We start from the raw sequence: 404006 nt of genomic DNA on the forward strand, positions 1-404006 counted from the left end.
AAACCATTAAGTCCTCTTTGCTCAAACGTTATTTTTCCATCTATCGTTCCTGTAAACAAATACTGCTGATTCTTTAAATTAAGTGCTATAACCGTTTTAAAATTAGCTTTACGATTCAGCTCTCCAGACAATACACTTAAAAGTTTATCCATATTCTTTTGGTCATCTTTTTCTTCTCCAGCATATCTTGCAGAAAAAACACCTGGTTCTCCATTAAGAGCCTCCACTTCTAGCCCACTATCATCAGCAAAACAAGCATAACCGTAATGTTGAGTAATATAATCTGCTTTAAGCCTTGCGTTCCCTTCAATAGTTGTAGCCGTTTCTGGTATATCAACCAAACAATTAATATCCTTCAAGCTTAATATTTCAATTTCATCAGGTATTAGTCTTTTGATTTCCTTTATTTTATTTTGGTTATTAGATGCGAAGACTATTTTCATATTCTAGTTTTTTGTAAAGCAAGATACTATTTTTCAGAATAAAATTTAACATAATATACGGAAAATCCACACTAATTTTTATACTCGATCACATACCTTTGTATACGTTCTTAATCAATTAAAACAGACTAAATTTTTTAAACGAATTTTCGATAAAGTAACTACTAACTGATTTTGTATTATTGGGTAATTTTCTTAAAATTTTCTATTCATTAGTAGAAAAACTACCGCTTTATCTTATTTTTTTTGTTTTTGGGAGATATACAATTATCGTTTAAAAATTTATCAAAAAAAAGCTATGCAATTGTTTGCATAGCTTTTTTTAATTAGATTAAAATATTTAACATAATGTATGGATTATCCGTAATAAAAATAATCTTTAATTATCTATCTTTGGGTACGTTCTTAATCAATTAAAACAGACTAAATTTTTAAACGAATTTTCGATAAAGTAACTACTATGTAAATTTTGTATTATTGGGTAATTTCTTAAAATTTTCTATTGATTAGTAGAAACACTACAACTTTATCTTATTTTTTGTTTTTGGGAGATATACAATTATCGTTTAAAAATTTATTAAAAAACAGCTATGCAATTATTTGCATGGCTGTTTTTAATTATACACAATACATAAAACATCTATCACAAAAACACTTCTCATTTAGCTCTTTTTCAACACATTATTAATCAAGTAAAAATAAATTTTCAACCATTTTTTCAATAAAAACAACCAGTAGCTGATTTTCAATTATTAGACACATTTTACAAAATCCTCTATCTATCAACACAAAACTCTATTTTTCTTTTTGAAAAACACAAATAAAGCTTAAAGACTCTTATAACAAAAAACAAACTTTAACATAATATACGGCAAACCCGTAAATAAATTCATTTTCAATCATCTACCTTTGAAACACGTTCTTAATCAAGTAAACAAACTAAATTTTTAAACGAACTTTAGATAAAGCAAACTACTAATCATGTTTTGTATTTTATTGGGTAATTTTCTTCACAAAATATTATTGATTAGCAGAAACACCACTCTTTATCTTATTTTTTTGTTTTTGGGAGATATAAAATTATCGTTTAAAAATTTATATTTAAAAGAGGCTGTACAAAAAGTAATAAATCAACCGCAGTTTGTCACTCCGGCGTAAAGAAGGTTCTTATAATCAACATTATGTGATTCCTCCCTTTGGTCGATGACAAGATTGCGAATTTTTTGAACAGTCTCTTTTTTTATTCTATAAATTCCTATATCTAGTTTTTAAGATATATTATGGTTTCACCCAGAAATTTATTTTAAACACATTATTAAAAAAATCAATACAAAAACAATACGTATACAACTCCATTATAAATATTGAAGAATTTCAAGAAGAAATGAACCGTAACCATAACGAAGCCTGATTATAAAAAAAGGGGATCCATAAGACCAAAAGAAACCTTAATCACAGTAATAAAAAACGCTTATCGTATATACAGAATAATATCCTGATTCCATCCTCTTAAGAAGGAAAAACAACCTAAACGTTATTCAAAAAAGGAAACAATAGAATTTAATACACGGAAAAAATCTTTTTTAAATTCAATAAATTTCTAATGTGCAATTTAGATTAGACATTCATTTTTAAAATTTTAAAACAAAAAAGGTTTATTGAAAAAAATCCAACAAACCTTTATAAACAAATTCTTTAAATTAATTAAAGTATTACAATAAAATGAATATACTTAGAACAAGAGCATATAGTTCTTTATAAAATATTACTTTTTTAATCATTGGGATACATTAAAATTTCGGCTGGCTCAAAAGATACCTTTCCCTTTGGTTCTACAAAGTACTTTAAAATAACTTCTCCCCAACCTGATTCTCCTGTAAAATCAGCAATTATCCAACGATGATTTAAAAAACGAACTTTATTAATTACCATCCCTTCGTATGAAACTAAAGGATTTCCTTTGGGATTATTATTCATTTCTACTAATTGCTCTTTTATTCGAGGCATTAATTCATCTATATTCTGATCTTCAAAATAATCTCTGGCCTTATCATTGTACATTAATGAAAAATAATCACCTTCTTCTTTTTCTGCAACAATCTTAGCTATTGAATCTTTTATCTTTTTCTTGTATTTTTCTGTTGTTTTGCTATCATGATTAAATTTTTTAGTAGCATACATCAATTGAAAAATATTCATTAAAACGGAAAAGATGAATCCGTATAAAAGTAATTTTCTCATATATTAAATGGTTATTTCTAAATTATCATAAGCAACCCATACATTATCTGGTAATTTTTTTTGAATTTCTTCATGAAACCCAAACAAATGACTTATATGAGTTAAATAAGCTCTCTTTGGTTTTACTTTTTTTATTAATGTCAAGGCTTCCTCTAAGTTAAAGTGTGTGTCATGTAATTCTTCTCGTAACGCGTTAATCACTAAAACTTCCAATCCTAAAAGTTTATTTAATTCTTCTTCATCAATACTTTTAACATCAGTTAAATAAGCAAAACGATCCAAACGATAACCAAAGGTTTGTAAGTTACCGTGCCAAACACTTATTGGCTCTATTATTTTATCCTTTATTTTTATTACTTGTCCATTAATTACCCTATGTTCATCTACACTAGGAGCTCCTGGATATTTATCAACTTTTTCAAAGATATAATCAAATCTTTTTTCTAAATTTTTCAAAACCCGTTCATGTGCATAAATAGATATATTCCCTTGCTTAAAGAAAAAAGGGCGTATATCATCTAGACCTGCCGTATGATCAGCATGTTCATGTGTAAAAAAAAGAGCATCAATTTTAGAACATTTAGACAAGAGCATTTGTTGTCTAAAATCAGGACCACAATCTATTATAAAAGAATCATGATCCCATTGAATCCATACAGAAACACGCAAACGTTTGTCTCTTACATCCTCACTTAAACAAACAGGATGATCACTCCCAATAACGGGTATTCCTTGTGAAGTTCCCGTACCTAAAAAATATATTTTCAATAGAAATCCTTTTTGCACAAAAATAAATATTATTTGATAAAAAATAAGGCTTTTACTACCTTTGCCTCGTATTTAATTATGAAGATGAAAGATCTACAAAACGAAATTAGATTAAAAGGAGATAGAGAGATTGAACAAATCCCTTCTATAAGTGATAAAGCCCTAAGAATCAATCTAAACGAAAACATATACGGTACTTTTGCCGAAATAGGTGCTGGACAAGAAACTGTTAGACATTTTTTTAGAGCTGGAGCTTCTTCTGGCACTATTGCCAAAGCAATGAGTGCGTATGATAAGGATTTTAGTGATGCTATTTATGGTATAGAAGATGATGGCCGTTATGTTACAGAAAGTCGCTTACGTAAAATGCTTCAACACGAAATTGAATTAGTTGAACAACGACTCAAAAGAGAAAAACATCCTAATAAATTATTTTTTAGTTATGCAAACACGGTAGCTACTATAGATTTTGCAAAACAATACAAAGGACATGGATGGGTGGGGATTATTTTTCAATTAGACCCAGATGAAGCATATAATGAAATTATTCTTCATATTCGTTTCAAAGAAAATGATGCTAAATTACAACAAGAAACTTTAGGTAAATTAGGCGTAAACTTAATTTACGGTGCTTTTTATAAATACAATGATCCTAAACGTTTATTGCGCTATCTATACGATCATATAGACAAAGACCAATTAGAAATTGATACTGTAAATTTTTCAGGACCTCGTTTCAACCAAGTTGACAACCGCTTAATGAGTTTACAATTAGTACGCAATGGTATGACTGATGCCGTTATGTTTGATCCTAATGCCAAAAACGTATTACCCGCTCAAATCTTATATAAGAAAAATATTTTAGCTCTTAGAGGGAGTTTTCGTCCTGTTACGAAAGTAAACATGGATATGTATGAAAAATCACTACAAATGTTTCTTCAAGAAAACAAAGTAAAAGAAGAAAACACTCTTGTGGTCTTTGAAATTACTCTATCTAATTTACGTTCCGATGGCGAAATTGATGAAAAAGATTTCTTAGATCGCGCAGAATTACTTTGCTCATTAGGACAAACTGTTCTCATTTCAAATTTCCAAGAATATTATAAAGTTGTAGAATATTTCTCTAACTATACCAAAGAGCGTATGGGACTTGCTATGGGAGTAAACAACTTAATTGATATTTTTGATGAAAAGTACTATCGTCACTTAAGTGGTGGTATCTTAGAAGCTTTCGGTAAATTATTCTATCGTGATATGAAAGTTTATTTGTATCCTATGGAAGATGAAGATGGAACCATTCTTACTTCTCAAAACCTTAAAGTCCATCCTAGAATGAAAGAATTATATAAATTCTTTGCTTACAATGGAAAAGTAATTGATATTACAGATTTTGACAAATCCCATTTAAAAATATTTTCTCGAGAAGTCCTAAAAATGATTGGATCTGGTCAGCCAGGTTGGGAAGAAATGCTCCCAAAAGGTATTGCAGAACTAATTAAACGCGATCATCTTTTTAGTTGTGACGAAAACAAAAAGATAGAAAAAGTATAACTTTACACTATAAAATATTAAAAAACGACTTAGATAACTCACCCTAAGTCGTTTTTTATTAGATCTTCTAAAACACACCGTTTTTATTTCATTATGATAAGTAACTCTTCAATTACATAGCCCGTCTCAAATCCAAAAACTAATCAAACATTAGACTCGTATTATAAATTTTAATATTCCGCACACCTTTTTATAACTTTTCCTAATTAATTTAAAAAAGAAACATCTTTTCTTTTGATAATAGTTACTCCTTGTATCTAAAAATTAATCTCTTTTTGCTCATTGTATAGAGTCTAAGATTTTTTTATTTTTTGAGAACAAAAAAGTTATTTTATTTTCATAAAAATACTTTAATTTAATTGTTCTTGAAAAGCTCCTATAACGACCTCTGCTTCTAGCATTTGATTAGGCGACTTTTCCATTAAATAAAGTACTCTTTTCATAGCACTTGGGTTTAATCCCATATTAATCCCTATTTCAAATATTTTCTCTTTTTCTCTAGTATGCAAAACCCCATCACAGTGCATCAATAAAGCCAGTCTATAAAACTGCAAAACACGTTGAAACTCATCTTTCAACACTTGTTTTTCTTCTTTCAAATTAAATAACTCCAAAAATTTTGCTTTATCTATCTCTAATTCTTGCGCCACTATCCAGAGAAAATCATATTCTCTATCATGTAATTCTCCATCTATAACCGCAAATGCAATCATTTCTTGTAACAAATTAATCTTTTCTTTTTGGATACTCATACTTATTTCATTTCCTAACAAATCTATAATTTTTGTACTGAATATGCAAAAACAAATATGATAGTATCCTGTGAACAAGCCGTTTTATACGATAAATAATAAAGATTAAAACCGTATCTTTGAAAAAAATTAATGTCACATGACAAACAACGATATATTTAAAAAATTAAGAGTTGCTCTTCAACTTAGAGACGATCAAATAGTAGAAATTCTTGGACTCGTAGATTTTAGAATTTCAAAGGGTGAATTAGGAAATATTTTTCGCAATGAAGATCATCCTAAATATATGGAATGTGGTGATCAGATACTTCGTAATTTCTTAAATGGTCTAATTCTTTTTTTAAGAGGAAACAAAGAAGCTCCCAAAAATCCTTTGGAAGTTTTACAAATAAACAAAGAAAATATTAAAAAAAATCAATCTGATAAACCTATCGAAAAGAAGTCAGTTGACAAAACATTTAAGTCAGCAGACAAGCAAACTTCTTTTAAAAAAAACACCAAAACTTCAAATCCTGTTTTCGAATCTGTACGTTTTAAAAACGGTAAGAAAAAAAGCTAATACTATCGTTTCCTCTTACTTATTACGTAAAGAGGAAACATCTATTCATTATTTTAACTCTCTTTTTCTAGATATTTTTCACAAAACACTCTTTTTAACACTGCCTTTTTCTTAAACACATTGTTAATTTTACTTTAAACTCTAAGAAATATCATAAGGTTTAACTACATTAGCAAAGACAATTCTAGTTATGAGATATTTTATATTTATATTTTTAAGCTTTTTAGCTTCTCCTGTTTTGGGGCAAGAAACCACCGTAAAAGGAACTATCATCAACAACAATACCTTAACTCCAATTTGGAATGTTAATATAGTGAATACCAATAAAGTTCGTGGTGCTATATCAGATGCCAAAGGAAATTTTGAAATCAAAGCTGATGTAAATGACAATTTACTTATTTCTTGTTTAGGATTTCAATCTATTGAAATTAGAGTAACTAATGACTGGATAAAAAATCAAAATTTCCGAATAAAATTAACTGAAAAAGCTTATGCTTTAGAAGAAATTGTAATTCCTCCTTATGAACTTACAGGTTATTTAGAAGTAGACTCTAAATTAATTCCAGAACGAGAAAATTATTGGTACTCTATAGCAGGTCTTACCAAACGATACGAAGGAGGCGAAAACTCACCTAATGCTTTTAACAGGGTAATTGGTTCTTTATTTAATCCTGCCGATGCTCTTTATAATTTCTTTGGAAAGAAGCCAACAGAACTCAAGAAATTAAAAGAGTTAAGAAAAGATGACAACATAAGAAATATACTACAAAATCGTTATGATCGTCAAACCATTTATCTAATGTTTGGTATCAATGAAAAAGAATTAAATGAAATTCTGGAACGCTGTAATTATTCTGAATCTTTCATAAAAACAGCCAATGATCTTCAAATTCTAGATGCCATCAATGGTTGTTATGAGGAATATAAAATACTTAAGAAAAAATAATTTTTTATTTTTTTAAACATTTAAAATAAAAAGATGTTCTAAAAGCTGAACTCACTTTTTAAGAATCTGATATATAACCATCATAGGTATCCGAATATTTTAATAATAAAAGAGACTGCCCAAAAAGTTCGCAATCTTATTCATTTCGACCAAAGGAAGAAATCACATAATATTGACTACAAGACTCTTACTTACGTCAGAGTAACAAACTATGTGTTGATTTATTACTTTTCAAACAGCCTCTTTTCTTTTACAAAAAAAAGTTAATCATGATCTGGCGTAGGTGCTTCTACAGGGACACTATTTGATTTATCAATTGTAAAATTTAGACCACAAAATATAAAATGCAAATTTGTATTTGTTTTTAAACCAAAATCTCTTTGAAATAAATAACCTAAGGATACTCCAAAATCTTTGGAAAGTTGATAACCTCCACCTATATACATCCTATTTCTTTTTATAACAGGATTATCTGGTCCTAAAAATAGCTCATCATACGTATTTACAAAAAAAGTATTAGTATCAACTTTCTTATTATTAATAGGTACAATAATATTTATTCGATTTCTATAACGTTCTGTATTTGTATTTATATCTGTAATAGGATTATGAAAAAGTCTTTTTTCTCCCCTCATTCTATTTTCAAATTTAACACGTCCAATTGTTTTTGCATAAGTATACTGTAGCCAGAAGCGTAATTCTTCGTTTGAAATACTTTTTTCTCTATAATTAGCATATCTTCCTAAACCTAAAAAAGCTTGATTATTTGAATTTATATTATATCCGCTTCCTCCTTTTACTTCATAATAATCAACAGTGGTCAAATCAACAATTGATCGAGCTTGCAACTCGCCATAGACATACCATTTTTTATTAAATTTATACGTTAATGAAAGAGTAGAAAAACCCGACAAATGCTCTTCGTTTTGTCCTAAAACATTTCCCGTAATAAAGATTAGTAACAGGATTAGATTTTTTTTTTTCATGTTTAGTGTTAGATTAAAAAAATTTTAAATTAAAGTTGTGTGCTGTATATTGAATTATTGTTTTTTTAACTTGGGTTATGTTTTATACCCTGTTATGAAAGAATGTATATTTTTTTCTTATGAATATCTTTTTAGTAAATTAATAACAATAAACTAAGTATTTTTTAGATTCAAACTCTTTTTTTATCTGTAATAAGTTTATAATATATAATCTAGGTTTAAAAAAAAAGAGGCTAAAATAGCCTCTTTTTAGAGAAATAGTATAATTAATTAAAAACTGACAAAATATAATAAATAATTGCGGCAACTAATGCTGATACAGGAATGGTTAAAATCCAAGCCCAAATTAAATTAATGGTTACTCCCCATCTTACTGCGCTTAATCGTTTAGTAGCTCCTACTCCTATAATAGACCCTGTGATTGTATGTGTTGTAGATACAGGAACCCCCATTTGAGAAACAGTAAAAAGCGTTAAGGCACCAGCTGTTTCAGAACAAACCCCTTCTAAAGGAGTAACTTTGGTAATTTTCGTTCCCATTGTTTTTACGATTTTCCAACCGCCCATCAAAGTTCCTAAACCTATCATTAAATAACAACCAAAAGCAATCCATATAGGCATTGTTTTATTTGTAACCTTAGTTTCTATTTTTGCTTTGATCTCTTCTTTTAACTTTCCTTTTTCATCTACATACTTTGCAAAAATTTTAGCATAACGATAAGAAGGATTTAATTGTTTGTCTTTAAAAATAACTTCTTTTGTATCTGTATCATGTACATCTTTTTTATCAGTATATACATGTAATGTTTTTAGCTCTTTAGCCGCTTTTTCAAAGTTACTCAAATCAATATTTTCTTTTTTCAAATGTAAAATAAAAGGATTATTAGGATTAATTCCTGCTACTAACTTTTCATCTTCATAAATATTTTGTTTTGCAGATAAATCAATAATCTTTTTACCATCTACATAAATTGTATCTTTATCAAAGATACCAATAGCTGGTTTAAATTTTTTAATTTTACCTTCGTCGTTAGTATATTTCACTTGTAAAACTTCTGTTACTTGTAATAAACTAGGTACTTCTCCTTTTACCTCTCCTCTTCTTACTCCATTAGCATATACGATACAAGCGGCACAAATAATCCCCATTACTTTTTGAGAATCGGCTCCACCATGACCTAATGAAAAGGCTGCGGAAGATAATAATTGTAGTTTTTTGTATAAATTACCTTCTTTCATAGCTGTATTATTTTTACCTACAACTATTTCAAAAATGATAAAAATTAACACAAACGAAGACAATAAAACGCCTATGATCCAAATCATAATGGGCTTGATATCAAAAATATCTTTATAAGCCCAAGTCATATAAACTGTAAAAACGGTTAACAGGATATAACAGAACAATTTTATAAAGAAATTTCTTTGAATTGTCATGAGTGTAATAACAAAAGATATAACTCCCCCTATAATTGGTGCTAAAACAATAAACATCAGGGGTTTTGTAATTTCTTCTAACTTCAAAACATCAAATCCTGCATGTGCTACGGCTGCGCCCGCAAATCCACCAATAAGAGTATGGGAAGAAGAAGAAGGAATTCCTAACCACCATGTTAATAAATTCCATACTGTAGCTGCTAATAGACCTGATAAAATAACCCATAAATCAATAACTGAGTTATCTACTGTTTTCGCTACTGTATTACCTACACTCATATCAAAAACCCAATAAGCGGCGAAGTTAAATATTGCAGCCCATATTACAGCCTGAGTTGGTGATAATACCTTTGTTGAAACCACTGTAGCAATCGAATTGGCCGCATCGTGAAAACCGTTAACCAAGTCGAAGCCCATAGCTACAACAATTATTATAATTAATAAAGCAAATTCCATTTTTTTAAATAATTTAGAGCGACTAAGCGTGTTTAACTGAAATTGCTTCTAAAGTTCTAGATACGTCCTTACATTTATCTGTTGCTTTATGTAAAGCATATAATACTTCTTTGTATTTAATAATATTAACAACATCTGTTTCATTTTCAAACAACTCAGCTACTGCCTTATCAAATACTAAATCGGCTTTACTTTCCAATTTATTTATTTTCTTAACAGCACTGTTAATTTTGTCTAAATTTTTTAAATCTTTCAACTCTAACACTGCTCCATTAATATGAGTACAAGCCTCTAAAGTGATCTCAGTTAATTTACGAATAGATTTATTAATTTTAACTACGTTATATAAGTTCATACGATTAGAGGCCGTATAAATATTATTGGCTACATCTGTAATAGTAGTAATTAACATGTGAATATCTTCACGATCAAAAGGAGTAATAAAATTTCTACTTAGTTCAATATTCATTTTATGGTTTACACTTTCAATATCAGCTACTAATTGTTCTACTTGTTTATAGTAGTTCGTTCTATTTTCCATTTCGCTTTTTCCTATATTTACAGCTTCATGTAAATTTTCAGATAAAGCAAGTAAATCTGTTGTTGCCTTAGTAAACAAAGGATAAAAAGTTGTATCTTTTGGTGAAAAGAATTTTAGTACGTCTCTAAATGCCATTTTTAATCAATTTAATTTCGAAAGCAAAAATACCCCGAGTGTGTTAAGTTAATGTTAAGTCAAGATGAATTAGGTATTAATTCTGTTAACAGTATTTTAACGGTTTTCTAAATAATAAAACGGATTTTGTAATTTAGCACACCGAAATTAAACAATACACTATGGATTTAAACTTCAATAAGAACGAAGATCATAACAGACTTCTACTATCTGAATTAAAACAGCGTTTAGCAAAAGTAAAATTAGGAGGCGGAGAAAAACGTATTGCCAAACTTCATGCTGAAGGCAAAATGACTGCACGAGAAAGAATAGATTATTTATTAGATAAAGACACAAATTCAATTGAAATAGGAGCTTTTGTTGGGGAAGGTATGTACAAAGAACACGGAGGTTGTCCATCAGGAGGAGTTGTTATAAAAATAGGTTATATACAAGGCAAACAATGTATAGTAGTGGCTAATGATGCAACCGTAAAAGCAGGCGCGTGGTTTCCTATTACAGCTAAAAAAAACTTACGTGCACAAGAAATTGCAATGGAAAACAGATTACCTATCATCTATTTGGTAGATTCCGCTGGTGTCTATCTGCCTATGCAAGATGAAATTTTTCCTGACAAAGAACATTTTGGACGTATTTTTCGGAACAATGCTTTAATGAGTAGTATGGGAATTACTCAAATAGCAGCCGTAATGGGAAGCTGCGTAGCAGGTGGTGCTTACCTCCCTATTATGAGCGATGAAGCCTTGATTGTTGACAAAACAGGAAGTATCTTCTTAGCAGGCAGTTATTTAGTAAAAGCAGCCATTGGCGAAACAATTGACAACGAAACTCTAGGGGGTGCTACTACACATTGCGAAATTTCAGGGGTAACAGACTTTAAAGCTAAAGATGATAAAGATGCTTTAGATAGAATTAAAAGTATTGTTAGTAAAATGGGCGATTTTGATAAAGCTGGTTACAACCGAATCAAATCCGAAAAGCCAGCTTTAGATCCGAACGAAATCTTTGGAATTTTACCAAAATCACGGGCAGAACAGTATGACATGATGGAAATCATCAAGCGTTTAGTTGATAATTCTGAATTTGATGAATATAAGGCAGGTTATGGTCAGACAATCATCACAGGTTATGCTCGTATTGACGGATGGGCGGTAGGAATTGTAGCAAATCAACGCTTGATAGCCAAAACCACAGGAGCCAAAACAAAACCTAGTGAAATGCAATTTGGAGGTGTTATTTATTCTGATAGTGCTGATAAAGCAACTCGATTTATAGCAAACTGTAATCAAAAAAAGATCCCTTTAGTATTCATGCACGATGTAACAGGATTTATGGTAGGCTCTAAGTCTGAACATGGAGGAATTATAAAAGACGGTGCTAAAATGGTAAACGCCGTATCTAACTCTGTAGTTCCTAAATTTACAGTCGTAATAGGCAACTCTTATGGAGCTGGCAACTATGCTATGTGTGGTAAAGCCTATGACCCTCGACTCATATTTGCTTGGCCGAGTGCTGAATTAGCCGTTATGGGAGGAGCACAAGCAGCAAAAGTACTTACACAAATAGAAGCCACCTCATTAAAAGCCAAAGGCGAAGAAATTACCCCAGAAAAAGAAGAAGAACTATTCAATAAAATAAAATCACGTTACGACGAACAAGTTTCTCCTTACTATGCTGCTTCTCGTTTGTGGACAGATGCTGTTGTAGATCCTCTTGAAACTCGTACTTGGATTTCTATGGGAATAGAAGCTGCTAATCATGCTCCTATAGAAAAACCTTTTAATTTAGGAGTCATTCAAGTTTAGTTATAAAAAACCACATCTATGTTTCTTAATTATTCATAGTCTATTTAAAAAATCCAATAATAAATTATTTTTTTATTAAAACTCATAAAAATCTACCTTTACACGGTAGATTTTTTTTTATTATGAGAAAATATATTTTATTATTATTATTCCTTTTTTTAAAAACTCAACCTATATCAGCACAGCTAACTGTAGCCAAAGAACAATATAGCCATCGAGATTCTCTACAAGGAGGATTACGAACAGAACGCAGCTGTTTTGATGTACAACGTTATGATTTAAACATCAAAATCAATATTGATCAAAAATCAATAATAGGTTATAATGATATTACTTTTAAAGTAGTAAACCATACTTCAAAAATTCAAATTGATTTATTTGAAAACATGAAAATAGATAGCATCCTTTATGACAACCAAAAACTGAATTACAAACGTGATGAAATAGCTACTTTTATCTATTTCCCTAATACACTTCCTAAAGGAAGCACCCAAAAAATCAGATTCTATTATTCCGGAAATCCTAAAGTAGCCAAAAGAGCCCCTTGGGATGGTGGTTTTACCTTTACTCATGATCTAAACAACAAACCTTGGGTGGCTGTTAGCTGTCAAGGATTTGGGGCCAGTTCTTGGTACCCCGTAAAAGATTCACAAAGTGATGAACCCAATTTAGGAGCTTCTATTAAGGTGGCCGTTCCCAATGGACTGATGAATATATCTAACGGACGATTTCTAGGAAATGAAGATCTCAAAAATGGTTATACCCGTTGGGATTGGGAAGTTAAAAATCCGATTAACACCTACGACATTACTGTGAATATAGGTGATTATGTATTAATTGAAGACCATCATAAGGGCTTAGATCTAAAATATTATGTCCTACGAAATAATGAATCAAAAGCTCGAAAACACTTTGAAGAAGTAAAACCTATGTTGGATTGTTTTCAATCAAAATTTGGCGAATATCCTTTTAAGGAAGATAGCTATAAGTTAGTAGAAAGTCCATATTTAGGAATGGAGCATCAAAGTGCAATAGCATACGGAAACCAATATAAAAAAGGGTATCAAGGGAAGGATTTATCAGGAACTGGGATTGGACTATTATTTGATTATATAACGATACATGAAACAGGTCATGAATGGTTTGGCAATAGTATAACAAGCAAAGACATTGCTGATATGTGGATACATGAAGCCTTTACTATGTATTCCGAAATAGTTTTCATAGAATGTCTATACGGATATGAAAAAGCACTAGAATATTGTAAAGGACTTCGTATGAACATAGCTCATGACCGTCCTATGATAGGAGATTTTGGGGTAAACAAAGAAGGAAGTGGCGATATTTATTATAAAGGAGCTAATATGCTTAACACTCTACGTCATGTTATAGGCATAGATAAATGGTGGGATATTTTGTTAAATTTCTCTAAAAAATACAAAAAACAAATTATCGAAGGAAAAACAGTAATTGATTTTTTTAACAAAGAATCTAAGAAGAATCTAACCCCTATATTTAATCAGTATCTAAAATACACCACTATTCCCCTCTTAGAAATTCAAAAAAAAGACCGTACATTTGAAATTAGATGGGTTACGGAGGAGCCTAATTTTAAAATGCCTATCGAACTCTTTATAAAAAATAAAAAACAAACGATCTTGGTTTCCAATAATTGGCAAACGATTCCTTTTGATATAAACAAAATAAGCGACATACAACCCAATGAAAACGCTTTTTATATAAAATATAATCCAAAAAATTAAAACAATAAGCTGATTTTTAGTATATTAGATAAAAATTTATAAACTAACAGCTATGGAAACAGTAAAAAATTTGAATAAGTGGGCAAATGCGCACACTTATTATTCATTGGATTTGTTGAGAATTTTTGTAGGTATTTTTTTATTCATGAAAGGGGTTTCTTTTATGACTAATACCCTTTATTACACACAATTAATTGAACCCATAAAAAATTTTGGTGGTGGAATGCTAATTGTACATTATGTCATGGCAGCTCATATAATGGGTGGAATTATGATTGTATTTGGGTTATTAACACGTTGGTCCATTATAGCTCAAATTCCTATTCTTTTAGGCGCATTCTTAATTAATTTTATCGACCAAATGAATCCAACAAATTTAATTTTATCGTTCTTTTTACTATGTGTTTGTGCTTTCTTTCTTTTTTATGGAAGTGGCAAACACTCTGCTGATTATTATTTTAAAATGGGACAATGATAATTTAAAAAAGATATTATCATCTTTACATTCTCAAAAAAGTGATTAGTTAAATTAGTTAATATAAAAACGGCTTAAGTTTAAAAAAATTAAACTTAAGCCATAATTCACTAAATCTCGTCACTAGTAAATGTAATAAAACTTTTCTTTTTATAAGGACGAATAATCAAACGTCCTTCTCGATCAAAGCGAATGTAATTATAAACCCAATTTAAAAAAACAACCGCTTTGTTTTTAAATCCAATCAATGAAAACAAGTGAACAAACATCCATACAAACCAAGCAAAAACGCCATTAAAATGGTATTTAGGTAAGTCTACAACAGCTAAATTTCTACCAATAGTTGCCATAGAGCCTTTATCATCATATACAAAGGCTTTCATAGATTTATTTTGTTGTAAATTAAGTAGATTATCTGCTAATAAATCCCCTTGCTGTATGGCAGGTTGTGCCATCATAGGATGTCCTTGCGGATACAATTCATTTTCCATAGAAGCAATATCCCCTATGGCAAAAATATTTTCAAACCCTTTTACTTGATTAAACTCATTCACTCTTATTCGTTTCACTCCTTTGACAACAGATTCTTCTGGCAAACCATGTATACAAGCTCCTTGAACCCCTGCTGTCCAAATAACCGTTGCCGCATCTAAAACAAGATTTGTATTAGTCGTAATTGTGCGTCCATCATAATTTGTTACACGTACATTTTTCCAAATTTTAACACCCAATTCTTTTAAAAAATTTTCAGAAGCTACAGAGGATTTTTCTGTCATTGTATTAAGTATCCGATCGCCACTTTGTATTAAATGAATCTGCATTTTTTGAATATCTAAATCGGGATAATCTTTTTGAAAAATGGCTTTTTTCATTTCTGCCAAGGCTCCTGCTAATTCAACTCCTGTTGGTCCTCCCCCTACCAGAACAAAATTCATCAAAGCATTTCTTTCTACTTCATCTTTTGTTAAAACAGCCTCTTCAAAATTTTCTAAAATTAAGCTTCGAATATTTAGTGACTGAGGAATAGTTTTCATAGACATTGAATTACGTTCAATTTCTTTATTCCCAAAATAATTCGTTTTAGATCCAGTAGCAATAACCAAATAATCATAATGTATATCGCCTATTTCTGATAAAACTTTTTGATGATTCGTATCAATTTCTCTTACATTAGTCAATCTAAAGTAAAAATCCGTACATCCTTGAATTACTTTACGAATAGGATATGCTATAGAACCTGCTTCTAATCCTCCTGTAGCAACTTGATACAATAAAGGCTGAAATGTATGATGATTGTGTTTATCAATCAATACGACTTGAAAATTTTTATTTCTTAGTTTTTTGGCTAACGCAATACCTGCAAAACCACCGCCAATTATAACAACTCTTTTCTTTGAACTTTGTGGAATATTCATTAGTTAAAGGACTTGACATTTTTAAAGTTTTAAAATTAAGAAATATCTCTATAAAAAGATTATTAATACCATTTAAACTTAAAATATACGGGATTAAAAAGTAAAATTCTCGATATGTTTTTTCATTTTAGAAATAACTCGAAAAGACGGTTGAGTATATAATTGAAATCATCGTTAGTTCGAGTGCGAAGCGCATCGAAAACCAACACTAATTTTTATTGCTTTTGTAGGATAGTGCCTAAATCAGCATACAGTTTGTCACTCCGGTAAGGAGGAGTCCTATAATCAACATTATGTGATTTTTCTCTTTGGTAAAATGAAAGATTGCGAACTTTTGGACAGTCTCAAGTTTAAAAAATAGTATTATGAGGAAATTTCAAAGTTTAAATGGTATAAGAAGGCTCTAAATCTTTTCTACAAATTATTTATTACTACTGCTTATCTAATCTTTTATATACTTTAACAACTATTTAAAGCATTCTGATTTTCTATTCTGTAAAGTATGTAATATTTTAGCCTTTTGAAAAAAGTATATTGTGAGAATCTTAAAAAAAATAAAAGTTAATCCCATAATTATAAAAGAAAAATTACTTCTTTGGGCAGAAAATTTTCGTGAAGTAGCCTACCTAAACAGTAATGACTATCCACAACAATATAGTTCTTATGACTTAATTGTTGCCGTAGATGCTTTTACTTCCCTAAAAACAGACTATTTTAATGCTTTTGATGATTTAAAACAATATCAACAACAAACCAATGATTGGCTATTTGGTTACTTATCTTACGACCTAAAAAATGATATTGAATTACTAAATTCTAAAAATCATGATGAATTAAATTTTTCTGATTTATTTTTTTTTCAACCTAAAAAAATATTTTTCTTAAGAGGAAATGAACTAGAAATTGCTTATTTAAATATGTGCGATGATGAAATTGATTCAGATCTTGAAGAAATATTGCAGAAAAACAAAAAGGAAACCAAAAAATCTGCAATTATAATAGAACAACGTGTTTCAAAAGAGCATTATATAAAAAAAGTGAACCAAATGTTGACTCATATTCATAGAGGTGATCTTTATGAAGCTAACTTTTGTATGGAGTTTTATGCTAAAAACGTTAAAATCATTCCTTCTGAAATTTTTCAAGAATTAAATAAAATTTCAGAAGCTCCTTTTGCTTGTTTTTTAAAAAATCATATCCATTATTTGCTATGTGCTTCTCCTGAGCGTTATATAAAGAAAGAAAATCAAAAAGTTATCAGCCAACCTATTAAAGGAACTTCTAAACGATTTGAAGATCTCATTTTAGATACAAATTCTAAAACTGAATTAGAACAGAATCCAAAAGAACGGTCTGAAAATATTATGATAGTGGATTTAGTCCGAAATGATTTAGCTCAAACAGCTATAAAAGGTTCTGTAGAAGTAGAAGAATTATGTAAAATTTATTCTTTCAAACAAGTACATCAAATGATTTCAACGGTTATTTCTGAAGTAAAAAGCACAACTAATCCTGTTGATATTATAAAAACCACTTTTCCTATGGGAAGTATGACTGGTGCTCCTAAAATCTCGGCTATGCAAATTATAGAGGAATTAGAAGAAACCAAAAGAGGTTTGTATAGTGGAGCCGTAGGCTACTTTACTCCTTCTGGTAATTTTGATTTTAATGTAGTCATTCGCAGCATTTTATACAATTCTAATACTCATTATCTTTCTTTTTCTGTGGGCAGTGCTATTACCGCATTATCTGACCCTGAACAAGAATACGAAGAATGTTTATTAAAGGCTAAAGCCATGCGTGAAGTATTAAGTTAAAAAAATAAATATTATTATAAATCCATCAAAAAATATTTAATTTTCACAATTTTTCTCTAGTATCCTATTTACTTTTATAGTTTGCCATTAAAAAATTAATTATGTCATTCCTATTACTTCTATACTGGTTCCAACGAAGTCTAAACAATATAAGAATAAGGTTTTCTACAAATCTTTTGATTATAAAATGCAGAAATACTCAATGTATAATTTGAACACCTATATTGTATCAAATTAAAAAAAGGGATCTATACTCATAGTTTAGATTTTTTAAATAATTTCAATCTCAATTATTACTAATAAAATTCAATGAACAAAAATGCTGATACAATTACAGAATCACATTAATAAAAACCTTCCCTTCTTAAATGATAAAAAATTACTTCTAGCTGTTAGTGGTGGTATTGACAGCATGATTTTATTAAACTTGTTTTCAAAATTAAACTTACAAATAGCTATTGCACATTGTAATTTTCAATTAAGGGGTGAAGAAAGTAATAAGGACGAAGAATTTGTAAAATTTGAAAGTCAAAAATTAAAAGTTAAAAGTTTTATTAAAATTTTTGAAACGCAAATATATGCGAACGACAATAAACTTTCTATTCAACAAGCAGCACGCGAATTACGCTATAATTGGTTTTATGAATTATTAAACACACAACGATTTGATTATTTGCTAACCGCACATCATTTAGATGATTCGTTAGAAACATTTTTAATCAATTTCACCCGTGGTACAGGTATTGAAGGACTAACAGGAATCCCACAAATCAATGATAAAATTATACGCCCTTTATTAATTTTTTCTCGTGAAGAAATTGAAAAATACGCAGCAGAAAATAATATTCAATGGAGAGAAGATGCAAGCAATGCTTCTGATAAATATTTCAGAAATAAAATTAGACATCACGTAGTTCCTATTCTAAAAGAATTGAATACGAATCTATTAAGTTCTTTTCAAAATACAATTAAAAATTTAAAACAAACTGAGTCTCTTGCAAGTCATTCTATTTATAATAAATTGGAAGAAATAGCAATTAAAAAAGGAGATGACATTTATTTTGATGTTGTAAAATTACAAACTTTACCAAATTATAAAGCCTATTTATATGAATGGCTCAAATCATACGACTTTCATGATTGGGATGCTATTTACGACTTAGTAGAAAATCAATCAGGTAAACAAATATTTTCCGACGACTACCGATTAATAAAAGATAGAAATATTCTTATTCTAACTACAAAACAAACTTTTATTACTTTAGAGTTCTTTATTTCTAACGAAACTAAGTACACTGAAAATCCAATAAAATTGCGTTTTTGTAACTCAGGTTACAATACAATACCTACAAAATCTTCTATTTTTGTAGATAAGGAAACGTTAAAATTTCCTTTAAAACTTAGAAAATGGCAAAAAGGTGATTATTTTTATCCATCTGGAATGAAGGGTAAGAAAAAAATAAGTAAATACTTTAAAGATGAAAAATTTTCATTAGTTGATAAAGAAGATACTTGGCTTTTACTTTCAGACGACAAAATTGTTTGGATTATCAATCATAGAGCTGATAATCGTTTTATTGCCCATTCCGAAACAAAAAACGTATTAAATATAATTTTCACAGAATGAAAAAATTACTAGCCTTTTTATTTTTTTTAAGCTCTTTAGGTGCTTATTCTCAAATACTAAATCCAGTAAGCTGGAAAACAAGTGTCCAAAAAAAATCAGACACTGAGTTTATTATTACTTTCGATGCAAAAATAGAACACGAATGGCATCTATTTTCACAGTTTACACCTAATGGTGGGTCTTTACCTACTATTTTTACTTTTAAAAATGCAAAAGGAAATTACCAATTAGTTGGCAAAACATCTGAAAGTACTTATAAAAAGGTATATAGTGAGGTTTTTGAAGTAGATGAATATTTATTTGAAAACAAAGCACAGTTTAAACAAACAATAAAGCTTATTAATCCTAAAAACACAAATGTAAAAGTATATGTAGAATATCAAGTATGTAAAGAAGCTTGTATACAACAAGACAAAACATTTGATATACAATTACCCCTAACAAACACGGAAGCAGCAAAAGAAAACGTTACAAACACAGAAGTAACACCTACAGACACAACTAATAAGATAATTGCTGTTCCTTTGATCACAAAAGAAAATAAGCCATCATCAGATATTGACACAAACAATAGCTCTACTACAAAAACGGAAGATAACGATAAAAGTCTTTGGACGATCTTTTTATTAGCTTTTCTAGGAGGATTTGCTGCTTTACTGATGCCTTGTATTTTTCCGATGATACCAATGACGGTAAGTTTTTTTACAAAACAAAGCAAAACAAAAGCAGAAGGTATAAGAAATGCCATTCTATACGGATTGTCAATTATTGTTATTTACGTAATCCTTGGTTCTTTAATAACAGGTGTTTTTGGCGCAGAAGCTTTAAACGAATTATCAACAAGCGTTTGGTTTAACTTAATCTTCTTTGGATTACTAATTGTATTTGCTCTTTCTTTTTTAGGCGCGTTTGAAATTGTTTTACCAAGTTCTTGGGCAACAAAGTTAGATTCACAAGCGGATAAGGGAGGAATCCTTGGAATTGCATTCATGGCTCTAGCTCTTGCGGTGGTTTCATTTTCTTGTACAGGACCTATTGTAGGAACATTATTAGTAGAATCTGCTACAAAAGGAGGAATTGCTCCTATCGTTGGAATGTTTGGTTTTTCTTTAGCTATTGCACTTCCCTTTATGCTTTTTGCTATGTTCCCTGGATGGTTAAACACTTTACCAAAATCAGGAGGATGGTTAAACACCGTAAAAGTTTCTTTAGGATTTTTAGAATTGGCTTTTGCTTTTAAATTTTTATCTAATGCGGATTTAGTTTTACAAAAGCATCTATTAGAAAGAGAATTATTCCTAGCTATTTGGATTGGTATTTTTGGTGCTTGGGCTCTGTATTTATTTGGTAAATATATGTTACCTCATGATTACGAAAAAGCTGATAAAATTGGTATTGGAAGACTCATAATGGCTATTATTGTTACCTCATTTACTTTTTATATGATTCCTGGGTTATGGGGAGCTCCTCTTAAAATTTTAAGCGGATTAACACCTCCATTAAATTATGCAGAAAGCACAAATGGTTTAGGTTCTTCTTCCGCTGCTTCAAAATCAGAATTACCTGAACACGCGCATTACGGACCGCATAACATTGTTACTTTTGATGATTACGAAACAGGTTTAGCATACGCAAAAGAAGTTAACAAACCTGTCCTTCTGGATTTCACAGGAGATGCTTGTGCTAATTGTAGAAAAATGGAAGATAATGTATGGTCTAACCCTGAAGTATTATCTATCTTACAAGAAAAAGTTGTTATCATTTCTTTAGTTTGCGACCGAAAAATTGAATTACCAAAAGAGCAACAATATATTTCAAAAGCAACAGGTAAAGAAATCATAACAATTGGTAATAAATGGAGTGATTTCCAAATTACGAGATACAAAAGCAACTCTCAACCCCTTTATGTAGTTTTAGATTCTAACGGAAATGACTTGTCTAAACCTATTGGCTTTTCAGGTATAGATGAATATAAATCTTGGTTAGAAAACGGCATCAATAATTTTAAAAAATAATTATGAATCCCCAATTAATACAAAATCATTTAAAGGAGTATTTAAGTTCACTCCACATTTTAAATGAAGATGAAATTAATTGGGGATCTTCTTTTTTTAAAATCATTATTCTAAAAAAATCTGATTTTTTTATCAAACAAGATGAGCCTTGCTTGCTTTTAGGTTTTATTGCAAAAGGAATGGTCAAAGCTTACTCTGTAGATCATTATGGTAAAGAAAACATTTATTGTTTTGGTATTGAAAACGATTTTGTAACTATTTTAACTAGTTTTCAAAATAAAACACTTTCTACAAAAAACATACAGGCAATAGAAGATAGTTTATTACTTACTATTACCTTAGAAAATTTAAACCTACTTATTAAAAAAAGTACTAATTGGGAAAAAGTTGCACAACATATTATACAAAAAGAGTATTTAGAAAAAGAACGTTTTTTACAACTTTTTCATCATCAATCAGCAAATTTAAAATTTCGAAACCTAATTAAGTTTTATCCTTTTCTTCTTACCCGAGCTAAAACAGAAGATATAGCTTCCTTTATAGGAATTACTACTCGTACATTAAATAGGGCTAAACTACATTTTTATCAAAAAGAATAAGACAAATGTCTTTTTTTACTCATTTTTTCTGTTCTATTTTCGTTTCATATAAATTTTTAAGATTCATTTTTGAATATTTAAACCAAAATATCTTTTTTATATGATAAAAAAAATAGCACCCGAAGTATTTCATATTCCTTTATTACCCCGAAATAGTGTAAACTGTTATATTATAGAGGGAGTATTAGTAGATGCTGGCATAAGAAGTTCTTTTTCTAAAATAAGAAAAGCAACAGAAGAAATCCCTATTTATGCACACGCGTTAACACATGCTCATCCTGATCACCAAGGCGCGTCGCAATTAATTTGTCATACTTTAAACATCCCTTTGTATTGTCATACAAAAGAGGTAGAAAGAGCTGAATCTGGATTGGCAACTAAAGATTATCCTTCACCTAAAAATATAATTTCTTTATTACAACAAAAATTTTGGGCAGGAAAAGGAATAAAAGTAAACAAGGTACTTCGAGAAGGAGACTTTTTGGGTGAATTTAAAGTAATTGAAACGCCTGGACACTCTGATGGACATATTGCTTTTTTTAGAGAAAAAGATGGTGTTTTAATTGCTGGTGATGTAGCTACAAACATGAACCTAATTACAACTCAAAAAGGTTTGTATTTACCTCCTTATCTATTTACTTCTAATCTTAAAGAAAATCTTTATTCTCTACAAAAAATAGCTAAACTCAATCCGCGTATTTTGTGTTTTGGGCATGGCTCTGTTTTTTACAATCAGGATAAAAAATTTGAAAAATTTGTAGCTAAAGAATTTGAAAAACATTTACCTATATAAACTTTTCAGTAAAAATAGTAAGATAATTTTTTATTTTTTTTCTATTGTCTTGCTATTTTTAGCAATTCTTGTGATATTAAATTTTGCTTTAAACCCTGTGGCCAATCCCCATTTATCGCCCATCAAAATTTTAGATTGACTATCTGTAAACAAAAATTCCCCTGTATTAGGAGTAAAAGTTCCTTCGTTTAGAGCTTCAATTTCTATATGATTAATCCCTTCTGTAAGATAAATTATTACTTTCTTTCTAAATCCTTCTAAATACAAATAGTCAGTCACATTTTTGCCGTTTACCCAAACTTGAACCTGATCTCCATCTACCTCTCCGAAATCTCGATAGTTTAAGGTTATGGTTTCTGAATCTATAGTAAAATCTCCAAAATATTGATGTTTTCTAAACTCTTTTGGATCCAAAACACCTTCTTTAATCTGAGGCTTTAGCTTATCATTCATTTTTTCTGCATAAAGCTTTCCTAAGTCTAGATCACTACCTCCTCCTGTCATTTGCATTTCTTTATCTGTTTTAGGTAAATCATATTTTTTAGGAGGTACTCTAAACAATTTAGGCTCAAAAGGTTTATTTAACGAATATTGAGGAGCTATTTCTTGTTGTTCTTTATTTTTATTAGGTTCAGGAATATCTATTCGTGGTATTTTTAACGAAGGCAATCGTTTTCCATCGTTTTGCGCTTGCAACTTGAAACATACAAAAACTACAGTTATAAAAATTTGGTATCGTATCATACGGGTATATCAAAAATCTTTCTTTTTCTTATCTTTTTTAAAAGGTTTATTCTTTTTAAAAAAAGTTTTTAGGGTATACGCTTGGCTTCTTCCCAAAAAACATCCATTTCAGCAAGTGTCATATCCGAAAGGTCTTTGCCTAACACTTTTGCTTTTTGTTCTAAATAGGTAAACCGTTTAATAAATTTTTTATTCGTTCTTTCCAAAGCGTCTTCTGGATTAATTTTTAAAAAACGAGCGTAATTAATCATTGAAAAAATGACATCTCCAAACTCTGCTTCTATTTTATCTTGATTTCCTTTTTTTACTTCTTCTTGTAATTCTTGTAACTCTTCTTGTACTTTATCCCATACTTGATATGATTCTTCCCAATCAAAACCTACTCCTTTTACTTTATCTTGTATCCTACTGGCTTTAACCATAGCAGGCAATGATTTAGGTACTCCTTGTAAAACTGATTTTTTACCTTCTTTGAGTTTTAGTTTTTCCCAATTTTGTTTTACTTCTTCTTCATTATTTACTTCTACATCTGCATAAATATGAGGATGACGATGAATGAGTTTATCAGAAATAGCATTGGCTACATCAGCTATATCAAAATGTTGAGTTTCACTACCTATTTTTGAATAAAAAACAATATGGAGTAATAAATCTCCTAGTTCATTTTTAATTTCATTTATATTATTATCTAATATAGCATCTCCCAACTCATAGGTTTCTTCTATGGTCAGATGACGTAAACTTTCTAATGTTTGCTTTTTATCCCATGGACATTTTTCGCGAAGTTCGTCCATAATGTCCAGTAGACGATTAAAAGCTTGTAGTTGTTCTGAACGTGTATTCATATTGTTTTTTATAAAAAATAATAGGTTTACTAAATAACAAAAAATCCTGCATTTGTTGATCAAATACAGGACTTATATTTTTGTTAAAATTACAACTGATTATTCTTCAGATTTTGCTTTTTTTGTAGCTCTTGGTTTTTTTGGTTTTTCTTCTTTTTCACCAGTTGCTTCTTCTTTTTTAGCTCTAGTTGCTCTCGGCTTTTTTGGTTTTTCTTCTGTTACTTCTTCTGTTTTTGTTTCTTCAGCTAAAACCACTAATCCTTTTGCTTGTAGTATATTATACCAGTTCAAGATTTTTTTTACATCAGAAGGATATACTCTATCTTGATCGTAATCTGGTAAAATTTCTCCAAAATATGCTAATAAAGCAGCTTTATCCTCTTTTAAACGAGGGGCTTCGCCACCATTTTCTTTTTTGGCAATAGCACTCATTACATCTACTAATGGTTTTTCTTCTGAGTAAGTGTATACTGATATTTCAGATAATAGACTTACATTACTTTGCATACCTACTGTTACCTTTTTACCATCAACTAATGATTCTGCTACGAAACCAGTTCTTGTTTGCATTTTTAAAGCATATAAACCTGGCTTTCCTGAAATGGCTAATATTCTTTCTAAATTCATTTTGTTAAATTATTTTTATTGCTCCTCTATAGAAAGAGCAATTATATTACTTTTATTTTATTTTTGCAAAACGCATACGATAATCAGGTCGAGCCTTTCCTTCCATAATGTTTTGTAATTTCTTTTTTATTAAAGTTTTTTTTAAGGTTGAAATTTTATCTGTAAATAAAATACCTTCTATATGATCGTACTCGTGTTGAATTACACGCGCCACTAATCCGTCGTATACTTCTGTTTTCTTTTCAAAATTTTCATCAAAATATTCGATGGTTATCTGTTCATGTCGATATACGTCTTCACGAACATCTGGAATACTTAAGCAACCTTCATTAAAAGCCCACTCTTCTCCTTCTTCTTTTAGTATTTTAGCATTAATAAATGTTTTCTTAAACCCTTTTAATAATGTTGCTTCTTCTTTTGATAAGTCTTCTGTATCACTAAATGGTTCTGTATCTACAATAAATAAACGGATGGCTAAACCTACCTGTGGAGCTGCTAGTCCTACACCGTGTGCTTTGTACATGGTTTCGTACATATTAGCAATTACTTCTTTCAAATTAGGATAATCCTTTGAAATATTTTCACCTACTTTTCGTAACACAGGATCTCCGTAACCTACAATTGGATATATCATTCTTCTATTTTTTCAAAATAAATTCGGGTATGCAAAAGTACGAATACTTTTACACATTTAATTTTAAAACTTCATTTGTTTTTTGACGAATTTCTTTTGTCATTTGAGGATTTTTATTCAGCTCTTGACCATAAGAAGGAATCATCTCTTTTAGTTTGGCTTGCCAAGCATCGCTTTTAATTTTTTGAGGAAAACATTTTTCGAGTAATTCAATCATGATTGAGGTAGCTGTTGATGCTCCTGGAGAAGCTCCTAGTAATACAGATAATGATCCATCGGCAGCAGCTACAACTTCTGTTCCGAATTCTAAAACTCCGTTTCCGTTTTTATCTTTTTTTATAACCTGAACTCGCTGTCCTGCTGTTTCTAATACCCAGTCTTCTTTTTTTGCAGAAGGAACATATTCTTTTAGGGCTTTCATTCTATCATTCGTAGATTGAAATACTTGCTCTATTAGATATTTTGTTAAAGGTATATTTTTAATTCCTGCTTGTAACATAGGTTTTATATTATCCATTTCTATAGATGAGATCAAATCGAAATAGGATCCATTTTTCAGGAATTTTGTTGAAAAACCTGCATAAGGTCCAAACAGTAATTCTTTTTTTCCGTTTATTACACGTGTATCTATATGGGGTACAGACATAGGTGGTGCGCCCACTGAGGCTTTTCCATACACTTTTACGTCATGTTTTTTGATTACTTCTTCGTTGGTACATCTTAACCATTGTCCGCTTACTGGAAATCCACCATATCCATATCCTTCAGGAATATTAGCTTTCTCTAATAGTAACAATGAGCCTCCCCCTGCTCCTATGAATACAAATGGTGTATAGATTTTTTTCTTTTCACCAGTGGTAAGATCCGTTATTTTTAGACGCCATTTACCATCTTCTTTTTTTCGTAGTTTCTTAACTTCATGATTAAAATGCAAACTTACTCCATCTAAGCTTTCTAAGTATTTAAAAAGACTTCTTGTTAACGCGCCAAAATTAACATCTGTACCGTATTTCATTGTTGTACATGCAATATCAGTATTAGATTTTCGTCCTTCCATTACTAATGGAGCCCATTTTTTTATAACTTCTGGATCTTCTGAGTATTCCATTTCTTTAAACAACTCGTGTTTTTGTAAGGCTTCAAAACGTTTACGTAAGTATAGAACATTTTCTTTTCCCCATACAAAACTCAAATGTGGAACAGATTTAATAAAAGACTCTGGATTGGCAAGCAATCCTTTTTCAACTAAATAAGCCCATAACTGACGAGATACTTCAAAAGCTTCTGATATTTTGACTGCTTTTTTTACTTCTATTGTTCCGTCTTGTTGTTCTGGGGTATAATTAAGTTCGCAAAATGCCGCATGTCCTGTTCCTGCATTATTCCACGCATCAGAACTTTCGGCTGCTGCCACATCTAAGCGTTCAAAAATTTGAATCTTAATACCTGGTTCTAATTGTTTTAATAACAAACCTAAGGTAGCGCTCATTATTCCAGCGCCAATTAACACTACATCTGTTTCTTGATTTTGAGTTGTTGCTGCCATTCTAGTAAATTGTGATGCAAAGATACATCGTAAAAGTATTATTTTTTTACAATTTTTTAGGTAACGAATTAATTCTACAAAAATTGTAAAGAATGTTAAATCATTTTTCTAGTTAAATAATCTTTGAGCATAATTGTTGCTGAAATTTCATCTATCAACGCTTTATTTTGACGTTGCTTTTTTTTGAGTCCACTATCAATCATAGTCTGAAAAGCCATTTTAGATGTAAAACGTTCATCTACTCGGACTATTTTTATTTCTGGAAATTGCTTAGAAAATTTTTGAACGAAAGTTTCCACAAATGGAGCACTTTCTGAGGGTTGTCCATTCATTTGTTTAGGATCACCTATTAAAACTTTTTCTACTTTTTCCTTTTGGAAATAGTTTTTCAAAAAATCTAAAACTTCTGAAGAAGCTACCGTAGTAAGCCCTGAAGCTATAATCTGAAAATCATCCGTTACAGCAATACCTGTACGTTTTACGCCATAATCTATCGCTAAAATTCTTGACATGAATTAAAAATTTCAACAAAAATAGCTAAAACTTTGATTTTAGCTTTGCTTCAAATCATTTATCTTTGCTCAAAATAAAAATCACATGCAAAATTTACAGAATATAATAGAAAAAGCTTGGGAAGATAGGTCTTTATTACAGGAAGAAGCTACACAAAAAGCTATTAGAGAAGTCATAAATTTACTTGATGCAGGAACATTAAGAGTAGCAGAACCTATTTCTGATGGATGGCAAGTAAATGAATGGGTAAAAAAAGCGGTTGTAATGTTTTTCCCTATTCAAAAAATGGAAACTTTTGAGGTAGGTATTTTTGAGTACCATGATAAAATGCCTTTAAAAAAGAATTATGCTGAAAAAGGAATTCGAGTGGTTCCAAACGCCGTAGCGAGACACGGAGCGTATATTTCATCAGGTGTAATTATGATGCCTTCTTATGTAAACATAGGAGCTTATGTAGATGCGGGCACAATGGTAGACACATGGGCTACAGTAGGAAGTTGTGCTCAAATAGGAAAGGATGTTCACCTTAGTGGTGGTGTAGGTATTGGAGGGGTTTTAGAACCACTACAAGCTGCTCCTGTGATTATTGAAGATGGTGCTTTTATTGGCTCTCGTTGTATTGTTGTGGAAGGAGTTAGAGTAGAAAAAGAAGCTGTTTTAGGAGCTAATGTTTGTCTTACTGCCTCTACTAAAATCATAGATGTAACGGGGTCAGAACCTGTAGAATACAAAGGCGTTGTTCCTGCTAGAAGTGTGGTTATACCTGGTAGCTATGCTAAAAAGTTTGAAGCTGGAGAATATCAAGTTCCTTGCGCATTAATAATTGGAAAACGTAAAGCTTCTACTGATTTAAAAACATCTTTAAACGATGCTTTAAGAGAATACAATGTAGCTGTATAACCTCAATTAATAGCATAAACATTTAAATAAATGAAAATAGGATACGAAGCTAAACGCGTATTTCATAATAAAACAGGTTTAGGAAATTATAGCAGGGATTGCGTTAGAATCCTTGCTACTTTTTTTTCAGAAAATCAGTATTTTTTGTACAATCCCAAAAAAGCAAGTACTGTTTTATTCCCTTTTAATAAAAGTAATGTAGAAGAAAAACTTCCTTTTTCTAGCTTTTATAAGAAGTTTTACAATATATGGAGGCAATTTGGAATTTTATCTGATCTTAAAAGAGATGAAATAGCGTTATTTCATGGTCTTTCGGGAGAACTCCCTAGCGGTCTTCAAAAAAATGGGATTAAAAGTATTGTAACAATACATGACTTAATTTTTGTACGGTATCCTGAGTTATATTCTTTTTTTGATCGAAAAATTCATTTTTATAAATTCAAAAAAGCTGCTCAAGAAGCTGATCTTGTTATTGCTATAAGCAAGCAGACTAAAGAAGATATTGTTCATTTTCTAAAAATTCCTGAATCTAAAATTAAAGTTGTTTATCAGGGGTGTCAAGATGTATTTAAGATGATTTATGCTACTGAATTACAAGAAGAAGTTTTAAAAAAATTTAATTTACCGAAACAATTTGTATTAAATGTAGGAACTCTAGAAACTCGAAAAAATGCACTCAATATAGTAAAAGCGATAAGAGATATAGACACTCATTTAGTCCTTATAGGTAAAGAAACTCCTTACACGAAAGAAATTCATCAATATATAAATAAGCATCAAATTCAACACAAAGTAAGCTTTTTAAAAAATGTAAGCAATGAAGAACTAGCTATTATTTACCAGTTGGCAAGTGTTTTTGTATACCCTTCTATTTTTGAAGGATTTGGCATTCCTATTATAGAAGCTCTTTTTTCGAAAACCCCTGTTATTACTACTCATTCGGGTGTTTTTCCTGAAGCTGGTGGTCCAAATAGTTTATATATCAACCCGAATAATCCAGAAGAAATAAAAGAAAAAATTGAATGGGTACTCAATAATCCTCATGAGGCTGAAATCATTTTTAAAAAAGGTTTTGAATATGCTCAGCAATTTTCTGACGAGGTAATTGCAAATAATTTAATGGATTGTTATCTCTCTTTATTTTGATATAAATCATACAATTTTGCATATTTTAAAAAACTTCCAAAGGCTGAAAACATACTCCACACAAACCCTTCGTAACCATTTAATATGTTACGATGTATAAAATATACTCTAATAAATTCGAAGGGAAATTTGATGAAAGGCTTCAATAATGAAGCCTTTTTTTCTTTTTCAAAAAAGAGTTCACCGCTCAACAAAGAATATTTGATTTGTTTTTGTATGGCAGTAGAAATATCAAAGACTGTATAATGTAACATTTCATTTGATAAGACTCCTGTTTTGCCTTCTACTTTTATGGTTTCATGGACTTTATCTGGTGTAAAACTTCCTACTGTTTTATCAAATAGTCTCAAAATTGGTTTTTTATTTTCATTTCCATATTGAAAGACTTTATTTAAAAAAACATGTGTTCTTGGTATTAAAAATCCGCTTTTAGTGCTTTGTTCTAAATCTAATTTTTGAATTTCATTTATTAACTCATCTGAAAGAACCTCATCAGCATCTAAGGACAACACCCATTTATTAGTTGTTTGTTGAAGTGCAAATTGTTTTTGTTGTCCAAAATTTTCAAATTTATTATAAATTATTTTAGCTCCATATTGTTCACAAATGGCAACAGTTTGATCAGAACTTCCTGAATCTACAATTAGTATTTCATTAGCCCAGTATAACTTTTCTAAACATTTAGCTATTATATTTTCTTCGTTAAAAGTTATAATAAAGACAGATATTTTCATTTTATTTAATTGTTGCTATAAATTCTTTAAATGTTCCAAATATTTTATTTTTTTTCTTAAAATAAAGAATAAAATCATCTAATCGTTTTATTAATGGATCACCACTGTTTTTGACAACATATTTTGGGAAATTAAATTTTTCTGGCTGATTTAAATCTATAAATTCCCAAGGATGCAAGTATATATTTAAATAACCATCTTTATTATAAGTCCAACTAGTCAATAGTTTATAAACCCACATTGGTAAATTATGGAAAGATAACCAAAACAACGGAAAACGTACCCAAGGACTTACTGAAGCTGGAATTTGTAAAACTTGGTCTTGATAAAAATAGTTCCTTGGTTTGTTTAGATTATTATAGCGTCCTGGCAAAAACGTTGGATTTATAGATGAATTATATGTATAACCTGCTTTTTGAATTTCTTTTTCATCTACTGGATACATACGAGGCATTCTAAAACCTATTACTTCCTTACCTGTTAATTCTTCTAGTTTATCTTTTGACTCTTTAAGATGTTTTATTTCAAAATCTGTATGATAATAGTTATGTGAGGCTATTTCGTGTCCTGACTGAATGATACGATCTATGACTGTTTTTGCATTCATAGCAAAAGTGGCGGTGGAAAAGAAAGTAGCTTTAATCTGATGTTTATCTAATAGGTCTAAAATTTTGTTGGTTCCATCAATAGAAATAGACATTTGTTCTTCGAATGCAATTTCTTTACCATATTCAAAAGGCATATCAAACTCTTCTATATCAAAACTTAATAAAATCATACTTAATTTTTATAATTAGTGTCTCGAATTAAATAATTAGGTCTTCCTTTAGATTGCATAAATAATTTACCTACATAAATTCCTATAATTCCTAAAACAATCAGATTTAAGCCTCCAAAAAACACAACTGTACTTATAAGAGAAGCCCATCCTGAAATTACGTGTCCATGATAAATACTAAATAGGATATAAAAAAGGTACCCTATAAAAGAAGCTAATGTAACGAACAATCCTAGCAAAACTGCCAGATACAAGGGGCGTGTACTGAAAGATGTGATACCTTGTAGTGCAAAACGGAACATTTTTTTTACTGTATACTTACTTTGTCCTGCAAATCGTTTTGCAGGTTGAAATGAAATTCCGTATTGTCTAAACCCAAGCCAATTTATTAATCCTCTAATAAATAATTCATTTTCAGAAAAACCAGAAAAGACTTTTGCTACACGTTGATCCATCAGTCTAAAATCCGCGGTACCTGGCTCAAATTTAACTTCTGAGAGATAGTTCATCAAGCTATAGAATCCTCGAGATGTTTTTTTCTTAAAAAGGGAAAGATTTTCATCTTCTTCTCTAATAGTATATACTACATCAAATCCTTCTTCCCATTTAGCTAATAATTGAGGTAATAATTCAGGTGGATGTTGCATATCTCCATCCATTGTTATAATAGCATTTACTGAATCTACTACAATATCTACTCCTGCTTTTAGTGCATTTTGATGTCCAAAATTTTTGGATAATTCGATATAAAATAATTTATCGTCTTTTTCCGAAAATTTCTTTAATATGGATAATGTTGAGTCTTTACTTCCATCATCTACGAAAACTAATTTATATTCATAATTAAGAGTTGAAAAAACTTGATGTAAAGAATCAACCATAACTTTTAGATTTCCTGATTCATTATAAGCAGGAATTACTACAGCTATTTTTTTATTATTTGTCATTTTCCAACCTTGTATGATTATTATTTGAAGTAGGCAGTACTAACATTTCATATACTATTTTAAGCCAGACTAATACGCAAGGTAGAGCCTTTAAAGCATAGGGGTTAATATACTTTTCTCTTATAAATTTTGGAAATAAGTCAGTCGGAGAAAAACTCGTTAATAATATGGCTAAAACAAATAAAAACCAATCTACTTCAGTAATAGCTTTTCCTTTTAATACAAACCAAATGGCTACTCCAAAAAATGCAATTATATAGGTGGGTGATTCTGATCCTGAACTAAATATTACTGTAAATATTAAGACTGAAGCCAATAAGAGTAATTGAAATTTCCTATCCTTGAACGCAGACCATCTTAGATAAGGCATTCCAAAAAGCATGACTCCTACTCCTAAAAAAGGTAAATTAGACCATTCTGCATGTCCTGAAATACGTCTAAACATTCCCATTACAGAAATATCTTGTCTAGAAGTAAATGACGCATTTTCGTTGTTTTTTACTACTAATCTTTCAAACCACTCAATGTATGAATGATAAACAAAACTAGGCGATGAAATAAACATGGGCAATACAAATAAAAGGGCACTCCACAAAACAAGCCCGCCAATAAATTTAGGTTTGTTCTTGATGAAAAAGAAAAAAGCTAACCCAACAATTCCATATAATTTAATAAAAACGCCTAAAATTATACAAAAGGCGGCCCAAAGTTCTTTTTCTTCAATGATAAAAACATAGGTAAGAATTATCAACGCAGTCATAATTGGATTGAATTGTAATCCTAAATTAGATGTTATAAATTCATTTAAACAAATCCATAAAATCAAATTTATTTTTTGGGTATTCAAGGGAAGTTTAGAAACACTCCATACCAGCAAAAAAGCGTTAAAACAATTCCATAACACAATCCCAATGGCATCAGGTAAAATGGCAAATGGAGCTATAAATATACCAAATATAGGACCATAATGATTATGATCAAAATATAAACTAGGATACTCTGCATACAAAGATTGTTTTTCTAATGTATGCCAAAAAACATTTTTAAAGATTAAATAATTATTATAGCTTCCTCTTGCAAATTGTTTTATAGCTGAAACAGCCGAAATAATTATCCAAATTATTGCTATATTTTTTGGATTTTGAAAAAAACTAACTGTGAAAATATTTTTTATCTTTTCAACCATTTTTCTTTGAACTTTTTCTTTGCAATTACCTTCTTTTGAAAGGCAGATGTATGATATACTAATTTCTCAAAAACTTCTTGTTTTGTTTTACCATAAAGAATGGCATATTCTTCACTTATGACTTCTATTTGATCTTGTCTTGGAGTAATTCTCTCCATATTTTTCATCCTTTGATCAAAAGTCATATTGGTATGAAATTTCATTCTATTTAAATCTACAAGATAAAAATCATATTCTCCTGTGTTATTTTTCTTGATTAATGTATTACCAGGTGAGTGATCTAAGAACTCTATTCCCTCGCTATGGAGTAAGAAAGTAAATTTTGCAAATTCTTTTAAGACTCTTATATGATCTGATTCTTCTATTGGCAAATCTAATAGGTCTCTAAAAAGAAAATCATATTGAATATGCTCACATACATAATAACTATCTTTCAAAGTGAACAAAGAAAAATTTTCATAATAACCTACTGGTAAAGGAGTCCCTATTCCTTTTTTTGTTAAAAGATGAGCATATTCATAAGAACGTCTTGCTTTTGATTTTCGAAAAAATTTATATACAACACCGTTAAACAATGAAGGAATTTTAAAGATTTTCACATTCAATACTTTCCCTTCGTAAGGAATAGTTTTTATCTGATTTCTTGTTCCTATCGTAAAATTGGTCCCTTTTTCTTTTAGTTGTAGCAATAAGTCTTGAATCCCTCTATCCATGAAACAAATTTTAATGAGGACAAAAATAACTTAAAATTAATATCTTTACGCTTTTTATTAGAATAAAATGAGTCAAAAAATTTGTGTTATTAGTTTTGATCACTGGAATTATGATTATCATATTGTTGCAGAACTTAAAAAACTAGGCCATGAAAGTCACCATATAAAAATTGGAAATTTAAAATACAAGAATTTTATTGAACGATTAGCCAATACTTGTTCTAAAATTTTTTTAGGCAAAAACCCTAAAATCAAAAAACGTCAAGAGTATATATTATCAACATTAAAGCAATTAGGGAAACAAGATCAAATTTTAGTTATAAATCCAGAACTCATAGAGCTTGAGTATCATTTAGAAATAAAAAAGTTTACGAATAAATATCTAGCATACCTATATGATAGCATAGAACGAAATCCAATTAACCATTTACCACCTAGTATTTTTGATAAAATATATTCTTTTGACATTAAAAATTGCGAAGAACATTGCTTTATCAAAACATCCAATTATATTTATACTGTAGAAAATAAATCCGCAGAGAATATAACCCAGAATTTCATTTACATTGGTTCTATTGACGAAAGAATTGACTTATTGAATCAAATAGGTGAAATATTAAAAAGGAAAAAACTTTCTTTTAGCTTTTACAGTGTTGGTAAAAAATCTTGGATTTATAATTTTAAAAAGAGATGTTTAGGTCGTTATCCTAATATTATTTTTAAAAGAAAACGTTTTAGTCAATCTGAAACATTAGACTTATATAAGCAAAGTTCTGTTATAATAGACATTATACGAAAAAATCAGAGCGGTTTAAGTTTTAGGATTTTTGAAGCATTGGGTCTTAATAAAAAAATAATTACAAACAATCCTTCTATACAAAAGTATGATTTGATTAAAATTAATTCTATTTTTTATTTAAACGACCTTAATGAACTTGACAATATTGATAATTTTCTTAATTCTGATACAAAAATTGATGAATTAATTATGAAACAGTATAAGTTAACGAACTGGGTACAAAAGATTTTCTCTCTATAAAGAAAGATATTCTAAAAGACTTCAATTTGTTATTTAAATCAAAGGGAGAAATCATATAACACTAATAATATGATTTCTCCTGATATTGAAATAACTAGATGTTAAAGCTTCGTATTTTTTTTAACATCTATTTCTAAAATTATTTTTTATAGATTACCATTTTATAATAACGCTTCCCCAAGTAAAACCTGAACCAAAAGCAGCTAATACAACTGTATCTCCTTCTTTTATTTTTCCTTGTTCCCAAGCTTCTGTTAGTGCAATAGGAATAGAAGCTGCTGTAGTATTTCCATACTCCATAATATTATTATATACTTGATCGTCTGTTAATTGGAATTTTTGCTGAACAAACTGAGAAATACGTAAATTTGCCTGATGAGGAATAAGCATGTCTATATCAGACACTTGTAAATTATTTGCTTTTAGTCCTTCCATAATTACTTCACTAAAACGAACTACTGCGTTCTTAAAAACAAATTGTCCGTTCATATAAGGAAAATAACTTTCGTCATCTGGATTATTATCTTCAATTATATCTGTTACCCAACGTTTTCCCATACCTGGCGCAATAAGAGCTAATTCTTCTGCATATTGCCCCTCAGAATGTAAGTGAGTAGATAAAATACCTTTAGATAAATCTTCTTCACGTGTTAAAATAGCTGCTCCTGCTCCATCTCCAAAAATAACGGATACTCCACGTCCTCGAGTGGTCATGTCTAATCCTCTAGAATGAACTTCTGAACCAATGACTAATATATTTTTATACATTCCTGTTTTAATATATTGATCTGCAATAGAAATAGCATATACAAAACCAGAGCATTGATTGCGTACATCTAGCGCTCCAATTGTTTTTAGTCCTAAATCACGCTGCACTAGCACTCCTGGTCCTGGAAAATAATAATCTGGACTTAGCGTTGCAAAAATCAGAAAATCAATATCATCTTTATTAATTCCTGCTCTTTCTATTGCTATTTCAGCCGCTTTTACTCCCATTGAAGTCGTTGTTTCTTCGGGACTATTTACATGGCGTCTTCTTTTGATTCCTGTTCTTTCTTGGATCCACTCATCATTGGTATCCATAATTTTAGATAAATCGTCATTAGTTACTACATTTTCTGGAACATAATAACCCAATCCTGAAATTCTAGAATGATACATACTTAAAATTTTAGTTAAAAACCAGCCAACAAAGTTAACTTAACTTACAGTATTAACAAAATTTACAACTCTTTTTTTACAAATCAATAATTTTAAAAAAAACGGCTTTAAAATAACAAACCTCAAAAGACAGAACTTTAAAATTTAAAATATAACATGTTTATGAATACTAATTTTATTGGATCTTTGTTATTTAATTGATTTCCTCTTTTTTATTATTTAAACTATGATTTGATTATATTATTATTTGCATTGTTGCACTCGTAAGGGCTGACTTAACGCTTTTTTCTGGTTTTGGCTTAGGAACTCTTTTATTTCCTGTTTTTGGATTATTTTTTCCTGTTGAAATAGCAATTACATTAACAGCTATTGTTCATTTTTTCAATACTATTTTTAAGTTTTTTTTTGGTAAAAAGGCTGATAAAGACGTAATTCTAAAATTTGGGATACCCGCAATAATATCTGCCTTTATTACTGTATTTTCTTACATTATTAACGAATCAAAATAGCTTGTTTGAATATAAATTAGCCGACAAAGTTTTTAGAATAAGTCTTTTAAAAATTTTTATTGGTTTTTCTCTCATTTTCTTTGCATTGTACGATGTTATACCTAAACTAAAAAATTTAGAATTTAATAAAAAATATTTAAGTCTTGGCGGAATTTTAAGTGGTTTTTTTGGTGGTATATCAGATCATCAAGGAGCTTTAGGAAGTGCTTTTTTAATTAGAGCAGGACTAACAAAAGAGTCATTTATTGCAACGGGAGCAGTAATTACTTGTTTAATAGATATTTCAGGAATAAGTATTTACCCACCTAAAATTATTAACAATAATTTTAAATTAGCTATAACAGCTACATTATCTGCTTTTTGTGGAATTTTTTAGGCCACCAAAATATTAAAAAAACCACCCTTCTTTTTCTTCAACAAGTAGTGGCTTTCTTATTATTTATGTATGGATTTTGTCTTATAGTGGGTTTTATATAAGCACTTCTAAAGCTACATCTAATTGTAACTCTAATATTTCACGATGTTCAAAAAAAATTGGACGACCATTAAAAGCTGCTTTAATCAAATAATGACCTCCTTTATAATAACATTGCTTAACAGTTGCTTTTAACTGTCCTTCTTCTGAAACTCTTAGTTGATGAGGATATAATAATATTGTTTCTGACAATCCATTTCTATTAATAACTAATTCATTAACTTCTCCAAATAGAGAAGCAACATATTTGTTTTTAGGATTTGTATAAATTTCTTTAGAAGGTGCTTTTACAACTAATTCTCCTCCTCTTAGTACGATGGTTTCGTCTGCAAAAGCTAAGGCATCTGTACTATCGTGGGTAGCCACAATTACGGTAATACCTTTAGACTTCAAATAAGCAAATAAATTACGTCTTAATGCGTTTTTTCTAAAATTATCAATATGACTAAAAGGTTCGTCTAAAAGCAGTACTTCGGGTTCTAAAGCCAAAACTCTTGCTAAGGCAACACGCTGTTGTTGTCCTCCACTCAACTCACTCACTTTACGTCGTGAGAAGTCTCCCATTTCTACTATATCCAATAATTCTTGGATACGTAATCGTTTAATTGCCAACAATTGATTTGATAAAAACTTCCCTACACTTTCAGATACTGTTTCATAAGGCATTAATCCAAAATCTTGTGCCATATATTTCATAAATGGCATACCTGGAACTAAATTTTGTTTAGGGCCTGTAATAATTTTATCGTTCCAAAAAAGTCTACCTTCATTTACATCGTATAATCCGTAAATTAATTTTAACAAAGTACTTTTTCCACAACCACTTTCTCCAATTAATGCAATATTTTGTCCTTTTTGAACCTCAAAATCTATAGCCTTTATAATAGGGGTATCTGTATATCCGAATGAAATATTTTTTACTTGAAGCATTTTATCAAATTAGGGGTCACAAAAATAACAAGAATATCTAAGATCCAAATATTTTTTCAACATAAATAATAAGATTTAGTTATGATTTAAAAAGAAAAATTGATATTAAAAATCTTTTTTTTAAAATTCATAATAATAAATTTAGAAAAAAGAATGGAAAGAATTGATTTTAAGAACAATCAAAAAGATATACTTGTTTCAATTATAAAATTTAAAAACACTAATTTTTGGAATTATATAGTAAGTAAAAACTTTTATGGTATTTTTGTTTTTGATAACGAAATACCTTCATCTATATGGTTTGAAAATATAAAATATGAAATCAAATCACATTCTATTTTATTTTTTTATCCTTATCAACAATTAGAATTTACATCAAATCTTTCTGGTAAATTACTTTTATTTCATCCTAATTATTTTTGTTTAGACATACAAGCTAAAGAATATGGTTGTCAAGGAGTTATTTTTCAAAATGTCTTGCAAACCCGTATCATAAGACTTTCAACTAGTGATTATAACAAAATAATACATCCATTTAATTTAATTGAAGATGAAATACGGAATACTACTATCGGAACTTATTTTCTAATTTTAAATTATATAGGGATTTTATTACTTCTATGTCTAAGAATCATAACTTCTCATAAAGAAGTTTTATTAGATACTGATTTAAATCGTTTTAAGATTTTAATAAATCAGTATATTACCTCTGAACATCAACCTAATTTTTATGCTCAAAAATTAAATATAACAACCCGAGAGCTCAATTTTATAATCAAATCTAAAACGGGCAAAACCACTCAAAAAATTTTGCATGAAAAACTAATTGCATTAGCCAAAAGTAAACTTTTTAATTCTAATTTAAGTGTTAAAGAAATTGCTTATGAATTAGGTTTTGAAGATCCTTTATACTTTAGTCGCATCTTTAAACAGCATACTCTTGTTTCTCCAAAAGATTTCCGCGTAAATTTAAAACAAAATCATATTGAAGATTTCCAGATAAAAGATTAGTTTTTTTATCCATATATCTGTTTTTTTGTCTATTCTATTATTTCTTAGCAAAAAGTAGTTTTGTTTCAGTAATGTTTAACCAATTTTAACTAACAATGAAATCAAAATTATTACAATTTGCTTTATTCAGTAGTCTTAGTATCCTAAGCTTACTTTCTTGTGAAAAAGACAATCTTTCTCCTTCAGAGATAACTCCTTCTCTTCAAAATGAGTTTATAGGAGCATGGGACAAACAGGATACTGTAAGGATTTCCTTTTCACAAGATGGAAAATTTACAGCTCAACGATGGATTGCTTCGGATAAATCTTACGCTAACAACTTTGCTGTAGAAGGAGATTATACGTCCACAAATGGAGAAGTTACTATTAATGTTAAAAAATCAAACTTAGCTCATTTATGGTCAAATCAGAAACTAGAAAAAATTATTTTGAAAACAGAGTTAACTTCAGATAAGCAAACGGTAAAAATCAAATCTGTTACAATATACCCTACAAATTTAGATGTAAAAGATGGGGTCATTAAAAGACTATCTAATTCATTTAAAAGAAATTTAGATCCTAAAACAACTCTCCCTTTTGAGTTGTTGACCTTAACTGACGTTATGACTTACCAACCTTCAAACTTACCTAGTATTAAGCCGTGGACTTACAAAGGGGGTGAATTTAATTTTGCGTTTAATAATTATCAATTGGGAATTTCTACGCCTGATCAAGCAACTGTTAATCTTCCTTTTTCACCAATGGGGCAACACTTGCACTTAATTATAGATGATGCTCCTTATATAGGAATTCCTAATAATCCTTTTAAATACAATCTAACTGACGGTGAACATAGTATTGTAATTGCAGCGGGACGTTCTTATCATGAAATATATAAAAATCCTGAAGCAATCATTACGGTAAAAAGCACAATTAAGAATGGGGAAGAAATAAATAGGGTAAATACTAATCAAGAATCAGACATTTTTGCCAGCAGACCTAGGGGATCTTATTCTACAACTGACGCTAAAAGGCTTTTAATTGATTATATTCTAACAGAAGCTTCTAAAATGAATATTGATTCCAAAAAATACACCGTTAGAATTACTTTAAATCAAACGCCTTTTTTGAGCGAAAAATGGGTTCCAAAGGTTTTAGAAGGATTAAACAGAATAGGAACACACAAATTAACTTTGGATTTATATGATTTAGAAACTAAAAAGATTATTTCTACCAAAAAATCTGATTTTACAATTCAATAATAACGAAAAATATGAGGTGACAAAATTAGACACCTCATATTTTACATATTGTAGTGGTTATTGTCCACTTTCATTCTTTGCATCTTGAATCATCTTTTGGTTGGCTGTAATAGCAAACTCTACACGACGATTTTGCGCTCTTCCTGCTTCAGTATCATTGCTTGCTAATGGATCTGCTTCTCCCATACCTGTTGTAATAAAACGTGCTCCATTTAAACCTTTAGATGCTAAATAATTTTTTACTGCTTTTGAACGATCGTCAGATAGTTTTAAGTTGTACTCATCAGATCCTTTGCTGTCAGTATAACCATAAATTTTAATATCTGTATCAGCATATTCTTTAAAAACAGGCACTAATTTATCTAAATTTGCTTTTGCTTTAGTTGTTAAAGTTGCTTTATTAAAATCAAAATTAACGGAATTTTCTCCCAAAGTTAATTTAATTCCTTCTCCTACTCTTTCTACTTGTGCTCCTGGTAATGATTCGCTAATTTTTCGTGCTTGTCTGTCCATTTTATTTCCAATAACTCCTCCAGCTACACCCCCTATAACTCCTCCAAGAACAGCTCCTAACGCGCCATTGCCTCCTTTTCCAATATTATTACCTAAAACACCACCTAAAACAGCACCTGCTACGGTTCCTATTGCCGCTCCTCTTTGTGTGTTATTTGTATTTTTTATTGCTTCACAACTTGTCATTCCGCTAATCAAAAAAGTTCCTGACAGAGCGTATATTGCTATCTTTTTCATCTTTCTATCTTTTTATTTTCTTCTAAAATGGTAAACTACTTTGCCTGCGCTATTTCCTACTTGTACTTTGTTAGTTAGATCAAATGTGTTTTGTGTTACATTTGAAACAATCAAAATATACCCAGAAGTTACCTTCCTTGGTTTTTCGCCTTCTTTGATAAACTTCAAAACCATTTGATTTTCATCTGTTACATACCATTTAATATCAGACGCATACGAAGGACAACCTACTTTATTTAGGGTCATATTACCCGAATCATTATTAGACACTAAATGCCATTCACTTCCTTCAAAACATTTTGCATCTGCAATTTCAAAGGATGTCACCTTAAAATATTCAGACCCTGCGTATTCTACCCCACTAACTACCCAATCTCCTTTTAGCGACACTTGTGTTTTTCTATTTACACTTGTTGTTACTAATGATTGTTTAGGTTTACAGGAAATCATGACACCTAACATAGCAGTCATTAAAACTAGTTTTTTCATTTTATTTTGATTTTTTACGTTTGCCAATAAAGCAAATTTAATACCAATTTAGCAATTTTTTAGTAGAAACTCTACTACAAAAACCGTCAATTTGTCACATTTTAAGAATTGGTATCTTATTTGACAATAATGATACGTATTAAATTTAAATAAATAACGTATGACAACAGGAAAAATTAATGTTTCAGTAGAAAACATCTTTCCCTTAATCAAAAAGTTTTTATATAGTGATCACGAAATATTTTTACGTGAGTTGGTTTCAAACGCTACAGATGCTACTTTAAAATTGAAGCATTTGACTAGTATTGGCGAAGCTAAAGTAGAGTATGGCACTCCTATTATTGAGGTTAAAGTTGATAAAGAAGGGAAAAAACTTCATATCATTGATCAAGGTCTGGGAATGACTTCTGAAGAGGTAGAAAAATATATTAACCAAATTGCTTTTTCAGGCGCTGAAGAATTTTTAGAGAAATATAAAGATTCAGCCAAAGATTCAGGTGTAATTGGACATTTTGGTTTAGGTTTTTATTCTGCTTTTATGGTGGCTAATAAGGTAGAAATCATTACCAAGTCTTTTAAAGACGAGTCAGCAGCTCATTGGACTTGTGATGGAAGTCCTGAATTTACTTTAGTTCCTCACGATAAAAAAGAAAGAGGTACTGAAATTATCCTTCATATTGCTGATGATTCTGTAGAATTTTTAGAAGAGTTTAAAATTCGCGAATTATTAACAAAGTACAACAAGTTTATGCCTATTCCTATCAAATTTGGCACTAAACAAGAAGCTTTACCTAAACCTGAGGACGCTCCCGAAGATTACAAAACGGAATATACAGAAGTAGATAATTTTATTAACAACACAAATCCTGCATGGACAAAACAACCATCAGAATTAACAGACGAAGATTACAAAAACTTCTATCGTGAGTTATATCCTATGAATTTTGAAGATCCTTTATTCAATATTCATTTAAATGTAGATTACCCATTCAATTTAACAGGTATTTTATACTTTCCTAAATTAACTGGTGATTTACAAATTCAGAAAGATAAAATTCAATTATACCAAAATCAGGTATTTGTAACAGATAATGTAGAAGGTATTGTACCTGAGTTCTTAATGATGTTAAAAGGAGTGGTAGATTCTCCAGATATTCCATTAAACGTTTCACGTTCATACTTACAAGCAGATGGTAATGTAAAGAAAATCTCTAATTATATTACGCGTAAAGTTTCTGATAAATTAAAATCATTATTCAACGAAAACCGTGAAGATTTCGAGAAAAAATGGAATGACATCAAAGTGGTTTTAGAATATGGTATGTTATCCGAAGCTAAATTTTACGAAAAAGCAGGTGATTTTGTATTATATCCTACTACTGATAATAAATATTATACTTTAGCTGAACTAAAAGAAGCTTTAAAAGATAACCAAACTGACAAAAACGGTAAATTAGTCATTCTTTATGCTTCTAATAAAGATGCTCAACATAGTTATATTGATATTGCCAAAGAAAAAGGCTATCAAGTATTATTATTGGATTCACCTATTGTTTCGCATTTGATTCAAAAATTAGAAGCTGATAATGAAAATATAACATTTACACGTGTAGACGCTGACCATATTGATAAATTAATTCAAAAAGAGGATACTGCAATTTCTAAATTATCTGATGAAGAAAAGGAAAAATTAAAAAATGCAATTGAAATAGTAGTTCCTAAAGAAAACTATACCGTTCAAATGGAAGCTTTAGAAAGCACCTCTGCCCCATTTATGATTACACAACCAGAGTTTATGCGTCGTATGAAAGAAATGAGTCAAACTGGCGGTGGCGGTATGTTTGGTATGGGAAATTTTCCTGAAATGTACAATTTGGTAGTCAACACAAACTCTGAACTGGCTACAGCTATCTTAAACAGCAATGAGAACATCCAAAAAGACTTGGTAAAACAAGCTTTAGATATAGCTAAATTATCACAAGGTTTATTAAAGGGTGAAGAATTGACTGCTTTTGTAAAAAGAAGTTTTGAATCTTTAAAATAAAAATACCAAAATAAAAGCCTGATTTTCATCAGGCTTTTAAAAAGTAATTTTATTTATTTTCTTTTCACATTAACAGCTGATAATCCTTTAGCTGTACGCTCAACTTCAAAAACCACTACATCGTTTTCTCTTACGCGTTGTGTTAAACCTGTAGTATGAACAAAAATTTCTTGTCCATCATTAGAAGTAATAAATCCAAAACCTTTTGTTTCGTTAAAAAACTTTACTGTACCTTCTTGCATTTCTATTTATATTTAATTAATAATTATCAAATGTGTAGCCCTAAATCCTTTTGGGGTTGTTTCTTTTTTAAAACTTACTCTTACGTTCTTTTTAAATTTAGTATTAGAAGCCTCAAAATGAAACAATAAATTATCCCTTGTTTCATCCTCCGTAATAAAACCAAAACCTGTATCTTTTATAAAAGTAATAAGACCTGTAGAAAAATCTTTTCTTATCTCGTTAGTATTCTTATTTGTATTTTCAGTATTCTTATCTGTTTCAACAGTTTGTAAATGAGGTGGAACAGACGTTAACTTTCCATTTTTATCCACATATACAAACATTTCCTCTAGGGATTTTCCTTTATTATTATTGACTTTACGCTCGTTTCTTCTAAGCGCTTTATCTTGTTGTTTTTTTACTTTTTTCTTATTATTTTCTTTTTTAGAATAAGAATCTGCCATATATATCTCGATTTACTTGTATCATTAACTATTAATTAACCAAATCAAAATAATTATAGTATTAAACCTTACTATGTAAATCATGATTTGTAATTAAAAAATAGATTTTAAAAAAATGGCAGCTGGAGAGTAATCACTGAGGAAGTCTAAAAAAACTACTTGAACAGAAAATCAAAAAGCAGTAACCTTTAAATTAAAGGGCAAATGTACATCAATTTATTGATAAATAATGTTTTATTTATCTTTTGTTATCATTTTTTATTTTTCTCATAAAAACATCTCTAAAACAATATTATTGATCTTCATTTTATTAAAAATATATTTTATAATAATTATTTTAAAAAAATCAACTCTATTAAAATTTTCGATTTCACTCAAAATAAATAGTTCCATATATTTTTATGTTTTTATAAGTATAAAAATCATTAGGTATTTTAGTAAATTTGACAAAATCTATTCTACGTCAGAGTAGATCATTAGGCTGATACTACCAAATATGAAACAATTAATTACTTTTAAACGAAAGATATTGTCTTTTTATTTTAACTTTAAAAATTTATACGCTGATGATTTCCTTCTTTTTTTATAGTATATAGAAATTTTATTCGTCCTAATTTATATTTATCATCCTATTTTCCTTTCTCTACTACATCTGTAAAGAAACTATTATTTATATGATTGCTTTGCCACATATTCTATATTTTCGATAACATAAGTGTCATTTTTTAATAATACGCCTTGGATATATAGATTTTATATTTTTTACAAAAATTAACCTCATTTTATATAATAAACAGAAAAAGAATTAACATGACCCTATCAATTGAAACTCCTGCATTACTATTTTCAGCTAGTTCATTAATTTTATTAGCATACACGAATCGTTTTCTAACCATCGCTCAAATTATTAGAAGTTTAAAAAAGAATTATGAAGAAGTTCATCGCAAATCTATTCTTCTTGAAATTAAAAATCTAAATGATCGCTTAACGCTAATCCGTTTTATGCAGTTAATGGGAGTACTTTGTTTATTTTTATCTGTTTTTGCTATGCTGCTATTATTTTTTGATTTACAATATATAGCTATCTATTTTTTTGGATTTAGTTTATTTAGTCTGTTAGTTTCTTTAGGTATTTCTTTTTGGGAAATCAGTATTTCTGTTCATGCTTTAAGACTTCATTTAAGTGATTTAGAAGATTTTTCGAAAAAGCATTAATTTTTTTGATCTAAAATTTTTATAACGAAAGACATTAATACCATTTAAACTTAAAATTTGTCTTTTTATTTATTTTAATTACAAAAAGAGGCTGTTCGAAAAAAATCAAAACAGCCTCTTTTAATACTATTGATAATCTAAGTGTATTTTAATTTCCTATTATATTTCCATTATCTTCTTTCTTTTCTTTGTTTAACATATTAGGATCTTCTTTTGCTATTTTATTTTTGGTAGGAATCTTGTAGTTTAGGGTTAATCCTATTCTACGTGTATCATTTTTATTAGACATATAAAGTGCGGTATTTAAAGCATTGAATGATGACTTATTTAAATTAAATATATCATCAACATTTACTGAAACAGTCAAGTGATTGGATAAAAACTTTTTAGAAAATGTCATATCTAAACTATGATTAAAAGGTCTTTGTGCTACAAAATAAAAATAATTACCTCCTTTTGTAATATGGCTATAATTCGTTACCCATTTTATATCTCCTGGCAATACGACTTGAGACATGATATTAAAAATCCAAAATGCTTTTGTATCAACATTTGGAATATCATGTTTTTGTCTACCTGCATAAATAAACATGAAATTAATTTTATCTGGATTAAAATTAAATTTAGCTGTTTCTTTTAGTCCTTTTGTAAATAACATATAAGGAATGGGTAATCCAAAATTAAATGTATGAATTTTTATTGAAGGTATATTTTCATTTGTACTAACCATTCTGTTTCCATTTAGATACATTCTCTGAGTTACTTGATTAAGTCCTTCGCTGATATTGTATCCTATGAAAGCATATTCAAAAGCTGATAATTTAAATTCAAAATTATTAAAAAGTGTAGGTTGTAATTGTGGGTTTCCTAAATACCCTACATTGGGGTTTTGATAATTTGTATTATTAGGATTAAGAGAGGAGGTACTTGGTAAGGTTATTTTTTTATTATAACTACCTGATAGAATTATGCTGTTAGCTAAACTGTATTGAATACTTCCATTAGGAAATAATCTATATTGTTTAAAAGGATTCAAGGCTTGTGTTTCTGTTTTTCCAGAAATATCATAATTTTCTCCTCTTAGCCCTAAAGTAAATTCAAATTTTCTATATTTAGTCTGTAGTTCTATATAGGTAGAAGCTGTCATCCTTTTGTACTCTAAATTATTAATATTTTTATTAAATGTATTAAAATAGAGTTCTTCGTATAGAGTTCCTATGCTAATTTTTCCTTCTTGTAATAGTTTTACAGATTGAGTATAATCTATTTTAAAATTGTAAAGGCGTTGATCAGATCCGTTACTCAATGTATTTAGGTTTAAACTTCTTGAAAATAAATCAAAATCATTTGTGACACTATTAAAATTAAATTTAAAATCTAATTTTTTATCGGAATCTAAAAACCGCATTTGATATGCTGCTACTGCATCTTGACGTAGTGTTAGTGTTTTACTGTCATCTATTGTAGAAAAAAAGGTTGAATTAGGCAGCAACCCCTTGGCTTCTGTTGTACTAGAATTAGTATTAGAATAAATATCATAATTTAATAATAATCTATTTTTACCTATATCAAATGTAAGTCCTGTTTTAGCAAACAGTGTTCGTAAAATACGATCTGAATCGCTGGAGGTTAATAGTGTAGACTGATCGCCTTCTTTTTTAAGCACTTCAGACCACATACCTCGTTCGGCATAATTTTGTCCAAAGTTTAGCTGCCATCCAAAAAATTTATTTTTAGCACTTAAAAGTATGCTATTATTAGTACGCCAACGATTTTTATCATAGGAAGTAAAATTACTGCTATTAGTATAGGTAGCGGTTAGGTAGTTCTTTGCTTTTTTATTGGTAACGATGTTTAGTATAGCACCACCAGAGGTAGCAGGAAACTCAGCTCCTGGATTTGTTATAACTTCTATTTTTTCAACTGAATTAGCAGGTAGTCCTTCTAGAAAGGCATTTAATTCGTTTGTCGAAATATTGAGTGGTCTTCCATCTAAGAATACATCTAATTGTTTTCCTTGATACATCATACCTGCTAAATCGGAGGCTACCAAACCGGGTAGTTTTTTTATTCCTTCTAGGACTGATCCTGAATTTAGATGAGCTTGACTTGCAAATTCAAAAATGGTTCTATCTGCTTTTTGTTCAATTGCTTTTTTTTCTTTAACAATTGCCACTTCTTTTAATTCGTTTGTTTTTTCTTTATTTTCTTGTGAATACGTAGCAAACGACAAAAAAGATAATAACAAAAGGGTGAATTTAGTTTTTTTCATGTAATGTGTAAATCATTTATTCTAATAGACCTCTTGTTTTGCTATTTGTTACAGATTTTAACTTTTATTTTAACAAATTTAAAATTTGCATCTTTTAATCTCCGTAGGTTACTAATAAATTGTAAAGCTTATCTATATCAAATGGTTTAAAGATGATGCCTGAGAAGTATTTCTTAAAATTTTGATCTGCATCTGCTAATATATCCGCTGTGAGTGCAAAAATAGGCGTTTGAATATTTAAATTTGGGGTCATTTTTATTTCTTTAGAAACTTCAAAGCCGTTCATTTCGGGCATGTGTATATCCATTAAAATAAAATCAAATTTTTGATATTTCACTATTTCAATTGCTTTTTTTCCTCCATCTACATATTGAATTTCCATGCTCCATTTTCTTAATAATTTAGAGAGTAGCATCCCATTCATTTTCGTATCATCTACGATTAGTACTTTTTTACCTATTAATTGTTGTTTATCATTTACTTTTATTATGATTTCTTCTGATTTTTCTAATTCAAGTTCAAAATAAAAGGAGGTTCCTTTATATAATTTACTTTCTACGGTTATGGTGCTTTTATGTAATTCTATCAAACGTTTTACGATTGCTAATCCTAAGCCTGTTCCTCCATGTTTTCGGGTTAAATATGGTTTTAGTTGTGAAAAGCTATCAAATATACGTGGTAAATTTTCTTGTGATATTCCTTCTCCTGTATCTGTGATTTTAAATGAAATTAGATCTTTTTGTTCTCCACAATCTACTATCTTTATTTCTAGTTGTACGCTTCCTTTATCTGTAAATTTTATAGCGTTGTTTATCAAGTTGTTTAAAATTTGCGTTAGCTTCGTAGGATCTATCAGATAATAATTAGATATATTTACTGTTGAGATGTATTTTAACTCAATATTTTTAGCATTTGCAAAACGTTCAAACACTTCAACTGTGTTTTGGCATAAAAAGTTGATATTGGTTGATACTAATTCTAACTTTACATTTTGTCCATCTAGTCTATTGAAGTCCAAAACATCATTTACGACACTAATTAAATTGTCAGATGCAAATTTTAAATTTCTTATAATCTTTTTACCTTCATTTACGATTTTATCATCTAATAATACTAGTGAAGCTACAATGGCATTTAATGGTGTCCTTATTTCATGACTCATTATAGATAAAAACTCTTGTTTTCTTTTATAATTTTCTAGTTCATCTAAATTTTTCTTTTCTAATATTTTTTGTTTTTCTCTTTGCAAAATGGCTTCGTTTTCTATTTTTTCCATTCTTGCTATTAACTCATAACTTTCAATTACTTTTAATGTTTGAGTATTAATAACTCTTTCTTTTTCTGAAAGGTGATTTTCAAAATAATGTAACGCTTTTTCATAATCTCCTAAACTTTTATATATAAGATAAATTATACGATTTAATTTTATTGTACACATTGAAAACTGTAATGATTCTCCTAAAAGTAATCCTTCTTGTGCAAATTGAAGAGCTTTATCTACTTGTTGCGTTTCAAAATAAAGGGCTGCTAACTTTGTCATAGTCATAACAACTCCTGTATTTTCCCCCATTTTTTTATGAATATCTAAAGATTTATTATATAGTTCTTTAGCTTTAGTATATTCTTTACAGAAATGGTATACTTTTCCTTTTCCGTATAGTGCATAAGCCATCCCTCTCATATCATCAGTCTGGCTCTTAAGTTCTATGGATTTATTAATAATTTGTTTTGCAAAATGAATTTTTCCTTTTTTAGTCAAAATTCCAGAAAGATTATTGTAGACATTCGATTCTAAGTTAAGATCTTTAATCTTTTTAGCGTTTCGAATTGCACTTTTATAAACTTTAAAAGCACTGGTGGCATCTCCTATACATTCAAAAATAGTTCCTAATGATTTTTCCGCACGAGATTGATTATAATAATCATTATATTTTTTATAAATTTTTAAAGCATCACTAAAATGAATGAGACCTAAATGATATTGATTTGTTTTATAGTAAACTCCAGCTAAACCATACTTAGCATCAGCCACTCCTCTTTCGTCTCCTAATTCATTAAAAATTTCTATAGCCCTTTCAGAATATTGTTTTGCTTTTTGCATTTCACCAACTATCATGTGATACAAAGCTAGTTGGCTATAACTTTTTCCTATAAGAGTTTTATCATTAATAAACAAAGAAGCCTTTAAAGCTTGATTTGCTATTATTATACTTTTTGTAAGATTATTAATCCTAATAGAATAAGCTTCTACCAGCTTTTGTTCTATAGTATTAACTGTATTTAGCATAAATTCCCCAATTATTCATACATTACAAATAAACAGAAACTTTTTTATAAAACGTTCATTAAACCTTTTAATTTTTTTTTAGTCATATACAAACGAACTTACAAATTTAATTCCTATGAGAAAATTTCTTTTTATCTATTTAACCTGTCTCTTTTTGACTCCAGAACATGCTCAAAATTCAGAGGTAAACGAAACAAGTCCAGAAAATTTTAGTTTAGAAGGTGCTTTAGCTATCTTTAAAACTTCTAGTTCGTTAGAGGAATTTGAAAAAGCTATAAACGAAGAAAACAACAACGTAAACAATCTTGATTTAAATGATGACGGTACTATTGATTATATTACTGTAGAAGATTTAATCGAGGGTTCAGATCATGTTATCATTCTAAGTGCATTAGTAGGTAATTCTGACAAACAAGATATTGCAACTTTAAATATTGAGAAAGTAGGTGATGAAGAGGCCTATATTCAAATCATCGGAAATGAAGATTTATTTGATAAAAATACAGTTGTAGAGCCTTATAATGTGTCTGAAAAAATAATTGATGATAAGGGACCTTCCATTTTAGATCTAGTTCCAACTCGAATAACCGTTAATGTTTGGTCATGGCCTTGCATTCGATTTATTTATGCTCCAGGATATCATATTTGGGTATCACCTGTACGTTGGTCAATATATCCGCGTTGGTGGAAACCTTGGCGTCCGATGAATCATTCTGTATTTATTACACACATCCATAAACACAGATTTCATTTTCATAGAACAAGATCCCATATTATTAAGCCACATAGAGGATATCTTTCTAGAAAAAAAGCTAGAGCTTCCTTTATAAAACCAAGAAGAGCGGAACATCATAATATTAGAGAAAAAAGACACAGAAGATAATTTTTTTTCTTTATTTCAAATATGTGTTCAAATAGTTTAGAGTTTGTATTGTTGACTCAGAAAGACCTTTTTCATCTAGTTGTCTTTCTACTAAATAAGCTTCAAAAAAACCTAATTTTTTAAGATTTTCTATTTGCTTCAAGGCTTTTTCTCTAAAGCCTTGAAGTTCTTTTTCTATTGTATTTAATTTTTCTTTAGAAATTTTCAAATATCTATTTTGATAATTATCTAAATTATAAATAGTTGCTAGCTCCATTTCCTCTACTTGCTGTATTAATACTTTTAAATGATATGGATTTTGAATCGTTGGTAAAATAGATCTAATGGTACGTAAAATTCGTTTTACAATTATTGGATCTTCTTTTCCCCATTGATAAATTTGATCAAAACAAAAATCAATAAACTCGTCATAATTAAATTCATTGATATGAATATCACTTTTAATTAATTGTCGAGCATCTGTAGAAGGAAATTGTCTTTCTGATAAAACTTTTACAATTTCACCTAACTGATCAATACAATTTAAACAAGTTGTAGGATCATTTACTGCTGGTGAAATTGCTTTAATACCTATATCAACTAATTTACGTACACCAAAATTTATATCCTGTGTATGACTTCTAAAACGGTTTACTTTAAACGTTTTAGAAACTAAATTTTGAAAAGTTTCTTTTTGTTTTTCTGAAACTTGATCAACAACAATTTGTAATAAGACTGTTGTATCTTTCATTATAAATTCACCAATCACGGGTTTTTGATATACTTCTTCCCATTGATTTGTTTCTTTTAACTCTAGCAATCCTTTTTGCAACAAAGCATAATCAACACTTTCTAAATAACCTGATTGAAATGGACTCACTATCTTCAATACATTTCTATTATTCAGGCATTGTTGGCGTTCATAGGTTAAATCATTCCCTTTTTCCCATTTTTGACTATATAAAATAGTTATTTCATCTACTACTTCTTTCTTAATATGGTGTGTAATACTCGATACATTCATGTTTACACTTAAATACGTAATCATAGATGGGTAGGACCATACTAAACCTCTAATAGCTAAAAAAGTCCCTACAAATAAGGTTATTAAAAAAGATTGATTAGGATAAAAAACAGACATTATTTGAGGCAATACACATAAGGCTATAGTTCCTACAAACAAGCCTATAAAGGCCTGTATTTTAAAATCATTAGCTAAAAAATGTCTTAAAATTCTGGGAGAAAATTGAGAAGAAGCTAATTGCATTACTACAAATATAACCGAAAATGTTGTTAAGGAAATTCCAATAATAATAGAAACCAAAACATTAGAAACAGGAATTAACCTTGAATAAATTTCTAATGAATGGGTAAAAAAATGATTATTATAATTAATTTGAAAATCTAAAAACAATAAAAAAGCACCTAAAAACAAAGCGTACACACTGCTCATTACTGTTCCCAAATGTTTTATTTTATGCTCTAATTGTTGATATAATTTAAATTTAAAAGTTGACATATTAATTATTCTATTCTGTAAATTTAATTAAAACTCTGCCCAATTTATTTGGTTTTTCAAATTAGATCGCTATTTATTTTTTTATACTTATAAAAATAATTAAAAAACTACACAATAGGTTTTCTAAAATTTAAATTGCCGTATAAAAACAATAAAAATAATGTTAATCAAAAAAAGCGAACATATTTTGTTTTTTGCTACTTTAAAAAAACTAACAAATTTTAATATTTAACATTTAACTTATTGTATCTTTGCCCCCCTTAATTTTGTAAAAATGTTAAAAAATAGTATTTTAAAAGGAGTTTTTTTAGTAGGATTGGGAGCAACTAGCTACGGAATGTTAGCTACTTTTGTAAAATTAGCCTACAAGGAAAACTTTACTACAGCAGAGGTTACATCCTCACAATTTATATACGGAATTTTAGGCATGTTATTAATAAATGCTTTTCAGAAATTCAAAAAGAAAGAAGAAGTTGTAAAAGCAACTTCTGCTAATATTTTACATTTAATGTTAGCAGGGACTTCACTTGGGATGACTAGTGTTTTTTATTACTTAGCTGTAAGATATATCCCCGTTTCTATTGGAATTGTTTTATTAATGCAAACCGTTTGGATGGGAGTATTATTAGAATGGTTTTTAGATAAAAAAGCCCCTTCTATTCAAAAAGCAATTTCAGTTGCAATCGTTTTGTTAGGTACTGTTTTAGCCACAAACTTATTGAGCAAATCAATTGAATTAGATTGGAGAGGAATTATGTGGGGTCTTTTAGCTGCTGCCTCATTTACTACTACTATGTTTACGGCTAATCGAATTGCATTAGGAATATCGTCTGCCCAACGTAGTTTGTATATGCTTTTAGGGGGTGCTGTTATTGTTTTTGGTTTTTCTATAGCCACACAAATAACACCTTTTAATATGACTATTTTTACCAAATGGGGAATCTTTTTAGCTTTATTTGGTACAATCATTCCTCCTATTTTAATGAATGCAGGATTTCCTCACACAGGAATTGGATTAGGCAGTATTGTCTCTTCTTTAGAATTACCTGTTTCTGTTATGATGGCATTTTTTATATTAAACGAAACAGTTGTTACATCTCAATGGATTGGAATAGGACTTATTATAATAGCTATTATAATAATGAACGTAAACCTCAATAAAAAATAACATTATTTATCTACTCCAGATTACTCATTAGGCTTTCTAATAAAGATGAAGGAAAGAAATACACTTATTTTTTTACTATAGCTGTCGTTATCTGTATTAAGAATAAAAAATGAGTGTTTTTTAGTTTCAATTTTTTTTATCTATACTAAATTTCTAATGCGTAATCTGGGGATAATCATATAAAATACACACATCAGAACAATCTTATAAGTATTAATTTATTTTATATTTGTGTAAAATAAAATTTCTTTATTTTACACAAATATAAAAACTAACAAAATGCTTTTTCCTGATGAAAAAATAGAGTTCTTAATTCCTGATGCAGAACTTATTTATTATCCTTCTTTCTTTTCTTTAGAACAAGCTAACATTCTTTTAAAAAAGTTAGAGTCCGAAATCCCTTGGCAACAGGACAAAATAACGGTTTATGGTAAAGAACATTTTCAACCTAGATTAACAGCTTTATTTGGAAACGAGGGAAAACCTTATGCGTATTCCAATATAGTAATGCGTCCGCATCCATGGACTCCTTTATTAACTCATATAAAAGATGAAGTTGAAAGAGTTTGTGATACTCATTTTACAACCGTTTTATTAAACAATTACCGAAATGGACAGGATAGTATGGGATGGCATTCTGATAATGAAAAAGAACTAGGCAGAAATCCAATTATTGCTTCTGTTAGTTTTGGAGCTGAAAGAAATTTTCAACTAAAACATAACTCTATTGAAACTGCTAAACAAAATATACATCTACAACATGGAAGTTTACTAATCATGCAAGGTGCAATTCAGCATTTTTGGAAACACCAAGTACCTAAAACTCAAAAAAACGTAGGAGCTAGGATAAATTTAACATTTAGAGTTATTAAATAGCCTTTATTTCCCAAAGTTTATATCTTTATCTATCTATTCTAGGATTAAATAACTTTTTAATTAAAATCGTCTGGTAAAATTTTCCCTGGATTCATTATATTATTAGGATCAAAAATATATTTAATTTGTTCCATCAACTCTAAATGTATTTTTGAAAAAGCAATATCCATATAATTTTTTTGCACCCATCCTATTCCATGTTCTCCAGACAAAGTTCCTTTTAAAGAAAGTGTTAACTCAAAAATTTCACGGATTCCTTTTGGTATTTCCTCATACCATTGGTCATCTGTTAAATTTCCTTTTATAATATTTACATGTAAATTACCATCTCCTGCATGTCCATAACAAACTGATTGAAAACCGTATTTAGCGCCAATTGATTTAATTCCTTTTAATAATTTAGGTAATTCATATCGAGGAACGACTGTATCTTCTTCTTTATATATCGAATTAGCTTTAACAGCTTCGGCCACACCTCTTCTCATTTTCCATAAAGCATTCTTTTGTTCTTCTGTATCAGCAAAAAGAATTTCGTCAATTTGAAATTTTCCCAAAACATTCATAATTTTTTCTGCCTCTAACATTAATATTTCAGGATAATTTCCATCTACTTCAATCAATAAATGTGCTTGATGGTTTGTTTTTACTTGAACTGCTATTCCTTCTAAATATTTTAAACTCCAGTCAATAGCGTCACGTTCCATAAATTCTAAAGCACTAGGCAATACACCAGCTCTAAAAATAGCGGAAACAGCTTCACAAGCTTGATCTGCCTTATAAAAAGGAACTAACATTAATAGATTAAAAGATACTTTAGGAAGCAATTTAAGAACTGCTTTAGTAACAATTCCTAATGTTCCTTCACTTCCTATCATTAATTGCGTTAAATTATAACCTGTTGCATTTTTTAGCGTATTAGCTCCTGTCCATATAATTTCTCCATTAGGTAAAACGACTTCTAAATTCAGCACATAATCTTTTGTTACACCATATTTAACAGCTCTAGCACCTCCTGAATTTTCTGCTATATTTCCTCCAATAAAACAACTTCCCATACTACTAGGATCTACTGGATAAGAAAGATTTTTTTCTGAAACGGCTTCTCGTAATACTTGCGTTATAACACCTGGTTCAGTAATGACTTGAAGGTTTTTTTCATCTATTTCTATAATTTTATTCAATCGTTCGGTCGAAAGACCAATTCCTTTAAAAATAGACAAAGCTCCCCCACTCAAACCTGTTTGTCCACCTATAGGAACAACCGCTGTATAAAATTCATTTGCTAATTTCATAACAGCTGAAATTTCTTCCGTACAGCTTGGCTTTACTACAACACTCGGAGGAAAGCGAAGATCTTCAGTTTCATCATGTCCATATTTCTCTAATGTTTCTATATCAGTAAAAACATAGGATTCTCCAACAATCGCTATCAGTTTTTGAATTAATTCTTTTGAAACAGGCATAACAATAGACTATTTGTTTATGTAAAATTAAAAATATTTAAATCATCTAATATTTAAATTTATTAACGATAATTTGTTAAAAACAAAAAGTCAAAATGTTTTAAAATACCAACTTTTAAAACTATTTTATAAAAAATGATATTTTTATTTGGTTAATAAAATTTTTTTATTAATTTTATTAACCCAAACGTAATTCTTTAACCTATGAGTACAATGTCCATCTATATCCAGAGAAGATTAGAAAAAGTTAGTTTAAATCCTGAACAATTTAATCAGGAGTTAAATCAGTCTATTAAAATCCTTATTTCATCAGAAATTGATGAATTAGCTAAATGGTTCGTAAATTTCACAAAAGACAAACCCCATTTAAAAAACCCTAAAAACAATACTGCCTATAACAGAAATCTACTTTTTTAATTTTAAGCAAAAGGCTGTCCAATAAGTCCTACTTCTTGTTCTCAAATTTTAACTAGCATACAAAATAGCTAAATTTATTCTGACCCCTAGAACAAAGCAGCAAAACGCCTGAACAGCCTTAAAAACAAAAAATTAACACATTTATTTTACCCAGTAGTTATTGGCTTTTGCTATAGTAGCAAATTCCAAGGCTACCGTCTGACCTATTGCTATCAGCATTGCAGCATCTTCTGCATAAACAGGTCTCAATTTTTCACGAATCAAAGCATCAGGCTGTGTATATTTTATAATCAATCTAGCCATTTTTACAGCCAACAACCTTCCTTCTTCAGGAGTAGCTGTAATTAAAGAATTATTTGGTATTAAAGCATCCATAAAAATTATTTTTTATCAAAAATATTTTAGTAAACCCAAAAGCACTGTGATCTAAATCACAACATTAGCTCTTCTTAGACATAATTCTCGAAACGCTTTCTCTACTAACCCCTAGATCAATTGCTATCTGCTGATGAGTCAATTTAACTCCATTTAACTGCAATTTAGAACTATATTTATCTAAATATTTCTCTAATCTTTTTTCCAAATCCTCGTTTTGTAGACTCACATACAATTGAAGCATATTCTGAAATTCAAAAGTCAATCTTCTCATAAGATAATTTACAAAAACCTGATCTTTTTCCAACAACTCATTTACTATATTCTTTGGTATTAACCATGCCTCTACCTCTGTTAAAGCTTGCGCTGAAAACACCAACTTATCTTTTATATCACAATGCGAAAAACTAACTACACAAGCTTCTCCTGCCACTACATAATCTAACAATACATCTTTTTCAATAGAAGCACAATCTAATCTAACAACTCCAGATTTAACAATTGGCAAATACAAAAAAGAATCTCCTTGAACAACTAAATAATCTCCTACTCTAAATTTTTTTATCATAATTTTATTTTGATATGCTTCCAAATTAAAAAACATATCAACTGACCGACAATCTTCATCTAAGCTTTTTTCATTCATGATAAAATATATTTGAATTTCAACAAAATAACTAAATTAGAAGATATTTTCACAATGTAAATTCTTAAGAGAGATTATTTTTTTCTAAAAAATAATTATCTTTACTTAAAATTAATTACTTTGAATACTTACGGAAAAAAATCAGCTTTAAAAGAAAACAAAGGCATAGAGCAACCTGAAAGTACCAACCCAAAGGCAATTGATCAAATTAAAAAATACAGAAAAACTAGCCTTTCTCCAGAAATACTTACACAAAACATCTTAAAAGGAGATAAAACAGCTCTTAGTAGGGCTATTACATTAGTTGAAAGCACCAATATTGAGCATCAAGAAAAGGCAAATACAATTATTCAAAACTGCCTTCCTTACAGCAATAAATCTATCAGAATAGGTATTACAGGTGTCCCTGGAGTAGGAAAAAGTACCTTTATAGAAGCCTTTGGAAAACTCTTAACTTCTTTAGGAAAAAAGGTTGCAGTATTAGCCATTGATCCAAGCTCTAGCATCAGTCACGGAAGCATTTTAGGCGATAAAACCCGAATGGAAGAGTTAGTAAAGGATCAACAAGCTTATATCCGACCTAGTGCCTCTGGCAAAAGTTTAGGCGGTGTAGCCAAAAAAACACGAGAAAGTATTATCCTATGCGAAGCATCTGGTTTTGACATAATACTTGTAGAAACTGTTGGCGTAGGCCAAAGTGAAACTGCTGTGCATAGCATGACTGATTTTTTCTTATTACTAAATTTAGCTGGAGCTGGAGATGAATTACAAGGTATAAAAAGAGGCATCATGGAAATGGCCGATTTATTAGTAATCAACAAAGCAGATGGTGACAACACAACTAAAGCTAAACTAGCCAAAACAGAATACAATAGAGCATTACATTTATTTCCAGAAAAAAACTCTGGTTGGATTCCGAAAGTCACTACTTGTAGTGCATTAGAAAAAAAAGGAATTGATTCTATATGGCAAATCATAGAAGAGTATACTTTGTTAACAAAAAAAAATGGTTATTTTGACAACAAAAGAAGTAACCAAAATCAATACTGGCTTTTAGAAAGCATAAACGAACAACTTAAAGACCACTTTTTTAATCATCCTACAACTTTATCTCTTCTAGAAATTGAAAAAAAATTAATACAAGACAATCAAAGTACCCCTTTTACCTCTGCACAGAAATTGTTAGATAACTATTTCAAAAGCAGATAAATAAATTAATCATAAAAAAACATAATAATACCATTTAAACTTTAAATTTTCTTTTTAAAAATAGTACATCTACAAAAGCAACAAAATCAATGTTGGTTCTCGATGCACTTCACACTCGAACTAACGATGATTTCAATTATATACTCAACCGTCTGTTTGAGTTGTTTTTAAAATAAAATTATATACATAAACGTATCAAGAACTTTACTTTTTAATCCAGTATATTTTAAGTTTAAATAATATTACATACCCTAGCTGTTTTTGACAAAAGAGGATCACCGGCGTGGTATTTTGGCGATAGCCAAAACTCAAATCCCTGCTAATTTTATAGGTAAGGTGATTTGTGTCCATAAGTGAAGGAAATCACTCAAAAAACCACCTAAAGTAGACTTCAAAAAAAAGAGGCGTTAAATACCTCTTGTATATCCTTAAATTTTTACTTAGCACCCCCCATAGTGCACGGAATCTTAATGGTTCCGTTCAACAGAGGTTTCATTGTTCGTGCTCCGCACGCAACGAAACCTTAGCTGTTAGTACTAGTTGTTTTACTTTCTATTCAAGTATGTTTTAACCTTTATTTTCCAATTAGATTTGTGAAATGTAAGTGATGATTTGTTGTTTTTTAGTCTTGAGTCTGAATGGAATGGAATTTTATCTTTGCTTTCTTTGTGGTTTTCTAGTATTAACAATTCCGTATTTTCAACTGGACAAAAATCATTTGACAAGCTAAATATTGTATTTATGCTATTTTCAATATAATAGTTTTTTCTCTTTTCATATAATTCCATTAGTTTGTTTAAAGAATGATTAGGATTTTCTGTTATATAATCTAAATCATATAAATCTTTTTCTGCGTATCTATTGGTTATAGAGTCTAATTTAAAAAGTCCTATATCGGTCTCGCTAGCAAGTCTTATTTCGTTAATTATTTCAAGTGGATGGAATAATTTAAATCCTTGTATTATTTCAACTTTAATATTTGTGTTGTTGGTTGAAATAATAGTTCGAAGAAAAACAAGTTCGTCATTTTGTTTTGTAGGATAACCAATATACAAAACTCTATCTTTGAACACCTCTTTTATTTCTTTTTCTATTAATTCAAAGCCATTAATACCGATAATATACTCACAAAATAAATCAATATCTACTGACTCTCTGTGTGAATATCTTAGCACTAAATTTGTACCGCCAGCTAAATAAAAACTACTTAATGAATTTAATTTCTGTAATTCTTTAATAGTTTTCTCTAACTCATTAGAGATATACATATTTGTTGAATTTACTTTTAATAGGAAGATTATATCTTTTTGAAGTAAGTGAACAAATTTCATCCGAAATTCTATCAGTTGAAGCGATAATTGTTCTTTTTATTGTTTCTTCGGTGTATAAACTTTCCAAAAGCAAGATATTATCACTGTAATTTGAAAAATCTGAAAACATAAGAATACGAGATATAATAACATCACTATCCCTTTGAATGTTAAGTTTGGTTACATCCAAATCCCAAAAAATATAATTTGGTATTTTTTCAAATATGTTAACAGTCTTCTTCATAGATAGTTATGACAAGAGTAATGATTATTTTTTATATAATTTCAAATTTTATACCAAAGTTTACTTTTCTAATTCTGTAATCATTTTATTTGCTTTTACAAAGATAGGTTTTTGAAGTTTTTTCTTTCAACGCATAGTTTTTCTTACAATTACCTACAACGTCAGTCTGTGAAAAAACTCACAAACCTCACCAAATATAGCTAAAATAGTTTGTTTGAAAAGAAGTATTTTCTTATTTTTAACAATGCAGCATATCCAAGGGATTTCCCGTAATCAGCTACATGTATCGAGTTTAGAAGACAAAATTACTTCTGAAAACCCAGTTCGATTCATAGATGCTTTTGTTGAACACATAGACTTTCAAAAAGTAGGATTTACACCTGTTGTTTTAAAATCCGAAGGTCGTCCAAGTTTTAAGAATCAAGTGTTTCTTAAAATCTATTTATATGGTTATTTAAATGGCATACGTAGCTCCAGAAAACTAGAAAAAGAATGCATTCGTAACATAGAAATGCAGTGGTTACTGGAAGATATTCGTCCTAATTATCACAGTATTTCTGATTTTAGAAAAGACAATCCCAAAGCTCTTAAACAACTCTTTAAACTATTTGTTTCTTTTTTGAAAGATGCCGATGGGGATACAATCATACCAATTTGATAGGATTAGAAAAAGTAAACGGTGAACATAGCTTGATTATGCTAGTGTACAACATCAAGCGTACCATAAATATTCTTGGAGTCCCTGATTTAATAGCAAAAATCAAAGCTTGGAACTCACCTTACAAGACAAAGGATTTGTTTTTGATAAAAACGACTTATTTAAACTTCTTTTTAGCGTTTGTATTTTTTGAAACACCTCAAAATAAGTTCAAAATAGCATTGTTTAAAATAAAGTTATGTCAGTTTGGTGGGATGAATTGTATTCAAAAAAGAGGTTTTTTCACGGCCTGACGGTTTTCGGCTTGGCGATGTGGCGGATTTCAAGGCACAAATGTTCAATTTAGCAATAAACTTTATTTGAAAACCAAATGTTCATTTTAGCACTGAACCCGTCATTTTGCCAAACTGCTGTTAGCCGTTCGTTGTTTTTATTCAGTTGGAAATTTAGTCATATCCATAAAAAATACTTCCCAAGTATGTCCATCAAAATCTTCAATAGTGCGCTGTTGCATAAATCCATAATCTCTCATTTCATTGGGTTCAATTCCACCTGCTTTAAGCCCATTTGTCATAAGATTATTCACTTCATCGATACTTTCTAAAGACAATGAGAAAAGTCCTGCAATTTTAGATTTTGTGTCAGCAATTTGTTTAGTAGTAAAAGTTGAAAATTTTTCGTGGTTTAGTAACATCACAAATATGTTTTCACTCCAAACCATACATTTTGCAGTATCGTCTGAAAATTGTGGATTATTTGAAAAACCTAATGCAGTATAAAAATCCATAGATTTTTGAAGGTCTGCTACTGCTAAATTGATAAATACTTGTTTTGCCATTTTTTTGTTTTTTTATTGTCTTAAAATTTTTTCTATTTTTTTTCCTTTTGCTAATTCGTCAATTATTTTGTCCAAATATCTTGCTTTTTTAGTTAATGTATTTTGAATTTCTTCAATTCTGTAACCACAAATTAATCCTGTTATTTTTTCCGAATTTGGATTTAAGGTTGCTCTTTCAAAAAAAGTTTCAAAAGTTACTTTTTCGTCAATGAGTTCTTGAAGTTTACTTTGGTCAAAACCTGTCAACCATTCAATAACTTGAAATAATTCGTCCTTTGTTCTACCCTTACTTTCAATTTTTGTAACGTAATAAGGGAAAACAGAAGCAAAAGTCATTTTCGCAATTCGTTGATTATGTTTTTCTGTTTCTTGCATTGTCAAATTTGTGTTTTAATGTGTCGCTCTACAATGACGGCTGTTAGCGGGTCGTGCTTTATCTATGTGCGTATTTTCACTATTCACGGTAGATTTTTTTTAGGTCTGATTTTTCAAGTTTTACAGTTGAAATCTTTAAAAGTCCGCTACTTAAAGCAGGTCTAAATAATTCTATTATACCATTTAAAAATCTTGTATTATCTCTGTCGTCTTCTGGAATTTCAACTAGAACTAAATTTAAGTAGCAATTTGTCTTTTTGAATTGTCTGTAGTGATGAATTTTACTTAACATCATATAAAGTCTGTCTGTTATCATAGATGCCATCATTGGAGTTGGTCTAATTTCAATAAAAACTTCCCTATCAATCTCGTTAATATATCCGTCATATATTGGACTATTATCACTAATTGGGTCAATTCCTTCAAATGCTTGAAGTTTCACTTCTTTAAACATTTTTGAAACATCAACATTGTTTTCTTTGATGTAATATTGAAGTGCGATTTCTTCTACTTTTCTAAAGTCAATTCTTTTTCTTTCTTGAGTGGTCTTATTTTCTTCTTCTTGTTCTTTTTGCTTTAATGTTTCAATTTCAGGTTCTTCCGCCTTTTGGATTGTAAACTGTTTGATTGTTTCTGGAGTAGCACCGTAAATATTCGTATTTGATTGTCTTTGTGAAAAATTGTTTGATAATGAAATGATTTGAGAAAGAAGCTCTCTTTTTTCATTTTCAACTTGTCTAATTTCAACATTCTTTTTTTCTATTACTGCTTCCTTTTCTTTTACAGCTCGTGATAAGGTTATAATTTTCCCTACAGAGAAATTGTCAAACGACTCAGAAAGTATTAAAACAATAGAAAAAGCTAGTAAAACAATTAATCCTGTTGATATTTCAGCAATAGGTTCATTACAAAAGAATTTGTAAACTATCATTGAAATAATCAATATAGTAAGGATTATTAGTCCTATTCTAGCAAACCAATTAATTTCTTTCTCTTTTTCTTTTTGATTTTCCATATTTTGTCGTTTGTTGTGTTTTAGCATGCCCGCTAACGTTTAGGGTATTGCCGAAGACGGGGACTTTTAGCACTAAAGTTCAATCGAAGAACCAAACTTGAACCTTGCACAAATGTCCAATCGAAGCCGTTCAGCCCCGCTTTTGGCAATACCTTGTTAGCCGTTCGTTTTTGTTATTATTTCTCTTATTTTTTTTCCTAAGTCTAATCTCATATAATCGTCTTGGGTACGAAATTGCATTTCAATATACCTCTCTCTTACCAAAGTTGTCGGTGGTAATTCTGTTTTAAACTTGCTTTCAGTAATCTTAATATATTCTAGAAGTTCACGTCCCCTAACTGTTAATGGTGCAATAAACGTTGGCTGTAATTGCCTTTCCTTCCAATCAATAAGATAGTCTGAATAGTCAATAGTTGCTAGATTTTGGCTCATCAAAAACTTTGCATACTCATGTAAAAACTCATGCTCACCGTAACCCATTCCTAGTCCAAATTCCGTTTCATTGTAGTAATCCGCAATTACCAAAGCAACATCCATACTGAAATAAACATGTCTGCACAAGTTAGTCAGCCCTTGTGTAAATAAGTCTAGGTAGCTAATATGAAAGGTTGGGTTTGGACATATGGTCTTTGCCATTATAGAAAACACTTGGTCAATTGAATAGTAGGGAACACTTAAATCTCCCGTTGTTTCAAATATATTTTTAGCCGTTAAGTTGTTCAAGAAGGAGCTCTTATCTAATGTTATATAGGTGTGATTTTGCTTTGGAATGTTTAGTTGATATCTTACATCTGTAAAATATATTCTATCGTCATTTGGATAGTACACAAATAAGATTACAGGAAGCGGAAAGACTGACCAGTAATTTTTATGTTTCTCGTGAGGGTAAAATGCAAAATGGTCTCCCTTGTCAACTAGATAAGAATTCCCTGATTTTATTTGTGCAGCAACAATTTTCCCTGTCGCTTCTCCTTGTTCATTTACATGTTCTATTTGTCCGTCAATTCCAATATCACCATTTGAAGTTTCACGAAATACATAACCATTAGAGTTCAACTCTATCGCAACTTTCAAAACGCCTTCACGTTCTTTATAATAATTTTCTGTGACTTTCGGAGTGTTCATAAAATGACGGCTAACGTTTCACGGCTTGGCTTGCCGTTGCGTAAATATAGCACAAAAGTTTGCAGGTACAAAACCAAGATTGGGAAAAACAGAGTTTTTCCAAGTATGCCCAAGCCCAGCAATGGCGCCAAACCGCTGTTGTGTGCAGTGTTAATTTATAATTTTTGTTTTTAATTTTTCAACAAATAATTTCTTTATTTCTTTATTTAAATCTCGCATATTATTGTGCTTCCCAACATTTATTTCAAGAAAAACCTCGTACTTAAATGTGTCGTCTAAAACATTTGCGACATTCTTGTTAAATTTCTTTATTATACTATTAATTCTAAATTCCACGTATTTAAGCTTATCTTGATTTTTTAAAATCGAAAAATATCCTTTATAATCAAATCTTGATCTTAACTCTGGAGAAATTACATTTTTAAAATTATCTTTAGAAATATTAGAAGTAAATATTATAATAAAACCGTTTAAATCAATTTCGTGTGCTAATGAGCTAATCATTTTTCCATTTTCAAGAACATCAAGAAAGTAATTGAAAAGCGTAGAATTTGATTTTTCAAATTCATCAATAAGAATTATACCTGTATCTGATTCTGCAACTCTAATAAATATTTCTCCATCTTCACTGCCTATATATCCTCTTGGGCTACCAATTAATGAATTTAAAGAATTGTCACTACTGTAATTTCCAAAATTTATTTTTGCAACTTTATTTTGTCCATTTAATGCTTTATGTATAGCTCTTGCTACTTCTGTTTTACCTACACCTGAATCGCCTAGTAAAAACAATGATAAAATTTTATGTTCTCCAAGTTTATTAAAAACTCTAAAATTATCAACCAAAGATTTGAAATCATCCTTGAATTTATTGTGACCATAAAGTGAGTTATTAAATGAATTAAAAAAGGTTTCTAATTCTTGGGGTTCCAAGTCAATAATTTTCTTATGTTTTTTTGCTAAATGTTTATTATTTGAATCATTTTCACTTGATTCTTTTTCAAAATAAGCTTCAAAAATTTTAAACTCTGAAAAGCAAAATCTTAATTCTTTTTCATAAAAATTTCTATGTTTTTCATCTGCAATGAATACGAAAGATTCATCAAATAAGCTGATAATTCTTTCAGAATGATATTGTGTTATTACTGCTAAAGCAGACACATCTATTACTGTCTCGAAAGCATAGTGCTCATTTATTAATTCTTCATCCATTATGAAGTCAGTTATACTTAATATGGATTTTTCTTGAACATCAAAAAACGCTTTTAATTCTTTATATTTAGATGTTGTATATAGTAATAATTCACTTTTTTTAATCATTCTTTTTTTGCGTTTTAATGATTTGAACTATTGACAAAATATCAATATAATGGTATTCTGTATTATCCTTTAAGCTACTTACGAAAGGATTAAAGGAATTTGTTTGTAAATTATCCTCATACTGACTATTTTGTATTTCTTCATCTTCATTTTTATTAAATGATTGTTGAAAATTTCCAATTTCTTGAAAGAATTCTAGCGAGTTTTTTAATTCACTTAATTTTATTTTTCCTTTATATAAGCCTAACAAAGAAACCTTTCCAATAAATAAATCATCGACACTGTATGAACTTTCAAATTCACTTTCAAAAGTTAGTGGGATTTTGACAAGTATTTTATCAGTTGAATTTGTTAGTTCTCCTTTAAGTTTGTATGCATAATCTTTGAACATTGAATTGAATAACCCTCCCATATCAAAACCATTTGCTCCTGGTATGGATAAACCTTTAAAAGCATCGCTTGTCATAAGTTTTACAATTCTCAATTCTGGCTCATTCTCCAATGAAAGTGAAACATTATCAACTCTAATTATTTCGCCTTCATTTAAGTCTTCAAAGTTTTGTATTGCTTTAGAATTTTCAATAATATCATTAAGAATAACGGATTTTGTTGTTTTTACTTCGAATGTTTCTAAAACCTTTTGTGCTGAACTTCCTGCGACTCTTGCTTTTCCTTCAGCCTCAACATTAAAAAGATTCAAAAATTTTGTTCCAAAATCAAATTTTGCTCTTAACTCTGTATCTCCTTCAATATTTTTATTGCTTTCAAGCTCTTTGTTTAGTAAAATAATGTTGCTTAACATCATTTTAATTTCGTAAACTTTTGGAAAATTTATGTAGTAAATGTTAAATATCATATTTTAGGCTTGTTATTCTGTAGATTTCGCGAAACATTGCACACAACGTTCCGGCGCTTGGCGAGGTTGCGAACTTCGGAACCGATTATTTTCTGTTAAAGATAAAATTTCTTGCGAAATGTAAACGTGAATTTACTACAAAATTCGCAATCTTGCCAAACGCCTGTTATGTGCTGGCTTTTTAATCATTATTATTTAGTTCACTCCAAATCAATCTAAATGCTGAATAATATTCAATATCATCATAAAAATTCAATTCCATATGTTCCAATTCATCTAAGACAATTTTATTTTCTACACATTTTAATTTTAGAGTACTTCCAAAATGACTAAAATCTCTCAGATTTCTCTTTGTTGCGAGTTTTCCAAGTTCGTAATTATATGTTACAGGTATTACGTTATTTTCAGTTTTTGTTATTTTTGACGTATCAATGAATTTTATTATATCCAAATTTAAAGCAGGCCTTTTAATTTCATATTCTTCAAAAACTTTTTTTGCCTGAAAAACTTCTATTGCAGAATCTTTTTTCTCTTTGAGAGAACTTTTCAAGTCTCTGTAAAATTTGTCAATTAGGTTTTGATATCTTTTATGTTCACTTCTTCGTGCGTAAATTTTAAGCAAAGATTCTTTATCATAAATAAAATCATATTTAAAAATTGATTCAAAGAAGGCAGATGAGATATTAAGAACTTCATTGAAACTTTTAGTTTGTATGAATGATTCCAATTTTTCTATTTCTTTTACAAAACTTGTCAGAATACGTTTTAACTTATTTAAGATTTCGTCAAAGTATTTTATTAAAAAATTATTATGGCGTAAAATAATATCTGATACTTCAAATTCCATTGACTCGAATTCATAATTATTGTCTTTATGATATCTTAAGTAGGTAATTTTATCACTTCCACCATTATAACCAAATAAACAAGAAGAGATAAATTGTCCACTTTGTTTTCTAATTGGATGTCCGACTAATTCATTTCTTATGTCTCTATTTATAATGTAGTTATTATCTTTCTTTAAATCTCCTTTATTTGTTTTGCATTTAAAAATTAAAAGTAATTCCTCAATAAAATCTTGTTGAACATATATACTTTGTAAAAAGCTAATTTGATTTGAAAATCTGTCTGAATAAGACTTTGATTCTCTGTTATCAAATATTATGTCAAATGTATCCCCAAAATATCCTAATATATCTCCAAAATAATTACTCCTTACTTCCGGTGTGAATTTTATAGTACGCTTACAAAAATCATATTCCCAAATGAAATCATTCCAAACACTTGCTATTTGGTCAAGTTTGTATTGAAGATTTTCTTTCATATTTTAGGTTTTAAGCTAGCACATAACGTTTTGCAGCTACAAGAAGTTGACGATTTCGAAGCACAAATGTTCATTAAATCACTGAACCGCCAATTTCTTGTAGGTGCTGTTATGTGCCGTTCTTCTATTCTTCGTCATCTTCTGTGTCCGAATCGTCATAATTAAATTCAACCTTACTTTGTAAAATTATTTCGTCAAGTATAGGTTTTAGATACCCTTGTTGATTTGCGATATTAAATCTCTCACGTAAAACTTGTATATTGATTACTTCTTCAATGCAACTCATATATTTCTCGACAATAGATTTTATTGAGTAAGTTTTGTTTGCATTGTCTCTTATTTTTTGAAGCAAATCTTCTGTGCTTTCTTCTGATTTGATTACAAATGAAATCGGGTATTTCTGAATTTTGTCAATGTCAAGGAAATACTTTTTAAAGTCAATTGTTTCAGTGACTTGAAAAAATCTACCTAATGGCTTCATTACAAAATCAATTCCACCATCGTTTGCATTTGTTCTGCCTGTTTTATATAACTGTAAAGATTCAGTTGTCAAATTATCCATATCAAATCCCCAAATAATGTTTTGGTCGTGATAATGGAATTTTAAAATCGAGTAGCTCACGATTTCAAATAGTCTTGCATCAACATTCGGAGCTAATAAACCAATAATAAAATCTTCAATGTTCTTAGTTTTATCTTCTTCAAACTTTTGAAGTTCTTCACAAGCTTTAATAAAACCCATAAAAGCTTCTTGCTTTGCGGCAAAATAAGAGTTGATTATCTCAATTACCGCTTTTGCGATATTCTGTTCTTTTACTCGAAGTAAGTTCTCATTAATCCAATATTTTTTTGTCTCAAGATTTCTAATAACCGGAATGAATTCAATTTCTTCCTTAAAAAACTTCTCAAATTCTGAGTTTACTCTATTGTTGAAAGAGTGGTTTTGAATTTTCTTACAAAATGGCAATTCGGTAGCTCTCGATTTTATTACTGTGAAAGTTGCCCCGTCATAATCTTTATAACTGTCATTTGTATCGAATCCTTTTGAAATGTAATCTTCAATAAGAACATATAAAACTGCAAGAGGGTGAAAACTCCCCCTTGATTTTGACCCTTTATTTGCCGACCTAGTTTTTAAATTTATGTAGCGAATTAAATAGCTATTATTGAATACGTCTTCAGCTAAATCTCCGAAGTGACTTTGTAAAACTTGTTTAATGTTTTGCGTGAATGTATGTTCCATTAGGTTCAAATAATGTTTGTTGATTAATGTTTGCAATCTTTTGTGTTTCAAAGGTGCGGATTTCCTTTTCTAATTTTTCGCCTTTAAACTCATTGGCTAACTGTAATCTCCGTAAACCGATTTTTACATACTCGTCTTGAAGCTCTATACCAATGGAATTTCTTCCAAGTTCTTTTGCAACAAAGCAAGTAGTAAATGTTCCCGAGAATGGGTCTATAACTAAATCTCCTTCGTTTGAACTTGCTTTGATAATTCTTTCGAGTAATGCGATTGGTTTTTGTGTCGGGTGATTTTCGTATTCATCCATACGATAACGAACCCTTGCAAACTCCCAAACATTGCCAGGAACTTTCTCTGAGCTGTAAACTGTTGGAACTGCTTTGCGATAGTCAATAAGTTTACGTTTTGCTCCTGTTTTGGCTTCTACTAAAATGTCATTCGTGTTAAAAGTGTAGTTGTTTTTGTCTTTTACGCAAAACAAGATTGGTTCATACATCGAACCGTAGTATTTTTTAGCTTGAACACCTGAACTGTCGTAATACCAAACAAGTCGGGAAAGTATGTCTAACTTTTTACGAAGATAAATGTCGAAAAACGGCATAAACTGTGTCGCTGTCATTACATAAAAACTGCCGTTGGGTTTAAGTTTTTGTATGCACAAGTCTAGCCATTCGTAACACCAGTCAAGGTAGGCTTCTTCAGTTTTCCATTTTTCAATGTGTCCGTTGAAGTTTTTGCCAATGTTGTAGGGTGGGTCAGCAAAAATTAAGTCCACAGAGTTGTCAGGAAGTATTTTTAATGCTTCCAAAGCGTCTCCGTGAATAATTTTATGTTGTTCGTTTCCTAATATTTCCATTTTCAAATTCAATTAAAAGTCGTTTCAAATTTAGTCAAAATAACAGGTCGTTCGATTGAAAGTTGTCTGTTTTTGTTCACAGTCATTTCGTTGTAGCACGGTCTTTTAGAATGGCACATAACGTTCCGGCGCTTGGCGAGGTTGCGAGCTTCGGAACTGATTATTTTCTGTTAAAGATAAAATTTCTTGCGATAAATAAACATGCATTTACTGCAAAATTCGCAATCTTGCCAAACACTTGTTGTAAGCAGTACTTTCTTATTTTCTTTCCATATTAAATTGCTCATTGGATATTTTAGATTTATAGAATTCAATTTTATTTTCAGTACAAAAGTCTTTAATTAAATCTTCCTTTTCTTTGTCCATATTTGCTCCTACAACTATTTCTTTAATTGACCTGTGTGGCACTTTGAATAAGTGAATATCTACGGGATTACTGTTGATTTTTTTGTCGGACATATTGAGTGTAGAAATTATTCTAACTTCTTCCTCGTATTTCCAATCTGTTGATTTTGTTATAAAAGGTTCAAATGCTAATTTTTTTTTACCAAGTTCCATTGGCATTTCTACTCTTTTATTAGAATAAACGACTTCCATAATTATTTTAGATTTTTTTCCGTCATTACTTAAAAAGTTTTGAAAATATTCGTCTTTTGGGTCAAATCCTACACAAAAACCTTTGTGTGAATTAGTGTAATGTGACCACATCAAAGTGTTATTCCAATTTTTGGTTAAGGATAAAATTCCAATATCGTTATTTACATTTTGATAAGCCTCATTATAGATTTTTTCAAGTTCCAATATTTCGTCATTTTCGTTCAATGGAAATCCTTTTTTGTGTAACAGTTCAGATACCATTTTTATGACATCTTTAAATTCCTTTTCGCTTGGCTTTTTTGGTAAACATTCAAATGGGTCATTTAGGTCAATAGGCTGGGTGTATCTCAATAATTCGTCATCTAAGTATGATAGTCTTTCGGGTGGTAAATATTTGTAGTATAGGTTCATTAGTATTGTTTACAACGTTCCGGCGCTTGGCGAGGTTGCGAGCTTCGGAACCGATTATTTTCTGTTAAAGATAAAATTTCTTGCGAAATGTAAACGTGATTTTACCACAAAATTCGCAATCTTGCCAAACGCCTGTTGTGTGCAGGCTTTTTTATAAATCATCAGCTGTAACGTTATAACCTGCAACTTTTAACTCTTTTACAAGTTTTAATTTCCAACCATCTGCATTATCAATTGGTACATAAACAATTCCATCTAAATCACCTGGTTTATCAACTCCGTTCTCCAATAATAGAAAAACTTTTTTTCGACCTAATTTTCCAATGAAGTAACCCATTTCAAAAACAACATTTTGTCTTGCTCTACTTTTATAATCAGTTTCCTTTTCAGCTTTACCAATATCATCAGCAGTTAAAAGTATGATTGCGAAATTTACTTCGGAACTATTTTGCTCAAATTTTTCTATAATAGTTCTGCCTTGGTCAGCTTGTTCGTGTAAAATAATTGGCTCTAATTTTATCTGAGTTAATGTCCTTGCTACAATTTGTTTTATTTCATTATCGTGACCGTGAACTATAAAAATTTTATTTGTAATTTTTTTTTCACTTTTATTATCCTGTTTAACAATTTCATCATTTGTTGGAATTAATGATAATCTCTCAATTAAGCTTTCCAAAACAGTAATTTGTTTTTGAATATCGTCTTTACGCTCAACAACAAAATCAGACCATATTCTATCACGTTCAGCCTCTTCATATTCTTTTAAATATTCATTTCCTGAAGTGTTAAATGATTGTTTTAAAAGTTCAACATTGTATTTTTTCCACTTATTATATTCAATTAAAAAATCTTTTTTTTCTGTTTCGTTGTAATTATTACTTTCTCCTAATCTACCATTTTTTCTTGATAGTATAGTTACGCGAAAATTTAATAAAACAATTCCTTTAGAAATTCTTTCCTTTATTTGTTTTTCGAAATCATCTTTTTTGATGATGAGTTTAGTAGTAGTTATTGTCAATTTTTCTGTTTTTTTATTATAATAAAATACTGTCAATTTTTGCTCGTCAGCACAGCTTGCACACAACGTTTTGTGGCTTTGCGAGGTTTGGGGAAAGCCATTCCCAATTTTTAATTTTTTAACGGCGATTGCAAGTACACGACCGACTTTAAATTGAGCCTTTAGTCCAAATCTTGCAAAACCACTGTTAGCAAATCGGCTTTGTTTTTTTGCTAATTTACGTTTATTTTTATTACTTTTGAATTCTACTCTTATATAACTTTTTTATGCAAAAATTTGGTACTTGTGAATTCACAGTTAATGATTTAGTCATATTCACTTTTCGTGAGAAAAATACTCCCAAAGAAGATAACTATGAAGTTATAAAAGTTTTACCAAACAAAGACGGAACTTATGAAGATAGACCTTTCATAGAAAATTATTGGATTAGAAACACTAGAACAAAGGAAGAATATTTAGTTTATCATTCTGAATTATCACTAAAACAATAATTATGGCTAAAAAATATATTACTAAAGAACCTAAATATAAGCAAGGGGATGTTTTAAAATATACAAACCCTATCTCAAAAGAGCAAGATACTGTGATTCTACTTCGCAGATATGATACTAAACCACAACATAGAATTGCGTGGTGGTATACAAGTTATCCAAACGGTTCAGCAGAATTGGGAGCTCCAGAGGAAGAATTTTCAAGAATAGATTTGGTATAGCTTTTTAGTTACTTCTATAGCCTCGTCAACAGGATATTCTTTTCCAGTTTCTCGGTTCACTATCTTCCATTTACCATCTTCATTGGGTCTTCGTGATGCGAATACATAAATAGGTATAATAAATCTTTCAAATAAAGGTTCTATATCATCTTTTGTAAACCCTGCAAAAGAATTAAAAACAACCTTACCCCACTCTTGAAGTTGCTCTTCTGTTGGTTGATATTTCATAATGTTACTTTTTTATTTAGCAACATTAACAAACTGGTAACTTTTCCGTTTTAGTTTTTCTGCGGAATTTTTGGTTAAGCTGTTTGCTAACGTTTTGCAGCTTGCAGAAGTGGCGGATTAAGGAAGCCTAAACTTTCGGTTTTCACTGACTTTGCAAGTACAAAACCAACTTTAAATTAAGCCCAAAACCCGCCATTTTTGCAAACTGCTGTTGTGCGTTCGGCTTTATTTTATAGTGAATTTTTGTGCTGTTGAATGAAATATAGAAATACCATAAACATTTAATCCTTCATCACCTTTTACATTGTCTAAATAATAACTATAAAACTTTCTTTCTTGTTCTAACACACCAAGTTTACTTAATTTTTCAGTTATTGCATCATAATTATTGTTAAATTCTATTTTATCTTTTTTTGAAATTTTGTCTGCATTCCAAACTGATTGACCAAGAACATTTATAAATGTATTTCTTTTTAAAATAGAATTACAGATTTTAATATTATTTTCTGCAGATTTTGTCAATTCTGTATATTTAGTTTTCCAAATTAAATAACCATCATTAAACTCTTTTAAATCTTCTTCATTTTTTGTGTTTTCATATTCAGATAGTAAAGAACCACTAACTAAAATATATTCTTTTGTTTCTGTATTTTGTAGTAGTGTACGACCTGTATTGTTCATTTCATAAAAGTTATTAAGCTTAAAGTTTATGTTTTTAATATTTTCCTCAAGTAAGATAATATTATTGTTTTTTTGATAGTATTTTTCAATTTTCATAAATGATCCATTTAAAGTCAAATAATCAAATTCAACGCTTTCAAAACCAGCTACCAAAACACTATCTCTGAAATTGTATTTTAAATCATATTTTTTTGGATTTGGGTCAAGTTTGTAATATTTTACTTTTGAAAATTGTTTTTCTCTATCCCAAGGTTTATTATTTTGTTTTGCATTGATACTATCTTTTTTAAACTCTTCATTTTCAGCTAAAATAACTGCATATTCTTTTGTGACTGTCTTAACTGTATCAAATCTTGCAATTTTAATTGAAGTTTGTTTAAGTTTTAACGGATTAATGTTGTAAGAAAATTTTCTTACTTGTTGTAAACGATTTTTAGAAAAAGTGTAAGTTTTCTCTTGCGCGAAAGTATTTGATACAATCAATAATACTAGAAATAAATAAAATTTAGTCATAATTATCTGTGTTTTCCTATTAGTGGTTTTGTTTGTTGTGCTAGTTTTAATTCGTAAAGTGTTATTAATTCAGACATATTTTCGTTAAAAACGCAATAGTTGAAGGTTAGTTTTAAGTTTAATTCTGTAGTCCACTCATTTAAAACCAATCCTTGACTGTGTTTATCATCGTGAAAACCTAAATGTAATAATAACCTTCCCCATAAACAACTTTTGCTTTTTCCTAAATACAAAATATTTGTATTTCTGGAATTTTTATAAATTGCTGGTAAGTTTCTAACACTAATATTTTCCTTATGGTTTTTAAAAATATTGAATAAATCATCAGGATTATGGATTTGATTATTAAATTCAAACCAATATACAGTTGGTTTTCTTTCTACTAATTTTAATTCATCGAAGTTTTTTTTAAAATATGGACTATCACAAATATGTATCGTTTCAGAATTATAGTTTAATTCTGTACAATCTATCTCAAAAGATTTTATTTCTAAATTTTCATTTTGATTTTTAAATTCATTAATCATATTAACAAATTCATCTGATATTTCTATAATTTTATTTTTCATCTCTTTTTTGGTTCGGTTCTGGTAAGCTGACGCACAACGTTTGGCAGCTTGAAGAAGTTGGGGAAAAGTAGGCGAGTAGTTTCGGTTAAAGACTGAGCGTTACAAATACAAAACCAACTTTAAATTTAGCCATAAACCCCAATTTCTTCAAACTGCTGTTGGGCGATCGTTGTTTTTTTGGTCGGAATATTTTCCAATTAATATTTTTTTCTTTTTAAACCCAATTCCACTAAAAATTGGTTTCTCACTTTTTAAATCAAGCCAAGTTAAATTAAACATTTTTTTGTTTTCTATATCTCTTTCGATAATTAATTTTGAAGCAAAGGCATTTTCATCTTCTAACCAATTTGTAGTATATTCTGCTTCAAATTTTTCTTTGCAAAATCCTTCGTTAATATTTGCACTTTCAACAATGAAATTTTTTAGTCCGTTATTTATAAATTCTCCTAATAAATTTCCACTTTTTGTTTTTGTGAAATAAAATGTTCCGTAAATACTCATAAATTATTCTGCTTGTTTGTTTAATTTTAAATCTGTTTTAAATCTCGTGTTTACGGATTTTCCATTTTTTTGTGCAGGAATCCATCGAGGCAATATTTTAATTACTCGTATTAATTCTTCGCTACATCCAAAACCAACATCTTCTATAATATTAAAATTTCCTGTTGAACCATCTTTATAAATTGTAAATTCAACAACTAATTTACCTTTAATTTCTTCTTGTACATCTGGATATTGAAACTTAAGTTTAATACTATTGTAAAATTTATCAATACCGCCTGGAAATTCTGGGAGTTTGTCAAGTTCTTCAACAGAATAAATTTGATTTTCAATTTTTTGTTTTTCTTCTTCAGATATTTTTAACAGTCTGTAGCTTTCTTTTTCTTGAATTGGTTTTAAATCATAACAGATTTTTTCAAATTTTTCACGTGCATGTAATTGATTTAATTCAGTTACGTTTTCTCTTGCTTTTCGTAGCCATTTTAATCGATTTTTTTCATAGCCACCAACTTTTCCATAATAATCAATAATAGGTTCAACGTTTATTGTATCTATCGTTACTTTATTCGAATAATTTGTATACTTCATAATGGCTTTGTAATATAAAATATTACTTGTAGAAGTCATATTATTTTGAATATTATTTAATTGATATATGCTTTTATTTAAGGTTTCTAATTCTAATGTATCTTTAACGTGATTTTTAAGACTTTTTGTAGATTCTAATACTTTTTCAATTTCGATTAAAAAGTCTTTAGTTAAATCATAATCTGTAACAGGTATAGATTTGATTAATTCAGATGACTTATATTTATCTTCATTATTTTTAAATATGTAAGAATTTTTTATTTCACTTTCTGTCAAAGGTTTAGTATTTTTATATTCGGTTTGTGCAACAGATAATATTGAAGTGAGAATAATTATTGAATTTAAAAATATTTTTTTCATTGTTTTGTAAAGAATCGATTTTGAGATAATTAAATTTATGTACTATTTTCACGTTCTGCGGTACAATGTCGCCCAACACACAAATATACGCAACTCAGCGATGATTACAAAGAACAACAAACAAAACTAGGTTCATCTAGCTAATACCTTTAAAATCAATACTTTTAAAAGATACATCAAATACGTATTTTATGTATCTTTATATAGTTTTATTGCGAAAAATAATATTTAAATATTTAAAATGCGCAGTTATGGATTTATCACAATATCAATTTTCATTCGGCATACATCAAGCTCGAAACATCATTTGGATTCAGTTTAAATATCAGCTTAGTTTGAAAGACGCACTCCGCGAACGCTTTCCATCAGCCCGTTATAGTAGTACACATAAAGCATGGTATTTACCTGACTTAGCTGCCGTTCGTAAGGAGCTAAAACTGCCTCTTAAAACTTTGGAAGAGCAAACTTTTAGTCATATTTCAGAAAATAATCGCTTGGCTGTAATTCAATATAGTAATCAGTTAGATTTAATAGCTTACAGCCCCCACACCAAGCGTACCTATCTGCAAGAGTTTATGCAATTATTGTCACTACTGGGGAACGTTTCTGTAAATTCTCTAACACCAGATAGATTGAAAGATTACTTTCTGTACTGTTTGCAAAAAAATGAACTTAAGGAGCAAAGTATGAACTCTAAAATTAATGCAATCAAATTTTATTTTGAAAAAGTCTTGCATCGCGAACAAATATTTTTTGATATTCCCAGACCCAAAAACCCTTTAACATTACCCAAAATGTTATCCAAAAATGAAATTGTGAAATTATTCTCAGTTTTGGAAAATAAAAAGCATCGGCTTATTTTAAAATTATGTTACGGGATGGGACTACGCGTGAGTGAAATTGTTAATCTAAAAGTAGAACATATTGATAGTCAGTCTATGCGGGTTTTGATTGTAAATGCAAAAGGAAAAAAAGATCGTTATACGAATCTTCCTGAATCGGTTTTAGAAGACCTCCGAGCTTATTATTTAGAATATCGTCCTAAGACATGGTTGTTTGAAGGGGCTTACGGTGGCAATTATTCGATTCGTAGTATTCAAGCTGTTTTTAAAAGTGCTATGAAAAAAGCTAAGATTACTAAAACTATTGGAATACATGGATTGCGACATAGTTATGCTACACATTTAATTGAAGGAGGGGCAGATATTCGTTTTTTGCAAAAGCTTTTAGGACATAGCAATCTTAAAACAACTCAAATTTACACGCATGTTACCGATGTGACACTTTCTAAAATAAAAAGTCCTCTAGATGGATTATTTTTGTGATACCATTTGAAAACCTTAGATTTTCTGGATTTTTTAATATATATTGCTATTTTGTGGTTTAGAATTGGGCGGATATAACTTTTGCTAATACTGACCATTCTGTCTGGAACGTTTTTGCTCTTTTTAATTCCTTTTTTTCTCTTTTTTTGAATATTTTTTGTATCGCTTACGCTAATCTAAATATTTAGTTCTTGGTAGTTTTATCCATTTAAACTTAAAATATACTGGATTAAAAAATAAAGTTCTCGATCTGTTTTTTTCATTTTAAAATAACTCGAACAGACGGTTGAGTATATAATTGAAATCATCGTTAGTTCGAGCGTGAAGCGCATCGAGAATCAAGACTAATTTTTATTTCTTTTATAGGATAGTCTCTAAATCAACATGTAGTTTGTCACTCCTACACAAGGAGGAGTTTGATAATCAACATTGTGTGATTTCTCCCTTTGGTCGAAATGACAAGATTGCGAACTTTTTGGGCAGTCTCGAGGTTAAAAAAATAATATTATAAGGAAATTTCAAAGTTAGATGGTATAAATCAACATGCAGTTTGTTACTCAGTAAGGAGGAGTTTCATAATCAATAGCATGTGATTTCTCCCTTTGGTCGAAATGACAAGATTGCGAACTTTTTGGGCAGTCTCGAGGTTAAAAAAATAATATTATAAGGAAATTTCAAAGTTAGATGGTATAAATCAACATGCAGTTTGTTACTCAGTAAGGAGGAGTTTCATAATCAATAGCATGTGATTTCTCCCTTTGGTCGAAATGACAAGATTGCGAACTTTTTGGGCAGTCTCGAGGTTAAAAAAATAATATTATAAGGAAATTTCAAAGTTAGATGGTATAAATCAACATGCAGTTTGTTACTCAGTAAGGAGGAGTTTCATAATCAATAGCATGTGATTTCTCCCTTTGGTCGAAATGACAAGATTGCAAATTTTTTGGGCAGTCTCAGGGTTAAAAAATAGTATTATGAGGAAATTTCAAAGTTTAAAATAATATAAATAAACATGCAGTTTGCACTCCTGCGTAAGGAGGAGTCTTATAATCAATAGTATGTGATTTCTCCCTTTGGTCGAAATGACAAGATTGCGAACTTTTTGGGCAGTCTCTAGGTTAAAAAAATAGTATGATGAGGAAATTTCAAAGTTAGATGGTGTAAATCAACATGCGGTTTGCACTCCTACGAAGGAGGAGTCTTATAATCAATACTATGTGATTTCTCCTTTTGGTCGAAATGACAAGATTGCGAATTTTTTGGGCAGTCTCAGGGTTAAAAAAATAGTATGATGAGGAAATTTCAAAGTTTAAATCGTATAAATCAACATGCGGTTTGTCACTCCTACGTAAGGAGGAGTTTCATAATCAATAGTATGTGATTTCTCCTTTTGGTCGAAATGACAAGATTGCGAATTTTTTGGGCAGTCTCAGGGTTAAAAAAATAGTATGATGAGGAAATTTCAAAGTTAGATGGTATAAATCAACATCCAGTTTGTCTCTCCTACACAAGGAGGAGTTTCATAATCAATATTATGTGATTTCTCCTTTTGGTCGAAATGACAAGATTGTCAGCTTTTTGGGCAGTCTCAGTGTTAAAAAAAGTATTATGAGGAAATTTCAAAGTTTAAAATAATATAAATAAACATGCGGTTTGCACTCCTGCGTAAGGAGGAGTCTCATAATCAATAGTATGCGATTTCTCCCTTTGGTCGAAATGACAAGATTGCGAACTTTTTGGGTAGTCTCGAGGTTAAAAAAAGTATTATAAGGAAATTTCAAAGTTTAAAATAATATAAATAAACATGCGGTTTGCACTCCTGCGTAAGGAGGAGTCTTATAATCAATAGTATGTGATTTCTCCCTTTGGTCGAAATAACAAGATTGCGAGCTTTTTGGGCAGTTTCAAGGTTAAAAAAATAGTATTATGAGGAAATTTCAAAGTTAGATGGTGTAAATAAACATGCAGTTTGTTTCTCCTGCGTAATCCTGCGTGAGGAGGAGTCTTATAATCAACATTGTGTGATTTCTCCCTTTGGTCGAAATGACAAGATTGCGAGCTTTTTGGGCAGTCTCGAGGTTAAAAAAAAGTATTATAAGGAAATTTCAAAGTTTAAAATAATATAAATCGACATGCAGTTTGTCACTCCGACGTGAGGAGGAGTCTTATAATCAATAGTATGTGATTTCTCCCTTTGGTCGAAATGACAAGATTGCGAGTTTTTTGGGCAGTCTCTTGAAATTGGATTTTTTTGAATGTTTTTTAAGGAAAAACTTTATTTTTTCTTTTTATAGACTTCTTTTATCAGAGTATATTTTATACTTGATCCGTCAGCTGGTGGATTTGGTATTTTTTCTTCTTTAATAATAAGTTCATATTCATTGCCTTGTTCGTATTTAAATCCTTCTATATTATTATAGAGGAATTCCCATTCTTTTTGATTTTTGTCCCATTTTATTTGTAAACATTGGGTTTCCATTACTCCTGCGTTACAAGGTTTTGTTTGAGCTCCAATATAAATGGTTTTTTCGTCTTTGTTCATAGAATTACAAGACATTAGTAAAAAGGTAAAGGTTGATAAAATTATTCGTATCATATTTATTTAGAGAATATAAATTAAACTGTAATTAAACTATGTTGAACTAAATCTTCGGTAGTTGCATTGCGTATTTTGATTATTTTTCAAAGATAACTTAATTATTTATTATGGCTACAAAAAAAAGCATCCTGATGATTTAAGAGAAAACAAAATCCTAAATCAAGCCAAACGAGAAGTAGAAGGCTTTTTAGTACTTATTTACCGCTTTGAACGTAGCATTTCTATATTAGGGAGAAGTCAAAGCACATTTAGCAATTATGCTCGACACGTTGCCGTCGCCGCGCTTTATTTCGGGAAGATTCCAACGGAGTTGGAATCTTCCCACCATTAGTAACCATCGACTCCAAGAAGTAAATTTAAAAGGTGTAACTTTTAGTTACAAGGATTACAAGACGTTTTGCTTTGCATATACTTCCTAAAAACTTTTTTAAAATAAGACATTACGTTTTTTTGAGTAGTATGGGGATTTTGTACCCATAAGTTAAGGAAATCACTATAAAAACCACCCAAAGTAGACTTCAAAAAAAGAGGCGTTTATGCCTCTTGTATATTCTTAAATTTTCACTTCGATATTCCCATAGTGGATGGAATCTCAACGGTTCCGTTCAACAGAGGTTTCATTGTTAGCTCTTCGAGCCCAACGAAACCTTAGCTGTTAGTGGTAGTGCCTTATTATAATTTGTTGATTTCTTCTTTGGTTAAGCCTGTTGCCTGCGTAATGATTTCTACTGAAACACCTAATCTTTTTAAGGATTTAGCCGTTTCAATCTTTCCTTCAATTTTTCCTTCAATTTTTCCTTTTATTTCTCCTTCAATTAATCCTTCCATCTTTCCATCGTCGAAAGCAGTGTCGATAACGCCTTTTAGATCTCGGTAAACTTTAAGGCTGCTCTCGTATTTGTCTAAATCTAATTGCCCGAAATTTGCCAACTCTGCTTTTTCAAAGGCTTGGGTAAATACTTCGTCTTTGAAAATTGTGGGAATATTTTGAAAATCTTCCAAGTTTTTGATGAAATATAACCATTTGTCTAAACGGGAATTTAATTGGTTTTCCTGTTTGTCAAAATTGGGCATTTCTAAGTAGATATAGGTCAGTTTATCGTAAAATACTTTTCCGTTTTGGTTTTTTAGTTTGATGGTATGTACTACTTCGCTTCTTTCGGGTTCTGTTTCGTAATCGTCGAAGGTGAAATCTAAAACACCTACGCAATAAACCGCTTTCAAATTATAGTTCCATTCGCCTTTTTCGGCTTGTTCTCTAATGGGAAATGTGGAGTAATAGATGGTTCTTTCTTTGAAGTAGTTTTGCTTGGCTTTTTGGAGTTCTACGATGAATTTTTCGCCTTTTTCGTTTTCGCAATAGATGTCGTAGATGGCTTTTCTGTCGAGGTCACTCTGCCCGAGTTGCTCGGTGTTTTTAAAAGAAAGTTCTTTGATCTGGTCATATTCTGGCAACAAGGCATTGAGGAAGTCGATAAGTAGGTTTTTACTGGCTTCTTCTCCAAATATCTTCTTAAACCCAAAATCCGTAAAGGGATTGATGTATTTTGCCTTCATGTTCTCAACTTGTTTTCTTGGTCAAATTTACAAAAAATAATCTTTGATGTTAAATTTCGGAGGATTCTGGTTGAGTATATAATTAAAATCATCGTTCGTTCGAGCGTGAAGCGCATCGAGAACCAAGACTAATTTTTAGATACTGCTTTTAAAAAGTGTTTAAATCAACATGCAGTTTGTCACTCCGATAACGTAAGGAGGAGTCTTATAATCAATAGTATGTGATTTCTCCCTTTGGTCGAAATGACAAGATTGCGGACTTTTTGGGCAGTCTCGAGGTTAAAAAAAAGTATTATAAGGAAATTTCAAAGTTAGATGGTGTAAATAAACATGCGGTTTGTTACTCAGTAAGGAGGAGTTTTATAATCACCATTATGTGATTTCTCCTTTTGGTCGAAATGACAAGATTGTGAACTTTTTGGGCAGTCTAAGGGTTAAAAAAATAGTATTATAAGGAAATTTCAAAGTTAGATGATATAAATAAACATGCAGTTTGTCACTCCGACGTGAGGAGGAGTTTGATAATCAACATTGTGTGATTTCTCCCTTTGGTCGAAATGACAAGATTGCGAACTTTTTGGGCAGTCTCAGGGTTAAAAAAAAGTATTATGAGGAAATTTCAAAGGTTAAATAGTATAAATCGACATGCAGTTTGTCACTCCGACGTGAGGAGGAGTTTGATAATCAACATTGTGTGATTTCTCCCTTTGGTCGAAATGACAAGATTGCGGACTTTTTGGGCAGTCTCGAGGTTAAAAAAAAGTATTATAAGGAAATTTCAAAGGTTAAATAGTATAAATCGACATGCAGTTTGTCACTCCGACGTGAGGAGGAGTTTGATAATCAACATTGTGTGATTTCTCCCTTTGGTCGAAATGACAAGATTGCGGACTTTTTGGGCAGTCTCGAGGTTAAAAAAAAGTATTATAAGGAAATTTCAAAGTTTAAATGGTATTTTTTTAAAACAAATGACACAAAGCGTCTGCATTTGCTTATAATTCTACTGTACTCACTTCTAAAGCAATTTCTGATTTGTGAGAAAGCGTACTTTGCTTTCATAACAAGTAGAGCTGTAGTAGTTTTCATCATCAGAGCAATTTTGCCTTTAGGTATAAAATAACAATGAGTTCTTTTTTGAGAGTCTTTTAGTTTGAAGATGCTTGAACAAGCTTTGAGGAAGGGATTGAAATATAATTTTTTCTAAAATCTGTTTTTAAAAATTGGGCGAAAAAATCATCAAGATCTTTATTGGGGGCAAAAATGAAATTTGATATTGAAATTCTCTTCAACGTATTATTTTTGGCATAGTATTTAAAGAAAAACCCCGTTTTTGACTCTTTTTGAGCAATTTCGGGGTTTATTTCTTCTAAAATAACATTTATTTTAAGATATGCTAGTGTTTGTATTATTATGAATGTACCTTAAAAGAAAGCACGATGAAAAAACGTAAGCGTTTATTTTCAATCAATAAGTAAAAGCTAGACACTCAAAATCAGTATATTTTGGGTATATTTTTAAGGTTTAATTTATCTCTTCAGTAATTGGAGAAACAACACTATATACATTTTATCTGATTTCTCTTGATGGCTGGCTAGAGTGAATCAATTAGGCAAATTGACAGAACTAACTGCATCTAATTTTCAGGGAGTCTTTTCTTTATTTACAAAACGCTTTATTTTATTGATAAATTTTAGCATATAGATCTTTATATTTTTCTAAAACGACTTTGCGTTTTAGTTTTAGAGTGGGTGTAAGCTGCCCACCATCTATTGACCAAACGTCAGGTGTTAATTCAATTTTCTTTACTTGTTCCCAATTTCCAAATTTAGCATTAAAATGATTTATTTCTTGGTAAATTCTTTTTATTACTTCTGGGTTTTGAACAAGTTCTTCATTAGTCGAGCCAATATTTACATGATGAATATGAGCCCATTCTCTTATAAATTCAAAAGCTGGCTGAATGATTGCTGCTGGCATTTTTTGTCCTTCTCCAACCACCATAATTTGTTCAATAAATCGAGATTGTTTAAATATATTTTCTAAAATCTGAGGAGCTACATACTTACCTCCGGATGTTTTAAACATTTCTTTTTTACGATCTGTTATACGTAAAAAACCATCTTTATCAAATTCTCCTATATCTCCTGTATGAAAATAACCGTTTTTAATTACTTCGTCTGTTTGGGCTTGATCTTTATAATACCCCATCATTAAGTTGGGTCCTTTAAAAAGAATTTCGCCGTCTTCTCCTATTTTTATTTCTACATTATTTATAGGCTTCCCTACCGTTCCTATACGAAATAAACCATTTCGCATGTCATTTACACTTATAACAGGTGATGTTTCAGTAAGACCATATCCTTCCATTACAGGCATTCCAGCTGCAGAAAAGACACGGGTTAAACGAGTTTGTAAGGCAGCACTTCCTGAAACCATTATTTTTACATTTCCTCCTAAAGCTTCTTGCCATTTACTAAATATTAATTTACGTGCTATTTTTAATTGAAATTCATACCACCAACCATTTTTACCGTATGGTTCATATTTTAAACCTAGTTCAACTGCCCAAAAGAAGATTTTCTTTTTGATTCCTGTTAATTCGGTTCCTTTTGCATAAATTTTATCATAAACTTTTTCTAATAGTCTAGGAACAACGGTAAATACATCAGGTTTTACTTCTTGAAAATTATCTGAGATTTTATCAATAGATTCAGCGAAATAAATTGAAATTGAATAATATTGATAAATATATAAAATAACTCTTTCGAAAATATGACAAATAGGAAGAAAGCTCATTGCTTTTGCTTTACCTGCTACTAATGGAATTCTGTCAGAACTATTTAAAACATTCGATACAATGTTATGATGAGATAACATTACTCCTTTAGGCTTACCAGTGGTTCCTGAAGTATAAATAATGGTGGCTAAATCATTTGGTTTTACATTATTTTTTCGTTCTTCAACAAAATTTTGAGTGCTTGTGTCTTTTCCTATAGTCAATAGGTCTGTCCAATTTTTTTCACTAGGTATCTCATCGAATGTAAAAACATCTATTAAATTAGATAAATTAGCTTTTATGGCGTTTAGTTTATTCAAAACTTCCTTATCAGATACAAAGCAATACTTTGACTCAGAATGATTTAGAATATATTCATAATCTTGTTCTGATATGGTGGGATAAATAGGAACTGTTTGAGCTCCAATTTGCAACACTCCTATATCCATAATATTCCATTCTGTTCTATTATTAGATGAAATAATGGCTATTTTATCATCTCTTTGCACCCCCATAGCGATAAGTGCTCTTGAAACGGCATTTGCTTTATCTAAATATTCTTGGGTAGAGGTTTTAACCCATTTTCCGTTATATTTTGTAACTAACGCGTCTGGTAAGTTATTCTGTTCTAGCTGATAATAAGGAAAATCAAATAATCTTGTAATGTTCGTCATTATTAAATGTGGGTAAAGTTATAGTGCAAATTAAATAATTTAAACTTAAAATACAATTTTAATTTATTTTTTAAAATTAATTAGCAAAATTTTACACAAAAAAGTTTTTTTGTTTGAATAAAAGTATTCTATCTAAGCCTGTTTTTAAACAATAACAACGAATCTATTAAATGATTTTTGTCTTTTACAGACTGAATGTATAAAAGTTAATTTAAAAGGAATTTAAATTCAAATTATCTGATAAATTTTTATTGTAGGTAAAATAATTTCAAAACTAAAGAAGTACTCTTTTTTGTATTTTATACCATTTAAACTTAAAATGTATTGGATTATAAAATAAAGTTCTAGATATGTTTTTTGATTTTAAAACAACTCGAACAGATGGTTGAGTATATAATTGAAATCATCGTTAGTTCGAGCGCGAAGCGCATCGAGAACCAACATTAATTTTTATTGCTTTTATAGGATAGTCCCTAAATCAACATCCAGTTTGTCACTCCTACGCAAGGAGGAGTTTCATAATCAACACTATGTGATTTATTTCTTTGGTCGAAATGAAAAGATTGTGAACTTTTTTGGATAGTCTCAGTGTTAAAAAATTATTATTATGAGGAAATTTCAAAGTTTAAATGGTATTATTTCATAAAACTACGTCGCGTAATCTGGGGTTAAATGGATTCTTTAAAAACGAAAAAGGAATCCATGCTTTGGATTCCTTTTTATTTAGTTTTGGGTCATCTAAAAATTAAATATCCCTATTATTTTAAGTATTTTGTGTATAAAAATTTACCCTAATACTTCTTTTACTTTTTTACCAATTTCAGCTGGCGAATCTACAACGTGAATGCCATTTTCTCTCATAATTCTTTTTTTAGCTTCAGCTGTATCATCAGCTCCACCTACGATTGCTCCTGCATGCCCCATTGTACGTCCTTTTGGAGCCGTTTCGCCTGCAATAAAACCTACAACTGGCTTACGATTACCGTCTGCTTTAATCCATTTAGCCGCATCTGCTTCTAATTGACCTCCAATTTCACCGATCATGATGATACAATGTGTTTCAGGATCATTCATCAATAATTCAACAGCTTCTTTTGTAGTTGTTCCTATAATTGGATCTCCTCCGATACCAATAGCTGTAGTAATTCCAAATCCTTGACGAACTACTTGATCTGCTGCTTCATAAGTAAGGGTTCCTGACTTAGATACAATTCCAATATTTCCTTTTTTGAAAACAAATCCTGGCATAATTCCTACTTTTGCTTCTTCTGGAGTAATTACACCTGGACAGTTAGGACCTACTAATCTACAACCTTTTCCTTTGATATAATCATATGCTTTAATCATATCTGCTACTGGAATACCTTCGGTAATACAGATAATCACTTTAATACCTGCGTCTGCTGCTTCCATAATAGCGTCTGCGGCAAATGCTGGCGGCACAAAAATAATAGATGTATCTGCACCTGCTTGATCTACTGCATCTTTAACGGTATTAAATACGGGACGTTCTAAGTGTGTAGAACCGCCTTTACCAGGAGTTACTCCTCCTACCACATTAGTTCCGTACTCTATCATTTGAGAAGCATGAAAGGTTCCTTCACTTCCTGTAAAACCTTGTACGATTATTTTTGAATCTTTATTTACTAAAACACTCATAATATGTGTATTGTTTGTTATAAAATATATGACGCAAAAGTAAACCTTTTACTTTTACTTTAAAATTATTTTTTGAAAAGAATATGTGATTTTTTTAGAATATTTAGTTCTTATTTATTCTTCATTTTGATTAAGTTTATTCAGTATTTCAGGCATTTTTTTAAGGTTTGCTAACTGCTTAAATTTTTCACGAGATTCTTCTGCTGGTGTTCCAAAATAGGCTTTAGATCCTTCAAGTGATTTTGTAACTCCTGTTTGTCCCATTATTACTGCTTTTTCACCTATTTTTATACCACTAGTAATACCTACTTGCCCCCACAATGTAACTTCGTCCTCTATAACAACACAACCCGCAATACCTGTTTGTGAAGCGATTAAACATTTTTTACCTATTACGGTATCATGTCCTATATGTACTTGGTTATCTATTTTAGTTCCTTCTCCTACAGTGGTATCTCCTGTTACTCCTTTATCAATTGTACATAATGCTCCGATTCCTACGTTATCTTCGAGTATCACTCTTCCTCCTGACAATAATTGATCGAATCCTTCGGGTCTTTTTTTATAGTAAAATGCGTCTGCTCCAATAATTGTTCCTGAATGGATAATAACATTATTTCCAATAACGGTATGATCATAAATAGAAACATTTGAATGAATCAAACAGTTTAGGCCTATTTTTACATTATTTCCAATAAAGCAATTGGGTTGTATTATAGTTCCTTCTCCTATTTGAGCGGTAGAAGCTATAGAGGTATTAGAAGCCTGAAAGGGCTTAAAATATTTTGTAAGAAAATTAAAATCTCTAAAGGGATCTTCTGAAATCAATAGAGCTTTTCCTTCTGGACATTGAACTTCTTTATTGATTAAAATAATTGTAGCTGCGGATTGCAAAGCTTTATCGTAGTATTTAGGATGGTCTACAAAGACAATATCTCCTGATTGAACTACGTGTATTTCATTCATCCCTAAAATAGGAAAATTAGCATCCCCTATAAATTTACAATTTATGATGGATGCTATTTCTTCTAAACTATATTGCCTAAGAAATCTCATTATTCCTTAACACGCTCCATATAAGCGCCTGTTGCTGTATCAATTTTAATTTTATCTCCTTCATTAATAAATAAAGGTACATTTACTTGAGCTCCTGTTTCTACAGTAGCAGGTTTCGTAGCATTTGTTGCGGTATTTCCTTTTACTCCTGGTTCGGCATAGGTTACTTCTAAAACTACTGAAGCTGGCATATCTACAGACAGAGGCATTTCTGTTTCTGTATTGATTTGCACCATTACGTTAGTTCCTTCTTTTAACAAATCAGGAGCGTCTAAAATATCTTTATTTAAAGTTATTTGCTCAAAAGTTTCTTGATTCATAAAATGAAACTCTGATCCTTCGTTATATAAATATTGAAAAGTGTGTGTTTCAACTCTCACTACTTCAATTTTATGACCTGCTGAGAATGTATTATCTAGTACTTTTCCAGAAGTTAATGATTTTAATTTGGTTCTAACGAAAGCAGGTCCTTTCCCTGGTTTAACGTGTAAAAATTCAACGATTTTAAAAATATCGTTATTATACTTAATACATAATCCGTTTCTAATGTCTGCCGTACTTGCCATTTTATTTTACTATTTTTTTTAAATATTTCCTGTATAACCTTTCATAATACCTCTAGATGAATTTCTAATAAAATCAAGAATTTCATCTCGCTCTGGGGTGGCTGTCATTTCAGCTTCAATGATTGCTAGTGCTTGAGTTGTATTATAATTTTTTTGATATAAAATTCTATATATATCTTGAATTTCTCTAATTTTTTCTGTAGAAAACCCTCTTCTTCTGAGTCCAACTGAGTTAATTCCCACATAAGACAATGGTTCTTTAGCTGCTTTTGTATAGGGTGGTACGTCTTTTCGAACTAATGATCCTCCTGAAATCATGGCGTGATCTCCTATGGATATAAACTGATGAACTGCGGCTAATCCTCCTATTACGGCATGATCTCCGACTGTAACGTGACCTGCTAATGCTACGCCATTTACTATTATGGCATTATTTCCGATATGACAATCATGAGCAACATGGGCTGTGGCCATAATCAAACAATTATCGCCTATTGTTGTCTGTCCAGAAGCTACTGTTCCTCTATTAATTGTAACACATTCTCTAATGGTGGTGTTATTACCTATAACGGCTAAGGAATCTTCTCCTCCAAATTTTAAATCTTGCGGAACAGCCGATATAACGGCACCAGGAAAGATATTACAGTTTTTACCTATACGAGCTCCTTCCATAATTGTTACATTAGAACCTATCCAAGTCCCCTCTCCTATTACCACATTATTATGTATCGTTGTAAAAGGCTCAATTACAACATTTTTTGCAATCTTAGCCCCTGGATGTACATATGCTAATGGTTGATTCATTTCTAATTTATTATAAGTTTAAATTAACTAGTGTTTTTTTAAAAAAAACACTATACACTTATTGGTTTTTAACAATTTGAGCCATTAATTCAGCTTCTGCTACTAATTTCCCATTTGCGAACGCATATCCTTGCATGTGACAAATACCTCTTCTTATTGGTGATAATAATTCTAATTTAAAGATTAAAGTATCACCTGGTAAAACTTTATGTTTAAACTTAACATTATCTATTTTCATAAAATAAGTAAGATAGTTCTCAGGATCTGGAACGGTACTTAAAATCAGTATTCCTCCTGTTTGTGCCATTGCTTCAACAATTAAGACTCCTGGCATTACTGGAGCTCCTGGAAAATGTCCGACGAAGAAATCTTCGTTCATAGTAACGTTTTTGAGACCTACCACTTGGGTATCGCTCATACTCAAAATTCTATCTACTAATAAAAAGGGCGGCCTATGTGGAAGCATGGACATTATTTTATGAATATCCATTAAAGGTTCCTTGTTTAAATCATAAACGGGGACATTATTACGTTGTTCATTTTTAATGATTTTTGCGATTTTTTTTGCAAATTGTGTATTGACGAAATGTCCTGGTTTATTAGCTATGATTTTACCTTTTATCTTGGTTCCTATCAAAGCTAAATCACCTACTACATCTAATAGTTTATGACGTGCTGCTTCGTTTGGGTAATGCAAGGTTAAATTATCTAGTACTCCATTAGGTGTAATTGAAATTTCATCTTTACCAAAAGCAACTCTTAGTTTGTTCATTGTTTCATTTGATAATTCTTTATCGACATAAACAATGGCATTATTAAGATCTCCTCCTTTAATTAGACCGTGTTCTAATAACATTTCTAATTCATGTAAGAAACTAAAAGTTCTACAAGATGCTATTTCTGATTTAAATTCAGAAATATTTTTCATTGAAGCATTTTGCGTACCTAATACTTTTGTTCCAAAGTCAACCATTGTGGTTACAGAATACTCATCAGATGGAATCACGGTAATCTCACTACCTGTTGACTCATCTAAATAGGAAATAACTTCTTTTACTACATAAACATCGCGTTCTGCATCTTGATCTATTAATCCTACTTTTTCAATAGCTTCTACAAAATGTTTTGAGGAGCCATCCATAATGGGTAATTCTGAGGCATCTAATTCAATAATTACGTTATCTAAGTCACATCCTACTAATGCTGCCAAGACATGCTCAGGAGTTTGAATCATAACTCCTAATTTTTCTAGATTTGTACCTCTTTGGGTATTTACAACATAATTTGCATCTGCTTCAATAATAGGTTGTCCTTCTAAATCAACACGTATAAAAGTAAACCCGTTATTTATAGGAGCGGGTTTAAAAGTCATTGTAACTTCTTTACCTGTATGTAAACCAACTCCTTTTAGTGTAATTTCTGACTGAATGGTCTTTTGTTTAACCATGACTACTACTTCTTTATATTTCTTTTTAGTTCTGTTATTTCTGATACAATTTTTGGTAAGTTTTTAAAATGTACATAGGATTTATTAAAATCATTATAACCTAAAGCTGGACTTCCTTGTACAACTTCTCCGTCTTTTAAACTTCTACCAATACCTGATTGAGCCTGTATTTTAACATTGTTACCAATAATAATATGTCCTACAATACCTACCTGCCCTCCTATCATGCAATTTTCTCCAATTTTAGTAGAACCTGCTACTCCTGTTTGGGAAGCTATTACTGTATTTTTGCCTATTTCTACATTATGAGCTATTTGAATTTGGTTGTCTAACTTAACTCCTTTGCGTATAATGGTAGATCCTAAGGTTGCTCTATCTATGGTAGTTGCTGCTCCTATGTCTACGTTATCTTCTATAACAACATTTCCTATTTGAGGTACTTTGGTATATTCTCCATTTTCATCAGGAGCAAAACCAAATCCGTCGGCTCCTATAACTGTTCCTGAATGAATTGTGCAATTTTTTCCTATTATGGTTTCTGAGTAAATTTTTGCTCCTGCAAAGATCATTGTATTATCACCAATAACAACATTATCTCCTATGAATGTGTTTGGAAAAATTTTTACATTTTCACCTATTGTCACATTTTCACCTATATAACTAAAAGCTCCTAAGTAAAATTTATCTCCGTATTTAGCACTTTTTGATAATAGAGAGGGTTCCTCTATACCTATTTTATTGTGTTTTATTTGGTTATAAAATTCTAATAATTTTGAAAATGATTTGTAAGCATCTTCTACTTTAACTAAAGTAGTAGTCAATTCATTTTCGGGTTGAAAACTTTTATTTACGATGGTTATGGTTGCCTTCGTTTCATATATATAATTTAGGTATTTAGGATTGGCTAAAAATGTTAATGATCCTTCTGTACCTTCTTCTATTTTAGATAGCTTAGAGACTTCTGCATTAGGATTCCCTACTACTTGTCCATCTAATATTGCTGCAATTTGTTCTGCTGTAAACTTCATAATTCTTGCAAAAGTATAAAATTTTGCGGAAATTTTAACTTTTATTTAGTTGTTTTGGATAACACAAATAGTATTTTGTTACTTGTTTTGACAAAGCTTTTAAGGATAATTGATCTGACAAAACGGCTACGTCTTCCAATATTCCGTCTTTTTTTAGTATTCTAATGGGTTCTGCTATTTTACTATAGGCTTGATTTTTTATTTTCCCTTTAAAAACAAAATATTTTGCTTCTAAAGTTGATATTTTTTTTAGTCGAGCAAAATCATCTATTAATTGATTTACTTCTTCTGAAGGAAATTTCTCTTCTCCTAATTTTATTTTTAATAAATCTCTATTAATTATAATTCTACTTAATTCACTTAAGGTGTAATCTTCATGATATTGCCAATTTTTAATGGCTCCTACTATGTCCGCATCATCTAATTTTGAAAATTCTTCTAATATGGAATCATTAAATTTTTCAAAGTAGACTTTATTTTTTATAAAAAAGTATAGGGGTTTACTACATTCTACTTCTATTCCTTTTTGATATAATTCTTTAGCTCTTTTTAATATTTTGGTTAAAATCTCTTCTGCTACTAAATTTGTTTTATGCAAATATACCTGCCAATACATGAGTCTACGAGCCATTAAAAATTTTTCAACTGAATAAATTCCTTTTTCTTCTATAACCAAAACATCATCTACTACATTCATCATTTGAATTAAACGATCGGAATTAATTTTTCCTTCTTCTACTCCACTATAAAAACTATCTCTTTTTAAATAGTCCATTCGATCCATATCTAACTGGCTTGAGATCAATTGAAGCATAAACTTTCTATGATATTCTCCTTTAAAAACTTGAATGGCTAGGGTTAGCTTCCCTTCAAATTCCTTATTGAGTTTATTCATAAATAAAAGCGATATTTCTTCATGATGAACATTTTCTACTATACTATGTTCCATGGCGTGTGAAAATGGTCCATGCCCTATATCATGTAATAATATGGCGATATAGAGTGCATTTTCTTCTTCTTCTGAAATTGCCACATTTTTAAACCGAAGTACGCTTACTGCTTTTTGCATTATATGTAAACATCCTAATGCGTGATGAAAACGAGTATGATGGGCTCCTGGATAAACTAAATATGACATTCCCATTTGAGTGATCCTTCTTAATCTTTGAAAATAAGGGTGTTGTATTAAATCGTAGATAAAGGGATTTGGAATGGTTATAAAACCATATATTGGATCATTGAATATCTTAAGTTTGTTTGTATTACTCACAAATGTAGATTTAGTATAACAAAGATAAAAAAACCTGAGAATTTTCATCCACTATCAGTTTTTTTTTAATCATAGCTATATTATTACCAAATAATTACTCTATCGTCTTTAGGAATAAACATCTTTGTTCCTTCTTTTATTTTAAATGTTTCATAAAATATATCTATATTACTTAAAGGACCATTGATTCTGTAACGTGCTGGAGCATGAACATCTTCTATTAATTGTTGTGCTAATGCTTCTGGTTTAACATTAACCATCCAGGCATAAGCATAAGCTAAAAAGAAGCGTTCATTTGGATTTAAACTGGCTATTTTTTGTTTATTTTTAAACTGTTTTGTTTTTTTAAATGCTTCATATCCCATAATTACTCCTCCTAAATCCGCAATATTTTCTCCTTGGGTTGCTTCTCCATTAACGTATTTTCCGGGTAATGCTTCATATTTATTATATTGTTTTACGATGGCTTTAGTTTTAGCTTTAAATTTCTTTAAATCTTCAGTTGTCCACCAATTTTTTAGATTTCCTTTTTCATCATATTGACTTCCTTGATCATCAAAACCATGTGTCATCTCATGTCCGAAAGTTGACCCTCCTATTATTCCATACAATACTGCATCATCTGGCATACGTCCTTTAAAACCAGGAACGATTATATTGCAAGCAGGAACACATATTTCGTTATTACTTGGATTATAATAGGCATTGTAAGTTTGTGGATACATACCCCATTCTGTACGATCTACAGATTTACCGTATTTAGAAGCCATTTCATTATAATTCCATTGATTTACTGCCATTACATTAGCTAAATAATGATGTTTATCAATTAAAATGGAACTTAAATCTTTCCATTTATCTGGATATCCTACTTTCATAACGATTTTAGATAATTTGAAGAGGGCTTTTTTCTTAGTTTCTGGACTCATCCAATCTAATTTTTTGATTCGTTCTGCATAAACTTCTCGAATAGCATTCCCTATTTCTAATAATTTTTCTTTTGTCCCTTTTGGCAAGTATTCTTCCACATACACCTGACCAATAAGTTCTCCAAGTGCTTCATCTGTTTGCTCTACTACTCGTTTCCATCTTGGTTTTTGTTCTTTTACACCGCTCATAACGGTTGAATAAAAATAAAAATGTTCTTTTTCAAAATTGTTGCTTAGATAAATTGCGTAGGAATTAACTAAATTCCATTTTAAATACACTTTCCATTCTTGAAGTGTGTATTTTTTGACTGTTTCATTGAATGCTCTATAAAATTCGGGCTGTCCTACAATAACAGAATCTACTTTTTTAATTTTTAATTGTCCTAACATTTTATCCCACATTAAGTTAGGTGTTAACTCTTTAAACTTTGCCAAAGTCATTTTATTATAATTTAGTCTAGGATCTCTAAGTGATTCTAACTTTCTGGATTTTTTAGCTAATTCTGTTTCTAGTCTTAGAACTGTTTGAGCATCATTTAAGGCTGTTTTTTCAGTTCCTATTAATTTAAATATTTTCTTTAAATGTTCTAAATATGCTACACGTATTTTTACTGTTTCTTTATCTGTATTAAAATAATAATCACGGTTTCTCATGCCTAACCCTCCTTGACTAAAAAAAAGAGCATATTTAGCACTATTTTTATCATCTTGAGCAATATAAAAATCAAAACCTGGATTTGTTCCTATGGTGTGCATATATGCTAAATGTTCTAGCAATGAAGTTGGATTTTTTATGTTTTCAATTTTAGATAATTCTTTTTTTAAAGGATTGATTCCTATTCTATTTATGGTTAAAGTATCTATTCCTGAAATATAAAAATCGCCAATTTTTTGTTTGTTACTTCCTCTTTCTGCATCTTCTTTAGCTGATTTTTCACAAATCTGTTTAATCTGATTATTTATTGTGTCTTGAATAGTTCTAAAAATACCATTACTTCTTTCTGATGATGGAATTGGATTTTTTTTAAACCAGCCTCCATTAGCGTATTCAAAAAAGTCTTTTGAAAGAGCGGTTGTAGTATCTCTATTGCTAACTAAAACATCAGGAGTATTAACATTTATCATTTCTTTTTTACAACTTCCTATAAAAAGAGTAATGATCAATGATAAAATGAATAGTTTATTGATTTTCATATTATTTCTATATTTTTAAAGGTCAAATATATTTTAAATGTAAAAAAAATACTATAATTTATACTATTTTTAAGAAACGATAGTTTTTAAAATAGTAAATTGCATTGATTCTGCAGCAATAGAATCTAAAAATCATTACCTAATACAAAAAAAGGAGACCATGAAAATACTTTGGGTTGACGACGAAATAGACTTATTAAAACCACATATATTATTTTTAGAAAAGAAAAATTATCAAGTTACGACTTGCAATAATGGTAGAGATGCCTTAGATCTTTTTCAGGAAGAGAATTTTGACATCATTTTTTTGGATGAAAATATGCCTGGAATGACTGGACTTGAAGTTCTTTCTGAAATGAAAGAAAAAAAACAGGCTATTCCTATTATTATGATTACAAAAAGCGAGGAAGAATACTTAATGGAAGAAGCAATTGGTGCTAAAATTGCGGATTATTTAATCAAACCTGTTAATCCCAATCAAATTCTTTTAAGCTTAAAAAAGAACTTAGATCATTCTCGTCTAATATCCGAAAAAACTACATTAGACTATCAAAAAGAATTTCGTAAAATAGCCTTGGATATGGCTATGGTTGATACTTATGAAGAATGGGTAGATTTATATAAGAAATTAATGTTTTGGGAAATGGAACTAGAAAATATAGATGACCAAAATATGTTTCAAATTTTAGAATCTCAAAAAGCTGAAGCTAACTCACAATTTGGCAAATTCATTGAAAAAAACTATGAAGATTGGTTTACAAAATCTCATGATCGCCCCATTTTATCTCATGAAGTCTTCAGAAAGCTTGTAGTACCCGAATTAAGGAAAGATGAAAATATACTCTTCGTTGTAATTGATAATTTACGATATGATCAATGGAAATCTTTCGAAACGGTCTTAGGAAATCATTATAAATTAGAAGATGAAACTCCTTATTTTGCGTTATTACCAACAGCTACTCAGTATGCTCGAAATGCGCTATTCTCAGGATTGTTACCAATAGAAATGGAAAAAATGTACCCTCAATACTGGAAAAATGATGTAGACGAAGGTGGTAAAAATTTATATGAAGCTGAATTTTTAACAGAACAGCTCAAACGACTTAGATTAAATATTTCGCATGAATATTTCAAAGTAACTAATTTTGCCAATGGTAAAAAATTAGCCGAAAACTTCAAAGGATTAAAAGATAAAAAATTAGTAGCCGTTGTTTACAACTTTGTTGACATGCTTTCACATGCTAAAACAGACATGGATGTGGTAAAAGAATTAGCTTCTGATGATAAAGCATATCGTTCTTTAACATTAAGTTGGTTTAAAAATTCGCCTCTTTTAGAAATCATTCAACAAGCACAACGTTTAGGTTTTAAATTAATCCTAACAACAGATCACGGAACTATTAATGTTAAAAACCCTTCTCAAGTCATTGGCGATAAAAACACTAGTTTAAACTTACGTTATAAAACAGGAAGAAGTCTTACTTATGAATCTAAGGACGTTTTAGCTATCAAAGATCCAAAAAAAATAGGGTTGCCTGCTATTAACATGACAAGCTCTTTTATTTTTGCAAAAAGTGATCATTTCTTAGCTTACATAAACAATTATAATCACTATGCTAGTTACTATCGAAATACTTACCAACATGGAGGTATTTCATTAGAAGAAATGATTATTCCTTTTTTAGTATTTAGCCCTAAGAAATAAATTTTAATACACTTTTTTGTGTTACCATTAACTAATCCAAAAAATCATAATTTAACTGAAATTATGGGTAGAATTTTGTAAAGGAAAAACATACTCTGCTTTTTTCTACATTGAAAAAAAAAGTACTCTTATAAATTTAAAGCCATTTCTACCTGTAATATTTTTCTATGGCGTAATTTATATTTTAAAGAAAACAAAAAACGTAAATGTCCTTGATTTTAACAAAAAAGGACACCTTAAAAGACTCTAATTTTATCATTTAAACGAGAGGAAAAATCATATATATAATCCTATAACTTTTCCTCTCGTAAAGGTGACAAACTGAATGTTTAGTTACTCCCTATTAGAATTTTGTACTTTATATTTTTAAACTAATTTACTATTCTTCTGCCTTAGGCATAAGAATTGATAAAAGTACAGATAATACTAAAACAGTTCCTATTATAAGGAGTGATACAATTGAATCAACATGATAAAAAGGTGCTATAATCATCTTAATTCCTATAAAACTCAAAATAATAGCCAAACCATAAGGCAGTTTATGAAATAAGTATATAAAATTATCTAACAGAAAAAATAATGCTCTCAATCCTAATATAGCAAAAATATTAGAGGTGTATAAGATAAATGGATCTGTTGAAATAGCAAAAATAGCGGGAATAGAATCAACTGCAAATAGCAAATCTGTAAATTCAATAACTGCTACTACAACTAATAAAGGTGTTGCTATTTTCTTTCCATTTTCAATTGTAAAAAAATTATTTCCATCATAATCATCACTAACATTAAAAAACTGACGAACTAAACGTGCTCCCTTGGTATCATTATAATCTTGATTTTCATCCTCTTCATTGGCAAACCAGGACTTAACACCCGCATACACTAAAAACACGCCAAAAAGTGTCATTACTAGATTAATATCGTATTTAAGCCCTTGCAACCCTATAAGTCCTAAAATTTTATTCAAATAAGTTAACTCTATTAAAAAGGCTCCTGAAAATATGAATATTGCTCTTAAAACCAATGCTCCAATAACTCCCCAAAATAAAACTTTGTGCTTATTTTGATTGGCTACATCAAAAAACTTAAAGACCATAATAAACACAAAAAGATTATCTACTGAAAGTGCTTTTTCTATCCAATATGCTGATTGAAATTCATAGAATTTAATTGCTCCTGCAAAATGATATACTAGCCCACTAAATCCCATTGCTAAGGCTATCCAAACAAATGACCAAGTTACAGCTTCTTTACTAGATACTTCATGGCTCTTTTTATTAAAGATTCCTAAGTCTAACAACAGCATAAACAATATTACAATTGCAAATGTGACAATTAACCAAGGATGCTCTGCAAAAATTGGGTGTTCATTCATATTAAACTATTTTATTTTTTTATTTACTTTCTTTTCTCTTACTTTTGAAAATATATTTTATCTTTTAGGAATCTTACACCTAAACATTCCTTGATAGAATTAAAAAACGAACGAGGCTATCTAAAAAAGGATTGCGATGTTATTTTAACTAACAGTAAAACTATTGATCATTTAACCTCTGTTTTACAGAAACAACAAACTAAACACCAGATCATTATTTTTTAGATAGTCTTTTTCATAAATAAACTTATTTCTTATTATTCTTCATAGCGCTCCATTTCGCGATCATAAAATTCACCTGCTAAGATAATTAAATGCTCCATTTCTCTTGCTATTTCTGTTTCATCTTCATCATCTAATTCTTCTATAAATTCTACAGAATCATCTTTTAAATTAATTAAAAAGCGAGGAAATTCTAAATGAATGATAAAAATATCATCTGGAAAATCAGAATTATCTGCTAAAACAAATTTTGGTAATGTCATCTTATAATGGTTTTAAATATTAAGTTTTAAGGCTTTGAAAAATCATTTGTTTTGATAATTTTTCAAACCTATAATATAAAAGTAATGCTGCTGCAATAAGCCCTGATAATAATCCGATCCATATTCCTATAGCTTTTAAAGAAGTAAATAAACCTAAATATATTGATATAGGAAAACCAATAATCCAATATGCAACAAATGTAAGGTACATAGGTACTTTTACATCTTGAATTCCTCGTAATGCTCCGAGCATTGTTACTTGTATGCCATCAAAAATTTGAAAAACAGCTGCTATTAAAATTAAATTAGAAGCAATTGAAACTACTTCTAAATTATCTTTTATTGTTAATGTATTTTGAGAATCTATAAAAATTTTAGGTAACCAATTATTTGTCAACACAAAAATAAGTGCAAAAAATCCTTGGATTAGAATTGCTAATAAAAAAATAGAACGTGCAATAATTTGTAACTTTTTATAATCTTGTATTCCTTTCTGATTTCCCACTCGTACCATCCCTGCAACACCTAAACCTGAAACGAACATAAAAGTAAAAGTGGCTAAAGTTAGTGCTATTTGATTAGCAGCTTGACTAGTGGTACCAATGCTTCCACATAACCAAACGGCTCCCGTAAACAAAGCAACTTCAAAAAACATTTGCATTGCAGAAGGCAATCCTAAATTTACAATTTTTTTGGTCATTGTTTTCCCTATACTTTTAATGCTAAATCCTTCGAAATAAGGTTTAAACTTTTTCTTAGATTTTAGAGCAAAATGAATATAAACCACCATGATAATTCTAGACAAAACAGTCCCAACCGCAGCTCCTAGCATTCCCATTTTTGGAAAAATCCAAACACCATAAATCAATACTATATTGAAGAATAAATGCACTACATTACAAAGTAAATTGGCCCACATACCATATTGAGTTTCACTTTTACCATCAGCAAATTGCTTATATCCCTGAAAAACAATCAATGGTATTAATGAAAATGCAACCAAATCTAAAAAAGGTTTAGCTAACTCAACCACTTCTTCAGGTTGCCCCATATATACAATCAAAGGTTTAGCAAAATAAATAATTCCAAACAAAATGATCCCCAATCCTGTACAAAGCCATAATCCATGATGAAAAACACTACGTCCTTTAATTAGATTATTTTCTCCATCAGCTTCCGCCACCAAAGGAGTTATAGCTGTTGAGAAACCTAATCCTAACGACATTCCTATAAATACAAAACTATTTGCAAGAGAAACTGCCGCTAACTCTTTAGCTCCTAGTTTCCCTACCATTATATTATCTACAATAGAAACTAAAGTATGACCTAACATACCCAAAACAATAGGATAAGCCAATTTAATATTTTCTTTGAATTCGCGAGTATAAGTTGAAAGCTTCATAATATGCAAAGATAATTCATTCAATGGCAATTACAATAATAATTCCTAATTACGACTACTATTCTTAACAAAAGTCACACTCAGCTATCAGCTAATCTAATTCATTTCAAAAAACATTTTTCAGAATACCTAAAGCTACAAAACAGAATTTATAAGTTTAGTAGTTTTTTATTAAGTGATTATTTATTTTAAAAAATCTCCTCAGAAATTACCCTATTCTTTTTACACATATTTTAACATAATAACAAAAAACAAGGCACATAATTTGTTATAAACTAAAAAACAATTAACAAAAAAACAATTATCTCTATGAAAAAAACATTTTTGGTACTATCAATATTCGTATTATCATTCACCGCATGCAAACAATCTCCTGACATGATGACCGAAGAAATGGCCAGCGAAGCCGAAATTAACAACCTAATGATAAACAATCCGGAAATAGAAACTCCAGAAGAAAATAGAAGCGAAGAAAGTTACGCTGAAATAGAAGAAAATAAATTTGAAACCCCAAACACTAAACCTTTATCTACTTTTTCCATTGATGTTGATAATGCCTCTTACACCAACATTCGTCGTTTTATCAATAACGGTCAAGAAATTCCAAAAGATGCTGTACGTTTAGAAGAAATGATTAATTATTTTTCATACTCTTATCCTCAACCTAAAGATAATCACCCTTTTTCTATTAATACAGAGTACAGCGAATGTCCTTGGAACTCCAACCATAAATTATTAAAAATTGGTCTTCAAGGTAAAAAAATGGACAAAAACAATCTCCCTCCTTCTAACATTGTTTTTCTTATTGATGTATCAGGCTCTATGGAAGAAGAAAACAAACTTCCTTTACTAAAAGAATCCATGAAAATACTGGTAAAAGAATTACGTCCTCAAGATAAAGTTTCAATGGTTGTATATGCAGGAGCGGCAGGAATGATACTACCTCCTACTTCTGGAAATGAAAAAAATAAAATAATGAATGCTCTTGATAAACTAACGGCTGGAGGAAGCACTGCTGGAGGTGAAGGAATAGAATTAGCGTATAAAATTGCCGAAGAAAACTTTATTAAAGAAGGCAATAATAGAATTGTTTTAGCAACTGATGGCGACTTTAATGTAGGGGCTTCAACAGACAAAGAAATGGAACACTTAATAGAAAGAAAACGTAAAACAGGGATCTTCTTAACCTGTCTAGGATACGGCATGGGAAATTATAAAGATAGTAAGATGGAAACCCTTGCTAATAAAGGAAACGGAAACTATGCTTATATAGACAATATGCAGGAAGCTACTCGTTTTTTAGGCAAAGAATTCAACGGTTCTATGTTTACTATAGCTAAAGATGTTAAGATTCAAATTGAATTTAACCCAAATCAAATACAGTCCTACCGATTAATAGGATATGAAAATAGAAAATTAAATAATGAGGATTTTAAAAATGATGCTATTGATGCAGGCGAATTAGGAAGCGGGCATACCGTAACTGCTCTATATGAAATTATCCCTACAGGCGTTGAAAGTTCTTACTCTCCTACCCAATTAAAATACACATCGAAAGAAGGTTCTCAAAATTTAATTTCAAAAGAATTGGCTACCATAAAATTTCGATACAAAAGGCCTGATGGTGAAAAAAGTATAGAGATGATTCAAACTGTTTCTAATTTAAGCAAACCTTTAAAAATTTCTAGTTCCGATTTTAAATTTGCTTCTTCTGTGGCTTGGTTTGGCATGAAATTAAGAGACTCTAAATATATTGAAAACAAACAAACAGAAGACATCATAGCTCTTGCTAACAAAGGTATACATAACGATTTGGAAGGTTATAAAACGGAATTTATTCGACTCATTAAAAGTGCCAAATTATAATCCTTTTTTTTAAACCCAAATTATATGTTAGCCTTTAAAATAAAGATTAAAAGAACAAAGAAGGTAGAAATACACGGCTTTTTTACAACAGTTGTAGATTTATTATATTGAGAGTATTTTTTTTAAAAAAATTCAAAGTTTTTATCTGTAATAAATTTTCAATGCGTAATCTGGATTTAAAAGAGGCTGTCCAAAAAGTAATAAATCAACATTATGTGATTTTTCCCTTTGGTAGAAATGAAAAGATTACAAACTTTTTGGACAGCCTCCTATATATGTTTGTTTTATTTAGGATAGGATTAATTAAAAAACAATTCGCTAATATGAAAATATATATTTTTTAGAATCTGAACTATCAGATTTTTTTTCAACAGGGTAGCCATTTAAATCATATTTATAAGTATATTTCTTAACATCAGTAATATTATTATAATTTGATTTAAATGTCGATTTATATTCAACAATATTATTTTTAGAAACATAGTCAGAGTCTTCAAACGACAAAAGTTTATCAAAACCTAAGATATTTTTAAATGGATTATTTTTATCATCATAAGAATATTCAAGTGTTCTAGTTGATGAACCATCATTTATCTCGTGTCTAATTAAATTCTCATTTAAAAAGAATAATTTACCATTACATAATGGATCTAAATCTCCATTATATTTTACTCTATAAGTAACATAAGAAATAGAATTATCAGCATTATAAGTAAAAACCGTTTTATTCGTAATATTACCACTAGGAGTATTATATATAACTGCTAAATAATATTCTAACTTATTATTAACATATTTATACTCATGTTTATTTAACAAGGTATTATCCGTTAGCAAAACTTCCTTTCTAACGATATTATCTCCGTCATAGGTATAAACTTCTTTATTATATCCTACTACAACACATTGTTTAATCTTTTTGCCATCATAATCAAAAATTAAAGTATATGGGGCATATTTACTCTCTACATTTATTTTTTTTGGCAAAACTGTTGATTGTACAACTGTTCCTCCTCCATCAGTTACGACTGAAGTTGTATTTTTATCATCATCCTTTGAACATGATAATAAAAAAAGAAATGAAAATATTAAAAAAAAATTCTTCACAAAACAAACGTTTAAAAATTAAAAAAATGAATTTTTAAAACAACAAATCTAAGTTTTTTTTAAGATTTCACAAAGAAACTAGAAATTATAATGAGCTATAAAAATTAGAATTAAAATTATATCTTTTCATAGAAAATAAACTACAAAGATATCTATTTACTTCTCCATTCCATCCTCAATCAAATCTCAAATAAAGGTTTTTATTTTGATCATACTTATAACCATCTATAATCAACACTAAGAATATTATGGCTTCTAGAAAAAACAACTGGTTTAGTTTTTTCAACTCTTCAATTATTGTTTTTTTATTACCATCAAAAACGTCGCCTTAGAATTAGGCAAACTCAAGCCTTTTTCATATTCGAGATAACCAAAAAGATCACAAGTGCTTACAAAAATTCCAGTACAAGTACATCTTAGATTTCAAATATCTTCAACTAATTTGATTAATTTGCAATTTCTTTTGCACAGAATTGATTTTTCACATAAAAAAAGAGGCTCTTTCTAAAATTGAAAAGAGCCTCTTTTAGGTATGTAATCATTTTATTTCTCAATTTCCTTTAGATTTTCCATTTTCTTGAAAGCCAAGAAACCTTTAATATCTTCAAAATGTTCTCGAACTCTTTTATTTCCAAATTCAAATACTTTAGTTACTAAACCATCTAGAAAATCACGATCATGAGAAACTAAAATTAATGTACCATCAAAATCTTTTAAAGCTTCTTTGATAATGTCTTTCGTTTTCATGTCTAAGTGATTCGTAGGCTCATCTAGAATCAATACATTTACGGGTTCTAACAATAGTTTAATCATAGCTAAACGTGTTTTTTCACCCCCCGAAAGGACTTTTACTTTCTTTTGAATATCGTCTCCTTTAAACATAAAGGCTCCTAAAATATTTTTAATTTGGGTACGAATATCTCCTTCTGCAATTCGGTCTATAGTTTCAAAAATGGTCAAATCGCCATCTAATAATGCTGCTTGATTTTGAGCAAAATATCCTACTTGTACATTATGTCCTATTTCTAATTTACCACTATCATGATTAATTTCTTTCATAATAGCTTTAATCATTGTTGATTTTCCCTCTCCATTTTTCCCTACAAATGCTACCTTTTGACCTCGCTCAATTACCATATTGGCATTATTAAACACTATATGGTCATCATATTTTTTTGTAAGCTCTTCTACAACAACAGGATATTGTCCTGAACGTGGTGATGGTGGGAATTTTAGTTTTAAAGCGGATGTATCAACTTCATCTACTTCTACTAAAACTAATTTTTCTAACATACGTACACGAGATTGCACTTGTTCTGTCTTTGAAAAAGTTCCTCTAAAACGCTCTATAAAAGCCTGATTTTCAGCAATAAATTTTTGTTGTTCATCATACGCTTTTTGTTGTTGTATTCTTCTATCTTGACGTAAAACTAAATAATCTGAATATTTTGCTTTATAATCATAAATTCTGCCCATCGTTACTTCAATGGTACGGTTAGTAATGCTATCTACAAAAGCACGGTCATGGGAAATAACCATTACTGCTTTGGCCTGAGTAACTAAGAAATCCTCTAACCATTGAATACTTTCCATATCCAAGTGATTGGTAGGTTCGTCTAACAATATTAAGTCTGGTTTTTTTAATAAAATTTTAGCCAACTCAATACGCATACGCCATCCACCAGAAAATTCGGAAGTTTTACGGGTAAAATCTTCACGAACAAAACCTAGTCCTTTTAATACTTTTTCAACCTCTGCTTCGTAATTAACTTCTTCTATAGAGTAATATTTTTCAGAAAGCTCCGAAACGCGTTCAATTAACTTCATATATTCATCACTTTCATAATCTGTACGAATAGTTAACTGCTCGTTAATTTCATCTATCTCCGCTTTCATTCCTAAAACAGAAGCAAAAGCTTTTGAGGTTTCTTCCATTACTGTACTATCATCATTTAATAACAAATGCTGAGGCAAGTATGCAATTACAGCATCACTAGGTGCTGAAATACTACCTCGTGTAGGCTTGTTTTCACCTGCAACGATTTTTAACAAAGTAGATTTTCCTGCCCCATTTTTACCCATTAAGGCAATTTTATCATTTTCATTAATTGCAAAAGTCACATCGCTAAAAAGCGTAGTTCCGCCAAACTCTACGGCAATATCATTTACTGTAATCATAATTGAAGTTTAGAAGTTTAAGGATTTAAAAATATTCCTTAAATTTTTGAAGATGCAAAGATAAAATTAATGAATAAATTAAATAATTTGAAAATGAGAAAATTAAAAATTAATCATTTTTTCTATCAATAATTTTGCTTGCATTACATCTTTTTTGTTCACCAGAACATCAACACCTGAATAAGGGCTCCAAAATCCAGCCATAGCTGCAGCTTGAATTTCATTTTTTAAAATTGCCAAAATCCCATTTATTTCTAATTCTGCTTTTATAGCTAAAGCACTTATTTCATTCCCAGAAAAAACAGTCACCAGACTCATATTTTTTATTCTTTAAAACCCCACAGCTTTATCATCTCCTCTATAATCTGCCCCTCCTTCCAATTTTCCTTCAGGCTGAACTAATATTGCATCTACTTTTCCTATTATCTTATTTTGTTTTTCATTAATTATATAACCTTTTCTTCTTAGACCATCAATCAGGTCATTTGAAAATTTATTAGGTTCAAAAACTACCTCATCAGGCAACCATTGATGATGAAAACGAGGGGCATCTACAGCCTGTTGCATATTCATTCCAAACTCCGTAACATTTAAAAAAGTTTGTAATACAGACGTAATAATTGTTGATCCTCCTGGTGTACCCAAAACCATAAATAATTTACCTTCCTTTTCTACTATTGTAGGTGTCATAGAACTCAACATTCTTTTTTTAGGTTGAATTTCATTAGCTTTAGCCCCTACAAGTCCGTATAAATTAGCAACTCCAGGTTTTATACTAAAATCATCCATTTCATTATTAAAGAAAAAACCTAATTCATCTGAATAATACTTACTTCCAAAATTATCATTTAATGTTGTAGTAGCCGCAATCGCATTACCTAGAGAATCCACTATAGAATAATGGGTTGTTTCAGTGCTTTCTTTAGAAAAATGAACTGTTCCGTGTTTTATTTCGGTTGAAGGAGTTGCTTTATCAAAAGAAAACGTACTCATCCTTTCTTTTAAATAATTTTCATTGGATAATTCGTCTTGAGGAATCTTTACAAAATCAGGATCTCCTAAAAAATAATTTCGATCTGCATACGCTCTTCGTTCCGCCTCTACAATTACCTGAATCGTTTTTTCTGAGTTATACCCGAGATCTTTTAAAGAATAAGGTTCTATCATTTTTAAGATTTGAGAAAGAGTAATCCCTCCACTACTAGGAGGAGCCATTGTTATTAAATTATATTTTTTATATTTAAAGACTATTGTTTTCCTCCAAACAGGGGTATATTCCTTTAAATCTTTTAGAGAAATTACCCCTCCTCTTTCCTTAATAAAACGAACGATTTCTTTGGCTATTTCTCCTTCATAAAATTCTTTTCTTCCTTTCTTAAGAATTTTTCTTAATGTTTTAGCCAATTGTATTTGTTTTATAGTATCTCCTTCTTTATAAATCTTAGAATATAAACTTTTAATTCCATTCATCTTTACGAAATCATTTCTATAATGCGCAAAAGTAATCTCATTTTTTGATGTAACTAAAAACCCTTTTTCTGCTAAATCTATAACTGGTTCAAAAATTTCTTTTAATGGTAAAGCCCCCATTTTTTCATGTACTTCTAATACTCCTGCTATCGTACCTGGCACACCTATAGCCTTGCCAGAAGCCGTACTTAAACCATCTATTACATCCTTATTTTTATCTAAAAACATATCTTTATTAGCCATTAGAGGTGCCTTTTCTCTATAATCAAGACTTCCAATGGCACCATTAGCTTTTCTATATACCATGAATCCGCCTCCACCAATATTTCCTGCTTGTGGATAACAAACAGCCAATGCTAATTCAGTTGCTACCATTGCATCAAATGCGTTTCCTCCTTTCTTTAATATTTGAACGCCTATTTTTGAAGCTTCCTCTCTTGCAGATACCACCATTGCTTTTTCTGATATCAATCCTTTTGTATTTTGCCCTTTTAAATAGGTTAATTGAAAGAAAATTAAGATTGTAAAAATTAATTTATATTTTCTCATACTTTTAGTATTTATCATTTTTTTGACACAAGTTACCTATAAAACAGAAAATCTCCTAAAGACATAGGGGTTTTTCTAATAATTTTTAAAACAAAAGTGTATTTCTTTTTATTTTAAAGCTCTTTTTCGTTTTCTATTTTCGATATATTCCTGAAGTGCTTTTTTTGTAGTAACCCAAGTTTTTCCTTCTTTATGAGCATCTATCTTTCCTTGTCTAGCCAATAAACTAACATATTCTTGAGTAAAGCCATACGATGATGACGGCTCACTAACAATATTCGCTATTGGTAAATAATCATTATCATTATCAGGCAAAGCTGTTAAATAAATATTTAATGTTCGCTCTACTGCTTGACACATCAATAAGACAAGTTTTTGATAGTTTCCATTATTAGCTTGATTTAGGGCTTCATAATATTTCTTCCTATCATTTTTTAAAATAATAGCTGGAGGAAAACCTCTTCGCATTAATAATAAATTCATACATAAACGAACCGTTCGTCCATTGCCATCAAAAAATGGGTGTATCCAAACAAATTTATGATGAAATATGGCAGCTAACTCTATGTCATTCAAACTTAATGGATTTTTATTAACAAATTCTACTAACTCATCTATTAAATATGAGACTTTATTAGCATTGGGAGGAATAAAATTAGCACCTGATATACGAACACCTCCATTACGTAAACGTCCTGCAAAATCATCTTCTATAGATCTTAAAACATACCCGTGTAAAGCAAGCATATCTATACTCCTAAAAATATATTCTTCATTTACTATTTCATACAAATAATCTATTGCTTTTTCATGATTCTTTGCTTCAAAATGTTCTCTAAGTGAAACTCCTTTTATTGTAATTCCTTCTTGAAGTACCATTTGTGTTTCTCTTAAAGTTAAGGTATTTCCCTCAATACTATTAGAATTATAAGTCCATTCGATCGAAAGCGATTCTTTAATTTTTTCAATAGCCATTTTAGGTAATGGTCTGGCTTTTACCAACATTTCCTTTTTTTCATATAATCTTTCAAAAGTTGTTTGAAATTCTTTTCGATATGACAAATCTATATTCCACATATCACAAATTTATTAATATCGTTTAAATTTAAAAAAAAAATATCCGATATTAAAAATTAAAATAAAAAAATAAGACTGTCCAAAAAGTAATAAATCAACATGCAGCTTGTCACTCCGATAACTCTGGTTTCATAATCACATTATGTGATTTCTCCCTTTGGTCGAAATGAAAGATTGCGAACTTTTTAGACAGTCTCTTTTTAATTTATGATCTAATTATTCTTCATTATATTCATCTTCATTATATTCATCTTCATCATATTCTACTCCAAAAAGATATGGTTCAATCATTATCTTATCAGCTAAAATTTCAACACGCTCTGTTAATTCAGTAGTAAAAAATAATCTTTGTGTTTTTTCTACACTCAAAGACAAACGTTGGACAATAGGTTCTAAACGTTGTTTAAAAATAAGATCTGCATCGTCTACCACAAAAATTTTAACTGTGTTCATATTAAATCCAGCCCCTGAGAACATTGCATTAATCTTATTTGGAGTTCCTATTAAAATATCCATTCCTGCGGAAATCACATTTTTTTCTTCATCTATATCTGTTTTATCATTGACTCCTATTACCCTAAGATCATTGTGTTTTCCAAATTTTTGAAAATAATCTAACATTTGTAAAACAGATTCTTTATCTTTTACAAGAATCAATGCTCGTGTAGATTCTCCTATTGGTTTTTCTAATTTTTGAATAACTGTATAAGCTATAGTAGATGATTTTCCTTCTCCTTGATTCATTACTACAATAGCATCAGCCCCTCCTTTTAAAGTTCCCCAACAATCCGATTGAAGTTCTGTGGGTTCAATAATATTATTTTCTATTAACGCTTTTTGAAGGTTTTGGTTTATTTTTTTTAAATTCATAATATATTTAGTCCTTAATTAATAGTGCTAAGCATCAGATAATAAGCACTAAGTTTAAAAAATTGACTTTACTTTGATGCAAATAATTTCACATCTGTTTCTGAAATTTCACTTCCTCCTAAAATAATTAAACGCTCAACAACGTTTCGCAACTCACGAATGTTTCCTGTCCAATCATAATCTTGTAATAACTTGATAGCTGAATTTGAAAAGGATTTAGTTGCGCTTCCTTGTTCTTGAGCTATTTTATTAGTAAAATGTTTAATTAAAGCAGGTATATCGTCTCTTCTATCATTTAGTGAAGGAACTTTTATTAAGATAACTGCCAAACGATGATATAAATCTTCTCGAAAACGACCTTCTTCAATTTCTTTTTTCAAATCTTTATTTGTTGCCGCCACAACACGTACATTAACTTTTATGTCTTTATCAGCTCCTACACGTTGGATTAAATTTTCTTGTAGTGCTCTCAACACCTTAGCTTGTGCTGGCAAACTCATATCTCCAATTTCATCTAAAAAAATTGTACCTCCATCTGCTGCTTCAAATTTACCTGCTCTATCTTTCACAGCGGAAGTAAAAGCTCCTTTTACATGTCCAAATAATTCGCTCTCTATCAGTTCTGATGGTATAGCAGCACAATTTACTTCAATCATTGGGCCTGAAGAACGCTCACTTCTCTGATGAATTTGATGAGCTACCAATTCTTTACCGGTACCATTGGGTCCTGTAATCAAAACACGAGCTTCTGTAGGAGCTACTTTTTCAATCATCTCATTTATCTGTAATATAGAGACACTTTCACCTATCATTTCATAATTCTTGGATACTTTCTTTTTAAGAATCTTATTTTCTACGACTAATTTTTTTTTGTCTAAGGCATTACGAACCGTATTTAACAAACGATTTAAATCGGGTGGTTTTGAAATATAATCAAAAGCACCTAAACGCATGGTATTAACGGCTGTTTCTAAATCACCATGTCCCGAAATCATAACCATCGGGATTTCTGGTTTTATTTTTTTTATAGCTTCTAATACTTCTACGCCATCCATTTTAGGCATTTTAATATCACAAAGGATTAAATCGTAATCTTCATTCTTAGCCTTTTCAAGTCCTTGCGCTCCATCTTCTGCTTCATCTACTTTGTATGAATCATTTTCTTCTGAAAGAATTTTTGCCAAAACTCTACGAATGGCTGATTCGTCTTCTATTATTAATATTTTACTCATTCTATTTATTTGAAGATATCTTTTACTTGATTACTCGAATTTACAAAATCCAATAATTTAATTCTAATATTTAAGCCATTTATATAACTCTTTCCAAGTTGGTTTTTTACCATACATTAAAATTCCTACTCGATAGATTTTACTGGCAAACCAAACGACACCTAAAAAAGTTCCAAAAAGTAATGTTATAGAAACTACCAATTGCCAGATAGGTACTCCAAAAGGAATACGCATCAACATTACAATTGGAGATGTAAATGGAATCATAGAAAAGAGAGTTGCTACTGTACCGTGCGGATCATTTACTACTGTAAAGAATCCAACATAAATACCCAACATCAAAGGCATAATAATAGGTAACAAAAACTGTTGTGAATCTGTTTCTGAATCAACAGCTGCTCCAATGGCTGCATATAAGGAACTATATAAGAAATAACCTCCTATAAAATAAATTAAAAAGAAAACAAGGGTAGTTAAAACAGGTATTTCGTTATAGTAAAGATTTATCTTTTCAATCATAGAAGCTATATTTCCTGCTTGTGAAGGTAATTGTTGCATAGTATCATGTACAGCATTGACTGAATTACCTAAAAACATTGAAGAGCCAAACAACAATAATAAACCTAACACAACCCAAATTGCAAATTGTAATATTCCTGCTAACGAATTTCCTATAATTTTTCCCATCATTAATTGATATGGTTTTACTGATGAAATAATTACTTCTATAATTCTAGATGTTTTTTCCTCTATAACACTACGCATTACAAAATTTCCATAAATAATAATGAACATCATTATTAAATATCCAAAAGCACCTCCGAAAAATATCTTTATTTCGTTTAAATATTTTAAGCCTTCTTCCCCTGAAAATTTTGTGATATGAAGTTCTGATTCCACCTTTGCTTTTTCAATTTTATTAGAATCAAAACCTAATGATTGCAAATTTTCTTTAGTCAAATGAGTATCTACTACTTTTTCAATATTTGCAACAAATTCTAAATTGGGGCTCTCATCTGAAATGTATTCGACTTTATTTATTAGGTCTTTTGAATTAGATACTTTTGGTATGTAAATTAATCCTTCAAAATCTTTTGATGCTGTTTTTTTGGCTAAATCAAAAGGCATTTGAGATAAGTCTGTGTATTTTATTTCTTTATTATTTTTAAAGTCTTCTTTTAAAATTCCAGCTTTATCATGAATTGCAACTTTCTTTATTTCTCCTTTGTTTATATTAGCTAAAACTCCTATTAATATTGACATTCCTAAAAGTAACAAAGGACTCAAGAAAGTCATTACAATAAATGATTTATTGCGAACTTTGGCAATAAACTCTCTTTTTATAATTAAACTCAATATGTTCATATTTCGTAAATTTTAATTTTCAAATCACCAAACAAATAAAATAACAAGTGGTAAATTCTAAAATAGAAGCTTTAAAAGTTTCATTTGTTATTTTAAATTTTGTTTTATGTTATTTTTTATTGGTTACTGTTTGGATAAAAATATCATTAATTGATGGTATATTTTCTGCAAAATGTGTTACCTGCCCATTTTTTATTAAAATTTCTAACAATTCATTTTGTTTTCTATCTCCTAGATCAATTTCTAATTTAAGATCGTTATTTAGTGATTTGAAAGCTGTTTGTCCGATAGTAAATTTTTGTGTTAATTCATACATTAATTTTTCTACATTATCGGATAAGATCCCTACTTGAAATTTGTGTGTGCGATATTCTTTTTTAACATCACTTACTTTGCCTTCAATAAGTTTGTTTGATTTATGAATAAGCGCTATATAATCACACATTTCTTCTACGCTTTCCATACGATGAGTTGAAAAAATGATGGAGGTCCCTTGTTTGTTTAATTCAATAATTTCATCTTTTATTAAATTAGCATTTACAGGATCAAAACCTGAAAAAGGTTCATCTAATATTAGTAATTTAGGTTGATGTAAAATGGTGACTATAAACTGAATTTTTTGTGCCATTCCTTTGGATAGTTCTTGTATTTTTTTGTCCCACCATCCTTCAATACCTAGTTTTTCAAACCAATATTTGAGTTGCTTTTTTGCTTCTGTATGAGGCATTCCTTTTAATTGTGCTAGATATAAAGCTTGCTCTCCTACTTTCATTGTTTTGTACAAACCTCGTTCTTCAGGCATATATCCTATATACGATACATGATGGGGGGCTAATTTTTCAGCATCCAAGAATACTTCTCCGCTATCGGGCATTGTGATTTGGTTGATAATACGGATCAAGGATGTTTTTCCTGCTCCGTTAGGACCTAAAAGTCCATAGATACTGCCTTTAGGAACTTGTAAGGAAATCGAATTCAGTGCAGTATAATTACCGTATTGTTTCACTACATTATTTACTTCAAGAATATTATTCATTATATAAGTTTGAGTCGTTTTCTTTGTTTCTATGTCAAGTTGTAAAAATAAATAATTAGTTGTTGATAAACAGAAAATTTTACAAAAAATCCCAACTTTCAGTATCAAAAGCTGGGATTTATTTTGAATTTTTTATTTACAATGTTAAAGTATTTAAAAATTACGAGAACATATCTTTTACTTTCTCAAAAAAAGATTTGTCTGTTTTTTCGGGCTTTGGATTAAAATTTGGGTTTTCAAGATTTTCTTCAAAGAATCTTTTTTGTTCTTTTGAAAGGTTTTTAGGTGTCCATACATTGATATGTACTAACATATCTCCATTACCGTAACTATTCAGACTTGGAATTCCTTTTCCTTTTAGACGTAAAATCTTACCTGATTGAATACCTTCTTCTAACTTAATACGTACTTTACCTGTAACTGCATCAATTTCTTTTGATACACCTAATACAGCTTCGGGATAACTTATATATAAATCATAATGTAAATTTTCTCCTTCTCGTTTTAGGGTAGGATGTTCAATTTCTTCAATTGCTACGATTAAATCGCCTGCTACTCCATTACCAGGTGCATCATTTCCTTTACCAGCTACTTTTAATTGCATTCCATCTACTACACCTGCTGGAATTTTGATAGATACGGTATCGTCTTCTAGGATCATTCCTTGTGAGTCTGCATTAGAAGGTTTTTTATCAATCATTTGACCTAAACCTCCACAAGAAGGACAGGGAGAAGCTGTTTGCATTCTACCCAAGATCGTATTTTGTATTTTAACTACTTGACCTGAGCCATTACAGGTTGAACAAGTTTTGTAGGTAACTCCTTCTGCTTGTGTTTTTCTTTTTACTTTTATTTTTTTTTCAACACCTGTAGCTATTTCTTCTAGTGTTAACTTTACTTTAATACGAAGATTACTTCCTTTTGCACGGCGCTGACCGCCTCCACCTCCAAAACCGCCGAAGCCGCCGCCAAAAGCACTTCCAAAAATATCTCCAAATTGGCTAAAGATGTCATCCATATTCATGTGATGACCTCCAAAACCTCCTGCTCCATCAAATGCTGCATGACCATATTGATCATATTTTGCACGTTTATCAGCATCACTTAATACTTCATAGGCTTCTGCTGCTTCTTTAAATTTTTCTTCTGCTGCTTTATCTCCAGGATTTTTATCTGGATGAAATTCAATCGCTTTTTTACGATATGCTTTTTTAATTTCTGATTCTGAAGCTCCTTTGTTAATGCCTAATATCTCGTAAAAATCTTTCTTGCTCATAATTTAAATTTGAAATTTGAAATTTGAAATTGTTTACCAATGTCTAATCTCAAATTATTAATTCCCTATCACTACTTTAGGAAAACGAATAATTTTATCACCTAGTTTATATCCTTTTTCAACGATATCTACTATTTTTCCTTTTAGATCATCACCTGCTGGAATTTGGGTAATTGCTTCTGCGTAATCAGCATCAAATAGATCGCCTTGTTTTATTTCAACTTCATTTAATCCTTTTGAAATTAATGTTGATTTAAATTTCTCGTGAATCAATTCAACTCCTTTTACTAATGCTTCATCTTCTGATTTTGAAATTTGAACCCATGCTCTGTCAAAATCATCTAAAACAGGTAACATTGCTTGTAAAACTTCTTGTCCTGCTGTTTTAAATAATTCTATACGTTCTTTAGATGTACGTTTTTTATAATTTTCAAATTCTGCAAAAAGACGTAAAAACTTATCTTTTTCGTTTGCTAATTCTTCTTGTAATTTTTCTTCAACAGTCAAATCAGTAGCTTGATTTGTTTCTGCTTGTTTTTCTTGAGTTTCTTCTGTATTATTTAATTCTAGTTCTTTTTCTGTATTTTCGGCACTCATTATCTTGTCTTTTTTTAATTGCGATTGCAAAAGTATTGCCAAAAAATTAAAAATGCCAAATTGTCACTTTTTATCTTTATTTAAATTGTAAATAAAAAAGGCTTTTTGTAAATTAGTAACTAATAATCAACACTTTAATCACCATGAAAAAGTTACTCTTCTTTTTTTCTTTGTTTGTCATTTTTCTATTTAATTCTTGTAAAAAGGAAAGCACAGAGATTCATAACAGTTATCTAACTCATTTACCTCAAGTAAAAGGAACAAAATATGAAGTAGACACATTAAGTTCTATAATTTATTGGGGTGGCTTTAAACCTTCTAAAAAACATACTGGTTTCTTAAAATTAAAAGAAGGTATTTTTATATACAATCTAGATTCTATTGCTTTAGGTCGTTTTTATATGAATATGAATTCTATAACGGTAACGGATTTAAAGAATAAAAAAGACAAAAATAAGCTAGAAAACTATCTGAAAGGGTTTACTAATAAAAACATTAAGGATCATTTTTTTAATGTTTCTAAATTTCCTATTTCTGATTTTAGAATTACTAGTTCTGAGTTAAAGAAAAACAAAACCATAATCTATGGAAATTTAACAATTAAAGGCATCACTAAGTCTGTTAATTTTCCTGCAAAAATTAGTTTTCATAATAATCAAATGAATCTAAAAAGTGACACATTACAATTAAATAGGACATATTGGAATGTTTGTCATGGATCAAACGGTATTTTTAATAACTTAAAAGATGATTTTATAAGTGATTACATTCAGATACAGGTAAATATAGTAGCTAGAAAAATAAATTAGACTAAACCTGCTACTAAAATTATTTTAATAAATTACCCAATGCCTCCTCTAGATTAGTATACTGAAATTGAAATCCTTTTTGTTCAATTTTTGCCGATGATACACGTTGCGAATCATATAACAACACGTGCTTTTCACCTAGAATTAATTTCATTAATAATTTGGGTAAGGTAAGTATAATAAGGGGAGGTTCTTTAATTTTTGTTAAACTAAAAATAAACTCTTTGTGTGTAACTGGATCTGGTGCTACTGCGTTATAAACTCCTTGTAATTGAAAATCTAGTGCAAAAACAAACAATTTTGCTAAATCTTCTATATGTATCCAAGATTGCCATTGCTGTCCTGACCCAAACAGGAGTCCTAAACCTGCTTGTAAGGGATTAAGAATTTTAGGTAATACGCCTCCTTTTTGAGACAAAACTAAACCAATTCTTAACTTACATACTTGTATTCCTAGCTCTGCAAAGTTGTCTATGCTTTCTTCCCATTTTTTTACTACATTAGACAAAAAGGAATCATCAAAATCTAAAAAATCTTCTGTATAATATTTTTCTACAGAAGATGGGTAGACACCTATAGCAGAAGCTGAAATTATGTTTTTTACTTGATTTGGGGTATTTTGCAAAAGCTCATATAATATTTGCATAGGAATTACACGGCTGTTTATTATTTCTTGTTTATACCCTGATGTCCATCTTTTACTTATGGAAGCTCCTGCTAAATGAATTATGGAATCCACTCCCTCTATACAAGCTAAATCTATTTTACCTTTTCGAGGATTCCAATAAAACCCTTTTGTTTTATTAGAATGTATTAACTTATCTTTAGAAGTGGTCAGATAATGCACAAAAACATCCTTTTCATGCAAAATCTTTATAATTTCTTTACCTACTAAACCTGTAGCTCCTGTAACTAAAACTTTCACTATCTTTTTTATACAAATTTAACGACAGAAAAAATGTACTTTATCTTATTTAGCATTAGTTTAACTATTTAGAATATTATTTCTTTACACGAACTGTCCATTCAAAATCCATAACAGAAACCTGGTCTCCTTTTTGATCTGTACCAATAGACTTCATCCAAAAAGTTTGTCCTTCTCCTGTAGCAATTGTATTTTTTATTGCTTCTTCAATCAAACGTCCGTCATTACAAGTAAATGTAATTCTACCAGTAGCTTTTTTGGTAAAAGTTCCTTTATTATTTGCTACTAACATTGAAATATTTCTACCGCTTTCTTTAATTTGCTTCATCACTAAAGCCCCTGTTGTTAGCTCTGCTGCCATGGCTTGAACTGCAAAATACATAGAATTAAATGGATTTTGATTAACCCATCTATGCTTAACGGTTGCTTGACATACATAATCTTCTATAGTTTTAACTCTAACACCACTCCAAAAAGCTGAAGGTAATTTAAAGAAAAGAAATAAATTTAATTTAGTTGGTGTAAATTTCATATTTATTTTAATTTATAACATTATGTTTTTGACTTGTTTAATTTAAATAAAATACACTTAATACAAAGCTATGATTTGGCTAATCTACAAAAAATACTATGCGTGCCTAGTTTTTTAAAATGTTAATTTTTTGTTAAATTAAACTACTTTGCTTTACATAGTACCTTTTTTTTACATTATCTTTGTATAAGAAATTAATAAGTTTAAAAAAGTATTAGCTTTATCAAACAACTATATAAAACATCATCAATCAAAAATTATATTTATGGAAACATTACCAATTACAAAACAAGAAAAAAACTATGCTTCAATTACACATTTGAGTGCTTTTGCTAAATTTATTTTTCCTTTAGGAAATTATATTATTCCTGTTATTTTATGGACTTCAAGAAAAAAAAATTCTTTTTTCGTTAATTTTCATGGTAAACAAATCATCAATTTTCAACTCAGTATTTTAGTTTACACGATTGTAATGATTATGATTTCTATTCCTTGTATAATAGGGAGTATATTAAGTAATTTTTCTTGGAAAGAAATAGAAAGGGGAGATATAATATTTGAAGACTTAGATTTTTTAAATCTATCAACTATAGGTGTATTTGGTTTGATTATTCTTGGTCTTACTATATTATTAAAAATAATAGAATTATTTTATATAATATATGGGGCGATTAAAGCTGAAGAAGGAGCTTATTTTAAATATCCTATAACTATCAACTTTTTTAAATAATGAAGATAAGAGAGTTTATTTTTTTTAGTCTTTTAAGTTTTTCTTGTTTTTCTCAATCGGATAAGGAAATTATACAAGAAATACAAACTTTAGACACTGAATTTTGGAAAAGTTATAATTCTTGTAACACAATAAATATAGCACAATATATTTATGATGATATAGAATTTTATCATGACAAAGGAGGTATAACATTAGGAAAAGAAAATTTAGTAAGTTCTATTAAGAATAATTTATGTTCAAATAACAATTATAAAATAAGACGAGAGTTAGTTAAAGGGACAGAACATTTTTCTATATTATATAATCAGGAAAAGCCTTATGGTCTTATACATAGTGGAGAACATATTTTTTTACTAACAATAAATCAAAATAGAGAGTATGCTGATGGAAAAGCTAAGTTTATACATCTTTGGCTACTTGAAAACAATCTATGGAAAATGAAAAGAATTTATAGCTATAATCATCAACCAAATAAAATAAAAAGTTTCAATCAATCAATCAATCAATCAATCAATCAATCAATCAATCAATCAATCAAAAATGAACAGTTTAACAACAAAAAAGGAATCTTATGAACATTGAGAATACAAAAGCTCAGATGCGCAAAGGAGTTTTAGAGTTTTGCATCTTGTCTGTATTAAAAGAACAGGATGCTTATACCTCCGAAATCCTAGATACATTGAAAAATGCCAAATTACTGGTAGTAGAAGGTACCGTATATCCATTATTAACAAGACTAAAGAATGATGGTTTGTTAACTTACCGATGGGAAGAATCTACCTCAGGACCACCAAGAAAATATTATGGTTTAACAGAAGAGGGTAAAAATTTTTTAAAAGAACTAAGCATAACCTGGAATGAACTTGCGGGTGCAGTAAACACTATAACATCACAAAACTAAGACTTATGAACAAGACAGTAAATATGAATTTAGGTGGTTTCTTCTTCCACATTGATGAAGATGCGTATCAAAAATTAAATAGATATTTCAACGCTATACGTAACTCGCTTTCTATTGAAGGACGAGATGAAATTATGAATGATATTGAGAGTAGAATTGCAGAACTTTTTTCTGAAAAACTAGGCAGTAATAAACAAGTTTTAAGTTTAAATGATATAGATGATGTGATTACTATTATGGGGCAACCTGAAGATTATAAAATAGAAGAAGAACCTCTTATTAGCCCTAATTATACTCATACTGAAAAAACTAAAAAATTATACAGAGACAAAGAAACAGCTGTGATTGCGGGAGTTTGTTCTGGTTTGGGGCATTATTTTGGAATAGATCCCGTATGGATTAGAATTGCTTTAACCTTACTAGTTTTTGCTGGTTTTGGTATAGGCTTATTAGCTTACATCATCTTATGGTTAGTTACTCCTGAAGCTATAAGCACTTCTGAAAAACTAGAAATGAAAGGAGAACCTATTACTATTTCAAATATTGAGAAAAAAGTAAAAGAAGAATTTGAATCTGTTTCAGAAAAATTTCAAAGGGCTAATTATACCCAAATGGGAGAAAACGTAAAATCAGGAGCACAAAGAGTAGGAAGTACTTTAGGTGATATTATTGTAAACATCATGAAAGTATTTTCTAAATTTATAGGTGCCATGATGGTATTTACTGGCGGGATTACTATTATTGGATTATTAATTGGATTTTTTACTTTAGGATCTACTTCTTTTATGAAGTTGCCTTGGATTGAGTATTTTGAATCATTTAATTATACAAGTACATCATTGTGGATCATTTGTTTAGTATCCTTTTTTGCTGTAGCTATTCCCTTTTTTTGCTTATTAATTTTAGGATTAAAAATATTAATTCCTACTATTAACTCTATAGGAAATGTTGCCAAACTAACTTTATCGGCTATTTGGTTAAGCTCTATCATAGGTCTTATTACTTTAGGAATTATAACTTCTAGTGAATTCGCGTATGAAAACAAGGTTGTTTACAAAAGTTATTTAAATCAAAATTTTAAGACAAACGATACCTTAACTATTAAATTTAAAAACAATGAGTATTTTTCTAAAGATGTAAATGATAGAACAGACTTTGAACTAGTACAAGATTCTTTAGGTCATGAATATATTTACTCTAACAATATTGAATTAGAATTAATGCCTACTGATGAAACAAAACCTTATATACAAATTGAGTATACTGCCAAAGGTAAAACTTTATCGGAAGCTCGAAAAAATGCGAATAGAATAGGATATAAATTCAGAAATGACGATGCTAATCCTCATCTTTTGAGTCTTGAAAACTATTTTTTAATAGATCCAAAATATAAATTTCGAGATCATCAAGTTAGAATTTTTTTATTTGTTCCTAAAGGAATGTATATAAAACCTGATAGTTCTTTAAAACATTACGATATAACAAGTGGGGATTACTTTAGATTTTATACTTCTTCTAATGACTATATATATGAAGTGGAGGAAAATAAAATAAGATGTAAAAATTGCCCAAGGAATCTATTAGACGATGAAGATCAAGAAGATGAACTAAATGATGATGCAACTGTCATTTTAAACGGAAATGGTTTACAAATAAAAAAAGATACTACTATTACAAATACTCAAGATATTAAAGAATTAAAAATAAGTAAAGACGGTATCATCATTAAAACCAACTAAATTCAAAAGACTGAAATTGTATAAAATTGATTATGCTCGTAGGGAAAATATTAGAAAATTAAATAATTCTATAACATGGAAATATAAAGATTGTATTTTTATTTATACAAGATTATTTCTATCTTAAATTAATATCTGTTTTTCAATAATAATTCTCCCTTTTTCTTTGATAAAAAATTATAAAAACAAAATAACATTATGATAAAACTTATGATTCATCTAGCCAAAATAATCGTAACCTTTATAATTGCTTTCATCTTTGGTTCTTGTAATTTAAACATTAATAAAAAATCTATAAAAGGCAATGGTAAAGTCATAATAAAAGATAGACAATTAAGAGGGTTTAATAAAATATCTATTTCAGAAGGTTTAAAATGCGAAATAACACAAGGTCCTAACTTTAAAGTAATGGTAGAAGCGGATCAGAATATATATGATGATATACTAACCGAAATAGAAGATAACACGCTAAAAATAAGTTCTGAAAATGGGAACTACATTAATATCAAAGCAAATAAAATTCATATAACACTCCCTTTTATTGAAGAATTGGAAGCTTCTAGTGCTGCTGAATTAAAAACAAAAGGCATCATAAAAAGCAATAATATTAAGTTAATTACAGATAGTAGCGCTGATCTAACAGCTTTAATAGAATCTGAAAAAATAACAATAGATGCTAGTAGTAGTAGTACAATAACGGTTTCGGGTAAAGCAATAAAACTTACCATTGATTCATCTAGTAGTAGTACTGTAAATGCTCGTAATTTACTTGCTAATGATATTATTGCAAATAGCTCTAGTAGTAGTGAAATACGAGTTCATCCTCTAATTTCATTACATGCAGACGCTTCTAGTAGTAGTAGTATTTATTATGCTGGATCTCCCAAAATAAAAAATTTAAATGATTCTTCTGAAGGAACAATTGAAAAACAATAACTTATAATCTCTTCTGTACTTTTTAAAAAGTCAATAAATAGAAGTAGTTAACCTTAAAAATCATTCCTTAGATCAGAATGATTTTTTTTATATTTGTATTTTACCAAATTCTACAAAAATGAAAAAAATTAGCTTATTATTTATTAGCCTTATGACAACCCTTGCTTTCTCTCAAAACAAAGAAAGGATTAAGGGAACCAAAATGGTGAAAACTGAAAAATATGGAACGGAAGTGTTTGAAGAAATTGAAATAGAAGATAACTTAGAGGTTTATTTAATAAAAGCTGACAAAAATGCAATTGAAATTGAAGCTGATGATAATTTACATGATGTTATAGATCGTAAGATTTATGGAAAAACGTTACGCCTTAATACCAACAAAGAAATAGCTACTTATAAAAAAATTGATGTTCGTGTATTTTATACTGATAGCTTAAAACTAATTAACGTTAAACATCATGCAAAACTCAACGCCTTTAATGATTTAAATGTAAAAAAACTCACACTTAAAGCATTAGACTATTCAAAAGTATCAATAAATGCCACAATTCCTAATTTTACTTTAATCAGTAATGACAAATCTAAAATAGAATTAAACTACAAAGGAACCAATGCAATTGTAGAAATGAGTAAAAATGCTGATTTAAAAGCTTTAATAAATGCTAATACTTTAAAAATAGATATGTATCAAAAATCCTCAGCAGCTATAGAAGGAGATACAAATGAACTAAAACTACGATTAGACAATAATACTAAATACGAAGGAAAAAATCTAGCTTCAAAAAGTACTACATTAACCGTTGAAGGATATACTGATTGTGATATATCTACAAATGGTAAATTGTCTATATCTGCGTCAGGAAAAAGTAAATTAGCCATTTACGGAGAACCTAAAATTGAAATCCTAAAATTTGCAGACGAAGCAATCTTAATGAAAAAAACAAAGTAATTGAGATTCCAAAAAACGACACTATCCCACAAAGTGTGTAAGTTAAAAGTTAAGGCTTGGGTTTTATAATCTGAGCCTTTTTCAAATATAAGAGTAAATTGATTTAAAACAATAATTCATCATCTCTTACCTCTTAAAAGATATCAATGATAAAATTATGTAGTTTCTCCTTTAAGGTTTAAATAAAAGAATACAATCTTTCACACAGGCACTTAAAAGATTCATCATTTCAAAGGCTGTCCAAAAAAATTAAGGACAGCCTTTTCATAACCAAAATATTTGAACAACCTTAAAAATTATATAGTTAGTACTGTAAAGATACACATATCTTAAAAATACATTTCTATAATCATATAACCACTTTATTTTTTCACTTTAAGGCTTCTTAATTAAAATTACTTAACAAGTCTTGTCGTAAAAATTTTGTTATCTGTATTTATTTTTATCACATAAATACCTTTGTTTATATTTTCTGGCAAATCTATTTCTAACTGATTTACTATTGAATTAATATTTTTATGATAAACCATCTGACCTGTAGAATTTAAAATTTCAATTTCTTTAAATGCTCTCGGTTCTGGTGTTTCTATAGTTACTTTTGAATTTGTCAAAACAGTAGGATATATATTAAAAGAATCGTTTTTAAATTCTTCATTAGACAACACCTTTTTTTCTAATTTTTGTTTATAAATTTCTATTTCTCGTTCGTATCTATTAACAACCTTATATTTCAAAAATACTCTATAATAATCTCCTTCTAACGTTTTTACGTAAAATTTCTTTTTAGACATTGTATATGATGGATTATAAAATTCAAAATTAAATTCCTTCCAATCATAGCCAATAACATTCATATCTTCTTTATATGTTAAATTTTCGAAATTAGAATTAATAATTTGATCTTCTTCTAAAACTTCTGCTACAACAATTCCATACTTATGTAAACAACCTGTAACTGTATACATATAATCACTAGGTCTAATTTCAGCTTTATTTAAATTTTGATCATAAGTCGTAAATAAGAAATCCCATGATTGAGGCTCTTCATCCACAACAGAATGAGTCTCTAGATTATAATACACAAATTTATTTCCTGAATTTCTATAATCTAAATCATTTATTACTTCTGTTTTTTCTGGTCCCCAATCATTTCCATCAAATTTTGAATAAGTAAAGACGTAATTTCTAAAACGAGAATTAATTTTTAATTTATAATAATTCCCTTTCCAAGCTCCATTTATAAAAGTCGAATGTTTTATAATAAAAACACGATTTCCATTAACCTTATGTGTCTTTATATCATAAGCTCCCCAACCTATATAATATTTATGAGGATTGGTTTGATCATCCCAATAATCATTATTTAGTGCCCCTATATTCCAATCTACAGTACTATTATAGAGTTCATTATCATTCCCTCTTGCCAATGAATTATAATTATCTTTCGTTACTTGACTTAATTCCGTTTTATCTGTTTTATAAACAGTACATATTGCACTACTGGTATTAACTCTAATTCCAAAACCTCGATCATTATCTATTTGAAAAGCCAGATGCCAATTAATTTCATTTTTGATATTTTTTATAACTCCTGAATTTAGCTTATAATAGGCCTTATTTTCTCCATCATTTCCTAAATTAATTTTTTCAACAATTGGGTTATAAGCTATTTGAGTATAAGAACACCAATTGAAAATCATCAATAAAAATAGTTTTATTGTTTTCATATATATAGTTTTAAATTATTTTCTAGTTGTTTTTCTTTAAGCTAGAAGAAAAGACTATCTCAAAATCAATACTTAGTTTGTAATTCTAACATAAAAGATTAAAATCATATCGTAATCTCAACTGTGAAATGATTCTATTTTATTCTTTGAAATTGTATTTTCAAATAAGTTTTAATTTATAATAAAGAATATTGAATTTTGGTATTCCCTCTTTCTCCTTTATCATTAGTCATTGTAAGAAATTTTATTTTATAATAATTAGATTCAATATCTTTTAAAACATAAAAACGGTCTGTTTTGATACTTGGTAATCCTCCAAATTGAGATCCTCCTACCCTCCAATTAGAACCTATTATCCTTTGATCCTTTTTAGAAGGTATAAGATTAGATTCTATTACATTTTCTTTTTTAAATTTTTCATAAGTATATTCCGATGTATTTACTTCATATACCTGTGTTCCTCCTTTCATATTAGAAATAACAAAATCTGCAAACCCATAAGTCACAATATCATCTCCCGATAAAATATAATTAGTGAAAGTAGTAAAACATAAATCCCATGATTCCTTTTTAGGTTCTACAACTACAACCTCATCTTTAAATAGGCTGAAAAAAGTAAAATTGTATGACCTATCTTTATCTATTATTTTTTCTTTAAAATCTTTATCTAATAAATCAGCATATTGAATTTTATATCCTCCATTATTAGCTCTTAATATTCTAATTTTTTTCCAGCCTCTTGCTTTTCCTTCTGTACTAACTGAACCTATTGCAGGTGTGTTTGTAGAAACTTCAAAACCTAGATTGAGCAGGTACACTTTGTTTTCGTTATCAACCGCAGAAATTTCTGCTATTGCAGTTCCTTCTCCTTTTCCTTTACCATTTAAAACACCTGTAGCATCATCACAGTATCCATTTTTAGCTAAATTAAACCCTCCTAAAGAGACTACATTTTTATCCGAGTTTTGGACTAAAGTTATATCTGTTTGATCTGTTTTTTTAACCGCCATAAAAATAGAACTGTTCAAAATTACTCTAAAACCATCTCCAGAATAAAAACCTAAATCCCATGTTGCTCTATTTACAACTTTAGATGTCTCTTTACTCAAATCTAAAAAAACCTGATTAGGCTGATTAGGACCTCCTATCTCTGGTTTTAAAATTTCTTCTTTAGAGATTACGGTCTTTGTTTTTTCATCTATTGTTTCTTTTGAACAAGAGATAAAAAATGTAGTTAAATACAGTAGTAATAGTCCTTTTTTCATATAGATTATTGTTATTGTTTATTAATTATTTTTATTGCTCATTTTACCTTATCTTTTTGTTTAAAAATTTAGGTTATATACTATTTTTACAAAAAAGGAACGACCATAAGCTAACATCAGTTGAGAGTTTCTTGCATGTCCTCTAGATTGCTCCATTCCTGACTGATTTATATTAGTTATGTTCAATATATTTCTAGCTCCCATACTAGTTTCTACTTTGTCTTTAAAAATCTTTTTTTGCAAAGTAAAGTCTAGCCAATTAGAAGAATCTACTGTTGAAACTTCATATTTAGTTGCTCCTTCTATTAGTTGCTGAACCCTTCCGTTATATTTATAATAAAGAGACACATTTAATTCTGGTTTTGAAAAAGAATAAGATAGGCTTGCATTGCAATTAAAAGAATACAAATAATCTTTATTGGAAGAAAAAACTTGGTTATCTATTTTTTGAGAAATCCCTACTAAAGAGGCTCCCAAACTAGCTGATACTTTTTGATTTTTCAGCTGGGTTAGAGCGGCTATATTAAGTATACTATATTTACTAATATTAATATATTGATATTCTGGATTACCTGTATCTGGATTAAATCGGGACAAAACCATATCTATTTTATCCTTTAAATCAATAAAACTAGTAGACAACTGATTAGAGAAAATGGTATTTTTTTTAAACTCTTGTACTCGTTTTAGACTAGCTTCATAAGAAGTACTGGTTTCTGGAATCAATTTTTCATTACCTGAAAAAAAATGTCCATCAAAAATTTGTTTAGAATAAAGTTCAGTAAAATTTGGGGTCCTATAAGAAGTGCCATAAGATAATCGCATCTCTACTCCTTTGTTAAACAAATGACGCAAAGCTAATGAGGAAGCATATTGATCTTGAAATAAAGATTGAATTGAAAAGCGTAAACCTGGTTTAAGAGAAAATTTATCTGTAATTGACAATTCGCTAGAAACATAAAAATCATAATTATTAATTCTTTTTTCAATAGGCTCCAAAACATTATTCTCCTTCTGAATCAAAGAAAATCCTTTATTAGAAACTATTTCGTATCCTAACAATAGATCTGCTTTATCAGTATTAAAAAAATTACTCAAAGAACCTGTACTATAATAAACCTCCATAGACTGATCCTTAAAAAGATCATTATTTAGTTCATTTTTATCGTATAAATTAAATTTAAAATTCTCTAATTTTCGTTCCTGTTTTTGATAAGAAAATGATCCCGTATAATTAATTTTTGAAAAAAAACGTCCCGAAAGATTTAAATTATGAAAAATTCTATTTACAAAATATCGTTTATCATTAGCGTAACGATAATACCCGAAATCATCATTATATCCTGATTGAACTGTACTGTTATAAAATCGAACCAATTCATTAAACATTTCTAATTTGTAATTCAAATCAAAATTATTAGCATGATAAACAACTGTTGTCGTTCCATTTAATTGTTCTTTAGGTAACCATCTTAATCCTCTAGTCCCATCATTTTCCCTATAAAACTTACCTTGCTTTGTATCATAAAACCCTTTAAAATCATTTCTATTAATACCTAAATCAAAATACCATTTACCTTTATAATTATAGGAGAATTTAAAATTTTGTATATGCCTTCCTTTATCAAAAATTTGAAACTCCTTACCTATAGTTTCTTCCTGAATTCCCATACGTAAAGCAAATTTCCCTGAAAGCTTCTTTTTTGTAATAATATTTAAAACTCCCGTAACAGTATTAGCCCCATGCGTAACACCCATAGATCCCTCTACAATTTCAATTCGTTCTATATCATTTAAATTAATTTGAGAAAGATCTATATTATTCCCTAAACCATTTTCGTTAATTAGCGGTACATTATCTACTAATATTTTAAAATACTGTCCATCTAATCCAAATAAAGAAACAGTAGAACGACCACTTGAACCGCTGGGCTGTAATGAAATGTTTAAATACTGATTTAATACATCTGTAAAATTATTTGCTGATAAATTTTGTATATCCTTAGAAGTAATAACTCTTACATTAAAAACAGATTTTTTTAATGATTGAGGAGTAAATTGTCCTGTAATTACTACTTCATCTATTTTTTTTACTCGCAATGAATCCCTAGAATCAATTTGCCCCATTACGATATTACTAAAAACAAAAGGGACAAGCATTATTATTTTATACATGATAGTAAGTGTATTCTTATTTGAGTGCAAATATACTCTTATTTTTATTTATTCTAAATAAATTTAATATATTTGTACAAATTTTTTAAAATACTCTTTACATGAAAAAAACAACTTTAACACTTATTTTAATAAGTCTATTTTCAACAAATTATGGACAAAACAAAAAAGAAGAAGATAGAAAAGCGATCAAATCTATGTGCGGATGCTATGAAGTTGAGTTTAATTTTGCCGAAACATTTAACTACTCAAAAAATAATGACTATAAACCTTCTCCTTCAAAACATGAAAAAGCTATAGAATGGATAGAACTCATTGAAGATGAATCAAACAAAATTTCCTTACAACACTTACTTATTACCGGAACAACAGAAGAATCAATAGTAAAACATTGGAGACAAGATTGGCTATATGAAAATACTGATTTATATCTATTTGATAAAGATCAAACTTGGAAGTACAACAAATTGAATAAAAAACAAGTAGCAGGCCAATGGACTCAAAAAGTATATCAAGTTGATGATAGTCCTCGTTATGAAGGAACAGCGTCTTGGATACACGTTGATGGAAGACATTTTTGGGAGAACACAACAGATGCACCTTTACCTCGTAGGGAACATACTATAAGAAACGATTATAATGTTTTAAAAAGAAATAACATCCATGAAATAAAAGATTTTGGATGGATTCATAATCAAGATAATAAAAAAATAATACGCGAAAATGAAGAAATTGTATTAGCTGAGGAAAAAGGCTATGATGTATACAAAAAAATAGATGATTCAAAATGTACTTTAGCTCAAAATTATTGGAAAAAGAACCGTATCATTTGGAAAAATGTTAGAAATAAATGGTCTACTGTTTTCAATCAAAACAAAGACTTAATACTTAAAAAAGAAAAACAACCTTTATTTACAAAATTATTTGAATTAAAACCAGAATCTTCTCCAGAAGAAATAAGCAATATAATTGATCCATACATTAGTAAATAAATCCTTTTTAAAACCCCGTTTTTAAGTTTTTCTTAATTTCGGGGTTTTCTATTCTAAAAAAAATTGTATTTTAAACTACATAATACTAAATACTCTTTAATATTCTTTTGCAGCCAGATATCTTTCTGCATCAAGAGCCGCCATACAACCTGTACCCGCTGCCGTTATAGCTTGACGATATACATGATCTGCAGCATCACCTGCCACAAAAACACCCGCTACATTCGTTTTAGAAGTTCCAGGAATATTTAATATATAACCCGTTTCATCTAAAGTAATATAATCTTTAAATATATCCGTATTAGGTTTATGCCCTATTGCTACAAAGAAACCAGTAGCAGGGATTTCCGTAATTTCCCCTGTTGATTTATTTTTTGCTTTTACAGCTGTTACCACTTGTCCATCTCCTAGAACTTCTTCTGTTTCTGTGTGCATTAAAATTTGTATATTTTCTGTTTTACGCACACGTTCTTCCATAATTTTTGATGCCCTAAACTGTTCACTACGAACAAGCATTGTTACTTTTTTACACATTTTAGATAAATAATGCGCTTCCTCACAAGCACTATCTCCAGCCCCTACAATGACTACTTCTTGATTGCGGTAAAAGAATCCATCACAAACTGCGCAAGCTGAAACACCTCCCCCAATATTTAAATAATGCTGTTCAGAAGGTAATCCTAAATATTTAGCAGATGCTCCTGTTGAAATAATAACCGTATCACACAAAAGTTCTTTTCCATCATGAATCCATACTTTATGCAAATCACCAGAAAAATCTACTTTAGTAACCCAACCATTACGTATATCAGTTCCAAAACGCTTAGCTTGTGTTTCTAATTGCACCATCATTTCTGGACCTGTAACTCCTTCTGGATAACCAGGAAAGTTTTCTACTTCATTAGTTGTTGTTAACTGACCTCCTGGCTGAGTTCCTTGATATAAAACAGGATTCATATTAGCTCTAGCAGCGTAAACAGCAGCAGTATAACCTGCAGGACCAGAACCTATAATTAAACATTTAATTCTTTCTATTGTATCTGACATAATATTAATTTTTAAACATCAAAAATAATCATTTTAAAACGTAATAAAAGTAACCTAAATTACACTTTTCAATCTATCTATAAATATAAATGATTTCGTTAGTTGTTTTATCTTTCACAAGAAAAAGGAAAATACTCACATTCAAACTTTTCCATAAAAAGAGGCTGTCCAAAAAAAATTTTAGGACAGCCTTTTCATTGCTAAAATATTCGAAACCCATCGGAGATGATTTTCGTATATCTGATTCTCAGAAAGTGAGTTTAACTTTAGAACACCTTCTTTTTATTACTTTTTTTCTTTATAAAACTTCACTAAGGCTGAAATATATAATATTAAAGCTATTGTATAAAATAATAAAGAAATTTTTAAATTTTTAGTATACTGAGCCACTAAAAGAGCAGATGTTCCAAAAAGGAAAAAATGAAAGGCTTTAAATTTTTGCATATTACTTAAAGAAAGAGTCTACAAACTCATATTTATTAAACACCTGAAGATCATTAATCCCTTCTCCTACCCCTATATATTTAACAGGAATTTGAAATTGATCAGAAATTCCAATTACAACTCCTCCTTTAGCTGTTCCATCTAATTTTGTTACAGCTAAACAACTCACCTCTGTTGCTGTAGTAAATTCTTTTGCTTGTTCAAACGCATTTTGTCCAGTAGACCCATCTAATACTAATAATACATCATGAGGCGCATCTTGTACTACTTTTTGCATTACGCGTTTTACTTTTGAAAGCTCATTCATCAAACCTACTTTGTTGTGTAAACGTCCAGCCGTATCAATAATGACCACATCAGCGTCTTGTGCAACAGCACTTTGTAAAGTATCGAATGCTACTGAGGCTGGATCACTACCCATTTGCTGTTTTACAATAGGTACTCCCACTCTATCTGCCCAAATCTGTAACTGATCAATTGCTGCGGCACGAAATGTATCCGCGGCACCTAATACTACTTTATAACCTGCATTTTTAAATTGATTAGCTAATTTTCCAATAGTAGTTGTTTTACCAACTCCATTTACGCCTACCACCATAATTACATACGGTTTTTTATTAGCTGGAATCGCAAAATCTGTATCTTCTCCCGAATTAGTTTCTGATAAAAGAGAGGCTATTTCTTCTCTTAATATTTTATTAAGTTCATCAGTACCTAGGTACTTATCACGCGCTACGCGTGATTCAATACGTTCAATAATTTTTAAAGTTGTATTTACACCAACATCTGAAGTAACAAGCACTTCTTCTAAGTTATCTAATACATCATCATCTACCTTTGACTTACCAGCAACTGCTTTAGTTAATTTAGACAAGAAAGAAGCACTTGATTTTTCTAACCCTTTATCAAGTGTTTCTTTTTTTTCTGAAGAAAAAATTTTTTTAAAGAAATTCATTTATTATATATGATTTACAATTTACAACAATGTTTTATCATTTGAATATTCAAAAATACTAACTATACTAATTTTACAAGTAAGTATTTGATATTTTTTTAGCAAATATAAAACAAAAAAGCCACTTCAAGAAAGAAGCAGCTTTGTTATATTGAATAGATAAAATTATTTCTTTTTAAGAAATTCATCAACTTCTTCAGGAGACATGATAGCCTCAACAAAAGTATAAGCACCAGTTTTAGGAGATTTTACCATTTTAATAGCTTTTGATAATCTCTTAGATGCTGTCTGTAGGGTTGCAACGGTTTTCTTTGCCATGACTTACATTTTTTAGCTGAAATTTTTATTAATAAAAATTTCTAAATTATTTAATCTCTTTATGAACAGTCACTCTTTTTAAGATAGGATTAAATTTTTTAATTTCTAATCTATCTGGAGTGTTCTTTTTATTCTTAGTAGTGATGTAACGAGAAGTCCCTGGTACACCAGAAGTCTTATGCTCAGTACATTCTAAAATTACCTGAATTCTATTACCTTTCTTTGCCATCTTAAAATATATTTAATTTAGGAATAGATTATTTGATTAATCCATTAGCTTGGGCTTGTTTTAGCACAGCTGAAATTCCGTTTTTATTAATCGTTTTAATTGTAGAAGCAGCTACTCTTAAAGTAATCCATCTATCTTCTTCAGGAAGGTAAAAACGTTTTTTAATCAAGTTTACAGAGAATTTTCTCTTTGTCTTGTTCATAGCGTGAGAAACGTTGTTTCCTACCATCGCTCTTTTTCCTGTAAGGTCACAAACTCTTGACATTATACTTATGTTTTATCGTTATTCAAAATCAGGGTGCAAAGTAACAAAAAATAAAACGATTACACAAACTATTTTAGTAATTTTTTAAAATTTCTTTATACAACATTTCAAACGCCTTATTAACAGCTCTTTCTATAACCTTTTCTCTTGGCTGACCTAACTCACATTTTTCAACTATAATCTCTTTAGGTGTTGCTATTGCCAAATATACAGTTCCTACATCAGCATCTGACTCTCCTTTTGAAGGGCCTGCATTTCCAGTTGTAGCAATTGCAAAATCAGTTTTCAACAATTCTTTTACATTTCTAACCATCATTTCTGCTACTTGTTTGCTTACAACGGAGTAATCATTAATTATTTGTTTATCTACTTTTAACAACTCTTCTTTTACCTCTGTAGCATAGCTTACAATCCCTCCTTTAAAATAGGCTGAAGCTCCTGAAGTTGCGGTTAACAAAGAAGCCATTTTTCCTCCTGTACAACTTTCTGCAACGGAAAGTGTCATTTTTTTTTGAGTTAACATTCTTCCTAACATAACCTCAATTGTTTCTCCTTCATCTAACCCTACTAAACAATCTTTTATAAGAGGTTTTATTTTTTCTACTTCTAAAGCTACCTGTTCTTTCAAAAGTTGCTCATTTGCACCTCTAGCTGTCAATCTAAGCTTTACTTGAAAAGGACTTGGCAAATAGGCTAACTTAATAAAATCAGGTAATTTATTTTCCCATTCTTCAATTCGTTCAGCTAACATACTTTCTCCTACACCGTAAGTCATTAATGTTTGATGATATATATAAGGTCTGTCAAATTTTTCTACCAAATGAGGTACTACTTCATGATCTATTAAATATTTCATTTCGTAAGGAACTCCTGGAAGAGAAACAAAAACGGTCTTTCCTTTTTCCAACCACATTCCTGGTGCTGTACCTACTTGATTAAATAAGACTTTGCATTTTGAAGGAACTAATGCCTGTTCTTTATTCATCTGACTTATCGGTCTTTTAAAATAATTTTCAATCATTTTAGTCACATGCTCCAAAACTCCTTCATCATAGATTAAAACATCGCCTAAATACTCACATAAGGTTTTTTTTGTAATATCATCTTTGGTAGGCCCTAACCCTCCTGTTATAATTACAATTTCTACTTGATCTTGTAAATAAGAAAGTGTTTTTAAAATGTGTCGTTTATCATCAGAAATAGAAAGCATTTCTATTGTTTGAACACCTATTTTATCTAAAGATTTTGCTATATATCCAGAATTTGTATCTGTAATTTGCCCTATCAATATTTCATCTCCTATGGTTACAACGGCTGCTTTCATCTTGGTCTTTTTTTATATTTCTCAACAAAAAATAAGGATCAAAAAGAGTCTAAAATACCATCTCCTTCTAATCCTTACTCTAATCTTGTATATTTTAGTATTACACTATAAATTAAAATCTTTTTTTACTTCATCTAAAGCAGCATTTATCCTCGCCTTTAAGCTTTTATATACTTCTTTTATTTCCCTTTTTTTTCCTTGGTCTTTTGTCCATTGTTCTACTAATAATATTTCTTCTTTGGCAGCATCCATACCTAGCAAATCTAAAGTTGGTTTGGTTTTATGAGCAAAACCATACGCTTTGGCATAATCTTTATCTTCAATTCCTTCTTTTATTTGCTTGAGATCTCTAGGAACTTCTTCTACAAAAAGTGTTATTATTTGACGCACAAAATCATCATCATCATCTGAGATCGCATATACTTTTGCTAAATTATAGTGAATCGCCATTACTTAACCTGAATCTTAAATAGTTGTTTATCTTCTAAATATCCTTCCAAAATATCATTTGGATTTACTTTTGCTACCCCTGCTGGAGTTCCTGTAAAAATAACATCTCCTGTCTTTAAAGTAAAATATTGCGAAATATAAGCAATCATTTCATCTATTTTCCACAACATTTGACTGGTATTACCTTTCTGAACGACTTGTGAGTTATTTCTTAATTCAAAATTAAGATTTTCTAACGAACTGAAATTTTTTTTCGATAAAAAGTCACCTATTACCGCTGAACCGTCAAATGCCTTTGCTATTTCCCATGGTAAACCTTTTTCTTTTAATTTTGATTGCAAATCACGAGCCGTAAAATCAATCCCTACACTTATTTCATCATAATATTTATGAGCAAATTTAGAGTCAATATATTTCCCAACTTTATTAATTTTTACTAAAACTTCTATTTCGTGATGTACATCATTACTAAACTCGGGCAAAACAAAAGGAAATTGTTTAGGCAAAATGGCTGTATCCGGTTTCATAAAAATCACCGGCTCAGATGGTCGTTCATTATTCAACTCATTAATATGGTCCGTATAATTACGACCTATACAGATTATTTTCATTTCTCTAATAATTAGTGATACGTGACTAGAATTAGCTTATTTTTTTAGCTAATTACTCTTCACTATTTACTTTTTTGTATTTAACTTTCTTAATTTGATTCCTGTTAATACCTTTTTAGTGTACAAAGGAAAATCCGCATTTTGAATCCAACCAAAATAGCCAGGTTCTTTATCAAAAACCTCCTCTACTAAAGCTCCTTTATGTTTACCAAAAGCAAAAATCTCTTGTCCTTTATCATTTAAAGTTATAAATCCAGCAAAATCAACTGATTTTTTACGAGTGGTATACTCTGACAATATTTTCATATCATTTTCTAAATCAGGATAACGATCTAATTGAGCCTTTAATATTTCATACGTTGCACTTGTATCTGCTTCGGCACTATGTGCATTGTCCAACGTTTGATTGCAGTAAAATCTATAGGCTGCTCCCAACGTTCGTTCTTCTTTCTTATGAAAAATAGTCTGAACATCTACAGACACTCTGTTTTTCATATCAAAATCAACTCCTGCACGTAATAACTCTTCAGCTAGTAAAGGAATATCAAAGCGATCTGAATTAAATCCCGCTAAATCAGAATCTTTAATCATGTTATGTACTTGATTAGCTAATTCTGCAAAAGTAGGTTCATTAGCTACTTTCAGATCTGATATACCATGAATGGCTGCTGCTTGTTCAGGAATAGGAATGGTAGGATTTACCAACCACGTCTTGCTTTCTTTATTTCCGTTTGGAAAAATTTTTATTATTGAAATTTCAACAATTCGATCTTTTGAAATATCTGTCCCTGTAGTTTCTAAGTCAAAAAAACAAATCGGGCGATTTAATTTTAACTCCATTAATTTATTATTCGGTTAGCACTACAAATATATAAATCTACAAAACAAAAAATCCAAATAAGTTTCCTTATTTGGATTTTTAATTATTCTATTAGAAATATTACACCTCTCTATTAATATCCCAAGCTTCTAAAATATCAGCCACACGTTTTACAAACATTCCTCCTAAAGCACCATCTACCACTCTGTGGTCGTATGAATGCGACAAGAACATTTTTTGACGGATACCAATAAAATCACCTTCTGGAGTTTCAATTACTGCTGGTACTTTACGGATAGCCCCTAACGCTAAGATACCTACTTGTGGCTGGTTGATGATAGGCGTACCAAATACCGAACCGAAAGAACCTACGTTCGTTACGGTATAAGTACCTCCCGTGGTATCATCTGGTTTTAACTTACCAGCTTTTGCACGGTTTCCTAAATCATTAACCGCTTTAGCCATACCCACTAAATTCAACTGGTCTGCATTTTTAATTACAGGAACAATTAAGTTTCCATTTGGTAAAGCTGTAGCCATACCTAAGTTAATATTTTTCTTTTTGATGATAAAATCACCATCTACAGAAACATTCATTCCTGGGTAATCACGTAAAGCTTTTGCTACCGCTTCCATAAAAATAGGAGTAAATGTTAGTTTTTCACCCTCACGTTTTTCGAAAGCATTTTTATTTTTATCTCTCCATTTCACAATGTTGGTCACATCTACCTCAATGAATGATTGTACGTGAGCTGAAGTTTGCACTGACTCCACCATGTATTTCGAGATAAGCTTACGCATTCTGTCCATTTCCACAATTTCATCCGCACCATTAACCGATACCGGAACTGCTTGTGTAGCAGGAGCTGTAGCAACAGACGTAGCTTTTGGAGCAGAAGTTGTTACCGCTGATGCCTGAGCACTAGCCTGATTCCCTCTATTTTTAATATAATTTAAAATATCTTCTTTATTTACACGACCGTCTTTGCCAGTTCCTTGGATTGACTCTAACTCTGCTAAAGAGATACCTTCTTCTTTTGCAATGTTTTTTACTAATGGTGAGAAAAATTTATCTGATGCAGAAAAATCAGCTGGAGCTACAGCTTCTTTCGCTACTTCAACGGTTTTTATTATTTCAGCTACTGGAGTTGAAACTTCCTCTACTTTTGGAGTTTCAGCTACCACTGCACCACCTTCGATTTCAATAATAGCAATGGTTTGTCCTACTTGAACAACATCATCTTTTTGGAATAAAATTTCAACCAAAGTACCCGCTACTTCACTTGGCACTTCGCTATCCACTTTATCAGTAGCAATTTCAAGCACTGCTTCGTCCATTTCAATGCGGTCGCCCACATTTTTTAACCAGTTGGTTACCGTTGCCTCAGCAACACTTTCACCCATCTTAGGTAATTTCAATTCAAACCTTGCCATATTCTTAAACTAAAGTTGTGTTTTCTTATTTAGATTACAAAATTAATAATTATTTTGATTAATAATTTCATTAAATATAATTTTTACTTCCATCGTATTACTTGCCCTTTGTCGTTACTACTATTACTTCCAAGGATAAAACCGGAATTTTTTGGAAGAATCTTAAAAGTAAAACCATAATTCTTATATTTTTCTAAAAAAGCGATGATTTCTTTAAAAGAAAAACTATTGTTATCCAATACAATTTCTAGTTTAAAATTTGTAGGATAACTATGCGAAAATAACGGATTTTGATTAATATCAATCAGCTGAGTAGCTTTTTTTTTGAGTTGTTGCTCAATTTTCAACATTGTAGCATCTTCTTTTGTATACACTAAATAGCCATCGACTTCATATACCAGCTGTTTTTGCTGACTCCTTTTAAAAAAAGCAAAAGCTATTGCCCCCAATTTCATCATCCACTTGAAGACTAGCGAACCTCCAAAATGTTTGTTGTAAAAAAATTGCATGGCGTCGCTAAAACGTTTTACATACAGTTCGTCACGAACAGTACTTTCACCTTTATAATGTATAACGGTAGTTTCATGATAATAGTAGTTTTGCAAACCTTCTTTGGTCACCATATAACTCAAATCAATATCGTCCGAATACATAAAGCATTTTTCATCAAAACCGCCCACTTTCAGATACACTTCCCGCTTCATTACCATAAAAGCCCCCACTAATATAGCGACTTCCCCAGAGGCATTTTCTGAGAGATGCTGTGCATAATATTGATTGAAACATTTTGTTTTTGGAAAAAATTTATACAACCCAAAAATTTTGGTAAAAGCCACCCAAGGCGTTGGCACCCCACGTTTACACTCAGGAAGAAAATTTCCTGTTCCGTCAATGAGTTTGCAACCTATTATTCCCAGCCCCCCAGCCCCCAAAGGGGGAGTTTGAGCAACTTTGCCTAAAATTTTCAGAAAGGTATCTTCGGCTACTACAGTATCGGGGTTTAGTATACAAATGTATTCACCACGGGCTGCTGCGACACCTATATTATTCCCCTTTGGAAAACCAGCGTTTTCAGTGTTTTGAATAAGTTTTATTTCAGAAAAACGTTGTTGCATCATCGCACAGCTATCATCTTGCGAAGCATTATCTACTACGATGATTTCCCCATCAATATTTTTAAGGGCTTGTTGCACGCTTAAAACACATAGTTCTAAAAAATGTCGTACATTATAATTAAGAATGATTACGGAGAGTTGCACTGTATGAAAATGAATTAAATTTCTAAATTATGTTGGCTTTTAAATATCAACTTCTGACGTTCAATTTCATCTTGCAATTGTTCTTCTGTTGGTAAAAAGGGTAAATATTTTGAAGCGAACAGCTGATTATTCTGATTCAAAATAGAATATTTTGCAATTGTTTTGTCGGTTTCGGTACAAAGCAAAATTCCTATAGTAGGATTATCTTCCTTAGGTTTTTTTAAATCATCATACATTCTAACATACATATCCAATTGCCCTATGTCTTGATGCGTAATGGTATGCGTTTTTAATTCTATAATTACAAAACATTTTAAAATGTAATTATAAAACACCAAATCGATATAAAAATCAGCGGTTTCGGTTTTTATATGCTGTTGTCTTTCTACAAAAGCAAAACCTTTTCCTAATTCTAAAATGAATTTTTGCAAATTATCAATTAAGGCTTTTTCTAATTCAAGTTCAGTATAACTTAACGATGTTGACAAATTCAAGAATTCTAAAACGGATGGATTTTTTATAAAGTCGTGAATATTATTTTTCTCAGGTATACTCTTACCTTTTATTGTTTCTTTATCGTTTGAGGACAATAATCGATAATAATATAAGGTTGAAATATTTCGGTCTAATGTTCTCACTGACCAAGTGTTTTCAGAAGCTTCTTTTAGATAATACATTCTAGCCTTTTCATCCTGCACCCTCATAATCAATTCAAAATGAGACCAATTCAATTTGGCCGACAGTGTCGGCCAAATTTCAATTTCAGGAAAAGTTTGATAAAATTGTCTATATTTTCTAATATTTCGTTCTGAAAAACCTTTTCCAAATTCACGAGTGAGTTCAATAGATATTGTTTTAATTATTTCTTTACCGTATTGAGCACGTTCCTTCCCGTTTTGTTCTTCTTCAACAATTTTCCTACCTATATTCCAATATGCCTCTACCATTGCAGTATTTATTGCCTGATAGGTTTTTTGTCGCGCTTGCGATAGAATTTGCTTTATTTCCTGAATATAACTCATCGTTTATACAATGTGTAACTATCAATTTTCAAATAGTTCTTAGCAAAATCAAAATTGCGATTTTTATTTGGTAAAACAAAAAGCTTATTTCAGAAGTAAAATTATTAAAAGTACTTATCTATAACTTATTTCAAAACTAACATGGCTTTAGAATCAAGTTGAAACTTAAAAAACATATCTTCGCCATAAAATTTGAACACTACTAAAATTATGAATACAAAACCTCTATATTTTTTAACTTTATTACTGTACTTGAACGGCTTTTGTCAAAAAATTGACCAGTCTAAAAAAGAATTAAACACCAAAGAAACCAACACACAAAACTCATCCCAAACAAACACACATCAAACAAATCGTTCTAATCATAATTCAAGTGATAACTTATTTGTTGATTTATTTCTTTACCTTTCCTACTACGCCATTGTTGGAAATTATGAATTGGAAAATCATCTAGACAACGAGCTTACAACTTATCCGTATGCTGATGAGCGTACTGGAAATTATGGTGGTGAATCTCAAAAAACAACTTTCCGACTGGATGTAGAAAACAGTTTTTTAACCGAAAAATTAGGTTCAAATTACAGTTCGTATGGAAATCATTTTAAAATAAAAGGCAGAGTAAAACAGTACATCTACGGACAATTTGACCAAATTAGTCTTTTTGAAAATTATCAAGGCAAAACAGCTTCTTTACCCATTTATCAATTCAATCTTGGATACGACCGTTTGCGTTTTAAACATTTTAACTTTGGATTTTTGATTGGCGCAACTCATGTAGGTAGTACGGTAAATAAAACAGGAGTGAATTTTGGACTACATGTTGATGCTTTCATAGTTAAAAACTATAGTCTTGACACCTCTATTCACTGGAGCAACATCAACAACCAAACGGTACGCACATTTGATATCAAAGGAAAATATCACAGAAAAAACATGTTTTTTGCTTTAGGATATGAACATCTACAAATTGCATCTCCAACATACAATTACTTAACTACAGGTTTAGGATTTTATTTCTAAAATGAAAAGAGCGCTTAATTAGCGCTCTAAAATCTTCATAAGTTCTTTAGGCTTTCTCTGATTGTTCCAAAAAAGATATAAGTTGATACTTTTAGAATTTTCGTCTAGTCCATAATACAAACTAGTCTGTTTTGATATTACTAACTTATACACGTTCAACTCATCATTGTATAGCCCAACAAAAGGATTTAAAGCTAATTTTTCGAGTCGTTCAGAAACCAATTTTTCAAATTTCTGAACTTCTTTATAATTCCATTTCTTGAGTATAAATTCTGATTCAGCTAGTAAAGTCTCTATCGCAATTTCATCCCAAAGTATCAAATATATTATCGATTTGCATTTAATTTTTCTCTATAAATTATCATGGCTTCAGCAGTAGAAAATGCTTTATTGCTCGCATGATTGGATTTCGATTTGGACAACAAGGCTTCTAATATCAAGCGCTCATCATTACTCACACTTGATTTTTCAGAAATCCCACCATAAACCTCAGCAGGCTCTTCCAGCTTATTTTTCTTTTTATCGTCCATGGCATCATTTTTTTCAAAGTTATAAAAAAATAACATTGTTTGCCCACAAAACCCTACTTTTGCAACTCTTAATTCATAACTTATCATTTAACAATGAATTACCTTTCAGTTGAAAATATAGCCAAATCGTATGGCGAACGCGTTTTGTTTGAAGACTTATCTTTTGGAATCAATAAAGACCAAAAAATTGCCTTTGTAGCCAAAAACGGAACCGGAAAAACCTCAATTCTAAAAATCATTACAGGCGAAGACACTCCTGATAGAGGTCAAATTGTTATGCGCAAGGACATTCGCATGGCATTTTTATCGCAAGAACCCAACTTGCAAAGTGAATTGACCATCGAGGAAAGTATTTTTGCCAGCGATAACGAAATTCTGAAAGTCATTGAGCAATATGAAAAAGCCATTCAAAATCCAGAAGACGAAGAAGCTTACCAAAAGGCTTTTGACAACATGGACCGTCACAACGCATGGGATTTTGAAACGCAATACAAACAAATTCTCTTCAAATTAAAATTAGAGGATTTAAAACTGAAAGTTAAAAACTTATCGGGTGGACAAAAAAAGCGTCTAGCACTGGCCATCATTTTGATTAACAAACCCGATTTATTAATCCTTGATGAGCCTACCAACCACTTGGATTTAGAAATGATTGAATGGTTGGAAAATTATTTTGCCAAAGAAAATATCACTTTGTTTATGGTTACGCACGACCGCTTTTTCCTAGAGCGTGTGTGTAACGAAATTATTGAATTAGAAAACGGAAAAATCTACCAGTACAAAGGGAATTATTCCTATTATTTACAAAAGAAAGAAGAACGCATTGCTTCTGAAAATGCGAGTATTGACAAGGCAAAAAACCTATTCGTAAAAGAATTAGAATGGATGCGTCGCCAACCTAAAGCACGCACCACCAAATCGAAATCGCGTCAGGATGACTTTTATGTGATTAAAGAAAAAGCCATGAGTCGCCGTAAAGAGAATACGGTGGAATTAGAAATCAATATGGAGCGCATGGGAAGTAAGATTATCGAGCTTCACAAAGTTTCTAAAAAATTCAATGATAGAGTCATTTTAAACGGATTTGACTATACCTTTAACAAAGGCGAACGCATTGGAATCATTGGTAAAAATGGTACTGGAAAATCGACTTTCTTAAATATTTTAACCCAAACTATTCAGCCTGATAACGGTAAAGTAGTCATAGGCGATACTATAAAAGTGGGCTATTACACTCAGGCGGGTATCAACCCAAAACCTGAACAAAAAGTAATTGACATCATCAAAGAATACGGAGAATACATTCCGTTAAGTAAAGGTCGAACCATTTCAGCGGGTGGTTTATTAGAACGTTTTTTATTTGACCGCAAAAAGCAACATGATTATGTTGAAAAACTAAGCGGAGGCGAGTTGAAACGTTTGTACTTATGTACGGTGCTCATTCAAAATCCGAATTTCTTAATCCTTGATGAACCAACAAACGATTTAGATATTGTTACCCTAAACGTATTAGAAAATTTCCTATTAGATTATCCTGGATGTTTGCTCGTAGTAAGTCACGACCGCTACTTTATGGATAAAATTGTGGACCACCTTTTTGTGTTTAGAGGGCAAGGCGAAATTGAAGACTTTCCTGGCAACTATTCTGATTTTAGAGCCTACGAAGATTCAAGCCCCCCAGCCCCCAAAGGGGGAGCTGACGAAACGCAAACTGCGAAGTCAAATTGGAAACAAAACCAAAAAGCAACTAATGGATTAAGTTTTCAAGAACAAAAAGAATTCCAAAAAATTGAGCGTGAAATCAAAGATTTAGAAGCTAAGAAAAAAGAAATTGAAGATTTATTTTCAAACGGAAATGTGGCTGATAATGAAATTGAAACCAAGGCAAATGAATTACAAAAAGTAATTCAGAAATTAGAAACTAATGAAGAACGTTGGTTTGAATTGAGTGCTAAAATGGAATAAAAGTTTCACAAAGTAACATGAAGTATTCACAAAGTCTCACAAAGTTTTTATTTTATACTTACTTTGTGTTTCTTTGTGCCAAACTTTAAGAAACTCTGTGTTACAAATAACAAAATCATATCTAAATTTCCTAAAAAACTCCACCAACCAGCACGGAGTTCACTCCCCTTTTGTGTTTAGTTTAGTCACCAAATGTTTTTACGATAAAACCAGCTATTCTGAATACAAAATTTTAAACGAATACCGTACTACGCTTTTACAAAACCACGAAACTATCCAAGTAACCGATTTTGGTGCGGGTTCGCGAGTGTTTAAATCAAATACACGAAAAATATCTGCTATTGCTAAAAACGCGGGTATTTCTAAAAAAAGAGCCGAATTATTATTCAGAATTGTTCGCTACTTCCAACCAGATTCGATTTTAGAAATTGGTACTTCCTTAGGATTAGCAACTTCTGCATTAGCATTGGGCAACCCAAAAGCTAAGATTACTTCTTTAGAAGGATGTTCGAATACAATTACAATAGCTAAAAATCAATTACAAAAATTCAATATCAATACTGTCGAATCAATAAACTCAGAATTTTCAACTTTCCTAAAACAAATTCCCCCTTTGGGGGCTAGGGGGCTTGAACTCCTTTACTTCGACGGCAATCATTCCAAAAAAGCCACACTTGACTATTTCGAGTTATTACTTCCTACCATAACAAACGAATCAGTTTGGATTTTTGATGATATTCATTGGTCGAAAGACATGGAAGAAGCTTGGGCAGAAATAAAAAACCATCCTAAAGTAACAGTAACCATAGACACTTTTCAATGGGGATTTGTTTTTTTTAGAAGAGAGCAACAAAAAGAGCATTTTATCATACGTGTATGACCAATACCTTTCACAGAATTGCAAAAAATCAATTGCAATAATATTGAAACAATAAACTTAATTTACTTCGAAGGTAACCATTCTAAAAAAGCCTCTTTAGAATATTTTGAGTTATTACTCCCAGCAATGGGATTTGTTTCCTTTAGAAGAGAACAAGAAAGAGGCTGTCCAAAAAGTAAAAAATCAACATGCAGTTTGTCTCTCCTACGTAAGGAGGAGTCTCGTAATCAACGCTATGCGATTTCTCCCTTTGATTGAAATGACAAGATTGCGATTTTTTTGGACAGTCTCTTATACTTATTTTTTTAAAAAGCAGTATTTATATTTAGTGATAGTCCACTACTTTCAGGAACTATTCTACACACTCCTCCTACACACATTAAACCGCCTCTTTGTCTACCATAGGCTAATTGTATACGGGTTGATTTTTTTCTGAAGACACCCCCAAAATTGTAATAATGTTGACGTTTTTCCGCTTCTTCATTGCCATAATTATAAAGATCCGCAACATAAAGAGAAATTTTTTGATTAAAATTAAACTCAAGAGTTCCTCCATACCAATTCTTCTTATCAGAGTCTGCCCAAAGATGTTCTCCTAAAGCTCTTAATGAACGATTTGTATTTTTAAACTTGTATGTTCCTTCTAATCCAATACAATTTGTTTTAACCAGTCCATAGGTTTCCTCAACTTGCTTTTTATTGTAATACTGATTAACATATATTAAATTCATAAAAAAGTTTTCGTTTATTTTTTTATCAATTTCAATATTATAATCTGAAAAATATTTTTGACCAAAACTTAAAAAATCCGTTTGATAATCTCTTGGTGAATCAAATGAAAATTTTCCTCCTAATCCAAACCAATTTGAGGTATTAAATGCTATTTTGGCACCATATTTTCCTCCTAACATAGTTCCTTTTTTAACGTTATAAAAAATATCTATCTGTCCTCCTATTTCTCCTGCTTTTAAGATAGTTTCATCAGGCATTGAAACATTAGGTTGTGCTTGATAAACATAAATATTGGACAAACTATTATGATGCTGTTTTGTTAAACTTGGAACAAAATTTACTATTTTGTCATTATAAAAATTCCCTTTAGCTTTTCTTTCTGAAAAGAAGCTCATATTTTCTAATCTTCTAAAAGTTGCATCAATACCAAATCCTTTTTTTGAAAATCCTGTATTTATTAAAAGTGCAGAACCTGATTTTATAAAATTATTTTCAATTTGATCAAATTCTACTACTGCATCAGGTGATTTATAATCATATTCTGTGGAAATATAAAATGATTCTTTTGAAAAATTTAATCTTCCTGAATAAGTATTTGTTAGACTTAAAAAATTAGGACGTAAAACATCCGTCAACTCATTTCTACCTACATAACTAAAACCTATTTCAAGAGTAAAAGCGTCTTTTTTTAATAAATTAGTAATATCAATATCTGTATTAAAACCATAAATATCAGAGTTTGCTACTTCAAAACCTGTACGCTGCTTACCATACAATGCAGTTAAGGAAATAAAATCAAATGGTTTATACGTTACTCTCCCTCCTCTTAAAGCATTATTAATACCTAATGCTCTATCTTCCCAAGCTCGTAAGATTAAACCACTACCAAACTGCTGATAAAAATAACCTGCGGTTATGTCAAGTTTGTTCGATTTATAATTTAAATAATACGTTCCTATATTTGTTTTTTTATATTCAGGATTAAAATTCAATAAAGCCTTATCTACATAGGATTCTGTTTGAACACCCATTGTAAAACGTTTATAATTATAATTAAGTCCTAAATAATTATTTGAACGTATGGGATCATCTGGTTGATCAACTTTTAATTCTTTATCATTGAGATACCATTGTCCATTTGATTCAAAAAAACCAAATACTTTCCCATAGTCCCTTTTAGAAGTTTCTCCTGTTTGATTTTCTTGAGAGAATAATATTGTTGAAATAAATAAACAAAAAAATGAAATTATTTTTTTACACATAAGATTACAAAGTCTTTAATTTATTATATAATTCTTGTTCACTTCCTGGTGTATATCCATTTTGGGTGTAAACAATTTTTTCATTTTTAACAACCACTGTAAAAGGAGGATTAACTACTCCCATAGCTCTTTTAAAATCTTGATTGGTATCTAATAAAACATTATATGTCCACTCTTTTCCTTTTACTAATGGTTTTACTCTTTTTTGAGTTCTTGAATCATCAATTGAAACTGCTACAATTTCAAAATTTAGATTTTGTCTCCATTCTTCCTGAATTTCATTCATTTCTTCCAATTCTTTAATACAAGGTCCACACCATGTTGCCCAAAAGGTAAAAACATACAATTTATCTTTCTCTATAAAATCTTTTTTAACTGATACATCTTTGTTTTCTAGATCTTTTAATATAACATCTGGCATTTTTTGTTGAGCAATAGCCGTACTCATAATAAGAATAAAAAACAGGTTTTTAAGCACTTTAAACATACGATAAGATTTTTTTTACTAATTTTTTTTTTGCTAAAGTATTTTTTTTTATCATCTTCGCAAATATTTATTTCAATTAACTTAAAAATAATATTATGAAACTTTCAAAAATATTATCATCTCTTAGTGTGTTTTTACTGTTATCTTGTAGCTAAAGAAAACGCAACGAGTGAACCTATATCCCAAACAAATATTGACAATGAAGTAGCATCTACTACATCAAAATTTATAAAAAATGCTCTTATTGAGGATTATACAGGTGCTTGGTGCGGATGGTGTCCTAGAGTAAGTTATAGTATTACAAAGGTAAAAGAAAGCACAACCAAAGTTGTAAGTGTAGCAATACATAGAGGATCAAGCGGAGGTGGATTTGATCCTTATAGCTACTCAGGATCTTTACCTGCTGTAATTAAAAGTTTCCCTACAGGTATGCTTAATAGAAAAATTGAATGGAAAACACCTCAAAACAGCTATATAAATCAAGTAATAGATCTAACTAAAGATAATGCTGATCTAGGAATTGCCATGAACTCTATTGTAGACTCAGGAAATATAAACTTAGACATAAAAGTTATATCTACTAAAGATCATAATGACCTTAAATTTGTTGTGTATGTTGTGGAAGATGGTTTAATTTTTAACCAATCTAATTACACCAGTTTTTATGGAGGTGGTTCTGTAATAAAAGATTTTGTTCATAATGATGTTTTAAGAGAATGCTTAACAAACATATACGGAGATGCACTAGGAGAAATTAAGGCTAATACTTTACTAGTTAAAAAATTAAACATTCCTCTACCAAAAAATGTAAAAAATGTAAACAAAATGAAATTTGTTACTATGATTTTAAATAATAATGGCGAATCATTAAATGTTAGAGAGGTTGCTCCTAATGTTAATCAAACTTTTGAAGTAGCGCAATAATCCTATAAATAGAGTTAAAAAAAAAGCTTAAGTAAAATAACTTAAGCTTTTTTTTTAACTCTATTTTAGTGTAACATAATCTTATATTCAAACACTAATGTAAAAAGTATTCATAAAATGGATAAGTCATTAATTAAAATATCAAACATCAAACGGGATTTTCAATTAGGCAGCGAAATTATCCACGTTTTAAAAGGCATTGATTTACAAATCAATAAAGGTGAATATGTTGCCCTAATGGGACCTTCGGGTTCGGGTAAATCAACACTAATGAATCTTTTAGGTTGTTTAGACACCCCCACTTCAGGTCAGTACATTTTAAATGGGCAAGATGTTTCTAAAATGAAAGATGATGAATTAGCCGAAATCAGAAATAAAGAAATCGGTTTTGTCTTTCAAACTTTTAATCTATTACCTAGAACAACCGCTCTTGATAATGTAGCATTACCCATGATTTATGCAGGTTACTCTAAATCTGATAGAACTCAAAGAGCCAAAGAAGTACTCAATCAAGTGGGATTAAGCGATCGTATGGACCACCAACCCAATCAACTTTCAGGAGGTCAGCGTCAGCGTGTGGCCGTGGCAAGAGCCTTAGTCAACAAACCTTCAATCATTCTTGCTGATGAACCTACTGGAAACTTAGATAGTAAAACTTCGGTTGAAATTATGCGTCTTTTTGATGAAATTCATGCCAATGGAAATACTGTCATTCTCGTTACTCACGAAGAAGATATTGCTCAACACGCTCATAGAATTATTCGCTTAAAAGACGGAATAATCGAAAGTGATAATAGTAATAAGCATTAACATTTAATTATCATATTTTAGATTGATAACAATTATTTTTGACTTTTAAATTAATTTGATTTACAATGCTACGCAAACTTAAATTTGTTTTAACAGCTGTTATTTTTTCAACAGCCGCTTTGGCTCAAAGCCAACACCAATGGAAAGATGCCTCTGCCAACGGTTATAATTACAAATATGTAACAAACGACCCAACCAAAGCACGTTTTTATACGTTAAAAAACGGTTTAACCGTTATCTTGAGTCCTACCAATAAAGACCCACGCATTCAATGTTATGTAGCGGTAAAAGCGGGTAGCAAAACTGACCCCGCTACCAATACTGGTTTAGCGCATTACTTAGAGCACATGTTGTTCAAAGGAACGGACAAATACGGTTCATTAGATTGGGCTAAAGAACAAGTAGAATTAAACAAAATAGATGCCCTTTACGAGCAATACAACAAAACAAAAGACGAAGCACAACGCAAAGCGATTTACAAAAAAATCGATTCGGTTTCTGGGGTAGCTAGTAAATATGCCATTGCTAATGAGTACGACAAAATGATGTCGGCTATGGGAGCGCAAGGCACCAATGCATTTACCTCTTTTGAACAAACGGTGTATACAGATGATGTACCTAGCAGTTCCATTGATAAATATTTAGCTGTACAGGCTGAACGTTTCCGCAATCCTGTTTTACGTATTTTCCATACCGAATTAGAAGCGGTTTACGAAGAAAAAAACCGTACGTTAGATAACGATGGTCGTAAAGTTTTTGAAACTTTATTTGCTAGTTTATTCAAAAACCACAATTATGGTTTACAAACTACCATCGGTACCGTAGAACACTTAAAAAATCCATCGTTAGTAGAAATTCGTAATTATTTCAACAAATTTTACGTTCCTAATAATATGGGTATCATACTTTCTGGTGATTTTAACCCAGATATGATGATTGCTAAGATTGACAAAGCTTTTGGGTATATGCAAAACAAACCCGTGGCTAAATATACTTTCCAACCCGAAAGTCCTATCTCGGCTCCTATCGTTAAAGAAATTGTAGGACCTGATGCAGAAAGCTTAACTCTTGGTTATCGTTTGCCAGGCAATAAAGACAAAGATGCTTTATTAGCGGACTTAGTAGGTCAAATTTTAACCAATGGTAAAGCGGGTTTATTAGACTTAAACTTGGTTAAAAAACAACGTTTGTTAAGAGCTAGTGCCTTCACCTATTCGTTAATCGATTACGGAATTTTGTATTTCTCTGCTTCGCCTACTAATGGACAATCTTTAGAAGAAGTAAAAACTTTGGTGTTAGCTGAAATTGAAAACTTGAAAAAAGGAAATTTTGATGACAACTTGATTCCATCTATCATTAATAACATCAAAAAATCAAAAATTTACGAAACTGAAAAATACGGGGAAAGAGCCAATACTTTAATGGATGCTTTTACTTCTGAATTAGACTGGAGAGACCAAGTAGCTTATGTAAATGACTTGTCAAAAATCAAAAAAGAAGATATCATTGCTTTTGCTAATAAATATTTAGGTGAAAACTATGTGGCTATTTTAAAACGCAAAGGAGAAGCTCCTGTAAGCAACAAAATAGAAAAACCTTCTATTACACCTGTTGAAACCAATGCAGACAAACAATCGGATTTTGTTAAAATGGTCAATGCTATGCCTAGTACTTCAGCACAACCTGTGTTTTTAGATTTTGACAAAGACATTCAAAAATCAAAAATTGGTAAAGCAGAAGTATTGTACGTTGCTAACAAAGACAACGACATTTTCCGTTTAAAATACCGTTACAAAATCGGTTCATTAAACGATTTGAAACAATCTATCGCCTCGCAATACATCCAGTTTTTAGGAACTGATAAAATGACGGCTGAGCAAATTTCTAAAGAATTTTACAAAATTGCTTGTAGTTTCAGTGTGAGTACGAACGAAGAATATACTACAGTAGCTATTGAAGGTTTACAAGAAAACTTTGAAAAAGCAGTTAAATTGTACGAAGACGTGATAGCAGGCATTAAAGCCGATGACAATGCCTTGAAAGCATTAAAAGCACGTATTGCCAAATCACGAAAAGATGCTAAAGCAAACAAAGGGGCTATTTTACAAGGGTTGACCAGTTATGCTATGTACGGTGCAAAAAACAAATTCAACAATACCCTTTCTGACAAAGACCTTGAAGCAATTACCGCACAAGAATTGGTAGACCGCATTAAGAATTTGAATACCTATGAACAAACCGTAATTTACTACGGTCCACAACCTTTACCAGCTGTAGTAGGTAAATTAAAAACAATGCATACTGTACCTGCAACTTTTGCTACGGCTCCTGCAATGAAAGAATTCAAACAAGTGGCACAAACGGCAAACCAAGTTTTATTTACTGATTACGACATGGTACAAGCAGAAACCCGTTGGATTAGAAACACTGAGATGTATGACGCTAACAAAACGCCAATCGTAAATGTATTTAATAGCTATTTTGGAGGCGGTATGGGGTCAATCGTTTTCCAAACCATTCGTGAGAGTAAAGCTTTAGCCTATAGTACTTACGGGTATTATGTAGCGCCACAAAAGAAAGACCAACAATACTATATGATGAGTTATGTGGGGAGTCAAGCCGATAAATTCAATGAAGCAACGACAGCTATGAATGAGTTATTGACTAAAATGCCTGAATTACCTGTTAATTTAGATTTAGCAAAAACAGGCGTTAAAAAAGACATTCAAACCGAGCGCATCACGCAAGACAATATTATTTTTACGTATTTAGCCAACAAGCAATTGGGCGAAACAACGGATGCTAGAAAGAAAATCTACACTGCCGTGGATGCTATTACTATGCAAGATGTGAAGAATTTCCACAACACACATTTAGCAGATAAACCTTATACTTATGCTATTGTAGCTTCAGAGAAAAAAGTTTCTTTAGAGGACATGAAAAAGTTAGGTGAGGTGAAAAAGATTTCGTTAGAAGAACTTTTTGGATACTAAAAACTTCAAAAAAAATATTTTTAAAAAGACCATTTCGAAAGAGTGGTCTTTTTTATTTTTAATACAATTGAAATAAAGAAACGCATGACGTTCGCAAAAAATAAACTTTATTTTTAAAAATGGAAACCAAAAACAAAACCTTTCAAGTTATTTTAATTTCATTTTTATACTTTTGAATTTATAAAATTTAACCACAAAGTTTACAAAGAATTTCACGAAGCTCGCAAAGAACACTTAGTAAAACTTTATGAAACCTAGCGCAACAAGACTTTTAAACTGATAACCTTCTAACCTCAAAAATGAAAGTATACACAAAAACCGGCGATAAAGGCACCACGGCTCTCTTTGGAGGCACGCGAGTTCCCAAACACCATATCCGTATTGAAAGCTACGGTACTGTTGACGAATTAAATTCTTACATCGGACTTATTCGCGACCAAGAAATGAATCCGTTGTACAAAGCCGTACTCATTGAAGTACAAGACCGTTTGTTTACCCTTGGTGCTATTTTAGCCACCCCTCCTGAAAAAGAAGTACTAAAAAATGGTCAAAAGCGTTTACAAAATTTAGGCTTGACCGAAACAGATATTGAATACCTCGAGAATGAGATTGACAAAATGGAAACCGATTTGCCCCCTATGACACACTTTGTCCTACCTGGCGGACACACCACGGTGTCATATTGTCACATTGCACGCTGTGTTTGCCGTCGTGCCGAGCGTTTAGCCACCCATTTGCACGAGGAAGAACCCACCGATGAACTCGTTTTAAAGTATTTGAACCGACTTTCTGACTACCTTTTTGTGTTGGCACGAAAGTTGTCATTAGACTTGCACGCTAACGAAGTGCCTTGGATACCGAGGAAATAACTTTAGATTATTTTTTATCTTCTAAAATTAAATCCTAAACAAGCTCTTTTATAAGTTATTTCAGGTTGATTTTCTAAAGATCATTTGCAATCATTCCTATAAAATGAAATGCCTAAAGTCTAAAATTATCAATCTATATGTTCTTAAAATCAACTGAAAATAAATCAAAAAAACTTGATTTTTTGAGTAGAAAAATTATATTTGCACAAATTAAAATTTTACAGAGATGTATTGGACTTTAGAATTAGCATCATATTTAAGCGATGCTCCATGGCCTGCTACTAAAGACGAATTAATCGACTACGCTATTAGAACTGGTGCTCCATTAGAAGTGGTAGAAAACCTACAATCAATAGAAGACGAAGGCGAGATTTATGAATCAATGGAAGAAATTTGGCCAGATTATCCATCAGACGAAGATTATCTTTGGAACGAGGATGAGTATTAAGCATAAACCTACTAAAAAAGTCTCTTAAGAGGCTTTTTTTTTGGTATTTTTACAGACATTTTAAAACAAAACGTATGAGTTTCATTAACAACATATTAAAAGTTTTTGTGGGCGATAAGTCACAGAAAGACATCAAAGCCATTCAGCCCATAATTAATAAAATTAGATCTTTTGAGGAACCATTAAGTTCATTAACAAATGATGAATTGCGCGCTAAAACTTTTGAATTTAAAGAAAAAATCAAACAAGCTCGTGCTGAAAAAGACACTAAAATTATTCAATTAAAGTCCGAAGTAGAAAACATTCAAGATATAGATGCTAGAGAAGATGTTTATACTGAAATTGATAAATTAGAAAAAGAAGCTTATGAACTTTCTGAAAAGGTGTTAAACGACATCTTAGCAGAAGCCTTTGCTGTTGTAAGAGAAACTGCGCGTCGTTTTAAAGAAAACACTCAAATTCGTGTAAAAGCAACTCCAAAAGACCACGAATTATCTGCTAATAAGACCTATGTTACCATTGAGGGAGATGATGCTCTGTGGGCTAACTCTTGGGAAGCAGCAGGTAAAACCGTTACTTGGGACATGATTCACTACGATGTACAGATGATTGGTGGTGTGGTGTTACATCAAGGAAAAATTGCCGAAATGCAAACAGGTGAAGGTAAAACGTTAGTAGCAACACTTCCATTATACTTAAATGCTTTAACAGGGAATGGTGTTCACCTCGTAACTGTTAACGATTATTTAGCAAAACGTGATAGTACCTGGAAAGCACCGTTATTTGAATTTCATGGATTAACCGTAGATTGTATTGATAATCATCAACCCAATACCGAAGCGCGTCGTAAAGCTTATGAAGCGGATATTACGTATGGTACCAATAACGAATTTGGTTTTGATTACTTACGTGATAACATGGCGCATACGCCTGATGATTTAGTACAACGCAAACATAATTTTGCTATTGTAGATGAGGTAGACTCTGTTTTAATAGACGATGCCCGTACTCCTCTCATCATTTCTGGTCAAGTGGTAGATGGAGACCGTCACGAATTTAACGAGTTAAAACCTTTTATTGACAATCTAGTTGCTATCCAACGTCAACTAGCAAACGGCTTTTTAGCAGAAGCAAAACGTCTTTTTAAAGAAGGTAATACTAAAGAAGCTGGATTTAACTTATTGAGAGCACATCGTGCTTTACCTAAAAACAAAGCCTTAATTAAATTCTTATCAGAAGAAGGAACCAAACAATTACTTCAAAAAACAGAAAATGAATACATGGCAGATAACAACCGTAAAATGCCTCAAGTAGATGAAGCATTATACTTTGTTATTGAAGAAAAAAACAACCAAGTTGAACTAACAGAAGGAGGTATTAAAGAATTATCTAAAAATACTGATGATAAATTCTTCGTATTACCGGATATAGGAACCGAAATTGCAATTATAGAAAAAGCCAATCTTTCCAAAGAAGAAGAAGCAGAAAAAAAAGAAGCGTTATTTGCTGATTTTTCAGTAAAAAGTGAACGTATCCATACCTTAACCCAATTATTAAAAGCATATACTTTATTCGAAAAAGATACTGAATATGTTATCATGGATGGTGAAATTCTAATCGTAGACGAACAAACAGGTCGTATCATGGACGGTCGTCGTTATTCAGATGGATTACATCAAGCCATTGAAGCAAAAGAAAACGTTCGTATTAAAGAAGCTACACAAACCTACGCTACCGTTACCCTACAAAACTACTTCCGTATGTATAATAAATTAGGCGGTATGACGGGTACAGCAGTTACAGAAGCAGGCGAATTTTGGGAAATTTACAAATTAGACGTAGTTGAAATTCCTACCAATAGACCCATTGCTCGTCTAGACAAAGAAGACTTAATTTATCGTTCTGTTCGCGAAAAGTTTAATGCCGTGGCAAATGATGTACAAGAATTAGTAGCCCAAGGTCGTCCTGTACTAATTGGTACTACTTCTGTTGAAATATCTGAATTATTAAGCCGTATGCTTAAAATGAAAGGTATTCAGCACAATGTATTAAATGCTAAAATGCACAAACAAGAAGCACAAATTGTAGCAGAAGCGGGTAAACCAGGCGTAGTAACCATTGCTACCAACATGGCGGGTCGTGGTACTGATATTAAACTAAGTGATGAAGTAAAAGCAGCGGGAGGTTTAGCTATCATAGGTACTGAACGTCATGACTCACGTCGTGTAGACCGTCAGTTACGCGGTCGTGCAGGTCGTCAGGGAGATGTGGGTAGTTCTCAATTCTACGTATCATTAGAAGATAACCTAATGCGTTTATTCGGTTCTGATCGTGTAGCAAAAATCATGGACAGAATGGGCTTAAAAGAAGGTGAAGTCATTCAACATTCAATGATGACCAAATCTATTGAAAGAGCACAGAAAAAAGTAGAAGAAAACAATTTTGGCGTTCGTAAACGTTTGTTAGAATATGATGATGTTATGAATGCACAACGTGAGGTAGTGTACAAACGTCGTCGTCATGCCTTACACGGAGAGCGTTTGAAACTAGATATTGCCAACATGATTTACGATGTGTGTGACAATATTGTGGAGAAAAATAAATTGACGAAAGATTTCAAAAATTTCGAATTCGAATTAATTCGTTATTTATCCATTACATCACCTGTTTCAGAAACGGAATTTGCCAGTTTAAACGACGCTAAAATAACAGGTCTTCTTTACAAATCAGCTAGCGAATATTACCAAAATAAAAATAGTCGCGATGCAAACGAGGCCTACCCTATCATACGAAATGTATTTGAAGATCCTGAAAATCATTTCGAGCGTATCGTCGTTCCGTTTACGGATGGTATCAAAGGAATGAATGTAGTAACGGATTTGAAAAAAGCATACGATTCACAAGGAAAACAATTAATTGCTGATTTCGAAAAAAGCATCACGTTAGCAATTGTGGACGAGGCTTGGAAAAAGCATTTACGCAAAATGGACGAGTTGAAACAATCGGTACAATTAGCTGTACACGAACAAAAAGACCCGTTATTGATTTACAAATTTGAATCTTTTAACTTATTTAAAAATATGTTAGAAGGAATCAACAAAGAGGTTATTTCATTCTTATTTAAAGCGGATTTACCAAAACAAAATACACAAATACAAGAAGCCGTAGAAGAATTACACCAAGATCATTATATAGAAAGCAAAGAAGAAGTATTAAATATGGAAGAGCAAGCTGAACGTCACCGTGAAGCAATACAAAACGTAAATGCTCCTCAAAAAAATACAGTTACTGAAACCATTGTTCGTGATCAACCTAAAATTAACCGTAATGACGAAGTAACCATCAAACACATCTTGAGTGGTCAAACAGAAACCATGAAATTCAAGAAAGCGGAGCATTTATTAGCTTCGGGTGAATGGGTTTTAGTTCAGAACTAAATTAGTTTGCAGTGGTCACTGTTCAGTGCTTCAGTTGACAGCATTAATAAATATAAAATCCCTAATTACAGTTGTAGTTAGGGATTTTTGGTTATTACGATTGATAAAACTATATATTCTAACATTTAATACAGGATGCAATTATTAAACGCAACTTTTGAAAACTAAAAAACTCTAACTTTAAAACGTATTTTATTATATTGCAACAAATACAATAGTTTACACATGCACCTCAACTGTCCGCTTTGCAACGCTCACACCCAACCTTTCCATCAAATTAAAAACCGTGACTATTTTCAATGCACCACCTGTCAAGCCATTCTTCTGCATCCTGAGCAGTATATGACCGCACATGACGAAGAAAAACACTATCGTTTTCACAATAACGATGTGACCGATGCGGGTTATCTTCATTTTGTTTCCCCAATTACCCAAGGTATTTTACATGATTTTAGTCCCTCACATTCGGGCTTGGATTTTGGCGCAGGAACAGGTTCAGCGGTTAGTAAAGTCCTTAATGATAATGGCTATGCTATCGTTTCCTACGACCCGTTTTTCCATCCTTATCCAGAGGTATTAGCCAAAACCTACGATTATATTGCTTGTTGTGAAGTCATCGAACATTTTCATCATCCTGCTAAAGAATTTGAATTACTACATCATCTTTTAATTCCAAAAGGAAAACTATATTGTATGACCCATTTATATGATCCTTCTATAGATTTTAACAAATGGTATTATAAAAACGATACGACTCACGTGTTTATGTATCAAAAAGAAACAATTCGTTGGATTGCACAATCCTTTGGCTTTTCGGATTTCGATATTATAAACCGATTAATTATCTTTACTAAATAATTTTTATTTTTAATAAAGAGGCCTATTATTGTAGAGGCTTGTTTTAAAAAATCTATATCTCTATAATTTTCAAAATCTCAAATCATGATGCCATATAATGAAACTTATACTCTTTTTTTAAACTTGGTAAAAGAAAGCATTGCGAACAAAACCTTTGCCAAACTAACTTTAGCCAAAACCATTGGAAAACCCGAACTACAAAACATATACATCAAAGTTACTTTAGTTGAAAATCAATTAAAACTATTGATTACACACAAAATATACAAAGAAGGTCTTCAAGAAATTGAAAAAATAGTTGACCTAACGGAACTAGAAAACGAAACGATTCCTTATATTCAAAAACCTTTTATGTCCCTTTTATTATTTACAAGCGAAGCTGACATAACTATGAAAATAAACAAGAAAAGAGTAGCTTCCATCATTGAACAGCCGCCTACTTTTAAGAATGCTGATCCTCTTTTTTTAACCTTATCATTTAAATAATCTTTAAAACTAAAATCATATTATGAACAATCCGTTTATTTACGAAAACGCACCTGCTTATTTTCATTCTTTTTTTGATCTTATAGAATCCGATCATTTAGTGGAAGAATTAGAGAAAAGTAAAAATTTTACCCTTGCCTTAATAGATAGCATAACTCCTGAAATAGAAAATTTTTCTTATGCTCCAGATAAATGGACTACAAAGGAAGTCCTTCTTCATATCATAGATGCTGAAAGAATACTTACCTATAGGGCATTGCGCTTTTCCCGATTTGATGCTACAGAATTAACAGGCTTTGATCAAAACAAATACATCCAAAATCTCAAATCAGTAAATTATAAATTAAGTGATTTACGAGAAGAATATATAAACGTAAGAAATGCTACCATTAGTCTATATAAAAATATGACAGAAGAAATGTTAGATTTCAAAGGAGTCACAAACCCAATTATCTTGACTGCTCGATCATTAGGTTTTATGGTCGTTGGACATAATATACACCACGCACAAGTAATTCAAAAAAAATACAGCACCGTTTCTTCTAATCTATAAAAAGAATGAAAGTCTAATGATAATAAAAAGTAAACCTTAATTAAGTTCTTATTAAGCATTAGACTTTATAATAAGAGTAAAAGAATACCGATTTATTGTAGATTGAAAATCATTTTTATCTATAATACATTTTATAGAGGCTGTCCGAAAAGGGCTCAATCTTGTCATTTCAATCAAAGTGGCTCGAACCAAATGAATAGACGAAGCAAAATCAGATAACACTAAAATATGTCTTCTCTTCTTGTAAAGGTGACAATCTAGATGTTGTGTATTAACTTTTCAGACATCCTCTCTATTTTAAACCTCATCAAGCAACTCTTTTCCTCTCCTAATTTATATTTAAATCAAACATGTCCTAAGTTTATACCATTTAAACTTAAAATATACTGGATTAAAAAGTAAAATTCTCGATATGTTTTTTTTATTTTAAAACAACTCAAATAAACGATTGATTATACGATTAAAATCATCGCTAGTTCGAGCGCGCAGCGCATCGAGAACCCACACTAATTTTTATTGCTTTTGTAGGACAGTGCCTAAATCAACATGCGGTTTGTCACTACGTAAGGAGGAGTTTGATAATCAATATTATGTGATTTCTCCCTTTGGTCGAAATGACAAGATTGCGAACTTTTTGGACAGTCTCAAGGTTAAAAAAAATTGTTATGAGGAAATTTCAAAGTTTAAACGACACAACTTCTAAAAATTTGTTTTATTCAACAAATAAGTTTATTTATTTTACAAAATATTAAATTAAAAATCGCGTTAAATTTAAATTATATTTTTTGTTATATTCCAATACTGTATATCTTAATATTTATAAAATACAATTGCTATGCAAAATACGATCACTTTAAATAATAACGTGCTCCAAATGAATTTAGGAGGTATAAAACCTCGGAAGTATGTGGTATCTCTAAAATATTTTGATGAGGAAAACACTTCTCCTACCAAACAGATGGATTATGCTACTGAAATTATTATTACTCGTAATAACACTGACTTTTGGTTATTAGATATATATAAAAAAAATATTTGGTTTAACCAGCATGAACCTGATTTCATCAATGAAATGATAGCCGACGAGCTATGCAACACTATTTATCCTCTTCAGGTAAGAATGGATGAAACGGGAGCTTGTTTGGGAATTAGTAATTTTAATCAGATTGTAAACGGCCGATGGTATAGAAATAAAGCAAAGGCTACTCAAAAATATACGTCTAAAATTATGCAATCTTTTTACGAGGCTTTTGAAAAAAATCTTGAAAATAGAAGAGTTTTTGAAAAAAGTATGACAAATGATTGGCTCTGGAGTCTGTTATTTCATCCTAAATACATTGATTATGGAGAAGAGCATACGGTACAAACCTTTCTATTTCTTCCTGTTGTTCCTTACGAACATCCTATACAATTCAGCGGAAAACAAAGAATACATACTAAAATTACGGATTATCATGATGTAGAAATTCATTTTGAATCAGATGAGATACTCGCACACCCCTATTTTATTTCAACCTTTAAAAAAAAGGCATCTATTTTAGAAAATAAAGTTTATATGAGGCTTAATGTATATTTTCATTTAGATGTGTACCATCTTTTTACAGTACATACAAGAGCTTATTTTGAAATTTATTCAAAAAATGCTGACGGAATGGAAACGCACATACAGCGGATTCAATTTACGCAGTATCAACAAGAAACTCAAAATAATAAAAAAACGCCCCTATCCTTCAAAAGTCCTTTTTTAGTAGATGAAAGCGAAGCAGAAGACACCGAAATTTATAAGACTTATCAAGGAAAAAATTATACTCGTCAAGAATGGATCATTTTTGAAGAAGAACAATACAGAATATACAAAGAGAAAAAAAATAAAAAAGGATTTTGGGATTTTTGGAAATAATTTTTCCTTGAACCCAAATTACTCGTTAGAAATTTGTTACAGATATAAAAAATGACTTTGAATCTAAAAAATACTCCTTTTTGCACCTCAATATAGTAAAACTATAATTGTGGTAAAAAATTTCAGTCCCTTTTTACCTTCTTTGGTCTTTTTATCTTCATCACAAAGCCTAACGCTCAATCTGATTAGATTAAAACATACGTAATGAATACTATTCAGATATTAAAAAATATGCGCGCTTTTTTGTATTTTTCTTCTTTTATAAAACATAGAAAATACCGATTAAAAGCATTTGAATTATCAAATAATTGATTATTTTTAACAAACAAACAAACAAACTAAACCATGGCACTACAAGAAATGTTAGTACAAGGAGCCTTGTGCAAATGCAATTTTGGTACAAATCCTGATACTCTAAAAGTTTTGACTCAAAAAAAATACTATCTCAACGATCATGAAGGCAAAAACAAATTAGTAGCCACTCATAAAGATATAGGTGCTACTTTTGAAAAAAACACCTTTGGCTCTTGCAAAAAAACAAACAACAACCCTTGTAACGCAAGTGTTACTGAATGGCATCATTATTATAAAAAAGCAACCTACGGTTCCTCTAAAGGTCATCCTCTTACAAAAGAAAGCAAAGCCACCTGCCCTATTGGAGGAAAAGACTGCATAACTATTCTTAAAAGCGGACAAACTGCCGAACCCACAAAACAAAATTTAAAAAATGCAGATCCTGAATTACTAGCTCATATACTACCTGTGATCAACATGAGCAACTTCGAGAAAAAAGAACCTTACAACCACATGATAATAGAATAATTATGGCTAAAATTATTTGTTGTAAATTTGATCGAGATGAAATAGTAATTTACAGACGCAAAAAAGAACTTGTAGATGCTCACACCCTAAAAAAGATAGAAGAAGATCGAAAAAAAATTAAAAAAAACGATGTCATCATTATTGACACAGCTTTTACCAACAACGCTCAATTTTATTTAGATACCTCGTGCTTTGAAGACCACAAAATGGCTTCTAATATCAAGTGGGCTGTTGTGTATCAATCTGCTTTTTTAGATGCCTGTAAAAAAGAACAAGACATTCCGCCTAAATTATGGGCTTTAAACGAAGGCGATTCCCTTATAAAATACAAAGGAATGAACAAATCCTATAAAAAAGGAGACCGCCTAACCGTTAAATTATTAGGCAATAGCAAATCTATGTACTACTATGGACACATACAAAAAGTTATTGTTTTTACAGACCAACCCGAAGAAGGATTTACATTTTATATAATTCCCGTATCAAGTCCACAAATAAATTTTGCGTATTTTGAAAACAGCGAAAAAAACTGGCAATATGGGCAATCCGCCAACCTATCTGTACACTACCATAACTTATGCTCCGAAAAAAACACCCCCCTCTACTCACAAGTATTTATAGTAGAAAACACCCCCAGCAACCAAAACCTAACCGCTCAAGAAGGAGAACCCCTTGATTTATCAACCATACAACAAGCAAGCGTTTGGTCAAGTGGTGAAAATCCTATGCCTGAAATAGATAAAAAAGAAAACGGCGTAAACTCTTTTGGAAAATACACCGTATTACTAGATTACGAAAACTGGAGAAAAGGCGATTTCAAAGAAAAACAATTTTCTATAATAGCCCTTGTGTACAAAAAAGACTACAGCTTTATAGGAAAACCCCTTTATATCATTCAAAAATTTAGAAACTTTTTATCAGACCCTACACATAACCTCTATCAATATGATTCTACAACCCTATTAATTAAAGATGTAGATAATACCGAAAACTCTATTTCAAGCAGAATCCGAGTACAAAAAAACTTTATGAGCGAAATTTTAGCCCGACAAGAAGTCCAAAAAAGCAATATGATTCAATACATTGGAGATATTGAATACAATAGAAGAGAATACGATCCTTGCGGATATTCTAAAATTACTATAAAAGACGATGATGATCCAGAAAGACAAGCACTTGTTCTTTTTGATGAAGAAGACACAACTAACCCGATAGACCGAACGACAAAAGTTTTTGGAATTATAACAGGAGACGAAAGAAAAAACATTTCTATTACCATAGATCAACTTACAACAAAGGAGGTATTTTGTCAAGGATTACTTTTAGAATCAGGACAAAAACACAATGAGTCCAAAAATGTTTTTCAGGTAGACAAAGTATATACGGCTCAAAAATCAAAAGATAAAAACAAGAAATCAATATACCCTGAAAAAAAAGACGACACTCATTTAGAACAACTCAAAAAGGCAAAGACTCCTATTACCCAACAAAATAAAAAAGATTATGACGTAATAAGAACTGACAATAGTTATAATCCATCGGAGACTCAAGGTTGGCAAGAAGGAATAGATTATAAATTTGAAGGAAATGATAAGATACTTATCATGCCTAAGTATATGTATAATAAAACAGCCTTAGAAAGTAAACAAAACCATTTAAATCCGTTAGAAAAAGAAGCACTGAATACACTATGGTTATTTAATTATTTTATCCTAAAAGAGGATTTGGCGCAAACCTATTTCCTTCCCATTTCAACCTGTCGTTATCCTAATCAGATTGCAAAAATAAAAGTGTATCCAGATATTGAATGGGAAATTGCTTTTTTAATCACTATAGGTACAGGGTATTCAGGAAATATAAAATACTCAAGAAATAGAATGAATGGCTATCATAAAAATTTTGGGTTTAAATATCTAAAAGATGATTTACAGATAGGAATTACTAAATCATCCAATATTGGTTGGTCTATTATGGGGAAATCTGTTATAAATGAAGAAGAGTATTCATTAGGTTTTGAAGGAATACAAAAATCTGTTGATTTACTTGTTTCTACGTTTAATATCAGTAAAGAAATTCTTGAAATATTGAATCCAGAAGGTACAAATCCTAATGAAAGTAGCGCAATAAGTAAGAAAGTTATAAAAATTGATTTTGCTATTGATCCTCCAAATATAGGTTTTGCTTTGAGTAAAAAATTTGGAGAAGCAAGTAATAAAAAAATTGTTCCTATTTATAAAGGAGGATTTCGTGCAGATCCTTTTATAGGAATAACAATTAGTGTAGACTTAGTTCAAGTGTTGGGAAATACTAATCTAATAACAAAAATAATATTATGGATTATTGAAAAAATTCAATATTTAACAAAATCTGAAATTTATATAACATTTGAAACAGGTTTAGCGGTAAAATTTGATTTTAAATTATCATATAATAGGATTGATCGCTTTTTTGATAAGAATAAAAATACTGAACAGGAAATAATAATAGAAGTACCAATAAGCATAAAAGCAGGATGTAAAAGTGAAGATGTTGTCATTATTCCTGCCGTAACAAAAAATAATAAAACATATCCAGAGCATGAAGAAGAAAAATGGAAAGTAGAAGGAGATTTAAGCACAACTTTTACTTTTACAAAATCTTATGGTTATGATGAAGATAAACAATATGAAAAATCAAAGGGCGTATGGAATTCTGCTGAAATTACGATTAGTTGCTATGAATTAGTGACCTCTAAGATCACAGGTTCATCTGTAAAAAGTGATAAATTTAAATTATTTGATGAAAAAACATTATTTGACAACCCTAAAACCTATATTGATGAAAATTAATTTAATATTTATGATTTTTACCCTAACTAATTTATATACATGTAGATGCCAGAAAACAAAAACAATATGTGAAAACAAATTTGATTTAAACTCTATTAGTTTTAAAAATAAAAATGAGTTAAATAAAATTTTTAGATTGGACTCAGGTTTTTATGGCATTTACTTTAGAAAAAATAAAGAATGGTTAATAAATAAAAATGATATACGTGGATATCTCTATAAAATAAGAGATACTTCTACTCGTATTTGTTTTTTTAATGAAAAAATAATAGCTAATAAAGATTATGCGATTTATTTAGATTCGAGTAAAAAAATATACGCATATTCTTTGCAAGCCAAAAGCGTTGAAGATATTGAAAAAAATATCAATAAATATATCACATTCCATAGAAAATATCTGTCAAAAAAATTAAATGAATATGAATCAAAAAAAATTTTTCAAAGTTACCCTGGAAATGAAAAAATTTTAAAGTTTGATTTTCCTGATAAAATAGTACTGATAAATTATATCAATAATGATAACTATCCAAATAGTTTAATAATTAGAGCAATAACAAAAAAAACTTTAAAAGAAGAATCTTATAACATAATAAAACAAGAATATGAAATTTACATTCAATAATTTTTTTTTAATATTTTTCTTATTTTTCTTATCAAACTGTCAAAGTCAACAAAACGAAAAATATATAGGTTTAAAATATGGGATTTTTGATATAGATAAGGTAACCTTTACAGAAAATATAGATACATTATTTTCAAAAATCCCTCACGTTGAAATTCTAAAAAAAATAAATGAGAGAAGAATGAGAGTATTTAGGGTTAAGTCAATAGCACAAGATAAAAAATTATTTAAATATTTTAATATTGAAGAAGGTAATACTGAATTTTATCTTGATGATAAAAATAATCTAGTAAGAATTCATGAAATGATAAATACAAATAAGAACATTGTAGATAATTTTTTAGAAAAGGTAAGAAGAAAATATAGAATTAACGAAAAAAAAATTGTGAAAAAAAAATTTATAGATGATATGTTCGTTGGACAATTGGAAAATAAACTTGTTTATATAACAAAATCTTGCAATGATCAAGATTGTTCTATTATATATAATATTTATAAATATCCCCAGAAGGATAAAGATATTATTAGTTTTATGTCGTTAGATAATATTGATCTAGAAAATTTACTAAAAAAATAAGTTAATATGCAACATAATTTCAATAATCCAATTTACGAAATTTCCATAAATTCCAGAGAGTGTGCAATAGCTTTAAAAGTTAATGATATTCCTTGTTTCTCAAATTTTAATAAAGGAGGAATAGCTGTAAATTGGCCAATAAATCCTAATATATTACATTCAGGAAAACAATCTTTTTTATTAGAAGTTTTTCCTTTTGAAAAGGAAATAATAATAAATAATAAAGCATTTATAGAACTCCAAATAACTGTAAGAGATAGATTTGATACTTCAAAATCAAAAATATCCCTTTTAAATTTTGATCCTGTATATTTTTCAAAACAAAAAGAAAATATTCAATATTATACAATTCTTGATGAATTTGATGCTCATGTTCCTTATTCTCATAGAGGATGGATTGATTCAATGTATATTTTGGATGAAAAAAAAGAAGATTTAATAAAACAAATTGATATCTTTTATGATGAACTATATCATATTTTTAAAACTTCAGATATAGAAAAATATAAACTTAAAATATCAGAAAGGTATCCTGAATTATGTAACTCATTTTATTTATCTTCTTTAGAAATAGAAAACAGAAAAGTTTCACTAATTCCAAAATTTAAAGGAATGATTAAAAGAGCCAGTATTGAAAAGTATAATCTAAATTTTTATGGTAATGGTAGAGTAGTTGGAGTAAATATTCCTTTTGAACCCGTGGCCTTAAAATTTTTCTCAGACAATGAAGAAGATAATATAATATACGAACAAGCATTATTTCATCGTAAAAAAAATGAAAACAAACTTTCTTTAATACGATAAAAACAAACCTATTTCCTTCCCATTTCAACCTGTCGTTATCCTAATCAGATTGCAAAAATAAAAGTGTATCCGGATGTAAGTTGGAAATTTCATCTTAATTATGGAATGAAAAACCCTATTTATTATAGAGATACTTGGGTACAAATGAGACAACATAGAGTAGAAAATGCGGTGCTCAAAGCACAGGCCTCAGATATAGATGGTTTTGATGGAACAGTAGAAACCACATTCGGTTTGTCTAAGGAGAAGATTCTCTATTAGATCCAATCCTAGGATTAGTTGCAAAAGCGGAACCAGCAATAGCCGCTGAAGCTGTTATTGATTTGATAGCTTGAGGTAAAAAACCACATCCAGCATCAAAAGCCGTGATTACAGCTCTAGATTCATTAGCATATACCTCAAATGCAGAAGTACGTTTTGACTTAAAATTTTATGGTAAATTAAATATTGAAGGAAATATAGAACTAAGTCATTAAAAAAAAGATGGAAATTTAAAAGCCGAAGGACAATTTGGTTTTGAATTAATATTACAAGCAGCAGCTACTGGAAAATTAAATGCCTTTTTTAGCGAAGTAGATTTAGATTTCGAAGCAAAAGCACAATCTGATGGTTATTTTTCATTAGGTTTATCAACAGGTATGGGATTATAAAGGTCTTTATTTTCAACCAATAGTTAGACATTCTGGTATTAAAATTATTTTAATTGTGTTCGTTAAAGTAAATGGGTTTAAAAGAACTAAAAAAGAAGAATACGTGGTTCTTAAAGAAAGAAAAGCAGAAAGTATTGATAAAAAATTCTATATCAATGATTAAAAAATATTTAATAATTTTTTTGACGATGTCTACACTTACCTGTAGTCAAAAAAAGAATAATGATAATACAAATATTAATAAAACTATGAACAAGTCAGTAAATACAATTATAGATAGCTTTAAAGAAAAACCCTATTACCATATAAAAGTAAAAAGCTCTGGAGTAAATTTTGACATAAGAATTAATGATTTACCTATTTTTAGATTTTTTGGAGAATCAGGAGGAACCAATATAGAGTATCCAATTAACACAGGAATATTAGAAACAGGAGAGCAAATTTTAACAATAAAAATATTACCTATAAAAGGAAAAAAAATTATCGCTCCTGAAAATACTTTCACATTAGAAATAAATAAAAAAGTGACGCTTGGACGTTTGATAATAAAAGAGAAATTATATTAATAATCCCCAAAATGGAAGTTCCAAAAGAAGGTATCCCCTATTGGGAGTTTAAAACTAAATTTAATGCGGAAGTTCCATATCAATTATCTGGTTGGAAAAACTCAAAAAAATTAGACCAACTACCTAATATAGATAAAACTATAAAAGATGCTTATAATAAAATAAAAGAAGCTATTGAACAAAAAAATAATACAAATTTTGCTCTACTGACTAAAAGAAAAACGTTAGAAGAAGCTATTTCTTTATATGAAAAACAGGAGAAAAGTTTGAACGGTTTTCAAGAAGAAAAAGAAACTATATTACCATTTACAAAATGTATAATTAAATTTTATGGAGATGGAAGACTAGTACGATTAGAAGATGAAGATGGAGAGTCTTGTCTAAAAGGCGAAACAAAAGAAAATGGAAAATCTGTAATATACAATTATCCCATTTTGTTTCATATACCACAAAATTCTAATGATTTAGAAATCATTAGATAATAAAAAATAGGTTTAACTACATTAAATCAATCATAGATTAGAGAATTACCTAATGAATTTTTATACTAATACTCCTTTAATAACCTTCAAAATTTTTAATAGAAAATTTAACAAACGGTTTGCTTTAATGGAGCAAGTATGAAACTAAACCTCCTAGCACTAAAAAAACAAGTTAAGAAACTATCATTTCAGCTACTAGATATAACTTCTCTGTCCAAGTAAAAAATAAAATACCTTCGTTATCAATTCTATGAGGAGAAGTCAAATACAAATCATCAAGCATAGATTTCATCCAAAAAATATACTATTACAAAAACAAGACAAAAAAATCATATAACTTTCGCCTTATTCATTAGATTTATAATTAAATTTGCGAGCTAATTTTTTTAAAATGAAGAATTTTTTCAAAGTATATTTTTCAGTATTGAGTTTAGCGGTTAGCGCACAAACACCTAAAATCAATGCGGAAGTAAAAAGACCTAAACTAGTTGTAGGTATAGTTGTAGATCAAATGAAAATGGAATATTTGAATCGTTTTTATAGCGACTTTTCAGAAAATGGATTCAAACGTTTATTACGAGATGGTTTCACATATCATAATATGCACTATAACTATATGCCTACTTTTACAGGTCCTGGACACGCTTCTATCTATACAGGAACTACACCAGCAATACACGGAATTGTAGGCAATGAATGGTTTAACAAAGCCACAGGGAAAAACCTATACTGTACAGATGATACCGATGTTTCTACAGTAGGCAATGGAACGGAACAAGAAGGTAAGATGTCTCCCAAAATTTTACAAGCGTCAACCATTACAGACGAACTAAAATTAAGTACCAATTTTAAAGGAAAAGTAATTGGCGTAAGCGTTAAAGATCGTGGGGCAATTTTGCCAGCTGGACATTTTGCAGACTGGGCTTTTTGGTTTAGTAAAACCGGAAATTTTATTTCCAGTACATTTTATGGCAAATCATTACCTTCTTGGGTAACCCAATTTAACAATGAAAAAAATTACGAAAAATACGTTAATCAAAATTGGGACTTACTAAAAGATAAAACAGCTTACAATGAAAGTTTACCAGATGATAACCCATACGAAGGAAAACTAAATAAAAAACAGGCTTTCTTTCCTTATTCCCTTTCGGAACTAACAAAACCAGGAGATGTAGGAATTTTAAGAACAACCCCTTTTGGAAATAATTTCTTAGCTGATTTTGCTCAAAAAACAATAGAAAATGAACAACTGGGAAAAGATGAAGACACCGACTTTTTAACCGTTAGTTTTTCTGCTACTGATTATATTGGTCACATGTATGGCCCACGTTCTATTGAATTACAAGATACATATTTACGCTTAGACCAAACATTAGCAAGCTTTTTACAATATTTAGATCTTAACGTAGGCAAAGATAACTACTTACTTTTTTTAACAGCAGATCATGCAGGTGCTGAAAACGTTATGCACCTAAAAGACAATCGCTATGATGTAGAAGACACCAACGAAAAGAATATAGAACACGCTATAGCTGAATTTACAAAAACACAATTTGGAGAAAACTTATTATTACTATACGATTCTTTTAATGTATTCTTAGACAAAGCAAAAATTAAAGAAAAAGGCTTAGAACTTAGCAAAGTTAAAAATGCCGTTAAGGAATTTTTATATACACAAAAACATGTTAAAAGAGTATATGATGAAAATGAAATCATAGCAGGCTCTGTAGCCGATAATTATTTAAACTTTGTATCCAAAGGTTATGACCCAGTTCAAAATGGAGAATTGATCATTGTAGACAAACCCGCTTATATGCAATACCAAACCACAGGAACTTCTCATGGCTCACCTTATAGCTATGATACACACGTGCCTTGCTTATTTTATGGTTGGGGAATTAAAAAAGGGGAAAATTTTGACAAAAAAGACATTACTCAAATTGCTCCTACCCTAGCTCTAAAACTAAAAACAACACTACCTAACAGTACAGATGCCATACCGTTAACCGAAATTTTACCCAAATAACAAAAAAAGCGTCTTTTAAAAAGACGCTTTTTTTGTCTTCAAATCTCCTTCTAAACCAGTATTATAAAGAGCGCTAAAACTTTCTTATTTTTACTCTCTATAAAATACCCTAACATACCAACTATCCCTAATCATGTCTAAATTACCACACATTACAACCAGCATTTTTGCTACCATGTCTAAGCTTGCACATGAAAAAAAAGCCCTTAATCTATCACAAGGATTCCCTAACTTTCCTGAAGACAAACGATTAATTGAAATAAGTCAACGACTCTTAAAAGAAAACATCCATCAATATACTCCTATGGCAGGTTTACCTACCTTAATGGAAAAAATTGCAAAACAAACCCAAACCCAGTACCAGCGATCTGTAGATTGTAATACAGAAATGCTTATTACCGCTGGTGCTACACAAGGTATATACAGCACAATCAATGCGTTAATATCTACAAATGATGAAGTAATTATTTTAGACCCATGTTATGATAGTTATGAACCCTCCGTTTTAGTAGCAGGCGGAAAACCAATACGTCTTCCTCTAAATCCAGACTATACCCCAGATTTTAACATCATAGAAAGAGCTATCACTCCTAGAACCAAAATGATTATCATCAACAATCCTCATAATCCAACAGGTAGAATTTGGACCGAAAAAGATTTTGAATCACTGGAAATCATATTAGAAAAACACCCTAAAATCCTTATTTTAGGAGATGAAGTTTACGAATATATTACTTTCAAACAAGCCCATATTTCGTTTAACACGCGAAAAAAATTAATTCATCGTAGCATAATTGCTTCCTCCTTTGGCAAATCTTTACATGTTACGGGATGGAAAATTGGTTATTTAATAGCCCCTGAATCAATCATGAATGAAATTAAAAAAATACATCAATTCTTAGTCTTCAGTGTCAACAGTTTTTCCCAATTTGCTATTGCGGAATACCTAGATGTAGTTCATTTTGATGAAGTTTCAAATATGTACCTCAAAAAAAGAAATTTATTTCAAGAGTTATTAAAAAACAGTCGTTTTGAACTGATGCCATGTGACGGAACTTATTTTCAAGTTGTAAACTATGAAAACATTTCAAAAGAAAATGATATAAAATTTGCAAAAGAATTAATTGATAAACAAGGTGTAGCCGCCATTCCCATGTCTGTCTTTTACAATAATCACACAGACCGAAAGATGCTTCGTTTTTGTTTTGCTAAAACAGACGAAACATTAATTCAAGCCGCTGAAAAACTTCTAAAAATATAACCAAGTCAATAAAATAAAGCATTATAAAATGACATCTAGATCATTTATTAAATTGTTAACAAAATAGATTTTCAAAACCCATAAATAATTGTATTTTTACGGCTCAAAATTTCGAATATCAAGATGGGTAAAATAATTGCAATTGCTAACCAAAAAGGTGGTGTAGGTAAAACAACCACTTCCATTAATTTAGCGGCCGCTTTAGGGGCTTTAGAAAAAAAAGTATTACTTATAGATGCTGATCCGCAGGCAAATGCTACCTCTGGATTAGGTATTGATGTAGAGTCAGTTGAACTAGGCACCTACCAAATTTTAGAGCATAGTTGTACGCCTACAGAAGCCTTAATTAACAGTACAGCTCCTAATGTAGATGTAATTCCTGCACATATTGACCTAGTTGCTATTGAAATAGAATTAGTAGACAAAGAAAATCGTGAATATATGCTTAAAGAAGCATTAAAATCCGTTTCTGACAACTACGACTACATTATTATTGATTGTGCTCCTTCTTTAGGATTACTCACATTAAACGCACTAACTGCAGCTAATTCAGTAGTAATTCCTATTCAATGTGAATATTTCGCACTAGAGGGACTAGGTAAATTATTAAACACCATTAAAAGTGTTCAAAAAATTCATAATCCTGATTTAGATATTGAAGGTCTTCTACTAACTATGTATGATTCACGTTTACGATTATCTAACCAAGTAGTAGAAGAAGTACAAAAACACTTTAACAATATGGTATTTGACACCGTTATTCAGCGTAATATCAAATTAAGTGAAGCACCTAGTTTTGGTGAAAGTATTATAAATTATGACGCCACCAGCAAAGGCGCTACAAACTATTTAGATTTAGCATCTGAAATTATCAAAAAGAATAGTTAATCAATTAAGTTTAGGAGGATTATATGGCATTGGCAAAAAAACAAGCAATGGGAAGAGGATTATCGGCTATACTGAAAGATCCAGAGAATGATATTAAATCAGCAACCGATAAAAATGCAGACAAAGTAGTAGGTAATATCCTAGAAGTGGATATTGAGTCTATTGAAATTAATCCTTTTCAACCTCGTACTAATTTTAATGAAGAAGCTTTACAAGAACTAGCAACCTCTATTAGAGAGTTAGGTGTTATCCAACCCATTACAGTTCGTAAAACTGATTTTAATAAATACCAATTAATTTCAGGTGAACGTCGTTTACGCGCTTCTAAAATTGTAGGATTAAAAACAGTTCCTGCCTATATTCGCTTAGCAGACGACAACGAATCGCTAACAATGGCGTTAGTAGAAAACATTCAGCGCCATGATTTAGATCCTATTGAAATCGCCCTTTCGTATCAACGTTTGATGGATGAAATCCAACTAACCCAAGAACAAGTAAGTGATCGAGTAGGAAAAAAACGCTCTACTGTTGCTAATTATCTTCGTTTATTAAAACTAGATCCAATTATACAAACCGGCATTCGTGATGGTTTTATATCCATGGGACACGGTCGCGCCATCATTACCATAGAAGATCATGATGCACAAGCTTCTATATATCAAAAAATAGTAAGCCAAAACCTTTCCGTTCGCGAAACAGAAGCTCTAGTAAAAGCTTATCACAATGGCGAATTAGACAAACCTACAACCAAGCCTACTGAAGCTGCTTTTGATATAGGTCTAGACGAAAAAAGATCTTTCAACGACTACTTTGGAGCCAAAGTAGATATTAAGGTAGCAGGTTCTGGAAAAGGAAAAATCACGATTCCTTTTCATTCAGAAGAAGATTTTAACAGAATTTTAAAACTAATAAACTCTTAGTGAAATATTGCATATACATAGTTATTGTTAGCTTTAGTTTAGGTCTTCTTTCCGCAAATGCACAAAATAAGATAAGACTAATAGCTAACGATACTATAACTAAACAAAACATAGACCCTTTACGTCCTGCCAAAGCTGCTTTTTACTCAGCATTACTTCCAGGAGCTGGACAAGCCTACAACAAAAGTTATTGGAAAATCCCCATTGTATATGCTGCAATAGGAACAGGAGCCTATGCTTATTTCTGGAATCAAAAAAAATATGACAGTTTCCGAACAGAATACATCAAAAGATTAGCTAAAGATCCCGATTTAAATCCAGAATACAATCGTTTAACTGACGATAAGTTAATTCAAGGACAACAATTCTATCAAAGAAATAGAGACTTATCCCTACTCATCACAGTAGCTCTTTATGCACTTAATATTATAGATGCCAATGTAGATGCTCATTTACAACAATTTAATGTAAACGACGGATTAACCATTCGTCCTGAAATACAAACTAACGATTTTAACACACAGCAAAACATAGGCCTTGCTCTAAACTTTAAATTTTAACCAATGAAAATAGCTCTTTTAGGATACGGCAAAATGGGGAAAGTAATTGAAAAAATTGCTTTAGAACGAGGTCACGAAATTATCTTAAAAAAATCAAGTCAAGATCTTTTTGACGGACTTGAAAAAGCAGATGTAGCCATTGACTTTAGTGTTCCAACAAGTGCTGTAACAAATATTACAACTTGCTTTGAAAAAAACATTCCTGTAGTAAGTGGTACAACAGGCTGGCTAGAACAATACCCAAAAATGGTTGATTTATGTAACCAAAAACAAGGAGCTTTTATTTACGGATCTAATTTTAGCTTAGGAGTTAATATTTTCTTTGAACTAAACTCTTATTTGGCTAAAATGATGGCCAACCTAGAACAATATAAAGTTTCTATGGAAGAAATCCATCATACCCAAAAATTAGACGCTCCGAGCGGTACCGCTATTACCTTGGCAGAAGGAATCATACAAAATTCAAAATATGAACATTGGACCATGAATCCTCCTAGTAATACACAAATTCATATAGAAGCCAAAAGAATAGAAAATATACCAGGCACACACTGTATTTTTTACGATAGTACAGTAGACCAAATAGAAATAAAACATACCGCTCATAATCGAGAAGGCTTTGCTTTAGGATCTATAGTAGCCGCAGAATGGTTAATAGGTAAAAAAGGTGTATTTACCATGAAAGACGTACTTTCCTTAAAATAATTTAATTACAATAACATTTTAGTCTAAACAAAGTTCTATAATATTATAAATTCTAACATTAAAGATGACAGCAACACAGTGGTTTATTTTTGTCTTGGTCATACAAATAATTCATGGCCTAGGAACTTGGAAACTTTATCAAAAAGCAGATAGAAAATCATGGGAAGCTTTTATTCCTGTTTATAACGCTATCGTTTTGATGAAAATCATTAATCGTCCAACTTGGTGGACAGCTTTACTTTTTGTACCTGTAATAAATTTAATTATGTTTATTGTTATATGGGTAGAAACCTTAAGAAGCTTTGGACAAAATAAAGAAAAAGACACCCTATTAGGCGTTCTAACACTCGGTTTTTATATTTATTACGTCAACTATTTTTTAGATGTCGAATACAAAAGAGACCGAAGCTTAGTTCCAACCACAAAATCAGGAGATACCATTGCTTCTCTACTGTATGCTATTGTAGTAGCTACATTAGTACATACTTATATCATGCAACCTTTTAACATACCTACCTCATCATTAGAAAAATCATTATTAGTAGGTGACTTTTTGTTTGTAAGTAAATTTCACTATGGTGCTAGAACCCCCTCTACAGCCATAGCCATGCCGATGGTTCATGATAGTATGATGATCGTAAAAGCAAAATCTTATTTAAGCAAACCCCAATTACCTTCTTTCCGATTCCCTGGATTACAAAAAATACAACACAATGATATTGTTTGTTTTAACTGGCCAGCGGATACTGTCTATCAATTTTTTGATCGTTCAGGAAGACACATAGATAAACCCAAAGATAAACGTTCTAACTACGTAAAACGTTGTGTAGGACTACCTGGTGATAACCTATCTATAAAAGATGGATATGTGTACATCAATAATAAAAAATTAATTTTACCCGAAAGAGCAAAACCTCAATATTCTTATTATGTAACAACAGATGGTAGTGATCTAGCTTCTTATGCGAGTTTACTCATTGAAGAATTAAAAATAACAGATGGCATCTATCCAACTGACAAGCCAAACGAGTATTTCTTTGGAGCAGTTACAGATGAAAACATAGCGCGTATTAAAAATATACCCATCGTAAAATCCGTTACCAAAAACCTAACACCCGCTCCAAAAGAAATAGATAAATCTATTTTTCCTCATAACCAAAAATGGTCTTTAGATAACTTTGGTCCTATTTATATTCCTGAAGCCAATAAAACAATTGTCTTAAATAAGGAAACACTCCCTTTTTATAAAAGAATTATCACCATTTATGAAGGCAATACTTTAGAAGAAAAAGGAGGAAAAATATATATTAATGGCAAAGAAGCTACTAATTATACTTTTCAACAAGATTACTATTGGATGATGGGAGACAACCGTCATCGCTCGGAAGATAGTCGTTACTGGGGATTCGTTCCAATGGATCATGTGGTAGGAAAACCTGTATTTATCTGGTGGAGTATTGACCCTAACATTCCTTGGAGCAAAGCCATTGACAAAATTCGTTGGGATCGACTATTTTGTACTGTGGGAGGTGACGGACAACCTACCTCTTATTTCAAATTTTTCTTAGTGGCACTTGTTGCTTGGTTTGGCTTTGATTGGTACAGAAACAAAAAGAAAAAAGCATAATTTAAATCAATAAATTTATCTCAGGTTTCAAATTTCAGGTCTATAAAACTTGAAACTTGAAACCTTCAATTTTTAAACAAATATGAATCTATTAATCCACCCTACTTATTTTCCCTCTATAAGTCATTTTGTGGCTATTGCACAAGCAGAAAAGATAACTTTTGAAATGGATGATAATTTTCAAAAGCAGACTAATAGAAATAGAATGTATATTTATAGTCCTAATGGGATTCAATTACTAAATATTCCTGTAAAACATTCTAAAGAAACCCATCAAAAAACAAGAGATATTCGATTAGAAACAGCTTTTGACTGGCAAAAACAACATTTTAAATCCCTAGAAGCGGCCTACAGAACCTCTCCTTTCTTTGAATACTATGAAGATGCTATTGCTCCTATATTTACAAAAAAACACGAGTTTTTAATGGATTTAAATTATCAAACCATCGAAATCGTTTCTAAATGTTTAGGATTGCATTTTAACTATGATAAAACAACAGAATACTTTAAAGAAACTACAAACTTTACTGATTTACGGTCATTAGCAAACGGCAAAAAAGATTTAACACAACTTACACCTTACACACAAGTTTTTGATGAAAAACATGGTTTTATAAACAATTTAAGTGTTTTAGATCTTCTTTTTAACGAAGGTCGTTATGCCAAGGACTATTTATTAAATCAAAACATATTTTAGTATAACGAAAGCCTAGTTAAAATAGGTAAATGATCTGAATTAACAAAATTTGGAAAATTTTTAAAACTCTTAACATTCATCTTTGGATCTGCAAAAATATAATCAATTCGGGCAGGATAATATTTAAAGTTATAAGTCTGTCCGAATCCTTTTCCTGCCTCTTCAAAAGCATCTTGCATACTTCCTTTTACCGTTCTATAGACATACGAAAAAGCACTGTTATTCATATCTCCACAAACAACTAAAGGATAAGTACATTCTTTTTTATGTTCTACGAATATTTCAGCCTGTTGTTGTTGTTTTTTAAATGCTTTTCCTATACGCTTAAAAATCATTTCTGATTTAGCCTGACTAAAACCTTCTGCTTTCTCTGATATTTCATTTACATCAGGGGAAATTTTAATTGATTCTAAATGTAAATTATAAACTCTTACAATATCTTTTCCTATTTTAATATCCGCGAATATGGCAATATTATTAGATTCCGGAAATACTACCTCTCCTTCGTTAACGATAGGAAATTTTGAAAATATAGCATTCCCTGTTTTAATTAAATTCCCTTTTGTAAAAATAGCTCGGTATGGATATAACTTAAAATCTACCTTAGATGATGCAGAGGTAGAATACTCTTGAATAGATAGAATATCAGGATTATTCTCATTTATAAATTCTAAAATTTGATCTGCTACATCCTCTCTTGATATCCATTTAAATAAATTAAATAACCGAACGTTGTAATTCATTATCACAAAATCCTTTTCAGAATCCGCTAATTCTTTAGAAGAAAACTTATAAAATTTATTAACAAAGGTAATTCCTAATAGTAGTATTAAACCTGAAAAAATCATTTGCCTCTTTAATAATAAAAGCCAATACAAAAAAAACAAAGCATTGATTATTAAAAAAAAGGGTAAAATCAAGGTAAGTACAGATAAAAATGGAAACCATTTAGGTGCTAAAAAAGGCAGTGCATACGCTAAAAATGTCAACAACGTAAGCAAAAGATTAGCAACAAAAACGAGTTTATTAAACCACGTAAGGTTTTTCATTTTATTCTATTTGAAATAATTACAAAGAAACAATTTTTTATCAGAATACACTAATTATTTGCCTGCTCTAAAAAGAAACTCTTTTTCTTCTTTCGTAAGGCTTTCATAACCTGACTGGCTAATTTTATCCAAAATTTCATCAATTTGTTGTTGTGTTTTATCTTTCCTAATAATCCTGCTTTTTATTTCATTAGCTGGAGTAACGTTTTTATAAACAGATTTAAAAGGGGCACTTTTTTTCACGCTGAATACACCAACCAATCTATCTAAAAACCAATTTAATCCTTTACCTAAATCAAACCCTTTTTGTAATAATTTTATATAAATAAAACCAAAAAAAGCACCTCCTAAGTGTGAAATATGGCCTCCTGTATTTTCTAGAGGCAATTGTACTAAATCTATTATTAGGAAAGCTAACGCAATTTGCCATACATAAATATTACCAAACAAAACTAATCTAACCCTCATATAAGGTTGATAAGTAGCCGTAGCAAAAACAATAGCCATAATAGAAGCTGAAGCCCCAACAAGCAAAACTGTTTTAGTAGACAAAGAAGGTAATAATAAATAAGTAAAAATATAAATTAATCCAGCAAAGAAGCCTCCCAAAAGATACACGGACAAAAGTTGCTTTTGTGTAAAATAAGTCGTAAAAATTCGACCTGCAAAATGCAACATTAGCATATTAAATATCAAATGAACAAAACTACTATGAAAAAAACAGTAACTAATCAGACTCCAAGGTCTACAAAACAACTGTTTAAAATTACTTGACAAAGCAACCCATTCATAAATATTAAATTCTGTTCCTCCAATTTTTAATAAATAAACAGTAAAGACTGGAAAAACAAATAATATAATATTCCAAAAAATTAATTTCAAGGTTAAATCACCTACTTTATATTGCTGCTTTAAGTCATATAAAATATTCATATCATGTAATTTAGTTCCAGTTTGTTTTTATTTTTTTTTAGTTCCAACGTTTATCGTTAAACGAGTTCTTTTTCCAATACCACATCATCAAAAAACCTATTAAAGCTCCACCTACATGTGCAAAATGCGCAATATTTCCTCCAAAAATTGAAGATCCTGTAACTCCCGAAAACAAATCTAAACCAACGACTATTGGAACAAAATACTTTGCTTTTATTGGCACTGGAATAAACATCATCATTAATTCAGCATTTGGGAACATAAAAGCAAAAGCTGTTAAAAGACCATAAATAGCTCCCGAAGCCCCCACTGCTCGTGATAAATAGGTTGAAATAAAAGAAGTTAATTCTTGTTGGGTTAAGATTTCTTCCCAAGCTAATTTATATTTCCCTTCTTTAAGTATTTCAAAAATCTCTATTTTTTTCTCACCATTTTCTAGCAATAAATTTAACCCTTCTTGAAAATGAATATAATTTACTCCTGAATGTATTAATCCCGCTCCTATACCACATGAGATATAAAAAAATAAAAATTTCTTAGCTCCCCAAAAATGTTCTAATGCAGTTCCAAAGGAATATAGAGCAAACATATTAAATAAAATATGTATAAAATTACCATGTATAAACATATAAGTTAGTAATTGCCACGGTCGAAAATTTGTGTTTTCAAAATAATACAAAGCTAATATACTATTTGAATGTTGTACTAAATAGGTTCCAATAAAACAAATAACATTAATGATTAAAAGTTGCTTAACGGTTGGGGTAATTTGTATCATATACTAAACTTTTTATCTATATCTTCCACACTCAATGTAATAAATGTAGGACGATTAAAGGGTGAAACGGATTGCTCTTTACAAGCAAAAAGATTGTTAACTATATTCTCTTGTTCTAATTCGGTTAAAAAAGTCCCTGTTTTAACAGCTAAACTCCTGGCCATAGATTTAGCCATACTATCCATTTGACTAAAACTGCTATCAGGTATTTCTTCCTGTAAATCTGCTATTAATTGTTCTAAAACTTTAGTTACTTCACTTTCTGACATTGTAACAGGAATTCCTGATATTACTACTGAACCCGAAGCGGCTGATTCAAAAATAAATCCAGCATTTTCTAACGAAGCTTTTAACTCTAAAAACAATGCCATTTCTATTCCTGAAAAATACAAAGTCAAAGGAAAGAGCAATTGCTGACTATTTGCTTGTTGAACAGTTATATTTTTCAACAACTGCTCATACAAAATGCGTTGATGTGCTCGTTGTTGATCTATAATTAACATTCCTGATTTTATAGGACTTATTATGTATTTTTTTTGTAATTGATAGGTTATAGATTTTGATTTTTCTATTTCTGTATCATTAAATAAAGATCCTGTAACTGATTCTGATTCAAAATTTATTTCCTCTGATTCAAATGCGTCTTTTAGTCCTACATAAAGACTCTCCCAACTCTGATTCTCCTTTTTAGAATGATAATTAAAGCTGTTATTATTTGAAGAAGAACTAAAACTAGTAGCAGATGTTTTTTTAATTACAGGTTCTTCTTCTGCAAAAGGATTAAAACCTGCATCTACTTGTATAGTAGGCATTTCGGCTTCTTTCCCCACATAACTATAAGGTGTATCGAGGTTTGCATCGCGATCAAAATCTAAAACAGGTGCTACGTTAAACTGTCCTAAACTATGTTTTACAGCCGAACGTATAATGGCATACAAAGCCTGTTCATCATCAAACTTTATTTCTGTTTTAGTTGGATGAATGTTAATATCAATGGTATGAGGAGGAACATCTAAATAAAGAAAATAACTGGGTTGCATACCTTCTTTTAATAAACCTTCATAGGCCGTCATAATAGCATGATGCAAATAACCACTTTTAATAAAACGATCATTTACAAAAAAGAATTGTTCACCTCTACTCTTTTTAGCAAATTCAGGTTTACCAATAAAACCTTTTAACTTAACAATCTCAGTATCTTCTGTTATAGGTACTAATTTTTCATTTGTTTTAGCAGCAAATATGTTAACAATACGTTGACGTAAGTTAGACTGAGGCAAGTTAAACACTTCACTTCCATTATGATAAAATGTAAAATGTATGTTTTCATGCGCTAGAGCTACTCTTTGAAAATCATCAATTATATGACGTAACTCTACGCTATCTGATTTTAAAAAGTTTCTACGTGCTGGTATATTAAAAAATAAATTTTTAATAGCAAATGAAGTCCCTTTAGGTAATACGGAAGGTTCTTGTGATACAAATTTACTACCTTCTATAATTAAATGGGTCCCTAATTCTTCTTGATCTTGTTTTGTTTTGAGTTCCACATGCGCTATTGCTGCTATAGAAGCTAAAGCTTCTCCGCGAAAACCTTTAGTGTGTAAATCAAACAAATCTTCTGCTTTTCTAATTTTTGACGTTGCATGACGTTCAAAACAAAGACGTGCGTCTGTTACACTCATACCTTTACCGTTATCTATAACTTGTATAAGTGTTTTACCTGCATCTTTACAAATAAGCTTAATATCAGTTGATCCTGCATCAATTGCATTTTCCACCAATTCTTTGACTACCGAAGCAGGTCTTTGTACTACCTCTCCTGCCGCTATTTGGTTAGCCACATGATCGGGTAGTAATTGTATTATACTTGACATTAAATGAGTTACTAAATTAATTTTCTAAATGGGTTGGAGAACAAATTTAAAGAAAAGGAATGGGTTTTTACACCCAAGTTTTTTAATTTTTTTACAAAAAAACCATTCTATTACATTGTAATTAGAATGGTCTGTTATTATTCTTTTTTCTTAAGCTTTTTATTAAAAAATAATTTTTCTTTAGATTAAAACTGATTCCTTAAATCCACCATTTTTATAGCTGCTATTGCTGCTTCTGTTCCTTTATTTCCGTGAGCTCCTCCACTCCTAGCTATAGATTGTTCTTCTGTATTATCTGTTAGTACACAAAAAATAGTAGGTACATCGTATATGACATTCATATCTTTAATTCCTTGTGTAACACCTTCACAAACAAAGTCAAAGTGCATAGTTTCTCCCTTAATAACACAACCTATTACAATAACGGCATCTAAATCTAGGTTTTTATGCATTTGACTTGCACCGTAAATTAATTCAAAACTCCCTGGTACATTCCAACGAATAATATTTTCAGGCAAAGCACCACAATCTAAAAGAGCTGTTTCGGCTCCTTTAAAAAGACCTTCTGTAATTTTGTCATTCCATTCAGAAACGACAATCCCAAATCGAAAGTCTTTCGCATTTGGGATCATGTTTTTATTGTATTCTGATAAATTCTTATTTGCTGTAGCCATGTATTCAGTTTACAGTATTCAGTTTACAGTCTTTGGCTAATACCAAAACACTATAACTTGTTAAATTAATTATTGCGCCATTCCTATTAAAGCATCAATATTTTGAGCTTCTGGAGTGTCTTCGTATTTTTCTTTAATTTCACTAAAATATTTCAAAGCATCTGCTTTATTTCCTTTAGCAAAAGCTAACTGTCCTGCTTTTAATAAAAAACGTGGTGTTGTTAACTCATTTACATTACTTTCGGCTGCCTTTACATAATACTCTAAAGCTTCGTCTGCCTTATTTAACTCTGCGTTTGCATCACCTATAGCTCCTAAAGCTAAAGCATTCGTGTAAGCATCATCTGATTTATAATCATTCAAATATTCTATTGCTTTATCAAATTGTTTTGTATGCAAATAAGCCATACCAGCATAATAATTGGCTAAATTACCTGCGTCTGTACCACTGTGATTTTTAGCAATATCAATGAAGCCTTGTTTTCCTTCACCTCCATTTAGTGCTAACTTAAATAAAGAATCATTTGCTTGTGGTGCATCAACTGCTTGTTGAAAATATTTTTGCGCCTGATACATATCACTCGCCGCCTCATTTTCAGCTGGCGTTGACACAAATTTGTTATACATCAAATAGCCCACTACAACTAAAGCCACTCCTCCTAGAACAGATAAAATCACATTCTGATTCTTTGCAACAAATTCTTCTGTTTTACTTGCTGTTTCGTCTAAGGTATTAAAAACGTTAGCGGTTGTACTTTCACTTTCTTCAACCGCAATGGTTTGTTCTAAATCAGCTACGTTTTCAAGTACATCTTCTTCAGTCTTCTCAACTTGTGGTTTTGGAGCTTTATATCCTCTTTTATTATAAGTTGCCATTATAATTTTAAATTAGTGAAGTGCAAAAATAAAATTTTTATTGAAAAACAAAATAAGTTTTCACTTTATTTTTAATAATTTGCGAGCGTTTTTTAATAACTATTTCAAAAAAATTTAGAATCCCTCGATTTATGCATCTAAAAAAAATTTCGCTATTTAACTTTAAAAATTTTGAAGAAGCAAATTTCGAATTTGAACATAAAATCAATTGTTTTGTCGGAAAAAACGGAATTGGTAAAACCAATATTCTAGATGCTATTTATCATCTAGCTTTTGGCAAAAGTTATTTTAATACCCTTGCTATACAAAACATTAAACATGGAAGTGATTTTTTTGTAATAGATGGTGAATTTATAAAGCAAGATCGTCCCGAAAGTATTATTTGTAGTTTAAAAAAAGGGCAAAAAAAAATCTTAAAACGCAATGGAAAACTTTATGAAAAATTTTCTGATCATTTAGGTTTAATCCCAATGGTCATCATATCGCCAACAGATGCCGATCTAATTAGAGAAGGAAGCGAAGTTAGAAGAAAATTTATAGACAGTGTTATTTCTCAACTAGATAATCTTTATTTACAACAACTAATACAATATCAAAAAGTACTAGCTCAACGAAACGCTTTACTAAAATACTTTGCTCTAAATAGAATCTTTGAACAAGACACTTTAGATATTTACAATGAACAACTAGCCAATTTAGGTACTGAAATATTCAAAAAAAGAGAACAATTTTTATCCGAGTTCATCCCCATCTTTAATCATTATTACAAACTCATTTCTAATTCTGCTGAAAATGTCTTTTTAGCTTATGAGAGTCAACTAAAACAAACTTCTTTAAAGCAGCTCTTATCAGAAAACATACACAAAGACAGAACATTACAATACACTAGTATTGGAATCCACAAAGATGATTTAGCTTTTTTAATAGAAGGTTATCCTATAAAAAAATTTGGTTCCCAAGGACAACAAAAATCTTATTTAATAGCCTTAAAACTAGCACAATTTGAATTTGTAAAAAAACAAAGTGGAGAAAAACCGATTCTTTTATTTGATGATATTTTTGACAAATTAGACGAAGATCGTGTTAGCCAAATTGTTTCAATGGTAAACAATGAGGAATTTGGACAACTTTTTATTTCAGACACTCATCCTGATCGAACTGAAAATATTGTCAAACAAACCCATCAACTTTACAAAATTTTTAACATATAATTTTTTAATTTAGCCTACAAAAAGAAAAAAATGAAAAAATTCCTATTTAATACTTTTTGTACTGCCCTGATTTTTTTTACGAGTTGTAAAGGACAAAATAATTCTATAACCGATCATTTAGAACCTAAAGTATTTGCAGAAAAAACAGCAAATACAGATGGATATATTTTAGATGTAAGAACACCTCAAGAATACAATTCTCAACATTTAGACAAGGCAATTAACATAGATTATAACGCCGCTGATTTTGAGAATAAATTATCTCAACTAGACAAAAACAAACCTGTTTACTTATATTGCTTAAGCGGAGGAAGAAGTACAAAAGCAATGGCTAAAATGAGTACTATGGGATTCAAAGAAATTCATAATATGACGGGAGGCATTATGAAATGGAATACCGAAGGATTATCTAAACCATCCTCTACATCAGGAATGACCCTTGTTGAATTTCAAAAATTAACACAATCCGATAAAAAGGTATTGATTGATTTTTACGCTGAATGGTGTGGTCCTTGTAAAAAAATGGCTCCTTATCTTGAAAAAATGAAAGAGGAGATGAAAGGCAAAATAACAATTATAAAAATAGATGCCGACAAAAACCAACAATTAACACAAGATTTGCAAATAGAAGGACTCCCTACTTTAATCTTTTACAAAGAAGGCAAAGAAGTTTGGAAAAATTTAGGTTTTATGAAAGAAGAAGAATTAAAGAAAAAATTATAATATCCTTATAAACAAGACAAAATTCAGAAAAGACATAAAGATTTTACACTTTATATCTTTTCTGTTTTAACTCAGCCCCCCATTACAAATAGAACAACTTTTGAATTTAAAAAAAAATTTTCCCATCCTTTATCTTCATCACAAAGACTAACGTATAATCTTACTTAAACAAAATACAACCCTCTCTCCTATTTTCTTAAAAGCTTAAATCCCTACAATTCTTTTAAATATTTTGTTTTTTTTCAGACATCTAATACCTTTTTTTTGAAGTTAAAAAATAAAAATAACTCCGTATCTTTACATCAACATACAACCTAATGAATAATGTTTACAAAAGAAGCCATCAATTTCTTAGAGGATTTAAAAGCTAATAATAACACTGAATGGATGCACGCTAACAAAAAGCGTTATGAAGCATACAAAAAAGATTATCATAATCTAATCTATACTATTCTAGAAGAAATCAAACCTTTAGATCCTTCTTTAGAACCTCTAGAAGTAAAAAATTGCACTTTTAGAATCAACCGTGACATTCGTTTTTCTAAAGACAAATCACCTTATAAAACCAATATGGGGATTTGGATGTCTACTAACAAATTAAGAAAGAACAGTCCTGGTTATTATATTCATTTTGAAAAAGACAAATGCTTCATAGCAGGAGGTGTATGGTGTCCTGAACCAAACGAATTAAAAAAAATACGTCGTGAAATAGCTTTCTTTTACGAAGATCTAGATGAAATCGTAAATAATACCCTTTTTAAAAAAGAATTTGAAACTATAGACAAAGAAGAAGGTCAAATTTTAAAATCAGCACCAAAAGGATACGATATTAATCATCCCGCAATAGAGTTCTTAAAACTTAAAAGCTTCACCATTTCACAACCTATTGATGAAAAATGGTTTACAACCAAAGATTTCGCAAAAAAAATAGCCTCTAAACTGATTCTTATAAAACCATTTAATGAATTTTTAAATAGAGCATTAGAAACAGAAGAATAAAAAGCACAGTTCAATCTTTTTTCTTTATGTTCTTTTTAAAATCTTTGCGTACTTTGCAAACAAATAAATTAAACCAATGAATATCCAACATAATTACTCTCTTAAAAACTACAACACCTTTGGTATTGAAGCTAAAGCGTCTGAATTTATTGCTATTAAAAGCATTACTGAGTTAAAAGAAGTTTTAGAAAAAAACAAAAACAAAGAAAAGTTTATCCTAGGAGGCGGAAGTAACATGCTCTTAACAAAAGACCTAAACGCCTTAGTTATTCACATAGATCTAAAAGGAAAACAAGTTATAAAAGAAGACGAAAATTATGTTTGGGTAGAAGCACAAGCAGGTGAAAACTGGCACGAATTTGTTTTATGGAATATAGAACACAATTATGGAGGACTCGAAAATATGTCTTTAATCCCAGGAAATGTAGGCACTACCCCCGTTCAAAACATAGGTGCTTATGGCGCTGAAATTAAAGATACTTTTATATCATGTGAAGCTATTAACATTCTTACCCAAGAAACAAAAACTTTTACAAACGAAGTATGTAAATTTAGCTATCGAGAAAGTATTTTCAAACAAGAAGCCAAAAACCAATATATTATTACTTCCGTTATTTTTAAACTAACTAAACAAAACCATAAAATCAATACAGGTTACGGCGATATTCTAAAAGAATTAGAAAACAAAAACATTACCTCTCCAACTATAAAAGATGTAAGCAATGCCGTGATTACTATTCGTAAAAGTAAATTACCCGATCCAAAAGAATTAGGAAATAGTGGCAGCTTCTTTAAAAACCCAATTATTTCAAGAGAAAAATTTAACAAAGCCAAAACGGCACATCCTGAAATAAAATATTACGATGTATCCGAAAACGAAGTAAAAATTCCAGCAGGCTGGATGATTGAACAAGCAGGTCTAAAAGGACATCGTATAGGAGATGCTGGTGTACACACAAAACAAGCTTTAGTATTAGTAAATTACGGAAATGCTACAGGACAAGACATCTTAAACCTCTCTCAATTCGTTCAAAAAACAGTTTGGGATAAGTTTGGAATTGCCATTGAAGCAGAAGTTAATATCATTTAAATCATTCCAAATAATTTTATAGAAAAAGTTCTAAATAGTTACAAATCCTGTTTTTTTGTAACTATTTATTTTATCAAAAAACACACTAAAAAGAACTTCCATTATTCATAAGCCTATTAAAATTAAACCAAATCACACCCTATTTTAAAATTTAAACAATTCATACCACACAAGAAAAAAAGAAAACGCATAATACATATTGAATTTTTAAACAAAGAATTAGACAACAGAGTAAATATTATAAATTCCAATAACCACATTAAAAAAACATCTCATCCTCTTTTCCTATTAAAGATGTGTTTATCCTTTTTAAAAAAGATAAAATCAACAACTATTAAAACCTGTAACAAACAGCAAAAAACAAGAAAATTTTAATCTATAATTGATTCTTGTTATTTGGCATTTGAATTTTAAACCGCTACCTTTGCACATTATTTTTTGAAAGGATATATGGAGCTATTTTTACTCATTTTATTTTATTTTTTCCTTACCGTAGTAGTCATTCAAATAATCTATTACTTATTTGTTTTTGGCAAATTTTCTTTTACAAAACCACAAGAAAGCAAGGAAAAGCACATTTCTGTTTCAGTTATAGTATGCGCAAAAAATGAAGAAGAAAACCTGACCAAACTAATTCCGCTATTAGCAAAACAAAACTATCCTAACTATGAAATTGTCATCATTGATGATGCTTCCTATGATAACACCCGCTTTTTAGTAGAAGATCTACAAAAAGAAATCCCAAACTTAAAATTAGTAAAAGTAGAAAACAACGAAGCTTTTTGGGGAAACAAAAAATTTGCCCTTACTTTAGGTATCAAAGCAGCCTCTAAAGAATACTTACTTTTTACAGATGCTGACTGCTTTCCTAATTCAGAAAATTGGATAAAAGAAATGAGTTCTCATTTCACTATGCACAAAACAATTGTTTTAGGATATGGCGCTTATGAAAAAAAGCCCGGTTTTTTAAACAAACTAATCCGATTTGAAACTTTATTAACCGCTACACAATATTTTTCTTGGGCAAAATTAGGAAAACCCTATATGGGCGTAGGAAGAAATTTAGCCTACAAAAGAGAAGAATTTTTCAATACAAACGGCTTTATTAACCACATAAAAGTGCGCTCAGGCGATGACGATTTATTCATCAATGAAGCAGCGAACAAATCCAATACCACTATTTGTTTTTCAACTGAAAGCTTTACTTATTCTATTCCTAAACAAACCTTTGGAGAATGGTTTACCCAAAAAAGACGGCATACTTCAACCGCTAAATTATACAAAGCTTTTGACAAAAACCAATTAATCCTATTCTATCTAAGCCAATTTTTATTTTTCATTACACCTATTACCTTGTTAGCTATGCAATACCAATGGATTATTGTATTATGTGCTATAGGTGTTCGCTACTTAAGCAGCTGGATTTCACTAGGCTTTTCCGCTGGAAAACTAGAAGAAAAAGATGTTATGTACTGGTATCCTATTCTTGAAATTATTTTAATTTTCACACAACTAAACATGTTTATCAGAAACCTCATTTCAAAACCTGTTACTTGGAAATAAAAAAACACATAGAAAAAGCCATAAAAGGAGATCAAGTAGCCTTTACATATTTATTAGATAAATACTGGAATGAGGTCTATGCCTTTATGTTACAACGCACCGAAAATGAAACCGATGCGGAAGATATCACCATAGAAACTTTCTCAAAAGCATTTGACAAAATAAACAGCTACAATTCTGAATTTCAATTTAATACATGGCTCATTGCAATAGCTAAAAACGTACATATTGATTTATTAAGAAAAAAGAAATCCTCCCTATTTATAGACATTACTGATGAAGAAGATCACATTGCTTATGCCATAGCAGACAACTCACCTTCAGCAGAAGACCAACTTATTACCGAACAAAATCTGAATCGTTTACTTCAATTTATCAAGCAACTAAAACCCGCTTATCAAGAAGTTATTCAGATGCGCTATTTCCAAGAAATGACTTATCAGGAAATTGCTGACGACCTGAACGAACCATTAAATAACGTAAAAATTAAGATTCTTCGTGCTAAAAAACTATTAGCAGATATTATCAAAGAAGCATAATTAAAAATATTTTGTTACTTTTTTCCAGACTATATATAAATTATACCATTTAAACTTAAAATATACTGGATTAAAAAATAAAGTTCTCGATACGTTTTTTTTCATTTTAAAGCAACTCGAACAAAGGGTTGAGTATATTAATTGAAATAATCATTAGTTCGAGCGCGAAACATACCCAGAACCAACGCTAATTTTTATTGCTTTTGTAAATGTGCTATTTAAAAAAATCAAAGTTTAAAATGGTATAAAATACATTTTTAAGAATAAAACAGCAATAAAAAAAACTGTTCTAAACTTTTTAGAACAGCCTCTCGTTATTCTCTCTCAAAACTTTACGAAAAACCCATAATAATAGAAGTAGAACAGTTCCGTTCAACAGAGGTTTCATTATTGGCTCTTCCATTTCCAAATAGCAAGTCCATTTTCTGATAATTTTTTAGAACGATTATTTATTTCTTCAATATCCCACTTTGGCAAATTACTTTCTTTAAGCTTTCTCGATAATGCAGAAACTTCTGTATAAAGATTTATCTTTTCTGCGAATGGTTTCTGTCCAAATGTACTGTTTGCAGGGCTACTGTTTAAAAGCAAGTTGCCAACAGTATTAATTACAACTTTTAAATTCGGATTTTCTGCATCGTCTTTTAAATATGTTGCCCAATGTTCATTTAAATTTTGGGGCAAAATATGCTCAATAGTATTAATTGTTGAATAGTCTGGATATTCTTTAAACTCCTGCAAATATTTGTCTAACTCTTGTAAAATATGTCTTGCAAAATTTAATTCTCGCTGATTGTAAAGTTCTTTGGTTAAAAAAGCATCTTCAAACTCTTGGTTTGATACCCATAAACCTTCTAATTGAAATTTTTTCTCAATGGCTCTTGACTTGTCCGGTTCGTTGATAATATCGTTTAATAAAGAAGGAAAAAATGTATCAAACTTTGTGACACGTCTATTTCCAAATTTACTACGAACTAATAATACATAAGTTTCTTGTAAAAGATCAATGGTATCAGTATCAGATAGGTTGTTTAACTCGTAACTTTTTAAAACACTCATTAGAAATGGTGTAATTGAAGTCATATTAGTTTGTGAAATATTATAAAGTAAACTTTTTATTCTTCCGTCTTTATGAGGAAATTTCAAAGGTTGTTTTATATTGTTGTAATACTTGGCATTTTCCAAAATATCATTTAGCGTTGCCACCGCTTTATCTTTTGTAATTTTCTTATTTCGGTTTTTAAAATGAACATACATTCTTCGTCCTTGTCCAATTCGCTTTTTTTCTCCAATTGAAAACAAGTTGATAAGATAATCTTCAAAGTTACCTTCTCCAACTTCTTTTCTTGCTTTTAGCCAAAAGTCATTATGAAGTTTTTCGTGTTCATTCGTACTGTCATTTAATATTGGCTTAAAAATATAATTACATAATAATTCTGATGCAGTCAAAGGCATTCCTGCATCGTTTAAACTTTCAAAAATTGCTTGTGCATCATCTTTTTTTTCGTCCAATGGTATCCAGACAATTGTAAGGGATTTTGTAATTACTTGAAATAACTGCCATAGGTCTTGAACATTATAAGTTTTAGTTCTCTTGTCATAGAACTTAACAAATTGATCGATTTTATTTGTGTCAGGAAAGTATAACTTTTGGTCTTCTACTAAATATGGACTACTTGGATTTTCAAGGAATACGGTTTTATATGTTGGGTATCTGTCGCCTTTACTACTAAAAACTTTTAACTTTAAATAATCGTCTCCACCATTAACATTATTACTCAACAATTTATCAATTTCTGCACAGTAGTTTTGTGCTTCCGATGAAAGATGACTTAAATTGTTTAGTGATTTCCTTATTAGTCCTAAAAGTAAATAGATTGTTGTAATTCTTTGTTGTCCGTCAATGATTAAATATCTTTTTAGGTTTGGATGTGGTGCATTGCTTTTTTCTAACACTACAACTGGTCCAAAAAAATGTTCTTCATCTTCAAAGTTGTTGTTTTCTAATGCTGGTAAAATTTCTTCATAGATATCGTCCCACAATTTGTCCCATTGCTTTTTCTCCCAAGCATATCCACGTTGAAAAAATGGAATTTCATATCTAACATTTGTATCAAATATATCTTTAAAACATCTGCTTATTATTTTTTGTTCTTCTGTCATTTCTTTTTAGAATTTTCTGTTTATATAGGGTCTCGTTTTACATTATCACTAACGACAATCTATAAAAAAACCTCACAAACCCTGTCAAATATAACTAAAACAATTAATTTAAAATAAATTTCGTATTTTTAAGTATATAACATATCCAAGGAATCTCCCGTCATCAACTACAAACAACCAATTTAGAAGACAAAATAGCTCTAGATAATCCAATACGTTTTATAGATGCTTTTGTTAGACTAATAGATCTTAATAAAACAGGATTTACGACCGTTGTTTTAAAAACCGAAGATCATCAGAGTTTCAAGAACAAATCTTTCTTAAAATCTATTTGTATGACTATTTAAACAACATTCGTAACTCCATAAAGTTAGAAAAGAATCCATCCGAAATATCGAAATGCAATGACTTTTAACCTATATTCGTCCGAATTAGCATAGCATTTCTGATTTCAGAAAAAACAACCCCAAAGCACTCTAAAAACTCTTTAAATTATTTGTTTCGTTTTTTAAAAATGCTGATTTAATTACAGACGAAACTATCTCTATTGATGGTGCTAAATCTAGAGCACATAACGGTAAAAAGTCTAATTTTAACAAAAAAAAATAGACAAACATTTGGCTTATATTGAAGCCCGAATTCAAGAATACTTAGATCAATTAGATCAAAATGATAGCCAAGAAAATGCTGCCGTTATCAAAAACATTCAACAAAAAATCGAGCCCTTAAAACCCAAATTCCACATTAGGAAAAAATTCAACCAAGTGACCAATCAAAAAATAAGCGATTTTTTCTATTCTTGGATTTTCGATAATTTCAAATTCGACAATTTTACTTTAGATATAAACTCTTCTGTAGTAACAAGATATGATACTCAAGAAGGAGCAAAAAAAGAATACAACCCCTCTAAGAAAGGCAAATTATCACACCATACTTTAATAACTTTTACAAATGATATGAAATTAGTTCCAGATATGTAGTTGCACAGTGGAGATAGTACTTCTACAAATAATTTTTTTTCTTTTTTAGAAAATACGTTATCAAAATTAAAGAACAAAACGTTAGTTTAATTCGATTAGATAGTGGCTTTTTTTCAAACGAGATAATGGATTATTTAGAAACTTCTAAAAAGAATTACATCATTGCGGCTAAATTTAATCATTCAACTCAAAGGATAATTAACTAATCTAACAATTGGATTATTTTAGATGACGGTATTGAGATTTGTGAGCAAAATTATAAGGCTAAGCCTTGGAAAAAATCAAGAAGAATGGTAGTTGTACGTCAAAAATTAAAAGAAAAAACCAATGCGCCAAGTAAAATATGAAGTCTTTTTCCTGAGGATGAGATTCACAAAAAATACAGATACACAGCCTATTTTACAAATCTAGAATTTGCTCCATCAGAAATCTGAAGATTCTATCGTGGTAGAGGCCATGCTGAAAATAAAATAAAAGAATTGAAATATGATTTTATCTTTGACAACTTTAATTTGAAAGATTTTTTCCCAACCGAAGCAGCTCTTATTTTTACTATGATAGCTTATAATTTAATGTTTCTTTTCAGAACATTTGTTTTACAAGAAAAACTCAGAAAACACTAACAACATTGCGATATAAAACCTTTGCTATAGGAGCATATTTTGAAAAACAAAATGACAGGCTTATTTTGAAAATTGCACTTAACAAAAAAGAAAAGCTTGGTTCAGTGGTCTTTGAAATTATAACATCACCTATCCCTTTGAAATCTCTAATGTGTAATTTGAATTAAATATTATTTTTCGCAATAAAACTATATAAAGATACATAAAATACGCATTTGACGTGTCTTTAAAAAGCATTGATTTTAAAGAAATTAGCTAAACGAACCTAGTTTTGTTTGTTTATCCTTGTAATCATCGCTGAGTTGCGTATATTTGCGTGTTAGCGGTCAGCTTGGAAAAATACGAACATCAAAGAAGAAACAATATAAAAACGTATTTTGTTATAGATTAATTTAATACCTTTGAAAACTTTAATTAATTAGGATTGAAAAATGGGACAAATAGTTTTAAGATATCAAATATCTATTTTCGGAAGTTTTGACGAAATTAAACCGTCCGCTGAAAACATAAAATTTTTTATTGACAAGTTTTCTGACAAAGGATTTATCCCTAATCAGTTTACTGAAGTTAGCTTAGAAATTAAATCTGAATTAAACAAAGGAACAGAAACTTCTAACGTAGAAACTTCACGATTAAGATTAAGTGATAGCGATAAAAAATGGGATATAAGATTTGCTTCTGATAGAATTGACTTTCTTTTTGTTAATTCAAACATCGGACAAATCAAAATGATAGAAAAAGATATTTTTCTATCTGAGGTATATGAATTTATTAATAGGATAAATGAAAAGTATCAAATCAAATCTAAACGTGTCGGTTTGCTTACTCAGTATTTGTACGATGGACTTGATGTAAACAAAGTCTCTAGTTCATTTCAAAACAACATAGATTTTTTTAATCAAAAACCAATTATAGATTGGAATCTTAAAACAGCAACTAGGCATATAATAGAAGAGATTAAAGAAGTGGCTAATTTTAGCACCGAAATTAGAAAAATACAGCGACCTATGAAAATAAATAATGGAACATCTCTTTTTGATGGTCTTTTATTAAACATTGATATTAATACATTAGCTGAAAATGAATCTTATCGTTTTACAATTGAAAGTATTAAATCATTTATTAATGAATTTTCAACTGTTGAAACAACCATTTTAAATGAAACAAACGCCAAGTTACAATAATTCAGTATGGAAAATACTCTTTTGGAAAATGAAAATATAATCGTTGATGAAGCAATTGACTTATCACTTAATTTTGATAAAATCTTAAACGACTCAAAAAGTTTTAATAACCAAATTGATTTGTTTACAAGTGTAAATGACACAAACTACATAATTTCAGAAAATGAAATTATGGAAAACCGTCTCATTTATTTAAAGAAAGAAATTACGCCATTATTTGTTTCTCTATTGAAATACGAAGATTTTGAATTTGGAAAAAAAAGTGAAAGCATAAAAATCATTCAAAAGGAGTTAAAAACTAATAGAGTTGCAACCATAAATTGGTTAAATGAATTGTATGTTAAGTATTTTTCAAAGGATGAAAAAGTATTAATAGGTATTTTACGAGTACTTGAATATTTTAATGAAAAAGTTTTTTACCCTAATTCATATACTATCGCTTTATCTTCATTAGTACACAAAAATGATGAAATAAAAGAAATAGCGATTAGAATTTTTGAAAATTGGGCTTCAATTACTAGCTATGAGGTTTTAAAAAATGTACAAATAGAGACTCCTTGGTTAAAATCATACATTAGCGAAGTTCTAAAAGATTTAGAAGAAGAATTATGCCTATCTTAGTTAGACGAATTAATAGAGCAAAATGGGAGCAAATAATAAATGAAGACGATGCTTCAGATTCTTCAGCAGATGCTATAACTAACTGCTTGAAGACAACAAATAATGACTTGTCTGTTTGGAAAATTGAAAATATTGAACAATTAGAAAACGCAATCCTTGCTCTTATTACAGGTGGTCAGCAAACAAAATTAAGTACATTACATTATGTTCTTATAAATGAAGATGTTTTATTGGCGAATGGATTAAATATTGCAGAAACGGAAGGAGATACAAGAATAGAATCCTTAAAAAATAACCATAGAGATATTACAAACTTGACATATACTCGACTTGGCATAGTCAAAAATCTCGTAATAGACTGTTTAGCAGAAGACCCAAATAGAGAGACATTTTTCACAAGAGCTAAATTAAAAGAGCTTCTTAAAAAAGCCATAGATAACGGAATAGTAAAAAAGTCTGACCTTAACGAAGAGCTAATACAAAATGAAAAGCTTTAGCACTAACAATATAAAGCCGAACCGCTAACAAGGTATTGCCAAAAGCGGGGCTAAACGGCTTCGATTGGACATTTGTGCAAGGTTCAACAGCAGTAATTCTATTGAACTTTTGTGCTAAAAATCCGCCACATCGCCAAGCCGCAGAACGTCAGGCTGTGAAAAAACCTCTTTTTTGAATACAATTCATCCCACCAAATTGACATAACTTTGTTTTAAACAATGCTATTTTTGAACTTACTTTGAGGTGTTTCAAAAAATACAAACGCTAAAAAGAAGTTTAAATAAGTCGTTTTTATCAAAAAAAAGTCCTTTGTCTTGTAAGGTGAGTTCCAAGCTTTGATTTTTGCTATTAAATCAGGGACTCCAAGGATATTTATGGTACGCTTGATGTTATAGACTAGCATAATCAAGCTATGTTCACCGTTTACTTTTTCAAGTCCTATTAAATTGGTATAATTGTATCCCCATCGGCATCTTTCAAAAAAGAAACAAACAGTTTAAAAAGTTGCTTCAATGCATTGGGATTGTCTTTTCTAAAATCAGAAATACTGTGATAATTAGGACGAATATCTTCCAGTAACCATTGCATTTCAATATTACGAATACACTCTTTTTCTAGCTTTCTGGAGCTACGTATGCCATTTAAATAACCATATAAATAGATTTTAAGAAACACTTGGATATTGAAACTTGGACGACCTTCGGATTTTAAAACAACAGGTGTAAATCCTACTTTTTGAAGGTCTATGTGTTCAACAAAAGCATCTATGAATCGAACTGGGTTTTCAGAAGTAATTTTGTCTTCTAAACTCGATGCATGTAACTGATTACGGGAAATCCCTTGGATATGCTGCATTTTTAAAAATACGAAAATCCCCCTTTTTTAACAATCTATTTTAGTTATATTTGGTGGAGTTTGTGAAGTTTTTTCACAGACTGACGTTAGCGGTAATTTTAGCAAGATCCAAATAGAAGATATTTACAACCAAAACTTAAAGCTTTCAAATAATCATTGGAAAATTGAATTGTATTACGAACACGAATTTTCAGAAAAGAAATCCGAGGACGTAATTGAGAATCCCATATATATTAACGATTTTGAAAGTGGTACTTTTCTTAAAATCATTTGCTTTGATTCTATCAACAATAAAAAGACTTATTTTCTGACTGGTATTGATGGTGGTTTTTATCTAAGAGAATCAGACGAAATAAGTAAATCCTTTATCATAAAGTTAGAAAATCAAAATCTTATAATGAGCTTAGGATTTACTTTTCTTTCATTCAACTGTGAAACAGGAAAATTGAATTGGAAAATCAGACCTGACACCGCAGAAATATTTGAGTTTTATGAAATAGAGAATGATTACTTAATTCGTGGAGAATTGGCAATACACAGAATAAATAAAAATGGAGAGATAATCTGGAGTTATGGTGGCAGAGACATTTGGGTTAATGTAAACGGTAAAGAAGAGGTAAAAAATAACTCCGACAACATTCATTTAATTGATTTTGAAAATAATGAATATATAATCGACTACAATGGAGAAACCTTAAAAGATATACCAAAAACAAACAGAAACCAAATAAGACTAAAAAAATGGTGGGAATTTTGGGCATAAAAACGACCGCTAACAGCTAAGGTTTCGTTGGGCTCGAAGAGCTAACAATCAAACCCATGTTGGACGGAACCGTTGAGATTCTATCCACTATGGGAATATCGAAGTAAAAATTTAAGAATATACAAGAGGCATAAACGCCTCTTTTTTTTGAAGTTATTTTATTTTGGTTTTTTATACCATCTAACTTTGAAATTTCCTCATAATACTTTTTTACCCCTGAGACTGCCCAAAAAATTCGCAATCTTGTCATTTCGACCAAAGGGAGAAATCACACAATGTTGATTATAAGACTCCTCTTTACGTAGTGACAAACTGCATGTTGAGACACTATCCTACAAAAGCAATAAAAATTAGTCTTGGTTCTCGATGCGCTTCACGCTCGAACGAACGATGATTTTAATTATATACTCAACCAGAATCCTCCGAAATTTAAGATCAACATCAAAGATTATTTTTTGTAAATTTGACAAAGAAAACAAGTTGAGAACATGAAGGCAAAATACATCAATCCCTTTACGGATTTTGGGTTTAAGAAGATATTTGGGGAAGAAGCCAGTAAAAACCTACTTATCGACTTCCTCAATGCCTTGTTGCCAGAATATGACCAGATCAAAGAACTTTCTTTTAAAAACACCGAGCAACTCGGGCAGAGTGACCTCGACAGAAAAGCCATCTACGACATCTATTGCGAAAACGAAAAAGGCGAAAAATTCATCGTAGAACTCCAAAAAGCCAAGCAAAACTATTTCAAAGAAAGAACCATCTATTACTCCACATTTCCCATTAGAGAACAAGCCGAAAAAGGCGAATGGAACTATAACTTGAAAGCGGTTTATTGCGTAGGTGTTTTAGATTTCACCTTCGACGATTACGAAACAGAACCCGAAAGAAGCGAAGTAGTACATACCATCAAACTAAAAAACCAAAACGGAAAAGTATTTTACGATAAACTGACCTATATCTACTTAGAAATGCCCAATTTTAACAAACAGGAAAACCAATTAAATTCCCGTTTAGACAAATGGTTATATTTCATCAAAAACTTGGAAGATTTTCAAAATATTCCCACAATTTTCAAAGACGAAGTATTTACCCAAGCCTTTGAAAAAGCAGAGTTGGCAAATTTCGGGCAATTAGATTTAGACAAATACGAGAGCAGCCTTAAAGTTTACCGAGATCTAAAAGGCGTTATCGACACTGCTTTCGACGAAGGAAAGATGGAAGGATTAATTGAAGGAGAAATAAAAGGAAAAATTGAAGGAAAAATTGAAGGAAAAATTGAAGGAAAAATTGAAACGGCTAAATCCTTAAAAAGATTAGGTGTTTCAGTAGAAATCATTACGCAGGCAACAGGCTTAACCAAAGAAGAAATCAACAAATTATAATAAGGCACTACCGCCAACAGCTAAGGTTTCGTTGGGCTCGAAGAGCTAACAATCAAACCCATGTTGGACGGAACCGTTGAGGTTCCATCCACTATGGGAACATCGAAGTAAAAATTTAAGAATATACAAGAGGCATAAACGCCTCTTTTTTTTGAAGTTATTTTATTTTGGTTTTTTATACCATCTAACTTTGAAATTTCCTCATAATACTTTTTTTAACCTCGAGACTGTCCAAAAAGTTCACAATCTTGCCATTTCGACCAAAGGGAGAAATCACATAATGGTAATTATCAAACTCCTCCTTACGTAGGAGTGACAAACTGGATGTTTATTTACACCATCTAACTTAGAAATTTCCACATAATAGTATTTTTTTAACCTTGAGATTATCCAAAAAGTTCACAATCTTTTTCGACCAAAGGGAGAAATCACATAATATTGATTACGAGGCTCCTCCTTGCGTTATCGGAGTGACAAACTGCATGTTGATTTAGTCACTATCCTACAAAATCAATAAAAATTAGTATTATTCTCGATATGCTTCGCGCTCGAACTAACGATGATTTCAATTATATACTCAACCGTTTGTTCGAGTTCTCTTAAAATGAAAAAACATATCCAGAATTTTACTTTTTAATCCAGTATATTTTAAGTTTAAATGATATAACTATTGAATTATTTTCAGAATACTTCTCTTCTTTAAACTTTTAAATTAAATAGCTATTCTATAAAACGCCATTCTCTTGAAGAAAGTTACATTTTCAATCTACTCTTTTTATTTAAATAAATTTTATACAAAATACTCTCTATAGTAAATATATTCTAACAACAGTTGCTTAATGAGGCAATTTATCCTTTAACAACCCATATACAAAGGTTCCTAAAAGAGCCCCTAAAAGAACGATAAAAATAGCAGGAACTCCTGTTCCTAACAATATAAAAATAGGACCTGGACACGCCCCTACCAGAGCCCAACCTAAACCAAAAATGATACCTCCCAGCAAATAACGAACAACAGAAATATCCTTATCTGGGATTAAAATAGGTCGCCCTTCAACGTCTGTCAACTCTTTTTTCTTGATAAGTCGTATTCCTAACACACCTACTAAAATGGCTACCGAAATAATACCATACATGTGAAATGACTGAAACATAAACATTTCATAAATACGATACCAAGATACGGCTTCTGCTTTTGTTAAAACTATTCCAAAAAGCAACCCAACTGCAAAAAAACGTAGTAATTTCATTTGTTTAAAAAAGTAAAGGTAAAATAAAATGAGCCATAACTAATCCTCCTAAAAAAAAGCCAATTACAGCTATTAAAGAGGGTAGTTGTAAATTACTTAATCCAGATATAGCATGCCCTGAAGTACATCCTCCTGCATAAGGGGTTCCAAAACCAATTAGAAAACCTCCTAACAAAAGCAAACCTAATCCTTTATATGTAAAAACAGAATCTAAACTAAATAACGCATCAGGTAAATACTTACCATTAGGAGCATCAATTCCCATCTTTTGTAATTGTACAATTGTATTAGGATTAATTTCCACATTATGGATCCCTTCTAAAAAATGAAAGGCAATATATCCTCCTACAATGGACCCTAATACTACTGCTAAATTCCATTTTTGTTCCCTCCAATCAAAATTAAAATATTCAGCTGATCTCTTACCTCCTGTCATAGAACATATTGTTCTCAGATTTGAAGACATTCCAAAAGTCTTCCCAAAATAAGTTAACAACAACATAACGAGGCCTATTAACGCCCCAGAAATAGCCCAATGCCAAGTTTGAGTTAAAATTTCCATTTCTTTTATTTTTACACAAAAATAAAAGAAATGATGTGATGAGGTAAAAAGTTATGAAAAAAAAAAAAATAAAATCTACAAATCTATAAATATGTTCAATTATTTTCTCTTCCTAAAATAAGCAATTACATCATAATGGATACATTGCATTTTATTAAATTTTCTAGATTAAAGAAAATCAAAAAGCACCCTTTTGAGGTGCTTTCTATGAAATTCTAAGATAACTCTTTTATTAACCCAACCAATATAATGAAAAAGAAATATCTAGACCCAAGCAAAAGCCTGGATTAAAATTTCGGGTGCAAAGTTACTATTATTTTTTTCAAAAAAACAAAGTTTTTAACTAAAAAGGAATATTTTCTTACCTATTTTTGTTTTTATATTTGTAAAAAAAAACAGAATAATGAAAAATTTTTACTTTTTGTTACTAACACCCTTTTTGTTATTAAATAGTTGTATTAGCACACGAAACACTATTCGAAACATAGATAATAACATACCTGGTCCCTCACTCGATGAGAAACACAATAGTTTTATTATTACAAAGAATGCCTCTGATAAAAAATATGCTTTTACTGAGTTTTACCCTGTAAATGTAGGCTTTACCTCAATAGAAGATGGGGAAAACAATCAGAAACGTTTTTTAAATGCTTTGGCGGGTCCAAAAGGAGAAATTATTTCATACAAACTGATAGAATCTTGTTGTCCTTTCCCTACTAATAGAGCGGATATAGGCGCAGGTATGTTAGATATTTATGAAATAACCTACCCTGGACAAAACAAACCAGTCTTAATTTATTTAAACAAATATGAAAGAGGCGAATTGATGATACCTGTAGGATTTACCGTAAAAAAATAAGAAAATAGGGGAATTTAAAACAACAAGTTTGTTTTCTTGACTCCCCTATTTAAGTCATACTACATTCCGTAGGTCAAATAATTATACACTAAGGTTTTTTGTTCGTCTGTTATTTTTGCTTTAGGTGTCATACGGTCAACTGTTTTAGCCCATCCTGCTTTATCATGTTTTGAAGCCGGAAATAATTTATGACACTTAGCACAATTGTTTTCATACAAAGATTTTCCTTCTGCAATTTCGGCAGGCAGCTCTTTAACAACTTCTGTTTTGCTTTCTACAGAGGTAGTAGGGGCAATTGCTTTTTTTGAGCATGAAAAAAGAACGCTTCCTAAAACGATAGCTCCTATTATTTTTTTATCTAACATAACCTGTTTTTTTGATTTTGGTAAATATAAAAAAATCCCATCTTTTTCAAGGTAGGATTTTTAAATTATACGAATGTAAAATTTAATTATTATTTCACATCCATCAACTCTACATCAAATACTAAAGTAGCATTAGGTGGAATTACACCTCCAGCACCTCTATCTCCATATCCTAGATATGATGGAATTACAAAACGAGCTTTATCTCCCACTTGCAACAAAGCTATTCCTTCGTCCCATCCTTCAATCACGTACCCCTTTCCTAATGGAAAGTCGATAGGTTGTTTTCTTTTGTAAGATGAATCAAAAACCTGACCGTTTTCTAAAGCCCCTTGGTAATGCACAGAAACTGTTTTCCCTTTTTCTGCTTTTTTCCCTTCCCCTTTTTGAATAATTTTATAACGTAGTCCGCTTTCTGTTCTTTCAAACCCTGCAGATAATTTGTCTACAGCTTCTTCTGCCAAACGTTTTGCTTCTTCTAATCTCTTTACACGTGATCCCTCAAATGTACGAAAAGCTTCAATAGCATTCCATTTTTCAGCTTCGGCACCTACACGAATAATTTCAACTGACTCAATTAAATCGTCTTGTAGTACTGCATCTACTACATCTTGTCCTTCTATAACATGACCAAAAACAGTATGCTTACCATCTAACCAAGGCGTTGCAACATGTGTAATAAAAAACTGAGACCCATTAGTACCTGGACCTGCGTTAGCCATAGATAACACCCCTGGACGATCATGCTTCAATGAAGGATGAAATTCATCATCAAATTTATATCCTGCATCACCTGTTCCTGTTCCTAGAGGACACCCTCCTTGGATCATAAAATCAGGAATAACACGATGAAACTTTAGTCCGTCATAATATTTTTGCCCTTGAGACTTAACTGAATTCTCTAAATTACCTTCTGCTAAACCTACAAAGTTACCAACAGTTCCAGGAGTTAAATCGTGTGTTAGCTTCACCAAAATAGCTCCTTTAGAAGTATTAAATTTTACGTAAATACCGTCTTGCATCACTTTATTTTATTAAATTTGAGAAACAAAATTACAATTTTATATTCAAATGAACATCAAAATAGTTAGCTATACCTCTAAATATAAAGAAGATTTTATCAGACTCAACAAAGCATGGCTAGAAGAGTATTTCCATATAGAGCCTCATGATCTTGTCACTTTTGAAAATATAGAACAAGATATTATTCAAAAAGAGGGAATGCTCTTTTTTTGTTTAATTGACAATATCGTTGTAGGTACTGTTGCAATGATTAAAACAAATCCTTTTACTTATGAATTAGCAAAAATGGCAGTAGATAAAAATTTTCAAGGAATGAAATTAAGCCCTTTATTAATGAATGCTTGTATTGATTATGCTATTTCTCAAAAAGCTGAAAAAATATTTCTTTTATCAAGTACTAAACTAATTCCTGCTCTTAATTTATATCGTAAATTCAATTTTATTGAAGTACCATTAGGTGAAACTGATTATGTGAGGGCTGATATACAAATGGAACTAAAGTTATAAATCATGGAAGACTTAAATTATTTAGAAATAAACAGAAAAACTTGGAACGAAAAAACAGCCATCCATATCAATTCTGACTTTTATGACACTGCTTCATTTTTAAAAGGAAAATCTACACTAAATGATATTGAATTAAAGCTCTTAGGAAATATTCAAAACAAGAGTATTTTGCACTTACAATGCCATTTTGGTCAAGACTCTATGTCTTTACAACGAATGGGAGCACAAGTAACAGCAATTGATTTATCTGATAAAGCAATAGAAACCGCTCAATCTTTCAATGCTCAATTAGGATTAAACACACGTTTCTTTTGTTGTGATGTATACGACAGTCCTAATCATATTCAAGAAAAATTTGACCTTGTTTTTACTAGCTACGGAACTATTGGTTGGTTGCCCAATTTAGATAAATGGGCTCAAGTAGTTTCTCATTTTTTAAAACCTAATGGTCAATTTATTTTTGTAGAATTCCATCCTGTTGTTTGGATATTTGATAATAATTTTAAAGAAATATCCTATAATTATTTCAATATAGAAACCATAATAGAAGAGGAAAAAGGAACTTATGGCGATCGAGATTCTGATATAAAGACAAAAACCATATCGTGGAATCACCCGACATCAGAAGTATTGAATGCGTTAATTAAAAATGGTCTTCAGATTAATTCTTTTGAGGAATACGATTATTCTCCTTATAATTGTTTTAATCAAACAGAAGAATTTGAAAAAGGAAAGTTTAGAATTAAACATTTAAAAAATAAAATCCCTATGATATTCAGTCTAACAGCTAGTAAAAAATAGTACCTAAGACAAAAAACATAATTCTATACAAACATCATAAAAATACAACATTCAATGAAAAATATTTTTACTCTTTCAGACAATGAAGAATTAATAAATCGTATTGCAAAACTAACGCCCGAAACGCAACCTTTATGGGGTAAAATGACTGTAGATCAGATGATGAAACACTGTATTGCTCCAATAGATGTTGCTACAGGTGATTTAGTTTTAAAAATCCCTTTTTTAATGAGTTTATTAGGAAAATTAATGAAAAACAAAGTTTTAAATAACGAATTTAAGCATAATAGTCCAACTGCTCCTCAGTTTATTTTCAAAGAAAAATACGATTTTGAAAAGGTAAAGTTAGAGTTAATCCAAAAAACACGAAATTTTCAAAACGGAACCAAAGTTATCAAACTCAATTTTCATCCTTTTTGGGGTAAATTAACAAATGAAGACTGGAATAAGCTCCAATGGAATCACTTAGATCACCATCTAAGACAGTTTGGCGTATAGTTCAAGAAATAACAATCATTTAAAGTTAACAGAAAGTTTGTAACTTTGCCATCTTTAACTTTTTGATTTAAAAAATGCGTATTGATATCATAACCGTTTTACCTGAGCTTATGCAAAGCCCCTTTGAAGGTTCTATCATGAAAAGAGCCATCCAAAAAGGATTAGTAGAAGTTCATTTTCATAATTTAAGAGATTACACCTCTGATAAACGTCGTAGCGTAGACGATTATCAATTTGGAGGCGGTGCTGGTATGGTAATGATGATAGAACCTATTGATAAGTGTATCTCTAAACTAAAAGAAGAACGTACTTATGATGAAGTTATTTACATGACTCCTGATGGTGAAACATTACGTCAGCCATTAGCAAACAAAATGTCTATGTATGAAAACATTATCATTCTTTGTGGACACTACAAAGGAGTCGATCAAAGGGTTCGCGATTTACATATTACAAAAGAAATATCTATAGGTGATTATGTTTTGAGTGGCGGCGAAATTGGAGCTATTGTTTTGTGTGATGCTCTTATACGCCTAATACCAGGTGTTTTAAGCAATGAAACCTCAGCACTTACTGATAGTTTCCAAGACAATCTTCTTTCCCCTCCTATCTATACACGCCCCGCTGAATATAAAGGGATGAAAGTGCCTGATGTGTTACTTAGTGGACACCAAGCTAATATTGACAAATGGCGTGAAGAAAAAGCATACGAACACACTAAGAACAGAAGACCTGATCTTTTAGATGATTGATAAGAAGCTTTGTGAAACCCCAAAAAAGTTTCACAAAGTCCCACTTTTATTTACGTCCTTTAAAATGATTCATCGTATCATAAATACCCAATACATTATCCATAATCCATTCATAAACAGACAAAGGAAATATCCCTTGAGCTAAACGAATGAACCAGTATGGTAAAGGCATTGCTAGGATTCGAGTTCTTTTTTCTATAGCGCAAATAATTTTTTCGGCTGTTTTTTCGGGTTCTAATATGGGCAATACTTTTGACTGAACTCCATCAAACATACCTGTATTAATATAATACGGCATAATAGTGGTTACAGAAACGTCTTTTGTTTGTTCTAGCAACTCTAACCTAAGGCTATCACTCCACCCCACAACTGCCCATTTAGAGGCTACATAAACTGACATTTTAGGACTGGATACCAATCCAGCCGATGAAGCAATATTACAAATAGCACCATAATTTTGAGCTAACATACCAGGTAAAAACACCCGTGTTGTCTGCATCAGAGCCTCAGCATTAATCAACAGCGTACGAGATATTTCACTAGTTGTATGATCTAAAAAGTGTTTTCCAACTACAATTCCTGCATTATTTATTAAAATATCTATTATTCCTATTTCTTTTTTTATTTGATTCGCCAATGTTATTACCTCTTCTATTTTTGATAGATCAACAGTATAAATCTTTATTTTTGATTCGAAAGTAGCAAAATCTTTTTTTAATTTTTCTAAGCCTTCTTTATCTATATCCCATATAATTATTTCTGATACACCTCGTTCTAAGGCTTTCCGAACCATTATTTTTCCTATTCCCGAAGCTCCTCCAGTAATAAGCACTTTTTTATTTTTTAATATTATTCTTGACATTAATATTTCTTTTTTTAAATATTTAATCTTATACGTGTTGAGTTTTCCGACGAAGATGAACAGGTCAAATAAAATAAAAATACGGATATATTTTCTTATAAATATAATTTTAATGATAAGGAAAAGAGAATCATTTTTATTTATAATAAATTTCTAATGTGTAGTAATACGGATCAATCTCGGTAAAATATTTTCTTCTTAAAAAAAGAATGATTTCTTTTGAATCTCTTTATCGAAGAATCATAAGAAATCACTCTAAAATAATAGATCATTAAACAAAGAATCTATTTATTCTAAAATCCCGAAAGAATTTACTTTAAAAAACTCTATACCATTTATCTAATCCTAACGCAAAGCCCACAGAAGTATTTGCTGGTAAACTAATTACTCCTGTAAGATTTGTATTAGTAGTACCCATGACTACATTATAAGATGACCCTCTATGAATTATTATCACATCGCCGTATTTATGTCCTGCCGCAATAGCATTAGCAGCTGTTGGAAGTATAAAATCTGCTAAAGTAGTATTCGTTTGAAGATTACCCGACCAATTACCATCATACTCTTCATAAGTAGTAAAATCAGCAGGTAATGTATACGGAAATGCTCCTATACAAGAACAGGTATTAGGCGTATATCTTTTTTCATTTATCTTAGTTACCAAATCACCGTTATTGTCTACCACTAAATTTTTTGTTCCATCCCCAGCTGTAGATGTTGCAGCAACGTTAGCTCTTTGTTGTGTTAAACGAATCGGAGGAGTTCCTAAAGTACCTGAATTAATTTCAACTCTTCTTGAGGGAGTATTAGTTCCTATCCCTACATTTCCTGCATTAGTAATCCTCATCCTTTCGTTAAAAAAAGGAGTTGAGGCAGTTCCTGTGGAAAAAATTATTGATTTTGTATTATTTGCATTAGCAATGTGCATATCTTGTCCGCTTCCTATATAAGATACATCATTTGCTCCTCCTATATTATACGCTGTGGGAAAGTTAAAACCTGAATTATTAATTCCCATCCAAACAAAACCAGAAGTAGCTGTACCATTATTAGCTGTAGCTGAATATCCGCTTTGAGCTTGAAGCCCTGAACTTGTATTTTGAACATTAAATTGAAGAAAATCATTAATATTTCCTGTTGCATTTACAACCGTTTGAACCCCTGTTGTTCCAGCCGCTACATCAAGTTTGCTCGCAGGAGATGCCGTTCCGATACCTAAATTCCCATTACTTAACAATCTCATTCGCTCGGTATAAGCATTAGATAAATAATCGCCCGAAGCAATTGAGTTGGTTCTAAAAACAAGACCGTTTTCAACGCCTGCTGCGTTAATATAGCCTGTGCTTCCATCATGAGATATAGAAACCGCATCCCAATCAGCTAAAGCTCTTACTGACATTCCACTTATTGCAGAACCTCCGTTATTAACTTGAAATTTACCCAATGGACTTGTTGATCCTATCCCTACATTGCCTGTACTTGTTACCCTCATACTTTCTGTATTATTAGTACGTGTTACAAAGTCAACTGCATCTGTAGTTCCTACGAAATTAGTAGAAGCTGATGTTCCCGAATTTCCTGTTATTGTCCATTGTGAGGGACCTGAACTAGCTTGGCTTGTTAATAACAACCAACTTGCACCATTCCAATAATAAAATCCAGGCACCACATTATTTGGTGCTGTTCCCGCTGTTGCTGTGTTATATACAATGGTTCCTGTTACAGGTGCTCCTCCTCCTTGCGGATTTACTACTGGAGCTGACGCATTCGAAGAAGTTAGAGCTACTTGAGGAGGAACAAAACCGTTTGTAGATGAATTTATCTCTAATGCTCCTCTAGGTTGGTCTGTTCCAATCCCTACTTGACCAAAAGAATAAGACGAAACAAAGAAAAAAAATAATGTTTTAAGTAATTTCACACCCATATACTTATTGTTTTTAATAATCTATAAAAATATCTTTCAATATTTACGAAATATACAAATTTTCTACAATATATAGTATTGCTCAAACTTATTTATATTTTTATTCTTAAAAACGCAAATAATAAAGACCTAGCAGTACTATTTTATCTTTGTTACACTTCATCATTTTCTTACTATTTTGCTTTTTTTATCTTATTATGGTATAAAAAAATAAAACTATTGTAATTTAAAATGGATCAAAAAAGTAATCTTTCGTTTTTATATCCTTTAATTCATAACCATAACATCGAAGTAAAATTGACCTGCCCAGCAAGATACTGTTCCATTTCCAAGTGTATCATTTCGGGTAATATTAACGGTAATGGAAGATTGCGATTTTGCAGCATAGTTTAACGAAAAGGTATCAGGGTATCCGCTATTGTTAAGAGCATTAAATATGATTCCCTTAGGGTTGAATGGTAATTGTGGTGAAAAATTATACCTAACCTGTAATCTTTCTGCAGTTATTGGAAAACTAGCATTAGAGGTTTGTTTTGACAATACCGTCCAAGTTACTGTGGTATTTACACCACTTATGCTTGTTACAAAAGAACCCGTTGAATTTACCGACACATTAGCACATATAGGTATTACCATACCCTGAAAGGCAGAAATTAAGGGTAAATTACTAGATTGCCAAGTAGCATTTCCATTTGCATCGGAAACTAACATTTTACCACTACCTTCACTACCGTCTACAATTCTTAATGCGGGAGAACCTGCACTACTAATGTGTAATTTTGTTGTAGGATTAGTAGTTCCTATCCCTACATTTCCTGCATTAGTAACCCTCATCCTTTCGTTAAAAAAAGGAGTTGAGGCAGTTCCTGTGGAAAAGATTATTGATTTTGTATTATTTGCATTAGCAATGTGCATATCTTGTCCGCTTCCTATATAAGATACATCATTTGCTCCTCCTATATTATACGCTGTGGGAAAATTAAAACCTGAATTATTAATTCCCATCCAAACAAAACCAGAAGTAGCTGTACCATTATTAGCTGTAGCTGAATATCCGCTTTGAGCTTGAAGCCCTGAACTTGTATTTTGAACATTAAATTGAAGAAAATCATTAATATTTCCTGTTGCATTTACAACCGTTTGAACCCCTGTTGTTCCAGCCGCTACATCAAGTTTGCTCGCAGGAGATGCCGTTCCGATACCTAAATTCCCATTACTTAACAATCTCATTCGCTCGGTATAAGCATTAGATAAATAATCGCCCGAAGCAATTGAGTTGGTTCTAAAAACAAGACCGTTTTCAACGCCTGCTGCGTTAATATAGCCTGTGCTTCCATCATGAGATATAGAAACCGCATCCCAATCAGCTAAAGCTCTTACTGACATTCCACTTATTGCAGAACCTCCGTTATTAACTTGAAATTTACCCAATGGACTTGTTGATCCTATCCCTACATTGCCTGTACTTGTTACCCTCATACTTTCTGTATTATTAGTACGTGTTACAAAGTCAACTGCATCTGTAGTTCCTACGAAATTAGTAGAAGCTGATGTTCCCGAATTTCCTGTTATTGTCCATTGTGAGGGACCTGAACTAGCTTGGCTTGTTAATAACAACCAACTTGCACCATTCCAATAATAAAATCCAGGCACCACATTATTTGGTGCTGTTCCCGCTGTTGCTGTGTTATATACAATGGTTCCTGTTACAGGTGCTCCTCCTCCTTGCGGATTTACTACTGGAGCTGACGCATTCGAAGAAGTTAGAGCTACTTGAGGAGGTACAAAACCGTTTGTAGATGATTTTATCTCTAATGCTCCTCTAGGCTGGTCTGTTCCAATCCCTACTTGACCAAAAGAATAAGACGAAACAAAGAAAAAAAATAATGTTTTAAGTAATTTTCTATTCATATTTTTATTTTTTTAATGTTCAACAAAATTACTGTTTAAATACAGAAATACACAAAAAAAGATTCAAAACACTATAAAACAAACACTTAAATAAAAAACATAAAAAAAAGATTTAACATTTAAGTTTTTATAAATGGTGTATATCTATAAAGTTTTTATAAATCAATTATTTTAAATTTATAAATATTCAAAAAACACTATTTTTTTATAAAACAAGAATCTTAAAATAAATTCTATCCAAATTGAATTGTCTTTTTAAAACAGAATAATTATATTTGCGGCTTAGTTTGACCAACCTCTGGCGAGAATCGTGTATGTTGCTCAGGTTTTAACTTATAATTTTTATAAAAATGTCAAGTTTATTAGATTTCGTAAACAACGAATTAGTTGCAAAAAATGATTTTCCTTCATTTAAAGCAGGTGATACTATCACTGTGTACTATGAAATTAAAGAGGGAGAAAAAACTAGAACTCAGTTCTTTAAAGGAGTAGTAATTCAAAGAAGAGGTACTGGTGCAACTGAAACTTTTACAATCCGTAAAATGTCAGGTGCTGTAGGTGTTGAGCGTATCTTCCCTGTCAACATGCCAGCATTACAAAAAATCGAAGTTAACCAAAAAGGTAAAGTTCGTAGAGCTCGTATTTTCTACTTCAGAAACCTTACTGGTAAAAAAGCTAAAATCAAAGAAAGCCGTAAATAATCTTTCTTTAACCGATAAAAAAGCTCCGAAATTCGGAGCTTTTTTATTTTAGTTTTCAATAAAACAATAGAAAGAATAGAAATTAAATAACTAGAAATATTATCTCACTTACTTTTTTACAAAACGAAGCAAATTCTTAATGATTTTATCTTCTGTTTCCATTGCAAAAAAATCATGCCTTTTAAAATTTTCTCTCGTTTTGTTCTTGGAAAACTGTCAATGTGTTTCTTTTTTTAAATGATTATAAAAATCTAATGTTTTGTTTGTAAAAATCCCTTACTATTACATCCTCCATTAACCTAATCTATCAAAAACAAGATTTTAACACCAGAAAGAATGTAAGATTAATATCATCTGATTGTTTTAATTTTTCATTTATTTAGTTTATCCAAACGAATAAATTAAACTCAATTAATAGAATTTTGTTCTTATTTTACAATATAATCTTCTGATGATACCTCGCTTAAATTAAAATAGCCAAAAGGAAAACGATCATTATGGGTTTGATTAATAATGTTTCCTCGTAAAGTTGCAGGAGGTGTACTAAAAGGTCCTCCCCCATTTTGTCCTGAGATACTGAGCAATTTACTCATATAATAAAAATGTTTTTCAGTAATACTTTGTATACTGATTTTTATTTTATCATTAGATTCTATTTCATCATAAAAAAGACCAAACATAACATTTCCTTGAGAAAATTTATCATCTAGTAATCTATATTCAGGAAAAGCAATTTTGCTATTATCTATTTTAAATAAATAATAATTTTTTTCTTTTCCATTATCTTGAAAAAAACCTTTAATTCGTATTTGATCTTTTCCGTTCACTCCTTTTTGATTTTCTTGTTTAATTTCAATTATTTTAGGTGTAGCAAGTAAGGTATTACTAGCAGTATAAACATCACCTTGATAAATTATTTTTAGGGTATAGGTTTGACCTACTAAGGGAACAAAGTTGTCACAAACATAATCAGTAGTACCAGGTACTTGATTAAAGGTATAAGTTTGATTAGCTGTATTTTGTATAGTTACTGTAGCATTGTTAGCAGGTAAAATATTATTAGAATAAAAAGAATTAGTAAGACTCAGTTTAATCGTTTGGTTTTGTCCTGTTGTGTTAGGAGACCATTTAAGATTAGCGTCAATTACAAGTTTAGGAGTAGCAGTTTCTAAAGGTATATCTACCACGTCTTCACAATTTGCAAAGAATAAAACAAGGACGCAACTATATAAAAATAAAAATATTTTTTTCATGGGGTGTAAAATTTATGGGGTGTATATAAATAACTCTTATTTATGTAAGTTTATTTGTAATCAATACCCGTTACGTTAATAGTAATTTAATATTTTTTGTATGTATTTACTTTAAAATTTAAAATTATACGATACAGACGGAATCATGCCAAAAATAGATAATCTAACGGCTTCGTTAATTCCAGTATCTTTATTTTGTCTAAAACTAATAGAGGCGGCATTTTTTCTATTGTATAAGTTATAGATACTAAAAACCCATTCTGCTTGCCATTTTCTATTTATATTTTTTCTAGGTTTTAACGTAGCAGATACATCCAAACGATGATAAGCTGGTAATCTATTATCATTTCTTACCCCATAACTAGGCACCACTAGATCTTGATATACATATTGAGCATTAGGATACGTAACGGGTTGTCCTGATTGAAGAGTAAAATTAGCTCCAAAACTCCATTTTTCATTTAATTTATAGGCTCCTGTAAATACAATATTATGGGTTTTATCATAAGCGGAACGGTACCATTTTCCATTATTAATTCCTATTTCTTGATTATTTCTTCCAGGAGTTTGTTGTTCAGAACGAGATAACGTATAGGATAACCATCCTGTTAAATTACCACTATTTTTTCGGAGTAAAAGTTCTAAACCATACGAACGCATTTGTCCATTTAAAACAACCTGTTCAATAGCTTCATTAGCTATCAAATCGGCACCATCAATATAATCCATTCTATTCTGTATTTTTTTGTAGAATGTTTCAACCTCTAGGGTATATATGTCGTTTTTAAAATTATTAAAATATCCTATAGCAACTTGATCTGCAACTTGTGGTTTAATATAATTATCACTAGGAGTCCAAACATCAAGAGGGGTAGGAGAAGTTGTATTAGAAACCAGTTGTAAGTATTGCACCATACGATTATAGCTTAGTTTTAATGACTGTTCAGGAGTTAACTCGTATGCCATTGCAAAACGGGGTTCTAAATAATCATGAAAAGCTATTTTTTGAAATGAACCAAAGGTTTTTTGACCAATAGGAGTCGCTTTTCCATAAATTTTTGATTCAGAATCAAAAATTACAGGATTATCATTATCATAGTAATTAATAGTAGAATTTCCCAAACGATAAAATTGACTATAACGCAAACCGTAAGAAATTCCAATTTTTGAACCTATTTTTTGTTCAACATCTAGATAAAGGGCAGGTTCAAAAGCATACTTTTGATCTAATTTTTTATAAGTTATAGGTGATTTTTGATCCGTTGGTTCTATAATTCCAGGATTAAAATCACTATAAATGGCATTTAAGCCATAGTTTAGCTTTAATTTGTCTGCTATATAATGTTTAAAATCATATTTAATATTATAATTTTTGATACCAGAGTTCCAATTAAAGCCCACAAAATCTAACCTCAAACCATAATAATAATCACTATAAATTAGAGATAAATTAGAAAAAAGTTTATCTGAATACAAATGATTCCATCTTAAATTAAGTGTCGTATTACCATAAGTATTGTAGAAGGTCTTACTAAATTCAAAAACATCACGACCAAAATAGCTTGATAAGTATAGGTTATTATTACTATTTAATTTATAATTTAATTTAGCGTTTAAATCATAAAAATAAGCCGCATTTTTATTATCACTTAATTTAAGGAATAGATGAGCATAAGAAGACCTTCCTCCTACCAAAAAAGAACCTCGTTCTTTTACAATAGGTCCTTCTGCCAAAAATCGACTTGTAATAAGCCCAATACCACCATTGACTGAAAAACGATTACTATTGCCATCTTTTTGATAAATATCCAAAACAGATGAAGCTCTACCTCCATATTTTGCAGGAATTCCTCCTTTATATAATTTTAAATCCTTAATAGCATCTGGATTGAATACTGAAAAGAACCCAAAAACATGTGATGCGTTATATACTGTAGCTTCATCCAATAAAACTAAGTTTTGATCTGCTCCGCCTCCTCGAACATTAAAACCCGATTGTCCTTCTCCTGCATTAGTAACACCAGGTAATGATAAAAGTGACTTGATTACATCTACTTCTCCTAATACTGCTGGAATTTGTTTGATTGTTTGAATATTTAATTTATTAACACTCATCTCAGGTTTGCGTATATTAGCCTTTTGTTTCGTATCTGTTATTACCACTTCTTTTAATTGCTTATTTTCTTCTTCTAACCGAAAATTTAATTTAACATCTCCTTTTAGTTCCAGTTTTTGGCGTTCTGTTTTAAAACCAAAAGAACTTGCAACTAAAGTATATGTTCCTTCAGGTAAAGTCATAGAAAAGAACCCATACTCATTAGTTGAAGAGGTTATTGAAGTCCCTTCAATTTGTAAATTAACACCTATTATAGTTTCATTTGTTTTAGCTTCAGAAACAATACCACTTAAGGTAAATTTTTGTTGACTAAAAAGAAATGAATTGTACAAGGCAAGAAAGAACAGTAATATATTTTTTAAATTCATTGTATGTTTGTTTTTTAATTTTTAGAAGAGCATTTATTTAAAATTTTAAGACATATACACTTATTGTATTCTATAAATTAGTTTAACAATAAGACTAAATGTTACATTTTCTACAGAAAATATTGCTTTTTAAAATGAAATAATTTTAATCAAATTTACATTAAAATAGAATACCAAATAAAAATGTTTTATAATACGATTTAAAAAAAATCAATTCTTTATAAACATTCATTTAAAAAGGAAAAATAGCTTAAAAATTAAGATTAACAGAGAGCCTTTAATCTAACAACAAGAAAAGTTTTACAATTATATTGAATTTATTCTACTATTAAATCTCCCTTTATTTCAAGAATCATCAATTGATTGAAGCAAATTAAACATTGAAATCTCTTATCCTCTTAACCCTTTTTATAATTTATTTCATAAATTATGTTTTTATACATGATTAAAAAAATAGTATTACTAATTTTGTCCACTAAGGCTAATTCCTGATTTACTTTTTTATGAAAAGTGTATTTAATCTCAAATATCAAAATTTATCAATTGATAATAAAATTGTGGCAGGTTTAGATAAACTGGCAACAGTGCATCGTTATTTAATTTGGGAACAATCTAAAAAATGGGCTTTAAGTCCTATTCAAATTCAAATACTCATTTTTATAAAATATCATGATCAAAAATATTCTACCGTTAGTTACTTAGCAAAAGAATTTGGCGTTACCAAACCTACGATAAGTGATGCTGTAAAAATATTAGAACAAAAAGGATTAATTGAAAAAATACAAGATTCTAATGACTCCAGAAGCTATTGTATGAAGCTGACAACTAATGGATGTGAAATTGTTTTAAAAGTAGAAGACTTTACCCAACCTTTACAAGTTTTTTTTGAGAAACAAGAAATTTCAGATAAAGAAGTTGTTTGGGAATTATTATCAAAATTAATCTTTAAATTAACTCAAATAGATGTTATTTCAGTACAACGTATGTGTTTTAGTTGTAAATTTTATGAAAACAAGGAAGATGGCCATTTTTGCAATCTTATGCAAACACATTTAAAAAAAACAGAGATCAGAATGGATTGTCCTGAGCATATAATTCCATAAAAAACAGGAAAATTATTATCCTTTTTTTTTATATTTATTAAAAGATTTTCATAAAATCAAATCTATTTTACTAGACATACTAACACAATAAAAGAATCATTATATCGGATTGTGAAAGCTCTTTCAATTGCTTTATTTTATCAAAAACTAAGACTGTCCAAAAAGTTCACAACCTTGTCATTTCAACCAAAGGGAGAAATCACATAATTTTGATTATGAAACTCCTCCTTACTGGAGTGACAAACTGCATGTTGATTTATTACTTTTTGGACAGCCTCTATATTAGATTGATAAATAATGGTATAAAATTAGATTCCTTATCTATTTTAAATTTATTTTTTAGTATAATCTCCCGCTAAACTAGCACCACCTCCACAGAAATACATTAAATCAAAACGTTCATCAAATTTAGAAGAAAATACTTCTGCAATTTTAGTATCATCCTTAAATTGAATGGTCATAGTAGCTTTTAAGTGGTTTTTGATTTTATTTAAATCAAGATCAATCTGGTTATTCACTAATTTACCTTTCCCTTCAAAAGTACATCCTTTAGTTGCTCCAGTAAAGGTAATTTTTACATTGTAAATACTATCGTTATCCGCTTTTAGTTCTAAAATTTGATTATATCCTTTACCATCAATACTTGTTTGGTACGTTCCGTTCAACATTTTAGATGTATAGTTTTCTATTTTTTCAAAAATATATGCCTTAGCTAATTCACCAGAAACTTCTTTTTTATCAGCATTTAACAAAGTTAAAGTATGATCTGGTTTTATAGTATAATATTCTTTAGGAGAATTAGGAATAGTAACCTCAATAATATTATTTTCTTTACTCCATACTCCATACTCAGTTAATGACGTATCATCACTGTCTAAATACAGTGTACTTTTTGCAACTTTCCCATCCTTTTTAAATGTAATATTTGTGTATATACCAGGACAATCAGCACATGGTATCGTACCGTTATACATTCCTATGAAATCGTTTTCAGAAGTGGCTTCTGTAGGATTTACAACTCCCGTCTCATTTTTTTTACAATGAGTTAATAATAATGCACTAGATGCTAAAAGAATAAATGTTATTTTTTTCATGATTTGATATTGATATATGATAATCATCAACCAATAATCTTGCCAAATTTTGGTTTATTTTAAAAAAAGATTTTAATATATTTTTTTACATAATACTGACTAGGTATAAATTATCCTAATATATACTAAAATAGTACTCGTAACCATCAACTCAAAGAGGTAAATTCAAAAGAAGTAACTTTTAGTTTCAAGGGTTACAAGACAGAAGGTATTAAAAAACAAATGATCCTTTCCTTAGAGGAGTTCACAAAGAAATTTGTATGGCATATACTACCCCAAAACTTTGTCAAAATAAGGCATTATGCTTTTTGAGGAATACTATAAAAAGCAATAATTTACCTGCTTAACAGACAAAATTACAAGTAGAGCTAATACAAAAAAATCCTAAATCAAAAGTAGTACCTAAATATTCCTATTGCAAAAATGGAAATTTGCATACCCTAGCTGTTTTTGACAAAAGAGGTTCACTGGATTGGTATCCTGAGGATAGCCAAAACTCTAATTTCTGTAAAAGTAAATTTTGTGGACAATGTATTTTCATGTTCAAGAGCGACAAAAAATACTCATAAATTCTTAAAAATAAATTTCAAAAAAACCGTCAATTATCTATTAATCTCTCCATAGTAGACGACACATAATAGGTTCTCTTTAGCAAGGATTTCATTGTTGGCTCTTTGATGTCCAACGAAACCTTAGATGTTGGCTTTAGTATTTTTTATTTAATTATTGGAAAATCAAAATCTTTATCGTAAAGGGAATAAATAATATCTTTTGTAAATTCTTCTTTGCGAATTCTTTCACCATTTGTGGTATAGGCAATTGATAAATTTTCGTCTTTATTATATATAAGAAGCGCATGTGAGCCTAATGTATCTCCTCCGTGTCCATAAAACACAATCCCATCAAACATCCAGGTTGCAATTCCTCTTCCCCAGCTATCGGTATTTCCAGAAGGCAGCATCATCTCTAAAGATTCTTTTTTTATAATCTTGTTTTGAAATAAATTATTAATAAAAATATTCAGATCTTTAGGTGTTGAAGCCATGTCACCCACACCAATAACATTAAAAAAATCTATCTCTTTTTCTAATTCCTGCCATTTATTCATCTTATAATGATAAGGTTTAAACACATTTTTTGGATTTGATTTTATGGATACCAAATTTCTTAGTTTAAGCGGTTGGGCGATTTCTTGGGTGAATACTTTGTGAAATGGTTTTTTGTATTTTTTTTCAATAATTTTAGTCAACAAATAATAAGCTGTATTGGAATAAGCTACTTTTTCATTTGGCTCGAAACTTACTCCTTGCTTTATTATTAAGTTAAAAATTTCTTTTTCGGTAACCTTTTCAGTTACCCATACTTGTCCCTCTTTTACGACATAACTACCCAATCCACTTGTATGTTCTAACAGGTTTTTAATAGTTATTTTTTCTGAATTAGGTATTTCAGGATAAAAATCGGATAGCTTATCATTGATTCCTAGTTTTTTCTTTTCAATTAACTTATATATCAAAGTAGCTGTAATCAGTTTAGTCACTGAACCAATTTGATATTTAGTTGTATTATTATAAATCAAATCTGGGATGTTTTTCTGCCCAAAATCTTTATTATATATTTCTTCACCGTTTTTAAAAATTGATACACTACCAGTTCCTAAATTGTTGTTTTCAATATAATTAAGATAATTACCTAAGTTCTCAAAATTAATTTTTTGTGAAAAAAGATTATTTGAAATAATCAATAATAGGACAATTATGTTTTTGTTCATAATATTATGTTATAGTGTTGATGAATATTACAGCTAACCTCCCGCTGGCTTTAAGAAGTCGGGAATTTTTGTTCCAAAACCTTTCGTTAAGACTGAAGTCAAATATATAAAATAACCATTAAATTTAGACTTAAACTCCAATTTCTTTAAACCGCTAATTGTCCTTAACTTGATTATCAATAATTTCTTTAAAGGTTTCCAGACTACAAAATCAGGGAGCGATGTCAGCTCGTGGGCGAAACGTATCGAGTATTAACACTAAATTTAGTTAATCTTGTAGGTATATCTTTTAAGATCACTTTAGATTGCCTAGCCTCTTTTCAAGGAGCTTTTTTCTGAAAATTAAACTGATTAATTGTGAAATGTGTTCCGTAGAATATATTCTCAGCAAGTCTTTTTTAAATTTATCCACTAGCAATATGTTCAAGGAATTTGATTCGTTCTTTGGTACCGTTTATAGTTTGGGTGCTTTTCCCTAACGGTCTTATAGAACCATCGTCATAATAATTTTCAATAACTTCCAGATTAGATTCTTTCCTGTTAATCCATTTTTTTGAGAGTCTATTAGAGTGTTTTTAAGTTGTAAAGCATAGGTTTCTTGGGTTTCTTTTTCTTCTTTAATTTGAATGTTTAGTTGCTGTAGCGTTTGCTTATATTTTAAATTCAATATACTGTCGTATTAGGCTAACTCTTTTGAAGAACAGATATTCACGTCTAATTGAGAACCTTCATAACAGTCAAATAATGGATTAGGGCTATCCTGTTCAATAGGATTGTATTTTTCTTTAACGATTACTTCTTTGGTAATGACTTTGATATGTTCTTTTGATTGGCAGGAAAAGAGGCTGATACCAATGAATAGGAATCTATATAGTTTCATAATTTATATATAAAAAAGCGACCCGAAGGTCGCTCTATATTAATTTAATTTGGCTAAGATACTATTCAAAGTGTCACTTGGACGCATGGCCTTGTCAGTCAATTCAAACGAAGGTTGGTAATATCCTTTGATTTCTTGTGCTTTTCCTTGTGCAGCAATTAACTCAGCGTCAATTTTAGCTTCATTAGTGGTCATTTCCTCAGCGATAGGCGCAAAAGTAGCTTGCAAATCGGTATCTTTTGTTTGTTTTGCTAATGCTTGTGCCCAGTATAAAGCTAAATAGAAGTGAGACCCTCTGTTGTCAATTTCACCCACTTTACGCGCTGGTGATTTGTCATTTGCTAAGAATAAAGCGTTGGCTTCATCTAAAGTGTCTGCTAAAACTTGTGCTTTAGTATTGTTTTGTGTTTGTGCTAAATGCTCTAAAGAAGCTTGTAATGCTAAGAATTCTCCTAAAGAATCCCAACGTAAATACCCTTCTTCTACAAATTGTTCTACGTGTTTAGGCGCTGAACCTCCTGCACCTGTTTCAAATAAACCACCACCGTTCATTAAAGGAACAATAGATAACATTTTAGCAGAAGTTCCTAATTCTAAAATAGGGAATAAATCAGTTAAATAGTCACGTAATACGTTACCAGAAACTGAAATGGTATCTTTACCTTCACGGATTCTTCTTAGTGTTTCAGCCATGGCATCTTTTACATCCATAATACGAATGTCAAGACCAGTAGTGTCGTGATTTTGTAAATATTTCTCTACTTTTTGAATCATTTGACTATCGTGTGCACGCCCTTTGTCTAACCAGAAAATAGCAGGAGTGTCAGATAAACGCGCTCTAGTAACTGCTAATTTAACCCAGTCTTGAATAGGCGCATCTTTGGTTTGACACATTCTGAAAATGTCTCCAGCTTCTACTTTTTGCGTTAATAAAACGTTTCCGTTTTCATCTTCTACATTTACAGTTCCGTTAGCATCGATTTGGAAAGTCTTGTCGTGCGAACCGTATTCTTCTGCTTTTTGCGCCATTAAACCTACGTTAGGAACTGTTCCCATTGTTTTAGGGTCTAAAGCACCGTTAGCAATCATGTCATCTACTACCGCCTGGTAAAAACCTGCATAAGTACGGTCTGGGATAATACAAACTGTATCTTCTTCTTTCCCTTCTTTGTTCCACATTTTACCGCCACTACGTGCTAGTGCCGCCATAGAAGCATCTACAATAACATCAGAAGAAACGTGGAAATTCGTAATACCTTTATCAGAATTCACCATAGCCACGCGAGGACCATTGGCTAAAGCCGTATCTAAAGCCGATTTGATTTCAGCTTCTTGCGCGTGACCTGCAATTTTAGCATATAAATCTTGTAAACCATTGTTAGGGTTAATATCTAAAGCTTTAAAAGTAGCAGCATAGGTCGTAAATACATCAGCAAAGAAAGTTTCTACAATAGCTCCAAAAATAATAGGGTCAGACACTTTCATCATCGTCGCTTTTAAGTGTGCTGATAACAATACGTTTTTCTCTTTAGCTTCTGCGATAGCTTCCTTAACAAAAGCTTTTAAAGCTGAAAGATTCATTACCGAAGAGTCGATAACTTCTCCTGCTTTTAATGATGAAAAATCCTTTAAAATTTTTGAAGAACCATCAGCACCATTGAAAACAATACGGAATTTACCGTCGTTAGCTACCGTAGTAGAAGTTTCAGTACCATAAAAATCGCCAGTATTCATGTGTGCTACCGAAGTTTTGCTATCGGATGCCCATACGCCCATACGGTGCGGATTCGCTTTTGCGTAGTTTTTAACCGCTTTAGGAGCACGACGGTCCGAGTTTCCTTCACGTAAAACAGGGTTTACTGCAGAACCTAATACTTTAGCATATTTAGCTTTGATGTTTTTTTCTTCTTCCGTTTGTGGTTCTTCTGGGTAATTAGGAACCGCAAAACCATGAGCTTGTAACTCGGTAATTGCTTCTTTTAATTGAACGATAGAAGCAGAGATATTAGGTAATTTGATGATGTTAGCTTCAGGCGTAGTGGCTAGTTGTCCTAGTTCGGTAAGTGCATCTGCGACACGTTGTTCTTCGTTTAAAAACTCAGAAAAGTTTGCTAAAATACGACCTGCCAACGAGATATCACGAATTTGAATATCAATGTTTGCTGATTGTGTAAAAGCTTGTACTATAGGTAAAAACGAATGCGTAGCCAGCATGGGTGCTTCATCCGTTAGAGTGTAATGAATCGTTGATTTGTTTGACATTATATGGTATGTTTTATTTTCGAACACAAATATAAGAAAATCAGCCTGAAATCTTTTTGAATTTAAGGGCTGGCTTCTATTTTTATGAAATTGAAAATTAAGAGAGGATGAAAATAGGATTTTGGGAAAATTGCTTCATTGTTTTTGTACAAAAGATAGTTTGAAGGTTGTAGATTGTGGTTCAAAAACTTACTTTTATTCCTTATGTTTTCTAGTATGAAGAAAACGTATTGCTAATTAATCGTTTTTTTTCGGACTTTCAAAAAAACGAAACTTACATTTATTATATGGCTTCTATTATTTGCTGAATTTCTGTTTTTTGTGATTCTTTTTTTATTCTTTTATTTCTAATTATGATCCTAAAATATGGACATTTTCCATTTATTGACAAATCTTTTTCGTCATTTCCTTTTCTGAATTTTATTATTTCAAATTGGTCAGGATTAAATTTATGTAAAAATGTTATGGGTACTCCCATAAATCCATCGTAGTCCATTGGAATATTCTGGGTTTTATCTACATTGATTCCATTGTAATTGTCATATTTAGGGTAGTCTGATTCGTTACCATAATATTTTTTTATAAGGTCAATGTCTTCGTGTCGTTTAGATGTATCTAGGTTTGTTAGCCATAAACAATTATTTGGTGAAACTATTCTATTTCCTAAACTATCTATTTGAGTTTCTGTTCCGTAAAGCTCATAATGTTTAGGTACTATAAAACCTGAAACACCTCTTCCTAAATTTATTCCCAACCAAACTTTGTTTTCCTTGATTAGTTTAAATATTTCTTTATAGGTTATAACATTAATATTACCGATTATTAAAAATTCTTTTTTAAATTTAACTAATTGGGCTACAAACTCTCTAAATAAAGAAAAAGGAGGATTTGTTACAACTATGTCAGATTGTTTGAGTAGTTCAATACTTTCTGAACTTATATCTTGATTATTTAATTTCCCTACTAATTTCCCTCTTAAAATATTCTCTATATCTTTCCCTTGATGTTTAGCTTCCGAAACTAAAATTATTCTCCAATTATTATTATCATCTTTTACTTCAATTATACCTCCATCAGGCTTTATACTTGATTTTGAAACAAAAAGAGTTTGTCCTAAATCTTTATCTACTTTTTTTAGAGCTTCATTTATTTCTTCTTTTTTAACACTCTTTCTGTATCGAAAAGTTAATTGAGGATATTCTTTCTTAAGTTGTTCAATAACATCACAAGATATATTACCAACCTTATTATCATGCCATTTTGCCTGGTTTCCAAATATACCAACTACACCTTGAGATAGCTTATGTTGATCGGTTAGTCTCTTTGATTGGTTCTTTTTTATGTTTTTATATTTTTACTTCAAGTAGTTCTAGTTACAGAGATACTAATTTATAGTTGATACTCATTTTTTAGACTTTTACTACCTTATTATTATCCTCTCTTTTTTATTTTTGTAGAAAAAATGTCTTCACACTCCGTTGTTAGAGATAACCAAGAACCCGCATTAATAATTGCTAATGGGGCGGAATGCTCACGCGAATTATTAGATCAATTACTTGAATGGTCACCATTCGTAATTGTCTTAGATTCAGCTATAGAAAGAGTTCTTAATTTAGGTATAAAAGTAGATGTTTTATTAGGCGACTTTGATAGAGGTTTTGATGCTGAATCTTATAAAGAGAAACAATATCCTCTTGAAATTGTTCATACTCCAGACCAAGATAAAACAGATTTAGAAAAAGCGTTTGATTATTTGATTAATAAAGGTCATAAAGCCGCAAATGTTATTTGGGCTACAGGAAGACGAACAGATCATACGCTTACAAATATTACGAATATTGCTCGTTATAGAGAGGAATTAAAAATTGTAATTCTAGATGATTATTCAAAAATTCATTTATTGCCTCAAAAATTTGAAAAGTGGTACACTAAAAACAGTATTCTTTCACTTATTCCTATTGGAGAAGTAAAGGGTATTCATTCTAAAAATTTATTTTATCCTTTAAACAATGACATCTTAACTTTAGGTTTTAAAACAGGCAGTAGCAACTTTGTAACAGAAGATGGTATTGTAACTATTGAACATGCCGAAGGACATTTATTATTAATAGAATCCTTTGATTAATGTATTTCAATGATAAAAAAACACTTAGAGTTCACGTGCTTTATATAATCAATAAAACTTTAACTTTACATTTCTAATTTTTAGTATTAAATGAAATTTCAAGTTGTATCTAATTTTTCTCCCATGGGAGATCAACCTCAGGCTATTAAAAAATTAGCCGAAGGAATCCAAAATGACGAAAAGTATCAAACTTTATTAGGTGTAACAGGATCAGGTAAGACTTTTACAGTAGCCAATGTAGTACAAGAAGTACAACGCCCTACTTTAGTCCTAGCGCATAACAAAACATTAGCTGCTCAATTATATTCAGAGTTCAAACAATTTTTTCCTAATAATTCAGTACAATACTTTGTATCTTATTATGATTATTACCAACCAGAAGCATATATACCCGTAACGGGGACTTATATAGAAAAAGATTTATCAATTAATGACGAATTAGAAAAACTTCGTTTAAGTACTACCTCTGCCCTACTTTCAGGTAGAAGAGATGTATTAGTGGTAGCTTCTGTTTCATGTTTATATGGTATTGGAAATCCTGTTGAGTTTCAAAAAAATGTTATTTCTATTGAGAGAAATCAAGAAATTTCAAGAACAAAGTTTTTACATCGTTTGGTTCAAAGTTTATATGCTCGTACTGAAGCAGATTTTAATCCTGGTAACTTTAGAATAAAAGGAGATACTGTTGAAGTCTTTCCTGGTTATGCAGATGATCCTTTTAGAATTCATTTTTTTGGTGATGAAATAGAGGAAATTGAGGCTTTTGATGTAAAAACGTCTAGAGTAATAGAGCGTTATGAGAAACTAAACATTTACCCTGCTAATATGTTTGTTACCTCTCCTGATGTTTTACAAAATGCTATTTGGAATATTCAACAAGACTTGGTAAAACAAGTAGATTATTTTAAAGAAACAGGTAAACATTTAGAAGCAAAACGGCTAGAAGAGCGAACGAATTTTGACCTCGAAATGATCCGCGAGTTAGGATATTGCTCAGGAATTGAAAATTATTCTCGCTATTTAGATGGTCGAGAAGCAGGTACTCGCCCTTTCTGTTTATTAGATTATTTTCCAGATGATTTTTTAATGGTTGTAGATGAAAGTCATGTAACTATTTCTCAAGTACATGCAATGTATGGTGGAGATAGAAGTAGAAAGGAAAACTTGGTTGAATATGGTTTTAGATTGCCTGCTGCTTTAGATAACCGTCCTCTTAAGTTTGAAGAATTTGAAGCACTACAAAATCAAGTTATTTATGTATCTGCAACACCAGCCGATTATGAATTACAAAAATCTGAGGGCATTTACGTAGAACAAATTATTCGTCCAACAGGATTATTAGATCCTATTATTGAAGTACGTCCAAGTGCCAATCAAATAGACGATTTAATAGAAGAAATCCAACAACGCTGTGAAGCAGATGAACGTGTTTTAGTAACTACTTTAACAAAACGTATGGCGGAAGAATTGACTAAATATTTAACCAAAGTTTCCATTCGCTGTCGTTATATACATTCTGATGTAGATACACTAGAAAGAGTACAGATCATGCAGGATTTACGTAAGGGTTTATTTGATGTGTTAATTGGTGTTAACTTACTTCGTGAAGGATTGGATTTACCAGAAGTTTCTTTAGTAGCTATTCTAGATGCTGATAAAGAAGGTTTTTTACGCAGTCATCGTTCTTTAACACAAACTGTAGGACGTGCTGCTCGTAATATTAATGGTAAAGCTATTATGTATGCTGATAAAATAACGGATTCTATGCAACGTACGATTGATGAAACGAATTATCGTCGTGAAAAACAAATTAATTTTAATACAGCACATAATTTGGTTCCAAGAGCTTTGAATAAATCTATTGAAAATCATTTATCTAAAAGTTCAACAAATAGTTCTCATCATGAACATTTTATTTCTAAAGCTGCAGAACCTGAAACGGAATATCTAACTAGACCTGAAATAGAAAAACGTATTCGTGAAAAACGAAAAGCAATGGAAAAAGCCGCTAAAGATTTAGATTTTATGCAAGCAGCAAAATTACGTGACGAAATAAAAGCTTTACAAGAAAAGTTAAATTAGTTTTTTATTTTTTTCAATAAAATTTAAGATTCTTTTTTTGAAAAAAAGAAGTGTGAACTATCTTTCTTTTTTATTTATTTACAATTTAACGGTTGTATTATGCTTCTTTTTTGTGTATTATCTGCTTTTTAAAACAATATTTATTAATTTAATACCGTTAACTAACTAAAAATTACAAAATGAAAAAAACTTTTTTAACATTCATTACCTTATTGGGCATTACAGCTACGGGCATAGCTCAAGATAATGCTATAGGGATACGTCTTAACGAAAACAACGGTTTTGGTGCTGAAATCACTTTTCAAAGAGATCTCTCTGATGATAATAGAATAGAAGCTAATCTTGGCTTCAAAAATCAAGGATATACAAGATATGGCAACTATAAGTATGATCAACGTGAGATAAAACTTACCGCTCTATACCACTGGGTTTTTGATATAAAAGACGGTTTTAAATGGTTTGTTGGACCTGGTGCGGGAATAGGTTCTTGGACGGCGTCTTCCTATTATAATTCAAATAATGGTAGATATGAGGACAAAACGGGAATTTACTTAATTCTTGCTGGGAATGGAGGAATTGAATATAATTTTGATTTCCCGTTAAGATTAGCAGTAGATCTAAGACCTGAACTTTATATCAGTTCTGAATACAAAGACATAACCGATAGAGGATTTGGTCCGAACGTAGGGGTAAGTGCTCGTTATTGCTTTTAAAAAAAGGAGGCTGTCCTAAAAGTTTGCAATCTTGTCATCGATCAAAGGGAGAAATCACATACTATTGATTATGAGACTCCTCCTTCGTCGGAGTAACAAACTACATGTTGATTTATTACTTTTTGGACAGCCTTATCTTATTACATTCTTTCAGGAACTTGAATTCCTAATAAACTAAATGCTCGTTGGATTGTTTCTCCCACTAATTTAGCCAATTGAACTCTAAAAATCTTTTTATCTACATTTTCTTCACCTAAAATAGATACATTTTGGTAAAACGAATTAAATTCTTTGACTAAGTCATACGTATAATTAGCTACTAACGCAGGACTATGGTTAACCGCTGCATTTTGAATAGCTTCGGGGAACAAAGCAATTTGTTTAATCAGTTCTTTTTCTTTTTCGTGTAAATTTTCTAAAAGAATATTACCTGAATAATCAAAATCTGCTTTTCTTAAGATAGACTGAATACGCGCATAAGTGTACTGAATAAATGGTCCTGTATTTCCATTAAAATCAACGGATTCTTCAGGATTAAACATCATTGTTTTTTTAGGATCTACTTTTAGCATATAGTATTTAAGAGCTCCTAGACCTATTATTTTATATAAATCTGCTTTTTCCTGATCTGTATACCCATCTAATTTTCCTAATTCTTCTGAAATAGATTGTGCTGTAGATGTCATTTCTGCCATTAAATCATCTGCATCTACTACAGTTCCTTCACGTGATTTCATTTTACCTGAAGGTAATTCAACCATACCATAAGAAAGATGATACAATTGCTCAGCCCAATCAAATCCTAATTTTTTTAGAATTAGGAACAATACTTTAAAATGATAATCTTGTTCATTTCCTACTGTATACACCATTCCTCCTACATCTGGAGTATCTTTTACACGTTGAATAGCTGTTCCTATATCTTGTGTTATATATACAGATGTTCCGTCTGCACGTAAAACCAATTTTTCATCTAATCCTTCAGACGTTAGATTGATCCAAACGGATCCGTCTTCTTTTTTATAAAAAACTTCTTTTTGTAATCCTTCTTCTATAACATCTTTTCCTAACAAGTAGGTATTACTTTCATAATAATACGAATCAAAATCAACTCCTAAATTTTTATAGGTAACACTAAACCCATCGTATACCCATTGATTCATTTTTTTCCAAAGAGCAACTACCTCAGCATCACCGGCTTCCCATTTGCGGAGCATTTCCTGTGCCTGTAAAATAGATGGTGCTATTTTTTTTGCTTCTTCTTCAGTGTGTCCAGCTTCTATTAGATCTTTTATTTCATTTTTATATTGTTTATCAAATTCAACATAAAAATGTCCCACTAATTTATCGCCTTTTAAGCCTGTTGATTCTGGTGTTTGATTCTTTCCTTCCTTTTGCCACGCTAACATAGATTTGCAAATATGAATACCGCGATCGTTTATAATTTGTGTTTTATAAACTTTTTTTCCTGATGCTTTTACTATTTCGGCCACGGCATAACCTAATAAATTATTACGAATATGCCCTAAATGTAAAGGTTTATTCGTATTAGGCGAAGAATATTCTACCATTATAGCTTTATCTCCTTCTATAGGTGTTTTAAAACCAAATTGTTCAATTGTTCTAGCTATATTAAAAAAATCTACATAATAACGGTCGGCAACTACTAAATTTAAGAACCCTTGTACCACATTAAACTTTTCAATTTCGGCTACGTTTTGAACTAAATAATCACCTATCTTACTTCCTATTTCCACAGGATTCCCTTTTATTAGTTTTAATAAAGGAAAAACAACCATGGTGATATCTCCTTCAAATTCCCTACGGGTAGCCTGAAATTCTACTTTATCAAGTGAAACCTCAAACAATTGCTCTACTGCAATCTTAATCTTTTCCGTAAGAATTTGTTGTAATGTCATAATTTAATTATTTTTTTAAGTATACAAAGATACTATTTAAATAGAAATTCACTAAATTTATATAGCAAGTAGAATTCCGAGGTTTTTAAAAAAAACCTCCCAAAAACAAATTGAAGGATCTAAAATAAACATATTTATATTTTTATCAGTTTTTTCCTATATTTAATATAAGTTTGCCGTCTCATTTTTAAAGAATTGTACCATGCTCAAAAGATATCTACTCTTATTGGTCTTTTTTATAGACTTTTATTCTAATGCGCAATTTATTTCTGTTGAAACAAATCGAACTCCTGATGATTTAGTACGCAATGTATTAACACAATCTGTCTGCATAAACGTCTCTAATGTCAAGAGTTCTACAGGAACGAACTTTGGATCTACAAATGGCATTGGTTCTTTTAAAAATACAAATCCTGCTTTTCCTATTAGTGAAGGAATCATTTTGAGTACAGGGAATGCCCTAAAATCTACGGGTCCCAATACATCAAGATTACAGGACGGAACCGACACATGGCCTGGTGATAGTGATTTGACTTCTGTATTTACAACTGATCCTGCTTTTCCGCCAATTTTTTTAAATGCAACGAAATTAGAATTTGACTTTACCTCTTTGAGTTCTCATATTCAGCTTCCTTTTATTTTTACTTCTGAAGAATATGGCACTTATCAATGCAATACCTATGATGGAATTGCTATTTTACTAACGCATCCTGATGGAAAGGTGGAAAATCTTGCTTTAGTACCTAATACAAATCTTCCTATTTCTGTGGAAACAATCCGTAATAATTTATACAACTCTAGTTGTAATTCAGCTAATTCAACCTTTTTTGGTAGTTTTAATGGAGGAATTAGCACTAGTACTTCTCCTACTAACTATAATGGGCAAACGGTTTTATTATCTGCTATCAAAGATAATTTAATAAAAGGGGCTACTTATCATCTTAAAATTGTTATTGGAGATAGAAATGTAACTAGTGATGATTCTGCTATTTTTTTAGGTAGAGCCAACTTTTCTTTAGACACCTCTCCTTTGGGACCTGATCTAACCCTATGTAATAACGAGGGTATAAACGAAACATATACATTACAATCAGGACTAGATAGCTCCTTATATGATTTTGAATGGAGAAATCAAAACAACAATCCTATTGGTACAAATGCTCCTAATTTAGTTCTAAATCAAGCGGGAAGTTATCGTCTGATTTATTATATAAAGTCAACTCCTTGTATTGCTGGACAGGATGAAATTAAGATTGGTTACCAGAGTGCTCCATCTAGCGTAAATCCTAAAGTTTTATATAAATGCAATACGAATTCAACTAGTTATGATTTTGATTTCAGCTCGAATCAATCTTTATTAAATCCAACAGGTGCTCTAACAATTAGTTTTCATGACACATTGTTAGATGCTCAACAAAATATTAATTCTATAGGCAATAATTATAACGTTGTAGCGAGTACGCTTCCTAAAACTATTTGGACCAGAATTCAAAATGCAAATGGTTGTTATAATACAAAATCTTTTGATTTACAACTAACCCCTTCTCCTTCATTAATTAAACCCACAGACATTACAAAATGTGAAAATACTTTTGGAAGTGGGCAAACCTTTATTTCTACACAAGAATTTTCAATTCTAACGAATAAGTTATTGAACGGATTATCGAGTTCTATTTATCAAATAAATTATCACTTACAACCTGATTTTAGTGATTCTCCTATAGATATAAATAAACCTTTTTTAACAGGTAATAGGACTATTTATATTAAATTATTTGTAAAAACGGAAACCAATTGTTTTGTTACGGAATCTTTTAACGTTATCGTAATTTCACGACCTACACTAGAAGTGATAAAAGATCAATATGTTTGTGTTCAATATATCCTACCAGAGCAACCTAATGGAGCTCAATATTGGTCTGGTCCTAATCAAACAGGCATTAATTGGCCTGCAGGAACTAACATAACAATAGATGGAACATTAGTATACCAATATATAAGTAGTGGAAATCTTAGTGATTGTTATATAGAGAATGCTTTTACCGTACATGTTGTAAAATCAACCCAATTAATTCCTACTACCTTAACAAGTTGTGACAGTTATATTATTCCTGGCCCTCGTATTCCTGGATCAAAGTTTTTTTTAGATAGTGCATTAACTCAACAAATACTTCCTGGTACTAGCATCAGTACTATTGGAGAAACAACTTTATATGTAAGTTATGTCTTTTCTGATCCTAATTGCCCTCCTATTACGACCTCTTTTAAAATAAATATCTCAAAAAGCCCCACTATAAAAAACACTTTTACTAATTTATTTAGTTGTATTCCTATAAACAATTTACCAATCTTGATTACAGATCTTGGAACCGTAGATTACTACACCTATGATAATACTACTGGTATGTATAGTGTATTAAGTTTTCCTATTAGTAAAACAACTCATGTATATGCTTATGCTATAAATAATAATTGTCGTTCAAATATTTATGATTTTTGGGTTTATATAGGAGATATTGGATTAAAAAATATTGATTCTTGTAGTAATTTTTATGTTTTACCCCAACCTGTTATAGGTGAATTTAGAGATGCTCCTAATGGGGGTGGAAACCTGATAAAAACACCTAAAACGATTACCCAAAACACAACCATTTATCATTATATTGAAAATGCTAGTTGTACTTACAATAGTTCTTTTAGTATAAATTTTCACCAACCTTCTTTAGTAAGTCCTGAAGAGGCTAAATCTTGTATAAATTATATTTTACCAATAGAAAGCCAAGGAGGAAGGTATTTCACATTACAAGGAGGTCCTAATACACCTGGCAATACTGAACTATTCCCTAATAATGAAATAAAAACCTCTACAACTCTCTGGATTTATAAAGAGTCTAGTACAGCCCCAGGAAACCTAACCCCTAAATGTTTTAACGAAGTCCCTTGGAAAATAACTATCTTTAACAAACCTATTATTGATGTCCGAGGGGACCAAATTACCTGCTTTAAATACGATCTTACTCCTTTAGCTAATGGAAATTATTACCAAGACCCTAATGGTAAAAACCTTATAACTAATTTAAGCATAGACAGTAGTGATCTAAGACCTGGAATAGAACAATCAACTAGAGTAAAAACTATTTATATATATGCACAAAACCCTGTGGTATCTAACTGTTACAGCCAAAGTTCTTTTACCATAACATTTGATAGTTTAGAGGTTCCTCCACAAACAGATCTAGTAGTTTGTAATTCTTACACACTTCCTACTCTACCTGTCAATATGCTATATTATGATAGTCCTTTGGATCCTGCCCATCCTGAATTACCTCATCCTGGTAAAATTATTCCAGCAGGAACTACCTATAATACTTCCAATGTCATAAGTCCTATTTATGTATATACGAGTACTAATAATAAACTTAAGTGTATAGATGAAAAAAGTTTTAAACTAACAATTATATCCCAACCTGTTGCTCCTAAAAATATAAGCACTCTTCCTATATGTGATGAGTTTCAAGATCCTTTTGATGGTATCTTTCAATTTGATTTAAGCACAATTAATACTCTTGTTTTAGGAAATACAACTTCAACTAATGATTTAAAAGTAGACTATTTCAGAAGTTTTAATGAAGCAAATGATTTAAATGCAACCCCTCTAACTATAAAATACATTAATAATATCCCTTTCAACCAATCTATTTGGGCCAGATTATCAAGCCGTAAGCTCAATTCTTGTTTTGATGTAAGCAATGAAATAAAATTAATCATTGAGCCATTGCCAAAATCTAATTTACAACCAGAATATATTATTTGTGAAGATTATGCAACAGGTACTTTATACAATCAAGCAATTTTAGATACAGGTTTATCCTTACAAAATTATCAATTTCAATGGTTTTATAACCATACCCCTTTGGCAGAAAAAACCCCTTCAATCACGGTTTCACAAGATGGTAATTATTCTGTAATGATAACCAACACTATCACTAATTGTACAAAAAATTACACCACAAAGGTAACTAAATACAAACCTTACATTCTCTTAGAATATAATGATGCTTTTGAAATACCATCTTATATTAAGATTAATGTTATGGGGAATGGTTCAGGCAATTATAGCTATCAACTAGATAATGGTAACTATCAAGAGAGCAATCTATTCTATAATGTAAGCTCAGGAGAACATACCATTGCATCAAAAGATAATTCAGGACATTGTAGCCCTGCTCCTATTACAATATCAATTATTAACCATCCAAAATATTTTACCCCTAATAATGATGGTTATAATGATTATTGGAATATTCCTGATTTAATCCAGTCTAATCCAACAGCCTCTATTCAAATTTTTGATCGTTATGAAAAACTAATTCAACGCTTTTCTCCTAATTCAAAAGGTTGGGATGGAACCTATAAAGGCATTCCCTTACCAGCCGATGACTATTGGTTTACAGTAGAATACAATGAAAAAAATAGTACAAAAATTTTCAAATCCCATTTTAGTTTAAAAAGATAATATTTTAATCCCGAAAAAATTTCGGGATTTTTTTTTATCTAAACTGTAACAAAAAAAATCATATTACGTCTTACTCTACAGAATCAAATTTAATTCTAAAAGTACCTTGTATTACACAATATCGCTTTTAATTTAAATTGTTTCAATCATCATCAATCAAAATTATCAATCAAAATGAAAAGAAAAGCAATTTTAGTTTGCTTACTAGCTGCTATGGCTTGTATGCAAGCACAAACTCCAGTAATTTCTACTAATAGTAATAACACGATTAATGCTAATACTACGGGATCTTTATCGGGTAAAATAATCGACAAAAAAAACAATTCTCCTCTCCCTTATGTTTCTGTAACAATAAAAAGCGAAGGAAAAACAATAGCTGGAGCTATTACAAAGGACAATGGATTATTTACTATTACCAATCTCCCTCTTAAAAATCTAGTCTTAGAAATTGTTTATATGGGCTATAAAAAATACATTAATACTATAATACTAACCCCAGAGAATAAAAACATCAATCTAAAAAACATTGTATTAGAAGAAGAATCTAAACAATTAAATGAAATAAGCATTACAAAAGAAAAATCATCAATTGAACAAAAAATTGATAGAAAAGTAATTACAATTGGCAAAGATTTACAAACAGCAGGTGCCACCGCTGCTGAATTAATGAATAACATTCCTACTGTAAGTGTTGATGTACAAAATAATACCGTGAGTTTAAGGGGAAATGAAAATGTTAAAATTTTCATTGATGGTAAACCCTCTAACCTTTCTGCTGCTCAAGCTTTACAACAAATACCCTCTACTGCTATAAAACAAATTGAACTGATTACCAATCCATCTGCAAAATATAATCCTGAGGGAATGAGTGGTATTATAAATATTATACTCAACAAAAATTCAAATTTAGGTTTTAACGGAACTATAACTACAGCTCTTAACTTTGCTATTAAACCTAAATTTAATGGTTCTATAGACCTAAACTACCGAGTTAATAAATTTAATTTCTATACTACTTACTCCTTAAATCATGGAAAAAATACAAATTACGGTCTTATAAATTGGAACAAATACAATAGTACAAAAGATTATGATCTTGCTATTGATGTGGTTCATTTCCGAAAAAATAATTTTGCTAAAATAGGAACTGATTTTTACATCAATGATAAAAATACACTTTCATTTTATTCTATTCAAAATTTTGACAACCCAGCCGTTGAATTTAAAAACGGTATCCATTATTTAGATAGTAATCTTAAAGATTTACAAACACAAGAAGCTAATGGTTTAGAAAGAAATCAGACCTATAATCTTGCTTACAAACGCAAATTTGATAAGGAAAATAAAACACTGGATATTGAGTTAAATTACAATACAAATGATGATCCCGAAAATAGTCTTTTTAAAGACCTCAATAACAATATCAAATTTACAAACAATGTTCAAAAAAACGGTACAAACTTTATAGCCAATATTGATTTTGTAAATCCTATAAACGAAACTTCTAAAATAGAACTCGGGGTAGAAAGCCGATTAGATGATACTAATAATAAAATTCAGGTTAATTCTGTTTTCGATGCTCATTTTAATTTCAAAAGAAATATTTATTCTGCTTATGGAAATTACAGCAAAGAATTAGGTAAATGGAATTATCAAATAGGTCTTAGATTAGAAAGTTATGATGCAAAAGGCAGTTTTCAAAAAATAGGAAATACAGACAAATTTTTTTCAGATTACATTTTTACCCTATATCCCTCTACTTTTTTAACATATAATTCATCCGAAAATAATTCATTTAACCTTAACTATTCTAGAAGAGTTGACAGACCTAATATGGATCAGGTTAATGAAATTAGACAATGGAACGGAATTACTATGCAGCAGGTAGGAAACTCTAAATTAAGACCTCAATTTACCAATTCTATTGAATTGAATTACACTCGAAAATTAAAAACAGGATCTTTTACATCAGGTTCCTTTGTACGCTTTATTCAGAACCAAATTAGTCAAATTATTACTACAAACCCTGATGAACCAACAAAACAACAATTAACCTTTACTAATTTTGACCGCAATACAGAATATGGAATTGAATTATCTGGTAACCTAGATTTAAAAAAATGGTGGAGTGTAAACTTTGGTTCTGATAGTTATTTTACTCATTCAACAGGTATTATAGAAAAGAGAGATGGCAACTTATATACACAAAGCATCAATGCAATTCTATTTAATAGTAGAATAAATCACACTTTTAAACTTACTAAAGACTTTCGCTTAATTTGGTTTACCATGTACAGAGCAGGTCAAAACGGTTTACAATTTTCTAATAAAGATATGTGGAAAACAGACTTAGCCACTCGATTGAATTTATTAAATGGAAAAGGATCTTTAAGCATTCGATACAATGATATTTTTAATACAATGAGAGCGCGTTTTTATAGTAACGAACCTGCTCAAATTAACGGAAACTTTAGGTGGGAAAGCCAAACTATAAATATTAATTTCAATTATCGTTTTGGCAGTGGCAAAAATAAAACCCTAGATAGAAAACAAAGAAATCAAGATGAATCACAAGGAGGAGGATTATTTTAAAATTATACCATTTAAACTTTGAAATTTCCTCATAATACTATTTTTTTAACCCTGAGACTGTCCAAAAAGTTCACAATCTTGTCATCCTATGTTTGCATAGGAAAATTCTTTGAATATTTTATAAATTTATTTCAACAGAAGAAAGAGAAAGATAAAAGCTAAATTTTGTCATTGGTAAAAAGACTGTAGGCAATGCTAGTTCCTTTCTCTCTCTGCTTTTGAACTTGGACAGTTCTTTTTGGGATCACATAAAGAGTGTAACATAACGTTTTTGCTTTAGCAAAGCATATATTATATATTTTAGAAAACTAATTTAAGAACGAAAAAACTTTATTTATTTTAAAAAATGTTTCGCCTCAAAGCATTTTTTAGAAAGAAAATTTCTATAAAATAAGAAATCCTAAAATAAACTTTTTCAATGAATTAAACTCTGTTTTGAAATAAATTATTAAATTTGTTATAAGACAGATAAAAAAATGTAAACCTGTCAGACTTTATACCTATCGCTTCAGTAGTAATTTATCAAAGATGATAATCTAATGAGCCGGATGATTAGAAATCATCATTATTCTACAATTTTAGCTTTTCAAGATAGGTTATAATTATATTAATTTTTTCTAATTAATCTAATTTTTAGTATTGTTTCCCTTTTTGCAACAAGTATACTAGTTGCCTGAATTGCTATTAAGTCAAACTATAAAAAATATAAAAATTAGATAAAAGCAACCTTCGTCACGGCAATTGCTTATAAAAATACAGCCAAGCAATGCCATAGTATTAATAAAAATAAGAAAACAAATGAAACAAAGTTTTTTTTTAATTACAGCACTATTCTTGACGAGTGTCTTAGGAATAGACGCTCAGTGTACACCTACTTTTGTTCCTGATTTAGCATTACAATCCAGTGATCCGGCTATTAAATCGGAAATTCAAAATATTTATGATAAAGCTAAAAACACAAGATTAGCTACCACCCAACCATCTACCTCAAGTTTAAATACAGCTATTGGGTTTTATAACAATTTAAATATAGTGGTAAACGGCAATACCATTACTGGTAATCCTATAACAGATTACAATAAACTTACTTTTTTAAATACGTTTGTTGATCACCTAAAATTCAATCCTAATGATACTGCCGTAATTCAAAGAGTAAATGATTTAATCTGGTGGGTTTCAGAAAACCTTTGCAATAATACCCTATCAGTTGATACACACGGTTATGTATTTAAAAACTTTTCAAGAAAAGGCTTTTTCTGTGCAGAGTATTTAACTCCTCAAAACAAGCAAAGAATTTTGTATATTATAGAAAAAGAATTTGCCAATTGGAATGTTTTTTGGAAGCCAACCTATGATTATAATTCCCAAGCCACAGAAGGAGTTATTAATACAGATGATGTTTATAATAAATTAGATGCACTTGTGCCTTTAGTAAAATGTTTCTCAACAGATGATGAACAGTATCGTTATATGTTAACCTTAAGCCGATTTGTTACCCGATTTGCCTCTGTATACACAGATGGTACCCGAGATGGAATAAAACCAGATGGCAGTGGATATCATCATTGGAACAATTACGAAACGTACATGTACGCTTATAATACCCTTATTTATTGCCTAGATGTATTTGGGACCACCCGTTTTCAAATAAAAGCCCCAGCATATAAAGTTTTTAGAGATGCTGTTATGCACAAAATATTAATTTCTAATGATGCTGGATGGATCCCCTTATCTATGACAGGTAGAAGTGGTAACTGGGAAACAATATCTGTAGATCAAAATTCTATAAAAAATTTAGCTCTTGTAGGAGGACACATTTTAGGTTTACAGACAGCAGACCCTCTTTTAGCAAGCATCTATAACAAAAGATATGGCGTAGAACCCTCTTTTAATCATAGTACAATTGCTCCTTTTCACGATGGCTTTTATCAAAACAATCACGCAAGCGCAGGTATATTTAGAACCAAGAATACAGTGATACTAAATAAAGGATTTAGCAATCAACTTTGGGGAGCAGAAACCTTTAGTAATAGTAATAGATATGGTAGATACCAAAGTTATGGAGCTATGAATATCCTATATCCAGGAACTGCTGCTGCCAACGGTTTTGATAATACAAAGTGGGATTGGAATTATAATCCAGGTGCTACTACTAAAGTTTTATCATGGCAAGATTTAATTGTACCTTGGCAAAGAGTAGATGAATATTCAAGTAAAAAATTAGCAGGTTCTTTGCAACATAATCTTAAAAAAGGCGAATATTTAAAAGATGTTTTTGGAACACTAGGTATGTTTGCTATGGATTTTCAAGAAGCAGAAAATATAGGATGGGGAGGAACACCAACAGGATCAAATACACATGATACCTCTTTTACCTTTAAGAAATCTTCGTTTTTCTTTAATGATATGATCATTTGTTTAGGTTCTGATATAAGCAATAGCGATGTTAATACTGTAACAGTTACCACTTTATATCAAAATGCAACAACTCCTAACAATGTGATAATAAATAACAATACATATACCTCAACAGGTATAACATCTACTTATTTAGGAACAAATCCAAACTGGATTTTAGATAACTTTAATACAGGCTTTTACTTAGTTACTGGAAATAATGATGTAAAGATTCAGCGTAAGAATCAACAAACACCATCACATAATCAAAACAATCCAGCAATTCTAAATCCCAATACAGAAGCAGCTATAGGATTTATAGATCATGGTAAAGCCCCTAATAATGCTCAATACGAATACGTAGTACTTCCTAATACGAATGCTTCAGATATGCAAAATTTAGCCAATTCATTCCAAAGTACCAGCACACGACCGTATACTGTACTAAATAAAGATAGTAAATCACATATTATCAAACATACAGCATCAGGAATACATGCTTTTGCACTTTTTGAAGCAAATACAGTACTTCCTGGAAATACCAACCTAATTTCAAATGATAAACCTTGTTTAATAATGTATGGACCGTTAAACTCTAATTCAGAAATGACATTGAGCTTGTCTAATCCTGATCTAGGTCTTCCAGACAAAAGAAGTTTTGACTCATTTAAAATTCAGCCCATAGAAATTACATTTGATGGAGAGTGGGAATTACCACAATCTCATAAAGATATTCAATTAGTTTCTTCAAATTCAACGAGTACTACATTCAGGTTTTTAACCTATCAAGGATTACCTATTGAAACAACTTTTAAAAAACATATTACCTTAATAGGACCAATTACGAGTTCTCCTATAATAAATCCATCAAAGAACCTTTTGGCTTATCCTAATCCAACAAATGCTATGATACGAGTTGATAATGTTCAAATGAATATAACAAATACTAAGTTGTATAATTTACAAGGACAAGATATAACCCATCTTGTAATAATTAATAGTAACACAGTAGATATGTCTAAATTATCCAGTGGATCATATCTATTAAAAATAGGAAATCAGAGCATTACAGTCCATAAAAAATAATTAAAAAGACTTTAAATCATAATAAACTAAAAAAAGTATTTGTTAATTCTCTATACAATATGATTTTTAGTTAACATCCTAAAAACCCTCATTTTGAGTAATTGCAAAATGAGGGTTTAAGATTTTATCCAGAAACCCAGATTATGTGTTATCTTATTTAAACTTAAAATATACTGGATTAAAAAGAAAAATTCTCGATATGTTTTTTTCATTTTAAAACAACTCGAACAGACCGTTGAGTATATAATTAAAATCATCGTTAGTTTGAGCGTGAAGCGCATCGAGAATCAAGACTAATTTTTAGATACTGTATTAAAAAAGTCTCTAAAGCGACATGCAGTTTGTCTCTCCTACACAAGAAGGAGTCTCACAATCAATATTATGCGGTTTCTCCCTTTGGTCGAAATGACAAGATTGTGAACTTTTTGGGCAGTCTCGAGGTTTAAAAAAAGTATTATGAGGAAATTTCAAAGTTTAAATAGTATAAATCAACATGCAGTTTGTCACTCCTGCGTAAGGAGGAGTTTGATAATTAACATTGTGTGATTTCTCCCTTTGGTCGAAATGACAAGATTGCGAACTTTTTGGGCAGTCTCAGGGTTAAAAAAATAGTATTATGGGGAAATTTCAAAGTTAGATGGTATAAATCAACATGCGGTTTGTTTCTCCTGCGTAATCCTGCGTGAGGAGGAGTTTTATAATCAATAGTATGTGATTTCTCCCTTTGGTCGAAATGACAAGATTGCGAACTTTTTGGGCAGTCTCAGGGTTAAAAAAATAGTATGATGAGGAAATTTCAAAGTTAGATGGTATAAATCAACATGCGGTTTGTTTCTCCTGCGTAATCCTGCGTGAGGAGGAGTTTTATAATCAATAGTATGTGATTTCTCCCTTTGGTCGAAATGACAAGATTGCGAACTTTTTGGGCAGTCTCAGGGGTAAAAAAATAGTATTATAAGGAAATTTCAAAGTTAGATGGTATAAAAAAACAAAATAAAATAACTTCAAAAAAAGAGGCGTTTATGCCTCTTGTATATTCTTAAATTTTTACCTATAAATCCCCATAGTGAGCGGAAGTGTAAGCAGTTGCTTTCAACACGAGTTTGATTGTTAGCTCTTCGAGCCCAACGAAACCTTAGCTGTTGGCGGTAGTGCCTTATTATAATTTGTTGATTTCTTCTTTGGTTAAGCCTGTTGCCTGCGTAATGATTTCTACTGAAACACCTAATCTTTTTAAGGATTTAGCCGTTTCAATTTTTCCTTTTATTTCTCCTTCAATTAATCCTTCCATCTTTCCTTCCATCTTTCCTTCGTCGAAAGCAGTGTCAATAACGCCTTTTAGATCTCGGTAAACTTTAAGACTGCTCTCATATTTGTCTAAATCTAATTGCCCGAAATTTGCCAACTCTGCTTTTTCAAAGGCTTGGGTAAATACTTCGTCTTTGAAAATTGTAGGAATATTTTGAAAATCTTCCAAGTTTTTGATGAAATATAACCATTTGTCTAAACGGGAATTTAATTGGTTTTCCTGTTTGTTAAAATTGGGCATTTCTAAGTAGATATAGGTCAGTTTATCGTAAAATACTTTTCCGTTTTGGTTTTTTAGTTTGATGGTATGCACTACTTCGCTTCTTTCGGGTTCTGTTTCGTAATCGTCGAAGGTGAAATCTAAAACACCTACGCAATAAACCGCTTTCAAATTATAGTTCCATTCGCCTTTTTCGGCTTGTTCTCTAATGGGAAATGTGGAGTAATAGATGGTTCTTTCTTTGAAGTAGTTTTGCTTGGCTTTTTGGAGTTCTACGATGAATTTTTCGCCTTTTTCGTTTTCGCAATAGATGTCGTAGATGGCTTTTCTGTCGAGGTCACTCTGCCCGAGTTGCTCGGTGTTTTTAAAAGAAAGTTCTTTGATCTGGTCATATTCTGGCAACAAGGCATTGAGGAAGTCGATAAGTAGGTTTTTACTGGCTTCTTCTCCAAATATCTTCTTAAACCCAAAATCCGTAAAGGGATTGATGTATTTTGCCTTCATGTTCTCAACTTGTTTTCTTTGTCAAATTTACAAAAAATAATCTTTGATGTTGATCTTAAATTTCGGAGGATTCTGGTTGAGTATATAATTAAAATCATCGTTCGTTCGAGCGTGAAGCGCATCGAGAATCAAGACTAATTTTTATTGCTTTTGTAGGATAGTGTCTAAATTAACATGCGGTTTGTTACTCCGACGTGAGGAGGAGTCTTATAATCAACATTGTGTGATTTCTCCCTTTGGTCGAAATGACAAGATTGCGAACTTTTTGGACAGTCTCAAGGTTAAAAAAATAGTATGATGAGGAAATTTCAAAGTTTAAATAGTATAAATCAACATGCGGTTTGTCACTCCTACACAAGGAGGAGTTTTATAATCAATAGTATGTGATTTCTCCCTTTGGTCGAAATGACAAGATTGTCAGCTTTTTGGGCAGTTTCAGGGTTAAAAAAATAGTATGATGAGGAAATTTCAAAGTTAGATGGTATAAATCAACATGCGGTTTGTTACTCAGTAAGGAGGAGTTTTATAATCAATAGTATGTGATTTCTCCCTTTGGTCGAAATGACAAGATTGTGAACTTTTTGGGCAGTCTCAGGGGTAAAAAAGTATTATGAGGAAATTTCAAAGTTAGATGGTATAAATCAACATGCGGTTTGTTTCTCCTGCATAAGGAGGAGTTTTATAATCAATAGTATGTGATTTCTCCCTTTGGTCGAAATGACAAGATTGTGAACTTTTTGGGCAGTCTCAGGGGTAAAAAAGTATTATGAGGAAATTTCAAAGTTAGATGGTATAAATCAACATGCGGTTTGTTTCTCCTGCTTAATCCTGCGTGAGGAGGAGTCTTATAATCAATACTATGTGATTTCTCCCTTTGGTCGAAATGACAAGATTGTGAATTTTTTGGGCAGTTTCAGGGTTAAAAAAATAGTATGATGAAGAAATTTCAAAGTTAGATGGTATAAATCAACATGCGGTTTGTACTCCTGCGTAAGGAGGAGTTTGATAATCAATATTATGTGATTTCTCCCTTTGGTCGAAATGACAAGATTGCGAACTTTTTGGGCAGTCTCAGGGTTAAAAAAATAGTATTATGAGGAAATTTCAAAGTTAGATGGTATAAAAACCAAAATAAAATAACTTCAAAAAAAGAGGCGTTTATGCCTCTTGTATATTCTTAAATTTTTACTTCGATATTCCCATAGTGGATGGAATCTCAACGGTTCCGTCCAACATGGGTTTGATTGTTAGCTCTTCGAGCCCAACGAAACCTTAGCTGTTGGCGGTAGTGCCTTATTATAATTTGTTGATTTCTTCTTTGGTTAAGCCTGTTGCCCGCGTAATGATTTCTACTGAAACACCTAATCTTTTTAAGGATTTAGCCGTTTCAATTTTTCCTTCAATTTTTCCTTCAATTTTTCCTTCCATCTTTCCTTTTATTTCTCCTTCAATTAATCCTTCCATCTTTCCTTCAATTAATCCTTCCATCTTTCCTTCGTCGAAAGCAGTGTCGATAACGCCTTTTAGATCTCGGTAAACTTTAAGGCTGCTCTCGTATTTGTCTAAATCTAATTGCCCGAAATTTGCCAATTCTGCTTTTTCAAAGGCTTGGGTAAATACTTCGTCTTTGAAAATTGTGGGAATATTTTGAAAATCTTCCAAGTTTTTGATGAAATATAACCATTTGTCTAAACGGGAATTTAATTGGTTTTCCTGTTTGTCAAAATTGGGCATTTCTAAGTAGATATAGGTCAGTTTATCGTAAAATACTTTTCCGTTTTGGTTTTTTAGTTTGATGGTATGTACTACTTCGCTTCTTTCGGGTTCTGTTTCGTAATCGTCGAAGGTGAAATCTAAAACACCTACGCAATAAACCGCTTTCAAATTATAGTTCCATTCGCCTTTTTCGGCTTGTTCTCTAATGGGAAATGTGGAGTAATAGATGGTTCTTTCTTTGAAGTAGTTTTGCTTGGCTTTTTGGAGTTCTACGATGAATTTTTCGCCTTTTTCGTTTTCGCAATAGATGTCGTAGATGGCTTTTCTGTCGAGGTCACTCTGCCCGAGTTGCTCGGTGTTTTTAAAAGAAAGTTCTTTGATTTGGTCATATTCTGGCAACAAGGCATTGAGGAAGTCGATAAGTAGGTTTTTACTGGCTTCTTCTCCAAATATCTTCTTAAACCCAAAATCTGTAAAGGGATTGATGTATTTTGCCTTCATGTTCTCAACTTGTTTTCTTTGTCAAATTTACAAAAAATAATCTTTGATGTTAAATTTCGGAGGATTCTGGTTGAGTATATAATTGAAATCATCGTTAGTTCGAGCGTGAAGCGCATCGAGAATCAAGACTAATTTTTATTGCTTTTGTAGGATAGTGTCTAAATTAACATGCGGTTTGTTTCTCCTGCTTAATCCTGCGTGAGGAGGAGTCTTATAATCAATAGTATGTGATTTCTCCCTTTGGTCGAAATGACAAGATTGTGAGTTTTTTGGGCAGTCTCGAGGTTAAAAAAATAGTATGATGAGGAAATTTCAAAGTTAGATGGTATAAATCAACATGCAGTTTGTCACTCCGACGTGAGGAGGAGTCTTATAATCAATACTATGTGATTTCTCCCTTTGGTCGAAATGACAAGATTGTGAATTTTTTGGGCAGTCTCAGGGTTAAAAAAATAGTATTATGAGGAAATTTCAAAGTTAGATGGTATAAATCAACATGCGGTTTGTTTCTCCTGCGTAATCCTGCGTGAGGAGGAGTCTCATAATCAATAGTATGTGATTTCTCCCTTTGGTCGAAATGACAAGATTGCGAGCTTTTTGGGCAGTCTCAGGGTTAAAAATAGTATTATGAGGAAATTTCAAAGTTTAAAATAATATAAATAAACATGCGGTTTGTTACTCAGTAAGGAGGAGTCTTATAATCAATACTATGTGATTTCTCCCTTTGGTCGAAATGACAAGATTGTGAACTTTTTGGGCAGTCTCAGGGTTAAAAAAATAATATGATGAGGAAATTTCAAAGTTAGATGGTGTAAATCAACATGCGGTTTGTACTCCTGCGTAATCCTGCGTGAGGAGGAGTCTTATAATCAATAGTATGTGATTTCTCCCTTTGGTCGAAATGACAAGATTTCGAATTTTTTGGGCAGTCTCGAGGTTAAAAAAATAGTATTATAAGGAAATTTCAAAGTTTAGATGGTATTAAATATATAAAACTTCAAAAAGTTATTCTAAAAATTTTTGAGCTTTTTAAATTGGTTCAAATTTTTAGAATAACTTTTTAAATTACACAGTTCGTGGTATATTATTTTTATATAATTGCTTGTTTAATTAAACTCATAATATACTCTAAGTTAGAAGTATCAGTAACCATTAATTCATAATCACCATTGCCTATATGACCAACGCTAGAAACATCACGAGCTAGTTTTTTTGAATCATCCAAGCTTCCCTTTTTTAAATTAATCCATATTTTTAATCCTTGTTTCTGAATTTCAATATCAGCAATATTGCTTTTTAATTTAAAAGCTATATACCATTTTTGTGGTTTAATTTCTATGTCACTATTTAATTGTAAAATAGCATCTCTATAGGTCTCGTACAACTCCTTTATATCATCACTCTTTCCTTGAAATTTTTCCTCTTCGGTATATACCTTTATTTCATTAGTAACCGTTTGAATTTTACTATCCTTTTGCGCTAAAGGCTTAATACTTTCCGCCGAATTCGTCTTTTTGATAGGGTTAATGCTGATAATATCATTCTCAAAACGCTTGATTTCCCATAACTCAATCGCAATATCTTTAAAATTGGTAGCTAAACGTTGATTCTCTGTAAAACTAGGCGATACAAAAACCACCCGTGTTTGTGACCAGTCCACGGTACTACTATGTAAGTTTTTATGTAGTGTTTCATTATACGTCAACACAAAATCCGCTTTGTTCTCCAGCATCAAACTCAAATAGGTAAAGCCTTGGTCAACCACACTCGCATTTTTATCGCGCTTATATTCAATGATAATAAATGATTCTGATTGCATATCATACGCAAGGGTATCAATGCGTTTGCCTTTTATACTAAATTCGCTTTTAACAAACTCTAAACCCGTGAGTAAGGTCAGGTTTTGCTCAAAGAGGTTTTGTATTTCGCGTTCTAGCTTAAAGGGTTTTTCTTTTAAGGCTTTTAATTGAGTATTATTTATTTGATATAGGTTCATTAAAAATAATTTAAAAAGAGGCTATTAGTAAGTAGTTTATTTTTCACTATTTATTTTCTTAAAAGCTTCTTTGGCTAAAAGTTCAGTTAAGGTCTTATTAAAATCTTTTTCCTCCATATACCTTGCAAAAATATCCTCATTTTGATCGATGCGTTCTACAAATAATTGTTGTAAAACATTTTTAAACATTAAGGTAAATTTATCTTGTGGATTGGATTGCGCTGCTTGGATAATATCTTCATTTTGAATAGCCGATTCTACAATTTGATCGAAGAAATATTGATCGGCTTGCGTAAAATCAGTCCCGTAACGTTCATTTACTACATCTACAATTCTAGATATAGGGGTATATTCTTCTCGTACCATTCCTGTCGCAACATCTGTTGGTCCATCAAGTTGGTATTGTTTAGGAGTTTTTAAACTTATAGAGCCTTCGCTAATTTTTTGTAATCGATAATACTCTAAACGAACTGTATCATCAAAATTATAGGCTGCTCCTGTATTTCGTTTGGGTAATTTGTTTGATAAATGCCTTAAGAAAATAAATAGTTTCTCTAAATCAGAATCCTGATAAGGAATAATTTGACTTAAAAAAGCATACAAATTTTTATAGGCTGTTATTTTACCTCTCCATAATTCTGCTTCTTCTTCTTGCTCTTGTAAAAAGTGTCTGAAATTTTCAACAGGAATATCTAAGATATGATTCATATCCTCGTGATCCTTATTGCTTTGTTTTTCCTTAGGTTTGAAATAGATTTCAGTAAAATGGTTTATATCATTATATGTAAATATATCTTCTAATAATAATTCTTGTTGAATACGATATAAATTATTAGGGTCTGCTTCCTGACCTAGCACAGCACCTTCATAATAGGTTTTAAAAGCGGCTTGAATTTCCTCGCGGTCATTGACAAAATCTAATACGAAAGTGTCTTCTTTAAGCGGATGGGTACGATTTAAACGCGATAAAGTTTGTACTGCTTGAATTCCCGACAAACGTTTATCTACATACATAGTATGCAAAAGCGGTTGGTCAAAACCTGTTTGGTATTTATCGGCTACTAATAAGATACTGTATTCTGGAGTGGTAAAATGTTCTGGTAATTCTTTTTCTTTAATGCCCTTATTCATTTCCACTTCTGTATAAAGGGTATCAGGCAATTTATCATCTTTGACTTCTCCCGAAAAAGCTACTAATGATTTTATATTATACCCTTTCGCTTTAATTACTTCGTCAAAACTTTGCTTGTATCGAACTGCTTCTAATCGAGAACCTGTTACGACCATTGCTTTTGCTTTGCCTCCTATTTTATGGCGAGTCGATTGGTAAAAGTGTTCCACCATTACCTCTGTTTTTTGTGCAATATTGTGCGGATGCAAACGCATAAAACGACCTAAGGCTCTAGCTGCCTTCTTGCGTTCTACTTTGGGATCATCTTCGGAAGCTTTAATCAATTTGTAAAAAGTAGCATAAGAAGTATAATTTTCTAAAACATCTAAGATAAAGCCTTCTTCAATAGCTTGACGCATCGTGTATTTGTGAAGCGGTTCGCCATTAGTAGCAAACAATTTTATGGTTTTATGTTTGGGCGTAGCGGTAAAAGCAAAGAAGCTGATGTTTTTTTGTTGCCCGCGTTTTGCCATATTACGGTAAAGAGCCTCTAAACCTTGGGCTTCTTCTTCTTGTGCTTTTTCTTGCGCTTCTTGTGCTAAGGCTTCGCCACCCAGTACCTCTTTTAAATCGGCGGCGGTTTCTCCTGATTGTGAGCTGTGGGCTTCGTCAACTAAAATGGCATAATTTTTTGTTTTTAATAAGCCTGTTGTTTCTTCTCCACGTTCTTCGGCTAGTTTTCGTAATTGCTCCGTTACAAACGGAAACTTTTGCAAGGTGGTAATAATAATAGGAACACCATTTTCTAGAGCCTCGGCTAATTGTTTAGAGTCTTTATCTATTTTTAAAACAACGCCTTTTTTATGTTCAAACTGGTAAATAGTATCTTGTAATTGTCTGTCTAATACCACACGATCTGTAATGACTACTACCGAATCAAACAAACGGGTATTATCTGCTTTATGTAAAGAGGATAAACGATGTGCTACCCAGGCTATGGTATTACTTTTGCCACTTCCTGCGGAATGCTCTATTAAATAATTTGTCCCAACATTATCATTTAATGCCGTTGCAATCATACTGCGAACGGCTTGTAACTGATGATAACGAGGGAAAATCATCGTTTCTTTTTTTAATTTTCTGCCTTCATCCGTGATTCTTTCTTCTACTTGCAAATGAATGAACTTTCCTAAAATATCCATTAGGCTATCTTTTTGCAAGACTTCTTTCCAGAGATAGGCTGTTTTATAACTCAAGCCTTCTAGATCTACAGGATTACCCGCACCGCCTTCGTTGCCTTTGTTAAACGGAAGAAAATAAGTGGCATCTTTAGCTAAACGAGTGGTCATTTCGACCTGATCAGTATCTACTGCAAAATGAACGAGTGTTCTTTTTTTAAACTCAAAGAGCAGTTCACGAGGATCACGATCGTGACAATACTGTTTTTTAGCGTGGGTTATATTTTGATGGGATAGTTGGTTTTTAAGCTCTAAGGTGACCAACGGAATACCGTTTACACTTAAAACAACATCGATTGAATTTTGATTGCGATTACTATAATAGAGCTGTCGCGTAATCCCAAATATATTTTTATGATACCGTTCTAAAACCTCTTCATTCATAGAATGCGAAGGTTTAAAATATGCCAAGTGCAATTGTTTGCCATAACATTTAAAACCGTGGCGTAAAGTGGACAAAATACCGTGAAGCTCAATCCATTTGGTCAAATCATATAAAATTTGATTCCCTGTATTGTCTCCTAAAATAGTTTGCAACTTTTCCCACGTTTTAGGCTGGGTATCTTGTATAAAAGCAAGTGTCGTTTCAGGAAAAATAGCTTTGTCTTTGTCGTAACTGCTACTAGCTATCGTTTTGTATCCTGTAGCAAGCAATACGGTTTCTATACTTTTTTCAAAGGCTATTTCTTTAGTTTGGGTATTTCTCATTTCTTTCTAGCGTACTTTAATTTTTGTTCAAGTTTTTCTAAAAAAACTAAATGCTCTTTTAAAGCGTGTTTTAAAGGAATACAAAATTCAACATACTTACCATTTGATAGCTTATCAATTTCTGCTATCGCTTGTATTGTTTTTGCCTTTTTTATAGGATTTGTTTTGCCTATAAAAGACTCAATAGCGCTTTTTCGCTCTTCAATTAATGTGGAATGATCAAGAGCTAATAAAGAATTAATAGTATTATCCGATTTTTTAAAACTCTCTTTCGAGATTAAAGGAGCTTTTATTTCTGAAAGGATATGAGAAAGCACAATTCGTAAACTTTCTAATACGGTTGTTTTACCTACTCCATTGATCCCCACAATCAAATTAAAACCAGGTTGAAAATCTAGTTTTGCATAGGTAAAACCACGAACGTTAGTTAATTCTAGTGTGTTTATTTTCATAAGTTATAATTCTATTTCGCCATTTATGGCAGCTGAGATAATAGCAATACGTTTATCTTTTAGCAAATCTATTGCAGACTTAACTTTATCTTTAATTTTATCAAACCTTGAACACTCTGTATCCAAGAAATTAATTATTTCTTCTTGTTGTTCTATTGATTGAGGAAATGAGATAACAAAATTCTTAATATTTTCAAAAGAAATAGCTTCTCTTCCTCCACCATATTGTAATAAATCGATTTGATATTGACCTACAAATGAAACGAATAGAAAGTGTAGGTATCTATACAAAATCTTATTGTTAACTCTAATTATACAAACGTGTTGATTTATATTTGCTTCTATGTCTAAATTAAAGTAAAAACATCTTCCTATTGATCCACCTGTAATATTCAGAAGCAAATCACCCTTCATTACTTGCGAAGATTTCATATCATTATGGATTTCTTCTGGGATATAGGTTTCATCATTTAACTTTAATCCGTCATTATAAATATTTTGACTTCTTAAAAAAAGAACTCCTTCATCAGTATAAATATTGGCTCCACCAAGAGGAGTTACTCCGCTACCAACTTTATTTGTTAAAAATTTTAATCTCTCAATATGCCAATGTTCAGGAATTTCCCCTAGCCATTCTATACCCGAATCCTTCATAGCTACCGAAGTATCTAAGCCTTTAGTTACCGCTTGATTGATAACGGCTTTTTTCTTTTCTTCTAGTAGCGCGATTAATTTTGTCTTCTTTTCAATTAAGGCATCTATTTTGGCAATTTCGCGGTCTAAATAGTGAACAATTTTATTTTGTTGTTCGATCGATGGTATTGGTAATGGTAAATTTGCATATTTCTCTCCATTGATATTACCTATTGTAGCTTCGATTACTGAATAATTTAACCATCCATTAAATTGACTAGTTTTTGTACAGTAAAAAATAAATTTTGGATTAACAATTAATTCGTTTAAAGAGTATTTAATTAAATATCCAGCATAACTACAGTTACCATCAAGTTCATTATATAAATATCCACGTCCTAATGTTCCACTTCTTGATAATAAAAAATCCCCTTTCTTTAGTTTGTATTCTAAAGCAAGATCTTCATCAATATAAACCCCATCAACAGAAAGTTTACCATCTTCGTCAATATCTGAAGTTCTTATAAACCTACTTCCATCGGTTGAATAATTTTCAGCTGAAAGATTTGCACCATATTTAGAAAAATCATTACAAATAAATTTAAGTGCGATAATATCACCATCTTTGGGTACATCAAAAAAAGAATCTTCTCGGAAATATTGTCTACTATTATTTGACATTAAATAACTTGATTTAATAATTCTAAAATTTCTTTTTCAACCTCACTCAATTCTTTATTAATAATTTCTAACGAACGATTTTCACTCATCGTAAAGAAATAACGATTAAAATTGATTTCGTAGCCTACTTTATCTTTAGTACGATCCATCCAAGCATCGGGCACAAAAGGCAGTACTTCATTGTTAAAATAGTCTTGTATGTCTATTTTTAAAGGGATGTTTTCAAAATCACGTAAATCGGCATCGGCTTCATACTCGTCTTTGCTTTTTAGTACTTTCTCAGCTTCAGGATCTTTGGTCGTAAATACACTTCTAAATAAACTGAGTTCTCTAGCAGACCATTTTAGTTGGTTAATTTTTTTGATTTCTTTTAGGGTTTTATTCCAATCGAGTAAAGGTGTACGCCCTAGTTTTTTATCTATGGCTTGTACATCGTCTAACAAATGAGGACAAGCGTCTAAGAAAGCCGTTTTAGCTTCTAAACTCATTTGGTATTTTAAACGCAAAGGACGTTCTATGGTTACTCTGGTAAAACCAAAATCGGCATTGTCAAAAATTTTAGAATGCTCGGTTGTGGTATGTAAACCATATTCTTGGGTAATCATAGCAATATGATCGGGTTCCATTACCTGTATGATACCATCATCTACATTGCCTTCTCCCATTTTACGGCGTTTGCTCCCTTGACTTTTACGCATAGGAATATAAAAATCGCGGGCATCAAACAACTGGATTTTACCTTTTCGGTCGTCTTTTTTTCTATTAGTCAATACCCATATATAGGTGGTAATGCCTGTGTTATAAAACATTTGTTCGGGTAAGGCAATGATACTTTCTAGCCAATCGTTTTGAATAATCCATTTGCGTATATCGCTTTCACCAGAGCCTGCTCCTCCAGAAAACATAGGCGAACCACTAAACACAATGGCTAAACGAGAACCGTATTTTTTATTTTTTGGATCAAAAGGTTCAAACTTGCTAATCATGTGTTGCAAGAACAATAAAGCACCATCATTTACTCGGGGTAAACCTGCTGTAAATCGACCTGTTTTGTCACGGTCTATTTGCGGTTTTTGTTTTTTCCAATCTACCCCAAAAGGCGGATTGGCAATTAGGTAATCAAAGTTTTTATCAGGAAATTGATCGTCAACTAATGTATCGCCATATTTTATGGTGTCTTCAAATTTTGAATTGGTATCGTTTTTAATCAATAAATCGGCTGCCGCTGTGGCAAATGCTCTTTTGTTATAGTCTTGTCCGTATGCCACTAATATTGCGTCTTCATTGAGTTCTTTTACGTGATTTTTAGCTTCAGATAACATACCGCCTGTACCACAAGTAGGGTCCATAATTTCGCGAATAACCGATTTGCCTTGTAAGAAGTTATCATCGTCAATGAATAAAATATTCACCATCAGCTTGATGATTTCACGAGGTGTAAAATGGTCACCCGCAGTTTCATTTGCCAACTCATTGAATCGTCGAATTAAGTTTTCAAAAATCAAACCCATATCTCGGTTAGAAACTATTGTAGGATTTAGATTGACTTTAGCAAATTCAGATATTATAAAGTACAAAATATTAGTGTCGTTCATGGCAAATATTTCTTTTTCAAAATCGAAAAACTCAAATATCTGCCTTACGTTGGGTGAAAACCCGTTAATATAGCTTACTAAATCTTGTGCAATACTATCAGGTGCTCCTTTTAACTTTTCGAACGTAAAGGGTGAGGTGTTGTAAAATTTTTGCCCTGTGATTTTTTCTAATTTAGAGGTTAAAATAGAAACAGGAATATCGTTGTTATATTTCTTTTTGAGGCTGTTGTATTCGTTTATTACTTCCTCTTTAGAGCTTTCTAACACTGAATCAAAACGACGTAAAACCGTCATAGGTAACATAACACGTTCGTACTGTGGTGGTCTGTAAGGTCCACGTAATAAATCGGCTATATCCCAAATGAATTTTATATGTTGTTGATGTGTGGTCATTTATAATTGAAATAAAATTAACAAACAAAATAGGTAAATAAAACACTAAAAATATCAAAAAAACGAAGATTGTCAATACTAGTGATTTTTTAATTTTTATAGTTTTATTTTAATAACAGCAAATGTAATGCTTTAAAAAAGATTGTATGGTATTAAAATAAGTAAGTATGCCAAAATAGCATATTTAAAACACTCCCCTCGAGCTCTATCTTAAAAAGTGTATAAGTTATAATAATGGGGTTTGACTTTTTACCAAAGCCCCCCTTTTATCAAACCAATGCCCCTACTCCCAATCAAAACAGCGGGTATGTTACCGTTCCTACACTACCCTATTAATTAAACAATACCGCTAAGAGTCCACCCCCACTCTTTTTGGTTCAACGCCGAGTCTTTTTTACTGGACCACGAGTCTTTTTAGCTGGACCACGAGTCTTTTTGGCTGGACGACGAGCCTTTTTTACTGGACGATGAGCCTTTTTTACTGGACGACGAGCCTTTTTTACTGGACGACGAGCCTTTTTTACTGGACGACGAGCCTTTTTTACTGGACGATGAGCCTTTTTTACTGGACGACGAGCCTTTTTTACTGGACGACGAGCCTTTTTTACTGGACGACGAGCCTTTTTTACTGGACGACGAGCCTTTTTTACTGGACGACGAGCCTTTTTTACTGGACGACGAGCCTTTTTTACTCAATTAAAATAAAAAAAGATTTATATTGGCAAGTTTTTGCTGATAAAAATGATTCCCAAATGCTGCATGTCTTGAAAAAATAGTGCGTAAAAAAAGAGACTGTCCAAAAAATGCACCATCCTGTCATGGCTACTAAAGCGAGAAATTACCTGCTATTAATAGCAGGTCTCCTTCTTAGCTCAGAGTGACAAACGACAGATGGATTACTTTTCAGACAGCCTCTTCTTAAACCGCTTGGGACTTAGGTGCTTTATTCCTCTGTTTTTTTACGGTACGGACGAATAAAACGTTGGCTCAAATCCTCATAAATAGGCTTAGCCGTAGCAATCCCCTTACTTTGCGCCTCCTTAATTTGACCATAATACAACAACGCCGATTGTAAAGCTTCACTACCCGCTAGCATAATCGTATCGTTTACATCAGTAGATAACTGAGAAGCTAAATTGCCTATAGGACTTAAAGAACTCACCACTGCCTCATCCTTTAAAAACTCAGCTTTGTCCATATACACAGGGACAAACTCGGGATTGGTTTCTACATACGACTTGATTTTTTGCACCGTAGCCACGGTTTTATTGCCCATTTTAAACAGCGTCGAACGATCTTCGGCAGTTAAACCTTGCAAATAAGGCGCTAAAGCTGTTTTGCATTCTTGTAATTTTAGTGTTACCGTATCAATTACTTCTTGAGGAATTGTGATACTGATTTGATTCTTAGTTGCCATTGATTGTAGTTTTGAAATTAAATAATAGTTATTAAAAAATATAAAAAAATGTTTTTAGTTTAATAAATTAACAAAAAAAACAAAGTAAAAACGAAATATTTTAAGAAATATTGTGTTGCATTTTTATTATATATAAACCGCAAAAACACCTCAAATACCTATAAAAAAACAAAAACTTCATATAATTTACACTTCCTAGCGTCGGGATGACAAGAACGCGAAATAAAAAACGTTTGTTACGCTCTTTATGTGATCCTTCCTAGGGTCGGGATGACAAGAACGCGAAATAAAAAACGTTTGTTACGCTTTTTATGTGATCCCTCCTAGCGTCGGGATGACAAGAACGCGAAGTAAAAAACGTTTGTTACGCTCTTTATGTGATTCCTCCTAGCGTCGGGATGACAAGAACGCGAAGTAAAAAACGTTTGTTACGCTCTTTATGTGATCCCTACTAGCGTCGGGATGACAAGAACGCGAAATAAAAAACGTTTGTTACGCTTTTTATGTGATTCCTCCTAGCGTCGGGACAAGAACGCGAAGTAAAAAACGTTTGTTACGCTCTTTATGTGATCCTTCCTAGCGTCGGGACAAGAACGCGAAGTAAAAAACGTTTGTTACGCTCTTTATGTGATCCCTCCTAGCGTCGGGATGACAAGAACGCGAAGTAAAAAACGTTTGTTACGCTTTTTATGTGATCCCTCCTAGCGTCGGGATGACAAGAACGCGAAATAAAAAACGTTTGTTACGCTTTTTATGTGATCCTTCCTAGCGTCGGGATGACAAGAACGCGAAGTAAAAACGTTTGTTACGCTCTTTATGTGATCCTTCCTAGCGTCGGGATGATAAGAACGCAAAGTAAAAAACGTTTGTTACGCTCTTTATGTGATCCTTCCTAGCGTCGGGATGATAAGAACGCGAAATAAAAAACGTTTGTTACGCTCTTTATGTGATCCCTCCTAGCGTCGGGATGACAAGAACGCGAAATAAAAGACCTTTTATAAAATGGGTTCGTTTTGATGTACTTTTTTTAAATAAAAAAGAGAAACTTAATAAGTTTCTCTTTTTGAGCCGATGGAGGGACTCGAACCCACGACCTGCTGATTACAAATCAGCTGCTCTAGCCAGCTGAGCTACACCGGCAAGGTGTATTTTAATAAATTTATTTAATAGTTTCTTTTGATAAAATTTGAGCCGATGGAGGGACTCGAACCCACGACCTGCTGATTACAAATCAGCTGCTCTAGCCAGCTGAGCTACACCGGCAAAAGTGTACTTTTAATAAATTTATTTTTACAATATTTTTGCATAAATTTTGAGCCGATGGAGGGACTCGAACCCACGACCTGCTGATTACAAATCAGCTGCTCTAGCCAGCTGAGCTACACCGGCGACTCATTTACGGGTGCAAATATAGGAGAGTTTTTTTATTTTCCAAAGCTTTGCACCCTACTTTTTTACACTTTTTTTTACTACAAAGCGTTAATTTTATTAACTAATTGGTTTGCAGCATTTTCTAATTCAACATTTATTTGTTTAAAGTGTGCTTTTTTATTTTCAATATTTTTTTCATTTACTTTTACAATCAAATTATCGAAAATAACAAATGCTTCTTCTATAACAGCATTAGTTTCATCAGTTGGTTTACCTGTTGAAGTCATTTCATATAAATAAACCGCTTCAATAATTTGACCAATTACATAATTGATATTCTTTTTTAAATTTTTTACACTTGCCATTGGTATGTATTTTAAATTACGTTTACAAAATTACAATTATTCTTTCGATATCTGTTAAGAAATTACAATTTCCAACAATTTAGCTTTTCCTATTAATTGAAAGTCTTTTAGAGCTGCGGGAATTAAAAAAGTATTTCCTTTAGCAAATTCGTATATATGCTGATTTATTTTTACTTGTAAATTTCCTTTAATACACATATACGCTACAAAACTATTTCCTTTGTTATGGTAGTTATACGTTTCTTTTAGATTTATGACTTTTACTGTAAAATAAGGACTATCAACTACATTTACTGCTTGATTATCTGATAATTTATAATCTACTTTTACTTTTTTCTTTTTATAATCTATTGCATCTAAAGCTAGTTCTATATGCAGTTCTCGTAAGTTGCCTTGTGCATCTTTGCGATCGAAATCATAAATTCTATAGGTAATATCTGATGTTTGTTGTATTTCAGCCACAACAGTACCTGCTCCAATAGCATGCACAGTACCTGTTTCTAAATAAAACACATCTCCTTCTTTTACTGGATAGGCTTCTAAAATAGAGGATAGGTTTTTATTTTTTAGGTGTTCTAAGTAGGCTTCTTTTGAAGCATCTTCTTTAAATCCTACTATTAATTTTGCTTCAGGCTCTGCTTCTACTACGTACCACATTTCTGTTTTACCGAAAGAGTTATGCCTTTCTTTTGCTAACACATCATTAGGATGCACTTGAATAGAAAGATCTTCTCTGGCATCTAAAAACTTAAAGAGCAATGGAAATTGTGTTCCAAAACGTTGATATACCTCGCTTCCTAATATTTCGACTGGGTATTTTTCTATTAATTCTGTCAAAAGTACTCCTTTATAAATACCTTGACTGATTTGACTTACATCTTGATCTATGGCAGCGAGTTCCCAACTTTCTCCTGTTTTTTCGGAAGGTATGGATTTATTTAGAAGTGTTTTCAAACGCGTACCGCCCCAAATTCTATCTTTAAAGATAGGTTCAAACTGTAAAGGATATAATTCTATCGGCATTAAATCAAACTTTTTACTTTTTCTACTGTACGATCTAAATGATTTGTAGCATTCATGTCTTCAAAAATCATTTGAACCACTCCTTCTTTGTCTACTATATAAGTTACTCTTCCTGGTATTAATCCTAACATATTTGATTTTACTCCGAATAAGTTTCGTAGTGTTTTATCTGGATCTGATAGTAATATATATGGCAGATCATATTTGCTTGCAAATTTTTTATGTGCTGCAATACTGTCTCCGCTAATACCTATTACCTCTGCTCCTATGGTTTTAAACTCTTCGTACTGATCTCTTAAGAAACAAGCTTGTTTGGTACAACCAGGCGTATCATCTTTCGGATAAAAATAAATGACTAATACTTTTTTACCAAGAACAGAATTAATATAAAAATCATTTCCGTTTTGATCTTTTGCTCCAAAAAGAGGAAGTTTATCCCCTACTTTCAAACTTTTTTGCATAATTATACTATCCTTTATATGTAACGAAATTACGTGGTGTTTCAAACAAGGTAACTTCTAAATCATTTTCTTTTTTTATTCTTTTTCTAATTTTATTCCAGATAACAACTACGATATTTTCTGCTGTAGGTATTAAATTTTGAAATTCTGAAACATCTAAGTTTAGGTTTTTGTGGTCAAACGGAATTTCTACTTCTTCACAAATTATATCGGCTAGATCTTTAATATCAATCACATAACCTGTTTCTGGATTGATATTTCCTGTAACACTGACTATCAACTCATAATTATGTCCATGATAATTAGGATTATTGCATTTACCAAAAACTTTTTGATTTTGTTCATCCGTCCAATCTTTTCTATACAAACGATGAGCTGCATTAAAATGAGCTTTTCTTGATACTGTTACTCTCATAATGTGTGCGCTTCTAAATAATGATAAAATTCGTCAAAAATAATCTTAAACCAAACTGTATATTGATGAGGATGTAGTTTTATATCTTGTTTTACTGCTTCGATAGACATCCATTTCCAGTTTTCTACCTCATCTGTGTTTATAGATGGTACTTCATTAAAATATCCAATCATTACGTGATCTAACTCATGTTCTGTTAATCCGTTATCAAAGGGTGCTTTGTAAATAAAATGAAAAAGTTCTTTTAGTTCTGTTGTAAACCCCATTTCTTCTTGTAAACGACGTTTTCCTGCCTCTATGTTAGACTCTCCTTCTCGTTGATGACTACAACAAGTATTGGTCCATAATAATGGTGAATGATATTTATGATGCGCTCTTTGCTGAAGCATTATTTCTCCTTTATCATTCAACACAAATACTGAAAAAGCTCTATGCAACAGTGCCTTTTCATGTGCTTCTAGTTTAGGCATTAATCCTATTACCTCATCTGCTTCATTTACCAATATTACTTTTTCTTCAATCATAGTTTTATATTACGGGAGTAAAAGTACGAAAAGTCTATCAATTACTGCCCTATCCTTTTTATTTAGACTTCTCCTTACATTTCTTATACAAACTATTTAATTCAGCAATGCTTCTGCTGCTTTTATTGCACATTTTTCGCCATCTATAGCTGCTGAAATAATTCCTCCTGCATATCCTGCTCCTTCTCCACACGGATAGAGTCCTGTAATTTGAAAATGTTCTAACGTAATGTTATCACGAGGAATTCTAACGGGTGATGAGGTTCTACTTTCTGGGGCGTGTAAAATGGCTTCATTCGTAAAGTATCCTTTCATTGATTTTCCAAATTGAACAAATCCTTCACGCATAATTTGTGTTAAAAAGGGAGGAAATACAGTTCCTAACTCTACACTTGTTGTTCCTGGAACATAGGATGTTTTAGGTATATCTATTGACCCTTTTTTTTGAGAAAAATCAACCATTCTTTGGGCGGGTACTTTTTGTGTTTTACCTGCCATTTCCCATGCTTTTTGTTCGATTGCTTTTTGAAATTCCATACCGGCCAACGCTCCAAATTTAGCATACGGCTTAAAGTCTTCTAATTTTAATTCTACCACAATTCCTGAATTGGCTGTGACTTGATCTCTTTTAGATGGGGACCAACCATTTGTAACAACTTCTCCTGGACTTGTTGCGCAAGGAGCTATCACTCCTCCTGGACACATACAAAAAGAATACATCCCTCGTCCGTTAACCTGTTTAACAACAGAATATGGTGCTGGTGGCAGAAACGCTCCTCTAAAATCACACGAATATTGTATTGAATCTATTAAACTTTGTGGGTGTTCTGCTCGGACTCCTAAAGCAAATGGTTTTGCTTCTATTAAAACTTTTTTTCGATCTAATAATTCAAACACATCACGAGCGGAATGTCCTGTAGCAAGTATTATTTTTTTGGCTTTTATAACTTCTCCTGACTGTGTAACGATTCCTTCTACCTCATTATTTTTTATTAAAATATCCGTTACTCGTGTTTCAAATAACACTTGTCCGCCATATTCTTTGATTTTCTCTCTAATATCTTGAATAATTTCAGGTAATTTATTGGTTCCTATATGGGGATGGGCTTCTACTAATATTTCCGAAGAAGCTCCAAATGCTACCAATAATCTTAAAATACGATCTACATCTCCTCGTTTTTTTGAACGTGTGTACAGTTTTCCATCAGAATAAGTTCCTGCTCCTCCTTCTCCAAAACAATAATTAGAATCTTCATTTACTATATGGTCTCTATTAATTGCTTTTAGATCTCTTCTTCTACCTCTTACGTCTTTTCCTCTTTCTAACAAAATGGGTTTAATTCCTAATTCAATTAATTGTAAGGCAGCAAACAACCCTGCTGGTCCTGCTCCCACCACAATTACTTCTGGAGCATTGGTAACATCTTGGTAATTAGGTAACATTATTTTATCTTCAATAATTTGTTCTCCTTGAAAATAAACAATGATTTTTAAATTTATTTTAATTGTTTTTTGTCGAGCATCAATTGATCTTTTAAGAATTACATAGTATTGTATGTCCGTAGTAGATATTTGCATTAATCTTGCAAGATGGTTCTTTAGTATGACTTCACTAGAAGCTACCTCAGGTGATACTTGAATTTGTAGTTCTTTTGGCATTATCCTTTTTTTACGATGCAAAAATACTACTTATTTTCAAGTGAATCATTGTAAATTTGTATTTCAAATTTGACAGATCATGGAAAGACAAATCAAACTTATTTGGGATTTTAGAGGTTCCGCAGCAGCTAAAACCGCAGAACATCATGAAATTCATTTAAAAGAATATATTGAAATAGAAGGTTTTCCTATTAAAATCACAGGTTTTTCTGTATTAAATGATATGCACGCTATAGCTTGGATGGTGGTAAATGATCAAAATATGATTCAAGTTAGAGACGCATTAAAACCTCACAGAGGTGAATTATTTTAAATAAAATAAACATTCTTGCTTTATTTATAACAAATAGTTTAGTAATTTTGATTTGAATTAAAAAATATGACTAACGAGATTACAAATTATTTTGAAACGATACCTTCGTCCCATAGATCTTTGATTTTATTTGGTGGCATTGCTTTTTTTTGGATTTTAGAAAGCGGTTTTCCTCGTTTTCGTTTTGAATACAACAAAATACAACATGCTTTGCTAAATCTATTTTTTACTTTTACAACGATAATTATCAACTTTTTTTTAGCAATCCTTTTATTTGAAAGTTGCGTCTGGGACAGTCAAAATCATTTTGGCATCATACATTGGTTTAACATTAGTAATTTAGGATTACAGTGTTTTATAGGTCTTTTACTTATGGATTTTATAGGTGCTTATGTTCCTCATTATTTACAACATAAAATAAAATTTTTATGGCGTTTTCATCTCATTCATCATACAGACACTTGGCTTGATACAACCAGTGCTAATCGTCATCATCCAGGAGAAAGTATCTTTCGCTTTTTGTTTACCGTTTTGGCTGTTTTGATTACAGGTGCTCCTGTTTGGCTGTTTTTTATGTATCAATCTTGCTCTGTTTTAGTATCTCAGTTTAACCATTCAAACATACAGCTCCCTAAAAAACTCAATTCATTACTATCAATTGTATTAGTTACCCCAAAAATCCATCGTGTTCATCATCATTATCAACTTCCTTATACGGATAGTAATTATGGAAATATTTTCAGTATTTGGGATCGTTTTTTAAGAACTTATCAAAATTTACCTCAGGATCAGATAGTATTTGGTATAGACACTCATACCTCCTTTAAAGAGCACAATAATTTAGGTAATTTATTAAGTATTCCTTTTCAAAAATATGGGAATCCTAAAACATAAAAAAATTTTCACAAATCATTCCTTTTTACTAATATTGGAATAAGTATTGCATAAAGTTTAATACAATTTTGTTTTTATAATTTAAAATGAGAAAAAGTAAAATCGCTGAATTAGACAGAAAAAGTTTAGAAAGACTAATCAGCATGGCAAAAGAAGAACGCAAACCCTTTGAATTAATTAAGGAAGAGTTTGGTATTGGCGAAAGTGACGTAACAGAATTAATACGCAAACATCTATCAAAAGATCAATTTGAGCTTTGGAAGAAAAAAGTGACGGCTTCCAAACCTAAACCTAAACTCATCAAAAATAACGATTTTGATGATGATTTGGATGGTAAGTATTATCTTAAAAATAAATTTGATTAAGTTAGAGAATCTGCCCGAAAAGGTCACAATCTTATCATTTCAAGAAGAAGGAGAAATCACATAACTTTGATAATGTGATTTCTCCTATCTGTTTAAATAAGAGAGTAGATATTTATTTTTTTAGACATCTTCTTTTTTTGTTAATTTTTTTAAAAAAGATTACGTTAAATTTTAATAAACTAATACCTTTATTGGCAAATTTTTTAAATCTTTTATTATTTATTAATGAAAAAAATATTTTTATCCGCTCTATTAACATCATTATTCTTTACTGGTAAAGCAGCACCTTTAAATGGTTCTAAAACACCAGAAGTAAGCGTTACAATTGATTTAAACACAATACAAGATGACAAGGTCATGGTAACGGTAATTCCTACTCCTTCTAAAGAAGATGTCATTCTCTTTAGTATTCCTAAAACAGTTCCGGGTACTTATTCATTAGATAATTATGGTCGTTTTATTGAAAAAATAAAAGCTTATACTACAAAGGGAGAGAATTTACCGTTAGCAAAACTAGACGAAAACACTTATCGTATTACGGGGGCTAAAAAACTAGGTAAAATTACTTATTGGGTAAATGACACTTATGATACTGAACAAGTTGGAGGCATAGGAGGTGATGATGTTTTTTCTCCAGCTGGAACGAATATAGATTCTAATTGTTTTGTTTTAAACACGCATGGCTTTATTGGTTATTTTAGCGATAAAAAAGAAGCTCCTTATACTTTAACAATTCTTCATCCTGACCATTTGTACGGTGCTACCTCTCTTACCGATAGTGATCCTAGTAAAATTGTTGATGTTTTTAAAACGAATCGTTATGCTACTCTAGTAGATCATCCAATAATGTATACTAAACCAGACATTGCTACTTTTAAAATAGAAGATATGGATATTCTAATAAGTGTATATTCGCCCACTGGAAAATACAAAGCGGCTGATTTAGCTCCTAACATGGAAAAAATGATGAAGGCTCAAAAAAAATTTTTAGGACCTATCAATAATACTAAAAAATATTCAATCCTAATTTATCTTACGGACGTACAAAAACAAGATGCAAAAGGCTTTGGAGCTTTAGAGCATACTACTTCTACAACTGTTGTTATGCCTGAAATGATGCCTTCTGATCAAATGGACGAACAGTTAAAAGACATTGTTTCTCACGAGTTCTTTCATATAGTAAGTCCACTAGGTGTTCATTCAGAAGAAATTCATTATTTTGATTTCAATGAACCTAAAATGTCTAAACATTTATGGATGTATGAAGGAATAACAGAATATTTTGCTAATCTGTTCCAAATTAATCAAGGTTTAATTAATGAAGATGAATTTTATAGTCGTATGACTGATAAAATTAGACAATCGGCTAATATGGACGACACAATTCCTTTTACTAAAATGAGCACTAATGTACTAACAAAACCTTATAAAGATCAATATTTAAATGTATATCAAAAAGGAGCTTTAATAGGTATGTGCCTAGACATTATTATTCGTGAAAAAAGCAATGGTCAACGTGGTGTATTAGATTTAATGCAAAAACTAAATAATGAATATGGTATTAATACTCCTTTTAAGGATGATGCTCTTTTTGATAAGATCATAGCTCTTACTTATCCAGAAGTAGGTGATTTTTTAAAAACTTATGTAGACGGGCCAACTCCCATTCCTTATGAAAAGTTTTTTGCTAAAATGGGGATTACACAAGCACAAACAAAAGTACCTGGAAATGTTTTTATAAAGGATCAAACTCCTTACATAACAGTTAATCAAACGACTAAAGAAATCATAATTCTTCCGGGTATAGAACTTCCCGAATTTTACAAGTATTTAGGTTTAAAAGGAGGCGATTATATTTTAGCTATAAATGATAAAAGTTACAATTTAGACAATATTTACGATATGATTATGGTAAGTCAAAGCTGGAAAGAAAATGACAATATTTCTATTAAAATTAAAAGGGATCAAAAAGAGATTACTTTAAAAGGAAATATAAAACTTCCATTTGAAGAAGTAACTGGCTACAAATCTACTGACGATAGTAAAAAAAGTTTAAAAGAAGCTTGGCTAAAAGGATAAATCTTATTTTTAAAAAAAATTAAAACCTCAAAATTCAATTGAATTTTGAGGTTTTTTTTTATTACATTGCGGGAAATTTATAAGAACTATGTATAAAAAAGTTATCATAGCAATCTCTTTTGCTTTTTTTATTTCGTGTGCTGATAAAGCACCTACAAAAGATGAGGTAATCATAACGGGAAATATAAAAGGGTTAAAGAAAGGAAAGCTATATATCCAAAAAGTACAAGATAGTACTTTAGTAGCTTTAGATACTATTGAATTAAATGGTTCATCTAATTTTGAGAGTTCAATTAAATTAGATTCTCCCGAAATGCTTTATTTGTTTGTAGACAGAGGACAAACTAACTCAATGGATAATAATTTGTTATTTTTTGCGGAACCAGGAAAAATAACTATTGATACGGATCTTGAATATTTTTTTGCTAATGCAAAAATTACAGGTTCTAAAAATCATGAGCTTTACAAAGAATATAAAGACATCATTGCTAAGTTTAATGAGCAACAGCTTCAATTACTTCAATCTAAAATACTAGGTAGCAAGGGCAACAAAAACTACAATGAACTAGATAATCAAAACAAGCAAGACCAATTATTGAAAAAAAAATATTTATACTCTGCTAATTTTGCACTTACTCATGCGGATTATGAAATTGCGCCCTATATAGCTCTTACAGATATTTATGATATGCAACCTAAGTTTTTAGAGGAAATACATAGCAAAATGTCTCCAGAAGTAGCCAATTCTAAATACGGTAAAAAATTTTCTGATTATTTAAAGAAATAGAGAATAAAAGAGGCTGTCCTAAAAGTTTGTAATCTTATCATTTCGACCCAAAGAAAAAAATCACATAATACTGATTATAAGACTCTTCCTTACATCAGAGTAAAACTGCATGTTGATTTATTACTTTTTGGACAACCTCTTTTCTTTTAGTTTCTTTATTGTTAAATCTAATATAATGAATACACAACTTATTCATAATTTACCTTTTGATTTTTTTCAGAACAATCATTTTGATTGTGCTATTTATTTTTACAATACACAACAATCTAGCAAAAATATTCCCGTTACTTTTACTCACAATGTACTTTGTTTTTTACTAAATGGACACAAAGAAGTTATTAGTAATCAGAATAATATTTCTATACAAAATGATCAATTCTTTTTATTACAATCTGGAAATAGTCTAATGACAGAACGTCTAATAGGAGATTCAGGCTATAATAGTATTCTTTTTTTCTTTTCTGATCATTTTTTAAATGAAATCTTATCAAAAAAACAAATTGAATTACCCAAAACAATGCAATCAAATCAAACGGTATTAAACATTCATAAAGACACTTATATTAATTTATTCGAAAAATCATTACTTTTATTAAAAAACGAGTTTAATAAAACACCTTATCTTACTTCTATAAAGTTAGAAGAAATTTTATTTTACTTACTAAGTAAGGAACCTGAGAGAATTACTAATTTTTTTAAAAATACATTAAGTAGACATAAAAATAAATCAATAAAAGACATTATTCAACAATACGAAGATAGCCACTTAACTATTGAGGAACTTGCTTTTTTATCTAATATGAGTATTTCTACGTTTAAAAGAAAGTTTGCTGAAATATATCAAATTTCACCTAAAAAATACTTTATTTCAAAAAGAATGGAAAAGGCTCGAAATGAGTTAATACTTAACAAGAGACCTTCTGATCTTTATCATGAATTGGGTTATGAAAATTTATCTGCATTTAGTAACGAATTTAAAAAGTATTATGGAGTATCTCCAAAAAACTTCAAAATGGACTAAAAGAACATCTTTTTGAACTTTTAGCGCAATAATACTCATAACCTTAATCTTAAATTTGCATCATAAAATAATATAAAAATGAAAAAAATCTTAACCTTGCTTGCTTTTATTTCTGCTTTTACAGCAAGCGCGCAAACTTTTACTTTAAAGAGTAATGATCTAGGAGGTCAGGCAACTATGAAACAAGTTTTTAACGGTTTTGGTTGTACAGGTGAAAATATGTCTCCTCAATTATTTTGGGAAAATGTACCAAAAGATACTAAAAGTTTTGCTGTTACAATACATGATGAAAATGCACCTACAGGTAGTGGATGGTGGCATTGGCTTGCTTTTGATATTCCTGCTACAACTAAAGAATTAAAAACAGGAGCGGGAGATGTTACTAAAAACTTAATGCCTGCTGGTTCAATACAAAGTATTACTGATTTTGGCAAATCAGGTTATGGGGGTCCATGCCCTCCTGAAGGACATGGTTTTCATAAATACACGATTACTGTTTATGCCTTAAAAACGGATAAGTTAGGTCTAGATAAAAATGCTAGTCCTGCATTAGTAGGTTATTACTTAAATGGCAATACAATTGAAAAAGCTTCTATTGTGATGTATTACAAAAGATAATTTTAACAACTCTTTTTAGTTAAAATAAACGGTTCCAAATACGGCTTACTATTTGTATTTGGGACCATTTTTTTGTTATTTTTTAGCGGCTCTGTTTAATTCTTCTCCTCCTGGCAAATTCATTCGTTTGGTTAAAAGTGAAATTTCATTCAATGAAAAATTACCAGTTAAAGACATTAATATCGTTTCTTTTCCTTCCATAAACAATAATAATTCTGATACATTTGTACTTCCTGGAATCATTTTTACATAGATTTTAGTACTTTTTCCGTTTTCATTCACGCGCATTAATTCTTCTAATTTATCACTATATTGTTCTATACTAGTACGCATATCGGAAATGGTTTTAGAGTGACTAGTTTTAAAAACTTTTAAATAATCTAGTTTTTTTATCAAATTTAAATACACTTGATCTTCTTTCGTTTCCATTTTCACTTTGCTCATTAATTCAAACATTTTATCATTTACGATAACAGAAGAGACATTATTATTACTTTCAAATTTATCAAAAGGAGTTTGTGCCGTGCCTAAATAAAATGATAAAATACTAAAAACTAAAACTATTTTTTTTTTCATTTTTTTACTTTTTAAAAATTTTGCGTGTCGTTTGATCATACTCTTTTAACTTATTTACATTTTTCATGCCAGAGTTCAATTGAGCCGAAATCAGATGTAAAGCTTTTTGTGTTTCTCTATAAGCTTCTTCTGGGGTTTGACAAGTTCCTAATTGAGAGTTAACATTTTTTATTGTTTGTTCTTCAAGATTATAATAATAACTCCCAAATGCTACTGAACCCACTATAAATGTTAAAAACCAAAATATTTTTTGATTTTTCACTTTTTCTTTACGCATTTGATCTAAATTTAAGCTCATAAATTTACATCATATCTTTTATAAATGAAAAAAAATATAATCAAGCTTTTCGTGGTCCTAACAATCGGTACGTTATTTAGTTGTAATGACTTAGATGATCAACCTCAATATAATGAGCTAGATCCTTATAATTTTGTATGGAAGGGATTTAACAAATATTATTTTTATCAAGAAAATGTAGCCAATCTAAGTGATTATCGTTTTAATTCTCAATATGAACTTAATTCGTTTTTAGGTACTTTTTCAAAGCCTGAAACTTTATTTGAAAGTTTAATTTACAATCGAAAGAATATTGATAAATTTAGTTTTATAACTTCTAATTATACTGTATTAGAACAGATTCTTTCTGGAACGAATGACAGTAATGGTATGGAGTATGGGATTAGTCCTAAGAATGGAAGTCAAACTGAAGTTTTTGGCTGGGTAAAATACATCATGCCTAATAGTGACGCTAGTACAAAAGATCTAAAACGAGGGGATCTTTTTTATGGGGTTGATGGTATTCCTCTTACTCGTAACAATTATCGTGAATTGTTATCTAAAACAAATTATACTTTAAATTTAGCTTCGTATGATGGAGGTGCTATTACACCTAATGGAAAAACAGTGGCGTTAACTAAAAAGGCGTATTCTGAAAATCCTGTTTATATTACCGATGTGATAGAGGAAGGAAATAAAAAAGTTGGTTATTTAATGTATAATGGTTTTTATACGTATTATGAACCAGAATTAAATCAAGCTTTTGGTAAATTAAAGGCGGCTGGAATAACGGATTTAGTCTTGGATTTACGTTATAATTCAGGAGGATCAGTAGCAACCGCTACTCGTTTAGCAAGTATGATTACGGGACAATTTGAAGATCAAATTTTTGCTAAAGAGCAATGGAACTCTAAAATTAATAGAGCAATAGATCCTAATAGATTATTAAACAAATTTACCTCACAACTAAAAAATGGCACTCCTATTAATTCATTAAATTTAAATAAGGTATATATCTTAACAACTACTAATACTGCATCTGCTAGTGAATTAGTCATTAACTGTTTAAAACCTTACATACAAGTAGTTCAAATAGGTAATACTACTACAGGGAAGAATGTGGGGTCTATTACATTGTATGACTCACCTGATTATACAAAACGAAATTTAAATCCAACTCACAGATATGCTATGCAATTAATTGTTTTAAAAATTGTTAATAAAGTGGGTTTTGGAGATTATGAAGCGGGTATTACGCCTGACACGACTAATATATTAATGGAAGATATAAGTAATCTAGGTATTTTAGGGAACAGCTCTGAACCTTATTTAGCTAAGGCAATGAGCTTAATTAAATCTGGTAATCGAATTGGTATTCAAAAACCTCAATTTAAAATTGGCAATGAAATTATTGATCTTTCTAAACGTGATTTAAAATATGAAATGTATATAGATTAAACGACACTCTGTAACTGGAAAATTATTTTTTATCCAAAAATAAGGAGAAATCACAAAATAGCGATAATGTGATTTCTCCTATTTATTGAAGTAACGAACTTATGAATATTATTATTTTTTAAGCTATAATTCGTTTTAATTAAAACTGAAAATTCATTCCGATTTTAAAGTTTCTTCCTCTTGTATTATATCCCATGGTTTCTATAAATTCTTCATTTAATAAATTTTGAACGGATCCAAAAACACTCAAATGGTTTGTTAATTTTACTTTCAAATTCGTATGAAATAATTTATAAGCTGAAACGGATACATCTGTTGCTTTAAAAGTGAAAGAATTGTAATATGATAGGTTTCTAAAATCTATAAACTGAAATTGAGCATCCCATGCAATAGATTTAGTCAATTCAACCGATAAACTAGCATTTACTCTATGTTTTGCAACGGCTTTTGCTATAGCCTGATCATTTTCTACAAAAGTATAATTACCAGTTAAGGTTATTTTTTCTAGAGGTTTGATCATTATATTGGATTCAATCCCTTTTGATTTATTTATTCCTTCTGTATTTTCATATTGCCATCCTGTATTTGAGGTCTTCTTTTTAAAAGCAATTGAATTATTTTCTTCTCTATAAAATCCAACTGCTGAAATTTTTAATTTTTGATTTAAAAAACTTTTTTCAAAACCAGTTTCAATAGTAGTATTTTCTTGTGGTGTTAAATCTTTATTGCCATACTCAGAATATACTTGATATAATGTTGGTGCTACTACTGCTCCTCCTATTGATCCATATAATTTTAAATTGATTTTTTCAAAATTAAAACTTGGATTAATATTAAAGATGACATAGTCTTTATAAACGCTGTGTTTTAAATAACGAGCTCCCGCATTTACATTTAATCCAAACTTAGTGTTTAATACTGCTGTAATATAAGGATCTAACATGGTGTATTTAGCGTCTTGATTATAAATATTAACATAAGGGGTAGCTTGAAGCATATCAAAATATTGAAATTGAACCCCTGTGATAAAAGCTAAAGAGTTTCCTATATTGTATTTATTAAAAACGTCAACATTAATATTTCGTGATTTAGAAAAGGATTCTGTATAATTATTTAATGAGGCTCCTGATAGTCTTTTTTGTTCATAAAAGCCAAAAGAAGAATTTATTTTCAACTCTCCTTTTTTATACTTCATTGAAGGAGAAAAGCCTCCTCTAAACTGTTCTCCTATTAAAGTATTTACTTCATTATCTACAAAGGCTCCTGTATCGTAAGCAAATCTTAAGCGATCATAGTTAGCAAAAAAATCTAATTTAATTCCTTTGTTTATTGCTACTCCTAATTGTTGATTAAGATTAACTCTTGAAAACTTATCTTTTTCAAAATCATCTCCTTTTGCTTCACTAATACCTGTTATTTCAGCACTATTTAGAGAGGTTAAAAAAGAGATTTTTCCCTTTGTTCCGTTCAATGAAAAACCTTGATTGTATTCTTCTGGTTTATACTTTTTGGTGGTTGTTAAATTTTGAGTTCCTATATTAAAGTAGGCTGTTCCTATGACTCCTTTGTCAGTTGCTTTTTTTAATGTAATATTAATAACTGCTGTGGCTGCATTAGCACCATATAATACGGAGGAAGCTCCTTTGAGTACTTCTATACTTTCAACTTGTTCTACGGGTAATAATCGTAAATCATACGTAGTTGAAATACTCGATGCGTCTACTACAGGATTACCGTCTATTAGAATTAATACTTGTTTTGTACTTCCTCCTCTAACAAACAAATCTAAATTCTTTCCTACTCCGCTCTGACTTCCTACAACTTCAAATCCAGCTAACTGGCTTAATACGGTAGCAACACTTTGCCCTTTTCTTTGCTCTAAATCTTTTGTTGTGATTTTTTCAATCGTTCTACCTGTTTTTGTTTTGTTTTGCTGAAATTTAGTTTCTGATACGACTACTTCTTCTATTTTTTTTGATTCTTGATCTTGTGCAAAAGCACTACCATACATACACGTTAAAACGCTTGCTAATAAAATGTTTTTTTTCATTTTAATTCTTTAAATGCGGAAAAAAAGACAGAATTTACCCATACCCAAACTTTTTTTCCCGAAAGTTTGTTAATAAAATAAATTTAGGCAGGTCTCCTGGCTTGCGTCTTGTAATTAGCCTTCCCGTTTTAAATTTCAAACAGTGGTTGTAGATCATTACAAGCTGAATAGCTTACAGTTGCGGGTACAGCTCAGGTTTTGATATTCGATTTTTTATTTTAGATATTGATTTTCAGGAATACGATTCCGTTATCATTAATCTTCAAATAATTTATCTATAATCTCACTCTGATTCCCTTTTAAGCTGACTTTTAACAAAAGTCGAGCACCATAAATTCACAGGCAAAGTTAGCACATCTTTTAAAAAAAATAAAAAAAATAAAAAAAAACAGATTCCTTTATTAAAAATTATTCAATAAAAGAACCCTAAAATCCATATATTTCAAAGTTTAGAATATAATTTAGTTTTATTTCATCTCCAATTATTATTATACCATTTAAACTTTGAAATTTCCTTATAATATTTTTTTTTAACCTTGAGACTGTCCAAAAAATTCGCAATCTTTTCATTTCGATCAAAGGGAGAGTTCGAGTTGTTTTTAAAATAAAAAAAACGTATCGAGAACTTTATTTTTTAATCCAGTATATTTTAGGTTTAAATGGTATTACCTCTTTATCTATAATAGTTTTCTAATACCTAACCTATATTGAGCAAAATTTGAATAAAAAATGCCCCAAATAGTGTCTAACTTTTTGGGGCATGTTCAATGTTGTAGCTTTTTTTATTTAAAACAAAGGTCTTTTTACGAAGCTTTTAAAATTATTTTTTCTTTGACCAATCTAAGTTCGTTACATAAGAAATCCTTAGCGTGGGATTATTTTCTTGTATGGTGTTAGGTACATTCCATAAATTTTGGTGAATGTAACTTATTTGAATTTGATGTTGAGGGTTTAAATTATATCCTAAACCTGCAATTACTCTATTTTGTTGTACAAATGTTTTGGCTGCTTTTACTCCTATATTCATAAATATCTCATCTCCTAAAAAAGCAAACAATTGAGTTTTATCTTCTTTTTTAGTTAAAGTGTAATTTACCAAATACATGTATCGTAAACGATTTCTATAATCTCTATTAGTTATGACAAAATCTCCTGCTTCATTTTTAGTAGCTACTCCTACCCAACGACTCTCATCGCGTAGACGATGGGTAAATTTAAAATCATTTTTAGCACAGCTATAAACACCTTGTATCCATACGTTATCCTCTGGTGTTACGACTCTATTTAAAGGGACATCTCCATAAACAAAAAATTCATGGTGTGTATAACCTATGCTACCACTGATTTGTTTGGTAAACTGGTAATCTACAGATGGGCGTATAAAATATTGTTGTTTTTGGTCAAATCCGTTGGCGAATATTAAAGATCCTTCTAGTGTTAAGGAAAGTTTTTTTCCTATCGTGTTTTTTCCTAAATAATGCAACCAAATATCATTATTATGATTTATTACTTGACCAAATACGTTATTACACAAAGAAAATAACACGAACAAAAATAGTGGTGTTTTAATACTTTTTTTCATATTTTTTTGTTTAAGGGAGCGCAAAGGTACAATAAAAAACAAAAAAATAAATATTTTTCACATGTATTTATAAAAACACTTGCTGTTTTGAAAAAAAACCACCTTGTTTTCAGTTCCTCACAAACAAATTATTATCAATTAGTTAGTTATAAAATATTATTTTAAAAAAGATAGGTTCTCTTTTTATTTAATTGAAACCTTTTTTACTTCTCCAAAATCTACTTTATAATTAAACGCATCTTTTAGGGGTTGTTTTTCTAGGTAACATATTAAACTTCTTATAACACCTGCATGAGTAAAAATAACTAATGGTTTCTCTAACGCCATTTTTTGTATTATTTCCCAAAATTCAACTACTCTTTCGTATAAAACTTGAAAAGACTCTCCCATTGGAACTGAAATATTTACAAAATCTTCCATCCAAGGATTTAATTCTTCCTCTGGTATTGCATTCCATTTTTGTAATTCCCATTTTCCAAAATTCATTTCCTTTAATCGGTTGTCTACCGTTATTTCTTGTTTTGAGAAACAATATTCAGCCAATTCTAAGCAACGTGTCAAAGGGCTACTATATACGAATGCTTTTTCTGGTAATTTTTTTTTTATCTCTTGAAATTGTTCTAAAAAATTAGGTGCTAAGTTTACATTGCTCTGTCCATAACAAACTCCTTTGGGACAAATGGTTTCGGTATGGCGTACTAAATAAATTTGCATAGTGTCAGAAAAGATAAAAGGGTTACTACTTCGCTAATCTGTTCTAAAGCTCCTAAACAATCGCCTGTGTATCCTCCAATCCATTTGGTAAAATACCGTCCCATATACAAACGTGTGAGGAGTAAAATGGGTAATACTACCAAATAAAATGGATTGTAAATATAAGCCATACAAGCCAATGGTGCTAATCCAAAGAAAAGTACTCCTATTATTTCATATTTACTAAAACCTTTGGCTATAGGTTTACTTTTACTTAATTCGTCTTCTCTTACATACGGTAACGTAAAGGAAAGTGAAATGGCATTTGCTCTGCTTATACTATGGTAGGTAATAAATAAAAAGCTTGCATAAGCATATTGGTTCCAAGAAGTATTAGGGATTCTGTTCATTATTTCAAAAAGGAGTAAAAACTTGATTAGCAGTAGAAGTACAACTCCTATAGCGCCATAAGCTCCTATAGCACTGTCTTTCATAATTTTTAATATTTTTTCTTTTGTCCAGCCTCCTCCAAACCCATCGCAAACGTCCGCAAATCCATCTTCGTGAAAGGCTCCTGTAATCAGCACGCCTGCTACCATGGAAAAAATAATGGCTATTAATAATGAAAAAAGATAATGAGCTCCTAAAAATACTAAATAAGATAGACTTCCTACTAACCAACCTACTAACGGAAAATAACGTGTTGCTTTATTTAAATAACTAGGATCATGATGAATATGTTTTGGACAGGGAATACGTGTATAGAACATTAATGCTGTAAAAAAGATGTCTCGCTGTTTTTTCATTTTTTTTATAAACCTTAGGGTATAAAACTAGCCTCTTTAAAGGCTTTCACTAACGCCTGCTTCTTCAAAACTTGCCATTTGATTTAAAAAATTAACGGCTCCTTGTATGATTGGAAAAGCAAGGGCTATTCCTGTACCTTCTCCTAATCGTAATCCTAAATCTAGCAATGGTTTTCCATTTAAATAGTGCAACAAGTTTTTATGTGCTTTTTCTTGTGAACAATGACAGAATATGGCGTTTTTTATAATTTTTGGTTCATAAGTATACGCTACTAAAAAGGCTACTGAACTAATAAATCCGTCTACTAGAATTAACATATTGTTTTCAAAGGCTTGAAGCATTCCTCCTGCCATTTGATAAATTTCAAATCCACCAAAATGGGCTAATTTTTCATCTATCATGGAGGATCCTTTGTAATTTTGTAAAGCTGTTTTTAAAATAATTGTTTTTCTATCTAATGCTTCATTAACTACTCCTGTCCCACTCCCTACACAATCTTGAATTGGAATTTCTGTTAAAATACTCATTAATACAGCGGAAGTGGCTGTGTTTCCAATACCCATTTCTCCAAAGCCAACGCAATTAGATCCTTTTGTGTGTATTTCTTGTACAATCTGTCTTCCTTTTTGTAAACATTCTTTAAATTGCTCTGCTGACATGGCAGCTTGCTCTAAAAATGATTGAGTTCCTTTTGCTACTTTTTGATGTATTATGGGTAATGAATTATCAAAATCAAAATTTACTCCTGCATCAATTACTTCTAATGTTAATCCATTTTGTTTTGAAAACACATTAATTGCTGCCCCACCGTTTACAAAATTCAAAACCATTTGAGGGGTTACTTCAGCTGGATAAGCACTTACGCCTTCTCTTGCTATACCATGATCTGCTGCAAAGACTAAAATATGTGGATTTCGTATTTCAGGTGTAAGTGTATTAAAAACTTGTCCTATCTGCAAAGCTATACTTTCTAATTGGCCTAAAGCTCCTAAAGGTTTGGTTTTAAAATCAATCTTATGTTGTAATTTTTCTGTTAAACTCATCACTTCTTATGTTATTTTTCCCAAACTAAAAAACAATAGTCTTGGTAAATTTCTTTTTTATAATTAGGTAATACAATAGGATTATCAAATAACGGGCAGTTAATTACTACTGTGTGAAACTCTCCATTTTCACCACATGGATCTATATTTAATTGAATTAATTTTTGAATGATTTCCTTTGTTAAAATTTTTCCTAAAAATTCTACTCCCATAGTAGTATTACAGGAAACAATCATACAAACAATATTTTGTTCTATCATTTGTTTTACTAATTCTAAACGATCTTGTTGCCAGAGAGGTAAAATGGCATTTAATTTGGCTTCTTGGCATACTTTTTCTTCCCATTCTTTATGAGGTGCTAAATCAATATCTCCAAAAATAACATTTTCTACTTTATATTCTTCTTTTAATTGATGAAGTGTTTTTATGTATTTTTTTTCATAATCGCTCCAAGTGGTTGGTATTCCTATGAATGGTATTTTTAACTGATTGGCTTGTTGTTCTAAAATAAGTTGTGTTAATCCGTGCGAACGGGATACTTTTCCGTTTTCATTCATCATGTTTAAAAGCACTGTCGGTTGATATCCTGATTTTATGGCTTTTATTGTTGCGTAACAACTGTCTTTACCTCCACTCCAAGAAAGAATTGCTTTCATTATTTTGTATGATTTTTATACTCTTGTTTCTGAATGATAAATATTACTTAATTTCTACAGGAATTCCTGAAATCATCAAAATTACTTTATCTGCTTTTCGAGCTAAATATTGATTCATCCAACCTTGTAATTCGGTAAATTTTCTTCCTATTTCGGTCTGAGCATGAACTCCCATACCAATTTCATTTGTAATAATAATAATATTTGTATCTTCTTGAAGTAATATTTTTTCAATTTCTGATTTTGCTAATTCTAGTGATTTTTCAATATCATTTTGGGTATCTACAAAAAAATTAGTCAACCACAAGGTTACGCAGTCAATCATAGTCACTTTTTTAGAAAAGTTAAAATTGCTTATATATTTTTCTTCTTCAACATTCGTCCATCGTTGGTCACGATCTTTTTGATGTCTATCTATTCTTTTTTGAAAATCACCGTCCCATTTGCGAGCAGTAGCCATATACACGGGATTAGACGACAACTCTAACGCTAAGTCTTGGGCATACGCACTTTTACCTGAACGTTCGCCACCTGTTATAAGATACAACATACACTCTGTTTTTTGGCTGTAAAGATATTTAAAACTTTATCTTTGCTTATAAAATACTAAAAAAACATTATAACTTACTTTTTTTACTAAAGTTCGTGATTTAATATATAATTATGGGTACTTATAAAATTCAAATTTTAGAAACAATAGCCGCTCTAGTCATATACATATTTCTTTTTTTCTTTACTAAAAACATAATTAACAATACGTTAAAAAAGACCTACATTGAAAGAACAAGGAGAAAGATATCTATTAAGGTATTACATCTTCTAATAACTATTGTTTTTTTTGTTTTAATTTCTGGAATTTGGGGGCTGGAACAAAATGAAATAGCCCTCTTTGCTAGTAGTATTCTAACAGCTTTGGGAGTTGCTTTTTTTGCTCAATGGTCTTTATTGTCTAACATAACATCAAGTTTAATACTTTTTTTTAATCATCCTCTTAAATTAGGTGATACCATAAGAATACTTGATAAAGACTTTCCTTTAGAAGGTGAAATTATTGAGCTTACCTATTTTTTTGTTTATTTAAAAACTGCTGATGGGCAAACTATTACAATTCCTAATTCTTTAATTTTACAAAAATCGGTTTCAATAATAGAAAAAACCGATACTCCTTTTTAAAAATATATTTTAGAATTATACAACCAATCAATAGTCTCTTTTAAGATAAAATATATTTTATCTTTGTTGATCATTTAAAAAAATTAATTTTCCATATACTATTATGATAAAACTATTACAATATATCTTTTTTGTTTTATTTTGTTCTCTTACTATACAATGTAAAAAAAATGAAGCTACACGTACTTTTGCTCCGCAAAGAAATAACGTTTTAACAGATGCCACAGCTTTTACCTTAAATGAATACGAAAATTATTCTGTTATAAAAGTTACAACTCCATGGCCTAATGCTCAAAAACCGTTTACTTATGTTCTTACCAAAAGTAATAAGAACATCCCTGATAGCTTAAAACAATATCTTCAAATACCAGTTCCTCTTAAAAACCTTGTAGTAACCTCTACTACTAATATTCCTTTTTTAGAAATTTTAGGAGTAGAAAACAAGTTGGTGGGTTTTCCTCATACTGACTATATTTCGTCTGATAAAACTCGGAAATTAATTGATTCTGGAAGAATAAAAAACTTGGGGGAAAATGAAAAAATTAATATCGAACAATTGATTAGTCTAGCTCCAAACGCATTGGTTGCTTTTGGAGTAGATGGAAATAATCCAACCTTAAACACCATTGAAAAAGCAGGAATCCCCGTTCTAATTCAAGCAGATTGGATGGAGCAAACACCACTAGGAAAAGCTGAATGGATTAAGTTTTTTGGTGCTTTAGTAGGAAAAGAAAAAGAAGCTAAAAACTATTTTGATCAAGTTAAAAAAAACTATTTAAATGCGCTAGAAATTGTAAAAACGATTCAACAAAAACCTACTATTCTTTATGGTACAATGTATCAGGATCAGTGGTATATGCCTAAAGGTGATAGTTGGAAAAGCACCTATATACAAGATGCGGGGGGCAACTATCTTTGGAAAGATGTAAAAGGCACAGGAAGTATCCCTCTGAGTTTTGAACAGGTTTTTGAAAAAGGACAAAATGCTTTGATCTGGATTGCAACAGGAGATATTACAAATTGGAACGAATTTGGAAAATCAAATATTCATTACTCTCAATTTAAAGCGTATCAAAATAAGAAGGTATATACTTTTGAAGGGAAAAAAGGAAAAAAAGGAGGTACTCTTTTCTTTGAATTTTCGCCTAGTCAACCCGATAAAGTACTGAAAGATTACATAAAAATTATACATCCTGAATTATTGCCTAATTATCCATTTACATTTGTAACGCCCATACAATAAAAGTCTTGAAAAATAAAAAACTTCTTTTTTGTTTTATTCTCTTAAGCGTAATTCTTTTTATTTTAGACTTATGCTTAGGTTCTGTTAGAATCCCAATACAGGATACTTTTCAGGTTTTAATAGGCAACAATGCTTCTAAAACTACTTGGCAGTATATTATTTTAAATTTTAGACTTCCTAAAGCTCTAATAGCATTAGCTGTGGGTACAGCATTACCTATATGCGGATTACTCATGCAAACTCTTTTTAGAAATCCATTAGCAGGTCCTTATATTTTAGGATTAAGTTCAGGTTCCAGCTTAATGGTTGCTTTCGTGATCATGGGAAGTAATTTTTTACCCCCTCTACTTGTTCCTCTTTTTACATCGTCTTACGGAATTGTCTTTGCCTCTATCATAGGTTCTCTAATTGTTTTGATAGCAGTGCTTCTAACGGCTCAGAAAATAAAAAACACTATGTCTATCTTGGTTATTGGATTGATGTTTAGTCATTTTACAAGTTCTATTATCAATATTTTAAGTTATTTTTCATCAGCTGAACAATTACAAAAATTTTCTATTTGGTCTATGGGAAATTTAGGTAGTGTGAGTTGGGAAAATATTTATTTTATTTTTATCGTTTGCGGCATTACGCTACTTTATACGATCCGTCTTCTTAAAAATTTAGACGCTCTTTTGTTGGGAGAAAATTACGCTAAAAGTCTGGGTGTTCCTTATAAAAAAACTTTACATCAAATTATTTTAATAACGAGTATCCTTACTGGTATACTCACGGCTTTTGTGGGACCCATAGCTTTTATAGGGTTTGCAATTCCTCATCTTGCAAAAATTATTTTCCAAGGCAGTCAACATCTTCATCTTTTTATAACCACTTTATTAACAGGAATTTGCATTATGCTTCTTTGCGATATTGTTTCTCAGGGTTTTGAGGTAGCTATTCCTATAAATGCTGTTACCTCTATTATAGGTGCTCCTATAGTAGTATGGCTTTTGCTAAAAAAACGTACTTTAAATTAATGAAAAATCCAATCATTTTACAAACCAAACACCTTAGTATTGGCTATACATTAAAAAAGAATCCAATTTATATAGCTCAGAATTTAAATTTAAATTTTGAAGCAGGAAAATTAATTACCCTTATAGGTGCTAACGGAATAGGGAAATCAACTCTTTTAAAAACGCTAACAGCTATTCAATCTCCTCTTTCGGGTGAGGTTATTTTAAATTCTTTAGACATTAAAAAATACACGACTATTGAATTAGCAAAAAACCTAGCAGTTGTTCTTACTGAAAAACTCCCTTCTAGTAATCTAACCGTTTATGAATTAGTTGCTTTAGGTCGTCAACCCTATACCAATTGGATTGGAACGCTTACACAAGAAGATCGTCTGAAAATAAAGGAAGCTTTAATTCTAACAGAAACAACAGCTATCCAAAACAAGAAACATTACGAAATAAGTGATGGTCAGTTGCAAAAAACATTAATAGCAAGGGCTCTAGCTCAAAATACCCCTTTGATTATTTTAGATGAACCTACCACACATTTAGACTTACATCATAAGGTTGCTGTTTTTAAATTATTAAAAAAGTTAGCTCACAAAACCCAAAAGTGTATCTTATTTTCTACTCATGATATTGATTTGGCCATTCAGTTAAGCGATGAAATGGTTGTTATGACTCCTGATTTTGTTGTACAAGATCAACCTTGCGTACTAATTGAAAAAGGTGTTTTTAATTCTTTATTTAAGGATGAAGACATTCTATTTGATAACGAAAAGAGAAAATTTATATTTAAATAATCCCAATTAAAAAAAATAGGTCAATTTCTTATTTATTTGATCCATTAACCACCAAAGTATAAGTGTTAAAAAACAAATAATAGGATATTTTAATAGCCAATCATAAAATCCTTGTTCGGGCAATAATTCATTTACCATTCTTATAGCATACGGATGACATAAATAAATACCTAAAGAGAGTGTAGCTGGTATTGTTTTTTGAATGAACGATTGGTGGGATTCATTTATCCAATAAAAAGTCAACATACTTAGCAAAGGAAGCGTTAAAAGAAAATCCATTGCTTTAACCTTATATCTATAATACATCCCTACTTCTATTAATAATATAATCCATAATGGGATAAATAGCCATTTGCATTTGGTTATCTCATTTTTCCATTTATCATACATAGTCCCAATCATCATCATAGGTAAAGCAAAAAATAAATAGTTACGCGTTGTTCCTATTATTTTATACAAAAACATAAGGTCTAAACGATTTGATTGAATTCCTATTTGAAAACTGTAGCCTACTATGAGTAGAAACAGTATTAACTTCGTTTTTATCGCAGTACTTAAATTTCGTAAAAGATATAACAAACCTACCGCTATAGTTGTGGCTAATAAATACCATAAATGCCAATAACCGTAAATAAGTTTTAAAATCATATCTGATTTAGAAAACCAACCTAAATTATAAAATCGGATTAAGTCAGGTAAATAAATGAATTGCCAAACCACATATAACAATAAAATTCGCTTGGTATACTTCCACAAATAAGGTTTATCATTTAATTTATTTCGCAAAAAATAACCTGAAATTAAAAAGAATGTAGGTACAGCAATTCGAGTTATACCACTGGCAATTTCATAGGAAATTAGTCCTTCTATCCCTGTTTCTTTAGATACAGGAAAAATATGTAACGCAATGACTAAAAAAGCCATTATTATTTTCAGTACATCAAGATTATTATTGCGCATTTTTATATCTAAAATAATTGTAATACAAAAACCAAACTAAGTTTTTAGATCGTAATTTAGTTTAAAAAAATGATATTTAAAATTCATTTACTTCAATTACTTCTCCTGCTTTCAACCCCTTCAAATTAACATTTCCAACTCTCACACGGACTAATCGCAAAGTAGGGAATCCAACTGCGGCCGTCATTTTACGTACCTGACGAAATTTTCCTTCGGTAAGTGTAATAGATAGCCAACTAGTAGGACCGTGGCGTTCGTGGCGTATGCGTCGACCTTCGCCAATGAAATCAGGTAATGTCTCTAGGATTCTTGCTTCACAAGATTTGGTAGTATAACGAACACCCTTTACTCCTATTTCTACTCCGTTTTTCAGTTTTTCAATAGCTTGGGGAGTTACAACACCATCTACTTGGGCAAAATATTCTTTTTCGATGGTTTTACTTCGTACAATTTCGCTCATCATTCCGTCTGTGGTGAGCAATAACAATCCTTCAGAATCTTCATCTAACCTTCCTATTGCCATCGTACCTTCAGGAAAATCAAATAATTCGCCTAGCTTTTTCTTATTTCGTTTTTTCTCGTAAATAAATTGGCTTAAATAGCCGTGGGGTTTATGGAGTATAAAATGACGGTGTTCACTCATAAGGCAAAAATACAACAAAAGACCTAAAGGTTTTTATACAAGTTTTTCAAGTTTTTTTACATGATTCCAAAGACACAGTGTTAATAATTTATGTTCTTTTGTTTTTAAATAATTCTTAGAACGAAAATCCTTTATCAATGGTATAAAAAAATTACATCTAAAATCAATACATTACTTCAAAAATCATAATAACTTATTCATCTAAATTAACACAATATTAATTGTATAAAAACGTTTTTAATATGCAATAAATAGTATCTTTGTATGCTAAGACTCAAACAATACAAATGAACTTCAAATATTTTAAATACGGTTTTTTTGCGGTTTTTGGTTTATGTTCCATTTCTGAATTATTACCAAAATCTAAAAGCACGAATACAGCTATTTTTTCATATTGGAATAACGTAAGTGTTCTTTTCAAAAAGATTTTTGATGAACAAGCAAAAGAATTACAAAGAAAATAAAAACCATGGTTTAGAGCATTCGAAAGGCAAGTTACTTTTGAGTCAAACTTATGAAGGACAATTACCTTCTCCAGAAATGATGGAAAAATACAACCAATTAGATCCTACCTTTGCAAACAGGATACTAATTATGGCTGAAAGGGAACAAATTCATCAACATTCAATAGACAAAAGAAGTCAATTTGGAATCTTATTTTCCATGATAATTGGTATGTTTTTTGCTTTTTCAAGTGTATTAGTTATTTCATATTTAGTATATTTATGTATTACAAAAGACTACCCTAAAACAGCCGCAACAATTGCTGTAGGAGTTATAGTAGGTATTGCAGGAGTATTTCTATACAAAAAAAATGCTTCTAAAAAAGAAGATTTATAGTCCTATTTAACGAATTAACTTAACAATAAAAACAAATAAAGTTATAACAATAGACCACACAATTATTCTTATGTTATCAATATTATTGTAATATTATTCACTCCTTTTAACAATTCTCTTCTTAAGTCCCATAAATGAATTGTAACTTCCTTTGATTTTCTGAAAATCTGATTGAATTTCATTTTTAAATAGAAGATTACTAATTATACTTTTTACCCTAGTTTTTTTTCAGAAAGCCTACACCTACGATAGATTCATTTTACTAACTACCCTATTATATACAATTATTATTACTTAAAAAAACAAACTCCAAAATAATAATAACTTCACACACAACCCCTCTTAGTTCTTCACAAAAAAACAAACAAAAACTTAAAAACAAATTCCTAAATTTACAACAAAAAAACAAAACCATGTCAGACACACTTATTGTACTAGCCACATTCATCATTGCCTTAGGAATAGGAATTTATTTGGGAAAAATCATTTTTTCGGCTTCGGCTAAAACTACAACCGCTACTTTTGAGGAAAAAATTAACGGATTACTTTCCCAAATTGAACAATTGAAATCACAATTTCAGTCAGAAAAAGGGACTTGGGAAAAACAATTATCGCAACTTAATCATGAAAAAGATGCTATTCGGAACGAAAAAGAAGCCCTTGCGATTCAGCTCTCCAAAAAGGAAGTTGATTTTGATAATTTACTCGAACGAAATAGAGAACAAAAACAAGAAGTAGCACAACTGCAAGAAAAATTCACGAAAGAATTTGAAAACCTTGCCAACAAGATATTAGAAGAAAAATCAACTAAATTTACTGAACAAAATAAAGAAAACATAAAAAATCTCCTTTCGCCATTACACGACAAAATCCAAAACTTTGAGAAAAAAGTGGAAGACACTCACAAAGAGAGTATTGATTATCACGCAGCATTACGCCAACAAATTTTAGGTTTGCGCGAAATGAACGCACAAATGAGTAAAGAAACCCTCAATTTGACCAAAGCACTAAAAGGCGATAGTAAAATGCAAGGTAACTGGGGCGAACTTGTACTGGAGCGCGTACTTGAAAAATCGGGTTTAGAAAAAGGGCGCGAGTACGAAGTCCAACAAAGTTTTACTAACGACGAAGGGCAACGCTTGCAGCCCGATGTAGTAATTAATTTACCTGATGGTAAAAAAATGATTGTCGATTCTAAAGTAACGCTTACTGCTTATGAACGTTTTGTAAACGAAGAAGATGAAACTCTAAAAGAGCAATACCTAAAAGAACACGTCCTTTCTTTAAAGCGTCATGTAGATCAACTGGGCGAAAAAAACTATCATGATTTATATAAAATAGAAAGCCCTGATTTTGTGCTACTTTTTGTTCCTATAGAACCCGCTTTTGCCATTGCTTTACAGGAAGATGCCACTCTTTACAACAAAGCTTTTGAGAAAAATATTGTAATTGTTACCCCCTCAACCCTTTTGGCTACACTAAGAACTATTGACAGTATGTGGGCTAACCAAAAGCAACAGGAAAACGCTTATGAAATTGCCCGTCAAGCGGGAGCTTTATATGATAAGTTTGAAGGATTTGTTCAGGATCTTATCAAAATTGGAAAACGTATGGATGAAGCTAAAAATGAGTATTCAGGAGCTATGAATAAATTAGTTGAAGGCAAAGGGAATTTAATTACCAGCGTTGAAAAACTCAAAAAAATGGGAGCTAAAGCTAAAAAATCACTTCCTGAAGCCATTATTAATCGAGCAGAACAAAATGAAAATAACTTAATAAACTAATAATTGTATGTTAAAAAAAATTCTTTTACTCAGCCTTGGTACTTTTGCTCTTTGTTTTGCTTTGTACTTTGCTCTTTTGTACTATGCTACTTATAGCGAAGGCACTCGTACCGGAGAATTAATTAAATTCAGCAAAAAAGGTTATATCTTTAAAACGTGGGAAGGCGAATTAAGTCAAGGCCTTTCAGGAAACAAAATTTTTGCTTTTTCGCTATTGGATAGTGAAAACAGCACCATTCAAAAATTAAAAAATCTAGAGGGACGTTATGTAAAAGTAACTTATATAGAACGTTATAAAACATTTCCTTGGTGGGGAGACACCACTTATTTCGTAACCGATGTAAAAGAGGAAAAATCTCCTATATTTAACCGATAGTTTTCATACTATAAAACTAATTTACAGGCAGGAATGATATGTTATTTTTTAAAAAACGCATAATTATATTCTTTCTTCTTTTCTTTTTTATATGCTGTCATAAAACTGAAATAGAAGAAATTAATCAGACAACTAAGGTAAACGACATAACTAATTCATCAAGTATAAAATTAAATTTTTTAGATGATTTTATTTTCCCTTCAAATCAGTATTTTCAAAATTTATTAATTGGTGGTTTATCTGGTATAGATTATGATTTTGAGAAAGATCGTTACTATATTGTTTCTGACGATCCTAATACCCCTCGTTACTATATTGCCAATATAGTAACTAAAAATAACACTATTAGTAAAACTGTTTTTACTGACATGATTCTTTTTGATACAAAAGAAAATTTTTATTCTTCTCGGTTTTTAGACTTAGAGAGTATCGTTTTTACAAACAATCAAATAACGTTATCATCAGAAGGAAGCATTTATGGCAATCAAAAACCAAGTATTTTTAATTCCGATGAAAAAGGACATTTTTTATCCGATTTTTCTATCCCTCCTATTTTTTTACAAGAAACTAGGCATAATGGTTCTTTTGAATCCTTGACAAAAAGTGTAGATAAACAAGGTATATGGAGTGCAAACGAATTACCTCTTAAAACAGATGGATCAGAACCAGATTATAAAACAACAGATTCTCCTGTTCGATTTACTTTTTATGATTTTAATACAAAACAAGCTACAAAAGAATTTGTTTATGAATTATCTCCTCTTACCAAACCTAGAACAGGAAGCGGAGACATAAATGGTGTATCTGATATTTTAGAATACAAAAAAGATCATTTTTTAGTAATAGAAAGAGCCTTTCAAAATGAAAATATTGTAAAAATATTTGAAGCTTCTATTCATTCAAACACTACAAATTCATTAAACATAAAAAGCTTAAAATCAGAAAAGTATGTTCCTATGAAAAAAGAATTGGTTTTGGATTTTAATGACATAAAAAAACATCTAAAGCAATCTAAAATAGATAATATTGAAGGTATCTGTTTTGGAAAAAATTTACCCAATGGAAATAGAACAATTTTGGTTATATCAGATGATAATTTTCAACAATTTGGCCCACAACTCAATCAATTTATTTTATTTGAATTAATTGAAAAATGATTTTAAGATAACTTTATATAATGAATACCCTCTTTAAAACCGTAAATGACTCTAGAATAGTTATTTCAGAACTCATGTTACCATCACACACTAACTTTAGTGGTAAAATACACGGCGGCTATATTTTATCTTTATTAGATCAAATTGCTTTTGCCTGCGCTTCTAAATTTTCAGGACATTATTGTGTAACTGCATCAGTAGATACTGTAGATTTTTTAGCTCCAATAGAGGTCGGCGAATTAGTAACTCTTAAAGCTTCTGTAAATTATGTAGGTAAAACTTCTATGATTGTAGGGATACGAGTAGAAGCTGAAAATATACAAACAGGCTTTGTTAAACATTGCAATTCATCTTATTTCACTATGGTTGCAAAAGATAAAACAGGGCAATCAACACCTGTTCCAGGTCTTATTCTTAGTAATTTTGAAGATGTTAGGCGCTTTTATAATTGTATCAAAACAATCTCTAATAGAAAAGAAAAGCAACAACACGAAGATCATTTTAATTATAAAAGCCCTGAAGCTCTAGCTCATCTATCAGAATACAACGTAGAGGTTGATTTGAAATAAGTAAAAGAAACTTTTCTAAAAAGTAATATTTAAAAGATTTAATTTTGTTACTACTTTAGTAGTCTAGTAGGAAGAAGAATCAAACAAAATTAGACAAAACAATATCAGACTTTTAGAAAAGTTTCTTTTTTTACAATAATATTAAAACACTCTTACTAAATTAAATCCAAAGCTAATTTCTCCTTTTGCCCAATTACCTGCTGTTCTACCTAGATAACCTGTATCGTGCATGGCATTCGCATTGGTAAAAAACATTTGAAATATGTGTCCCCCTGTTTCTAAATCTACTCCAACTGAAAGAGGATCTCTAAAATTTGAATTTTTAATTCTATTCAAGTGTGCTGCATAATCTACATTTAAAGAAAATCGTTTACTTAACTTATAACGACCTCCCATACCTACTGCAAATTGTGCGTTTTTTTGCTCGGGATTAAGAACTACATTTTCATAAAAAAAAGTAGGAGCTAACTGTAATGTTAGTTGATCGTTGAATTTTCTTGACACTAATACTTGCGAATTATAAGAAAGTCGATGTTTAAATTCTAATAAGGGATAAGCTTCTTTTTTCATAGCCGAATTAATCGCCAAAGCATTATATCCTACTATTGTAAAAGGAAATCCTTCTTTCTTTTGGCTTATAATTTTATATTTTATTCCCGCATCATAAGTCTTAGCAAAAGTGCTTCTTGAAAAATGCAACGTGACATCATCTGTTAACCCATAAACCATTTTTAGTTGAGTAGTAGCTCCATCTAACCCAAAAAAGTTTTCAAACCCTGAGTTCAAAAAACCAAAACGGTGAGAAACAATAAAATATAAATCTCCTTTTGATGCCAATTTTGTTGACTCTAAATTCACAATCTTTAAAGATTTAAATGCTGATTCAACGACTTCTGAGTCGTTATTTTCTACTCCTTTTAACAAATCATCTTGTGCCTGCAAATTATTACTTAACACAATAGAAAATCCTAATAAAATTTTTTTTAACATACTTTTTAGTTTTTTAACATCTAAACATCAAATAAATAAATTATTTTTGCTGTCATTTGTATAGACAAATATATAAATTTAATAACTAAAATCACTTATTATGAAAAAAACATTTCTGTTTTTAAGCTTTTTAACAATCAGTTTAGCAAGTTGTTCTAAAGACAATGAACCTTCTATTTCAGGTCCTACCACTACTACTACTACTACTGGAGCTAAATTAACTTATGAAGCAAACGCTAAGGCTATTTTCACAAATAACTGTGTAGGTTGCCACCCTGCTTTTGCTTCATACAGTGGTGTAAAAACAAATATTAATAACATCTTAGATAGAATACAAAGAGATGGAGCTGGAGTTATGCCTCGTTCAGGAAAAATGCCCCAAGTTAACATTGATATTATAAAACAGTGGCAAGCTGATGGCTTATTAGAAAAATAATTTTTTTAAAGTAGCTAAAGAAGCACACTTCCCCCTAAAGTGTGCTTGCAAAAAAGTTAATTTAACGATTCAATACTATTAAAACTACACAAATAAGTTATGAAAAAACTATTTTACTCCCTAATTTTACTTATCAATTTACACTCTTGGTCTCAAGAAAAAAGTATAGCAAAAAACGGAGTTATAACATTTGAGGCATCTGTTGCCACTTTTGAAGAAATAAAGGCTACAAGTTCCTCTGCTGTATGTGTTTTAAATTCTAAAACAGGAGATATTGCCTCGGTCATAAACATTAAAACTTTTAAGTTTAAAAACAGCTTAATGCAAGAGCATTTTAATGAAAACTATATGGAAAGCGACAAATTTCCTAAAGCTATTTTTAAAGGAAAAATAGAAAATTACAACACTTATAATTTTGATAACCAAACAAAAGTTCAAATAAATGGTACTTTTGAAATTCACGGAAAATCAAAAAATATGACGGTACCTGCTTTTTTAAAAAAAGAAGGGAACAACTATATTCTTATAGCTAACTTTATTTTAAAGCCAGAAGAATTTAATATTGAAATACCTAGTGTTGTTGGCTATAAAATTGCGAAATCAATAGAAGTATCTACTACTTTTAAACTATTAGGTCAATAAAACCTTATATTCATTTTCTTTCTTAGTTATATCTCAACATTTTCAAATTGGTTTAATCGGTCTATATGTAAAATAGTTGAGGTAAAACTATTATTATGTTCGTACATAGGTTTAAATTTTGCGCCATATACGACTTCATCAAATGTATAAGAAGTTCTTTTAACAACGTTATTACTAAACATATCATCAAAAGCTTTTAAAAAAACTAATACTTCTCCTTTTCTTGATTTAAAATCTTTTTCAGAAAATCCATAAAGAGGACTATTTTCATTAATGATATGTACTAGCGTCCAGCTGAGTGTTAAAACATTTACATGATCGTACTCAAGTTCTAACGGATAAAATTTATTAACCCATTTCCCCTTTTCCTCTACTTTAAGACCTAACGTTATTTTTGCTACGGCATCTGTTAGAGTTGTATTTTTAAAAGGAGCCACTCTCATCATTAGTGCTACTCCTCCTTGAAAAGGAGTAATCAATGCGTGGTGAGAAAATTTTAAATAAGCTCTAGGTTTACTAAACCTACCATACAACAAACCTGTTGCCAAAGCAAAAGCTAATAACCCCATAAGAGCTTCTACAGATGCAATTGCACTAGTCAAAAAACCTTCTGGGTTTATATGACCATATCCTACTGTTGTAAAAGTTTGTGCGCTAAAAAAATAAGCCTGTCCAAACTTTTCTAATTCATTTATAGCACTAATTCCATTCAAATGTTCTACTCCTATTATGTAATATATAGAGGCAAAGAAAAAATTAATAATTACAAATACGGCTAATATTATAAGATGAAATTTCCAAATGGGTAATTGCAAGAGAGTATGAAACCAACTAATTTGATCAAATAAAGGAATTCCTTTTTTTACAACGTTAGCCGATCCGTCTTTACTAACAAAACGGCCTCCATAATTTTCAGGATCTGAGCCAAAACCAGTATGTTCATCTGTTGTAAACTTCTTTATTCTCCTTCCAAATACTGCCATCATTTTTTTTTCGTAAATTTACCAATATATTTTATAAAAACATTGACTGTGAAATTAACTAAATTATTCCAATCTTTTTTTGAGAGTGAAAAAGCTAGTGGTATTATCTTAATATTTTGTACTTTATTTTCTATTATCATAACAAATTCAACTTTTGGGGAAAGTTATTCTCATTTGTGGCATATTAAAATTGGTTCCTTTTCAATAGAACATATTATTAATGATGGTTTGATGACTATTTTCTTCTTAATGATAGGTTTAGAGTTAGAGCGTGAAATTTATATTGGAGAATTATCAAAAATCAAAAATGCGCTACTTCCCATCTTAGCTGCTTTAGGAGGAATGCTTATTCCTGCTGGAATTTACTTTCTGACTAATCAAAATACCCCTTATACAAATGGAATTGGGATTCCTATGGCAACTGATATTGCTTTTGCCATTGGTATTTTATCTTTATTAGGTAATCGAGTTCCTATTTCTCTAAAAATATTTCTAACAGCTCTAGCTGTAATTGATGATTTGGGGGCTATAATAGTTATTGCTTTATTTTATTCAACGGATTTAAATTGGATGAACTTAGGTATTGCTTTAGCAATATTTTGTATCCTTTTAGTAATGAATAGGATAAAGTTTTATAAGCTCTGGCCTTATTTAATCTTAGGAGTTGCAATGTGGTATTTCATGCTACACTCAGGAGTTCATGCTACCATTACAGGTGTTTTACTAGCCTTTGCTATTCCTTTTGAGGATGGAACAGAGAATACGATTTCTTATAAATTAGAACATATATTGCATAAACCTGTTGCTTTCTTAATACTTCCTATTTTTGCTTTGGCCAATACTGCTATTGTGCTTTCATTTGATCGTAATCAGGGCTTATTACCAAGTTATGGATTAGGAATCATTTTAGGGTTAATTATAGGAAAACCTCTAGGAATTACTTTTTTTTCTTGGTTATCTGTAAAATCAAAATGGGCAAAATTACCAAAAGACCTAAACTGGAGTACCATTTTTGGTGCAGGGATATTAGGCGGAATAGGATTTACAATGTCTATTTTTATAGATTTATTAGCTTTTACAGATGCTACGACGATTAACAACTCTAAATTATATATTATTATTGGATCCTTATTAGCAGGAATTATAGGTTTGTTTTACTTGAAAACCGTATTAAAAAAGAGCCTCAAATAACGAGCTACTATTTGTATCTCATTTATTTTTATTCATTAAATAAAAATTGCTTCAACTGATATTAATGATGTACTATAGTTTAACAACTTTCTTTGGTATTATTTTATACTAGGATCGTTTACTTTTAACCCAATTATATCATTTAAACTTTGTTTTTTAAAAAAAATAATACATCTACAAAAATTAGTGTTAGTTCTCGATGTGCTTCGCATTCAAACTAACGATGATTTCAATTATATACTCAACCGTCTATTCGAGTTGTTTTTAAAATTTAAAAAACGTATCGAAAACTTTACTTTTTAATCCAGTATATTTTAAGTTTAAATGGTATAAAAAAACAGCTCTTCTTTTTAAAATCAAAAAGTAAGAGCTGTTTAAAAAACCTTATCCCTCTTATTTTAAGAGGTTTTTCTTTTAAAAAATCAAGGTTTGTTTTTTCAAAAAACAAAAAAGACTGTCTATCTAGTAAATAAGTAAAAAATCAAATTTTTGTCAATCTTTATAAAAGAGGATTAATTAGTATTGATGATTATTTCATCTATTCGAACAAATAATCTATTCTCGTTTTAATCGACTAGAGTTAAACATCAAACGGAAATTCTAGATAACAAATTAGGTATATTTCAGACAGTCTTTTAAAAATTAGAGTTAAGCAATAAATATAATCTATAATCTGATTATTCATAATTTTAAGAACACATAATGAGACTGTGCGGAATGGAAGGTTTTCCAGCTTAGTTAAAACAGTAACTGATTAAAATCAATCACAAGAACAAAACATTTTTGTGCACAACCCAAACTTATAACAATTACAGCTGGAAAACCTAACCATTTCAATTATAAAAACAGAAATAAAGCACTATATAACTAATTATCATGCAACATTTTTAGATCTTTTAAAATAGTTTCATAAGCTAAAATTGCATTTATAATGTTATTTTTATCAGCAAAAGGAGTAATTGATTTTTGACAACTTTCTGTCTCTAATATAAAATTCTTAATAGCCTCATGTTGTTTGTCTAAAAACTTTCCATATCCTGAATTTTCGGGTATTCCTATATCTTGCATAGATATACCAGCTTTATTCGTTAAGGCAATAAAAGGAATTCTATTAGCTAAAACGCGAATTCGTTCTAAATATAGTTCTACTAATCCTCCTTTTTGCATTTCTTCTAGTTCTCTTTTTTCGTAAAATTTAGTAACACGTGCTGTTGGATCAATTATACTTTTTGAAACATTTTTACTCTGAGCATTCAAATTATTACAAAATGTTAAAACAAAAAAAGTCAAGGTTAAAATCTTCTTCATTTTATTAATACTTTTACATATCACAAAAATAATAAACCTTTATTTTAACAAAGTTGACCATCGTCAATATTTAAATAAAACTATTTTTCATGAGTTTTGATATAACAAAGTATACCTTTAGGAGTCATGAACTTCTTAAAGATGTGAAACCTAAATTTTTACAAGAATTAGAAGCCAATAAATCAATTGAAAACCATTTCAAAGGAAATATTCTTTACGAAGAAGGTACAGAAGCTAAAGCTGTATATAGATTAATAAAAGGAAAAGTAAAGATAGAGCAACTTAATCAAGATGGAAAAACTAGAATTGTATATATCTTCGTTGAGGGGGAGTTCTTTGGATTTAGACCGTTATTGAGTAATGAAAAGCATCCTGTGACTGCTATTCTACTAGAAGACAGTCAAGTAGAAGTTTATGAAGGAAATAAATTCATTGAAATTACTAAAAAATCGCCTAATCTTTCATTTAACTTGGTTCAAATTTTAAGTTTCGAATTTAATGTTTGGATTAATTTGATTACTTCACTTTCTCATAAATCAGCAAAAGAAAAAATTGCTTTAATTTTGCTCATTTTAGATGAAAAGTATAGGACAGAAAAGGAAGAATATGAAATATCTTATGACAAAATCAGACATAGCCAAATACTCTGAAACATCTGAAGAAACGGTCGTTAGAGTAATTAGCTTTTTTGAATCTGAAGGTATTTTAATCAACCATAGCAGAACAATAAAAATCATTAATATCAAATTACTTTCAATTCTGTCAGAAGGATTTTGATTGAAATTTCCTTAATTAATCAACAAATTTTTAAAAGTCAACCTATAATTTTCTAAAATTTTAATTTTATCTAAAATTCCATAAAATGTATTATTCTTTAGCACAACAATACTCTCTATTTCCTTACTATCTAATTTATTCATTATTTCGTCAATGTCTTCATTAATATCAATTACTAAAAAATCACTTGACATTATTTCTTGTACTTTTGTAAATTTAACCTGAAAAGAATTGAATAAGATTTTTTTTACAAGATCATAATACACAATTCCTATTACCTTTTGTTCTTTATTTAGAACTGGAAAAATGGTTTGTTTACTATCCGATATTATTTCTATGATTTTATCCAACAAATCTTCTGGCGATAGTGTTTCAGCTTTTACATTTATCAACTTTTGTACTTCGATACTTTGTAGTACATTTTTATCTTTATTGCTTGTAAAAACATCTCCTGAGTTAGCTAACATTTTTACATCCATAGAATGTTCTTCAAAACGCTTAGAAACCGCATAACTGACAGAAGAGACAATCATTAGAGGAATCATTAAGTCGTATCCTCCTGTAATTTCGCCAATCAGAAAGATAGCTGTAAGAGGAGCATGAAACAGTCCACTAAGTATACCTGCCATTCCCACTATCGTAAAATTTGTTACAGGTAATTGAGAAATCCCTAATATATTGATTGTTTTGGCTACTACAAACCCTAAATAAGATCCCACAAATAATGATGGAGCAAAATTACCTCCATTGCCTCCGCTTCCTAAAGTAATTCCTGTGGCTATAGATTTTATAAACACAATAACTCCGATAAAAAGAATCAGAACCCATTTTTCATTTTTAACACACTCTAATAAGGTATTTTCTAAGAGTATTTCAGGATGTGATGTAGATAAAATTTTTATACTTTCATATCCTTCTCCGAATAAGGTTGGAAAAAAGAAAATTAAAACCGCTAAAATTAATGCTCCAAAAATAGCTTTTGCATAAATTCGTTCTGAAAAGTGGTTAAAAAAATGTTCTATTTTCCTAAATGTGCGGGCATGATAAACAGAAACTAAACCTGCCAATACTCCTAATAAAATATAAAAAAACGTATTTGAAAAATTAAATGCTTGTACTTTTTGGAAACTCAAAATAACCTCACCACTAATAACTATTTTACTTACCAAAGCCCCCGTTGCAGCTGAAATCATAATAGGAATAAACGCAGAAATGGAAATGTCTGCCAATATAACTTCAATAGTAAAAAGGACTCCCGCAATAGGGGCATTAAATGCTGCGCCTATACCAGCTGCTACTCCACAGGCTAATAATAATATTCTATTATTTTTGGACAAAGAGTATTTTTGTGCATAATTAGATCCAAATGCAGCCCCTGTAATAACAATCGGACTTTCTAGTCCTGCTGATCCTCCTAATCCAACTGTTAAAGAACTGGTCATAATTTGAGCATACATTTGCTTTCTAGGTACAATTCCTCCTTTTTTTGCAATAGAATGCAAAATTTTTGCACTTCCTTTTTCTATACTTCCTCCCAAAAATCGTTTGATTACAAAAACTGTTAAAATCAAACCAATAATAGGCAACATACTATTAGGGTAGGGTAATTTTAAGTATTTATTAAGAAGATTAGCCCAAATAAAAACTTTGTGAGCAAAGGTTTTAAGAAAAATTACAGCCAAAGAAACTGAAATTGCTATCGCTACACTGGATAAATATAAAAAATTGCGTTCAGAAAGCATTTCTTTTGCTTTAAAAAAGAAATATTCTAAACGAGCAAAAAGGGTTCTGAAAAGAAGTTGGATTTTAGCTGAAATTCTCCTTGGCATAATTTAGTTTATAGTATGCCAAATATAAATAATAATAAGCAAAACATTTAATAAAAAGCAAGCTGCCCCAAAAGTCATTTAATTTTATTGAGTCTTTCTCCCTCTATTCTACCTAAATAAGCTTTTATAAATGATTAAAAAGTAAATAGTATAACGCTAAAGGATTCTACTTATTGAATTGTTAAAGTATAGACTATATTTTTAAATATTGTTTTTTGGACAGCTTTCTTAAAATTTTATTTTGTTAAATACATTTTTCTTCTAGAGTATAATTCGTAAAACTGATCGTCCTTTAAATCATCAATAAATAAGATACTTTCTCCTGTTGATTTCATTTCGGGACCTAATGCTTTATTAACTCCTGGAAACTTATTGAATGAAAATACAGGTTGTTTAATAGCAAAACCGTTAAGTTTGGGATTGAATGCAAAATCCGTCACTTTTTTATCACCTAACATGACTTTAGTAGCATAGTTTACATAAGGTTCACCATAAGCTTTTGCTATAAATGGTACGGTACGCGATGCTCTTGGATTAGCTTCTATAATATAAACGGTATCTTCTTTTATAGCAAACTGAATATTTATCAAACCTACTGTTTTTAATGCTTTTGCTATTTTTTCAGTATGATCTTTTATTTGCTGCATTACAAACTCACCTAAATTAAACGGCGGTAAAGTTGCATTACTATCCCCTGAATGCACTCCACAAGGCTCAATGTGTTCCATAATTCCTATTATGTACACATTTCCATCTGCATCACAAATAGCATCGGCTTCTGCTTCTATAGCGCCATCTAAATAATGGTCTAACAACAATTTGTTATTTGGAATATGTTTTAAGATTTCAATAACGTGTTCTTCTAGTTCTTGCTTATTGATTACAATCTTCATCCCTTGTCCTCCTAATACATACGAAGGACGTACTAATAATGGAAAATCTAATTCATCTGCTAATTTGACTGCTTCTTCAGCATTTTCTGCTACTCCAAACCTAGGGAATGGTATCTCTAAGTCCGTTAATAATTCTGAAAAGCGTCCTCTATCTTCAGCTAAATCTAATGCGTCAAAACTTGTTCCTATTATTTTAACACCATATTTACTTAATTTTTCAGCTAATTTTAGAGCGGTTTGTCCACCTAATTGCACAATTACGCCTTCTGGTTTTTCATGACGAATAATATCATAAATATGTTCCCAAAACACAGGCTCAAAATATAATTTATCAGCTGTATCAAAATCTGTAGAAACTGTTTCTGGATTACAATTAATCATAATAGTTTCATACCCGCATTCTTTAGCGGCTAAAACACCGTGTACACAAGAATAGTCAAATTCAATACCTTGTCCAATTCGGTTAGGTCCTGAACCTAAAACTACAATTTTTTTCTTATCAGAAACTACACTTTCGTTATGTACATATTTTGTACCATCTGCTTTTTCTATCTCTGCTTCAAAAGTAGAATAATAATAAGGTGTTTGTGCTTTAAATTCAGCTGCACATGTATCTACTAACTTGTACACACGTTGAATATTCATTTCTTCTCTTAGTGTATGTACTTGACTTTCTAAACAACCTAACATGTGTGCTATTTGGCGATCACCGTATCCTTTTTGTTTTGCTTCAAGTAATAGTTCTTTTGGCAAAGTATCTAATTTGTATTTAGAAATTTCTTTTTCTAATAAATACAAACCTTCGTATTCTTTCAAGAACCACATATCTATTTTTGTGATTTCATGAATTCTTGATAATGGAATTCCCATAGCAATTGCGTCGTATATAACAAATACACGATCCCAACTTGCATGGGTGAGTTTTTCTATAATTTGTTCATAATTTTTATATCCTTTACCATCTGCTCCTAAGCCATTACGCTTAATCTCTAAAGATTGTGTGGCTTTGTGCAATGCTTCCTGAAAAGAACGCCCAATCCCCATTACTTCCCCAACGGATTTCATCTGTAAACCTAATGTTCTGTCTGATCCTTCAAATTTATCAAAATTCCAACGAGGAATTTTTACAATGACATAATCTAATGTGGGTTCAAATAGAGCTGAAGTTGATTTTGTAATTTGATTTTGTAATTCATCTAACGTATAGCCTAAAGCTAATTTAGTAGCAATTTTTGCAATTGGATACCCTGTTGCTTTTGAAGCTAATGCTGATGAGCGAGATACACGAGGATTAATTTCAATGGCAACAATATCTTCTTTTTCATCTGGAGAAACGGCAAACTGGACGTTACACCCCCCCGCAAAGTTACCAATGCTACGCATCATGTGCATTGCCATATCACGCATTTTTTGGAAAGTTGTATCGGACAATGTCATGGCCGGTGCTACTGTAATACTATCTCCTGTATGGATTCCCATAGGATCCATATTTTCGATAGTACAAATAATTACAACGTTATCGTTTTTATCGCGTAATAATTCTAATTCGTATTCTTTCCATCCTAAAAGAGCTTTATCAATTAGTACTTCATGTATAGGTGAAGCCTCTAAACCACGAGTTAATAAAGCATCAAAATCTTCCTTTTTATGAACGAAAGCAGCTCCTGTTCCTCCTAATGTAAACGAAGGACGGATTACTAATGGAAAACCAAATTCTTGTGCAATTTCTTTTCCTTTTAAGAAAGAATTAGCTGTTTTAGCTGGTGCTTGTGGAATCCCTATTTTATTTAACAAATCTTTAAATTGATCTCTATCTTCGGTAATATTGATAGCATTTACATCTACCCCAATTAATTTTACACCAAAATCTTTCCAAATACCTTTATCTTCTGCTTCTAAACATAAATTTAAAGCTGTTTGTCCCCCCATAGTTGGAAGTACTGCATCAATTTGCGGGTGTGCTTTAAGAATTTCGATAATTGATTTTGTTGTTAGCGGTTTAAGATAAATATGATCTGCCATAGAAGGATCCGTCATAATAGTTGCGGGATTAGAATTGATTAAAATTACTTCAATTCCTTCTTCTCTTAATGAACGGGCAGATTGAGAACCTGAATAATCAAATTCACAAGCTTGACCAATGATAATAGGTCCTGACCCAATAATTAAAACCGATTTAATAGAGTTGTCTTTTGGCATTTTGTGTGTTGTTTATGCTGTTAACGAGCGGTATTAGTGTATTCTTTTTTATTTTTCAAATAATTTAGAAAGGTGCTTTCTAAATTATTTTTTAAAAAAAAGGCGTTACCAATAAAAGTAACGCCTTAGTATAGATTGTTGAACAATCATTATTTTTTATGTCTTGGTTCAGAAGAAACGGTTAACTTATGTCTTCCTTTAGCACGACGACGAGCAAGAACTTTTCTTCCGTTTGCAGAAGCCATTCTTTCCATAAATCCGTGTTTATTTCTTCTTTTTCTTTTCGATGGTTGAAATGTTCTCTTACTCATAGCTTTTTATCTTTAAAATCCTGTATATTTATCTAGTTATTTGGTCTTCTAAAAACCGAGTGCAAATATACAATCATTTTTTATTTCTGCAAATCCTTTTTTAAAATAATACAAAAAAATAACCAAATTTTATTAGATGACTCTAAAACTTCCCTTTATTTCTTAGTATAACTTTTCTATATTTGCACCACATTAAAAGGAATTAATATGTTTCACAGAAATATCAAATTAGTATTAGCAGCTTTGCTGGTTGTAACAGGAATTTGGCAATTTATAGAAAATAACATTGGCAATGGCATTTTTTTATTTTTACTTTCCATAATCCCTATCTTTTTATATTTTCGTAACGAGTACATTTTACTTGCATTCTTAAAATTAAGAAATCAGGATTTTGCTGGAGCTAAAAACTGGTTAGACAAAATTAAGAATCCTGAAACGGCATTGATACAAAAACAACAAGGTTATTACAATTACTTGAATGGATTAATGGTATCTCAAACAAACTTAAATCAAGCCGAAAAGTTTTTCAAAAAAGCTATCTCATTAGGTTTATCTATGGATCAGGACTTAGCACTTGCTAAATTAAATCTAGCAGGAATTGCGTTATCTAAAAGGAGAAAAATAGAAGCTACGACACTTTTAAATGAAGCTAAAAAGTTAGACAAACACAATATGCTAAAAGATCAGATAAACATGATGAAAGAACAACTAAAAAGAATTTAACTACAAAATATGTTAAAATTTAAAAAACCGCACCTAACTAGTGCGGTTTTTTACTACATTTAGGGTAGATAATCGAAAAAAAAGACTGTTAGTCGGATTTTTTATTTCATTAAGAGTGAGCCGTTTATCTTCGCAGCAAATAATAAACATGAAAAAGTTATATTTCTCAATAGTTGCGTTATACTCCATTTATAGTTTTTGCCAAGACAAGGTGATAACTACAAGTTTTCCTGACGCATTAAGAGCTCATTTAGCAAAGTATAATCAAAAAATAAATTATGCTTATGAACGAAATGATGTAAATACTTCTAAAATATTATTTGACTCTTTAGTTCAGTTTCATCTTAAAGGAACACATTTCGAAGATTATACATTCAAAACATTTGAAAAAAGAAAACTCCAATTAAGTAGTATTCAAAAACCTATCTTTATTCTTACTTATGCCTCTTGGTGTGTCCCTAGCAAAGGAGAGTTCCAGGCTTTAAATAAACTAGCAGAAAAGCATGCTAAGGACATTAAATTCATCTTATTATTTTGGGATAAACGAAAAAACATCAAAGAAATAGCTCGAAAGTTCAACAATAACATAGAGGTTTGCTACGCCAATGAATCTTACAAGAACGATGCCCCCATAGTAGCTCATTTAAAACATACTTTAGGATTTCCTACTTCTTATTTTTTAGACGAAAAATTAAAAGTCATTGACATCAAACGAGGAGGCGCGCATCCTTTACCTAATTCAAGTTTTGCAACCGCTTTAAGTATGAACTATGAAACCTTTAACCTAGGTCTAAAATCTATCATTATTGAAAAAAAAATAAATAAAAGTCAAATTTCAGATTCTAATTAGCTTATTTTTCAAAGAACATCTTACTTCCTATAACAATTAATATAATGCTGAAAACTTTTTTCAGCATTTTTTGATCTAAATTAACAGCCAACTTACTCCCAGCATAACTCCCTACAACAAAAAATAAAGCTATTACTCCAGCATACTTCCAATTAATATATCCTTCTTTATAATAATTAAACACAGCCAAAGCCGTGACTGGCACTACTAATACAGCCAAACTAGTTCCTTGGGCTTGGTGTTGTGAAAAACCTAAAATAAAAACCATCATAGGCACCATTATAATTCCTCCTCCTACTCCTACTAAGCCACTTAGCATACCTGCTAATAACCCTGTAATAATCAAAACAATTATCGTAATTGTATTCATACACTCATATTTTTATCTATTATACCCTAAATCCGATCTCTTTTTACTCACTAATACCTACCCGACTAACTAATAAAATTATATTTTTATTTAACAGGTAAATCTAAAATATATTTTTTCTTATTAGGATTATCAAGTTTTACATCTCGTAACCAAGGGTTCATTAATTTTAATTCTTTATAATTAACTCCTTGGCTTTTAGCAAATTTAGCCAAATCTGTAATTGTACTATCTACTTCTATCTTTTTTATTTTTAACGGTTTGTACAACTCCTCCTCATTTAATTCAAACCCATATTGTTTTGGGTTTTTCATAATTTCTTTTAGTGCTAAAATTCTAAATACATATCGGAATGTTTCATCTGTAAGCAACAAATCATAGTAATTCGTAACGAATTGTTGATTAATAGCTTTTTGCAAACCATTCATTCCTCCATTATAAGAGGCAGCCGCTAAAGTCCAAGAACCAAATTTCTCTTTTGCTTTTAACAAATATTCACAAGCTGCTTGTGTAGCCTTTTCTAAATGATAACGTTCATCAACTCCTTCTGTTATTTCCATTCCTTTTTCTTTAGCTGTTTGAGGCATAAATTGCCAAAATCCTTTTGCTCCTGAAGGAGAAGTAGCATTCGTTAAAGAACTTTCTATAACAGCTAAATATTTAAAATCATCGGGTATATTATTTTTAATCAGAATAGGTTCGATAATAGGAAAAAAACGATATGCCCGTTTGATGATCATTATGGTAGAACCGTGCATATATTCATTAATAACTAATTCTCGATCTAATCTTTCACGCACATCAGGTATATTAAGAGGCACTTCTTCTCCACAAAAATCAATTTTTATTGGAAAAAGATGATTATTTTTCCAACTTACTAACATAAAGCCAACACATAAAATAAAAAAAACAATATTTCTCAACTTCATTTTATTCCTTTATTAATTTAGGTAAATTTTCATTTAACCATTTGTATTTATTTAAAATCATAATATGGGTCCCCCCTTTAACATTTATATATTTTTCTATATTTTTCACAGGAAAAACCTCATCTGCATCTCCCTGAATATGAATTACTTTTAAATCAGGTTCGTTTCTTTCCCAACATACTACTTGTTCTATAGCCCAATCTAAGTACTCTTTTTCAGTACGTGTCATAAATTTTTTGTATAATTCTATTCTTTGTTTTACAATTCCTTTTCCAAAAACGTATTTCGCCAAGGTTTCTATATTTTTGGCTAAACCTGTGGGCAATATTTTATACAACTTAGTTCTCTTTGCTATTTTCATCCTTTTAGGTAATTCTTCATTACTTTTTACACTTGAAATAATGATTACCTTTTTAGGATTTATAAATTGCGCCATTTCTTGCACTAAAATGCCCCCAAAGGAAACCCCTATTAAAACAATATCTTCTCCTGATACTTTTTTCGACATTCTTTGAGCATAATTTTTAAGTGTTTCGTTTTTTTGAGGCATTTCCCACTCTAAAAAATACGTATCAAAAAATTCTTTAGGTAACTGAATCCGTTCAAATATTTTTGAACTGGCAGCCATTCCTGGCATAAAATATACTTGCAACTTAGACATTCTTTTATTTTTATTATTTTTTCGACTAAATTAATTATTTATTCTGGCCGTAAAACAGTAGCATGAAAAAAACTTTTTCTTTAAAATTGCAAAAAAAATAAAAATGAAAAATTTAACTCTTAAGTGGAAAATTGCTTTTAAAATTTTCCCTATTATTTTGATTGTTGGAATTTTTAAATTACTGAGTCATTACTATAATTTTGAACTAATGGAACTCAATGCTCTTTTTACTAGTTTAGTTGCTGGTACTATTTTTCTAATTGGTTTTCTAATTAGTGGTGTGTTGTCTGACTACAAAGAGAGTGAGAAATTACCTACTGAATTAGTCTGTTCTATGCGTACTTTGCAAGATGATACACTTACAATTATTAAATCTAAAAATTCAGAAGCCGCTATTTTTTTTTTAGAATACCAAAAAGAGCTCCCTATCTTTATTAAAAAATGGTTTTATAAATCAGAAAGCACTTCTTCTCTTTTAGCCTATATTAGCTCTATTAATGATCATTTGGTTAATCTTGAAAGAGAAGAAATTCAGGCTAATTATATCATAAAAATGAAAAACGAACAAAATCAATTACGTAAAGTTATTATGAGAATGGATACAATACGTGATACTGATTTCGCTGTTTCTGCTTATGCTATTGTTGAGGCTATGGCTTTCTTAACTTCAATTGGGTTAATTATTATTCAGATAGAGCCTTTTTTAGCTGCCATGTTTCTTACTATACTTATTACCTTCTTAATTTGGTATATGCTTTTTTTAATTAAAGATTTAGACAATCCTTTTGATTATATTGAGAATGGCGAAACGGGAACTGAAATTTCACTTAAACCGTTACATGATTTCATTGCTGAATTTTAACGTTCTACATAAAAGAAAATTATCTAAAGAGATTTTATTACAATAATTTATTTTATTAAGTTCCTTCGCTCAAATCTACTTTTTATTGATTTGAATGAAGGAACCTGCAAAAAATCACGAAAATCACTGACGATGTATGTCATTCTAACTGCTTTTGAGATAAAACCAAATATGGAAATATAACTTTTTAGACATCTTATTTTATGAATTATAAAAAAAAGAAGGACTAGTCTTTCACAAATTCTATCCTTACACTTCCGTCTTCATCTATTTTAGACAAGCTAACTTCATGTAATGAATTAACTAATTCTGGATTCCATGGTGTTTTTACTTTTACATAATTCTCTGTAAATCCGTGAATATACCCTTCTTTATTTTCTCCTTCAAAAAGAACTGTTCTATTAGTTCCTATTTGACTCTCGTAAAAGGCGCGGCGTTTTTTTACAGACAAACCACGTAACATTTTTGAGCGTTTGGCTCGTATATTTCCAGGCACTACTCCTTCCATTTCTGCGGCTTCTGTATTATCTCTTTCTGAATAGGTAAATACATGAAGATATGAAATATCTAAATTATGTAAAAAATTATATGTTTCTAAGAATAGTTCGTCTGTTTCTCCTGGAAAACCAACAATAACATCTACACCAATGCAGGCATGAGGCATTACTTCTCGTATTTTAGTAACTCGATCTGAGTATAACTCGCGCAAATAACGACGTTTCATGCGTTTTAATATTGTATTAGAACCTGATTGTAACGGAATATGGAAATGAGGAACAAAGGTTCTGCTTTGTGAAACGAAATTAATGGTTTCATTTTTCAATAGATTGGGTTCTATTGAGGATATACGCAATCTTTCGATACCTTCTAACTTATCTAAGGCTTGAACTAACTCTAGAAAAGTGTGTTCGTGTTTTTTATTTCCAAACTCTCCTTTTCCATAATCTCCAATATTCACGCCTGTTAATACAATTTCTTTAATTCCTTTTTTAGAAATTTCTTGAGCATTTTTCATTACATTTTCCATGGTATCGCTACGAGAAATTCCTCTGGCTAACGGAATTGTACAATAGGTACATTTATAATCACATCCATCTTGGACTTTCAAAAAAGCACGGGTTCTATCGCCTATAGAATAACTTCCTACATAAAAATCTGCTTCCTCTATTTCGCATGAATGTACTTCGCCTAAATCATTTTTAGAAAGATCATTCAAATAATCTGTTATCTTAAATTTTTCGGTAGCCCCTAAAACTAAATCAACACCATCTACAGCTGCTAATTCTTCGGGTTTTAACTGTGCGTAACAACCTACCGCAGCTACAAAGGCTTTTTCGTTAAGCTTCATTGCTTTTTTTACAATCTGCTTGAATTGTTTATCTGCATTATCCGTAACGGAGCAAGTATTAATTACATAGATATCTGCTATTTCTTCAAAATCTACGCGATCAAAACCTTCCTCATGAAAATTTCGTGCAATGGTGGATGTTTCAGAGAAGTTTAATTTACATCCCAGCGTATAAAACGCTACTTTTTTTTTGTTTTCCATAATTTATTCTCAATCGATGAAATCGTTGTCAAAAATTGAGAAGGCAAATTTAACTAGATTTTTTGGTTAAAAAAATAGTAGTTTATTCACTCCTTACTAATTTATTACTATTCTTAATTAAAAGAAAAACACCGATTTTACATTCTGAAATTCTAAAAAATCGCTTTAAACAGTAATTTTATATTTACTTTTTTTTCGTAAAATCGGTATTTTTTTTATTTATGAAAGGCTTTTGGGGCTAACATATTTTCTGGATTTAAAATATCGTCTAGCTGCTCTTTCGAAAGGATGTTGTGTTCTAGGACTAAATTGTATACACTTTTGCCTGTTTCTAGTGCTTCTTTGGCTATTTTAGTACTGTTCTTATAGCCTATATAAGGATTTAGAGCGGTTACGATACCTATACTATGTAATACCATTTCACGGCAATGTTCTTCATTGGCGGTTATACCATTAATACATTTTTCTCTTAGGGTATCCATGGCTTGACTCATTAATTGCATGGATTCAAGAATAGCATAAATGAGTACTGGCTCCATAACGTTTAGTTGTAATTGTCCTGCTTCAGCTGCCATAGTAACGGTTAAATCATTTCCTATAACGCGAAAACAAACCTGATTCATTACTTCTGGGATAACAGGATTTACTTTCCCAGGCATGATAGAAGAACCTGGCTGCATGGGAGGCAAATTGATTTCGTTTAGTCCACAACGAGGTCCCGATGATAACAATCGTAAATCGTTACATATTTTTGACATTTTGATTGCCATACGTTTTAAAGCGGAAGAATAAATTACGTAGGATCCTGTATCTGGTGTTGCTTCAATTAAGTTTGGAGCTGATACTATAGCTAAACCTGTAATTATCGCTAATTTTTCCGCACATAACTGAGCATATCCTATGGGTGCATTTAGTCCTGTACCAATGGCAGTTGCTCCCATATTAATTTCTAAAAAAAGATTTGAGTTTTGTGTTAGTCGATCTATTTCTTCTTCTAAAGTAGCTGCAAAAGCTTCAAATTCTTGACCTAAAGTCATTGGAACTGCATCTTGTAACTGGGTGCGTCCCATTTTTAAAACATGTTTAAACTCTTCTCCTTTTTTCCTAAAAGATGTTATTAATTGTTTTAAATGCGAAATTAGATTCATATTAGAGCGTATAGCTCCAATTTTTATAGCGGTTGGATACGCATCATTTGTAGATTGCGATAAATTTACATGGTCATTAGGTGAGCAAAACTGATACTGCCCTTTTTCATATCCCATGATTTCTAGAGCTCTATTGGCTAAAACTTCGTTAATATTCATGTTTGTTGAAGTTCCTGCTCCTCCTTGAATCATATCAACTGGAAATTCGCGATCAAACTTTCCTTCAATCACTTCTTTGGAGGCCTGTACGATAGCATTTTTTATTGGTTCTTCAAGTAACCCTAAATCAAAATTTGTTTCGGCTGCTGCCCATTTTACATAGGCAAGTCCTTTTATAAATTCGGGAAATTGATACAATCGTACTCCTGAAATATTAAAATTTTCAATGGCGCGTTGTGTTTGCACTCCGTAATAGGCATTTACAGGAACTTGTAAATCACCTAATAAATCATTTTCTATTCTATACATTTTTTTCAAAGCTAAAAAACCACGAATTTACACTCGCGGTTTCTTATTTTAATTTATTTTTTGGTTATTCTTTTCTATATTTTTTAGTTTCTTCGAAAACGTGTTCTAAAATTTTAACATCTTGTTCTGAAAATTCAATATTACGTCTTGACATTACAATTTTAGCGGTTTGAAAGGCTTTTGCGGTAAGATAGGTGGTAAACCCAGAAGCGCCTCCCCAAGAAAAACTAGGTACAAAATTACGAGGAAATCCAGCACCAAAAATATTAGCAGAAACACCTACAACGGTACCTGTATTAAACATGGTATTAATTCCACATTTACTATGGTCTCCCATCATTAAACCACAAAATTGAAGTCCTGTACGGGCAAAAGTTTCTGTTTCATAACTCCAAAGTTTTACTTCTTCATAATTATTTTTTAAATTAGAGTTATTACTATCTGCTCCTATATTACACCATTCTCCTAATACTGAATTTCCTAAAAAACCATCGTGTCCTTTATTAGAATAAGCAAATAAAACCGAGTTATTAATTTCTCCTCCTACTCTACTGTGAGGACCAACCGTAGTAGCTCCATAAATTTTGGTTGCTAATTTTACTTGTGCTTCTTCACATAAAGCAAAAGGACCGCGTATAACAGATCCTTCCATTATTTCTGAGTTTTTACCAATATAAATTGGTCCCGTAGAAGCATTTAGGGTTACAAATTCTAGCTTAGCACCTTCTTCTATAAAAATATTTTCAGGAGCAATTACATTCACCGATTTAGGAATTGGTTGTGAGGTTCTTCCTTCTGTAATTAATTCAAAATCTTCACGAAGCGCTATATCGTTTTTAGCAAAAATATCCCATGTATGTTCAATTGTAATACAATCAACTGTGCATTCTATTATTTCAAATGTATCAAAATCTACTTCTTGATTTTCTTTACTATAAAAAGCAACTACTTCATCTTTATAAAAAAGGGCTTGATTTTCTTCTAAAGATTTAATCATTTCTACCAGTACATCGTTGGGTAAAAAAGAAGCATTAATCATAATATTTTCTTCCATTTCTACCATAGGATATTTTTCTGATAAGTATTCCTCGGTAATAGTTGTAGTGGTATATCCTAAAAATTTTTCCCATTTTTCACGAATAGTCAAAATTCCTACTCGAATATCTGCTACGGGACGAGTAAAAGTAAATGGAAGCAAAGCATTGCGTACATTTCCATCAAAAAGTATGTAGTTCATATATTTTTATAATTTTATAGAAAGATGTTTCAAAAACTGACAATGTTATACTTTATATACCAAAAGGATAGAGCTTATACTATTGAGTATAAAGTTCCTCTTATTGCAGGAATAATAAAGCAGATAGTGTTTTTTGTTTTTAGAACACCCTTTTTTAATATTCCAAAAATAAGCAAATTCCATTTTTAAATTAGCATTTTTTCATAAATTTCAAAAAAATGTTAAAACAAAAAAGCACCACTTTCATGGTGCTTTTGTTGACTATATAAAATTCAATATTATTTATTGAATTTGGCATATTTAGTTTTGAATTTGTCAATACGTCCTGCTGTATCAACCAATTTAGATTTACCAGTGTAAAAAGGGTGAGAAGAACGAGAAATCTCCATTTTAAATACTGGATATTCTACACCTTCATGTGTAATTGTTTCTTTTGTTTCAACTGTAGATTTAGTAATAAATACATCATCGTTTGACATATCTTTGAAAGCTACTAATCTGTAATTTTCTGGATGGATTCCTTTTTTCATAATAAATCTGTTTATGTTTTGCTGTATTCAATCTTGATGCTTTTATCGCTAAAAGGTATTGATTTACAACAGCTTTTACTATATAATACTTTTAATTCAGGTTGCAAATGTAATATATTTTTTTAATATACAAATTATTATGTAACATTTTTAATTTTAAAACTACTTACTATCAAAATACTTATATTTGTTAATCTAAAATCAGAGCATTAAATTATGAACGAAATTATCAAAAAAAACGGGGTTCAATACGGATTGGTTATAGGACTCATTTCAATATTGACTACGCTTTTCATTTACCTTACCAATATTGAATTATTTACTTCAGGATGGATTACTTTTATTAAGTATGGACTTTATCTTATTATCATTTTTTTATTACTAAGAAAGACTCAAAAAGATTTTGAAACAGGGATTACTTTTAAAGAAACATTTACAACTTATTTTATTGCTACTACCATTGGAATACTTATGGGTTCTCTTTTTGAACTAATTTTATTTAATGTTATAGATTCTTCTTTAAAAGAAAGTGTAAAGGAAATTATAATTAAAGAAACAGGCACTATGCTTCAAAAATTTGGAACGCCTAGATCCGTTATTAAAGAATCTATTAAACAACTTGAAATGCAAGATCAGTTTTCAATAGGTAACTTTTTTAAAGGAACTATTTTTACAATTTTAATAAGTGCAATTTTTGGTTTAATTTTGTCTGCATTTTTCAAAACAAAATCGTCAAATCAACTATAAAAGTGGATATATCAATTATAATACCCTTATTAAACGAACAAGAATCATTACCCGAGTTAGTTTCATGGATTGAACGTGTTATGATTCAGAATCAGTATTCATACGAAGTCTTGTTTATTGACGACGGAAGCACTGATGATTCTTGGCAAGTGATACAACAATTAGCATCAAAAAACGAAAACTTAAAAGGAATTCGTTTTTTGCGCAATTATGGAAAAAGTCAGGCTTTACATGCTGGTTTTGCTAAGGCAGAAGGTAGTGTAGTCATTACTATGGATGCCGATTTACAAGACAGTCCTGATGAAATACCAGAACTTTACCAAATGATTTCTAAAGAAAATTTTGATTTAGTTTCAGGTTGGAAAAAGAAACGTTATGATAATACTTTAACAAAAAATCTACCTTCTAAACTTTTTAATGCAGCCGCTAGAAAAACTTCAGGCGTGCAACTGAATGACTTTAACTGCGGTTTAAAGGCATACAAGAACACGGTAATAAAAAACATAGAGGTTTTTGGGGAAATGCACCGCTATATCCCTGTATTAGCAAAAAACGCTGGCTTTAAAAAAATTGGTGAAAAGGTAGTTCTACATCAAGCTCGAAAATATGGTGAATCTAAATTTGGTATTGATCGTTTTGTAAATGGCTTTTTAGACCTCATTACCATTTGGTTTTTAGGTAAATTTGGAAAAAGACCAATGCATTTATTTGGATTGTTGGGTACTTTAATGTTTGTAATTGGTTTTTTATCAGCAAGCTATATAGGTGCTATTAAACTTTGGAAACTTTACACACATCAGGAAACAATTTTAATCACTCATAATCCATGGTTTTACATTGCTCTAACTACAATGATTATAGGTACTCAATTATTTTTAGCAGGCTTTTTGGGCGAAATAATTCTTCGTACAAAAAACAACGAAGAGCGATATAAAATTCAAGAAACGATATAAAAATCAAGATCATAGTACCAATAATAGGTCTATTTTTTTTGACTATTGAAAAAAAAATCAATCCAAATAACCGATATTTTTTTGGCACAACCAACCTTTCATTATCTATCTAGAAGATAAAAATCAACTCTTTTAATATTACTATTTTCTAACAGAAATAAATTAAGGCTATAATAAGAACAAAAAAAATTGACTATAAAAACAACAGAATTATGCACATTGAACAGGCAATTTTAGAAAAAGCAAATATTTGGTTAACCCCTACTTTTGATAGCGAAACCCAAGAAATCATTAAAGAGATGATGACCTCATCACCTAAAGAACTAGAAGATAGTTTTTATAAAAATTTAGAATTTGGCACAGGTGGTATGCGCGGTATTATGGGAGTGGGAACTAATCGAATTAATAAATATACTCTAGGTAAAAACACACAAGGCTTATCTAATTATTTAAAAAAATGTTTTCCAAACGAAGAAATAAAAGTAGCTATTGCTTATGACTGCCGCGCTAATAGTAACACATTAGCGAAAGTTGTTGCCGATGTTTTTTCAGCTAATGGAATTAAGGTTTTTTTATTTTCTGAATTAAGACCCACGCCAGAATTATCATTTACGGTTAGATATTTAGCTTGTCATGTAGGCATTGTACTAACCGCATCACACAATCCACCCGAATACAATGGCTATAAAGTGTATTGGCAAGATGGAGGTCAGATTGTACCTCCACAAGACAAAGAAATTATCCAAGCTATTGAGGCTTTAGAGTATACTGATATCAACTTTAAATCAAACGAAACTCTCATTGAATATATAGATAAGGAAATAGATGATGCTTTTCTAAAAAGCACACTTGAAAATGCCTGTTTTAATACAACAACGGAAGCTAAAAAAGATTTAAAAATTGTTTATACTTCATTACACGGCACCTCTATAAAAGCAATCCCTAACGTTTTAAACGCTGCTGGATATACCGATCTAAATATCGTAGAAGAACAAGCTGTTCCAGATGGTAATTTTCCTACTGTAAAATCACCTAATCCAGAAGAACCTGAAGCTTTGACTCTAGCCGTAGAATTAGCTAATAAAATAAATGCCGATATTGTTATTGGAACCGATCCTGACTCTGACCGTCTAGGAGTTGCCGTGCGAAACAATCAAAACGAGATGATTCTTTTAAACGGAAATCAGACTATGGTAATCATGACTGCATTCTTATTAGAACAGTGGAAAAAAGCTGATAAATTAACAGGTACAGAATTTATTGGATCTACTATTGTTTCAACTCCTATGATGCTTGATTTAGCAGAGGCTTATGAAGTAGAATGTAAAGTAGGACTAACAGGATTTAAATGGATTGCTAAATTTATTAAAGATTTTCCAAACCAAAAATTCATTGGCGGTGGAGAAGAAAGTTTTGGTTTTATGGTAGGCGATGCTGTACGTGATAAAGATGCAGTAGGTGCAATTCTATTAATTTGCGAGATTGCCGCACAAGCAAAAGAAGCTGGTAAAACATTGTATCAAAGATTAGAAGAACTCTACGTAGACTTTGGTTTTTATAAAGAACATCTTATTTCTATTACAAAAAAAGGAATAGATGGAGCAGCTGAAATAGAAGCCATGATGAAAAATCTTCGTGAAAATCCAATGAACGAAATCAATAATGAACGTGTAGTTTGTGTGGAAGATTACCTGACTTCTAAAGGAAAAGATTTTATGAATAATGAAGAATTTGATATTCATGTTCCTAAATCAAATGTTTTAATTTATTACTTAGAAGATGGTAGTAAAATCTGCGCACGTCCGAGCGGAACAGAACCTAAAATTAAATTTTACTTCAGTGTAAATTGTACTATTGGTTCAACAGCTGATGTTCCAGAAGCAGAAAAACAACTGAACACTAAAATAAAAAATATCATCAACGATATGCAATTGAACTAATGGATCACAATTTAAAAAAAATAATTCCATACGCATTAAGCTATAAAAAGAACATTCTTTGGAATGTTCTTTTCAACGTCTTATATGCTTTGTTTAGTACACTCTTAATGGTATCTATCATGCCTACACTTGAGGTTCTTTTTAAACAAAACGCAAGGATTAACAAAAAACCTTTTTATACAGGTATATCTAACTTAAAAGAATTCTTATCTGATTCTTTTAACTACAAACTAACTGAAATTTCAGATGAATACGGCAAACAAAACGCATTATTAGTAGTTATAAGTATTGTAATCATTACGGCTTTATTTAAAAACTTATTTAATTATTTAGGATCAAGACAAGTTACGATATTAAGAAATGGAGTACTTAGAGATCTTCGTATTAAACTTTATCACAAAATCATTAACCTACCTGTATCTTATTATTCAGATACTCGAAAAGGAGACGTAATGGCTCGTATGTTAGGTGATGTAGGCGAGGTTCAAAATTCATTTTTTCAAATTTTAGAACTTATTGTTCGCGAACCTATGACAATACTTTTTTCAATTATTGCCATGTTATTCATTAGTATAAAACTAACTTTATTTGTTTTTATATTTATTCCTATTTCAGGCTTTATCATTTCAAGAATTGGTAAAACATTAAAAGCTAAATCACAAAGAGCCCAACAAGAACAAGGTATTTTCATTTCTATTTTAGACGAAACTTTATCAGGATTAAAAGTTGTAAAAGGATTTAACGCAGAACCTATTTTTATACAAAAGTTCAATGACTCTGTTAATCGTGTATTAAAATTATCTAACAACATAGCCAATAAAAACAATCTTTCCTCTCCTATGAGTGAGTTTTTTGGTATCCTAACCATTGCTACCCTATTATGGTACGGAGGACATTTGGTTTTAATTGAAAAAAGTCTTGCAGGAACAGCCTTCATTGGTTATATAGCACTAGCATACACTATTTTACAACCTGCTAAATCTATTTCAAAAGCTTCTTATCAAGTAAAAAGCGGTTTAGCTGCTGCTGAAAGGGTTTTTACTTTATTAGAACAAGAAAGCCACATAGTAGATCAACCTAATGCTCTAGATCAAAAAGAATTTAAAAATTTGATAAAAATTGAAAACATCAATTTTAGTTATAAAGACGAGAAGGTTTTAAAAAATTTCACGATTGAAGTTCCGAAAGGCAAAACCATTGCTTTAGTGGGGCAATCAGGATCGGGAAAAAGTACAATTGCCAATTTACTTACTCGTTTTTACGACGTAAATGAAGGAACAATAAGTATAGACGGAATCAATATTAAGGATATTTCAATGCAATCTTTAAGATCTTTGATGGGTATTGTTACGCAAGATTCAATTTTATTTAATGATTCGATAAAAAACAATTTATTAATAGGTAAACCTACTGCCACTGATGAGGAAATCGTTAATGCTTTAAAAATTGCGAATGCTTATGAATTTGTAAAAGACCTACCTAACGGGATTGAGACCAATATTGGCGATGCGGGTGGAAAATTATCTGGTGGACAAAAACAACGTTTATCAATTGCAAGAGCTGTCTTAAAAAACCCTCCTATTATGATTCTTGATGAGGCTACTTCTGCGCTTGATACTGAAAGCGAAAAACTGGTACAGGTAGCTCTTGAAAATATGATGCAAAACAGAACTTCTATTGTAATTGCACACCGCCTTTCAACCATTCAAAAAGCAGACAATATTATTGTAATGCAAAAAGGAGAAATTGTTGAACAAGGTACACACAGCGAATTACTTGCAAAAGAGGGTATGTATGCAAAACTCGTAATGATGCAAAGTTTAGAGTAAAATAATGAGACTGTCCAAAAAGTAATAAATCAATATGTAGTTTGTCACTCAAACGTAAGTAGGAGTCTCATAATCAACATTATGCAATTTCTCCCTTTGATCGAAACGACAAGATTGCTGACTTTTTGGACAGTTTCATTTATTAAGAAAATCTTATTATATTTTAAACTCTTGGGCTACCCAATCTTTTTTAACATCAACATAAAAATAATGTAAGCCATCCGTTTTATCAAAAGCTCCATTTTTATTGCGATCATCTATAGTTCTAAAAAAGATTCTGTTTGCTACTTCTACATAATTCCAATCGATCAATTCCTGCATATCAGTTGAAACTTTAGTAAATTGATTCCCTAAATCAGTACTCAAATACAAAGATTTCACATCATAAGAATCAACTTTACCATCCTGATTTGTATCATTATCGGCCATGACATATACTAATATCTTTTTTGACTTAAGATAAGTCATTCGTTCAATTAAAACAGATTTATCAGTCAACACATGTAAAGAATCTTTTCCTATTTCTTGAAACTTAACATTTTGTAGGTATCCTGTAAGTTCTTCATCTAAAACATTTGATACATTAAATCCATTCATATCCATCTTATCACCATCATAATTTCCTTTTTTCAGATCACTTACCCTTAGCTCTCCCATTGGATAAATTAAAACATTGGAGCTAGAAAAGTAAATAGGCAAATCCGCAACTAATAAGCGGGTTGTATCTTTCTTTATTTCAACTTGTTTTACAGATCTATCATATTTTACTTTTGGTTTTTCTTCTTCTTTACAACTTCCTAATGAAATGATAAAAGGCAGAAAGTATAAAATCTTTTTTTTCATTGTAGTTCTATTTAATCCAAATATACCTTTTTAAATTTTATATTTTTACGTTTAATTTTATACTAAATACACGAGTTGTTAAGTAATTAGGTACTCCATATTGGTTTTTAGTATAGACATCTCTTACCCATGTATTTGTAATTGAGTTCTGGTTATCAAACATATTAAAAATTTCCATTCCAAGAGCTAGTTCTTTAAAATGTCTTAGCCAATTATCTTTTTCTTTGGCTCTAGCTCTATCCGTAAAAACGTATGAAAAACCAATATCTGCTCTACGATAATCTCTTAATCTTGATTGGTATTCATAGGGATTTGCATAAGAAGGTGATCCTCCAGGCAAACCTGTATTATACACTAAATTAAGATACATTTTTAGAGCAGGTATGTTAGGAACATAATCTTGAAACAAAGCTCCAAACTTTAATCTTTGATCAGTAGGCCGAGGTATGTATCGTTTTCCATCAATAGACTCTTGTGTATCCATATATCCAAAACTTAACCATGATTCAGTCCCTGGAATAAATTCACCATTCATTCTAATATCTATTCCTTTAGCATAAGCTTCGGCGTTATTAAGAGCTTTATAACGTATCCTTACATTATCTATTGTATAAGGATTTACGTTATTCATATCTTTATAATACAATTCTGTCACCAATCTAAATGGGCGCTTCCACATTTTAAAGCTAAAATCATGTCCCAACACTATATGAGTAGACTCTTGTGCCTTAACATTAGATCTAACTTCTCCTAGGGAATCTCTCAACTCCCTATAAAAGGGCGGTTGATGATACCAACCTCCTGAAATTCTAAAAAGCATATCTGTGCGCCAATTAGGTTTTATAGCAAATTGTGCTCTTGGACTAAAGGTAATTTGATTATTGCCTTTTTTAAGTATATCTATAACTTTCCAGCTTTGAGCTCTTACTCCTGTATTTATAAATAATTCATGTTCTCTCCACTTCAAACGTTTATTCCACTGAACATACGCAGAAAAACGATTAATATTAGTATAATTAACAGCTCTAATACTATTATAAGGTACTAAAGGTCCTATATAGGGCGTATAGGGTTGATCTTTTTTGGGTACAATTTTAGGAGGGTTTAATAAGAAACCGGCAGAATCAATTACTTCCCATTCTCTGATTCTATCTCGTATACTTTCATACGTATATTTAAATCCCCAGTCTATTTGGTTTTCTTTTATCTTATGATTTCCTTTTAGTTCAGTATTTACAATTAAAGCATCTAAATCATTACGAGCATGGGTAAGCTGAGAACCTATTCCTCTAGCATATTCAACATTACCAAAACTAGAATCTCCTAAATTGGAGTTTATCTCTCCTAGTTTATATTCTGCCATTATATCATAGTACTCTTGTTCAATCGTATGATAAATTGAGTTAATCCATTTTAAATTAGAATTATCATTTATTTTATACTGCCCTTTTAATGCTCCAAAAGCTGTAGTATAAGCATCTTTTTCTACTCCATCATACTGTACTAATAATGCTATAGGTTCTTGTAGAGAGCCAAAATTCGTTTGTCTAGAAAAAGGTCTATAATCGTATCTATTTTGCGATAAATTCCCTAAAAAACCAAATTGCCATTTAAGATTAGGGGTAAAAGTTATATATGTTTGTAAATCTGCAAATCGCGGTTTGAAATTTGTTTGAGTTTCTTGGCTCTTTACTAATAAACTATTATCTCGATAACGTATTCCTGTAACTGCATTCCACTTTTGATCTTTCGACACATTATCCATAGAAACACTTCCTCCTAAAAACGAGGCTTCAAGGGAAGCTCCAAATTTAGTTGGTTTTCTATACGTTATATCTAGTACAGATGACAATTTATCTCCATATTTAGCCTGAAATCCTCCTGATGAAAAATCAACGTGTTGAATTAGATCCGCATTCGTAAAACTTAAACCTTCTTGTTGTCCCGATCGAATTAAAAAAGGGCGATATACTTCTATTTCGTTTACATACACTAAATTTTCATCATAGTTACCTCCTCTTACGGCATATTGTGTACTTAGTTCGTTGTTAGAATTTACTCCTGGTAATGATTTTAAAATATTTTCTACTCCTGAATTAGCTCCTGGTATCAATCGAATAGCTTTAGGCGATAATGTTGTAATTCCTTCTACTCTTTTTTTATTATTATTAGATATAACAACTTCTCCTAGTTGCTCCGTTGTGCTTTTTAGTACTATATTAAACTCATAATCTTCATTAGGATTAAGTTCTAAAGAGATAACAGCTGATTTTAAGGATAAATGTGTAAACTTTAAATTAGATTTTACTTTTGAAGGAATTACTAATTGATAAAAGCCGTTTTCATTTGTTTTGGTATTTTTTTGTTGAAAAGACACATTTACTCCCTCTACAGGAATATCGTTTTCATCTAACACAATTCCTTTCACTCTAGCGATCTGACCTAAAAGAGTAAACGAAAATAGCAGCAATAAAAAAGAAAGTTTAGTTTTCAAAATTATGTTTTTGTTTTATAAAAATTGGATTCAAATGTAGTTGTATTTCCTAAATTATCCACTACCTCTAATTTAAAATCATTTTTACCGTCTATAAATTTAGAATCCGAAAAATAATGAATTAATCTATTTAATTTAGGTTCATATTCCATTAATATCCATTGGTTATTTAAGTAAGCATTATAGGATTTTATCCCAGATAAATTATCAGAAATAAAAATTTTCAATGAATCCTTTAAAGTTAAATCTTCTGACGTTTTAAAATTAGGGGCATAAATTTTAGGTGCTGTCGTATCTTTAGATATTAAAAATTTTCCAAGTTTTTTTACTTTAATTGAAAACTGATTTTCGTTCTTAGTGGTTGGATTATATTCTATTCTTGAACCATCTAAATTGGCAATAAACATTTTTTCACGTCCTTCTTTAGGTAAATGAGAGACATCAAAAGTTATAGTCATAGGCTTACTAATTGCTACCGACTGGTCGTGCAAATATAGTTCTTGATTTTTTACATCAAATTTGATGTAAAAATCTTCGTAGAATGTTTGTTCTGGAATAAAAACTGAAATTCCTTCTTTTGAATATAGTTGCTCTATTTGTGATTTTAGAAAATAGGGAGTTTTAAAATCATTATTTTCTACTGAATTGTTCGTATTTGAATATTCTATTGGAATAATTATGGTGTTCTTATTACCATGAAAATCATGAATTTCTATTTTATAATTGAGGTTATAACTGGGTTCTACTATCAGCTGTCCATTATTGTTTTTATATTTTATGATACTTTCTGGAAATATATACCCCACAAAAAGTTTTTGAAAACGTTGGTGTGTTTTTTTATATCTTGAATAATCTATAAAACAGTTTATATGTTTTGATTCTTCAAAAGAAAAACTATCAAATTGATATTTAAAATGAAGTGTTCCATTTAAAAATGTTTCTAATTTATAAATTCCATTTTTACCAAAATTATAATCCGATACATCATGAGTATTTACTGCAAATCCTATTGTATCTTTAGCTTTAACAGGAGCTGCTAGGTACGTCCCATCTAATTGCAAACTCAAAGGAATCATAATAGGCTGGGAAGAACCGTTAATTGTAGCTTTTTTAGATAAAGTATAAGCATACAATCCATCTATAGAAGGGGCTTTAGTATCTTTTATTAATCCGTCATATCCAAACAAGAAAGGATTCATAACAAACTCTGTTTTTGTATCTCTTATTTCAAAATGTAAATGAGGTCCACTAGATCCTCCTGTATTACCTGTATACCCTATCAAATCACCTTTTTTTACAGGCAAAAAATGTTCTTTTAGACGTAATTCTAAAACAAAGGTTTTATCTAAATATTGCTTTTCTCGAACGTAATGCTCTATTGATTTTGAAAATCGTTGTAAATGCGCATATACTGTAGTATAGCCATTAGGATGATCAATATATAAACACTTTCCATACCCATAAGTTGAAACATTTAAACGAGAAACAAATCCATCGGCTGTTGCATATACAGGAAAACCTTCTTTTTGTTGTGTCCTAAAATCAATTCCCGAATGAAAATGATTAGGTCTAAGCTCTCCGAAAGACCCCGCAATACTCAATTTAATATCTAAAGGAGAACCAAAATAATCCTTAGGATACTTATCTTGACCAATTGCTATAAAAGAAAATAGTAAACAAATAAACCAAAACTTTTTAATCATATTATAAAAATTACAGCTGTAAACTTTAAAGACTTTCTTTATTTGCGCTAAGATAACGATTCCTTTTACAATATTTCACTCCTGTTTTTTTATTTTTAAAAGTTTCATTTTAAAACGATTAACAATAAAAAATTGATAATTATCATTTTTTTCTTCAAACTTATTGTTAAAATACATTTTAAAATTTAAATTTGTGAAGTGATGTAATGTATTTTTATTACGATGAGCGAACTAAACGGAATAACTGATTCTCTTGAAGTTAAGATTCAGGAACTTTTCCAGAAAATGGAAAATCTGAAACTTGACAACCAAGAACTAAGATTAAAACTTAGATATTCGGAATCAATTATACTAAGACAAAGTGAAGACCTAAAAAAAATAAAGGCAGAACTTGACTCCGTAAAAATTACAAACTCACTTTTAGGTAGTGACGAATTCAAAAGGGATACGAAACTCAAAATAAATTCATTAATCAAAGAAATTGATTATTGTATAGCACAACTTTCTGATTAGAAAGCATAATGAATGAAAAACTAAAAATAGATATATCAATAGCAGAAAGGCTTTACCCTCTAACGGTGGATCCTAGCCAAAAAGAAAACTTGTTAAAAGCTTCTCAAAGGGTTGACTATATGCTAAAGCAGTTTGAACAGAATTATGCGGTAAAAGACAGGCAAGATTTACTTGCCATGTGTGCTTTGCAATTTGCCACTCAAGTAGAGCAAAAAAATGAGGAGATAAATAACTCAAACCTACAAGTGACAGAAAAATTAAAAAGATTACACAGTTTATTAGACAAACATCTCTAAATAAAATAAAAAACACGTTCTTAAAAATAAATTTAAAGCACTACCTACATTAGTACCCAATTTGATAAACTCAACACTAACGTTTAAAAAGGGCAAATCATCAATACTATAGCAAGCCTTTCAGTAGGAAGCTTGAACATTGAGTTAACCCAAAACTTGTATATTCCGAGTTTATACAATTTTTCTAATGTAGGTTTTTTTATACATAACACTTAACACAGACTATGGACATTTTAATAGTAATTATTATTGGAATTCTTGGAGTTGCATCAGGTTTTAGTATTGCAAAATACTTAGAAAAAATCAATGTATCTACCTTGATTAAAAACGCAAAGAAAGAAGCTTCTTCTATCTTAAAAGACGCTAACACAGAGGCTGAAAACATCAAAAAAGATAAGATATTACAAGCTAAAGAAAAATTTATCGAATTAAAAGCCGAACACGAGCAAGTTATTTTAACTCGTGATCGAAAAGTTGCTGAAGTAGAAAAGAGAACACGCGACAAAGAATCTCAAGTTTCTAATGAACTTGCCAAAACAAAAAAATTAAACGAAGAAATTGAACACAAAATAAAAGAATACGATTCAAAAGTTGAAAACTTAGAAAAGAAAACTTCTGAAATCGAAAAAATGCACAAAGCTCAAGTAGAACAGTTGGAAACTATTTCAGGACTATCCGCCGAAGAAGCCAAAGACCAACTGATAGAAAGCTTAAAAGCAGAAGCTAAAACAAATGCTATGGCTCATATTCAAGAAACCATAGAAGAAGCTAAAATGACCGCTCAGCAAGAAGCCAAAAAAATCATCATCAACACGATTCAGAGAGTAGGCACAGAAGAAGCAGTTGAAAACTGCGTTTCTGTATTCAACATAGAGTCAGACGATGTAAAAGGACGAATCATTGGTCGTGAAGGACGTAATATACGCGCTATAGAAGCCGCTACAGGAGTTGAAATAATCGTTGATGATACCCCTGAAGCTATTATTTTATCCTGCTTTGATCCTGTAAGAAGAGAAATTGCTCGTTTATCACTTCATAAATTAGTAACAGACGGACGCATACACCCAGCAAGAATTGAAGAAGTAGTTGCTAAAACAACAAAACAAATAGAAGAAGAAATCATTGAAGTAGGAAAACGAACCGTAATAGAATTAGGAGTTCATGGATTACACCCTGAATTAATAAAAATAGTAGGACGCATGAAATATCGTTCTTCATACGGTCAAAACCTATTACAACATTCAAGAGAAGTTGCTAAACTTTGCGGTATTATGGCCGCTGAACTGGGATTAAATGTAAAACTAGCTAAAAGAGCTGGTCTTTTACACGATATAGGAAAAGTTCCTGAAACAGAAAGCGACTTACCACACGCTTTATTAGGTATGCAATGGGCTGAAAAATATGGCGAAAAAGAAGACGTATGCAATGCTATTGGTGCTCACCATGACGAAATAGAAATGAAGTCATTAATCGCTCCAATCATTCAAGTTTGCGACGCTATTTCTGGTGCTAGACCAGGCGCTAGACGTCAAGTATTAGACTCTTATATTCAACGCCTTAAAGATCTAGAAGACATAGCCTATGGTTTTGGAGGAGTTAAAAGTGCTTATGCTATTCAAGCAGGACGAGAATTACGAGTAATTGTTGAAAGCGAAAAAGTAAGCGATGAAATGGCAGCAAAATTATCATTTGATATCTCACATAAAATTCAAACTGAAATGACCTATCCTGGTCAAGTTAAAATTACTGTAATCAGAGAAACTAGAGCTGTCAATATAGCCAAATAAATTATTATTAAAACATAAAAGAGGTTGTTCAAAATTTTGAACAACCTCTTTTATTACTAAAATATTCGAATACCTACTCCAGAAATGATACCATTCAAACTTAAAACATACTGGGTTAAAAAGTAAAATTCTCGATATGTTTTTTTTATTTTAAAACAACTCGAACAAACGGTTGAGTATATAATTGAAATCATCGTTAGTTCGAGCGCGAAGCGCATCGAGAACCAACACTAATTTTTATTGCTTTTGAAGGATAGCGTCTAAATCACCATTATGTGATTTCTCCCTTCGATAGAAATGAACAAGATTGCGAACTTTTTGAACAGCCTCAAGGTTAAAAAATAGTATTATAAGGAAATTTTTCAAAGTTTAAATGGTATGATTTTCATATATTCGATTCTTATAAAGTGAATTCAACTTTTAAGCCCCTTCTTTTCTATTATCTATTAATCAATTACCTCTTAAAATAAACTTTAAAGACAGAACCTACCCCCAACTTACTAACCACACTAATCTTCCCTCCCATAGCTTCTACTTGGTTTTTTGCAATATAAAGCCCTATACCTGTAGACTCTCTATTTTTATGAAACGTTTTATAAGGACCAAATACAGCCTGTTGATACTTCTCTAAATCAATCCCTATTCCGTTATCTTCAACACACAAAACATCATATTCTATATTATCATCTATTTCTGATTTCAGATAAAACGAAATAAAACTATCTTTTTTATTAGGATCTGAATATTTGACTGCATTTGTAGTTAAATTAAATATTACACTTTCTAGATAAGCAGGAATAAACGAAACTTCAAAGTTTTCATTTATATCTAGATTCACAAAAATACCTTTAGCATAAACCATTTCTTTTAAAACAGACAATGATCTTTCTATATAGTATCTTAATTTATTTTTCTGTTTTTCATTAATAACCTCCGCTTGTAATCCCACTAAATCTACTAAATTATCAATGGTTTCTTTTAGCTCATTAAATACAACTTGTAAACTTTTAATAACTTCTTCTGTAGAAACATATCCATTTTTATAAAAAGACAATAACATATAAAAATTTTCCGTATGACTTTTTAAGTTATGAGAAACAATATGAGCAAAATTCATCAATTTTCCCTTTTGCTTATTTACCACATCAAAAGTCTCCCTTAGCTTTTCCTCTTTTTCTTTTTGAATTGTAACATCTGTATGAGTTCCTACAATCCTCAACGGTTTTCCGTAAGAATCACGCTCTATAACCTTTCCTCTATCTAAAATCCACTTATAAACACCATTACACATAACACGATGATACGTTTCATAATGAGGTGTTTTCCCTTCAAAATGCTCTTTTATTCTATCAAAATAAGCCTCCTTATCATCTGGATGAACTAACTTATCCCATTTTTCAGGATCTGAAATCAATCCCTCTCTACCCTCTATCTCTAGAATTTTAAGGGATTGAGCCGAATAAAAAACTTCATTAGTAAGTAAATTCCAATCCCACACACCAATCTCAGAGGCTTCATTAGCAAATTGATTTCTTAACTCAACTATTTTATTTTCTTTTTCAACCTCTTTTTGATTTGTGATGTCTGTCATTATACCTAAAAAAGAAACTTTATCTTTTCCCCTCTCAATAGTAGCCATCATGCTATACCATTTAAGTTTATCAGATAGAACAACCCTAAAATCTAATTCTAATTTATTTAGATCTTTTTTACTCTCATCTATAGATTTTAAAATTTTTGATTTATCTAACGGAAATACTACTTTCCTAAAAATACTTAAAGGATCTTTATCAAACATTTCTATGTCAGATTCAAAAAAATCATAATAAGGTCCTTGCAAATAATCAACCATCAAACGACCATCCAAATCTATAGAGAATTGAAAGAAAAGTAACGATTGATTAGAAATTATTTTATTTAAAAGAGAATGATCTGACCGTCCTAATTGCATTTTTTAGATTTTTTTTAAAAAAATATCAGTAAAAAGCAAAAGTAAGCAAAACGATTAAAACCGTTGCTATACAGTAGTTTATAAAATGGCAGGCTATAATCAGGAAGCGGTGTCCTTTGGATTTTGGGCTTAAAATGACAGGGTTAGGTTACTAAATCATTACCTGTTTTGATTGAATATAATAATCGCAAGTGATTATATTTCAGCTATTTGCGTTCTTTTTCATATTCTCTTGTAACTCACTAAAAATTAATTTTAAACATTAAAATTTTGAGTTATGGAGCGAGCGAAAAGGTCCACTTTCAAGTTGTTATTCTACTTGAAGAAAAACGAACCTAAAAAGAACGGAAATGTGCCTGTTATGGGACGCATCACCATTGATGGAATTCCCAAAACCTTTGGGGCAAAACTGGAAATTAACCCTAATAGTTGGGATTTAAAACACGGTCGTGTTTTGGGCAAAAGTGCTCAGGCTTTAAGCATCAACCAAAAGCTGGACAAAATTCGGGTGCGTATCAACAAGATTTACGAGGATATGCTGAAAGATGAGGGTTTTGCTACTGCACAGAAAGTAAAACTTGCATTTCTCGGTGTCGGCGTTATGGATGATGCCATACTGAAAGTTTTTAGGGAACAAAATGAAGACTTTGAAAAGATGGTCGCTAAGGGAAAACGTTCTCAAAGCACATATAGCAAGTACAACACTGTTTACAACCACCTTAGCGAATTTATAAGGGAGCGTTACCATCGGGACGATATGGCTTTCCGGGAACTCACTTCTGATTTTATCCGTGAGTTTGATTTCTTTCTTCGCATTGACAAGGAATGTACCCATAATACGGTTTGGGTTTACACAATGCCGGTTATTGCGTTGGCAGACCTGGCTATCAAAAAAGGACTGATACGTCAAAACCCGTTTGAGGATTACGAAATCAGTATGGAAGAAACCGACCGCAGCTACCTTTTAAAAGAGGGTGTGGAGAAGTTAATGTTTCTGAAGCCATCCAAGTCCAGATATGAACTCGTAAAAGACCTCTTTATTTTCAGTTGCTTTACCGGACTTTCTTACATCGACATCAAAAAACTGAAATGGAGTAATATCCAGTCGTTCTTTGACGGACACCAATGGATAATCAGCAGGAGGAAGAAGTCAGATGTTGCTTCCAACGTTCGTCTTTTGGAAATCCCTAAACGCATCATTGAGAAATATCGTGGAGTTACAAGAAATGATTTTATATTCCCAATGCCATCCAACGCAACTTGCAATACGCATATAGGTAAACTTATTGAGGAAGCGGGCATTGTTACAGAACAGAAAGTTACATTCCACACTGCCCGTCACACATTCGCCACAATGTTTTTGACCGAGGGTGTTCCGCTTGAAAGCCTTAGTAAAATGATGGGACATAAGAATATTTCCACTACACAGATTTATGCTAAGATTACCAGCCAAAAAATCAGTAAGGATATGGATTTGGTTTCGCCTAAATTTAAGGCAATGGAAGATGCTTTTATTATTAAAATGGAACAGGAAGAAATAGTATTATTGAATGAACATACAAACGCAGATGAAATTTGCGATACAGAGGAAATTATGGCTTAAAAATTAGTGTATCCTTTACTTGTCTAATTGAAGCAGAACTTAACGGTTCTGCTTTTTTTATGTCCTTACTTTTCCATTATTCCAATCTCTGTTTCAGGCTATCATAGCCTGGTCATTAATGCCATAAGAATTAAAACAGAATATTTCCACAATCAACCGGTAAAAAGGCAGCTAAGTTATAGCGGGCTGCCACCGCACCTCCCCAACCAAAAGACTACGGCATAATGGCAAGGCAAAATGATGGCTTCGCCGAGTTGTAGTGTGTTGCCTTGCCACCCTCCGGGACTTATTCCGTTTCCTTTTGGTTTTCCGCTTAGCCCGCTTGGATTATCTGCTTTCTTTTTTCCGGTTTTTCTTTTGGAAAAAATTATGCGAAGCGAAGCGGAGCAAACCGCAACAGGAAGCAGGAAACGAGAAAAGCGAACGTAACAAAATGTAAAACTTTTAAAACAGTACGATTATGAACATCACAGGAAGACTGACAAGGGATGCGGAAGTACGCACAACGTCAAACGGCAAACAGGTAGTAAACTTTTCAGTAGCGGTAAACGACAGCTACAAAACCAAACAGGGCGAGCGAGTGGAGCAAACCGCCTATTTCGACTGCTCATATTGGAGAACCCCGAACGCAGTTAAGATACTCACTAAAGGTCTATTGGTAGAACTGACTGGCAGGGTAAGCACAAGAGCCTGGATAGGGAAAGACGGAGAAGCAAAGGCAGGTTTAAACTTCCATACCTCAGACTTCAAACCGCTTGCAGGAGGCAGGAGAGCCGAAACCGTACAGGCTACTGCACAATCTGAAAGCAACGGATTTACAACAGAGGGAACAGAAGACGACCTACCATTCTAAAACAACAATTCAATCAATTTTTTAACATCAAAATTTTATCAAAATGGCACATAATATCAATTTCAATGAGAAAACAGGAAAGTACAGTTTCTTTTCAGTAGAGCAAAAAGCGTGGCACGGTTTGGGGCAAATCGTAGAGCAATACCCAACAAGCGAGGAAGCAATCAAACACGCAGGGTTAGATTACGAGGTAGTGAAATCCCCACTATTTACCAAAGGTTCGGGTATTATCGAAACCGCCAACGGCATAGAGATAGGCAGTAACGAATTAGCAGTACCTAACTATTTCGCCAACATACGCACCGATAACAATGCTGTACTGGGCGTAGTGGGTAAAGATTACCATATCGTACAAAATCGTGAAGCCTTTAATTTCTTTGATGCTATCGTAGGTGGTGGCGAGGGTATTCTATACGAAACCGCAGGGGCATTGGGCAACGGAGAACGCATTTTTATCACAGCAAAATTGCCCGACTATATCCGTGTAGGCAATGGCGATGATGTAACGGAAAAATACATTTTCCTTACCACTTCGCACGATGGTAGCGGAAGTATTACGGCAGCGTTTACACCTATCCGTATCGTTTGCCAAAATACCCTTAACGCTTCATTACGCAGTATGACCAATGTAGTCCGTATTAAGCACACTTCGGGAGCAAAACAACGTATCGAGAACGCTCACAAGATTATGGGATTGGCGAACACATTGAGCGACCAATTACAGGGCATTTTCAACAATTGGACAAAGGTAAGAGCAACAGACAAAGAGGTTAGAAAACTGATACAGTTGGCACTTTGCCCAAATAAGGAAACGCTTGACCTTATCAAAAAAGGTGCGGAAGATGAAATGTCCACAATGTTCAAAAACACCGTTGAGAACGCATTTGCATACGCAATGACAAGCGACACCCAACAAATGGACACGACAAAAGGCACTTTGTTCGGAGCGTACAACGCTGTTACAGGCTACTTCCAAAATGTACGCAGTTACAAGGACAACGAAGCCAAATTACAATCCATTGTATTAGGTGGAACAGCTCAACTCAAATCACAGAAAGCATTTGAATTGTGTACCGCATTTGCTTTGGACGGTGCTGAAATTTTAAACCTTAATTAAATAACAACAGGCTACCGCCTTAATCGGTGGTAGCCTACTAAAAACAAAAATTATGAAAGCGACAACAATAGAGGAAGCAAAAAGTCTGGCGAAAGCCAAGAGCCTTGAAAAGAAGCATAAGGACGAAAGTGTATTTATTATTTACTGCAATCGTACAGAGCATTTCTATATAGATACGGACGGCTTAATACGCCTTTGGGAAAAGTCGCACGGCTACTATGTAAATGGGGTTTACACCGCAGAAGATTAACGCACAACCATTAAAAGCAGATACAATGGAAACGAAAGCAATAGCCACAAAATTTGTCAGCCACGATGTACCCGAATTGACAACGCTGAAAACCTCAAAAGTCTATCAGTTAAGGGAAAAACTGAACAAGGGCGAGAGATTGAGCAGAGCAGAAAAAAATTGGCTTGCAGAAGCCGTAAACCGTAACGCCTTTTTTAACAGAGCAGTTCCCTTAATGGGTTATCGGTTTGGGTTTGAGGATATTTTAAAAACCTATGTAGTGAAGCAGTACGACAGTTGGCACGAATACAACGCCCCCGATAAAACGAGCCTACGCAGTTTCATTTATGGCAGGATTGACAAGATAGCAGAAATCACAAATTAAAAAACCGATAGCAATGTACATCACAGATTTAAACGGTTGCCAAATTGAAGTAACAGACCTTGACGAAGCCATAAGAATAACGGCAGATTACAAGGAATACAGGCACAAGGACAAAGGTTTTTCGGAGTTTGACAAAAGGCAAAAAGCCTATTGGACGGATATGTACGAGAAACTGACAGCAATCAAAGAACAAGTAGCAACACATTAAAATTTAAGAGCAATGAACACAAATTTTTTCAATCAAATACAGCAGTTGGATTTTACAGGAGTATTACAACTGAACATTTCTAAGGGAGTAGAAAATAACCTAATTGTATCGGTTATTCTCAACAATAAACAATGCGGAGATAGTGCCAAAAACCTCATTCCCCCATTGACATTTAACGCCACGCCCCAAGAGTTTGACGAGGGATTTTTTCAGCAGATAACCGCACCTATACAAACCGTTTCGGGTTTAATGGTGGATATGGAAGCCTTTATGAAGCAAATGGAAGCAGTCAAAATGCAATCCGAAATGGAGAAGCAGAAAGCCGAGAAAGCCAAAAAGGAAAAAGAAGCCAAAGACAAGAAATACAAAGACGGTATGGCAAAGGTGGACGAGTTGGAGAAAGAGGGCAAATTCCGTGAAGCGTGGATGAAAGTACCCGACATTACCGAGTTTCCCGAAAAAGCGGACGAGATACGCAAACGCAAATCCACCTTATCCGACAAGTTCGGAACACCGAGCCTTTTCGGAGCAATGGAAGAACCAACAGCGGAACCGCCACAAACGGAAGAAGCTACTGCCGATTATCCCATAGATGAAATAAGCGAAGAAGAAGAATAGTGTTAATCCCAAAAAAGAAAAGTTATGTTATTAGCAACCGTATTACCGAGAGTTTTTATACTCAAAGATAAAGGACAGGACATCACATTGACCGACCCCGAAACACGTTGGAGCGTGGAAGCAGTAATGAATTTTTACGCCAATATGTACCCGATTTTGACAACTGCAAAGGTATCAGCACCGAAGATAAAAGATGATGCAGTCGAATACAGATTTGAAAGCGTAATGGGTACGAAAGGTTAAACCAAAAATCAAAAGCAATGAACTATGCAACGCAACATCATATCGGGAACAATCAGCATACCCGAACAGCAACGACAACAGCGGTTACACAGACAGTTGGGCGAGTTTGCACAATGGATGCAAAGACCAAAGGACGCAGACCAAGTGCAAAAAGACAAACAGAAATCCGTACCGATAGCAATGCTACCAATGGTATTCTAAAGTGTACATTTCTGCCTAAACTGAAAACAGCACAATCTGTACAGGCTTGTCAGAAAACGGAAAGGGATTTTTATAATTCCCTTTCCAATCTTACCGAGCATTACAGCATTGAGCCAATGCAGACCCGAAAGGATTACGGCTATCCCTACAATATGGTATTGGCTATGTGGGATATGGATACCCAAATGAAACGAAGCCTTAGAAATTGGGGCGGTTTTAAATTGATACAGGACAGTAAGAAAACCTTTTTAACGAGTGAGGAAAGATACGACACAGGTACAACGCTCTTTTACATTCCCATTGTTCCACTCTTTGAAATGTTGCACGACAAACAGCGGAAGCACACCGCACATTTACTGACTTCGGTTTGCAGTTATCTGTACCATATTGCTCAAATACCTTATTACAGACAGGAAGACAGCTATTTGTATTGGCTGTATGAAACGCATAAAGATTGGGTAGAACAGGACGATGAAACAGAAGATACCGAAAGTTATAAAAGTGCATTGAGAAAAGCGGAAACCGTGGGCGACAGGATTGAGCAGAAGTTATACAACCGTATCAATCTAACGGTATTTGAACAGCGTTTAAGCCGTTTTAAAAGCCGTGATACATTCGACAAAGAATGTTGGAACGTGGCTTGTAATGCCTTTGCTCTTTACAAGGAATACCCGACAGCAAGTATTTTCCGAAACGCACCAATGCCCGAACAAGACCCCTATAACGATGATTGCGAAAACGAAGTCATCGGAATGGAAAAGTATATTTCCTTTATCGCAGACACCAAAGGTTGGTTGTATGAAAGCGTTAAAGACAGTATCAACAACGAGTTTAACGAGTACGGAGTAATGGAAGAACCGACCATTAGTAAAGTCTTTGACGGAAGTAAAATATCGGTTGGAAACCTTGATTTTGAGAACCGACTGTTTGAAATACTGGACGACCTTTCATACCTATTGAATAACTATAAAACCACAGAATAATGAATAATGCAACCGACATAACAGCAAATTTCGGAACGCTTTATTTTCCTAAGTCAGCATTGGTTTTTTACGAAACCAACAGCACGGAGAAAGAAACCTATGTAGAGCATTTCGATATGGATAAGGACGGCAACCCTATCAATGCCCACCCATTGACCGTAAAAGAAGCTAATGTTTTGGCAAAATGTTTACAGACCGATGAAGAAAAGAACACCACCTTTTTAAAGTCAAAAGGAATTTTGCCTACCAATGTTCTGCATATCAATCCGAGCCTTGATAAAGGCACTGTGCTATGGTACACCAAAACACAGCAAAGGCAACTGTATTTTGTGGACGGTTTGGACATTCCCAACGGAATGGCACAAGTACCTGCAATGCTTTGGTTAGCGAGTAAAAGCAGTCTGACTGTATTTGCTTTGGCAAACGACAGAAGACCCACCGAGAAAACGCCATTGCATTACGTTCCTTTCTTCAATATCTACGAAAAGGGCAATGTATGTATGGGTACTGTTAGTATTGACATTAAAAATTCGGCTTCGGTTGAGGAATTTATACAGGCGTGGGAACATTATTTTTTCAATTCCTATTTCAGCCATTCACTATGCGAGAACCTGACGAAAAAAAACATTGTAAACCTTTGGAAAGACCTTATCGGCACAGATAAACCTTTTCCGAAAGAAGTATTAAAAAAGAATAATAAAACCCTTAAAAATCTATTGTGATGAACACAGCAAAAACAGCAATCCATTTTACAGACAATTATCTGCTCAATCCGACAAACCCAATTTCGGTAAACCTTATCGGAGCAGGTGGCACAGGCTCAAAAGTATTGACTGCTTTAATGGAAATAAACGAGAGCTTGATAGCATTGGGACACGCAGGGTTCCAAGTCCGCCTTTGGGATGATGATGTTATCACAAGTGCCAATTTAGGCAGACAGCGTTTTGCAGAAAGTGAAACAGGATTATACAAATCCGTTGCTTTAATCAATCGTTGCAACCGTTGGGCAGGTACAAATTGGAAAGCCAAAACAGTAAAATTTGAAAAGGATAATTTTGGCAGACCACCCGAAGAAGCAAGGGCAATCATTACCATTACTTGTGTGGATAACGTACAGGCGAGGTTTGGCGTTGCTGAAATTCTGAAAGAACTAAGCTACCGCAGACATTACCAAGATGAGCCAAAATATTGGTTGGATTTTGGCAACAGCCAAGATACAGGGCAAGTGCTACTATCTACTATCGGAGAGATAAAGCAACCCAATTCAGAAAAATACGAAACGGTGGCAAGTCTGCCATTTGTTACCGATGAATTTGGCGAATTGCTGAAGCAATCCGAACAAGAGGATAATACGCCAAGTTGCTCACTTGCCGAAGCGTTGGAACACCAAGATTTGTTTATCAATTCCTCTTTAACTCAAATGGGTTGCTCCTTATTGTGGAACTTATTCCGCAAGGGAATGACCGAATACAAGGGATTTTTTCACAATCTGAAAGATTTCCGCACACACCCGATAAAAGTCGCCTGACCCGAAAAATCGGGCGGCAAAAAGACAGATCCTCCCGATGGTCGGGCAGTCTTTTTGCATCAAATCGGTGCAACCCCTTTGTCAAAATGTACCGCTACACAATTCCCTTTCCTTACATTTTACCAAACAGGTTGCGACATTATTGCGTGGGATATTCATTATCCCATTTTTTGTTTTGAGGGACTTACTTTCTTTCGTGAGTTGGCGAAAAAGAAAGTAACAAAGAAACCTGTTATTGCGGAAACTGTTTATAGTACTCTTTTGCAATTTCGCAAATGCCTGCGCTGAAATATCGCCCACCCTCATATAATACCTTAATTGCTTTTTTGAGTTCTTCGGGGTCTGCGCCTTTCAATATATATCCTTTCGCTCCGCAATTGAGCATCTTTACAACATCCTGTACCCCGTCGTTTACACTAAATGCCAGGATATTCGTTTGCGGATATTTTTCAAGTAATGCTTTAGCGGTTTCAAAGCCATTCATCACTGGCATACTAATATCAACAATCATCACATCGGGAACAACTTCACTCTGTTCCATCTTTTCCAATGCTACTTTGCCGTTTTCTGCTTCAAATATGATTTCAAAAGTATTATCATCCCGCAGAAAATCACAGATACCCTTTCTTAGCAAGTCGTGGTCATCTATAAATGCTGTCTTAATTATTTTTTCTTCGCTCATTTTTATTTCGTTTGGTAAGATTAAAAAAATTGCCGAGAGGTTTAGATAAATCAGGCTTGATATTAACAGAAGATATGCCATCGTCCAATGCAATATCCCGAACCTTAAATGTGTAAAGCCATTTTTTAAAATGACCTATATCATTAGGTTTAAAACGTACGATTTCGCCATTTTTTAAGGATATGATAAAAACATCTATGCAGAGCGAGAATGCTGAAAGTTGGGATGCTGGATGGTCAAAATCGGGGTAAAAAATATGCTCCATAGCCTTAATGTTTTAGGTTGTGGAAGCCGGCACAAAAAAAGAGCGCAGGCAACTACACTTACCGCACATTGAGGTACTGGTATACCCGACAACGAATAAGCGAGCGCCCACGCCTTTGACGTGAGCGTTCTTACTTATCTGTCCCGTTGTCTAAAAATTACCAGTTTTCAATGTGGGACTTAAAGCAAAAACACTTTAAGTATTTTCTATATTTTCTGCAACAAAGATACTAAACTCGTTCCTATATGAAAACATATTGGGACAAAAAAGGTTACAGTCAAACTATTTTATGAGAAATGTAATTTTGCTCCAATGCAGTCATAATATCGGTTTCCTTGTATATTATCTTACCTCCAATTTGTATAAAAGGAAGAACGTTATCATCCCTGTACTGCTGTAAAGTCCGTTTGCTGATGTGTAACAGGCTGCAAACATCTTCTCCTGATAAATATATTTCGCCGTTCATTACAGGGCGGTAATTCTTCAGTATATCTTCAATACGACTTTTTAACTGCGCTATCATCTGCTGCTGCTCGATGATTTCTTCGGCTTCATTTGTCAGTAAATCCATTGTCATTGGTATTGTACGGCTGTCCGGCTTCGAGTAAAGCCTGTACGTCCGAGAGTTTGTAATAATTCTTCCGGTTCAGTTTAGAATAAGGCAGTAAGCCTTTGTCTTTGTAGGTCTGCAAAGTCCGTTTGGTTATGTTCATCATCAAACAAACTTCCTGGTTATCGAGCCACTTTTCTTCTTTGAAAATCGGGGTATATTTCCGCACCGCATTTTCGGTCATTTCCAAAAGTTCCCTTAGCTCATTTTTCATTCCGTCCAATGCGGATTTCTGTATTGCGATAACTTCCATAGTCTGCTCAATTTTTCTGTGGAAGTCGAATTTATAAAGGCTTATTGCAGGGGTGGGAAATGTTGTAGGGTTTGGCTTTGAGAGGCAGCATTTGGCAGTTTACTTTTTGCCTTAAACAAAAAAATCGGATAACTTTTTGGGCTATCCGATTTTTTCAATACCGTCATTACAATTATTATGTTCCTAAAATTTGCTATAAACTTGGGCTTTACTTTTTTCCATATTTTCTGAAAGCGGCAATAAATTGGTAGATTAAAAATCCAACAAGGATTTTATTAAAATAGTCAATAGTCAGAGAAAAACCATTGAGTTCAGTTTTGCTAACCAAAAAGTCTGACCTATGTGTTATGTCCAAAAATGAGAAGTAATAACCAATTAAATTCCAATCAACATCATTGCAATTAAAAATTCTTCCCAAGCTCCATAAATACAAAACATAAAAGAGAACTGAAATCACTATTGTTGAAATAAACGGTTCTTTTATTGATAATCCGTGGTTGTTTGATAGGCTGTTAACTTTTAAGATTAGTCTATCCCAGTACGGCAAATTCTCAACGTTTTTAAGGGCTTCGTTAGATATAGCTTGAAATTTTTGAGCTTCGTAGAAGTTTCCTGATGCTTCAAGTTGCTTTTTAAATTGAACAAAAATTTCATATCGTGTCTTGAAATAATTATTATCCTTTTTATCTGGATAATGAATGTTTTCAATAGTTTGTATTTTGTCAAATCCCTTGTATGTGGTTGGAAAATCACAAGCAGTTAAAGTAGTTTGTCCAAATTTATTTCTGTAAAGAGATACAGTTGAATATTCATCAAATGATACGTTGTCAAACCAAACTTTATCAAGATTGGATTTATGTATCTCTAATTTGGTTTCTTCCGTTTCTTTTCTAAATGGTTTTATATCATAAAAATTACTGCCTAACTGTGCGGAAAAGTTTCTGATATACCAACTATCTATTTTGCAATTTTCAACTAATACTTCTCCGGTTGAATATCCACTTATAGATAATGCTAATAGTTTAGCGTTAATGACTTTTGTTAATTTATGTTCTTTATCCGCAGAATATTGAATATTTAAACTGACTTTGAAATTTTTCTTTTCTGCTTCGTTCAGAAAATAGCCAATTTTATTTTCGATGTTATTAGAATGTGGTCTTTTGTAAAGTCCAATCTTATCCGTTGAATTTTCATTGAAATTGAATACTATTTCTTTACAGTCATAAATATAAAATGACTGCTTTTCCAAGAGTAAATTTTCAAGTGTAGTATTGACCGATTTAAGTAACCTTTTCCATCTGCTGGGAAATATATTTTCTTCGGTATAAGAAACTATGGCTCGCTTTAAATCAAGTAGAAATAATGAATTGTTCAAAAAGCAATTATTAACTGTTACACTTAATAAGTTGCTGTTTTTAATCCGTCCTTGTAGTATTGAACTTCCAAAGAAGATTGAAAGATTTGTTGTAATGATATTTTCAACCGTAATTTCTTTTATATAACAGCTAATAAACTGAATGATTATATCTTTAAACTCAATTGTATCAGTATTCTCAATTTCTAATTTTTTAAAGCGACAGTTAATGAAGCTAAATGTTATTCTTCCATCTTGAAATAACACATTTTCAAAGTCCGATGCTCTAATAACAATTTTGGTATCAGTTGGATAGTCCGTGTTCTCAATTAATGTATAAGGTGTCAGGAAAATTGTGTTCATTTATTATTGTCGTTTTATTTGTTTACAGAAAATCAACCACCACTATCGTGGATTTTGTATTTCTGTGTTCGGGGATGATTTTTCCTTTTTCTCACGGGAATAAACCCATAACGACAATAGCCCGAATATAATCAGTGCATAAGCTACCCATTTGCCGACCTTTTCAATCAATTTAATGAAAACTGAACTTTCATAAGATGAGAAACCCTCTGCTCCCATAGGGCTGCGCCTGTAAAACTTTCTCCGGTTAATCCAATAACGAAGTCCCAAGCCTGCAACCAAGAATATTATCCCTATAACCAATGATGCAACCATATCCTCATATTTTTAATTTCACAAGTATAAATTTAAGAAATATTAATGAGCCAGTAAAATACTCCTAAGCCATACGCTGCAGATAGAAAACGGCTTACCAGGTTGGTAAGCCGTTTTTATGAAATGACATACTACTTTTAATCGCTACTGTTAAACTGAAAACTTATCTGCTTTTCGTTCCCGAAGCTGTCCGAAATCCAAACCTCAAAGGATTGTGATACGGTAGATGTTGAAGTGTAGTACAGACGGAACTGCTCTGTTGGTAATTGGTACAGGTCATTGGGCAGATACGGTGGTTCATCGTAATACTGCAATGTGCCTTGTCCGTCAAATTGAAAGTATCGGAGGAAATACTGCGTGTTGCTGTAATTCCCTGTACGCTGTATGGTTATGCGTATTTCTACCGTCTGCCCGTTGGCAACATCTTTGGGTACTGGCATCACGTTTACCTCGAATGGAAAATCGTTCTGTATTTCGAGTTCATCGTCTTTGCTACAAGATACCAAAGAAACCGAAGCTGTGAGGATTGCCAGCAATACATACATCGGCAGTAATCCCATTCTGAATTTATTGAATATTGCTATCATTTTTTTACGTTTTAAAAGTTAAACCTTAATCCCACACCTGCGGACGGTCGGAACTGTTCTAAGTCTGTACCCCACAAAACCTTTGTGCGTCCTTGCAGGACTAATACAAATCGGTCGGACAGATACGTTTCAAATGTGAGCCGTCCACCAGCTCCGTAGATAAAATTGTCCTCGCTCAGTATCTTCGCTCCGTCATACAACATTGCTTCGCCCCGGTTAATGCTTTCATAACCGACTACGCCTGTTATTCCTAAATTTAGCGTGATGTTCTTACGGGCATCACCCAACAGGAAGAAACTGTAACCGCCCTCGGCAGTATAGGTTTCCTGCGGTATGCGGAGGTCTTTATAGTCGTGGTATTGGTGCTTATATTCCAATGCCCAAAGCTGGTAATTACCATTTTTGCCGTTTACGGTCATTGCTGCACTGATGTAATAATCATTACCAATCTTATCATTGGATAGTATGCCTGCACTTATTTCCAATCCTTTCTGTTTTGGGAGCATTCTTTGTGCCTGTGTAACCGTGATGGCCATCAAGATGAGCATCACGGTATATATATACTTTTTCATATAGTTACTTTAAAAGGTTATTAAAATTTCAGGTGCATATCGTTAATCAAATGAGCCTTGATTAAATCGGAGTTTTCAACCTGAAGCGTTTGATGCCTGCCACCGTTTTTCTCGAAAATCTCAATCAACAGCACCTTGTCATCGGCAATGGTAAATTGGTCTAACAGGAACACGTTTTGTTCGATTGTTTTTCCGGCAATGTCGTCCAATGGTTTGTAAGTCCTAAGCGGTATCATCGGGCGTTCCTGTACTACGGTACGTTTGGCTACCTTTTTATCCACTACCTTGAAATTCACAAAATCAATCTGAAATGGCACATTGGTACGGTTTCTCAATTCTGTATGGAAATAGTATTTGCCGTTGTGGATGTAAATGCCTTTGAGGATAAACTGAATACCGAAACTCTTAGCCCCGATATGCTTTACAATACGTTTGTCTTTCTTGTAAATCGTTTCCAAAAGCAAATCTGCCAATGACGGCGAATTGTTGCCCAATTCTTCAAAAAGCACATCGTTACCGTTGGCTTTATCTACTGCCTTTTGCATCGTGAGCAGGTCATAGCTCATTGCCTCCGGATAGGAACTGTAATACACATTGAAGCTGTAAAAACGCCCGTCATTGGTAATGACTGAAAAGTTGGTTTCGGGTTCAAAATCCCTTACCGCTGCTTTTACACGCAACACGTTTTCCGCATCTTCCGCTTTCCCTGCAATCAGGTATTCACTACCCAAATCCACATAGCGTATAGCGGTGGGGAAAATCAGATGCGAAGTTTTATCGTAGGTCACTTCCATTTTATACGGTTCTATCTTGCCCAATGCAAGTTTAGTTCTTGCACTATCCTGTGCGTAAGACTGTACGGCAAAGCCGAGTATCAGGGCAAATGCCCAAAAGGTTTTTAAATGATTTTTCATTGTTTTATTTTTGAGTTCAACATTATTTTTTAGATACAAGGAAGACCTGATGCCCCGCTTTTAGGGCAACTTTGGGTGTGCGTACCTTTTTAGCGAAATAGCCCGAAATACCCTGCACCACGCCACGGCTTAAATCAGCAGCAACCTGTTGTCCGGCATTCTGCGTGAGCATTATGCTTGTTCCCGAAGTCTGGCTCATATTGCCCGCCATTTCAGTAAGAGCGTTCATTTCGGGCGAATACGGAACGTACAAACCTTGCTGTCCGTCCAAATCGTAAATAGTAATATCAACCGGAATGATGTTACCCTCCAGTTCTATGGATGTAACTTTTAGTTGTAACCTGCCATTCTGAAATTTAGCGTTAGCTGTTACAATAGTTCCTTTTGGAATGGTACGTTGAGGCGTTTGGGCAGGCTCTAACAATCGCAGCCTTACGCCCGTTTCGCCAATGACCGTTTGGGCATCGTGTACACAGGCTTTAATACTGTTTTTCGGTTGTACCACCTGCTCAACAGAACCAGCAGTATAAAAGCCACGATTTTTGGTTTGGCTCCAATCGGCTGCAAAGGCACTGTCCGTAGGCTCACGATACAAAGCGGAAACGGTGTTCTTTCTTGTAGGCGTGAATGCCACAAAATGCTCCTTTTGAGTTGAACCTGTGGTAGCCGTACCTGCATCCTTAGCAGGTGGGGCTTCTGTTGAATTTGTACCTGTTGGCAGATACTTTGCCGCCATCTGGTAGGATTTCTCCATTAGGGCAAGCTGGTCATCAACGGTTACAGATTTAGGTACATCTTTTTCAGCCAGTTTTTCTTTCAGCTCGTCCAGTTGCTTACGGAGTTCTGTTGTTTCCGAATTGTTATCCTGATAAAATGAACCTAATGTACTTTGTGCATTGCGGTAACTGCTCAATGCAGGATTGCCGTTTCTTCCCGAAATTCTGCCACCGCCATAGCTGTTGCTTTCGTCTTCTTCAGGAAGTTGTTCATCAATCGGTTCTTTTTTGTCTTCGGTATTCCAATAGTCTGAAAGTGTAGTTAAAGCATTACGCTTTTCCTGCTCTTTACGTTCGAGCATTTCCTGCTCATACGCCTTGCCTTTGTCGGCAGGCATTCCTGCTCCGGTAGCCTCTGGTACTGCATCGTTCAATCCGATATTTTCAATTTCCTTTTTATCGGAAGACGGTTTAAATATCAGGTACATAGAACCGAGAAACACGACACCCATCAAAACAAATATGAGTGGCTTTTTGAGTTTTTCGGCTTTGTTCTGTGTACCGTCTTGCAGTACATCAGCGGTTGCTGCCGGGTTCCCCTCCGTTACCCGAACAACCGACTTTTTGTTCTCATTTTCTTTCATAAATCTTATCTTTTAGAATTGTTGATAATGTGTCCTGCAATCTTGCAGGGCTTTCACTTTTTTTAAGGATAGGGTTTTCGATATGCTCGATGACCATATCGTTACCGGACTTTGAGGTATCGTACCATACTTTGCAAATGACACCTGCGGTAAGTAGCAGATAACCCACAAAAAAATAAAGCGTGTATTGGTGCTGCTTGCGCAAGGGCAATGCACGCCAACGCTCGTCCAGCTTGTCAAAGTACCTGTCCATATTTGCTCTTAGTTTTTTCATAACCTTACTATTTCTGTTGTTACAGCTTGAAACGTTTAGGGCTTTTACCTGCTTTTTGCTTCTGTTCATCATTAACCAAAGCGACTGCATCTACCGCTTTAGGTGCGGATATTACAGACAGGTTTGTCAGTTCCGATTTTTTCAGCAGTTGCCCAAAGCAGTCTTTCTTAGAAACCTCCATTCTGTTGAGTGAGAATTTGCCGTTCAGGTATTTTACCCACATACTGCATTCTACACTTGGCTTGTTTTCTCCCGACCATTGCAGGTAGCCTGTCAGCAGCAAATCCTGTTTAGGCAAACTGTCCGTACCTTTTTGGCAGTTTTCGAGGTATTCGCCGATACTTTCTTTCAACTTTCCCGCATACGCACCCTGCGTATGGAAATAGCCATTGTATCCTTTATCGGTTAGGATTTTTGCAAACGTGTTTAAATCTGATAATGCTTCCATAAGATTGTTTTTTAGCGTTCGATAACTTCGATGTCCCTGTTTTCAATCACTGCAAATTTTTCAATATTGAAGCCCTGCGGGTTGTTGTCGGAGCGAACGGAGTTTACGAGATAGCAGGAGGTAATCAGGTTACGCCTGGTTACATTGCTTGACCGGATGATAAATTGTTTGGCATAGGTGCGCACTGCATACGGGTAGTTGTCGAAATTGCACACGACACTATCCACCTCTATGCGTTGCTGCACGTTCCCCGAAATGATACGGCTGTAATAACCTTTTTCCGACAAGTCTTTGTAGTAATCAAAAGCACTTTTGTCGGCAAGGTTGAACGCCCTGCTCATATTGCTTTCAATAGCATTTTTGTCGGGTGCAAGCGTGAAAAAAAGCTCGTGAAAACGTCTTACGTGTTCCCTTGCTTCTACGGGTCTGTTGATGCTCGCATCTTGCGATAAGGCAAGCATCAGGGATTTGCCATTATCCAATACATAGATTTTCTGGCGTTGTTCTTCTGCAAAGCGGTAGGACTGCCATACAGCATATCCTACCACGCCAATGCAGAGAACGGCAAACACAATGGCATACAAACGTATCTGCCGAAAGCTGTTTTCTATATTTCTTAGCGTTTTAAATTCCATTTCTTTAATGATTAATTGTTTTATTTATTCATCAGCCTGCCGCCAATATTTCCAACGGTTGAACCTGCCCCGGCTCCGGCGATGTTTCCGGTTTTCATTGCAGCTTGGTTTACATTGCGGGTAAAGTTTCCTGCGCCTCCGGCTTGGATTACCCAGCCAGTAACAGTTGGTATAGTGAAGTATCCGATAATGCCGATAATCATAAAAATGATGTACACCGTATTGGAAGTATCAGGTATAAAGGTTGGGTCTGACAACATTGCTATGTCCCTTTCAATAATCAGGGATTGTATTCTTGCCAGCATTGAACTGAACAAATCTGAAACAGGAAGCCAGAGGTAAACACTGACGTACCTCGTGAGCCATTGCGTGAGCGTACTCTGAAAGCCGTCCCACACGGAAATAGCAAAGGCTATTGGTCCGAGTATGGAGAGGACTATCAGGAAAAACGTTCGTATGGTATCAATGACCAAAGCAGCCGCCTGAAAAAGTATTTCCAGCAAATTGCGAAACCAATCCTTTATGGCTTTCTCTATCTTGTAGGCTTGCCTGTCCATATACATTCCCGCCATTGTACCAATGTCGGATGGCGACCAGCCCAATTCGTCCAGTTTTTTATCAAACTCTTCGTCTGATACCATATAGGCGGTTTCGGGATTTCGTACCATTGCCTCGTATTCCAACTGGTCTTTCTGCTGTTGGAGCTTATTCAGGTCAAGCACCTGGTCTTCGAGTATGGCGTGGGTTCCGGTTACTACCGGGCTTAGTACCGCATTGATGGTTCCCAAAACAATAGTTGGGAAGAACATTATACAAAGCCCCAAAGCGAACGGGCGCAGCAAAGGGAACATATCAATAGGTTCGGCACGGCTTAAAGCCTGCCAAACCTTTAATGCCACATAGAACAATGCACCTAATCCCGCCAAACCTTTAGCCACTGCCGCCATATCGCCTGCAAGTGGCATCATATCGTCGTAGAGCGAACGCAGAAGTTCGTGAAGATTATCCCATTCCATAGTTTACCAGTATTTTTGGTTAGCAGTTCCATAGAGTTCAAGCACTCTTTTGGCATCGTTTTTCTTTTTCGCTCTTAGGTAGCTGACAGAAATATTCTTATTGGTATAATAGCGAACAAGGCTGTGGTAATCCTTAACTTCTTTGTACACACGGTCAATAATCTCCATACGCTCTTTGTCATTCAGGGAAAGACTTGATGACGTTATTATCTGCTTCAATTCTTTCAGCAGCTCCGTACTTTCATTCAGCAATGCCGAATAGCCGTTGCCAATTGCTACCAATTCCTGTGGTTTGAAATTGGGGTCATTCATCATCTTACCAAAATTGGTAACGTACATTTCCGATACATCTCCAACGAGCAATACGGTTTGCTGCACCTTACGGGCATCTTTCACAAGATTATTTACTGCCTGCAACTTGTCATAATATTCTTTGCCTTGTTTATATACCTTTTCCACTTCCTTGAAATTTTTGATAACATTGGATACCGTAGATGAGGTCTGTACGATTTCGTTCGCAGAGTTGAGAATACCTGAAGCCAGGTTTGTAGGGTCTGTAACTACCCATTGGGCTTTTGCTGACGGTGCTACGGCGAGCATTAGTGCCGTACACACCAGATACAATACTTTTTTCATTGTTTCTGAATTTTAAAATGTTAATGACTATTGATTTGATTTATCACGCCGTTGCATTGCGATATGCTTAATGGCGAGTTCTACATTACCGTCCAGTTCCGCAGCAAGCTGCATCACTTCCATTTTCTCGGTTTCTTCGGTCGTGTAGGCGAGATATTCCTCCAAACTAACTTCGGTGGCATAGACTGCCGAATGCGTACCACCTAAGCCAATCCAAACCTCTTTGTACAATCGGCTTGCATCGTTGTTCATATTGATAGAAAGTACCTGCCCTTTCTCTTTGTCGGTAAGCCCTAACATCGCCTGTATATCATCGAACTTATTCATATACTTGCGTTGGTCTAAGAGGATTTTACAGTCGGAGTTATTGATGATACTTTCTTTCACTATGGGCGACTGGATAATATCATCGACTTCTTGTGTCACGACAATCGCTTCTCCGAAGAATTTGCGAACGGTTTTAAATAAATATTTTATGTATTCCGCCATTCCCTCTTTGGCAATCGCTTTCCAAGCCTCTTCAATTAAGATGAGTTTGCGAATACCTTTCAGTCGGCGCATCTTGTTAATGAAAACCTCCATAATGATGATGGTCACTATGGGAAAGAGGATTTTGTGGTCTTTAATCGCATCAATTTCAAACACGATAAAGCGTTTGGAAAGCAGGTCTAACTGCTTATCGGAGTTCAGCAGGTAATCGTATTCTCCGCCTTTGTAATAGGGTTCGAGAACGTTGAGAAAATTCGCTATGTCAAAGTCTTTTTCCCTTACCTGTTTTTCTTCGAGTACCTTGCGGTAATCGCCCTGCACATATTCATAGAAGCCGTTGAATGACGGGTAAATATCTGCCTGTTTAATACGTTCGATATATCCTGATACGGCATTGGAAAGAGCGACCTCTTCCGAACGGGTCGGCGGTTCATCATCACGTTTCCATAAGGTCAGTATCAAGGTCTTGATACTTTCCCGCTTCTCAATATCAAATACACCGTCATCAGTATAGAATGGGTTAAAGGCAATCGGGTTGTCTTCGGTATAAGTAAAATAAACACCGTCTTCGCCTTTGGTTTTCCCTTTGATGAGTTCGCACAAACCTTGATAGGAATTTCCTGTATCTACCAGCAATACGTGTGCGCCTTGTTCGTAATACTGCCTTACCATATGGTTTGTGAAGAACGATTTTCCACTTCCCGATGGACCAAGTATAAACTTGTTCCGGTTCGTTATAATCCCACGCTTCATTGGCAGGTCTGAAATATCCAAATGAATAGGTTTTCCTGTAAGCCTGTCAGCCATCTTGATACCGAACGGCGAGGGCGAATTGTGGTAGTTGGTTTCTTCGGTAAAGAAGCACAAGGCAGGTTCGATAAAAGTGTAAAAACTTTCCTCACTCGGAAAATCGCCCGCATTGCCGGGCATTCCTGCCCAGTACAAAGTGGCTACATCCGTTGTGTTATGCCGTGGCTTGCATTCCATCAGTGCCAACGCACTACCGCAATCATTCTTTAGCTGTTTCAGTTCCGCAGGGTCTTCCGACCACGCCATAATGTTGAAGTGCGCACGGATAGAAGACAGCCCGAAGCTGTGGGCTTCGTTCAGGTACTTTTCTATCCACTCTTTGTTGATTTGGTTAGCCCTGCTATACCTTGCCAGCGAGTGCATATTCCTTGCGGACTTCTCAAACTTTTGCAGGTTGTCTTCGCTGTTATCCAAAAACAAATATTGGTTGTAGATATGGTTGCAGCTTAACAACAAGCCAACAGGTGCGGCGAACGACAGACGGCAGTCGCTCCGGTCGGTAGATAGCTTTTCAAAACGGGTATCTGCCGATACCGTTCCGGGCAAATCGTCCGTATCAGACAAGGTGTGCAGGCTCAACCTTTTGTTCCCGATACGCACTTCTTCTGTTCCGAGTGCGATGTCCTGCATCGGTGTTCCGGCTTCTCTCGATAGTGTTAGGTACTGTTCCAGTATTCCCTGCTTTTCTTCCGTTCCGATGATGTCGTCTTCGGTAAGGCGTAGCAGGGTTATAAAACCGCTATCGTTCACGATACGCTCAAACTGCCCCACCGCTTCCATAAAGCGGTGTATCGTTTCCTTGTTCCTAATTTCCTTTGGTATCAGCGAACCTTTGCAAAGCGAACTGAAGTTGCTTTGCATACGCATTCTCTCCTTAGAGGTCTTAGTAAGGAATAGGTAACAATAATGATTTAGGAACGGTCGCTCATTAAAATGGCGTTGGTATGACTTTGCCAAAAAACTTTGGTTTTCCTCTGCCAAATCAGGTGTATAGCTTTCTTTGATGTACCAATCCTGTTTATGGATTACCGTAAAATCAGGCAATGTCTTGATAGCCTTGTGCCAAGCGGAATGTATGGCTTCATATTCGGCAGAAGCTACTGTAAACAGTTCCGGCAACCGTACTTCAAAGCAGGCGGTAATGTCTGCATCTTTGGAAAGGATGCAATTGTTCTCTACTGCCAACAAAGGAAATTTGTTTTCCAGCGTTGTGGTCTTTGCTACATTTCTCATACGGCATTCTGTTTAGGAGTGAATTTCAGATAGCGGTGTATAGGCTTGCGGCAGATGATGTAGCGGGGATGCCTTTTATTGGCAGCAATCTTCATCAATCCGTGTTCGCCATACTTCCTGTTGAGTGAAAAGGTTTGCCACACAATGAGCGAAGCACCGCCGGCTCCGAGGAATAGGCAGATGTAAGAGTTTACGCCTGCCATATACAGTATCATCACGAAGATGAGCGTACCGAGTAGTCCGCCAGCGAAAATGAAAAGGTACTGTGCTTTCAAACCTTTAAATTCCACCGTTCTTCCGATGCCTTTGTTTATGTTGTAACTGTTCATAAAACAAAGGATTAAAGGAAGAATGAACGCAGAATGGTAGCTGCTACGATTAAGAAAATACACGCTCCGAACCAGCTTGCAGCAGTCTTCGATGTATCGGGGTCGCCCGAACTGAATTTGTTGTACACCTTAACACCCCCTATTAAGCCCACGACCGCACCGATGGCGTAAATTAATTGGGTTGCGGGGTCGAAATAGGACGTTACCATTTGGGTAGCCTCGTTGATACCTGCCGAGCCGTTTCCCTGTGCGAACGCACCAATTCCTGACAGCATAGCCACGGCTGCCAGCAATACTTTTTTTCTTTGTTTTTCCATAATTGAAACACATTAATTTGTTATTGTTATCCCGCACCTTGCGGACTTCGGGACAAAGGTGTTATGGAAATTGAGGCGGTCTAACAAAGTGGCAGTCAAAGGAAGTATTTGGCTGTGAGTGGCATAATGGAAAGTTGAAAGCCGTATTTATTAAACTATTTTTTCTTAAATTTGAACTATTTAGACAAGTCTTAAAAATTCAAAATGGCATTTGGGAAACGCATAAAAGAATTGAGAGAAAGCAAGGGTTTGTTTCTTAGAGAAGTTGGAGCAGCTTTGGAGTTGGATAATGCTTTTATAAGTAAGGTAGAGAATGAGGAAAGGTTGTTACCGAGAAAACATTTAGAAAAGCTTGCAGAATTTTTGAATGTTCCTATCAACGAATTATTGGTTTTGTGGCTTTCTGATAAAATGATTGAGTTATTGCAAAACGAGCCATTAGCCGAACAAGCCTTAAAAATGACACAAAAAAGGTTGAAGCAGGAGGTAAGAAAAACTAATTAAATATGATAACCAGCTATTATGAAGATAATAAAAATTGAAGTTGAGAATTTTCGTTTGTTGAAGAATTTTTCAATGGACTTGGAAAAAGACCTTTCCTTAGTTATTGGAAAAAATAATACAGGAAAAACCTCTATTCTTTCTGTTCTTGATAAGTTTTTAAATGAGAAAAGTAAATTTTCTTATGATGACTTGAATATAGATTTTAAAAACGAATTAGATGGTCTTATAAAATCTACTGATGTTCCTGACGAATTTCTGCCCAAGGGTATTAAACTGAAAATTTATATTGAGTATAACGAGGCTGACGATTTATCAAATGTTAGTAGAGTATTGATGGATTTAGACCCTGACAACAATAAAATAGTATTAGGATTTGAATATACAGTTACCTATACTGATTTTCTGAAAATTAGAACAGATTATGCTGCTTTTGCCGCAAGTGAAAAGGCTAAGGTAGATGGGGAAAAGAAAAACAAGCCCAGAGAATTAAAAGAATTTCTAAAGCAGGAATTAGATAGTTATTTCCATACTCATAAGATGTCTTTTGAGTATGATATGGCTGCTAATACAGTCAATGATGCTAACTTCATAGACCTTGAAAGTGAAGGAATTAGCATTAAGGATATAATTGGTTTCAAATACATTAGTGCAAGGCGCGATGTAACCAATAAAGAAAAAGAAAACACATTATCTAAACAAACATCCAGTCTTTATAAAAAGAAAGAAGATAATAGCGACAAAAACCAAGCTACTGAAAACTTTAAAGACCAACTTTCAGAAACCGATAGCACATTAAGTGATATATACAAAGACCTGTTCAGCGATGTAATAAAGAAAGTACAAGATTTTGGAGGAATAAAACTGAATGATACGGACATAGCAATAATTTCAACATTGCAACATAGGGAATTACTTGAAGGAAATACAACCGTAGTATATACCCACGATGACCATAAGCTACCAGAACATTATAATGGCTTAGGTTATATGAACCTTATAAGTATGATTTTTGAAATTGAAATTCTTGTCCAGGATTTCAAAAGGGATAAAGACAAAAAGCCCGCAGATATTAATTTGTTAGTCATTGAAGAACCTGAAGCACATACCCACCCACAAATGCAGTATGTCTTTATTAAAAACATAAAGAAATTACTTGCTGAAGGTATAAAAAGAGATGACGGAATAAATAGACCGCTTCAATACATAATTACAACACATTCATCCCACATTGTTGCAGATAGTGATTTTGATGATATTAAATATTTGAAAGCAGAAGCTAAGAACAATGTAACTGCGAAAAATCTTTCAGATTTGAGAAAGCAATATGATGATGACCCAAATCAATATCAGTTTCTAAAACAATATTTGACTATAAGTAGGGCTGAAATTTTCTTTGCCGATAAAGCGGTTCTAATCGAGGGAGATACAGAAAGAATATTGATACCTACTTTTATGCGAAAAGTTGATTTGGAGGAAGCAACTCGTTTAAAAGCAGAAGGTAAAGACGATACTTTTCTTCCACTATTATCTCAAAATATATCAATCATCGAAGTGGGGGCTTATTCTCAAATCTTCGAAAAGTTTATCGAATTTTTAGGGATAAAATCTCTGATTTTAACGGATATTGATGCTATCAAAGTTGTGAAACAAGATGAGAAAGGACAAGATGTTTGGGGGGCTTGCCCTGTTAATGAAGGTACGAAAACAAGCAATTCTGCAATCAACCATTTTCTGAAAGAAGTTACTTGGGATGATTTAAAGGCACTGCCTGTTGGAAACAGAACAATTCTAATTGGAAGTTCTACACTTTGTATATGTTATCAGCAGGAAGAAGACACCTATCACGCAAGGAGTTTTGAGGATGCTTTTATCCACATAAACCGAGTATTCGTAAACGGCAAGAAAGATGAATTTAAAGGGTTACAAAACAGAAAATTGTTTGATGATGGTGTAAGTAATGCTTATATTTTAGCGGGTTCTTGTATTAAAAAGAAAACTCATTTTGCATTGGATATTTTGTATCACAGCGATAAGGATTTTAGCAATTGGAATATTCCTGCGTATATTAAAAACGGCTTATTATGGTTGAAGCAAGATTAGACTTAGAACCCGAAGTACAGGGGATTTTTCAATCAATTGATGAAGGAAGAAATTTTCTGTTAAGTGGTGGTGCAGGAAGTGGTAAAACTTATTCGTTGGTAAGTGTTATTCGTCAGGTAATAGCTGAAAACCCAACAGTAAAAGTAGCTTGTATGACATATACAAATGCGGCAGTAAAGGAAATCGAAGAAAGAGTAAATCACAAGAACCTAAATGTATCTACAATTCACGACTTCTTATGGGATAATATAAAACACTTTCAAAAGGAGCTTAAAGAGGCTATCATTTCATTAGCAAACAATGAAGATGTTGGTAAAATTTCAATTGATGATGCAAATCCTATTCCTGAAAACTATTTTCATATTTTACCGGACGGAATACAGTATAAAGAATTTGTACGAGTGCGTGAAGGAATAATTTCTCACGATGAATTGCTCATAGTTGCAAACTATCTTTTTGATAAATACCCCAAACTTAGCAGTATTGTAAAGGATAAATACAAGTTCATTTTTATTGATGAATACCAAGATACTAACAAGGCTGTTGTAGATACCTTTCTTGCACATTTTAAGAAAAGCGAAAGAAAAAATATTATTGGTTTCTTTGGCGATGCAATGCAATCAATTTACGAAGATGGTATTGGAAATTTAGATGAATATAAAGGAGATGGTGTAGATACTGTAAATGAAATTCCCAAAAAACAGAATAGAAGAAACCCTCAACTGGTAATTAATTTGGCAAATAAACTTCGGACTGACGGTATTACACAAGAACCTTCTAACGACCCTAATGCACCCAATATGGTTGAAGGCGTAGTAAAGCAAGGTACTGTACTGTTTCTACATTCTAATGATGGCGATATTAACAAGGTTGAAAAATTCTTAGAAGAAAATTATAGCTGGAATTTCAATAATTCAAAAAAAACAAAGGAACTGAACCTTACTCATAATTTGATAGCAGGCAAAGCAGGGTTTAGAACACTTATGGATATTTATGATGATGACCCTGTACTTGGATTGAAATCTGAAATTCTTGAAAAGATAAAATACAATAAGAAGAACAACAGACCCGAAATTGAAATAAGCGAGGACGATACATTTGATGCAGTCGTTGATAGGTTTCAATTAAAAAACAGGCAAAGGCAACTAAAAAAGGATATTTTATTAGCTGACCCTGTAAAAGCGGAATTGTACAACCAATTGAAAGATAGACCATTCTCTGAAGTAAGAAAGATGTACTTGAGCAAAGATGCTCTTATAGACGACAAAAAACAAGATGAGAATGATGAAAGCAAGAAAGGTTCAAAACGAGATAACCTTATAAAGCACTTGTTTAAAATACAAACGAATATTTCTCTTTACCAAAACAAGCGATATAATGAATTTTTAAGAGCAACGGATTACCGTTTTATGGTAGTAAGTATTGCGAAGAAAAGAGAGCTTAAAGAAAACATCGAAAGCCTTATAAATGTCGGAGATAAAACTATTGAAGATATAATTACCGAAGCTAACGAACGAGGGATTTGTATAATTGACGATAAGCTCCTTGATTTTAAGGAGAAAAAAGAGTATTTGTATAATCGTGTAAAAGAAGTAAAGTTTAGTGAGTTTCAAAAACTTTATGAATATTTAGAAGGACAAACACCTTTTTCGACACAACATAAAACAAAAGGTGCTGAATTTGATAATGTTTTGGTTGTTCTTGACAATGGAGGTTGGAACAATTATAATTTTGGAAATCTTTTTTTAGAAACAGGTTCAGCAACGGTATTAGACAGAACACAAAAAATATTTTATGTCTGCTGCACAAGGGCTAAGGAGAATTTAGCAGTTTTCTTTCACAATCCTGATGCAGACGTAATAGCGAAAGCCAAAGAATGGTTTGGAGAGGACAATGTAATTGATATTAGTTAACCTCATTCTTAAAACAATAGGGAGTTTGCTCACACAAACTCCCCAATGTCAAAATCACTCAAATCACTTTTCCGCAAAATGGAAGAACTGTCCTCCGTTTCAGATGAGAGTGTGTTATCCAAAAGCTCGGCTATTCTTCGGGAAGCACCCTCAATGGAATTTTCCAGCAGGCTGAATAATTCAGTTCCCTGTAATCTTTGAACTATCGCCACCGCTGTTTCCTTTTGGGATTGTTCCAAATTTTCTTTTTGAAGCAACACCCCTACGGAGCTTAGTTCGTCATAGGTAACCCCTTGGGCAAGACTGTTATCGCCACTGGATATTCCGTACCTGTTCCATTCTTCTTCCTCTTCCTCCAAATCAGGCATATTATTGAAAACTTCGTCCAGCTCTTCCTGCGGAATCTGAATACCAACGTTTTCATTTTCGTCGTATTCGATGTCTAAATTATCAGGGTTTATCTGTGCTTCCTCAATTTGGCTTTCATTGGCAGTGTTTGGCACTGAAAGGCTTCGTACAGGCTTGGGCTGTCCCATAATATCAGGCAGGTTCGGATTAACTTTTTCCTGCGTTGGTTTTTGCTCCGACCTTTTTTTAATGACAATCTTGTCCTGCAAAAGCAGGACAATGATTATCAGCAGGCAAATCACAATTACTATTTCCATAATCAAATGCTTTAAAAAATAGGTTTAAACTTTTCGTTGAAATCATCGGTAATCGCTTTCTCAAACATTTCAAAATGATGTTCCAGTATATTGTCCAGGTAGGCATACAGGGGTATCTCATCTTTACCAATAACCTGTACAATACGGGATAAGCGTTCGTGGTATTCCTGCCGGATATAAATGCTTTTATCGCCCCGCTTGGTCATCGAATGGGTTTTCAAAAAATGTTCGCCGTAGCTGACGTCAAGATTTTTCTTGGTGCGGTTCCGTTCTCTTGGTACAGGTTTGCGTTGTGATAAATCATCCTGTTTTACCTCATCTTTAGCCGCCTCCTTTTCCGGTTCTTCAGCGGGTTCGGGAGGAAGCTGTATGCCGTCTTTTTTAATGCCGTCCACCATCAGGTTCATCATCAACTCTTCGTTGATGTCCGGCGTGGCTTTTCTTTTATTATCTTTCTCCATAAGGCTATAATTGAATGATTTTCAAAAACTCATTGATGAAGAGGTCTAACTGGCAGGCTTTCATCAAACGTTCGTCAGGCGGCATTACGGTAGAACGGAAAACCGTTTTACTGTCTGCTTCGCTTTCCTTGCGAAAACGGGTGCTGTTCTTCACTTGGCTTTGCATCAGGCTTAATCCCAGTTGCTTAATAAGCTGATTATATACGTCATATAAAGGTGTGCTTTCCCTGCCATCCACCTGGTTCCAAAACAGGTTAATGGTTTCTATGGAGGTTTCGCCTTTTTTCATAATCACGTCCTGTAAAAGCTGCGTGAAAATGAGCGTACTTTCCATTACCACACGGTCTGCTGTAATGGGCGTAAATATGTGGCGCATTCCTGCCAGTGCTTTCAGGATGCCGGGCGTGTTCACGGTTCCGGGCAGGTCGAAGAATACCACATCGACCGGAACAGCAGAAGTCGTTACAAATTCGTGTGCAGCATCCAGTACGCTATCTGCTCTATGCTGTGTTATCGGATAGGCTTTCTTGTTGATAGTGGTAAATTGCTTATACGCCAGTTTTTTCAAAGCCTCATTTTCCATTACCATTGCCAAATCACGGGCTTTCATTTTCATTAAACTATGCTGCGGAAAATCCGCATCAAATACGGCTACGTTGTAGCCCAGGCGGTAGTGCATCGTACTTGCCACAAGCGTAGTAAATGTGCTTTTGCCAACACCGCCTTTTTGAGAAGAAAAAGCGATAAACAGAGGTTTCTTTTTTGTGTCCATATTTTTAAAATTTAAAGTTTTCAAATTCCTGTTTTCAGGCTTGCAGACGTTCCGGCAAGCCGTTCTGATTTCCTGCTTTCTTTCAAGATAGCTATCAGGGTTGCCTGCGTTCATACCTGATTGCCTGTTTCCTTGCATTACAGCAGTCCTGCAATCATTCCCGTAGCTTATCAGGCAGGCTTGCTGTGATTCTTTCATTCCGTCAATCTATCTTTCTATCAGGGGAGCCGGATAGTTGTATAGCAGGCGTTCACGCTTTCCGGCAGTCTTGCAATCTTGCATTCCTGCAATCAGGTAGGCAGGATTGCCTGCATTCTTGAATGTGTGCTGTCTGCTCTTCCTGAAGTATGGGCTGCCTGTCTTTATGCCATCATTCAAAGGCAAAGAACCAATCAATTTCATTCGATTGTATCCCTGTGGCATTGTTTGGCGGTCAGAGGCACTGTTTGGCACTGTGGCACAGTGCAATGCTATCGGGCACAGGGCTTTACTTTGTAAAATGATTTTTATTAATGGATTTATGCAAAAGACTTTTGACAAATCGGAGGGTAACGGGGACGGCATCGAGCCGTTTTTCCCTGTTACATTTAATCCGTCCCGCAGGGCGGATTTTTGTGTTCAATAGAACACGGCAAGTTGTGTTTTGAGGCACTCGAAACCGAGTTAGTGCCTCAAAACAACTTGCCCTGCCGGGAGCTTAAAAAACGTCTTCCGAAGTCAGCGTTTTTGTGTGGATTAAAAATGGATTTGTGATGAACGAGAACAGTAACAGAAAACAGAATAAGGGCGGACGGAAACCAAAAACCGACCCAAGCATCCACCGCCACGTTTTCCGTCTTACGGACGAAGAAAACGCCAAACTCTTATCGCTTTTTGAAGCATCGGGAATGCCCAATAAAGCGAAGTTTATCATTTCCCTACTGTTCAGTAAGGAAATGAAATCGGTTAAGATTGACAAAGGAACGGTTGATTTTTATATGCGCTTGACCTCGTTTCATAGCCAGTTTCGTTCCGTAGGTGTGAACTATAACCAGATTGTAAAGCTGCTGTACAAGAATTTTTCCGAGAAAAAAGCCGCAGCGTTTCTCTACAAATTGGAAAAACAGACGGCTGAAATGGCGATGCTATGCCAAAAAATTATTCAGATAAGCGAGGAATTTGAAGCCAAACACCTGAAAAAATAGCCGTAGAAATGATAGCGAAAATTGGCAGAAGCGGAAATTTATACGGGGCATTGGCATATAATCAGCTTAAAGTAGAGAATAAAAACGGAAATATTTTGTTTGCCAATAAGATGATTGAAACCGCTAACGGGCATTATTCCGTAGCACAATTAGTTCAATCTTTTGCGCCTTACCTGATAGCTAACCGCAATACCGAAAAACATACGTTGCATATTTCGCTCAATCCCGACCCGAAAGACAACGTAAGTGATGACAAGTTTCGGGAAATGGCAGAGGAATATATGCGTGAAATGGGTTACGGCGAACAGCCTTTTGTGGTATTCAAACATACCGATATTGACCGCAGTCACATTCATATTGTATCGGTTTGCGTGGATGAGCAGGGCAAAAAGATTTCGGACAAGTTCGAGAAAATGCGGTCTATGAATGTGTGCCGTGAGTTGGAAAGAAAACACGGATTGATACCCGCAACCGATAAGGAGCGCAACCAAACTGATAAGGTTTTCCGTCCGGTAGATTATCGGGCAGGCGATGTAAAGAGTCAAATCGCTTCGGTAGTTCGCCACCTGCCGAATTACTACCAATACCAAACTTTGGGCGAATACAATGCCCTGCTTTCCCTGTTCAATATTACCACCGAAAAAGTAGAGGGCGAATTACAGGGGCAGCTACGGCAGGGTTTATTATACATTCCTTTAAACGAGAAAGGCGAAAGAGCCGGGCATCCGTTCAAGGCTTCGCTGTTTGGTAAAGATGCAGGGCTTCCGGCTTTGGAACTGCATTTTGCGAAATGCAAAACGGATTTAAAAGATAGCCCAACCAAGCAGACCTTACAGTCAGCCGTTACCATTGCCTTGAAATCAACAACTGATGAATTGGGCTTTAAGAAGCAATTGACGGAGCAGGGAATTAACGTAGTGGTGCGGAGGAATGATACAGGTCGTATTTACGGAATGACATTTATAGACCACAATTCTAAAGCGGTTTGGAACGGTTCACGTTTAAGCAAGGAACTTTCTGCCAATACCTTTAATGATTATTGGAACAATAATATCAAACCGGAGATTAAAGAGCCAGTTGAATTACAACCGAAAATATCCACATCAAATGATGCGGATCTTCCTGCGGAAGAACCACACCATTTGTTCGACTTCTTAAATACTGAAAAACACGAAGACGGTTTGATTGAAGCATTGGGCGGTTTGCTTTCCGAAGCACAGGGCGAAGATTATGAGGAACAGGATTTTGCAAACAAGATGAAGAAGAAACGTAAACGCCAAATGGGGAAGTAATAAAGATTTTCACTTCTTCAAAATGAATCAATATAATTAGTTTGACTAACCGCAAACGCGACCTTAAAAAACTTTCCTACTCCAAACCTTATCATTATATTTGCCAAATAATGTCAAGACGTAATTATGTCAACAATATTTGGTCATAGACTCAAAATGCTTAGGGAGGATAAGCAAATACCCCAAAGGCAGATAGCTTCAGTTTTGGAAATTGACACTGCGACTTATTGCAAAATCGAAAAAGGCGACAGACGTGCAAAACGTGAACAAATTTTGCAACTTGCCAACTTTTTGCAAACAGATTCGAAAGAACTTCTGCGTCTGTGGTCAGCGGATAAAGTTTACGATATTATAGCTAACGAAGATGAAGCTACACAAATTTTGACTGTTGTCGCAGAAAACATTGTTACAAATAAACGTCAAAAAGCGAAACTATGAAACCATTGCTAAAATACAGAGGAGGAAAATCTAAAGAAATTCCGCACTTAGAAAAACATATTCCGCAGTTTGATGGTCGATATATCGAGCCATTCTTCGGTGGTGGTGCTTTGTTCTTTTATTTAGAACCCGAAAAAGCAATTATTAATGATATCAATTCAAAATTGATGGCATTTTATAAAGGAGTAAAATCTGACTTTGGCTCTTTGCAAAAAGAGCTTTCAGAAATAGAAAAGGTCTATCAAAGAAACAGGAAAAAGTTTGAGGAACTAAAAGCTCAAACACCGAACGAAAGAGTTAATGACGATAACGAAGCTCTCTATTACCAAATTAGAGATATGTTCAACGATTGGACTGTCAAAAAATATTCAGACGCCTTACTTTATTTCTTCATTAATAAGACAGCATATTCAGGAATGATACGGTACAATTCCAAAGGAGAATTTAATGTACCTTATGGTAGATATGCAAATATGAATACATCACTTGTGACTAAAGCTCATAGTAAATTACTTGGCAATGCCAAAATCTTGAATTTGGACTATAAAGAAATTTTTGAAATGGCAACTGAAGAAGATTTTATGTTTTTAGACCCTCCTTATGATTGTGTCTTTTCCGACTATGGAAATACTGAATATAAAGATGGATTTAATGAAAAAAATCACACTGAATTAGCTATTGCATATAAACAGTTAAAATGCAAAGCACTGATGGTTATTGGACGAACTCCACTGACTGAAAAACTGTACGGAGATATGATTGTGGATGAATACGGAAAATCTTATGCTGTGAATATAAGAAATCGATTTAAGTCATCAGCTTCACACATTATAATTTCCAACTATGGTAGTGAAGATACAAGTAATAGACATTTTCCAGAATTAGTTGACCAGAAATTGACACTCTAAATTTTATGGCAAGAATAGACAGCAAAGTAATCTTCGTTACTACTTCTCCCCGAACACCAAATAAAATGATACCTGAAATTGAGCTGTTAAGTGCTCATTTTACTGGTAAAAAATGGAATACAGAGACGCAGAGAGAGTTTATGGAACTTTTGAAAGAGGAAAACTTTTTCAACGGAGAGGGAGCAAACGACCCGGCATTCAGCGCAAGAGACAGAATAAACCGAGCGCCGAAAGCACTTGGTTTCGTAACGCTTTCTCCTACTATTCATTTGACATCTGCTGGATTAGAATTAGTAAACTCAAGGAGGAAAGATGAAATATTTTTAAGACAATTACTGAAATTTCAAGTACCCTCGCCTTATCATAAGCCCTCAAAAAGTTCGGCAGATTTTTGGGTTAAACCTTATCTTGAGCTATTTCGGCTAATCCGATATTTTGGTTCATTAAAATTTGATGAATTAATGTTCTTCGGATTGCAGTTAGTTGATTATAGAGCATTTGAAAAAATTGTTTATAAAATCAACGATTTCAGAAATGCCAAAGCTCAAAATGAAGGTAATTACAGAAAATTTCGTGCTCTATATTTGGAAAAGGAATTAGAAGAAATTTATGCGGACGACATAATTTCGGGAAATACAAAAACGAGAGAAACGAATGATGCCTCAATTACCAAATTTATTAAGACCAAAGCGAGTAATATGCGTGATTATGCAGACGCTTGTATCCGATACTTACGTGCAACTGGTCTGGTAAATATTTCGCATATTGGGAAATCAATTTCAATAGTTCCTGAAAAAATTCAAGAGGTAGATTATTTTTTGGAACATACCGACAGGGAACCTGTTTTTATTAACAATGAAAGTCAATATATTGAATATCTTGGAAACGCTAATACTCCAACGCTTTTAACTGATAACAAAGAATTGCTTGAGCAAAAAATCAATGAAGAATTTCCTACTATTGTAATTAGCCAAACGGCAACTTTGCAACAACTTAAGGATATATTTGCAGATGAATTAGAAAGGCGTAAAGAGCAAATTATAACTGAACAAATAACTGCAATAAAAGATTATCGTTTGTTTGAAGATATTAATTCAACATTTGAGCAGATACTTGATAATTCTCTTTACGACACACCGCTAATGCTTGAATGGAACACTTGGCGAGCAATGACGATGTTAGATGGTGGTAATATAAAAGCCAATCTAAAGTTTGATGATTTTGGAAGTCCGATGTCAACGGCGCAAGGAAATATGGCAGATATCGTATGCGATTACGACAGTTTTGGGTTAACAGTCGAAGTTACAATGCAAAGCGGGCAACGACAGTATGAAACGGAAGGAGAACCTGTAACCCGACATCTTGCAAAGGTTAAGCGAGAGACCACCAAACCTGCCTATTGTTTATTTATAGCGCCAAACATTAATGAAGCCTGTATTGCCCATTTTTATGCTTTGCATAAGATGAATATTAGTTATTACGGAGGAACTTCTACAATCGTACCTCTTCCTTTAAGTATATTTATAAAAATGGTTGAAGACTCACATAAAGCAAGCTATGTTCCCGAACCAACCCACGTCCAGCGATTTTTTGAACGTTCAAATGAAATAGCAAATACAACTGATAACGAAATGGATTGGTATAGCGGAATAACAAATGAAGCATTGAATTGGCTGAATGACTAATATAATTATTAAAGAATAGGATAAGGTAAGCTGTAAAACCAGACTTTATCGCCAAGCATTTTCAAATTATATTATATTTAGCCAAATACTGCCACACAGCGTCACTGGCTGCCACTTTCTTATAACCACTTCAAAGAGCCTTTAAATTCACGCCCGAACATTTAAAAATTTATAAAAATGCAGGGAGAAGACGATTTAAAAGGGCTTGCCAAGATAATGGCTTTTATGCGGGCAGTGAGTATTCTATTGGTGCTGATGCACCTTTATTGGTTCTGCTACGGTTTCTTTTTAGAACGTGGGTGGACGTTGGAAGTAATCAGTAAAATACTGGGCAATTTTGACAGAACAGCGGGTTTGTTTTCACACACGTTATATACCAAAGCATTCGCTTTGGTTTTGTTGGCTTTAAGTTGCTTAGGAACGAAAGGCGTAAAGAATGAGAAGATAACTTGGTCTAAAATATACGTGGCTTTGGGTATTGGCTTTGTGCTGTTCTTTCTTAATACGCCACTGTTAAAGCTATCCCCGGCAACAGGAACTTTCCTGTATATCCTTACTATCTCGTTAGGTTATATCGCTTTCCTGATGGCGGGTGTATGGATGAGCCGATTGCTGCGCACTAACCTGATGGACGATGTTTTCAATAACGAAAACGAGAGCTTCCAACAGGAAACCAAGCTGATGGAAAACGAGTATTCCGTCAACCTGCCCACCAAATTTTACTACAAAGGCAAGTGGAACAATGGTTGGATAAACATTGTAAATCCTTTCAGGGCATCTATCGTATTGGGTACTCCGGGTTCAGGAAAATCCTATGCTATCGTAAACAACTACATCAAGCAGCAGATTGAGAAAGGTTTTAGTATGTACATCTACGATTTCAAGTTCGACGACCTTTCGACCATTGCTTACAATCACTTACTGAAGCATCGGGATAAGTATAAAATTCAGCCTAAATTCTACGTGATAAATTTTGACGACCCACGCAAAAGCCACCGTTGCAATCCACTCAATCCCGACTTTATGACGGACATTTCAGATGCTTATGAAGCGGCTTACACCATAATGCTGAACCTCAACAGGTCGTGGATACAGAAACAAGGGGATTTCTTTGTGGAAAGCCCAATTATCTTACTTGCAGCGATAATTTGGTATCTGAAAATCTACGAGGACGGTAAGTATTGCACATTCCCACACGCTATTGAATTGCTGAATAAAAAGTATTCGGACGTGTTCACGATTCTAACTTCCTATCCTGATTTGGAAAATTATTTGTCGCCCTTTATGGATGCCTGGCAAGGCGGCGCACAAGACCAGTTACAGGGGCAAATTGCATCGGCAAAAATTCCCTTATCAAGAATGATTAGCCCACAGTTATATTGGGTTATGACAGGCGATGATTTTACGCTTGACATCAATAACCCGAAAGAGCCGAAAATTTTGTGCGTTGGCAATAATCCCGACCGCCAAAATATTTACTCCGCAGCATTGGGTTTGTACAATTCACGTATTGTAAAACTCATCAACAAAAAAGGGCAATTAAAAAGTTCGGTAATCATAGATGAGCTGCCCACAATTTATTTTAGGGGACTGGACAATCTTATCGCAACGGCGAGAAGTAATAAGGTGGCTGTATGCTTGGGCTTTCAGGATTTTTCACAATTAACAAGGGATTACGGCGACAAAGAGAGCAAGGTTATCCAAAATACGGTAGGTAATATTTTTAGTGGGCAGGTTGTAGGCGAAACAGCGAAAAGCCTTTCAGAACGCTTCGGTAAAGTATTGCAGAAACGTCAAAGTATGACCATAAACCGTAACGATAAATCAACTTCAATTTCTACACAATTGGATAGCCTGATACCTGCCTCAAAAATCTCAACACTAACACAGGGTATGTTTGTAGGTTCAGTTTCGGACAACTTTGACGAACGTATCGAACAAAAAATCTTTCACGCCGAAATTGTAGTGGACAATGAAAAAGTTGCCGCAGAAACTAAAGTCTATCAGAAGATACCAGAAATTCTATCTTTTATTAATGAACACGGAGAAGATAGAATGAAACAGGAAATTGAAAGCAATTACCGTCAGATAAAATTGGATATTTTGAACATTGTTGAAAGCGAAATGGAACGTATCAAGAATGACCCTGATTTACAGCATTTGATAACATAAATGGCGAGAAGAACTATGGAAAAACAATGATGATAGTAGCTAACAGCAATTTGACTACAACAAACAGCATTTCGGCTTCATTCGTAGAATGAGCAATAAATAATTTTGCGTCATAACTTTTAAAGTAAAAGAATATGACTACACATTATGCTTTTGATGCAGAAATAGAATCAGGACTTTCAGATTTCTTGGCAAAATATCCACCAACTACTCCGCCAGAAAAAGGCGATTGGAAAACACTTAGAGAAAATGCAGACGTTCTACTAAAAAATATGTTCAACATATTTCCAAGCCGTGAAGATGTATCAGTTCAAAAGTTTACAACACATTCCAAAGACGGTGCAGAAATCTATCTTCATTGGTACACGAGCAAAAACATTCAATCGGAATCAGCCATTATTTACGCCCACGGTGGCGGAAGAATAGCAGGTTCAGTAGATGTTTACAACCTCCTGATAGAGCATTATGTTCATCTTACAGGCGTGCCTTTTTTGGCTGTCGGTTACAGATTAGCCCCCGAAGTACAGGGAACGGTACATTCCGAAGACGTGTTTGCAGGCTTACTTTGGCTAAAAGAAAATTCCAATGAATTAGGGATAGACCCAAACCGCATTGCTGTTATGGGCGACAGTGCTGGCGGTGGCATTGCCGCAGGTGCAGCCATATTAGCCCGTGACGAAAACATTCCACTTGCCAAACAGATTTTAATTTATCCAATGTTGGATAGCAGAACCGTTTTGCCCGATGAAAAATTGTTGCCATTTGTCGTTTGGAATTATGATTCCAATTTCACGGGTTGGCAGGCTTCTTTGGGACGGGAAGCAGACAGTTCTTCCATATCGCCTGTTGCAATTCCCGCTTACCTCACAGATTTTGATAATCTTGCTCCTGCATACATTGAAGTAGGTTTTCTTGATATTTTCAGAGATGAAAATATTGCTTATTTGCAAAAGTTGTCCAAAGCAGGCATTCCTGTTGAATTTCATCTTCACCCAGGTACACCCCACGCTTTTGAAGTGATTGCACCCAATTCCTCAATCGCCAAAAGAGCTATGCTTGACAGAATAAGAACCATTCAGTCGGTTTAAAAGTTTTATCTAACTTTGCTGACGTGAAAAAGAGTTTGCCTTATACCGTCAATAACATAGTAGAATTGCACGAGCTTTTCTTTTTGCCACCGCCTAAACATCCGTTAATTACAGTGATAGATTTAAGCGGAAAATTATGTTTGGCTCACGCAAGTTCCCACAAATTGGTTTTCAATTTTTATTCTGTATGGATAAAAAAGAATCCGAGCGGCAAATTGGGATATGGACAGCAATTTTTCGATTTTGACAATGGCTCTTTAACATTTCAGTCACCAAAACAAGTAGTTTCTATTTACGACCACCAATTTACAGGTGGTTGGGCTTTGGCGTTTCATCCTGATTTTATTCAGAATTACCCTTTGGCAAAAAACATCAATAAATTTGACTTTTTCTCCTATTCGGTAAATCAGGCATTGCACATTTCTGATGATGAAGAAAACAAAATAGTTTCTTTAATGAAAAGCATATCTGAAGAGTATGAAATAGGCGACCCATTCAGCCAGGACATTATTGTTACCCACATAGAAACATTACTCAATTATGCCAATCGTTTTTACAATAGGCAGGCATTAGAACTCAAAAAGAAAGGAAATGACTTGCTTTCAAAATTGGAAAAAGTGTTGTCCGATTATTTTGAAAGAAATTATACTCAACAACAAGGTTTGCCAACCGTTCAGTATCTTGCCAACGAACTAAATTTATCCCCGCATTATTTAGGCGATACCTTAAAATCATTAACAGGACAAACTGCTCAACAACATATCCATAACAGAATGATTGAAAAAGCCAAAGAAAAATTGTCAACGACAAACTCATCTGTAAGCGAGATTGCTTACGAATTGGGCTTTGAACATCCGCAATCATTCAGCAAGTTGTTTAGGACAAAAACCAACCTTTCACCTATGGAATTTAGGCAGTCGTTTAGCTGACGGACGGACTGAAAACCCGTGCTACCAACATCTGTTTACTTTATATTTTTATGTTCGTCAGGAAGAAAAACAGACCATTTCATTACTATAACACCCCACGAGGTAAATGAATACCTGGTGTTCTTACAATACTATCCGAAATATTGGGAGCTTCTTTTTGTTTCTCTTTTTGTTCCGCAGGTTCTTCTTTAGGTTCGGGCGTGATAGACAACTGTATCTTTCGCTCAACGGCAGCCAGTTCCGTTTTAAGTTCGCTCAATCTGCTTTCTTTAGACCACGTACCGTTTACCACTTCCTGAAGAATGGGCAGGTCTTTTTTTATCTCCGCAATTTTCTTTTGCTCCTGCTCGATATAGCCGGGCAATTTCTCCAGTGCGTTAAGGAAGTTCATAGCCGCCAGCTTTTCATCTTTGGCGATTAGACCATTGTTGTAGGTATATTTGATATTGCCCTCGCCCTGAATCAAAAAGCGGTTAACCCTTATATCCACGCCCTCTTTTTCGGACATTTCGGTTTTAACTAATAAGGTAAAACCGTACAGGTTTCCTATTTCTTCGTACTGACCTCCGGTGCGGGCTTTGTCCGCAAGCTGGTTGAGCTTTGCACCGATTTGTTTTATATCCGCATTGGGCGGTAAGCCGTTCAACTGTACAGGGTTTGCGATTGTGCCGTCCGAACGCTTTTGTATGCGTTGCTGTAAGTTTTCCCAATCAAGGTTCATTCTGTTTAAGCGTGATTGCGTACTTTCCAGCAATTCCGTAAAGTCTTGCAGCTTGTATTTGGCACTGAACTTAGAACGGTTAAACGCCTGTTTTTCGCTTTCCAAACCTGCAATCTGCTTTTCCAGTTTGGCTTTATCCAGCAGGTCTGTATTTCCAGAAAGGATAGCCACGTATTCCGAAAAATTCATTCCCGATTTTTCGTCCATACTGCCCTCGTCAATGGTTCGTTTGCCGAGATTGTTGTTTTTTAATTGGTCTATAAAAAGTTGCTTGTTGTACAACAGGTTAAACTTATAACTATCCAATGATTTTTCCACGGCATAGATAATCACATCGACTTTGTTATCTGCAAAGAACTTGGCAATTTCATTGCCTTTTCGGACAGCCCTACCGTCCCTTTGGGCAAGGTCGCTTGGTCGCCACGGAGTATCCAGATGATGAACGGCAACGGCTCTTTTCTGTGCGTTGACACCTGTTCCGAGCATACTCGTTGAACCGAACAGTACACGGATTTTTCCCTCGTTCATACCTTTGATAAGTTCCTTACGCTGCTTATCATTTTTAGCCTCCTGTATAAAGCGGACTTCGTTTGCGGATATGCCGTGGTCTTCCACGAGCTTGCGTTTGATTTCGGAATACACATTCCATTCGCCAGGCTTGTATGTTCCCAAATCGGAGAAAACGAACTGTGTTCCTTTCTGTGCATTGTATTGGTTATAATATTTAGCGATGTTTGCGGCACAATGCGAAGCCTTGTTATCGGGATGGTCATCGTACCTGCCGCTTACCATACGCATATCCAGCGACATCTTACGGGCATAGTCCGTAGCGATAAGCATCTTTGCTTTTTCTTCGCTGGCACTTAATTTTGGTCTGCCCAACAGTTCTGCATTTCCTGTTTTGGCAAACTCCATTAGCTTTTTGATAAATTCTTCCTGGTCGGGTGTGGGTGGTATGTTATACAATACCTCGTTCTTATTGGGGCGGTCAATGCCTATATCTTTTGCCGTCCGGTAATCTGTGATTTCGGAGTAGAACTGTGCCAGCTCCGGCACTTTTATAAAATAGCGGAAGCGTTCTTTTGCGACAATATTATTGGCAACCGAAAACTCGTAATCGGTCGTTTTCCTTGCATAGATGGCTGCCCACGCATCAAAAGAGTGAATGCCCTGTTTTTCCAATGCCCGTGGTCGCAGGTATTTAAAAAGCAGGTACAGTTCCGTAAGGGAATTACTGATGGTCGTTCCCGAAAGGAAAGTTGCTCCCATATCCGCATTTGTGCGCTCCTGAATGGTACGGATAGCAAAGAGCAGGTTTATTGCCTTTTGGCTGCCGTCCACGTTCCCCAATCCGGCAACCCTTGTATGCCTTGTGTTGAACATTAGGTTTTTGAATTGATGACTTTCATCAACGAACAAATGGTCAATGCCCATCATCTTAAAATCTACCACATCATCTTTGCGGTTTTCAATATCGTGTTGCAGGGTTTTGAGTTTGACTTCGAGGTTTTCTTTCCGCTTGATTACCCCGGCAAGCATCCCTCTGGTTACTTCCTTGCCTTGCGATTGCAGGGCATCGAGGTTACGCTCTACACTGTCCAATTCTATTTCGAGTATTTCCTTTTGAATTTCGGGGCTTTGGGGTATCATTCCGAATTGGTCGTGTGTCAGAATCACACAATCCCAATCGTTGTTTTTAATATCTCCGAAAATCCGCAGGCGTTTTTGGGGCGTAAAATCTTCTTTGCCCGGAAAAAGGATTTTGGCGTGAGGGTAAGCGGTTCGGTAGGCTTCTGCAATTTCGTGAACATTGCTTTTTAGCCCGATAATCATCGGCTTGTGGGCTAATCCCAAACGCTTCATTTCCTGCGCAGCCGTACACATTACCAACGTTTTTCCTGCACCTACTTCGTGGTCGCAGATAGCACCGCCATTGAGCTTTATCATCCAAACGGTGTCCTTTTGGCTCGAATACAGGTCTTCAATGCCCAACGCTTTACGGTCTAATCCAGGAAAGTCCTGATGGCTTCCGTCATAGTTCGGTCGGACGAAACAGTTAAAGGTGTCGTTGTATTGGTCGGTCAGCCTGTTTTTAAAGTCATCGTTTTGGGCGTGAAGCCAATCGGTAAAAGCGGTACGGATTTCGTCAATCTTGGTGTTCGCCATTTGTATGGCTTCCATATCCCGTACCTTGACCTCTTGGTCGCCAACCGTAATTTTTTTGGTAATATCAGGCGTGGTATTGACAAGGGCGTGTTTGAGCAGGGCAATCCCGTCAAACGTCCGGCTTTCAGCCTTGACAGCGTATTTTTCCCATATATGCAAATTCTTACGGTCGCACTTTACTGAAAAGTCATCGGAGCTTTCAGAGTAATGAACGAGTACGTCCGTATCAAAAAGATGTGAAGCAAATCGGGCATAAATGCCTGTGGGTATCCAGCGTTCGCCCAAATTAAAATCGAGTTCCTCAAATTCGATACGTCTTGGTCGGGCTTCTTCCAAAACCGTAAGGCTTGCTTTGGCTTCGGTATCATCGGTATTGCGTTCGAGATACACTTTGACCTCTTGGGCTTTCTCCACTACGTTGCCAGCAATCCAGCGTTCGGATATTTCATATTCCTTTTGCAGAGGATTGTAGTAAATACGACCGTGTAAGGCTTCTTTCAAAGCATCGTCCGTCATACCGCTGATTTCAGACATATAGCCCAAATCCACGTTTCCGTATTTGTTCAACGAAGCCGCCAACGCTTCTTCGGGATTGTCTGTTGCTATTGTTAGGGTGGAGAAACTTACAGGACGGCTGAATATATCCGCTTTGTGTACAACGCCGCCAACGACACGCTCCAAATAAGGAATTTCCTTGCCGGAGCTATCCGTTTTGATGAGCTTGATATTATCGGCACTGTTGAAGTTGCCGTACCTTTTGACAAAGGCATCGTAAAGGCGGTTAAGGGTTCCCCTTTCTTCCTTGTATTCGGTCTGAAACTTTGCCTCTTTATTGTAAAGTTCTTGGTAAACATCACGCACCCCGATATACGCTTCGGCTCTTGCTTTCTGTACAGGTGGCAACTGCAAAGGGTGGAAAACTGCCGTACCGTCTGATGTATCTACATCTTGCAAATGACCAACCCATCCATTATCCAGGACAAGGCAATCGTTTCGGTGGAACGATTGCAGTTCGCCACTATACGGGGCAGGTTCGGGAATGGTATCGGTAATGGCTGGCTTATCAGCTTGGCCATTCCCATTGATACTTGAAAACAGGTCGCCGATAGCTTCCTGTTTTTTACCATTGGCAGAGATATTACCATCGGTATTTTTATTGGTAACCGGAGGTGTATAGGGCTGCTGCATCGCACTGAACAGGTCGGTTTGGCGACCTATTGCACGACGGTTTATTTTAGTGCTTTGTCTTTTGGTTGTGATCGCTCTTTTGGGCGGGGCAAGAATTGCTACGGGTTCGTTTATATTTTCAAACAAATCAAAAATGCTTAGTTGCTTTAGTTCCTGCGGGCTTTCCTGTATGATTCGCAGTGGTTCAGGTTGAAGAATAACAGGCTCAACAACCGGAGGTGTAACCTTTGGCTCAATTGGAATTTGCATAACAGGTTCATCGTTCCGTTCGCCATTGTATAAACCCAAATTCAGGTGCTTTCCAAAATCTTCGGAAAGCATCTGTTTGAGGTCTTTGGCAATCCCCTCAACACCATTTTTATGTGTATAGATTAAGGCGGGTTGCCCGTATGGGTCGGTATCTAATTTTTGGTCGGTATAGATTATTCTTGTACTGTCCTGAAAGAGCGCATTGCCCGGTGTATTGTATTCTGTTTGCCTGCTTTGGCAAAACAGATCTTCCCTTTCGGTCAGATTTTGTTTTGCCGTATTCTTTTGCAGGATAATCAGGTCACTGCCTACTTCCGTACCTGCATATTCGGTAAACAAGTTATTAGGCAATCTCACAACCGAAACCAAATTATTATCCTGCATCAACGCCCTGCGTATCGGTTCGTTCTTCGGGCTGTTCAGAATGCCCTGTGAAGTAATGTAAGCCAGCAAACCGCCCTCACGGAGCATATCAGTACCTTTCAGGAAAAAGTAATTGTGTATGCTTCGGGCTGCCTGTACTTTTGTACTGTCTTTGCTTCGGGAATAGGAAAGGTCAAATACGGAAGTATCGCCAAACGGTATATTACTGGCGATTACATCATAGCTGTTTTGTTCCTTTTCGGGGATTTCCTCAAAACCACTTATACGGATATTGCTTTCAGGATAAAGCTGTTTTAAAATCTTGCCTGTAAGCAAATCCTTTTCATAAGCGGTAACATTGGCTTTTTGATTTTCCGAAAAGGATTGTATGAATGAGCCGATACCGGCAGAGGGTTCAAGGAATTTATCAATGTTCAGACCGCTTTCACGCAAGGTTGCGGAAATCGCATCTATTACCTGTGGCGGTGTATAAAACGCTGTCAGTACGGAGCTTTTCATACTATCCACGTACCTGCGGTATTGCTTATCGTCTTCGGAATTTTCTTTGAGCAGTTGGTGGAGTTCCTGCGTAATGGGGAATAAATCGTGTTCGGTTTTCCTCCAATGGTTGATGTCTGTTTTGTCCGCTATGGGGTTCAGAACGAATTTAAGACCGCCAAATCCGCTATAACGCATCAATGACAGTCTTTCGCCTACGGTGGCTTGCCGTTTCTCCTTTTCCAGTTTAAAAGCAATTCGCAGGGCATCAATGTTCTGTTGGAGATTTTGGCGTTTACTGAAGCCCATTTTCCTCTATCCATATTGCGATGGTTCCCGTTATTTCGGTATAGAGTAAATCAAACTCATAACCGTATGCGAAATCATCGGTTAGTTCATAGGCGGAGAAAACAGGCTCGCAAACAGGAAACATTTTAAGGGCAAATGGTCGCAGTTCCTCGTCTGCCATTATGGTATCAAACTCATTGCATACCACCTGAAAAACGGTATCGAATTTTGAAAAATGCAAGCCCTCGAAAAGAATGTAGTTAGCTATTTCGTTGCATCGCTCAATGGCGTTTCCCGAACTAAAAGCACCCTCGTAGGCATTGGCAGCCCACGAAGAACGCTGTTCAATAAACTTTTGGTCATTTGCCTTGTCGGGGAAGCTGGTGTTTAATAATTCTTGTAATCGTAACCTGAAATACGATAGGTCTTTTTGCTGTGTATCCATACTATAATTTTGTTTAGAATTTTACTTGAAGCCTAAAATTATAGCAGTAGATAAGCCCCATTGCAGAAGTGGCAGGGTTTGGCTTTGAGAGGTAGGATTTGACGTAATGGGCAATAAAAAACCTCTGAAAATTCAGAGGTTCTATTGATTGTTTAGGATTTGAAGCATCCTACCGACTTCAATATCCATTCTCGAAAAGGCAAACCATTTTTTGCCCAGGTCTTTGAGTGATGCTCCGATATGGTAAAGCTCCGTACCGTCAATCATCATAAATCGGTCGTGAGCATCGGAAAAATCTCAATTTCAATCGGAGGATATTGGCTGTTGTACCGTTGTACATCCAACCGTAGCTGATTGCTGATGCTCTTGGTATAGATTGTTGCGGTTACAATATTGTTCCGTTTACCCAATAAGGTCAATACCGTGTCATCCACATAATTATCCAGTAGGATAATGGATATTTTAGCATTTCGGACAATATCGGAAACAAAGGTGTAGGCATCAAAAACCTGCCCGTTGTAGAAAATTCCTTTTTCGCTTTGGAGCTTATCGCTTTCCAAAGCCTTAAAAATCTCTTCAAATTTTTGGTCGGCTTCTGATTGTTTAAGTTCAATCTTATCCAAACGATGAAAAAGAGAAGCATTGCTAATAAGCATTCTACGCATTTCTACAAAGGCTTCCATAATTTCAACACTGACTTTAACGGCTATATCGGAACGGAGTATGGCAGAAGCCATTGCGACCCCTTGTTCGGTAAAAACATAGGGTAGATAACGTCTTCCGCCGTAGCTCAAACTTCCTCTTCGGTCAGTTGAAAGCAAAAAGAAGCAGGAAACCTTTCAATATTTCTTTTTACAGCTTTGTTGAGGTTCTTTGTTTCCACCTGGTATAAGGAAGCGAGGTCGCTATCCAGCATCACTTGCTTTCCACGTATGGAATAAATCATATTTCTGATTTCCATTGTACTAATGGTTGGCTTATTTTCCATTACTTTTTGTAGCTTTTATTTTTGGCAAACTCAAAGGAAGTTGTACAATCCTCTTTCAATACGATATACGCATCGAATTTCTTACCTGCCTTGCTTTTCATTCCTTTGATGAGTGAAGTTTTCTTTTTATTGATAAGGCTTTCAATATCGGCTATGCCGATTTGTACACCACACACATTACGGAACTGTACCCAATTACAAGCCTCATCAGGACACTTCACGATTTTATCACGGATAATGAGTTGCTGGCTTTTGCATTTCGGGCAAACCAATTTGGGCAGGTTGTTTTGGGCAATGGAAGTTTGCAACAATTCATTGGTAATAGATGAAGCGTAATGTTCCATTTCCTTTTGAAATGCCCCTGCATCAGTTTCGTTGTTTTCGATTTTCTGCAATGCGAGTTCCCATTCGGCAGTCATTGCCACGTCCGCAATTTTCCGTTCTTTAACCAATTCATACACTTGCAATCCCTTTTCGGTAGGGATTAAGGATTTCTTTTCTCGGTGGATATAGTTACGGGTAAACAGGGTTTCGATTATTGCGGCTCTTGTAGCCGGAGTACCGATACCGATATTTTGTAAAGCCTTGCGTTCGTCTTCATTTTCGATTTCCTTTCCGGCAGTTTCCATAGCCGACAAAAGCCCTGCTTCGGTATAAAGCACAGGCGGTTTGGTTTTCTTTTCGAGAACGGAGGCTTCTTTGATTTTGATTTCATCGCCTTTTTTCAGTTCGGGTAAATCCTGTACAGGTTCGGTATCATCGTCCGTGAAACTTCCCTTAACGGAACGCCAGCCAGCTTCCATAATCTTACAACCCTTTGCTGTAAAATCATAATGCAATACCTGTAAACCAACATCGGTTATCTCTTTGATACAGGCTTGTGAAAGGGCTTCGAGCAACCGAAAGGCAATCATATCATAAACAGCGTTTTCCTTTGCGTTCAGTGCTGACGGGATTTTATCAGTAATCAATAATCCGTGGTGGTCGGTTACACGCAGGTCGTTCACGATGCGTTTATTAAAACGTCCCCATTTCATCTTTGCTACGGCTTGCTTGCACGTTTCCCTATCTTGCAAAGCCCTCACGAGGTTAGGGATTTCTGCCCACATATCTTCGGGAATGTATTTGCTTCCGGTACGTGGGTACGTGATAAACTTCTTTTCGTAAAGGCTTTGGGCAATGTTGAGGGTTTCTTCGGCAGAAAGGTTCAATTTTTTATTGGCTTCCTTTTGCAATCCGGTAAGGTCGAACAATAAAGGCGGTTGTTCTGTAACGCTTTTGGTTTCTACTGATGTAACTGTTGCCGTTTCGCTTCGCTGAATGGCTTTCAGCGTATCATAGGCAAGTTTTTGGTCTTCCCATTTGGTTTTGGAAAGGCTTTTAAAATCTATCAGTTCTTTGTTGTGCAATAGCTGTATCTGCCAATAATTTTTTACCGTGAAATTCTTGTTTTCCAGATAGCGTTTGCATATCAAAGCCAGTGTAGGTGTCTGCACTCTTCCGAGCGAATAAATACCGTTGCCTGCGGCAATGCTCAACGCCTGTGTAGCATTGATGCCCACGAGCCAATCGGCACGGCTTCTGCCTTGTGCTGCCTGATACAATCCGTCAAATGATGTTCCGTCTTTTAGATTGTCAAAGCCTTGCTTGATGGCTTTTTCGGTAAGCGAGCTTATCCAAAGGCGTTCAAAGGGCTTGTTACATTTCAGGTATTCATAAATGTACCTGAAAATGAGTTCGCCCTCACGTCCCGCATCGGTAGCAACAATAATGCTGTTGCTACGGCTAAAAAGCTTTTCGATAACTTTCAGTTGCTTTAATGCACCTGTATCGGTGGTATAGCCTTTGTCTTTTTTTACTTTCCGGACGGTCAGCAAAAAGGGATTTGGGAGTATTGGTAAGGCTGTTTTGTCAAACCCTGAAATGCCGTAATCTTCGGGCATTCCCAATCCTATTAAATGACCGAATGCCCACGTAACAAAATAGCCGTTACCTGTCAGATAGCCATCCTTTTTATCGGATGCTCCCACAAGTCCGGCTATTTCCCTTGCTACGCTTGGTTTTTCTGCAATAATTGTTTTCATACTTGATTACCTTTTTACACCTTTGGACTTTGCAGGAGCTTTGGGTTTTTCCTGTTGTTCCTGCTGCTGTTTGTTTTTTGGTCTTTGCTGTCCCGACTTCAAAGGCTCGTTGATGTTTTTGGTCGCTTCGTTGGTTTTGCCCTCCGAATTGACGGCAGTTTGCGTTTTGTGGGCTTCGGCAGGTTTTGCCTGTGCTTTAACCTGGCTTGGAAATTGGAAGTTCGTTTTTCCTGTTTCTGCATTGAAAGTGATATAACCCTGATACGGTTGCCCTTTTTTATCCCTCAATCCGTCAATGTAAACGGTTTGTCCGGCTTTAAAATCCTTATGCTGCTCATCAGTCAGTTCTTTGCCCCTGAATGTTTTTGGAGCTTCCTGCGGCTGGCTTTGCTGATTACTTTGTCCATTGTTTTGAGTTTGACCGTTGCTTTGGGTTTGTCTATTGGAATTATTGCGGTCAAAAAGGAACTCCACATAACGCTTATCTGCATTGAACTGTACTGTTGCCGAAAACTCTGTTCCTTTGGTAGAAATCATACCCTCTAACTTTAGCGGTTTGCCCTCCATTAAGGTTTGCTTTTGGGCATCGTCCAGTTTCACGCCCTTAATTTCATCGGGAATTTTTATGAAATCTGTTCGCAATGCAATAAGCTCATTGGTAAGCCTGTCCACACTGATAATGGACGGCATTAGTTCGCCTGTTTTGGAATTTTTTAAATCAACCACACGCCCCATATTTCCAGTTTCGAGCAAGTTTTTCTTATCTTCATCCGTAAACTTGTGTCCAAAAAATTCAAAGTTGAGGTTAGGTTCTTTACGGATACCATTTAATGCCGGAACTAATTTTCCATCTTCGGTTGTCTGTAAAGACAAACGGACATCTGTACGAAGAATGGCTGTGCCGAAATTAACGCTCACAGGTATAAGCTCATTGGTTTTGTAGCCTTTCAATAATGGTTCAAGGAGGTTCCTTTTTTCAAGATATTCCTTACTTAATCCGAGATTGTTCATTGTGTCCCAATCAATCTGCTCCGGTTTGTAGCGGTATTCGCTTTTTTCCGGCGTTGTTTGTGTTGTTGCCATATCATTTTTATATTCTTGTTTATTATCCTGTTTTGCTTCGGCTTTTACTTCGTGTTCTTTCATCACTTTTTCGCCTTCGGGAGTTGGCTTATCTACCTGCTTTTGCATTTCCTGTGCTTTTTCAACGGCAATAGGTGCAGGCACTTTAAAGAATGAGAAATTGGTAGGGTTCTTCAGTTGACTGAAAAAATTGGAAAAGAAGTTGGAAAAGAAATCGCCGCTTTTGTCCACACGCATAAATTGGTTTTCGTTTTTCTTTGTGGGGTCAACGGTTTCCATTTTCCCGTTTTCGTCTATACTCTTTACGGCTTGGATTTTCATTTTTTCTTTATCCAGTACCAATAAGATGTCCGATAACTGTTCGGGCATTTCCTGCTTATTTGTTGTTTCTTCGCTCATAATCTGAAAATTTTAAAAATTCACTGTCGAATGTAAAGCAAGCCTTCATTGATTTGCATTAAGTGGCATTCAAAGGCAGTGTTTGTCTTTCATTGGCGTTCTATTTGGTTGAGGGTGGGTTAAAGCTTTCCCGTATGAACTGATGCACATCGGACAGCTTGTAATACAGTTTTCCGCTTATCGTATAATAAGGTAGTTTGCCGATGGAGCGATACCGTTGCAGGGAACGGTTGCTTATTTTCAGCATTTGAAGCAAATCCTGATTATCGAGTAGTTCCTCGCCGTCTATGCTGTTGCGTTTCTTTTGTAACTCATCTATATTGTCGCCCAGCATATCAAGGCGACCCATCAGGCGTTCCATCCACGCCAAAAATTCCATTCTGTCAATATTCATAGGGATATACTTTTAAGGGTTCATACCTATTTTTTATCTGTCTTTAGCTTTCTGCCTTTTTCGATATAGCTTTTGCCTTTTGCCATTAGCTCCTGCACATACTCGTCACTACTCTGTACAGCATTGGCATTGAGCATATCCTTAATGGCTCCAATGGTATAGAAATATTGACCGTAGATTTTTGAATAAGCAATCTCGCCTTTGGTTCGCATACGCCATAAGGTTTTCTCGCTGATGTGCAGGTATTGGCATACCTCGTGGTTATTGAGCCACAAATCATCATAGCTGTTATCTTCCAATCTTTTCAGATAGTCGCCAATAGCATTGATACGGTCGTTCAAATGCTTCCAGGCTTCTTCTTCAATGGTTATTATTTTCATCGCACAAGTCTTTAATGTTACCTGTGCAAAATTGTTAAAGGTGGCAGTGTTTGTCTGCCAAGCCTTGCCAATTGGTTTTGCAGTTTTTTGAAAATTTTTACAATTAGGGGAAACCCTTATGAATTAAGGGTTTTGTTGAAATCAGGTAAAAACCTGCATTCAAATTTGCGGGTTCTGCCAATTGGCAGATATGGGCAAAGAAAAAGCAGTACATTTTGTGTACTGCTTTGAACTTACTGTTTTAATGTAGCTAAAGGTCTTTATCCATATATTCTTCGAGGGATATTTTGAGCTGGTCTAAAAATGCAGTCCGGGAGCCACTACGGGTTTTCATCCTGTGGAATGCGTGATGCAGGTCACTCAACGGAATACGGAAAAGTATCTGAAAAATAATACTTATTTTACGAATACTTATTTTGCCGTGTGAAATGACACCGGCAGCGTAAAGAGCGTAAATCAATTCAATAAGGGCATTCTTGCTATCTGTCCAAAATATATCTTTGGAATTTTCCGGCTTTTGCAAAATCATATCAGGGTTTTCATTGGGATTGATTTTTGTCAACAGGTAGTTGTACAACAATTCATTTGATATGATACGTGCAACCTTGTAATCATAATAGGTTGAAAATTGTGAATCTATTTCAAAGACATAACTACTCAATGAATCATAATAATTGATTTTCCCCAATTTGAAATATTCCTCGTCCTTGTCCGTTCTTCCAGACCTGTAATATCTGTAAAAATCAGAGTTGCAGATATGTTCAGCGTATTCTTGCTTCAGTATTTTCAAATGGACAGAAAAATAGTTGAAATACATTTTTCCATTATCTACGGGACAAGCCGTTTCTATGCTATACACCTTATTGTAGTAAATCAGTTTTCCGAGTACCTGTGGTTTTACATTTCTGAAAAAATAGATTTCCTCATCATTATCTGAAAATCCTTTTTCCAGGATTTGTTTTTTCAAGTTTAAAAGCAGCTCTTTAAGGTATGTCCTTATTTGATACGCTTCATCTATGGAAGTGCTGGTTTCTAATGAAATCCTTTGCTCTACTTTATGCAACTCATTCAATATATTATGTAGCAGATGTTTCATAGCCTTAAAATTTAATGTTGAAAAAGATGCCGCAGTGCAAAAATTCAAAACAAAAACCAATAAAAAGCCCAAGCAGAAACCAGCTTGGGCAATTTTTTGTAATTATTAGAGGCTGAAAGGGCTTAAAATATTGAAAGAAATCTTACGTAAGTAAACAAATCCTGTATCGGCATTTATAGTAAAAAATCTTTTAGTTGCCCACTTATATAACTTTTATTTCAAAGTGGTATATACTTTGGAACTTTGTTCTTTTCGTTATTCATTTTCAACAAAGTTAATTCGAAAAATAGACCGATTTAAGATAGGTTTTCAATGAGGTGGGTTTTCGTCCGAGCAATTTTTCGAGCGTGTCACCAGGATTGTCGAAATCGTTATTTTTGATTCCTGCTGCAAATGAAGTAATGATGTTGATGATATATTCAGGCAAACCTGCGGCTTTGAGGATGTTAGTGTGGACTTCGGCATCGGCATCAGTATAGCTGATAGTTTTCCCTGACAATTCTGATAACAATTGTGCAATCTCATCAAAGGTAACCGAGTCGGAAGAACTGATGTCATAGATTTTATTTTCGTGTTTTTCGCTTGATGCAATTACATTACTGAACGCTTCTGCCATATCATTTCTCAACGTAAAAGCTGTGCGGGAATGTCCTGCCGGAAAGAAAATTCCTCTATGTAAAACTTCTTGCCCCAAATAAAAAGGGAGGATATCCGCATATAGGTTATTTCTAAAAAAAGTGTATTTCAGGTTGCTATTTTTAATTATTTCTTCCGTTTGGTAATGAGGAACCATAAAGTCTTTCAGCGGAGAACTATCTAAATCTTTTATCAAAGCTCCTGTATAATAAATGTGTTTCACACCTGCTTCTTGGGCTGCTTCTACGACATTTTGTTGTTGTTTCAGCCTATTATTTTGGTCGCTTGTCGAAACAAATAGAAGTTTCTCAACTCCATTAAATGCACTAATTAACGATTGCTTATTGTGATAATCACCAACCCTTATATTTATCCCTCTTTCTTTCAAATCGGCTACTTTGTTTTCGTTCCTAACCAAAACCGCTATTTGATTTGCCGGTACTTTATTTAACAAATTCTGCACGGTTGCATTTCCTAATTGTCCGGATGCTCCTGTTACTAAAATCATTTTTACTCTATTTAAGTATTAAAAAATTAATCTATTTCAACCTCCTGAATCACAAACCCTCTCTTTTTCATTCTTTCCAAAAGTTCATCACGTAGAGCCAGCGATGAAACAGGTAATACTCCTTTATCTTTAATTTCGCCACGAACCAATCCTAACACCGTTTCTATAGTCAAGCCGCCAATCGTTGCAAATACACCCGGAGAAGACCACGGAAGATATTTACTTGTCAAACTAAAATCGCTGTTACAGTAACTAATTTTTCGCTTATCCTTGCCGTCTTTTTTTCCTGCTACTTCAATAGTAACAGAAGAACCTTCAAATCTGATTTCCCCGGCTTTGAGAAGATTTAAGAACTCAAAAGGAAGAATGACATCTTCCGCCATTTTTTCGATGATATTGATTTCTTCTTTTCCCCAGCCCTGTTTTGAAGTAACCTTTTGAAGTGCTTTAACGATAATGTCGAAAGTTTCTAATTTACCGACACCAATACCGGATTTTTCCACTACCAGTCCGACCGGCTTGTCTGCTAATTGAGGAATAATGAAGATATTAGGCGAAGTAGTTACAGTATATACTTCCCGTTTTCCGAAAGGAGGAAGAAAATCGAAAATTTCCTTACTTTCCAAAAGGTCAACAGTTTCAGCCACTCCGTTTACCGTACGCAAAGGCGATGGTGCTCCGAGCCATTCACCAAGTATGATAGTAGGGGCTACCGGGAAATAGAACTTATCAGTGTCTGCATAATAGTAAAAACGGATAATAACTTCGCTTACTTCGTCCAGTTCTTCAATTGATTTCAATGCGACCAAGGTTGTCCATCCCGGAGATGCTCCCAAACTTGGCACACCTAATATTCCGGCATCTTTGAATGCTTCGTTAAGGTCAAATTGAGCGGTAAGGGTTTCTTCATAAGAAACGCCCTCATCTTCAAAAGGTGCTCCGAACAAGTCAATATAATGTGTCTTTTCTGCTAAAGCGGCTTTCATTATAGGGTAGTTGAACTTCGGAACTGTTCCGTTAAAAATAACAGATGCACCCTGGCTTACTCTTCTTACGTCTTCCACATCAGCCGCATTTACAGTTATGTATTGTATGTCTTGCACCAGTCTGTTTTCTAACAGTTCAATAGATGTTTTTGCCGCTTCAAGGGCATTCTCTGAATAATCTGCAAGGACTAATGATGTGATGTCCTTTTCTAATGTCAAAAGGCTGGCTAATCCTGTTCCCTGACCGCCACTGCCAATAATTACTACTTTCATAATTTGATGATTTAAAAATTCATTTATTAAAGAGAATAAGCATTCTCAATAGGTTTTGCTTCTTTTACATTTTTAAACTTCGGGATGGCAGGGAATTACAAGCACTGGAAAAGGGGAACGCCTGGTCAGCTCCTTGGTAAGACTTCCGATAAACACGTCATACAGACCGCTTCTTCCGTGGGAACCCATTACAATATATGCTGCATCTTTTTCTTTGCCATATTCTAAAATAACTGCTCCGGGATGCCCCTGCAATAAAATATGTTCGCATTCAACTCCTGCGTTGTTGACCTGTTCCTCCAGATTGCGTAACTGAACCAATTCTTCAGAATATTCCTGTTGTTCTTTTTCAGGAGAATACTCAAAACTCATATCTACCACAATCTCTTGCGTAGCATCCACGTGGATTAAATAAATTTTTCCGCCAACCTCCTTTGCAAATTGTATGGTTGCTTCTACAAGAATATTTGTAGTTTTAGAAAAATCTACGGGGAGAATAATATTTTTCATTGCTTGTTTATTTAATAGTCCATTTGTAAAATTTCTTCTGCAAAGTGGGAATACCTATCCCGAATATAGGAACAAGCAGAAAGGCGAGAATAAGTGTTCTCACTAATTGCGGTAACTGATAAAAACTTTCTCCGAATAGAAATCCTAAAATCCAGAATATAATGTTGATTATAGGATACACGAAAAGAAATGCGATAAGCATCATTTCCATTTTTTAGGCTTTGCAGCCGAATTGTATTGTTGGCTTTCCATTTTTTTATTTTTAATTATTACTATAAATTATTTTTAGGTTCAGTCCAATCGTTATCATCCACTTCATTAACTGAAATTTTTTCGATAATAGCAGTAGCTTCTTCATCCGTATAGATACCGTAGCCATTAACAAAAATACCTTTGGCTCCATCCTTAATGTTACGCATAGCATAAAGGATAGCCTCATCATCTACATCATTCTGACCTGTAAAACGATATATCTTATCTATAACAAGGTCGTTCAGGTCAATTTTGCCACCGTCATCCTTGTAGGAATCCTGTACTTCCAACAAGTTAAAATTTTCGGTATAGCCCCGCTTGTCCAATACTGCTATCACTTCTGATAATGTTTTTTCTGTACTAATCATATCGTTATATTTTCATTTTTTCATTATTGAATTTCTGTAATTTAGACTTCAGGTAATATATTTTACCAATTCCATCAATTGAAACCGCTTTATCTGAAATCACGTAATTATTGTTCTTAGCTACCTCTAAAAATGAATTGCTGAATAGAATGTAAGATGGCTGTTCCGCATATTCATTTTTCAAAAGTTTATGTGCTTCTACAACTGGTTTGCCGTATAGTTTCCTGAAAAGTTTGATATTGTATCTTGAAAACTTACCGTGATGTATAATAAATTTCAGGGACAACTTAATCTGGGTATTTAAAAGCAAATTCAATTCAAGAAGTTTTTGCTCAAACGCCGCATTCATTCTTAAAACGACTTCCACGATATCTTTAAAAGACGGTTTTTTGTTATACTTATAAAACAAAATAGCATCCCCCTCAATTTCTGAAATGTAGAAATAGCGATTGTTCATATCAATTAATGATTGCAATAGTTGCTTTATAATGTTTTCGCCCATATAGATTTTTGTATTAAATACAAACTCCGTAAAACCACTAAAATCCGGGATAAGTATTACCCCCTCTCTAACTTTTGTATTTGTCATAACATAGGCATTTCTTATTTTGATGACTTTTTGAATTGGATAAAAGAATGCTGAAAAGCATACTCTTATTGCTTATCAAACCGTATTGATTTTCTATCTACATCGTGTTTCTTCAAATAACTGCCAATATCTTTGTTAAACTGTTTTGAACCGACAACGTAATACACATTTTCTTTGTTTTCCAGCGTTTTATCAATACCCTCATACAAGGCGTTGCGTGATGTTACCAGCACATTTTTAATTTTGTTTGCCGGCAATCCGTTAAGCTCATCCTGATATACAAATTTTCCGCTACGTTCAATATTGATGTTCGTAATGGTGGTTTCCGAATACCTGTCTAACAGTTCTATGATAAAAGGGCGAAAGGTGGCAATGCCTTCGCCCATACTGATAAAAACAACAGGCGTATTTGTTTCGGGTAGTTTGATATGGCTTCCGAAGAAAAATACCCTAATCTTATCACCAGCCTGTAATTTTCCTAACGCTTGCTTAAAATCGGAAGCATTGCTCCTGATGCGGGTTGTAAACCCAATGTAGTTTTCATTAGGGTGGCTCATAATCGAAATTTCCCTTACGAGATTGCCCTTAAAAGGTTTATCGCCCGTTAAATCTGATGCTAAAAAATGGTCATAAGCTCCCAATTTCCACTTGATATTTTCGGGAACAGCAAATTTGAAAGTAAACGTTTCGGGTACTTCTTCCACGATTTGCGTTACTTCTATGAGTGTTGATATTTTCTTTAATAGGAATTTGAACATAATTTCATCAATTTTATAATTTTGAGGTTTTCGCCTAAAACCTCATAGGATTTACAATTCCTATGAGGTTAAAAAATATATCTCAACAACTACTGCCATCCTCCGCCCAGCGAACGGTATAGCGTGGTTATTGCATTCAATCGTTGCGTTTTGATAGAAGCCAAATCCAACTCTATCTGCAACTTGTTGGTTTGTGCTACGATAACTTCCAGATAGGTTGCTTCATTGTACTTATAAAGCGTCAGGGAATTATTGACAACAGTTTCTGCCTGTTTTACCAAATTTTCCGCAATGGCTTGTTGTTCCTCTAATTTTTCAATCTGCACCAAAGCGTCAGACACTTCGCCCACAGCTTTAAGCACAGAATGTTTAAAATTCAATTCTGCTTGTTCCGAGCTTATCTTGGATTGTTCGTATCTGGTCTTTAGTTGTTTTCCGTTCAAAATCGGCTGTACAATTGTACCGCCAACTAATCCGAACAGAGAACCTGGTATATTAAACCAATTACTTGATTTGAAAGTATTCAAACCGCCTTGTGCCGTTATATTCAAGGCAGGGTACATACTCACTTTGGCAACGTGTATAGCAGAAATGCTTTTCCTGAAATCCAGCTCACTGCTTTTTACATCCGGTCTGAACGCCAACATTTGCGATGGTATTCCGGTAGCTAAGTCTTCAGGTTTCTGCACATCATCAAGCGAAGATTGCCTTTCGATTTTGTCCGGCATCGTTCCAGTAAGAATACTCAATGCGTTTTCCTGCGTGTTGATGGAACTTTCAATAACAGGAATACTTTTAAATATCTGGTCTTTTGTTATTTCCTGTTGTTGTACGGCAAGTGAAGTAATCATTCCCAATTCGTACTGCTTTTTCAGGATAACAAGTGTACTATCGGCAAACGATAAATTGGCTTGGCTGATTTCCAATTGCTTGTCCAGCATCAACAGATTGTAATACCCTTGTACTACTTCAGAAACCAACCTTGTCTTTACGGCTTTTGCGGCTTCCTGTGTCTGAAGATAATCGGTAAGGGCTTGTTCTTTTTGCCCTTTGATTTTTCCCCAAATGTCGGCTTCCCACGAAAGGTTGACGGATGTAGAATAATCTTCGGTATATTTCCGTCCGAATTGACTCATTTGAAGTCCGACAATACTGTTACTCGATGGTCGATTAATTGTAGCTCCGGCTATTGTCGCATCAATTTTTGGGGCGTACGCCCATTTTGATTGCCTGTACCCAAGTGATGCAAATTCAATCTGTTTTAAAGCCACCTGTAAATCGTAGTTTTTTTCCATTGACTTATCAATGAGATTGACAAGTACAGGATCTTTAAAAAAATCCTTATAGCTTAATTGGGCAATATTATTTGTGCTGTCTGCCGCCACTTCGCTGTTTCTAAATGTTTCGGGAAGTTGCAAGGCTGGCTGTTGGTATTTCTGCACGGAACAAGAGGTTATAATGCCCGATGCAAAAAATACTCCAGCTATGGTATATGTTATATTCTTAATTGAAGTCATTTTAAAATTATTTTGAATTAAAACTCCCAATCGGCATCGGTTACAGTTTTCCCACTGATTTTTTCGTGCAGATGTTGGAACACCACAAACAAAACAGGTGTGATGAAAATACCCAGTATTGTTCCGAACAACATTCCAAAAATTGCGGCATAGCCGATGGAATGGTTACCCATTGCAGACGGACCGACCACGAAAATCAACGGAATTAATCCCGTAATGAACGCCAAAGAGGTCATCAGGATAGGGCGTAAACGGGCTTTTGCTCCCTCAACGGCAGAAGCTACCAAACTCTTACCGGCGTGGCGGCGTTGTACGGCAAATTCCACGATAAGGATACCATTCTTAGCGAGCAACCCGATGAGCATTACCATTGCAATCTGTACATAGATGTTATTGGAAATCTGTGCAAAGGTTATCCCCACGAAAACACCCGAAAGACCAACCGGAATGGCGATAAGCACCGCAAAAGGAAGAACATAGCTTTCGTATTGTGCAGACAATAAGAAAAATACGAACACAATACACAAGCCGAATATCACAGTCGATTGTGAACTCGATGTACTTTCCTCACGGCTCATACCTTTGTAATCATAAGTATAGCCCGGGGGCAATACCTGTTTGCTCACTTCCTGTATAGCGGTCATTGCCTGTCCTGTACTGAAACCCGGTGCAGGCATTACGGTAAGGTTGGAAGCATTAAAGAGGTTGAACCTGTCCACAACTTCCGCACCCGTAATCGGTTTTAGCGTTACCAATGTATTGATGGGAACCATTTCTCCGGTAGCATTCTTTACGAAAACACCGTTCAACGAACTTTCATCCTTACGGGTTTCAGGAGTAGCCTGTACCAATACTCGGTAATATTTACCGAAACGGTTAAAGTCAGAAGCCTGGAAACTTCCGTAATAACCCTGTAACGTCGCCATAATATCCGATACTTCAACACCCAACTGGGCTGCTTTTCCCTCATCTACCGATATTTCATATTGAGGGAAAGAAACGTCAAAGGTTGTATAGGAAACCGCAATTTCAGGACGTTGCATCAATGCACCCATCATCGCATACGAAGTATTACCCAACTGTTGCAGTTCGCCATTGGTGCGGTCTTGCAACACGAGTTCCATACCACTTGTATTACTGAAACCATCTACGGTTGGCGTATTCAGCACAAGGAAATTGGCACGTTTGTCCTGCGACAGAATGCCCATCAACTGACCGATAACGTCGTCAATCTTATTCACTTCGCCACGTTCTTCCGGTTTTTTCAGTTTAACGAAAAGCGTTCCCGAAGAAGAGGACATCGCACCAGTGAACAGGTTCAATCCCTCTACCGACATAGCTTTATCCACTGCGGGGTGGTTGATTAAGATTTTTTCAACATCAGCAATTACTTCTCCTGTACGATGTTTGGAAGCACCGGGTGTAAGGTCTATTTTTACAATGATGAAACTCTGGTCTTCATCGGGAATAAATCCTTTAGGTGTTGTCATTGATAAATAGATAAACAACCCTCCAAAGATGGCTATTCCGGCAAAGGCAACCCATCTTTTCTTTATCAGGAATAGTATTGATTTTCCATAGCGGAACGTCAGCTTGTTGAATGCAACATTAAATCCTGCAAAAAAGCGTTCCTTGAAATTCAGTTTCTTTCCGTCTTTTCCGTGGTGCAGGTCTTTCAGGAACAAGGCACACAGAGCAGGGCTTAATGTCAAGGCATTTACCGCCGAAATAACAATAGCGATTGCCAAAGTCAGGGCGAATTGCTGATAGAACAATCCCGTTGAGCCTTTCATAAAGGCAACCGGAACGAACACCGCCGACATTACCAATGTAATGGAAACAATCGCACCCGAAATTTCGTGCATCGCTGAAAGCGTTGCTGCTCTTGGGCTTAATCCCTTGTGTTCCATCTTGGCGTGGACGGCTTCGACCACCACAATGGCATCATCCACCACGATACCGATTGCCAGCACCAGAGCAAAGAGGGTTAAGATATTTATCGAAAACCCAAACAGGCTCATAAAGAAGAACGTACCGATAATGGAAACTGGAACGGCAATGGCAGGGATAAGCGTAGAACGGAAATCCTGCAAGAAGATATACACCACAATGAACACCAAGATAAAGGCTTCAATCAGGGTTTTAATTACCTGGCTGATAGATTGGTCTAAGGCATCTTTTGTCGCATACGGAATATTGTATTCCATTTTATTAGGGAACGATTTAGATAACTCCGCCATTCGTTCCTGTACCGCAATCTGCACTTCATTAGCGTTGGAACCTGCCATCTGGAAGATAGCCATTGTTACCGCTTGCTTACCATTGGATTTGTTGGTAACAGCATAGCTGTATGCTCCAAATTCAACTTTTGCTACGTCTTTCAACCGTAGGATAGAACCGTCATTGGTAGCTTTTATCACAATGTTTTCGTATTGCTCAGGTTCGGTAAACTTACCCTTGTAACGCATTATGTATTCTTTGGCTTCTTCGGTTCTTTCCCCGAAACGACCGGGTGCGGCTTCTAAGTTTTGCGATTGGATAGCCCTTGAAACTTCGGCTGGCGTAATGTTGTACGCATTGAGTTTTACGGGGTCGAGCCATACACGCATTGAGTAATCTTTGTTACCGTAAGCTATCGCATCACCCACACCCTTTATACGTTTGAGTTCTGGAAGAACGTTGATTTTGGCATAATTCTCCAAAAACAAATCGTCCATTGAACCGTCTTGGCTGGATATTGTAACCAACGCTATCATACTGTTCTGACGTTTCAGCGTAGTAATACCTGCCTGCACTACTTCGGCAGGAAGCTGGTTGGTTACCTGTGCCACACGGTTCTGCACGTTGATGGCGGCTTGGTCGGGGTCGGTTCCTAATTTGAAGATAACAGTAATCTGTAATGTACCGTCGTTACTCGCAACGGACGTGATGTAGTCCATATTCTCCACACCGTTTATCGCATTTTCCAATGGCGGTGCTACCGAACGGGCTATCGCTTCGGCGTTAGCTCCTGGATATACTGCATTGACCATAACCGTAGGCGGTGCAATATCGGGAAACTTTGTAATCGGCAAATTGAGCATTCCTACAATCCCCAAGATGACCAATATAACGGATATGACCGTAGCAAGTACAGGTCTTTTTATGATTGTTTTTAGCATAATGATTTTTCTTCGTTTTTTGGATTACTTGTTAGGATTTGCATTTGCCTTTTGTGCTACAACAGGTGCTCCTGCCTGCAAACGGTCAAAACCGCTCACAATGTATTTATCACCAGGGTTGATACCTTTTGAAACGATATAGTTATTGCCCGATTTTCCTGATACTTCAATCGGTAGTTGGATAGCCTTGCTATCTTTATCTACAGAAAAAATAAAAATCTTGTCCTGTATCATTATTGTTGAAGCGATAGGGAGCAATGTAGCATTGGCATATCTCTGCACGATGGAAATTTTACCCGTGTTGCCACTTCGTAAAAGCAATTTAGGGTTATTGAACCTTGCCCTTAATGTAATAGAGCCTGTATTCTGGTTGAACTGTCCCTCAACAGCATCTATTTTTCCGGGTAGTTCATATTGGTTTCCGCTCGACGTGATAAGGTTTACCGCTGGTGCATTTTCAACTTTTCCTCCGTATTCCTGCTGAAAACCTGAAAAGTCATTTTCGCTCATACTGAAATACACGTTTACCTGGCGTATATCAGATAAAAGCGTTAAGGGCGTAGTATTAGTAGGGGAAATCAAACTTCCTAAACGGTAATTGAAGCGTCCTACATAACCACTTACAGGTGCTTTAATGGTACAAAAATTAAGATTGATTTTTGCGGATTCCAACTGTGAAGATGCTTGCGAAACAGCACCTCTTGACGCATTATAAGCTGCTTCAGCCTGTTGAACCTGCAAATCGGATACGACCTTGCTTTTTACAAGTTCCTTTTTTCTGTTCAGCTCAATTTGGGCATTGGCAAGATTGGCTTGTGCTGTAATCAATGAAGCCTGTGCAGAGCGTAATTGCTCAGCATAAGTTTTATCCTCTATTTTGAAAAGTGTTTGACCAGCGTTTACATAAGCTCCCTCATCCACATAGATTTTGCTTAGATAGCCTGTAACCTGTGATTGGATTTCTACATTTTGAACACCTTCCACACTGGCGGAATATTCTTTTGGTATAACGGCTTCGCCCTGTTGAACAACTGCTATAGGAAGTTCTGCCGGACCATTGCCCCAGCCGCCGTGATTTTCATTTTTGCCTCCACAGCTCCCTATCAGAAGAAGCGACAGAAGAAGTCCCGATGAACTAAAAAAGGTTACACATTTTTTGACAGATTTATTATAACCTTTAGACCCGTCTAAATAAATTGAACGAATTGATTTTTGCATAATGTATGAAATAATTAATGATTGAAAACAGGAGTAATCGCCGAAAACACATAGCATTCGATAAAGCCACGAAAGTTTCTTAATGAGATAAAAATGTAATGGAGAGAGTTAATACAGGACGAACCAGAAAGAAACGAGCATCGCAAACGCAGGTAATTGGAAAGCCCAATTAGCGGACAGGATTTCAGGCGAACAGTTTTCAATAAGGAAAAACAACATCGGCAAAATGCAAAACAGCAGTAATGCACCCAACTCACTGTATTTATTAAGTAAGCCGAATACAAAGCGTGATGTTTCCAGAAAAACTACCTGTCCGATGTACATAAAAATTTGTTCTTTATCGCCTTAATTTGTCAAAAAGACGATGCAAATGTATAATTTTTTTTGAAACAAACCAAATGTTCAGTATTTTTGCAAAAGTTTTTTCTACTTATTTACTAAAAAGTAGACAAGCAACTATCTAATATATTTTAATATGGCAAACCAAGTTAGACAACGGTTAACCGGCAAATATTTGATTGCAGTATCCTGTATTTTTCTCGTGTTATCGGGCTGTAACAACAATACAAAAACTGAAACCGATAATAAAGTAGCAAAGGAGGAAGCTGTAACAGAGCAACCCGTTACACGTGGCGACAATAACGATTTGAAAGTAGCAGAGATACTTTTAATATCAGACGATGCAATGAAATTCGATAAAAAAGAAATCAGGGTTAAAAGCGGTCAAACTGTAAAACTCACGCTGAAACATTCCGGCACAATGCCGAAATCCGCAATGGGACACAACTTTGTCCTTTTAAAAAATAGTATAAATCTTTCCGATTTTGGAAATGCGGCTGCCCAATCCAAAGCACCTGATTATGATATTCCCTCAGAATTGCTCAAAGACGTGATTGCACATACCAAAATGATTGGAGGAGGAGAAACTGATGTTATTGAATTTCCTACACCCGAAAAAGGGACTTATGAATTCCTTTGTTCTTTTCCCGGACATTATGCTATGATGAAAGGAGAATTTATAGTTGAATAATTTTTGCGAAAGCTAAAGGTTGAATATGCGAAGCTATCAAATATTATATTGATAATTTAGCCGGAAATTATACAGAAACGATAAAATAACTATTTATGGATAATAACAGTAGTAACAACGCTTACAACAGGAAAAAAGAACCAGAACTGAACAAACAGCTTATCATTGATGCCGCAACCGAAATAGGAGCAGAAACAGACTGGCATCAAGTAACATTTCAGGCTATTGCCGACAAAACCGGATTGAGCAAAGGTGGTATCATACACCATTTCAGGAACAAGGAAGAACTACTCGATGAATTAATGAGCCAGAGCCTTTCCGAACTGACCTATTGAGTGGAATTGCACAAGACAGAAAATGGAGAAAAAGACGGAACTATGGGCTATTTAAAATATGTACTGGAAAAAAAGTCCGATGAAAAATATGCAAAAACAATACGTATCGTTTTGCAGGCAATTATGATTAATCCGAAATACAGAGAGATGTGGCTGGAATGGTATAGCCTCCATATTATGCCCAAAGATAATGAAGAGTTAAGTACCAAGAGCTTAATTATGTTTCTTGTGGCAGATGGATTATGGTATGCTGAAAATATGAGTTCCATACAGTTAAGTGAAACGGAAAAGCAGAAAGTGTTTGAATACCTAATGAAATTGAAATGAAATATCTTTTTTTAGCACTTGCTATAATATCAGAAGTAATCGGTTCCAGCTTTTTGAATGCTTCACAACAATTTACAAAACCAATACCCTCTATCGTAACAGCAGTGTCCTACGGACTATGCTTTTATTTTCTTTCCATTGCATTAAAGTCAATTCCATTAGGAGCGGCTTATGCCATTTGGGGCGGTTTGGGTATCGTTTTGACAACCATCATATCCGTCGTAGTATTCAAACATTCAATTGACCTGCCTGCAATTATAGGGATAACACTTATCGTAGCAGGAGTAGTTGTATTAAATGTCTTCTCAAAATCAATGAGCCATTAAAAAACATATAAACAACGTATGTACACTATTATTAAAAACATTCATTCTTATCTGGCGATAGCTTTATTGTTAATTCTTCTTTTTGCATCTATATACGCTCTGGCATCTTGGGCAAAAGGAAAGGAATATTCCGGAAATAGCAAGAAAATATTATTGGCTGGTCTTGTATCGGCACACTTGCAATTGGTTATAGGCTTTTTGGTTTACTTTATTTCCCCTTTGGGCATATCCAATTTTTCAAAAGAAGTAATGAAAAACAGCATTGGAAGACTTTATGTTCTTGAGCATCCTTTGATGATGCTTATCGGTATTGTATTGATTACCATCGGTTATTCTAAATCGAAAAGAGCAAAGGATGCAACAGTAAAATTCAGGTTTGCGGGAATTTTCTATACTATCGGGCTATTGCTGATTTTAAGCCGTATTCCGTGGCACGTATGGATATAAATAAATTTAGATAAATGGAAGAAACAGTAGTTCATCAAAATAAAACATTTTCAGGCGTTGATTATGCCGAAAAGAAATTAAGGAACAGGGAGTTTGTAAAATGTGAGTTTGTAAGCTGTGATTTTAACAAGAGTGATTTAAGGGAGAATGATTTCGAAGACTGCACATTTAAACAATGCAACTTTTCAATGGCGGATATTGTGGAAACGGGCTTCAGAAATGCAAAATTTATCGGTTGTAAAATGCTTGGCGTGGATTTTACAAGATGCAGCAAGTTCGCATTCTCTTTTTCATTTACCGATTGCCATTTGGATTACAGCAATTTCTTTGGAACAAAGCTAAAAAAGACAACTTTCAAAAACTGTACATTAAAAGATGTAGAGTTTTCCGAAGCTGACCTAACAGCTTCGGAATTTTTGGAGTGCGACCTTACTTTGGCAAGGTTTTCCAATACCAATCTTGAAAAAACTGATTTCAGGACAGCCGTCAATTTTTCGATAGACCCGGATGGAAATAAGATGAAGAAAGCGAAGTTTTCAGTTCTTAACCTTGCAGGGTTACTGTCTAAATATAATTTGGATATTGATTACAATAATCAATAAGTATAAGACCTACTTTAAAAAGTTTTTGATGCAAATCCACACAACTATAAGTTTTACGATAATCAAAAAGTCTATTCTATAAGCTCTCCCCAAATTTAAAATGACTTAACTAATGAATACTTTTGCTGATGATAGAGTACTGTAAAAAGCTGATTGAGAATTTAAATGAAGAAATTGATGATTTGGTTGAAGAATTTGATAATTCTATGCCAATGATTGAACAAGCTATCGGTCTTATATTAAATAGACTATCCGAAATAAAAGATATTGTTGTATCCAAAAAGTTTGACTCTGTGGAAGAAGAGATATACTTCTTCAAAAAGGTCAAACCCGGTATTTTATCTAAATTGATTTATTATAACTCAATATATAAAATTGAATCCAAAAAACCATACGGCGGTAGCAAAGCAATTTCAAAATATCTGAATAATGAAATTTCAAAGATTAAAAAGTATTTCGATAATAATCTTGAATTTTATAGGTATTACAGAACAGATAGCACCTATCTTGACCATAAATATTTTGTTAGAGGAAAGCACGACATCAAATTAAACCTCGATACCTATTATTTTGAATCTGACCATAATTTCACAACATCGCACGATTACAAGGTAGCAAAAATAATTGCGAACGATTTGATACAACTCTATATAGAAAATCAAACCTATAAAAACGAAAACGGCTCAAAGGGAAAAGAAGAGATTAAACCTCTGCTAAAATGGACTGAAAGCAAACGAGCATTGATAGAACTTATTTATGCACTTTATGCTAAAGGAGCATTCAATAATGGGAATACTGATATAAAAGAAATGGCAAAAATTGCTGAATCTATTTTCGACATTGACCTTGGCGACTATTACCATACATTCTTAGAAATACGAAATAGAAAGATTAATCGAACCAAATATCTTGACTCACTGAAAGAAGCTCTGTTAAAAAGAATGGATGATGAAGACGAAAAATGAGATAAAGCATAACTTTTCTTTATTTCATTTTTTATATCTTTGTAGTGATTTACAAAGAATTTAAGTAAAAATGAATGCAGTAAGCACCATTACTAAATCGTTACCGATTACGATTTTCTGCCTCGTAAATTACTCTATATAAGCTACTTTAGAATTTATTGACGTTTTTTGTTAAAAAATATTAAACAAAAATATCAATAAATATGACATTATATCATATAAAACTGACAAACACCATTTTATATAAACCTAAATAGGTAAAAAATAGTTTTTTTTCATTTAATATGGTCTTAGTTAATAAACAAATTTCTTTTTTCAAAACCTTCTTTTGCATTTTACAAATTTCTTAATACAACACAAGAAAATATTATAAATAAATCATAAAACGCATTTAACTTTACTAACAACAGAAATCTCTATGTTTTTACATGATAACATTTGCTAATTTCTAAAAAGCAATAAAAACATCACAAAGAGTCTTTTTTATGTAGATAAAAAGTTTTAGAAGTAAATTTAGAGGAGTCAGAAATGATTTTTTTTAGACTAACTAATTATACGCTGAAATAAATTAAGTCTACATATTTTGACTTAATCTTTGATCCGCTTCTTGTCATAGATTTGACATAGATTTTAAGTAAAAATCCCCAAAACTCTTTTATACATTAAGAGTTTATGGGGATTGAGTAGCGAAGACGGGAGTTGAACCCGTGACCTCAGGGTTATGAATCCTGCGCTCTAACCAACTGAGCTACCTCGCCTTTTTTTCTGTTGGTAACATCCTTCCCGAATGCGAGTGCAAATTTACAACTAAATTCAAGTTGTGCAAATTTTTTTCTTACTTTTTTTTATTTTTTTTAAACAAAAAAACATAATACACTCAAAAACAATCACTTAAAAAATAAAAAAAATTATTAATACACTTCAAAAAGGATATAATTATAAAAATTTGATCTTTTCAAAAAATAATCCAAGAAATCAATTCTTTTCTTGAAACAAATAAAAAACATTTTACTTGTTTTAATAAGTCATATTATCTATATTTCGAAAAAAAATCATTATGAACAATAAAATACGATACGAATTAGAGTTCCCTATACATTCATCACCACAATTATTGTATCAATATATTTCAACTCCATCTGGATTACAAGAATGGTTTGCAGATAATGTTAATTCTAGAGGTGATTTTTTCACATTTAAATGGGATGATTCAGAGGAAAAAGCTCGTATTTTCTCTAAAAAAACAGGTGAAAAAATTAAATTCAAATGGGTCGACGAAGAAAACAAAGATACAGAATACTATTTTGAACTTAGAATATTGGAAGATGACATCACAAAAGATGTTTCCTTAATGGTTGTTGATTTTGCAGAAGAAGATGATCTATCAGAGGCTAAAATGCTTTGGGAGAATCAAATTTCTGATCTAAAACACGTTTTAGGTTCTATTTAAAAAAGAATAAAACTTATATTTGTCCCGATTTATCGGGATTTTTTTTATGGATACATTTTTAACTTTACAGGATAACAGAGCTTTTTTATATGGAGATGCCGTTTTTGAAACCTTAAAAGTTCTTGACAACAAAGTTCTTTTTTTAGAGGATCATTATTTTAGATTAATGGCTTCTATGCGTATTCTAAGAATGGAAATTCCTTTAAACTTTACGTTAGAATACTTTGAAAATCAAATATTAGAAGCCGCAAAAAACTCTGGAATAGAAAAATCAGCTCGTGTTCGTTTTAATGTTTTCAGAAAGAATGGCGGATTATACTTACCTCAAACCAATGATGTAAATTATTTTGCAACAGCCTTTCCTTTAGAAAATACTATATATACAATATCAAGCCTTCCTTACGAGGTAGATATTTACAAGGATTTTCTAATTACAAAACAGCTTTTATCTACTATAAAAAGCACCAATAGAACGATCAATACGATAGGAAGTATTTATGCCAAAGAAAACAATCTTGACAATTGTTTACTATTAAACCATGAAAAAAACATAATTGAAGCATTAAATGGTAATATCTTCATGATCAAAGAGGGTATTTTGACTACGCCTCCTCTTTCAGAAGGGTGTATCAATGGAATTATGAGAAAGCAATTACTAGCAATAGCTCGAAACATAGAAGGTTTAAAGGTAGAGGAAAATCCTATATCTCCTTTTGAATTACAAAAAGCAGATGAATTGTTCATATCTAATGTTATCAGAGGAATACAGCCTATAACAAAATATCGTAAAAAAGAATACAAAACAACAACATCTGAATTATTAACTTCAAAATTAAACATTAAGATACGGTTATCTTAATTATAAATAGGATTTTCTGGAGTATTTGACCAAACTAAATACTCCCCTCCTTGTTGTATTATCTTTTCTCTCCAAAAATCAGAAGAAGATTTCCCTATTATATTATTACTCAAGTCATTTTCGGAAATAATCCAAGAGTTTGATTGTAATTCATTTTGTAGTTGCTCTGCATCCCAGCCTGAATACCCTAGAAAAAAACGTATATTATTTCTATTAATTTTCCCTTTATTTATTAGTTCTTTTGTCTGCTGAAAGTTTCCTCCCCAGTAAATCCCAGAAGCAATTTCTACACTTGCAGAAATCAAATGAGGTACATTATGTATAAAATACAAATTGTCTTGCTCAACAGGTCCTCCATTATATATTTTAAATGAGGCTGATATTTCTGGGATTAAATCCTTAATCGTGTAATTCAATGGTTTATTTAAAATAAACCCTACAGAACCTTCTTCATTATGATCAGCTAGCAAAACCACCGATCTGTTAAAAGATAAGTCTCCTATAATAGAGGGCTCTGCTATCAACAAGTGCCCTTTTTGTGGTTTCATTAGTATCATACCTATTCTTTTTTAACTAAATTTAACAAATAAAATCATTACAAACAAAATATAATTATAAAAAAATAAAAAAGCCACGGTATTGCGTGGCTTTTTTATATAATATTTTAAAATTATTATTTATTAACAGCTCCTTCTAATTCTGCTCCTGCTTTAAATTTCACTACATTTTTAGCTTCAATTTTAATAGTATTTCCTGTTTGAGGGTTTCTTCCTTCTCTAGCCGCTCTTGTAGATACTGACCATGATCCGAATCCTACTAAAGCAACTTTACCACCTTTACTTAAAGTTCCTTCAACATTACTTAAAAATGACTCTAATGCAGCCTTTGCAGCAGCTTTAGTAATTCCTGCATCAGCAGCCATAGCATCGATTAAATCTGATTTGTTCATAATAATTAGTTATTAATTGATATGTTAATATTAATTCTAAGCCCCACAAATTTAGTAGGATTTACTTAGCCTACAACATTTTTAACTATTTTTTATTTATTTTCATAATAAAAACCGCTTTTAAACTAAATTAAAATTATTTTTTGAAAGAAAATACTGATTTTAATATAAGCTATTCTACTCTTGCTTGTTCTGAAAAACGCAGTCCATTTAGTAATTCTTGTGCACTCATTCGTTTTTTACCTGGAAATTGTAAAGATTTTACAATTAAAAAACCTCCTTCTAAAGCAATCTTAATTTCTTTTTTAGTGTGTTCTATTTTTCCTATTGGCAAGTCATGTATTATAATTTCTTTTTCTACTTCATATAATTTTACACTCCATTGTTCTTCTTGATCTATAAAATTACAATATGCAGCTGGATAAGGAGCTAAGCCTCTTATTTGATTATAAATAACATCTAAACTTTTAGTAAAATTTACTTTGCAATTATCCCGATCTAATTTATATGCTGTTTTCATTTCAGGTAAATCTTTTTGTAAAATAGTAACTACTTTCTGACTTTGTATTTTTTCTAAGGTTTCTACAACAGCTTCACAACCTAAATTCATCAAACGATCATGTAATTGTCCTGCATTTTCATTTGGCAAAATAGGTATTTCTTTACTCAAAATGATAGCTCCTGTATCAATTTTATTATCTATAAAAAAGGTAGTAACTCCTGTTTTAGTCTCTCCGTTAATAATAGCCCAATTAATAGGTGCTGCACCGCGGTATTCTGGCAACAATGAAGCATGAAGATTAAAAGTTCCTAATTCTGGCATTTCCCAAACAACAGCGGGTAACATACGAAATGCTACTACAACTTGTAAATTAGCTTCTAAAGATTTTAATTCTTGCAAGAAACTCTCGTCTTTTAGATTTGTTGGTTGTAATAACCGTAATCCTTTTACTAAAGCGTATTCTTTAACCGCTGAATACTTTATTTTTTGCCCTCTTCCTGCGGGTCTATCTGGAGCTGTAATAACTCCAACTACTTCATATTTATTTTCTTTTACAATGGCATCCAAAATTCCTACAGCAAATTCTGGGGTTCCCATAAAAACAATTCGTAACGATTTCATTATTTAAGAATAAATTGGTTTTTATGATTTAATTCAATCATATTATACTCTAGCATTTCCTTTAATATTTCAAAAAGGACTTTTTCTTCTATATCTATTTTTTCTAAAATTTCACGGGATGTCAATTCTTTAGTTTCTAATAATTTTAGTAATTGCTGCACTAGTGTTTCTTTATCAAAGACTTTTTTATTCTTTTTTAGACAATAAGAACAATTTCCACAATCTGAAATTCCTATTTCTCCAAAATAGGTAAGTAATAATTTATTTTTACATTGGTTTTGATCTTTTACATAAGTTATAACTGCCGCCAATTGGCTTTTTTTTGTAAGATTTTGTTTTTCTAGGTATTTAGCTACTCTATTAATCGTATGATCATCTTCTCTTACTTCTAAAAAAGTAATTTTAGATTCATTTTGAACAGTCAGCAATTGCACCATATTTTGTTCTTTTAGTTTATGCAATAGACTTAAAACATTTTCTTCTTTACAAAACGCTTGTTTTGCTACGAAAGAAGCATTTATATTGGCTTGAATTTCAAAAATACCTGGGTAATTTCTTAAAATAGTTGTTATGATGGCTTCTTCATCAGGATGGCGACTTATATAGCGTATTATTTCTTTTGATTCTATTATAAATTGAAGTTGTATTTTTTCGGATTGTTCATTGGAAAGTGAAATAATTCCTTGTCTATCTAAAAATTGCAAAGCCTGAAAAGCTTTTAAAACAGGAAAGTTATAATGTGTACAAAAACGATTTAGACTGAAGGTAAATTCTTCATTAATTCCTTCTCCGTAGGGAATTTGAAAATAATTGCATAATTTTTTATAAATTTCTTTTAAAAAAACAACATCTGGCAAAACATTAATAAATTGTTCTTCAGCATGAATTACATCATTATTGGAAGCAATCATAATAGCAAAGGCTTTTTGTCCTGCTCTGCCTGCTCTGCCTGCTTCTTGGTAATAACTTTCTAGGTTTTCAGGAAGGTTTATATGTATTACGGTTTTTACATTTGGTTTATCAATTCCCATTCCAAAAGCATTTGTTGCAATCATAATAGGACAACTTTCATTCATCCATAATTCCATATTTTTTGTCTTATCCTTATTTGACAAACCTCCGTGATAATAGGTTGTACTAAAACCAATAGAGTTTAATTGATTGGCATAATCAGAACATAGTTTTCTATTTCTAACATATATGATTGATGGTTCTGGATTTTTGACTAAAATTTGCTGGATTTTATAAAGTTTATCTTCTGATTTTATGACATGATAACTTAAATTATCTCGCAAAAATGATTTTTTAAAAATTTTAGGTTTTGTTAAACCTAAAATTTGTTGTATATCTTCTTGAACTTCTGGAGTTGCAGAAGCTGTGAGTGCAACGAAAGGGATTTTAGAAAAATATTTTTTTAACTTATTAATTTTTAAATAGGAAGGTCTAAAATCATGCCCCCACTGAGAAACGCAGTGTGCTTCATCTATTGCTACTAAATGAATGGGCAAATTTTTAATTCGATCTAAAACCCAATCTTGTTCTAATCTTTCTGGAGAGAGATAGAGAAAACGATAATTACCAAACTGACAATTATCTAAAAGTTGTATCAGTTCATCTGTATGGATTCCTCCTGTTAAGGCTATTGCTTTTATACCTCTTTTTTGGAGTTGACTTACTTGGTCTTTCATTAGTGCCACTAATGGTGATATGACTAGACATAATCCTTCATTCATCATTCCTGGAACCTGAAAGCACAAGGACTTGCCTCCTCCTGTAGGGAGAAGTGCAAATGTATCATATCCATCTAAAACGGACTGAACAATTTCATCTTGAATAGGTCTAAAACTCTTATATCCCCAATATTTTTGGAGAATTTGTAATGATTTTTGCAAAAGTTAATTTTTTAAATCAGGCTAAAGTTAAGAACTTTAGCAAACTTATCCAATTACTTTGAGTTGTTCAAAAATAAAATCTACACGATGTTCTACTGTACCAATAGGTACTTCAATAAGTTTATACCCATATTTTTGATACGTAAGTTTTAAGTGTTCATAAATTATCTTTGCTTGGTCAAAATTTTCATAACGTGCTTCATCACTTATGTATATCTCTTCCCAAGGAGGCAAAACAAAGACCGTATCATAACGTGTTTCATGGCATTGAAGATCAAAATGTTCTGGACATTCATCTCCAATAAAATCCATATAAGCTAATACATCTGGGATTCCTCGATCAATAAAAACTAAATGATTTCCTTCATTTTGAGCATTTTCAAATTGTTTAATACGTCCATCCAACAACATTTGACTAAACAGTAATGGTTCTGTTAAAAACAACTGATCAATTCCTTGCCTTTTAGCTTCCAAAGTTACTTCACGTGAAATTTCAGGATAACAAACATATCCTTTTTCAACTAAACTATTGATAATAGTGGTTTTACCTGTACCAGGCCCACCTGTAATTACAACGATTCCTCTTTTCAAAACATCAATTTCAAGGAAGCAAAATTAATCAAACTATTTCTTTTTTAAAAATGAAAATAATTCTTATCTTTAGTAAATATCATTTCATAATATTTTCTTTCTATAACTTCTTTTTTTTATCGGAAAATGATTTGTTGTAAACTCGTTTTATTTTAAAGCTATAAATAAAAAACAAAGTAAAACTCTGACTTTCAAAAAAACCATTAAAAAGCTTATATTTGCCTATATTTATAATATATGAAGATGGATAAAAAAACAACTGAATTTTATATTCGATTAAAAGAGGAATTAAATGCTGTAAATAAAGTTTGGCCTTCAAAATATTTATATAAATTTATAGTTCCTACTGATGTTAATAAAATAAGTGCTGTAGAAAAAGCTTTTAATTGTATGGGGGCTGTAATAGATACTCGCCAATCAAAAAATGGGACTTTTACTAGTATTTCAGTTGATGTCATAATGCCGAATGCTGAAGAAATCATAAAAAAATATCAAGAAGTATCAACCATCGAAGGGATAATTTCACTATAGAATGAGTACAAAATTTAATACAGATCAAATTTTAGAAGCAATTCAATTTTTAGAGTATAACTCTGAAAGGAAATCACTTGTTATACCTGAATACGGCCGCCATCTTCATAACTTGATTAATCAAGCGATTACCGTTGAAAGTAGAGAAGAGCGCAATAAACTAGCAAAGTATATTATTGGTGTAATGGGAGGAATGAATCCCCATTTGCGTGATGTTCCTGATTTTCAACATAAACTTTGGGATCAATTATTTATCATGTCTGATTTCCAATTAGATGTTGATTCTCCTTATCCAATTCCTACTCGCGAGGTAATCAATATGAAAGCAGCTCCTTTAGCATACCCTCAAAACTTTCCAAAATATCGTTTTTATGGTAACAATATCACTTATATGATAGACAAAGCCAATGAATGGGAAAATGGGGATCTTAAAAATGCTTTAATTCGTGTAATTGCAAATCACATGAAAAAAAGCTATTTAAGTTGGAATAAAGACACTGTAACTGACGCTGTCATATTTGAACATTTATATGAATTATCTGGAGGAAAAATAAATCTTTCTTCTTCTACTGAAGAACTTTCCAACACACATGATTTAATGCGTACTAACAAAAGAACATCTAATAAAATGCAAAGTACTAGTAGTAGTAACAACAACAATGGTAAGCATAAAAACCAGAAAAACATTCAGATAAAAAGACCTTTTAAAAAAAATAACTAAGAGCCCACAGAGCTCCATAACTTATAATTCAAAACATGGGAACTTTTAAAATTGAAGGAGGAAAACCTCTTAAAGGAAACGTTCAACCACAAGGTGCAAAAAATGAGGCACTACAAGTTTTATGTCCGGTACTTTTAACTTCTGAAAAAGTACGCATAACGAATATCCCTGATATTATTGATGTTAATAAACTAATTTCATTATTAGGGAATTTGGGTGTTAAGATTCAAAAAAACGGTCCTGGAGATTATACTTTTCAGGCTGATGAAGTAAATATAAATTATTTAAAAACAGAAACTTTCAAAAAAGAAGGAGGAAGTCTTCGTGGTTCCATCATGATTATAGGTCCTTTATTAGCTCGTTTTGGCTGTGGTTATATACCTAAACCAGGTGGAGACAAAATTGGTCGTCGTCGTTTAGACACCCATTTTGAAGGTTTTATAAATTTAGGGGCAAAATTTAGGTACGAAAGAGCGGATCATTTCTATGGAGTAGAAATAGATGGAAGACTTAAAGGAACTTATATGTTATTAGACGAGGCTTCTGTTACGGGAACAGCAAATATTGTAATGGCTGCCGTATTAGCAGAAGGCACAACAACAATATATAATGCAGCATGTGAACCTTATTTACAACAGTTGTGCAAAATGTTAAATGCAATGGGAGCTAAAATCAACGGTATTGGTTCAAATCTCTTAACCATCGAAGGGGTTGAATCATTAGGAGGTTGCGAGCATCGTATTTTACCTGATATGATTGAAATAGGATCTTGGATAGGACTAGCTGCCATGACCCGAAGTGAAATTACAATAAAAAATGTAAGTTGGGAAAATCTTGGTGTTATCCCTAATGTTTTTAGAAAATTAGGTATCACCATTGAAAAAAAAGGAGACGATATTTATATTCCTGCTCACACTAATGGATATGAAATTAAAACAGATATTGATGGTTCTATCCTAACAATAGCCGATGCTCCTTGGCCTGGTTTCACTCCTGATTTATTAAGTATAATATTGGTTGTAGCTACCCAAGCAAAAGGAGATGTCTTAATTCATCAAAAAATGTTTGAAAGCCGTTTGTTTTTTGTTGACAAACTAATTGATATGGGAGCTAAAATAATGCTATGTGATCCTCATAGAGCCGTTGTTATGGGACACAATTTCCAATCACAACTAAAAGCCACAACTATGAGTTCACCGGATATCAGAGCAGGTATTTCCTTATTAATTGCTGCTTTAACAGCTAAAGGCACTAGTACTATTCAAAACATCGAACAAATTGATCGAGGTTATGAACGTATAGATGAACGTTTGAGGGCTTTAGGTGCAAATATTATAAGAGCATAACCCTACTTTAAACACACAAAACTGTCCGAAGAGTAGCATTATAACGTATAATCCATCACTTAGATAATAAATTTTAGTGTACCATTAATAATTAGCCATTTTTTTACTTCCTTCAAAATCTCCTTTGAGTTGACTAGGATGAAGTTAATTAGATAAAGCCAAATATGATGATACAATTATACTTCTTTAGGACAGTTTCTTGAAATAAAAACTACAAACTAAATATCTTTTTTTGGAAACTTATCTTATCATTATACTTTGTTTCGCTTCATTTATTGCAGGATTCATCGATGCTATCGCTGGAGGAGGAGGACTCATACAAACTCCCGTAGCTCTGATTTTACTTCCTAATCTTTCTATTTCTAATTTAATAGGGTCGCTAAAAGTACCCGCGATTACAGGAACTTCTATTGCAGCAGTTCAGTATCTAAAAAATGTCACTATGTACTGGAAATCATTACTAATTATGGCTTTTTTTTCCTTTTTTAGTGCTTTTTGGGGTTCTTATTTACTTACATTAGTAAGCAATTATTTCATGAAACCATTATTATTCTTCATTTTAATTGCACTCGCTTTTTATACTTTCATAAAAAAGGATTTCGGTATTCATCAACCCAAAAACATTTCTAAAAATAATTTTTTATTTCTTGGTTGTATTATTAGTAGTCTTATAGGATTTTATGATGGTTTTATAGGTCCTGGTACAGGAAGCTTTTTAATTGTTTCTTTTATTGTTATTTTAGGACTTGATTTTTTACACGCTTCTGCACATGCTAAATTAATTAATATAGCTTCCAACATTGGCTCTTTATGTTTATTTATCTTAAAAGGTAAAATTATTTGGATTATAGCAATTCCTATGGCTATCTGCAATGGTTTAGGTGGATGGCTAGGAGCAAAAATAGCCATCAAAAAAGGAAATCAAGTTATTAGAATTTTCTTTTTAACAGTCGTTATAGGTACTCTAATACGACTAAGCTATGATATTTTTATAAAGTAAATTTTCTTTTACGAGCTGCATATCTATTACAAAACTAAGAATGTTAATCGTTTCTATAAAAACAAAAATATTCTGGCATCATTTAACAAAACTTTCCAAAGCTAATCGGTAACTTTCTAATCCAAAACCTAAGATTACACCTTTGGCATTAGGAGAAATATAGGACTGATGACGAAATTCTTCTCGTGAAAAAGTATTTGATATATGTACTTCTACTACTGGAGTCATAATTGCTTTTACACAATCTCCTATTCCTATAGAGGTATGAGTATAAGCACCTGCATTTAATACAATACCATCATGAGAAAAACCTATTTGTTGTAATTTATCTATTATCTCTCCTTCTATATTACTCTGAAAATAGGACAATTCTATAAAAGGGAATCTTTGTTCTAACTCTTTAAAAAAATCCTCAAAAGTTTTACTTCCATAAATTTCTGGCTCTCTACGTCCTAATAAATTAAGATTAGGTCCGTTTATAATACATATTTTCATTGATTTAGATTTTTGTAAAAATAAAAAAACCATTCTATTAAGAATGATTTTTTTATTTTTTATGTTATATTTTAAAACAATACTCCTAATGAAAGCTGTCCCACACTATTTTTAATATCCACATTCTTTCCAATTTCGGTGAGACCTAAAACATATCTTCCTTGAATAAATAAACGGTCTGTAAGTTTAACACCTAATCCTGCATTAGCACTAAAATCAAGTGTTTTTACATCTGTTTGCCAATTAACCTTTTTAGAAGCTAACCATGAAAACTGAGGTCCTAATTCTAAACTTAATGTTTTCCCTAAATCTATTTTAGTCATAAGAGGTAATGAAACATATCCTAACTCTGATTTAAACTCTTGAAAAGCGTAATCATAAGTTGCTCCTTGTGTAGAATATAATAATTCTGGTTGTAGATTAAAACCTTCTAAAACTTTAATTTGAGCAATTAAACCTGCATGATAACTCGTTAATGCTTTTGTTTGTAAAGTAGTACTTTTAAAATTAGCATAATTTGCACCTGCTTTTATCCCTAATGTGATCAACTGAGCCCTTCCTGTAAAAATAACAAGAAACAAGAGCAATATAAAAAGTGGCTTCTTCATATTATAAATAATTTATAGTTAAACCTTTTAGTCAATAAAATCTCTAAAAATATTAAACAAATTTCACAAAAAAAGAGGTTTACATCCTAAAAACAGATATTTTTTACTTTTAATGTAAATTCTGACATTTATAATTTGCAGAGTATTTCTTTTTTTCTCTAAATTAGCAAAAAAATTAAATTAACTAAAATGAAAAAATTTTTATTAACTGCTGCTGCAGTTTTTGCTTTCGGTTTTGCTAATGCGCAAGAATCTTTCAAACCTGTTAAAGGTACTTTAACTACAGAAGTAGGTGTTACAGGAGGTATTTTAAATACTAAATTTGACGCTATTGGTGGAGCTGCTAAATTTAGATATTTTATAAAAGATGATTTAGCTGTTAGAGCTGGTTTAGGTTTAGGTAGTAATAAGAGAGAAGAGAACTCTATCGTAAACCAAAATACTCCTTTAGAATTTACTACAACTGAAGTTGCTAGAACAACGAACAGAGTTATCACATTAGGAGCTGAAAAGCATTTTGCAGGAACAGATCGTTTATCAACTTATGTAGGAGCTGATATTGTTTTTGGTTTTACAGGAGCAGAGCACAAAAATACTCAATCAAACAATAATAACTCTACAACGGTAGTTGGTTCAGTTAACGCTCTTGGAGTAAATGGAGTTGGTTCTTCTACTTTTGGTGTTAGAGCTACAGTAGGTGCTGATTATTATTTTACTAAAAAATTATACCTTGGAGTAGAAGTTGGATTAGGTTACAATTCTGGAACACAAGATGCTGTTGAAACCACAATAGTAAATGGAAACACAACTACAGTAACAAAAACTGGAGAAGGAAAAGTTTCAAACACATACACTAACGCAATTGGTGGTTTAAAATTAGGTTTCCAATTCTAATATTAAAACGAAATCAATAAAAACAAAACCTCGGATGATTCCGAGGTTTTATTTTATAAATAATAACATAGTCTTATGAATTGGCAAAACCTTTTAAAAGATTACCAGCATTATTTAAAACTCGAAAGAGCTCTTTCTAAAAATTCTATTGAAAATTATACAATGGATATAGAGAAGTTAATACAATATCTTTCACATTACAATCTAAACTACTCTCCCATAAATATTAAAGAAGAAATCATTCAAGATTTCATATATTATACTGCCAATAATATTAACCCAAGGAGTCAAGCTCGTTTAATTTCAGGATTAAAAAGTTTTTTTGGTTATCTTATTTTTGAAAACTATCGAGAAGACAACCCCCTAGAATTAATAGAAAGCCCAAAATTAGGAAGAAAGCTACCTGATATACTTAGCATTGAAAATATAGATCATTTAATCAATGCCATTGATCTTTCTACCCCTGAAGGCGAACGTAATCGAGCCATATTAGAGACGCTGTATAGTTGTGGACTTCGAGTTTCTGAACTAATTACTTTAAAAATCTCAGATTTGTTTTTTGAGGAGGGATTTATCAAAATAACGGGAAAAGGAAACAAACAGCGTTTTGTTCCTATAAATGAACTCACTCAAAAATATATTACTTTTTACAAAAATCAAATTCGTTGTCATCTCAAAATTCAAAAAGGAGATGAAGATACTTTATTCCTTAATAGAAGAGGAAAACAACTTACTCGAGCTATGATTTTTACAATCATCAAAGATTTGGCAAAGAAAATAAACTTAAACAAAACAATTAGTCCACATACTTTTAGACATTCGTTTGCCACTCATTTATTAGAAAATGGTGCTGATCTTCGATCTATTCAAATGATGTTAGGACATGAAAGCATTACTACTACAGAAATCTATATGCACCTTGATCGCACTCATCTGAATCAGGTTCTTCACAAATACCATCCCAGAAGTAAAAATCATATTTAATTCAAACAAGGTGTTCTTCTATTTTCAAGAAAATCTTAGAACACCTTGTTTATTATTTATTGTAAAATCTCAAATAGTGCATCAAAAGACATTGTTTTTTGTTCACCTGATTGAAGATTTTTTAAATTGTATTGATCTTTTTTCATTTCCTCTTCTCCTACTATGATAGCGAAAGGAATACCTCTTTTATCAGCATATTGAAACTGTTTACCAATTTTTACTGAATCAGGATACAACTCTACTTTTATCCCTAATTGGCGTAATTTAGTTATGGCTTTCATTGAAAACAAAGCTTCCTCGGTTCCATAGTTTAAAAAGATAGCTTTAGAAGTAGCCGTTACTGTTTCAGGAAATAAACCTAACTCTTCCACAACTAAATAAATTCGATCTAAACCAAATGATATTCCTACCCCACTCATATTTTTTAGACCAAAAATACCTGTCAAATCATCATATCTTCCACCACCACCAATAGATCCCATACTTACTCCTATAGGCGCTGAGACTTCAAATATAGCCCCCGTATAATAATTTAGTCCTCGTGCAAGAGTCACGTCTAAGTCTAATTTAGAATCCTGAAGTCCTACCGCTAATATATTTTGGCAAATAAATTGTAATTCTTCTACTCCTTTCATTCCTTCATTAGAATTTTCTAAGAGTTTTGAAAGTTTTTCTATTTTTTCAGTTATTGTTCCTGTAAAATTAAAAAGAGGTTGTATTTTTTGAATAGCTGCTTCAGTAATTCCTTTTTCTAGCATTTCTTTTTTCACGCCATCTTCTCCAATTTTATCTAATTTATCTAGAGCTACGGTAAAATCTATTAACTTATCAGAAGCTCCTATTACCTCAGCTATACCTGATAAAATTTTACGATTATTAATTTTAATAGTTACTCCTTTTAAACCTAAATCAGTAAAAACAGCATCGTATAACTGAACTAATTCTACTTCTTGCCATAACGAAGTAGACCCAACCACGTCTGCATCGCATTGATAAAATTCTCTAAATCGTCCTTTTTGAGGTCTATCTGCTCTCCAAACAGGTTGCATTTGATAACGTTTGAATGGAAACTCAATTTCATTTTGATGTTGAACCACATAACGCGCAAACGGAACAGTCAAATCATAACGAAGTGCTTTTTCAGAAATTTTATTAGTAAATTGATTTAATTCTATTAATTGTTCTGTTGAAATTGTCTCTGCAGAATTCGTTTGTAATTGCTCAATACTAATAGGTAAATCAATTTTTCTTTTATTAAAAAAATAATTTCCTGAATTTAAAATTTTAAATATCAATCGGTCTCCTTCTTCTCCATATTTCCCCATTAATGTTTCTGAATTTTCAAAAGTAGGTGTTTCTATAGGTTGAAATCCAAAACGTTCAAAATGATTCCGAATGATTCCGAATATATAATTTCTTTTAGCTACTTCTGAAGGTGAAAAATCACGAGTCCCTTTTGGAATAGATGGTTTCATTATTTTTTATATTAAGTTAAAACTATAGATTCATTAGCTTATCTATACAAACAACGAATTAAAATTCTTAAAATGCTAAGCTATTATCTTCTGCAAATATCTTATTTTTTCGAAGAAAACTAAAATTTTGATTTTAATTGTAACATTTCACCAAACTGATAGACTAATATGGGTATATGATAGGATTAGTAAAAGAAAATATCAAAATTGCCTTAAATGTTATCCGTACTCAATTCTTACGAACTACGTTAACGGCCTTAATTATTGCTATCGGAATAATGGCTCTTGTTGGAATATTAACTGTAGTATCTGCTCTAAGTAACACTATTACTAAAGATTTTACCTCTATGGGAGCTAATACCTTTTCTATTAGTCAGTACAAAGACGAAATAAAGAGACATAAAAAGGGAAAACAACATCAAAAAATAAATCCTATAATTACTTATTCTCAAGCACAATTTTTTAAAGAAAAATACAATTTTCCTTTCACTTATACTTCTATTTCGTTTATTGCTACTACTACAGCAGAGATAAAATATGAAAATAAAAAAACAGATCCTGAAGTAAGCGTATTAGGGATAGATGAAAATTATACTATAAATGCTGGTTTTGAAATTGCTAAGGGACGAAATTTTTCGACATTAGACATTAGTAATAATCATCCTGTATGTTTATTAGGGGCTGATTTTGAAAAAAAACTTTTAGCAAATATTAATCCATTAGACAAAACTATTAGTATACGAGGTGCTAAATTCAAAGTAATTGGTATTTTAAAAGAAAAAGGATCTAGTTTTGGAAACAAACAAGATTTAAGGGTACTCATTCCTTTACAGGTAGCCCGATCTCTTTTTAGTGCTCCTAATATTAATTACACAACTAGTGTAATGACCTCTAGAAAAGAGTTTTTAGACCTTGCTATAGATGATGCCACTCTAAAAATGCGTATTATTAGAAAATTAAATCCCGTAGAAGACAATGATTTTGGCATTTCAAGAAGTGATGACCTCATTCGAAGAATTATTGAGCTCACTTCCTATCTTGATATTTCAGCTTGGGTTATAGGAATTATAACCATCTTTGGATCTTCTATTGCACTCATGAATATCATGCTTGTTTCTGTTACAGAAAGAACTCGTGAAATTGGAACACGAAAAGCTTTAGGAGCTAAAAGAACAACCATTGCTTTTCAATTTTTTATGGAAACCTTAATCATTGGGCAATTGGGTGGATTGGTAGGAACAATAGGAGGCATATCAATAGGATATGGATTTGCTACTTTATTAGAATTTGACTTTGTAATTCCCTGGATCGCTATTATTTCTGCATTTATTGTTTGTTTTATAGTAGCGATCATTTCTGGTTCTTACCCCGCTTTAAAAGCTTCTAAACTTGATCCCATAGAAGCTTTACGATATGAATAAATTTATTTTAAATTACAAAATCAACATAGCACAGATAAACGTTTGTTTTTTTGTCAAATTAAAAAACTAGATTTTTCGCCTATTAACATCCTATCGTTTCCATAAATATCTTTACGTAAATCAACATTTTCGAACTGTAATTCTTTCATTAACTCTACCATTTCTTTTCCCAAATACTGATTTATTTCAAAAAAAAGACATCCTTTTTCAGTCAACCCTTTTATAGCTAATTGGGCTATTTTTTTGTAAAAAATCAAGGGGTTTGTATCCTCTACAAACAATGCTAAATGAGGTTCATAGTCTAAAACATTTTTCTTTATTTCTATTTTTTCTGCGTTTCGAACATAAGGAGGATTAGAAACAATAATATCAAATGTAGATTCTAATTTTTCTAAAATCAATATATCTTGATGAATAAAATGGACTGTTGCATTATTTTTTCTAGCATTTCTTTCTGCTACTTCAAGGGTTTTTAAAGAAACATCTATCGCGTAAACCTCTGCCATTGGAATATTTTTTGCCAATGAAATAGCAATACACCCTGTTCCTGTTCCTATATCCAAAATTTTAATTTTTTGTTCTTTTTTAAAGGTTGAAACGGTTTTAATAATCCAATCAACTAACTCTTCTGTTTCAGGTCTAGGAATTAATGTATGCTCATTAACATAGAAAGACATTCCAAAAAAATTAGTTTCACCCAAAATATACTGTATAGGTTTTTCTTGTTTTAATTGACCTAAAACCGTTTCCCATTGCAACAATTGTAGTGCATCTAATTCTAAATAAGGATTCAAAACAAAATCAATTCTTTTCATAGCATGAAAAGCTTCTAGCAGCAAGTAAAAGAAGCTTTCTATTTCCTTTGATTCATAAATTTTCATTAATTCTTTTTCAAATTGTACCTTATACTCTTTTAGTAACATACTCTTCTTTTTATCTAAATTATAATTCTTTCAACATCCAAATAGGACAAGCTGAATGACCTGTATTTCCCATGGGTTCAGACAAATATATAAATCCTGATTTTAAATATAATCTTTGGGCTTTTTCCATAGTGGTTAAAGTTTCTAAATAACATTTTTCAAACCCCATTTCCTTTGCTTTATCAAGACAAATCTTCATCATTTGAGTCCCCCATCCTTTTCCTCTTACTGAAGATAAAAAATACATTTTTTGCAATTCGCAAACTTCTGTGGTAGCATTTTTTAAAGGAGCTATACCTGCGCAACCTACTATTTTTCCTGAAAGTTCTAATATAAAATAAGCTGATTGAATCTTTTGATAAGTTTCAAACATAACATCCAATTGTGGATCTTCATAAGCAGTTCCTTCCTTAGGAGCCTTATACTCTTCTAAAACGGTTCGAATTAGAGCTGCTACCTCTCTATTATCTTCTTTCCTTATCAATCGAATCATATCTCTTAATCTTAATTTAATTCACAAAAATCTAAAATCTTATTTACTTGGTATTTTTCCGTCATCAATTTATTATTTTTGTGTGGTGAAGATACATCAAAAATATATATATCGTTGTATAGAATTAGCTAAAAATGGATTAGGGACTACATATCCTAATCCGTTAGTAGGAAGTGTAATTGTACATCATAATTTGATCATAGGTGAAGGTTGGCACCAGAAATCAGGAAAGGCTCATGCCGAAGTCAATGCTATAAACTCGGTAAAAAACAAAGAAATGTTAGCTGAATCTACAATTTATGTTAGTCTTGAACCTTGTAGTCATTTTGGCAAAACACCTCCGTGCGCAGATTTAATTATTCAACACAAAATACCGAAAGTAGTGATTGGTACCATAGATCCTTTTGCGAAAGTATGCGGAGCAGGTATAAAAAAACTAAAAGATGCTGGTTGCGAAGTAATTGTAGGAGTATTAGAAAAAGAATGCCAAGAACTTAATAAACGTTTTTTTACTTTTCATCAAAAGAAACGTCCTTATATTGTTTTAAAATGGGCAGAAACAGCAAATGGCTTAATAGCTCCTTCTCATAAAAACATTCAAAAACCCGTATGGATCAGTAATTTATACAGTAGACAATTGACTCATAAATGGAGAACAGAAGAACAAGCTATTTTAATAGGAACTAAAACTGCTCTTGATGACAATCCACAACTAACTGTTAGAGATTGGCAAGGAACAAATCCTGTAAGAATAGTTTTAGATAAAAAAAATATAATTTCAAAAGAAAATCTTATATTTGATAAATCAGCTCCAACTTTCATTTTAGATGAAGCAGTTTTAGACAACAACACAAACTCTGTTTCTTCTATAATTGAGTGGATCTATCAAAATCAAATCCAATCTGTCATAATTGAAGGGGGTAGTCGTACATTACAACACTTTATAGATCATGATTGCTGGGATGAAGCTCGTGTTTTTAAAAGTACAAGTATATTTCCAGAAGGAGTTACCGCTCCTTTTATCTCTAGTAAGAATGTAAAAAGTAAAAAAATATTGAATAATGAACTTTTAATTTTTTCAAATTATGATTAACAATATTATTTTCGATTTCGGCAATGTTTTTATGAATTTAAATAAAAAGGCTTGTCTTGAAGCTCTTAAAAAATTGGGGCTTTCAGAATGGGATGACCATTTTGAAAAAATTAATCAAGATTTTGAAAAAGGAAAAATATCAGAAGTTCATTTTTTAATTGAATTAAAAAAAAGAATGCCCAATGCTTCTATAGATGATATCCGTATTGCTTGGAACGCTACTATAAATGATTTTCCTCTTTCACGACTTGAATTTTTACAAAAATTATCTCACAGATATAAACTTTATCTTTTAAGCAACATAGATGAAATACGCATTGCCAAATTTGAACATCGCGTAGGAATGACCTTTGCTCGAGAATTTTATCAATGTTTTGAAAAAGTATATTTTTCATCTGAAATAGGTTTTCGAAAACCTGAAAAAGAAGCTTTTGAATTTATTCTTAAAAAACATGAATTAACCCCTAAAAGAACCTTATTTGTAGATCATGAAAAACAAAATATAGAAATAGCCTCTTCACTAGGTATGCACGTATGGCATTTACAAATAGAAAAAGAAGAAGTAACAAATCTCCTTTCTAAAAAAGAAATCCCTTTTTGATGGATTTTCATTTTATATCCAAAAACAATATTTTTGCGTTAAATTTTGAACTTATTGAACACAAAAGATACTTATACAACACTCCAGGAAGCTTCTCCCGAAGTTTTATACAAAGAAAAAAACAGTAAGTTTTACGGCTATGCTTTTCCTGTAACCAACGAAGACCAAATTAAAACGCATTTAGAACACCTTAAAAAAAAACATTATACAGCCAGACACTGGTGTTATGCTTGGCAACTTGGCACAACTCAAAAACACTATCGAGCAAATGATGACGGAGAACCCAATAACAGTGCAGGAATGCCTATATATGGTCAAATTCAGTCATTTGACTTAACTAACATACTCGTTGTGGTAGTACGTTATTTTGGCGGCACAAAATTAGGCGTTGGAGGATTAATTTCTGCCTATAGAGAAAGTGCTAAGATGGCACTAGAAACTTCGTTCTTAATAGAAAAAACAATTGATATTCAATATAAGATAAATTTTGACTATAAAAACATAAACAAAGTTATGAGAGTCATAAAAGAAAAGGATCTAAACGTAATTTCACAAAGAATGGAAGAAAGCTGCGAACTTATCATTTCAACAAGACAAAAAAATGCTGATATGGTTTTCAGCATCTTCTCATCTATTTTTGAAGTAACAATAACGGAACTCTAAAAAGTTTTCAACAACTCTTCTAAATATTCAGGAGGGGTTATAGGTCTACCTGATTTAGCATCTACAAAAACCAATATAGAGTTAGCCGTTGTTAATAACTCTTGCGATTCATTATAAATTTCATAATCAAATTCCAGCTTAACAGAAGATTGACTTTTAAAAATTGTTCTAATAGTAAGCAAGTCATCATAGTGTGCTGGTTTTTTATAATTCATACTCAATGACACTAATGGCAAGAACACGCCGTTTTCTTCCATCCACTTATAAGAAACCCCCAGATTTCTAAGCCATTCCACTCGCCCCATTTCAAAATACTGCGCATAATTACCGTGGTAAACAACCCCCATTTGATCCGTTTCAGCATAACGGACACGCACTTGAATGTCAAATTTTTTCATACTATTTATCTTACTTTTTTATGTTTTATTTAAAGTGAAAATTCAATTCTTACAATAAAATTTCTACAAAATCAAGATCAAAAAAATTTTTTTTAAAGAATTTTATCAACCATCTTTGCTATCCCGATTGACCCTAAATCTTGACCTGAATTTTGTCAAGTAAAACCTTAAAATTAACACAATTAAGA

At 32.0% G+C, this 404006-nt stretch carries 375 protein-coding genes, 4 tRNA genes, 5 pseudogenes and 1 riboswitch (1 of these 385 cut by a window edge); of the genes and pseudogenes, 170 read left to right on the forward strand and 214 right to left on the reverse strand.

Going from position 1 to position 404006, the window contains the following annotated elements; genetic code table 11:
• The 3 genes from ACUXZJ_RS14020 to ACUXZJ_RS14030 all read right to left on the reverse strand — a co-directional run.
• Positions 1-443 carry the 5' portion of a non-canonical purine NTP diphosphatase gene (locus ACUXZJ_RS14020; protein ID WP_060382580.1) on the reverse strand. The gene continues 133 nt to the left of window position 1, outside the view, so 443 of the gene's 576 nt are visible here — the first part of the coding sequence; its start codon is at positions 441-443; the stop codon falls past the left edge of the window.
• Between the two features lie 1773 nt (positions 444-2216).
• A complete protein-coding gene (locus tag ACUXZJ_RS14025) occupies positions 2217-2684 on the reverse strand; it encodes a hypothetical protein (RefSeq protein ID WP_060382581.1) in 468 nt (155 codons plus the stop codon).
• A gap of 3 nt (positions 2685-2687) precedes the next feature.
• Positions 2688-3452: an MBL fold metallo-hydrolase gene (locus tag ACUXZJ_RS14030; RefSeq protein WP_060383857.1), complete on the reverse strand. Its 765-nt coding sequence runs from the start codon at positions 3450-3452 to the stop codon at positions 2688-2690.
• A gap of 84 nt (positions 3453-3536) precedes the next feature.
• On the opposite strand from ACUXZJ_RS14030, the gene ACUXZJ_RS14035 reads away from it, so the two are divergent.
• Complete coding sequence (locus ACUXZJ_RS14035; RefSeq protein ID WP_060382582.1) at positions 3537-5003, forward strand: TonB-dependent receptor; 1467 nt, start codon at positions 3537-3539, stop codon at positions 5001-5003.
• 350 nt (positions 5004-5353) lie between these two features.
• On the opposite strand, the gene ACUXZJ_RS14040 is transcribed toward ACUXZJ_RS14035, so the two are convergent.
• The gene (locus ACUXZJ_RS14040; protein WP_060382583.1) at positions 5354-5755 is read right to left on the reverse strand and encodes a TerB family tellurite resistance protein; all 402 of its coding nucleotides are present in this window, start codon (positions 5753-5755) and stop codon (positions 5354-5356) included.
• Positions 5756-5894: 139 nt separating this feature from the next.
• Here ACUXZJ_RS14040 and ACUXZJ_RS14045 point away from each other — a divergent pair, with 139 nt between their 5' ends.
• Both ACUXZJ_RS14045 and ACUXZJ_RS14050 read left to right on the forward strand, forming a co-directional pair.
• Complete coding sequence (locus tag ACUXZJ_RS14045) at positions 5895-6314, forward strand: DUF1456 family protein (protein ID WP_060382584.1); 420 nt, start codon at positions 5895-5897, stop codon at positions 6312-6314.
• A 190-nt stretch (positions 6315-6504) separates the two neighbouring features.
• A complete protein-coding gene (locus ACUXZJ_RS14050; protein WP_060382585.1) occupies positions 6505-7260 on the forward strand; it encodes a carboxypeptidase-like regulatory domain-containing protein in 756 nt (251 codons plus the stop codon).
• A gap of 263 nt (positions 7261-7523) precedes the next feature.
• Here ACUXZJ_RS14050 and ACUXZJ_RS14055 read toward each other — a convergent pair whose 3' ends face one another.
• The 3 genes from ACUXZJ_RS14055 to ACUXZJ_RS14065 all read right to left on the reverse strand — a co-directional run bounded on the left by ACUXZJ_RS14055 (position 7524) and on the right by ACUXZJ_RS14065 (position 10814).
• Complete coding sequence (locus tag ACUXZJ_RS14055) at positions 7524-8246, reverse strand: DUF2490 domain-containing protein (RefSeq protein WP_063743030.1); 723 nt, start codon at positions 8244-8246, stop codon at positions 7524-7526.
• A gap of 266 nt (positions 8247-8512) precedes the next feature.
• Positions 8513-10138, reverse strand: coding sequence for an inorganic phosphate transporter (locus tag ACUXZJ_RS14060; RefSeq protein ID WP_063743031.1), 1626 nt, complete (start codon positions 10136-10138; stop codon positions 8513-8515).
• Positions 10139-10160: 22 nt separating this feature from the next.
• Entirely contained in the window at positions 10161-10814 is a 654-nt protein-coding gene (locus ACUXZJ_RS14065; RefSeq protein ID WP_060382588.1) for a DUF47 domain-containing protein, read from the reverse strand.
• 161 nt (positions 10815-10975) lie between these two features.
• On the opposite strand from ACUXZJ_RS14065, the gene ACUXZJ_RS14070 reads away from it, so the two are divergent.
• The 3 genes from ACUXZJ_RS14070 (at position 10976) to ACUXZJ_RS14080 (ending at position 14857) form a co-directional block, all read left to right on the forward strand.
• Positions 10976-12619 (forward strand): acyl-CoA carboxylase subunit beta, encoded by a 1644-nt coding sequence (locus ACUXZJ_RS14070; protein WP_060382589.1) that lies wholly within the window; start codon positions 10976-10978, stop codon positions 12617-12619.
• Positions 12620-12741: 122 nt separating this feature from the next.
• Entirely contained in the window at positions 12742-14382 is a 1641-nt protein-coding gene (locus ACUXZJ_RS14075) for a M1 family metallopeptidase (RefSeq protein ID WP_446195290.1), read from the forward strand.
• A 52-nt stretch (positions 14383-14434) separates the two neighbouring features.
• Positions 14435-14857: a DoxX family protein gene (locus ACUXZJ_RS14080; protein ID WP_060382591.1), complete on the forward strand. Its 423-nt coding sequence runs from the start codon at positions 14435-14437 to the stop codon at positions 14855-14857.
• A gap of 110 nt (positions 14858-14967) precedes the next feature.
• On the opposite strand, the gene ACUXZJ_RS14085 is transcribed toward ACUXZJ_RS14080, so the two are convergent.
• A complete protein-coding gene (locus ACUXZJ_RS14085) occupies positions 14968-16272 on the reverse strand; it encodes an NAD(P)/FAD-dependent oxidoreductase (protein WP_060382592.1) in 1305 nt (434 codons plus the stop codon).
• A gap of 536 nt (positions 16273-16808) precedes the next feature.
• Here ACUXZJ_RS14085 and ACUXZJ_RS14090 point away from each other — a divergent pair.
• The 5 genes from ACUXZJ_RS14090 (at position 16809) to ACUXZJ_RS14110 (ending at position 23123) form a co-directional block, all read left to right on the forward strand.
• Positions 16809-18089, forward strand: coding sequence for an anthranilate synthase component I family protein (locus ACUXZJ_RS14090; protein WP_060382593.1), 1281 nt, complete (start codon positions 16809-16811; stop codon positions 18087-18089).
• 319 nt (positions 18090-18408) lie between these two features.
• A complete protein-coding gene (gene tilS / locus ACUXZJ_RS14095) occupies positions 18409-19716 on the forward strand; it encodes a tRNA lysidine(34) synthetase TilS (protein ID WP_060382594.1) in 1308 nt (435 codons plus the stop codon).
• Positions 19713-21731 carry a protein-disulfide reductase DsbD family protein gene (locus ACUXZJ_RS14100; RefSeq protein WP_063743032.1) on the forward strand — a complete coding sequence of 673 codons (2019 nt, stop codon included), beginning with the start codon at positions 19713-19715 and terminating at the stop codon, positions 21729-21731. Before tilS ends, ACUXZJ_RS14100 begins: the two co-directional genes overlap by 4 nt.
• Positions 21732-21733: 2 nt before the next feature.
• The gene (locus ACUXZJ_RS14105; protein WP_060382596.1) at positions 21734-22330 is read left to right on the forward strand and encodes a Crp/Fnr family transcriptional regulator; all 597 of its coding nucleotides are present in this window, start codon (positions 21734-21736) and stop codon (positions 22328-22330) included.
• Between the two features lie 100 nt (positions 22331-22430).
• Positions 22431-23123, forward strand: coding sequence for an MBL fold metallo-hydrolase (locus ACUXZJ_RS14110; RefSeq protein WP_060382597.1), 693 nt, complete (start codon positions 22431-22433; stop codon positions 23121-23123).
• 30 nt (positions 23124-23153) lie between these two features.
• Here ACUXZJ_RS14110 and ACUXZJ_RS14115 read toward each other — a convergent pair whose 3' ends face one another.
• The 6 genes from ACUXZJ_RS14115 to ruvX all read right to left on the reverse strand — a co-directional run bounded on the left by ACUXZJ_RS14115 (position 23154) and on the right by ruvX (position 28031).
• Entirely contained in the window at positions 23154-23867 is a 714-nt protein-coding gene (locus ACUXZJ_RS14115; RefSeq protein WP_145902548.1) for a hypothetical protein, read from the reverse strand.
• Between the two features lie 68 nt (positions 23868-23935).
• On the reverse strand, positions 23936-24712 hold the full coding sequence (gene mazG / locus ACUXZJ_RS14120) for a nucleoside triphosphate pyrophosphohydrolase (protein WP_060382599.1): 777 nt from the start codon (positions 24710-24712) through the stop codon (positions 23936-23938).
• A 99-nt stretch (positions 24713-24811) separates the two neighbouring features.
• Positions 24812-25339 (reverse strand): DUF5606 family protein, encoded by a 528-nt coding sequence (locus tag ACUXZJ_RS14125; protein WP_063743033.1) that lies wholly within the window; start codon positions 25337-25339, stop codon positions 24812-24814.
• A 52-nt stretch (positions 25340-25391) separates the two neighbouring features.
• Complete coding sequence (gene def, locus ACUXZJ_RS14130) at positions 25392-25973, reverse strand: peptide deformylase (RefSeq protein WP_060382601.1); 582 nt, start codon at positions 25971-25973, stop codon at positions 25392-25394.
• 49 nt (positions 25974-26022) lie between these two features.
• Positions 26023-27558, reverse strand: a complete 1536-nt coding sequence (locus tag ACUXZJ_RS14135; RefSeq protein WP_081078407.1) for a malate:quinone oxidoreductase — start codon at positions 27556-27558, stop codon at positions 26023-26025.
• A gap of 56 nt (positions 27559-27614) precedes the next feature.
• Positions 27615-28031, reverse strand: coding sequence for a Holliday junction resolvase RuvX (gene ruvX / locus ACUXZJ_RS14140; protein ID WP_060382603.1), 417 nt, complete (start codon positions 28029-28031; stop codon positions 27615-27617).
• Positions 28032-28116: 85 nt separating this feature from the next.
• Here ruvX and ACUXZJ_RS14145 point away from each other — a divergent pair, with 85 nt between their 5' ends.
• Both ACUXZJ_RS14145 and ACUXZJ_RS14150 read left to right on the forward strand, forming a co-directional pair.
• A complete protein-coding gene (locus tag ACUXZJ_RS14145; protein WP_060382604.1) occupies positions 28117-28932 on the forward strand; it encodes a 2,3,4,5-tetrahydropyridine-2,6-dicarboxylate N-succinyltransferase in 816 nt (271 codons plus the stop codon).
• A 30-nt stretch (positions 28933-28962) separates the two neighbouring features.
• A complete protein-coding gene (locus tag ACUXZJ_RS14150) occupies positions 28963-30078 on the forward strand; it encodes a glycosyltransferase family 4 protein (RefSeq protein ID WP_063743034.1) in 1116 nt (371 codons plus the stop codon).
• Here the strand turns inward: ACUXZJ_RS14150 and ACUXZJ_RS14155 are convergent.
• The 5 genes from ACUXZJ_RS14155 to ACUXZJ_RS14175 are packed head-to-tail and all read right to left on the reverse strand — an operon-like array spanning position 30060 to position 34436.
• Positions 30060-30812: a glycosyltransferase family 2 protein gene (locus tag ACUXZJ_RS14155; protein WP_060382606.1), complete on the reverse strand. Its 753-nt coding sequence runs from the start codon at positions 30810-30812 to the stop codon at positions 30060-30062. The genes ACUXZJ_RS14150 and ACUXZJ_RS14155 overlap by 19 nt on opposite strands.
• Position 30813: 1 nt before the next feature.
• Positions 30814-31590 (reverse strand): polysaccharide deacetylase family protein, encoded by a 777-nt coding sequence (locus ACUXZJ_RS14160; protein ID WP_060382607.1) that lies wholly within the window; start codon positions 31588-31590, stop codon positions 30814-30816.
• Positions 31591-31592: 2 nt separating this feature from the next.
• Entirely contained in the window at positions 31593-32537 is a 945-nt protein-coding gene (locus ACUXZJ_RS14165) for a glycosyltransferase family 2 protein (RefSeq protein WP_063743035.1), read from the reverse strand.
• Positions 32527-33723 (reverse strand): glycosyltransferase family 87 protein, encoded by a 1197-nt coding sequence (locus ACUXZJ_RS14170; RefSeq protein ID WP_063743036.1) that lies wholly within the window; start codon positions 33721-33723, stop codon positions 32527-32529. Before ACUXZJ_RS14170 ends, ACUXZJ_RS14165 begins: the two co-directional genes overlap by 11 nt.
• Positions 33708-34436: a hypothetical protein gene (locus ACUXZJ_RS14175; RefSeq protein ID WP_060382610.1), complete on the reverse strand. Its 729-nt coding sequence runs from the start codon at positions 34434-34436 to the stop codon at positions 33708-33710. The genes ACUXZJ_RS14170 and ACUXZJ_RS14175 overlap by 16 nt, the downstream gene beginning before the upstream one ends.
• A gap of 67 nt (positions 34437-34503) precedes the next feature.
• Here ACUXZJ_RS14175 and ACUXZJ_RS14180 point away from each other — a divergent pair, with 67 nt between their 5' ends.
• Complete coding sequence (locus tag ACUXZJ_RS14180) at positions 34504-35475, forward strand: hypothetical protein (protein ID WP_060382611.1); 972 nt, start codon at positions 34504-34506, stop codon at positions 35473-35475.
• Positions 35476-35628: 153 nt separating this feature from the next.
• Here ACUXZJ_RS14180 and ACUXZJ_RS14185 read toward each other — a convergent pair whose 3' ends face one another.
• On the reverse strand, positions 35629-36636 hold the full coding sequence (locus ACUXZJ_RS14185) for a 3-oxoacyl-ACP synthase III family protein (protein ID WP_060382612.1): 1008 nt from the start codon (positions 36634-36636) through the stop codon (positions 35629-35631).
• Between the two features lie 510 nt (positions 36637-37146).
• Here ACUXZJ_RS14185 and ACUXZJ_RS14190 point away from each other — a divergent pair.
• Complete coding sequence (locus ACUXZJ_RS14190; RefSeq protein ID WP_240455120.1) at positions 37147-37521, forward strand: hypothetical protein; 375 nt, start codon at positions 37147-37149, stop codon at positions 37519-37521.
• 93 nt (positions 37522-37614) lie between these two features.
• On the opposite strand, the gene ACUXZJ_RS14195 is transcribed toward ACUXZJ_RS14190, so the two are convergent.
• On the reverse strand, positions 37615-38550 hold the full coding sequence (locus tag ACUXZJ_RS14195; RefSeq protein ID WP_060382613.1) for an ABC transporter ATP-binding protein: 936 nt from the start codon (positions 38548-38550) through the stop codon (positions 37615-37617).
• Between the two features lie 153 nt (positions 38551-38703).
• On the opposite strand from ACUXZJ_RS14195, the gene ACUXZJ_RS14200 reads away from it, so the two are divergent.
• Both ACUXZJ_RS14200 and ACUXZJ_RS14205 read left to right on the forward strand, forming a co-directional pair.
• The gene (locus ACUXZJ_RS14200; protein ID WP_103681630.1) at positions 38704-39561 is read left to right on the forward strand and encodes a helix-turn-helix domain-containing protein; all 858 of its coding nucleotides are present in this window, start codon (positions 38704-38706) and stop codon (positions 39559-39561) included.
• 95 nt (positions 39562-39656) lie between these two features.
• Positions 39657-40802, forward strand: a complete 1146-nt coding sequence (locus ACUXZJ_RS14205) for a hypothetical protein (RefSeq protein ID WP_063743038.1) — start codon at positions 39657-39659, stop codon at positions 40800-40802.
• Between the two features lie 57 nt (positions 40803-40859).
• Here the strand turns inward: ACUXZJ_RS14205 and ACUXZJ_RS14210 are convergent, their stop codons facing one another.
• Both ACUXZJ_RS14210 and ACUXZJ_RS14215 read right to left on the reverse strand, forming a co-directional pair.
• Positions 40860-41552: an OmpA family protein gene (locus ACUXZJ_RS14210; protein ID WP_060382616.1), complete on the reverse strand. Its 693-nt coding sequence runs from the start codon at positions 41550-41552 to the stop codon at positions 40860-40862.
• Between the two features lie 12 nt (positions 41553-41564).
• Complete coding sequence (locus ACUXZJ_RS14215) at positions 41565-42041, reverse strand: hypothetical protein (protein ID WP_063744137.1); 477 nt, start codon at positions 42039-42041, stop codon at positions 41565-41567.
• A 160-nt stretch (positions 42042-42201) separates the two neighbouring features.
• Here ACUXZJ_RS14215 and htpG point away from each other — a divergent pair, with 160 nt between their 5' ends.
• Positions 42202-44085 carry a molecular chaperone HtpG gene (gene htpG / locus ACUXZJ_RS14220; RefSeq protein ID WP_063743039.1) on the forward strand — a complete coding sequence of 628 codons (1884 nt, stop codon included), beginning with the start codon at positions 42202-42204 and terminating at the stop codon, positions 44083-44085.
• A gap of 53 nt (positions 44086-44138) precedes the next feature.
• Here the strand turns inward: htpG and ACUXZJ_RS14225 are convergent, their stop codons facing one another.
• Positions 44139-44327 carry a cold-shock protein gene (locus ACUXZJ_RS14225; protein ID WP_060382619.1) on the reverse strand — a complete coding sequence of 63 codons (189 nt, stop codon included), beginning with the start codon at positions 44325-44327 and terminating at the stop codon, positions 44139-44141.
• A gap of 12 nt (positions 44328-44339) precedes the next feature.
• A complete protein-coding gene (locus tag ACUXZJ_RS14230; protein ID WP_060382620.1) occupies positions 44340-44771 on the reverse strand; it encodes a cold-shock protein in 432 nt (143 codons plus the stop codon).
• A gap of 810 nt (positions 44772-45581) precedes the next feature.
• Between ACUXZJ_RS14230 and ACUXZJ_RS14235 the strand changes: the two genes are divergently transcribed.
• A complete protein-coding gene (locus ACUXZJ_RS14235) occupies positions 45582-45986 on the forward strand; it encodes a DUF2721 domain-containing protein (protein ID WP_060382621.1) in 405 nt (134 codons plus the stop codon).
• A gap of 148 nt (positions 45987-46134) precedes the next feature.
• Here the strand turns inward: ACUXZJ_RS14235 and ACUXZJ_RS14240 are convergent, their stop codons facing one another.
• Both ACUXZJ_RS14240 and ACUXZJ_RS14245 read right to left on the reverse strand, forming a co-directional pair.
• On the reverse strand, positions 46135-48258 hold the full coding sequence (locus ACUXZJ_RS14240; protein ID WP_060382622.1) for an outer membrane beta-barrel protein: 2124 nt from the start codon (positions 48256-48258) through the stop codon (positions 46135-46137).
• Positions 48259-48352: 94 nt separating this feature from the next.
• The gene (locus ACUXZJ_RS14245) at positions 48353-50545 is read right to left on the reverse strand and encodes a tetratricopeptide repeat protein (protein ID WP_060382623.1); all 2193 of its coding nucleotides are present in this window, start codon (positions 50543-50545) and stop codon (positions 48353-48355) included.
• 115 nt (positions 50546-50660) lie between these two features.
• Between ACUXZJ_RS14245 and ACUXZJ_RS14250 the strand changes: the two genes are divergently transcribed.
• Entirely contained in the window at positions 50661-51428 is a 768-nt protein-coding gene (locus ACUXZJ_RS14250) for a hypothetical protein (RefSeq protein WP_088420410.1), read from the forward strand.
• Between the two features lie 10 nt (positions 51429-51438).
• On the opposite strand, the gene ACUXZJ_RS14255 is transcribed toward ACUXZJ_RS14250, so the two are convergent.
• Positions 51439-52926 (reverse strand): DUF2254 family protein, encoded by a 1488-nt coding sequence (locus ACUXZJ_RS14255; RefSeq protein ID WP_063743040.1) that lies wholly within the window; start codon positions 52924-52926, stop codon positions 51439-51441.
• Between the two features lie 274 nt (positions 52927-53200).
• Here ACUXZJ_RS14255 and ACUXZJ_RS14260 point away from each other — a divergent pair, with 274 nt between their 5' ends.
• Together ACUXZJ_RS14260 and ACUXZJ_RS14265 are read left to right on the forward strand one after the other, a co-directional pair.
• A complete protein-coding gene (locus ACUXZJ_RS14260; protein ID WP_060382626.1) occupies positions 53201-54094 on the forward strand; it encodes an EamA family transporter in 894 nt (297 codons plus the stop codon).
• Positions 54095-54373: 279 nt separating this feature from the next.
• On the forward strand, positions 54374-54970 hold the full coding sequence (locus ACUXZJ_RS14265; protein WP_060382627.1) for an alpha-ketoglutarate-dependent dioxygenase AlkB family protein: 597 nt from the start codon (positions 54374-54376) through the stop codon (positions 54968-54970).
• A gap of 56 nt (positions 54971-55026) precedes the next feature.
• On the opposite strand, the gene ACUXZJ_RS14270 is transcribed toward ACUXZJ_RS14265, so the two are convergent.
• Complete coding sequence (locus ACUXZJ_RS14270; protein ID WP_063743041.1) at positions 55027-56433, reverse strand: FAD-binding oxidoreductase; 1407 nt, start codon at positions 56431-56433, stop codon at positions 55027-55029.
• Positions 56434-56646: 213 nt separating this feature from the next.
• Between ACUXZJ_RS14270 and ACUXZJ_RS14275 the strand changes: the two genes are divergently transcribed.
• Complete coding sequence (locus ACUXZJ_RS14275; RefSeq protein WP_060382629.1) at positions 56647-56850, forward strand: hypothetical protein; 204 nt, start codon at positions 56647-56649, stop codon at positions 56848-56850.
• A gap of 141 nt (positions 56851-56991) precedes the next feature.
• On the opposite strand, the gene ACUXZJ_RS14280 is transcribed toward ACUXZJ_RS14275, so the two are convergent.
• Entirely contained in the window at positions 56992-57225 is a 234-nt protein-coding gene (locus tag ACUXZJ_RS14280) for a hexameric tyrosine-coordinated heme protein (protein ID WP_060382630.1), read from the reverse strand.
• A 64-nt stretch (positions 57226-57289) separates the two neighbouring features.
• Positions 57290-57871 (reverse strand): Crp/Fnr family transcriptional regulator, encoded by a 582-nt coding sequence (locus tag ACUXZJ_RS14285; RefSeq protein WP_060382631.1) that lies wholly within the window; start codon positions 57869-57871, stop codon positions 57290-57292.
• A gap of 120 nt (positions 57872-57991) precedes the next feature.
• Between ACUXZJ_RS14285 and meaB the strand changes: the two genes are divergently transcribed.
• Entirely contained in the window at positions 57992-59080 is a 1089-nt protein-coding gene (gene meaB, locus ACUXZJ_RS14290; protein WP_089047278.1) for a methylmalonyl Co-A mutase-associated GTPase MeaB, read from the forward strand.
• 545 nt (positions 59081-59625) lie between these two features.
• Here meaB and ACUXZJ_RS14295 read toward each other — a convergent pair.
• Both ACUXZJ_RS14295 and ACUXZJ_RS14300 read right to left on the reverse strand, forming a co-directional pair.
• The gene (locus ACUXZJ_RS14295) at positions 59626-60411 is read right to left on the reverse strand and encodes a nucleotidyl transferase AbiEii/AbiGii toxin family protein (protein ID WP_088466909.1); all 786 of its coding nucleotides are present in this window, start codon (positions 60409-60411) and stop codon (positions 59626-59628) included.
• Complete coding sequence (locus ACUXZJ_RS14300; RefSeq protein ID WP_060382634.1) at positions 60335-60634, reverse strand: DUF6922 domain-containing protein; 300 nt, start codon at positions 60632-60634, stop codon at positions 60335-60337. The genes ACUXZJ_RS14295 and ACUXZJ_RS14300 overlap by 77 nt, the downstream gene beginning before the upstream one ends.
• Before the next feature lie 244 nt (positions 60635-60878).
• Here ACUXZJ_RS14300 and ACUXZJ_RS14305 point away from each other — a divergent pair.
• Both ACUXZJ_RS14305 and ACUXZJ_RS14310 read left to right on the forward strand, forming a co-directional pair.
• Positions 60879-61280 (forward strand): annotated as a pseudogene (locus tag ACUXZJ_RS14305) (transposase); the annotation flags it as partial.
• Positions 61281-61288: 8 nt separating this feature from the next.
• The gene (locus ACUXZJ_RS14310) at positions 61289-61585 is read left to right on the forward strand and encodes a hypothetical protein (protein ID WP_063743044.1); all 297 of its coding nucleotides are present in this window, start codon (positions 61289-61291) and stop codon (positions 61583-61585) included.
• A 137-nt stretch (positions 61586-61722) separates the two neighbouring features.
• Here ACUXZJ_RS14310 and ACUXZJ_RS14315 read toward each other — a convergent pair whose 3' ends face one another.
• The 11 genes from ACUXZJ_RS14315 to ACUXZJ_RS14365 all read right to left on the reverse strand — a co-directional run bounded on the left by ACUXZJ_RS14315 (position 61723) and on the right by ACUXZJ_RS14365 (position 72270).
• Positions 61723-62130, reverse strand: coding sequence for a VOC family protein (locus ACUXZJ_RS14315; RefSeq protein ID WP_060382637.1), 408 nt, complete (start codon positions 62128-62130; stop codon positions 61723-61725).
• A 12-nt stretch (positions 62131-62142) separates the two neighbouring features.
• Positions 62143-62505 (reverse strand): DUF2200 domain-containing protein, encoded by a 363-nt coding sequence (locus ACUXZJ_RS14320; protein WP_060382638.1) that lies wholly within the window; start codon positions 62503-62505, stop codon positions 62143-62145.
• Positions 62506-62584: 79 nt separating this feature from the next.
• Complete coding sequence (locus ACUXZJ_RS14325) at positions 62585-63520, reverse strand: hypothetical protein (protein ID WP_060382639.1); 936 nt, start codon at positions 63518-63520, stop codon at positions 62585-62587.
• Positions 63521-63676: 156 nt separating this feature from the next.
• Positions 63677-64645 carry a DUF4365 domain-containing protein gene (locus ACUXZJ_RS14330; protein WP_060382640.1) on the reverse strand — a complete coding sequence of 323 codons (969 nt, stop codon included), beginning with the start codon at positions 64643-64645 and terminating at the stop codon, positions 63677-63679.
• A 150-nt stretch (positions 64646-64795) separates the two neighbouring features.
• Positions 64796-65965 (reverse strand): AAA family ATPase, encoded by a 1170-nt coding sequence (locus ACUXZJ_RS14335; protein ID WP_446195312.1) that lies wholly within the window; start codon positions 65963-65965, stop codon positions 64796-64798.
• The gene (locus ACUXZJ_RS14340; RefSeq protein WP_235588302.1) at positions 65958-66821 is read right to left on the reverse strand and encodes a hypothetical protein; all 864 of its coding nucleotides are present in this window, start codon (positions 66819-66821) and stop codon (positions 65958-65960) included. Before ACUXZJ_RS14340 ends, ACUXZJ_RS14335 begins: the two co-directional genes overlap by 8 nt.
• Positions 66822-67002: 181 nt before the next feature.
• Positions 67003-68145: a hypothetical protein gene (locus ACUXZJ_RS14345; protein WP_060382642.1), complete on the reverse strand. Its 1143-nt coding sequence runs from the start codon at positions 68143-68145 to the stop codon at positions 67003-67005.
• Positions 68146-68269: 124 nt separating this feature from the next.
• Positions 68270-69388: a hypothetical protein gene (locus tag ACUXZJ_RS14350; RefSeq protein ID WP_063743046.1), complete on the reverse strand. Its 1119-nt coding sequence runs from the start codon at positions 69386-69388 to the stop codon at positions 68270-68272.
• Complete coding sequence (gene yhdJ / locus ACUXZJ_RS14355; protein ID WP_060382644.1) at positions 69360-70244, reverse strand: adenine-specific DNA-methyltransferase; 885 nt, start codon at positions 70242-70244, stop codon at positions 69360-69362. The genes ACUXZJ_RS14350 and yhdJ overlap by 29 nt, the downstream gene beginning before the upstream one ends.
• 258 nt (positions 70245-70502) lie before the next feature.
• Positions 70503-71252: a DUF2971 domain-containing protein gene (locus ACUXZJ_RS14360; protein ID WP_446195316.1), complete on the reverse strand. Its 750-nt coding sequence runs from the start codon at positions 71250-71252 to the stop codon at positions 70503-70505.
• A 151-nt stretch (positions 71253-71403) separates the two neighbouring features.
• Positions 71404-72270: a TIR domain-containing protein gene (locus ACUXZJ_RS14365; RefSeq protein ID WP_446195317.1), complete on the reverse strand. Its 867-nt coding sequence runs from the start codon at positions 72268-72270 to the stop codon at positions 71404-71406.
• Between the two features lie 266 nt (positions 72271-72536).
• Here ACUXZJ_RS14365 and ACUXZJ_RS14370 point away from each other — a divergent pair, with 266 nt between their 5' ends.
• Complete coding sequence (locus ACUXZJ_RS14370; RefSeq protein ID WP_446195319.1) at positions 72537-72761, forward strand: hypothetical protein; 225 nt, start codon at positions 72537-72539, stop codon at positions 72759-72761.
• A 2-nt stretch (positions 72762-72763) separates the two neighbouring features.
• On the forward strand, positions 72764-72982 hold the full coding sequence (locus ACUXZJ_RS14375) for a hypothetical protein (RefSeq protein ID WP_446195321.1): 219 nt from the start codon (positions 72764-72766) through the stop codon (positions 72980-72982).
• On the opposite strand, the gene ACUXZJ_RS14380 is transcribed toward ACUXZJ_RS14375, so the two are convergent.
• From ACUXZJ_RS14380 to ACUXZJ_RS14400, 5 genes are all read right to left on the reverse strand, one after another.
• Positions 72962-73210, reverse strand: coding sequence for a hypothetical protein (locus ACUXZJ_RS14380; RefSeq protein ID WP_446195323.1), 249 nt, complete (start codon positions 73208-73210; stop codon positions 72962-72964). The two genes, ACUXZJ_RS14375 and ACUXZJ_RS14380, sit on opposite strands and share 21 nt — an antisense overlap.
• A gap of 225 nt (positions 73211-73435) precedes the next feature.
• Entirely contained in the window at positions 73436-74404 is a 969-nt protein-coding gene (locus ACUXZJ_RS14385; protein WP_446195325.1) for a hypothetical protein, read from the reverse strand.
• A 2-nt stretch (positions 74405-74406) separates the two neighbouring features.
• Positions 74407-74973 carry a hypothetical protein gene (locus ACUXZJ_RS14390; RefSeq protein ID WP_446195327.1) on the reverse strand — a complete coding sequence of 189 codons (567 nt, stop codon included), beginning with the start codon at positions 74971-74973 and terminating at the stop codon, positions 74407-74409.
• 147 nt (positions 74974-75120) lie between these two features.
• Positions 75121-75474, reverse strand: a complete 354-nt coding sequence (locus ACUXZJ_RS14395; protein ID WP_446195329.1) for a hypothetical protein — start codon at positions 75472-75474, stop codon at positions 75121-75123.
• Between the two features lie 3 nt (positions 75475-75477).
• Entirely contained in the window at positions 75478-76422 is a 945-nt protein-coding gene (locus tag ACUXZJ_RS14400; RefSeq protein WP_446195331.1) for an energy transducer TonB, read from the reverse strand.
• A gap of 158 nt (positions 76423-76580) precedes the next feature.
• On the opposite strand from ACUXZJ_RS14400, the gene ACUXZJ_RS14405 reads away from it, so the two are divergent.
• The gene (locus tag ACUXZJ_RS14405; protein WP_446196299.1) at positions 76581-77747 is read left to right on the forward strand and encodes a tyrosine-type recombinase/integrase; all 1167 of its coding nucleotides are present in this window, start codon (positions 76581-76583) and stop codon (positions 77745-77747) included.
• Between the two features lie 2275 nt (positions 77748-80022).
• Here the strand turns inward: ACUXZJ_RS14405 and ACUXZJ_RS14410 are convergent.
• Positions 80023-80343 (reverse strand): DUF4377 domain-containing protein, encoded by a 321-nt coding sequence (locus tag ACUXZJ_RS14410; protein WP_081078390.1) that lies wholly within the window; start codon positions 80341-80343, stop codon positions 80023-80025.
• A gap of 329 nt (positions 80344-80672) precedes the next feature.
• Here ACUXZJ_RS14410 and ACUXZJ_RS14415 point away from each other — a divergent pair.
• A pseudogene (locus ACUXZJ_RS14415) lies at positions 80673-80805 on the forward strand (IS91 family transposase); the annotation flags it as partial.
• 213 nt (positions 80806-81018) lie between these two features.
• Here ACUXZJ_RS14415 and ACUXZJ_RS14420 read toward each other — a convergent pair.
• The 10 genes from ACUXZJ_RS14420 to ACUXZJ_RS14465 form a co-directional block, all read right to left on the reverse strand.
• Complete coding sequence (locus tag ACUXZJ_RS14420; RefSeq protein WP_063743051.1) at positions 81019-81903, reverse strand: Rpn family recombination-promoting nuclease/putative transposase; 885 nt, start codon at positions 81901-81903, stop codon at positions 81019-81021.
• Between the two features lie 1677 nt (positions 81904-83580).
• On the reverse strand, positions 83581-85353 hold the full coding sequence (locus tag ACUXZJ_RS14425) for an AMP-dependent synthetase/ligase (protein WP_063743052.1): 1773 nt from the start codon (positions 85351-85353) through the stop codon (positions 83581-83583).
• 786 nt (positions 85354-86139) lie between these two features.
• Complete coding sequence (sucD, locus tag ACUXZJ_RS14430) at positions 86140-87012, reverse strand: succinate--CoA ligase subunit alpha (protein WP_060382647.1); 873 nt, start codon at positions 87010-87012, stop codon at positions 86140-86142.
• Positions 87013-87126: 114 nt separating this feature from the next.
• Positions 87127-88068 (reverse strand): UDP-3-O-(3-hydroxymyristoyl)glucosamine N-acyltransferase, encoded by a 942-nt coding sequence (locus ACUXZJ_RS14435; protein ID WP_063743053.1) that lies wholly within the window; start codon positions 88066-88068, stop codon positions 87127-87129.
• Complete coding sequence (gene efp, locus ACUXZJ_RS14440) at positions 88068-88634, reverse strand: elongation factor P (RefSeq protein ID WP_060382649.1); 567 nt, start codon at positions 88632-88634, stop codon at positions 88068-88070. Before efp ends, ACUXZJ_RS14435 begins: the two co-directional genes overlap by 1 nt.
• 18 nt (positions 88635-88652) lie before the next feature.
• Positions 88653-89438, reverse strand: a complete 786-nt coding sequence (gene lpxA / locus ACUXZJ_RS14445) for an acyl-ACP--UDP-N-acetylglucosamine O-acyltransferase (protein ID WP_063743054.1) — start codon at positions 89436-89438, stop codon at positions 88653-88655.
• Between the two features lie 58 nt (positions 89439-89496).
• Complete coding sequence (locus ACUXZJ_RS14450; RefSeq protein ID WP_060382651.1) at positions 89497-90885, reverse strand: bifunctional UDP-3-O-[3-hydroxymyristoyl] N-acetylglucosamine deacetylase/3-hydroxyacyl-ACP dehydratase; 1389 nt, start codon at positions 90883-90885, stop codon at positions 89497-89499.
• Positions 90886-90890: 5 nt separating this feature from the next.
• Entirely contained in the window at positions 90891-91913 is a 1023-nt protein-coding gene (lpxD, locus tag ACUXZJ_RS14455) for a UDP-3-O-(3-hydroxymyristoyl)glucosamine N-acyltransferase (protein ID WP_060382652.1), read from the reverse strand.
• Positions 91914-91947: 34 nt separating this feature from the next.
• Positions 91948-93183: an HD domain-containing protein gene (locus ACUXZJ_RS14460; protein WP_060382653.1), complete on the reverse strand. Its 1236-nt coding sequence runs from the start codon at positions 93181-93183 to the stop codon at positions 91948-91950.
• A gap of 83 nt (positions 93184-93266) precedes the next feature.
• Positions 93267-95306, reverse strand: a complete 2040-nt coding sequence (locus tag ACUXZJ_RS14465; protein ID WP_060382654.1) for a M13 family metallopeptidase — start codon at positions 95304-95306, stop codon at positions 93267-93269.
• Between the two features lie 160 nt (positions 95307-95466).
• Here ACUXZJ_RS14465 and porX point away from each other — a divergent pair, with 160 nt between their 5' ends.
• Positions 95467-97011 (forward strand): T9SS response regulator signal transducer PorX, encoded by a 1545-nt coding sequence (gene porX, locus ACUXZJ_RS14470; RefSeq protein ID WP_060382655.1) that lies wholly within the window; start codon positions 95467-95469, stop codon positions 97009-97011.
• Positions 97012-97390: 379 nt separating this feature from the next.
• Here the strand turns inward: porX and ACUXZJ_RS14475 are convergent, their stop codons facing one another.
• From ACUXZJ_RS14475 to ACUXZJ_RS14485, 3 genes are all read right to left on the reverse strand, one after another.
• Positions 97391-98386 (reverse strand): TerC family protein, encoded by a 996-nt coding sequence (locus ACUXZJ_RS14475; protein WP_060382656.1) that lies wholly within the window; start codon positions 98384-98386, stop codon positions 97391-97393.
• A 257-nt stretch (positions 98387-98643) separates the two neighbouring features.
• Positions 98644-98871, reverse strand: a complete 228-nt coding sequence (locus ACUXZJ_RS14480) for a hypothetical protein (protein WP_014165363.1) — start codon at positions 98869-98871, stop codon at positions 98644-98646.
• A 19-nt stretch (positions 98872-98890) separates the two neighbouring features.
• On the reverse strand, positions 98891-100273 hold the full coding sequence (locus ACUXZJ_RS14485) for an MATE family efflux transporter (RefSeq protein WP_060382657.1): 1383 nt from the start codon (positions 100271-100273) through the stop codon (positions 98891-98893).
• 309 nt (positions 100274-100582) lie between these two features.
• Between ACUXZJ_RS14485 and ACUXZJ_RS14490 the strand changes: the two genes are divergently transcribed.
• Positions 100583-102139, forward strand: coding sequence for a vWA domain-containing protein (locus ACUXZJ_RS14490; RefSeq protein WP_446195338.1), 1557 nt, complete (start codon positions 100583-100585; stop codon positions 102137-102139).
• 318 nt (positions 102140-102457) lie between these two features.
• Here the strand turns inward: ACUXZJ_RS14490 and ACUXZJ_RS14495 are convergent, their stop codons facing one another.
• From ACUXZJ_RS14495 to ACUXZJ_RS14545, 11 genes are all read right to left on the reverse strand, one after another.
• Positions 102458-103246 (reverse strand): hypothetical protein, encoded by a 789-nt coding sequence (locus tag ACUXZJ_RS14495; RefSeq protein ID WP_063743055.1) that lies wholly within the window; start codon positions 103244-103246, stop codon positions 102458-102460.
• A gap of 543 nt (positions 103247-103789) precedes the next feature.
• Positions 103790-105424, reverse strand: coding sequence for an ABC-F family ATP-binding cassette domain-containing protein (locus ACUXZJ_RS14500; protein WP_060382661.1), 1635 nt, complete (start codon positions 105422-105424; stop codon positions 103790-103792).
• Between the two features lie 102 nt (positions 105425-105526).
• Positions 105527-105733 carry a putative signal transducing protein gene (locus ACUXZJ_RS14505; protein ID WP_235875453.1) on the reverse strand — a complete coding sequence of 69 codons (207 nt, stop codon included), beginning with the start codon at positions 105731-105733 and terminating at the stop codon, positions 105527-105529.
• 21 nt (positions 105734-105754) lie between these two features.
• Complete coding sequence (gene ggt, locus ACUXZJ_RS14510; protein WP_446195341.1) at positions 105755-107443, reverse strand: gamma-glutamyltransferase; 1689 nt, start codon at positions 107441-107443, stop codon at positions 105755-105757.
• A 108-nt stretch (positions 107444-107551) separates the two neighbouring features.
• Entirely contained in the window at positions 107552-108520 is a 969-nt protein-coding gene (locus tag ACUXZJ_RS14515; RefSeq protein ID WP_060382663.1) for a Fic family protein, read from the reverse strand.
• A gap of 216 nt (positions 108521-108736) precedes the next feature.
• Positions 108737-109390 (reverse strand): DEAD/DEAH box helicase, encoded by a 654-nt coding sequence (locus ACUXZJ_RS14520; RefSeq protein ID WP_063743056.1) that lies wholly within the window; start codon positions 109388-109390, stop codon positions 108737-108739.
• 68 nt (positions 109391-109458) lie between these two features.
• Positions 109459-110622, reverse strand: a complete 1164-nt coding sequence (locus ACUXZJ_RS14525; protein ID WP_060382665.1) for a sigma-54-dependent transcriptional regulator — start codon at positions 110620-110622, stop codon at positions 109459-109461.
• 63 nt (positions 110623-110685) lie between these two features.
• Positions 110686-111987 (reverse strand): ABC transporter permease, encoded by a 1302-nt coding sequence (locus tag ACUXZJ_RS14530; protein WP_060382666.1) that lies wholly within the window; start codon positions 111985-111987, stop codon positions 110686-110688.
• A 109-nt stretch (positions 111988-112096) separates the two neighbouring features.
• The gene (locus ACUXZJ_RS14535; protein WP_060382667.1) at positions 112097-113023 is read right to left on the reverse strand and encodes an ABC transporter ATP-binding protein; all 927 of its coding nucleotides are present in this window, start codon (positions 113021-113023) and stop codon (positions 112097-112099) included.
• Between the two features lie 160 nt (positions 113024-113183).
• The gene (dnaJ, locus tag ACUXZJ_RS14540) at positions 113184-114299 is read right to left on the reverse strand and encodes a molecular chaperone DnaJ (protein ID WP_060382668.1); all 1116 of its coding nucleotides are present in this window, start codon (positions 114297-114299) and stop codon (positions 113184-113186) included.
• A gap of 57 nt (positions 114300-114356) precedes the next feature.
• Positions 114357-114896, reverse strand: a complete 540-nt coding sequence (locus tag ACUXZJ_RS14545) for a nucleotide exchange factor GrpE (RefSeq protein WP_063743057.1) — start codon at positions 114894-114896, stop codon at positions 114357-114359.
• A gap of 143 nt (positions 114897-115039) precedes the next feature.
• Between ACUXZJ_RS14545 and ACUXZJ_RS14550 the strand changes: the two genes are divergently transcribed.
• A complete protein-coding gene (locus ACUXZJ_RS14550; RefSeq protein WP_060382670.1) occupies positions 115040-115705 on the forward strand; it encodes a YceI family protein in 666 nt (221 codons plus the stop codon).
• A 19-nt stretch (positions 115706-115724) separates the two neighbouring features.
• Here ACUXZJ_RS14550 and ACUXZJ_RS14555 read toward each other — a convergent pair whose 3' ends face one another.
• Together ACUXZJ_RS14555 and ACUXZJ_RS14560 are read right to left on the reverse strand one after the other, a co-directional pair.
• Positions 115725-116630 carry a TIGR01777 family oxidoreductase gene (locus ACUXZJ_RS14555; RefSeq protein ID WP_063743058.1) on the reverse strand — a complete coding sequence of 302 codons (906 nt, stop codon included), beginning with the start codon at positions 116628-116630 and terminating at the stop codon, positions 115725-115727.
• A gap of 76 nt (positions 116631-116706) precedes the next feature.
• On the reverse strand, positions 116707-117162 hold the full coding sequence (locus ACUXZJ_RS14560; RefSeq protein ID WP_063743059.1) for a DUF4442 domain-containing protein: 456 nt from the start codon (positions 117160-117162) through the stop codon (positions 116707-116709).
• Positions 117163-117427: 265 nt separating this feature from the next.
• Between ACUXZJ_RS14560 and ACUXZJ_RS14565 the strand changes: the two genes are divergently transcribed.
• The 6 genes from ACUXZJ_RS14565 (at position 117428) to ACUXZJ_RS14590 (ending at position 122420) form a co-directional block, all read left to right on the forward strand.
• Complete coding sequence (locus ACUXZJ_RS14565) at positions 117428-117892, forward strand: DUF4870 domain-containing protein (RefSeq protein WP_060382673.1); 465 nt, start codon at positions 117428-117430, stop codon at positions 117890-117892.
• Positions 117892-118470, forward strand: coding sequence for a nuclear transport factor 2 family protein (locus ACUXZJ_RS14570; protein ID WP_446195347.1), 579 nt, complete (start codon positions 117892-117894; stop codon positions 118468-118470). Before ACUXZJ_RS14565 ends, ACUXZJ_RS14570 begins: the two co-directional genes overlap by 1 nt.
• Positions 118467-118796: a PadR family transcriptional regulator gene (locus ACUXZJ_RS14575; protein WP_060382675.1), complete on the forward strand. Its 330-nt coding sequence runs from the start codon at positions 118467-118469 to the stop codon at positions 118794-118796. The genes ACUXZJ_RS14570 and ACUXZJ_RS14575 overlap by 4 nt, the downstream gene beginning before the upstream one ends.
• Before the next feature lie 5 nt (positions 118797-118801).
• The gene (locus ACUXZJ_RS14580) at positions 118802-120535 is read left to right on the forward strand and encodes a PspC domain-containing protein (protein WP_060382676.1); all 1734 of its coding nucleotides are present in this window, start codon (positions 118802-118804) and stop codon (positions 120533-120535) included.
• A gap of 198 nt (positions 120536-120733) precedes the next feature.
• Positions 120734-121471 (forward strand): head GIN domain-containing protein, encoded by a 738-nt coding sequence (locus ACUXZJ_RS14585; protein WP_060382677.1) that lies wholly within the window; start codon positions 120734-120736, stop codon positions 121469-121471.
• Positions 121472-121589: 118 nt separating this feature from the next.
• Entirely contained in the window at positions 121590-122420 is an 831-nt protein-coding gene (locus tag ACUXZJ_RS14590; protein ID WP_163444473.1) for a GIN domain-containing protein, read from the forward strand.
• Between the two features lie 395 nt (positions 122421-122815).
• Here ACUXZJ_RS14590 and ACUXZJ_RS14595 read toward each other — a convergent pair whose 3' ends face one another.
• The 3 genes from ACUXZJ_RS14595 to ACUXZJ_RS14605 all read right to left on the reverse strand — a co-directional run bounded on the left by ACUXZJ_RS14595 (position 122816) and on the right by ACUXZJ_RS14605 (position 127587).
• On the reverse strand, positions 122816-124147 hold the full coding sequence (locus ACUXZJ_RS14595; RefSeq protein ID WP_081078410.1) for a T9SS type A sorting domain-containing protein: 1332 nt from the start codon (positions 124145-124147) through the stop codon (positions 122816-122818).
• A gap of 176 nt (positions 124148-124323) precedes the next feature.
• A complete protein-coding gene (locus ACUXZJ_RS14600) occupies positions 124324-125412 on the reverse strand; it encodes an HmuY family protein (protein ID WP_060382680.1) in 1089 nt (362 codons plus the stop codon).
• A 60-nt stretch (positions 125413-125472) separates the two neighbouring features.
• Entirely contained in the window at positions 125473-127587 is a 2115-nt protein-coding gene (locus ACUXZJ_RS14605; RefSeq protein WP_235588303.1) for a TonB-dependent receptor plug domain-containing protein, read from the reverse strand.
• Positions 127588-127688: 101 nt separating this feature from the next.
• Here ACUXZJ_RS14605 and ACUXZJ_RS14610 point away from each other — a divergent pair, with 101 nt between their 5' ends.
• Positions 127689-128579 carry a DUF6607 family protein gene (locus ACUXZJ_RS14610; RefSeq protein ID WP_060382681.1) on the forward strand — a complete coding sequence of 297 codons (891 nt, stop codon included), beginning with the start codon at positions 127689-127691 and terminating at the stop codon, positions 128577-128579.
• Positions 128580-128675: 96 nt separating this feature from the next.
• Here the strand turns inward: ACUXZJ_RS14610 and trxB are convergent, their stop codons facing one another.
• The 12 genes from trxB to ACUXZJ_RS14670 form a co-directional block, all read right to left on the reverse strand.
• A complete protein-coding gene (trxB, locus tag ACUXZJ_RS14615; RefSeq protein WP_060382682.1) occupies positions 128676-129626 on the reverse strand; it encodes a thioredoxin-disulfide reductase in 951 nt (316 codons plus the stop codon).
• 445 nt (positions 129627-130071) lie between these two features.
• A complete protein-coding gene (gene ftsY, locus ACUXZJ_RS14620) occupies positions 130072-131025 on the reverse strand; it encodes a signal recognition particle-docking protein FtsY (RefSeq protein ID WP_063743064.1) in 954 nt (317 codons plus the stop codon).
• 165 nt (positions 131026-131190) lie between these two features.
• Entirely contained in the window at positions 131191-131343 is a 153-nt protein-coding gene (locus ACUXZJ_RS14625; protein WP_014166478.1) for a DUF4295 domain-containing protein, read from the reverse strand.
• A gap of 46 nt (positions 131344-131389) precedes the next feature.
• Positions 131390-131572: a 50S ribosomal protein L33 gene (gene rpmG / locus ACUXZJ_RS14630; RefSeq protein WP_008253902.1), complete on the reverse strand. Its 183-nt coding sequence runs from the start codon at positions 131570-131572 to the stop codon at positions 131390-131392.
• A 28-nt stretch (positions 131573-131600) separates the two neighbouring features.
• The gene (rpmB, locus tag ACUXZJ_RS14635) at positions 131601-131837 is read right to left on the reverse strand and encodes a 50S ribosomal protein L28 (RefSeq protein ID WP_014166479.1); all 237 of its coding nucleotides are present in this window, start codon (positions 131835-131837) and stop codon (positions 131601-131603) included.
• 73 nt (positions 131838-131910) lie between these two features.
• Positions 131911-133161, reverse strand: coding sequence for a CinA family nicotinamide mononucleotide deamidase-related protein (locus ACUXZJ_RS14640; RefSeq protein ID WP_060382684.1), 1251 nt, complete (start codon positions 133159-133161; stop codon positions 131911-131913).
• 105 nt (positions 133162-133266) lie between these two features.
• Positions 133267-133611, reverse strand: coding sequence for an Hpt domain-containing protein (locus tag ACUXZJ_RS14645; RefSeq protein WP_060382685.1), 345 nt, complete (start codon positions 133609-133611; stop codon positions 133267-133269).
• Positions 133611-134222, reverse strand: a complete 612-nt coding sequence (locus tag ACUXZJ_RS14650) for a fumarylacetoacetate hydrolase family protein (RefSeq protein ID WP_063743065.1) — start codon at positions 134220-134222, stop codon at positions 133611-133613. Before ACUXZJ_RS14650 ends, ACUXZJ_RS14645 begins: the two co-directional genes overlap by 1 nt.
• A 66-nt stretch (positions 134223-134288) precedes the next feature.
• Positions 134289-135062, reverse strand: coding sequence for a 3'-5' exonuclease (locus ACUXZJ_RS14655; RefSeq protein WP_060382687.1), 774 nt, complete (start codon positions 135060-135062; stop codon positions 134289-134291).
• A gap of 100 nt (positions 135063-135162) precedes the next feature.
• Complete coding sequence (locus ACUXZJ_RS14660) at positions 135163-136476, reverse strand: dihydrolipoamide acetyltransferase family protein (protein ID WP_060382688.1); 1314 nt, start codon at positions 136474-136476, stop codon at positions 135163-135165.
• Positions 136477-136559: 83 nt separating this feature from the next.
• On the reverse strand, positions 136560-137735 hold the full coding sequence (locus tag ACUXZJ_RS14665; protein WP_446195356.1) for a glycosyltransferase family 2 protein: 1176 nt from the start codon (positions 137733-137735) through the stop codon (positions 136560-136562).
• Positions 137736-137749: 14 nt separating this feature from the next.
• Positions 137750-138757, reverse strand: coding sequence for a PDDEXK nuclease domain-containing protein (locus ACUXZJ_RS14670; RefSeq protein WP_446195358.1), 1008 nt, complete (start codon positions 138755-138757; stop codon positions 137750-137752).
• Between the two features lie 210 nt (positions 138758-138967).
• Between ACUXZJ_RS14670 and ACUXZJ_RS14675 the strand changes: the two genes are divergently transcribed.
• A complete protein-coding gene (locus tag ACUXZJ_RS14675) occupies positions 138968-139777 on the forward strand; it encodes a hypothetical protein (RefSeq protein ID WP_446195360.1) in 810 nt (269 codons plus the stop codon).
• Positions 139778-139795: 18 nt separating this feature from the next.
• Here ACUXZJ_RS14675 and ACUXZJ_RS14680 read toward each other — a convergent pair whose 3' ends face one another.
• Together ACUXZJ_RS14680 and ACUXZJ_RS14685 are read right to left on the reverse strand one after the other, a co-directional pair.
• The gene (locus ACUXZJ_RS14680) at positions 139796-140098 is read right to left on the reverse strand and encodes a hypothetical protein (RefSeq protein ID WP_446195362.1); all 303 of its coding nucleotides are present in this window, start codon (positions 140096-140098) and stop codon (positions 139796-139798) included.
• A gap of 5 nt (positions 140099-140103) precedes the next feature.
• Positions 140104-140394 (reverse strand): hypothetical protein, encoded by a 291-nt coding sequence (locus ACUXZJ_RS14685; protein WP_446195364.1) that lies wholly within the window; start codon positions 140392-140394, stop codon positions 140104-140106.
• A gap of 6 nt (positions 140395-140400) precedes the next feature.
• Here ACUXZJ_RS14685 and ACUXZJ_RS14690 point away from each other — a divergent pair, with 6 nt between their 5' ends.
• Positions 140401-142272: an ABC-F family ATP-binding cassette domain-containing protein gene (locus tag ACUXZJ_RS14690; protein ID WP_446195366.1), complete on the forward strand. Its 1872-nt coding sequence runs from the start codon at positions 140401-140403 to the stop codon at positions 142270-142272.
• Positions 142273-142369: 97 nt separating this feature from the next.
• A complete protein-coding gene (locus ACUXZJ_RS14695) occupies positions 142370-143152 on the forward strand; it encodes an O-methyltransferase (RefSeq protein ID WP_446195368.1) in 783 nt (260 codons plus the stop codon).
• A gap of 305 nt (positions 143153-143457) precedes the next feature.
• On the opposite strand, the gene ACUXZJ_RS14700 is transcribed toward ACUXZJ_RS14695, so the two are convergent.
• Entirely contained in the window at positions 143458-145146 is a 1689-nt protein-coding gene (locus tag ACUXZJ_RS14700) for a DUF6029 family protein (RefSeq protein WP_063743070.1), read from the reverse strand.
• A gap of 4 nt (positions 145147-145150) precedes the next feature.
• Positions 145151-145633: a TlpA family protein disulfide reductase gene (locus ACUXZJ_RS14705; RefSeq protein WP_063743071.1), complete on the reverse strand. Its 483-nt coding sequence runs from the start codon at positions 145631-145633 to the stop codon at positions 145151-145153.
• Between the two features lie 126 nt (positions 145634-145759).
• Between ACUXZJ_RS14705 and ACUXZJ_RS14710 the strand changes: the two genes are divergently transcribed.
• The 26 genes from ACUXZJ_RS14710 (at position 145760) to ACUXZJ_RS14835 (ending at position 174946) form a co-directional block, all read left to right on the forward strand.
• Complete coding sequence (locus ACUXZJ_RS14710) at positions 145760-146557, forward strand: Omp28-related outer membrane protein (protein ID WP_446195370.1); 798 nt, start codon at positions 145760-145762, stop codon at positions 146555-146557.
• Positions 146558-146674: 117 nt separating this feature from the next.
• Entirely contained in the window at positions 146675-147367 is a 693-nt protein-coding gene (locus ACUXZJ_RS14715; RefSeq protein WP_063743073.1) for an ABC transporter ATP-binding protein, read from the forward strand.
• A gap of 65 nt (positions 147368-147432) precedes the next feature.
• The gene (locus ACUXZJ_RS14720) at positions 147433-150360 is read left to right on the forward strand and encodes a M16 family metallopeptidase (RefSeq protein WP_446195373.1); all 2928 of its coding nucleotides are present in this window, start codon (positions 147433-147435) and stop codon (positions 150358-150360) included.
• Positions 150361-150659: 299 nt separating this feature from the next.
• Positions 150660-151229, forward strand: a complete 570-nt coding sequence (locus ACUXZJ_RS14725) for a cob(I)yrinic acid a,c-diamide adenosyltransferase (protein WP_063743075.1) — start codon at positions 150660-150662, stop codon at positions 151227-151229.
• A 226-nt stretch (positions 151230-151455) separates the two neighbouring features.
• A complete protein-coding gene (locus ACUXZJ_RS14730; protein WP_014166495.1) occupies positions 151456-151677 on the forward strand; it encodes a DUF2795 domain-containing protein in 222 nt (73 codons plus the stop codon).
• 74 nt (positions 151678-151751) lie between these two features.
• The gene (secA, locus tag ACUXZJ_RS14735; protein WP_163444468.1) at positions 151752-155114 is read left to right on the forward strand and encodes a preprotein translocase subunit SecA; all 3363 of its coding nucleotides are present in this window, start codon (positions 151752-151754) and stop codon (positions 155112-155114) included.
• 225 nt (positions 155115-155339) lie between these two features.
• Complete coding sequence (locus ACUXZJ_RS14740) at positions 155340-155972, forward strand: class I SAM-dependent methyltransferase (protein WP_089047535.1); 633 nt, start codon at positions 155340-155342, stop codon at positions 155970-155972.
• An 84-nt stretch (positions 155973-156056) separates the two neighbouring features.
• A complete protein-coding gene (locus ACUXZJ_RS14745) occupies positions 156057-156458 on the forward strand; it encodes a hypothetical protein (RefSeq protein WP_088418859.1) in 402 nt (133 codons plus the stop codon).
• A 22-nt stretch (positions 156459-156480) separates the two neighbouring features.
• Entirely contained in the window at positions 156481-157011 is a 531-nt protein-coding gene (locus ACUXZJ_RS14750) for a DinB family protein (RefSeq protein ID WP_060382703.1), read from the forward strand.
• 835 nt (positions 157012-157846) lie between these two features.
• Positions 157847-158911, forward strand: a complete 1065-nt coding sequence (locus ACUXZJ_RS14755; RefSeq protein WP_163444467.1) for a hypothetical protein — start codon at positions 157847-157849, stop codon at positions 158909-158911.
• 345 nt (positions 158912-159256) lie between these two features.
• Positions 159257-159733, forward strand: coding sequence for a DUF4280 domain-containing protein (locus tag ACUXZJ_RS14760; RefSeq protein ID WP_088466583.1), 477 nt, complete (start codon positions 159257-159259; stop codon positions 159731-159733).
• A gap of 2 nt (positions 159734-159735) precedes the next feature.
• Positions 159736-162561 (forward strand): hypothetical protein, encoded by a 2826-nt coding sequence (locus tag ACUXZJ_RS14765; RefSeq protein ID WP_446195378.1) that lies wholly within the window; start codon positions 159736-159738, stop codon positions 162559-162561.
• Positions 162551-163183, forward strand: a complete 633-nt coding sequence (locus ACUXZJ_RS14770; RefSeq protein WP_063743083.1) for a hypothetical protein — start codon at positions 162551-162553, stop codon at positions 163181-163183. The genes ACUXZJ_RS14765 and ACUXZJ_RS14770 overlap by 11 nt, the downstream gene beginning before the upstream one ends.
• Entirely contained in the window at positions 163164-163760 is a 597-nt protein-coding gene (locus tag ACUXZJ_RS14775) for a hypothetical protein (RefSeq protein WP_063743084.1), read from the forward strand. Before ACUXZJ_RS14770 ends, ACUXZJ_RS14775 begins: the two co-directional genes overlap by 20 nt.
• Before the next feature lie 6 nt (positions 163761-163766).
• Positions 163767-164564: a hypothetical protein gene (locus ACUXZJ_RS14780; protein ID WP_063743085.1), complete on the forward strand. Its 798-nt coding sequence runs from the start codon at positions 163767-163769 to the stop codon at positions 164562-164564.
• A gap of 63 nt (positions 164565-164627) precedes the next feature.
• Positions 164628-164825 (forward strand): hypothetical protein, encoded by a 198-nt coding sequence (locus tag ACUXZJ_RS14785; protein ID WP_063743086.1) that lies wholly within the window; start codon positions 164628-164630, stop codon positions 164823-164825.
• A 577-nt stretch (positions 164826-165402) separates the two neighbouring features.
• Positions 165403-165780, forward strand: coding sequence for a hypothetical protein (locus ACUXZJ_RS14790; RefSeq protein WP_446195381.1), 378 nt, complete (start codon positions 165403-165405; stop codon positions 165778-165780).
• An 11-nt stretch (positions 165781-165791) separates the two neighbouring features.
• Positions 165792-166262 (forward strand): hypothetical protein, encoded by a 471-nt coding sequence (locus ACUXZJ_RS14795; protein WP_063743088.1) that lies wholly within the window; start codon positions 165792-165794, stop codon positions 166260-166262.
• Between the two features lie 391 nt (positions 166263-166653).
• Complete coding sequence (gene pafA / locus ACUXZJ_RS14800; RefSeq protein WP_060382724.1) at positions 166654-168288, forward strand: alkaline phosphatase PafA; 1635 nt, start codon at positions 166654-166656, stop codon at positions 168286-168288.
• A 133-nt stretch (positions 168289-168421) separates the two neighbouring features.
• Complete coding sequence (locus ACUXZJ_RS14805; protein ID WP_060382725.1) at positions 168422-169549, forward strand: methionine aminotransferase; 1128 nt, start codon at positions 168422-168424, stop codon at positions 169547-169549.
• Between the two features lie 123 nt (positions 169550-169672).
• On the forward strand, positions 169673-170437 hold the full coding sequence (locus ACUXZJ_RS14810) for a ParA family protein (RefSeq protein ID WP_060382726.1): 765 nt from the start codon (positions 169673-169675) through the stop codon (positions 170435-170437).
• A 23-nt stretch (positions 170438-170460) separates the two neighbouring features.
• Positions 170461-171357: a ParB/RepB/Spo0J family partition protein gene (locus ACUXZJ_RS14815; protein WP_060382727.1), complete on the forward strand. Its 897-nt coding sequence runs from the start codon at positions 170461-170463 to the stop codon at positions 171355-171357.
• Positions 171357-171917 (forward strand): DUF5683 domain-containing protein, encoded by a 561-nt coding sequence (locus ACUXZJ_RS14820; protein ID WP_060382728.1) that lies wholly within the window; start codon positions 171357-171359, stop codon positions 171915-171917. The genes ACUXZJ_RS14815 and ACUXZJ_RS14820 overlap by 1 nt, the downstream gene beginning before the upstream one ends.
• A gap of 3 nt (positions 171918-171920) precedes the next feature.
• Entirely contained in the window at positions 171921-172622 is a 702-nt protein-coding gene (gene dapB, locus ACUXZJ_RS14825) for a 4-hydroxy-tetrahydrodipicolinate reductase (protein ID WP_060382729.1), read from the forward strand.
• Between the two features lie 64 nt (positions 172623-172686).
• On the forward strand, positions 172687-174249 hold the full coding sequence (gene lepB, locus ACUXZJ_RS14830) for a signal peptidase I (RefSeq protein WP_060382730.1): 1563 nt from the start codon (positions 172687-172689) through the stop codon (positions 174247-174249).
• A gap of 82 nt (positions 174250-174331) precedes the next feature.
• Entirely contained in the window at positions 174332-174946 is a 615-nt protein-coding gene (locus ACUXZJ_RS14835) for a WbqC family protein (RefSeq protein WP_063743089.1), read from the forward strand.
• On the opposite strand, the gene ACUXZJ_RS14840 is transcribed toward ACUXZJ_RS14835, so the two are convergent.
• From ACUXZJ_RS14840 to ACUXZJ_RS14865, 6 genes are all read right to left on the reverse strand, one after another.
• A complete protein-coding gene (locus ACUXZJ_RS14840; RefSeq protein WP_063743090.1) occupies positions 174943-175995 on the reverse strand; it encodes an endonuclease/exonuclease/phosphatase family protein in 1053 nt (350 codons plus the stop codon). The genes ACUXZJ_RS14835 and ACUXZJ_RS14840 overlap by 4 nt on opposite strands.
• 54 nt (positions 175996-176049) lie before the next feature.
• Complete coding sequence (locus ACUXZJ_RS14845; RefSeq protein ID WP_063743091.1) at positions 176050-176928, reverse strand: rhomboid family intramembrane serine protease; 879 nt, start codon at positions 176926-176928, stop codon at positions 176050-176052.
• A 37-nt stretch (positions 176929-176965) separates the two neighbouring features.
• The gene (locus tag ACUXZJ_RS14850; protein ID WP_060382734.1) at positions 176966-177706 is read right to left on the reverse strand and encodes a rhomboid family intramembrane serine protease; all 741 of its coding nucleotides are present in this window, start codon (positions 177704-177706) and stop codon (positions 176966-176968) included.
• A complete protein-coding gene (mutL, locus tag ACUXZJ_RS14855) occupies positions 177703-179583 on the reverse strand; it encodes a DNA mismatch repair endonuclease MutL (protein ID WP_060382735.1) in 1881 nt (626 codons plus the stop codon). The genes ACUXZJ_RS14850 and mutL overlap by 4 nt, the downstream gene beginning before the upstream one ends.
• 185 nt (positions 179584-179768) lie before the next feature.
• A complete protein-coding gene (gene ribH / locus ACUXZJ_RS14860; protein WP_060382736.1) occupies positions 179769-180257 on the reverse strand; it encodes a 6,7-dimethyl-8-ribityllumazine synthase in 489 nt (162 codons plus the stop codon).
• 69 nt (positions 180258-180326) lie between these two features.
• Positions 180327-181133, reverse strand: coding sequence for a tetratricopeptide repeat protein (locus ACUXZJ_RS14865; RefSeq protein WP_063743092.1), 807 nt, complete (start codon positions 181131-181133; stop codon positions 180327-180329).
• A gap of 131 nt (positions 181134-181264) precedes the next feature.
• Between ACUXZJ_RS14865 and recF the strand changes: the two genes are divergently transcribed.
• The 6 genes from recF to ACUXZJ_RS14895 all read left to right on the forward strand — a co-directional run bounded on the left by recF (position 181265) and on the right by ACUXZJ_RS14895 (position 187258).
• The gene (gene recF / locus ACUXZJ_RS14870; protein ID WP_088466898.1) at positions 181265-182344 is read left to right on the forward strand and encodes a DNA replication/repair protein RecF; all 1080 of its coding nucleotides are present in this window, start codon (positions 181265-181267) and stop codon (positions 182342-182344) included.
• Positions 182345-182374: 30 nt separating this feature from the next.
• A complete protein-coding gene (trxA, locus tag ACUXZJ_RS14875) occupies positions 182375-183067 on the forward strand; it encodes a thioredoxin (RefSeq protein ID WP_088419974.1) in 693 nt (230 codons plus the stop codon).
• 324 nt (positions 183068-183391) lie between these two features.
• Positions 183392-184066, forward strand: a complete 675-nt coding sequence (locus ACUXZJ_RS14880; protein ID WP_063743093.1) for a DUF2461 domain-containing protein — start codon at positions 183392-183394, stop codon at positions 184064-184066.
• A gap of 76 nt (positions 184067-184142) precedes the next feature.
• Positions 184143-185156 (forward strand): UDP-N-acetylmuramate dehydrogenase, encoded by a 1014-nt coding sequence (gene murB / locus ACUXZJ_RS14885; protein ID WP_063743094.1) that lies wholly within the window; start codon positions 184143-184145, stop codon positions 185154-185156.
• Between the two features lie 450 nt (positions 185157-185606).
• A complete protein-coding gene (locus ACUXZJ_RS14890) occupies positions 185607-186719 on the forward strand; it encodes a glycosyltransferase (RefSeq protein WP_063743095.1) in 1113 nt (370 codons plus the stop codon).
• Positions 186710-187258, forward strand: coding sequence for an RNA polymerase sigma factor (locus ACUXZJ_RS14895; RefSeq protein WP_014166525.1), 549 nt, complete (start codon positions 186710-186712; stop codon positions 187256-187258). The genes ACUXZJ_RS14890 and ACUXZJ_RS14895 overlap by 10 nt, the downstream gene beginning before the upstream one ends.
• Positions 187259-187645: 387 nt before the next feature.
• Here the strand turns inward: ACUXZJ_RS14895 and ACUXZJ_RS14900 are convergent, their stop codons facing one another.
• Entirely contained in the window at positions 187646-189421 is a 1776-nt protein-coding gene (locus ACUXZJ_RS14900; RefSeq protein WP_063743096.1) for a DUF262 domain-containing protein, read from the reverse strand.
• Positions 189422-190038: 617 nt separating this feature from the next.
• On the opposite strand from ACUXZJ_RS14900, the gene ACUXZJ_RS14905 reads away from it, so the two are divergent.
• The 5 genes and pseudogenes from ACUXZJ_RS14905 (at position 190039) to ACUXZJ_RS14925 (ending at position 193326) form a co-directional block, all read left to right on the forward strand.
• On the forward strand, positions 190039-190401 hold the full coding sequence (locus ACUXZJ_RS14905) for a hypothetical protein (protein WP_060382744.1): 363 nt from the start codon (positions 190039-190041) through the stop codon (positions 190399-190401).
• A 449-nt stretch (positions 190402-190850) separates the two neighbouring features.
• Positions 190851-191024 (forward strand): annotated as a pseudogene (locus tag ACUXZJ_RS14910) (transposase); the annotation flags it as partial.
• 431 nt (positions 191025-191455) lie between these two features.
• The gene (locus ACUXZJ_RS14915; protein WP_063743100.1) at positions 191456-192208 is read left to right on the forward strand and encodes a hypothetical protein; all 753 of its coding nucleotides are present in this window, start codon (positions 191456-191458) and stop codon (positions 192206-192208) included.
• Positions 192209-192214: 6 nt separating this feature from the next.
• The gene (locus ACUXZJ_RS14920; protein ID WP_063743101.1) at positions 192215-192829 is read left to right on the forward strand and encodes a hypothetical protein; all 615 of its coding nucleotides are present in this window, start codon (positions 192215-192217) and stop codon (positions 192827-192829) included.
• Positions 192817-193326 (forward strand): hypothetical protein, encoded by a 510-nt coding sequence (locus ACUXZJ_RS14925; RefSeq protein WP_063743102.1) that lies wholly within the window; start codon positions 192817-192819, stop codon positions 193324-193326. Before ACUXZJ_RS14920 ends, ACUXZJ_RS14925 begins: the two co-directional genes overlap by 13 nt.
• A 454-nt stretch (positions 193327-193780) precedes the next feature.
• Here the strand turns inward: ACUXZJ_RS14925 and ACUXZJ_RS14930 are convergent.
• A pseudogene (locus ACUXZJ_RS14930) lies at positions 193781-194182 on the reverse strand (transposase); the annotation flags it as partial.
• A 169-nt stretch (positions 194183-194351) separates the two neighbouring features.
• Here ACUXZJ_RS14930 and ACUXZJ_RS14935 point away from each other — a divergent pair.
• Together ACUXZJ_RS14935 and ACUXZJ_RS14940 are read left to right on the forward strand one after the other, a co-directional pair.
• Complete coding sequence (locus ACUXZJ_RS14935; protein ID WP_063743103.1) at positions 194352-194945, forward strand: hypothetical protein; 594 nt, start codon at positions 194352-194354, stop codon at positions 194943-194945.
• A 488-nt stretch (positions 194946-195433) separates the two neighbouring features.
• Positions 195434-196330, forward strand: coding sequence for an Rpn family recombination-promoting nuclease/putative transposase (locus ACUXZJ_RS14940; protein WP_446195392.1), 897 nt, complete (start codon positions 195434-195436; stop codon positions 196328-196330).
• An 836-nt stretch (positions 196331-197166) separates the two neighbouring features.
• Here ACUXZJ_RS14940 and ACUXZJ_RS14945 read toward each other — a convergent pair.
• The gene (locus tag ACUXZJ_RS14945; RefSeq protein ID WP_060382750.1) at positions 197167-197580 is read right to left on the reverse strand and encodes a DUF6691 family protein; all 414 of its coding nucleotides are present in this window, start codon (positions 197578-197580) and stop codon (positions 197167-197169) included.
• A 4-nt stretch (positions 197581-197584) separates the two neighbouring features.
• Positions 197585-198142, reverse strand: coding sequence for a YeeE/YedE family protein (locus ACUXZJ_RS14950; RefSeq protein ID WP_060382751.1), 558 nt, complete (start codon positions 198140-198142; stop codon positions 197585-197587).
• Between the two features lie 403 nt (positions 198143-198545).
• Here ACUXZJ_RS14950 and ACUXZJ_RS14955 point away from each other — a divergent pair, with 403 nt between their 5' ends.
• On the forward strand, positions 198546-199001 hold the full coding sequence (locus ACUXZJ_RS14955; protein ID WP_060382752.1) for a hypothetical protein: 456 nt from the start codon (positions 198546-198548) through the stop codon (positions 198999-199001).
• 59 nt (positions 199002-199060) lie between these two features.
• Here the strand turns inward: ACUXZJ_RS14955 and ACUXZJ_RS14960 are convergent, their stop codons facing one another.
• Positions 199061-199366: a c-type cytochrome gene (locus ACUXZJ_RS14960; RefSeq protein WP_060382753.1), complete on the reverse strand. Its 306-nt coding sequence runs from the start codon at positions 199364-199366 to the stop codon at positions 199061-199063.
• A gap of 89 nt (positions 199367-199455) precedes the next feature.
• On the reverse strand, positions 199456-200388 hold the full coding sequence (locus tag ACUXZJ_RS14965) for a peptidylprolyl isomerase (RefSeq protein ID WP_063743104.1): 933 nt from the start codon (positions 200386-200388) through the stop codon (positions 199456-199458).
• Positions 200389-200437: 49 nt separating this feature from the next.
• Between ACUXZJ_RS14965 and ACUXZJ_RS14970 the strand changes: the two genes are divergently transcribed.
• The 4 genes from ACUXZJ_RS14970 (at position 200438) to trmD (ending at position 202947) form a co-directional block, all read left to right on the forward strand.
• Positions 200438-200896: a GNAT family N-acetyltransferase gene (locus ACUXZJ_RS14970; RefSeq protein WP_060382755.1), complete on the forward strand. Its 459-nt coding sequence runs from the start codon at positions 200438-200440 to the stop codon at positions 200894-200896.
• A 3-nt stretch (positions 200897-200899) separates the two neighbouring features.
• Positions 200900-201697, forward strand: coding sequence for a class I SAM-dependent methyltransferase (locus ACUXZJ_RS14975; protein ID WP_060382756.1), 798 nt, complete (start codon positions 200900-200902; stop codon positions 201695-201697).
• A gap of 54 nt (positions 201698-201751) precedes the next feature.
• Positions 201752-202195, forward strand: a complete 444-nt coding sequence (locus tag ACUXZJ_RS14980) for a DUF1569 domain-containing protein (protein WP_060382757.1) — start codon at positions 201752-201754, stop codon at positions 202193-202195.
• 74 nt (positions 202196-202269) lie between these two features.
• Positions 202270-202947, forward strand: a complete 678-nt coding sequence (gene trmD / locus ACUXZJ_RS14985) for a tRNA (guanosine(37)-N1)-methyltransferase TrmD (RefSeq protein WP_060382758.1) — start codon at positions 202270-202272, stop codon at positions 202945-202947.
• Positions 202948-202993: 46 nt separating this feature from the next.
• Here the strand turns inward: trmD and ACUXZJ_RS14990 are convergent, their stop codons facing one another.
• The 3 genes from ACUXZJ_RS14990 to ACUXZJ_RS15000 all read right to left on the reverse strand — a co-directional run bounded on the left by ACUXZJ_RS14990 (position 202994) and on the right by ACUXZJ_RS15000 (position 207644).
• Positions 202994-203809: an SDR family oxidoreductase gene (locus ACUXZJ_RS14990; RefSeq protein WP_060382759.1), complete on the reverse strand. Its 816-nt coding sequence runs from the start codon at positions 203807-203809 to the stop codon at positions 202994-202996.
• Between the two features lie 316 nt (positions 203810-204125).
• Positions 204126-205733, reverse strand: a complete 1608-nt coding sequence (locus tag ACUXZJ_RS14995; protein WP_063743105.1) for a hypothetical protein — start codon at positions 205731-205733, stop codon at positions 204126-204128.
• Positions 205734-206000: 267 nt separating this feature from the next.
• Entirely contained in the window at positions 206001-207644 is a 1644-nt protein-coding gene (locus ACUXZJ_RS15000; protein ID WP_060382761.1) for a hypothetical protein, read from the reverse strand.
• A 350-nt stretch (positions 207645-207994) separates the two neighbouring features.
• Here ACUXZJ_RS15000 and rplS point away from each other — a divergent pair, with 350 nt between their 5' ends.
• A complete protein-coding gene (gene rplS / locus ACUXZJ_RS15005; protein WP_060382762.1) occupies positions 207995-208345 on the forward strand; it encodes a 50S ribosomal protein L19 in 351 nt (116 codons plus the stop codon).
• Positions 208346-208773: 428 nt separating this feature from the next.
• On the opposite strand, the gene ACUXZJ_RS15010 is transcribed toward rplS, so the two are convergent.
• Both ACUXZJ_RS15010 and ACUXZJ_RS15015 read right to left on the reverse strand, forming a co-directional pair.
• On the reverse strand, positions 208774-209598 hold the full coding sequence (locus ACUXZJ_RS15010; protein WP_088420178.1) for a DUF4249 domain-containing protein: 825 nt from the start codon (positions 209596-209598) through the stop codon (positions 208774-208776).
• Between the two features lie 111 nt (positions 209599-209709).
• Positions 209710-212082 (reverse strand): TonB-dependent receptor, encoded by a 2373-nt coding sequence (locus ACUXZJ_RS15015; RefSeq protein ID WP_063743106.1) that lies wholly within the window; start codon positions 212080-212082, stop codon positions 209710-209712.
• A 503-nt stretch (positions 212083-212585) separates the two neighbouring features.
• On the opposite strand from ACUXZJ_RS15015, the gene ACUXZJ_RS15020 reads away from it, so the two are divergent.
• A complete protein-coding gene (locus ACUXZJ_RS15020) occupies positions 212586-213185 on the forward strand; it encodes a MarR family winged helix-turn-helix transcriptional regulator (RefSeq protein WP_060382765.1) in 600 nt (199 codons plus the stop codon).
• A gap of 332 nt (positions 213186-213517) precedes the next feature.
• Here ACUXZJ_RS15020 and ACUXZJ_RS15025 read toward each other — a convergent pair whose 3' ends face one another.
• Positions 213518-214279, reverse strand: a complete 762-nt coding sequence (locus ACUXZJ_RS15025) for a copper resistance protein NlpE (protein WP_158447592.1) — start codon at positions 214277-214279, stop codon at positions 213518-213520.
• Between the two features lie 153 nt (positions 214280-214432).
• On the opposite strand from ACUXZJ_RS15025, the pseudogene ACUXZJ_RS15030 reads away from it, so the two are divergent.
• A pseudogene (locus ACUXZJ_RS15030) lies at positions 214433-214591 on the forward strand (transposase); the annotation flags it as partial.
• Between the two features lie 403 nt (positions 214592-214994).
• On the opposite strand, the gene ACUXZJ_RS15035 reads toward ACUXZJ_RS15030, so the two are convergent.
• The 5 genes from ACUXZJ_RS15035 to ACUXZJ_RS15055 form a co-directional block, all read right to left on the reverse strand.
• Entirely contained in the window at positions 214995-216050 is a 1056-nt protein-coding gene (locus ACUXZJ_RS15035; RefSeq protein WP_060382767.1) for a serine hydrolase domain-containing protein, read from the reverse strand.
• A 484-nt stretch (positions 216051-216534) separates the two neighbouring features.
• On the reverse strand, positions 216535-216717 hold the full coding sequence (locus tag ACUXZJ_RS15040; protein ID WP_060382768.1) for a hypothetical protein: 183 nt from the start codon (positions 216715-216717) through the stop codon (positions 216535-216537).
• Between the two features lie 12 nt (positions 216718-216729).
• Positions 216730-216930 carry a hypothetical protein gene (locus ACUXZJ_RS15045; RefSeq protein ID WP_123861983.1) on the reverse strand — a complete coding sequence of 67 codons (201 nt, stop codon included), beginning with the start codon at positions 216928-216930 and terminating at the stop codon, positions 216730-216732.
• A 39-nt stretch (positions 216931-216969) separates the two neighbouring features.
• Positions 216970-219192 (reverse strand): NADP-dependent isocitrate dehydrogenase, encoded by a 2223-nt coding sequence (locus ACUXZJ_RS15050; RefSeq protein WP_060382769.1) that lies wholly within the window; start codon positions 219190-219192, stop codon positions 216970-216972.
• 283 nt (positions 219193-219475) lie between these two features.
• Entirely contained in the window at positions 219476-220534 is a 1059-nt protein-coding gene (locus ACUXZJ_RS15055) for an EcoRI family type II restriction endonuclease (protein WP_081078413.1), read from the reverse strand.
• 120 nt (positions 220535-220654) lie between these two features.
• Here ACUXZJ_RS15055 and ACUXZJ_RS15060 point away from each other — a divergent pair, with 120 nt between their 5' ends.
• From ACUXZJ_RS15060 to ACUXZJ_RS15070, 3 genes are all read left to right on the forward strand, one after another.
• A complete protein-coding gene (locus ACUXZJ_RS15060) occupies positions 220655-221317 on the forward strand; it encodes a thiamine diphosphokinase (RefSeq protein WP_060382770.1) in 663 nt (220 codons plus the stop codon).
• Between the two features lie 90 nt (positions 221318-221407).
• The gene (uvrB, locus tag ACUXZJ_RS15065) at positions 221408-223399 is read left to right on the forward strand and encodes an excinuclease ABC subunit UvrB (RefSeq protein WP_060382771.1); all 1992 of its coding nucleotides are present in this window, start codon (positions 221408-221410) and stop codon (positions 223397-223399) included.
• Between the two features lie 179 nt (positions 223400-223578).
• Complete coding sequence (locus ACUXZJ_RS15070) at positions 223579-224112, forward strand: hypothetical protein (protein WP_060382772.1); 534 nt, start codon at positions 223579-223581, stop codon at positions 224110-224112.
• Between the two features lie 140 nt (positions 224113-224252).
• Here ACUXZJ_RS15070 and argS read toward each other — a convergent pair whose 3' ends face one another.
• Entirely contained in the window at positions 224253-226031 is a 1779-nt protein-coding gene (gene argS / locus ACUXZJ_RS15075) for an arginine--tRNA ligase (protein WP_060382773.1), read from the reverse strand.
• A 202-nt stretch (positions 226032-226233) separates the two neighbouring features.
• Between argS and ACUXZJ_RS15080 the strand changes: the two genes are divergently transcribed.
• From ACUXZJ_RS15080 to ACUXZJ_RS15090, 3 genes are all read left to right on the forward strand, one after another.
• Positions 226234-230547, forward strand: coding sequence for a choice-of-anchor L domain-containing protein (locus ACUXZJ_RS15080; protein ID WP_446195403.1), 4314 nt, complete (start codon positions 226234-226236; stop codon positions 230545-230547).
• Between the two features lie 174 nt (positions 230548-230721).
• Positions 230722-233139, forward strand: coding sequence for an outer membrane beta-barrel family protein (locus tag ACUXZJ_RS15085; RefSeq protein WP_063743112.1), 2418 nt, complete (start codon positions 230722-230724; stop codon positions 233137-233139).
• Between the two features lie 798 nt (positions 233140-233937).
• On the forward strand, positions 233938-236622 hold the full coding sequence (locus tag ACUXZJ_RS15090; RefSeq protein ID WP_063743113.1) for a polysaccharide lyase family 8 super-sandwich domain-containing protein: 2685 nt from the start codon (positions 233938-233940) through the stop codon (positions 236620-236622).
• A gap of 1159 nt (positions 236623-237781) precedes the next feature.
• Here ACUXZJ_RS15090 and ACUXZJ_RS15095 read toward each other — a convergent pair.
• The 17 genes from ACUXZJ_RS15095 to ACUXZJ_RS15175 all read right to left on the reverse strand — a co-directional run bounded on the left by ACUXZJ_RS15095 (position 237782) and on the right by ACUXZJ_RS15175 (position 256913).
• Complete coding sequence (locus ACUXZJ_RS15095) at positions 237782-238654, reverse strand: Rpn family recombination-promoting nuclease/putative transposase (RefSeq protein ID WP_060382777.1); 873 nt, start codon at positions 238652-238654, stop codon at positions 237782-237784.
• 1296 nt (positions 238655-239950) lie between these two features.
• Complete coding sequence (locus ACUXZJ_RS15100) at positions 239951-240871, reverse strand: Rpn family recombination-promoting nuclease/putative transposase (RefSeq protein ID WP_446195406.1); 921 nt, start codon at positions 240869-240871, stop codon at positions 239951-239953.
• 1090 nt (positions 240872-241961) lie between these two features.
• Positions 241962-242867 carry a DUF5655 domain-containing protein gene (locus ACUXZJ_RS15105; RefSeq protein WP_060382778.1) on the reverse strand — a complete coding sequence of 302 codons (906 nt, stop codon included), beginning with the start codon at positions 242865-242867 and terminating at the stop codon, positions 241962-241964.
• A gap of 36 nt (positions 242868-242903) precedes the next feature.
• Positions 242904-245924, reverse strand: coding sequence for a type I restriction endonuclease subunit R (locus ACUXZJ_RS15110; RefSeq protein ID WP_446195409.1), 3021 nt, complete (start codon positions 245922-245924; stop codon positions 242904-242906).
• Positions 245921-246376, reverse strand: a complete 456-nt coding sequence (locus tag ACUXZJ_RS15115) for an AAA family ATPase (protein ID WP_089047602.1) — start codon at positions 246374-246376, stop codon at positions 245921-245923. The genes ACUXZJ_RS15110 and ACUXZJ_RS15115 overlap by 4 nt, the downstream gene beginning before the upstream one ends.
• 3 nt (positions 246377-246379) lie before the next feature.
• Positions 246380-247690, reverse strand: coding sequence for a restriction endonuclease subunit S (locus tag ACUXZJ_RS15120; protein WP_354018427.1), 1311 nt, complete (start codon positions 247688-247690; stop codon positions 246380-246382).
• Entirely contained in the window at positions 247690-249678 is a 1989-nt protein-coding gene (locus ACUXZJ_RS15125; RefSeq protein WP_243826048.1) for a type I restriction-modification system subunit M, read from the reverse strand. The genes ACUXZJ_RS15120 and ACUXZJ_RS15125 overlap by 1 nt, the downstream gene beginning before the upstream one ends.
• Positions 249679-250621: 943 nt before the next feature.
• A complete protein-coding gene (locus ACUXZJ_RS15130; protein WP_060382782.1) occupies positions 250622-251095 on the reverse strand; it encodes a hypothetical protein in 474 nt (157 codons plus the stop codon).
• Between the two features lie 1066 nt (positions 251096-252161).
• Positions 252162-252235, reverse strand: a tRNA-Thr gene (locus ACUXZJ_RS15135).
• 49 nt (positions 252236-252284) lie between these two features.
• Positions 252285-252358: transfer RNA gene (locus ACUXZJ_RS15140), tRNA-Thr, on the reverse strand.
• A gap of 52 nt (positions 252359-252410) precedes the next feature.
• Positions 252411-252484: transfer RNA gene (locus ACUXZJ_RS15145), tRNA-Thr, on the reverse strand.
• An 80-nt stretch (positions 252485-252564) separates the two neighbouring features.
• Positions 252565-252831, reverse strand: a complete 267-nt coding sequence (locus tag ACUXZJ_RS15150; RefSeq protein ID WP_060382783.1) for a hypothetical protein — start codon at positions 252829-252831, stop codon at positions 252565-252567.
• 54 nt (positions 252832-252885) lie between these two features.
• On the reverse strand, positions 252886-253854 hold the full coding sequence (locus ACUXZJ_RS15155) for a type I phosphomannose isomerase catalytic subunit (RefSeq protein ID WP_060382784.1): 969 nt from the start codon (positions 253852-253854) through the stop codon (positions 252886-252888).
• On the reverse strand, positions 253854-254315 hold the full coding sequence (locus tag ACUXZJ_RS15160) for a peroxiredoxin (protein ID WP_060382785.1): 462 nt from the start codon (positions 254313-254315) through the stop codon (positions 253854-253856). Before ACUXZJ_RS15160 ends, ACUXZJ_RS15155 begins: the two co-directional genes overlap by 1 nt.
• Positions 254316-254322: 7 nt before the next feature.
• Positions 254323-254730: a 6-pyruvoyl trahydropterin synthase family protein gene (locus ACUXZJ_RS15165; RefSeq protein WP_060382786.1), complete on the reverse strand. Its 408-nt coding sequence runs from the start codon at positions 254728-254730 to the stop codon at positions 254323-254325.
• Entirely contained in the window at positions 254727-255254 is a 528-nt protein-coding gene (gene idi, locus ACUXZJ_RS15170; RefSeq protein ID WP_060382787.1) for an isopentenyl-diphosphate Delta-isomerase, read from the reverse strand. Before idi ends, ACUXZJ_RS15165 begins: the two co-directional genes overlap by 4 nt.
• Before the next feature lie 96 nt (positions 255255-255350).
• Positions 255351-256913: an NAD(P)/FAD-dependent oxidoreductase gene (locus tag ACUXZJ_RS15175; protein WP_060382788.1), complete on the reverse strand. Its 1563-nt coding sequence runs from the start codon at positions 256911-256913 to the stop codon at positions 255351-255353.
• A gap of 79 nt (positions 256914-256992) precedes the next feature.
• Between ACUXZJ_RS15175 and ACUXZJ_RS15180 the strand changes: the two genes are divergently transcribed.
• The 7 genes from ACUXZJ_RS15180 (at position 256993) to ACUXZJ_RS15210 (ending at position 262990) form a co-directional block, all read left to right on the forward strand.
• On the forward strand, positions 256993-257226 hold the full coding sequence (locus ACUXZJ_RS15180) for a hypothetical protein (RefSeq protein WP_060382789.1): 234 nt from the start codon (positions 256993-256995) through the stop codon (positions 257224-257226).
• A gap of 66 nt (positions 257227-257292) precedes the next feature.
• Entirely contained in the window at positions 257293-258120 is an 828-nt protein-coding gene (locus ACUXZJ_RS15185) for a sterol desaturase family protein (protein ID WP_060382790.1), read from the forward strand.
• Between the two features lie 86 nt (positions 258121-258206).
• Positions 258207-258485, forward strand: a complete 279-nt coding sequence (locus ACUXZJ_RS15190) for a TIGR03643 family protein (protein WP_060382791.1) — start codon at positions 258207-258209, stop codon at positions 258483-258485.
• Between the two features lie 225 nt (positions 258486-258710).
• Entirely contained in the window at positions 258711-260564 is a 1854-nt protein-coding gene (locus tag ACUXZJ_RS15195; RefSeq protein ID WP_060382792.1) for a M61 family metallopeptidase, read from the forward strand.
• Between the two features lie 88 nt (positions 260565-260652).
• Positions 260653-261351 carry a DUF4369 domain-containing protein gene (locus tag ACUXZJ_RS15200; protein ID WP_060382793.1) on the forward strand — a complete coding sequence of 233 codons (699 nt, stop codon included), beginning with the start codon at positions 260653-260655 and terminating at the stop codon, positions 261349-261351.
• A 175-nt stretch (positions 261352-261526) separates the two neighbouring features.
• A complete protein-coding gene (locus tag ACUXZJ_RS15205) occupies positions 261527-262372 on the forward strand; it encodes a helix-turn-helix domain-containing protein (protein ID WP_060382794.1) in 846 nt (281 codons plus the stop codon).
• A 78-nt stretch (positions 262373-262450) separates the two neighbouring features.
• Positions 262451-262990, forward strand: coding sequence for a YbhB/YbcL family Raf kinase inhibitor-like protein (locus ACUXZJ_RS15210; protein WP_060382795.1), 540 nt, complete (start codon positions 262451-262453; stop codon positions 262988-262990).
• 75 nt (positions 262991-263065) lie between these two features.
• Here ACUXZJ_RS15210 and ACUXZJ_RS15215 read toward each other — a convergent pair whose 3' ends face one another.
• A complete protein-coding gene (locus tag ACUXZJ_RS15215; RefSeq protein ID WP_060382796.1) occupies positions 263066-263566 on the reverse strand; it encodes a DUF4252 domain-containing protein in 501 nt (166 codons plus the stop codon).
• A 4-nt stretch (positions 263567-263570) separates the two neighbouring features.
• Positions 263571-263864, reverse strand: a complete 294-nt coding sequence (locus tag ACUXZJ_RS15220) for a hypothetical protein (RefSeq protein ID WP_060382797.1) — start codon at positions 263862-263864, stop codon at positions 263571-263573.
• 24 nt (positions 263865-263888) lie between these two features.
• On the opposite strand from ACUXZJ_RS15220, the gene ACUXZJ_RS15225 reads away from it, so the two are divergent.
• The gene (locus ACUXZJ_RS15225; RefSeq protein ID WP_060382798.1) at positions 263889-265301 is read left to right on the forward strand and encodes a S41 family peptidase; all 1413 of its coding nucleotides are present in this window, start codon (positions 263889-263891) and stop codon (positions 265299-265301) included.
• A 139-nt stretch (positions 265302-265440) separates the two neighbouring features.
• Here the strand turns inward: ACUXZJ_RS15225 and ACUXZJ_RS15230 are convergent, their stop codons facing one another.
• The 7 genes from ACUXZJ_RS15230 to ACUXZJ_RS15260 form a co-directional block, all read right to left on the reverse strand.
• On the reverse strand, positions 265441-267351 hold the full coding sequence (locus ACUXZJ_RS15230; protein WP_063743121.1) for a TonB-dependent receptor plug domain-containing protein: 1911 nt from the start codon (positions 267349-267351) through the stop codon (positions 265441-265443).
• 69 nt (positions 267352-267420) lie between these two features.
• Positions 267421-267700, reverse strand: a riboswitch (cobalamin riboswitch).
• Between the two features lie 471 nt (positions 267701-268171).
• Positions 268172-268933, reverse strand: a complete 762-nt coding sequence (locus ACUXZJ_RS15235) for a DUF2490 domain-containing protein (protein WP_060382800.1) — start codon at positions 268931-268933, stop codon at positions 268172-268174.
• A 183-nt stretch (positions 268934-269116) separates the two neighbouring features.
• On the reverse strand, positions 269117-269647 hold the full coding sequence (gene cobC, locus ACUXZJ_RS15240) for an alpha-ribazole phosphatase (protein WP_060382801.1): 531 nt from the start codon (positions 269645-269647) through the stop codon (positions 269117-269119).
• Positions 269632-270432 carry an adenosylcobinamide-GDP ribazoletransferase gene (locus ACUXZJ_RS15245; RefSeq protein ID WP_060382802.1) on the reverse strand — a complete coding sequence of 267 codons (801 nt, stop codon included), beginning with the start codon at positions 270430-270432 and terminating at the stop codon, positions 269632-269634. Before ACUXZJ_RS15245 ends, cobC begins: the two co-directional genes overlap by 16 nt.
• Before the next feature lie 36 nt (positions 270433-270468).
• Entirely contained in the window at positions 270469-271476 is a 1008-nt protein-coding gene (gene cobT / locus ACUXZJ_RS15250) for a nicotinate-nucleotide--dimethylbenzimidazole phosphoribosyltransferase (protein ID WP_060382803.1), read from the reverse strand.
• Between the two features lie 11 nt (positions 271477-271487).
• Positions 271488-272132, reverse strand: a complete 645-nt coding sequence (locus ACUXZJ_RS15255) for a Dph6-related ATP pyrophosphatase (protein WP_060382804.1) — start codon at positions 272130-272132, stop codon at positions 271488-271490.
• Positions 272133-272175: 43 nt separating this feature from the next.
• Positions 272176-272682 carry a bifunctional adenosylcobinamide kinase/adenosylcobinamide-phosphate guanylyltransferase gene (locus ACUXZJ_RS15260; RefSeq protein ID WP_060382805.1) on the reverse strand — a complete coding sequence of 169 codons (507 nt, stop codon included), beginning with the start codon at positions 272680-272682 and terminating at the stop codon, positions 272176-272178.
• 113 nt (positions 272683-272795) lie between these two features.
• Between ACUXZJ_RS15260 and ACUXZJ_RS15265 the strand changes: the two genes are divergently transcribed.
• The 4 genes from ACUXZJ_RS15265 to ACUXZJ_RS15280 all read left to right on the forward strand — a co-directional run bounded on the left by ACUXZJ_RS15265 (position 272796) and on the right by ACUXZJ_RS15280 (position 276346).
• Positions 272796-273305 (forward strand): mechanosensitive ion channel domain-containing protein, encoded by a 510-nt coding sequence (locus ACUXZJ_RS15265; protein ID WP_060382806.1) that lies wholly within the window; start codon positions 272796-272798, stop codon positions 273303-273305.
• Positions 273306-273408: 103 nt separating this feature from the next.
• Positions 273409-274548, forward strand: a complete 1140-nt coding sequence (locus ACUXZJ_RS15270; protein ID WP_060382807.1) for an ABC transporter substrate-binding protein — start codon at positions 273409-273411, stop codon at positions 274546-274548.
• A gap of 5 nt (positions 274549-274553) precedes the next feature.
• Positions 274554-275564 carry an iron ABC transporter permease gene (locus tag ACUXZJ_RS15275; RefSeq protein WP_060382808.1) on the forward strand — a complete coding sequence of 337 codons (1011 nt, stop codon included), beginning with the start codon at positions 274554-274556 and terminating at the stop codon, positions 275562-275564.
• Positions 275564-276346 carry an ABC transporter ATP-binding protein gene (locus ACUXZJ_RS15280; protein WP_446195422.1) on the forward strand — a complete coding sequence of 261 codons (783 nt, stop codon included), beginning with the start codon at positions 275564-275566 and terminating at the stop codon, positions 276344-276346. The genes ACUXZJ_RS15275 and ACUXZJ_RS15280 overlap by 1 nt, the downstream gene beginning before the upstream one ends.
• 6 nt (positions 276347-276352) lie before the next feature.
• Here the strand turns inward: ACUXZJ_RS15280 and ACUXZJ_RS15285 are convergent, their stop codons facing one another.
• The gene (locus ACUXZJ_RS15285) at positions 276353-277306 is read right to left on the reverse strand and encodes an acyltransferase family protein (protein ID WP_060382809.1); all 954 of its coding nucleotides are present in this window, start codon (positions 277304-277306) and stop codon (positions 276353-276355) included.
• A gap of 76 nt (positions 277307-277382) precedes the next feature.
• Positions 277383-277949 carry a pseudouridine synthase gene (locus ACUXZJ_RS15290; protein WP_060382810.1) on the reverse strand — a complete coding sequence of 189 codons (567 nt, stop codon included), beginning with the start codon at positions 277947-277949 and terminating at the stop codon, positions 277383-277385.
• Between the two features lie 287 nt (positions 277950-278236).
• On the opposite strand from ACUXZJ_RS15290, the gene ACUXZJ_RS15295 reads away from it, so the two are divergent.
• The 6 genes from ACUXZJ_RS15295 to ACUXZJ_RS15320 all read left to right on the forward strand — a co-directional run bounded on the left by ACUXZJ_RS15295 (position 278237) and on the right by ACUXZJ_RS15320 (position 282675).
• Positions 278237-278413, forward strand: coding sequence for a hypothetical protein (locus tag ACUXZJ_RS15295; protein ID WP_158447596.1), 177 nt, complete (start codon positions 278237-278239; stop codon positions 278411-278413).
• Positions 278382-278789, forward strand: coding sequence for a DUF2335 domain-containing protein (locus ACUXZJ_RS15300; protein WP_060382811.1), 408 nt, complete (start codon positions 278382-278384; stop codon positions 278787-278789). Before ACUXZJ_RS15295 ends, ACUXZJ_RS15300 begins: the two co-directional genes overlap by 32 nt.
• A 413-nt stretch (positions 278790-279202) precedes the next feature.
• Positions 279203-280573, forward strand: a complete 1371-nt coding sequence (gene rmuC, locus ACUXZJ_RS15305; protein WP_063743123.1) for a DNA recombination protein RmuC — start codon at positions 279203-279205, stop codon at positions 280571-280573.
• A 7-nt stretch (positions 280574-280580) separates the two neighbouring features.
• Positions 280581-280949, forward strand: a complete 369-nt coding sequence (locus ACUXZJ_RS15310) for a hypothetical protein (protein WP_063743124.1) — start codon at positions 280581-280583, stop codon at positions 280947-280949.
• A 38-nt stretch (positions 280950-280987) separates the two neighbouring features.
• Complete coding sequence (locus ACUXZJ_RS15315) at positions 280988-282106, forward strand: esterase-like activity of phytase family protein (RefSeq protein WP_081248733.1); 1119 nt, start codon at positions 280988-280990, stop codon at positions 282104-282106.
• A 20-nt stretch (positions 282107-282126) separates the two neighbouring features.
• On the forward strand, positions 282127-282675 hold the full coding sequence (locus tag ACUXZJ_RS15320; protein ID WP_014165133.1) for an acyl-CoA thioesterase: 549 nt from the start codon (positions 282127-282129) through the stop codon (positions 282673-282675).
• A 141-nt stretch (positions 282676-282816) separates the two neighbouring features.
• Here the strand turns inward: ACUXZJ_RS15320 and ACUXZJ_RS15325 are convergent, their stop codons facing one another.
• Positions 282817-283665, reverse strand: coding sequence for a DUF5777 family beta-barrel protein (locus ACUXZJ_RS15325; protein WP_063743125.1), 849 nt, complete (start codon positions 283663-283665; stop codon positions 282817-282819).
• Between the two features lie 100 nt (positions 283666-283765).
• Between ACUXZJ_RS15325 and ACUXZJ_RS15330 the strand changes: the two genes are divergently transcribed.
• Together ACUXZJ_RS15330 and ACUXZJ_RS15335 are read left to right on the forward strand one after the other, a co-directional pair.
• The gene (locus ACUXZJ_RS15330) at positions 283766-284101 is read left to right on the forward strand and encodes a hypothetical protein (RefSeq protein ID WP_063743126.1); all 336 of its coding nucleotides are present in this window, start codon (positions 283766-283768) and stop codon (positions 284099-284101) included.
• A 99-nt stretch (positions 284102-284200) separates the two neighbouring features.
• Positions 284201-284743 (forward strand): YceI family protein, encoded by a 543-nt coding sequence (locus ACUXZJ_RS15335; protein ID WP_063743127.1) that lies wholly within the window; start codon positions 284201-284203, stop codon positions 284741-284743.
• A 26-nt stretch (positions 284744-284769) separates the two neighbouring features.
• Here the strand turns inward: ACUXZJ_RS15335 and ACUXZJ_RS15340 are convergent, their stop codons facing one another.
• A complete protein-coding gene (locus ACUXZJ_RS15340; protein ID WP_335338724.1) occupies positions 284770-285729 on the reverse strand; it encodes an ion channel in 960 nt (319 codons plus the stop codon).
• Positions 285730-285774: 45 nt separating this feature from the next.
• On the opposite strand from ACUXZJ_RS15340, the gene nhaA reads away from it, so the two are divergent.
• A complete protein-coding gene (gene nhaA / locus ACUXZJ_RS15345; RefSeq protein ID WP_060383867.1) occupies positions 285775-286917 on the forward strand; it encodes a Na+/H+ antiporter NhaA in 1143 nt (380 codons plus the stop codon).
• 867 nt (positions 286918-287784) lie between these two features.
• Here the strand turns inward: nhaA and ACUXZJ_RS15350 are convergent.
• Positions 287785-288225 (reverse strand): hypothetical protein, encoded by a 441-nt coding sequence (locus tag ACUXZJ_RS15350; RefSeq protein ID WP_060382817.1) that lies wholly within the window; start codon positions 288223-288225, stop codon positions 287785-287787.
• Positions 288226-288314: 89 nt separating this feature from the next.
• Between ACUXZJ_RS15350 and ACUXZJ_RS15355 the strand changes: the two genes are divergently transcribed.
• Positions 288315-288875, forward strand: coding sequence for a Crp/Fnr family transcriptional regulator (locus ACUXZJ_RS15355; RefSeq protein WP_446195429.1), 561 nt, complete (start codon positions 288315-288317; stop codon positions 288873-288875).
• The gene (locus tag ACUXZJ_RS15360) at positions 288844-289002 is read left to right on the forward strand and encodes a helix-turn-helix domain-containing protein (RefSeq protein ID WP_446195431.1); all 159 of its coding nucleotides are present in this window, start codon (positions 288844-288846) and stop codon (positions 289000-289002) included. The genes ACUXZJ_RS15355 and ACUXZJ_RS15360 overlap by 32 nt, the downstream gene beginning before the upstream one ends.
• 11 nt (positions 289003-289013) lie before the next feature.
• On the opposite strand, the gene ACUXZJ_RS15365 is transcribed toward ACUXZJ_RS15360, so the two are convergent.
• The 3 genes from ACUXZJ_RS15365 to rpmH all read right to left on the reverse strand — a co-directional run bounded on the left by ACUXZJ_RS15365 (position 289014) and on the right by rpmH (position 294234).
• A complete protein-coding gene (locus ACUXZJ_RS15365) occupies positions 289014-290831 on the reverse strand; it encodes a chloride channel protein (RefSeq protein ID WP_081078419.1) in 1818 nt (605 codons plus the stop codon).
• 236 nt (positions 290832-291067) lie between these two features.
• Positions 291068-293923: a carbamoyl-phosphate synthase large subunit gene (gene carB / locus ACUXZJ_RS15370; RefSeq protein ID WP_060382819.1), complete on the reverse strand. Its 2856-nt coding sequence runs from the start codon at positions 293921-293923 to the stop codon at positions 291068-291070.
• Between the two features lie 149 nt (positions 293924-294072).
• Positions 294073-294234 carry a 50S ribosomal protein L34 gene (gene rpmH, locus ACUXZJ_RS15375; protein ID WP_026979292.1) on the reverse strand — a complete coding sequence of 54 codons (162 nt, stop codon included), beginning with the start codon at positions 294232-294234 and terminating at the stop codon, positions 294073-294075.
• Positions 294235-294441: 207 nt separating this feature from the next.
• On the opposite strand from rpmH, the gene ACUXZJ_RS15380 reads away from it, so the two are divergent.
• Together ACUXZJ_RS15380 and ACUXZJ_RS15385 are read left to right on the forward strand one after the other, a co-directional pair.
• Complete coding sequence (locus ACUXZJ_RS15380; protein ID WP_063743128.1) at positions 294442-294957, forward strand: hypothetical protein; 516 nt, start codon at positions 294442-294444, stop codon at positions 294955-294957.
• Between the two features lie 148 nt (positions 294958-295105).
• Positions 295106-295807 (forward strand): TlpA family protein disulfide reductase, encoded by a 702-nt coding sequence (locus ACUXZJ_RS15385; protein WP_081078420.1) that lies wholly within the window; start codon positions 295106-295108, stop codon positions 295805-295807.
• A gap of 1 nt (position 295808) precedes the next feature.
• Here ACUXZJ_RS15385 and ACUXZJ_RS15390 read toward each other — a convergent pair whose 3' ends face one another.
• The 3 genes from ACUXZJ_RS15390 to ACUXZJ_RS15400 all read right to left on the reverse strand — a co-directional run bounded on the left by ACUXZJ_RS15390 (position 295809) and on the right by ACUXZJ_RS15400 (position 297767).
• Positions 295809-296177 (reverse strand): sulfite exporter TauE/SafE family protein, encoded by a 369-nt coding sequence (locus tag ACUXZJ_RS15390; protein WP_060382822.1) that lies wholly within the window; start codon positions 296175-296177, stop codon positions 295809-295811.
• An 86-nt stretch (positions 296178-296263) separates the two neighbouring features.
• Positions 296264-297061, reverse strand: coding sequence for a lytic transglycosylase domain-containing protein (locus tag ACUXZJ_RS15395; RefSeq protein WP_235588363.1), 798 nt, complete (start codon positions 297059-297061; stop codon positions 296264-296266).
• Positions 297062-297107: 46 nt separating this feature from the next.
• Complete coding sequence (locus tag ACUXZJ_RS15400; protein WP_060382824.1) at positions 297108-297767, reverse strand: alpha/beta hydrolase; 660 nt, start codon at positions 297765-297767, stop codon at positions 297108-297110.
• Positions 297768-297870: 103 nt separating this feature from the next.
• Between ACUXZJ_RS15400 and ACUXZJ_RS15405 the strand changes: the two genes are divergently transcribed.
• A complete protein-coding gene (locus ACUXZJ_RS15405) occupies positions 297871-298629 on the forward strand; it encodes a hypothetical protein (RefSeq protein ID WP_060382825.1) in 759 nt (252 codons plus the stop codon).
• 226 nt (positions 298630-298855) lie between these two features.
• Here the strand turns inward: ACUXZJ_RS15405 and mtaB are convergent, their stop codons facing one another.
• The 4 genes from mtaB to ACUXZJ_RS15425 all read right to left on the reverse strand — a co-directional run bounded on the left by mtaB (position 298856) and on the right by ACUXZJ_RS15425 (position 303561).
• Positions 298856-300178, reverse strand: coding sequence for a tRNA (N(6)-L-threonylcarbamoyladenosine(37)-C(2))-methylthiotransferase MtaB (mtaB, locus tag ACUXZJ_RS15410; RefSeq protein WP_060382826.1), 1323 nt, complete (start codon positions 300176-300178; stop codon positions 298856-298858).
• Positions 300179-300393: 215 nt separating this feature from the next.
• Positions 300394-301794 (reverse strand): aspartate ammonia-lyase, encoded by a 1401-nt coding sequence (aspA, locus tag ACUXZJ_RS15415; RefSeq protein WP_060382827.1) that lies wholly within the window; start codon positions 301792-301794, stop codon positions 300394-300396.
• Positions 301795-301858: 64 nt separating this feature from the next.
• Positions 301859-303031 (reverse strand): GlmU family protein, encoded by a 1173-nt coding sequence (locus ACUXZJ_RS15420; RefSeq protein WP_063743129.1) that lies wholly within the window; start codon positions 303029-303031, stop codon positions 301859-301861.
• 278 nt (positions 303032-303309) lie between these two features.
• On the reverse strand, positions 303310-303561 hold the full coding sequence (locus ACUXZJ_RS15425) for a type B 50S ribosomal protein L31 (protein WP_014165095.1): 252 nt from the start codon (positions 303559-303561) through the stop codon (positions 303310-303312).
• Between the two features lie 216 nt (positions 303562-303777).
• Here ACUXZJ_RS15425 and ACUXZJ_RS15430 point away from each other — a divergent pair, with 216 nt between their 5' ends.
• From ACUXZJ_RS15430 to ACUXZJ_RS15445, 4 genes are all read left to right on the forward strand, one after another.
• Positions 303778-304308, forward strand: coding sequence for a DUF4199 domain-containing protein (locus tag ACUXZJ_RS15430; protein WP_060382829.1), 531 nt, complete (start codon positions 303778-303780; stop codon positions 304306-304308).
• Between the two features lie 2 nt (positions 304309-304310).
• Positions 304311-305261, forward strand: a complete 951-nt coding sequence (locus ACUXZJ_RS15435; protein WP_060382830.1) for a glycosyltransferase family 2 protein — start codon at positions 304311-304313, stop codon at positions 305259-305261.
• A 212-nt stretch (positions 305262-305473) separates the two neighbouring features.
• Complete coding sequence (locus ACUXZJ_RS15440; protein WP_060382831.1) at positions 305474-307201, forward strand: phospho-sugar mutase; 1728 nt, start codon at positions 305474-305476, stop codon at positions 307199-307201.
• On the forward strand, positions 307201-309030 hold the full coding sequence (locus tag ACUXZJ_RS15445; protein ID WP_060382832.1) for an ABC transporter ATP-binding protein: 1830 nt from the start codon (positions 307201-307203) through the stop codon (positions 309028-309030). The genes ACUXZJ_RS15440 and ACUXZJ_RS15445 overlap by 1 nt, the downstream gene beginning before the upstream one ends.
• A gap of 156 nt (positions 309031-309186) precedes the next feature.
• Here the strand turns inward: ACUXZJ_RS15445 and ACUXZJ_RS15450 are convergent, their stop codons facing one another.
• The 3 genes from ACUXZJ_RS15450 to ACUXZJ_RS15460 are packed head-to-tail and all read right to left on the reverse strand — an operon-like array spanning position 309187 to position 314070.
• Positions 309187-309873: a hypothetical protein gene (locus ACUXZJ_RS15450; RefSeq protein WP_060382833.1), complete on the reverse strand. Its 687-nt coding sequence runs from the start codon at positions 309871-309873 to the stop codon at positions 309187-309189.
• A 37-nt stretch (positions 309874-309910) separates the two neighbouring features.
• On the reverse strand, positions 309911-312367 hold the full coding sequence (locus tag ACUXZJ_RS15455; protein WP_060382834.1) for a TonB-dependent receptor: 2457 nt from the start codon (positions 312365-312367) through the stop codon (positions 309911-309913).
• A gap of 2 nt (positions 312368-312369) precedes the next feature.
• Entirely contained in the window at positions 312370-314070 is a 1701-nt protein-coding gene (locus ACUXZJ_RS15460; RefSeq protein ID WP_060382835.1) for a M23 family metallopeptidase, read from the reverse strand.
• Positions 314071-314292: 222 nt separating this feature from the next.
• On the opposite strand from ACUXZJ_RS15460, the gene ACUXZJ_RS15465 reads away from it, so the two are divergent.
• From ACUXZJ_RS15465 to rny, 3 genes are all read left to right on the forward strand, one after another.
• Positions 314293-314583 (forward strand): hypothetical protein, encoded by a 291-nt coding sequence (locus ACUXZJ_RS15465; protein WP_060382836.1) that lies wholly within the window; start codon positions 314293-314295, stop codon positions 314581-314583.
• An 8-nt stretch (positions 314584-314591) separates the two neighbouring features.
• Positions 314592-314879 (forward strand): cell division protein ZapA, encoded by a 288-nt coding sequence (locus tag ACUXZJ_RS15470; RefSeq protein ID WP_060382837.1) that lies wholly within the window; start codon positions 314592-314594, stop codon positions 314877-314879.
• A gap of 224 nt (positions 314880-315103) precedes the next feature.
• Positions 315104-316666: a ribonuclease Y gene (gene rny / locus ACUXZJ_RS15475; RefSeq protein ID WP_060382838.1), complete on the forward strand. Its 1563-nt coding sequence runs from the start codon at positions 315104-315106 to the stop codon at positions 316664-316666.
• 454 nt (positions 316667-317120) lie between these two features.
• Here the strand turns inward: rny and ACUXZJ_RS15480 are convergent, their stop codons facing one another.
• On the reverse strand, positions 317121-318617 hold the full coding sequence (locus ACUXZJ_RS15480) for a PAS domain-containing sensor histidine kinase (RefSeq protein WP_060382839.1): 1497 nt from the start codon (positions 318615-318617) through the stop codon (positions 317121-317123).
• A gap of 277 nt (positions 318618-318894) precedes the next feature.
• Between ACUXZJ_RS15480 and ACUXZJ_RS15485 the strand changes: the two genes are divergently transcribed.
• The 11 genes from ACUXZJ_RS15485 (at position 318895) to ACUXZJ_RS15535 (ending at position 326585) form a co-directional block, all read left to right on the forward strand.
• Positions 318895-320220 (forward strand): site-specific integrase, encoded by a 1326-nt coding sequence (locus tag ACUXZJ_RS15485; RefSeq protein ID WP_195157419.1) that lies wholly within the window; start codon positions 318895-318897, stop codon positions 320218-320220.
• Between the two features lie 460 nt (positions 320221-320680).
• Positions 320681-321073, forward strand: coding sequence for a single-stranded DNA-binding protein (locus ACUXZJ_RS15490; RefSeq protein WP_195157420.1), 393 nt, complete (start codon positions 320681-320683; stop codon positions 321071-321073).
• 43 nt (positions 321074-321116) lie between these two features.
• Entirely contained in the window at positions 321117-322190 is a 1074-nt protein-coding gene (locus ACUXZJ_RS15495) for a DUF932 domain-containing protein (protein WP_195157421.1), read from the forward strand.
• Positions 322191-322242: 52 nt separating this feature from the next.
• The gene (locus ACUXZJ_RS15500) at positions 322243-322440 is read left to right on the forward strand and encodes a DNA-binding protein (RefSeq protein WP_195157422.1); all 198 of its coding nucleotides are present in this window, start codon (positions 322243-322245) and stop codon (positions 322438-322440) included.
• A 25-nt stretch (positions 322441-322465) separates the two neighbouring features.
• Positions 322466-322804, forward strand: coding sequence for a molybdenum ABC transporter ATP-binding protein (locus ACUXZJ_RS15505; RefSeq protein WP_195157423.1), 339 nt, complete (start codon positions 322466-322468; stop codon positions 322802-322804).
• 13 nt (positions 322805-322817) lie between these two features.
• The gene (locus ACUXZJ_RS15510; RefSeq protein ID WP_195157424.1) at positions 322818-323012 is read left to right on the forward strand and encodes a hypothetical protein; all 195 of its coding nucleotides are present in this window, start codon (positions 322818-322820) and stop codon (positions 323010-323012) included.
• A gap of 12 nt (positions 323013-323024) precedes the next feature.
• The gene (locus ACUXZJ_RS15515; RefSeq protein ID WP_195157425.1) at positions 323025-323630 is read left to right on the forward strand and encodes a PRTRC system protein E; all 606 of its coding nucleotides are present in this window, start codon (positions 323025-323027) and stop codon (positions 323628-323630) included.
• 24 nt (positions 323631-323654) lie between these two features.
• Complete coding sequence (locus tag ACUXZJ_RS15520; protein ID WP_062696096.1) at positions 323655-323873, forward strand: PRTRC system protein C; 219 nt, start codon at positions 323655-323657, stop codon at positions 323871-323873.
• 17 nt (positions 323874-323890) lie between these two features.
• Positions 323891-325057, forward strand: a complete 1167-nt coding sequence (locus ACUXZJ_RS15525) for a hypothetical protein (protein ID WP_195157426.1) — start codon at positions 323891-323893, stop codon at positions 325055-325057.
• Positions 325057-325779, forward strand: a complete 723-nt coding sequence (locus tag ACUXZJ_RS15530; RefSeq protein ID WP_195157427.1) for a PRTRC system protein B — start codon at positions 325057-325059, stop codon at positions 325777-325779. Before ACUXZJ_RS15525 ends, ACUXZJ_RS15530 begins: the two co-directional genes overlap by 1 nt.
• Complete coding sequence (locus tag ACUXZJ_RS15535; RefSeq protein ID WP_195157428.1) at positions 325779-326585, forward strand: PRTRC system ThiF family protein; 807 nt, start codon at positions 325779-325781, stop codon at positions 326583-326585. Before ACUXZJ_RS15530 ends, ACUXZJ_RS15535 begins: the two co-directional genes overlap by 1 nt.
• A 232-nt stretch (positions 326586-326817) precedes the next feature.
• Here ACUXZJ_RS15535 and ACUXZJ_RS15540 read toward each other — a convergent pair whose 3' ends face one another.
• From ACUXZJ_RS15540 to ACUXZJ_RS15620, 17 genes are all read right to left on the reverse strand, one after another.
• A complete protein-coding gene (locus tag ACUXZJ_RS15540; RefSeq protein WP_195157429.1) occupies positions 326818-327267 on the reverse strand; it encodes a response regulator in 450 nt (149 codons plus the stop codon).
• Complete coding sequence (locus ACUXZJ_RS15545) at positions 327245-327532, reverse strand: hypothetical protein (protein ID WP_195157430.1); 288 nt, start codon at positions 327530-327532, stop codon at positions 327245-327247. The genes ACUXZJ_RS15540 and ACUXZJ_RS15545 overlap by 23 nt, the downstream gene beginning before the upstream one ends.
• Positions 327533-327809: 277 nt before the next feature.
• The gene (locus ACUXZJ_RS15550; RefSeq protein ID WP_195157431.1) at positions 327810-328103 is read right to left on the reverse strand and encodes a helix-turn-helix domain-containing protein; all 294 of its coding nucleotides are present in this window, start codon (positions 328101-328103) and stop codon (positions 327810-327812) included.
• Positions 328084-328395: a helix-turn-helix domain-containing protein gene (locus tag ACUXZJ_RS15555; RefSeq protein WP_195157432.1), complete on the reverse strand. Its 312-nt coding sequence runs from the start codon at positions 328393-328395 to the stop codon at positions 328084-328086. Before ACUXZJ_RS15555 ends, ACUXZJ_RS15550 begins: the two co-directional genes overlap by 20 nt.
• A 208-nt stretch (positions 328396-328603) precedes the next feature.
• Entirely contained in the window at positions 328604-330112 is a 1509-nt protein-coding gene (locus ACUXZJ_RS15560) for a hypothetical protein (protein ID WP_195157433.1), read from the reverse strand.
• Positions 330113-330564: 452 nt separating this feature from the next.
• Positions 330565-331014 carry a DUF3872 domain-containing protein gene (locus ACUXZJ_RS15565; RefSeq protein WP_195157434.1) on the reverse strand — a complete coding sequence of 150 codons (450 nt, stop codon included), beginning with the start codon at positions 331012-331014 and terminating at the stop codon, positions 330565-330567.
• 11 nt (positions 331015-331025) lie between these two features.
• Positions 331026-331586: a conjugal transfer protein TraO gene (locus ACUXZJ_RS15570; protein ID WP_195157435.1), complete on the reverse strand. Its 561-nt coding sequence runs from the start codon at positions 331584-331586 to the stop codon at positions 331026-331028.
• A 20-nt stretch (positions 331587-331606) separates the two neighbouring features.
• Positions 331607-332500, reverse strand: a complete 894-nt coding sequence (gene traN, locus ACUXZJ_RS15575; protein ID WP_195157436.1) for a conjugative transposon protein TraN — start codon at positions 332498-332500, stop codon at positions 331607-331609.
• Between the two features lie 22 nt (positions 332501-332522).
• Entirely contained in the window at positions 332523-333860 is a 1338-nt protein-coding gene (traM, locus tag ACUXZJ_RS15580) for a conjugative transposon protein TraM (protein ID WP_195157437.1), read from the reverse strand.
• Positions 333847-334134 (reverse strand): nitrogen regulatory IIA protein, encoded by a 288-nt coding sequence (locus tag ACUXZJ_RS15585; RefSeq protein WP_195157438.1) that lies wholly within the window; start codon positions 334132-334134, stop codon positions 333847-333849. The genes traM and ACUXZJ_RS15585 overlap by 14 nt, the downstream gene beginning before the upstream one ends.
• A 19-nt stretch (positions 334135-334153) precedes the next feature.
• Positions 334154-334582, reverse strand: coding sequence for a hypothetical protein (locus tag ACUXZJ_RS15590; RefSeq protein WP_195157439.1), 429 nt, complete (start codon positions 334580-334582; stop codon positions 334154-334156).
• 11 nt (positions 334583-334593) lie between these two features.
• Positions 334594-335217: a conjugative transposon protein TraK gene (gene traK / locus ACUXZJ_RS15595; RefSeq protein WP_195157440.1), complete on the reverse strand. Its 624-nt coding sequence runs from the start codon at positions 335215-335217 to the stop codon at positions 334594-334596.
• 20 nt (positions 335218-335237) lie between these two features.
• Positions 335238-336233, reverse strand: a complete 996-nt coding sequence (gene traJ / locus ACUXZJ_RS15600; RefSeq protein ID WP_195157441.1) for a conjugative transposon protein TraJ — start codon at positions 336231-336233, stop codon at positions 335238-335240.
• Between the two features lie 3 nt (positions 336234-336236).
• Entirely contained in the window at positions 336237-336869 is a 633-nt protein-coding gene (locus ACUXZJ_RS15605; protein ID WP_195157442.1) for a DUF4141 domain-containing protein, read from the reverse strand.
• A gap of 27 nt (positions 336870-336896) precedes the next feature.
• On the reverse strand, positions 336897-339401 hold the full coding sequence (locus ACUXZJ_RS15610; RefSeq protein WP_195157443.1) for a TraG family conjugative transposon ATPase: 2505 nt from the start codon (positions 339399-339401) through the stop codon (positions 336897-336899).
• On the reverse strand, positions 339398-339730 hold the full coding sequence (locus ACUXZJ_RS15615) for a DUF4133 domain-containing protein (protein WP_195157444.1): 333 nt from the start codon (positions 339728-339730) through the stop codon (positions 339398-339400). The genes ACUXZJ_RS15610 and ACUXZJ_RS15615 overlap by 4 nt, the downstream gene beginning before the upstream one ends.
• 11 nt (positions 339731-339741) lie before the next feature.
• Positions 339742-340047 (reverse strand): DUF4134 domain-containing protein, encoded by a 306-nt coding sequence (locus ACUXZJ_RS15620; RefSeq protein WP_002979435.1) that lies wholly within the window; start codon positions 340045-340047, stop codon positions 339742-339744.
• Between the two features lie 204 nt (positions 340048-340251).
• On the opposite strand from ACUXZJ_RS15620, the gene ACUXZJ_RS15625 reads away from it, so the two are divergent.
• Genes ACUXZJ_RS15625 through ACUXZJ_RS15635 form a run of 3 tightly spaced genes read left to right on the forward strand, consistent with a single transcriptional unit; the run spans position 340252 to position 344564 of the window.
• Positions 340252-340551: a helix-turn-helix domain-containing protein gene (locus tag ACUXZJ_RS15625; protein ID WP_195157445.1), complete on the forward strand. Its 300-nt coding sequence runs from the start codon at positions 340252-340254 to the stop codon at positions 340549-340551.
• Between the two features lie 18 nt (positions 340552-340569).
• The gene (locus ACUXZJ_RS15630) at positions 340570-342651 is read left to right on the forward strand and encodes an ATP-dependent nuclease (RefSeq protein ID WP_195157446.1); all 2082 of its coding nucleotides are present in this window, start codon (positions 340570-340572) and stop codon (positions 342649-342651) included.
• The gene (locus ACUXZJ_RS15635) at positions 342633-344564 is read left to right on the forward strand and encodes a UvrD-helicase domain-containing protein (RefSeq protein ID WP_195157447.1); all 1932 of its coding nucleotides are present in this window, start codon (positions 342633-342635) and stop codon (positions 344562-344564) included. The genes ACUXZJ_RS15630 and ACUXZJ_RS15635 overlap by 19 nt, the downstream gene beginning before the upstream one ends.
• 29 nt (positions 344565-344593) lie before the next feature.
• On the opposite strand, the gene ACUXZJ_RS15640 is transcribed toward ACUXZJ_RS15635, so the two are convergent.
• The 3 genes from ACUXZJ_RS15640 to ACUXZJ_RS15650 are packed head-to-tail and all read right to left on the reverse strand — an operon-like array spanning position 344594 to position 346462.
• Positions 344594-345229, reverse strand: a complete 636-nt coding sequence (locus ACUXZJ_RS15640) for a conjugal transfer protein TraD (protein ID WP_195157448.1) — start codon at positions 345227-345229, stop codon at positions 344594-344596.
• Positions 345230-345240: 11 nt separating this feature from the next.
• Positions 345241-345690, reverse strand: a complete 450-nt coding sequence (locus ACUXZJ_RS15645; protein ID WP_195157449.1) for a DUF3408 domain-containing protein — start codon at positions 345688-345690, stop codon at positions 345241-345243.
• Between the two features lie 4 nt (positions 345691-345694).
• Positions 345695-346462: a ParA family protein gene (locus ACUXZJ_RS15650; protein WP_195157472.1), complete on the reverse strand. Its 768-nt coding sequence runs from the start codon at positions 346460-346462 to the stop codon at positions 345695-345697.
• A 752-nt stretch (positions 346463-347214) separates the two neighbouring features.
• On the opposite strand from ACUXZJ_RS15650, the gene mobA reads away from it, so the two are divergent.
• From mobA to ACUXZJ_RS15690, 8 genes are all read left to right on the forward strand, one after another.
• On the forward strand, positions 347215-347646 hold the full coding sequence (mobA, locus tag ACUXZJ_RS15655; RefSeq protein ID WP_195157450.1) for a conjugal transfer protein MobA: 432 nt from the start codon (positions 347215-347217) through the stop codon (positions 347644-347646).
• 8 nt (positions 347647-347654) lie between these two features.
• The gene (gene mobB / locus ACUXZJ_RS15660; protein WP_195157451.1) at positions 347655-348938 is read left to right on the forward strand and encodes a conjugal transfer protein MobB; all 1284 of its coding nucleotides are present in this window, start codon (positions 347655-347657) and stop codon (positions 348936-348938) included.
• Positions 348939-349064: 126 nt separating this feature from the next.
• Positions 349065-349376 carry a helix-turn-helix domain-containing protein gene (locus tag ACUXZJ_RS15665; protein WP_195157452.1) on the forward strand — a complete coding sequence of 104 codons (312 nt, stop codon included), beginning with the start codon at positions 349065-349067 and terminating at the stop codon, positions 349374-349376.
• A complete protein-coding gene (locus ACUXZJ_RS15670) occupies positions 349373-350284 on the forward strand; it encodes a DNA adenine methylase (protein ID WP_195157453.1) in 912 nt (303 codons plus the stop codon). Before ACUXZJ_RS15665 ends, ACUXZJ_RS15670 begins: the two co-directional genes overlap by 4 nt.
• Before the next feature lie 5 nt (positions 350285-350289).
• On the forward strand, positions 350290-351969 hold the full coding sequence (locus ACUXZJ_RS15675) for an AlwI family type II restriction endonuclease (RefSeq protein ID WP_195157454.1): 1680 nt from the start codon (positions 350290-350292) through the stop codon (positions 351967-351969).
• Between the two features lie 177 nt (positions 351970-352146).
• Positions 352147-354141 carry a conjugal transfer protein MobC gene (mobC, locus tag ACUXZJ_RS15680; protein ID WP_195157455.1) on the forward strand — a complete coding sequence of 665 codons (1995 nt, stop codon included), beginning with the start codon at positions 352147-352149 and terminating at the stop codon, positions 354139-354141.
• A gap of 134 nt (positions 354142-354275) precedes the next feature.
• Positions 354276-355229: an alpha/beta hydrolase gene (locus ACUXZJ_RS15685; protein ID WP_195157456.1), complete on the forward strand. Its 954-nt coding sequence runs from the start codon at positions 354276-354278 to the stop codon at positions 355227-355229.
• Between the two features lie 23 nt (positions 355230-355252).
• On the forward strand, positions 355253-356158 hold the full coding sequence (locus ACUXZJ_RS15690) for a helix-turn-helix domain-containing protein (RefSeq protein ID WP_195157457.1): 906 nt from the start codon (positions 355253-355255) through the stop codon (positions 356156-356158).
• An 85-nt stretch (positions 356159-356243) separates the two neighbouring features.
• Here the strand turns inward: ACUXZJ_RS15690 and ACUXZJ_RS15695 are convergent, their stop codons facing one another.
• From ACUXZJ_RS15695 to ACUXZJ_RS15780, 18 genes are all read right to left on the reverse strand, one after another.
• On the reverse strand, positions 356244-361652 hold the full coding sequence (locus ACUXZJ_RS15695) for an N-6 DNA methylase (protein WP_195157458.1): 5409 nt from the start codon (positions 361650-361652) through the stop codon (positions 356244-356246).
• Positions 361639-362076: a DUF1896 domain-containing protein gene (locus ACUXZJ_RS15700; RefSeq protein WP_195157459.1), complete on the reverse strand. Its 438-nt coding sequence runs from the start codon at positions 362074-362076 to the stop codon at positions 361639-361641. The genes ACUXZJ_RS15695 and ACUXZJ_RS15700 overlap by 14 nt, the downstream gene beginning before the upstream one ends.
• Before the next feature lie 266 nt (positions 362077-362342).
• On the reverse strand, positions 362343-362813 hold the full coding sequence (locus ACUXZJ_RS15705) for a hypothetical protein (RefSeq protein WP_446195457.1): 471 nt from the start codon (positions 362811-362813) through the stop codon (positions 362343-362345).
• A 53-nt stretch (positions 362814-362866) separates the two neighbouring features.
• Positions 362867-363064 (reverse strand): ORF6N domain-containing protein, encoded by a 198-nt coding sequence (locus ACUXZJ_RS15710; protein ID WP_446195459.1) that lies wholly within the window; start codon positions 363062-363064, stop codon positions 362867-362869.
• Complete coding sequence (locus ACUXZJ_RS15715) at positions 363064-365148, reverse strand: type IA DNA topoisomerase (RefSeq protein WP_195157460.1); 2085 nt, start codon at positions 365146-365148, stop codon at positions 363064-363066. Before ACUXZJ_RS15715 ends, ACUXZJ_RS15710 begins: the two co-directional genes overlap by 1 nt.
• A gap of 6 nt (positions 365149-365154) precedes the next feature.
• Positions 365155-366630 (reverse strand): DUF3945 domain-containing protein, encoded by a 1476-nt coding sequence (locus ACUXZJ_RS15720; RefSeq protein ID WP_195157461.1) that lies wholly within the window; start codon positions 366628-366630, stop codon positions 365155-365157.
• A gap of 100 nt (positions 366631-366730) precedes the next feature.
• Entirely contained in the window at positions 366731-367024 is a 294-nt protein-coding gene (locus ACUXZJ_RS15725; RefSeq protein ID WP_080779246.1) for a helix-turn-helix domain-containing protein, read from the reverse strand.
• A 26-nt stretch (positions 367025-367050) separates the two neighbouring features.
• Entirely contained in the window at positions 367051-367404 is a 354-nt protein-coding gene (locus ACUXZJ_RS15730) for a helix-turn-helix domain-containing protein (RefSeq protein ID WP_195157462.1), read from the reverse strand.
• A 250-nt stretch (positions 367405-367654) separates the two neighbouring features.
• Complete coding sequence (locus tag ACUXZJ_RS15735; RefSeq protein WP_195157463.1) at positions 367655-368500, reverse strand: RteC domain-containing protein; 846 nt, start codon at positions 368498-368500, stop codon at positions 367655-367657.
• 274 nt (positions 368501-368774) lie between these two features.
• Positions 368775-369644: an SDR family oxidoreductase gene (locus tag ACUXZJ_RS15740; protein WP_195157464.1), complete on the reverse strand. Its 870-nt coding sequence runs from the start codon at positions 369642-369644 to the stop codon at positions 368775-368777.
• A gap of 26 nt (positions 369645-369670) precedes the next feature.
• On the reverse strand, positions 369671-370903 hold the full coding sequence (locus ACUXZJ_RS15745; RefSeq protein WP_195157465.1) for a saccharopine dehydrogenase family protein: 1233 nt from the start codon (positions 370901-370903) through the stop codon (positions 369671-369673).
• Between the two features lie 72 nt (positions 370904-370975).
• A complete protein-coding gene (locus ACUXZJ_RS15750) occupies positions 370976-371413 on the reverse strand; it encodes a universal stress protein (RefSeq protein WP_195157466.1) in 438 nt (145 codons plus the stop codon).
• A gap of 272 nt (positions 371414-371685) precedes the next feature.
• On the reverse strand, positions 371686-372003 hold the full coding sequence (locus ACUXZJ_RS15755) for a hypothetical protein (protein ID WP_446195465.1): 318 nt from the start codon (positions 372001-372003) through the stop codon (positions 371686-371688).
• Between the two features lie 34 nt (positions 372004-372037).
• Complete coding sequence (locus ACUXZJ_RS15760; protein WP_195157468.1) at positions 372038-372622, reverse strand: DUF2652 domain-containing protein; 585 nt, start codon at positions 372620-372622, stop codon at positions 372038-372040.
• 65 nt (positions 372623-372687) lie between these two features.
• Positions 372688-373380: an FAD-dependent oxidoreductase gene (locus ACUXZJ_RS15765; protein WP_195157469.1), complete on the reverse strand. Its 693-nt coding sequence runs from the start codon at positions 373378-373380 to the stop codon at positions 372688-372690.
• 89 nt (positions 373381-373469) lie between these two features.
• A complete protein-coding gene (locus ACUXZJ_RS15770; RefSeq protein ID WP_446195467.1) occupies positions 373470-374897 on the reverse strand; it encodes a TolC family protein in 1428 nt (475 codons plus the stop codon).
• A 17-nt stretch (positions 374898-374914) separates the two neighbouring features.
• On the reverse strand, positions 374915-378058 hold the full coding sequence (locus tag ACUXZJ_RS15775) for an efflux RND transporter permease subunit (protein ID WP_195157471.1): 3144 nt from the start codon (positions 378056-378058) through the stop codon (positions 374915-374917).
• A gap of 24 nt (positions 378059-378082) precedes the next feature.
• The gene (locus tag ACUXZJ_RS15780; RefSeq protein WP_231836907.1) at positions 378083-379276 is read right to left on the reverse strand and encodes an efflux RND transporter periplasmic adaptor subunit; all 1194 of its coding nucleotides are present in this window, start codon (positions 379274-379276) and stop codon (positions 378083-378085) included.
• A 475-nt stretch (positions 379277-379751) separates the two neighbouring features.
• On the opposite strand from ACUXZJ_RS15780, the gene ACUXZJ_RS15785 reads away from it, so the two are divergent.
• The 7 genes from ACUXZJ_RS15785 to ACUXZJ_RS15815 all read left to right on the forward strand — a co-directional run bounded on the left by ACUXZJ_RS15785 (position 379752) and on the right by ACUXZJ_RS15815 (position 383308).
• A complete protein-coding gene (locus tag ACUXZJ_RS15785; protein WP_195157618.1) occupies positions 379752-380306 on the forward strand; it encodes an azurin in 555 nt (184 codons plus the stop codon).
• A gap of 95 nt (positions 380307-380401) precedes the next feature.
• Positions 380402-380641: a TetR/AcrR family transcriptional regulator gene (locus ACUXZJ_RS15790; RefSeq protein ID WP_446195470.1), complete on the forward strand. Its 240-nt coding sequence runs from the start codon at positions 380402-380404 to the stop codon at positions 380639-380641.
• Positions 380642-380647: 6 nt separating this feature from the next.
• The gene (locus ACUXZJ_RS15795) at positions 380648-380968 is read left to right on the forward strand and encodes a hypothetical protein (RefSeq protein ID WP_446195471.1); all 321 of its coding nucleotides are present in this window, start codon (positions 380648-380650) and stop codon (positions 380966-380968) included.
• Positions 380965-381294 carry a DMT family transporter gene (locus ACUXZJ_RS15800; protein WP_195157620.1) on the forward strand — a complete coding sequence of 110 codons (330 nt, stop codon included), beginning with the start codon at positions 380965-380967 and terminating at the stop codon, positions 381292-381294. Before ACUXZJ_RS15795 ends, ACUXZJ_RS15800 begins: the two co-directional genes overlap by 4 nt.
• 18 nt (positions 381295-381312) lie before the next feature.
• The gene (locus tag ACUXZJ_RS15805; RefSeq protein WP_195157621.1) at positions 381313-381741 is read left to right on the forward strand and encodes a hypothetical protein; all 429 of its coding nucleotides are present in this window, start codon (positions 381313-381315) and stop codon (positions 381739-381741) included.
• A gap of 14 nt (positions 381742-381755) precedes the next feature.
• The gene (locus ACUXZJ_RS15810) at positions 381756-382343 is read left to right on the forward strand and encodes a pentapeptide repeat-containing protein (RefSeq protein ID WP_195157622.1); all 588 of its coding nucleotides are present in this window, start codon (positions 381756-381758) and stop codon (positions 382341-382343) included.
• A gap of 128 nt (positions 382344-382471) precedes the next feature.
• Positions 382472-383308 carry an RteC domain-containing protein gene (locus ACUXZJ_RS15815; protein WP_195157623.1) on the forward strand — a complete coding sequence of 279 codons (837 nt, stop codon included), beginning with the start codon at positions 382472-382474 and terminating at the stop codon, positions 383306-383308.
• Positions 383309-383992: 684 nt separating this feature from the next.
• Here the strand turns inward: ACUXZJ_RS15815 and ACUXZJ_RS15820 are convergent.
• Positions 383993-384066, reverse strand: a tRNA-Met gene (locus ACUXZJ_RS15820).
• Positions 384067-384365: 299 nt separating this feature from the next.
• Here ACUXZJ_RS15820 and ACUXZJ_RS15825 point away from each other — a divergent pair.
• Together ACUXZJ_RS15825 and ACUXZJ_RS15830 are read left to right on the forward strand one after the other, a co-directional pair.
• Positions 384366-384758, forward strand: a complete 393-nt coding sequence (locus tag ACUXZJ_RS15825) for an START-like domain-containing protein (RefSeq protein ID WP_060382840.1) — start codon at positions 384366-384368, stop codon at positions 384756-384758.
• 46 nt (positions 384759-384804) lie between these two features.
• Entirely contained in the window at positions 384805-385617 is an 813-nt protein-coding gene (locus tag ACUXZJ_RS15830) for an aminotransferase class IV (protein ID WP_060382841.1), read from the forward strand.
• Here the strand turns inward: ACUXZJ_RS15830 and ACUXZJ_RS15835 are convergent.
• From ACUXZJ_RS15835 to ACUXZJ_RS15855, 5 genes are all read right to left on the reverse strand, one after another.
• Positions 385614-386174, reverse strand: coding sequence for a YqgE/AlgH family protein (locus ACUXZJ_RS15835; RefSeq protein WP_060382842.1), 561 nt, complete (start codon positions 386172-386174; stop codon positions 385614-385616). The genes ACUXZJ_RS15830 and ACUXZJ_RS15835 overlap by 4 nt on opposite strands.
• 116 nt (positions 386175-386290) lie before the next feature.
• Entirely contained in the window at positions 386291-386566 is a 276-nt protein-coding gene (locus ACUXZJ_RS15840) for an HU family DNA-binding protein (RefSeq protein WP_014165082.1), read from the reverse strand.
• Between the two features lie 172 nt (positions 386567-386738).
• A complete protein-coding gene (gene fmt / locus ACUXZJ_RS15845; RefSeq protein WP_060382843.1) occupies positions 386739-387689 on the reverse strand; it encodes a methionyl-tRNA formyltransferase in 951 nt (316 codons plus the stop codon).
• The gene (locus tag ACUXZJ_RS15850) at positions 387689-389581 is read right to left on the reverse strand and encodes a RecQ family ATP-dependent DNA helicase (RefSeq protein ID WP_060382844.1); all 1893 of its coding nucleotides are present in this window, start codon (positions 389579-389581) and stop codon (positions 387689-387691) included. Before ACUXZJ_RS15850 ends, fmt begins: the two co-directional genes overlap by 1 nt.
• A gap of 45 nt (positions 389582-389626) precedes the next feature.
• Complete coding sequence (locus tag ACUXZJ_RS15855) at positions 389627-390172, reverse strand: AAA family ATPase (protein WP_060382845.1); 546 nt, start codon at positions 390170-390172, stop codon at positions 389627-389629.
• 243 nt (positions 390173-390415) lie between these two features.
• Here ACUXZJ_RS15855 and ACUXZJ_RS15860 point away from each other — a divergent pair, with 243 nt between their 5' ends.
• From ACUXZJ_RS15860 to ACUXZJ_RS15875, 4 genes are all read left to right on the forward strand, one after another.
• Positions 390416-390703 (forward strand): DUF493 family protein, encoded by a 288-nt coding sequence (locus ACUXZJ_RS15860; RefSeq protein WP_088419198.1) that lies wholly within the window; start codon positions 390416-390418, stop codon positions 390701-390703.
• 1 nt (position 390704) lies between these two features.
• Positions 390705-391424 carry a DUF4290 domain-containing protein gene (locus ACUXZJ_RS15865; RefSeq protein WP_060382847.1) on the forward strand — a complete coding sequence of 240 codons (720 nt, stop codon included), beginning with the start codon at positions 390705-390707 and terminating at the stop codon, positions 391422-391424.
• Positions 391425-391459: 35 nt separating this feature from the next.
• Positions 391460-392770: a UDP-N-acetylglucosamine 1-carboxyvinyltransferase gene (gene murA, locus ACUXZJ_RS15870; protein ID WP_060382848.1), complete on the forward strand. Its 1311-nt coding sequence runs from the start codon at positions 391460-391462 to the stop codon at positions 392768-392770.
• A gap of 232 nt (positions 392771-393002) precedes the next feature.
• Positions 393003-393770 carry a sulfite exporter TauE/SafE family protein gene (locus ACUXZJ_RS15875; protein WP_060382849.1) on the forward strand — a complete coding sequence of 256 codons (768 nt, stop codon included), beginning with the start codon at positions 393003-393005 and terminating at the stop codon, positions 393768-393770.
• Positions 393771-393848: 78 nt separating this feature from the next.
• Here the strand turns inward: ACUXZJ_RS15875 and aroQ are convergent, their stop codons facing one another.
• Together aroQ and ACUXZJ_RS15885 are read right to left on the reverse strand one after the other, a co-directional pair.
• Entirely contained in the window at positions 393849-394265 is a 417-nt protein-coding gene (gene aroQ, locus ACUXZJ_RS15880; protein WP_060382850.1) for a type II 3-dehydroquinate dehydratase, read from the reverse strand.
• A 71-nt stretch (positions 394266-394336) separates the two neighbouring features.
• Complete coding sequence (locus tag ACUXZJ_RS15885; protein ID WP_060382851.1) at positions 394337-394873, reverse strand: porin family protein; 537 nt, start codon at positions 394871-394873, stop codon at positions 394337-394339.
• Positions 394874-395062: 189 nt separating this feature from the next.
• Here ACUXZJ_RS15885 and ACUXZJ_RS15890 point away from each other — a divergent pair, with 189 nt between their 5' ends.
• Positions 395063-395767: a hypothetical protein gene (locus ACUXZJ_RS15890; protein ID WP_060382852.1), complete on the forward strand. Its 705-nt coding sequence runs from the start codon at positions 395063-395065 to the stop codon at positions 395765-395767.
• 75 nt (positions 395768-395842) lie between these two features.
• A complete protein-coding gene (xerD, locus tag ACUXZJ_RS15895) occupies positions 395843-396751 on the forward strand; it encodes a site-specific tyrosine recombinase XerD (protein WP_088419206.1) in 909 nt (302 codons plus the stop codon).
• A 56-nt stretch (positions 396752-396807) separates the two neighbouring features.
• On the opposite strand, the gene hisS is transcribed toward xerD, so the two are convergent.
• Entirely contained in the window at positions 396808-398226 is a 1419-nt protein-coding gene (hisS, locus tag ACUXZJ_RS15900; protein ID WP_060382854.1) for a histidine--tRNA ligase, read from the reverse strand.
• A 176-nt stretch (positions 398227-398402) separates the two neighbouring features.
• Between hisS and ACUXZJ_RS15905 the strand changes: the two genes are divergently transcribed.
• Positions 398403-399647 (forward strand): ABC transporter permease, encoded by a 1245-nt coding sequence (locus ACUXZJ_RS15905; RefSeq protein WP_063743131.1) that lies wholly within the window; start codon positions 398403-398405, stop codon positions 399645-399647.
• A gap of 53 nt (positions 399648-399700) precedes the next feature.
• Here ACUXZJ_RS15905 and prmC read toward each other — a convergent pair whose 3' ends face one another.
• Positions 399701-400570 (reverse strand): peptide chain release factor N(5)-glutamine methyltransferase, encoded by an 870-nt coding sequence (prmC, locus tag ACUXZJ_RS15910; RefSeq protein ID WP_060382856.1) that lies wholly within the window; start codon positions 400568-400570, stop codon positions 399701-399703.
• A 19-nt stretch (positions 400571-400589) separates the two neighbouring features.
• Complete coding sequence (locus ACUXZJ_RS15915; RefSeq protein WP_060382857.1) at positions 400590-401063, reverse strand: GNAT family N-acetyltransferase; 474 nt, start codon at positions 401061-401063, stop codon at positions 400590-400592.
• An 85-nt stretch (positions 401064-401148) separates the two neighbouring features.
• Between ACUXZJ_RS15915 and ribD the strand changes: the two genes are divergently transcribed.
• The 3 genes from ribD to ACUXZJ_RS15930 are packed head-to-tail and all read left to right on the forward strand — an operon-like array spanning position 401149 to position 403420.
• Complete coding sequence (gene ribD, locus ACUXZJ_RS15920) at positions 401149-402156, forward strand: bifunctional diaminohydroxyphosphoribosylaminopyrimidine deaminase/5-amino-6-(5-phosphoribosylamino)uracil reductase RibD (RefSeq protein WP_060382858.1); 1008 nt, start codon at positions 401149-401151, stop codon at positions 402154-402156.
• Positions 402149-402757: an HAD family hydrolase gene (locus tag ACUXZJ_RS15925; RefSeq protein WP_060382859.1), complete on the forward strand. Its 609-nt coding sequence runs from the start codon at positions 402149-402151 to the stop codon at positions 402755-402757. Before ribD ends, ACUXZJ_RS15925 begins: the two co-directional genes overlap by 8 nt.
• A gap of 54 nt (positions 402758-402811) precedes the next feature.
• Complete coding sequence (locus ACUXZJ_RS15930; RefSeq protein ID WP_063743132.1) at positions 402812-403420, forward strand: IMPACT family protein; 609 nt, start codon at positions 402812-402814, stop codon at positions 403418-403420.
• Here ACUXZJ_RS15930 and ACUXZJ_RS15935 read toward each other — a convergent pair.
• Entirely contained in the window at positions 403417-403818 is a 402-nt protein-coding gene (locus ACUXZJ_RS15935) for an acyl-CoA thioesterase (protein ID WP_063743133.1), read from the reverse strand. The two genes, ACUXZJ_RS15930 and ACUXZJ_RS15935, sit on opposite strands and share 4 nt — an antisense overlap.
• Positions 403819-404006 lie beyond the last annotated feature (188 nt).

The organism is Flavobacterium sp. TN-1, assembly GCF_052828645.1.

Coding starts and splice junctions, on each gene's coding strand:
- ACUXZJ_RS14025 (WP_060382581.1), bottom strand. CDS start 2,684: ATGAGAAAATTACTTTTATACGGATTCATCTTTTCCGTTTTAATGAAT.
- ACUXZJ_RS14035 (WP_060382582.1), top strand. CDS start 3,537: ATGAAAGATCTACAAAACGAAATTAGATTAAAAGGAGATAGAGAGATT.
- ACUXZJ_RS14040 (WP_060382583.1), bottom strand. CDS start 5,755: ATGAGTATCCAAAAAGAAAAGATTAATTTGTTACAAGAAATGATTGCA.
- ACUXZJ_RS14045 (WP_060382584.1), top strand. CDS start 5,895: ATGACAAACAACGATATATTTAAAAAATTAAGAGTTGCTCTTCAACTT.
- ACUXZJ_RS14050 (WP_060382585.1), top strand. CDS start 6,505: ATGAGATATTTTATATTTATATTTTTAAGCTTTTTAGCTTCTCCTGTT.
- ACUXZJ_RS14055 (WP_063743030.1), bottom strand. CDS start 8,246: ATGAAAAAAAAAAATCTAATCCTGTTACTAATCTTTATTACGGGAAAT.
- ACUXZJ_RS14060 (WP_063743031.1), bottom strand. CDS start 10,138: ATGGAATTTGCTTTATTAATTATAATAATTGTTGTAGCTATGGGCTTC.
- ACUXZJ_RS14065 (WP_060382588.1), bottom strand. CDS start 10,814: ATGGCATTTAGAGACGTACTAAAATTCTTTTCACCAAAAGATACAACT.
- ACUXZJ_RS14070 (WP_060382589.1), top strand. CDS start 10,976: ATGGATTTAAACTTCAATAAGAACGAAGATCATAACAGACTTCTACTA.
- ACUXZJ_RS14075 (WP_446195290.1), top strand. CDS start 12,742: ATGAGAAAATATATTTTATTATTATTATTCCTTTTTTTAAAAACTCAA.
- ACUXZJ_RS14080 (WP_060382591.1), top strand. CDS start 14,435: ATGGAAACAGTAAAAAATTTGAATAAGTGGGCAAATGCGCACACTTAT.
- ACUXZJ_RS14085 (WP_060382592.1), bottom strand. CDS start 16,272: ATGAATATTCCACAAAGTTCAAAGAAAAGAGTTGTTATAATTGGCGGT.
- tilS (WP_060382594.1), top strand. CDS start 18,409: ATGCTGATACAATTACAGAATCACATTAATAAAAACCTTCCCTTCTTA.
- ACUXZJ_RS14100 (WP_063743032.1), top strand. CDS start 19,713: ATGAAAAAATTACTAGCCTTTTTATTTTTTTTAAGCTCTTTAGGTGCT.
- ACUXZJ_RS14105 (WP_060382596.1), top strand. CDS start 21,734: ATGAATCCCCAATTAATACAAAATCATTTAAAGGAGTATTTAAGTTCA.
- ACUXZJ_RS14110 (WP_060382597.1), top strand. CDS start 22,431: ATGATAAAAAAAATAGCACCCGAAGTATTTCATATTCCTTTATTACCC.
- ACUXZJ_RS14115 (WP_145902548.1), bottom strand. CDS start 23,867: ATGATACGATACCAAATTTTTATAACTGTAGTTTTTGTATGTTTCAAG.
- mazG (WP_060382599.1), bottom strand. CDS start 24,712: ATGAATACACGTTCAGAACAACTACAAGCTTTTAATCGTCTACTGGAC.
- ACUXZJ_RS14125 (WP_063743033.1), bottom strand. CDS start 25,339: ATGAATTTAGAAAGAATATTAGCCATTTCAGGAAAGCCAGGTTTATAT.
- def (WP_060382601.1), bottom strand. CDS start 25,973: ATGATATATCCAATTGTAGGTTACGGAGATCCTGTGTTACGAAAAGTA.
- ruvX (WP_060382603.1), bottom strand. CDS start 28,031: ATGTCAAGAATTTTAGCGATAGATTATGGCGTAAAACGTACAGGTATT.
- ACUXZJ_RS14145 (WP_060382604.1), top strand. CDS start 28,117: ATGCAAAATTTACAGAATATAATAGAAAAAGCTTGGGAAGATAGGTCT.
- ACUXZJ_RS14150 (WP_063743034.1), top strand. CDS start 28,963: ATGAAAATAGGATACGAAGCTAAACGCGTATTTCATAATAAAACAGGT.
- ACUXZJ_RS14155 (WP_060382606.1), bottom strand. CDS start 30,812: ATGAAAATATCTGTCTTTATTATAACTTTTAACGAAGAAAATATAATA.
- ACUXZJ_RS14160 (WP_060382607.1), bottom strand. CDS start 31,590: ATGATTTTATTAAGTTTTGATATAGAAGAGTTTGATATGCCTTTTGAA.
- ACUXZJ_RS14165 (WP_063743035.1), bottom strand. CDS start 32,537: ATGACAAATAATAAAAAAATAGCTGTAGTAATTCCTGCTTATAATGAA.
- ACUXZJ_RS14170 (WP_063743036.1), bottom strand. CDS start 33,723: ATGGTTGAAAAGATAAAAAATATTTTCACAGTTAGTTTTTTTCAAAAT.
- ACUXZJ_RS14175 (WP_060382610.1), bottom strand. CDS start 34,436: ATGGATAGAGGGATTCAAGACTTATTGCTACAACTAAAAGAAAAAGGG.
- ACUXZJ_RS14180 (WP_060382611.1), top strand. CDS start 34,504: ATGAGTCAAAAAATTTGTGTTATTAGTTTTGATCACTGGAATTATGAT.
- ACUXZJ_RS14185 (WP_060382612.1), bottom strand. CDS start 36,636: ATGTATCATTCTAGAATTTCAGGATTGGGTTATTATGTTCCAGAAAAT.
- ACUXZJ_RS14195 (WP_060382613.1), bottom strand. CDS start 38,550: ATGCTTCAAGTAAAAAATATTTCATTCGGATATACAGATACCCCTATT.
- ACUXZJ_RS14200 (WP_103681630.1), top strand. CDS start 38,704: ATGGAAAGAATTGATTTTAAGAACAATCAAAAAGATATACTTGTTTCA.
- ACUXZJ_RS14205 (WP_063743038.1), top strand. CDS start 39,657: ATGAAATCAAAATTATTACAATTTGCTTTATTCAGTAGTCTTAGTATC.
- ACUXZJ_RS14210 (WP_060382616.1), bottom strand. CDS start 41,552: ATGAAAAAGATAGCAATATACGCTCTGTCAGGAACTTTTTTGATTAGC.
- ACUXZJ_RS14215 (WP_063744137.1), bottom strand. CDS start 42,041: ATGAAAAAACTAGTTTTAATGACTGCTATGTTAGGTGTCATGATTTCC.
- htpG (WP_063743039.1), top strand. CDS start 42,202: ATGACAACAGGAAAAATTAATGTTTCAGTAGAAAACATCTTTCCCTTA.
- ACUXZJ_RS14225 (WP_060382619.1), bottom strand. CDS start 44,327: ATGCAAGAAGGTACAGTAAAGTTTTTTAACGAAACAAAAGGTTTTGGA.
- ACUXZJ_RS14230 (WP_060382620.1), bottom strand. CDS start 44,771: ATGGCAGATTCTTATTCTAAAAAAGAAAATAATAAGAAAAAAGTAAAA.
- ACUXZJ_RS14235 (WP_060382621.1), top strand. CDS start 45,582: ATGACCCTATCAATTGAAACTCCTGCATTACTATTTTCAGCTAGTTCA.
- ACUXZJ_RS14240 (WP_060382622.1), bottom strand. CDS start 48,258: ATGAAAAAAACTAAATTCACCCTTTTGTTATTATCTTTTTTGTCGTTT.
- ACUXZJ_RS14245 (WP_060382623.1), bottom strand. CDS start 50,545: ATGCTAAATACAGTTAATACTATAGAACAAAAGCTGGTAGAAGCTTAT.
- ACUXZJ_RS14250 (WP_088420410.1), top strand. CDS start 50,661: ATGAGAAAATTTCTTTTTATCTATTTAACCTGTCTCTTTTTGACTCCA.
- ACUXZJ_RS14255 (WP_063743040.1), bottom strand. CDS start 52,926: ATGTCAACTTTTAAATTTAAATTATATCAACAATTAGAGCATAAAATA.
- ACUXZJ_RS14260 (WP_060382626.1), top strand. CDS start 53,201: ATGTTAAAAAATAGTATTTTAAAAGGAGTTTTTTTAGTAGGATTGGGA.
- ACUXZJ_RS14265 (WP_060382627.1), top strand. CDS start 54,374: ATGCTTTTTCCTGATGAAAAAATAGAGTTCTTAATTCCTGATGCAGAA.
- ACUXZJ_RS14270 (WP_063743041.1), bottom strand. CDS start 56,433: ATGCCTGTTTCAAAAGAATTAATTCAAAAACTGATAGCGATTGTTGGA.
- ACUXZJ_RS14275 (WP_060382629.1), top strand. CDS start 56,647: ATGTCCATCTATATCCAGAGAAGATTAGAAAAAGTTAGTTTAAATCCT.
- ACUXZJ_RS14280 (WP_060382630.1), bottom strand. CDS start 57,225: ATGGATGCTTTAATACCAAATAATTCTTTAATTACAGCTACTCCTGAA.
- ACUXZJ_RS14285 (WP_060382631.1), bottom strand. CDS start 57,871: ATGAATGAAAAAAGCTTAGATGAAGATTGTCGGTCAGTTGATATGTTT.
- ACUXZJ_RS14295 (WP_088466909.1), bottom strand. CDS start 60,411: ATGAAATTTGTTCACTTACTTCAAAAAGATATAATCTTCCTATTAAAA.
- ACUXZJ_RS14300 (WP_060382634.1), bottom strand. CDS start 60,634: ATGAAGAAGACTGTTAACATATTTGAAAAAATACCAAATTATATTTTT.
- ACUXZJ_RS14315 (WP_060382637.1), bottom strand. CDS start 62,130: ATGGCAAAACAAGTATTTATCAATTTAGCAGTAGCAGACCTTCAAAAA.
- ACUXZJ_RS14320 (WP_060382638.1), bottom strand. CDS start 62,505: ATGCAAGAAACAGAAAAACATAATCAACGAATTGCGAAAATGACTTTT.
- ACUXZJ_RS14325 (WP_060382639.1), bottom strand. CDS start 63,520: ATGGAAAATCAAAAAGAAAAAGAGAAAGAAATTAATTGGTTTGCTAGA.
- ACUXZJ_RS14330 (WP_060382640.1), bottom strand. CDS start 64,645: ATGAACACTCCGAAAGTCACAGAAAATTATTATAAAGAACGTGAAGGC.
- ACUXZJ_RS14335 (WP_446195312.1), bottom strand. CDS start 65,965: ATGATTAAAAAAAGTGAATTATTACTATATACAACATCTAAATATAAA.
- ACUXZJ_RS14340 (WP_235588302.1), bottom strand. CDS start 66,821: ATGATATTTAACATTTACTACATAAATTTTCCAAAAGTTTACGAAATT.
- ACUXZJ_RS14345 (WP_060382642.1), bottom strand. CDS start 68,145: ATGAAAGAAAATCTTCAATACAAACTTGACCAAATAGCAAGTGTTTGG.
- ACUXZJ_RS14350 (WP_063743046.1), bottom strand. CDS start 69,388: ATGGAACATACATTCACGCAAAACATTAAACAAGTTTTACAAAGTCAC.
- yhdJ (WP_060382644.1), bottom strand. CDS start 70,244: ATGGAAATATTAGGAAACGAACAACATAAAATTATTCACGGAGACGCT.
- ACUXZJ_RS14360 (WP_446195316.1), bottom strand. CDS start 71,252: ATGAACCTATACTACAAATATTTACCACCCGAAAGACTATCATACTTA.
- ACUXZJ_RS14370 (WP_446195319.1), top strand. CDS start 72,537: ATGCAAAAATTTGGTACTTGTGAATTCACAGTTAATGATTTAGTCATA.
- ACUXZJ_RS14375 (WP_446195321.1), top strand. CDS start 72,764: ATGGCTAAAAAATATATTACTAAAGAACCTAAATATAAGCAAGGGGAT.
- ACUXZJ_RS14380 (WP_446195323.1), bottom strand. CDS start 73,210: ATGAAATATCAACCAACAGAAGAGCAACTTCAAGAGTGGGGTAAGGTT.
- ACUXZJ_RS14385 (WP_446195325.1), bottom strand. CDS start 74,404: ATGACTAAATTTTATTTATTTCTAGTATTATTGATTGTATCAAATACT.
- ACUXZJ_RS14390 (WP_446195327.1), bottom strand. CDS start 74,973: ATGAAAAATAAAATTATAGAAATATCAGATGAATTTGTTAATATGATT.
- ACUXZJ_RS14395 (WP_446195329.1), bottom strand. CDS start 75,474: ATGAGTATTTACGGAACATTTTATTTCACAAAAACAAAAAGTGGAAAT.
- ACUXZJ_RS14400 (WP_446195331.1), bottom strand. CDS start 76,422: ATGAAAAAAATATTTTTAAATTCAATAATTATTCTCACTTCAATATTA.
- ACUXZJ_RS14410 (WP_081078390.1), bottom strand. CDS start 80,343: ATGATACGAATAATTTTATCAACCTTTACCTTTTTACTAATGTCTTGT.
- ACUXZJ_RS14420 (WP_063743051.1), bottom strand. CDS start 81,903: ATGAAGGCAAAATACATCAATCCCTTTACGGATTTTGGGTTTAAGAAG.
- ACUXZJ_RS14425 (WP_063743052.1), bottom strand. CDS start 85,353: ATGACGAACATTACAAGATTATTTGATTTTCCTTATTATCAGCTAGAA.
- sucD (WP_060382647.1), bottom strand. CDS start 87,012: ATGAGTGTTTTAGTAAATAAAGATTCAAAAATAATCGTACAAGGTTTT.
- ACUXZJ_RS14435 (WP_063743053.1), bottom strand. CDS start 88,068: ATGAGATTTCTTAGGCAATATAGTTTAGAAGAAATAGCATCCATCATA.
- efp (WP_060382649.1), bottom strand. CDS start 88,634: ATGGCAAGTACGGCAGACATTAGAAACGGATTATGTATTAAGTATAAT.
- lpxA (WP_063743054.1), bottom strand. CDS start 89,438: ATGAATCAACCATTAGCATATGTACATCCAGGGGCTAAGATTGCAAAA.
- ACUXZJ_RS14450 (WP_060382651.1), bottom strand. CDS start 90,885: ATGGTTAAACAAAAGACCATTCAGTCAGAAATTACACTAAAAGGAGTT.
- lpxD (WP_060382652.1), bottom strand. CDS start 91,913: ATGAAGTTTACAGCAGAACAAATTGCAGCAATATTAGATGGACAAGTA.
- ACUXZJ_RS14465 (WP_060382654.1), bottom strand. CDS start 95,306: ATGAAAATCAATAAACTATTCATTTTATCATTGATCATTACTCTTTTT.
- porX (WP_060382655.1), top strand. CDS start 95,467: ATGAAAATACTTTGGGTTGACGACGAAATAGACTTATTAAAACCACAT.
- ACUXZJ_RS14475 (WP_060382656.1), bottom strand. CDS start 98,386: ATGAATGAACACCCAATTTTTGCAGAGCATCCTTGGTTAATTGTCACA.
- ACUXZJ_RS14480 (WP_014165363.1), bottom strand. CDS start 98,871: ATGACATTACCAAAATTTGTTTTAGCAGATAATTCTGATTTTCCAGAT.
- ACUXZJ_RS14485 (WP_060382657.1), bottom strand. CDS start 100,273: ATGAAGCTTTCAACTTATACTCGCGAATTCAAAGAAAATATTAAATTG.
- ACUXZJ_RS14490 (WP_446195338.1), top strand. CDS start 100,583: ATGAAAAAAACATTTTTGGTACTATCAATATTCGTATTATCATTCACC.
- ACUXZJ_RS14500 (WP_060382661.1), bottom strand. CDS start 105,424: ATGATTACAGTAAATGATATTGCCGTAGAGTTTGGCGGAACTACGCTT.
- ggt (WP_446195341.1), bottom strand. CDS start 107,443: ATGAGAAAATATAAATTAATTTTTACAATCTTAATTTTCTTTCAATTA.
- ACUXZJ_RS14515 (WP_060382663.1), bottom strand. CDS start 108,520: ATGTGGAATATAGATTTGTCATATCGAAAAGAATTTCAAACAACTTTT.
- ACUXZJ_RS14520 (WP_063743056.1), bottom strand. CDS start 109,390: ATGAATTTAAAAAAAATAAACCAAAACCTTCAAAAAGCGTTAATAGAA.
- ACUXZJ_RS14525 (WP_060382665.1), bottom strand. CDS start 110,622: ATGAGTAAAATATTAATAATAGAAGACGAATCAGCCATTCGTAGAGTT.
- ACUXZJ_RS14530 (WP_060382666.1), bottom strand. CDS start 111,987: ATGAACATATTGAGTTTAATTATAAAAAGAGAGTTTATTGCCAAAGTT.
- ACUXZJ_RS14535 (WP_060382667.1), bottom strand. CDS start 113,023: ATGAATAATATTCTTGAAGTAAATAATGTAGTGAAACAATACGGTAAT.
- dnaJ (WP_060382668.1), bottom strand. CDS start 114,299: ATGAGCAAGAAAGATTTTTACGAGATATTAGGCATTAACAAAGGAGCT.
- ACUXZJ_RS14545 (WP_063743057.1), bottom strand. CDS start 114,896: ATGAGTGCCGAAAATACAGAAAAAGAACTAGAATTAAATAATACAGAA.
- ACUXZJ_RS14550 (WP_060382670.1), top strand. CDS start 115,040: ATGAAAAAGTTACTCTTCTTTTTTTCTTTGTTTGTCATTTTTCTATTT.
- ACUXZJ_RS14560 (WP_063743059.1), bottom strand. CDS start 117,162: ATGAAATTTACACCAACTAAATTAAATTTATTTCTTTTCTTTAAATTA.
- ACUXZJ_RS14565 (WP_060382673.1), top strand. CDS start 117,428: ATGGAAACATTACCAATTACAAAACAAGAAAAAAACTATGCTTCAATT.
- ACUXZJ_RS14570 (WP_446195347.1), top strand. CDS start 117,892: ATGAAGATAAGAGAGTTTATTTTTTTTAGTCTTTTAAGTTTTTCTTGT.
- ACUXZJ_RS14575 (WP_060382675.1), top strand. CDS start 118,467: ATGAACATTGAGAATACAAAAGCTCAGATGCGCAAAGGAGTTTTAGAG.
- ACUXZJ_RS14580 (WP_060382676.1), top strand. CDS start 118,802: ATGAACAAGACAGTAAATATGAATTTAGGTGGTTTCTTCTTCCACATT.
- ACUXZJ_RS14585 (WP_060382677.1), top strand. CDS start 120,734: ATGATAAAACTTATGATTCATCTAGCCAAAATAATCGTAACCTTTATA.
- ACUXZJ_RS14590 (WP_163444473.1), top strand. CDS start 121,590: ATGAAAAAAATTAGCTTATTATTTATTAGCCTTATGACAACCCTTGCT.
- ACUXZJ_RS14595 (WP_081078410.1), bottom strand. CDS start 124,147: ATGAAAACAATAAAACTATTTTTATTGATGATTTTCAATTGGTGTTCT.
- ACUXZJ_RS14600 (WP_060382680.1), bottom strand. CDS start 125,412: ATGAAAAAAGGACTATTACTACTGTATTTAACTACATTTTTTATCTCT.
- ACUXZJ_RS14605 (WP_235588303.1), bottom strand. CDS start 127,587: ATGTATAAAATAATAATGCTTGTCCCTTTTGTTTTTAGTAATATCGTA.
- ACUXZJ_RS14610 (WP_060382681.1), top strand. CDS start 127,689: ATGAAAAAAACAACTTTAACACTTATTTTAATAAGTCTATTTTCAACA.
- trxB (WP_060382682.1), bottom strand. CDS start 129,626: ATGTCAGATACAATAGAAAGAATTAAATGTTTAATTATAGGTTCTGGT.
- ftsY (WP_063743064.1), bottom strand. CDS start 131,025: ATGAATTTCTTTAAAAAAATTTTTTCTTCAGAAAAAAAAGAAACACTT.
- ACUXZJ_RS14625 (WP_014166478.1), bottom strand. CDS start 131,343: ATGGCAAAGAAAACCGTTGCAACCCTACAGACAGCATCTAAGAGATTA.
- rpmG (WP_008253902.1), bottom strand. CDS start 131,572: ATGGCAAAGAAAGGTAATAGAATTCAGGTAATTTTAGAATGTACTGAG.
- rpmB (WP_014166479.1), bottom strand. CDS start 131,837: ATGTCAAGAGTTTGTGACCTTACAGGAAAAAGAGCGATGGTAGGAAAC.
- ACUXZJ_RS14640 (WP_060382684.1), bottom strand. CDS start 133,161: ATGAAAGCAGCCGTTGTAACCATAGGAGATGAAATATTGATAGGGCAA.
- ACUXZJ_RS14645 (WP_060382685.1), bottom strand. CDS start 133,611: ATGGCGATTCACTATAATTTAGCAAAAGTATATGCGATCTCAGATGAT.
- ACUXZJ_RS14650 (WP_063743065.1), bottom strand. CDS start 134,222: ATGAAAATAATCTGTATAGGTCGTAATTATACGGACCATATTAATGAG.
- ACUXZJ_RS14655 (WP_060382687.1), bottom strand. CDS start 135,062: ATGGAGTTAAAATTAAATCGCCCGATTTGTTTTTTTGACTTAGAAACT.
- ACUXZJ_RS14660 (WP_060382688.1), bottom strand. CDS start 136,476: ATGGCAAGGTTTGAATTGAAATTACCTAAGATGGGTGAAAGTGTTGCT.
- ACUXZJ_RS14670 (WP_446195358.1), bottom strand. CDS start 138,757: ATGAGTTATATTCAGGAAATAAAGCAAATTCTATCGCAAGCGCGACAA.
- ACUXZJ_RS14675 (WP_446195360.1), top strand. CDS start 138,968: ATGAATACAAAACCTCTATATTTTTTAACTTTATTACTGTACTTGAAC.
- ACUXZJ_RS14685 (WP_446195364.1), bottom strand. CDS start 140,394: ATGATAAGTTATGAATTAAGAGTTGCAAAAGTAGGGTTTTGTGGGCAA.
- ACUXZJ_RS14690 (WP_446195366.1), top strand. CDS start 140,401: ATGAATTACCTTTCAGTTGAAAATATAGCCAAATCGTATGGCGAACGC.
- ACUXZJ_RS14700 (WP_063743070.1), bottom strand. CDS start 145,146: ATGTGTAAAAAAATAATTTCATTTTTTTGTTTATTTATTTCAACAATA.
- ACUXZJ_RS14705 (WP_063743071.1), bottom strand. CDS start 145,633: ATGTTTAAAGTGCTTAAAAACCTGTTTTTTATTCTTATTATGAGTACG.
- ACUXZJ_RS14715 (WP_063743073.1), top strand. CDS start 146,675: ATGGATAAGTCATTAATTAAAATATCAAACATCAAACGGGATTTTCAA.
- ACUXZJ_RS14720 (WP_446195373.1), top strand. CDS start 147,433: ATGCTACGCAAACTTAAATTTGTTTTAACAGCTGTTATTTTTTCAACA.
- ACUXZJ_RS14725 (WP_063743075.1), top strand. CDS start 150,660: ATGAAAGTATACACAAAAACCGGCGATAAAGGCACCACGGCTCTCTTT.
- ACUXZJ_RS14730 (WP_014166495.1), top strand. CDS start 151,456: ATGTATTGGACTTTAGAATTAGCATCATATTTAAGCGATGCTCCATGG.
- secA (WP_163444468.1), top strand. CDS start 151,752: ATGAGTTTCATTAACAACATATTAAAAGTTTTTGTGGGCGATAAGTCA.
- ACUXZJ_RS14740 (WP_089047535.1), top strand. CDS start 155,340: ATGCACCTCAACTGTCCGCTTTGCAACGCTCACACCCAACCTTTCCAT.
- ACUXZJ_RS14745 (WP_088418859.1), top strand. CDS start 156,057: ATGATGCCATATAATGAAACTTATACTCTTTTTTTAAACTTGGTAAAA.
- ACUXZJ_RS14750 (WP_060382703.1), top strand. CDS start 156,481: ATGAACAATCCGTTTATTTACGAAAACGCACCTGCTTATTTTCATTCT.
- ACUXZJ_RS14755 (WP_163444467.1), top strand. CDS start 157,847: ATGCAAAATACGATCACTTTAAATAATAACGTGCTCCAAATGAATTTA.
- ACUXZJ_RS14760 (WP_088466583.1), top strand. CDS start 159,257: ATGGCACTACAAGAAATGTTAGTACAAGGAGCCTTGTGCAAATGCAAT.
- ACUXZJ_RS14765 (WP_446195378.1), top strand. CDS start 159,736: ATGGCTAAAATTATTTGTTGTAAATTTGATCGAGATGAAATAGTAATT.
- ACUXZJ_RS14770 (WP_063743083.1), top strand. CDS start 162,551: ATGAAAATTAATTTAATATTTATGATTTTTACCCTAACTAATTTATAT.
- ACUXZJ_RS14775 (WP_063743084.1), top strand. CDS start 163,164: ATGAAATTTACATTCAATAATTTTTTTTTAATATTTTTCTTATTTTTC.
- ACUXZJ_RS14780 (WP_063743085.1), top strand. CDS start 163,767: ATGCAACATAATTTCAATAATCCAATTTACGAAATTTCCATAAATTCC.
- ACUXZJ_RS14790 (WP_446195381.1), top strand. CDS start 165,403: ATGTCTACACTTACCTGTAGTCAAAAAAAGAATAATGATAATACAAAT.
- ACUXZJ_RS14795 (WP_063743088.1), top strand. CDS start 165,792: ATGGAAGTTCCAAAAGAAGGTATCCCCTATTGGGAGTTTAAAACTAAA.
- pafA (WP_060382724.1), top strand. CDS start 166,654: ATGAAGAATTTTTTCAAAGTATATTTTTCAGTATTGAGTTTAGCGGTT.
- ACUXZJ_RS14805 (WP_060382725.1), top strand. CDS start 168,422: ATGTCTAAATTACCACACATTACAACCAGCATTTTTGCTACCATGTCT.
- ACUXZJ_RS14810 (WP_060382726.1), top strand. CDS start 169,673: ATGGGTAAAATAATTGCAATTGCTAACCAAAAAGGTGGTGTAGGTAAA.
- ACUXZJ_RS14815 (WP_060382727.1), top strand. CDS start 170,461: ATGGCATTGGCAAAAAAACAAGCAATGGGAAGAGGATTATCGGCTATA.
- dapB (WP_060382729.1), top strand. CDS start 171,921: ATGAAAATAGCTCTTTTAGGATACGGCAAAATGGGGAAAGTAATTGAA.
- lepB (WP_060382730.1), top strand. CDS start 172,687: ATGACAGCAACACAGTGGTTTATTTTTGTCTTGGTCATACAAATAATT.
- ACUXZJ_RS14835 (WP_063743089.1), top strand. CDS start 174,332: ATGAATCTATTAATCCACCCTACTTATTTTCCCTCTATAAGTCATTTT.
- ACUXZJ_RS14840 (WP_063743090.1), bottom strand. CDS start 175,995: ATGAAAAACCTTACGTGGTTTAATAAACTCGTTTTTGTTGCTAATCTT.
- ACUXZJ_RS14845 (WP_063743091.1), bottom strand. CDS start 176,928: ATGAATATTTTATATGACTTAAAGCAGCAATATAAAGTAGGTGATTTA.
- ACUXZJ_RS14850 (WP_060382734.1), bottom strand. CDS start 177,706: ATGATACAAATTACCCCAACCGTTAAGCAACTTTTAATCATTAATGTT.
- mutL (WP_060382735.1), bottom strand. CDS start 179,583: ATGTCAAGTATAATACAATTACTACCCGATCATGTGGCTAACCAAATA.
- ribH (WP_060382736.1), bottom strand. CDS start 180,257: ATGGCTACAGCAAATAAGAATTTATCAGAATACAATAAAAACATGATC.
- ACUXZJ_RS14865 (WP_063743092.1), bottom strand. CDS start 181,133: ATGGCAACTTATAATAAAAGAGGATATAAAGCTCCAAAACCACAAGTT.
- recF (WP_088466898.1), top strand. CDS start 181,265: ATGCATCTAAAAAAAATTTCGCTATTTAACTTTAAAAATTTTGAAGAA.
- trxA (WP_088419974.1), top strand. CDS start 182,375: ATGAAAAAATTCCTATTTAATACTTTTTGTACTGCCCTGATTTTTTTT.
- ACUXZJ_RS14880 (WP_063743093.1), top strand. CDS start 183,392: ATGTTTACAAAAGAAGCCATCAATTTCTTAGAGGATTTAAAAGCTAAT.
- murB (WP_063743094.1), top strand. CDS start 184,143: ATGAATATCCAACATAATTACTCTCTTAAAAACTACAACACCTTTGGT.
- ACUXZJ_RS14890 (WP_063743095.1), top strand. CDS start 185,607: ATGGAGCTATTTTTACTCATTTTATTTTATTTTTTCCTTACCGTAGTA.
- ACUXZJ_RS14900 (WP_063743096.1), bottom strand. CDS start 189,421: ATGACAGAAGAACAAAAAATAATAAGCAGATGTTTTAAAGATATATTT.
- ACUXZJ_RS14915 (WP_063743100.1), top strand. CDS start 191,456: ATGGGACAAATAGTTTTAAGATATCAAATATCTATTTTCGGAAGTTTT.
- ACUXZJ_RS14920 (WP_063743101.1), top strand. CDS start 192,215: ATGGAAAATACTCTTTTGGAAAATGAAAATATAATCGTTGATGAAGCA.
- ACUXZJ_RS14925 (WP_063743102.1), top strand. CDS start 192,817: ATGCCTATCTTAGTTAGACGAATTAATAGAGCAAAATGGGAGCAAATA.
- ACUXZJ_RS14940 (WP_446195392.1), top strand. CDS start 195,434: ATGAAGGCAAAATACATCAATCCCTTTACGGATTTTGGGTTTAAGAAG.
- ACUXZJ_RS14945 (WP_060382750.1), bottom strand. CDS start 197,580: ATGAAATTACTACGTTTTTTTGCAGTTGGGTTGCTTTTTGGAATAGTT.
- ACUXZJ_RS14950 (WP_060382751.1), bottom strand. CDS start 198,142: ATGGAAATTTTAACTCAAACTTGGCATTGGGCTATTTCTGGGGCGTTA.
- ACUXZJ_RS14955 (WP_060382752.1), top strand. CDS start 198,546: ATGAAAAATTTTTACTTTTTGTTACTAACACCCTTTTTGTTATTAAAT.
- ACUXZJ_RS14960 (WP_060382753.1), bottom strand. CDS start 199,366: ATGTTAGATAAAAAAATAATAGGAGCTATCGTTTTAGGAAGCGTTCTT.
- ACUXZJ_RS14965 (WP_063743104.1), bottom strand. CDS start 200,388: ATGCAAGACGGTATTTACGTAAAATTTAATACTTCTAAAGGAGCTATT.
- ACUXZJ_RS14970 (WP_060382755.1), top strand. CDS start 200,438: ATGAACATCAAAATAGTTAGCTATACCTCTAAATATAAAGAAGATTTT.
- ACUXZJ_RS14975 (WP_060382756.1), top strand. CDS start 200,900: ATGGAAGACTTAAATTATTTAGAAATAAACAGAAAAACTTGGAACGAA.
- ACUXZJ_RS14980 (WP_060382757.1), top strand. CDS start 201,752: ATGAAAAATATTTTTACTCTTTCAGACAATGAAGAATTAATAAATCGT.
- trmD (WP_060382758.1), top strand. CDS start 202,270: ATGCGTATTGATATCATAACCGTTTTACCTGAGCTTATGCAAAGCCCC.
- ACUXZJ_RS14990 (WP_060382759.1), bottom strand. CDS start 203,809: ATGTCAAGAATAATATTAAAAAATAAAAAAGTGCTTATTACTGGAGGA.
- ACUXZJ_RS14995 (WP_063743105.1), bottom strand. CDS start 205,733: ATGGGTGTGAAATTACTTAAAACATTATTTTTTTTCTTTGTTTCGTCT.
- ACUXZJ_RS15000 (WP_060382761.1), bottom strand. CDS start 207,644: ATGAATAGAAAATTACTTAAAACATTATTTTTTTTCTTTGTTTCGTCT.
- rplS (WP_060382762.1), top strand. CDS start 207,995: ATGTCAAGTTTATTAGATTTCGTAAACAACGAATTAGTTGCAAAAAAT.
- ACUXZJ_RS15010 (WP_088420178.1), bottom strand. CDS start 209,598: ATGAAAAAAATATTTTTATTTTTATATAGTTGCGTCCTTGTTTTATTC.
- ACUXZJ_RS15015 (WP_063743106.1), bottom strand. CDS start 212,082: ATGAATTTAAAAAATATATTACTGTTCTTTCTTGCCTTGTACAATTCA.
- ACUXZJ_RS15020 (WP_060382765.1), top strand. CDS start 212,586: ATGAAAAGTGTATTTAATCTCAAATATCAAAATTTATCAATTGATAAT.
- ACUXZJ_RS15025 (WP_158447592.1), bottom strand. CDS start 214,279: ATGAAAAAAATAACATTTATTCTTTTAGCATCTAGTGCATTATTATTA.
- ACUXZJ_RS15035 (WP_060382767.1), bottom strand. CDS start 216,050: ATGAACAAAAACATAATTGTCCTATTATTGATTATTTCAAATAATCTT.
- ACUXZJ_RS15045 (WP_123861983.1), bottom strand. CDS start 216,930: ATGAAACTATATAGATTCCTATTCATTGGTATCAGCCTCTTTTCCTGC.
- ACUXZJ_RS15050 (WP_060382769.1), bottom strand. CDS start 219,192: ATGTCAAACAAATCAACGATTCATTACACTCTAACGGATGAAGCACCC.
- ACUXZJ_RS15060 (WP_060382770.1), top strand. CDS start 220,655: ATGTCTTCACACTCCGTTGTTAGAGATAACCAAGAACCCGCATTAATA.
- uvrB (WP_060382771.1), top strand. CDS start 221,408: ATGAAATTTCAAGTTGTATCTAATTTTTCTCCCATGGGAGATCAACCT.
- ACUXZJ_RS15070 (WP_060382772.1), top strand. CDS start 223,579: ATGAAAAAAACTTTTTTAACATTCATTACCTTATTGGGCATTACAGCT.
- argS (WP_060382773.1), bottom strand. CDS start 226,031: ATGACATTACAACAAATTCTTACGGAAAAGATTAAGATTGCAGTAGAG.
- ACUXZJ_RS15080 (WP_446195403.1), top strand. CDS start 226,234: ATGCTCAAAAGATATCTACTCTTATTGGTCTTTTTTATAGACTTTTAT.
- ACUXZJ_RS15085 (WP_063743112.1), top strand. CDS start 230,722: ATGAAAAGAAAAGCAATTTTAGTTTGCTTACTAGCTGCTATGGCTTGT.
- ACUXZJ_RS15090 (WP_063743113.1), top strand. CDS start 233,938: ATGAAACAAAGTTTTTTTTTAATTACAGCACTATTCTTGACGAGTGTC.
- ACUXZJ_RS15095 (WP_060382777.1), bottom strand. CDS start 238,654: ATGAAGGCAAAATACATCAATCCCTTTACGGATTTTGGGTTTAAGAAG.
- ACUXZJ_RS15100 (WP_446195406.1), bottom strand. CDS start 240,871: ATGAAGGCAAAATACATCAATCCCTTTACAGATTTTGGGTTTAAGAAG.
- ACUXZJ_RS15105 (WP_060382778.1), bottom strand. CDS start 242,867: ATGAACCTATATCAAATAAATAATACTCAATTAAAAGCCTTAAAAGAA.
- ACUXZJ_RS15110 (WP_446195409.1), bottom strand. CDS start 245,924: ATGAGAAATACCCAAACTAAAGAAATAGCCTTTGAAAAAAGTATAGAA.
- ACUXZJ_RS15115 (WP_089047602.1), bottom strand. CDS start 246,376: ATGAAAATAAACACACTAGAATTAACTAACGTTCGTGGTTTTACCTAT.
- ACUXZJ_RS15120 (WP_354018427.1), bottom strand. CDS start 247,690: ATGTCAAATAATAGTAGACAATATTTCCGAGAAGATTCTTTTTTTGAT.
- ACUXZJ_RS15125 (WP_243826048.1), bottom strand. CDS start 249,678: ATGACCACACATCAACAACATATAAAATTCATTTGGGATATAGCCGAT.
- ACUXZJ_RS15130 (WP_060382782.1), bottom strand. CDS start 251,095: ATGGCAACTAAGAATCAAATCAGTATCACAATTCCTCAAGAAGTAATT.
- ACUXZJ_RS15150 (WP_060382783.1), bottom strand. CDS start 252,831: ATGGCAAGTGTAAAAAATTTAAAAAAGAATATCAATTATGTAATTGGT.
- ACUXZJ_RS15155 (WP_060382784.1), bottom strand. CDS start 253,854: ATGCCGATAGAATTATATCCTTTACAGTTTGAACCTATCTTTAAAGAT.
- ACUXZJ_RS15160 (WP_060382785.1), bottom strand. CDS start 254,315: ATGCAAAAAAGTTTGAAAGTAGGGGATAAACTTCCTCTTTTTGGAGCA.
- ACUXZJ_RS15165 (WP_060382786.1), bottom strand. CDS start 254,730: ATGAGAGTAACAGTATCAAGAAAAGCTCATTTTAATGCAGCTCATCGT.
- idi (WP_060382787.1), bottom strand. CDS start 255,254: ATGATTGAAGAAAAAGTAATATTGGTAAATGAAGCAGATGAGGTAATA.
- ACUXZJ_RS15175 (WP_060382788.1), bottom strand. CDS start 256,913: ATGCCAAAAGAACTACAAATTCAAGTATCACCTGAGGTAGCTTCTAGT.
- ACUXZJ_RS15180 (WP_060382789.1), top strand. CDS start 256,993: ATGGAAAGACAAATCAAACTTATTTGGGATTTTAGAGGTTCCGCAGCA.
- ACUXZJ_RS15185 (WP_060382790.1), top strand. CDS start 257,293: ATGACTAACGAGATTACAAATTATTTTGAAACGATACCTTCGTCCCAT.
- ACUXZJ_RS15190 (WP_060382791.1), top strand. CDS start 258,207: ATGAGAAAAAGTAAAATCGCTGAATTAGACAGAAAAAGTTTAGAAAGA.
- ACUXZJ_RS15195 (WP_060382792.1), top strand. CDS start 258,711: ATGAAAAAAATATTTTTATCCGCTCTATTAACATCATTATTCTTTACT.
- ACUXZJ_RS15200 (WP_060382793.1), top strand. CDS start 260,653: ATGTATAAAAAAGTTATCATAGCAATCTCTTTTGCTTTTTTTATTTCG.
- ACUXZJ_RS15205 (WP_060382794.1), top strand. CDS start 261,527: ATGAATACACAACTTATTCATAATTTACCTTTTGATTTTTTTCAGAAC.
- ACUXZJ_RS15210 (WP_060382795.1), top strand. CDS start 262,451: ATGAAAAAAATCTTAACCTTGCTTGCTTTTATTTCTGCTTTTACAGCA.
- ACUXZJ_RS15215 (WP_060382796.1), bottom strand. CDS start 263,566: ATGAAAAAAAAAATAGTTTTAGTTTTTAGTATTTTATCATTTTATTTA.
- ACUXZJ_RS15220 (WP_060382797.1), bottom strand. CDS start 263,864: ATGAGCTTAAATTTAGATCAAATGCGTAAAGAAAAAGTGAAAAATCAA.
- ACUXZJ_RS15225 (WP_060382798.1), top strand. CDS start 263,889: ATGAAAAAAAATATAATCAAGCTTTTCGTGGTCCTAACAATCGGTACG.
- ACUXZJ_RS15230 (WP_063743121.1), bottom strand. CDS start 267,351: ATGAAAAAAAACATTTTATTAGCAAGCGTTTTAACGTGTATGTATGGT.
- ACUXZJ_RS15235 (WP_060382800.1), bottom strand. CDS start 268,933: ATGAAAAAAAGTATTAAAACACCACTATTTTTGTTCGTGTTATTTTCT.
- cobC (WP_060382801.1), bottom strand. CDS start 269,647: ATGCAAATTTATTTAGTACGCCATACCGAAACCATTTGTCCCAAAGGA.
- ACUXZJ_RS15245 (WP_060382802.1), bottom strand. CDS start 270,432: ATGAAAAAACAGCGAGACATCTTTTTTACAGCATTAATGTTCTATACA.
- cobT (WP_060382803.1), bottom strand. CDS start 271,476: ATGAGTTTAACAGAAAAATTACAACATAAGATTGATTTTAAAACCAAA.
- ACUXZJ_RS15255 (WP_060382804.1), bottom strand. CDS start 272,132: ATGAAAGCAATTCTTTCTTGGAGTGGAGGTAAAGACAGTTGTTACGCA.
- ACUXZJ_RS15260 (WP_060382805.1), bottom strand. CDS start 272,682: ATGTTGTATCTTATAACAGGTGGCGAACGTTCAGGTAAAAGTGCGTAT.
- ACUXZJ_RS15265 (WP_060382806.1), top strand. CDS start 272,796: ATGGGTACTTATAAAATTCAAATTTTAGAAACAATAGCCGCTCTAGTC.
- ACUXZJ_RS15270 (WP_060382807.1), top strand. CDS start 273,409: ATGATAAAACTATTACAATATATCTTTTTTGTTTTATTTTGTTCTCTT.
- ACUXZJ_RS15280 (WP_446195422.1), top strand. CDS start 275,564: ATGAAAAATCCAATCATTTTACAAACCAAACACCTTAGTATTGGCTAT.
- ACUXZJ_RS15285 (WP_060382809.1), bottom strand. CDS start 277,306: ATGCGCAATAATAATCTTGATGTACTGAAAATAATAATGGCTTTTTTA.
- ACUXZJ_RS15290 (WP_060382810.1), bottom strand. CDS start 277,949: ATGAGTGAACACCGTCATTTTATACTCCATAAACCCCACGGCTATTTA.
- ACUXZJ_RS15295 (WP_158447596.1), top strand. CDS start 278,237: ATGAACTTCAAATATTTTAAATACGGTTTTTTTGCGGTTTTTGGTTTA.
- ACUXZJ_RS15300 (WP_060382811.1), top strand. CDS start 278,382: ATGAACAAGCAAAAGAATTACAAAGAAAATAAAAACCATGGTTTAGAG.
- rmuC (WP_063743123.1), top strand. CDS start 279,203: ATGTCAGACACACTTATTGTACTAGCCACATTCATCATTGCCTTAGGA.
- ACUXZJ_RS15310 (WP_063743124.1), top strand. CDS start 280,581: ATGTTAAAAAAAATTCTTTTACTCAGCCTTGGTACTTTTGCTCTTTGT.
- ACUXZJ_RS15315 (WP_081248733.1), top strand. CDS start 280,988: ATGTTATTTTTTAAAAAACGCATAATTATATTCTTTCTTCTTTTCTTT.
- ACUXZJ_RS15320 (WP_014165133.1), top strand. CDS start 282,127: ATGAATACCCTCTTTAAAACCGTAAATGACTCTAGAATAGTTATTTCA.
- ACUXZJ_RS15325 (WP_063743125.1), bottom strand. CDS start 283,665: ATGTTAAAAAAAATTTTATTAGGATTTTCTATTGTGTTAAGTAATAAT.
- ACUXZJ_RS15330 (WP_063743126.1), top strand. CDS start 283,766: ATGAAAAAAACATTTCTGTTTTTAAGCTTTTTAACAATCAGTTTAGCA.
- ACUXZJ_RS15335 (WP_063743127.1), top strand. CDS start 284,201: ATGAAAAAACTATTTTACTCCCTAATTTTACTTATCAATTTACACTCT.
- ACUXZJ_RS15340 (WP_335338724.1), bottom strand. CDS start 285,729: ATGATGGCAGTATTTGGAAGGAGAATAAAGAAGTTTACAACAGATGAA.
- ACUXZJ_RS15350 (WP_060382817.1), bottom strand. CDS start 288,225: ATGAAGAAGATTTTAACCTTGACTTTTTTTGTTTTAACATTTTGTAAT.
- ACUXZJ_RS15355 (WP_446195429.1), top strand. CDS start 288,315: ATGAGTTTTGATATAACAAAGTATACCTTTAGGAGTCATGAACTTCTT.
- ACUXZJ_RS15360 (WP_446195431.1), top strand. CDS start 288,844: ATGACAAAATCAGACATAGCCAAATACTCTGAAACATCTGAAGAAACG.
- ACUXZJ_RS15365 (WP_081078419.1), bottom strand. CDS start 290,831: ATGCCAAGGAGAATTTCAGCTAAAATCCAACTTCTTTTCAGAACCCTT.
- carB (WP_060382819.1), bottom strand. CDS start 293,923: ATGCCAAAAGACAACTCTATTAAATCGGTTTTAATTATTGGGTCAGGA.
- rpmH (WP_026979292.1), bottom strand. CDS start 294,234: ATGAGTAAGAGAACATTTCAACCATCGAAAAGAAAAAGAAGAAATAAA.
- ACUXZJ_RS15380 (WP_063743128.1), top strand. CDS start 294,442: ATGTTTCACAGAAATATCAAATTAGTATTAGCAGCTTTGCTGGTTGTA.
- ACUXZJ_RS15385 (WP_081078420.1), top strand. CDS start 295,106: ATGAAAAAGTTATATTTCTCAATAGTTGCGTTATACTCCATTTATAGT.
- ACUXZJ_RS15390 (WP_060382822.1), bottom strand. CDS start 296,177: ATGAATACAATTACGATAATTGTTTTGATTATTACAGGGTTATTAGCA.
- ACUXZJ_RS15395 (WP_235588363.1), bottom strand. CDS start 297,061: ATGTTAGTAAGTTGGAAAAATAATCATCTTTTTCCAATAAAAATTGAT.
- ACUXZJ_RS15400 (WP_060382824.1), bottom strand. CDS start 297,767: ATGTCTAAGTTGCAAGTATATTTTATGCCAGGAATGGCTGCCAGTTCA.
- ACUXZJ_RS15405 (WP_060382825.1), top strand. CDS start 297,871: ATGAAAAATTTAACTCTTAAGTGGAAAATTGCTTTTAAAATTTTCCCT.
- mtaB (WP_060382826.1), bottom strand. CDS start 300,178: ATGGAAAACAAAAAAAAAGTAGCGTTTTATACGCTGGGATGTAAATTA.
- aspA (WP_060382827.1), bottom strand. CDS start 301,794: ATGTATAGAATAGAAAATGATTTATTAGGTGATTTACAAGTTCCTGTA.
- ACUXZJ_RS15420 (WP_063743129.1), bottom strand. CDS start 303,031: ATGAACTACATACTTTTTGATGGAAATGTACGCAATGCTTTGCTTCCA.
- ACUXZJ_RS15425 (WP_014165095.1), bottom strand. CDS start 303,561: ATGAAAAAAGGAATCCATCCAGAAAATTACAGATTAGTAGCTTTCAAA.
- ACUXZJ_RS15430 (WP_060382829.1), top strand. CDS start 303,778: ATGAACGAAATTATCAAAAAAAACGGGGTTCAATACGGATTGGTTATA.
- ACUXZJ_RS15440 (WP_060382831.1), top strand. CDS start 305,474: ATGCACATTGAACAGGCAATTTTAGAAAAAGCAAATATTTGGTTAACC.
- ACUXZJ_RS15445 (WP_060382832.1), top strand. CDS start 307,201: ATGGATCACAATTTAAAAAAAATAATTCCATACGCATTAAGCTATAAA.
- ACUXZJ_RS15450 (WP_060382833.1), bottom strand. CDS start 309,873: ATGAAAAAAAAGATTTTATACTTTCTGCCTTTTATCATTTCATTAGGA.
- ACUXZJ_RS15460 (WP_060382835.1), bottom strand. CDS start 314,070: ATGATTAAAAAGTTTTGGTTTATTTGTTTACTATTTTCTTTTATAGCA.
- ACUXZJ_RS15465 (WP_060382836.1), top strand. CDS start 314,293: ATGAGCGAACTAAACGGAATAACTGATTCTCTTGAAGTTAAGATTCAG.
- ACUXZJ_RS15470 (WP_060382837.1), top strand. CDS start 314,592: ATGAATGAAAAACTAAAAATAGATATATCAATAGCAGAAAGGCTTTAC.
- rny (WP_060382838.1), top strand. CDS start 315,104: ATGGACATTTTAATAGTAATTATTATTGGAATTCTTGGAGTTGCATCA.
- ACUXZJ_RS15480 (WP_060382839.1), bottom strand. CDS start 318,617: ATGCAATTAGGACGGTCAGATCATTCTCTTTTAAATAAAATAATTTCT.
- ACUXZJ_RS15485 (WP_195157419.1), top strand. CDS start 318,895: ATGGAGCGAGCGAAAAGGTCCACTTTCAAGTTGTTATTCTACTTGAAG.
- ACUXZJ_RS15490 (WP_195157420.1), top strand. CDS start 320,681: ATGAACATCACAGGAAGACTGACAAGGGATGCGGAAGTACGCACAACG.
- ACUXZJ_RS15495 (WP_195157421.1), top strand. CDS start 321,117: ATGGCACATAATATCAATTTCAATGAGAAAACAGGAAAGTACAGTTTC.
- ACUXZJ_RS15500 (WP_195157422.1), top strand. CDS start 322,243: ATGAAAGCGACAACAATAGAGGAAGCAAAAAGTCTGGCGAAAGCCAAG.
- ACUXZJ_RS15505 (WP_195157423.1), top strand. CDS start 322,466: ATGGAAACGAAAGCAATAGCCACAAAATTTGTCAGCCACGATGTACCC.
- ACUXZJ_RS15510 (WP_195157424.1), top strand. CDS start 322,818: ATGTACATCACAGATTTAAACGGTTGCCAAATTGAAGTAACAGACCTT.
- ACUXZJ_RS15515 (WP_195157425.1), top strand. CDS start 323,025: ATGAACACAAATTTTTTCAATCAAATACAGCAGTTGGATTTTACAGGA.
- ACUXZJ_RS15520 (WP_062696096.1), top strand. CDS start 323,655: ATGTTATTAGCAACCGTATTACCGAGAGTTTTTATACTCAAAGATAAA.
- ACUXZJ_RS15525 (WP_195157426.1), top strand. CDS start 323,891: ATGAACTATGCAACGCAACATCATATCGGGAACAATCAGCATACCCGA.
- ACUXZJ_RS15530 (WP_195157427.1), top strand. CDS start 325,057: ATGAATAATGCAACCGACATAACAGCAAATTTCGGAACGCTTTATTTT.
- ACUXZJ_RS15535 (WP_195157428.1), top strand. CDS start 325,779: ATGAACACAGCAAAAACAGCAATCCATTTTACAGACAATTATCTGCTC.
- ACUXZJ_RS15540 (WP_195157429.1), bottom strand. CDS start 327,267: ATGAGCGAAGAAAAAATAATTAAGACAGCATTTATAGATGACCACGAC.
- ACUXZJ_RS15545 (WP_195157430.1), bottom strand. CDS start 327,532: ATGGAGCATATTTTTTACCCCGATTTTGACCATCCAGCATCCCAACTT.
- ACUXZJ_RS15550 (WP_195157431.1), bottom strand. CDS start 328,103: ATGGATTTACTGACAAATGAAGCCGAAGAAATCATCGAGCAGCAGCAG.
- ACUXZJ_RS15555 (WP_195157432.1), bottom strand. CDS start 328,395: ATGGAAGTTATCGCAATACAGAAATCCGCATTGGACGGAATGAAAAAT.
- ACUXZJ_RS15560 (WP_195157433.1), bottom strand. CDS start 330,112: ATGAACACAATTTTCCTGACACCTTATACATTAATTGAGAACACGGAC.
- ACUXZJ_RS15565 (WP_195157434.1), bottom strand. CDS start 331,014: ATGATAGCAATATTCAATAAATTCAGAATGGGATTACTGCCGATGTAT.
- ACUXZJ_RS15570 (WP_195157435.1), bottom strand. CDS start 331,586: ATGAAAAAGTATATATATACCGTGATGCTCATCTTGATGGCCATCACG.
- traN (WP_195157436.1), bottom strand. CDS start 332,500: ATGAAAAATCATTTAAAAACCTTTTGGGCATTTGCCCTGATACTCGGC.
- traM (WP_195157437.1), bottom strand. CDS start 333,860: ATGAAAGAAAATGAGAACAAAAAGTCGGTTGTTCGGGTAACGGAGGGG.
- ACUXZJ_RS15585 (WP_195157438.1), bottom strand. CDS start 334,134: ATGAAAAAACTAAGAGCAAATATGGACAGGTACTTTGACAAGCTGGAC.
- ACUXZJ_RS15590 (WP_195157439.1), bottom strand. CDS start 334,582: ATGGAAGCATTATCAGATTTAAACACGTTTGCAAAAATCCTAACCGAT.
- traK (WP_195157440.1), bottom strand. CDS start 335,217: ATGGAATTTAAAACGCTAAGAAATATAGAAAACAGCTTTCGGCAGATA.
- traJ (WP_195157441.1), bottom strand. CDS start 336,233: ATGGAATGGGATAATCTTCACGAACTTCTGCGTTCGCTCTACGACGAT.
- ACUXZJ_RS15605 (WP_195157442.1), bottom strand. CDS start 336,869: ATGAAAAAAGTATTGTATCTGGTGTGTACGGCACTAATGCTCGCCGTA.
- ACUXZJ_RS15610 (WP_195157443.1), bottom strand. CDS start 339,401: ATGAGAAATGTAGCAAAGACCACAACGCTGGAAAACAAATTTCCTTTG.
- ACUXZJ_RS15615 (WP_195157444.1), bottom strand. CDS start 339,730: ATGAACAGTTACAACATAAACAAAGGCATCGGAAGAACGGTGGAATTT.
- ACUXZJ_RS15620 (WP_002979435.1), bottom strand. CDS start 340,047: ATGGAAAAACAAAGAAAAAAAGTATTGCTGGCAGCCGTGGCTATGCTG.
- ACUXZJ_RS15625 (WP_195157445.1), top strand. CDS start 340,252: ATGGCATTTGGGAAACGCATAAAAGAATTGAGAGAAAGCAAGGGTTTG.
- ACUXZJ_RS15630 (WP_195157446.1), top strand. CDS start 340,570: ATGAAGATAATAAAAATTGAAGTTGAGAATTTTCGTTTGTTGAAGAAT.
- ACUXZJ_RS15635 (WP_195157447.1), top strand. CDS start 342,633: ATGGTTGAAGCAAGATTAGACTTAGAACCCGAAGTACAGGGGATTTTT.
- ACUXZJ_RS15640 (WP_195157448.1), bottom strand. CDS start 345,229: ATGGAAATAGTAATTGTGATTTGCCTGCTGATAATCATTGTCCTGCTT.
- ACUXZJ_RS15645 (WP_195157449.1), bottom strand. CDS start 345,690: ATGGAGAAAGATAATAAAAGAAAAGCCACGCCGGACATCAACGAAGAG.
- ACUXZJ_RS15650 (WP_195157472.1), bottom strand. CDS start 346,462: ATGGACACAAAAAAGAAACCTCTGTTTATCGCTTTTTCTTCTCAAAAA.
- mobA (WP_195157450.1), top strand. CDS start 347,215: ATGAACGAGAACAGTAACAGAAAACAGAATAAGGGCGGACGGAAACCA.
- mobB (WP_195157451.1), top strand. CDS start 347,655: ATGATAGCGAAAATTGGCAGAAGCGGAAATTTATACGGGGCATTGGCA.
- ACUXZJ_RS15665 (WP_195157452.1), top strand. CDS start 349,065: ATGTCAACAATATTTGGTCATAGACTCAAAATGCTTAGGGAGGATAAG.
- ACUXZJ_RS15670 (WP_195157453.1), top strand. CDS start 349,373: ATGAAACCATTGCTAAAATACAGAGGAGGAAAATCTAAAGAAATTCCG.
- ACUXZJ_RS15675 (WP_195157454.1), top strand. CDS start 350,290: ATGGCAAGAATAGACAGCAAAGTAATCTTCGTTACTACTTCTCCCCGA.
- mobC (WP_195157455.1), top strand. CDS start 352,147: ATGCAGGGAGAAGACGATTTAAAAGGGCTTGCCAAGATAATGGCTTTT.
- ACUXZJ_RS15685 (WP_195157456.1), top strand. CDS start 354,276: ATGACTACACATTATGCTTTTGATGCAGAAATAGAATCAGGACTTTCA.
- ACUXZJ_RS15695 (WP_195157458.1), bottom strand. CDS start 361,652: ATGGGCTTCAGTAAACGCCAAAATCTCCAACAGAACATTGATGCCCTG.
- ACUXZJ_RS15700 (WP_195157459.1), bottom strand. CDS start 362,076: ATGGATACACAGCAAAAAGACCTATCGTATTTCAGGTTACGATTACAA.
- ACUXZJ_RS15705 (WP_446195457.1), bottom strand. CDS start 362,813: ATGGCTTCTGCCATACTCCGTTCCGATATAGCCGTTAAAGTCAGTGTT.
- ACUXZJ_RS15710 (WP_446195459.1), bottom strand. CDS start 363,064: ATGGAAAATAAGCCAACCATTAGTACAATGGAAATCAGAAATATGATT.
- ACUXZJ_RS15715 (WP_195157460.1), bottom strand. CDS start 365,148: ATGAAAACAATTATTGCAGAAAAACCAAGCGTAGCAAGGGAAATAGCC.
- ACUXZJ_RS15720 (WP_195157461.1), bottom strand. CDS start 366,630: ATGAGCGAAGAAACAACAAATAAGCAGGAAATGCCCGAACAGTTATCG.
- ACUXZJ_RS15725 (WP_080779246.1), bottom strand. CDS start 367,024: ATGAATATTGACAGAATGGAATTTTTGGCGTGGATGGAACGCCTGATG.
- ACUXZJ_RS15730 (WP_195157462.1), bottom strand. CDS start 367,404: ATGAAAATAATAACCATTGAAGAAGAAGCCTGGAAGCATTTGAACGAC.
- ACUXZJ_RS15735 (WP_195157463.1), bottom strand. CDS start 368,500: ATGAAACATCTGCTACATAATATATTGAATGAGTTGCATAAAGTAGAG.
- ACUXZJ_RS15740 (WP_195157464.1), bottom strand. CDS start 369,644: ATGATTTTAGTAACAGGAGCATCCGGACAATTAGGAAATGCAACCGTG.
- ACUXZJ_RS15745 (WP_195157465.1), bottom strand. CDS start 370,903: ATGAAAGTAGTAATTATTGGCAGTGGCGGTCAGGGAACAGGATTAGCC.
- ACUXZJ_RS15750 (WP_195157466.1), bottom strand. CDS start 371,413: ATGAAAAATATTATTCTCCCCGTAGATTTTTCTAAAACTACAAATATT.
- ACUXZJ_RS15760 (WP_195157468.1), bottom strand. CDS start 372,622: ATGACAAATACAAAAGTTAGAGAGGGGGTAATACTTATCCCGGATTTT.
- ACUXZJ_RS15765 (WP_195157469.1), bottom strand. CDS start 373,380: ATGTTCAAATTCCTATTAAAGAAAATATCAACACTCATAGAAGTAACG.
- ACUXZJ_RS15770 (WP_446195467.1), bottom strand. CDS start 374,897: ATGACTTCAATTAAGAATATAACATATACCATAGCTGGAGTATTTTTT.
- ACUXZJ_RS15775 (WP_195157471.1), bottom strand. CDS start 378,058: ATGCTAAAAACAATCATAAAAAGACCTGTACTTGCTACGGTCATATCC.
- ACUXZJ_RS15780 (WP_231836907.1), bottom strand. CDS start 379,276: ATGCAAAAATCAATTCGTTCAATTTATTTAGACGGGTCTAAAGGTTAT.
- ACUXZJ_RS15785 (WP_195157618.1), top strand. CDS start 379,752: ATGGCAAACCAAGTTAGACAACGGTTAACCGGCAAATATTTGATTGCA.
- ACUXZJ_RS15790 (WP_446195470.1), top strand. CDS start 380,402: ATGGATAATAACAGTAGTAACAACGCTTACAACAGGAAAAAAGAACCA.
- ACUXZJ_RS15800 (WP_195157620.1), top strand. CDS start 380,965: ATGAAATATCTTTTTTTAGCACTTGCTATAATATCAGAAGTAATCGGT.
- ACUXZJ_RS15805 (WP_195157621.1), top strand. CDS start 381,313: ATGTACACTATTATTAAAAACATTCATTCTTATCTGGCGATAGCTTTA.
- ACUXZJ_RS15810 (WP_195157622.1), top strand. CDS start 381,756: ATGGAAGAAACAGTAGTTCATCAAAATAAAACATTTTCAGGCGTTGAT.
- ACUXZJ_RS15815 (WP_195157623.1), top strand. CDS start 382,472: ATGATAGAGTACTGTAAAAAGCTGATTGAGAATTTAAATGAAGAAATT.
- ACUXZJ_RS15825 (WP_060382840.1), top strand. CDS start 384,366: ATGAACAATAAAATACGATACGAATTAGAGTTCCCTATACATTCATCA.
- ACUXZJ_RS15830 (WP_060382841.1), top strand. CDS start 384,805: ATGGATACATTTTTAACTTTACAGGATAACAGAGCTTTTTTATATGGA.
- ACUXZJ_RS15835 (WP_060382842.1), bottom strand. CDS start 386,174: ATGATACTAATGAAACCACAAAAAGGGCACTTGTTGATAGCAGAGCCC.
- ACUXZJ_RS15840 (WP_014165082.1), bottom strand. CDS start 386,566: ATGAACAAATCAGATTTAATCGATGCTATGGCTGCTGATGCAGGAATT.
- fmt (WP_060382843.1), bottom strand. CDS start 387,689: ATGAAATCGTTACGAATTGTTTTTATGGGAACCCCAGAATTTGCTGTA.
- ACUXZJ_RS15860 (WP_088419198.1), top strand. CDS start 390,416: ATGGATAAAAAAACAACTGAATTTTATATTCGATTAAAAGAGGAATTA.
- ACUXZJ_RS15865 (WP_060382847.1), top strand. CDS start 390,705: ATGAGTACAAAATTTAATACAGATCAAATTTTAGAAGCAATTCAATTT.
- murA (WP_060382848.1), top strand. CDS start 391,460: ATGGGAACTTTTAAAATTGAAGGAGGAAAACCTCTTAAAGGAAACGTT.
- aroQ (WP_060382850.1), bottom strand. CDS start 394,265: ATGAAAATATGTATTATAAACGGACCTAATCTTAATTTATTAGGACGT.
- ACUXZJ_RS15885 (WP_060382851.1), bottom strand. CDS start 394,873: ATGAAGAAGCCACTTTTTATATTGCTCTTGTTTCTTGTTATTTTTACA.
- ACUXZJ_RS15890 (WP_060382852.1), top strand. CDS start 395,063: ATGAAAAAATTTTTATTAACTGCTGCTGCAGTTTTTGCTTTCGGTTTT.
- xerD (WP_088419206.1), top strand. CDS start 395,843: ATGAATTGGCAAAACCTTTTAAAAGATTACCAGCATTATTTAAAACTC.
- hisS (WP_060382854.1), bottom strand. CDS start 398,226: ATGAAACCATCTATTCCAAAAGGGACTCGTGATTTTTCACCTTCAGAA.
- ACUXZJ_RS15905 (WP_063743131.1), top strand. CDS start 398,403: ATGATAGGATTAGTAAAAGAAAATATCAAAATTGCCTTAAATGTTATC.
- prmC (WP_060382856.1), bottom strand. CDS start 400,570: ATGTTACTAAAAGAGTATAAGGTACAATTTGAAAAAGAATTAATGAAA.
- ACUXZJ_RS15915 (WP_060382857.1), bottom strand. CDS start 401,063: ATGATTCGATTGATAAGGAAAGAAGATAATAGAGAGGTAGCAGCTCTA.
- ACUXZJ_RS15925 (WP_060382859.1), top strand. CDS start 402,149: ATGATTAACAATATTATTTTCGATTTCGGCAATGTTTTTATGAATTTA.
- ACUXZJ_RS15935 (WP_063743133.1), bottom strand. CDS start 403,818: ATGAAAAAATTTGACATTCAAGTGCGTGTCCGTTATGCTGAAACGGAT.